The following is a 461,373-nucleotide window of genomic DNA, read 5'->3' on the forward strand; positions in this document are numbered from 1 at the left end:
AGCATATATAAATGCGGCATGATTAAATTGGTTTCTTTATTAATTAAAGACCAATAACCCGCTGCACCTAAATTATATTTTGACAGCCAAAGCCCATAGGGCGCCGAATAGTTGGCAGTGAGCGGATAGTCCACACCTTCAACCTTTACACGGCTTTGTCTGTATGGATCGAACATCGAGATTTCTAACTCTGCCCCAGCAATCACCTGATCGGCTGTGGCCTTTTGTTTAGGATAGGCAATGGCAGTGACCGGAAAGAACCGAGGCAAATGAATATTAGGATTAGTTTGATGAGCATAAAAAGCATCGGGGTCTAAAATGAAACCATGATTTACATCATTTTCTTTACGCCCGACAATAAACTCTGCCCCTAAGCCATCCTTACGGTTAACGGTATTAAAACCAGAAAAGTTCATGTTATAGCTGGAACGAAAAGTATCGACTTCAATCTTTTGTACATCTACCGCATGATCAAAATTGACATGATATTGATGCCCATCTGCTTTCAGTAGAGACGGAAAATAATGCGTATTTAAATGATCAAAATACGTGGTCATGAGCTTCGACAAAGCAACGTTATAAAAAATACGCACCTGATTTTGCCGATGGTCAAATACTCGATCGAACGGAGACTCTTCAGAGTCAAATAAATAGACATAACTATAGCGCAAGCTTTTATCGAACAAAGCTAGTTCATGCTCAACGCAATTTTTACTTTTATTAATGACATTACACTGACTGCTACGCCCAACATCTAAAGCTTTTGCTAAATAAATTTCGCTCAGTGCAGCATAACGTTCTTCTCGGCTCGTATTTTCGGAGAGACTCTGAATTTTATTTAAACAATCATCAAAATTTTGCAGGCAAGACTTTTCATCTTTTTTGACCAAATACAGTAAGTTTTGGGTTTGATGACTTAAAGTGTTGTCGGTCAGAATACTTTCATTCTTACTTTTTAAAGCATTGCTTAAATTACTTTCTTTTAAATGAATGACCTGACAACCGCTGAGCAGTCCCATTATTGTTATCATTAAATAATGGCAAGACTTTGTCATTATGCATTCCCTTAGCGAATGTATTTCCCCATCAGGTCATTATGCCTGCAAAGTCATAGCTGAACAATTTGAATACGCATTTTTAGTCGGCAAACTGAAGCCCATAAAAAAGCCCGAACTCAATTTAATTCGGGCCAATTCATCCACTACCTTAATTAAGCTTGGTTAAACTTTTGCTGCGAAGCTAAATAAGAAAAATATAAAATGGGTAAAATAAACGGCGCTACGCTCCAGAAATCAAAATAGACATACAAAATTGCTCCCAAGAAGGCGCCAATCACAAACCCGACAACAATACTGGCACTTTTAAGAAAACTTGCCCGATTGGCTGCATTATTGTTTTTCAGCAAGTTAGCAATATCAATACCGAGCTGCGTGGTATTGCCGGTCATCATGGTGCTTGGGCTAATATTTTTAATGAGTGTTTTGCTTGAAGTATTACGAATAGCTAAGGCAATTAAACCCAGCCCACCTGTTAGTGCAACCGTAATTGCATCGGCATTTTTAAACGGTTCGAAGTAAAGTCCTGCAACCATAAAAGCACACAGAAAGATGGCTTCAAATAAAAATAAATAAGACAGCGTTTTATGCTTCACCTGACTACGGTCAATTAGCAGCTTGGTAATCACAACTGTCAAAATAAATAGTGGAATAGCAGCAAGCTTAATCCATAAACCTGCACCGCCTTTAACCATCGCAGCCCCCGCCAACACCAAGTTTCCAGTCACATGTGCGGTAAAAAAGCCAAACAAAGCAATAAAACCAATGGTATCAATTGCCCCACCAACCATGGTCAATAAAACAGGGTCCCGACATATTGCCCATGTACTTTCTGTCTCTTTTTTAATTGGGATATCTGGCATATGACGTGTCCTATGAAAGTAAAATTTTAAAGTGATCGAATTGTTTAAAAATAATTTTAAAATTAAAAATGAATAAAATTAAAACGTTTATGAAAGCAAAAAATGATGTAAAAAAATAGGGTGTGTAATGTCGTAACACTGTCTCTAAAATAGCAACAATCAAAATTGTCTATTTTAAGGACAATAAAACAGTGATCATCTTCAAATCAATTTGACCTCTAAAACAGTTCTAACTATGATGAAGCCGCAAGTTGATATCAACTGATTTTGAACCTGAAAAAGTTATGCCAAAATATGGATAATGAAAAACAACAATCATGAGTAGATATATGTCACTTTATAATTATTCAGTTTTTCTAGGCGGATTATTATTTGTATCCGTTGCTTTCGCTTGTCAAAAAAATAATGCTCAACGTGATTTTTATTTAAAATGTATGGCAGCGGGCCATAGCCGTGCAAGTTGTACGTGCATTTATCATCGTTTAGAACGTCAATATTCACCTAAACTGATGCTTAAACTCGGAAGTTTAAGTTTACAAAGCCCTGAAGTACCACGTGATTTTATAAAAACCATGAAGCGTACTATGCAACAGTGCAAATCTTAAATCTTCAATTTTTTAACCACATCCAAATTAATACCCCAGCCATACATAAAATTGCCGGATAGACAAACCACGGATGTGGAATAGTCCAAATCATAAAAATAGCCGCCAAACTCATACTGAATGTCGAGATATATTTTGCCTTTTTAGGAATACGCCGATGTTCTTGCCACTCGCGAATGAGTGGACCAATATAACGATGATTTCGAAACCATTGATGAAGTTTTTCAGAGCCTCGAGCCGCAAAGAAAACAGCCAAAATTATAAAATCAACGGTAGGTAAACCCGGAATAAAAACACCCAATATGCCAAGTGCAATACACAACCAAGCCAAACCAATAAACACCCAACGCGCCCAAACAGAACGGGCAAGCTTACTGACTGGTTGAGCGGGTGCTAACGACTGCTCATGTTTTACGATCACATTTACTTGATTGAGTTTGTCCATACCGGGTAGCCTTCATCCACTTTTTATTATTTCAATTCATCAAGCTGATCAAGCGCCTGACCAAAATATCCAAAGGCATCTAAAGCACCTTGTACAACACGATCTTGCTGGGTCCGGTCGAAACCCGTTTCGTCGAGTGCTTGCACAAAACGTTTCCAGACTTTAGCGCGCCCTTCGGGATAGGCTGCTAAATTACGCGCAGCAAACGTTTCCGAAAACCCTAGATGTTTTTGGGCCTCTTTAAATAAAAATGCAGCCCCTAAGGTTGAACCTTCAGACACATAAATCCAGCCTAAAGCTTCGGGTAGCTGTACGTTTTCACTGTGTAATTGCTGTCCGTTAGGTTGAATACCTAAATCATTTAAATCGGCAAGTGCTTGTTTTGAGCGGCCGCGAATATCTAGGTCCGGAATCAGTCCTGCCACGCCCTCTTTTTCAAAAAGATGTTCAATTTCGCGCTGAAAGTAATATTGAGACAACGTAAATTGTGCGTATTTTTCTTTACTTGAAAACACCTTTGCTTGCGACATTAATTGATGCATACGTTCATGTTCAGCAGCGGTTTCTTGTTTCAAACGTAAAGACAAGCTGTTACTAATGATTTGTTCTGTAGATGAGTTCATCATCTTTCTCCTGCAAAATGGATATGGCTCATCGGTTAACGGCCCCGATTGAGTTTGAGTTGGACTGGAAAATCCACAACAATGGTCACGGCCCGACCATTAATTTTGTGGGGTTTAAATCTGGATTTACGTACAGCTTGCATGACCCGTTCATCAAGGCTTTGAATGCCTGAACTTTGACGTACCTGTATGTCAATCGGTTTACCTTTTTCATTAATACGAATACGCACCTCAACCAAACGATTTTGTTGTTTTAACTCGCGGTCATCATAGTCAAGCCCGCCAAAACTCAGCACATCCACACTACTCACCTGAACAACGTCATCGTGTTCAACTTGAGTACTAGGTGCTTTTGAATATTCTTGCTGCGTTGCTGGTGTTTTGACACCGCCACTTTTGGTTATGCTGCTGATGTTTTGTGGCAGGTGCTCACTTTTCGTTTGTGCAATGTCTGTCGAACTCAACTGTTTGTCTGTATGGGCCGCCAGCCTTTCTGTACGCTGCGCTGGTTGGAGTGAAGCTAAACTGTTTAAATTTGCTTTTGATTGTGCTTGCTGTTTGTCACTTAAATTATTTTGCACCACCTCTTTAGAAGCAGTTTTTGACACTAATGTCTGAACATTTTTAGGCGAGTTTTTTGATTCTTCAGGTATAGAAGATACCGAACTGTTTAACGTAGATTTAGGCGTTAAACTTTTTCCGATAGGCTTACTTTCCGTCTGGTCATTTGATGGCTTTTTAGCAGGTGCCAGCGACACAAAACTTACTTTTAAGGCATCTACTTTTGGTGATGTCGCAAAAGTGTAAGGTTCAATTAAATGGCTCAGCATCCAAACAGCAAACACATGCAGACCAATCACAACAGCTACGGTTAAGCACTTATAAAAATGCTTCGGCCATTGTGTTAAAGGCAGTTTGACCATTGGCTCATGTGTAGGGAATAAAGATTTTGATTTCATAGCTTATTCCCTAAAAACGATGCTCAAGCTTGAGGCTAATGTTGTGTTTATCGTAGGAATACAACCAATCGACATTGCTTTTATTATGGTTATAGCGGTAGGTTAAATTGGGTGTCATGCCATAAAACTCAAAGCGCGGCATTTGCACAACAAAGGTATAGTTCTGTTCAAAATCATGACGGCGTGCCAAGAAAGTTTCTGCATATTTATCAAACAGACGCCAACGGTAAGAGCTCAATAAAGTGGTGTTAAATCCTGTGCTCCAAGATTTGCTTAAGCCCAACCGCATACCTTGCTGCTGGTATGCAGCCATATATTTTTCTTGGGTCGAATGGTCGACTACATCTAAACCACCAAAAACAGTCCACTGATCTGGAAAAATCTTCCAGAAAGTGACGAAGGCCGAACTTTCTACGCCATCTAGAGTTTTATATTTCTGATAATTTAAATCTTTACTTTCAGCTTCAAGCTTAAAGGCTTTATCTGCCGAGATAAAATGCATCCATTCAGCACGTGCCCCCCACGTATTGTAAAGACCATCATTGCCATAACGTTTATGTTCAAAAAGCGGGCTCACCCCAATTTGATTTTTTAAGTCAAAGTAGCTATAGCCTGCATTAATGTTAATAGTAGATTCATTAAATGCCGCGTGGTCGTTATAAGACTGTCCAAAAGCCAACGCACGTAAAGCCACGCCATGATGCCCCTTAATCGCATAGCGTTTAATCAGACTAGCTTCATAATCTAAACCTGTTGCCGACTCAGCTTTAGGCGTCCCACGGGTAACTTGCTCAATTGGAATAATATTACCCTTACTATCTTTGCCATAAAGGGTCCATGTTTTGCTCTGTTCAGACGAACTATTTAAATTACTGACATAGGTGTAACCCGCTGAAACTGAGCCTTGCCAAGAGTCTCGTTTTTTTAGTGCCTGAACAAAAGTATTTACTGTTGTTAAAACTCCAGACGGGATTACAGCAGGGTCGCTTTGTTTAAGTTTGTCTTGAATGGAAATAAAAAGGCGTGCTGCTTCCTTATTCTTCTGTTGTTCAAACAGCACGCGCGCTAACTCAAGTTCACAAATTAAATTATGAGGTTGTTGTTTTAGGCTGCTTTGAAATTTTTGTTCAGCCAATTTCAGTTGACCCTGAGAACGTGCAACTGCCCCTTCGGCAAAGTCGGTTAAAGCCCGATCGTAGCCAACATATTTCTTATAATGTTCTAAATAAACCGTGGCTTTGAGCCACTGTTTTTGCATGACTGCCAAATATAACGCCTTGGCAAGATCATTCTGGTTTTGCTCAACACTATATTCTTGTCCATTAATTTGAAGTTTTGGTAATTGCTCGGTACTACGAATGGTTCCCTGCTCATGAAACTGTCGCTGTTCTTGCAAAATCGTTTGGTCCAAACTTTGATTGAGACGAAGCTGTGTGTCTTCGTCGGCATATAAAAATGGACAACTCAACAATGTCAGACAGCACAAAAGCGTTCGTTTCATAAAACAATAAACCTGAAGCAACCAAGCAAAAATCCAAAAACAAAAGGAATCTACGTGTGTAGATTCCTTTTGCATTCATTAATTTTTAGCACCGCCAAATGCAGTGTTGTAAGACACGTTATCAAACTGGGCAATACCCGCTAAAGCCGAAGCATTTGCACCAAAGAATTGACCTTGAACCACACCAGAGTTGTCTACCCCAGCCGTACCGTTAGCCGTTGCCAAACCTGCAAAGGCAGCAGTACCCGGGTTAAATGCCACACCATCTAGGCTTAATGATGAAACAGCCGTACCCGTTCCTGTAAGCGTCCCTTCAAGTGTGCCCGCGCCATAGTTTGCCGTGAACGTACCACTTAACAGATTGCTTGCAGAGCCATTAATACCTGCAACGGTATAGGTCGCAGTACCCGCGGTTGGAACCGTGGTATTGGTGTTATCACCCGCGTAGTAAACGGTATGGCTCGCGCTTGCCGGCGTGTCGCCCGCTTTCCACCATTCACCAAAATAGACTTCCTGTGTGCCCACCTGACCAAAGTTAAAATTACCTAATGCACTGTGTGAAGGCGGCATTGCCGACACTGGAATATGCGAAATATTAAAGGTTTTGCTACCAACTGTTACATTGGTGTTGCTCGTTCCCTGAGCAGCAAAAGCCTGAGCCAAACCTTTTAACGAATTAAAACCTGTAAAAGCGTTATAGGGCGCACCCGCAGCTTGAACCGATACTGCTGCTACACCACCCGGATGGCTCGCATTAGCAGCAGCACCGATTTTGATGTTACTTTCATTACTCGAAATACCATCAATACCTGCATAAGCAAATGCAGTTGAACAAGCAACAAGACCCAAGAACAATTGAGAGATTTTCATTTGTTGTTACTCCATTTTTTTAAAACTAAGTTATTGTTTAATTTAAAATAACGTTTTCGCTATTTTTAGTTTATTGAGTAGGCCCAGTTGCAAACCTACTCGGGCTTTTTTGTAAATAATAATCATTCAATTTTATTATTTACCGTTACCTGACTCCCCTTTTATGTATGTGTAGAGGGAATCAAATTCTGTTTAAAATTTTGTGGTCCAACTGATTTTCATTGTTCGGCCCGGTGCGGCCATGGCGCTTCGGGTTAAAGGATCGATATAAAACTGGTTAGAAAGATTACTGCCGACAAACTCAACGGTGTTGTAGTCATCGACCTGATAACGCGCATAGGCATCAAAAATCCACGTGTCATTCCATGCCAAAGGCACATTGAGGTAATAGCCTTTATTGACGCTAGCATCATTGTTTTTGCGTAGTGGGCTTTCATAAGCTTTATAAAATGTTGCACGCGCGCCGAGCTCTAACTTTTCATCTAAAAAGCGTGCGCCAAGCAAACCGTGAAAACTCAGTTCAGGTGTGGCCATTGTCACTAAGTAGCCATTTGGGAAACCGTCATCGACACAGCGCTGATAGGGTTCACGGAACGCAATACCCTGCTCGGTTTGAACTGTGCCGCCTAAAATCATTTTGTTAATGGCACTATTGGTGTCACACACTTCATTTTTTAAGTTATAAGCCACGCTCAAGTCTGTGAAGAAGCCTCCATTATCAAAACGGCTTTGTAGCTCTAAACCTGATAGTTTTTGTTCATCCATATTGGTAAAAATAAGGTTTTGATCACGCTCAATCACATTTTTGGTTTTGTTGTAGTAATAGGCGAGTTTAATATCGGCGTTGCGTGCTGTGCTGAACCAGTCACGCATGTCATAGGCATAGCCCACTTCGTAGTTAAAAGCGTGTTCAGGTTTGATTGCTTGATATGGCAACATGGCAGAAAAACCGACAGTGCTTTCAAACAAACTTGGTAAGCGATATTCCTCTGCATAGCGTGCATAGATTCTGCTGTTTGGCGTGAGGTGAATTGAGGCACCTAACTGCGGTGCCCAGCCACTATCTTTAACTTTGTCGGCAGACTCAACCGGAACTTGGTCTACCACTGACATAAAGTTCCCGCCAGTTACTACGTACTTTTGTCCAGAGGCATTGAGCTGGTTTAAAGGATTATCGGCAAGCGACAATTGCCCATTAGCATCTGCTTTCCAGCTCAGCGTATTTTTCTGTGCCCAGATCATGTTATACAAAGTGCTCTCTGATGCAGGCACAGTGTCGAGCTGCCCATCCCAATCAGGATTTTTTGTGGCATAGCGCTGTTTTAAAACATTGATTAAACGCTGCTGAGTCGAGGTATAACTCTCGGGCATGGTCTGATATTCAAAGGTATATTCTTTAAGCTTCGCTTTTTTGGTAAACAGCGGATTTAAATTCGGGTCAATCTCGCTCTGCAAAGACTTATTTAAAAAGTCATCAACAGCCCAATACGAGCGATAACGCATGCCCGCATCAAAACTTAACCAAGACAGTGGTCGATAATTAAAATTAAAGTCGAACGTTTTTTCCTCACGGCGCCCTGCTCGTGGCAGTGCCTGATAGAGCGAATAACTTGGGCCAAATTCGCCATACACATCATCGGACGTCAGTTTTTCATTTAAGAAACTTCCACCGAGCGTCAAATCAAGCTGGTCAAGCAAACGGGTTTTATTACTGACCGTAATGCCTTTACGCGTATTGTCAGAATGGCTTATCGCCGTGTTAATAATGGTGTTATCTCGAAAGTCGATTGTGGTTGGCCACCCACCACGTGTATAGGTCTGGCTTTCGGTGTCGGTTTGCCAAATGTTGGCATAGAAATCAATCCAGCGATTATTCTCAGGCTTAAATTTATATTCGAGGCTATAAGCTTTAGAGTGAATATTGCTTAAAGGCCACTGCGGAACACCCAAGTCAGGCGTAATACCCCACACAATTCGAGACGGCATAATTTCACCAAAAATATTTTTGGTATCTCGGTAAGTTAGTTTAAGGGTCTGATCATCTGTTGGACGATAGGTCCCTTTTAATAACCACGACTCCATGTGACTTGAAGTGTTGGGAACTTCATCGCCCGGTTGATAGGCATAGGCAAAGTAAGGAATAAAGTCGAGGCTACTGTCTGGTGTCGCTCGTTTATAGTAGCCCGCGCCATGTGTGCCCGAAAAATAATTGCCGCGCTCACGTACTGCATACACTGCCAGTAAATCGAATTTATCTTGCTTAGTTGCAATTGCCAGTCGGCCCGCCAAGTCGTCGCCCGAAAAATTAGAGTTATCACTTCTGGTCCGGTTCTTTTTATAAATATCAGGGTCGTATTTCGCCCCATTCATGTCGATCCAAGGCTTTGTATCATCGTAATTTTGGCCCACTTTACTCATGTCTGGCAAAGACGGATCGATTGAGTTGGTAGAGCCTTCTACTTTTAACTCAGCACCAAAAGACTTACCCGGACGAACAATGTCATCGGCCTCTAGCGTTTTAACCACCACACCACCACCAACAGAAGTTGTGGTATTGCGCTCTAAAGATGGGCCTTTAATGACTTCAATGCCCGCAATAAGATTGGGGTCGATATAGTTTCGGTTGTTTACCCCGTTATAGCCACGCCACACCGCAATCGACTGTTCAGTGCCATCAATGGTTAATGGCACACGGCCAACGCCCTGCACACCACGTACACTTGGGTCGAGTGCGCCACTGTTACGGGCATCGCCGCTATAGACTCCCACCATGCCTTGTAAAACATCGGCAGGATTGGTTCCTTTAAAGCGCTCGACATAGTCTTTGCCTGCATAGACCGAAGAACGGTTTGCGTCATAAACTTTGTTATAGCCTTCTGTGTCGCGGTCTTCTTTGCCATACACCACAATTGGCGTGAGTCGTACCGATGCATCTTCTTCAATTACGGCACTACTTGGTGGCAGGCTAACGCCCTGAACCTTAGATGAAGTGACCCTTGGCGTAGATTTTTTGGTGAGTGTGTAGCCCTGCCCAACTTTTACAGCATTAAATTCGGTTGCTTTTAAAAGCTGCTCAAAACCTTGCTCAACAGCAAAATTGCCTTTTAAGCCTAGGCTATGTAACCCTTGGAGTTGCTGAGCATCCATTGCAATTGAAGTACCCGATTGTTCGGCAAATTGATTGAGTACGTTAGCAAGGCGACCAGCAGGAATGTTATAGCTTTTAACTCCGGCTGTTTCTGCATAGGCCTGCTGCATAGGCAGCGTAACAAGTCCACCCATCGACACAGCATGTATCGCAAACGCCAGTGTTGAAAATCGAAAAATCGATCGATTCCGCTTTTGCCCCGTTCCCGCTTTTTTCATTTGCCACGCCCCAGTAAATCGTAATAAGAATCATTCAATACAACAAATTAAAATGATCCATATTTATTGCTTCTACTTACTATGACGAACGACTTTCAAAAAAGTGGAACCTAAAATTGAAAATAAATTTAATTTTTTATTATTTTAAAGAAACCATGACCACGAACGGCGTGATTTGCTTAATTTTCAGGTCTGGAAAAACCGTAGCCAAAAGTTTAAGCGATTCTGTGGTTTGATCTAAAGGCAACACCGCATTGACCCGCACATGTTGCAACGCTGCATCATTAAAAATAATTTTGCCTTTGTAGTTGCGGTCTAGCTCTTGTAGCACTTGATTCAATGGCAAGTTTTCTACCATAAGCTGATGCTTTTGCCATTTTTGTTGTTCGTTATAAACATTCAGTGCAGGCAGTTTTTGTACGCCATTTTCGTCCATTTTAATGGCTTGCCCTGCTTCAACAATCGCCTGACGAGTCGCATGCAATTGGATGGTTTTAACCTGTGTCGCTTCTACTTTTACCTTTGAGTGCAACATCTTAAGTTCGGTTGCCGAAGGGTCATAACTGACGCTAAAAGCTGTGCCGAGTGCCTGAATTTGCCCATGACTGGTTTTGACCAAAAACGGTCTGGTCTTATCTTTAGCCACATCGACATAAATTTGACCTTGTACCAACTCAACCACTCGCTGATTGGTTTTAAAATCAAGATTGACTGCGCTTTTACCGCGTAAAATTAAACGTGAACCATCTGGCAAGGTTTGCGTGGTCCACTGCCCCGATTGCCCTTGAATATCAGCCGTCACATAGGCCACTGTAGTATCGGTTAAATAAAATAATGCCCCACTAATAGCAACAAACACAACGGCAAAAGCTGTTCCTGCACGTAAATGTTTATAGGCTTTGCCTGAGCTTAGGCCAGCTTTAAGGGCAACTTTAGTGACTTTTTTATGTCCGCTGGTTTGGGAAAGTTTTTGAATTGAACCGATACACTGTTCTATGTCGGCAGCCACTTGGCGATGTTGCTCACTGTTTTTTTTCCACTCTTCAAATTTTTGTTTGGCGGTTTTTCGCAAGCTTTCATCATCCGAACTCAGTTGAACAATCCAATGCGCGGCTTCTTCAACCAGTTGGTGATGTTTGCTTTTATCCATGGCCATTTAAATGCAAGCGTCCATGTCTTGTCGATTTTGGTAGCATTGAATTAAACAGCTCGCCAAATATTTTTGAATCATTTTGGTCGATACATTTAATTGTGAGGCAATTTCTTTATGGGTATAGCCTTCGAGGTAATGCAAAATAAAAGCTTGCTGTGCTTTTTCGGAAACCCCTTCGAGTGCTTTGCAAAGCTGGTTAATCGCTTGAATAATTTGCATTTGGTCTTCGGGTGAAGCCACCGCTTCAAGCATATATTCCATTTGACTCAAGCCATCTAAATAGGCCTGTTCAATGCGTTTACGGCGCACTTGGTCAATCAGCAGGTTTTTAGCAATCGACGTTAAATAGGCGCGTGGTTCCTTAATGCCAAATAACTCGTCTCTGGTTTGTAGCAGTTTAATAAATGTGTCCTGAACCAGATCTGCGGCCTGATCAGTATTACCTAATTTTTGTCTCAACCATTGATGAAGCCAGTTTTGGTGACTTCTATATAACTGATCTACAAGCAAAGAAGTTTTGTTCACAGCAATTGGACTCAAAACAAGGAACTCACAAATGATAATAATTATCATTTAAACAAGTCAAGCAATAATTCAAGTAAAACTTAAATCACTGTTTAATAAATTGAATTAATTGCTCCCTTACTTTGCTGCACTTCTCTTAAAGCAAATGAGCCAGATTTTTAATTTCTTCCATCACTGCCTTACAAGCAGGCGTTAAATAGCCATGCTTAGAAATAGACAAAGAAATATAGCGCTTTAGCTCAGGACTCATAATTTTTGCCGCTTGAATTGAGGTGTATTGGCTGGCCTTTTTTAAAGCTTGCGGCCCCAGCATGGTGTAAATGCCAGATTCGGAAACCAAATGGGTTTGTAAACTAATCGAGTCAGCTTCAAACACAATATTCAGCTCTACCCCATTTTCATAAGCCATATGGTCTAAAAAGTTTCGCCAGTTACTTGGTCTGCAAAACGTGACCAGCGGTAACTGATTTATTGCTTTAAAGTCGACTTCATTTGCCTGAGTGAGCGTGTCTCCTTCACAGCCGACCAAATAGGTATCGGCTTCGGTAAGATAGACATCGCCGTGCTTAGGCGTCGGGTTAAACCGATAGAGTATGGCTAAATCGACGCTGCCATCTTCAAGCCATTTTTCTAAATGCACCCCTTGCCCTTCACGCACCGACAGTTTAATTAAGGGATATTTTTGTTGAAGCACTTTGTACAAAGTCGATAGCAACGGATGTGCAGTAGACGGCAAACTGGCAATGCGAACCGTACCAATCGGTGTATCGGTCGAGTGCAAAATTTCATTATTAAGTTGGTCGGTGACGTTCAGCCATGAACGAATTTTAGGAAGTAAATGCTGGCCTAAATCGGTCAGCTCGACGCCGCGTCCAGTTCGGTTAAACAAACGACCACCACATTGCGCCTCAAGCTCATTCATTTGCCGACTTATTTGCGGTTGATTGGTGTTATGCAGCATGGCGACTTTGCTTAAGCTACCGAGTTCCACCGCGTCTAAAAATATTTTCCATAAATCATAATTCATCGATTCTTCCTAAATCGTAAACTAGCACTTTTGAGCTATACATTTTCAGTATAACTGAAATTCAAGAATTGGTAATTCCTACATAGCTCGCCTATTTCTATACTCCAATCATGTTCTCTACAACACGATTTAAGTCAGATTAAGAGCCAGAGAATATTTAATTACACTGTATAGGAAGTACGATTATGAGTTTAGATTTACGTGGATTAACCCCAGCACCTGTGACTCCTTTTACCCGTGACGGACAAGTAGACCATGATGCAATTCAACGTTTAGGTTCATGGTTAGGCAGTATTGATGGTGTGAAAGGCTTGGTTGTTCTTGGGCATGCAGGTGAAGGAACATTCTTGTCTCAAAAAGAACAAATGCAGGTCATCGAAAGCTTTGTTAAATCTGTAGATGACAAAATTCCGGTAATTGCAGGGATTACACTCGAAGGTACTTCGGTTGCAGCAGAAGAAGCAAAACGTGCAGTGAGTGCGGGTGCTTCAGCAGGCTTAATTTACCCTTCACATGGCTGGCTGCGTTTTGGCTATCAAAAAGGTGCACCGCAAGACCGCTATAAAGCGATTTATGAAGAAAGTGGTTTGCCATCTATTTTATTCCAATATCCAGATGCCACTAAGGCCACTTACGACCTAGACACTCTACTCGATATTTCTGCACAGCCGGGTGTGTTTGCCATGAAAAATGGCGTGCGTAACATGCGCCGTTGGGATGTCGAAATTCCAATTATTCGCCGTGAACGTCCAGACTTACAGATTTTGACTTGTCACGATGAATATTTGCTTCACACCATGTTTGATGTAGACGGCGCTTTGGTTGGCTATGGCAACATTGCCCCTGAGCTTTTAATTGAAATGATTAAAGCAGGTAAAGCCAAAGATTACGCCAAAGCACGTGCACTTCACGACCAACTTTTACCAGTGACTCGTAATGTCTATCACCGTGGTTCACACATGGAAGGCACGGTCGCGCTTAAACATGCATTGGTTGCTCGCGGAATTTTGGACCATGCCACTGTGCGTTCGCCTCTGCTTCCACTGGCAGATGGGGCTGAACAAGAAATTCATGATGCGATGCGTCAAGCCGGAATTGGCAAGGTCGATTTAACCCAAGCCGTTGCTTAAATTCTATTCGGGCTAGCATGTACGCTAGCCCTTTTTTCCTGTACGCTGCCTGAGGCCAAACATCGGGCATGTCACTTAAAAACAATAATAAAAAGCATGCAAACTGTGGTGAACAGGTAGTGCGAAATAGAACAAAAAAACTACGAGGAATGTAGTCATAAGGAGATAGAAGATGACAAATCTAGCGGATGTAGAACCAATTAGTCATCATCAAAAAAATGCGGAAATTATTGCAAGACTCGAACGGCTTCCAGTAACCGGACGATTGCAATTTATGCGAATTACCATTGGTATAGCGACTTTTTTTGACGCCTATACTGTTCTTGCGATTGCCTTTGCTTTACCCCAACTCATTACCGAATGGCACCTCACCCCTGCCTATGTCGGTGCGATCATTGCTGCGGGCTATGTCGGGCAACTGGTCGGTGCTATATTTTTTGGTTCACTTGCCGAAAAAGTCGGTCGCTTAAAAGTACTGTCTTTTACCATTTTACTGTTTGTGGCAATGGACATTTCTTGTCTGTTTGCTTGGAGCGGAATGTCTCTGTTAATTTTCCGTTTCTTACAAGGCATAGGAACAGGTGGCGAAGTACCTGTTGCGAGTGCCTATATTAATGAGTTTATTGGTGCAGAAAAGCGCGGTAAGTTTTTCTTGCTCTATGAAGTTTTATTCCCGATGGGCCTTATGTTTGCAGGCATGGCAGCATTTTTCCTGATGCCAATTTATGGCTGGAAAGTCATGTTTATTGTGGGCCTCATTCCATCTTTACTGGTCATTCCTTTACGGTTTTTCTTGCCTGAGTCACCACGTTGGCTTGCCTCAAAAGGCCGTTTTAAAGAAGCTGATAAAGTTGTCAAAAGTTTTGAAGACGGTGCCATTAAAAGTGGTAAAACTTTGCCTGAACCTGTGGTTAAAGACATTAACCCGCAAGGCATGGCAAAAACCGACTGGCGTGAGCTGTTCCAAGGCATTTACCGCAAACGGACCTTTACCCTGTGGGGCATGTGGTTCTGCGTCTATATGATTAACAATGCCATGGTGACTTGGCTGCCAACGCTCTACAAACAACACTTTGGACTGTCGCTTCAAACCAGTTTGGGTTATGGCTGGATTACGTCGGGCGTGGGTGTGATTGCCTCTATTATCTGTGCGTTAATGATTGATAAAGTCGGCCGCCGTCCTTGGTACAGTGCAGCGTTTTTCTTGGCAATCATTCCACTCATGAGCCTATCGATTTTAGGTGCAAAATCGGCGATGGAAGTTGTGATTTTGGCAACGCTGAGCTATGCCATTTTGCAGACCATTTCATTCTCTTTATACCTTTACGCTGCCGAACTTTACCCTACTCGCCTACGTGCCATGGGCATTGGTTTTAGTACCGCTTGGTTACGTGCCGGTTCTGCAATTGGACCTGTTATGGTCGGTCTGGTGGTCGGTGGCTATGGCATTCAATATGTGTTTAGTGTGCTTGCCGTCGTGGCGCTCATTGGTGGCCTTGTGACCTTCTTGTTTGCCATTGAAACCAAAGGCCAAGTGCTCGAAAAACTCTCTCCTTAATTCATCCATTTCATAAAAAGCTTGCCTAACCTCAGCGTTAGGCAAAGGGCTTATTCATGCTTAAAAAAGGAATTTAAAATGAATAAATATTTGCTATGGGGCTGTATTGGTTTAGGCAGTGTGAGCAATGCTTATGCAGAACTTCCTCAAGAATTTGGCAATTTAGAATTAAAACTTAACACCCGTTACTGGAACGATGAAGGCACTGCCCACCCCACGCTTGCCAACCCTTCACCTTCATCAAGTGAATATGAACAAAGCGCTTTAGGGCTTGAGTTAAATTACCAGTCACCGTACATGTGGGACTGGCTTGGGGTAGATGGCTCACTCTATGCAGTCACCAAGTTATTTGACTCTGGCAAGCCGAGTGCTCAGCTTTTAGAGGTTGAAAATAACGGCAAGCTCGATCAAAACTTTGCAACTTTAGGGCAGCTCTACATAAAGGCAAAACTGGGCGATAAAGGTGAAATTAAATTAGGCCGCCAGTTGCACGATTCGGTTTTACTCAAAAGTACCAATAACCGTGCAGTGCCCGATACCTTTTCGGGTGCGAGTGGTCAGTTTCAACTGAATGACCAACTACAGACTTACATGGCTTACTATGACCGCTGGAAACCGCGCAGCATGGATAGTTTTGAAAAACTCGTGACTGAAAATGACGAGCACATTGATTATGTTGGTTTGCTTGGAGCCAAATATCAGTATAAAAACTGGAGCTTGAATGCCGAATATTTAAATAGCAAAGATTATTTAAAAAAGTACGGGGCGATTGCTCAATATAAGTTGCCTTTGCATGGCTTGGTGTGGACATTCAACACAGGTGCTTTTTTCTCGCGTGATGATGGCAAGCTGTTTAAGTGTGGTGCCGAAACCGAGCTGGACTGTATCAAAGGCCAAGACATTAACAACCGTGGCAATGGTTATTTTGTTGATGTAAATGTAGCCAAGAATAATCTCGAAGGCGGCATTGCCGTTTCAAAGTTTGATGGGTTTTGGATTGAAGATAACTTTGCCGTGCACTCGGCCCGCAACTCTGTTTTAACCCAAGACCACGGTACTAACCCGTTTCCGACCTCTGCGACCATTGGCCCTGACTTTACCCATAACGATGAAACCGCCGTTGCCCTCCGGCTGAAATATAACTGGAAAGACTATGTGAAAGGTTTAAAAACCGAGGCGAAGTATATTTATGGCTTTGGCGCTCACCAAAGTAACATCAGCAGTGATATTGAGGGTAAAGAGCGTTACTTTGACTTTACAGTGAGTTATGCCTTGCCGTGGGTAAAAAACTTAGATGTGCGTTATTCATTTTTGCATTATGAGTCAAAGTTTAAAAATGCAGACCTAGGTGAGAAAATAAATGGTATGACCCGTAAAGATTGGGACCAGCACCGTGTATTTATTAATTACCGTTATACATTTTAAGAACAAGTTAAACGTTTAGTTTAGCTTTATTATCCTTATTAATTTACTGCTTTAAATATATTAACTTTTGAGTTTAATTAAAATATAAATTTATATTTAAAATTTTTATAATATTTTATTTAAATTGACCTGTTAAAAACTTATGATTATTATGGTCTCGCTGGCACACATTGCCAGTCGGTTTTGACAGACCGAGTATACAGCGTATCAGGTTTATACTTCCTGAGTATCAGACTTGTGCGCAACCTGCACCTCCCCCTTACCGTTGCGGTAGGATGATCTGACCCCATAAAGTTGGACAGTTAATTAAGCAGTTTTTAAAAACTGATTTCTATATTGTACAGGGGATAAACCTTGTAGCTTCACCTTGATTCTCTCATGATTATAATAATGAATGTACTCTTTTACAGTTTTCTCTAATTCATCAATTGATTGAAATTTTTCACCATGAAAGCATTCCGATTTTAATATTCCAAAGAAGCTTTCTATTACAGCATTATCCAAACAATTTCCCTTACGAGACATACTCTGAATTAAACCATGTTGCTTTAATTGCTGCTGGTAATGGGCCATTTGATATTGCCATCCTTGATCGGAATGGAGAATTGGTTTTTCATGTCGCTTAAGTTTAGCCAAAGCATGAATGAGCATCTCTTTTACTAACTCATAATTGAGTTTGCGTTGGATTCGGAACGTAATAATTTCCCCATTAAATAAATCTATAATTGGGGATAGGTAAAGTTTTTCACCATTCACATTAAATTCCGTTACATCAGTTGCCCATTTCTGATTTGGCCGATTTGCTTTAAATTGCCGTTGTAAAATGTTATCAGCCACCATCCCGACACAACCACTTTTATATGAGCGATATTTTAGTGCTCTGATCCTTGATTTGAGTCCCATAGTTTTCATGAGGCGATATACGCATTTATGGTTAATCATTATTCCTGCACTTTTCAAAGCAAGAGTAATTCTACGATAGCCGTAACATCCTTTGTGCTTGTGATATATCGACTTAATATTTTGTTTTAGCTCAGTATATTTATCATTGGAGCGTAGAGCTTTCATGTGGTAGAAATAAGTACTACGGGCTATCTTCGCGATACCGAGTAATAGTTTCAATGGATAGATATGCCTTAATTCTGAAACAACCTGAACACTGTCTGCGGTAGAAATTGAACTTAAGTACGCTGCTTCAGTTTTAAGGCTTTTAGCTTTTTTAAGAAAGCGACCTCTGCGCGCAAAGCTGTAACCTCATCAATGAGTTCTTGTTGAGACTTGTCTTTATCATCTCTGATTGGCTTAACTACTTTGATTTTATCTTGCCTAGTCATATTGGTATAAGTCCGTTTAGTATTAAAACCAGCAATCCCTTCTTTATGATACTGAGCTAACCATCTTCTTAAAATTGACGTCCCGCTCAGATTTAATCGTCTTCTTACTTCTCTTACGGGTATCTTATCAAGAAGCATTTGTATCGCATTGATTTTAAATTCTGGAGAATAATAAGTCTTTTTAATTTTAACATTAAGCCCATCAGTACCATGTGCTTTATAGTTTTCAATCCATAACCAGATGGTTTGGAGATCTACATTAAACTCTTTGGAAAGAATTTTATAGCCTTTACTCCCATCTAAATAAGCCTGAATTACTTTTAGTTTTAACTCTTTTGAATGCTTTGGAACTGGCATAGGACACACCTTATAAGTTTAAAGAGTCTAACTTATGGGGTGCAGTTCAGGACGGGAGGGGGACGCGCTTGCGCGTGCTGGTGTATACCCAGTCTGTCAACCCCTTCTCGTTCTACCACCCAAATCAATTGACGGTGATTTTCGGTGGTAGAGCTCCATAAATTTTAAGGAGTTGACCATGCCAATATATAAACTTATTCCCTTTCCCCTATAAAATTTTATTTATTTAAAATTTAGGCCTTCTCTCACCTAAAATATTTTAAATTTATAAATAATTTTATTTTAAACTTTTAATCATTTTATTTTCCTGTATCACAGGTGGGTTAACTATTGCCTTTAAAAAATGATTTTAATACTTTAAATATAAGCGGCTTATTTTTTATTAATAACCTAGTAAAAATTATCACGAGAATAATATAAAACTTTATAAACCTATTTTGGCTTTAAGCCTTTTAATAGGCGATTACGGTGTTTCTGGTTGTGACATTCACACTCAGCAGGATTTTGAAGAAATATGCCTGTCTGGTGGGCACACCCAAGCCAGTTGTGACTGTATTTACCAACGGCTTGAACAAATGTATTCGCATAAGCTCATGCAACGTCTAGAACATGTCAGTTTGCAAAGTCCTGCTCTCCCACAGGACTTTGCCCCTACTTTTTTTAGTGTGATGCGGCGGTGCGATAAAGAAGACATGGGCTAAGCGTTTGGCTTAGCTCCCTTATCTCTGTGTCGCAATGGTGGATGACTTTAAATCAGCGCAAAAAATTAAAGTTCTGTTGTGGCACGGGGGCCAGCTTATAAGAGAGTTTGATGCAATTGTATCTGCCTCCCATTTCGACTACTCAAAATGAAATAGATTCGATCAATTGGGTGTCAGGTATATAGAATAAAAAAACTCTTCACTTGGGGAAATGAAGAGCTATAAACTGAATACATGTATAGTATCCAAAGTCATCTATGATCTCTTTTAAAAGCGTTTTAATTTAAAAAATTAATTAACCAATAATAGAGATTTTTTAATTTAGTCCAAAGGCCATTACTAGAGTAATCATATTGGTTAGTACCACAATATATACCTTTTTCAAGGTCTGCTTTAGCTTCTAATAATGTTATGTGACCTTCTGAAGTCTTATGTACACAAATTCTTTGCGTATATGATTGGTCTGTTTCAAGAATAACATCATATGGTAGAGACTCTTTAAATTCGGATGGTTTAATTTTAATACAGTTTTCTTCAATAACAGGCATTTTAAGATTCAAATAAGTTTTTGAATATGAAGAGTGAAAAGTATTAATTCCATCTACTTTACCCATATAAATTAAGGTCTGATTTTCATATGCTTTGTCATAGCCTCCTTTTGTAAATACACAAAAATTATTGTCTTTAATTTTTACATATAATGTTGAACCAGGAGAAGCACTAACAGAATTACTCATAAAAAGTAGTAAATAAAATAATTTAATGGAAATTATTTTTAAGATAATCTCCAAAATATTAGGGCTGCGGTTAAGCATCTGCGTAATTTTATTTACAACATCATAAATCATGGCATTTTTGAATAAATGCGGAAGTGTTTTCATTTTGTTGCTTAGTAAGAATTTTATCTTTATGCAAACAAAAACCTACTGTAGTGAATCCAACACCAGTTTTATTTAATCCTTGTTCACCTAGCAACATATAATAAGCATGATTTTCTACAATTTTTTTTGATTTATAGTTCTCAAAAATAATCTCTTTCACTTCCTTATTAATCTCTTTAGAAACAAATAATCGTTTATAAGTTATGCCATCTGATTCAAAATTTTCATAGTCATTAATTTCATAATGATAAACCAAAACTTTTTTATCTTTCGGAAATGAGAAATAGAGATTTCCTTGATTACTAGAAACAACAATATCAGTTTTTATACTATTGTGACTTGTACATCCAATAACTAGAAAGGTGATAAATAAAATAAGAAGCGCGTTAAGTGATTTCATATAAAATACTTTGGAATTTAAAGCTCTAAAACAAGCTAACTAACCAATAATAGGAATTTTTTAATTTAGTCCAAAGGCTATTGCTAGAGTAATCATATTGATTAGTACCACAATATGTACCTTTTTCTAGGTCTGCTTTAGCTTCTAATAATACAGTTTTTCCTTCAGAATTTTTATTTACGCATACCCGTTGATTATATTCTCCATCAGTTCCAAGCCAAATGGAATAGGGCAAATTCTCTTTAAACTCTGATTTATTAATTTTAATACAGTTCTCTTCAACAATAGGCATTTTAAGATTCAAATAAGTTTTCGAATATGAAGAATGAAAGGCATTAATTCCATCTACTTTCCCCATGTAAATTACGGTCAGATTCTCATATGCTTTGTCATAGCCTCCTTTTGTAAATACACACACATCATTATCTTTAATTTTCACATATAGAGTTGGATATGGGGAAGCACTAACTGTACTACTAATAAAAATCAGTAAATATAATAATTTCATAGAATATTAACTCTTCGGCAATAATGATTTATCATTAGGATTTTCTAAAAATTCTTTTAAAGTATATAAAACATAAGGTTCTAATTTAAGGCTAAGTCGATGATGGGGTCTGTGGGGATCTGCATATTTTAAAAATTTAGCATCAAAATAAAGTTCTATTATACGTCCTTGTTGTTCATAATTGAATTCATTAAATTTTTTATACAAATCTCTACCTCTTAAATCTGTTGCATATGGTGATATATCTTCACCTCTACTTGCATCAGGAGAGCCAACTGTTTTGAAATATTCACCACGGCAGACACGTTTTACTTTATTCATACCTTGAAAGCCTAATGCATTCTGCCAGACATGTGTTACCTCATGCATAAACCAATGTCTCAATGGTGGATCTGCTGTAGTAAAATCCTCATTATCGTTATAATCTTTTCGTGGAAGAGTAATAATATGACCAAAAGGAGTGATAGCATTACCAGATAAACTCTGTACAAAACCTCCCATAACGATCCAAATTTTTTTATAATCAATCGAATCTTTAAAGACTGATTTACACATTATAATTTCTCTATCAGTTAGCCTTCTTCGTGTTACAATATTTATTGTTTTTGTTGGCGCTGGTCCTTTCTTCCTCATTTCTTCTAGTGTTTCACTCATTGAAAATATTTTTTCACGAGTATCAATTTCATTCTTATTTGTAAAAATATCAGCCATGGTCATGTTCCTCATATATGATATGAATTTGGATTTCTTCTTTATTTTCGCTAGTAATTAAATCTGTAAAGCCATTTGCATCCGTTTTCCCATGAATAATATTTCCACTTTTCTCTATTTCATAACATACATTGCTTAAAGGTTCTCCTGTAAGCTCATCTTGTAATAAGAATCTCTGACCATATTGAAGGGTAGGAACAAAACTAGAAGTATTTGTATTATCAGATGATCGGCTATAAGGACTACCACTCTCTCCTACAACATAAGACTGTTGTGGTTGAATAGTTGCGCCACATGATAATTTATCACCCACATATGCTACTGGTTTACCATCAAAAATCACATGGTCATGACTTTTAATAACTACAGACCAACACCTGCATTTAGGGCACATATGACCATCACCAGCTCTAACAAACAAGTTTCCCATTTGAGAACTTCTCGATTGCGTAGATGGAATAATTCCACCATGATCAGTAATAGCATTGTGAATCGCAAAACCTTTAGCCATAGCCTACACCTTAAAAATTAGTCATGACTCAAAAAGTTTTGAGGTAAGGGCTGATCTTTGTAAATTCTGATCGCAATAGTAGTATTCGGACTCTCAATAATTTCATCCCCATTTTCTAAGCGACTGCCCACTAGAGCCACTGGTGCCCCATCAGCAATAGATGCTGTACCTGCACCAGAGATGATTTTGGAGGTTGTGCCATCTGCATAAATAACCTCATCTCCAACACGGGCAATAGATAATCCTTTAATTTTCGTATTAGTAGAAGATGCATTAACTAAACCATCGTTCTGAGTTTTAGCACCATGTACAGCCACGTAGTAAATAATATGAGGTTTATTATTCCAATAGAGTTTTTCAGCATTAGAAATCTTTTGAATATCATTTTTTGAAAGCTTTTCTAATTGTTCAATAGGAAGGTCTTGTAAAAAAATAGGACTTGTCATTATGATTCCAGCTATCATTTCTAATACAATAATATCAAAACTTACTTAAACTAAAAAATAACTTATATGTAATCATATAAAATTAGTATGTTAGAAAATTATTTAAAATTTCAAAGCAAGTCACCTTTATGTCAATAAAAGATTTCTTTATGAAAGACTATCCCTCTAAGAGATATTTTTTAATTAGCTTAGCCCTATTCATGTTAATAATGGCTTTAATTGCTTACTTTGAGGGAAAGTTGGGATTTGAATATGTATTTTCACTTATTGCAGGGTACGCCTTAATATTTTTTATTTTAAAAAATACAGCATTACCACTTTTTCCCCCACTTACGGAAAAAAGTAGTGATGCAAACGCTATGGCTAGAACAACAATAGCAATTGTTTACATCCTTGCTTTCATAACTCTAACTATTTCTTATTTTTTATAATTTAATTACTCTTCAATTTTCTTGCTTCGCTCTACAGTAATATAGTCATTAGGAATCACTAACTGCTTTTCAATATTCTTTACCTTATAAGAAACTAAAGTGCTTTTACCAATGCCTTGAAATAACACTTTAACATCTTTAAAAATAAAGGTTTTATACTGACTCAACTCTTTAGTAGTTGATTTTGGTAATTCAATTAAATTTGCATAAGGCTCTTTAATATACAAGGTAGCTTTTTCTATTCTTACCCCAGTATTTTGCATTGTATAATTTAAGAAGACTTTACCGACATCGCCAATGAGGATCAGGGGTACAAGCGGAGTCAAGCTAATAAAAAAAGCTATTTCTAAGCTATCTTTAACATGCGTTTCTAATCTCTTTAATTTTTTTCTTGCGAATGCTTTTAGATTTTCACTAGCATTAGGATCATCAACAATATCTGCTAGATTTTCAAATTTTATATTAAATTCTTTAATCTTCTGCCGATTCATGTAAAAGGGATAATACGCAAAGGCGATAAAAAATACGGTAATGCCTATGTACAGATTGACTTTCCAATGTAATAAAAATATACCGTGAATAGCATATAGAAGATAAAGAGAGCCAATTAACGTAATAATATTAATTTTTGGTAAAGGAAGTTTTTTCCCAATTCTAATATGGGGTGGCAAATACTTATCAACCCAGCTTAAGACAAGATATGTCACTGGAGCTAAGGATGTGCCAAAGAAAAATAGCATAAGCCCTAATACAGCGTAAGCAATAGAGAACGCGGCAAAAATCAGTAAAAAAATAAGTGTATCGCCAAAGCTAATTTCCGACGGGATATAGCCAATTGTTAAAAGATACACAACTAAGCACAACACCCCTATTGCAACTATCGCTTTAGTCATTGTCAGCGCAACTTCATGCCACTGCCCCAGATTATGTAAATATCTCGTTATTAAGTTGTTCATTTGATCTAACCAAATTTTATAAGTTATTTAAAAATAGATGATTACCCTTTTCTTAAACCGCTCCCCAGCGGAGTAATCATCTTTTGAAATTTCCCCAAATTTCAGAGTATGTTTTCACATGCTGTTCAATAATGTTCTCTCTTTAGTACACTTATCCCTGCTATATAATGCTTTGGGTAAAGAAAAATAAATAAAAAGAAAGTGGTTACTTTGATGCACCACTTTTATTGAATAATACTATGAAAAACTTATTCCATTACTAACTCATTTTCCTGAGTATCAATCATAGTGGTACATTCTAATTCTGAATCTAGCCAAACTTTATACTCAACATCCTGAATCAAACTACTCATTCCATGTGTAGGTTTTATACCCATTGAATCGAGCTTTTCCTTTAATGAAATAACCATGTCCTCACGCTCAATTGACCAACTCGATGCAAAACATCTCCAGAACGTCCAACCTGCTCGTTCTAATGCCCGTTGACGAGTCATATCATCATGCCATTGTTCTGGTCCATGATAGCTATCTCCATCACATTCAACAGCTAAACGCTGATCACCATCAGATTCAACGACCAAATCGATTCGATAGCTACCAACTTTAACTTGAGGAGTAACGGTGTATCCCATTTCATGCAATACGTTAAATACAGATTTTTCAAACTCCGATTCACATAACTCTAATTTTTCTTCAAATGATACTTTTTGATCTTCTTGCACATCATAAAAGTGGTTAAGTAAATTCAATCTTAAATCTTTTGGAGATATATGATCACGACTTATAGAGTGTACAAGATACATACGTTCACGTGCACGGCTCGCAGCAACATTAAATCTTTGTTCATGATCAGATCGACTTAAAGCATGACAATTCTCAGGATCGGCTACCATAGATAAGAAAATAATATCTCTTTCTGCACCTTGAAATGCTGATGCATCTCCACATGCAAACTGTACTTGCGTAAGAACACCTGCACCAAACTCATTCAAGGCTTCTAATTGAATAAATTCAGCTTGTGCTGGTCCTAATAAAGAAATGACACCAATTGATCGGTTAACATATCTTTCATCTTTCAGAATCAGCTTCATCTCTTCAATAATTGCTTTCGCTTCTATCCGATTAATATGTTTACTATTCTTGGTCTCCCTGCATCCTTGTGGCGTATAAACTGCAACAAGAGCTGGGCTCAATTGCTCAGACTTCTTTGATAATCGCATTGGCTTAATACGGTTATCATAAAAGTTCTTATTACTATAGCTAATGATTGCAGGGTGACAACGAAAATGCTCAAGTAGCATTACACTTGACTCATAAATTGAAGAAGCCATATCGTACAATGACATATCTGGTGTTAAATATGCAGCATGTGGCTGGCCATGTAGATAACGATTACGTAGTACATCAATTTGAGCACTTGCAAGACCTACATTGCTTGGAGAAACTTGCTTATTATCTCCTACGACTAATAACTTTTTAGCGCGCATTAAAACAGGTAATACATCAATTGATGACTGTGATGCCTCATCTACAATAACTAAATCGAAAAGTCCCAATTCAGCGGGCATAGACTCTGATACTTGAAGATGTGACATAACCCAACAAGGTATAGCTGCTGTTGCCTCTTTCAAAGCCACTTGTGCATCTTTTCTATATCGTGGGGCATTCTTACCAGTTCCTTTACCATAGTGCTGAACAGCAATTTTATAGCGCTGTAATGCAACTAATATCTTATCTGAAGCATTTTCCTTTAGCGCTAACCATGTTCTATTTGCTGACAATTGCGCATAATTTTGAGATAGATTCTTCTCGTAAATACGACGGCGCGTGTAAAAATTTTCAATTCGACTTGTATTGCTAATTGCAATTACATAAGTCTCAAGACGCTTCCACTCCCAAGCCTCAATCAATGTATTACGTAATACAGGGTCCTCTATTTCTTCAACATAAAGAACTCCTAGAATATCTTTACTAAGGGTCACAGCATTTGTTTGACTAAGTTTAATACTCGCAGATTTAAGTCGATCAAAATCTTCACCTAGATCTTTTAAATGCGCCAATTGCTTTAATAAATCTGCATAATTTTTCAGTTCATTTTCACTTAATGAACCTGTATCAATCTGTGATATGAGACTTTTTAAATGAATCGATATTTCATTATCGAACTCTGTTAGATAGAGAATTTGATCAGACAACTGTATTTGGTAAATTTCTAAGTCAAATATTTTGAGTTTCTGATCCAACAACTGTATCAAGTTATCAATATTTTTAGATAGTCCATAAAAATCAAAAGTTTTAGTCCTATTAAAAACTTTTAGATAATTAGAATTAAATATATCTAAATACTTGTGTTTTAGGTCTAAGCATTTTTGAGTTCTATTAATAAGATGCATAAATTCTTTTAATATTTCATCTATACCATGATTATTTAATTCAATTAAAGGAATGTCTAATTGAGCTGCAATACTATTCCATTTGCTCATAAAAATATTAAGGGTCTGCTTTCTATCAACATAATCCTTAACTTTTTTCCATTCCTCTGATGTATCAGGATATTTTCCAGAAACTTTAACTGACTTAAATAAGTTTTGTAATTCAGAAGTTCCAAAATGATACCAACTAAATGGCTTTCCTGTCTCAACAGCGCGTTGAACAGCTTCATATTCTTTAGAGTTTGGCTGTATTTCGAAATTTACCTCTATAGGGTCTATTAATAGATTTTTTCGGTATTCCAATAAAGGTTGAACTTCTTTGATAAGGTTTGTATAGATATCTAACTCCATACCCTTATCTTCTAAATTTATTTTCTTAAAATAACTCAATAGCCATGCTTCTGCATGATCAAGAATGAGGTTGAGATCTTCCAAATAAATTCTTAACCAATCTTTCAGAGCATTAATTTCTGTTTCAGAAATATTATCCTTAAAACGATGTTGGTCGTTTTGTTTTAAAAACTCTTCAATCGCATCTTTCTCTTTTAAAAACTCATTTAGTTTTTTTAGACTGGTCGAATCTAACAACTTTTCAGAAGCAGGTAGAGGACCATAATTTATATATATTAAGTCTTTACCTATTTTCTTTCTTGAATCTCTCAATTGAATCAGTTCAACTTGAGAAAAAGGAAATCTATCTTTTTCCTCCAGAGTTAATTGATCTGTAAACCATGAGTAAGATGTTCTACTATCTAATACCTTCTGTACGATATCCATAGGTAATTTTTTATTACCATCTACTTCAATATTCTGATAATGCTTCTCAGCAAAGTTATATATTTCTCTATCAATCAGAGCCATTTCATGATGATTTTGATCTATTTGTTGTTTTAAAGCGTCAATTGTTTTCCGTACTTCTGAAACATTCATTTGGGTAATTTTTTGCACAATTAAATCGATAGAAGATTCAAGCTGATTTTTACTTTCTTTACTTGAACCTATTCGACTAACTACCAAAGGTTTTAACTCATCAGGAATTTTGTCATGTACTGTTTTAAGAACATGAGATTGTTGTGCCGTTACTAGTACCTTTTTACCATTGGCTAAATAGTGACAGATAATATTAGCAATGCTATGTGTTTTACCTGTGCCTGGAGGACCTTGTACTACAACACCACTACTAGTTAGCAAATTTTGAACAATAGTGATTTGCTCTTTATTGTAAGGAAGAGGGAAATAAAGTTCTTCAACTTTTGATCCAAATCCTTCTACGCCAGAACGTCCCCTAAAACTGTAAATCTCTTTTTCAGTCGTATCATTATTTAACTCGGTTACTAATGATAAAGGTTGTTCAGGAATTGCTACTGAAGGATCACTGAGTTTAGTTTTTAATAATTCAATATCATCACTTAAAATAGAATTCCTTTTAGGACGACTAAACAATACGGATGTTAAATTAACTGCTAAATTCTTAGAAGGTATAGCTCTATTTTCTGGCTCAACAACTATTCCTTTTGAGTATATATTTGTAGTAAAAGCTTCAACTAGATCAGAGTAAGTCTCACTTGCAAATAGTTGCAATGAGCGCCCATTATTTAAATTTTCTTTTAAAGCTAATTTCACCTTTCCTGAGATAGGCAAATCATCTTCTAACAAGATGGCATCCATTTCTATATTAGCTTGTGTATCTTTAGCGCCTACACGTATCAATCCATTTTTTTCTATTTCCATTTCTAATGGAATAGTAATTAATGGATATGAGTAAGATTTATGAGTAGTTGGAAGCACCCAATCAACTAAACCAAAGCCTGCAACAATTTCTTCACTATCGGCTGTACCACCTAAGTTAATCGCGGTATTCCATGAGAATAATTTGTCATAAACAAGAATAGATTTTTTAATTTCATCATTGTCTTGTTTCCATTGTTCCCAAGTATTCTTATAGTCTTCGAATTCCTTGAATAGCTCATAAATTATTTCAATTTTACTAACTAAATCATGTGCCACAAGGTGATATGGCAATGGGAATTGATGAACTTTTTTAAGTAATAGTATTTTGTTGATGTTATAAAAATTAAGAGTGGGCTCAGCTTCAATATCAACTAAAATGTGAGAAGTTAGCAATTCAGAGGGAATAGGCATAGCCGAAAGCTGCAATCGTTCAATTTGGAACCACCAATCGCCGTCATTTAGTACTTTTAAACCACGTAACTGTTTCAATTCATGAGAATAAAATCTATTGCCATTAATTTCATACTGGATCTTTTGTGTATCTTTAGCTTGATGAGATACATAATCTAACAACTGAACCAGTTTGTTTTTAGCAATATTGTTCAATTCACTTTCACAGTTCATCATTGGTCTTTCTGAATTTTGATTTGAAGATATTATAGCCAAAGAATAAAAATGTTTTTAATATTTTAGAAATTAAATTTATATTGATTAAATAATAAGAGCTTTTTTGAGAATAAATTATTACTTAAAAGAGTATAACGTTAACATAGCCCATGCCAACGTTATTTTTAACTTCAAATTAATTTGTATACTGCCATCTAACAACTTGATCAAATTCATCTTTATCTTGATAGTCTTCACGATCGGTAAGCGTTTTAGTAGTGTTAAATAGAACCTTTCCAGATAAATAAATTGAAATTATTTCGAATCCATCAGCATCAACGCCTTGTATTTCAACAGTGACATCTTCATCGGAATATTCACTATCTTTAAAATTAGTAATATCAGCTTTGATCGCAAATGAAACTTCATTATCCTCAAGATTAACTTTTAAAACCTTAGTAGCAATGTTATCAACCTTTACAGACATACTCCCTCCAATTTAGATAGTATTGATTAAAATTAATATCTTACCATCCATTTATCATTTTAATATAACAATAAGTTTTTTACTTCTTTTTATAGATGGATGTTTTTTTTCATATTTAAGACTCATAGCATTTATAAAATATATTTCACAAAGTTGAAACCACAGCATAAAGTAAGTCAATTATTAAGAAATACTAAACATTAATAAAATCTTAAACTTCCCCTCCTATTTGATAAATTAAACTTAGTTTAAAATAGAAAGTAATTTATTCCATTGATAGCCCTTATCCAAATCAAAAGGGATAACTCTCAATGATGCTGGTGTATCTTTTAGATTAAAACTGAAGGATAGTTCCTCTGAGAATTTCCTCTCTTGCCTTGGGTAAACTAAAATCACTTCACTTGCATGATCTAAATAATAATAGCTATAGGCAAACATCTGTTGTACATCCCTATCTTTCAATCCAAAACGGCGAGTTTGATCATTTTGATTTAATAATTTCCATTTAGTATCTAAAATAATTTTTTTTCTAGTTTTCTTATGTTGAATTTGGATATCAGGTCTTAATCTAAAAATTGGCCTATTCTCATAAAGACAAATATGCTGACTTGATACCTGTGTTCTTACTTCCCAATCGTTTAATTCTCGACATAAATGATAAGCAATATAATGCTCAAAAAGTTTTTCCATAGGAAATAGTAAGCTCATCCCACGCCAACCACCATGAGTAGATACAGGCATATATTCACTTAAAATCAACTCAGTCCATGGTTTTATCTCTGCATATAGTGCGAGTAAACGCCCTGACTGCCATTGCTTGAAATCTTGAACTATATTTTGACTCTTTGGAATTTCCCCCGTCATTAAGCGAAGCTCTTGAGCAAGTTTCCAGTTTTTAGCACTTCGTGTTTTTTTACAAACGACTTCTAATGCTGTTTTAATTAATCTATTTTCAGGGCGATTAACTTCATAGATGTCGTGTTCAATAGGAAAAATATGCTTTCTTGCTGGAGATTGTCGCATATGTTTCACATGCCGTAATTGTCCTCTCAAGTGCTTTTGTTCTTCTTGAACACGTTGATAATCAAAGCGCAAACCACATTGAATAAGTTTTTCAAAATTATAAAGAAACTGTTCTATGATCCACTCATGTATAGGTTGTTTAAAGCAACTTAGGCTAGCTTCCCCAGCATCACGATATGGTAAATGTAAAGATACTTTGAGCATCTTTTTTAAGAGCTCACGTTCTTTTTCAATCGCAGTTTCATTGGATTCATTAAAAGTTATATCAACATGCTTGGGCAATATTTCAATACGCGTACCACACTTGGTTTCAATAACTCCAACATATTGATCTAGTCTGAGCTTCCTACGCCCAGCCAATTCAAATACTTTTGCACCATGTTTAGAAAATGAAGCCGAAAGTTCACATAAATGATCAAAAGCGGATTCAGAAATATAAGCATGGTCTATTGTTGATTCAGGACATCCAATATGTGCAACGCTAATGTACGCATATTCTCTGACAGTTATCAGATCAGACATTTTCGCCCCTATCCATGCTGAATAATCTTTTTGAAACTTTCAATAGAGTTAAATGAAGTCGGCACCAATTCCCAAATTTTTTTATCTTCAAAGTACCCTAAGTCCTCAGAATCCACATTTGGGAATATCGCTGATGTTTCTACAGGCTTCGGCTTAAGCATTCCATTACCATTTAAAACTAAATTAATCTTTGCCCAATCGTCAAAGAAATATTCTTGAAGCTGTGGAATAACTTTCTGCTTAAAAATGTTTGAGAGATTGTCTAAAGTTGGCTGTTGCTCTAGGCTCATAAAATTAGCGTGACCTAGGCAATGATCACGATCAAGCAATATTTCAATACGTTGATTGATAACCGTTAATAATTTTTGGATATTAACCTCATCAACCGTTATTTTTGCCAACAACTCTGGTTTCGGCGGCATTTCAATGAAGGTAAAACGACGACGTAATGCGATATCTAAACCTGTTAATGAGCGGTCAGAAGAATTCATCGTACCGATAATGTAGAGGTTATTTGGTACTGTAAATTCTCTCTTCGAGTATGGCAAAACAACTGATAACTCTTCACTAGCTCCAGCACGTTTTGAATCCTCAATCAAAGTAATAAGTTCACCAAAAATTCGAGAAATATTACCACGGTTAATTTCATCAATAATCAAAACGTGATTCTGATCATTTTTATTGATTTGGACTGGTTTTACTTTAGGTTTTAAAAACTCAGCGACTGCTTTTATATAGCTTCGATTATAAGCATTCTCAATTTGCTCACCTGAAAGCAAGCTTTTAATTTTACCTATATTTGCATAATAAGTAGCTTTCGCTTCTGAAGCTAATGGCTGACATTGTAGGGTTACACCACTACCAACATAACTTACTTTGAACTTTTTATTTTGTTGAGTATAGAGTTCTAATGGAGTTTCGGTAATTTCATCAAGAAATTTTTCTACTATTTCATCTATAGATTCTGCTTGTTGAGAAACGCCTGTAGCATTTTTACATATATCTTTAAAAACTCCAGATTTTACGTTGTATGTTAAGTTCCCTTGATCATCAGTTTCAGCTTGAATTCCTTCCACAAAATCTTCATAACTAAAGCTTTGATGAAACGTTACAAACTTAATTCGGCCCTGATTTTTATATTCATCAAATCTTTCTTTTAATTTTTCACGCTTTTCATCTTTTAATTCTTCAAGTGACTTATCTTCAATAATTGAAAGTGCATGATTGATTGTATTGAAGGTTTTACCAGTGCCCGCAGCACCAAATAAAATACGGTTTAAAGTTTGCGCTATTAGCTTATTTGGCATTTCTTTACCTAATCCCATTTTATTCGATTTACTACGGATATGATCTACATGAGAAAACTCATCAAACCAATCACAAATTTTCTGTAATTGATGTAATGAACTAGGACTAATTTGGAAAAAGCTATCATTTACTCTTAATGATTTGGTATTAGCATTTAAATTATGATTAGGACTATCGCCAATACCTCTAAATTTACATTGTTCCAATGCAATAACTTGTTCAGGAGGTTTATCTTTCAAAAACAAGCGGATGGTATTTGTAGACAGATTCCCTGTTTCTAAAGCTAACTCTTTGTCTAATTCATTTATACATAAAAAAATCTTTTGGGTTTTCTGTTCATTATTTGGATATCTAGATTTCAAATAATCAAGCACTTTTTGTGCTGTAAAATCATTACTTTTTAAATCATCTTTTAAAGCAATCTCAGTACACAGATCATCATAAGTTAGTCCAAATTTTTGAATTTCTTCCACACTCCATGCTACCAAATCATCTAAAGATTTTCCAAGCCCTTCTTCTACTGATAACATTGAAACTATTGGTGAATTATTAAACTCACCTCTTATTTCTTCATATCTGTTACGTAACTTATTATTAGCATTAACAGTATCTATTTTCAGAATAAACCCTAAATTACCATCTATACCAACGGTAAAAGCTAATTCTTTTGGAGAATCTTTTTCAGGATAAATTTTCGCCCATGTATAAGGTTTAAATTTTCTACTTTGATCAAGTGGACTATTTCGAAAATCTAGTTTCCCAGAAGGAAATTGTTTTTTAAGAACCTCCTCTCCCCAAGTTTTAGTCAAACTATTTGCTTCTTTTAATTTTTCATATTCCAAATTTTGGGTTTGGTCATCTTTATTTCTTATTTTATTTTGCAACTTTTCCAACAAATCAAAGTGCTCTTCTTGGAAATACACACTCATGCTTATTTATTCCCCTTTACTAGAACTGCCTAAATTAAAAAATTAACTTCTAAAGTTCAGATTTACTCGCTAATACATCATAAATAATATTCGCAAACTGGCGCATTTTAGATGGATCGCTCATCAACTGCATAGTTTGTTCATTATGTGCAGTATTACTATCTAAAACAGCATCATCTAAAGCACTATCAAACTCACCCAACATTGCTTGTTCACGAGTATTATTTTGAATTTGTTTCATCATTTTAGTGTTTTCAGACATCTTGTCTGCTACCGTATATACATAATTAATCATGTCCTGATCTGTCAGCTTATCGGTAATAAATACTTCATTTACACACTGCAAGATGACTGATAAAAATTCTTCATTTTTATTTTTTGGCTTTGCCGTACCCAAATCATTAGCTGGTTCTAATTTATGTTCAGTACTATTGGCTTTAAGTTGGATATCCTGCTGCCGAATCTTAGAGAGTCGATAATGGCTCATAGCAACATTACTTAAGTCAATCACATCTTCATCAGCCGCTTGCTCACGCAATAAAGGACGTAAGTTACGAGCGAATAAACTGATTTTTTCGAGTTCTTTATCGTTATATTCTACAATCTGCGACATAAAGTCATAAAAGCGCGTAAAACTACCTAAATCCTTTTTAAAGATTTCGAGTGCATCACGTGCTTTTATCGCTTCGGCAAATTCATTTTCAGCATTAGCAATTAAAACGGGTTCGCCTGTTCGCTTAGTAATTTCCAAACGATTTTTTGTCACATCATAATCATTGATTGCTTTCGTATAGCTTTGCTGCCAACGTTGCATCGCGGGTTTACAAATATTGGCGAGTGCAGCATTCGATTTATTTTTGCTATAGAAAGCATCAACAAATTGCTCAACTTCAGTCATGAGGAAAATACGTGCTGCTTTAAGTTTTTCAGCTAAGTCATAGACAATATCAGGATTAGAAACGTCTGCTAGTTCTGCTGTTTGGTAATAAGGTTGGAACGCACCCAAAATATCTTGCGGATCGTTAAAGAAATCCAGTACAAATGTGCCGGACTCTGCCTTACCAGAATAGATACGATTTAAGCGTGATAAGGTTTGTACGCATTCCACACCACCTAATTTTTTATCGACGTACATGGCGCAAAGTTTTGGTTGATCAAAACCTGTTTGGAACTTATTTGCCACAATCATTACTTGAAAGTCATCACTGTCAAATGCCTTACGCATTTCACGGCCTTTCAAGTTCAAATTCATATTGCTTTCAGTAAATTTTTTCCCAAGCAAATGACTACTATCTGCATCATTTTCTGAAAACTCAACCTCACCTGAAAATGCCACCATCGCTTGAATATTGGCATAATTTTGTTCAGCCACATATTTATCAAAGGCTTGCTTATAGCGTACAGCTTCTTTACGTGAACTCGTTACCACCATCGCTTTTGCTTGGCCACCCAATAGGCCCATTATATTCTTTTTAAAATGCTCAATGATCACACGTACTTTTTGAGAAATATTATGGTCATGTAAACGTACCCATTGATTCAGTTTAATCTTGGCTTTTTTTGCATCGACCTGATCGTCTTTTTCTTCAATTTTCTGCTTTAACTTATATATGACTTTATAGTTTGTATAGTTTTTTAAGACATCCAAAATAAAGCCTTCTTCAATTGCTTGGCGCATTGAATAGACATGGTAGGCTTCGGGTTTATTGGTTTTGGATGGCGGTAGTTCAGGATTTGGCAAACGTCCAAATAGCTGGAGCGTTTTATCTTTTGGTGTTGCAGTAAAGGCATAGAAACTTAAATTCTGGCTACCTTTACGTGATGCCATGACCGCATCGAGCACATCTTCTGAAGAGAGTTGATCATCCTCATCACGCTCCTCAAGCATCAAAGTTTCTTTTAGCTGGCGTGCAGTTGAACCACTTTGCGAAGAATGTGCTTCATCGGCAATTACGGCATATTTACGTTCTTTTAAGCTGGTACTATTTTCAATAGCACGCAGTACAAATGGGAAAGTTTGAATGGTCACAATAATAATTGGCTGCGCCATCTCTAAAGCTTTTGCCAATTTTTCAGATTTGGAACCATCACCTTCTTTATTATTAATTCGTCCGACCACACCGTCAGCATGTTCAAACTGATAAATCGTATCTTGTAGCTGTGCATCGAGAATCGTTCGGTCAGTCACTACAATCACTGAATCGAACATTTTTTTATTGTTAGCATCATATAGGCTAGACAGTTGATGTGCGGTCCATGCAATTGAATTAGATTTACCTGAACCTGCACTGTGCTGGATCAGATATTTTTGTCCTGTACCTTCTGCCAAGGAGTCTTCGACTAATTTGGTCACGACTTTCCACTGGTGATAACGTGGAAAAATCAGGCTTTCTTTTTTATATTTTCGCCCTTCCCAATCTTCTTTTTCTTCAATCTGTAAATGTATAAAGTTACCAATAATATTAAGCAAGCTATCTGGGGTTAGAACCTCATTCCATAGATAACCTGTTGCATATTTATTTTTATCGTCAGGGACATCATTACCTGCACCTTGTTCTTTGGTGCCTTTGTTAAATGGCAAGAAATAGGTACTGTCGCCATTGAGATGAGTTGCCATATAGACTTCATACTGACTCACCGCAAAATGCACCAATGCACCGCGTTTAAAGGTCAATAACGGTTCTGGCTTATTGGTTTCAGGGTCTTTTGGCAGGCGTGTTTTTTTATACTGTGCCATGGCATTTTGTACGGCTTGTTTAAATTCTGACTTTAGTTCTAGCGTTGCGACTGGAAAACCATTAATAAACAGGACTAAATCGATGCGCCATTTTTTTGCTTGTTTACCTGTCGCTTCGAGTTCGGCTTTGTTGGCATATGGGCTATATACTAATTCAGGTACAACACGACAAATATTCTGTTTATAAATTTCATTGAGTTCAGGGTTTAAACCATGCTCAGGTTTAAACTGGCAAAATGAAAAACGTGTACCACGAGTTTTCAGTCCATGACGCAATACGCCCAAAGTCCCGTAACTGCGGGATTCAATATCGGTGGCGTTAATGTCCGCTTTTTTAAGCTGTGCCACTACGGTGTCTAAGAAATGACGTTCCGTATCATTGGGAAAAATGCTTTTAAATTTCTGCCATTCTTTAGCTTGAGTAGTTTGGACAAAAGTTAAAATGTCTTGTTCGTATAAAGCTTTTTCGCGGTTATAGCTCTGCGGTGAACCCACCTGCCACCCATGGCTCTGCATTTGTGCAATGATGTCTTGTTGAAAAATCGTTTCTAAAGTTGCATCCGATCTCATGCACTTAACTCCATGTTATCTTGATTATTATTCTTATTTGGGATTTGCCAATGACGAACGTCAATTTTACCTGTCACAGCTGCTGAAATAAGTGCTGTACGGCGTTCTGTAAGAAGATTTTTTTGATTCTCAGCAGAAAGCATAAGCTTTTCAAATTTACTAGACTCATTCTCTACGTAGTTGGCTATATCAATTTGTTCTTTAATCGGAGGTATAACTACGCTTAACTCTTTTACAGTTTCTATTGATACTTCACTAAAAGTACTACCTTGTTTACTTAATCCCCAATATTGATCAACTGCATTAGATTTAAAAAACCAAACTAGAAAATCAGACCGTAGCAAATGATTTGGAATAATACGTGCTATACCTCTTGATAAATTGACGCCTTTAAAACTCATAGGTACAACAAATGCAGCACCTATTGATGCTCTAATTCCCAAAATAACTTCACCACCTTCTAATCTTGATCTTGGGTAATTACTCTCAATAGATAATGAGGTCTTTTGGAAATCCTCAAGTTCAAAACTGCCTTTAGATATATTCGTTGTTTGAATGAAAGGAATACCTTCATCAAGTGCCTCTCCCGGTTGAACAATCCCATAAGAAATAGAAGAACCATATCTAATAAGTTGTTTCAGTCTAGGTATTTTCCAATGCTCAGGCACTTCACCTAACCATTCCACACCTGAATTTTTCATCGGTACATTCGGATTTAAGCCTTTGGTCACCGCATGACTAATTACCGCTTGGCGTTTTTCTTTTAGCAGTTCAATCAGTTTTTCTTGTTTGGCAATGAGGGTGTCAATTTGTGCGGTTTCATGGTCGAGAAAATCAACAATATGATTCTGCTCTTTGACTGTCGGAAGCGAAAATTCAAAATTTAGAAATTGTGGCAATCTTAAAGAATCAACCGTTGATTTTGCATTACCCCCTAAAGCCACCTTATAAAAATTTGAAGATAGATAGTAGTAAACAAATCTACCTGTCACAGCCCCAAAGTCATAAAGCATGTACACACGCTGATGGAAATCAAATTTACCTTTATAGTAATGATAAACCTTGCCTACACCTACACCATCACCCGCAGTCAAAACAGCTTCACAATCAGCCCCAATACTATTAATTCTTTCAACTGTCTGAGATCTCACAAAGAAAGGATATTTCCCATCTTCAACCGCATTCACTGTATCTTTACTACCAGTTGTAACCTTACATAAATATTTAAGTTTCTTTACTTGCCAACTTTTGGGAATCGCCCCCAACCACTCCACACCCGAATCTTTATATTCAGCGTACTTTTGATACTTCACCATTAAGAATGCACCTCTTGTAGAAGTTGCATAATTTCACGGCTCACAGCATCCAAATCGGCATCAATCTCTGCTAAATCGCGTGGCGGTTCATACACATAAAAATGACGGTTAAATGGAATCTCATAACCGACTATGCCAATTTCTCCATCCTGTGCATCTCGCTTATCGGCATTGATCCACGCATCTGGCACATGCGGTTGTACTTCACGTTTAAAATAAGACTCTATTAAATCGGTGGTGCTTTGGCTTGGATCAAGCGAAATGTTTTCCGCATCACGTAAGTCACCATCCTGTACAAACTCAACCACTTTGCCCTTATAACTAAACTGACCATATAGCGAATTTTCTTGCGCTTTAATGACTTTACTAGTCACAGGTTCAGCTTCAGGATTTTTCCAAGTGACGGCATCCAAGAACTGCTTTTTCTCTTTGGCTTCGAGTTTAATATTGATGTCTTTTAAAGCATGTTTGAGTAGCTCATCAAAGACGTTAAAATCGTCATACGGCGCCGTACCAATTTTGGTTTGTAAGCTTTTCGCTTTACGCATAAGCGCACGTTGCTCTAACCAGAGTTTTGGCTCAAGTACGGTTTTAATATCTTTTTCTTTTAGTTCGCTAAATTCAGCTTTGATTAATGCACGAATTTCAACGTGTTGATCATCACTCAATTGCCCATAACTCGTTTCAGTCCATTCTTTGCCATAGCTTTCATAGACTTTTTGCATCACCATATTAAACGGCTTTGGCGCAAAACGTAAACTTGCAATTCGTTCATCAGACAATTGCGCTGATAAACGTAATGGGCGTTCAATGGTGACGCGACGATAGCCAAATTCATAACTGTTAAAAATTTTGCTTGAGAATGGTTTTTGCTGTTCACTTTCACCATCTAAAGTCAGTGTATCTACCGTTTCAAACGCGCCATAGTTTTGGGTAATAGTCTTGATTTCTGCATCTGTCAGATAGTTACGCTTCGAGCCAAGTGACTTACGCATTTTCGAACTGAGGTTCGACGCATTAATTAAATGCACTTTGCCTTTACGTTCAATATCTTTCTTATTGCTAAGTACCCAAACATAAGTCGCAATACCTGTGTTATAGAACATGTCTGTAGGTAAGGCGATAATCGCTTCAAGCAAATCCGCTTCTAAAATATAACGACGGATTTCACTTTCACCACTGCCTGCACTACCTGTAAACAAAGGTGAACCATTTAAGATGATACCAATTCGACTACCTTGATCATTACCCTGATCTGGCTGACGCATTTTACTGATTAAATGCATCAGGAATAATAGTGAACCATCAGACACACGGGGTAAACCAGCTCCGAAACGGCCATTAAAGCCCTTTTGTTGATGCTCATCTTTAATTTCATCTTCGATCTTTTTCCAGTCCACCCCAAATGGCGGATTTGACAACATATAGTCAAACTTTTCATAAGTGAGCTGATCGTTAGATAAGGTATTTCCTAGCTTAATATTACGGACATCTTGTCCTTTAATTAGCATATCTGCTTTACAAATAGCATAGGACTCTGGATTAAGTTCCTGACCAAAAACACGCATCACCGCTTCAGGATTATGCTCATAAACATATTCTGTACCCGAAGATAAGAAACCACCTGTCCCAGCAGTTGGGTCATAAATGGTTCGAATCACACCCTCTTTATTTAAGGCATCATCATCTTGGCTAAAAATCAAACCTGTGGTAAGTCGTACAATATCTCGTGGAGTAAAATGCTCGCCTGCTGTTTCATTTGAACTTTCAGCAAAACGTCGAATAAGCTCTTCAAATACTAAGCCCATATCATGATTAGAAATATTTTCTGGACTTAAATCGGTTGAAGCAAATTTCTGAACGACTTTATAAAGTAAGTTTGCATCATCCAGTAAACCCGTAAATTCATCAAACTTAAAATGTTCAAAGATTTCACGCGCATCTTTTGAAAAGTGCTGGATGTAATTACCAAGATTTGCTCGAATATTCTTTTGCCCTAGGCTACTCAAGTCAAGCTCTGAAGTATTAAAAAAAGATAGGCCCTGTGTTGCCTTTAGTAACATTTTTTCTTTTGCTTCTTCTGGTAAAGGCATCGCCTTCACTTTCTCATTTGCCTCTAAGACACTGGCTTTACTAGACTCAAACACACATTCTAAACGACGTAGTAATGTAAAAGGTAAAATTACTCTCCCATATTGTGACTGCTTAAAATCCCCTCGTAATAGGTCAGCAACAGACCAAATAAAAGCAGCAACCTGAGAAAAGTTTGTATTTGTCATTTTTACTAAAACCTTGTGTACAACCGTTAATTTTAATTGGTCAATAAAAAGGCCCCAAATAATTAAATTTGGGGCCTTTTCGAATTTTGGTGGAGATGGCGGGAGTTGAACCCGCGTCCGCCAGCATTACGCTCGAGAATACTACATGCTTAGATATCGTCTATTGTTTTAACACCTTGTGACCCGACGAACAGGGTACAAGTTGCGATCCTCTAAGTTTGGTATAAAGCCCCGAGGCTTGACTCTATACGGACTTGTGTGCGTGCGCTACGGTCGGGTTCCTAAACCACAAGTATTCTAGGAAGCGGACAAACTGCCCTTAGGCAGCTAGAGCGTAAGTTTCGTCGTTTGCGACTAAAATATGCAAATTTGATTTACGAGAGAAAATGCGCTCTCGGCATGCATCTATGAGTTTCATCACCAGCGTCGAAGCCAATAACATCCCCATGAATGTATGAGCATCATAGCATAACTAAAATAAAATACTGTGCATTTTATCAACAGTCCGCTACTGATGAACATATTTACATAATGGAGAGCCTTTTATTTTTTTCAAGGGCCTCATAAAAAAGCTGCCAAAAAAGACAGCTTTTTTTAAAGTGTGGTCTATAAAGCACCATTGCCTAACACAATACCTTCACGGCGTGGGTCTACCCCACCTGCGTATTTACTTTGATTATTAATATTTACTTTCATAATCGTTGAAATACCGCTGGTTTGCGCAGTGTTGGCAACGCCATGCCCTTTTGCTTTTAAGCCTTCGATCAAATCAAGCAAAGAAAGCTGCACATTCGAGCTATCTACATTGGTGTTTTTGCTATTGGTCGCGCCAAAGTTTACAAGCGAGGTGGCTTGCTGTGCGTTTAAGTTCCAGTCCAGCGCACCCACCAACGTTTTAACCACATATTGAATGATTGTGCCGCCACCTGGTGAACCTGTTGCCATATAAAACTCATCTGGCGTAGTGCCTTTAAACACTAAAGTTGGCGCCATGGTACTCCGTGGGCGTTTGCCCCCTTCTACACGGTTGGCAACCAGTGCTCCAGTACTATCAAGCGGGTTAGCGCTAAAGTCAGTTAACTGGTTCGACAGCAAGAAACCATCCACCATGTGGAATGAACCCATGCTCGATTCAACAGTCGATGTCATTGAAACCACATTGCCATAGGCATCTACAATTGTGAACTGAGTTGTTCCGTGTTCAACAGTGGTGTCGACACCCGAAGCTGGATTAAAATTACCCGCTGGTGCAACGCCCATACTTTGGTTCGGGTTAATCAATGCTGCACGTTGTTTTAAATAATTTTTATCAATAAAGCTTGCAATACCCTGTGCTGGTAAAGCGACAAAGTCAGTATCTGCCACATATTTATCGCGGTCGGCGTAGGCCAAACGCTCTGCCTCAGACACTAAATGCACACCCATCACATCCGGCACACCACCTTCATTTTCAGGGTTTTTAGGTGGATAGAGCGACATATCAAAGTTTTCTAAAATACCTAACGTTTGCGCAACTGCAATCCCTCCCGAAGATGGAGGTGGCATGGTACACACATAGTAACGGTCACGGTACGTCGTACAAATCGGGTCGCGTTTTTTAACCTGATAGTTCGATAAATCCTGCAAAGTCATTAAGCTTGGGGTAATTGGAGTTCGTGCTGGGTCATCCCCCATCGTCTGGCCTGCTTTTGCCACAATGGCTTGTGCAATCGGCCCCGTGTGCAGTGCATTTGCGCCTTGCGTGGCAAGTGCTTCTAGGGTTTTTGCGTAGGCTTTATTGGTCATGGTTTCACCAACTTTGCGTGGTGAACCATCTGTGTAGAAATAAGTTGCCATTGCATTTGCATCAAGCGCCAAGCTGTTTGCATTACTTGCAATCGCATCTGCTAAACGGCCCGGAATGCGGAAACCGTTGTCAGCCAAACCAATCGCTTCACCAAAGAGTTGGTTCCACTTAAGCTTGCCATGTTCTTTTTGTGCTTGTTCTAGCAAACGCATCACACCCGGCACACCAATCGAGCGACCACTACGGCGCGCGCTTGGCACTGGTGCAGGTGAATTTGGGTCATATATATCTTGGCGAATTAAATAATATTCATTGGCTGCGGCTGGTGCGGTTTCACGGCCATCGTAAGCCGTGACTTTTTTGGTTTTGGCATCGTAATACATCATAAAACCACTACCCGCAATCGTGCTCGACTGTGGCTCGACCAAACCGAGCACCGCTTGTACCGCAACGGCGGCATCGACTGCGCTACCGCCTGCTCTTAAAACATCACAGCCTGCTTTTACCGCAAGTGGTGTGTTTGCCACCACCATATATTTATCTGCGTATTTAACCGTGTTACCGAGTCTATAACCCGATGCACCCTCAGGCGCGGCTGGGTCACCATTTTGGTTGGAACCGACCACCACGCTTGAACCGTCTTGTGCCAGTTTGCTACAACTGGTGGGGTCATTATCTACAATTAAATTGGGCGGGGTTGTATTTGAATCATCCTTGGGCTGATCTGACGAGGAGTCATCTCCACATCCTTGTAATAAACCGACTGCTAATAAACTACTGAACAAAAATGAATATCTTTTATTCACGTGATAACTCCAATATATACGCCTGCCTATCCATGCAATTGCCATGCAAGCTTCTTTGTTTTCAGGTATTAAGTTTTTTTAATCTTTGATAAAAATAAGGTTTTATAATATTGAATGTTTAAGGGCGTTTTATCCTGTGCCCTGTATTAAGCCTCCTTGCTTGATATCACACTCTTTTATAACTGATTTACCCGATTCTGGCATGCTTTATTTCGCTAAATACAGGCAAAATCTGCCATTTATAGACTCGCTCTATTTTTTAGTGGACCTAAAAAAAGCACCTCCGAAGAGATGCTTTTGATGTTTAGTGAGAAGGCATTCCGCCAACGTCCCCTTTGGGTTTTGGACACAGCCAAATGACCAGCCCCGCAAAAACAAATACCATCGCAAACAGCAAAAATACATGGTTTGCTGACATGGTAATGGCTTCTTTATCGACGAGGTTTGAAATGATTCCTAAGGTCGAGTCAGCCGTAAACCCATTTTGCGCAAGGTTATTTTGAACTTCGGCAGTATTTAGGTTTGACACCATTTCACTACGCGCAACTTTGGCGTGGTCATCCCACACCGTGACTGCAATTGAAGCACCAATCGCCCCTGCCATGGTTCTTAAAAAGTTCATTAAGCCCGCGGCAGATGCAATTTCTTGCTGCAACACCGAACCCAGTGCAATGTTCGACAGTGGAATAAAGAAGAACGGTACAGCAAAACCTTGTAGGATTTGTGGCCAAGCCAGTGCCATAAAGTCAGCATCTGTGGTCCAGAACGCCCGCATTAAGGTCACAGCACCCAGCAAAATCAGGCCAAAACTCGCAAGTGCTCGTGGGTCATGTTTGGTCGAAAGCTTTGCCACAATCGGTGACATGGTCAAACTACCAAAACCCATGGTTGCAGTTAAATAGCCGGCCCATGTCGCGGTGTAGGAAAGGTTCATTTGCAGCCACTGCGGAATCAGTACAATACTGCCAAAAAAAGCCCCAAAGCCCAGCGACAGTGCCAGTACCGAAATCGCAAAGCCCCTATGCCTAAAGACTTTCACATCCACGACGGGGTGCTTGTCGGTCAGCTCCCATATGAGGAACACCACAAAGCCAATGGCGGCAGTTAAAGCGAGTAGCACAATGCTGGTGCTGTTAAACCAGTCTCGTTCGTGCCCTAAGTCGAGCATAAGCTGTAGCGCACCAATCCAGAGTATTAACAGACCTAAACCAACAGTATCGATTCTTAAAGAAATCGTTTCTGTTTCGGCTGGTTTGAGCAAACGGATTGCCGCCAAAACACAAATAATGCCGACCGGTATGTTAATAAAGAAAATCCAGTGCCAAGACAGGTTGTCACTAATCAGACCACCCAAAATTGGTCCTAAAATTGGTCCAACCACTGTGGTCATTGCCCATAGGCCCATCGCCTGCGCATGCTTTTCTTTAGGGAAAATACGCATGAGCAAAGTTTGGCTGAGTGGCATAAGTGGGCCACCGCATAGACCTTGTCCAATACGGAAAAACACCAGCATGCCTAACGAGTTTGCTAAGCCGCACAAAAAAGAAAAAATGGTAAAACCAATCAGGCCAAAAATAAAAACCCGAACAGTTCCAAAGCGGCCCGCAAGCCAACCTGTTAAGGGTACACAAATCGCTTCTGCAACTGCATACGAGGTAACGACCCATGTCCCTTGTGTACTTGAAACAGCAAGGTTACCGGTAATGTGTGGTACAGATACGTTGGCAATGGTCGTATCCAGCACGACCATAAAGTTCGACAAGGCAATAACAAACGCTGCCAGTAATAAACGGCCACCGCTTAGTTCGGCAAAAGGTGTTTGCGTTTTCATAAGCGTTTACTTCGCAGATAAGTCGACTTTTGCTTCCATCGACAAGCCAACACGCAGTGGGTGTTCAGCAAGTTCTTTCGGGTCAAGTGCAATACGAACTGGTAAGCGTTGAACCACTTTAATCCAGTTGCCTGTTGCATTTTGAGCCGGAATTAAGGCAAAGGCAGAGCCTGTACCACCAGAGAAGCCCATCACTTTGCCGTGATATTCAACGTCATCGCCATATAAATCTGAAGTAAGGGTGACGATTTGACCCGGACGGACTTTTTTCAACTGACTTTCTTTAAAGTTCGCATCTACATATAAATCATTCAGCGGCACAATCATCATCATGCTGGTGCCGGGTGCAACACGTTGCCCGACTTGAATATTACGACGAGCCACTACGCCATCGACTGGTGCACGGATTACGGTACGTTCCAAATCAAGCTGAGCTTGTTCAACATGGGCTTGTGCAACTTGTACATCGGGGGTAGAAACTTCATTTACACCTTGAATTAAAGCTTCATTTGCAGCTAAGGTGCTTTCGGCAGCTTTACGGCTTGAAGACGCTTGTGCCAAACCTGCTTTGGCAAGCTCTAGCCCAGCTTTAGCTGTTTCAACTGCACTTTGTGCTTTAGTGAGTTCTTCTTTAGACACTGCACCAGACGCGGCAAGTTGCGCACGGCGGTTCAGCTCTAAAGCAGCTCTGTCGTAGTCAGCCTGTGCTTGAGCAACTTGCGCTTTAGCACTGTTAATTTCATCGGCACGCACCACAACTTGAGAGTTTAAAGAACTACTGTTTGCCGCAGTTTGTTTGTATTGGCGTTTTGCTTTGGCGAGCTCTGCCTCAGCTTGCGCCAGTGCAATTTTGGCATCACGATCATCAATACGAACCAGCACGTCACCACGATGTACTGTTTGGGTATCTTTTACCACAACCTGAGCGACCTGCCCGCTTACCATTGAAGTGATTTGAGCCGTTTCTGCACCGACATAGGCATTATCCGTACTCACGGAATGATTTAAAAATAATGCCCAGATTGCATATAAAATAGCGGCGATCAATAAAATCAGCGCAAAAAAACCAAGAAATTTTTTGCGCTTGTTTTGATTGTTGTCATCCGAGGCAGATGTGGTTGGCAGTGTTTCTTCTACATTGCTTTGTGCATCAGTCATGGTATGTTCCTAAAGATGGGTTGGCTTTGCCATCAATCTCGCACTACATCCTGTTATAGATTTTTATTTTTCTATAAACAAGACATACCGCATTGTCAAAAGGAGCTAATTTTAACGCTAAAACCTCACCATATGAGAATAAAAAAATACAACTAATGCGTTCGTTTTAATTAAATTGATGTTTATCTCAAAGTTTTTATCAAATATTCTTTTTTTTAATTAATAAAAAAAGCGCACATGGCGCTTATAAAAGTAAAAAATAATGAATTAATAGGCGTATGAAGCAATACCCGCAGCAATTGCTTTGCCTTCATCATTAACCATCGTCATACGCATGGTGCAGCCCTTGCGACCTAAACGCAGAACTTCGGCACGTGCAATAAAATATTTACCACGCCCTGGCGCCAAATAATCTACACGCATGTCGACTGTTGCCAAGCGAGTTACCTGTTTAATGGTTTCAGTCAAAGTTTCCGGCGTTGAACGGCGATATAGGTGTTCCATTGCCACAATACCGCCAATACTGTCGAGCAAAGTTGCCGCGACCCCACCATGCAAAACCTGAAAAGCCAAATTGCCAATCAGGTCGGGTTGCATTTCAACATAACCTTCAATGTGTCCATCGACCACACGCATAATCATTCCACTATGCTTAAAAAATGGACAGCTATTAAATGCCTTACATAATTGGTTGAGAACCACATTTAGGTCGGTTTTTGCGCCTAATTGTATGTTGCCAGTCCAATTCTTCTTCTCTTCACTCATACGTTGCCTAAATTCAAAAGCATGATAAACACCCATAATTTTGTACAAAACCAGCATTATGGGGCTACAATACAGCAGTCGGTTGACAGTAATGGAATATCCGCCAACCTAATCCTAGTGTAATACCGAACATCGAGATTGTTATGACTTATACGTTCAATCGTCCTGCATTTCCAGCCACTCGCATGCGTCGTATCCGTAAAAATGATCAGTTGCGTGCGATGGTTAGCGAAACACAGCTCACCACAAATCATTTGATTTATCCAGTATTTGTATTACCGGGACAAAATCAGACCCAAGATATTCCAAGTATGCCAAACATTCAGCGTTTGTCGGCAGATTTATTACTGAAAAAAGCTGAAAGACTTCTGGAATTGGGTGTATCAAAACTGGCTCTATTTCCAGTCACACCTCAAGAAGATAAAAGCCTAACCGCAGAAGCTGCATGGCATGAAGATGGTTTAGTCCAAACCACGTGCCGTTTACTAAAAAAAGAATTACCAGAAATGGTGTTAATTACTGATGGTGCGCTCGACCCGTACACCACGCATGGTCAAGATGGCATTATTGATGACACTGGCTATGTGCTCAATGACGAGACTGTAGAATGCTTGATTAAACAAGCATTAAGTCATGCCGAAGCGGGTGCTGAAGTGATTGCACCAAGTGACATGATGGATGGTCGTATTGGCGCTATTCGTCAGGCTTTAGAAGCCAATGGTCACATCTACACCAACATCATGGCCTACTCTGCGAAATATGCGTCTAGCTTCTATGGTCCGTTCCGTGATGCTGTTGGCTCTGCATCCAACCTAAAAGGTGGTAATAAATATAACTACCAGATGGACTTTGCCAACCGTGCCGAAGCATTACATGAAATCGCGCTTGATATTCAAGAAGGCGCCGACATGGTGATTGTAAAACCGGGCATGCCATATCTGGATGTGGTACGTGAAGTGAAAGATACTTTTGGTGTTCCGACATTCATTTATCAAGTGAGTGGCGAATACGCGATGTTAGCGGGTGCAATTCAAAATGGCTGGTTATCAGAATCAGTGATTTTAGAATCACTCATGTGCTGCCGCCGTGCAGGTGCAGATGGGATCTGGACCTACTTTGCAGAAACTGCTGCTCAAAAACTCAAGGAAATGAACTAAGTTCGCAGAGAAAGGATAACACTGCATGCATATTGCAATCATTGGCGCGGGCATAAGTGGATTGATGTCTGCGCTAGAGTTGGTTGAACAAGGCTGTACCGTCAGCATTTTTGATCAACAACAAGCGGGACAAGCAGCCTCTTGGGCTGGTGGAGGTATTCTCTCTCCGATGTACCCTTGGCGCTATGTGCATGCAGTGAATCAAATTGCTCAATTTGGTAAAGCATCTTATCAAGCATGGAACCAAAGACTCTCCCCTGTCACAGGTATTGATTTTGAAATTCATGACACAGGCATGTTGATTTTTGATGAGGAAGATTTTGACATCGGACTTTCCTACGCAAATCAACATCAAGAACCCATGCAACGCTGCGAATATTTACAGCGAGATGCCTTAGAGCAAGTCAATCCACATATTTCCGCTCAGTTTCAACAAGCCATTTATTTTCCTGAACTTTCTAATATTCGTAACCCGCGTGTATTACAATCACTCATTGTCTATTTAAAAAAACATCCAAATGTTGAGTTTTTTGAACACTCTGCTGTCAAAAAACTAATTCAATATGGCGATGTTATACAAGCCTTACAAACCGAAGATGGTCGCAAACATACAGCAGATCATTTTGTAATAACTTCGGGTGCTTGGAGCCATTACTGGAACTCACAATTACAACTCGAAATTCCAGTCGAACCTGTTCAAGGACAAATGTTATTATTTAAAACCCCAGCGAACTGGTTACCCACCATGTGTATGAATCGGGTGATGTATTTGATTCCCCGTATGGACGGTCATATCGTGTGTGGTTCTAGCATGGCACATCGTGGTTTTGACACCGCTACCGATGAAACCACCCAGCACAATATTTTAGAAGCGTGTCTGGACATGGTTCCTGAACTGGCAGATTTCCCGATCGTACAGCGCTGGGCAGGTCTCAGACCAAGTTCACCAAATGGTGTTCCATACATTGGCAAAATGCCTGAAATGGACAACCTATGGGCAAACTTTGGTCACTTTAGAAATGGGTTATGCATGGGCGCAGGCTCTGCACAATTGCTTCGTCAGCTTATGCTGGATCAACCAACTTTAGTTGATGCTAAAGCATATTCCCCAGAGCGTTTGAAAATCACTTCAACAGCATAACTTGAATAAAGTATGTACCCTAAAAACATCATATAAAATCAATTATCTAAGGTACGTGTGCTAAAAGTCACTCACAGCCTGTCCACACTTCAAATAGATATGGTTTGCAATTAATTCACTATCTTCTCTGCCATACGCTGTGCCTGCTTTCCATAAAACCAATAGGTAATTAAATAAAGCGGGATCGCTAACATTAAAAGCATAATGAGCATAATGCTTAAAAACTGAGGCTGTTTCAGGTAAAGCATAAAGTTTTGCAAAATCTCTGGGTCTTTTCTTGCAAACAAAAACAAGCCAAATAAAACACCACACAAGTTATAGCCCCAAAAAATCAGGGTAAAACCTAAAGTAAATTTCTTTTTTTCTTGTACAGTCGGTGCACGGCGTTCTTTCTTTAAAAATTTAAACAGGACAAAAATCATTGCGCCTAAATATGGAACGGCTGTTAAAATACCACCTACACTCGCTGGTAATAGTGCTGCAACTACACCTACAAGTAAGGTGAGTCCTATACATAAAGCAAAAAACCAGAGAAAGTAAGAGCGTAATTTGGTCATCTTTTTGCCTAATTTATGGGTTCAAAAATTAATTATAAATTTTTTTCGATTTTTTTTCATTTTTCTGTCAACCAATTCTAATCTCTTGACGTTATATAGGGTAATAAGGTCGCAGCAACCGAATACTTCCTTTGCACGGCATCCGCAAAATTGTTTCGGTGACCTTTCATTACGACTCTTTCTTACCTTCGGATTTGGTTTTGTTAGCAGCCTAAACCCTTGATGAAGTTTTTGACCGACGATTCTCTCATCACTCGAATCGTCGGTTTTTATTTTCTGGTACTTTCATTTATTTTACGCTCTGCATACACAATAAGTCTTTCTTGGTGATAAGCGCTATGCGTATACTTTTTACACCATAAAAATATGATTTAAATAATATGAACAGCATTGCCTATTTTGAAATTCAGTCTTCAAACCCAGCCCGAGATGCAGAGTTTTATCATATTGTATTTGGGTGGCAATTTAAATTAGATGAAAATTTACCCATTGAATATTACCGTATAGAAACACCCTCAATTATGGGTGGTCTCTTAAAACGTCCAGCACAAACTCCTCCAATGGAATATGGCACCAATGCATTTACCTGCTCCATTCAGGTCGAAAATTTTGATGAAGTTGCTGCAAAAATTTTAGCGCAAGGTGGTATTGTGGCAATGGATAAATTCGCCATTCCCGGTCGTGCTTGGCATGGTTACTTTGTCGATTTAGACCACAACGTTTTTGGTATTTTCCAAGTCGATGAAAATGCTGCTTAAAAATCTTATTTAACAAATTTATTTATTTTCTAATTTATAGCCACCGCCTTTTTATCGGTGGCTATTTACTATTTATTCTTCGGCAAAGCTAAAACTGGCTTCACAAGTAATTGGAAAATTAACCGAGTTGGCAATCATACATTCGTGATGCGCTTCTTCATGCAATTTTGCAGCAAGTGCTTGGTCAGCACCTTTTTCTAAAACAACCGCAGGCTTTAAAATAATGTGAGTAAAGTGACCACGTTTGACTGGATCAGCATCCTCCATAAATCCAAGTGCATGGTCGACATAACTCAGCACATGAATATGATTGACTGCGCATAGGTGTAAATACCAAAGCTTATGACAAGCTGATGCTGATGCAACTAATAAATCTTCTGGGTTCCATCTGGTCACATCGCCTAAATAGGCAGGGTCTGATGAGCCTTGAATGGTGATCTTTTGCGGATGTTGAATACTAAAGTCCCGTTTATATGAGCGATAAGATGAAGTCCCTGTTCCTGTGTTACCTTCCCATTGTATTTTTACTTCGTACTCATGAATGGTCATTTTTGTCTCAAAGTTATTTATTTGAGTTGATATTAACAAAACAAAAATTGGAATAAAAAATTAATTTAGATTGAATTTGAGGCTTAAATATCGAACGCTTTAACAGGTCTTGATAAAATCTCTCGCCAATTTATGCTAACGTATCTGTGTTTATCTTGGCTTGATGTCTGTTTCTATGTCCGTACATTTTCTACATACTTCTGACTGGCATTTGGGGCAGTTTTTTTATAATCATTCACGACACTACGAACACCAACAATTTTTAAGTTGGTTGCTCACTCAAATACAAGAAAAACAACCGCATGCCCTGCTCATTGCGGGAGATATTTTTGATGTGATTAATCCAGGTTCGCAAGCCCAAAAACAACTTTATCAATTTTTAGCAGATGCACATCGCCTTGCACCACACATGCAAACCCTCATGATTGCGGGTAATCATGACTCAGGCTACCGTATTGAACAAGTCGAGCCGCTATTAGAAAAATACAATGCAAAAACCGTGGGCGTTGTTCGCTGGAATGAAGATAAAACTCTAGATCTCGATCGTCTGCTTTTACCTATTTATAATCAAAATCAAGAAATTGTGGCATGGTGCCTTGCCCTGCCTTTTTTACGCTCGGCTGAAATTACGGGCTTTAATGAACATACCACTAACAGCAAAAATGCAATTGCCTATTTGCATGAGCAACTGATTGCCGAAGCAAAACGTCGTAAAACACCAGAGCAAGCGCTTATTTTGATGTCGCATGCGCATATGCAAGGTGGCGAAACTTCTGACTCTGAACGTCCAATTATTATTGGTAATGAAGAGGCACTTTCAACGACTTTGTTTGAAGATGCAATTGATTATGTGGCTTTAGGGCATTTGCATAAACCACAAAAAGTAGGTCAACCGCACATTCGTTATAGCGGCTCACCTATTCCACTTTCTTTTAGTGAAATTAACTATAAACACCAAGTGGTTGAGGTCAAAATTGACCCTACTCAAGACACAGATAACCGTCTGCAATTTGAAGCTGTAGAAATTCCACGTTGTATTCAGTTACACCGTATTCGTGGTGAATTAAACGATGTGCTGCAACAACTCAAAGCTTTGCCAAACGGTGTTATTGAAAATATTGACCACCGTGAATATGTCGATATTGAATATTATAGTTTAACGCCACCACAACCTAATTTACGCCAGCAGTTTGAAGCTGCCCTACCACCTGATCGCTATCGTTTAGTGCGTATTTCACGTCAATATGTGATCCAAGATGCTTCGGACACCGATACCTCTCAGCACATTGCACTTGAACCACCAACACCAGAAAAGCTGTTTCAAAATATATGGGAAAAACAAGGCTACAACGCAGATGATGCAGTATTGAAAGATTTTCTGAGCCTAGTACAAGAAGCACAAAAACATCTTGAAAATGATTCAAGCCATTAAGGACATGTCATGAAAATTTTATCTATTCGTATAAAAAATCTGGCATCTCTTTCTGATGAACACTTTATTGATTTTGAAAGCGCGCCTCTAGCTCACGCAGGCTTAATTGCCATTGTGGGTAAAACTGGTGCTGGTAAATCGACCATTTTAGATGCCATGTGCCTGGCCCTGTTTAATCGCGTTCCTCGCCTTAAAGACAGCGATGGCAAATTAAAAGATGTTGATGGTTCAGAGTTACTCACTAACTCGCCTTTGACTGTTTTACGCCGTGGTACGGGGCATGGTTTTGCTGAACTTTGTTTTATTGCTCAAGATCAAAAACGCTATTTGGCACGCTGGGAAATTAAACGTGCGCGTGAAAACCCAAGTGGTAAATTACAAAGCGTGCAACGCCACTTAAAATGTCTGACCGACGGTGTCGTGCTTGCCGACAAAGCCAAAGCGGTTGATGAAAAAGTTAAACAAATTACCCAGCTTTCATTTGAACAATTTACTCGTGCTGTGTTACTCGCCCAGTCAGAAGTCACGGCGTTTTTAAAAGCACGAGACAGCGAACGTGGTGAATTACTTGAGTACCTGACAAACTCCAGCATTTTTGCCAAAATTGGTGAACTGGCTTTTCGTAAAACAGCAGATATTGCTAAACAGCGTAAACAGCTTGAAGAATTTTTAGGCCACATTGAAATTTTGTCTGATGAAGAGATTGCTTCCTTAACCGAGCAATATCAGCAAGCTGAACAAAATCATCAACAGTTAGAACAACAAAAAAATGTTTTAGGCAAACAACAACAATGGTTTGAGCGTAAAGCAAAACTTGAAGTTGAAGTTCAAACCAAACAACAGCAATTTCAAAATCAGCAAAACCATCATCAACAACTTGCTGGTGAACGTGAGCAATTAAAACGGCTGGAAGTTTTCTCTGAAATACGATCACAGGTCTTTCAGCAGACTCAAAATTTACAAACCCTACAACACCTTGAACCGCAAATTCAGCAAGCTCAAATTAAGTTTAATGATTTGGCTCAAATTTTTGAAAATGGACAAAAACAATATCAATCAGCAGAACAAGAACTTAAACAAACACTAGACTTTGAACAACAGCATCAACAGGCATTAAATCAAGTTCGGCAGTCTATTCAAGAACGTTCATTTATTGCAGATGAATATAAAAAGTGCAAAGAAAAAAGAAATACGCTAGAACAAAAACTGAATCCATTGCAACAACAGCAAAACACAGTTCAACAACACATTGCACAGCTTCAACAAAGCCAAACTCATCTCCAACAGCAGCTAACCCAGACTCAGCAATACACCGTATTAGACAAAGGCCTTTCCGCACATTTGCATCAACTTGGGCAATTTATTCAAAACTACGAAGCGATTGAACATCAGCTTGGAAACCCTACTCTAGCTCGTCAAAAGCTATTAGAAACTAAAAATGAACTTGAACAACTGACGGTTTCTGTGGGGACAGTTGAACAAATTGAGTCAAAACTTGAACAACAGCATAAAGATAAAGAACAAAAACTTGCTCAAATTACTCAGCTAGATCTTATTCAACAGAAAATTAAAATTTATCATGAGCTGTATGCTGAGCTTCAGCAATTTTCTGAAAAACATATACAAGCCTCAAATCAAGAACAGCAGCTTAAAACCGTTTGCCAGTTAGCTGAGCAAGACTATCAAACAGCAAAAACTGAACGAGAAAAATTACAGCACATCTTGCAACAGCAGCGTTTATTACATACAGAAAATATTGAACAGTTACGGGCCAATCTTAAAGAAGATGAAGCTTGTTTAGTCTGTGGAAGTACACATCATCCCTATCGTAGTGATGACAGCGCAGTTTCCAAGGCTTTGTTCGATCTGCAACAGCAGCAAGAACAGCAGGCTGTGGCGCTAGAGCAAACTCAATTTAATGCATGGCAAAGCCAACAACAAACACTCACTCAATGTCGTGCCGAGCTTGAACAAGTTCAGAAATATCTAGCTCAACTTCAAGCAAAACAGACGAGCTTACAGCAAGATCTTGTCCAACAAGTAAGCCTCAACCAATTGCACATTGATCTTGCACAACCTCCAGAACAAATCTTACAAACACTTAGCGAGCTTAGACAAGCCGCACAAACTGCGATAAGTTCATTCGACTCAGAAAATGTGCGTTTAACCCAAGCGATTAAACAACAGAACCAGTTGGTTCAACATGTTCAGCATAGTGAAAGCTTGCTCAATACTGCACAGCAATGGCAACAGCAAGTTCAACATATTGTGCAGTGCTTGTCTGAAACCGAACAGCACGCATGGCAGCAATCGAGTAGCCAAACTGCTAAGCAGACTTGGTCTATTCTTGATGCACGTGCTAAGCAACTTGAACAACAAGAACAGCTTTCACAGCGTTTTGAACAGCAGCAACAAGAACTAAAAATGCTAGCTGCCAACCTTGAGCAAATGACCAAGCAAATTAATGAGATCGATCAAAATCTCAAAGATATTACACTCAAGGGCCAACAAAATAATGAAAAAGCGGTGTCACTCATTCAACAAATGACAGGCCTTTCAGACATTAAACCTCATGAATGGTTAATTGAGCACGATGCCAAACGCCAGCAGCAACAAACTGCTTATCACGAAGCTAAACAACGTTTCGAACAAACCAGACAGCACTTTGAGCAGCAAAAACAAGCGATAGATCAACTTAAACATCAACATCAACACACCGAGCAACATCAACAGCAGATTAATACGCAAATTGAAGACTGGTTAAAAGCCCATGCTGATTTTCAAGCATCTGATCTTACGGCGCTCATACAGATTAATTCAGCCCAAGAGCAAGACATTCGTAACCGTCTTAATCAAGCAGAACGCCTATTAAGTGAAACCTCTTCTGCACTCAAAACCATGCAAGAGCAGCTCACCGAACATTTGCAAACGCAACCGGATATTGAACATGAAAAACTTTTGGATCTTATTCAGGAAAATATTGCAAAGCTCAAAACCCAACTCGAAATGCGTGACCAGCTTAAGCTTAAGCTCGAAGTACATCAGCAGAACTTAGCCAAACAACAGAAATACGCTCAGCAAATTCAAAATATTCAACAGGAAGAACATCGCTGGAGTAAAATTTCAGGTCTGATTGGCGATGCCAAAGGCAAAGAATTCCGTGACTATGCCCAGCAATATCATTTAGATATTTTAGTGGAACATGCTAACCAGCAACTGGCGATGCTCTCTCAACGCTATACATTAAAACGACTTGACCAATCTTTAAGTCTCGCCATTATCGACCACGATATGGACGGAGAAATGCGTTCTGTTTCATCTTTATCAGGCGGTGAATCCTTCTTAACTGCCCTCGCCTTATCTTTAGCCATTGCGAATATGGCCTCAGGTTCAATGAAAATTGAATCTCTGTTTATTGATGAAGGTTTTGGAACTTTAGATGCATCTTCTTTGCACATGGTGATGAATGCTTTAGATCAATTACAAAATCAGGGCCGCCAAGTCATTCTCATTTCACACATTCAAGAAATGCATGAGCGTATTCCTGTACAAATTCAGGTGAAACCACTTGGCGCTGGCGCAAGTACGATTGAAGTCGTGGGTTAAACTCTAACTCATCAATTTTTCAGGATCTAGATCTTGTCATACGCCACTTGCATCTGATCACAAAATGACTTCATTTCAATCACCGACTTTTGAAAGCCATCTAGTGTTGCATCAAAACTTGGATATTCCTTTGCAAATTCCTGATCAAACTGTTTCTTATATTTTTTATTATTATTAAACATCTTCACAATTTCCTGCTGATTCACACATGTCCAATGTGCATCCGATACACTTTCCTCATCAGATTCAGCTTTACTTTCTTCTGTCAATTTTGCAATCAAAAACATAAAAGTTTCTTTAAAATCTTGATATGTTTTATGCTCAGAAATAACTGCTTTTTCAATCTCAGGTGTGGGTGTTGCATTGCTAGATATACATGTAACAACAATTAAAACAGTCAATAAAAATTTTGCGATATTCATTTATATTCCTAAATTTTAAATAATAGAGGCTAGATTATCTTCTGCTCAATGATCATTAATAGATCAAAATATATATAATTTTAAAAGTATTATCAAAACTCTTAATCTTTCATGAGAAAACCCCTTCAAAATAATGAATCTTACAGGAGTTTTCTCATCTATTGTTAACTCTTATCAGCAGGGAAAGCCTTAGGTGGCGGTGCATATTTAGAAGATTTATCTTCCTCATCTGCATTATTTGAATCAGGTGATTGGACTTGATAAATCGCTGTTCCAATAATGCCTGTATTCTGAACTGAACCATTATCTGAATTCGCTGCATAAGCATCTTCAGGCTTACTAAATGTAAAGGAAGCAACAGCAGAGTCACTCTTACGAAAACCCTCTATTTTAATCTCACTATGTGGATGTAATACATAACCTGCATTATTTCGGGAAGCCGCACTGCCATTTAAGACATCAATACCGTCAACACTTGCCACCACTTCATAGATATTATCAGTATGATTTTCATATTTTAATTGATAGCTTTGACCATCATTACCCGAAAGAAAATAATTTTGACCATCACGAAACAAAGCAAATGTTTGATCTGCATCATCGACAATAGAGAAACTAATTTTCCCCGCAAGCAATGCAATACTATTTACTGTTTTACCTTCATATTGTTTATTGGCATAACGAACTTGTGATTCAGCAATTGGCTGGTCTGATAACCGAGCTAAATTTACTTCAGAGACATGTGATGTAATCTCATCTCCCCATTTTGTTCCTAGTTTTTCATCTACACTCACTTGAGTATTCTGATCAGTTGATTCCGAAGTAATATCGCTTTGTTTCTTACTACACGCTGCTAAAAATAAGCATAATATAAAAGATATTAAAAAATAGAGTTTTTTCATTCTAAACCTGGTCCTAAATTCGGTTTTTTATCGTTGTAAAAAAATTTATTCATTTATACCAACAAGTATAAATGAATAAAAAACAATTTCAAATTTATACGCTTTGTTTCTACAGCAGAGTTATTTTATATAATTTTAATTTCTACTGTATATAGAAAATAAATTCAGATTATTTTGAATAGTCTCTAGCACCGAACAAAGCAGTTCCCACACGCACCATGGTTGAACCTGCGGCAATTGCAGCATCTAAATCACTCGACATTCCCATACTTAAAGTATCCCAATGTTCCGGGTAAGTATGTTTTTCTTTCACCGCATCAAACAAGTTCTTAGCATCTGCAAAAGCGGGAGTATTGTTAGGTGCAGGAATTACCATCAAACCACGTAATTTGATTTTTGGTAATTGGCTAATTTGAGCAACTAACTCGGCAACCTCATCTGGTACACAACCATCTTTACTATCTTGCCCATCAATATTCACTTGCAAACAAATATTAAGTGCCGTTTGATCGTCACCACGTTGATTAGACAGTCTCTCTGCAATAATCAAACGGTCTACACCATGTACCCAATCAAACTTTTCAGCTAAATGTTTAGTCTTGTTTCGCTGAACATGACCAATAAAGTGCCATTCAATTTCTAAATCTTGTAAAGCTTCAATTTTTTCTAAAGCTTCTTGCAGATAGTTTTCGCCAAATGCTCTTTGCCCTGCTGCATACATTTCACGCAAACTTTCACTTGGATGTGTTTTCGATACGGCTAAAAGTTGCACAGTTTCAGGCGCACGTTGAGCATGTTCACAAGCACGTCGGATTTGCTGTAATACGTGCTGTCGCGCATCTTGCAGGTAATTCATTGACAAGGTTCTCATTTTCAAAAAACTTTTTTGCTTTTCACCTAAAGCGAAGTGTTGGTAAGCCTCGGTGAAAGCCGTATATTATTCTACAAAATAATGACATATTTTGATTTAATTGGGGAAATTATGGATATTACAGAGCTACTCGCTTTCTCTGTGAAAAATGGCGCGTCCGATTTACATTTGTCTGCTGGCATGCCACCAATGATTCGCGTGGATGGCGAAGTCCGCCGCATTAACCTTCCAGCTCTAGACCATAAAGATGTTCACCGTCTGGTCTATGACATCATGAATGATAAACAGCGCCGTGACTATGAAGAAAAGCTCGAAACAGACTTTTCTTTTGAAGTGCCAAATGTTGCGCGTTTTCGTGTCAATGCATTTAACCAAAACCGTGGTGCCGGAGCCGTTTTTCGTACCATTCCATCAAAAGTACTCACAATGGAAGATTTAGGCTTAGGGCAAATCTTTAAAGATATTTGTGATTACCCACGTGGCATTGTGTTAGTTACAGGACCAACAGGTTCAGGTAAATCAACCACGCTTGCAGCGATGATGGACTATATTAACGAAAACCGTTATGACCATATTTTAACGGTTGAAGACCCAATCGAATTTGTCCATCAGTCTAAAAAATGTCTGATTAACCAACGTGAAGTACACCGCGACACGCATGGCTTTAACGAAGCACTACGCTCAGCACTGCGTGAAGACCCAGATATTATTCTGGTCGGTGAGATGCGTGACCTTGAAACCATTCGTTTAGCACTTACCGCTGCTGAAACTGGTCACTTGGTGTTTGGTACGCTCCATACGACTTCTGCTGCAAAAACCATTGACCGTGTGATTGATGTATTCCCTGCCGAAGAAAAAGACATGGTGCGTGCCATGTTGTCAGAATCTTTACAGGCTGTTATTTCTCAAACTCTACTTAAAAAGAATGGCGGTGGGCGTGTCGCAGCACATGAAATCATGATTGGTATTCCTGCCATTCGTAACTTAATTCGTGAAAACAAAGTTGCCCAAATGTATTCATCAATTCAGACGGGCGCTAATCATGGCATGACCACGCTCGACCAAAGCTTAAAAGGTCTAGTTGCTCGTGGGGTGATTAGCCCACAAACGGCACGTACTGCCGCAAAACAACCTGAATCATTCCTATAAAAATAATTAGAGAATAAATATGGATTTTAACGACCTACTCAACCTCATGGTTGAAAAAAAATCATCCGATCTTTTTATTACAGATGGTGTTGCGCCATCTATGAAAATTAACGGGCAAATTGTTCCAATTTCAAAAAATAGTCTTTCTGGGGACGTTATTGGTCAACTTTTACATTCCATCATGAGCGAAAAACAACGCAAAGAATTTGCAGACACTCGTGAATGTAACTTTGCCATTATGAACCGTGATAAAACCGCCCGCTTTCGTGTGAGCGCTTTTCAGCAGCGTGACATGCCAGGCATGGTGCTACGCCGAATTGAAACTAAAATTCCTTCAATTGATGACTTGCAGTTACCGCCTGTTCTTAAAGATTTATCAATGACCAAACGTGGCATCATTATTTTTGTTGGTGCAACAGGTACGGGTAAATCGACGTCTTTGGCTTCAATGATCAGTTATCGTAATCACAATACTAAAGGTCATATCATTACCATTGAAGACCCAATCGAGTTTATTCACGAACATGCAGGCTGCATCATTACTCAACGTGAAGTCGGTATTGATACAGACTCATTTGAAATTGCCTTAAAGAATACTTTGCGACAAGCACCAGATGTCATCTTGATTGGTGAGATTCGCTCTCGTGAAGTGATGGACTACGCGATTGGCTTTGCTGAAACAGGCCATCTTGTGTTAGCCACCATGCACGCCAACAACGCCAACCAAGCGCTCGACCGTATTATTCACTTCTTTGAAAGTGACCGCCACAGTCAGCTTTACATGGACTTATCGCTTAACTTAAAAGCCATGATTGCGCAGCAACTTGTTCCAACACCAGATGGTAATTCTCGCCGCGCCGCAATTGAAATTTTAATTAACTCGCCATTAATTTCAGACTATATTCGTAAAGGCGAAATTCATGAAATTAAAGATTTAATGAAGCGTTCGCGTGAACTCGGTATGCAAACCTTTGACCAAGCCCTATTTGACCTCTATAAAGCAGGCCAAATTACCTACAAAGATGCGTTAAAACATGCCGACTCACCTAACGATTTACGTTTGACGATTAAGCTTGCCGAAGAAGGACCTGATCAAATTGCGGGCACAAATCAGCATTTAACCTTCGACCAACAGTAATTTCCTCATAAAAAAAGGAAGGTTAAACGTAACCTTCCTTTTTTATTTGTTTTCTTTGTGTGAAAACGATTATTTCTTGCGCAACACTTCCTGACACTCAGGTTCGTTACAGTAACCGTAGAGGTTTAATGAGTGACCCGTTAAGGTAAACCCATGTTGGTCTGCTACAGCATGCTGTTCCTTCTCGATAACATCATTAGTAAATTCAATAACTTTGTTGCAATTATAGCAAACTAAATGATCATGGTGATCTTCTTGCATGATTTCGAAAACAGAATGATTATTTTCGAAATGATGGCGCTGAATGATACCCGCAGCTTCAAATTGTGTTAACACACGGTAAACTGTCGCAAGTCCGACATCTTCCCCTTGTTCTAACAAAGTCTTGTAAATATCTTCAGCACTAAGATGATGTTGCTTTGAATTTTCTAATAATTCCAAAATCTTAATTCGTGGAAGGGTAACTTTAAGTCCAGCTTTGCGCAAATCTTGATTGGAAATAGGCATGAAAAAAGGTCTCTCAACAAATCTCAAGTTGGAATAGGCAATAGAATTTAGATGAAGTATGATCTATCCTTTGATCAAATGCATCATAATTTATTGGGATAGTGTAGCAAAATGCAAAAACTCGTGCTGACGTTATTAGTCACTTCACTCCTTGCTGGTTGTTCAATCTTTGGTGTATATAAGGTTGATATTCCTCAAGGGACTCCTTTGACCAAAGCTCAGGCCTCTCAAGTACAAGTCGGCATGAATTTCCAGCAAGTGCGTTTTTTGCTTGGTAGTCCAACTGTGACTGATCCCCTCAATCCTCAACGTTGGGACTACATTTACAACTATATCCCGGGAACTTACGCTAAAAAGGCAAAAATCCCCGCAGCACATGGTCAGCATTTAAAAATTTACTTTGATGGCACTGGCACAGTAACTAAAATTGAAGGTTTAGAAACTATTCCAGAATCGCAACCAGGTTTACCTGCTTCTAAAGAAGCGATTTTAACTGCCCCACCACTATAATCGTTTTTTCTAATAAAAATAAACCCCTCAAGTGAAATACTTCGAGGGGTTTTATTTATGGGACTTATTACTTTAAGCGATTACTTTTAATATATCGTCCCACAGGATTTTTCTCGGCGCGGTTACGGCGTATATCTTTAGGGTTAATAGTTAAAGGTCGATAAACCTCTACCCGATCACCTGCTTGCAAAATCGCATGTGCCTCAACTTTTGCACCAAAGATGCCAAGTTGTAATGGCTCAGGCAAACTTACCAGTGTCTGCAACCCACTTGCCTCAACCGCTTGTAATGCGGTCATACCAGCTTCAAATGGAATAGCAACTAAGAACTGTTGCTCTGGGGCTGCAAAAGCAACCCACACTTGCTGAGCTTTTTCCATCAGATCATTTGTCCAATGACCGAAATCATGGCAATGACAATTGAAAGCGGTAAAACAATACGCACTGCAATACGCCACAAGTTATAGAACAGCTCATTGCTAAAATTCATTGATTTACGCAAATGGCTAATTTTCATAATCCAACCAGCAAAAATTGCATAGATGAGACAAATGAGTAATCCCCAAAGCATCAAAATCAGCGTAAAGATGCCATGAAGTTCAGGTACAGCCCAAACCGCAATTGCCAAAATAATGACAACCCATTGTAAAATGTACATCAATTGACGTTGAGCAAGCTGTTCTTTAGCAAGTTGAATAAACAAAGCTGTTGTCATTACTGCAGTAAAAATCCAGGTAAAAACAGGAAGCTGTGCTTGAAGAGAAAAGAAACCAAATGCAACGACGGCAATTAACTGAGCCAACCAGATTGGAAGTGCAGTTCTTGTGGCGCCTTCTTGAGAGTGAATTACAGACAAGCTATTTTGCCAGTAAAGTCCCAAGCCTAAACCACTCGCAACAAGTGCAAGTACAGTCGCATTACCCCATTCTTTAAATTCAACATTCGTCCAATGCCAAGGCTGTAAAGTCGTTCCCATTGTATTAGCTAAAACAAGAGAAGTGATTACACCGACTGTCATTAGCACAATTAAAATCTGACGCGGAATAAAAGATAAAATTAAAGCCACAACCGCAAGGCTAGCAAAAACAATTTGCCCAGAAACGCTATTATTGAGCTGAGCTGTCAGTAAATTGCCCGCAGTACTCAGTACACTTCCTGCTAAAAATGGAATAAAAATAACTGCAAGCCAGCCAGCCAAACGCCATTTTGGTGAACTATCTGCTTCACGAGTTAAACTTGATAAAGCATTTAAGGCAGTAGTCTTCGACCGTTTTGCTAAGGCAATTTCTAAATAACAAACTGGCAAAGCCAATAACAGCATTGTGCCTAACCACAATAACCAGAAATCGATTTGACGATCAATCTGAATTCCCATAGCGGGTGCCAATGTCGCCATAATGATGAAAGATAAGCAAAACGCCATCAGGGGCGATAACCATCGTGACATAGGTATGTCCTGCATTATGCATTCCTTGAAAAAGACTATAGATATTTTGCCCGTCTCATGCGTGAAAATCAAAGTTTGCTCAATAAAAAAAAGCAAACCACCGAAACGATAGTTTGCTGCGCTAACTGAAATTACGAGTTGTTTTTATTAGAAGTTATGAGAAAAACCGGGCAAACCAGTTTTTCCCTTTCTTCTTTTCTTTTTCTCTAATAATTCCCATCATATTTTCTTTTACCGCCCCCACATAATCAGCATCATCATGTTGAATATGATTAATTAACCACTTTGCTAAAATTTCTTGTAGCTCTTTTTCAACCGTATGTCCCATTTCAAAACGCTCACGATATAACTCTATTTTTTTAATAAATAAGTCATGGACACGTTTATGTGGTACACGATATTTATAATCCGCTTCCTCTTGTAAACTTTCTTCGAAAGTAAAATGTGATTGCGTGTAATCAATAATGTTGTCTAAAACGTCTTTAATACGACGTCTATGGTCATCATCTTTTACATCATCGATTTCATTAATATAATCAAGTATTCGTTTATGTTGTTCATCAATAACCTCGATACCCGTATTATATTCTGAAGCCCATTTCATTTTCATACATCTCCCCAATGATGCTCAATGACTATTGCATAAACCTCATGATATATTTAAAGAATATAAATAAAAACAAAGCTATTTTGTCGGCTTTATCATATAAAAATTACATTTAAATCAAGTTATTGTTTTTATTTGTTTTTAAAAAAATTAACCAACCAAAATAATAAAGTATTTTTTAAACAAAATACCTTATTATTAAATGATTAATATATATAAATACTCCTATTCATATATTTTAAATATACTTTATATTAATACTGATCAGCACGAGTAATACGTTTAAGCTCTGGATTTTCCTGCTCACTTTTTAATCTTTCTACATGAGTAATTGCTTTTTTAATTGGTTTTCCATGTTGAAATAAAATCATTTCACCAGGTTGATAAGCTGTCCATTTTTCATTATGGGTTAAAGGTTCTGTTGTTATAACTGCCACACGATCTTCAGGTGTAGTGACCTGACTAAAATCAACCTCAACATCCAGATCAATTAAATGAGCCTGATTAAATGGATATTCTCGAACCAACCAATGTAATTTAGTAATCGCATAACTAAATAATGCCTGACCATTCGATAAGCAATAATTAAATGTGCCGTATTCAGCAATTTGTGGAGAAATTTTTTCTAATACTTCAAATATTTGTTCAAGACTTGGTTCTTCATAGCCAAAAGCTTCAACCAGTTGATCAAGCAAATAACAAAATGCACGTTCACTGTCCGTATTACCCACAGGCGTAAAACGTCCACTTAGGGATGGGTTAAAATCATGTAAATCACCATTATGGGCAAAAATCCACTGACGACCCCACAACTCTCTAATAAAGGGATGAGAGTTTTCTAAAGTGATTTTACCTTGAGTTGCTTTGCGGATATGCGCGATCACGTTACGCGATTTAATAGGATAATTACGGATAAGATCGGCAATTGGAGATTCAACTGCCGACTGATTATCGACAAATAGTCGGCAAGCTTTGTCTTCGAAAAATGCAATACCAAATCCATCACTATGATCTGAGGTAATTCCTGCACGCTGTGAAAAACCACGGAAAGAAAAAGTGATATCCGTTGGTGTTGCACAATTCATTCCTAATAGCTGGCACATATCGCTTTTTAAACTACTTTTAATTACCCCATATGCTCTATTGTGCATGAGAGTAAAATTGCTTGCAAATCTCAATATGTGCTGGCTATTAGAAAATAGGACATATTATTAACGCTGTCCCATTTTATTCATGACAAATGAAGTCGCCACTTTATTCACTTCCAAAAATACAAAATAATCTAGACAGTTAAACTCTTCATCAAAAAATGCCTGTTTCGATAATTTTGACTGCATGCTCAAATACATTTGGAACAATTTTGGCATACGCTCATCTTGTGGAAAACTGAACTCAGGATATTCAGGTTCATAGATTTTTTTCGAGCGAATATCAATGGTTTTGCTTTCAGATAATTGCTGAATTTGGCGGTGCGTGTAGTAAGCTCTAGCCAAATTATCTTGCAGATGAATACTGACACAGCCCATCAAATATTTAGCGCGCATTGACCATAATACTTTCGGTGCAAGGTTCAGCCACAGCATCGACAATGCTTTACCATTACGAAAGCGAGGATGGACACAGGTACGCCCTATTTCTAATATATTAGGAAGGTGCGATAACTGAGGAACAATATCAAACTCATGGGCGCTGTAGCTTTGTGCTATTTCATGGCCTTGAAATAATTTAAGGCGAGTATACGCTACAATTTCTCCAGTCCACTTTTCACGTAAGACTGCATGCTCACAACCAAAATCATAAATATCTTGGTCTAAGTTATCTTCAAAATGAATTCCAAATTGTTGGCTAAATTGTTGTGCACGAAATCGTTGTACATCTTGTAATTCTTTTAAATTATCAACCCATTCAAAACGAAATTGTGTCTGATTTATAGCTTTTTGACGATTTAAAGGTAAAGTCCAGGTTTGGCGATATTGATTAAATTTTTCCAGCATAATGAACGCTCCTAGTGACACCCCTTACACTAGTCAAAGCTCATGACAAAAAAATGACCAAATTAAAATAGTATAAAAAAAGACCACCTAGGGTGATCTTTTTATTGAGAATAACGGTTTTATTAAGCGGTTTTTGCGCGATTAGAAATAAGCGTTCCAACCCCATGATCAGTAAAAATTTCAAGCAGTGTTGCATGTGGTACGCGACCATCTACAATGTGTGCACTGACGACGCCACCTTTAACAGCATCAAGTGCACAACCTACTTTAGGAATCATTCCACCATAGATCACGCCTGTTTCAATGAGACGATCAACTTCTTGCGTAGTTAGGCCAGTTAACAGATTTTTATTTTCATCCAGCACGCCACTAATGTTTGTGAGCAAGATTAATTTTTCAGCACCTAATGCTTCTGCCACCTTACCTGCCACTAAATCGGCATTAATATTATAAGTATTGCCTTCTTCATCTACGCCTAATGGCGCAATCACTGGAATAAAGTCACTTTGGGTAAACATTTCAAGCACATCAGTTTTAACGCCAGTTACTTCACCAACCATACCTAAATCAATATGTTTGATAGAACCGTCTTCTTCTTGCTTTTCCATAAGCAATTTACGAGCACGAAGTAAATTACCGTCTTTACCTGTTAAACCAATTGCACGACCACCATGTTTATTAATCAGGTTAACAATTGATTTATTTACGCTACCACCTAATACCATTTCAACCACTTCCATGGTTGCAGCATCAGTTACACGCATACCGTCAATACGATCAGATTCACGTCCTAACTGCTTTAAAAATGAGTCTACTTGTGGCCCACCACCGTGAACAACAATCGGATTTAACCCTACAGTTTTAAGTAAAACGATGTCTCGGGCAAATGAACTTTCTAACTCTGGATCAGTCATCGCGTTGCCACCGTATTTCACCACCAGCGTTTTACCAGTAAAACGTTGAATATACGGCAAAGCTTCAATCAAGATTTTTGCTTTGTCGACACCGATATGCTGATGTTGGGGCATTACGCCTCTCCTTACTTAAGCCTCTGAAAGTTCTTGTGCAATTTGCGGATAGTGCTCTTGCAACATATCTACAAATTTTTGCTGGATTTCCTTTAATCGTAAAGGATTATCTGCGTCAAATCTTACTGTAAAATATTCACCAGTATTTGATGCTCGAATAATGCCAAAACCATCATCAAAATCAAGACGTACGCCATCAATTTTACTGATTCGAGCACCTAAACGATGACTTAAAATTTCAATATCTTGTAATACATACTTTGGATCAGACTGATAAGTACCAATATAGGTATCTTCTGTACAACATCTTTCTGGATAAGGAGCAAACAATTCGGAAATTGTTGTAGCATCAGATTGGGTAAAATACTCCATTACACGTAATGCAGCATATAAACCATCGTCGTAGCCAAAACCACGCCCATCATTAAAAACGTAGTGACCTGCATATTCACCACCAAAAATGGCGCGTCCATTCGACTGAGATAAATAAGCCCGTAAGAAACTACTTCCCGTGCGGATCATTTTTGCTTTTCCGCCGAGTTGTTCGACCGTTTTTTGAACCATGCGTGAACATTTCACATCAAAAACAATTTCTTGCTCGGGATGTTGCTCTAAACACATTTGTGCAAAAAGTGACAGTAAACGATCCGCCGTAAGAATTTGGGCTTTTTCATCGATTAAAACGACACGATCACCATCGCCATCCAGAGCAATGCCTATATCTGCCTGCTGCTCAACGACTGCTTTTCGCAAATCACTTAAATGTGCTGCATGTGAAGGGTCTGGTGCATGGTCTGGAAACTCTCCATTTGGATTGGTTCGTAAGGCAATGACCTCACATCCCATCTTTTCCAATATTAATTTTGAGCAGTGTCCAGCAGAGCCATGTAAACCATCTAAAATGACTTTTAAAGGACGTTTTAACTGAATATCTTTAAAAATAGCTTGCTGGTATTTTTGGCAAAACTCAGCTTTAAATTGAGGTCGTGTTAACTCAAGCACAGAAATGGCATGGACTGGTACATAAGTTTGAGCTTCTTCACCAACCTGCTGAATCATTTCCGGAGACGGCGGTTCACCTTTTAAAATCCACTTAATACCATTATCCGATTTTGGGTTATGGCTTGCGGTCACCATAATGCCATTACCGCCAAAATCTCTTGCAATGTAATACATCATTGGCGATGAACAACAACCAATGTTGGTAACATTTAAACCTTGTTCTATTAAAATTTCTTCAATTAAGTGTGCATAGGCCGGACTTGTGAGACGGGCATCATAGCCAATCACTAATTGAGTTTGTTTTGCTTGTTTGTATTGTTGTGCCAATCCGTAGGCAATTGAACGGACAACGTCCGCAGTTAGGTAAGAAAGTTTGCCTCTAATATCGTAAGCACGAAAAATACTTTTTGGAAATGAGTGTCTTACATTCATAGCGTATCTTCTATTTAAAGATCAATTCGATCTATCGCAAAAACATAGATTATTCAAAATTTTTGAAAGGTTTGTTTGCTAAAAAAAGTTAAAAGAATATGAGTAAAGCGTGTTGTAATATAATCCATTGTAACATTCAAGATGTAAAAAGAAACGCCTGTTCAACAGGCGTTTGATTTTCGTTAATATTTTAAAAAACTTATTGTTTACCTGTGTGACCAAAGCCACCAGCGCCACGTAAAGTTTCTTCAAATTCTTCTACTTGCTCAAATTCAGCCTGCACTACTGGCACTAAAACATACTGTGCCAAGCGCTCACCTGGTTCTAAACGGAAAGTTGTTTGACCACGGTTCCAAACTGAAACCATCAATTCACCTTGATAATCCGAATCAATCAAACCAACTAAATTGCCAAGCACGATACCGTGTTTATGGCCTAAACCTGAACGCGGTAAAATTAAACCAGCAAAATTTACATCATGAATATAAATTGCCATACCTGTTTTCACTAAAACAGTTTGACCTGGTTCAATATCAATTGCTTCATCGACGCAGGCACGTAAATCTAAACCAGCTGAGCCTGCCGTTGCATATGAAGGTAAAGGCCATTCTTTACCTAAACGCGGATCGAGCAATTTCACTTGAACTTTCATGGGATTTCCTAAAAATTAAAAAAATTAACGCTTTAATAAAGCTTTCAAATTTGCCAGATATTGTTGAGCCTGCTCTTTAGGATCAACATTTGCTGCAATTTTCTTTTTGCGCCCTAACCATTCGAGCTCATCTTGTGGAAGTTCATCAAGAAAGCGGCTTGGGGTCATCTGTTTCATCTGTCCACCGTTTTTACGCTGCTCAGCTAAAGTCAACGTTAAACCTTGGCGGGCACGGGTAATTCCCACGTACATGAGACGGCGTTCTTCCTCAATGGTTTCTGCTGCAATTGAGTTTTTATGAGGCAATAGTTCTTCCTCTAATCCCATAATGTACACATATGGGAATTCCAAACCTTTTGCCGCATGCAGAGTAAGTAAGTTAACTTTGTCTGTATCTTCTTCTTCCTGCTGCTGTTCTAACAGATCTAGTAGCACCAGTTTTCGGATTACACTTTCAATGTTCTTTTCATCAACATCTTCTGCACGATTAATCAGGTTTTGAATACTGGTAAATAAGTTCTCGATATTGTCGAGTTTACTTTTCTCTTGTGCAGGTGTTGCAGACTGTTCACGAACGTAATCGATATAGCCCGCTTCGTTCATCATCTGACGAACTTTAGGAACAGGCTCATCATCTTCTATCAATTCACGAGTAAACGTCGCAATAAAGTCGGCAAACTCATGAAGTTGAGTTTCTGCTTTTTTAGGAAGCACCATGCTTAAACGCTGGTCAGCAGAAGCACCAAGTAAAGACAAATTATTTTCTTGTGAGAATAAACCTAACTTCTCAAGAGTAACCGGCCCGATTGCACGTTTAGGCGTATTAATAATACGCAAGAAAGCACTGTCATCTTCTGGGTTAATAATAAGACGCAAGTAACTCATCACGTCTTTAATTTCTGCACGCGCGAAGAACGAAGTACCACCAGACAATTTATATGGGATTTGCATTTGACGAAGCTGTGTTTCTAATACACGCGCCTGAAAATTACCGCGATACAAAACTGCATAATCTTTCCAGTTTTTTCCGTTCATAAGCTTGTGGGTCAATAAGTCTTTTACCACGCGCTCTGCTTCATCATCATCATTACGACAAGTAATAATTCTGATGACTTCACCATGCCCTTTATCACTCCACAATTTCTTATCAAAAATATGGGGGTTATTTTGAATGACACAGTTCGCTGCTTTTAAAATACGGCTGGTTGAACGATAGTTCTGTTCAAGTTTAATAATATGTAAATTTGGGAAGTCCTGTTTCAGCAAAGCCATATTTTCAGGCTTAGCCCCACGCCATGCGTAGATTGATTGGTCATCATCACCTACTGCGGTAAACTGCCCCATTACCCCAACTAAAAGTTTGACCAAAATATACTGCGCGGTATTGGTATCCTGATATTCATCGACCAACAAATAACGAACACGATTTTGCCATTTATCACGTACTTCAGCATTTTCTTGCAGTAAACGTGTTGGCATTACAATTAGATCATCAAAATCAACGGCATTGTAGGCACGTAAATTACGTTCATAAAGTTGGTAAAGATGTGCAAATTGTACATCTTCAGGCGTTTCACATGTTGAATGTGCTTGCTCTGGCACGATCAGATCATTTTTCCAATCTGAAATTTTCTTCATTGCCTTGGCAATTAATTCTTTGCTTTCTGCACCCGACAAATTGTCACGATGCATCAGATCCATCAAAATACGTTTACAGTCATCTGCATCTAAAATCGAAAAATTAGCTTTTAAAGGTAAATTTTTAAGTTCTAAACGTAAAAGGTTTAAACCAAAAGTATGGAAAGTAGAGACTGATAAACCTTTTGATTCTTCACGTGATAAAAGCTTGGACACACGCTCTTTCATTTCACGTGCAGCTTTGTTTGTAAATGTCATCGCTGTTATACGATGCGCCGGAATACGGCATTGCTGCACCAAATAAGCAATTTTACGGGTAATTACAGATGTTTTGCCTGAACCAGCGCCAGCAAGCACCAATAAAGGGCCCTGAGTATATTTCATGGCTTCTTCTTGCTTGTTGTTCAATTGACTGGCAGATGACATCGTGGTTTACCTCTTAATTTTTCGAGCATGATTATAGTCATCTCTGTTTTAGAATCCCAATAGTAAATCTACGGATATGTATAAATGATGTCTAATAATGCAATTTCTACGCCGCAGTTTGTCGTGGTTTTTTATTGTTCATAGTCATAAAAAAACCACCCGAAGGTGGTTTTTAATACAATAATTTAAATCTTATTGTTTTGCATAGATGCTGATTTCTACACGGCGGTTTTGTTCACGGCCAGACGCAGTTGAGTTATCTGCGATCGGGTTAGAAGAACCATAACCTTGTGCATCGATACGGCTAGATGAAAGGCCTTTACCAGCTAAATAGTTTTTAACTGATTGTGCACGTGATTGAGATAACGGAATGTTGATTGAGTCATTACCAGTGTTATCTGTATAACCAGTGACTAAAATAGCGCTCTTGTTATCTTCAGCCAATGTTTGAGCTACTTTGTCTAAAGTTGCATAGAAGTTTGGCTTGATATTTGATTTGTTTGTATCAAAAGTAATGCTGCCAGGCATGATCAATTGAACAGAACCATCTGGATTACGGCCAACGTCTACACCAGTACCCGCCATTTGTTGACGTAATTTTTTCTCTTTCTGGTCAAGGTATACACCACCAGCAGCACCAAGAACTGCACCAATTGCTGCAGCACGGTTGTTTTGACGGCTAGAGTTTGCACTTGATTTAGAAATACCATAACCAGCTGCTGCGCCAATTAAAGTACCTAATGCGGCTTTATCGTATTCAACGCCACCAAGATTATTACCAGTTGTTTGACAACCAGATAATACTACTGCTGCCCCTACCACTGTCGAAATAACTAATGCACGCATTGCATGCCTCCTCACTTTGTGTGTTTTGTTGTCTGAATGAATAATGAAACAAAAAGGAAGTATAAAACATTGATATTTTGTTAATAATAAACAGTTTAGTTACTTTTTTGTAATATTTTGATGCACTTTAAGATGCAACCTCATCACAATTTCTTCATTGTTGTCTAAGATATCGTTGTATTTCATATTATGACAGTTATAGTTGAACAACTTTTCTATGGATTTTAGACATTCGGGGCCCTTCATATGTCAACTGCATCCAATAAGCAATCTACGCTAAAAAAAATTACACGTGGACTCACTGTAGGTACAGTCATTACAGGAAGTACGTTTTTTCATGGTCCACCTGTTCTTGCACTAGGACTGACCAAGCTTTTAAAAAAATCATCAAAAATAGATGAAACCAATATTCAAATTACAAATAGCTGGTTAGGGGTAAATAATTGGTTAATTGACCATGTTTTACCAAATCTAAAATGGGATATTACGATTGATGAGGGGCTTGACCTAAATATGCAAGGTCGTTATCTCATGACGTGTAATCATCAAAGTTGGGTCGATACGACGGTGAATCAATATTTTGGTTTAACCCGTATGCCACTCACCCGCTTTTTTACCAAATGGGAACTCATCTTTATTCCTTTCGTTGGACAAGCATTTAAAATTCTAGGCTTCCCAATGATGAAGCGTCACAGCAAAGAACAGGTTGCAAAGAATCCTGAGCTCAAAGACCGTGACATGATGGAAGCACGTAAAGCCTGCGAGCAGCTTTTAAGCCAGCCTTTTACCTTATTAAATTATTTAGAAGGTACTCGTTTTACTCAAGAAAAACATGACCAGCAAAAATCACCCTATAAGCATTTGCTTAAACCCAAAGCAGGCGGTTTAGCGCTTGCCTTGAATATTTTGGGTGACAAAATTGATGCCTTAGTGGATATGACAATTGTCTACCCGAATGGCGTACCTGGGTATAGTGATTTCTGGCTAGGCGATGTTTCAAAAATTGCGGTAAATTTGCGTAAAATTGAAATTCCAGACTGGGTTCTGGGCGGAAATTATGAAGACGATGCGGTTTATCGTGAACGTTTCCAGCAATGGGTCCATGAAATCTGGACCAACAAAGATCAACTTATTGAGCAAATGAAATCTCAATATACCTCTATGAATATTTAAGAAAGCATCCGTTATTATGCAAAACAGCGCTGGGAAAAAAACGAAATATCATCATGTAGATCCAGATAGTCTTTCATTTAGACTGTTTTTAATCTACGACATCTTTATGGTGTTTATTATCATCTTCAACCTGTTCTGTCTTGCTACAAATTTCTTTTTAATGAGTAGTATTGGGGCATGGTTCTTTGAACATATTCATTTGCCCCAAGTGCTGAGCTTTTACCGTAGTACACTGCATCCATGGGTAATCACATCAGAAGCATGGTTTATTGGTTTCTTAATTATTGAGCTACTTGTCCGCTGGGGCATTGCCATTATTTATAATCATCATAAACGCTGGTTCTTTTTTCCTTTTATTCACTGGTATGAAATTTTAGCCATTATTCCTCAGCTCCGCTTTTTACGTCTATTCCGAGCTGGAATTATTGCTTATCGTTTACATGAGCTGGGTTATCCGGTTGTTCCAGAAAGCTGGCGAAAGACTGGCTTATTTTACTATCGCGTCGTGATGGAAGAATTATCTGATCGTGTCGTTATTACTGTGCTTGATGGTATTAGATATGAACTTGAAACCAGTTCCAGCCATAAACAAATTATTCACGATTTGGTTAATCATCATCGTGAGCAATTTACTGTCGCCCTAACAACATTATTACAAGAGTCTTTAGCCACTGCGTTAAAAGAACAAAAACCAGCAATTAGCAAAGGCGTTGGGAAAATTGTAGATCAGGCCATAGTAGACACACCTGAACTCACTCAATTATTACGTTTAATTCCTTTAGTCGGCGGTCGCATTGAACAACAAATTCAAAGTATTGGCCAAAGATTAGGTGAAAATATTAGTGCAGGTTTAATTGATCCTTTAATTGAAGGCTCGCCAAACCATCCTAATGCAACCTATCAATTGATTTCTAAAAAAGTGAGTGAAATAAATATTAATAATCGTCAGCTTGAGCAATTGGTTGAATCTGTCGTGTTCGAAACACTCGAGTCTGTACGAAAACAAGTCAAGGTCAAACAATGGCAACAAACGCTTGCGGAGTATGATCGAATCAAAGAATAAGCATTTACTTAATTTTTTATGAATCTCGCTAGAGAATTGGCACAAATTGTTCTAGCATTTGCCCTATTTACAATAAACTTAGCGCTATTACAGCTCGTTTAACGCCTTGAAGGAAGACTTATGGCTGATATACGGATTACCGGCAGAATGGTTAACTTTAGCAGGATAACCTTCGATACCAATGATCATGATGTGATCCGCCAGCAATTATCAAATATATTAAATGAAGGTTCCTATAATGGAACTTTAGTGATTATTGACAGTACAGTTGAGCAAGAATTAATTGCATTAATTCAACTTCTGGTGAGCTTAGGTTTGCAGCCTATGGCGGTAATTGACGGTATTTTAGGAGATGAAGCTCGCGCTATTCAATTCCCTGTTTTACCGGCAGATCAACCATTACAGCGTATTAAAGCCACAACCGAACAAGTGGCGATTGTAGAAAAACCTGCTACCGCTCCTGCCTCGTCTTCAGCAGAAACAAAAAAACCACTAAACAAGATAGCGGTTGCTCATATTACCTCTTATCATGATGAAATTTTGCGGACGGGCCAATCCCTCGTACAAGATAACGGCGATATTATTTTAAAAGCTGGGATGAATAGTGGTTCTGAAGTGATTGCATCAGGAAATATACATATTTATGGCACAGTTCGTGGTAGAGTCATTGCTGGTGCGGGCGGGCACGCAGCTGCACGCATTTTTTGCCAATCTTTAGAGGCTGAGCTCGTTTCCATTGCCGGAACGTATTGTGTCGCAGATGATATCCCTAAACATGTGGTAAAAAAGCCAGTACATATTTATTTAAATGAAAAGCAAGAGCTTGAATTTGAAGCGATTGAACTTTAGTTTATTAAGCAAATCACCAAAAAACAGCCCTTTTAAGGGTGTATGACCATAATAGGAGTGGATTCGGTGGCCAAAATTGTTGTCGTAACATCAGGCAAAGGTGGTGTAGGTAAAACTACAACGAGCGCATCTTTTGCAACAGGTTTAGCCCTTCGTGGTCATAAAACTGTTGTGATTGATTTTGATGTAGGCTTACGTAACCTTGATTTGATTATGGGTTGTGAGCGTCGTGTTGTTTATGATTTTGTCAATGTTATTAACAATGAAGCACGTCTGCAGCAAGCCCTTATTCGCGATAAAGATATCGAAAACCTTTATATTTTACCGGCTTCACAAACACGTGATAAAGATGCGTTGAGCGACGAGGGTGTTGCTCGTGTTATTGATGAGCTATCTCAAGAATTTGATTACGTTATTTGTGACTCACCTGCTGGTATTGAGCGTGGTGCGATTTTAGCCATGTATCATGCAGATGAAGCAATCATTGTAACAAACCCTGAAATCTCTTCAGTACGTGACTCTGACCGCATTATTGGTATGTTAGATAGCAAAACCAAAAAAGTTGAACAAAACGAAGGACGTATACGTAAACATTTATGTATTACTCGTTTTAACCCTGAACGTGCAGACCGTCAGGAAATGCTAACAATTGATGATATTTCTAAAGATATTTTACGCGTACCGACATTAGGTGTTATTCCAGAGTGTCCAAGTGTATTGCAAGCATCAAACGAGGGTAAGCCAGTAATTCTATATTCAGAAACTAAAGCTGGTCAGGGTTATGATGATTTGGTTGCACGCTTTCTTGGCGAAGACCGTCCTTATCGACACATCACAGCTCAACCTAAAGGCTGGTTAGCACGACTATTTGGAGCATAGTTATGGCAGGATTCTGGAGTAAATTATTTAGCAGTGACGAGAAGCCATCAAGTGCTCAAACTGCTAAAGATCGTTTAAAAGTTATTGTTGCTTCTGAACAAGGTTTAGGCCGTCGTTTAAGCCAAGACAAGATTGATCAGATGAAGAAAGAAATCATGCAAGTGGTCAGTCGTTATGTAAGTGGTGTAGGTGAACAGCATATCCAAATGCAGGTTCGCTCTGAAGCAAATATCGAAATGTTAGAAATGAATATCAATTTACCTGAAGAACGATAATTCTATTTCTGACTATTCAATAAAACAGAATCAAGGCAAAATAACGCAAGTTATTTTGCCTTTTTTAAAACTGAGGAGATTGTCATGGCATTATCACAGCCAGCAACTTTCAATGAAGAATGGTCCGATGAGCGTGTTTTTGCCTACCTCAACCAACTTCCGCCAACGGGTGTGAACGCAGATTTTCATGTGCTCTACCATGCATTCAAACATATGCGTCCAACAGACTATGAACGTCTTTTGACTCAATTTATTGCGGACGGACGCGATATTAATGCCAAAGACCCCGAAGGCCAACGCATCCATGATGTGATTGCCAAATTTCCGCGTCAATCGGCACCCTTTTTAGAAGTTCTAGCAAAGTTTGCTTAAAAATAAAAAGCCTCTTCAAGAGGCTTTTTTCTTAGCTAAATTTATCGATTGCCAATCAGGAAAATACCAAACACAGTGAAAATACCACCTGAAATACCATCAATCCATTTTGAAAAATTACGATAAGCTGATCTAAAACTCGGTAACGAAAAAATAAAAGTCACAAAGCAGAACCATAAAATCGTTTCAACGGTAACAATAATAAAGAGTAGCCAATGAACCTGATCAAGTTGTGGATTGGCTAAAAATAAAGAGAAAACACTACCAAAATAAATAACAGCTTTAGGATTTGATAGATTCGTTATAAGACCCTTCATAAAAAATAAGTAAGGTGCTTTGGGTAGCTCTACAGCAACAACATCTTCTTGCTGATTTTTTGAAAATGCTGAACGTAACATCTGATAGCCCAGCCAACATAGGTATAAGCCACCGGCAATCAGCAAACCTTGCTTTAGCCATGCCATTTTTTCAAAAATAAGATTTAATCCCATCAATGCTAAACAAGCCCAGAACATAACGCCTGCTGTTATACCAGCAACCACGAGCATGGCTTCTTTACGTGATCTGCTAATCGCTGTTTGAGATACTAGAAAAAAATCAGGGCCAGGAGTAATCAGCGCACAAAAATGAATAAAAGCTAGAGTAATAAGAGCCAAGAACATGTTTTCTCCTAATCTGTTTCATTGTTATTTATTTAGGAAAAATACATTAGCATTTTTTACTATACGATAAAATATCCAAGCTATTTAAAAGGAGTATTCATTTTATTTCACTCATAAAAAAAGCCTCCGAAGAGGCTTTTTAGCTATTTCATATTAAACCAATATATCTCGCTTACCATTAGGACCCATTGCGCTCACAATGCCGTTCTCTTCCATTTGGTCGATGATACGGGCAGCACGGTTATAGCCAAGGCTAAATTTACGCTGTAACGATGAGGTAGAAGCCTTACGGGTTTCTAAGACAAATGAAACACATTGATCATATAAAGCATCACGGTCAGAACCACCGTCACCCTCTTCGAAACCACGTGAAGTCGATTCTTCGTCAAATGGTGTCAAGATTTCATCAACATAATCTGGTTCGCCACGTTCACGCCATGCATCACAAATACGGTTTACTTCATCATCACTAATGAAGGCACCATGCACACGCTCAGGTTCGATTTTACCAGGTCCCAAGAACAACATATCACCATGGCCTAACAGATCTTCTGCACCACCTGCATCCAAAATAGTACGTGAGTCAATTTTACTGTTTACACGTAATGCTACACGCGTTGGAATATTGGCTTTAATCAAACCCGTGATTACATCAACTGACGGACGTTGAGTTGCAAGTAATAGATGAATTCCCGCAGCACGAGATTTTTGCGCTAAACGTGTAATCATTTCCTCTGCTTTTTTACCGACCTGCATAATCATGTCGGCAAACTCATCTGCCACAATCACAATAGATGGTAACGGTGTTAAACGAGGCGCGCGCTCTTGTGTCGCAGAGTCACTTGGTTTCCAAGTTGGATCAATGAGATCTTCCCCATTCGCAATTGCTTCTTCAACTTTACGGTTGTAGTCGCTTAATTTACGAATTTTCAAGAATGACATCAGTTTATAGCGACGTTCCATTTCATTCACACACCAGTTCAACGCGCTTACTGCATCTTTCATGTCAGTAACAACTGGAGTTAATAAATGCGGAATATCATTATAGTTTGCAAGTTCAAGCTGTTTTGGATCGATTAAAATCAAACGTAACTGATCAGGTGTGTATTTGAGCAACATCGATAAAATCATCGAGTTTACCGCAACCGATTTACCCGAACCTGTCGTACCAGCAACCAACATATGTGGCGCTTTTGCTAAATCAGTTAATACCGGATTACCTGAAATATCTTTACCCATTGCCATACTGATTAACGCGCTTGGGTCTCGATATGTTGGCGTTTCTAATAGTTCAATCAAACGCACCATTTCACGGGCACTGTTTGGAACCTCAATACCAATATATGGTTTACCCGGAATAACCTCTACCACACGTACAGAAGCCATCGACATTGAGCGCGCTAAGTCACGCGAGATATTCGTTACTTTAGATGCTTTAACACCTGGTGCCAAATCTAACTCAAAACGGGTTACTACTGGCCCCGGTTGAGCTTCAACCACTTGAGCTTTAACATTAAATTCTTGTAACTTAATTTCAAGCAATTCAGATAAGCGCGAAAGCTGCTCTTCAGTAAAGTTAACTTTCTTATTCGGATCAACCTTATCAAGCAGCTCAAGGCCAGGTAATGTTGGTAAATCTAAACGCTTCTTAGCAACTTGCATTGAACGAGACATTGGTCGGCCTGATGCATCTGTTAATGGCGCATCTAAATCGAAATCGTCTTCATCAATATCAGGATTGTCCTGTGGTTTCCCAGCAGTTTCTTGCCAAGCTTCAATAAACTCTTCTTTTGAAAGCTTATCAGCTTGAATTGTCGTTTGAATAGGCGCTTTTACAAAAGCTGAAGATTGAGCGTAACTACTTGCTCTTAAAGGTTGAGCTGGAGCAACATCCTCATCTATTAATAAATCATCAAAATCTTCAAAGACTTGTTCATTTGCTAAATTTTTAGGTGCTTGATTTACATTCGATAAAGGTGAAGAAGTTTCTTTCGCAATATTTACCGATTGTGAAATAGGTTCTGCAACTACATGCTGTTCTTGAACAAATGGCGTATGCACATCTGTTGCAGTTTTGCTGTTTGGAACCGCAGCAAGCAATTCATCAAAAATCTCATCATCATTCCAATCAAGGCTATGTAAGTCTTGTTTAGGTGTAGGTTGAGTTTGATGAGCTTGAGAAATAGTTTGCTGGAATTGCTCATGGGCAGGAACTTGTTCTGTTGAGTCATCAGCTGCTCTTAAAAGCGCATCAATTTCTTGCTTATGGCTCGCATCATCACGTTGTAAAGCACGCCATACCTCACCAGTAGCCACTAAACGTTGAGTATCTTTTTCAAGCTTATGAGCTTGCTCAAGCGTATGCTCAAAGTTTTGAGTATTTGTAACTGGTGTATCTGCTACAGGTTCAGGTCGGCTCTGCTCTTTCGCTAGCACATCTGCAAACAGACGCTCAGCAATGGCATCATGTCGTGTTGCTGCAGGTTGTGATTGAGTGCTTTCAGATTGGACTGAAGCTACTTTCTCACTTGAAGCATTTTTCTCTGCATTTTGTGCAACTTTAACTGCCGCTGCTTTGTTAGCAGGCTGAGTTGTTAAATCATAATCCGATTCGTTCGGTGATACATTTTTATAAAACAAATCTTGTAAATAACTTGGTGTCGCTTTGAGCGTAACCCATGTTTTGCTCCATTGCACCCCAAATGCAAGAGTAAACAAGACCACTCCGAAAACCAGTAAAAATAAAGTCGCGCCGTAAATTGTCAGCAATTGAGATAGGCTCTGACCTAACTCATAACCAATAATTCCCCCAGCCGCATTATCTAAAGTATCTGCCGGTAGATTCCAATGTAAATAAAGCAGACTAGACACAACCAGAATTAAAAAGAATTGTGCAGCATAACGAAATGGGCGGTTTAAAAAACTACGTGGCCACCACACCTGAATTGCTTCAATAAAAAGGAAAATTGGAATAAGCAAACTTGCCCATCCTAAAAAACCAAACAGCAAATCTGCAATCCATGCACCAGCAATACCACTTGCATTGGATACTTGCTGAGTATCACTGGAAATATGCATCCAGCCCGGGTCAAATGGTGTATATGTTACTGTGGCCAGAAACATATAAATGCCAAAAGAAACCAAGAATAATGTCATCAATAAGCGCTGTGCATAAACACTCGACACCGCAGTCATATACTGTCCTGTAACCCATTTAATTATTGGTTTAGAGATGTGAAGAACTACATTTAGATCTTCAACGAATGAACTTTATATTATGCACCTGTTCTTACAAAAAAGGTGCATGATTCTTTACAGTTGTTGTTAACATGAGGCACTTCTATATTGTTATATAACTTAATTCGATTGACCTGATCAATATTATCCACATTGATTTCACGCTATTGATCGTCAAATTCACGTATAATTTTCAAAATTCTCGAAATAAATAAGGATACCCTCAATGAGTGTTCGTCATTCTCGGTTAATTATTCTCGGTTCTGGTCCTGCGGGCTATAGTGCAGCTGTCTATGCAGCGCGTGCAAACCTTAAACCTACTTTAATTGCAGGTTTACAACTAGGTGGGCAGCTTACAACAACAACCGAAGTTGACAACTGGCCGGGCGATCCTGAAGGTTTAACAGGTCCTGCATTAATGGATCGTATGCAAGCACATGCTGAACGCTTTGGTACAGAACTCGTCTATGACCATATTAACGAAGTGGACTTAAATGTACGTCCTTTTGTTCTTAAAGGTGACATGGAAGAGTACACATGTGATGCTTTGATTATTGCAACTGGTGCTACAGCTCAGTACCTTGGCCTAGAGTCTGAACAGAAATTTATGGGCCAAGGCGTAAGTGCCTGTGCAACATGTGACGGTTTCTTCTACAAAAATCAAAAAGTAATGGTTGTAGGTGGTGGTAACACTGCTGTTGAAGAAGCGCTTTATTTATCAAATATTGCTGCACATGTAACGCTAGTACACCGCCGTGATAGCTTACGTTCTGAAAAGATTTTGCAAGATCATTTATTTGCCAAAGAAAAAGAAGGCAAAATCAGCATTATCTGGAATCATGAAGTTGAAGAAGTATTGGGTGACAATACTGGTGTAACAAGTGTTCGCCTAAAATCAACTCAAGATGAAACTAAGCAAGACGTAGAAGTTCATGGTCTATTCGTTGCGATTGGTCACAAACCCAATACTGCAATGTTTGATGGTCAATTAAACTTACGTGATGGCTATATTCAAGTACAAAGCGGCACTTCAGGTAATGCAACAGCAACTTCTGTAGCTGGTGTTTTTGCTGCTGGTGACGTAGCTGACAGTATTTATCGTCAAGCTATTACTTCTGCTGGGTCAGGTTGTATGGCTGCCCTTGATGCTGAAAAATATTTAGATAATCTCGGTTAATTCAATTAACACAAAAGACATTCAATGCACTATTGAATGTCTTTTTTAATAGTGTTTTATTTCATCAAATTTTCAAAATGATCCAAATGCGTAAAACGTCCTGACCTCGACTGATATTGGTCAATCTGAGGAACTAACCGTTGAAAGTGCTCAGACTGAACATGTCGATCTAATGCGGCTCGATCTACCCATTCTTCAATAAAAACAAAATGTCCTAAATTTTTTATATCATGATATAAATCGTACGCAATACATCCTTCTTCACATCTCGTTTTTTCAACGAGTTCTTGGTAAAGCGGTAAAACAAAATCAATTTTTTTAATATCAATAAAATCTTCTGCAATAAGTTTTAGCATTACGCAAACCTTTCCATTCGTTCATTCATGCTAAAGATGAACAATAAAAATTGTCAATGAAGCTCAGTTACGTTAATTTTGAATTATTCCATTTCATTTTATTTTCTATGCAAAAACTTCCACTCTCTCAATTCATTTTCCCTGACCCTATTGAAGCAGATCCGGATGGTCATGGTCTCATTTGTATTGGTGCTGATCTCTCCCCTTCTACTCTCTATGAAGCGTACACCCATGGACTATTTCCTTGGTTCAATGAAGATGAGCCCATTTGTTGGTGGAGCCCAGAACCGCGTTGTGTCATTTACCCTCAAAATTACAAGCCGAGCAAGTCACTACTTAGAAACATGAAAAAATATGACTATGCGATTACGGTTAATCACGCCTTTGAACAAGTTATTCGTTCATGTTCTCTACCAAGAACTTATGCAGATGAAACATGGATTAGCGAAGATATTATTCAGGGCTACTGCGAGATGTTTAATGCGGGCTATGGATATAGTGTGGAAGTTTGGGAACAAGACAAACTTGTGGGAGGTTTATACGGCATTACCATTGGCAAAGGTTGCTTTGGCGAATCAATGTTTAGTAATGAAACCGATGTTTCAAAAATGGCTTTTTACACATTAATGCTGATTGGTCAAGAAAATCAACTCCCTTGGGTAGACTGTCAACTCGTCAACAGTCACCTAATTAGTCTGGGAGCTTGTACACTTTCTCGTCAAGACTACTTAAAATCGTTACAAGATGTAATTATTCACCCTTCTATCAATTGGAAAAAGTATCAAGAAGGTGTATTTTCAAGTAAAACAATAGCATTAGATGCAAAATTAATGGAATGATAACAGGAGGGACCAATCATGAAATCATATCACCCGAAGTCCCTTTTAAATGATTTGCAGTATTATATTACTCCACCTCATGATTGCAGCTATTTAGAAAATAAATCGGCGCGCATGGTATTTTTAGACCCTATTCATCGAATTGATGTGGTCACTCTTTCAGAACTTTCTCGTTTAGGATTTCGTCGTAGTGGTGACTTCGTTTATCGCCCTGAATGCCATTTATGTAGACAATGTTTGTCTTGTCGTGTTCCAGTTGCCGATTTCCAAATGAATGGCATGCAAAAAAAAGCATGGAAACGAAATCAAGATCTGACCATGACTGTTTTGCCTACTCAGCAAGCAGCACAAATTCATTATGATTTATATGAACGCTATATTAATGAACGCCACGCCGATGGTGATATGTTTCCGCCTAGCTTAGATCAGTTTGAAAAGTTTTTAGTACATAGTTGTACAGATAGCTTTTTTCTTGAGCTTTGGAAAGATAACCGTTTAATCAGCGTATCTACCTGCGATCTAATGGATGATGGGCTATCTGCGGTCTATACTTTCTTTGATCCAGATGAGCATCGTAGATCACTTGGAGTGTACTCTATTCTTAACCAAATCGAATATGTTAAATCACTTGGTTTAGAATATCTTTATTTAGGCTACTGGGTGCCACACTCAGCCAAAATGAATTATAAATCACAATATACCCCTTTAGAACTTTTACTAGATGGACAATGGCGCCGTTTAAACAGATCTCTATCCTCAGAAGAAATTCAACAGTTAGGTACGTCGCTTATGACAACGTTACCTTCTGAATGGAATAATTTAATTATTAAATAATTTTGATCTTGCCTTCTTATGAAAAGCAATTAGATCAAAATTTAGAATAAAGATGCAAAATCATCGGTACAGGTTTTTACCATAATAACCGCATCTTCCCGCCCACCTTCTGGAGTAGGATAATAATTGCGACGAAGATCGATTTGGTGAAAACCTGCTTTTTCATATAAACCAATAGCGGCTTTATTACTTTCACGAACTTCTAAAAATATTTGTACTGGCTGATTTTTTAACTGATCTATTGATGTATTTAATAATTCATATCCTAAGCCCTGACCTTGCATCTTAGGATCAACTGCCATGAGCAATAAATTTGCTTCATCTAACACTGGCTGTAAAATACAGAATCCAACCACTCTATTTTGTGACTCAATGACTGTACATTGATAAGAATTCAAAGATTCTACAAATTGCTGTCTTGACCATGGATGTGTTTGCACTGATTTTTCGATTTGTACAACAATATCAACATCAGTGTTTTGCATAATACGAATCATGGGTTCCAGCACAATCAAAGTTCTAAAGTAATGCGTATTATAAAAACTTCACAAGAAAAAACGAGTAAAAAAAAGGACAATTAAATTGTCCTTTTTTACTATTCTTTTTAGAGGCCTAATTTTTCACGCCAAGTTGCCAGCAATGCTGTAGTGTCAGAATCATTTGGATGAAATTTTGGTCTTAAGAAATCAAGTAACTCTGGAATTTGACGTGTCATAAAACCTTTACGACCATACATAAACTTAAGCATGTACTTCGTATCTTTCCATGTTAATTTACCATCAGTTTTTAGTAACTTAGCAGTAAAATGTGTCTGAGTTGCAAAAATTAATGCCATTGCAATGATTAAAGCTGTTGAACGCATAAAATAAGCTTTCGGCCCTTTTCCATACATGCTTGTATATACATCGAATGCCACAGCTTTATGCTCATTTTCTTCTACAGCATGCCACATCCACAAATGATACATCGTGTCGTCTTGGAACATGGCCTGAATTTCAGGATTCTGTAAAAGTTCAGCTGCAATCGTAGAAGTGAAATGCTCTAAAGCACACGTTCCAGTTAAATCAATCATTTCTTTGGTATAACCAAAAGGTTTCATTAATTTAGTGACAACAGCAGTACCCATTTTAATCACTGTACCTGTCTGCTTTTCCATATGACGAACATCATATCCATAAGCCTGTGCTGAGGCATTAAAGGCAAGATGTTCTTTAGAATGCATCGCTTCCTGACCAATAAAAGCGCTAATCTCTTTTTGAAGATCAGAATCGGCAAGTTTCGGATCATTTCGAACAGCACGTGTACTATTCACAAAGAACTGCTCACCTTCTGGAAAAAGGGCCGATAATGCTGTCATGAAATGAGTTAATCCTGCATCATAATTCGCCCAATAGCGTGGGACCTGAGTAAATTCAAAGTCCATACGACGCACAGGAAAACTAGCACCAGCACGATTAGAAATATTTACCTTAGCATTCATCTCAGACTCCTTTTAAGTGAATAGCTAATTCACATATAACTTTATTTATTTTCTTAATATTTATAATCATACGTCTTTCAATGGGCCAAATAAGTGCAGATGAGGACAGAGAAATATCAGATGAGGTCATTAATACCCCTATAAAGGTGCATTTTTGTACTTAAAAAGAAAAAAGGGCTACTAATGAGCCCTTTTAAACCAACAGAGATTTAAATTACAAACCTAATTTTGCTTTCCATGTTTTCAACAGACCTACTGTATCCAAATGATTTGGATGGAAACCAGGCTTAAAGTAAGCCAGCATTTCTTTAGCCATGCCAGTAATGATACCTTTCGATGGGCTATATGCGTATTTATAAATCACAGATAGCTCATCCAGATTTAATTTTTTATCTTGTTTTAATAAACGAAGCACAAAAGAAGACTGAATCAAAAAAATCAAAGTCATCGCAAATACTAGAGAACTCGTACGTAATGCATAAGCTTTTACACCTTTACCAAATACACCTTCATAGACGTCAAAAGCTACGGCTTTATGCTCATTTTCTTCGATAGCATGCCAATACCACATGGTTGACATGGTTTCGTCTGTCATCAACTCTTGAATATGCGTATTGACTAATAACTGTGAAGCAATCGTAGCGGTAAAATGTTCGAGTGCTGTTGTAGCTGTTAGGTCAACCATGTCTTTGGTCATACCGAAAGGTTTGACAATTTTTACAAAAGTTTTAATTGCTGTTTGAATCGCTGTATCAGTAAACTTCTCTAACGCTTCCACATCATGACCAAACTTTTGAGCGGAGGCATTAAAATTTACATGCTCTTGAGTATGCATTGCTTCTTGCCCAATAAAAGCACTAATCTCTTTCTGAAGCGTTTCATCATCTTTAATAGAAGGGTGATAACGTACTGTACGTACACTATCTATAAAGAATTTCTCACCAGCCGGGAACAAAGCTGACAGTGCTGTCATAAAGTGTGTTAGTCCAGCAGAACCATTCATCCAATATTCTGGTACATCATTAAAGTCAAAGTTCATACGACGTACAGGAAAGCTCGCCCCTGCACGATTAGTAATATTCACTTTAGCATTCATACTCAAAGCTCCTTATAAGTAACCCAAGTTACTCAAACTTTATTGTTCGTTTTCTTGATTCTTATCATACAAATTTAATAAAAAGGATTAAGTGTAAATAAGGACATTGAAATATCAGTTAAGGCCAGCTTTTATAGTGATTGTTAGACAATTAAATATAAAAAAAGCGCTCTAAAAAGAGCGCTTTTTTTCACTAAAAGTGATTATGCAGTTACTTTCGCAACAACACCAGCACCTACAGTACGACCACCTTCACGGATCGCAAAACGTAGACCTGGGTCCATTGCGATCGGGTGGATTAATTCTACTGACATTTCAACGTTGTCACCTGGCATAACCATTTCAACGCCGTCTTGTAATTGGATTGCGCCAGTTACGTCAGTTGTACGGAAGTAGAACTGTGGACGGTAGCCGTTAAGGAATGGAGTATGACGACCACCTTCTTCTTTAGAAAGTACGTATACTTCTGCATCGAATTTAGTGTGTGGCTTGATTGTACCTGGTTTAGCAAGTACTTGACCACGTTGTACGTCTTCACGCTTAGTACCACGTAGAAGAACACCACAGTTCTCGCCTGCACGACCTTCGTCAAGCAATTTACGGAACATTTCTACGCCAGTTACAGTCGTTACTACTGTGTCACGAATACCAACGATTTCAACTGATTCGCCAACTTTAACGATACCAGATTCAACACGGCCTGTTACTACAGTACCACGACCAGAAATAGAGAATACGTCTTCGATTGGCATCAAGAATGCTTTGTCGATAGCACGTTCTGGTTCTGGAATGTAAGAGTCAAGCGCTTCAACAAGAGCAAGAACTGAAGGCTCGCCATATTGACCAGCATCGCCTTCCAACGCTTTAAGCGCAGAACCACGGATAACTGGAGTGTCATCACCTGGGAAGTCATAAGTAGAAAGAAGTTCACGAACTTCCATTTCTACTAATTCAAGTAATTCTTCATCATCAACAAGGTCACACTTGTTCAAGAATACGATGATGTAAGGTACACCAACCTGACGAGAAAGAAGGATGTGTTCACGAGTTTGTGGCATTGGGCCATCAGTCGCAGCACATACAAGGATCGCGCCGTCCATCTGAGCAGCACCAGTAATCATGTTTTTAACATAATCGGCGTGGCCCGGGCAGTCTACGTGAGCGTAGTGACGGATTGGAGAATCGTATTCTACGTGTGAAGTATTAATTGTAATACCACGTGCTTTTTCTTCAGGTGCTGAGTCGATTTGTGAGTAATCTTTCGCTTCACCGCCGTAAGTTTTTGCACAAATAGTTGCAATCGCAGCAGTTAAAGTTGTTTTACCATGGTCAACGTGACCGATTGTGCCCACGTTTACGTGCGGCTTATTACGTTCAAACTTGGCTTTAGCCATGATGATCTTCCTTTATAAACTGCTCATGCAGGGTCACTGCACGAGCGCTTGGTTTTTAACTAAGAATTAGTTTGGGCTTATAGTAATCGAAAGATTACTCGTCGTCACCTTTTTTACCGCCAGTCTGGAACTTAGCGATGATGCCTTCAGCCACGTTACGTGGAGTTTCAGCGTATTTAGCGAATTCCATAGAATAAGTCGCACGACCTTGAGACATAGAACGCATTTGAGTCGCGTAACCAAACATCTCAGCCAATGGAACTTCTGCTTTAATTGCTTTTGTTCCACCAGGAAGATCATCCATACCTTGAACCATACCACGACGACGGTTTAAGTCACCCATGATATCGCCCATGTAGTCTTCTGGAGTTTCTACTTCAACTTTCATGATTGGTTCAAGAAGGATAGGATCTGCTTTCATGAAACCGTCACGGAAAGCGTACGAACCAGCCATTTTGAATGACAATTCATCAGAATCGACATCATGGTAAGAACCATCGAATAATGTCGCTTTGATACCCACAACAGGGTAACCAGCTAATACACCATTCTTCATACGTTCTTGAATACCTTTGTCAACCGCACCAAAGAATTCTTTAGGTACAGTACCGCCGACAACTTCTTCAGCGAATTGGTATTCTTTACCAGCTTCTTCAACATCCATAGGCTCTAAACGAACATATACATGACCGAATTTACCTTTACCACCTGTTTGACGAACGAACTTACCTTCTTGCTCAACAGTCTTTTTGATTGTTTCGCGGTAAGCAACCATTGGTTTACCAATGTTCGCTTCAACACCGAATTCACGCTTCATACGGTCAACGATGATGTCAAGGTGAAGCTCACCCATACCAGCAATAATTGTTTGACCAGATTCTTCGTCTGTACGAACGCGGAACGATGGATCTTCTTTAGCCAAACGACCTAAAGCAATTGACATTTTTTCTTGGTCAGCTTTAGTTTTTGGTTCAACAGCCAATGAAATTACTGGCTCTGGGAATTCCATACGCTCAAGTGTAATGATGTTTTTCTCATCACATAATGTATCACCAGTAGTAACGTCTTTAAGACCTACACACGCTGCGATATCACCTGCACGGATTTCATCAAGATCTTGACGTTCGTTCGCATGCATTTGCACGATACGACCGATACGTTCACGCTTAGATTTAACTGGGTTATAAACCGGATCACCTTGTTTAAGAACACCAGAGTAAACACGTACGAATGTTAAGTTACCTACGAATTTGTCGTTCATGATTTTGAACGCTAACGCAGAGAACGGAGCTTCGTCAGATGCTTCACGAGACGCTTTAGTTTCGTCTTTGTCGTCAAGGATACCTTCGATCGCTTTAACTTCTGTAGGTGATGGTAAGAATTCAATTACAGCATCCAACATACGTTGAACACCTTTGTTTTTGAACGCAGAACCACAAAGCATTACTTGAATTTCAGAAGCTAATGTACGAGCACGTAAACCTGCAATGATCTCTTCTTTAGTAAGATCACCTTCTTCAAGGTACTTGTCCATTAATTCTTCAGAAGCTTCAGCCGCAGCTTCAACCATTTTGGTACGCCATTCATTAGACGTATCAACTAGGTCAGCTGGAATTTCAGCATATTCAAACTTCATACCTTGAGATGCTTCATCCCAGATAATTGCTTTCATTTCGATAAGGTCAACAACACCTGCAAACGTATCTTCTGCACCGATTGGCACAACGATAGGTACAGGATTACCACCTAAACGAGTTTTAACTTGCTCAACAGCACGGAAGAAGTTTGCACCAGTACGGTCCATCTTGTTCACGAATGCTAAACGAGGCACTTTATATTTGTTTGCTTGACGCCATACAGTTTCAGACTGAGGTTGTACGCCACCAACTGCACAGTAAACCATGCACGCACCGTCAAGAACACGCATAGAACGTTCAACTTCGATTGTGAAGTCTACGTGTCCCGGGGTGTCAATTACGTTGATACGGTGTTGTTCGAATTGGTTACCCATACCAGACCAGAAACAAGTCGTAGCAGCCGAGGTAATTGTAATACCGCGCTCTTGCTCTTGTTCCATCCAGTCCATTGTTGCTGCACCATCGTGTACTTCACCAATTTTGTGAGATACACCTGTGTAGAACAAAATACGTTCTGTTGTAGTTGTTTTACCTGCGTCGATGTGCGCAGAAATACCGATGTTGCGGTAATTACTAATTGGGGTTTGGCGAGCCATGAGGTCTACATTCCTAAATGTTATATTTAAAACAGGACGCATCAATTAGATTGATGCGTACAAATATCCAAGCAGGCAACTTAAATACCCGCAAAGCTCCCACTTTGATAAAGAGCAATGTTGAATCGAGCTGCTGTACGCATGAATATTCTCCTGATTAGGGACTGTTTTATCCGCTTAGAAACGGTAGTGAGAGAAGGCTTTGTTGGCTTCAGCCATACGATGCACGTCTTCACGTTTTTTGATTGCTGAACCTTTACCTTCAGCTGCATCAAGCAACTCACCAGCAAGACGTAAAGCCATCGTTTTTTCAGAACGCTTAGCAGCAGCATCTACTAACCAACGCATTGCTAAGGCAGTACGACGGGATGGGCGTACTTCCATAGGTACTTGATAAGTAGCACCACCAACACGGCGTGCTTTTACTTCGACCATAGGACGAACTTTTTCAAGAGTAGTCTCGAAAAATTCAACTGGGTCTACTTTGTTTTTTTCTTGAACACGTTCTAAAGCACCGTAAACGATACCTTCAGCAACAGATTTTTTACCATCTTGCATTACGTGGTTCATGAATTTAGCGATTGTTTGGCTGCTAAATTTTGGATCTGGAAGGATCTCACGAGCAGCGACTACGCGACGTCTTGGCATTTTAATACACCTAATAATATGACACTTCAGGATAATCCAGCAGTTTGTACAAGTGTCATGTACACGACGCTGGCCTTACTATACGTCGCTTGAATTACAAAACTATGAAGAATTCAAACAAGCGAAACGCTAAAGGGCTTATTGGACTAGTTTCCTAGAATTACTTCTTAGGACGCTTAGTACCGTATTTAGAACGTGATTGATTACGATCTTTAACACCAGCACAGTCTAATGAACCACGAACGGTATGGTAACGTACACCTGGTAAGTCTTTAACACGACCACCACGGATAAGAACAACACTGTGCTCTTGTAGGTTATGACCTTCACCACCGATGTAGCTAGATACTTCAAAACCTGAAGTTAAGCGAACACGGCAAACCTTACGCATAGCTGAGTTAGGTTTTTTTGGTGTAGTTGTATAAACACGTGTACAAACACCACGACGTTGTGGACAAGCCTTCAACGCAGGAACTTTGGATTTTTCAACCAAAGTCGTACGACCCTTACGGATCAACTGATTCGTTGTTGCCATATGGCAATTCTCCCGTTATTAATAAACCTTAAAAAGAAAATACCTCTTTTTAAGGGCACATAATTGTAAGCTAAGATGCAAAAATGGTCAACACGGCAATACTTACCAAATGTTGACCATATCAATCTTTGACAGGATAACTTACAAATTTAAATAGAGTTCAGATTTTATTTTTAAAGCTCTTATTTGTAAGCGTATTGTTAAGAGTATTTTTTATCCTCTAATCCCTCTTCATCTTCTTCAGGAGTTAAAGCTGGTTTTTGCTCCGTATGCTCGTGTTCCTCTACATGTTTATCGGCAAGTTGCTCGATACCTTGATGAACATTTTCCTGAATTTTCTCTTCACTCTTTTTACTTTCTGTAGGCTTTAAGACAATAGATACTTTTGAAATTACATCATGATTTTCTACTTTATGATGATGTGCAGTATGAACATTACCATCTTCACCAACATTTAAAAGACGTGGACTGGCTTTCTGGATGAGCGTAACTGCAGCATAATAAGCCTGTAACGGAGATAAATGCTCACTCGGATGTTCATTTAAATAATGTCGTGCAGCTCCAAAGATGGCCTGTGCTTTATGACCAACATCTTCTTGTAGTTTCCAACTATATACGGCGCTTAAAACAGCACCAGCAACTGGTGTAACTTTACCAAAGGCTGAGAGTTTAGGAATACGATTTAACCAACTCCATTTAAACTCCCCCTCTTCATCAACTAACCAATTCTTCAAAGTATCTAGATCAGTAGTTGAACCTAACACCTGCTGAAATTGACGAATATCTTGTGTTTCCAACATATTTCGTAACGTTTTTAAAGCTAACAATAGAGTTTGCTTTTCAGCAATCAGACTAATATCCACTTCTTTAAAGATAAACTCGACAACATCTTGGTCTGTAACTTCCAAAAGATCAAAGCCATGTGATCTTCCTGTCTGATAAATTGTTCTTAAAACCAAGACGAGTGAAACTGGAACATCTACAGCAGCACCAACCACACCTGACACGCCTGTAATTGCCCCTTGTATTGTCGCAATTAATTTATTTTGTTCAATGAGCGCCTGACTTAAACGTTGAGAGCGTCCTGTATCTTTAGTTAGTTCAAATAAATCTTTAGCGCCCGCTTCTTCAAGAATTTTTTCAGTTAAGGTGCTTTTTGAACTAAAATCATTCAACCAATTAAATAAATAGCCTGAGACTTTTTGATCCCAATCTGGGGAAAGAAATGTCGCCACACCATTTACTTTTGTAAAATGCCGTCCAAAGACCTGACGAGTTACTCTCGGTAATTGTTCTCGAAGCATTTGTTGAGGACTTTCATATTGCTCAACTTCAAATGGGCTTTTTGCTCTCGATTTACCTTCAACCGTTTTACCAGCTGGAATTGGTTCAATTACCTTACTTACATCACCTGATTGGTTCTGTTGCAAGATACTCAATCCTGTAGAACTGAGCTTTTTAGCCACTCCGAAGACCTGAGAAAACAAATTGTCAGATTGATTATTATTAAATTTTGTCATCAAGTACCTCGATTTTTTAATTTATCTAATTAGACATAAATACTAGGTGGAATGTGGATTTATCTCAACTTGAATGTGTGTATTTTAGTTAACCCTAAATGCAACATACCATGTATTTAGTTATTTTTTTTAAATGTAAAATTGTCATAAAGATTTGCCATAAGAAATAAAAATCCTTTCTGCTATCATGTTAACAACGAAAAAACATGAGTCTTGTTTTCTTACAGCTATATTCTCCTATTCATTTTAATAGCTGTTGATCACGTTAGACTCTTAATATCACCATAAAGGGACCTGTAGATGAAACGTGTTGTAATCACTGGTATGGGTATTAACTCATGTATCGGTAACTCTTTGGAAGCAGTTACTCATTCACTTCAAAATGGAATCTCCGGGACACGTTTTAACCCAACTTATGCTGAACTCAATTTTAAAAGTCATGTGAGCGCTGCTGCTGAACAAGATTTTGATCATATTGACCGTAAGTTAAAACGCTTTATGGGCGTATGTGCAATGTACGCTTACAATGCTGCTGTAGCTGCTGTTGAACATGCAGGCCTTACGGCTGAGCAAATCAGTGGTAATCCACGTTACGGTATTGCAGGCGGTTCAGGTGGTGGTTCAACTGCGTCTGTTGTTGAAATGACAGAGCTTTTAGAGACTAAAGGTGCTCGTAAAGTAGGACCTTTCTTCGTACCACGCAACATGTCAAACACCATTACTGCAAACGTAGGTGTTGCATTTAAATTGCAAGGTATTGCTCATACCATTACAAGTGCTTGTGCAACTTCTGCTGACGCAATTGGTTATGCCTACAATCTTATCCAACTCGGCAAACAAGACCTTATGCTTGCTGGTGGTGGTGAAGAAGATCATTGGTCTCAAAGTTTATTGTTTGATGCAATGGGTGCGCTTTGCTCAAAATATAATGAAACTCCAGAAACAGCATCTCGTCCATATTCAGCAGACCGCGACGGTTTCGTTATTGCTGGCGGTGGTGGTTTTGTCGTACTTGAATCACTTGAACATGCTCAAGCACGTGGTGCCAACATTTTAGCTGAAGTGGTTGGTTATGCTGCAAACAGCGATGGCGCAGATATGGTTGCTCCAAGTGGTGAAGGTGCTACACGTTGTGTATTAATGGCACTTGAAGAAGCTAAGCAACATGGCGTAGACAAAATTGACTATGTAAATACACATGGTACATCTACTCCAGCTGGTGACATTACAGAACTTAAGGCAATGGAACGTGCATTTGGCGAAGGCAATGTACCTCCTCTTAGCTCAACCAAATCTATGACAGGTCATAGCTTGGGTGCAGCTGGCGTACAAGAAGCTATCTACTCTGTTCTAATGATGCAAAATGACTTTATCGCACCAAACATCAATGTAACTGAACTTGATGAAGGCGCAAAACCTTTTGATATCGTACTTGAAAAACGTGATGCAAAATTGAATACTGTAATGAGTAACAGTTTTGGCTTTGGCGGTGTTAACGCTTGCCTTATTTTCAAGAAGTGGGATGCATAATCCCACGTAGGATTATCGATGGATGCACCTTCTGATGCTTTTTTGTGGGTAAAAGCATTACATATTATTGCTGTGGTTTGTTGGTTCGCTGCTTTGTTCTACTTACCACGTCTATATGTTTACCATGCCATGAGTGAAGATGCAGCTAGTCATCAACGCTTTGAAATAATGGAACGTAAGTTGTATCGCGGAATTATGTGGCCTTCTATGATCGCCACATTAATTACCGCCCATTTTCTTGTGGAGTGGGGCGATGCAACTCGACATTACCATCAGGCAACATGGTTTTACCTTAAAGTAGGATTAGTGGCTTTATTAGTCATCTACCATTTGGTATGTGGCTACTATCGTAAAAAACTTATCGGAAATGCTCACTACAAATCACATAGGTTCTGGCGCTTCTTTAATGAAATGCCAACCTTAATTTTATTTGCAGTTGTGATTTTAGTTGTCGTAAAGCCTCAGTTTTAACTGGGGTTTTTTCTTATCCAAGAAATTTCTCTAATTTAGACAATAAAAGCTCGCAGAGTTATTTATATTTAAACTTGTTCAATCAAAAGCATAAAATCAATGCGCTCTTAAAGTTATACCCAATGAGTAACTCTGACTCTTTATTTACTCATAAGTAATCTATACTATCCTAAAGAAATAGATGAACTCACTTTAATGGCAAAGCTATGCTAACCCTTACTGCCCTTAAACGCTCAACCCAACAACAATTTATAGTTCTTACGCTTTTTATTTTTCGTCACTTAAAAAAATATCCCATCAGACATCTAACAGCTCAAGAAAAAGTATTAGCACAACTCGTTTTCGGTGACATGCTCAATTGTGAACAACCTAAAATTATTGCTACTCGTTATCTACCTTGGCAATCTTGCGGTATTTTTATGGCGCCAAACGGAAATATTTACGTCAATCCTTCAGATTACAGCGAAAATTACGCTCTAGAATCTAAATTTATGCAGGGTATTTTTATTCACGAACTCACTCACGTCATGCAGTATCAAAAAGGCATTCATGTATTACTTAAAGGTGCATTGCTGCAATCGGCCTATTATCTTAGCTTTAAAACTTACAACCCCTATAAATACATCTACTCTCCCCACAAGGCGTTTAACTCTTATAATATTGAGCAGCAAGGCGAAATTGCTCGTGACATTTGCTCTGGAAAAATTCCAAATATTATCTGTTCACCTCAACTTCATTTGTAACTAAATAATCAGTCTTTCTTTGAACGTAACATTTTTGCTTAATGTAAATGAGAATTTTTATAAAGCAGAAATACTTACCTAAACTATAAAATCAATCTTATTTAATTCAAATTATTGAAAAAAATATAACGCGCTTATTCCAAATTGGCTTGTGATAAGGCAGTATACAAACAATAAAAATAATGAAGCCTGTTTCTATTCTATACAGAAAATCTCGTTATTTTTACGCAGAAAATATGTGATTGGTATATATTATTGATCTTGACATTTTTGTTTACTATTTTAATTGTTTACTATCGTATCATACACATCGTTGAAAAATTATATCTATAAAAATCAACACTGTGTGTATCTATATTCGTTATGATCTAGGATTAGGTTTGAATGAAAAGTTTTAAAGTTGCCCTTGCTCAGTTTTCTCCGCATATTGGCAATATTGACTCAAACACCAAAAAGATGATTGAGCAAGTGAATCAGGCGAAAAAACAAGATGCTGACCTGATTATTTTTCCCGAGCTTTCTGTTATTGGTTATCCAGCTGAAGACTTACTGCTACGTCCAAATTTAAATAAACGTATGCAAAAGGCTTTTGCTCAGCTTGCCGAAGTTAAAGATATTGTCATGGTTTTCGGATTTGTGAACCAGACAGAAGATGGTCAACGTTATAATTCTGCTGCTGTCATGAAAGACGGTCAAGTTTTGGGTGTCTTTAATAAGCATAACTTACCAAACTATGGCGTCTTTGATGAAAAACGTTACTTCCAAAAAGGCCATCAGCACTTGGTGTTTGAATATCTTGGACATAAGTTTGGCGTATTGATTTGTGAAGATATCTGGTCAATTAATACCGTAAAACAGTTAAGCCAATTAAATGTTGATACTGTTCTTGTATTGAATGCATCACCATATGAGGTCGGTAAACCACAACACCGCACACAAACACTGAGTGAACTTGCAAAACAACTTCATCTGAACATTGTGTACGTTAACCAAGTGGGCGGACAAGATGATCTAATTTTTGATGGCACAAGTTTTGTCAGTAATAAAAGTGGCGAAATTGCTTTACAAGCGCCAAGCTTTAAAGAAGACCTCTACATTGCTGAATTTGACCATGAAAACAAATCATTTAAAGTCACAGAATCTGCGCCTACTTTAGAGACCTTTGCAGAGATCTATCAAGGTTTAGTTCTGGCAACACGTGATTACGTAGAGCGTTCAGGCTTCCCAGGTGTAATTTTAGGTTTATCTGGCGGTATTGACTCTGCCCTTACATTAGCTATTGCTGTTGATGCAATCGGTGCAGAAAAAGTACAAGCCGTAATGATGCCTTATACTTACACTTCTCAAATTAGTGTTGAAGATGCGGCAGAACAAGCTCGACGTATGGGTGTAACTTTCGGTATCGCTGAAATACATTCAGTTGTAAATAGCTTTATACAAACCTTGTATCCTTTCTTTGGCAACTCACCAGCAGATGCAACTGAAGAGAACTTACAAGCGCGCGCGCGCGGCACCTTACTCATGGGTTTATCAAATAAATTTGGTAATTTAGTACTCGCTACTGGCAACAAGTCTGAGCTTTCAGTTGGTTACTGTACACTTTATGGTGATATGGTTGGTGGTTTTGCAGTTCTAAAAGATGTTTATAAAACTATCGTGTTTGAATTAGCGAAATATCGTAATAGCTTAAGTGAAACTCCAGTTATTCCTGAACGTGTAATTACTCGTCCACCTTCAGCAGAACTTCGCCCAGACCAAAAAGACCAAGACTCTTTACCAGCATATGATGTATTGGATGCCATCCTTTACGCATACATTGAAGAAGATTTAGGTCAGGCTGATATTATTGCCAAAGGTTTTGATAAAGAAGTAGTTGAAAAAGTCATCCGTTTAGTTGATCGTAATGAATACAAACGTCGTCAAGGTGCTATCGGTCCGAGAATTACCTCTCGTGCATTTAGCCGCGAACGACGTTATCCGATTGTCAACGGTTGGACAGCGAATGACTGAGCAAAAAAACTCATCAAAAACTACAACACTTGCTCAAGCACTTTTGCTTGAGCAGGTGGAATTTTTCAAAAAACAACTATCTATAGAAAACTCACCTATTTATTTCCGGCAGTTCATCCAACTGTTTATGCAGCATGCCGATGAAATCAAACTTCATGAAGTTGTTGATTTAGAACAATTACAAGCTGTTGTAAAACGCTATGCTTTTGAAATGCAACTTGGGGCAGGATTGCTTGAGTTTATTGGAGAAATCGCACAGCGTATTTACCTATCTGCGATGAAATCCCCCGTACAGCTACAAGATTTGGTGTCTGATCACCAATTTGAAATGTGGCTATCCAAATTTCTAGAAATGGAACACATCAGGCATTATCTTAATGAGTTTTTAAGCACTAGCCCATCTGTCCAACAACTCTGCCAATATATTGCAACTTCAACTCTAGAACAAAAATTACCAAAATTTCTAAACGCATCTAGAATAGATGACTATCATTTTGAATGGCAACATAAACTCAAAAAATTCTCTTTTTTACAACAACAGCGTCTTGAACATAAGCTCGAAACATGGGCCGCTAACTTTATTCATGAGCAATTAACAGAATTAAGTCTTTTATCAGCTGAAGACCTAGAAAGTCTGGTTCGTCATATTTGGGAAGATCTTCGTCACAAAAAAACTTATGAGTTTATGAAGCAGTTGACTCCTCTTGATGTTGAAGAGTTCTTCGTTTTAATTTACGAATATTGGAAAGAATTACGTCAGTCACAATTTATGCAAGATCTTATTTTGTATGGCGTAGAGGTTTTTTATGACTTTTACAAAGATGAAAGTTTATTTGAAGTATTAAGTGAGATTGGTTTAACTGAAACCGATTTACAAACTGAAGCTTTACGTTTTTACCCCAAGGTTATGAATGCCTTTAATGAACACGGTATTTTAGAACCGTTACTTCAAGCGATTTTAGCTCCTTTTTATCAAAGCTCAAAAACACTCGATATTATTGAAAAACATTTTAATGAGTAAAAAAAAGACAAAAAGAAACCATGCATGAGCATGGTTTTTAAAATGGTGGCTATGACGAGACTTGAACTTGTGACCCCCGCATTATGAGTGCGGTGCTCTAACCAACTGAGCTACATAGCCGTAAACTGTGTGCGCATTATCTATAGTTCTACAGAACAGGTCAAGAGTTCAAAACCATTAAATTCCACCAAATGAACAAATAAGATTCAGATCGCCTTTATTTGTTCATTTTTTAGCAAATTTATGTTTTAAACAATTGATCGACCAAAGAAATGTATTAAATATCTAATATTAGCTTTTTACTTTTTACCCGCGATACAAAAATCACCATATTTTTTATGAAGTCTTTTCTGCATTACTGAATTTTCGATCAAAATGTTCTGCTTCACCTTCCAAAATATCAGTTTCACATATACCGATGCATACCCCTTCACGACATAAACATTCAACATCAATATTAAATGCTTCGATGATTTGTAAAATGGTTTGGTTACTTTGTACTTCTACTTCCTGATTAGACTTAGTAAGTACAACAGCAAAAGCCACACCCTCTTCAGAAACTGTTGAAATAAATTATTTCTAGTGAATGTAGCCATCACGCTAACAGTGCTTGTTACCACATCAATCAGGGGTTAGGAGTACACACATAGATATGTGTGTTTGGGTTGAAATGTTATTAATTTGTCTAGATTAAGCACACAACCTTCCGACTCAGAATAGCTAAACACGCGATCTGCATGTTTCCGTTTTAACTCATTTAACAAAGCTGCATGTTCAGAAAAATGGTAAGCATAATGTAGCTCAAAATCAGCACCGCTTCAGCAAACTCATCCATTTGAGGTAGAAATGGCGTAATATACCAATGCCACCAGCAATTAGAATATGTTTATTGCCTATCCCCAGCTAAGGGAAATAATTTTTAAATATTAATAAGCTAATAAAAAATCAAAAAAACATATCATCATTATAAAATTGATCTTTAGAGGTATGTTTACTCAGGAAATGAGCATAAAAAAAGACCACGCAGGAGCGTGGTCTATAAAATGGTGGCTATGACGAGACTTGAACTTGTGACCCCCGCATTATGAGTGCGGTGCTCTAACCAACTGAGCTACATAGCCTAAAACTGTGCGCGCATTATCTTAGTTTCTTTAATGCACGTCAAGATAAATTTTAAATAAATTAGGTGAAGTGAGCCTATAAGCCGGGTTCTGTCGAGGATGGTCATTCCTCTAGGCGTACAATCACTCATACGCTCAAGCGACCTACCCGAATCCAGTACGGGCCGTACCTCAGGATTCCTATTTGGTCTTGCTTCTGGTGGGGTTTACCATGCCGTGAACTGTTACCAGACACGCGGTGCGCTCTTACCGCACCCTTTCACCCTTACCTCACGAATGAGGCGGTCTACTCTCTGCTGCACTTTCCGTCGGCTTTCACCGCCCAGGCGTTACCTGGCACCCTGCCCTATGAAGCCCGGACTTTCCTCCCCTGCTTCAGTCACGAAGACCTCCACAGCAGCGACCATCCAGCTCACTTCAGGGGCGCATATTAACAAATTTATTTACTAATTGCTCGTGCTTTTTTGAGCAATTAATTTTTTATATTTGTCGAATAGCTGTTCTTCCGTTTCCTCATGCTCTGGATCTTTAGGAATACAATCTACAGGACAAAACAATTGGCATTGCGGTTGATCATGATGACCAACGCATTCAGTGCACAAATCTGGATGAATCTCATAAATCACTTCACCCATAAAAATTGCTTCATTCGGGCAAACTGGTTCACAAACATCACAGTTTATGCATTCATCGGTGATATATAACGACACGTTACCAACCTTGTTGATGTTTACGTTCAAAGGCCTCAACCACAGCTTGCGGAACAAACTTGGTTACATCCCCTTTTAAACGAGCAATTTCCCGAATCAATGTCGAAGAAATAAAAGAATACTGCTCAGATGGTGTTAAAAACACCGCTTCAAAATGTGGGTCAAGTTGACGGTTCATATTGGCAAGTTGAAATTCATATTCAAAGTCAGAAACCGCTCTTAAACCACGAAGTACCGCTGTTGCCTTTTGTTCTTTGAAAAAATTAACAAGTAAACCATCAAAGCCTACAAATTCAACATTTGATAGATGGCTTAAAGATGATTGCGCCAGTTCAACTCTTTCTTCTAGACTGAACAAAGGGTTCTTATGATGTCCAATTGCAATTGCTACTACAACCTCATCAAACATTCTTGATGCTCTAGTAACTAAATCAACGTGTCCATTCGTGATGGGGTCAAATGTTCCAGGATAAATTACACGCGTTTTAGACATCCGCTAGTACTCTAATTGTATTGTGAACCTATTTTAGCAAAAGTTATACATGAGGCGAAATATTCATATGCAGGAAAAACTTCACCTTAGCATCAGTTTACGGCACAATAGGCATAATTGTGGAAGTTTGAATTATGGCGAAAGCAACAGTAGTAAAGAAACACAATGGCGGAACAATCGCACAAAATAAACGTGCCCGTCATGATTATTTTATCGAAGAAAAATTTGAAGCTGGCCTGTCACTTCAAGGTTGGGAAGTAAAATCCTTACGTGCTGGGCGCATGACTTTGACGGAAAGTTATGTCATTTTCAAGAATGGCGAAGCATTTTTACTTGGCTCACAAATTCAGCCTTTATTATCGGCTTCGACCCATGTGGTACCTGAAGCAACACGTACCCGTAAGTTATTGCTCTCCCGACGCCAGCTTGAACACCTAATGGGTGCAGTTAACCAAAAAGGTTACTCATGCGTTCCTTTAGCGTGTTACTGGAAAGGTCATTTAGTTAAACTAGAAATTGCGCTTGTGAAGGGTAAACAGCTTCATGACAAACGTGCAACTGAAAAAGACCGCGATTGGCAACGTGATAAAGCTCGTATATTTCATAAGTAATAAAAAAACCTTTAAAGTTAACTTTAAAGGTTTTTTTATGTCACTTTGAATTTAGCAAAATTTTAAATTGCCATAACAGTTTGGTGCAAAAGATTGATTTTTAAGTTGCAAATCTTTCAATGGGAAATTCACAATTGTATTGGGTAATTTAACCTCACCAACTGCTAAGTCTTCACCAAACAAACAATTTAAAAGATTACATCTCACTGGGTTTGCGGTTAAATAAGCGCTAATTGGATCTACCACCTGCTTTAAAACATCATTAGTTATCTCAATTTGTTTACTTGGCGTAACATTGCCAATATCAATTTCATCATCAAAAGCCATCCACCACCCCCGTTCTGCTGCTGCATCTGCACCTGGCCAAAATATTTGTTGGCCTTGCAAAGAAAGCGAGAAAGGATTGTTTAATTCAATTTTATGAATGAATCCTAAGTTTTGATCAACTGTGAGCGCCGCTCTTAATCCGGTAATGCTGCCCGTTACATTTTTTTGTAAATTTAATAGACCAAGTGCTGCATTAATAGAAGCTTTCAGATCTCCAGAGAAATTAAGCTGATCGATATTTGCTACCCCGTTCAGCATGACATTATTCATTCGTGAACCAGAAATCACTTGCCCGTTGATCACAATAGGTGCAGTGGTCTGTTGTAATTGCAAATTATAATCAGACGAGTTAAATCCTAAAGGAATACAAATCCCGATACATGCATTAACAGTCCCATCAATGGTCTTGCCTGTATCTTGATAAGACATATTACGGGCAGCGGTATAAGCTAAACCAGTGGTATCTTTAATTTTCATGTAACCACTTAAGCTATTAATTCCATTTGGTGTTTCTGAATTTTCAAGCCCCATAGTCAGCAGTCCCATAACCTTTTCAGCACTTAAACGAAAACCTTTAATTTCTCTTAAAGCTGCGCTGTCTGGATTTTTAATTGCAAATTCAATAAAGGGATTACTAAAAACAGCAGAAGAAGAAGCTCGACCATCACTTGTATCACTTAAGCCACTTAAACTTAAGTTATCAATATCAATATCACACCCACCTAAACCGTTTACTCCTCCACATCCTAATTGCAACTTATTAATATTGGCATTTAGCTCAAGATTTGCCTCTAAACCCAATTTATAAAAGCCAATATTTTGCTGGTTCATCGAAGCATCAGCTTGTTTTGGGTCGGTATAGGTAAATGAAAATAATGCTTGAGCTTCAACTTTAGAAAGTTCTGAATCACTTAGAGGAACAAGATTTGCAGATTCTAAATTGGCATAGCTTAAAGTAGCCCAACTTAGACAAAGAGCTGTTAAAAAAATTTTCATGATTATTCCATTTTTTTATTTATTAAGTTTTGGACATCATTGTCCAAATAAACCATTTGGTAAAAAATAATCAAAAAAGAACAAAAAAAATACAACGTTTTTGTAATTAGATTAAAAATTAAATATTTATTTATATAAAATCAAATGCTTATTTTAACTTATGCGATAAAGTAATCCAGCAATATATTCACCAAACCATTTAGCTGTATCCAAATCGCCTTGTGGGGGAGTAACTTCAACAGGGGCGTTATCGGACTGTGTCATTAAGCCTAAACAACTCGATAATCGGTTTAAATCTTTTTCACTATGCCCTGTAGTCATTAAAGGCAAACCTGACCAAAGCATGCCATGTTGCATTGCAAAAATATTTAATTGTTGTAATACCGCTAGTTTATCGCCGCTCAAACCACCCGAATTTGCAAAGCCAGCCGCAAGCTTGCCTTGCCACAAACGTTCTTTCCAACGTTTAGAAGTACTGTCCATAAACTTTTTAAAGTCGGCAGTCATACTTCCCATATAGGTAGGCGATCCAAAAATAATGCCTTGTGATGCATCAAGCGCATCCCAATCAATATGTTCAATATTCATGAGATGTACTTTCACCCCCATCACCTCTGCACCAGCAGCAATAGCAGAAGCCACCTTGGCGGTATGACCATATGGACTGTGGTAGACAATAGAGAGATGTTTTTCAGGCAAAGACATAAGATTAAAATTTTGAGCGATTTTTTCTATTTTATCATTTTATTAGCGCTTGCTAAACCTACATCTATAAATATGAAATACAAGCGTTTCAATACACTTCACAATCGTAATATCTTACAGCTCAATAAAAACTCTCTTACTTTGTTTAATTATTAACAAAGTAAGAGAGTGAATGTACTTACTGTTTATAGAGCTTATATAAAAACAAAGGTAGCCATACGTCCAGTCTTCGCATCACGGCGATAAGAAAAATATTCATCGCTCTGTTGATAAGAACATTGGTCTCCGCCTAAAACCTGTTGCACACCTAGACTCTGCAAAATAAAACGCGCAATTGCATATAAATCTGCATGAAATTTATTTGGAGCAGCTCCCTCAACAAAAGCTATTTCCAACTCAGGATACTTGTCGCAAAAAGCAGCCTTTACTTCAGCCCCAATTTCAAAACAAGGTTGGCTAATCGCAACTCCTAACCATGCCCAAGCTGGAGGGTTCTGCATAGCAGCAACCGTATTTTCAACAATCCCTCCTGCTAAACCACGCCAACCCGCATGCAAGTTTGCGACTTCCGTACCCTCTGCATTTCCTAACACGACAGGTAAACAATCAGCGGTCATCATCATTAAAGCATAACCTTTGGTTTGAGTGACTAAACCATCACCGATTAATGCCTTAAAAGGAATTTGTTCATTTACTGTATGGCAAATCGTACTATGTGTTTGAGTCATCCATGTCATTTTTTTAACACCGAACTGGGCAAACTCATCTAACAATATCATGCGATGTTGCTGAACACGTTGTGCCTCATCATTGACATGTAAAGCCAGATTAAAGCCAGACAACTCAAGTTGATCCGTTGGTAATGCCAAAGGATGATGAACACGCGTTTGCCCTACATATACGCCTTGAGGTAGTCCTTGAACAAATTCCATATACGCGTCCTTAATATGCAGCGTTTTCTGAACGTAACACATTCACTAAATGTGTAAAATCTTCAGGCCACGGCGCTTCAAATAGCATTTCTTCACCAGTACGAGGGTGTTTTAAACCCAATTTCGCTGCATGCAATGCTTGGCGTTTAAAACCACGCAAAGTATCAATGAGTAATTCAGATGCCCCTGCAGGTACACGTACACGGTTCATATAAATCTGATCACCGATCAGTCCATAACCGATATAACTAAAATGCACACGAATCTGATGAGTTCGACCTGTTTCAAGACGGGCTTGTATACGGGTAAAATCTTTAAAACGTTCTTTTACATTGTAATGGGTCACGGCGTCGCGCCCACCAGGTAAAATCGCCATTTTCACACGGTCAACCGGATGACGTTTGATAGGTTCATCAATAGTACCGCCAGCAATAACATTTCCATAAACAACTAAGTCGTATACGCGGTAAACCGATTTATTTGCCAACTGTTTACTTAAAGAAAATTGTGCTTCAAGACTTTTGGCAACGACTAACAAACCGCTGGTATCTTTATCAATACGATGTACTAAACCAGCGCGGGAAAGTTCCGACAATTTTGGGAAATGGTAAAGCAAGGCATTCACTAAAGTTCCAGAACTATTACCAGCCCCTGGATGTACCACCATGCCGACTGGTTTATTGATGACTAAAATGTCGTCATCTTCATAGACAATATTAAGTGGAATGTTTTCAGGTTGACTCGTAGTTTGAGCTTCGAGCTCAACTTCGAGTGTAAGCAGTTCTGTCCCTTCACAACGGTGCTTTGGTTTGACAATGTTACCATTCACCAACAGATGGCCATCCTTCAACCATTGTTTAAGCTTTTCACGTGAAAACTCATTCCATACCAAGGCTGCTACCTGATCGATGCGTTGTCCCAGATAGCTTTCATCTAGCTGAACTTGCAACGATAAACGTGTTGCAGTTGTATCAGAAGTATGGTTATCTGCATCCTCAGAATCTTCAAGTAAATTGAAGTCGGTTTCAGATAAGTTTGTGTTTGAAGATTGTGCTGAAGTCATTTGATCATTGAGATAAAAGTGGTTTAATAGCGCAATTGTAGCTCATTGCCCAACATAACAGAGGAGTTTTTATGTCGCTACCACGTTATAAAATTACGATGCTTGCCTTATCTTTAGGTTTAGCGTCTGCATTTGTGGGCTGTAGCAGCAATCCAAGTAAAAAAGAAGTGGTCGATAGTGGCCCACAATCTAGTGAACAAGCTTACTTCGAAAAGGCCCAAAAGTCGCTTGACCGTGGTCAATATCTTGATGCGACCAAGTCTTTAGAAGCAATCGATACTTATTATCCGACCGGACAATACGCACAACAAGCACAACTTGAACTTCTATATTCAAAATTTAAACAAAAAGATTATGAAGGCGCGATTGCCTTAGCGGAACGTTTTATTCGTTTAAATCCTCAGCATCCAAATGTGGATTATGCTTATTATGTTCGTGCTGTAGCGAATATGGAGCAAAACTACGACAGTTTGATGCGCTATACATCTTTGCAACAATCTCATCGTGATGTGAGCTATTTAAAAGTTGCTTATCAGAATTTTGTTGATTTAATTCGTCGTTTTCCAAGTAGCCAATATTCTGTTGATGCCGCTCAGCGCATGAAATTTATTGGACAAGAGCTTGCTGAAAATGAAATGACCGCTGCACGCTTTAACGTTAAGCGTAAAGCTTGGATCGCTGCTGCAGAGCGTTCTCAATGGGTAATTGAACATTATCCACAAACTCCTCAAGTTCCAGAAGCTTTAGCAACTTTGGCATATAGCTATGACAAATTAGGCGATAAAGCCACGTCACAACAATATATTGAAGTTTTAAAACTCAATTATCCTAACCTTGTGAAAAAAGACGGTACGGTTAACATGCGTGCTGCCCGTAAAGAAGGCAACTGGATTAACCGTGCAACTTTAGGTATTTTCGGTCGTGAATCTACTGCCGCAACACCAGAAAGCACAAGTGAATCAGAAGCTCCAAAACGTGGCTTCCTTAATCGTGTTAGCTTCGGTTTAATTGGTAATTCAGATAAAGAAGAAACTGCTGAGCCAGAGCAAACACAAGTTGAAGCACCAAAGTCAGAACGTAGCTGGACAAACCGTTTAAGCTTCGGTTTATTAGACAAATCTGAGCCACAAGCAGCAGAAAATACAACTGTTGTCCCTACTGTTAGTTCTACGGATGGATCAACTGACTCTCAATCAGATGATGCAACACAAGGTACAAACGACGCTGCTCAATAAGTTTCAAACTTTAAAAGCACCAACAAACAGGCAAGTGATACCACTTGCCTGTTTGTTTTTATAAAAAATTAAAATATTTATTGTGTAGATCTTGCCTCATCATGTCAGAATATTCTGAATTACTCTCTCATCAGTTTTAATACGGTTATCTGAATTATGGCAATTCCACAACATACGATTGATCAAATTTTAGATCGCACAGATATTGTCGATTTGATTGGTCAGCGTGTGAAACTGAAAAAGACGGGACGTACATATTCCGGCTGTTGCCCTTTTCATCAAGAAAAATCCCCATCGTTCCATGTCTATCGAGACAAGCAGTATTATCACTGCTTTGGCTGTCAGGCTAATGGTAACGCGATCCGTTTTCTGATGGATATTGATAACCGAAACTTCATAGATGTTATGAAGGAGTTATCGAGTAGCGCTGGAGTCGAATTACCCAAAGATAATACCGAAAATAAAAAACTGTCTTATACCCGTCAGGTGACGAAGCCACCAGTTGCTAAAGCAAGTACGGCGGAGCCCGCGGTTCCTCAGCAATCAATAGATGAAAGTTATAACACGCTTGAACCTGTATTTTTTGATGACCCTTTTGCCCAATTTGAACAGCCTTTTAACTTTGAGGAACCAGTTCAAGAAGGTAATTTATATGACTTACTGGAAAATATTGCTCAGTTCTATGAACATCAGTTACCTAATAGTCAAAAGGCAAAAAAATACTTTAAACAACGTGGTTTAAGCAATCAGACTATTCAATTTTGGCGCTTGGGCTATGCGCCAGAAGACTGGCAACACTTAGAAAAAGCTTTTCCTTATGACATTGATGGTTTAAAACAACTTGGACTTATCCGTTCAAGCGATAATGGTCGTGATTTTGACTTATTACGTGACCGTGTCATTTTCCCCATCCGAGACCCTAAAGGTCGCGTCGTTGGTTTTGGTGGTCGTGCTTTAAATGATGAGATCAAGCCCAAATACATTAACTCGCCAGACTCAGAAGTCTTTCATAAAAATCAGCTACTTTACGGGCTTTATGAAGGTAGAAAACTCAAATCTAGCGACTGGTTAATGGTTGAAGGCTATATGGATGTCATTGCGCTTCAGCAGTATGGCATTACAGGGGCTGTAGCGACTTTAGGAACTGCAAGTAATACAGAACACCTTAATATTTTATTTAAACAAAATAGCCGTATTACTATTGCTTTTGATGGTGATGCTGCGGGTCAAAAAGCAGCACGTAGAACTTTAGAAATTGCTTTACCACTTCTCAATGATGGTCGCGAACTCAAATTTTTCGTACTACCGAATGATCATGACCCCGACTCTCTGATCCGTCGTGAAGGGCTTGAAAATTTCCAAAAACTATTACAACAAGCCCCTCTTTTGTCTGATTTTGTCTTTGCTCATTTAACAGGTCAACACGACATTAGTACCCCTGAAGGCAAAAGCTTGGTCATGGGAGAACTCAGAGAACTGACTGAACTATTACCCAAACAGGGTTCGTTCCGTTATTTACTCAATCAATCTTTCCGTGAAAAACTCGGATTGGGTAAACGTTTTACACCACAAATCAGCCATGATGCCTCGCTCTCATTTAACATTCATACTAAAGATGAAGACTTTGCGATTGCAATTTTGATGCACCACCCTTTTCTTTATATTCATTTTGAAGGGTTACGTGCCTATATTCATCAATATGAGCTGTTGGCAAAAGTACTGGCTATTTTAAATCGTATTTTTGATGACTTACCTGATGATCAAGAGCTAGCAACTTATTATGTGCTCGGCGCTTGTAGTAGTTATTGTCATGAAATTGCCGATATTATGCAAAGAACCAATATTCAGGCATTAACACAAGCACCTGAAGTGGCAGATAAGTTAGCCCAAGAATATGCTTTAGGCCTAAAAGAAAGGTATTTACGTCAGAAGCTTAAGTCACCGATTTCTCTGATTGAATCAAGAAATTTAAGACAACAGCTTAATGAATTAACCAAACAAATTAGTTTAAGACTGTTATCTTAATGTTTTGGCTTACGCTCATGATCAAACACATCCTGTAAATGCTGTTGTAACCATTCAAAATAATCAGGATTTTCTGCCTTAGCAGCTTCGCGTAGCAAGATAGATGTTGGATGCATAAGCTTTTGCGTCAAACGATGCGCGAATTGCTGTAAGACCTGCTCAGCATTCTCACCGTGATGCAAAGCCTCTAATGCATGAGTAAGCTCTTGTTGACTAACTTCTTCACTATGTTGGCGGTAAGCATGAATTGTGCTGCCTGCCTCTTTAACTTTTTGATGAGTAATAAGCTGAGTAGCTAATTGATTCACCATTACTTCCGCTTCAACAGCCGCCTGACGTCTTTGAGCGAGGTTTTCTTCAATCACACTTTGTAAATCATCAACCCCATACAAATAGACACCATCAAGCGCTTCAATTTTAGGATCTATATCACGGGGCACAGCTAAATCAACCATTAACATTTGTTGATAGCGACGTTTCTTTAATGCGGCCTTAACATCCTGATAAGCAATCACTTGATATAAACTACCAGTACAGCTCGACACAACATCAGCACGATACAAGTTTTCAGCCAATGTTGAAAAATCAATAATTTCAACTTCAACCTGATGTGAAATCTCTTGAGCCAGTTGGTCAGCACGCTCACGGCTACGATTACAAATAATAATTTTGGCGACGCCCATTTCAGCCAAATGTTTAGCAACCAAGGTATTCATCTCACCCGCCGCGACGACCATCACAGTAATTTTTTCGGGTTTACTAAAAACCTGTAAAGCTAATTGTGCAACTGCATACCCCATCGAAACGGCATGGCTGCCCACCGCAGTTTCGGAACGTACACGTTTAGCAGCATAAAAAGCATATTCAAAAACACTGTTTAATTCAGGAGAGACCGCTTGGGCTTCTTTAGACAATGCTAAAGCACTTTTCACCTGCCCTAAAATTTGCGGCTCACCTAGCATGAGAGAGTCTAGACCACTCGCTACTCGCATTAAATGTGTAATTGCCTGCGTGTTCTCGTAACGATAAACATGATGAACTAAGTGCTTTACATCAATATTATTGGCATCGGCTAACCATTTCAGAAGGCTTTCGGCATTTTCCGCCATGGCATAAACTTCTGTGCGGTTACACGTCGAGACGACCACCAAATCCTTTAAGCTTTGGTTATGGTTTTGTTCGGCTAGCAAACGACTTAATCGCTCTGCATTGAAAGCAATTTTTTCGCGGAGTTCGACAGAAGCTGTTTGATGGTTGACACCCAATGCAAAGAAAGACATATCAGATCATCATTTCGCTAAATTTATGCTATTGTGCAACATCGGTGTCATAAAAAGCATTACTTTGGATCAATAAAAATTGCGTCAAATGAATAGCCGTATTAATTTTAACGGTGCTTCGATAAGACAGTATTCTACCACATTCTTATTGTTAGGTAGCATGTCCTCGCATGTCTATGCACGTCCTGTGCAAGAGACCTATACCGTGCATTCATTTGATCAGGCATTAGAGCAGACTATGGTCGCTGAATTTGCGCTGGCTTATGATGATATTCCTAACGCTTTGCACAATTACACAGTGCTCGCAATTAAAAGTAACTCTACTTCAATTAAACAGCGAGCTTTGGACGTTGCCCTTGAATATAATGATTTTCAAGCCGCTTTAAACATTGCTACACATTGGGTAGCCCAAGAACCCAAAGATGTGCCTGCTTTATTCTATTTGTCACATATTGCCTTAAAAACACATGAATACCAGCTTGCTGCTGAAACATTAGATAAAATTTTAAAAATAGATCCAACTGCCGATTTAGAACAAATTTTAGCGAGTATTGCCCCGGAAAACGCTCAAGATCGAGATGTATTATTAACAGCTTTACGTTCTAGTGCAGAAAAAGACAACCCTTCTATTTTAGCCCTCATCGCCAACTTAGAAGCCCAAAATGGCCAATTAGAATCTGCTTTAACCAACATTAACAAAGCATTACGCCGACGTCCTAAAGTGACGAGCTTTATTTTAATGAAAGCAAATCTACTCATTGCTCTTAGCGATCAAGAAGGTGCGCTTAAATGGTATGCAAAATCCAGCCGTAAATATAAGAAAAATTTAGACATTCGTTTAGCTGAAATCCGCTATCTCATACAACTTAATCAATCTCAACTGGCTTTAGAAAAGCTTGAAAATGTTATAGAAGCTAATCCTAAAGCTGAAGAAGCATTGTTTATTGCAGGCTTAACCAGTATCGATTTAAAGCAATATGACAAGGCAGAACAATATCTTGTAGACCTACGAAACTCTGCAAAATATCAAAATGAAGCCTATTACTACTTAGCAATTAATGCTGAACGTAAACAGCATTATGAAACCGCAAAAGCTTACTATCGTTTGGTTGATGGCAGTTTATACGTAGTTTCCAGACGCAATCTGATTGCAATATATGATAAACAAGAAAACTTAAATGATGCTTTACGGTTCCTCACTCAAGAACGCGTAAATTATCCCCAACACGCAAGTTTCTTATATCAAGCTCAAGCTGAAATCTTAAAGAAAATGGGCAATAAAAAAGCTGCTTTAAATTTATTAGATGAAGCGATAAAGAATTTACCGGATGATCCGGAACTCATTTACGCAGAAGTTTTATTACTTGATCCATATACTGACCGCGATAAACTCGACAAAACATTAAAGCAATTATTACAACTTGAGCCTAACAGTCCAACTTACCTAAATGCATATGCCTATACACTAGCCTTACAAAATCGTAGGTTAAAAGAAGCACGTCAATATGCAGAGCAAGCTTTAGAATATGCACCGGAACAAGCTTCTATTCTGGATACGCTTGGCTATATTGCATTTTTACAGAATGATTATGAAGCTGCGGCGGAGGCTTTAGGTAAAGCTTATGAACTTAGCCATAATATAAATATTGGCGTTCGTTATGCTAAAGCATTGTATATGCAAGGATCATTAACTCAATTTAGCGCTGTGTTACAACAACTGAAACAAAAACATGCCAATGATCCACAATTACAACAGCTTGATGCGTTAATTTTACCTACATCTGCAAAAAAGAGTTAAATATATGAGCAAATTTGCCCAACTGTGCACAGCGATCTGTGGGTCAAGTGTATTATTTCTAACCGGTTGTCAGCATTTTACTCAACCTAAATCCGCGGTTACCCAACAAGTTCAAGACGAAAAACACTTTAATTTACAAGGTAAGATTGGGGTTCGCACGCCCCAGCAAACTGGTAGTGCTTTTTTCACTTGGGTTCAACAACAAGATAATTTTGATATTGAATTAAGCGGCATTTTAGGGGTAGGAAAAACCCAAATTCAGGGCAAACCTGGCGAAGTGAAGTTAAATAGTGCAAAAACTGGATTAATTACTGCCGCCTCTCCAGAAGAACTTTTAGAGCGTGCAACGGGTTGGCAAGCACCCATTACTCATTTAACGAGCTGGATTTTGGCTAAACCTGCAACGTTAAGTGCTCAGATCACTAAAGATAATGAAAATCGTGTAAACCAACTCATTGAAGACGGCTGGACAGTTAATTTCAGTTATGATGGCGAACAAACTTTGCCAAACAAACTAGTTTTAAAGCAAGCTCTTGCTGAAGATAAAGAAAACCGTATTACAATGGTCATCCAAAACCGCTAAGTCTAATTATATAAATCTATGATTCGAGTTCCTTCTCCAGCTAAGCTCAACCTGTTTTTACATATTACAGGACGTCGTGAAAATGGTTATCATGAATTACAAACCATTTTCCAACTCATTGATTTATATGACTGGATGATATTTACCCCCACTCTGGATGAACAAATCGAAATTGATGGATTGAGTGAAGTTCAACCTGAAGAAAACCTGATTTATCGGGCTGCTCAAATACTAAGACCGCATGCAAAAAAAATCTGCGGTCTAAACATCAAAATTGAAAAAAATATTCCAATGGGTGCTGGTCTGGGCGGAGGTTCATCCAATGCTGCCACAACCCTGATTGTGTTAAATCAATTATGGGAATGTGGCCTCAATCAAGAACAACTTGCAGACTATGGTGTAAAGCTTGGTGCCGATGTTCCTATTTTTATTTATGGTAAAAATGCATGGGCTGAAGGTATTGGTGAACATTTATCATTCATAGACTTAGATCAAAAACAGTTCATTATTTTAAAACCTGATTGTTTTATCAGCACTCAATTGCTTTTTTCACAAAAAACATTGACAAGAGACTCTAAGACCACTAAATTTTGCGCCTATCAGTTAGAACCTTCTAATTTTGGAAATAACTTTGAGCCATTAGCTCGACAGTTTTACCCTGAAGTAGAAGAAGCAATGCGATATTTAGACCAGTTTGGTCAAGCAAAGCTTACAGGTACAGGTGCTTGTGTTTTTATTGAAGTAACGAATGAAATGAATATTGATGAAATTCTTAACCATTCGCCATGTAAATCTTACTTGGTAAATAGTTTAAAAGAATCTCCTCTTAATCATTTTAAGGTTACACGTTAGGGGCGTCGCCAAGTGGTAAGGCACCGGGTTTTGATCTCGGCATCCGTTGGTTCGAATCCAGCCGCCCCTGCCAACCTCACCTGTAATGATGATTATATTAGGGGCGTCGCCAAGTGGTAAGGCACCGGGTTTTGATCTCGGCATCCGTTGGTTCGAATCCAGCCGCCCCTGCCATCATATATATCATCGAATTTAGGGGCGTCGCCAAGTGGTAAGGCACCGGGTTTTGATCTCGGCATCCGTTGGTTCGAATCCAGCCGCCCCTGCCATTCTCTTATTTTAAAGACAGACTTAATTGCTATGCTTTTTGTTGATTAATCTTGACATTGCATTGCAAAAATATTAAAGTTCTGCCGCATTAGGGGCGTCGCCAAGTGGTAAGGCACCGGGTTTTGATCTCGGCATCCGTTGGTTCGAATCCAGCCGCCCCTGCCATCTATTTAATTACATACCAACCGCCAAGGGTGCTTCATGCCCAATCTTGTCGTTTTTAGTGGAAATGCTCATCCACAGTTCGCTCAAAAAGTCGTAAGTCACTTACATATCCCTCTAGGTGCTGCATCAGTCGGTCACTTTTCTGATGGAGAAATTTCAGTAGAAATTACTGAAAATGTTCGTGGTAAAGACGTATTTATCGTTCAGCCTACTTGTGCCCCTACCAATGATAACCTTATGGAAATCTTGGTTATGGCAGATGCTTTGCGTCGTGCAAGTGCTGGTCGTATTACAGCCGTTATCCCTTATTTTGGTTATGCTCGCCAAGACCGTCGCCCACGTTCTGCACGTGTGCCGATTACAGCTAAAGTTGTTGCAGACATGCTTACCACTGTTGGTATTGATCGTGTCGTAATGATTGACTTACATGCTGACCAAATTCAGGGTTTCTTCGATATTCCAGTCGACAACATCTATGGTACTCCTGCTTTGCTTGCTGACTTACGTCAACAATCGCATGATAACCTTATGGTGGTTTCTCCTGACGTTGGTGGCGTAGTACGTGCTCGTGCCGTTGCCAAACAGATGGGTGACATCGATTTAGCAATTATTGATAAACGTCGTCAAAAAGCCAATGAATCGCAAGTTATGCATTTAATTGGTGACGTAAAAGATCGTGATTGCGTTATCGTAGATGACATGGTTGATACTGCCGGTACATTGTGTAAAGCAGCTGATGCGCTTAAGCAATTTGGTGCACGCCGTGTAGTTGCATACGCAACTCACCCTGTACTTTCTGGCAAGGCTATTGAAAACTTACGTAATTCAGTTATTGATGAATTAGTTGTCACTGACACTATTCCTCTTTCTGAAGAAGCATTAACCTTGGGCAAAATCCGTCAGGTTTCTGTTGCTAGCATGGTTGCTGAAACGATTCGTCGTATTAATAACGAAGAATCTATCAGTGCGATGTTCGATAGTTTATAATACTGCAGCTTTTATGAACCCTGGCCTTGGCTGGGGTTTTCTATCACTAAACTGGTCGCAAGTTTAGTCTATTTAACTTTAATGAGGATTTACTCATGTCAAACTTCGTATTAAACGCTCAAGCGCGTGCTGAAGACAAACAAGGGAAAGGTGCGAGCCGCCGCCTTCGTCACGAAGCATTAATTCCAGCTATCATTTATGGTGGCGATGCTGAGCCTGTAGCTATTACTTTAGAACTTCGTCAGCTTGTAAAAGCTTTAGAAAACAATGCTTTCTTTGAAGAAGTTATAGAAATCCAAGTGGGCGACAAAGTTGAAAACGTTAAAATCCAAGCGTTACAACGTCACCCAGCTAAAAATACTCCTATGCACGCTGACTTCAAACGCGCATAAGTGTTGAAAGGCGTAGATTAGTGTCAAATATTTCGCTAATTGTTGGTTTGGGCAATCCTGGTTCAGAATATGCCCAGACCCGCCATAATGCAGGCTTTTGGTTCATTGAACAGCTTGCTAATAAATATGGCATTACATTAAAAAATGATCCGAAATTTCACGGAATCAGCGGACGTGGTAATATAGAAGGACACGATGTCCGTCTACTTCTACCCACTACATTTATGAACCGTTCTGGACAAAGTGTAGTTCCATTTGTAAAATTTTATCAAATTGCTCCCGAAGCAATTTTGATTGCTCATGATGAACTTGATATGAACCCTGGTGTAATTCGTCTTAAAACAGGCGGTGGACATGGTGGTCATAACGGTTTACGTGACATTGTTCCTCATATTGGTCCAAATTTTCATCGTTTACGTATTGGTATCGGACATCCTGGCTCGAAAGAGAGAGTTTCAGGTCACGTACTTGGCAAAGCACCAAGTAGTGAACAAAGTCTGATGGATGCAGCAATTGACCATGCCCTCTCTAAAGTGAAACTTCTTGTTCAAGGTCAAGTTCCACAGGCCATGAATCAAATTAATGCGTATAAACCCACTTAAATTGTTGAACAATCAAGCTTGCTATCTTGCTTTTTTAGGAGCAAAATGCGCATCAGTCACTTTGCCCACAGCAAAAGAGCTATAGATTTCACCATAAGATCTTAATCTTAGGTCTACTCAGGAGACGCTAGCCATGCTATCTCGTTTATTAAAATGCAAAATTCACCGTGCAGTTGTAACCCATGCTGAACTTCACTATGAAGGTTCTTGTGCAATTGATGGCGTATTGATGGACTTAGCTGGTATTCGTGAATATGAAGAAATTCATGTTTGGAATGTAACTAATGGCAAACGCTTCACGACCTACGCGATTCGTGGTGAAGATAACTCTGGAATTATTTCAGTAAATGGCGGCGCTGCACATCAAGCAGATGTCGGCGATTTAGTGATTATTGCTACGTTTGGCGATTTTACTGAAGCTGAAGCAAATATTCATAAACCACGTTTGGTATATGCAAATCCAAATAATACAGTTAACCACACAGCGAATTGTATTCCTGTTCAAGTTGCTTAACTTATTCTAAGAATAAAAAAAGCCCGCATTGACGGGCTTTTATAATTTTATAAATCCTAAATAGTTCCTTCCCACCAGTTCTTTTGCTGTTTGCAATTTAAAGGTTGAAGTTGTTCTCCTCGTAAATCAAATAGAATCGCCTCTCCTTTTGGGTTTACTTTAAATTCGGCATATTTGGCTTTTTCATAACATTGAGCTAGACCTTCTGCAAATAAGAAACTGCGAGATGCAGGATACAAAGCCTGAAAACGATTTTCAGGATTTTTTAAAATTAAACTTTGCCCAGCATATGAATTATTGATATCTAAAATTGTACGAACTACACGATTTTTTGAATCCAAAATAACTTTTGCTGGAATGGAAGAACGATTAAAAATCACTTGATCTAAAGCTTCGCTCTCACTCCCTGCAAGAGCTTTGAGAGATTGTAAATTTAATTCATAAGCCAGTGCCATATAGTCACCTTGTAAAATTGAACGAGGATCAACTGGTTTAAGCTCAATGAAAATACTTTTACTATGGCGCAGATGCCACTCATTTTTTGCTACCAATCCTGCAAAGAACAATATGGTAACTAGTGCAAGAATAAGAGAAAAATATTTCTTCATCCTTTCTCTCCTTCAATAAGATCATTTTTATTTTCATGTTGAAGTAGCCCATACAAAGCTAACAATACAAAACCAGAAATAAAAATTGATGCACTCTTGGCTAGAAAAGTTATTTGCAAGTTGTAATAGAGCTGCCAGAACACTAAAACAAATACAGCCAAGGTAACTCCATAAACAATATAATCTTTCTTTTTTAAAGCCCAAGTTAAAATAATAAATAGAATGAAAATTTCAAAATAGCCCATTGCAATAAGCAATATGCCAAAAATTAAAAAGGCAAAAAATGCTGTTCCTTTAAGCTGTTTATACAAATAAAAAGAACTAAAGCACAATAACCAAAGACTAGGTAATAGATAGAATATCCATAATTTCCGGTCTATCGAATCATCTAGAGCCAACCCCATAAAAGTATCAAAGAAAGAAGCTACCACAACTACCGCAAGCATACACAAATAGATACTACGCTCATATTGAACTATCGATAGACCCTTCGGCAAGAATACAAAACTAAAAACAAAATAGCTGAGCAGGGTTAAATTTAAATATGCCTGGACAGAATCTACTGACCACAATGAATGATCCATTTGTAGTAAGTAAATAAATGCTATGCCATAAGTAGCGAGCATTTGAATTAAAATAAAGAACCAATGGGGTTTGAGAAAATAGCTGATACAGAGAATAAAAATCTGTGCAATTAGCACCCATAACATCTGATCTGTTTCAGACCCTAGATGAAACAAAAAAGCGATTTGACCACTTATAAATAAACAATAGGCAAATTGCCGAATGAAGTAGTGTTGGGATTTTTTCAATAAAACAAAAGCTATAACAACAAAAATGACTCCTATAATTAATGAAATAGTTTCCCAAAATACTAATGTAAAAGCCCCGAGTGCTAGACCTGCAAGCCAAGCGCCAATTGCTAAAGGAATCACATAAAAGCGGCTTTGACGAAAGATTTTTATTAAAAAATAACTAATTAATGCAAACCAGATAAAAATAATGCCAGCAATGAATAAAAAAATGAATTCATTTGAATCTTTAAATAAGTCATTGATCCTATCTACAAGCCATATTGTTGCAGTCACACCAAGAACAGCGGCCATTAAGCTGGCACATAATTGATCATCTTTTTTGAAGAAATAATAAAAAACAATTATTCCTGAAAAGAAAGCCGAAATCAGGTAAGGAATATTTTCACTTGATAAATATTGGATCATTCCAATTATTGAAATGACGGCAAACCAAGCGATAAAGACGAAACGTAAAGCACGATACTTGTTTATACATAGCCCAAATTCTATAAGGCTTAATAAATTTAAAGCAAACAGATATAAATAAGGAAATTTTTCTAACCAAAAAGTCTGCTTAAAAAATAAAAAAAGTGTAAGTTGGCTAGTAATACAAATTAAAGCAAAAATACCAATATTTGGTCGATATAGCCACGGTAGTAAAAGTAATGTCCAAATTAAGAAAAGCAAATAACTGTCTGCCCCAGTCTGATAGACCTGCCCGATTACAGCCAAACTTAAGCCGACCATCAAGCCACAAACACCATGTAAAGTCTGCCTAACTCCTTCAATTAAAGTATCTTTTATGCTGAACCATGCTGTCACAAGTAAGATAACTGGCGGGATAACCAATTGAATACTGTCCGGAAGCATTAACCAGTTAGCAGCAATTAAATAAAGAATACTGACCGCCATAAATACATAACTGAAAAGATGGAGATGCTGAATAAATAAAGTATTCCTAAGGGGATAATCATCTCTTATCTGCATGAAACACCTATTTTATTTATAATTTTCTATAAAAAACATAACATTCCATTTTCATATCAACAAGTAAGCTCTTGTTAAAAAGCCTTTTTCTGTTTGTGAAAATACTTATTCATAAAGAAACTTAGCATTCTACAAATGCATCTAGCCAATTTTATCAAGCGCGCTATAATAAAACCCATCGCTTCAGGGCGGGGTGTAATTCCCCACCGGTGGTAAAGTTAATTTTTAGTGATAGATTAACAAGCCCACGAGCTTAAATTATGTAATTTGAGCAGATTTGGTGAAACTCCAAAGCCGACGGTATAGTCCGGATGAAAGAAGACGACGAGCTGGGATAAATCCGTTTTATTTCAGTAATAGCCTGTTTTTACATCAGTCCTGAAATGTTCAACCGTATTTTTACGAGAGCGTTTCATTATGTCTAGCTTAATTCAACCAGAAATTTTTTTCTCAGCCCTCTCTCCTGCTGAACAACGTATTCAACAAGCATTAGAAGATATTCGTCAAGGCAAACCTGTCTTGGTTATGGATGACTTCGACCGTGAAAATGAAGCAGATTTAATTGTTGCAGCCGAAACACTAACTGTTGAAACAATGGCACGTATGATTCGTGATGGCTCAGGTATTGTATGCTTATGCCTTACAGAAGAGTTAGCAGATCATTTAGAACTTCCACCAATGGTTTCTCAAAACTCAAGCCAGTTTCATACCGCTTTTACAGTGACCATTGAAGCAGCCCAAGGTGTTACGACAGGTGTTTCGGCTAAAGACCGAGTTACTACCATTCAAACTGCAATTAAAGATGGTGCTGTCGCAAGTGATCTTAACCGTCCGGGCCATGTTTTTCCTTTACGTGCACGTAGCGGTGGAGTGCTGACTCGCCGAGGTCATACTGAGGGAACAATTGATCTAGCAAGACTAGCAGGACTTAAACCTGCTGGCGTGTTATGTGAATTAACCAACCCAGACGGCACCATGGCATCAGGTATTCAAGTTTTGGCATATGCTCAAACTCATCATTTAACCGTGATTACCATTGAAGAACTTGTTCAATACCGCCAACAACACGGTATTTAAATAAAAAAAGGTTTGGCTTTAGATAAAAGCCAAACCTTCACATTAAAATTTACTAATGTTTAAGATACTTTCTTTTGTGTTGCCTGATCTTCGATATATTCCAAAAGTTCAGAGAATTGCATAATCATTGCTTTAGGCTGTGCTTGTTCAAGTTCCTCTGGTGTTCCATAACCATAAGTCACTGCTACTGCCTCAATACCATTGTGGCGAGCACCTAAAATGTCATATTGACGGTCACCGACCATTAAACATTCTTCTGAGTTTAGTTGCTCATGTTCAAGAATATAATGGATGAGTTCAGCTTTATTGGTCCGCTCACCTGTTAACTCACTACCATAAATATGTACAAAATATTGGCTTAAGTCAAAATGGTCTAAGATACGTTTTGCATAAATAGTCGGTTTAGCGGTTGCAACAAATAAACGATACCCTTCTTCTTTCAATGCATTAAGTGTTTGGGCAACCGATGGATATACTTCATTTTCAAATAAGCCCGTAACTGAAAAACGCTCACGATAAGCAAGTAAAGCTTGCTCAGCCAAAGCATCATCTTGAGTGGCTAACAGTTTTGCTAATGAAGCTTTTAAAGGGGGTCCAATTGTCCAGTCAATATTTAAATCGGCAGCCAACGGAAAGCCCAACTTATCCATTGCATAGCGAATTGAAGTATGGATACCAACTTTTGGGTCTGTTAGTGTTCCATCTAAATCAATCAAAATATGTTTTATAGCCATTCAATCACTAACCCAGTAAAGTATTTAATTCAATTGGTCGAGAGTTTAATCAAACTCTCTTATACTAACGTAAATTTAAATTGAAAAGGAAATAACCGTGCGTCCAACCGTACTTTGTTTCTCGGGTTTAGACCCTTCAGGTGGTGCAGGTTTACAAGCTGATATTGAAGCGATTGGACAAAGTGGTGCTCATGCAGCAATTGCATGTACAGCCCTCACCATTCAAAACTCACAACAAGTATTTGGCTTCGAAGCAACCTCAAAAGAACTATTATTAGCTCAAGCAAATGCCGTTGTAGATGATTTACCAATCAAATGTGTTAAGTCAGGCATGCTTGGCACTACAGATAACATTGCCGCTCTAGCTGAGTTTCTTCGTGCCCATCCAGATTATCAATATGTACTCGATCCTGTTTTGGTGGCAAACAGTGGGGGTTCTTTAGGTGATCAAGCAACTCTGGTTAAAGCTTTCGTTGAGCTTATTCCTCTAGCCACTATCATTACTCCAAATACAGTCGAATTACGTGCTCTAACGGGTGTTGAGGACTTAGAACAAGCCACCAAAAAACTTTTCGAAATGGGTGCTAAAGCTGTATTAGTCAAAGGTGGACATGAAGATACACTAGATCATATTAAAAATAGTTTATATATTAATGGTGAACTTGCGGCGAGTAGTAGCTGCCCCCGCTTAGAGGGTGAGTATCATGGATCAGGGTGTTCTTTGGCCAGTTTTATTGCAGGTCGCTTAGCATTAGGCGATTCTTTAAAAATCGCGGTACAGCATGCCGAAACGTGGTTATTTGGTGTTTTAAAGACTGCCGAGACTCCTGTAGCAAATGGGCAAAAAATACCAAAAAGATTTTAAAAATAAAAAAAGGCGCTACATGCGCCTTTTTTATTTCCCTCAATTATTGAGGAATACGTAAAACCTGTCCTGGGAAGATTTCATCTGGATCTTTAAGCATGGGTTTGTTTGCTTCAAAGATTTTTGGATACTGATTTGCATCACCGTAAAATTCTTTAGCAATTTTTGAAAGGTTATCACCAGATTTTATTGTGTAGAATTTACTTTCTGGTTCAGGAGTTGCAACGGTCATTTGATCATCTACTTGTGCTACATGATCAATATTCCCAACAATAAGAATAATTTTTTCTTTATCTGCTTGGCTTTTTACCTGTCCTTTAATGATTGCAGTATCAGTAGCACCGTTATAGGTTACAGATAAGCCTTCCACCCCTAAACCTAAGCTCTTAATTAAACCTAATAATTTATTTGCGATTTCTTGTGCAGATGGTTCTGCTGGTGTTGCTGGAGCTGGTTGTGGTTCTGCTGGCGCGGTATTTTTCTTACCAATACCTTTTACAAAATCAAAAAGACCCATCTTTTAGTCCTCATATTATTGTTTATAGTAAAGTCATTAAACTGACCCTTATTGTTATACGTGAAAAAAGATATACCTCTGCTATCAATTGAGGCTGATCTTGTAAAAATATGTATCTCTTCCTTTTATTTTACTCAAATAAAAAAAGCCACCTTCCGGTGGCCTTCTTTTTATTCAGCAATATGCGAATTAACCAAGTTTTTTAGTTACATAGTCAATTGCAGATTGAACTGTAGTGATTTCGTTTGAATCTTCATCAGGGATAGTGATGTCGAAGTCGTTTTCGAAAGACATTACAAGTTCAACTAAATCTAAAGAGTCAGCACCTAAGTCATCCATAAAAGATGCTTCGTTTTTAATCTCTTCAGCTTTAAGACCAAGTTGTTCTGCAACTGCTTGCTTAACGCGTAGTTCGATATCGCTCACAGGAATTCTCCTCATTGCTCGTGGCGTTTGATTTGCCACTAGTTTAATTGAATATAAAAATTTTTAAAAGTTATACATCAGCCCTAGGCCATGTATAAACCACCATTTACATGTAATACCGTACCGGTAATGTAACCTGCTTTATCACTTGCAAGGAAACTCACCGCATTTGCGATATCTTGTGGCGCACCTAAGCGATTTAAAGCCACTTGATCACTCATTTTTTTGCGAATTTCTTCACTAAGTGCATCTGTCATTTCTGTTGCAATGAAACCTGGTGCCACACTGTTCACAGTGATTTGGCGGCTACCCATCTCTTTTGCAAGACTGCGGCTAAACGCTTCAATACCTGCTTTAGCAGCAGAGTAGTTCGCTTGACCTGGGTTTGCAAAGTGCGCAACAACAGAACTAATATTAATAATGCGGCCAAAGCGCGCTTTTGTCATACCTTTAAGCACACGTTTAGATAAACGATATACAGCTTTTAGGTGAATGTTGAGAATGTCATCCCAATCATCTTCTGACATACGTAGTAATAAATTGTCTTTCGTGATACCCGCATTATTAACCAAAATAAGCACAGGGCCATAGTTCTGTTCAATATGAGAAACGACTGCTTCAATCTCATCGAGATTACGCACATCGAGAGCTAAACCTGCACCTTGCTCACCAAAGCTTTCACTTAACTTTTGTGCACCAGATTCAGATGTCGCAGTACCTACAACAAAATAACCGTCTTGAATAAGTTGCTGGGCAATTGCAGCGCCAATGCCCCGACTCGCGCCCGTTACTAATGCAACTTTGCGTTCTTGTGTCATGCAATTTTTCCTTCTGCCACTAAAACAGCATTTAGGGCATCTTCCATTTTACTCTTGCTATCGATAGCAAAAGCTTTTTCTATATTTGGTAAACGCTTCGCGAGATTACTCAATACTGTTCCAGGTCCACACTCAACAATGTAGTGAATACCTTGATCTTGTAAAAACTGCATCGTGTCTGTCCATTGTACAGATTGGTACAATTGAGCAGTTAACGCCTGACGCAATTGAGCAACATCGGTAGCTATTCCCGCGTTGACATTTTGTATTACAGGAATGGTAGGCAGCTCAATGGCAGTTTGTTCCAAAGCTTCTGCAAATTTTTCAGCAGCAGGTTTCATCAATGAACAATGCGAAGGAACTGACACAGGTAAAGCAATTGCCTTAGCAGACTGCTCTTTTGCCAAAGCCATCACCTGTTGTACAGATGCTGTACTTCCAGCAATCACGACTTGGCCTTGTGAATTATAGTTTGCAGCTTCTACTGAACCTTGACCTTCTGCATTCACGATTTGGCAAAGTTCAACCACTTTTTCATCAGCCAAACCAAGGATTGCAGCCATAGCCCCTTCCCCTTGAGGAACAGCACTTTGCATGAGTTTGCCACGCAAATTCACTAGTTTCACTGCATCTGCCAAGCTCATTGATCCTGCAGCAACCAAAGCACTGTATTCTCCTAGAGAATGCCCTGCAAGGTATTTAGGTGCCAGACCACCTAAATCAAGCCATACACGCCATAGAGCGATACTGGCAGTTAATAACACAGGTTGGGTATTTTCTGTTTGGTTGAGGCCTTCACCACTTTGCGCGATATGCCACAGATCGAATCCAAGCGCATCTGAAGCTTCAGCAAAGGTTTGCCCAACCCCACTAAACTGTTCTGCTAGTTCAGCAAGCATACCGACTTTTTGTGAACCTTGACCCGGAAACACAAACGCAGTTTTTGTGGCTAAAGCTACTTGTTCAAGACGTTTAGCAGACATAAGAAATCCTTTTTTGGGTTTTCACTCATTTCTGGAGCGGAAATTTAACATGTTATTTATATTTTTATAATTGCGAAAAACAACAAAAAAAGGGAGCTTTCGCTCCCATTTTTTCTATACTTAAGCATCACGCTTAATGCATATCATACAATTATTCAGCATCAGCTGCTTTAGCGAATAATTGACGACCACGGTAGAAACCGTCTTTAGTAACGTGGTGACGACGATGAGTCTCACCAGTTGCTTGGTCTACTGTTAATGCATTCTCGGTTAAAGCGTCATGTGAACGGCGCATGTCACGGCGAGAGCGACTTTTACGGTTTTGCTGAACGGCCATGATGGCTCCTTACAAAGATCGAAAAAATGGATCAGAACAAATTCAGTTGTCTTATCTCAAAATTATATCACAAATTATGAGTTAAGTTTACCCTTCAAACCTGCCAAAACATCAAACGGATTATCCCGTTTTTCTTCAACAACGTTTTGAATGGTAGGTTGATGTTTATTTTCACAAGCATCATGCTTGGGAGATAAAGGCACCAACAATAACAGTTCATCTTCTAGTAATGCGAGCAAGTTAATCGAGGCTGGCGTATCATAATCACCTTTCGTCGTAAACTCACTTTCACCTAAAACGATGAAATCAGCATCCTCATCCAAGCGCTCTATCAGTGACTCATCATCCATTAATGCAATATGAAAGTCTAAGACAAGAGGCATTTCAACGGGTTCCAAACAACGTTGGCACTCCATTGGAACTATCGTGTCCATATGACCATCCATCCACACAATGCGATGATATGCATCCATTGATAGCTTACAGTCTATGTTGATCAATTGATTATCAATTGATCCAACAGCTTCACGAGCGATACGAGCAAAGCGAGACAAGGGCAGTTGACCTGACCATGTAAAGCCTTGTTCAGCCCATTTAAACGGCTCAATCTGTGCCGGAAAGGTATTTGCTGACATAATTAAGGCGGCAATTCTACAAATTCATCGGTACTCTGTCAAAGATTAAGATACAATTTTGCACTTCTTTAGACAGAACTCGGGGTAAATTAAGCAATGCACCTGTTGCAGCCGCAACTTGAAGTTAACACTTCATCACTCGTTTGCACCCATTCAACTCATCAGAACACTCTTGTACATGACATAGTGCAACTCTCACCATGGTCAAGCTCAAAATTAGAGTCTGAGCAAGTCGATTGGCTTATTTTACACTTTAATCACTGGTTTTCCCACCATAATGTGACATTAGTTCGTGGAGATTTTGAACCAGAATATTTCCCGGCAACAAATCAGGGTCCGGCTAAAATCCAATTCGCCCATGGTTTTTTGAACAGCGCCTTGCATGAAATTAGTCACTGGTCGATTGCTGGTGAAAAACGCCGCCTCCTACCTGATCTAGGATATTGGTACGCCCCCGACGGTCGCACACAAGAACAGCAAAGTCTATTTGAACAAGTAGAAGTTAAGCCACAGGCAATTGAATGGTTATTTGCACAGTCTTTTGGTAGAAAGTTTAGAGTCTCGCTTGATAACCTGACAGGTGATAGCGGAGATGGCAAAATATTTAAAGATAATGTTTATGCTCAAGTACAACGTTACTTTTCAGGTGAAGCTAAGTTGCCACGTGATGCAGCAGCATTTATTGGTTTTATTTGCCAATGTACCCGTTCAGGTACACCGTTACAATTAAATGAATTTAAACGTGAACTCCTTGATTAATTGACAAAAAAACTACGCTAATGACTTGCCTAGATTATTTAAAAAGTCTAATACTATTTGTAACACTGGCGTGATGGAGTCTCTAAAATATGATGCATTTACATGTACATCCTGAAAATCCACAGCAACGCCTCATTAACCAAGCGGTTGAACGCATTCGTGCCGGAGATGTTGTGGTTTACCCTACCGATGCTGCCTACGCAATTGGCTGTCAAATCGGTAATAAAAATGCTATGGAACGTATTGCGCAGATTCGCGGTTTAGGGCCAAAGCATCAATATGCAATTATGTGCTGTGATTTATCTGACATTGCAACTTATGCAAAAGTTGATAATGCAACTTATCGTTTATTGAAAGCGAACACCCCAGCCATTACGACTTTTATTTTACCTGCAACCAGTGAAGTTCCACGTAGGTTAATGCATCCTAAAAAGAAAACTATCGGCTTACGTATCCCAAGTAACCCAATTTGTCAGGCTTTATTAAAAGAACTTGGTGAACCCTTACTCACTAGTACATTAATTTTACCAGGACAAGAAGATCCTTTAGACGATCCTTACGATATTGAAAATCAGTTAGATAAGCGAATTGATGTATTTATTGACGGTGGTTTCGGTACTTTAACAAGCACAAGTATTATCGACTTATCGGGTGAACATCCTGAAATTATCCGCCGTGGTATTGGCGATGTAAGTGCTTTTGAATAAGCACTTACAATTTTTACCAACAGTTTTAAAAAAAGTATTATCACTCCAAAAAATACTCTTTATTTATTTTGGATTTTTTTTACACTTTAGTCGTTAAGTAATTTATTAAAAGGCACAATTCATTTAGAATGATTTCCACTATCTGCTGTTCTTCTATTTACAGCTCTCTTTGACTTGAATAACAAGTCTCATGCTTTTGAAAATTCGCGTGGCTTATAATCGTAATGAATCAATCACTTCATCAATCCATGGAAGACGCTCCACACATCCGTGTTTTAGATGAGTGGCATGACAAGATTCCTGAAGATCTCTATATACCTCCTGCTGCATTTGAGATTTTGCTCGAACAGTTTGAAGGTCCACTAGATTTTTTAATTTACCTGATTCAAAAAAACGGTTTTGATTTAGTTCAAGTCGATATTGCGCCTATAGCAACTCAATATTTAACTTATATGGATAGTATGAAGTCTTTAAATATTGAGCTAACAGCCGATTATATGGTGATGGCAGCTTTATTAGCTGATTTAAAGTCTCGCCTACTTTTACCAAAGCCAACAATTATAAGTATTGAAAAAGATCCCAAACAGGAACTTATTGATCGACTTGAAACCTATCTACGCATTAAGCAAGCGGCTGAACGCTTAGGTCAAATGCCAATTCTTGAGCGAGATACATTCAGTGCAAATGTGAGCTTAGGTCATATCGCTCCTGTTTATGAAGGTTATGATATTTCAGCATTACATGATGCACTGTTCTGTGTATTTAACCGCCCAGAACCCGTTACTCATGTTGTGGCTCAAGAACCTGTATTACTCGAAGAACGCATTGCATATATTGAAGATAAATTAGAATCTGGTGACGTGTTAAGTTTTAAAGAATTACTTAATCCTCTGCAAGGTCGCATGGGAATGGTTGTTACATTTATGGCTGTTTTAGAGTTAACCCGACAACAGCGAGTTAAAATTATCACCTCTGGTATTGAAGCTCCTTTAGCAATTCAAGGATTTTCAATATGAGTTTCGAACAAAATAATACTGATTTGTCATTAGCTGACATTCACCACGAAGTTTTATTACAACTTGAAGCAATTATTTTTGCCAGTGAAGCACCCGTTTCAATTGCCCGTTTAAAAGAAGCATTTAATAATCAGTATAATAAACAACAGCTTCGTCAACTCTTACAACAGCTCGCGCTATTACAACACGGCCGATCTATTGAGTTGATTGAAACAGCGCAAGGGTTTCGCTTTCAGGTAAGATCTAAATATCGTAGTATTATTGCGCAAATTTGGCCAGAGCGACCAACTAAACTGTCGCCGTCATTACTAGAAACGCTAGCCGTCATTGCTTATCATCAACCGGTTACCCGTGCAGATATTGAACAAATTCGTGGTGTGTCTAATAATAGTCAGATTCTTAGAACACTATTTGACTGGAACTGGATTAAAGAAGCTGGTTTTAGAGATTTACCCGGAAGACCCGCGTTGTTAATTACAACGCCTCAGTTTCTGAATGCTTTTGGTCTAGCTTCGCTAGGCCAATTGCCTCCCCTACAGAACGCCAAGGAAGCCTTTATGGCTCTCGATGCAAATGCACCGAAATCATAAAGAGGTGGACTGTTGATCATTATGTCTAAGGTTGTGCTGTCATGAGTGAAAAATTGCAAAAAGTATTAGCGCGAATCGGATTAGGTTCCCGCCGATATATGGAAGAGGTTATTGCCGCAGGACGCGTGAGTGTAAACGGCCGTGTTGCCCAAGTGGGTGAGCGCATTGAACCAGGCGATGAATTACGCATTGATGGCCGTAAAGTTCAGTTTCAAATTGAAGACGAAATTCGTCGCCGTGTATTGATTTACTATAAACCAGAAGGTGAAATCTGTTCACGTAATGACCCTGAAAAACGCCCAACCGTATTTGATCATTTACCGCAAATTGCGAATGACCGCTGGGTAATGGTAGGTCGTCTAGATATTAACAGTACTGGTTTATTACTGTTTACAAATGATGGTGAGCTTGCTAACCGCTTAATGCACCCATCAAATGAAATTGAACGTGAATATGCTGTTCGAGTTATGGGTGAAGTAACACCTAAAATACGCCAAAAAATGGTAACTGGCGTAGAGCTTGAAGATGGTCCAGCTAAATTTGAGTCTTTCTCGGAAATTGGTGGTGAAGGTATTAACCGCTGGTACCAAGTAGTGGTGAAAGAAGGTCGTAACCGTGAGGTTCGTCGTATTTTTGAATCACAAGAACTTAAAGTAAGCCGCTTATTGCGTACTCGCTACGGTACAGTCATTTTGCCACGCGAACTACGTACTGGTCGCTGGATGGAACTTGATAAAACTGATATCGATAATCTAGCAAAATCTGTTGAGTTAAAACCACGTCAAGGCACAGGTTTATTTGGTATGGCAAAACGCCGTACTGATCGTATGACCGAGAAGCCAATGGCTGCTCGTCGTGGCGGTTTTTTACGTCAACAACGTCGTGATGATGAAAAAGAAGCACCTGTGAACACTGGCAGTCAACGTAAAACGACTGGTTTTAACCGTGGTTCGAAGAAATTCTAAAAGTATTTAATAATACGTAAAAAACCGCTCTTACGAAGAGCGGTTTTTTTATCGCTGTTTTTAGCTTTAATCCATCTTTGCCAACTCAATCCATTCAGCTTCCGGAAAGTGAGTTGCTAGATAATTTTTCAAATAATGTGAAGTATCTTGAGAAATTAATGAATCTTTTGATTCATCTTTTAAGTTATAAACCAAAGCTTTCAATTTCAGACCACGAGACTTGAGTGCTTCAAGACTCAGTAAAGTATGGTTAATACTTCCTAAACGACCAGATGTCACTAAAATAACGGAGAACTGATGCTGAGCAACATAGTCAATGGTGAGTAAACTGGTAGTTAATGGCACCATTAATCCACCTGCGCCTTCGAGTAAAACAATTTCAAAACGCTCAGCTAATGTTTGAGTTGCATTTTCAATTTTTTGAAAATTAATTTCTCGGTTATCTAGACGTGTTGCCAGATGAGGCGAAGCAGGATAACTAAAAATTTCGGGCATGGTGAGCTTGTCATGATCTTCCTGAAACCATCCCTGCCCCATAATTTCACGATGCTTTTCAATATCTTCAGAAATATCAACATTACCCGTCTGAATGAGTTTTTGGGTAATCACTTTTTTACCCTGCTCAGTCCATAATTTTGCTAAAAAACCTGTAGCGTAGGTTTTACCAATGTCGGTATCAATCCCACTCACAAAATAGATCTGACCACTCATTTACTTCATTCTCCGGGCAATACAATAGATCGGATGATATGTTAAGGAATATCCCTCGGCATGCTTAAACCGATCATAATCTTGATAAAACTGTTGTAAGGTCTGTTTGTTCCAACGATGCCGTGCAGTTGCAGTTACACCTGTTGCTTTTAAATGCTGCAAAACAGCTTTAGGTGAATCAAAATAAAGCTGGGCTTCTGACTCAGACAAATGCAGAACCTCAAAACCTGCCTGAGTTAAGGCATTGTTCCAATTTTCAATAGACCAATACCTTAAACCTTGACCTGTTAATTCTTTAATCTCGATTAAGTTTCTTGGCCCAAAAGTTGAAAAACATAACCAGCCTTTTCCATTTAAAGCAGCATGACAATGTTGAAGTACACGAGGTAAATCCTGCATCCATTGTAAAGCTGAACCTGAAACGATCATGTCGAGATGCTGTGGAAACGTTAAAGTTTCAATATCACCAATCAACCATTTTAAACTTTCTTGGGGGATAAAGTGCTGCTGCACATCTGCATACAAGTCATTTAAAATCAATTCTTCAATTTGAAAAGATGTATTAATAAGACGAGTTAAATTGCCCGAACCACAGCCAATTTCAAAAACACGAGACAAAATATTAGGGCAAAATTGCTCTAATAACTCTGTTAAATTTTGGCAAATTTGCTTTTGAACAATTGCATGTTCTGAATAGCTTTGCCCTGCTTTAGCAAAACGTTGGGCAACTAAGTCTTTGTTTAAACTCACAGGAAACTCACCAGTGCTTCAAGTTCATGCTGCTGTACCATTGATGTTAAAGAAATACGCAAACGAGAACTATTTTGAGGGACTGTTGGTGGGCGTACTGGCATGGCATAGAAACCATTTTCTTGGACCTGTTTCGCATTTTCAATTGCAGCCTGACTTTGTCCCACAATAATTGGAATAATATGGCTGGTTGATGGACTCACATAGCCTTTTTGTACAACAGCATGCTGAAGATATTGACTAATATTTTGTAGATGCTCACGTTGCGATTGAGCTTGTAAGACTTTTTGGAATGCAAAGTTTGCCCAAGCCATCACAATCGGCGGTTGAGCGGTACTGAAAATAAGTGGGCGCATTTTATTAATGAGATAATCTTTAATAATTGGGTGACAAATAATGTAACCACCGACTGCTGCTAATGCTTTACCTAATGTCCCCACTAAAAAATCAATATCTTGAATGACATTGTATTGTTCAGCACATCCCAACCCTTGCTGACCGCGCACACCAATTGAATGCGCTTCATCAACATACAGCATGGTTTTAGCAAAACGTTTTTTGAGCTGGACTAAAGCGGCTAGATCCGTTTCATCACCATCCATACTAAAAATACTTTCAGTCACCACAATAATGCGTTCAACCTTGTCATCGTCGTGATATTTTTGCAAAAGTTGCTCTAAATGCTGTAAATCATTATGGCGATAACGTACATACTGCGCCCCCGATAAACGTATACCATCGATCATGCTGGCATGAACCAGCTTATCAGCCAAAATTAATGTTTTACTGTCAGCAACAGCAGGCAAAATACCAATATTCATGTGATAGCCACTATTAAATAATAGTGCCGCCCGACCACCAAATGCTTTGCTTAGGCTATTTTCTAATTGTTCATATTCTTCAAAATTACCCGTTAATAGACGTGATGATGAAGAACTAAAATAGCTACGCTCGACTGGAAAACTGTCTAAAAACTCTTCACGAAGTTTTACATCCGCAGCTAGGCCAAGATAATCATTGGATGCCAAGTTCAGCATCGTTTTATTTTGAATTGTAATAAAACGGCCCTGCTGCACATTTTGGATAAATTGTCTGAAGTTACCTTGCTGTTTTAGTTCATCTAATTGAGTAGCAAAATGATCAAGCAATGACATTTTAATGCACTCCTTGCATCGTTTTAACAACTTCAACTAACTGTTCAAGCAAATTGCTTAGCTCTTGATCAGTGATTACATAAGGTGGCATGACATACACCAGCTTGCCAAAAGGACGAATCCAGATTCCACGGTCAACAAACTCTTTTTGCAATGTTTTCATATCAACATTAAAAGTGAGTTCAACTACACCTATTGCACCGAGTACTCTCACATCAGCAACATAATCAAGCTGATTAAGTGGTGTTAAATACTGAGTAAGTTGTTGTTCAATTCGCTCAATATTGGCTTGCCAATCTTGCTCAATTAATAATTGCGTACTTTTTAAGGCAACAGCACAAGCAAGCGGATTGGCCATAAAGGTTGGGCCGTGCATAAATACACCAGCCTCTCCCTGACTAATCATTTCCGCCACATGCTTTGTGGTTAAGGTAGCAGATAATGTCATATAACCGCCTGTTAGCCCTTTACCTATACACATAATGTCCGGTTCAACTTGCGCATGTTCCCACGCAAAAAGCTTACCAGTGCGGCCAAAGCCTGTCGCAATTTCGTCAAAAATTAATAACAAATTATATTGTTCACAAAGTGCTTTAGCCTGACGTAAATATTCAGGATGATAAAAACGCATGCCGCCTGCGCCCTGTACGATCGGCTCAATAATTAAGGCTGCAAGATGCTCATGATTTTGCTGAATGGCTTGTTCTAATTCTGCAATATCTTGTGGATTCCATTCTTCATGAAATTTGGTTTGTGGCGCTGCAACAAAAAGACGATTGGGTAAGCTTGTACCAAAAATCTGATGCATGCCTGTAACTGGATCACACACCGACATTGCATTCCATGTATCCCCATGGTAGCCGGAACGTGTGGTAATAAAATTTGTTTTTAGTGGCTGACCTTGTGCATTCCAAAATTGCACTGCCATTTTCAAGGCAACTTCAACGGCAACAGAACCGGAATCTGCATAGAAAATTTTATCGAGACTTGGCGGGGTAATTTTTAAAAGAATTTTTCCAAGTTCAATTGCAGGATCATGAGTTAGTCCACCAAACATGATGTGAGACATATTTTGTAATTGATCGGTTACTGCCTGATTGAGTTCAGGGTGGTTATAACCGTGAATCGCACACCACCAAGATGACATACCATCAATTAAAGTCCTTCCATCATCTAACTCAATAGTCGCACCATATGCACGTTTGACTTTAAATGTTGGTAAAGGTTGGGTCATTGAAGTATAAGGATGCCAAATATGTTCCAAATCAAAATTATCGGTCATCCTATTTACCCTTTTACAGCGTTCAAATCTTTCATTGAACACATGTTAAACCTGTTAAGAATGAAAGAAAATTGCGATATCAATCAAAGCTGATTAACTTTGCTGATGAATTGTTAAAAATTGGCAGATTTCTTCAATTGTTCGTTCTACTTGTAGATATGGAAAAGCATGAGTAGCTTCATTTAATACTTTGTATTTCATCTTTTCTGTCGCGATATGTGCAAAATTTTCCTCAATTTTGCAAGGAATGACACCATCTTGCTCTGCAAATAAATGAAGCTGCGGACCAGAGTAATTTTTTAAGTTATCTACCAAGTTTAAATGCTCTAACATTTCTAAGCCTTGTACCAGCAACTCATATGGGGGCGGGTTTGCTATATTTTGCATGCTCAGCCAATCTTTTTTAGCTTGTACTGACCCTTGAGTAATTAAATAATAAAAGCGTTTTAAAGTTGCTTCAGGATTTTGCAAAAAAGACTGTTTAAACAGATCAAATACATCTGCAGGCATTGCAGTTTGCCACGTGTTATTGGCAACAAAACATGGATTAGAAGCGAGTGTAATTAAAGTTTTAGTTAGACCAGTGCTCTTATAAAAAGAATCAACTAAGTGAGTTGCTAATTGCCCCCCTAAAGACCAGCCTATTACTACATCAACCTCAGCCACTAAATTAAGCTGTTTCTGGAAGCTACTACTTAAAACATCAAATATATTAATAAGTTGTACAGCACAACCCTTCTCTTGCAAATACAATTTTAGTAATTGCAGGGGTTCAATTCCTACACCCCAGCCTGTAATCAATAAAATTTTATTTTGTAACTTCATATGCTTGCCCAGAGCTAGTTTTATAAAGATTATATATTAATATCAATTTAAAATATCCTTTAAAATCAATATAAAAAACAAATTCTCAAGATTAAAATCAAGTATTTAGACCTATTTAATATTCTGAAATACATTGATAAATAAAAACTGCATTATTAATAGGAAACATACAAAAATTTAATTATCTAAACATTGAAGCTCATCAAAAAACAACATACTCCACACTTCACCTATAAATCCATTATGCAATGTAATTAATGTTAAGACTTATGTTTTTTTATTAAAAAAAATGACTCATCAATTCATTTTAATGATAGAACTTTAAATATTAATTAAAAGTTAATAGGTAGACTAAAATGAAAGGTCAAAATATATTATCTAAGGAGAAAGGAAAAGACACATATTTTGTTACACCAGATGATATTATTAAAACTATTCCTACAGAAAAAAAATTCTGCTTATTTTTAGATATTGATGGGACTCTAGCCTCTTTTCAAATTAATCCTGAGCAGAGTTTTATTCCTACCTCTACCTTAGAAATTATAAAAGAAATAACTCAATTAAATATACCTGTTATTGCTGTTACCGGTCGTGATATCGAAACAGCTCGTAAGCTACTACAGCCTGTTGAAATTCCGGTAGCCGGTTTACATGGGCTTGATATCTACTTCGGCTCAGATACCTATTTACGTCCAGATTTAAGTGATATTAATTTTAAAAAGTTAAAAGAAGATATTAAACAAGCTTGCCAAATATATCCAGATTTTCTCATTGAGGATAAAGGACATTCTATTGCTTTACATTATCGAAAAAAACCAGATTTAGAAGAGCAAGCTATTTATATTATGAAAAAAATTAAATATTTCTATCCTCAATTAAAAATAAATAAAGGAAAATGTGTAGTTGAATTAATACCTAAACAAGCTGACAAAGGTAAAGCAATTCAAACTATATTAAAACATCTTGATTTACCATTAGTATATCCAATTTTTATTGGTGATGATTTAACTGATGAATCTGGCTTTAATTTTATTAATCAACAGAATGGCCTTACCATTAAAGTAGGTTCAGGTAAAACAGAAGCTAAATATAGATTAGAAGATATTAATACCGTTGCTTTTTTTCTTTTTTTATTTCAAGACAGAATAAAAAAATTATATGTCAAAAATAGTCAAAATCAGTATGGAGAACAAATATGTCTAAATTAATTGTATTATCAAATAGAATAAGTATGCCTTCAGGTAAAGCATCAGCAGGTGGTCTTGCTGTAGCAGTGCAAGATGCTTTGAACGATAGTAATGGTATTTGGTTGGGCTGGAATGGGCAGCAAATTACCGATAGTGAAGCGCCAGAATTTGAACAGGCCTATTCTCAGGGAATTGATTATATTACCTGCCCTCTTACTCACCAGCAATACGCGCAATATTATTGTGGTTTTGCAAATAAGGTTTTGTGGCCAGCAATGCATGCCCGTGAAGACCTTATTGAGTATGATGCTCAAGAATATAATACCTATCAAAAGGTCAATCGATTATTCGCTGAAAAGTTAAAACAGCTTGCTCAGCCTGAAGATCTTATTTGGGTACACGATTATCACTTCTTTAGTGTAGCGCGTTACTGTCGTGAATTAGGCATGCAAAATAAGATCGGTTTCTTTCTCCATATTCCTTTTGCAAGCCTCAATATTTGGCGCAAAATTCCAGTAGCTTTGGAACTCATTCAAGACTTGAGCCAATATGATGTGATCGGTTTACAAACCCAGACTGATCAAAATGCATGTATGCAAACATGTGTTAATTTACTTGAAGCTCAGAAAATTCAACGTGACAGTATTAGCTATAAGAAACGTCGGATATTAATTAAATCTTATCCAATTGGTGTTCAACCGGAGCTTATTCAAAAGCAAGCTCAGCAAGATTTGTCTGCTCCTTCTGTGTTTAATTTCGAGGAAATACCTCGTCAAAAAACAATTATTGGAGTGGATCGAATTGATTATTCAAAAGGTCTACTTGAACGTTTCAATGCATTTGCAACTTTTCTAGAGACCAATCCTGAATATCATGGCCTTGTTCGACATATTCAAGTTGCAACACCATCTCGTACAGATATTCCCACTTATCAGCGCTTATACCAACGTTTTAAAGCGAAGTTGGAACTGATTAATGAAGAGTTTGCGCATGAGGACTGGAGACCAGTAGATTGCTGTTATGACACGGTTCAACACCATAGTCTCATGCATATTTATCGCCATTCTGATATTTGCTGGATTAGTTCACTACGCGATGGTATGAACTTGGTAGCAAAAGAATATATCGCAGCTCAAGATCCAGAGAACCCTGGAGTTCTGATTTTATCTAAATATGCGGGTGCTGCTGAGCAGATGACTCAGGCCCTGATTGTTGACCCGCAAGATAGAGTGGCAATGATCGATACTTTAAAAATAGCTTTAGAAATGCCGAAAGCTGAACGTATTAATCGTTACCAACAATTAATAGAAGGTTTGTCTATTTCTGATCTTACTCATTGGCGTAATAACTTCTTGAATGATCTAGAACATTCCTCGAGTTTAATCATGAAACCACAACGGTCATTACAAGACAAATATCAATCTATCTATCAGGTTTTATAAAATTGGATAAAGAACATCGAGAAACCAGATTTCTCGATGTTCACTTATAGGGATATGACAATTTATAAGTTAACTCGTTTTTATTATTGTAAAACGGTTAAGTAAGGCAATGATAGACAACAAAATTGCTACACCTGATAAAACAGCACCTAAACTGGTCCATTCACCTATTAAACCAATTAAAGCCGGACCAGTTAATGAACCTGTATAGGCAATGGTTGATACTAAGGAAAGTGCTGCTGCCTTAGGCATAACGTTTTGTCGACCTACTCGAGAAAACATGACTGGCACAATATTAGAACAGCCTAATCCTAAAAGCGCATAACCCAGTATTACTACCTGCCAAACAGGTGCAGTAACAATCACAGCCATACCTATTGCTGCAACAATCGCACTATAGGTCACGATGGATTTTTCGCCCAATTGTTTAAGCAAGATATGACCTGCAAAACGACCAGTCGTCATGCTAAGTGCAAAAAAGGTATATGCCAATCCAGCAAAAGCAGGGTTAAGCTGATATTTGCTAGTCAAATAAATACCGCCCCAATCCATTGCCGCACCTTCTGATAAAAAGGCTATAAAACACATCATGCCAATGAGAATAATAATCCCGTTAGGTCGGTAGTTTTTTTTCGGTGCAACCGTAGTGTCCTCGTGCGTTTTTTCATCTTGTTCAAAAGACGTTAAACAAGAAGGGATTGCAACTGCACCAATCACAAGCAAAATCATTACAACAGACAACGTACTCATTAAAGGAGAAAGACCTACTGCCAATAAAGCAGTTACGAGCATTGCTCCTGTTAAGCCACCTAGACTACACATTCCATGGAAACTAGACATCAATGCACGCAAGCTATGTTTTTCAACAACTACGGCTTGTAGATTTATAGCTACCCCAAGACATCCTGCTGCCGAACCAAAAATAAATAGCGCCACAGCCATCGTTACAATGCTGTTCCACATCGTCAGGCTAGGCAACAACATCATTAACAACATTAGTGCCACAGCAATTAATGGACGACATCCCCAACGTTTTACAAGAGCGCCTGTAGCAGGCATAGCAATCATTGACCCAATACCCATGCACAAGAGAAGTAAACCAAAATCTGCATGATTCAGGTTTAAACGCTGCTGTGCAAAAGGAATCAATGGCGCCCAAGCTGCCGTCGCAAAACCCAAGCTAAAAAAGCTGAGTCGTGTTGCTAGACGTTGTGTGCTTAAGAGAGTAGCTGTATCTAAAACAGCAGGTTTGGTAAATAACATATTTTGCGAGCTCACCATAAAATCATTGGCGATCCATACCAGCCGATTTTCCATAGAAAAACCCTTGCCTCATGAAGTTTCTAGGCAAGGGTTTTGTTGGCGAAATTATATCCAATTTCATAAAAAAAACAGGGGGTGTGATACAATTTTTCTGACTTTTTTGTAACTGCCAAAGCCTTATGTAGTAAGGCTTTGAATATGTTCATTTTGACAAAAATAGTTTTTATAAATTTAATTGAATATAAAAAATATCGCATAAAAAACCCAGCTAGTGCTGGGTTTTTTATAATTAAATTTGAGATTGAATATAGTTTTGTAAGCCAATGAGCTCAATTAAACGTAATTGCTTTTCTAGCCAGTACGTATGATCTTCTTCAGTATCAGATAATTGTTGACGTAACATATCACGGCTAATGTAATCACCCTTCTCTTCACAGAGTTTGATGCCTGTCGCTAATTTTTCACGAACGTGATATTCAAGTGCCAAGTCTGCTTTTAAACAAGAAACAACGTCTGTACCGACATTAATGTCTTCACGATGCATGTTTGGTTTGGCGCCTAAAAACAATACGCGGCGAATAATCGCATCAGCATGAGAAGCTTCTTCTTGCATCTCATGGTCGATACGCTCATAAATTTTGTTCAAACCCCAATCTTCATACATACGAGAATGGATTAAATATTGATCACGGGCAGCCAACTCTCCGCCAATGAGCATATTTAAATAGTCTATGACTTCTGGATTGCCACGCATAATAAATCTCCTATCGTATGAGGCTATTATGGGCAATCTTAAAAATGATTGCAAAGTGAAAAATAGTTAAGTTTATGATTTTTATCAAATTAAAATGAGAAACATACGCATTTGCAGTTTAAGTTATTTGAATTTCCCCTTCAAAAAGAAACGCTTGACTGATTTATAATTTCAGTCAAGCGTTTAAATACGTCTAAAACCATCAGTTTATTAATTTGTAACTAAAATCAATGGTTCTTATTTCGCTACTGTCATTCGCTTAAAGTCTGCCCATAGCTCGCCATAAGTGATAAGAAATCTGTTTCATTCATGACCGAAACACCAAGCTTTGCAGCTTTTTCTAATTTTGATCCCGCTTTCTCACCCGCGACAACACACTTGGTTTTACTCGACACACTGCCGCTCACGCGTGCACCTAACGCTTGTAGCATTTGGGTCGCCTGATCACGTGTCATTTGCTCTAGTGTGCCTGTTAAAACCCAACTTTCGCCATTTAATGGTTGACGCGTTGGCGCTATCGGTGCATCCCAATGGATTCCCGCTGCAATTAAGCGATCTAATACTTCAATGTTATGTGGCGCCAAAAAGAAATCAGCAATCCATTCTGCGGTAATATCGCCTACATCTGGAGTTTTCTTTAAAGCTTCAACATCGGCAGCTTTTAGGGCTTCTAAAGTTTGGAAAGTATTTGCCAACATTCTGGCAGTAGTTTCACCTACCCCACGAATTCCTAAAGCATAAATAAAACGAGCAAGAGTTGTCTTTTTACTGGCTTCGATGGCATCCATCAGATTTTGTACCGACTTCTCGCCCATCTTCTCGATCCCAAGCAAAGTTTCTCGGTGCTCATGTAAATGGTAGATGTCAGCAACATCTTTGAGTAAATCAAGGTGTAATAAAGACTCCACCCAACGATCGCCTAAACCTTCAATATCTAAAGCCTTACGTGATACAAAATGGCGAATTGCTTCAATTCGCTGAGCAGCACAATAAAGACCACCAGAACAACGTGCCAAAGCTTCCCCTTCAGGCATTACAACTGGCGATGCACAAACAGGACAGTTTTCAAGTAAATGCACAATTTCTGCTTCTGCCGGGCGGAATTCTGGCCAGACCTTTTCAACTTTAGGAATAACATCGCCGGTACGGTAAACACTCACCGTATCGCCAACACGTACATCAAGACGATGAATTTCACCAATATTGTGTAAAGTCACATTGGAAACCGTAACACCACCCACAAATACAGGGTTTAAGCGTGCTACAGGAGTCAAAGTACCTGTACGCCCTACTTGCCAGTCAATTTGCTCGACAGTAGTTAAGGCTGCTTGTGCAGGGAATTTATAGGCAGTTGCCCAACGTGGTTCACGACTTAAGAAACCAAGTTGCTGTTGTTGCTTTAAATCATCGACCTTTACAACCATCCCATCAATTTCAACTTGCAAATCGGGACGCTCTTGCTGAATTTGTTCATAACGCTGCTGTACTTCTTGAATTGAATTACACAGATATTGACGTTCAGCAATTTCAAATCCAAGTTGCGTTAGCCATTGCAAGCTATCATGCATGGTCGTTAAGCCATGATTCGGTTCACACTGTGCAATACCATACGCATAAAATGCCAAAGGTCTACCAGCTGCAATATTTGGATCAAGCTGTCTTAAACTACCAGCCGCGGCATTACGAGGGTTAGCAAAAGTCTTATCCCCTTTTGCTTCCTGATCGGCATTGAGTTTTTCAAAGCCAGACTTTGGCATGAGTACTTCACCGCGCACTTCAAGCAGGCGTGGAATTTTAAAATGATCTGAATGTAATACTTTAGGTAAATTACGAATGGTTTTGACATTTTGGGTAATGTCTTCTCCAGTTTCACCATCACCACGTGTAATCCCACGTGTTAGCACGCCATTTTCGTACCAAAGTGAAATCGCAAGGCCATCAAGTTTTAATTCTACTTCGTATTGTACTTTTTGATTAGGTAGGCGCTCTTCAACACGGCGTGCAAATGCAAATAAATCTTCCTGATTAAAAACATTTCCCAAAGAAAGCATAGGCACTACATGGGTCACACTTTGAAATTTAGAGAGTGCCTGACCACCTACTTTTGTTGTGGGTGAATCTGATTGAACAAGGTCAGGATATTGCTCTTCTAAAGCTTTTAGCTGGTGAAATAAATGATCATATTCACTGTCCGAGATTGTCGGCTGATCCATCACATAATAGGCATGGTTATGCTTTGCAATCAGTTGAATAAGCTGACGCATCTGTTCGATCACGGAAGTTGTTGCCATTATGTTATTCACCATAAAAAAGGGTGGAAATTTCTCCACCCTGAGCTGCGACTAGATTGGTTGCAATTATCGCAACGAACGTAAAAAATTAAAACTAGGCAGTCGCATGTGCCGGACGATAATCAATCACATGATGACGCCAGTGCTCTTTTAACTGTGGTGTAAATTCAAGATTATTTTCATCATAAACTTTGCCGTCAATTTCGCGAGCAATTAAACCGGCAATACTCGCCATCATGTCAAAACCAGTAACCGCTTTACTGTTTGGAAGCGCAAGGAAGAATGCCAACCCTTGAACTTGTTCACTAGATAAGGTTTCAAGATCAAACCCAGCTGGTCCATTGTCTGTCATGCGCAGTACTGAAAACATAAGTACGCTCGGCTCATCAGTATTTTCATAGCGATGGAAACATGACATTTCGCCATAACGTAAACCATATTTTAACAATACTTTAAGTGCTTTATCGCCAGACAATGCGCGACGAGGGTTCGGATAGACATTTAACGCAATAATCTGTTCCGCCACCGCTAATGCACTTTCATCATCATAACGTTGCTGTTCATGTAAATGAACATCCAGAATATTACTCTCGCCTTCAAATTCAGCAATTTCGGCAGTTTCAATATTTGGATTCAAACTCAACTCAGCCTTTTCACTCTCAGGCTCCAAGTTTTCTGCTGACAAAGTTTCAACTTCTGATTTAACCGAAACTGTATCAGCTAATTCAACTGAACTATCAGCGTTAATGGTAGAGCTTATTACAGCTTTTTCAGATTTGATTTCGTCTTCAGAAGCCTTTTCAACCAATGCTTGAGTTTGCTCTAATGGAGTTGTTGTAGCTGGTTCTACAGCTGATATTTCTGTTTGTTTTGTTTCACTGACTTGTGGTTGTACTGACTCATTTAAAGTCGGCTCTACCCGTTCTGCAACAGTAGTCGCAACTTCTGCTTCAGTTTGCTCAAGCTGATCTCGCACATGACGAGGTATAACCGGTTGATTACTATCAGGATTAATGTGCAAATCACTGTCTAATGAGGGTTCAGCGTGGTTTGGCTTTTTTAAAATCATTTTTAAGCCAATTAGCATAATAACAATGGCAACAACGATGCCAATAATCGTATTGATTTCCATTCTATGACTCCGAAACTAACCCGTATTCTTTTGCCTGTTCTAAATCGACAGTGACTAATTTTGATGTACCTGGTTCAGGCATGGTCACACCTAACAAATCAGTTGCCATGGTCATCGCCAGCTTATTATGTGTAATGTAAATGAATTGTACATGTTCAGAAAGCTCTTTTACCAAATTACAATATCTCTGAACATTCGCATCGTCGAGTGGAGCGTCCACTTCATCTAATACACAGAACGGGGCCGGATTTAATCTAAAAATAGCAAATACCAATGCTAATGCTGTTAAAGCCTTCTCTCCACCGGAAAGTAATGCTAGAGAACTGTTTTTCTTACCCGGTGGTCTTGCCATCAGCTTAACACCGGATTGCCAGTCATCTTCAAGGCTTAAACTTGCTTCACCACCATTAAAGACCTTTGGAAACAGATTTTGCAACTCTTCATTAATCTGATCAAAGGTTGTCATAAACAACTTACGCGTTTCCTGATCAATACTTTTCATCGCATCTTTTAATTGAGTCACCGTATTTTCCAGATCTTGAATCTGGTGGCTCAACTCATCAAAGCGTTGAGAAACTTCTTCAAACTCTTGAGATGCAGCAAGGTTAACTGCGCCTATTTTTTCAAATTGCTGCTGAGCTTTTTCTAACTTTTGTTGATGTTGAACTAAATCAATTTGTAGGCCGCTCTGAATCTCGGCATTTAATTCTTTAAGCTGTTCCTGATAATGTTCACGATCAGACTTAGCAGCTTGCCATGCCAAACGTTTTGCTTCAAGTTGTTCTCTGAGTTGTTCATCTTTTTGTTGGTATTGATGACGCTGATCAGTCAGTGTTTGTTGTTTTTCCTGCACACTATTTAATTCAAGCTGCCATTCATTCCAATTCTTTTGCAATTTTTCAGTTTGAGCAAATTGTTGCTGAAATTCTGACTCAAGATTTGGCAACTCTAATTGAATTGGATCAACAAATTTTTTCGCCTGTTCCATTTGTGCCGCAATTTGCTGGTATTGGCTGTGCAAAAATGAAATATCTTTTTCAAGCAACTCAATCTGTTGAGTCGTTTGCGTACTATTACGGCGTAAAATTTCGCGTTCTTGTTGCTGATGTTGCAGGGCTTGTTGTTGTTCTTCTAGCTGCTCTGTTAACTCTTCTACCCGAAATTGCAAAGTTTTATAGTCAGGTAAAATGGTTTCAAGTTTGATAGCTAGTGCATGTAAATCAATCTCGAGATCATCTTTTTGCATTGCATCTTCTTCAAGCTGCATGTCTAACTGAGCTAATTGATCTTTTAATTGCTGTTTTTGGAGTAAAAATGCTTGTGCCGCTGTTTGCTGTTTAGCAATTTGCACATCAAGCTGTTGTAAGTCTTTTTGTTTATGTTTAACAACTTGCTGCTTCTGTTGCACGTCAGTCTGCAACTGCCCTAAATCATCTTTTTGCTGAACTAAAATTTGATCTAATGCTTGTAATGCGGGTTGCTGTTTTTCAAGTGCTTGTTCAATTTCATTTAGACGAATGCGATGACTGAGCATGCCTTGGGCACTCTGACTCTCGTCATCATACATAAGAGCAATGACCCAATCCTGTCCGACATGATAACCATCTAAAGTCAGAATAGACTGTCCATATTTTAATTCTTTTTGAACATTCAATGCTTGAGTCAAATTTTCTGCAATAGCCACATTCGAAAAGATTGATAGCAGTGGAGATGCAATCCATTCATTTAAGCAAGGTAGACCGACCACAAATTCACTAGTTTGCTCTGATGGCTTTAATTGACGTGAAATGCCTTCTTGAAAAACTTGTTCGGTCTCAAGAATATGAGCTTGCAACCATTTTGCTAAAAATTTTTCAATAATCTGTGCGTGTGGTTTACCTTGTTCTGTTAACTGCAAAGCCTGCATTAAGCGTAGCGTATCTTGATGCTGTTTCGGACTTTGTTTTGCGACGAGCTGATTTAAATTTTTCTGTTCAGATAACAAAACCTGTATTTCTGTTTTCAGAGTTTGCTGCTGATTTTTACTTGCTTGATGTTGCTGTTGAGACTGCTCCGAATGCTGTGATAACTGCTCAATTTCAGCTTCAAGCGCCGCAATTTCACTGCAAAGCTGCTTTTGTAATTGTTCAAGTTCACCCTGCTCATCTTCATGAACATGCGATTGAATCTGACTTGCTTGATGTTGTAAGGTTTCTTTTTGCTGCTCAATTCTTAAAACATTTTTACCCAATTGCTCAATTTGAGCAGACATCTGCATTTTTTGCTGCTGTTGTTTTTCAACTTGAGATTTTAACTGCTCAAACTGTTGCTGTGCTTGTCGCTGTTGTGCTTGTAAATCAGCAAAATTTTGCTCAGCTTCCGTGGCAGTATGTTCAATTGCAGTTAAGGCTTCAGTTTGTTCATCTAGCTGATTATTCAACGTTTCAAGCTGTAGTTCGGAAAGCTGTAAACGTTCTTTAGTTTGGAATTTTTGCTGTTCTAATTGAACCAGAGTCGTACTGTTTTGCTGGTATAAACTCTGTTTTTGTTCCAGTGTCATTTTAAGTTCAGACAGTTTCTTTTCGGCTTGTTGCCATTCTTGTTGCAATGGTGAAGATTGCTGAATTAAACGCTGAAATAAAGCACTGGTCGCTTCTAAATCATGCTCAATGGTACTTAACTCTGAACGAACCAATTTAAAGGTCTCGCTCAACTCACTCATTTGAACTGTATATTCTTCTTGTAAGCGTACGCTTTTATCTGCCTGAAAAGACAAAATTTCAATTTTTAAGGTGCGGATCTGACTTTCTAAATTTTTATATTGAACAGCCGCTTCCGATTGGCGCTTAAGCGTCTTAAGCTGCGATTTTAACTCTAGGGCAATATCTTCTAAACGTGAAAGATTTTGCACTGTATGTTCAAGGTGTTGCAAAGTTTCACGGCGACGTGCCTGATAGCGAGAAACACCAGCAGCCTCTTCAATAAAGATGCGCATTTCTTCTGGTTTTGCCTCAACCAGACGGTTAATCATGCCTTGTTCAATCACCGCATAAGAACGTGGCCCCAATCCTGTTCCTAAGAAAATATCGGTAATATCACGACGGCGGCAACGTGTGCCATTTAAAAAATATTCTGACTTACCTTCACGGGTAACCTGACGACGAACAGCTAACTCATTATAAGCATTATAGGATCCACCTAACTTGCCATAAGTATTATCAAAACGAAGCTCTACACTGGCCACGCCAACAGGCTTACGCTTGGCTGTACCTGTGAAAATAACATCTTGCATGCTACCACCACGCAATTGACGAGCATTTGATTCACCCATCACCCAACGAATGGCGTCAATTACATTTGATTTGCCACAACCATTTGGACCAACCACTGCTGTGCGGTTAGCCTTAAAATTTAAAGTTGTACTATCTGCAAAAGATTTAAAGCCGGAAAGTTTTAAACTGCTTAAACGCATAATGCCCTAACTAGCGGCGTGAGCGTCTTGCCCAAGCCAATTCAATCTGTTTCATTCGTGTCAGCGATTCCAACACAAGGTTGCGTAAGTGTCGACAAAAATCTTCCATAAATAAAGCGGCTTGTTGTGATTTTCGGATCAAAATTGCATCAGTCACGAGTTTAAATAAAGCAAATGCTTCTTGCAGTTCCCGCTTAGAGGTATTTAAGGTCAAAAAATAGCTACGACGTAATGAAGGCAACAGCTCTTTATAGAACTTCATTAGATAAGGATTTCCGACCATATCTTGCTGTTCAGCTAGATATTGGAAAACACCGTCATAAAATTTTTCGATATCACCCGCTTTTACATGCTCAAGAAGTTGCTCTAATAACAACTGTAATTGGTCTGCTTCATGTGCGCGCCATGTTTCACTTATTCGTTGAACAATATGCCCCAATAACATCATATTTGTGTCAAACAGTGCTTTAACCTGCTGTGCAGACATTTCTGAAACAATTGCCCCACGGCGTGGAAAGATCTCAATTAAATGAGTACGCTCTAATAATAACAATGCTTCACGAACTGATCCTCGGCTCACGTCAAGCTCTTTAGCAATACGTAGCTCTTGAATACGCTCACCTTCAACCAGCTCGCCACTAATGATCTGTTCGCTAATATATTTGACAATTTGCTCAGAAAGACTTTCTGTCTCTTCGAGATTCATAAATCACCCGCTACTTTTTATATGCATTAATCCATGCTTTTCTTTCGCATCCTTGTTTTTAACTGATCCCATCGATTAAAAACTATGTCATTGTCTGACAATTTCATTGCATTTTAAGCCAACCCATTTAAAAACAACACCAAAATCGGATGAATAAAAACCTCGAATGTGCTTATATTATTTAATAAAAAAAACTCGAATTTCTAAAAATTCAAGCTCTTACATTGGAGTATTGGCCAGATTAATATTTTATTCTTTAGTGTGTAATCCCTTTATAAATAAAATAACTACCCACCACGACTAACAAACAGGCAAAGCATTTTTTTAACATTTGCGGTGACAATGCATGAGCGACTTTTGCTCCAAACTTGGCTGTAATAAAACTCATAACACTAATGCCGATAAAAGCATAGATATGTACATAACCAATCGTGTTAGGTACTGAAATTTGTTCTTTTGCACCAAACCACATGAAGCCAATTGCGCCAGCAATAGCAATGGGTAAACCACACGCAGCAGAAGTTGCGACTGCTTTTTGCATAACCACGCCATGACGGTTCAAATACGGTACGGTTAGGCTACCGCCCCCAATTCCAAAAATTGCTGAAGCAACTCCAATACCGCCACCAGCCATAAATTGCATTGATGTCGAAGGAAGCTTGCTGTTTGGATCAACCATAACATGAGCACCCTTAAACATACGATAAGCCATGAAAACGGCAAAAATACCAATCAGGAGTTGCAAATGTTGACCCGACATCAGGTCTGCAATACCAGCACCCAAAAATGAACCAATAATCAATCCGGGCGCTAAATTACGAAAAACAGGCCAGAGTACGGCTCCCTTTTTATGATGGGCGGAAACCGAGCTAAAAGACGTCACGATAATGGTTGCAAGTGAAGTTCCTACTGCAATGTGCATGATCACTGCAGGGTCATAGTGTAACTGGGTAAAAACGACATAGAGGATTGGTACAATAATTAAACCACCACCAACACCAAACAATCCGGCAGTAAAACCAGCAATTGCGCCAATGAGTAAATATATGATTAACTCCATAAATGTTTTACCACTCTGCTCATATTCGACATGGATTTAGAGACTCGCCAATTACAACAACTTTTAAACGCAAAAAACCAGCTTCCAGAAGTGGTTTTATTAAAAGCAACCACAACTTCGACCAATGATGATATTCGTGAAATTGCCCAAAAAGGCATTACAACAGGCTTGGTTTGCAGTACTCAACAAACTCAAGGGCGAGGTCAACATCAACGGCAATGGATTTCGCCTGAAGGGAACATTTATTTAAGCACATTGGTGCAAACTCGAACACCCTTAGATGGTCGTTTAGCACTTGAAGTTGCTCTAAATATTTTACAAATCCCGCAATTACAGACGCTAAGATTACAAGTGAAATGGCCAAATGATTTGTATAGTGCGCAGGGTAAATGGGGTGGAATTTTAGTTGAGCCACTTTCCCAACATCAGGCTATTGTAGGTGTGGGCATTAATTTAAAAATGCCACCAGTAACCGACAGTGACCAGCCAATTACCTCTTTAGAAGACTTAGGTTTAGAGCAAAACAACCGCCTTGAACTCATTTCAGAGCTATATGTCGCTATTCAAAATGCAGCTCGCTGGTTTGATCACGGTTGCTACAACTTGGCAGGTCGTTTTAATCATCATGCTGCATGGATTAATCAATTCGTGCAATTTGAACATAGCCAAGGATTAGTAGAAGGCCGTTTTGTTGGAATTTCTAATGATGGAGCCGTCATACTTGAAACGCCAGAGCCTCAACAGTTTTATCAAGGTCGTTTAAGACCACAAACTAATCAATAAACAGGTGTTTCTCCATGAAAAGTTTATGGCTCGATATCGGAAACACTCGTTTAAAATACTGGATTACTGAAAATCACCAAACTATTGAGCATGCTGCAGAACTGCATTTGCAATCGCCTGCCGATTTGTTACTTGGGTTAATTCAACATTTTAAGCATCAAGGACTGCATCGCATTGGGGTGTCATCAGTCTTAGATAGCGAAAATAATCAGCGTATTGAGCAAATTCTAAAATGGCTTGAAATTCCAGTTGTTTTTGCAAAGGTTCATGCTGAATATGCTGAGTTAAAGTGTGGCTATGAGGTACCGAGTCAGCTCGGGATTGACCGTTGGTTACAAGTACTCGCTGTGGCTCAGGCTAATGAAAACTATTGTATTATTGGATGTGGAACAGCGCTCACGATTGATTTAACGCAAGGCAAACAACATTTAGGCGGGTACATTTTACCCAATCTTTATTTGCAGCGCGATGCACTCATTCAAAATACAAAAGGCATTAAAATTCCAGACTCAGCTTTTGATAATCTAAACCCTGGTAATAACACCGTAGATGCAGTCCATCACGGTATTTTGTTAGGCCTTATTAGTACTATCGAAAATATTATGCAGCAATCTCCGAAAAAACTGCTTCTTACGGGTGGGGATGCATTTGTTTTTGCCAAGTTCTTGAAAAAATATGATCCTGTTGTAGAAACAGATCTTTTGCTCAAAGGCTTACAACAATATATTACTCATTATCCTAAAGACTAAAATATAGGACAAAATAAAAGGCGCTATATGCGCCTTTTATTTTATAAGTTTATTTCTTTTGGTCATTGTTGCCAAAGAGTGGACCCATTCCGCCACCGCCGCCGCCGCCAAATTGTTTTTGCATATTGCCTAATGAACGCATCATTTTGCTCATACCCGATGGATTCGCAAACTTCTTCATCATTTTAGCCATTTGTGCTTGTTGCTTAATGAGTTTATTCACTTCAGCAACATCCATACCACAACCCGCAGCAATACGTTTTTTACGGCTTGGGTTCATAAGGTCCGGATTACGGCGTTCTTTAACGGTCATAGACTGGATAATGGCTTCCATTTTCTTGACCTGTTTTTCAGGATTCGCTTGCTCAATCGCTTGCTGAATTCCTGCACCGCTCATGCCAGGCAACTTATCCAAGAAGCCCATCATGCCGCCCATTTTATTCATTTGCTCAAATTGCATCAGCATATCTTCAAAATTGAAGCTGCCGCCTTTTTGCAATTTTTTAGCCATTTTCTCGGCTTTTTCTTTGTCGATTTTACGTTCAACTTCTTCGACTAAAGAAAGTACATCACCCATACCTAAAATACGTTGGGCAACACGATCCGGATGGAATGGTTCTAAAGCATCGAGTTTTTCACCCATACCCAAGAACTTGATTGGCTTACCGGTAATTGCACGAACTGAAAGCGCCGCACCACCACGTGCATCACCATCAGTTTTAGTGAGGATGACACCTGTAAGAGCCAATGCATCATTAAAGGCTTTAGCTGTGTTTGCCGCATCCTGACCTGTCATGGCATCAACCACAAACAAAGTTTCAGTCGGCTTAACAGCTGCATGTAATGCTTTAATTTCGTCCATCATGTCTTCATCGACATGTAAACGACCTGCTGTATCGACAATCAAGACATCAGCAAATTGGATTTTTGCCTGTTCAATTGCACGATTAACGATATCAATTGGCTTTTCAGAAGCATCTGAAGGAATAAAGCCTGCACCAACTTCTGCTGACACAGTTTCTAACTGCTTGATCGCTGCTGGACGGTAAACGTCGGCAGAAACCGTCATTACTTTTTTCTTTTGACGTTCTTTTAAGAAACGTGCCAACTTAGCGGCAGTTGTCGTTTTACCCGCACCTTGTAAACCAGCAAGTAATACAACAACGGGAGGCTTAGCACTTAAATCAAGTGTTTCATTCGCCTCACCCATCATCTTGGTGAGTTCGTCATAGACAATTTTTACAAATGCCTGGCCTGGTGATAACTGAGTCATCACTTCTTGGCCCAATGCCTCTTCCTTAACTTTCGCGATAAATTCACGAGTTACAGGTAACGCGACATCGGCTTCAAGAAGTGCCATACGTACTTCACGTAAGGTATCTTTAATATTGTCTTCGGTCAGCTGCCCTGAGCCAGTAACATTTCTTAAACTCTGTGTGAGTCGTTCTGTTAAGGTATCAAACATTGCAAAATCCGCTTAAAATGGCTAGTTGCAAAAAAATCTTTCTCGAAATAGAAAATTTATGCATAGAATGCTATAGGATACTTTAGTTCGCAGCGAATTTATATCTTATATAGATGAATTAATCCTGAAAAAGGTTTGACATGATTAGCCTCCCCTTGGTTTACACAATTTTGGCACTCATCGCATATACCACTTCTTTCTGGTATCTGTTCATTCGTTTAATGTCAAAACGTGAACCAAACCCATGGTTATTTGCTCTTGTTGCAACTTTGGCACTCCTGTTGCACGGTACGGTTCTATGCCATGCCATGCTGACACCAGCCGGAATTAACTACGATGTTTTTAATTTAGTATCTTTTACATCGTGGCTTATGTTGTTGTTAAGTCTAATTTTTAGTATTTTTCGGCCTATTGTACCGTTAAACTTGTTAGGCATTCCTGTAGCGGCTATTGGCCTGATTTTAGGTTTTGGATTCAGCCGACCCGATCAATTTATTGAACAACATTCCCTAGGCCTTGATACCCATATCATTCTTTCTTTATCAGCCTATGCAGTTTTACTGATGGCAACCATTCACGCTATTTTGCTCTGGTTCCAAAATCGTGAACTCAAAAAGAAACAAAAAAAACGCTTTTGGGTCAATTTACTGCCATCAATTCAGGCGATGGAGTCTTTATTATTTGACCTCATCATTACTGGTTTTATTCTATTAACAATTGCACTCGCTTTTGGTTTCTTAACTGTCGATAGCTTCTTTGCACAGCACCTCGCTCATAAAACCGTATTTAGTATTATTTCCTGGTTTATCTACGGATCATTATTGATCGGCCATTACAAACTCGGATGGCGAGGTCAGAAAGCTATTCGTTTTACGTTAATCGGCTTTGTACTTTTAGCGATTGGTTTTATTGGTAGTAAATTTGTGCTTGAAATGATTTTGGGTCGTTAAATAAATTAAAATTTCATCGATACTAGACAGCGTTATACATATCCCGTATAACGCTGTTTTCTTTTTGCTCAGGTGGCACAGACTGTGAAACTCATACTCGCTCCAATGGAAGGTTTAACTGACCCGATCATGCGGGATACACTCACATCTGTTGGTCATTTCGACTGGTGTGTGACCGAGTTTATTCGAGTTACAGACAGTATTTTGCCAGATCATATTTACTATAGTTTTTGTCCAGAATTAAAAAATGACGGTAAAACAGCAGCTGGTACACCTGTCCATGTCCAGTTCTTAGGGAATAATCCAGATATGCTGGCAGCAAATGCAGCGAAAGTTGTTGAGCTTGGTGCGCCAGCAATTGATCTAAATTTCGGTTGTCCCGCAAAAACTGTAAACCGACACCGAGGCGGCTCTGTTCTTCTTGATGAACCTGATGTTGTACATATGCTAATTAAAGCAGTTAGGGATGCGGTACCTCCGCATATTCCTGTTTCAGCAAAAATGCGTTTAGGTTATCTAGATGAAAATCACACCATGGAAAATGCCCATGCTGTTGAAGATGCTGGTGCAAGTTGGTTGACAGTTCACGCCCGTACTAAAGCAGATGGTTACACTCCGCCTGCTTATTGGGAAAAAATTCTGCCCATTAAAGAAGCTTTAAAAATTAATGTAATTGCCAACGGTGAAATCTGGACCAATGCTGATGCTAAAGCCTGTCAGCAACAATCTGGCTGTGAAGATTTAATGATCGGGCGTGGTGCTGTGACGACCCCCGACTTAACACAATGCATTCGTGAAAATAGGAATGAGGCATTATTCAGTTGGGAACAACTGGTTGACTTACAAATTCGCTTTTTAAACGGTCAAGCAAAAACAGAAATTGGTATGGTTGGTCGTTATAAACAATGGTTAGGCATGATGACGAAAGCCTACCCCCAAGCTAAAAACTTATGGGACCAAGTGAAACGTATTAAAGCTTTAGATGAAATTGTTCAACAGCTAGAACACACCAGATCAGAAAACATTTAATGTAGTATAGTTATAAAAAGAGGGCGATTGTTTTCACGACCGCCCTCTTTCGTATTTCAGGTTAAGTTATTATTTTTTCTAAAAGCCACTGACTTTCATTTTTAAGTCAGTCACTGACGCCCCAGTAATACCAAAACTCCCCATAGAACCATTAGGCAAATTATTAAATGTCGTTGTACTTTGGGTTCCCATATTTCCTAAAGTGACATTGTTAAGTGAAGCATCGAACTTACTCGACACGCCGTTATTACCAAAAGTTAATCCTGTTGGATCAACGCCAGCATAAAAACCATCAAGCATAAAACCTGTTGAAGCATTCGTTCCTGCAAATTTAAAACCAAATGTTGCCCCAGTGTTATCGGACACCAAAGTAATTGGACAACCCGCAGCAGCAGAACAAATAGATTGAATTGCCCCACCAAATTTAACCATCACTGATTGAGCCGCATGACCAAGCTGGATATTTAAACGAGGTTTATTGGTTTGTACAAAGTTAATATCTAGATTTCCAGTAGAACGGATTAGTTCTTTTACACCCGTATTTACGGTTGTTCCCGAACTAAAAATTGATTTTGGTGCATAACTCGTTAATGCATAATTGGATAGACTAGATAAAGATGCACTTGGAGCCATATAGACTGAAAATGGTAAAAGTCGAATACCATTTACATCACTTCCCATAGATACAGCTAAATTTAAAAAAGGATTTCCACCGCCTGCATCAGTATCCATTACGATATTAAAAGAAGGATTACTAGATATCGCAGCTTTAATAAATTCAATGCCGGGAACTGGATTAGTAGAATTCCCTGCAATGACAAAACCAGCCTTACTATTATATGAAGTTGAAGCAATACCATTTGTATCAATGAGTGCAACTTGATTAAATTGGACTTTATCGGCTTGAATACCTAAAGTTAAACCATTTTGGCCTGTCGTTGCCGCAAGACTTTGATCATCCAAAGGCTGCATTGCAAAAACACTTGAACTACTGGCAAGTAACAACCAACACCCTATATTTTTATTCTTCATGTCGCTCTAATCCTTAAGAGACAAACGCTTATTATTTGTTCAGACTATCAGAATAATATTCAAGTACAAAGCAATTATCCCTATAACCCGACGAATGTAAATCCAATCACACTAAAATAAAATTTATATAAAAAAGTGACGATAATCGTCACTTTTTGGATTAGTTAAAAGCACCATTTCTTGGCACAATACTAAAGCTACTATTTAAACGTCCACCAGTAATGGCAAGCTCGCCTAAACGTGCACCTGCACCAGTTGATGGCGGATAGAAGTTAATATCTTTCACACGTAATGCGCCGTCAATACTCTTATCAGGGTTGAAATAAACTGCTGTATTTACGCCGACTTTACCTAAACCACTTGCGGTATCTTTGCCAACAACCAAAGCAGAATTAAACGCAAGCTTTCCTGTAATATTATCAAAGCCAATTGCAGAGCCATCGATCGGATCACTAATCTGGACTGTATTTCCAGTTGCTGTGGCAGGCATCGTGAAATCGCCGAGTACAGTTAAAGCACTACCATCTGCAATTGAACTGTTTGGTACAATTGATAAGTTAAGATCTCCGCCTAAACGCAGTTTTAGACCAAATAAGACATCATTATTTTTTGCGAAATTATCAACAGGTGAAGTACATGAACCTGTAGCTGGACAAGTTTTATATTTTGCCCCTGGTAGATACCCTGCTGCAATTTCAGTTGATAAAGCAAGTAGCATCTCTTTTAAACTAATATTAAGACTGCCATTTTCTAAGCCAATGCTTCCATTGCCTTTGAGGAACATATCAATATTACGTAACCCCATATAATAGTCAGTTGGATTACCCGCATTATTGGCATTTGAAGAACCATCAATTAATAAAATTGAGGTTGTTTTGGTTCCAGTCGCATCACGTCCCGTAGTTCCAGCAGCAATACCAAAACCTAAACGCGAAGTTGTTCCAGATGTAGCAACAACATTCTGAACAGGTTTACCATTGGCATCTTTTGTATAGTAATAAGCACTATTTGCCGGCGCATCTAAACCATATACAGCAGCATTCGCATTTAAGTTATAAAAAGGTAATGCTAAGCCCCACTGGTTGTTTGCACCATTGTTTGCAAACTGATTGGCAGGAGCGACATTCGCACTTGTTGTAAAACGACCACGTCTTGAAAATGCTTGAAACTCGGCACCACGCATCGCAAGAATCAAGCTAAATGGATTAGTAACCGTATCACGGTGAATATTATGCTGATAATCGGCAGCCGTTGTTAAAGTGCCCGCTCCTAAACGGATTCCGTTTAAGGTTGCGTTGTTTGGCATTAATAACGTTTTTGTATCCGCAAGATTTAGATATATATTTCCACTATCGAAATAACCGCGTGTAGCAGAGTTAAGCCCTGTTAAGTTGCCAAATTCGAAACCGTAAGCATTAAGACCCGCTCCACCAATTTCTAAAGTAGTGGCTTTGCCATCTGCGCCTAGCATTGAATCATTATCTTTGGTGAATTCACCTTTCATACGAAAGGCAATTCCAGAATTACCTAAAATACTATTACTTGAACCTGTACCCGAAGCGGTATTTGCCGTACCTAATATTGTTGTATCTGACGTACCATCTACACCACGGACTTGTAAATAACTATTTACCATACGTCCGCTAGCGCCTAAACGAATCAAACCTTTCGCATTTTGTGGACTATTGGTTGCATCTAAAGCATAAGGGTTAGATTTATCTACATTCGAACTGAGCATGACCTCAATATTCAGGCCTGAATTCGTTACTTTTCCGCTACTGTCTACATATGTACCGGCAGTTAAACCGGAAGCTGAATCTGCTACACGGTTAAAATCAACATAGCCATAGGTACTATTCGGAGTTTGCCCTACACCAGCAATATTTGTTCCCGTATTCGTCTGTAAAACGACACCACGAGTTGGGTCAATCAGCATGGCCCCTTTACCGACAAAGTTAAAGTTAAAATTTCTTAAAATTAACTGATTTAACTGGCTACGAACATCTAATTGCCCTAAATAAATATTGGCATTATTAATACCAAGCGTCATGCTTGACTGACTATTTGCATTAAATAGTCCATCTTGAGTAGTAATTGCCAAATTCAGAGGGGAAGTCGTTTGAATAGCCAACTGCCCCATTGTCGGCGAGCAAGTAGCAGAGGTATTACATACTTTAAAACTATTCACAGTAATGAGTGATGGACTGCTTTGCATAGAAAAGTCGAGTCCAGTTTTACCTGTGGTTGGATTACTCCCCACATCTAAACGGTAATTAGTACTTAAAGATTGACTAGATGCATTACTTTTTTGGACTTTTACACCACTTGCTTGAGCTCTTAAGACCTGATCGGCGCTACTAGGTGTACCTGCATGGTCATCCCAGTAAGCATTGTCAATATTGATTTCATTAAACGTCGTTTGTATTGAGATCCCATCTTGTCCATTGACGGCGCTCAAATCAGCATCTGTTAAAGCTTCTAAAGCATAAATTTGTCCACTCACTAACAACATGCTGGTTGTTAATGTATTTAAAATAAACTTTGAGCTGTGATTTTCTTTATTTTTTTTCATCACTTCAGTTCCTTTGAAATCTACATTAACCCTTAACAACGAGGATGGCTACCATCACAACTAAAGACCATAACTTTTCCTTGAATAGCCAAGTTTCCGTTCATCATCAAACCCATAAAACCAGTTTCACGTCCATGGTCATACGCCGATGGTGTTGAAGTAGCAACCTGCTGGTTCGCACTATTGGCAGTCGCTGCATAAGTTGGCTTTTTGAAATATGCATAATCATACATATTTGCGCTCGACCCTTGCACTGTTGTTGAGCTGGTAAAGTTATCTTGCTCAATTGATAAAGCATTAAAACCAAAGTTACGAATTAAAATTGGCTGTGCTGCGCTAAAACTAAGCTGAATAGCAGGCTTAATCATTTCGGTATTGTTTTTATCCAGATACTTTAAGTCAGCGCCATCCAACCCCATTTTTTGAATATTTAAAGTTCCTTGTACACCTTTAAATACCAACCAAAGTTTATTACCACTATTACTGTTTTCAGCCCAACCGCTTGGCTTACTCGCATCTGCTTGTACAAAACGTTTGTTAATCGCCAAACCAATATGACAAAACTCTACATTCTCACAGACACCACCACTACCATTATCAAAAATACCATTACTGGTCTGGTTTAAATTGAGCATCAAAGATAAATCAGCACCTGCCTGTCCATTAATCGCCTGCAATGCTTCATTATCTAAAGTTTGCAGCTCGGCATGAGTAACCGTTGCACAAAGAGCGAGGATTAAAGTACTTAATTTTTTCATATCATTATCCTCCTCTTATAAGCCTTTAGTTGTCAGTTTTAAATGCTGGATTAACACACCATCAATTACAGCTGAACCCATGTTATTAGTAATGGCTGAGCTAATTTGTGCTCCAGATAGCTTATAGGTGTTCAAATCTGCATTTGGCGTGGTGGTAGACCAACGTCCATTGTTATAAAGTGCATCTGGTAAAGGTGTGCCATTTGGTACAACAAATTGAGCCCCATTTCCAGCATCAGCTAAGGTATAACCTGTATTATTTACAGTCGGGTTGTAATAAGAGGTATTGTCGATACTAGCCCAGTTAGCACCTTGCGAGTCAAATTTTAAACCAGTACCTGCATTTCCAGTCCAGCCCGTTGCTGTACGGTACTGCCATGTATCATAACAAGTACTTAAGTTCAAAAATCCACAACTATAACTACCTGCACGACGCTCTTGATTTTGCAACTGGTAGAAGTTTTTAGTCTGCGTTATAGCTGCTACAGTGCCTGTAGGTAATTTACCAAATGAAATACCAACCGCATCTTGCGTACTGTTCCCTTTAAATGCTTCTAGAGTATTATTTGTAGCATTATAAACAGTTGAACCAATTGAAATACTACTATGCGTAGCACTAGAACCTTGGTAAGTTTTACCACCTAAGGTTACATTCGTACCACATTGATAAATATTACATGTAGAGCCCAAATAGCTAGTATCAGCACCACTATAGTCTGTATAAATTTTCTTATAAATTTCTGGTTTATTCGGAATACGAGCAAGTTCTAAACTAAAGTTTTTACCATCTGAGCTTAAAACAAGTGGTTGATATAAAGACCCTAACACAAGGTTAATATTTGGGTTATAGAGATATAAACCTTCATTCGCATCAAAGGTTGGTGCAATTCCACCATTAATTGCAGGTGTTACCAAATTACCTTGAGTAGTTCCAGACTCACGTGTACTCAAACGCAAAACATTATTCATAGCACTGTCAGTTGGAGCAGTCCATGAGCCCGTTGAAGTAACAGTCGTAGTTTGACTACGAATACGATATAACCAGTCCGAACTTGGAGAGTTATTACTTGGCGCACCCGTATATTGGGTGCTATAGCGATTTACCCATGGCCCTACTGTAGATGTTGGGGTATTTGAAGTAACGGTTGCTCTTAAATTAGATGCATCACCGCTGTTTAAACGAATAACTCCTGCCAAACCTAAAGTATCATTATAAAAAGGACTCATTCCACCAGCAGATGTTGCGCCTCCTAATGTTTGGAAAAGCTGTAAACGACTGCCATTTAAGCTAAAGTTATTCCAAACTCCTTGTAAACGAAGACGGTTTGCACGGCTTGCATCGGTACTGGTACCAATTAAACCATTTGAGTCGCCATAATTAAATTGGTCTGCTGCACCATTTATTTTATTTGGATTTCGGACAAAAATATCTGACCATAAACCTAATTTCAGCTTATAAGCATCTATACCGGCAGAGTCCTTCGTTCCAACCTCATATAAAGGGGCTTCCAAAGCTAAATAAGTGACTTGGCAAGTTGGATCGGACGCGCCAGTACAATTTGTCGCACTAAAGTTAGGTACTGAGTTTTCTGTCGCAACTTTAAAAATCCATGGGTTGACGGCAGTGCCCCAGCTTGAAATTGCAGCGGCCGCGTCAGTAGAAGCGATACGGCTATTCGTATCATTATCGGATTTAGAAAGTGCTAAACCATAAAGAAAAATATCTGCTTTACCAACCGCACGATCACCAGAATCAACCGAACCATTTTTATTAGTATCTGCTGCTGTCATACTTAAAGGGCCAACAGGTACATAATTGATATAACCCGTGTCTTTAGTACGATCCGTTAATATCTGACTAGAGGTTTCATTAGCCCCTGCGCCACGAAATACCATATAAGCATTCTGTGGCAAGATAGCAATACCTTCACCTGTAGTTTCACTTAAGCCCGCATCTGAAAGTTCTTCGAGTGCGAAGCTAGATTGGCTTATACAAAGCCCGATTAAACTTGCCAAAACGGTTTTTTGAAACCTTACCGTATAATTAAGTGTAGTCATCTTGACCTTCCTGTTTTATACGATGCCGCGCACCATATTTATTTTTCTTTAACAATCCTTGATGCCTGGTGAATCTATCCTTTTCACCTTAGACAATGAGGCAAATCTAAAAGATATTGCCAACCTTTCCACATTTCTATTATGCGGAATATTTGCACAAATGCAAAAAAAAGCATGTAAAAAATTACTTTTCCGATGAATGTAAAGTATCAGCTATAACATTCTTTTAAAATTAACAGAACTTTAAGTTTCCATAGCAGTTAGGAGCAAAACTCTGATTTTTTAAGACTAAATTCGTCAAATTCATAGGAACGTACTGACCTGTTAAATCAACTGATTGAACATTAATATCTCCCAATATACAATTTAGAGCCAAAGCTCCACACTCAATTGGGTTAGCAGTTAAATACTGGCTAACTTTACCTAAAGTGGCTTTTACCACGTCATCCGTAATTTTAACTTGTGATTGAGGGGTTACATCACCAATATCAATTGGATTTGATAATTCTAACCACCAGCCCGCTTGAGAAACAGACTTTGCTCCTGTCCACTGTAAATTTTGCCCTTGTAATGATAAAGAAGCCGCCGTACCATTCAAATTAACTTTATGGAAATATCCTAAATCCTCATTAACAGCTACATTTACACCTAAATTATTAATTGTACCAGACAGATTCCCACTAATAGTAAGCGGGATAGCTCCCCATGCTTGAGCATTTGCCTGGATAGGGCCTGATAAATTAATTCCACTAACTACAGCAGTACCTGTTAAATTAGCCGTCGTAATACGTTTTCCAGAAATAACTTGGGAAGGTAAAGATAAACTACCAGAAGCACTACTTAAGCCTAAATCATAACTTGTTGTCTGGAAGTCTGCTGTAATAAACCCTGTTGTACTTTTTACCTTACCGGTAATTGCTGTTCCTAAATTTGTTTGAGTTAATCCAGCTTGTCCTGACACTGCTTGTAAAGTACTAACCGTACCTCCAGTCGCTTGAGTCACCATATAACCACTAAAAGAGTTAATACCATTTTTTGTAGTTGTATTTTCTGAACCAAAAGTAAGTAGACCTTGAATGGATTCTGCACTTAATCTCACCCCAGCAACTTCACGAGTCGATGCACTGTTCGGGTTTTTAATCGCAAATTCAATAAATGGGTTGGTTAGTTTTGCTGAAGAGCTAGCACGACCATCGTTCGTATCGGAAAGACCGCTTAGACTTAAGTTATCGATATCAATATCACATGCACCCGCACCATTAGCTCCACCGCATCCAAGCTGCAATTTTTTAATATTCGCGTTCAGTTCCAAATCAGCATCTAAGCCCAATTTATAAAAACCTACGTTACTATTACTGTCACGTAGTTTTTCTAAATTTGCAGAGTCAGTAGGCGCAATATAAGACATACTCATTAAGGCTTGGCCACGAGTTGCGGATAGTTCCGAATCTGACATAGGGACTAATGTAGACGCAGCATACGCTGAAGAAAAGCATAAGCTTCCAAGCGCTATCGCTACATGAAGAGACGTAAACTGTCGCATGGCCGACCTCCGTATCCTTGGGGGCATAATCCTGTTTAATTTCTTTTTATTTGGCCTATCTGAATTTAGTAGATATCTAAGTAATTACTACTAAAAAGACAACCTATATCCGATACATTCGTTTTTCAATACTGTGATGCAGTACAAAAAACAAATCAATTATTGATCATATTATATTATTTTCTACAAAAGGAAACTGTCATTTATCACTATTCCGATAAACGCATCTTATGTAAATTTTACCCATAAAATTGGGCCACCTGAGCGACCCATTATTTTAAAACTCTTCTTTATCTAAGAAAAATTATGTTTTCGGAAGTGTAACGCCTGTTTGACCTTGGTATTTACCACCACGGTCTTTATAAGATGTTTCACATACTTCATCACTTTCAAAAAATAGCATCTGTGCTACGCCTTCCCCTGCATAAATGCGTGCAGGTAAATTAGTGGTGTTTGAGAATTCTAAAGTTACGTGACCTTCCCATTCAGGTTCTAATGGAGTCACATTTACAATAATACCGCAGCGAGCATAGGTCGACTTACCTAAACAGACGGTCAATACATTACGAGGAATACGGAAATATTCAATTGTACGCGCTAGAGCAAATGAGTTTGGCGGAATAATGCAAACATCAGACTCAATGTCGATAAAACTTTTGTCATCAAAATTCTTTGGATCGACAATTGCAGAATGTACGTTAGTAAAAACCTTGAATTCACGGGCACAGCGTACATCATAACCATAGCTAGAGACCCCGTAGGAAATCAACTTTTCACCATTTTTATCAAAACGGACTTGATTCTCTGCATAAGGTTCAATCATGCCGTGTTTTTCGCTCATCTCGCGAATCCAACGATCAGACTTAATAGCCATGTATTTTCTATCCAAAAGGTAATTTCATTGATTTCGACGTACTTTAACTTAAAAAAGCAATTATGAAAACAATGCAGAGCTACTCAACCTAAAAGAATAGCTCGACAGTACTTTTAAAGGCTCAGTAAAGCAGAGTAACTGATAGGAATTGAAAAACTGACTAAAACGAGTGAAGCTGTTTTTTGCAAATTCGTCTGATTTAACCACGCAACTTTCTTAGAAGCTAAAAGTGATCCCAAGAAAATCCAGAATAAGGCAATTGGCGTAATAAGCGCTAAGTAAGCCATCATATGAATCACATAAATGTGAAAATCACTCCATGCAGCCACAGGAAAAATTGCTGAAGCAAAGAGTAAGGCTTTAGGATTTAATAAGGTTGCACAAAATAACTCACGAGTACGGATCGTAGGCTGATTTAATTCAACTTCTTGATTTGCCGTATGCCATAACTTAATAGCTAAGAAAATAATATAACAAGCACTCAATAGCTTAAGAATAGGCGGTAGCAATGGCAATGTGGTGGACACTTTACCAATCAGCATTCCCCATGCAGAAATAGAGATCACGTAACCCAAAACTTCTGCTGGAATAAGTTTTACTGACTTCCGTAATCCTACTTGCACGCCTGAAGAAGCGAGTAAAGTGTTCGTTGGACCAGGTGTAAGTAAAATTGTGGCTACTAAGCCAATAAAAAGCCATGAAATCATTGAATGACCTCACAATATAGTCATCTCAGATTAATAGATATCCTGTCACATGGCAAAAGGTAATTGTAAGACAAAATTTTTAAAATCGTTTTTAAATTTAAAATAAAAACATTAAAAACAAAAACTTATATAATTACTGCAAAAAGCGATAAAGAAAACTTTACAGTCAGTTGTCATGCTTTTTAAATAGTTTCTTACTTAAGTAACATAAGTATTTTTATTTTAAGTCTATTTTTCCATCAAAAGTCTTTATAATAAAAAATATATAGTGATGGTAAGTTTAAATTTTAAGCTTTTAATAAGTTTCAATTCATATATTGTTTCTGATTTTTTTATATAGAGCAGCGCGCTCTACTACCTTAATGATTATGGCAAAGCACTTTTTTCAATCTTGGCTTCCCTCACCCGAGAAAGTTTCAAATATGAAATTTCTAAGGATTTTTGGTAAAAAGACCTTGAATCCTGTGCTTTGGTATGTCAATCGAAAATCAATTACCCGAGCTGTTTTTGTTGGAACTTTTTTTGGTTTACTGCCTATCCCTTTTCACAGTGTGTTTATTGTGATGGCGGTCTTACTATTCGAAGTAAATTTACCAATTAGCTTAATGCTGGCTTGGCTAAGTAACCCCCTTACTTTAGTTCCGATTCTATATATTGGTTTTTGGTTTGGTGCACATATTTTTCATGTGCATATGATCAACAAAGAAATGCTACTAGGTGTATTGCACCAGATTTCCCGCTGGATTACTCATTTCGGCCATGGGCACATTGATTTTAGTCTTGCGAAAATTTTGATGACAGGCCTGATTGTAGAAGCTTTCGCCTTTGCGGTCATTTTATATTTATGCACAGAAATTTTCTGGCGTTGGATGGTCATTAAAAACTGGAAAAGTAGACATCGCCAGAAAAAGCAAAAAGAAGAAGTTTTATAAAGACTTCGGTCTTCTTGCTTAGTTTTAAATTATTATTTTGGTAGTTTTGATTTCATATATTCTTCAGCCACATTGAGAACATACTCTTGGCATGCTTCTCCTGTGCCTGGGTCATAAGCTCCATTATTAGTAATGTTATTAGATAAAATTCGAATTCCTAGAAAAGGAACATTAAACTGGCTGGCAATTTGAGCAACTGACGCCGCTTCCATTTCCTCAACAGAAGTGCCATAACGTTGGTGGAAAAATTGAATACGATCAAGTTCATTATTCCAAACATCTGCTGAACCAATCGTTCCTTCAACCACCTCGCCTTTGTCATAACGGACTTTATGAGCCGCCATTAATAGCTCTTGGTTACCTTCAAACTTACGAATTGCAATAGGTTCTGGATCAGATTCATCAGTTGGCAAAACATCAAAAGCCTCAACCCATGTGAGTGAATTTGATCCACCACCTACTGGCTGCTTAGGCGTTCTAAATGCACCAATATTTGTCGCATATTTTCCTAAAACAATATCGTAAACGTGTAGGTCTGGGTCATGCCCGCCTGATGTTCCCTGATTAATAATCGCAATTGGTTTATAACGCTCGATAGCCAAAGCAGTTGCAGCAGCTGAGTTACTCATGCCCATGCGAGTTTTAGAGATAATCATGGGGTAACCATTGTAGGTTCCCTTCCAGAATATCCAACCACCTATAGTTTCAGCTTTCACATCTTGCAATTTAGAAGCCATCTGTTCCGACTCTACAGGTAAAGCACCTTGAATAATAATCGGTTGTAATTTCTGTTTTTGTTCCTGAACTGTTGGTGTTTCTGAGACGGTTGAGTTGTCATCATTACATCCAACTAAAAATAGGGCGCTACATAAACTGATTACGCCAAAAGCACATTTAAATTGCATTTTTTACCCTTTCTTTTTAAAAAGTGTAAAGTAGCAATCTACATGCCAATTTCAAGTTTAGCTTTGTTATTTAGATTCAGTACTTTAAATTTTACTTTTAACCAAATAATAAAAACCCGACTTAAAGTCGGGTTAGAGATGTTTTAGAAAATACGTTTGTCATCACGTGAACGCTGAGGAATTTTTTCAACCTGTTCCCACATCGCTTTGGCAATATCAATATAACTATCAGCAGCGTCATCCATTGCTACAACACTAGGTTTACCCTGATCAGCATGCTCACGGATCTGAGCATTTAGAGGCAAGCGACCTAATAATCGAATATGGTACTGTTCAGAGAGCTTGTCACCACCGCCAATACCAAAAATTTGCTCCTCATGACCACAGTTAGAGCAAATATGGGTCGACATGTTCTCAACGACACCTAACACGGGAATACCCACTTTATTAAACAGCTCAATTCCTTTGGTCGCATCAAGCAAGGCAACATTTTGTGGCGTAGTCACAATGATTGAACCAGTCACTGGAATACGCTGTGCAAGGGTAAGTTGAATATCACCAGTACCAGGCGGCATATCAATCATCAATACATCTAAATCAGGCCAAAGGGTTTGATTAAATAACTGCATTAAAGCACCCGTCGCCTTCGGTCCACGCCACGCGACAGGTGTGTTGTTATCACCAGTTAAATGTCCAATAGAAAGCACAGCCATACCGTAAGCATCTAAAGGTACAAAATTTTCACTTTCAATAAGAGGAGTTTTGCCAGCATTTCCCAGCATAGTCGGAATACTTGGACCATAGATATCGGCATCTAAAACCCCAACTTTCAGCCCCATCTTTTGCAAGGCAAGTGCCAAATTGACAGTGGTTGTTGATTTACCAACACCACCCTTGCCCGAAGAAACTAAAATAACATGCTTAATGCGAGGATGGAGTGGAACATCTCTCTGCTGTGGAGCAGCTTTTTGAATAGGAGGATTATTTGGATCTGGTTCTGATTTAGGTGAAGCATCTAACACAGGAGGTAGGTTCGAACTTTCTTGTGTAGTGCGCTTCTGTTGAACAACATGTAGGTTCAGTTCCTCAATACCACATTTTTCCAAAGCCCCAGCCAAATCATCATGAATTTGCTGCAAATGCTCTTTTTCATCAGGAAATGTATTAATAGTGAGTTGTAATACTCGACCTTGAACTTGAAGCTGACTAATGCGCTCTTTTAAAGCATCTTTTGAATGCGGTAGTAAATAATTTTGGAGTACGGTTTGGATTTCATCTTCTTTCACTTCTTGTGCAGGTGAAAAAACAGACTTTAATGAAGAAAGCCAAGACATATTGTTTACTCCAAAAACAGATCATTACAGCTTAATGGAGATAGTGTAACAGTATTGGTCCGCACTCGCTCGCCTTGGGATGAATAATTACTAACTTCCAATCTCATCTTTTAGGTAAGGAGTGCAGATTTTAGATTAAATAAACTTATTCATCAGAATCATGGTGCTTTAATTTATTTAACTTATCAGTTGCTGTTTTCTTCAACTCATCAAATTTCGCTGTTGCTTGCGTTTTTAACTCATCGAATTTTGTTGCAGCTTCATCTTTTAACTCGGCTGCTTTGGCTTTGGCATCATCAAGTTTATGGCCCGCTTCTGTACGTAAATGATCGAACTTATCTTGCAAGGTATGTTGAGCATCCTCAAGTTTACCTTTCAAATCACTTGCTTTCTCTTCAACCGCCTCTTTACCAGCAGCTTGTTTCTCTTTTACATTTTCTTTTAAATCATCCAAAGCTTTTTCACCTTGAACTTTTGCGTCTGCCGCTTTTGCTTTTAATTCATCTACTTTATCTTGAACCGCTTCTTTACCAGCAGCTTCTTTAGCTTTTACATTTTCCTTTAAATCATCCAAAGCTTTTTCACCTTGTACTTTTGCATCTGCCGCTTTTGCCTTTAAGTCATCTAATTTATTTTCAGTAGTCATCGTTGTTATCCTCGTAGTTAATTAAAAAATTACCTGAATAAGTTATTAGTTATACATCTTTATGGCTTATTTTCTGAACGTAACTGCAATTTGAAACAAAGACAATACAGGAAGATTCAAATATTTTTCGATTTGTTTATCTGTTCTAAAGAGAAGCAACTTCTCAATTAAAATCCGTTTTTTACAAATTGCTTGTTCTCCAGCAAAGATTATTAATCTTTGCTTATCTCCCTGCATCAGTTAAAATCTTCCACCTTATAAATACGAATGAGAGAATGAAATCCGTGCGTAAAATTTTAGTCACTAATGCCCTCCCTTATGCTAATGGTCCAATTCACATGGGTCATTTACTCGGTTACATCCAGGCAGATATCTGGGTTCGTGCCATGCGGGCAATGGGTCATGATGTGACTTATGTATGTGCGGATGATGCTCATGGTACTGCCATCATGCTACGTGCTGAGGCAAATGGTATTAGCCCAGAAGAACAAATTGCGAATGTTCAAAAAGAACATATCCGTGATTTTGATGGCTTCGGTGTACATTTTGATCACTATGATTCAACTCATAGCGATGCAAATAAAGCACGTTCAACAGATATCTATATTAAAAACCGTGAAGCTGGAAATATTGCAGTTCGCCCTGTAACTCAATTATTTGACCCAGAAAAAGGCATGTTCCTGTCTGACCGTTTCATTAAAGGTACATGCCCAAAATGTAAGGCAGAAGACCAATACGGCGACTCATGTGAAGTTTGTGGTACGACCTATAATGCAACTGAGTTACTCAACCCGCGCTCAACCTTAAGTGGTGCAACACCAGTTGAAAAATCTTCAGATCACTATTTCTTTAAACTACCGAATTTTGCTGAGTATTTACAGAAATGGACCCGTGATGAAGGTCGCTTACCTGTTTCGATTGCAAACAAACTCGATGAATGGTTTGAGTCGGGTTTAACCGATTGGGATATTTCCCGTGATGCACCTTATTTTGGTTTTGAGATTCCAGATGCGCCAAATAAATACTTTTATGTTTGGGTAGATGCGCCAATTGGTTATATGTCTAGTTTTGAAAATTACATCAAAGCGAAACGTCCAGATTTAAGTTTTGATGATTTCTGGAAAAAAGACAGCCAAAACGATGTGTACCATTTCATTGGTAAAGACATTGTTTATTTCCACGCATTGTTCTGGCCTGCAATGTTAGATGGGGCGAACTATCGCACTCCAACAGGCTTATTTGTGAACGGTTTCTTGACTGTGAACGGACAAAAAATGTCTAAGTCTCGTGGTACTTTCATTAAAGCAGAGACTTATTTACAGCATTTAAACCCAGAGTATTTACGTTACTACTTTGCATCTAAACTTTCAGATAAAGTTGAAGACTCTGACTTGAATCTTGATGATTTTATTCAAAAGGTAAACTCTGATTTAGTCGGTAAAGTCGTCAATATTGCGAGCCGTTGCGCTAAATTTATCAATAGTAGCTTTAACAATACCTTATCTGCTGAATGCGCAGAGCCTGAATTGGTACAAAGTTTTATTGATGCAGGTGACTCAATCGCTCAAGCTTTTGAGGCTCGTGAATTCTCGACCGCTATTCGTGAAATTATGGCACTTGCTGACCGTGCAAACCAATATATTGACGAGAAAAAGCCATGGGCTCTTGCTAAACAAGAAGGCCAAGAACAACAAGTTCTTGATGTGTGCTCGGTTGGTATCAACTTGTTCCGTCAATTAGCTGTGTATTTAGCTCCAGTTCTTCCAACTTTAGCTGAGCAAGTTCAAAGTTTCTTAAAACTTGAAAGCTTCAATTTTGAGTCACGTAAACAAATTCTTGTAAGCCATGAGATTGCACAGTTCCAACCACTCATGCAACGTGTTGATCCAAAAGCTGTTGCCGCAATGGTAGATGCATCTAAAGAATCTTTAGGTACTCCTGCTCCAGAAGCAACTAAAGCGACGGCGAAAAAGGACAAAGCTGGCGAGAAAAAAGCGGCTCGAGTTCCAGCTGTTGGTGAAGCAGAAATCATTGGTATTGAAGATTTCTTAAAAGTTGACTTGCGTGTTGCTCAGGTCGTTGAAGCAGGCACTGTTGAAGGTTCAGATAAATTACTTCAACTTACTTTAGATGTTGGTGAAGCTGAACCACGTAACGTATTCAGTGGTATTCGTAGCCAATACACACCAGAAGATTTAAAAGGCAAACTGGTAGTCATGGTTGCTAATCTTGCACCACGTAAAATGCGTTTTGGTATTTCAAACGGAATGGTACTTGCTGCTGGAAATGGTGAAGGGATTTTCATTATTTCTCCAGATAGCGGTGCAAAACCAGGCGATAAAGTTTCTTAATCTGCCTTAATAAAAAAGCTTCCTAAATTGGAAGCTTTTTTATTTTTTAAAATCTGATTTTTAAAGAAACATAAATAAGTAAATTTAAATTACGACCAAGGCCATCCTTCACAAGGGTTATTAAATAAAACATGTATGTTTCCTAACTCCTCATTTGTTAAATAACCATTTTTATTTTCATCTAAATAATGAAATAGCCCTGTTTGCTTGTTTTCACCTTGAAAACGTTTATCTGTAGGCCAATTATAAGGATAGAAATCCTCAACACGTTGAAATTCTTTTAGGCTATACATTCCATCATGATTTAAATCATATTTTTCCTGAAAAAGCTCCCAATCTAAAGACGAAGGTTCACAGGCATTTGCCACATTCAAAATACAGCAAGTTACGCATCCAGCAAGTAACTTAATAGTTAGATTGCTCATAATTATTCGCTTGGATATCGGAAATTTTATAATCCTTTTCATGAACCGGAGTACCAACAATACTCATGGTCCGCTCACTTGCCGGTGGTTGCTTGCTCATCGTTCTCATCTCACATCCTGTAGTTAAGATGAGAAAAACTACAGAAATGCTCACCATTAGTTTTTTCATAACGTGATCCTCATTTCTTTTTGTTTTATTTATTAAGTTACCACTTTTTAAATATTTAAGTGCTAAAAAAGATATTTCAAATTGTATATATTTTATGCAAAAATAAAGCCAAACGATGAATGCCTGACTTTCTATTCTTTAGATATTTTAATTAAAGACTTATCATTTGAAGAAAATTAACTTTAAACCCAATAGGCTAACAATGCTTCCAGCAACTCGGTCAACACCAGTTTTTGCCTTTAAATACATTGTTCTAGGCTTCTCTGAAGATAACAACATCGCAACACATGAATACCAACCAGCGTCGATCATAAAACAAATCACTGGTAATGCGACGTAGTAATAATTTGGGATTTCTTTCGGCAGTAAAGCAGTAAATACACTTGCTAACACGACTGCGATTTTTGGATTACTTAACTGAGTAATCAAACCATATCGATATGCCTGTTTATAAGTCATTTTCGATTTTGAATCGTTTTCAACTGCAATTGGTTCTTTGGCGTGTTTAATAATTTTAAAAGCAAGCCAAAGTAAATAAAGCCCACCGCCAATTTTTAAAATTAAATATGCAGAAGGCACAGCCAATAAAACTGCCTGTAATCCCATAACAGCTAATAGGCCAAACAGAGCCGCACCTGTACCCGTTCCTAATGCTGTAAATAAACCATGTTTACGTGATTTGGAAATTGAATTTTGCGCTACATAAATAAAACTTGGCCCTGGGCTTATTGCTCCAAGCATCAATGCCATTGCAATTGAAAAGAGAGGAATAAGAGAGTCAAACATTGGGCTAGCCTAGCATCATGTAATTGCGCGGTATTCTAGCAGCTTTTTATGACGCATTTAAAAGAGCACAAAATATAAATGATGAAAAATGAATTTTCATGTTTTTACAATTTTTATCTTCACAACGGACAAAAATGTCCGTTAAATATCTAACTTCAAAATTCTCTAAACGATGACATGAGTAAACGTCAAAAAATTGCTGCCCATAATCGGGATGAATTACTCAATGCAGCCGAAGAATGTTTTCGTATTCATGGCATTAATGTCCCTTTACAAGTCGTCATTGATTATGCAGGGGTAGGAAGAGCGACGTTCTATCGTAATTTTGGTGATCGCAAGGTGTTAATTAGCGCCCTTTTAGAGCGTGCGATTACACAGCTAGAGCAAAAAGCAGCTTATTTTCAACAATTCGAGGATGGTTTATTTCGTTTAATTGAAGGACATATTGGACAACTCCCCAAGCTCGCAATTTTGCAAGATTTTTGGAGAGTAATTGATCGACAAGACCCAATTATGTTAAAAATTTATGAACGGCGAAATAATGCACTTAACCCACTGATTGAAAATGCGATAAAACAACAACTGTGCAGAGCTGATCTTACTGCCGATGACTATGCAATGGTCACAGCAATGTTAGGTTCTTCATTTCAAGGACATGAGCCAGAAGAACAGACTCGCTTAGCAAAACGAGCAATTGAATTACTATTTCATGGTATTCAAATACAAAAAATTCGAGGGATAGAATGAGTAAAACGCCTCGTTACTTAGAAACACCTCCAGATTGGACTCCAGAAGAACAACCAACTCTGCCTGGTTCACCAGCCGCCATTGTACATTCTGTACCTAAGCGATTTATTTACTTTTTTATCGGTTTATTTGTCGCCCTTTCGGCAAGTTTAAGTAATGGCTTTATTACGGCAAATTTACCTTTAATTCAAGGCGAGTATGGGCTCACTCCTTCTGAAGCGGCTTGGCTCCCTGCTGCCTATGTCATGGCAAATGTCAGCTCAAATCTAATTTTATTTAAAGCCAGACAACAATATGGTTTACGCCTATTTTCAGAAATAGGCTTAGCAATTTTTATTGTTGTGCTTATTTTACATATTTTTGTGCATACCTATGAAATGGCGTTATTTGCTCGGGTCGTTGCTGGTTTAGCTGGTGCACCATTGAGCTCATTAGGTATGTATTACACCATGCAGGCTTTCAAAAAAGCCGACATGGCAAAAGGAATATATATTGCCTTCGGTTTTCAGCAACTTGGCGTACCATTGGCTTGGATTATTTCTCCTTTCCTTGTGAGTACAGACAGTTGGTCTGTTCTTTATACGTTTGAGCTTGGTTTAGCGCTTTGTTGTTTAGCCATGGTCGTTTCATTGAAATTACCACGTAGCTTAAGAATCTATGTATTTGAGAAACAGGATTTCTTCACCTTTGCTTTGCTAGCCCCAGGTTTTGCATGCTTATGTATTGTGCTAACGCAAGGTCCAATTTTATGGTGGTTTAATAGTGAATGGCTTGCTTACGTATTAATTGCAGGTTTTAGCTTAGTTGTACTCGGTTTACTCTACGAACACTATCGTGCTAACCCACTCATTATGACCCGTTGGCTAGGCGCCTCTTCAACTCTACGCTTTATTTTTGGTGCATTTGCAATCCGACTATTAATGTCAGAACAAAGCTATGCTGCCGTTAATTTTTTAAAAACGATGGGAATGGGTCCTGATCAGTTCGTTCCACTCTATGTCGTCATATTGGTCGGAATTTTAAGTGGAACACTTTTTAGTGCGCTTACTTTTTCACGCGAACGAATTATCTTCCACTTACTTTTCGCAGAGTTTCTGATTTTGGTTGCATGTGGACTAGATTATCACTTAACCAGTGATGTTCGGCCGGTAAACTTCTTTGCGAGTCAGTTCTTGGTGGGCTTTGCAGGTGGCTTATTTATTGGGCCATTACTTTTAATTGGCTTTGCGCAAACACTGGCTAAAGGTCCATCTTATGTAGTGACCTTCATCGTATTATTTTCTGCTACGCAAACTTTCGGTGGCTTAGTCGGCTCCTCCTTCTTCTCGACCTATCAACAGCATCGTACGCAAAACTATCAAGCAGAGATGATTAAAGATTTAGAACAAGCAGACCCTTTAGTCGCTCAAAGACTTTCAACCTATCAACGTAGCGCGGCCATCACAACGAATGATCCAGTGTTACAAACTGCTCAATCCATGCGATCACTCAATCAAGTTGTGACTCGTGAGGCTCAGGTACGCGCCTACAATGATGTTATTGCATTAAATGGTATTTTTGCTGTCGCTCTGCTCTTATGGGGTGGATTTAATATTGCACGAAGCAAATATCTACAGCGCAGAGGAATTAGCCGTCCTTAATGGCTTTCATTTTTGATGAAATAGAAATTGAGATTTATATATGTCAGATGATCAAAACAAACCAGAACAAACTCCACCTCAAGCAGCCCCTGCTCCGTCTAACGAACCAGCACCTGCAAGTAAACTCATTCCGACCAAGCGCTCTACTTTATTGTGGATGCTGGTAGTTCTAATAGTCGGTATTTTAGTAATTTTATGGGCTTGGAGAATTGGACCTTTTGCAACCAGTGTCCAACAAACTGACAATAGTTATGTCAAAGGTAAAACTACCATTTTATCTTCTCAGATTAATGGCTATGTTAAAGACGTATTAGTAAAAGATTTTGACCATGTCAAAAAGGGTCAAGTGTTAATGCATATTGATGCAACCACTTACGATCAAAAAGTCACACAAGCTGCTTCAGGCGTTGAACAGGCTAAAAATACCTTAGCCAATCAAACCCAATCCATTGCTCAGAAACAAGCTGATATTGTGGCAGCACAAGCCAAAGTTGATCAAGTTAAAGCTCAATACCAACTCTCTTTAGCGCAGCTCAGACGTTATCAACAGTTGGGTAATAGTGGAGCTGCATCTAAATCTGAACAAGATAAAGCAGCAGCAGATGCAGAAAATAACCTTGCGGCACTCAAACAGGCAGAAGCAAATGTTTTAGTAGCCGAAGAAGCTTTAAAAACAGCACAAGTGGCTAAAGCGGGGTTAGAGGCACAGGTCTCTAGTGCTAAAGCTCAATTAGACCAAGCACAAACCACCAAAGATTATAGTGTCATTATTGCCCCAATGAATGGACAGCTTGGTGAAGTAAACCCTCGTGTTGGTCAATACGTAGCTGCTGGTTCACAATTACTCTATTTGATTCCCCAACAAACGTGGGTAATTGCCAATTTCAAAGAAACTCAAATTGCCAATATGCGAGTTGGGCAAAAAGCATGGTTTACAGTCGATGCTATGAAACACAAAAAATTTACAGGCCATGTTGAACAAATATCACCAGCTGCGGGTTCAGAATTTAGTGTCTTAAAACCAGATAATGCGACTGGTAACTTTACCAAAGTGGTTCAGCGTATTGCGGTACGTATTACGATAGATCCAAATCAGGAAGGATTTGAATACTTACGTCCAGGTATGTCAGTGATTACCTCTGTCGACACAAGCTCTTAATTAGTTTTTTAAAATTCTGTTTAAAAAGCTACAATGTGATCAATCATTATTTTCTCAATTTCTAATGTTTGATCACATTGTTCCATCTGTTCCCTATCAGTCTATTAACCTACCTTATTCCGTACATCTCGATATTAAACGATTAGATTTAATTCACCCTCAAATTTCGGGTAATAAATTTTTTAAATTAAAATACAATATATTAGAAGCCCAAAAACAAGGGTTAACCCGTATTTTGACATTTGGCGGAGCTTATTCAAATCATATTGCTGCGACCGCCTATGCTGCTCATCTTTATGGCTTAAAAAGTGTAGGCATTATTCGTGGAGAAGAACTCGCCACACAACCACTTAACCCAACATTAGCAAATGCTCAAAAGTTAGGAATGCAGTTGCATTTCGTCTCACGCAATGAATATCGTTTGAGAAATGATGGGAATTATCTTCAACAATTACACAATCATTTTCCAAAAACCTATCTCATACCTGAAGGCGGTACTAATGATTTAGCAGTACGAGGCTGTCAAGAAATTCTCAGTCAAAGTGATTTGCAAAACTATGATGTCATTTGCTGTGCAGTCGGAACTGGAGGGACTATTTCTGGGCTGATTGAACGAAGTGCCCCACATCAAAAGATTTTAGGGTTTTCTGCATTAAAAGGTAATTTTCTAAAACGAGATATTATGCAGTGGACTAAAAAACAGAATTGGTCACTGACAGATGCCTACTGCTGTGGTGGTTACGCTAAAACTTCACCTGAGCTACTCGCATTTATCCAAAAATTTGAAGAGCAACATGCGGTACCACTTGAACCGATCTATACGGGAAAAATGATGTTCGGTCTGTTTGACCTTATCAAAAATAATTACTTTCCTGAAGGAACTCGTATTCTGGCAATTCATTCTGGTGGTTTACAAGGGAAAATCACATCAATAACTTACTAGTTTTTAGGTCACATTGTTCACTACCGTGATAAATGTCTTTAGCATGAGTAAGTGTCGGCATGATAGTATATGCCCCTTTTAAATTTTCACGATTAATCGAGAATCTCTTATGTCTAACAGTCATGTCGATGTCATTGTCTTAGGTGCAGGTGCTTCTGGACTCATGTTGGCTGCACATGCTGCTAAACGCGGGCGCTCGGTTTTAATTTTAGAAAAAGCCAATAAAATTGGTAAAAAGATTTTAATGTCAGGTGGTGGTAAGTGTAACTTTACTAACCTATATGTAGAACCTGATAACTATATTTCTCATAATCCGCACTTCGTTATTTCTGCCCTGTCACGTTATAGCAACTGGGACTTTATCGGTTTGGTATGTGATTATAAAATTGCCTATGAAGAACGTAAACACGGGCAATTATTTACACTAAACGGCGCTAAAGAAATTTTAGAAATGCTGGTGAGTGAGTGTAATAAAACTAAAAATGTGGATATCCAAACCCATTGCGAAGTTGGACAAATTACACCCTTGGAAAAAGGTGGATTTTCACTAAACACCAATCAAGGACATTACACTTGTGATTCTTTAGTGATTGCGACTGGGGGCTTATCGATTCCCACATTAGGTGGTTCCGGTTTTGGCTATGAACTGGCACAAAAATTTGGACATCAGGTTTTTCCAACTCGTGCAGGTTTAGTTCCATTTACTTTTTCAGATCATATTAAAGAAGTCACTACACGCTTAAGTGGCAATGCTTTGGATGTAACGTTAAGCAACTCAAAAAATAGCTTTACTGAAGCATTATTATTTACCCACCGTGGTTTGAGTGGACCAAGTTCTTTACAGCTTTCGAACTATTGGAATTCAGGAGAAAGTTTTAAAATTGACTTTTTCCCAAGCCAAGATTTAGCGACTTATTTAAAAGATAAAAAGAAAACACAGCCTAAAGTTTTATTACGTACTCTTCTTAATGAGTTTACTGCCAAAAGTATTATCCAAGAGTTACAACAACTCATATGGTCAGAGCAGAGCGAAACAGCGATTGGTAATATCAGTGATGCACAGCTAGATCATATTGCCGAGCAGTTACATGGCTTCGCAGTTAAACCGTCTGGAACAGAAGGATATCGTACCGCTGAAGTTACTTTAGGCGGAATAGATACAACAGAAGTATCTTCCAAGACTATGGAAAGTAAAAAGCAGAAAGGACTGTTTTTTGTTGGCGAAGTACTTGATGTGACCGGACATTTAGGTGGCTACAACTTCCAGTGGGCGTGGTCTTCTGCCTATGCTGCTGCCCAATACGTATAAACTAATTTGAGTTTTTCGAACTATTTGATGCGGTCTGTGAATCTTGTGGCTGAGAAGTAGTCTGTTTCAAGTTTTCTGACTTACTAAATACAAATTTATAAGCACTTGCTAAAAAACCTACCGTAATTCCGGCAATGACAATTGGTGCTAAAAAACGACCTGGTTTCTTCATCGTATTTTCCTCACTTATTTGTTTTTATAACGGCCAAAAAAGAACGACCACTCAATATAGAGTGGTCGAACTTATCACAAAAATCAAAGATTTTTTGTACTGTTTATCTGAAATTCAGTTTAATTCCCTTAAATTTCATCATTTTCACCTGTAGAACCAAACGGTTTATTCACTGGGGGTTGTGTTGGGTTCACCTGTACAGAATCTGCTGGTTTTGCATCAGATGAAACTGTAGATGGTGGAGTCGTTGGCGCAGATGTAGTTGTGGCTGGAGCTGCACTACTCGTGCTAGAAGGTGGCTGATAAAGAGGATTTGGTTGATTCGCTTCTTTTTTAGCTTTATCTAACAAATCAGTTAAAAGTCGTTCTGCTGGTTGGCGACCACCTAAGCCAAATGCAAGAGCGAAAGCAACTGCAACTGCGCCTAGAGTCAAACCGAATGCAAGATTAACAATTGAATCTGCAATACCCATGGCTCTTAAACCAAGCGCAAGTACTAGACCAATAATTAAGACACGAACTAAGTTAGCTAACCAACGCGAGCTATTATATTCACCACGTTGCACCACATTCGCCACAACATTTGCGAGCCAGAAGCCAATAACCAAAATAACAGCACCTAACAGAATGTTTGCACCGAAATGGATAAACATTGCGATTAGACCACTGATTTGATCGAAACCAAGACGATCTGCCGCTTCAGATACTGCAAAAAGCATGGTGAAGAATACGATTAGGCAACCGACAGCGCTAGAAACTTTAGTTTGACCTAAAAAGCGTTGTATATCTAATTTGGCAGGAATTTCATCAACACCAGTTCCAGCAATTAACTCTGCAACCAAACGCCCAACAAAACGAGAAACGATATAAGCGACAAGTAAAATCAGACCCGCAGCAATAATATTTGGAATTGCGCGTAAGATTTCATTCAGCATTGCTGTTGCAGGTTGAGAAATTGTTTCAATTCCTAAAGCTTCAAATGCAACGATTAATGTCGTAATAATAATGATGGCAAAAACAAATGAACCTAAGAATTTGCCTACATTAGAGCTTTTGAAAAGACCAATTTTTTCCGCTTGAGCCTGAACACCTAAGCTATTTATTAAACCTTCAACAATACCGCGTACAATTTTTGCCAAGATATACCCAACAAAAACGATAACGCCCGCAATAAAGATATTTGGTAAGAACGCTACGGCTTCATTTACCATATTTTGAACTGGAATCAGTAAGCCTGTTAGTCCTAATATTGAAAGAACAATCGGAAGGAAAAGTAACAATACAAGCCAGTAAAGAATTTCACCGATATTTTGGCTAATTCCACCTACACCCACTTCAGTACTTAATTTATCGTCAAGTTGGGTTCTGGATAAAACATTGGTAACCCCTGCTCGCACCAGTCGAGCAACGATCCAACCAATAAAACCCACCACCACAGCAGCAATGATATTTGGAATATAGACAAGTACCTGATTAATCATATTGCTGAACGGGCCGCTTACTCCACTAATGTTTAGTACATTTAGAGCTGCGACAACAGCTAAAATTAGAATAAACCAAAATACGACCTTGGAAATCAGGCCTTCGATATTTGGGGCTCGGCCAGTTGCTGATGATAATTTTGCATTTGTATTTACTTTTTGCAGTAGCTTTTTCACACCTGCTGCTACTAATAAAGCAATTATCCAACCCACTAATAAGATCACTATTGCAGCCAGAATTGGATGAAACTGATCCCAGTAATACATTGCATCAAATTGAGCGCCGCGAGGCCCATCAAAAAATTCATTCATATTGTTATGTCCTCAATTGTTCTGTTCTTTTCAGTGTTATCTCTAGGAAACACCATTCGTTGTAAAAAAATGACGATGAATGCGGTCTATCTCACCTTATGTTTTGAATATTTTGTAATCAACACACTTCTGCATAAATACAACAAATTGATGCAAAAGGTTGCAAAAAAGCCTTCAGGTCTTCACCTAAAGGCTTGATATCAAGATATACTGGTTAAATTATTACCTCGTTTTAACCTATATAGGTCTTTAAATTAGAGGCATTTGAAATGACATGTGGCACGGGCTCATGTTGCATAGCTCCTTCTTCTTTAGGCACGTTGCTATGATCAGCTATCATATAAACTACAAGGGCAAGAAGAAAAAGCCCAACAATAATTAAAATATAAACTGGTAATCTTCTTTTTTTCGCAGTTTCTTCAGGACTCGTCACATGAGGTGGTTTTGAAAAATCATGCATCTTCTTTCCCCTCTTCTATTATCATTAACTTTATATTCATCTTAGCAATTTGCTTTGTTGCATTGTGTGAAAAAGCATTATGCGAAGGTGTCTGTGATTGCAAAACTCTACTTTTAAAATAATAAAAATAGTATAAAATTTACACACATTAATTTAAGCAATTAAAAATAATTTCCAACTATTCACGAACTTCGTCTATGCCCCATTTGTAATACAATATGTTTTAGCGCTTACTTTTTAGAAAATAGGCTATAATAAGCCCCCATGTTTTAAAGCTACTCTATTTTATGATGTATCGTCAGCAAAACGTAACTCTTGATCTCGACACTGACGTCACACATCAATGTTATATCCACCAGACAAGAGACGAACATCTCATTGGTATTATTGAATTTAATAAACCAAGTTATGAACTCAAATGGGGTGATCTGGAATATTTTCGTCGTCGTACTGAAGAATTTTCAGTTATGCCATTTCCTGACTGCATTAACGCCATGATTGTTGATATTCGTAATATCAATATTTTTCTGGACAATGAAGTTCCGATTTTACCTTGGCGTTTACTTGAAGAAGACTGTCCTGTTCGCTTAGTTGTTCCCCAAGATCGTTTAGAACATTATGCAGGCCTTTTTGAACCTACTTGGCTTTCAAGTGATGTAGACAGTGCAATTTCCGAAATTCGTGAATTTATGGATATGTTTGTCCATTAATAAACATATCCATAAAATAATTTTAAAGTTCTTTTAATTGTCGTTTGTTACCAGTAATTTTCTACTGCAATATTTCCCTCACCTCGACGATTCATCGTCAAACCACGGCGCTTTAAAGCTTCTTTCGTGTCATCCACCATTTGTGGGTTGCCACAAAGCATGACATGGCTTGTTGCGTGGCTCAATTCTATACCAGCAACTTTTTCTAATTCACCGTTTTCAATCAAAACCGGCAAACGGTCATGTAACTGTGCCAATGGATCACGAGTGATAATTGAAATAAATTTAAAACCGACGTGCCCTTCCCCAAAAGTTTCAGCAATCTCTTGAATACGATCGACATAAGCTAATTCAGCAGCTGTACGCACACTGTAAACCAAATTAATCTTTTGATATTTCGACCATGTATCGAAGTCTTGTAGCATCGATAAAAATGGAGCTAAGCCAGTACCTGTTGCTAATAACCATAAATCATGCGGTAAAGGCTGTTGATAACGAGCTAAAGTAAGATAACCATAAGGTATTTTTTCTAAATAAAGCTCATCTCCTACCTTCAAATGTTGAAGATTTGAAGTAAATGCGCCATCAGGTACCACAATCGAGAAAAATTCTAGCGTTTCATCAAATGGAGAAGACACTACCGAATAGGCACGAACAACAAGTTCTTCTCCAACTTTCAGTCCAATACGTGCAAATTGCCCAGCAGTAAATTTAAAATGTGCAGGGCGAGTCATGGTGAAACTAAAAAGAGTTGGAGTCCAGCGGTGTACAGATAAAACTTTTTCTACGCTAAATTTTTCAATTGACATGATTTCAACGTGGCATGAAATAGTGCGCTCATGTTAGCATGACAGTCGAAATAATGAATACTTTTAAACGTTAAGGCTTTTTAAACATGCGCATGACATTACGCCAGTTGGCTGTTTTTGTAGCAGTCGCTCAAGAAGGAACTGTCACCAAAGCCAGTGATGCGGTCAGACTGACGCAAAGTGCAGCAAGTATGGCTTTAGCCGATTTAGAGGATGGTCTTGGTGCCCCTCTATTTGATCGTTTAGGTAAACGACTACAACTCAATGATCTTGGTCGCTTTTTATTACCACAAGCGCTAGAAATATTAGGTCGCTGTGAAGCTTTTGAGCAAGCTGCAAAAGGTGAGTTACAAAGTATTGACTTACGTATTGGGGCAACTCTAACGATCAGTGATTACCTCATGCCAGATTTAATGGCGAACTTTTTACAGTATCACCCCAAAGCACACTTGCAATTACAGGTGGGCAATACACGCCAAATGATTGAAGCTGTCAATCAGTTTCAGCTTGATTTAGCATTAATTGAAGGCTCGTGTCACCTGCCTCAACTTCAATGTATTCACTGGCGAGATGATGAGCTAGCAGTATGCTGCTCCCCTGATCACCCTCTAGCACGTTTAAATCGACCTTTAACAGCACATGATTTTTATCAGGTTGAATGGATTTTACGTGAAGAAGGTTCGGGAACTCGTGAAGTATTTGATAATGCTATTTTGCAAGACCTGCCAGACGCTAATATTCGCCTAACCCTAGGTCACAATGAAGCAATCTTGAAAATCGTTGCTGGTGGTTTAGGAATGTCTTGTATCTCTAAACTCGCTATTGAACCTTTAATTGAAAAAGAACAATTAGTTATTTTAGAAACGCCATTCTGGCAACTTACTCGCCCACTTTACATGTTGGTACACCGTCAAAAATACCAAGGTCCTGGCCTCAAAGCATTTTTACAATTCTGTGAAGAGCAGGTTTAAGACCTTATCTTCTAGTGCCATCTTGAGTCATTTTCACATGGCTCACCACTTTATTATTTAAGAAAATTAAGGGAAGCTTACACCTCCCTTAATTTATATTACTTACTCATTCCACACACCATCAAAAATCTTCTTTGCTGGTCTTAGCTAAACTCTGCCCTAAGATAGCCTTGAAGATTAAGAACACTGTTAGCGTCGAAAATGTGATAACAACTCTGTTGTAATCGCTTTATTATGATCAGTGATTTGAGTTTTTTTGGTTTTAGATGGATTAGGATCGATACGCTCAATCTTTATAGCCTTAAATTTCCCTTGATTATCTACAGCGAGAAATTTCACTTTTTCATTTCTTTTCGGCTCCCCTTCTGATGCAGGAAAATCCGAAATATGGAAGAAAATATCTCCTTCAGCCGTTCCAATAAAACCAAATCCTTTTTCAGGATCATATTGTTTAACTTTTCCGGTATAAAACTCTTGCTTCATGATCTTTACCCTACTTTTTCAATACTGTTATTACAGCAGAAAATTAAAAAGAGACTTTCAATCCGCCCTCAAAACTTTACGGTTTGATTAAGTCTCTTTTTATCGTTATTTCAAAAATTAGTCTTTTTGGACACTACCAAAAATTTTATCGCCCGCATCACCTAAACCAGGAACAATATAGCCCTGTTCATTTAAGCCATTATCAATAGATGCTGTATAAATCTGTACATCTGGATGAGCTGCTTCAACTTTAGCAACACCTTCTGGGGCAGCAACTAATACCATAACACGTATATCTTTACAGCCACTCGCCTTTAACACATCAATGGCAGCAACTAATGAGTTACCTGTTGCCAACATTGGATCGATAATCATTGCAAGACGATTAGCAACATCTGGAACTAGTTTTTTATAATAAGTACGAACTTCTAATGTTTCTTCATTACGTTCAAGACCTAAAACACTAACTTTTGCACTTGGAATCAGATTAAGTACGCCATCCAGCATACCAATTCCTGCACGTAAAATCGGTACAATCGTTATTTTTTTACCAGCAATACGCTGAGTAGTAACAGTTCCGGCCCATCCATTAATTTCACAATCCACAACTGGTAAATCTTTTGTTGCTTCATACGTCAATAACATAGTCACTTCCTGAGCAAGCTCACGGAAATTCTTAGTACTGATGTCAGAACGACGTAACAAACCTAATTTATGACGAATAAGTGGGTGACGAATTTCTTGAATGGCCACAGATGTTACCTAAAAATATAAAAACGTATTTATTATAATCTTTTTTTAATGCCCAATAAAAAAAAGCCTCCAGATTTGGAGGCTTTTTTGTACACTAAGATTATTGTTGTTGTGAAAGCATGAAATGTAATGGAGATAAAATTTCTGCTTTTAATGCCAAATTAATCATTGGATCTGGGTAAACACCCAAAATAATAACTAATGCAGCAGCAGCCAATACCATTAAACCACCTACTTTTTGACCCCAATGAGCATCTGCATCAATACGAGGGGTTTCTGGTGGTGTCATATACATTACAACCATCACACGTAAGTAATAGTACAAACCAATACCACTACCCACAATAATCATTGCAGCCAAGAACCAGTGTTGAGTTGTTACAGCAGCCATTACCACTAAGAACTTACCAATGAAGCCCGCTGTTAATGGAATACCAGCCAAAGATAACATCATGACTGTTAACGTTGCTGTAAGTACTGGACGACGCCAGAACAAACCACGGTAGTCTGCAAGGCTTTGTGCTTCATCTACGTTGTTATATGGGCTAGACATTAACGCTACCGCACCAAAAGCACCGATAGTTGTTAATACATAAGACACCACATATACAGTTACGCTACCCAAGCTCGCATAAGTCATGCTAATTAAAGCAATTAACAAATAACCAAAATGAGCAATAGATGAATAACCAAGAATACGTTTTAAGTTAACTTGACGAACAGCGAGTAAGTTACCCACTAAAATCGACAATACTGCAATGATTGTCAAAATAGTAACTAACGAGTCCACCATAATTGCGCCTGAAGCAAGCATATAGCGCACGAACAAACCAATGGTTGCAACTTTAGCAGCGGTCGCCAAGAAAGTTGCCATTGGCGCTGGTGCACCTGCATATACATCTGGTGTCCATTTATGGAACGGCGCAAGCGATAATTTAAATGCAACAGCAAAGATAATAAGTGCTAAACCTAATAACACCATTGGCTGTTTGATTGCACCAAATAACGCCTGTACAGAATCATAGAATGAAAGCGAACCAGTATATGCATAGATATATGCCATACCCATCAACAACATTGCAGAAGCTGTCGCTGAAAGTACAAGATATTTAATACCAGCTTCAAGTGAACTACTACGTTGATAGGTATAAGCAAGTAAGCCATATACAGGAATCGACATTAACTCAAGGCTAATGAAGAACGATGCATAGTGAGAACTTGCAACCATCAACATTGCACCTGCTACTGAAGCAAGTAACAAAAGATATAGTTCTTCACGGTTATCTTTATAAGTTTCGATGTAAGCATGAGACAAAGTACAACAAGCCAATGCCGCAATCAAAATCATAAATTGATAGAACATGGTAAATGGATCAACCATAAACATGCCCATCACATTTGCCGGTACAAACTTACCGCCAAATACTGCAAATAAAATATAAAGTGCAGCGAGGTTTAAACCAACTACAGAGGTTGTTGCGATCAAATTATGATTACGCTTAATAGAAATTAACAGCATGACGACGATTGTTGTCAAAGCAACAATCATCACCGGAGCTAAAGGCATAAGCGTAGAGAGTGATACTGTGAAGTTCATGATTATTGGATCTCCACATGGTCAAGTTGAGTAGCTGTTTGCTGAACAGTTTCAACGACTTCTTGAACTGGCATATAACTATTGACCAACCACTGCATGCTTGAATGAGACATATCCAAGAATGTTTGTGGGTAGATACCAAGCCAAACGAGACCAATCGCACAAATCATCAAAATACCAACTTCACGAGCAGATAAGTCTTTTAGTGGACTAGTGTAGTGTTGCTTTTGTTCAGGGTTTGGTTCACCAAATAAAGCACGGTGAATCAAGATCAAGCCATATAAGCCTGCAAATACAAGGCTGATAGAAGCAAGAATCGTGAATACAGGATATTTATTAAATGAGCCCATCAAGATCAGGAATTCACCAATAAAGTTACCCAAACCTGGCACGCCTACAAGAGCAGCCACGAAGAACATCAAGAAGAATGGCAAGTACTGAAGTTGGCCACGAAGACCACCCATTAAACGCAAGTCACGTGTATGTAAACGTTCGTAGATCTGACCAGACATAATGAACAATGCAGCTGATGACAAACCATGTGCCAACATCATGATCATTAGACCTTGGAAGGTCAAAATATTACCTGCATAGATTGCAAGTAAAATAAAGCCCATGTGTGAAATCGACGTATACGCAAGTAAACGTTTCATATCAGTTTGCTGGTAAGCACACCATGCGCCGTAAAAAATACCAATCAAACCGAAAATAATCGCAATATCTGCAAACTGTGCAGAAGCTGTAGGGAAGAATGGAATAACAAAACGAAGCAAGCCATACGCAGCTGTCTTAATCAAGATACCTGCCAAGTCTACAGAACCTGCTGTAGGAGCTTGAGCATGCGCATCTGGCAACCAACCATGTAATGGAAATACTGGTAACTTCACTGCAAAACCAATGAAGAAACAGATCATGAAACCATACGCTAAGCTCGGAGGTAAGTGGTTTGCTACAGCTAATAAATAGTTGTAATCGAAACCGATCATTCCGGTCATCATGTAGCCATAGACTACAAGACCAAGAATACCGATTAACATCACTAAACCAGCGATTTGCGTGTAAAGGAAGAACTTGGTAGCTGCGTAAACACGTGAACGACCGTTTGAACCTTTATGACCCCATAACGCAATCAGGAAGTAGATTGGTACAAGCATCATCTCCCAGAAGAAGAAGAACAAGAACAGGTCAATCGCTAAGAATACACCGATAACACCACCTAAACTCCATAAGAGGTTTAAGTGGAAGAAACCAACATTCTTTTGAATTTCGCCCCATGAACAACCAACAGCAAGTACACCAAGTAACGCTGTTAATAATACCATGAGTAAAGATAAGCCATCCACTGCAAGGTGAATGCCGATACCGAGTGATTGAATCCACGGTAAATAGAACTCAGCAGACCAAGTTGGGATTTTTGAACCCAACTCATAGCTATAAGTTCCACTTTGCCAAAGTGCAAGACCTAAGCCCAAAGTAATGAGCATACCAATTAAGGCAATCCAGCGTGGCAAGGTTTTGTCGAGCTTATCGACTAACCAACAAATAAAACCAGCAATGAACGGAACAAGAATCAGCGCGGGTAAAATTAAATTGTTTTCCATTTTATTTCCCCACTACCTGAATAACGATCAAGATCATCAATAACACCACTACACCGAGTGACATGCTTGATGCGTATTCACGCAATGATCCGGTTTGACGTGAGCTTGTAAAACTATTTCCGCCTTTCACAAGTGCAGGAAGAACTAACCACAAACTGTCAATCGGATCACGGCCAAAGATTTTGGCGAAGAATAAATAAGGTTTAACAAAAACGATGTCATACAATGCATCAAAACCAAAAGCGGTACGGCAAATATGTGCCAGACCTGCACCCAAACTTGTTTGAGCAAATGATTTCACTGCACCATAAGCAAATGTAAATAATGCTATACCAACAACTAGACCAACTAGCGCAATTCCTACTGCTAAATGCTCTGCCCCATGCATGCCTTCTACAAATTGTTCAGCCACATGGAATTCAGGAATTTTTGCAGTATTAAGAATACCAGCTACAGGTGCTTTTAATACGGCACCAACAAAAGTAGACAGTACAGCTAAAATGCCCAATGGAGCCCAGTACGTTGCACCTTTAATTTCATGGTAAGGCGTGTTTTCTTGACCAAAGAATACAACCCAGATTAAACGGAATGTATAAATTGAAGTCAGGAATGCACCTGCTACACCCACCCAATATAAGGTGTGATATAAAGCAACTGATTGACCTTGTACCCATACTTCACCAAGAATCGCATCTTTAGAGAAGAAGCCAATTGTCAAGAATGGAATAGCTGCTAATGCACCGCCACCAATCGCGAAACAAGCAAATAGGAATTTGTTACGTTTGAACAAGCCACCCATTTTGAAGATGTTTTGCTCGTGGTGGTAAGCCAGAATCACCGCACCAGACGACAAGAATAATAATGCCTTAAAGAATGCGTGGGCCAACATGTGGAACAAACCAGCTTGATAAGCTTCCGCACCTACAGCCATAAACATATAGCCAAGCTGACTCATTGTTGAGTAAGCCAAGATACGTTTGATGTCTGTTTGAACGAGTGCAGCAAAACCTGCAACTAACAAAGTCACAGCACCTGTTACCGAAATGAATTGCATCACTTCAGGCGCAAGTTCAAATACGCTAAATAGACGGCAGCATAAATATACACCAGCCGTTACCATTGTTGCTGCATGGATTAATGCAGAAACAGGTGTTGGACCTGCCATTGCATCTGCCAACCATGTTTGCAATGGAATTTGAGCAGATTTACCAGCCGCACCCAAGAACAACATTAATGCAGTCCAGATCGTAAGAGACGAACTCTTCGTCATTACTTCTGCTGCATGTTCAACGATGTACTGAGTATTCAACGTACCAAATTGTTGGTAAAGCAAGAATAAAGCGATAAGTAAGAATACGTCACCTACACGGGTAACTGTAAATGCTTTGATCGCAGCCCAACCATTTGCAGGGTTTGCATAATAGAAACCGATCAGCAAATAAGAACAAAGACCTACGCCTTCCCAACCTAAGAATAACAACGCTAAGTTGTCGCCCAATACAAGCACAAGCATGCTGGCAACAAACAGGTTGAAATAAGAGAAGAAGCGCGCATAGCCCTCTTCACCACGCATGTACCATGATGCAAAGATGTGGATTAAGAAACCAACACCTGTAACCATGCCCATCATGAGTAAAGATAAGCCATCTAAATGTAAGCTAATGCCCGGTGCAAAACCGCCAACATTGAACCATGTCCACAGGTTTTGAACAAAAACTTGCTGACCACTGGTGGTAAATGCCATTCCAGCAATCAATGCAAATAATGCAGAGAAACCTACAGAACCCACACCAATAATTGCTGCAACATTTTCAGAGAGTTTGTCTCGTCCTGCCGCCAATAAAATAAAACCGATTAGCGGAAATAATACTGTTAGATATAAATAACTCATCCGCGCATCTCACTAGCAGCATCCACATCCAAATGATGGAAGCGATGATAGAACTGAAGAACAATCGCAAGACCGATACATGCCTCTGCTGCTGCAAGGGTCAAAATCAGAATGAACATGACTTGTCCATCTGGTTGTGCCCATACGCTACCCGCAAGAACAAATGCCAATGCAGCAGCATTCATCATGACCTCAAGGCTCATTAACATAAATAATAGGTTGCGTCGCACCATTACACCGTAAAAACCGAGTGCAAAAAGGATGGTTGCAACAATCAAACCATGTTCTAAAGGAATCTGGCCCATTATTCTTTTTCCTCTTCTGCACCTGGTTCACGTTTACCTAAGTGGTATGCTGCAACAAGGGCTGCTAGCAATAACATCGCGGCAACTTCAACCAATAGTAAATAGTGAGTAAAGAGTGCTTGACCAACTACTTTTGGTCCAATCACTTGTGCCCCAAGTGGTGCTGAAATTGTGGTGTATTCACCACCAAGCATCCAAACCAAAAGCAAGCCGAGTAAGAAACTCATGAGTGCTGGATATGCCCAAGCATCTGAAGAAAGCCATTTACGTTCTTGTTCTACAGTGTGTTGACCTAAATTCAACATCATCACCACGAAGACAAACAGAACCATAATTGCTCCGGCATAAACAATGATTTCAAGAGCACCTGCAAAAGGCGCCCCCACGATCATGAAAATACCAGCAACAGCAAGCAATGAAACAATTAGACTAAGTAAAGCGTGTACAGGGTTCGTGTTAGTCACTACACGAACCGTAGAAACGATGGCCACGAGTGCCATCAAATAAAACGGCCACATCATGGTAATAGACTCCGTACATCAATTGGTGCACTTTCTTTCTGCGCCTGACCTTTCTCTTTACCGTTAATTGCCATACCCGCTACACGGTAGAAGTTGTAGTCTGGGTATTTACCCGGACCTGAAATGAGTAAGTTTTCTTTCTCATAAACCAAGTCTTGACGTACATATTCACCAAGTTCGAAATCTGGTGTCATCTGAATCGCAGTTGTTGGACACGCTTCTTCACACATACCGCAGAAAATACAGCGTGAAAAGTTGATGCGGAAAAATTCCGGGTACCAACGTCCATCTTCTTTTTCTGCTTTTTGCAATGAGATACAGCCAACCGGACACGCAACCGCACATAGGTTACATGCCACACAACGCTCTTCCCCATCTGGGTCACGCGTCAACACAATACGACCACGAAAGCGTGGCGGCACAATCTGTTCAGCTGGTACTTCTGGATATAAAATCGTGTCACGTTTACGCGTTACATGGCTAAATACCATAAACAACGAACGTACAATCGATCCGAATCCAGCTAGAAATTTATACATTTTGTACTCCCTGCTGTCCTAGGCCTGATTCATCAGAATCACAGCACCAGTCACTAACAAGTTGACCAACGCCAATGGCAAACAAATTTTCCAACCAAAGTTCATGACTTGGTCATAACGTGGACGCATTAAAGAACCACGAGCCAAAACAAACATCATTACAAAGAATGCTGTTTTAATCACAAACCAGAATACTGGCGGAACAAATGGAATTTCTAAATTGAATGGTGCTAACCAGCCACCGAAGAATAAAGTTACGATCAATGCAGAAATAAGTACCACGTTGACATATTCAGCAACGAAGAACATCCCCCATTTCATACCACCATATTCAACATGGTAACCTTCAGCCAATTCTTGTTCTGCTTCGGGTTGGTCAAATGGATGACGGTGAGTTACCGCAACACCAGCAACCACAAAAATCAAGAAACCTAAGAATTGTGGAATGACGAACCAAACATCTCGTTGTGCTTCAACAATTTCACGAAGGTTAAATGAGCCTGCAATTGCAACCACACCCATCAATGAAATACCCAAAAACACTTCATAAGAAATGGTTTGAGCAGCTGAACGTAAGCCACCAAGCAATGAGTATTTGTTATTTGAAGCCCAGCCACCAAACAATACTGCATAGACTGCAATACCAGCCATTGCCATGAAGAACAACAAACCGATGCTCATGTCGGCAACACCCAGTGAAGGACTCACCGGGATAACCATGAATGAAAGAACCGCTGTTGCCATTGCAACAGCTGGTGCTAAACGGAATGTAAGCTTGTCAGCAAATTTTGGTGTCCAGTCTTCTTTGAACATGATCTTGAGCATGTCGGCAACGATCTGGAACATACCACCAGGACCAACACGGTTTGGACCATAACGGTCTTGCCACAAAGCAAGCAAACGACGTTCAATAAAAGACATCAACGCTGCAACTAAAACAACCACAAGCAAAATCACAACTGCTTGAACTACAGCATAGGCAATTGGCCAGTTCTCAGCCCAAAGTGGCGTTTGACGTATAATTTCTTGATTCATGAATTACACTCCTAAAGCCACTGAAACAGGCTCAGCTAGTGACACCATTGGTGCTAAACCAACTGGGTAACCAATATAACCTGTAGGTAAATATTCAATTACTTGTACAGGCAAGCTCACACTGGTTTCGCCTGCTTTTACTGTAATGCGTTGACCTTCTTGAAGGTTCAAACGAGTTGCATCTTGTTCGCCCACTGCAAACATCGCTTCTGGAATACGAGTTTCCATTGCAGGTGTTTTAATTGTGAATTCACCAGAACCAAAAATATGATGCATTGGTACTAAGCGGAAACTTTCAGGGTTTGCAACTACCGCTACTGGAGCTACATAGCTACGTGCAGGACGTTTTGCTAGGTGATCAAATAAACGAACACCTGAATCACCACCTTTTAAGTGACCACCCACTTCATCTTGGTATTTGTTCCAAGATTGTGGAGAGTTCCAGCCCGGAGCCCATGCAAATGGTACTAATGATGATGCTTTTTGCGGACCAACATAACCTTCCATCGAGAATGTTAATGCTGAATCTAAATCTGTAGGCTGTTTAGGTTCATGAACCGATAACGGCGCACGCATTGCTGTACGACCTGAATAACGACGTGGTTCACGTGCAATTTTCAAACCATGTACACGGTAACCTGCATCAGGTGCCACATCTTGAATAGCTTCAAGTACTGGTACATTTTTTACGATGCTTTCAATCACATCATCAAGCAATGTCCAGTCTACAGCTTTACCTTTAATGCCAGTTTCAATGGCATGTAACCAACGCCATGATTCTTTAATTGCATATTCAGGTTTGTAGTAACTTGGATCGTAAACTTGATAGAAACGCTGTGCACGACCTTCTTGGCTTACAACAGTACCGTCACCTTCAGCAAAACTTGCTGCTGAAAGTACAATATCAGCCTGTTTCACAGTTTCAGTTTCACTGTGATCAAGCACAATGACTGTTTCAGCTTTATCAAGTGCAGCCTGCACTTGTACAGCAGGTAAGCGACGGAACAAGTCATTTTCAACAATAACAAGTGTGTCGTAGTCTTGAGCAAATGCTTGTTCAAGGCTTAAGCCACCAAACAATGCCAAGCCCATCGAGTTCACTTCAGGAACCACAAGACTTAAACCAGCTTTAGAACCCAAGTTCTGAGTCAACTCAGCCGCAGCTTCCATAATAGAAGCATCTTGCAAGCTAGTACCCGCAATGATTAATGGCTTGTTTGCCGCTTTTAACGTATCAGCAATGGTTTGAGCAAATGCTTTTGCATCGTCATCTAAACCATTCACTGTTTCGCCTTTCACTGCCGCAGCGACTGCAAAACCTAAACGAGCAATATCATTTGGAGAAGCAACAACTTCACCAGTTGCAACGTCGGCAAGACGAGTTTGAGTTGCAGCCAAGATATAGATCGGAGATTTTGCATCTTGACCAATACGTTGTACAGGCTCAGCCAACCATTCTGGCGTACGTGTTTTTGCAGCCATTTCGCGAGCTTTATTTTTCGCAGCTTGACGAACTGACAAAGCCATACGCGGTGCAGTTTGAGTCAGGTCTTCACCTAAAATCAGAACAGCATCATAACTTTCAATTTCACGCATGTTCGGGTTGTAAATACCCTCGGTTTGCATGATAGATGCAGCAAGTTCAACAAGGCTTTGCTCTTTTTGCGCAATACCAGTTGAGTAATTTGCCTGACCTACAAGCTCACGTAATGCATAGTTCGATTCCAAGCTTGCGCGCGGAGAACCGATACCCAAAACTTTTTTGCCTTGAAGCTTAGCAATCGTTTGATCTAAAGCTTGGTCGACAGAAACAGTTGCAACAGTTTCACTGTTACGGAACTGAGGCTGACGTGGACGGTCTGCACGGTTTACATAACCTGTGCCAAAACGACCTTTGTCACAAAGGAAGTACTGATTAACCGAACCATTGAAACGGTTTTCTACACGACGGATTTCACCATAGCGTTCACCCGGAGAAATGTTACAACCAGAAGAACAGCCTTGGCACACGCTTGGTGCATACTGCATGTCCCATTTACGGTTATAACGCTCTGAATGTGTCTTATCAGTGAATACACCTGTTGGACATACTTCAGTCAAGTTACCCGAGAATTCAGACTCTAAAGTACCTGATTCAGGACGACCGAAATACACACGAGATGCATTGGCATACACACCAAAGTCCGTACCGCCCGCATAGTCGTTGTAGTAACGAACACAACGGTAACAAGCAATACAGCGGTTCATTTCATGTGCAATGAATGAGCCGAGTTCTTGGTTGTAATGCGTACGTTTTGTAAAACGGTAGCGACGACGGTCATGACCAGTCATCACAGTCATATCTTGTAAATGACAGTGACCACCCTCTTCACAGACTGGACAGTCGTGCGGGTGATTCGTCATCAAAAATTCAACAATAGATGCACGGAAATCTGTTGCTTCTTTGTCTTCAATCGAGATATAGGTGTTGTCAGATGCTGGTGTCATGCATGACATGACTAAACGCCCACGCGTATCTTCTGGATTCGCATATTGCGTAACAGCACATTGACGGCAAGAACCAACCGAACCTAAGGATGGATGCCAACAAAAATATGGGATGTCGATGCCCAGACTCAAACATGCTTGTAGCAAGTTTTCCGAGCCGTTGACTTCATACGATTTTCCATCGACATGAATTGTAGCCATAAGTCGAATTCCTTAAGCTTGTTCTACGTTGCTGGTTTGCACGACAGGACGAGTCGTCACTTTCGCTTCAAACTCACCACGGAAATGTTTGAGTGCGCCCATAAGCGGCTCCATCGCACCTGGTGCGTGGGCACAGAAAGTTTTACCGATCCATAATTTACGAGTCAATTCTTGTAAATGATCGATATCTTCTTTCTTACCTTCGCCTGCTTCAAGTGATTTAAGCGCTTTAACAGCCCATGGCAAACCATCACGACATGGTGTACAGAAACCACATGATTCGCGCGCAAAGAACTCTTCTAAGTTACGAGTGAGCGATACCATACATTGAGTTTCATCTACCACCATCAATAAACATGTTCCCAAACGAGAACCTGCTTTCATAATCGTGTCTGCATCCATTGGTAAATCAATGGTATCTGCCGGCAAAAAGTCAGTTGAAGCACCACCCGGTAACCATGCTTTAAGCTTTAAGCCTTCTCGCATACCACCAGCATGATCTTCAATCACTTCACGTGCAGTTGTACCAAATGGCAATTCCCAAAGACCCGGGAATTTCACTTTACCTGACGCACCATAAATTTTAGTGCCTGGGTCTTTTGATTTACCAGCAGATAGGCCGATATACCACTCTGGACCACGAAGCATAATTGCTGGCAAGTTGTTATAAGTTTCAACGTTGTTCACAATTGTTGGACGGCCCCATGCTCCTGCAACTTGCGGGAACGGTGGCTTGGTACGTGGGTTAGCACGACGGCCTTCAAGCGAGTTAATCAATGCAGTTTCTTCACCACAGATATAACGCCCTGCACCCGTATGTACATGCAGATCAAAATTCCAGCCAGAATCCAAGATATTTTCGCCTAAATAACCTTTAGCACGAATCTGTTCTAATGCTTCATTTAGATATTGAGCTGCCTCAATATATTCACCACGGATAAAGATATAACCTTGAGTTGCCTCTAAGGTATAACCCGCAATTAACATACCTTCGATCAATTGATGCGGAAGTTTTTCCATCAACAAACGATCTTTAAAAGTACCCGGCTCCATTTCGTCGGCATTACAGATCAAATAACGTGGACCACCATCATTTGGTGCCATTAATGACCATTTAATACCCGCTGGGAAACCCGCACCACCACGACCTTTTACGGTTGCAGCTTTAATGACATCTAACACTTCAGCAGGTTTCATGCTTAATGCTTTTTTAAAGCCTGCATAACCTTCAAGTGCTTCGTAATCATCAGCACCACGAACTTCTTCACGTTTACTTAAACGCCAAGTTAGTGGGTGAGTTTCTGGATTACCGTCGCCATAAATTGGTTTTGGTTCAGTATTCATACATACTTCTCCAATAACTGTTTGACTGATGACACCTCAACTAAACCGTGAGTATCTTCATCAATCATTAAAGTTGGGCCTTTGTCGCAGTTGCCTAGGCAGCAAATTGGAAGTAGCGTAAAACGACCATCTGCTGTCGTCTGACCATACTGAATACCTAATTCGCGCTGGAATGCTTCAGCAAGTGTTTCTGCACCCATTAAGAAGCAAGCAATTGAGTCACAAAGCAAAATCACGTGACGACCTACCGGGTGGCGATAGATACGGTTGTAAAATGTTGCAACACCTTCCAAATCAGCAACACTCATCGACAATAACTGTGCGATGGCATTCATTTGAGCGTCATCTACCCAACCATTACGGCGTTGTACACACTTCAATGCATCCAAAGAGGCTGCACGAGGGTATGGATAGTGACCAATGTGATGTTCGATGTCGTGAATTTCTTCCGCAGTCAAAATCCCTTCAACATTCACACGTGGCTTTTTATCAGTCAAAATCATCATTATGTGTTACCTCTTAGCGATCCACGTCAGCCATAACCACGTCAATGGTCGCCAGATAAATGATTAAGTCAGATACCAAACTGCCGTTAATCACTGCAGGCATTTGCTGTAAGTGAGTAAACGTCGGTGTACGAATACGAGTACGATAACTCATCGTCGATTTATCTGAAGTCAAGTAATACGTACTTGCACCTTTAACCACTTCAGTCATAAATGATGACTCGCCCGCTGGCATGACAGGACCCCATGAAACGCTCAAGAAGTGCGTAATCAAGGTTTCAATATCTTGTAATGTCTTATCTTTCGGTGGTGGAACAGCCAATGGATGATCCGCTTTATATGGACCAGAAGGCATGTTATCCAAACACTGTTGAATAATTTTTAACGACTCAGTAATTTCACGGAAGTGAACGAGTACACGTGCATAAGCATCGCCTTCATACTCAACTGGCACATCAAAATCGAAGTTTTCATAGCCACTGTATGGACGATATTTACGAACATCAAAATCAATACCTGTCGCACGTAAACCAGTACCTGTCACACCCCATGCGAGTGCAGACTTAGCATCGTATTGCGCAACGTTACGCGTACGACCAATAAACACAGAGTTTTTCAATGCTGCTGTGTAGTATTCGTTTAAGCGCTTAGGCATCCACTCTAGCAAGTCTTTAACAAGTTTTTGCCAGTTATTTGGAAGATCGTGTGCTGTACCACCAATACGGAACCATGCTGGATGCATACGGTAACCCGTGATTGCTTCAACAATGTCGTAAACTTTTTGACGGTCTGCGAACATATAGAATACTGGTGTCATACCACCGGCATCCTGAATTGCCGTACCACAGAACAACAAGTGGTTATTAATACGGAATAATTCGTTCAACATGACACGAATGACTTGAGCACGTTCAGGAACTTTGATTCCTGCCATTTGCTCTACAGCCATCACATACGGCATGTTCTGAGCGCAACCACCCAAGTAGTCCACACGGTCTGTATAAGGAATGAAAGAATGCCATGTTTGACGTTCAGCCATCTTTTCCACACCACGGTGGTGATAACCGATATCAGGAACACAGTCCTTCACTTCTTCGCCATCTAACTGCAATACAACACGGAACGCACCATGTGCAGATGGATGGTTAGGACCCAAGTTCAGGAACATGAAATCTTCGTCAGCGTTACCGCGCTTAAGACCCCAGTCTTCTGGAACAAAACGTAAGTGCTCTTGTTCAAAGTCTTGTTTCGCTTTGTCTTGCATGTACGGCGTATATTCTGTCGCACGTGCTGAATATTCTTTACGTAACGGATGACCTTCCCAGTACGTTGGCAACAAGATACGACGGAGCATTGGATGCCCTTCGAAATTGATACCGAACATATCGTAAGCTTCACGTTCATACCAGTTGGCATTTGGCCAGATATTGGTCGCTGTCGGAAGGTTAAGATCATTTTCGTTCAAGGCAACCTTGATACGAATGTCACTATTACGCTCAAGCGATAATAAATGATAGAACACAGTGAAGTCAGATGCTGGTAAACCATCACGATGAACACGTAAACGCTCATCCATCGCAGATAAGTCAAACAGCATTACATATGGACGTTCCACTTTACGTAGGAACATAAGGACTTCTTGCACGCGTGCGCGCTCAACCCAGACTGTTGGAAACTCTTCAAAAGTCGCCTGCACGTAAAAGTTCTCACCAAATTTGGTTTTGAGTTCTTCTACGATTGCAAATGCTGGGCGTGAATCAACTGGTGTTGACTCTGGCATAGCAATGTCAGTTTCAGCCATTGGCTTGGCTTCCTATTTAATACAAATTCTGTCAATTTTCTCGATGAACATATCGCTAGATATGTCAACGCACCGTCAAAAAATTATTTAATCTCATCCATAGAGCGTAAGTTTTTAACGGCAATACGCTGCGCATTCTTACGGTCACGTTCTGGCATCATCTTTGGCTTATACACTGGCTGAAGATCATCACCGATCACGGCAGAAAGCGGGCGTCGCTCTAATTGAATCTGGTCTTGCAAAAGCATTAAAGCTTGAATTAATGCTTCAGGACGAGGCGGACAACCTGGGACGTACACGTCAACAGGAATAATTTTGTCTACACCTTGTACTACTGAATAGATGTCGTACATACCTCCAGAGTTTGCACAAGCACCCATCGAGATGACCCATTTAGGCTCTAACATCTGTTCATATAGACGCTGAATAACTGGTGCCATTTTTACGAAACAGGTCCCTGCAACAATCATCAAGTCAGCTTGACGAGGTGAAGCACGGATAACCTCTGCGCCGAAACGTGACAAGTCATGCACGCCTGTTAAGGTCGTTGCATACTCAACGTAACAACATGAGGTACCGAAGTTAAATGGCCACAAGGAGTTTTTACGCCCCCAGTTTACTGCTGTATGCAAGACATCCTCTAAACGAGTCATGAATACGTTTTTATTCACTTCCTCTTCGAGTGGATCTGTCACGATTTGACGTTCTTGCAATGGGTATTGATCAGCATCCGGATTCGCGCGGGTCAGAGTATATTTCATCCCGACTTACTCCTTTTCAGATGACAATGCAGGTGTATTTTTTGACTTAACACGACCTGATGATTGAGCTGGAATCTGGCCTGTAGGGTCAGTTACGAGCTCTTCAATAGAGTTAAAGCGTGTAATTTCAGCAATGTTCATTGTTGGTGAACCAATTTTAATCGCCTCACCTGCTGATTTACGGCGATCTGCTGGTGACCAACTTAAAGCACCTACAGAGAAGGCATAAACAAGCGCAATCAATAAATCAACGACAAAGATCACGACAGTGGTATATCCCAACCACCCTACTTCACGCACAGAAGTAGACCATGCATAGAGGTAAAGTGCCTCTAAGTCGAAGACAACAAAGAAAATTGCAACTAAATAGAACTTTGCAGACAGGCGAATGCGAGCGCCACCAGCACTCACGACACCCGATTCAAACTGCTCTTGCTTAGCACGCCCCCACGATTTCCCCCCGAGGAGTAAGGGAACTGTGAGCATAAAGACGCAAAGAAATGTAACGCCGATCACGAAGGCGATAATCGCCCAGTCGTATGGAGTAATGGCACTCATGCGGGGATAACTCCTGGCAGGCCTATTATTTAACAAAGAATGTATGTATTGGCCTTCAAATACACCAAACACAAAATTAATCCCGCCAATTGTACCTGATTTCTAATTTCGCATGCTAGTTGAAGCGTCTTAGTCTTTCGGATGATTTTCTAAACAAAACTATTCTTCTATGGGTTGTAAGGGGGGTTTCACCGCACATAATCGGTTTATTTAATAGTTTTTTTGTTTATGATGATTTTTTTCATTTTTTAATTTTAGAATAATTACACAGTTCATCAACCATTAAGTTTTTATAACTTACTTTTTTATAATATTAGTTTGTTTTTTATTGTATTCAACTTCCCCTCTGAATTATGATGAATGTTTAGTCATGCATAATATTTTATTACTCTTGGATAAGAGTGTTTATCATTAAGGGCAGCTGATGCCATACTCACTTCGTGAATTTTCATTTTCCTCTTCTTTAAAATTTTTTCTCCTGTTTGGTTTTATTATTACGGTATGTTGTTTTATTGGCATCGCATCTCGTCCTTTAAGTTTTCTGGCGTTCTTTTGGCCTGCCAATTCTGTTTTGCTCGGGTTACTGATTCGCTTTCCAAGTACGCGTCGACCAAGCACATTATTAGGGGCCTATATAGGGTATTTGATTAGCGATCTATTTCAAGGTACTCCATTTACCCTCACACTTGTTTTAACAACGTCAAATTTTATTTATGTTGTCACTACCCTGGCCCTCTATATGTTTTTTAATCAGCATATTAAAGCGGCCTATCGAGGCTATTCCTACCTCTTTTTATTTGGTCTATGTGGTATAGGCAGCGTAGCAGGTGCATTGTTTGCAGCAACTTTCGTTCCTATGTTTAATACCAAATTTATGCTTGGGAGTTTGTGGGATGAATTCGGTTATTGGTTTACTTCAGAATTACAAAACGCTTTACTTCTTTTGCCAATCATATTGAACCTACCTCAATATAGTCAGGTAAAACATTACTTTTCGAGAAATCATGGCTTACAAGCAATTGACCTTTTACCTTTTTTAGCTGTCATTATTTCTATTGCCGCAAGCTATTATGACTCTGGCCCTGGTTCATTACTTTACCCAATTGCCGCACTCATCTGGTGTGCTATACGCTACAAACCGATCATTGTTGCACTCATTACGACCTTTACCAGCGCCTATATTATCTATCATGTCTCTGGACACTACCTTTTGCTTTATCCAAACGAATATTTAAGCAATACCATTTCAATTCGTATTGGACTAATTATGATGACGATTGCACCTCTTACCGTCTCTAGCATTAGTGTTTTACATTCAGAATTAATCCAAAAGCTTCAACACGCCATTGCACATGACGAACTAACTTCTAGCCTCACTCGACGCCAGTTTTTGCAATCGGTCAGACTACTTCAAGAAAAGGTACACAAGGAAAATAAAACCTCAGCCTTTTTCATGCTTGATGTAGACCATTTCAAACAAGTTAATGACAACTATGGCCACCAAATAGGTGACCGCGCTCTACAAACTTGTGTCACCACCATTCAAAATATTTTGCATCCTCATGATTTGTTGGGCCGTTTTGGCGGTGAAGAATTTGCGATTTTTATTGCAGATACTACAAAAGAAAGTGCCTTTGACCTTGCAGAGCAAATACGAATTAAAATTAGTCAGCAACCGATTTATATCTATGGAAAATTACCAATTTTCATACAAGTCAGTATTGGCATAAGTTTATATTCCCCCTCTTCTCATAGAGTAATTGAAAATTTATTTAAAGAAGCAGATGACGCTTTATATCAAGCAAAACGCCAAGGGCGTAATCGGGTCTTTATATCTTTATAGGTTTTCATTTAATCATCTAGTGTAATGAATTTTATACAATATCCCATATTTTGCCATGTATGCTAATAACAGATAATAAGGAGAAAAATGCATGACTCTAGAATATACGCATAAACCAAACTACTACCTGTTTGCACAGTTACTTGTACGACATATAGAAAGCTATATTCACAAACATCCAGATGCTAACAATGCAATTTTTGACTTACGAGATGTCTATGAAATATTTAGGCAGGATTTTGCATCAACGACAACAAACCTAGAAAGTATTTTGCATATTGCAGATGAATATAAAATAGAAACGATTAATGGAGATCAACCTCTTATTCAAAAATACCAGATTGATGCAAAAAATAATTCATTACTGATCGACTTTAATTCCGATGCGTTGACCAGCTTAAGAAGCGGAAAACCTATTTTGGAACCAGATGCGACTCGATTATAAATGATGCAATAAAAAAGCACCTTTATGAAGGTGCTTTTTTATTAGCTTTTAAAGGAGGTTGTTTAAAGCGTTTTGCAGGCCATGTCATGATAAAGCGAGCTCCACCTAAAGTAGGACTTTCATCTACTTTAATTTCACCACCGAACCAATAAGCAATACGACTCACAATTGACAACCCTAAACCATAGCCACCCGACGCACGAGTACGGCTATCATCTAAACGGGCAAAGGCTTCAAATACTCTTTGACGATCTTGCTCAGGAATTCCAGCACCATCATCTTCAACACAAACAAAAGCCATGCCATCGCTGTGAATACCACCTGTAATTCGAACTTTGTTATCACAATAACGAACAGCGTTACCTACCAAGTTTTGAACAACCCGATGTAAATAACGACGTTCTGCATCTACTTTCACATAAAGAGGAGGAGCAACAAGTTCAATTTCTTTTTGCGTTTTTAAGGCTTCGGTTTCTACCGCAACCTGATCTAATACATCAAATAAAGTAATTTCAGCAAAATCTAATGAAGGCGTACCCTGCTCTAGTTTTGCATAAGTCATGATTTCATCGATTAAGGTATTGAGCGCCTCAATGTCTTTATCAATCATGTCGACCTGATGCATACGATGATTGTAATCATCTTCTTCTGCCAACATCTCTGTACCAAAGCGTATACGGGCAACTGGCGTTCTCAGTTCATGAGATACGGCTCTCATCAACTCGCGCTGTGCCTCAATTAAACGCTGAATATGATCAGACATATTGTTATAACTTGATGCCAAGTTTGCCATCTCGTCACTTCCTTCAATAGGAACACGCAATGACAAGTCACCTGACTTCATACGGTTTAAGGCATAACGCACTTGGCGAATTTTACGCTCTAACGGCAAGATAAGACCATAAACCCCTAAACTCAATAAAAAGAGGCTAAATAAGGTAATCCCGGCAGAAAGCTGTAGCGGCATCCAGTTAAACATTGGAACCGGTCCAAGAACCAGAACTTGTGTCGGATGATTTGGGATTGGAGATACGATTGAAATGGTTGTGCCACGCATTGTTGCGCTATCTTTGTACAACATGACACTTTGGTCTTGGCGTAAACGACCAATTTGTTCAGAGTCTAAATTAATATCTTGAATGTTATAAATATTAATTGGATATGAAAAATGTTTTTGAATCTTAGCAAGATATTCTTGTTCCTGCCCCGGATAAAACATTAAATAATCAAGTACAAAAATAGGGAGGGCCTTCATTTGGCGCTCACTAATTTTGTCCACTTTTATGGATAAAAAGTGTTGAGGATCATCACGTAAACCAATAATAATATACGCAATACTATTACTGGCATCGTAACGGACAACAGACTTTTGGGCTTCGATTCGTTTTTTCTCGGTACGAGATAACTCAACCTTGCTCGCATCAGTGTAATAAATTGGAAGCTCCAATAAATCTGATGCATCTGAAACCCAGTCTATTTTCTGTTGCTTCCCCGGTTGTCGAGCGACTCCTTCACTAATGACATAAGAAATACCATCAGTTAAAGACTCTCTGTATTCTTGTGCTCGTTGATAATTGATGATTTGTACAAGCAAATAGCCAAAAACGGCAACCAAAACAACAAGAATTACCAGTCCCGCATATATTCGCAGGAATATGCTGTGTTTAAACACTCGACCAACCTTATAGGAAGTTTATACAGACCTTATAACCCGTTGGTTTCTTTAACGAACAAGTAACCTTTACTACGTACTGTTTTAATACGCTTTGGATTTTCAGGATCATCGCCAATTTTTGGACGAATACGTGAGATACGAACATCGATTGAACGGTCCTGACCATCGTATTCGATACCGCGCAAACGTTCGAAGATATCTTCGCGCGATAAGATACGGCCAGCATTTGATGCAAGCAACCATAATAGGTCATATTCTGCGCTAGTGAAATCAACAAGCTCACCATGCAACGTTACTGAACGACCGCCATTATCAATCACAAGGTCATCAAACTCGATACGTTGTGCAACTTCGTCCTCTACAGTTTTATCTGTACGGCGTAATAACGCACGGATACGGGCTAAAAGTACACGTGGCTGAACTGGTTTAGCGACATAGTCGTCTGCTCCCATTTCTAGGCCAAGTACCTGATCCATATCTTCTGTACGTGCAGTCAACATAAGAATCGGTTGATGATAATGTGGGCGAACTTCACGACAAACGGTTAAACCATCGGCACCCGGCAACATGACATCCAAGACCACTAGATCTGGTTGTTCACTAATAATACGACGAATTGCACGGTTACCATCAGTTTCTACACCAACTTCCAAGCCGTTGCGGATTAAATATTCTTGAGTTAATCGTGCTAAACGCTCGTCGTCTTCAACGATCAGAATCTTTGGTAACTTTTCTTCTTGGCTCATATCATTGCCCCTATAAATCTCATTACATGCATCTTAAAAATCTTGCAGATACATTCGTTTATCATTTGCAATATACACACGTTTACATTGTAAACAAGTAGGCGTTCACCAAACTGATACATGACAACCATGTTTTGTTGCATTTTATTAACCTTTGAATTTTCTCGTGTTTTTAACATTTAGTTATTGTTATTAAATTTCATATTCTATTCATAATTCCAATGTATGAATATTAAACAAATTATTTCTTTAATTACTTTAATTGTATTTAAGTGCTTGTTTTTTGAGTTATCCACAAAGTTATCTATAAGTGTTTTTTGATAGCTTTGCTATGCTATCTCCCATCAAATCATACAGATAAAAAATTACTAAAAAGTCAAGATTGATCTGCTATGAAAAATCCCGTATCTTGTGTTCAAAATAAACTTTAACTACTAAGTCTTGTGTTTATCCCTCAAACATCGTGGCATACTTTTTGCTCGGTTCAAACGGTCTATAAACATAACAAAAGTGACAATGGAGCTATGCTGGCATGAGCGTAATTACTTCGACTCCCGGTCAAATTCAGGTGATCAAACGCACTGGAGATGTTGCTGCATTTGATGCAGAGAAAATTTCTGTTGCGATTGGTAAAGCTTTTCTTGCTGTGGAAGGTCAACAGAGTTCGGATTCAAGCCGTATTCACGACCGTATTACCCAACTGACGGAAATGGTATTAAATACTTTCACTCGCCGTTTACCATCGGGCGGGACGATCCATATTGAAGAAATTCAAGATCAGGTTGAACTTGCTTTAATGCGTACCGGAGAACAGAAAGTTGCCCGCGCTTACGTGATTTACCGCGAACAACGTACTACTGCTCGTCAGCAAACGAACTCAAACCACCATCCTACTTTACAAGTTACCGATGCAAACGGTCAGCTTCAGCCACTTGATTTAAGTGCATTGCAAGCGACTGTAGCTAAAGCTGCTGAAGGTTTGGAAGGTATTGACGTTCAAGCCATTGTGGATGAAACCGTTAAGAACTTATATAACGGCGTAAAAGAGACTGATATTGCCACCACCATGATGATGGCAACACGTACGCGTATTGAACAAGAACCAAACTATACTTACGTGACTGCTCGTTTGCTTTGTCATGAGTTAGTGGGTACAGGTTTAGCATTCCTAGGCTTATCAACAGACACGCCTGAAAATGAAGCGCTTGAAGCCTTCTTGAAAAAAGGTGTTGAGCTTGATTTGATCTCACCAGATTTACTCAATTTCGACTTAGAAAAACTGGCAGCCGCTATTCAGCCAGAACGCTCTAACCAGTTTACCTATTTAGGTTTACAGACTCTATTTGACCGTTACTTCATTCACTCAAACGGCGTGCGTTTTGAATTACCGCAATTATTCTTTATGCGTGTGTCAATGGGTCTTGCATTAAATGAGCAAGATAAAGAAGAACGTGCAATCGAGTTCTATAACTTATTGTCTAGCTTCGACTACATGGCGTCTACGCCTACCCTGTTTAACGCAGGTACGTTACGTCCACAGCTTTCAAGTTGTTACTTAACCACGATTGGCGATGACCTCTATGACATTTATGGTGCAATGCGTGACAACGCAATGCTTTCTAAATGGGCTGGTGGTTTAGGTAATGACTGGACACCTGTGCGTGCCTTGAACTCTTACATTAAAGGTACAAACGGTAAGTCTCAGGGTGTTGTTCCATTCTTAAAGGTTGCGAACGATACAGCTGTTGCAGTAAACCAAGGTGGTAAGCGTAAAGGTGCTGTTTGTGCGTACCTCGAAACTTGGCACTTAGACATCGAAGAGTTTTTAGAACTTCGTAAAAACACAGGTGATGACCGTCGTCGTACACACGACATGAACACTGCGAACTGGGTTCCAGACTTGTTTATGCAACGTGTATTTGAAGATGGTGACTGGACATTATTCACCCCTTCTGAAACACCAGACCTACATGACCTAACAGGTGCTGAGTTTGCTGAGCGTTATGCTTACTACGAATCTGTAGCTAAAGAAACAAACATGCTCCATAAGAAAGTACGTGCTAAAGACTTATGGCGCAAAATGCTTTCTATGTTGTTTGAAACTGGTCACCCTTGGATTACGTTCAAAGATGTGTGTAACTTACGTTCACCACAACAACATGTGGGTGTAGTTCACTCATCTAACTTATGTACTGAAATTACGCTTAATACAAATCAAGATGAAATTGCAGTATGTAACTTGGGCTCGATTAACCTTGTACAACACGTTCAAGGCGGTGTATTAGACCGTGAGAAGTTAGCTCGCACGGTTAAAACAGCAGTTCGTATGCTCGATAACGTTATCGACATTAACTATTACGCTGTTCCACAAGCGAAAAACTCTAACTTGAAGCACCGCCCTGTTGGTATGGGTATTATGGGCTTCCAAGATGCACTTTATGAAATGGGCATGGCTTACGGTTCTGACGACGCAGTTAACTTTGCTGACGAGTCAATGGAAGTGATTAGCTACTACGCTATTGAAACTTCGAGCAACTTGGCTGTTGAACGTGGTGCTTACTCAACATTCAAAGGTTCATTGTGGGATCAAGGTATCCTTCCAATCGACTCTTTGGAAATTGTTGCGAAATCTCGTCCAGAACGCATGTTCGAAGTTGACCGTACTCAACGTTTAGACTGGGACACTTTACGTGCCAAAGTTCAAAAAGATGGTATGCGTAACTCAAACGTGATGGCAATTGCTCCTACTGCAACCATTTCAAACATTTGTGGTGTTTCTCAATCTATTGAGCCAACTTTCCAGAACTTATATGTGAAATCTAACTTGTCTGGTGAGTTCACTGTTATTAACCCATACCTCGTTCGTGCATTAAAAGAACGTGGTCTTTGGGACACAGTGATGGTAAATGATCTTAAACACTTCGAAGGTTCAGTACAAAAAATTGCTCGTATTCCTGAAGAATTAAAAGCAATCTTTGCAACTGCGTTTGAAGTAGATACACGCTGGATCGTGGATGCTGCATCACGCCGTCAGAAATGGATCGATCAAGCTCAATCGCTTAACCTTTACATTGCTGGTGCAAATGGTAAGAAACTTGACATCACTTACAAGATGGCATGGTTACGTGGTCTTAAAACGACTTATTACCTCCGAGCTTTAGGCGCAACTTCTGCTGAAAAATCTACAATCAACACAGGTGCTTTAAATGCTGTTAAGCCTGCATCTGTTGAAGTTGCTCCTGTAACTACGCCTGTTGTAGAAGCAAAAAAACCTGAAGCAGTTGAAGAAGACGGTTTTACCCAAGCAGCTCCAGTTCCAATGGCTTGCTCAATCGACAATCCTGATTGTGAAGCTTGCCAATAACATTCAATAAAGTTGCTCTTTTTCACTAAAGAGCAATTTTAAAAGAGGTAAAGATTATGCTTTTTCATCTTAGTCATAACTATATGCTTGGTGTAGGAGTTTTAATCTTTGCCTTTGTTTTCTTTTATATGCCACTGGTTTACGCATTTTTCACAATACGTAAGCAACAGCGTAAGCAAAATAAGTTGTAGGGAGTAGAGACCAAAGGCCCAAAATTTGGTCGTGCATTAATAAAACTTAATTTTGTTTACACATTAAAAGCGTATAGTAGGGACATCTTCGTTTTAGAGATGTCAAATACAGATATATACAACGAAGAGAGAAGAAAAATGTCTATCCTTAGTTGGGACGATTTTGAAGATGATTCGCAAAAACCGGCTGCTCCTGAACTCAAGTCTGCGCCCGTCAATACGGAAAAAACGACTCATTCGCAGAATGTATCTTCTGCGGAGTCATCATCGCAGAGCTTGGCAACTTCACAACCCGCTGGAACCCATTCCGTGCGACCAACAGTTGCCTCCGATACGGTGGCTAGAGCCGCTGCAGCCCTAGAACATTTAGATGCTGCCCCTGGCCTAGAAGAGTTAGAAATGGGTGCACAACGCGTTCAGGTTGACGACAAGGCCATGATTAACTGTCGTGCGGACTTGAACCAGCTTGTTCCATTTAAATATGAGTGGGCTTGGCAGAAATATCTTGACGGGTGTGCAAACCACTGGATGCCTCAAGAAGTTAACATGAACCATGACATCGCGCTTTGGAAGTCTGAAAATGGCTTGACCGAAGACGAACGTACCATTGTTATGCGTTCTTTAGGTTTCTTCTCGACTGCTGACTCTTTGGTTGCAAACAACTTGGTATTGGCAATTTACCGCCACATTACTAACCCTGAATGCCGTCAGTACATTTTACGTCAAGCATTTGAGGAAGCGATTCACACTCACGCTTACCAATACTGTATCGAATCTTTAGGTATGGATGAAGGCGAAGTCTTCAACATGTACCGTGAAGTTCCATCTGTTGCGCGTAAAGCAGCTTGGGGCTTGAAATATACTCACTCTTTAACCGACCCTAATTTCCACACGGGCACACCTGAAAATGATCAGCTTTTACTTCGTAACCTGATTGCATTCTACTGTGTTCTTGAAGGGATCTTCTTCTACTGCGGCTTTACTCAAATTTTGAGTATGGGTCGTCGTAACAAGATGAATGGTGTTGCCGAGCAGTTCCAATACATCTTGCGTGATGAGTCTATGCACTTGAACTTTGGTATCGATATGATTAACCAAATCAAGATTGAGAACCCTCACCTTTGGAGTGGCGAGTTCCAACAAGAAGTGATTCAAATGATTGTTGAAGGCACAATGCTTGAAATTGAATATGCTCGTGACACTATGCCACGTGGTGTATTGGGCATGAACGCAAGCATGATGGAAGAATATTTAAAATTTATCTGTAACCGTCGTTTAGCACAACTTGGTTTACAAGAGCAATTTGCTGGTGTAACGAACCCGTTTGCTTGGATGTCTGAGATGATGGACTTGCGTAAAGAGAAGAATTTCTTTGAAACGCGTGTAACTGACTACCAAACTGGTGGTGCGTTAAGCTGGTAAGTTTAAGTTTCTCTAAATAAAAAAACCGCTATTAATGGCGGTTTTTTATTCAAGATATAATTCATTAATTTAGATAGAATCAGTAGTTAAAAAAGATTCAAATAAATAATAAAAATCAAAAACATAGAAATTAAAATTCTACGCTAATCAATCAGGCAAATATAAAAATATTTTTAACATTCAGAAACTAACAACCGCAAATCCAAAACATATTATAGATAATAAGAGCTGGAGCACTTATAGGATAAGTATCACTATCGAGAACTTTATATCGCCTACTTTTATATTTAATAGTTAATAATTTTTCTTTTCGGCTAACTACCAAACCAACTCTATAAATAAAATAAAAAGAATTATTATTAGTTATTCGCCTGTATATAAATTGTACTGAATCTTCTTTTTGAATTTTTGAATGATCAACCTTAATAAAACCATTACATATAGAGCACCTCCATTTATTTAAATCAATATTCGTATCCATATTTTAATTTATTACATCCTATGATTAATCGTATAGTTAGGCAACACAACTTTCAATCAATTAAAATTACACTATAAAAATTATATAACAATATCAATAGAAAAATAAAAACATCAATATGAATTTAATTTAAAAATTAAGATTTAAATTAATAAGTATTAAATTAAAGATTAAAACACAATTTAATACACAACAAGCAACCAAAAAATAAAAAAAATTTTAATCTAATATTAATATTTATAATTACTCACTAGATTTTTCAATTATTCTTTGTATTACAGTCCTCGACACAGCAAGATCCTTAGCTAAAGAATATACACTAAATCCTTCTTTAAACTTATTAATGACTTCCTGTTTTTGATCATTTGTTAATTTTTCCGGTCTACCAACTTTTTTAGATAAGCTATGTTTTTTTTGTACAGTTTGATCAGACAAGAAAAGTTTTTCAAAATCAATGCAAATTTCTAAAAAATGGATAAGGTTATTTTTAATATCACCTTCCAACTCACTATTTATATAATCCAATATAAGCAATTTAATTTTTTTTCTTTCAATTAAAATAATTGTAGATAATATTTCTTTAAAACAATTTCCTAAACAGTCAATACTTTTAACAATTAAAAAGTCACCCTCTTCCAAAGAATAATTAATTAAATTAAAAAATATAGTTCTAAAAGTAATGGACTTATCAACTGAGACTAACTCTAACACTACTCTACTATATTGAACTATATGGTTAAAATCATTTAACAATGAAATAAAAAAATCTTTTTCTTTATCAAATTCATAAATATTAGAATTAAACCGCATATAAGCATAAGTACGCATACTTCCCCATTCCTTAGAGTTATGTGAAGTACATTTCCAAAGTATGTTCAAATCAAAGAATTGGTTCTTAATACTTTTAGAGCTTCACTTATTGTTTGTTTTATAATTAATATCTTAAATTTATACTTATTTATATTAATATAAATTTTTTTATAGTTCCACTCATTAAAACAACAAAAAAATATATAATATCAAAAAACATTATATAAATGAAAAAATAAAAGTATAGTAAATTAATTATTATTTTTAACGTTAGATACCATTAATCAAAATTAGAAAATATTAACAATAAATTTTAAATAATATTAGAATAAAATATTAAAATTTTAAAATTCTATGGATAAATATATTTATAGCTACAAAATAAGTAATTCTTATAATTAATTATTTGAATCTGTTTTAAACCTATGTATTTAATTTTTAATAAATTTATACACCCAATCAAAAATAAAATAAAAACAAAAAATAAGTTATTAAAAATCAAATACATAAGTTAATTATCAACAAGCAAAAAACTAATAACATTTTATTTTATTTGCTTAAATTAATTTAAATAACAAATAAAACTAGATTTTAATATCAGATTTATATTAAATTCATAAACATTTAAAGTAAATGGTTAATTCAAAATGCAACATACTATATCCAAAAAATTATTAATTAATATACTTATGGATATTAATAAAAGTTAGGAGAAAATAATTATTAGTTATGTACTTAATTTATATGTTTTAAACACTGTATAGTACACTTTTGTGATTTAGTTCATGTTTTTTTTAAAAAAATAAGATGCTAAGATTTGTTTTGTTTTTGTTTAATTTTGGTTTTTTAATATGCGTACATATGCCTATGTTAGAATAGAGCCTAATTTGCAATTTGAATTTTCTAGATATATCTCTTTTTTTAGTGAGTATGGCTATAAAATCCAAAAGAATAGATTAGTAGTAGAAGAAGTATCTGTTGATAAATCTATTGCTTATAGAGATAAATTTCTTAATTTAATAAGCTATTCTTTAGAAGAAGGAGATGCTTTAGTGATAAAAAGCATGGATTGCTTAGGTAACAGCTTTGAGGAAATTTTAGGAATAGTTGACAAAATTGATCAAAAAAAGATTCGATTAATATGCTTAGATTATTCTAAAAATGAAATTAATGGTGACTTGAAAATTTTCTTCCTCCATTTTTTAAAGTTATCAGCCGAATTTGAGAAGTTGTTCAAGTCTGACAATAAGATATTTAAGGATCACAAACCAACAAGAAAAGTTGGTCGGCCAGAAATTTTAAATAATGAACAAAAAAATAGAGTGATTGAATTATTTAAGAAAGGCTATAGCGTATATTCACTCGCTAAAGAATTTTCAGTTACAAGAACAGTAATCCAAAGAATTTTAAATAATGCAACAAAAAGTAATATATTGTAATTATTAGGCGGTTAAGTAAACTCAACTTCAGATAACGCTAAATTTTAGGAACTAAACAAAATAAACCATTGAAATTTATAAATTCAAAATTTATTTCCTTTTTAAATTTAGATATAAACTATTATATATTAAATTACTTTTTTCCTTATAATTCGTTAAAAGTAATTTTTATAGTTTTTATTATAATTGTTTTTTCTTTAAATCTATTATTATTTAACTCTAAATATATAAAAAAATATTTTAATTTTCAACAATTTAGCATAACTACTTTAAATAAAATATAATTTATATAAATTTTCTATTGATTATATTATATTTACATCGTAGAGTTGCTTCCTATGAATTAAAATGATTCAACTCTCAAGAAAATCTTTATAGTATAAATCTATTTAGAAATATGGCTTAACAATTTAACCATTTGAAATTTATAAATTTTGGCTTTTAACGAAAGCAATTTTATGCTTTTAAAGCATATATTATGAAAATTTATTTATTTTAAAATATGATAAATATTTAATATGAATGATATTTTTTGGAATTCTTCAATAGGCCCAACCACAGGTAAGATTTATATTCCTACAGGAATTGGACCTTTTCCTACAATTATTATTTTTGATACAGGTTTAATAAAAAGTACAAAAACTTATGCTAGCTTCTATGCAAAAAAAATGAAAGAAATAGGTTTTTCAGTTTTTATAATAAAAATAAATATAAGTAAAAAAAATGAAATAGGTTCAATAATAGATTATATTTTAAAAAGAAATGAAGTAAACAATAATAAGATATACTTAATAGAAATTGAAAAAAATAATTTGATAGATTTAAATATAGAATTATATAAAAATTATTTTCAGGCTATTGCTTCAATTAATTACTTTAGTTTAAATAGCTAACATTTAAAAAACTTTCTTAAAATTATTTGAATGTCTTATAGGCAGACTAAGCACCTAAAGCTTAGTCTACTTTTATGTACTTAATTATTAAAAACCATGACTAACAGATGATTTAGAGACATAAATTGAATTTTGTGGCTTTGCATCTTCTACCCAGCATGATTTAGAGACATCAATCTCCTCACCACTTACTAAAATAATTTTTGTCTGTTTCAAATCACTACTAACATTACTCGCAGCATAGTAATGATGCTTATCACAAATCACTGTTTTCTTATGATTACTTGCATATTGAGCAGCTTTATCTTCGGTAACCTCACCCGTACCTACGCTAGGATAGCCTGATTTTTCTGCTATCAAGTACAACTTATGATTAGCAATGGTATTAATAGAAGCTGGTGAATAAACCGATTGATGCCCATACGGTTGATTCACGCATCCAGCTAAGATTAGTGTTAATGAAAATACGATTTGAGTTAGAATTAAATTCTTCATTAATTTTAATCCTCATGTTAAATATATAAACATCCATTTTTATAAAACCCATCTTAAATTAAATTTTATAGAAGTAGGATTATTAATAATAGATATGTCACTAAAATAAGTTTAAGTGAAGTTTAACTTTACACTCTTAAATAAAAATAAAAGAAATCAATATAGTTTTAAATTCTTTATCAATTAAGAAGAGTCCACACCCTAAAAGACTGTGGACTTAGTGAATATCACTCAAACCTGAAATACGAGGATAATTATATAATAAGCATCCTCAAGATTATATTCACATGAGAGCTAAACCTTATCAATTACAAATTAATTAAGTGCAAAATAAATTTTTATAAGAAAAAAATTATCCTTAATTTACATGCAATAAGCTCACTCACAACTTAAAAAAAGTTTTAAAATTATGTTTTAAATCTAATTTTTAAGTCACCCTTCAATTAAAAAAGTACTTTTTTAATAATTTAAAAAACTACACTTTTAGAAAAATATTAAAAATATAATAAAACTATTTTATAATTTTTTATATTTAAAATTAATTAAATATAAAAAATTTCTTATTTTCAAATTTAATAAAATAAATTATAGACATCAAGAATTACAAAGATAAAAAATCTTTCTCATCAGAATTTAGTTTTATTCCAGATTCTAGGATTGTTTTTTTAAGGCATTTAATAACTATTGCTGAGTTATAAAAATTATTATATCTATTTAATGGGAGTAAGACACTTCGATCACTTGCTACTAGTGATAAATTTGATAAAAAATTCCTCATAAATATATAACCAGAGAAAGACTTATCTTTAAAAACTAAACTATCATCAACATACGTACGCTTTATTATGCTATCTGGTAAATTCAATTGACTGTCATTCATCTTAGACAAAAAAGCTAATCTATACCACAACTTATTGTAAGGTACTTGGTAAATATTATTTTGTAAACTGCTACTACTTGTTGGTAAAATAACTCTCCCCTTTATATCAATGTCATCTTTTCTTAATAATCTTTCTGACCAGTTTGCCATACCTTCAAGATACCAACTTGGTTTTAATGGACTATACCCATATTGATAAAGATGAAATATCTCATGAGCAACAACTGTCCAGTAATTACCCGGAAAATTTTTTAATCTACTATTTAATTTGATTAATAATGCTTTTTCGTTTTTTGCCCCATCAAAACTGGATAAATAGGGTTTATCGTAGGCAATACCATTATAACTTAGACTAACTACATGAATATCAATATATCTTACCTCAGATTTATATCTTGGGCTATTGAGAGGATTAATAAAACCTAGATAGTCAAGTGCATCTATAGTTGCATTAGCTTGAATTGCAATGTTTTCTATATAATCTGGAATATTATTTTTATTGATATCTGTCTGTTCTATCTCATTCAGACTATAGACCACCCTAATTTTTCCAGATTTATAATATTTTTTTTCTTCTTTGATAGCCATATTTTCTTTATCCGCCGCTAAACAAGCCAAGCTCAATGATGAGATTAAAAATAAGAAAATAATCTTCAATATATTATTTAAATATAATATTTTTCCATAACTTAAAATTATTTTCATCATTGAATCTCCATACAGATTTAGCGCAGTTTTTATGGAATAAACTTATTTTCTCTCTATTGTTTAATAATTCTACAGTAGTATTAATAAATTTTTCCGTGTTATTATCCTCAATCAAATACCCATTATAGTCATTAATAATCATTTCATTGGGTCCATAATCAATATCAAAAGAAATTACTGGACAATTATTCTTTAGAGAATCTAATATAGCCATACAAAACCCTTCAGATCCGCTAGTAAATAACATTAGATCTGCATTTTTGAGTACGGAATTTACATCGGAAACGAAATCTCGCAGTCGGACTATTCCTTCCAAATCATTATTTTTTATAATTTTTATTAAGTTTTCTTTTTCAGGTCCAAAACCGTAAATATCTAAATTTGCTTGAGGAATTTTTTTGTGAATTTCACCAAATATTTCGATAAGTAAATCTAGCCTTTTTACTTTATCAAATCTTGCTAAGCATACACATTGATATTTCTGTCGTGAAGTTGAACTATCACCAAAGCTTGTACTTTTGTAGAAATGTGGGATAACGGTATAGTTAGAATAAAAACCAAATCTTTCACTAAAATCTATTTTTTGTTTCTCTGTTAGAAAAATAAGATGATCTATTTTATTTAAGTTCTCAATATAGCTATTGTAGTGAGCATTAGCTTTTGAGTCTTTTTCTCTAGCTTTTGAATAATGTGCAGCATGAATAACCCCAATCACAGTAGAATTTTCTTTTTTATTCAATAGAATGTTTTTTGCAAAAACTATAGCTCTGTCAATAATATAAACCTTGTGTTCATTCATATTAATTTTGGATAAAGTATATTCAAACAATTCAATTTCTGAACTAAACTTTCGTGAAATTACACCCTCCGCTTCATATAGATATAGACTAACTATCTTTCCTTCCTTATTATAATTTCTAGATAGAACAAGATGATTATTAATATCATAGAAGTCTTCTGTGATAACTAATCTATTACTATCTAAGACTTGTGATGAGCTCAAAACTCCCTTTTCATTAAATTTCAATCTTTTAACTATTTGTCCGGATTCAAAAATATTTATATGACTTAAAAGTCCTTGCTTATTTTTAACATAATATTTACAGAGTTTATTTTTATCATCAAAGACTTTAAAATTTCCTAAACTATCACTTTCAATATTTTTTTCTTCTATAGTAAATTTATAATTTTCTTCAGCTTCAAAATTAATTGAAAATTCATTTTTTTGATAAAAAGAATATAAATTTAAAAAATTAATATTTTCATTTACTTCAAAATCCAACAATTTACTTATATACAGATCCTTATAAAGTAAATTAATCATAGGGTTATACGAAAGAGTACATATATTTACTTTAATTCTATTTCTACTAAATAAATCTGCTCTCTTGATCAACGCAATTAATAGACCATTTTTTTCCTGCTTAATTGCAGGATAAAGCATATATATACTCTTTTCCTTTAACATTATGATTCCCTTATCTTAAATTGATAGGTAAAAAATTATTTTTGAAAGGGGGTTTTGCATTTTCTTGTAACCACTCATAGTAATCAACCTGAGCTTTAGCTACAGGATAGGCCATAAATCCAATTCCGGGGCCTGCATTGACTTCAAATATAGCAATATTCCCTTCCTGATCAATGCCTAAGTCTAATCCTAATGAGTCTAAACGCCATGCATATTGCTTTTGAAAAGCGAGTGGAAATTTTTCGAAGATCTTCTTTATACTTTTATTAATTTTTTCAAATGAGTCTGGATAAAATTGTTCTAAAAACATTTTTTCACGCGTGGTAATTAAGGCTCCTTGCATACCATTTGTAATATCAATATTTTTATTAATATTTACGTAGGGAAAGAATTTTATTAATTTCCACTTTCCACCTGCGCCTCTACTAATTTGCATCCGAAAGACTGTATTAAGTGAATTATTTGTAGAACTATTAAAATATTTACTTAAGGAGTAACCTTTATTTTTGATATCTTTATCAAAAAAATTTCTAAGTTCATTTTTATTAAACTCATATCTTTTATCCAATTGTTTTACTATATATTTTTTACCTAAAAATTCTACAGAAAAAATTCCTTTTCCTTGATTACTTGATAATGGTTTTAATATCACTTTTTTATATTTTTGAATTGCATTCGAAAGATCATCAAATTCTTTACAGTCATCAACACTTATCAAGAATTCATTGATATCTTCGATTTTTTTAAGTTTTAGATCAACATTTTTTTTTGTTCCAATTCTATTTGAAGTAAAAGGAATTATTTCTGCTAATTTTAAATATATTTCTTTATCCTCAGCCTTAACAGCTAGCCTATTTTGAATTACATCAGGAAAGTTAAATTCTTTTTCTAAAACTTTTCCATTTAATATAGTCTTACCTACTATCTTTTCAGTTTCAAAACATACATCTTTTGCTGTAAAAACATAAGCTTCGTGCCCTCGACTTTGGGCAACAATAATGAAAATTTCCTCTACATCTGTTAGATTCTTTGCTGGTTTTAAAATTCCAAATATAGACATTATATTACTCCCATTAAATCATTAATTATTTCTTGATCAATCAATCTACTATGATCACTTTTTGAATATCCTAGACAAGCAACAAGGTAATTATTGCGTATTTTTACTATCTGTATACTATTAAATACATTGGGAAAAAGTGTTCCTGTTTTAATAAATATTTTTTCATTTGTTTCAAAATCAATATTGATATAATTTTTATTTCTCTGAACAACGATACTCTGATGAGCATAAAATAAGAAAGATTCTATTTTTTTGTTCTTCAATATATTAACAACTAGTTTCAATAAATCATCAACAGTTGTATATTGTTTGTTTTTATATAAGCCATGGGAATTTAAAATATTTGTAAGTTTCATCCCGAGTTTATTTATTAATTTTATTGCATGCTCTTCATAAGAAATTTTCGTTTTTTCTTCAATTACTTCTTTTAAAACCTCAGCACTTGTATTACTTGATTTAAATAACATATTTTTAAGTAAGTCATTAATTGTTATAAGATCATTTTCAAATAAGTTATAACCACTTCCAACAATTAGATTATTTTTTTTAATTTTCACAATCTCTCTTAAAGAAATATTTAAATCGAATACCAAAAAGAGTGTTAATAATTTTATAACTGACCCAGGTACAATTTTTATATTTTCATTCCTAGAATAAACCTCAATACTATGCTCTTCATTAACAATATAGATTGATAATGATTTAGCAGAGATTCTCTCAATTTTTTTCATAATTGAGTTAAATTCGGCTAATCCTATTAATCTAGTATCAATACTTGTAATAGTGCTCATCCTTCACTCCACTATTAATTTTTCTAAGTTCATTTTTACTAAATTGTTTTTTTGTAAATTAAATTCAATTAAAAATTTTTGAATATTATCTATTTCCAGTTTTTGAATATCTGAAAATCCATATTCCCACCATTTTGATTTTAATAAATGATTAATAATATCATCATCAAATCTGTATTTTATAATTTTGGCTGGATTACCACCGACAATTGCATAAGGGGGAACATCCTTTGTAACGACTGAATTTGCAGCAATTACAGCTCCATTTCCGATAGTTATTGTTGGTTTTAGCAACACCCTTGCCCCTATCCAAACATCATGACCAATATCAAGTATTTTGAACTCAGGGTTATTTGGTAACCTTCGGGCATTTTGATCCATCTTATTAACTTCCAAATATTTTTGATAAATTATAAAATTTCGATCATATGTTGTTGCTGAGGTTGTGAGCCATTCATGAGGATGCCTTAAACCAAGCACTCTTACTCCCTCTGCTATTGAGCAATACCGACCTACTTTAGTCGTAATTGGTAATACAGACCAGCTATAAGAAAATGCCCCCATACTCCAAACATTATTACCGACTAAAAATGCACAAAATGGTTCAATTTCTACTTTTTCGAGAAAATTAATGTAATCTTCATCAAGAAACCTTGAGTTACCATTACGAGTAAAATATATATTATGTTTACTCATATTTTTTTTTAGCTCTATATATTGTCTTTTCATATGTCACTCAAAATATTTATAAAAAGCTACTAAACCAGATAAATTATGCTCTTGATCATCTATTCTTGCTCTAAAACGATCATGCCTAACAAAGAATGCATTCTTAATTTTGTCTGGCCTAGCCATATACATCGCTAATTCTGGATAAAAGAAACCTGTAGAAAGTTGAAATTCAACTCTATATTTAATTAATTCTTTTAATTCATTAAACTTAGCTTCATTAAATAAATCTAGATAACCATTATCTCGCATATATAAAACCATTTTATATGCTGACATCATCATTTCTAAAAATGTTGCATAAGCAGTTTTTCTATTTTTAATAAAATCCATGTGATTCAGATAATTATTCATTCCGAATTTAAAATATTTTTCTTCAGGACATATTTTTGTTAATTCATTTGTACAATAACTTAACCAATGATCATGATATTTATCATATTTTTTAACAATAAAATTATCAAATATTAGTTTAACTGTATTTAGTAAATCTTCATCTTTGTTAATCTGATATAAACGTAAGAGCCCTAAAGCAGCTTCACCATCATAATATACAATTCTAAATTTTTCTTTTACACTTAATGAAGGATAATTTAAAATATGACTAGTCTGTCCATGTTCATCAATCATATATTGTATCCCTTTTGCTAACATTTCAGCATTTTTAAGATACTTATCATTACCCGTTATTTCCTGATATTTAGCAAGCATAAAAATTGTAGTTGCATTTGATCCTAATTTTATTTCTAAATCTTGTTCCCCATCAATCATAAATCCTTTTTCTTCTATAATTTTATAAAATTTTTCGAATGCATACTCCATAGATTTTTCAATTTTATCTAAATATTTTTTATTAAAATCCACTTCCAATGTTTCTAACAATGCATATAAAGATGTACAATGTCTGACAGTATTATAGCTTTTAATCTCCCTATCATACGCGGGAAAATATCCATAAACAAAGCGACCATCATCCATAATTTGATTATACAAAAACTCAGCATTATTAATAATAATTTCTTTAATATCAGCATTATTAATTTTAGAATTAAATCTTATTCCATTTGCTACACCTCTAGTCTGCAAATCAATAAACACCCCATTTTCATAAAAAGCAGCTATAGTATCAAAAACCCACACTTTTTTTATATCATCTAATTTAAAATACTTAGTAATATTTTTATATTTTGCTTTTATCGCATCATTAAGGTTCTTTTCATCAAAAAAATTAGGTTTATCAAATGAAATACCTTTTATAATAGCTTTACTATATATTTCTTGTTCTAAAAAACATATATTAAATTTTTCATCAAAGCTAACACCTTTTCTATAATGATTATTATGCTCCTGATTTAAAACAGAAAAATCAACATCTCCCCAGTTCTCCTCACTAATATTATATGCAATATCTATTTTAAAAAACTCAGGTAATCCTCTATTTTTAGAATATAATTTATCTAAAAAAGAATATATTCTTTTTAATACAGTATTAATATTTTCATCAAAAGTATTCCATACTTCACAGCGTTTTTTTTCATTTCCAACAGATAAGAAAATACATATATCTTTCTCAATTTCAGAGTGGCTTTTTAATTGAATTATCAACCAATCTTTTAATTTTCTTTTGAATTCCTCAAATTTACTATATGTATTAATTTCCATATTATCTCTTCAAAAAATCTTTTAACTTATTATAACATATCACATTTAATTTAAAAATTATTTAGACAAAATAAAAAGAGGATCCGTAGATCCTCTTTTATTAAGTAATCAAATTAAAATAATATTTGACTATTTTGTAGTAGTTCATCAATCGTAGTATTAGTATTTTTAATAGTTAAGATTTCTGTAGAATTATAAGATCCTCCACTTCCATCTCTATCTATATTAATTACTGTATCACTACCTACTTGAGTAGCAGTTACATATTGACCAATATTTGTATTATTAACAGACTGACCTGATAATAAATTACTTATATCGATTTTATCTCCTTCTGCTTTATTAAAATCACTCCAAGTATCTGAACCATTTCCACCTGTAGGATCCGTAGCATTTAGAAGTTTAAATATAACTGTATCTGCACCAGTACCAGTTGTATAAACATCATTTCCTGATGTACCAGAAATTAAATCATTTCCAGTGCCCGTTTCATAATGTCTACCCAAATTAATTGCTAATGTAGCTACATTACTTTCATCACCATTCGCAGCTATAAGTTTATAATTGAAACTTGTAGTTTGACTTCCGTCTGCTGTGGCATTTGGAGTAAATGTATATGTACCGTTTGCAGTAATATTTAATGTTCCATTACTGTAAACTAAAGTTTGACCAGTAGCTTCAACAAATACACCAGCTGCATTTTCCACAAACAATTTAGTACCCACACCTCCTGTTACGTCAGTACCATTACCACTATCATCAGTAATTATGTTACCTGTCGCTGGAGTAAACTCTCCAGAAGCAGTAAATGCATCATAATGTGTCACTGTTGGTTGAACTGAAGTTTGTACTGAAGTTGTATTAGTGCCATTAATAAGGAATGACTCATTACTTTCGGTACTTGTATAAACTACACGCCATTGTGTCGCTACACTATCCGCTGGTATTGAATAACTATTATCAATGATCGTAGCATTCGACCCACCTAGGAATGGATGACTATAAGTTGTAGTTGGTGAAACATATACAGTTTGCCAGCTACCCCCTACCAATTTTTGTACGCTATAACCGAAGGTATCATTATTAGCGCCAGATGAATCAGTTGTAGTAACTTTGATAGATAAAACAGCTGAGGCATTTTTATCTACAGTAATAGCATCTGAAGTATCTGTTCCAGGATTACGCGTATAAGTATAACCACCAAATAAGCTACCAGTACGAGTAACCGAAGCCGTCATTGAACCAAGATCTGCTGATTTTGTTTCAACAAAGTTTGTGTAATCTACTTGAGCGCCATTGATATCATTAGTAGCAACTAAATCAACTGTACCATCCAAAGTAGGGTCAGTTGGCCAGTTAATGTCTACTTGAGAACTATCAATTCGGATATTGAGATTAGCTGTCGCTGTATTTCCATCAACATCTTGAATTGTATAAGTAAACGTATCAACTTTACCTACTGAGTTAGGAATTTCCGGATTTCGGATGTATTCATAATTCCCATCCTTATCAATATAGAGGTCACCATAAGCACCTTCTATTTTTTGGAAACCATTATCAGATTGATTCACTGTTAATGTATTACCAGTCTCAGAAACTACTTGCGTAACGACTAATGGCTGACCTTCAGGATCAACATCCGCTACATCTCCTAGTCCTTCAGGAACAATGACATTGCCACTTACAACAACCTCACCATAATCAGTTGCTACGCCACCTGATGGAATAGTTAAAGTTGGGAAGCCTAAACCTGTAAAGTTAAGCCCTTGGTCATTTGTCATGACAATGGCATATTGACCTTCAGGTAAATCATTAATTGTCGTTCCGCCTGTATAGAATCCTACAAGTGCTGCAAAAGCAGTTCCGGCGTTTGGAATATGCTCATAAAGTTCATACTCTCCTGTATTTTCATTTAGGCGAAGAACATCGAGGCCTAAACTCACAATACCCACACCTGCATATAAGCCACTGATATTTACATTAAAGTCCTGCAATGTTCCTTGAGGAACTTCTACTTGCAAGGCATTGTTCGCAGCCCAAGTCCAATCCAAAATCAAACCATCATAAGAAGGTAAAACTACAGACGTCTTAGATTGTGTAGGTACAGAGCTTGTCGTCGGATCAATATTGGCATCGAGCGTTGCCAAATCATCATTCGCAACCAAGTCCGAATCCGAGTCAGAATCGCTGTCAGAGTCCGAGTCAGAATCGCTGTCAGAGTCCGAGTCACTATCAGAATCCGAGTCGCTGTCAGAGTCAGAATCGCTGTCAGAGTCCGAGTCGCTGTCAGAGTCCGAATCGCTGTCAGAATCAGAGTCGCTGTCAGAATCAGAGTCGCTATCCGAGTCAGAATCGCTGTCAGAGTCCGAGTCACTGTCAGAGTCAGAGTCGCTGTCAGAGTCCGAATCGCTGTCAGAATCAGAGTCGCTGTCAGAATCCGAGTCAGAATCGCTGTCAGAGTCCGAGTCACTGTCAGAGTCAGAGTCGCTGTCCGAGTCAGAATCGCTGTCAGAGTCAGAATCGCTGTCAGAGTCCGAGTCACTGTCAGAGTCCGAATCGCTGTCAGAATCAGAGTCACTGTCGCTATCAGAGTCGCTGTCAGAGTCAGAATCGCTGTCGCTATCCGAGTCGCTATCCGAGTCAGAATCGCTGTCAGAGTCCGAGTCACTATCAGAATCAGAGTCGCTGTCAGAATCCGAGTCAGAATCGCTGTCAGAGTCCGAGTCACTATCAGAATCCGAGTCGCTGTCAGAGTCCGAGTCACTATCAGAATCCGAGTCGCTGTCAGAGTCAGAGTCGCTGTCAGAGTCCGAATCGCTGTCAGAATCAGAGTCGCTGTCAGAATCAGAGTCGCTGTCAGAATCAGAGTCGCTGTCCGAGTCAGAATCGCTGTCAGAGTCCGAGTCACTGTCAGAGTCAGAGTCGCTGTCCGAGTCAGAATCGCTGTCAGAGTCAGAATCGCTGTCAGAGTCCGAGTCACTGTCAGAGTCCGAATCGCTGTCAGAGTCCGAGTCACTATCAGAATCCGAGTCGCTGTCAGAGTCCGAGTCACTGTCAGAGTCAGAATCGCTGTCAGAGTCCGAATCGCTGTCGCTGTCAGAGTCCGAATCGCTGTCGCTATCCGAATCGCTGTCAGAGTCCGAGTCACTATCAGAATCAGAGTCGCTGTCCGAGTCCGAATCGCTGTCAGAGTCAGAATCGCTGTCCGAATCCGAATCGCTGTCGCTATCCGAGTCACTGTCCGAATCCGAATCGCTATCAGAATCCGAGTCGCTGTCCGAGTCCGAATCGCTATCAGAGTCCGAGTCGCTGTCAGAGTCAGAATCGCTGTCAGAGTCAGAATCGCTGTCGCTGTCAGAGTCACTGTCAGAATCAGAGTCGCTGTCAGAGTCCGAATCGCTGTCGCTATCCGAGTCGCTGTCAGAGTCCGAATCGCTGTCAGAATCAGAGTCGCTGTCAGAATCAGAGTCGCTATCCGAGTCAGAATCGCTGTCAGAGTCAGAATCGCTGTCAGAGTCCGAGTCACTGTCAGAGTCCGAATCGCTGTCAGAATCAGAGTCACTGTCGCTATCAGAGTCGGAATCGCTGTCAGAATCAGAGTCGCTGTCAGAATCAGAGTCGCTGTCAGAGTCAGAATCGCTGTCAGAGTCCGAGTCACTGTCAGAGTCAGAATCGCTGTCAGAATCAGAGTCACTGTCGCTATCAGAGTCGGAATCGCTGTCAGAATCAGAGTCGCTGTCAGAATCAGAGTCGCTGTCCGAGTCAGAATCGCTGTCAGAGTCAGAATCGCTGTCAGAATCAGAGTCACTGTCGCTATCAGAGTCGGAATCGCTGTCAGAATCAGAGTCGCTGTCAGAATCAGAGTCGCTGTCCGAGTCAGAATCGCTGTCAGAGTCAGAATCGCTGTCAGAGTCAGAATCGCTGTCAGAGTCAGAATCACTGTCGCTATCCGAGTCGCTGTCAGAGTCAGAATCGCTGTCAGAGTCCGAGTCACTATCAGAATCAGAGTCGCTGTCAGAGTCAGAATCGCTGTCCGAATCCGAATCGCTGTCGCTATCCGAGTCACTGTCCGAATCCGAATCGCTATCAGAATCAGAGTCGCTGTCAGAGTCAGAATCGCTGTCCGAATCCGAATCGCTGTCGCTATCCGAGTCACTGTCCGAATCCGAATCGCTATCAGAATCAGAGTCGCTGTCAGAGTCAGAATCGCTGTCCGAGTCCGAGTCACTATCAGAATCCGAGTCGCTGTCAGAGTCCGAATCGCTATCAGAGTCCGAGTCACTATCAGAATCAGAGTCGCTGTCAGAGTCAGAATCGCTGTCAGAGTCAGAATCACTGTCAGAATCAGAGTCACTATCAGAATCAGAGTCGCTGTCAGAATCCGAGTCGCTATCCGAGTCAGAATCGCTGTCAGAATCCGAGTCACTGTCCGAATCAGAGTCACTGTCTGAATCCGAGTCGCTGTCAGAATCCGAGTCAGAATCGCTGTCCGAATCCGAATCGCTGTCAGAGTCACTGTCCGAGTCAGAATCGCTGTCGCTATCCGAGTCAGAGTCACTGTCAGAGTCCGAATCGCTGTCAGAGTCCGAGTCACTATCAGAATCAGAGTCGCTGTCAGAGTCCGAGTCACTATCAGAATCAGAGTCGCTGTCCGAGTCCGAATCGCTGTCCGAGTCCGAGTCACTATCAGAATCAGAGTCGCTGTCAGAGTCCGAGTCGCTGTCCGAGTCCGAATCGCTGTCAGAGTCCGAGTCACTATCAGAATCAGAGTCGCTGTCAGAGTCAGAATCGCTGTCCGAATCCGAATCGCTGTCGCTATCCGAGTCACTGTCCGAATCCGAGTCACTGTCAGAGTCCGAATCGCTGTCGCTGTCAGAGTCACTGTCAGAATCAGAGTCGCTGTCAGAGTCCGAATCGCTGTCGCTATCCGAGTCGCTGTCAGAGTCCGAATCGCTGTCAGAATCAGAGTCGCTGTCAGAATCCGAGTCGCTATCCGAGTCAGAATCGCTGTCAGAGTCCGAGTCACTGTCAGAGTCAGAGTCGCTGTCCGAGTCCGAATCGCTGTCAGAGTCAGAATCACTGTCCGAATCAGAGTCGCTGTCCGAATCAGAGTCACTGTCGCTATCAGAGTCGCTGTCAGAGTCAGAATCGCTGTCAGAGTCCGAGTCACTGTCAGAGTCAGAATCGCTGTCAGAGTCCGAATCGCTGTCAGAGTCCGAATCGCTGTCGCTGTCAGAGTCACTGTCAGAATCAGAGTCGCTGTCAGAATCAGAGTCACTGTCGCTATCAGAGTCGGAATCGCTGTCAGAATCAGAGTCGCTGTCAGAGTCAGAATCGCTGTCAGAGTCCGAGTCGCTGTCAGAGTCAGAATCGCTGTCAGAGTCCGAGTCACTGTCAGAGTCCGAATCGCTGTCAGAATCAGAGTCACTGTCGCTATCAGAGTCGCTGTCAGAATCAGAGTCGCTGTCAGAGTCAGAATCGCTGTCAGAGTCCGAGTCACTGTCAGAGTCCGAATCGCTGTCAGAATCAGAGTCACTGTCGCTATCAGAGTCGGAATCGCTGTCAGAATCAGAGTCACTGTCAGAATCAGAGTCGCTGTCCGAGTCAGAATCGCTGTCAGAGTCAGAATCGCTGTCAGAATCAGAGTCACTGTCGCTATCCGAGTCGCTGTCAGAGTCAGAATCGCTGTCGCTATCCGAGTCAGAATCGCTGTCAGAGTCAGAATCACTGTCCGAATCAGAATCGCTGTCAGAGTCCGAGTCACTGTCAGAGTCAGAATCGCTGTCAGAGTCCGAGTCACTGTCAGAGTCAGAATCGCTGTCGCTGTCAGAGTCACTGTCAGAATCAGAGTCGCTGTCAGAGTCAGAATCGCTGTCGCTATCCGAGTCGCTGTCAGAGTCAGAATCCGAGTCGCTATCAGAGTCAGAGTCGCTGTCCGAGTCCGAATCGCTGTCCGAATCAGAATCGCTGTCCGAGTCAGAATCGCTGTCCGAATCAGAATCGCTGTCCGAATCAGAATCGCTGTCAGAGTCAGAATCACTGTCAGAATCCGAATCGCTGTCGCTATCCGAGTCAGAATCGCTGTCCGAGTCAGAATCACTGTCAGAGTCAGAATCGCTGTCGCTATCCGAGTCAGAGTCACTGTCAGAGTCAGAATCGCTGTCAGAGTCCGAGTCACTATCAGAATCAGAGTCGCTGTCCGAGTCCGAATCGCTATCAGAGTCCGAATCGCTATCAGAGTCCGAGTCACTATCAGAATCAGAGTCGCTGTCCGAGTCCGAATCGCTGTCCGAATCAGAGTCGCTATCCGAGTCAGAGTCACTGTCAGAGTCCGAGTCGCTGTCCGAATCAGAATCACTGTCAGAATCCGAATCGCTGTCGCTATCCGAGTCACTGTCAGAATCCGAATCGCTGTCGCTATCCGAGTCAGAATCGCTGTCAGAGTCAGAATCACTGTCAGAATCAGAGTCGCTGTCAGAATCCGAATCGCTGTCGCTATCCGAGTCAGAATCGCTGTCAGAGTCAGAATCGCTGTCAGAGTCAGAATCACTGTCAGAATCAGAGTCACTGTCAGAATCCGAATCGCTGTCGCTATCCGAGTCACTGTCAGAATCCGAGTCGCTGTCCGAATCAGAGTCACTGTCCGAGTCCGAATCAGAGTCGCTGTCCGAATCAGAATCACTGTCCGAATCCGAATCGCTGTCCGAATCCGAGTCACTGTCAGAATCCGAATCGCTGTCGCTATCCGAGTCACTGTCAGAATCCGAGTCGCTGTCAGAGTCAGAATCGCTGTCGCTATCCGAGTCGCTGTCAGAGTCCGAATCGCTGTCCGAATCAGAATCGCTGTCAGAGTCCGAATCAGAGTCGCTGTCGGAGTCAGAATCGCTGTCGCTATCCGAGTCGCTGTCAGAATCAGAGTCGCTGTCAGAATCAGAGTCACTGTCAGAGTCAGAATCGCTGTCAGAGTCCGAGTCACTGTCAGAGTCCGAATCGCTGTCGCTATCCGAGTCGCTGTCAGAGTCAGAATCCGAGTCGCTGTCAGAGTCAGAATCGCTATCCGAGTCAGAATCGCTGTCCGAATCAGAATCGCTGTCAGAGTCAGAATCGCTGTCAGAGTCCGAATCGCTGTCGCTGTCAGAATCGCTGTCAGAGTCCGAGTCGCTGTCAGAGTCAGAATCGCTGTCAGAGTCCGAGTCACTGTCAGAGTCCGAATCGCTGTCGCTGTCAGAGTCGCTGTCCGAATCAGAATCGCTGTCCGAATCAGAATCGCTGTCAGAGTCAGAATCGCTGTCAGAGTCCGAGTCACTGTCGCTATCAGAGTCCGAATCGCTGTCAGAGTCAGAATCACTGTCAGAATCAGAGTCGCTGTCCGAATCCGAGTCACTGTCCGAATCCGAGTCACTGTCAGAATCAGAATCACTGTCAGAGTCCGAGTCGCTGTCCGAATCAGAATCGCTGTCCGAGTCGCTGTCCGAATCAGAATCACTGTCCGAATCCGAATCGCTATCAGAGTCCGAATCGCTGTCAGAGTCAGAATCGCTGTCGCTATCAGAGTCCGAGTCGCTGTCCGAATCAGAATCACTGTCCGAATCAGAATCACTGTCCGAATCAGAATCACTGTCAGAATCAGAGTCACTGTCAGAATCCGAGTCGCTGTCCGAATCCGAGTCGCTGTCAGAGTCAGAATCACTGTCAGAGTCCGAGTCGCTGTCCGAATCAGAATCGCTGTCCGAATCAGAATCGCTGTCCGAATCAGAATCGCTGTCCGAGTCGCTGTCAGAGTCAGAATCACTGTCAGAGTCCGAGTCGCTGTCCGAATCCGAATCGCTGTCAGAGTCGCTGTCCGAGTCAGAATCGCTGTCAGAGTCCGAGTCACTGTCAGAGTCAGAATCGCTGTCGCTGTCAGAGTCGCTGTCCGAATCCGAATCGCTATCAGAGTCCGAGTCACTATCAGAATCAGAGTCGCTGTCCGAGTCAGAATCGCTGTCCGAATCCGAGTCACTGTCAGAGTCCGAATCGCTGTCGCTGTCAGAGTCAGAATCGCTGTCAGAGTCCGAGTCACTATCAGAATCAGAGTCACTGTCAGAGTCAGAATCGCTGTCCGAATCAGAGTCGCTTTCTAAACTATTATTTTTATCGCTGTCATGAGCCCACCACAAAATTCCTGCTGCGGTTAGTGGTACAGATAACCATGCCCATGGAGATGCAGCACCATCATGATAAAGCAATGGTTCAATACTATCGATATAACTATAAGTGATATGGTCTAATAAGACCCCATTACTGTCAGTAAACTGTACCCACAGTAATTTATGATTATTATCTTCAAAAACTAAACTATTATCGGTTGAATAATTACCACCATTAAAGAAATCAATTATTACTATTTGCTCACCGTTTTTTAAAGTAATAATTGCATTTCTACCGTCTTGTCTAATTTCAAAAACATCATCTTTATTTACTTTTATTAAAATAACTGATGCTTCGGAAAGAGTGACTGTATCCTTTGTCGTAGTTTCTAAGGTTTCATGACTATCCTTAGAAACTACCCTTATTTCAGACATATTTATTCCCCTTCTCAGGATTATTTAATTAAACCAATCCAATTTAGAGCTCTTAAATTTTATTAAATAAGAAGAGCCCAAATTAAGGGATAAATTAGATAAAACAAGGGCCAACCTCAACGCATAATTTAATTATAAACATGAATTACGTCACAAAAAAATAGCAAAAAGAAGTTTATTTATTAACCAAAATAAAACCAAAATTATTAATTATTATTTTTCAAAGAATTAGAATCAAATTAAAATAAAAATATGCTTTTAATATTTTTATGTTTTAAAACACAAACAATAAAAACCACACATTTAAAACAAGATATTATCTCGATTAATATCTATATGGTTTTTAAATATTTAAAAGCCATATAGATATATATTTGTTTACCTTTCTCTTAAAGCTTCTTTGGCTTTATTAAATGGTTTAAGCAAGTAATCCAGTACCGTTTTTTGACCAGTACGAATATCTACCGTTGCTACCATACCCGGTGTAATACCGTATGCCTTACCTTGTTTATTATAAAGCTTGTCAGAATCTGTCCGGATATAAACACGATAATAGAATTGGTCTTGTTTAACCTCATCACGAATCGTGTCTGGTGAAATAACCGTTACCTTACCTTTTAAACCACCATAAATTGAGTAGTCATAAGCAGTAATCTTAACCAGCGCTTCTTGTCCCGGACGAATAAATGCAATGTCACGCGGTAAAATACGCGCTTCAATCAGCAGCTGCTCATCAATTGGAACAATGGTCATCAACTTACCGTTTTGGGGAATAACACCACCATGGGTAGTGACCGCAATTTCTTTTACAACACCACGTACCGGCGCTTTAAAAATGGCACGATCTAAGCTGTCAGTACGCCCCAGCACAACTTGTTGCTGCGTTTCAATATCGGTATTGGCTTTTGATAACTCTTCACGAGCCTCCACGAAATACTGGTTCTGCACATCATTCATTTTATTTCTAAGGTCGTTTGCTTCACGACGTAAACGTAAAACTTCAACCTCACTGGCTGCACCTTTAGCAACCAACGGTTCGGTCATTGCCAGTTCTTGTTGTACCAGTTGCAATGCCTGCCTAAAACCTGCAAGTGTTTGTTCGAGATTAGCTCTGCGGGATGCATATAATGCCGTTTCTTCATATACAAGTTTTGGTTCTTTCAGCACAATTTCAGGAAAAGCCAATGGTGTTCCATTTACTTCCGCCCGCAAACGTGAAGCTGTTGCCTGAGCAGAAATAAGCAAAGATCTTGATTCACCGACATTCGATGCAAAACGGGTTGGATCTAATTGCGCAAGAATTTCACCTTTTTGAACAATATCGCCTTCTTGTACATTCAGTTTGGTTAAAATACCACCTTCTAAAGACTGGATGACCTGCTCTTTAGACGATGGAACTACTTTACCGGTGCCGGTAGACACTTCTTCAAGTTTAAATACCCATGCCCAGATAAAGAAAATAACTAAACCAATCCCCACAATCCAGATCACTAAACTGGCACGGGGTAACGGTGGTTCACTATAAGAGACATTCATTGAACGGGTGAGTTCTTGTTCTTTTTGTGGTTCGCTCATGAATTACCCCCTTGGTTTACTTGTTTTTGCTGGGCTGTTGATTGGTTAAGGACCTGATCTCTTGGACCATCCATCACGATTTTGCCTTCGTTAACGACAATAATACGGTCCACCAGTTCTAAAACAGCTCGGCGGTGTGTCGCAACGACCAAGGTCCGATGTGCCAGCCATCCTTTTAAATGATCAATCAGTTGCTTCTCTGCCACATCATCAATGGATGCTGTCGGTTCATCGAGTAATAAAATATTAGGTTGACGAATCAATAAGCGAGCCAATAACAATGCTTGTTTCTGGCCACCTGAGAAACCAACCCCACCTTCTAAAATCAGGTGATCTAGTCCTTCTTTTTTCTCTTGCACAAAAGGTAATGCACCTGTCACTACTAAAGCCCGAAGAATATCTTCATCCGTTGCAAGTGGTGCACCTAAAGTCAGGTTCTCACGAATCGTACCGTAGAAAAGTTGTGCATTCTGGTTGAGTAAACCCATATCACGACGTACATCAGATGGGTCAATTAAAGAAAGATCCAGACCATCTAAATGTATGGCACCTTGAGTTGGGACTTGCATGCCAGATAGAAGCTGAAGCAGGGTCGATTTACCAGCCCCATTGCGTCCCAGAATTGCAATTTTTTCACCAGCACGAATTTTTAAATGACGAATTGCCAAACTTGGTTTCGGGTCTTCTTCTCCATATTGGAACAAGACATTTTTTAATTCATAGTCACCATTTAAAGCAGCTTTATGTACCAGATGTGAATGGTCAGCCTGATCGATCGGACGTTGCATGAGTTCATCCAGACTTTGTTTAGCAACTTTCGCCTGCTGTAAACGTCCTAAAACACCCGTAATTTGTGCAATCGGCCCTAACATTCGTGAAGATAAAATTGAACAGGCCACTAAAGCACCCGTAGTCATTTCACCCTCCATTACCGCAAAACATCCAACCAGAACCACAATCGCATAGGTCAGACCCTGAAGCATTTGAGTCCATGACATTAAGGTACCGACAATTTTACGCTGTCTCATCCCAATATCGGCTGAAACTTCGTTCATGTGGTTCCACTGGTTCTGGAAACGCGATTCGGCACGCAATAGCTTGATATCTTCAATACCCTGTACCGCTTCAACCAGAATTGCGTTACGGATTGAAGATTCTCTCATACCTTCCTGTGCAAGTTGCGCTAGCTTTTTCTGCACCAGAATACCCGGCAAAATCATAAGCGGAACAACCAGCAACATCACCCAGAACAGCTTGCCGCCAATGATGGCAAAGATGATCAGGAACAGGAAAAAGAATGGGAAATCTGCAATTGCACTAATGGTGGTTGAAGTCACCAGTTCACGAACACCTTCGAGTTCACGAATCTGGGAAATAAAACTACCGGTAGACTTTGAACGGTCTTTATTCTTGATTCTTAAGGCATGACCAAATACACGGTCAGAAACCCGTAAGTCAGCACGTTTACCAATAATGTCGGATAAATACACCCTTGATATACGTAAGGTAAACTCAAAAATAGCAGCAATGAGTACACCACCTGCCAGAACCCATAAAGTCGGGATGGACTGCGATGGAACAACGCGGTCATAGACTTGCATTGAGAAAATAATGGTTGCCAGTGCCAATACATTGGCAATGAGTGAGGCAAACATAATATCAACGTAACGCTTCCAGTCTCTTAGAACAATTGACCAGAACCAGCTTGCTTCATACGGTTTGATATATTCATCAATACGTGCATCGGGAATAGAGGTTTCAGGACGCAGAATATAGACATTCTTAACCTTATCTTTTAAAGCACCTAAAGAGACATTCTGCGAAAGCCCTTGATCTCCACTAAACTGGATACTGACATTTCCTTGGGTATCTGCTTTATCAATAACACCGACTTGCCCGTCATTAAACTCGACCAGAACAGGTAGCCGCCACGGATTAAGTAAATCTAATGAAAAAGGCACTTTACGTAAATTTAGTCCAACTTGACGTGTCATTAACTGTAAAACATCATCAAGGTTTTGATTCTGGTTCCAGTCAAGTTGTAAACGGATTCTTTCTTCTGAAGGCTCAATTCGATAATGTTTAGCAATCGTTAAGACCGACTGTAACCAGGGCTGGTAGTTTATTTTTGTCATCATGGTTGTACTTCGAACCCCTGAATTGAAATATTATTTAAGCCATAGGCTTGGCGGGAACGTCCTGTTGCCGAAATGTACTGAATAATACTGTTATAGATGTCATAACGTGCTGATTCGAGTTCTGAATTGGCACTATGAATGGCCTGTTCTGCATTCAACAAATCGACCAATGAACGTGTCCCGAGCTTGTACTGCTCTTGATAAAGTTCACGTGTACGAACGGTTGTTGCCTGACGATTAGTCAGCACCTGCATTTGACGTTGTTTATTTTCAATTTGCTCACGGCTGGTTCTGATCTGGTCAAGAACATCCAGATAAACTGAATTGACCTGAGATTTAGCTGCTTCTTCGGCATAGCTTGCCATTTTGACCTGAGAAGAAACTGCGCCACCTTGATAAAACTGACTGCTTGCTTCAAGCATGACGGAACTATATAGACCGTCATCCTTATCATTGTTTGGATTTCTGCCGTTAATGGCCTGACTTAAGGACCCTTTTACCGCCAAAGTCGGATACCGACTCAGTCGAGTCTGTTCCTTTTGTGCCTTGGCAACTTCCACACCCGCTTGAGCAGCAATCATTTTTGGGATGGTATTGAATTCAGGCTCACTATAGAGACCAGATTGCTTCACCAAATCATCAGGAATGACCCATACTTTATTAAAAACATCGACTCCTACCAGAGTTCTTAGATGTTGTTGGTACTGACGTAATAAGGATTGCTGAGCAATTAGTGTTGATTGTGCAGATTCTAAATATGTTTGTGCCTGAACTGGATCAGCTTGGCTACTAATGCCTGCATTTGCACGTAAATTAGCAATGTCCTGAATTTGTTGAATACCTGCAATTTGCTGCTCGGCAATTTTATTTAATTGAAGATAGCGCTGAATATTGACAATCGATTGCGCAACATCAAGTGCAATATCATCAATACTGACCAGCACATTGGCCTGCTCAACCTGAACCTTAGCCTGCTGAACCGATACACCTGATTTTACTTTGCCAAAATCAAAAAGCATTTGAGTTGCAGATAACGTGAGTAACTGTCTCCCCCGCTCACCACTACTCAAGTCACCTGTACTGATACCACCTGAAAGCTGGGGATAATAACCTGCCTTGGCAAAATCAATACCCGCGTTTTGGCCAGCTAAAGTTGAAATGGCTTGAGAAATATTAGGGTTTCGTTGAACTGCATATTGAATCGCATCAATTAAACTGACTTGATTGTTCCACATCGCAGTAGATGTTGGTAAATAGTTCCCATCATTTTCTAGCCGTTGAAATTGGCTCTGATCAAACCCTAAATTGCTTAATTTTTGAAAATCGACAGATCGGTAGCTTTCATCTGGCGTGGGTTTAAAGAGTTGAGAAACTTTTTTTGTTAAGCTTTTTCCTGAGTTAACAGACGCGGTATCTGCCTTTGTAATTGATATTGATACACTAGAAGCAATAAAAAAAAATATAAAAAACTTCGTACCTGATCTGATTATAAGTTGGAAATCATTGTGGAAAAAAGGCAATTTACTCATTAGAAGATCTAATCTCTTGAAATATTGTAAAACAATCCAAAACTCAGTTAAAAATTATCAAAAATATTAAATTCCATACTTTAAATAAATAATTTTCAGAATAATTTTCTTAGCAAAAAAATAAAGCAAAAAATGATTAATTTTTAACAATAGAAACTAAACATTTAATTTACTTATAATTTAAATTATAAAAGTGAGTTTTAAACACATATATTTAAAACTAATTAAACACCTATAAAAACTATAAAATTCAATTATTAGAATAAATAATTTCCATAAAAAAAACCTACCTCTTGGGGAAGTGGTAGGCTATAAACTCTAATATATATACTTCTTCAAAAATATATTATTTATTTAAATTCATCAATAAGGATTAATTTAAAATAAAATTAAAACATATAATTAAAACACATCAAAAAAATAAAATATTTTCTATTTATTTTAGAGCACATGTGTTGTGCTTAAAAAAGGTTGCCAATAGTAACCCTTTTACATTGGCATCTTTATACAAAATATATGATCTTTATGTGAGATCTAAATAGCCAAATACAGCCTTTTCAACTCGCTGCTGTAAATGTTTTAAATCACGTTCCCCTGCTATGCCTGCCGCGTTAATCGTTCCTTTGCTTAAAGCAATTACATCTTGTGCGGCTGTCTGAGCGTGTGGCATACCAGAACGAATAAACAGATCAGAAATGATGGTCTCAAGCTCATGTTGAAGCTCGCTTTCCTCAAAGTCTTTTCCAATCAGTTCAGAAGCAAATTCTAGTGTTCGTGCCAACTGTGGACGACTCAATTGATGTTGCACAGCAGCCTGTATGATGAGCTTTAGTTTTTCCTTTAAATCTGCGGCGTCGTGTAGAGTACGAAAGTTGTTTATAAAAGAAGCACGATAAACCTTCTAAATGTCATAATTTTTAAGTGAAGTACCTATATCGTTACCATAAGTATGTAAGTTTACAATGCTTATGAATTTAGCTTACGTTAATAAATGAAGAGCCATTATTATTGAAAAAGGAAATTTATTGGCATCCTTCATTTCTATATTCAGCATGATGTATTTGAAGAATATTAAAAGCAAAACACAATTGAAATAGTATAAAGCTTAACTAGTTTCTACACTGAAAAAATCATCTATCTGTGTCGTCCAACGTATGCTTTATTTAGGAATGACTCAATGAAAAAGAAATTATTTTTCAGCACTATTGGCCTCACAATCTTGATTGGTGCGGGTCTATTTATCGATCGAGATACTAATCCATTGAGTCATTATACATCTGATACAGGCAAGCTAAAATTTAAAAGAGCTTACGATCGAGCAATGGCGAACTTGCCCACGCCCAAAAAAACACTTGACCTAAAGACATCATATGGCACGGTTCGAGTTTATTATTTTGATAGTGGCAAGAATACAAAAGAACCCTTTGTACTACTACCGGGCCGATCAGCATCTACACCCATGTGGAGCCCAAACCTTGCGGGTTTATTAAAGAGTCGTTCAGTCTATACCGTCGACTTAATCAATGAAGCCGGAATGAGTAAGCAAACTAAAGCGATTACCAACGCTGAAGATCAAGCAAAATGGCTAGATGAAGCACTGACTCAATTGCCTGAGAGTAAGCTTCATCTTATAGGTGTATCTATTGGCGGTTGGACAGCAACTAACTATGTCGTGCACTTTCCCAATAAGGTAGCAAGTCTTAGTCTTATCGATCCTGTATTTGTATTTGATAATATTCCGCTGACCACAATCCTCATCTCAATTCCAGCATCAATTACTGTGATTCCAACACCTATACGCAATTATATGCTGAGCTATATTTCAGGAGGAGCCACGGTCAAAGCAGATGACCCCGTCGCGCAGCTCATTGAAACAGGGATGCATACGTTCTCAGTCAAGACACCAACACCAACACGGATTAGTAAAGAACAATTAAAACGTATCGATATCCCCGTCTTTGCTTTGATGGCAGGTCGCAGTGTTATGAATGACTCTGAAACTGCCGTTTCCAATGCGCAAGAGAGCCTAAAGAAAGGTACTGTAGATATGATTAAAGATGCTTCACATGCAATCAACGGAGAGTATGCTGATGAAGTAAATACCAAGATCATTCACTTTGTAGATACCGTAGCACCTATGTAATATCTTGCCTCTCATAAACAAAGATTACTCAATTGAGGAAGTACCCAACTGTAAAAATTCGCTGGTATGACGTTGAGACGTTTAGTACTAAAGCGAGTGATATTGCTGTGTTTGAGACGACATCTCTGCAAGATTATTATTTTGTGATTGATGCGATTCGAGACTCTGAGTTTTGCACAGTGCCCTACTTTGAGTTTGTAGAGATTATTCCAGCCATTGAGGATGGGTATGTGGAGTATGAAAGTTCTTTATAGAAGTTCCAGACGACCTAATTTTTTCGCACGACCAGTAGATAATCTAGTCATAAGCATAATAGAGAGGGATATAACATTAACTTTTACTCAAAATCAGGATATACAAAATCGTATTTCCCTGTTTTTATACGTTTTACAATATCATAAGGATTAATAACTACTCCAATTTCTGCTTTACGATTTTCTCCCTCTAATCTCCCTACACGAGTAAAGTCATTATCATTTATATGCCATACATACCAATTTTCAGATACTTTAATCTTCTCTGCACCAACTTGTGCTCCATAGTCATTCGTATCCCGAAAAAGAATATTAAAAAGATCACCAATTTCACTGGTATTTCCAACTTTTTCCCATAAGTTCATTTTTAGTCCAAGCTTAGTCACGCAATGAGCATAAAACTCTACTTCACCATTTACGATTTCCAATAAATCAATATCAGTTTCCAATGGGTATATTTTTTTAAAGACCCTAATCACATCACTATTTAGTTGAGTTAAATCAAAAGCAATCAATTGAAAATATTTTTTCTTATCATTGTCTACTTTAACAACAAAAATATCACCGATCTTGGTGTTTTTTCTTATCATTTTCGATTCCAAACTTTTCCCAATATTTCGGGCTAATTGATTTTCTACTTCAGTAGTATACTGCCACTTTGTCCAAGACTAAACTGATTAATTAAGCTCCTCCCCACTTGAGCTAATCAGGCAACTCCTCATAAAAAATTCAATTTCAATCTTTTAGCCTCCGCTTCATCCCCATACCACCACACAGGTATATCCTTGATCTTGGCTGACATTTCCTCATTTACTCCCTGATCTTTATCTAATAAAGGATCGTCTCCATTTTGGTACCTTGGCGTAACTATATTATTTATAAATAAATCATAAGTTTGTTGATGGCAGTTCGGACAACAGGGTAAAGATTGTAAAAAGCGTTTTAGGTTATTTTGATAATACTCTCTATAAAGTGGACCGCTATCTGGGATATCTGTAGCATCCTCATTTAAAATAGGATCATTACGTCCAGTGATCCATACAATCGTATGGCAATTTGCGCATTGTCCACCCATCGCTTCTGAAGAATGGTAATGAGCAGGTGGAATAAATAATATTCCTTTGTGCTCGAATCCCTTTTGATACCATGCCCCTATATTTAACTGACTTGCTGCGACTTGGCATAAAGTTCTCATTATTTTCTCCTTTTTAGAATGGATTTATTTAGTAACTATTTAATCTTAACAGTATTACCCCTCCCCCAAAACCTTTCCAATACCATATCCCTTTCTTCCACACTATATGAACTCAACACTTTTAGCATCAAGCCATCAATTAGGTTTAAAACCATGTTTGCATCGGGTTTGAGTGTGTTGTTTTCCAGACTAAAGACCAGATCAAAAAGCTCTCGTAGTAGCCATTTTCGATATTCAACGGCCATGCGGTAAGCCGTTGGATAAAGCAGTTTTATTTCAAAAATAGCCTTAAACAAAAGGTGGTAAAGGCTATTTACATCGACATGTAAACGGACAATTTCTTTGAGTTTATCGGTTTGGCTTGCGTAACGGTGTGAATAGACAATTGCCAGTACTTCTTCTTTCAGTCGGCTTTTTTGAAAACTTATACACGTTTCTATGAGCTTCTCTTTGGAGTGAAAGTAGTTATAAAGCGTAGCTTTCGGAATTTTAGTTTCTTTGGCAATTAGGTCTACTCCTGCATTATGGAATCCATGCGTCGTAAAAAGTTGGATGGCGGTTTGAACAACCTGTAATTTTTTGGAAGATATTTCTAAAGTTGGCATAGTTTTACCGTTTTAAATTCTTGTTGTTTCTAAATGAGATAAAAAGCCTGTGCCCTTTCTGGGAGAAAAAAAGGCACAGCAAAGCAGCAAGATGGTGCTTAGCGCATCTCAAGTTCTATTGTTGATATAAGTTTTTAGTCGTGACGAGCTAAAGCTTTAAAACGTATTTTCAATTAAACAGTTTTAAAGATGAGCTAAACGATATTGGAATAAAAGGCTTGGCAATGGCTGCCAATAAAATAGAAATGTTGCGCATGAGCGACTCCTTAGGTAAAAGAAGTCCTACCGCATTACTGTCAAATAATGGTGGTAGAACGAAAGAGGGTTGACAGACTGAACCTAAGAATCAGCACACCCGAGGGTGTCCCCCTTCCGTCCTACCGCAACAAAAAGGGGGACGAACGAGTCTACATTAAAAAAACAAATTTTTTCAATGTCTTAGGTTCTGGCCTGTCAAAGCCAACTGGCAATGTAGGCCAGCAGGCAAAGGATAATCCGAGAGTTGGTAGGTGTCAATGTAGCTTTTATGACAAGTATTTAAATTTATTATTATTTTTCATTAGATTAACTTAATTATTATTTTAGATATTATATTTAATTGTATTTTTAAAGTTAGAGAGAAGCGATCCGTGCTTCTTGATTTCTTATTTAAGCTTTTAATATGAGAGTACAAAGCGGAAAGTTAGTTTAGACAATCTCAGTCTGCCCCACTTGGTGATAAGCACGATTAAAATAAACCAAACTTTGGTCATGCTGGCTTTGTTTAATCGCAACAATCGGACAAATAAGAATAGTATGCGTGCCGACTTGTTGAATTTGATCAATCTCGCAATCGAAACTGACCAAAGCATCATCTAACACAGGTGAACCTGTTTCTAACTCAATCCATTCGCCATGTTTAAAGCGTTCTTCTGGTGTGAGCTTAGATGAAAATGCTTTTGAAATATGTTCGTGGTGTGCGCCTAAAACATTCACAGTTAAGATTTTGTTATCTAGGAAATGTGCATGTGAACTCGCAGATTGGTTCATACACACCAATAATGTCGGTGGTGTGTCAGTCACACTACAAACAGCAGAGGCAGTAAATCCAAAACGACCAGACATGCCTGCCGTAGTCACAACACTAACCGCACTTGTGAGTAAAGACATTGCATTTCTAAAGTCTGTTGCTTGAACCATGACATTATTCCTAAATTGAATCGTACCTTGTCCTGAGTGTTTGCTATACCGCCCAACTCCATCAGGAAGGTACTTAATCAACATACGTCCTGAGTAGAACGACATGTAGTAAGTAAAATGAGGGTTACTTGTTTGATTATCAACTGCCATCAAAAAAGTAACCCTTTATACCACTTATTGGTAAATATTAAGCAGTAAGATCAAAACCAGTAAGTTCTCTGCGAACAATTTCTGCACCAGCACTTAAAGCATTTAACTTGCCACGTGCAACTTCACGAGAAAGAGGTGCCATACCGCAGTTTGTGCAAGGGTAAAGCTTATCTGCATCTACAAACTGAAGTGCTTTACGTAGTGTGTTAGCCACTTCTTCTGGTGTTTCAATCTGGTTAGATGCAACATCAATCGCGCCGACCATGACTTTTTTACCGCGAATGAGTTCAAGTAAATCGATAGGCACATGTGAGTTGTGACATTCTAACGAGATGATATCGATGTTAGATTTTTGCAGTTTCGGGAAAGCTTCTTCGTATTGGCGCCATTCCGAACCTAGAGTCTTTTTCCAGTCGGTGTTGGCTTTAATGCCGTAACCGTAGCAAATGTGGACCGCAGTTTCACATTTTAGACCTTCAATTGCACGCTCTAAAGTCGCAACGCCCCAGTCATTTACTTCGTCAAAGAATACGTTAAATGCAGGTTCGTCAAACTGAATGATGTCTACACCAGCAGCTTCTAACTCACGCGCTTCTTGGTTCAAAATTTTAGCAAATTCCCAAGCAAGTTTTTCACGGCTCTTGTAGTGACCATCGTAAAGCGTATCAATCATGGTCATTGGGCCAGGTAACGCCCACTTAATGGGTTGATCAGTTTGTTGACGTAAGAACTTAGCATCTTCAACAAACACAGGTTTTTGACGAGAAACAGCACCCACAACAGACGGCACGCTTGCATCGTAACGGTCACGAATTCGAACTGTTTCGCGTTTCTCAAAATCTACGCCATTTAAGTGTTCAATAAACGTGGTCACAAAGTGTTGGCGGGTTTGTTCTCCATCGCTGACAATATCAATGCCAGCAAGTTGTTGTTCGTGCAACGCCAAACGTAACGCGTCTTTTTTACCTTCAATCAGGCCTTCGTTTTCGAGTTTCCAAGGCGACCAAAGCTTTTCAGGTTCTGCAAGCCAAGATGGTTTTGGTAAGCTGCCAGCAGTTGAAGTCGGTAATAATTTCATGATAAATGACCTATATGTTGATTAATTAGGAGCGTATTTAGCAGACCACTGCTCAAGAATCGCTTGGTATGGTTTGATAAATTGCTCTTCAACAAACTTCCCCTGCTCAATAGCCAGACGGCTACGTTCTTCTCGGTCATACACAATTCGAGTAAGTGAGTAATCTTCATTCTTCAAACTTGGCTGATAAGATTTCCCAGCAACTGAATTTGCATTGTAAATTTCAGGGCGGTAAATCTTTTGGAACGTTTCCATCGTGCTGATGGTGCTGATCAACTCAAGGTTGGTGTAATCACTTAACAAATCACCTGTAAAATAGAACGCTAAAGGCGCAACGCTATTTTTCGGCATGAAATAGCGAACTTTTAAGCCCATTTTTTGGAAATATTCATCAGTTAATGAATAGTCTTCTTGCTTATATTCAACACCCAAAACAGGGTGTTCATTTTCAGTACGGTGATATTCTTTAGTTGTTGAAACACTGAGGCAAATCACTGGCGCTTTTTTAAAGTTGGCTCTGTAAGTCTCAGAGTTAATAAAGCTCTTAAACAAGTTACCGTGCAATTCGCCAAATTTCTCTGGTGTACTAAAAGTAGACTGATTTTTATTGTGGTCTAACAAGAGCACACTAAAGTCATAGTCACGTACATAAGATGAGAAGTTGTTGCCTACAATGCCTTCAATGCGTTCATTGGTCTTTTTATCAACAATATTGGTTTTCAATATTTCGATTAAAGGAAGCCCGCTTGTACGATTTTCAGCTTCAATATTCATTTCAACTGAAATGATTTCAAGTTCAACGCCATAGCGGTCGCCTTTCGGGTTGTCCCAATGAGCTAAGGCATTGAAACGATTGTCGATCATCCGTAATGTGTTACGCAAATTCTCTTCGCGGCTCATCCCTCTCGCCAAGTTAGCAAAATTGGTTGTAATACGCGTATTGTCTGCTGGACGATAGTTCTCATCGAAACAAATACTCTTAATCGTAAATGTAAATTCTTTACTCATTGTGATCAGTACCCTAATTTCTGAGATAAACCTAAAAAAATTTCGAGCTCCTTTTAAACTTTCCAGCCTTGTCAGATTTGTGCCTTATGGTCTTATCAAAACTGAATTACTGGAGCGCTTCAGAGCATGAATAGATTTATACCGCAATCACAACATGAATAAAAATGATTTAGTCTCACTCAAAACTGAGTAAAATTCATGTTTAGGGTTTAATAAATAAGTATGAAGTTAAATATTTTTCATCTTAGGAAATTTTAGACAGCAAAAATTCAATATACGGCGCTCGCAAATCACCTTTATAAATTCAAATATTTATTATTATTTTCAATATTTTAATCAATAAAACCTTAGAGAGAATGGCTAGACCTAAAGTAATTTGTGCTGACTCTCGCTCATCTCTGCTTTTAGCCATTCTAAAAATATAATCTTCCGTGGGTCTTCTTCAAAAGCGCTATGAGAAAGTAAAAAATAGGCTGAACCGTCTTGTACAACAGGTGAATTTTTTTGCAGTAAATTCCACTCAAGCTCTTTTTCAATCATATAAATTGAGATGACCGTTACACCAAGTCCCGCCAAACAACCTTCTAAACATAGATAAAAATGTTCAAGCTCAACTTTGGTGTACCCTTTTAAACTTTGCTTTAACTCAGCAATGCGGCTAACGCTTTTGAAAAAATTTGGCCTAGAGGTCGAGATAAGTATGTCGTTAGTTTCTGATGACTTTGTTGCTTGAATCATTGCGATGTATTCATCGGCAATTTTTTCGCTATAGATATGCTCTCCCCAATCAAAATCATTTCTGCGAATCGCAATATCAATATTATCTTTTTCAAAGTCGACTACTCCGCCTGCTGTGAGTAACACAACCTCAAAATTATGACCAAGCTTTTTAAATTTTGATAACCGCGGTATAAGCCATTTCATGGAAAGAGTCGGCTCACACGACAAGACCAGTTGTTTGTTTTCGGTTTTGGGTTGGCTTAGTTGTATTAAACATTCATCGAGTTGACCAAAAACCTGATGGCAACAACTCAATAAAATTTCACCCTGCTCAGTCATCACAAGTGTTTTATTTTTTCGATCGAACAAAGTCGTATTTAAAGCTTCTTCTAAATTATAAATCTGTTTACTGACTGCACTTTGCGTCACAAATAATTTCTTTGCAGCTAAAGTGACACTGCCATACTTCGCCACAAAATAGAAAAATTTTAATGAATTCAGCGATACTCTTTCTATCATTCCAAAAACTCATATGTGTGTAGTCGTTTTTATCGATTTTTATTTCTAGGTTTCTGTTCAAAATAAAAATCATCTTTATTAAAACCTATTTTAGACGATGAAAAACATATTGAATATCGATATCTATCTGCACAGCCATATCGATGCGACTTCTTATTCTGAAAAAATAGCTGCTTTGGGTAATGCTGTCATCTTTTTAAATAAATTCCAAAAAGTACATATTAAGCCCCTCGTTTTCAGTGAGGGTACAAGATAATGGCAGAGTTTATTGCGGTTATTTTAATTACGATTTTGGCAGTGGTAAGCCCCGGAGCTGACTTCGCGATTGTCACGAAAAATAGTTACCTGTACGGTAGGAAAATAGGAGTTTTGACTTCACTGGGAATATCGCTTGGCGTGTTGGTGCATGTGACCTATACACTTGTGGCTGTTGCCTTTGTGATGACCTATACACCGCAAATTTTGAATATTGTTAAATATATTGGTGCGATTTACCTGATCTATATTGGCTATAAAACTTTTACTCAAAAACCTGTTTTAGACACCGCTGCATTAAGTTCTATAGGTACTTTTCAAGCCATAAAATATGGTTTCTTTACTAATGCTTTAAACCCGAAAACCACGCTATTTGTGATTAGTACCTATACTCAAATTGTGAGTTTAACCACACCTAAAACCGTTCTTTTGGCTTATGGCTTTTTTATGTCATTTGCCCATTTTGTATGGTTTTCACTTGTCGCAGTGCTGTTTTCATCCATGCTGTTAAGGCAAAAAATATTAGCCAAGCAAGTACTGATTAATAAAGTGATTGGTTCAATTTTATGTGCTTTAGGTATGATTCTGGTTTTTACTCAGTTTCAATAGAGCCACTTCATTTTTAAGAAACTGTACAGTGAATTTAGAGCTGCTGGACTGAATCCTAAATACAGAACTCAGTCCATTCAAGCGAGCTAAGAATCAATTTGTTAAGTATTCGATTCAGATAAATCATTTACATTCCAACGATTTGCTCTTTTAAAGGTTCCGACATCGTTAAATCGAACACCCATATCACGCATGACTTTATGGGCAACAGGCGCAGTCATTTGTCGAATGTAGAAAGGCTCTTTCACTACAAAATGATGAATGGCATGCGTCGAACCAAAGTTAAAACAGAACAATTGGAACGGTATCATCCACCACGGTGTTAATACTTGCGTTTGTTGAATCACATTGCCCAATTCAACATCACCGTAGTAATGCATATTGCTTGTCACAAAGTGCAGACAGAAAGTACGCAGCACATTTGGCGCAATCCACACCACAGTCAGAATATTAATCACATGCATAACATTTAGGGTTGTAGCTGACCATGCGATCGGTGCATTTGCCAAGCTTGAGATCATATCAACTGCATGGAAGCCTAAAAAGATATACCAAAGAGACCAATGAATAATTCCAAGTGGAAAATAAGCTAAGAACGCACGTTTAAAAATAACTTTTCTAACAGTCCAATTGCTTGCAGCAATAATGCGTAGCAAAACTGCAAAGCCATTATCACCAATCGCGACGAGTCGGCGAATGCTCCACTGCTCTCCATTGGTGAGCGCTCTTTCTTCTAAATCGACCTCAGTGCCTGAATTTTTATGATGATTAAAATGAAGCTCACGGCGTTTCCACGGGTTAATGGTACTTGGGCGAGCTAACCACACTAGACCCATCATAAGGTGATGTGCCCATGGTTTTTTTCTAAAATACATCCAGTGAATCAGGTCGTGTTCTAACTCATGGGTAAGAGATGCAAAAAATGCAATCATTGGAATTGCGAACCAAGCTGAAAGCTGATTATTTATATAGAGCACGGCCGTAGCAATCATTCCAACGAGGGAAATAAATAGAATCATCGCTCCTATCGCGTTTTGATGGTTCAAAATGGGATGGCGTTTGCGTAAAGCCACACCTTCTGCCGTGACCACTTTTTTAATGTGTTCCGTTTTTTCGCTATCAGTCATTCCAGCAGGATTTTTATATATGTAGGTCATCCGTTATTCCTCAGTTTTCTCATGTTCCTACTTTATTTATATCTACCTTTGTATGCTTAACTCGAAACGCCAATCTATTAGCCATAGATGCCAAAATGTAAAAAGCAGAGATAAACAAAAGATCTTTTATTTTTGAAATCTTTTATAATGAGGTGAGGAATATGAGTCACAAGTTATAGGATATAACATGCCACAGACAGCAACGGCACTGGCTAGCTGGGTTAAAGCGATTCAAAAAGCGCTTGAGAAAGCAGGTGTAGATAGCCAACCTTTATTAAAACAAGCTGGTTTAGATGTTCAGGCCCTAAACGATCCAGATGCGCGCTATTCATTAAAAAACACAGCAAATTTATGGAAATTAGCCGTTCAAGCGACTCAGGACTCATGCTTTGGCCTTAAAGTTGCCAGCCAAGTCAATCAAAATACATTTCATGTGTTGGGCCATTCACTCATTACCAGCACAACACTAAAAGAAATGTTTTTAAGAATTATTCGTTACTTCCGCATAGTGACCGACATTCCTGAACTTGAGTTTTATGGCGAGGGAAAAAATCATTATTTCGTTATTCATGTTCCCGACGAAGTTCAACCCGAATCTATTGATGCTTTTATCTCTGTTTTTATTCGTTCAAGTCGCGCGTTACAAGGTTCTGTTTTTTCGCCATTACGTATTGAACTGAGACGCTCGGAACCCGAAGATCTAGAAACTTTTCAAAGTATTTTAAAAGCCCCGACTGTGTTTAATGCCCTCAAAGACATGATTGTATTTGACACAGCAACCATAGAGCAGCCTTTAGACGGTGGGAACCCTAGCCTCACCCAAGAATATGATGAGATTATTAATCGTTATCTCGCACGCTTTGATAAAGAAAATATATTGGCTCGTGTGAAAGTAAAACTCATTGAAAAATTATCTACAGGCGACTTTCAACAGCAAGACGTTGCGAAAAGTTTAGGCTTAAGTATACGAAGTCTGCAACGCAAGCTTTCGGCAGAAAATACCTCTTATAGCGAGCTACTCGACAATACCCGGCACGAACTCGCTTTGTCGTATATTAAAAACTCAAGCCACAATATTACCGAAATTGCCTATATTCTTGGCTTTACCGATGTGAGTAGTTTTACACGTGCTTTTCGACGCTGGACAGATTTATCACCGCTACACTATCGGGAAAAGCATCTGTCTTGTTCTTAAATTTTTAAAAATTTTAGATAAAAAAAGATGCATTCATATGCATCTTTTTTATGAATATTTTATTTTTTATTTAAAAGTTCAAGCATGGACACTGTGGTGACTTTAGCCCCGACTGGCAAGGCTTTTAAATCTACAACATAGTTCGGACTGTGCGGAATGTAAGGTGCGGGTTTGCCTTGCTTTACTGCATTTGCAAACACAACTGGATCTGCCACACCAATAAACATAAAGTTAAATGGAATGTCTTTTTGTTCACCTAACAAATGGTGCACATCTTCTGAACCCATAACTGGAGGAAAATTGGTTAAAACCTGTTTGTCGCCTAATAACGCTTTTAGTGGCCCATTTAAACGGGCAGAAAATTCTTTATTGTTGACTACAGGCGTGCTTGAACCTTTGAATGTAAAAGTTGGCAATTGATCTTTACCCATACCTTGCATTTGGGCTGTGCCTTCACTCATAAGCTTAATATTATTTAACATGGTTTCACGCACTTTTGGATCAAACCAGCGTAAGTTCATCTTGACCAATGCAGTCGAAGGAATCACGTTATTCGAATTTCCAGCTTGGATCGAGCCAATTGATAAAACTGCTGCTTGTTGTGGATCAACTGTATTTCCCATAATAGTCTGATATTGGGTAATCGCATTTGCAGCCATGCTAATTGGGTTTTTGGTTAACATGGGTAATGAGCCATGCCCACCTACACCTTTAAATAGAACATCAAGCTGATCGGTTCCCGCCATGCGTGGTCCTGGTGCATTAATGACCACTCCAACAGGCGCTGGTGTGGTATGAACTGCAAAGAAATAATCGGGTTTAGGTAAATTGTATTTCGTCCACAAACCATCAGTCACCATTGCTTTAGCACCCGTTATAGGCTCTTCAGCAGGTTGTGCCACTAAAATAATGGTTCCGCTCCATTCCTTTTTCAAAGCCACCATGGTTTTTGCCATACTGAGCATCCATGTCACATGTGCATCGTGACCACACATATGAGCAACAGGTGTTTCGGTTCCATCATCGAGTTTTACCCGCACTTTACTTGCGTATGGTAGACCAGTTGCTTCTTGAACAGTATTGGCATCCATGTCGGCACGGTACATGACCGTTGGCCCTGCACCATTTTTCAAAATGCCGACCACGCCTGTTTTTGCTATTCCGGTTTTAACATCAAACCCTAATGACTTAAGCTCTTTGGCAACAATGGCAGAAGTGCGGGTTTCCATAAACCCCAATTCTGGGTGCTCATGAATGTCTTTATAGACCTTACTTAACCATTCTGTTTGGCCATCAATAATGTTTAACGCTTTTTGCGAAACCGCTGGCAAAGTTGTTGGACTTGCTTCTGCATGAAGGACAGTTCCATAGCCTGAAATCAAAGTTGATAACCCTAAAAATAAGGTATTTTTAAAAAATTTGATCATTATGAATAAAGCTCCGTTTTAATAATCTTTGCAGTTAGTTAATAATTATTTTGTTTTTAGCTAAATCTTTCTTTTCTAATCGATTCAATAATGTACCAAACAGCGTTGCCATTACATACATTAAGATTGAATACACGGCTGCTGGCATAGCTGCGTCTGAGCTCGCCATAACAGTTAAAGCAATTGTTAACGCTAAGGTACTGTTATGAATTCCTATTTCAAAAGCACAGGCTTTGGCTTGAAAGCTATTAATACCAAATAAACGAGGCACCAAATAACCAATCAAAAGACTACAAATACAGAAAAGTAAAGTTGCTCCACCCACTAGCCCAATGTAGTTGAGAAGTTTTTGATAGTCTTTGGCAATCGCGAGCGCAATAACAAAAAGTAAAAATACAATTGCGAAAACACGAACGGGGTTATTTAACCTTTCTGCAAATTTTGGTGAGAAATGTCTGATCAACATCCCAATAATGACGGGAACTAAAATAATAACAAACACCTGAATTATTTTAGAAAATTGCAATCCAACGTGTTGTTCACTTGCAACGAAATGTAGTAATGCAAAGTTCACAATCAATGGCAATGTAAAAGCAGCAAGCACTGAATTTATCGCAGTTAAAGTAATATTAAGTGCAATATCACCCTTATATAAATAGCTAAATAAATTTGCAGTGGCACCCCCTGGTGAAGCCGCAAGTAACATCAGCCCGACAGCAATCATTGGTGGTAAAGCAAAAACCTTACAAATAACAAATGCAATACTTACTAAAATAACGAGCTGGCAAAACAATGCAACAAACACCGCTTTGGGGTGCTGGCGAACACGTTTAAAATCTTTGAGGGTTAATTCTAGCCCCATACCAGCCATAATAATGGCCAAAGCTATGGGTAAGAATATGGTAATTATCAATGAATCCATTCTCTATTTCCTCTTTTAATTTTTTGTATTATTTAGAATTTATAACCAATCTTGAGTCCATACCCAATCGAGTGATTATCCTTAAACTCCCCTACATAATAATCACTACCGGCCTGCGCGCCAAGCTGAGCTTTTGCATCACCTAGCCAGTAATATTTCACACCACCAGAAATAAAGTATTGTGGTGTTGGGCTAAATTGAGCACCAAATCCTAAATTATAATATCCATCGGTTGGGCCACCCGTTGAAACTTTATCGCCTACACCTGAGTCCCAACCGACCGAAACAGAACCTAACCATTTAGGTGAAAAACGTTGCCCTAACCCTAAATTTAAAGACCATTGGTCTTCATCATAACGAACTAAATTCAGCCCTTCAGGACGGCTTGGTGTTGCTAACACTCCAATAGCTTTTGAAATTTCACCAAAACGATAAGGTTGTAGCGCCAATTCACTCCAATTTACCCAACGTAAACTTCCGAACAATAAAGTTCCCTGACGTAAACCGGTTTGAAACTCTAAATTCACTGAGTCTGGAGATTTAAATTTGGTTGTGCCAGAACCTTCGTCATGAGGTAATTCTAAAATAATTTGATTTAAATAGTTTTTCTTTTGCTCGGTCATCTGCCCGATAGAAATCATATAGTCGAGATGTTGGCTAACTAAATCGCGTCCTTGCTGAGTCGTTAACATATCAATTAACGGTGCATTTTCAGTCGCGTTTACTTTGTGGGTAATGGCAGAGCGATAGGTAAGTGAAACTTTAACGGCCTTTTCAGGAATTTGATAAGCCAGTCCAGCTAACCAACCCCAATCGCCCACAGTTTTAGTTTGAAAGTCATAGCCATTATAAAGACTAAATATATTTCCTCTTAAACTGACCTGACTTTTGAAGGTTTGATAAACTGGCCCTGCAAAAATATTCCAGTTTTTATTAGGCTGATATCCGGCAATGAAGCTGAAACTTTGCATATCAAATTCTGATTTAGCATTTCCTATAGGAACTTGACCAGAAGTCGCATTTGCAAGGCTTGTAGCCGTTATACCGGGAAGCATGACCGTATCTTTTGGCGTTGCTACAAAGCCATTTACGCCAGAATATTCGGTGTCAGCACCAAAAGGCTGATCGTAAAGCAACCCAAATGAATAATGCGGTGCAATCTGAAACTTTAAAGCCGCAGTCGGCCGATAATCTGTATTGGCAATATCAGAAATTGGTTGATGTGAAGGGTTCGTACCAGATTCCACTCCTTTTAAATCCGTATCTGTCACGCCTAAACTGGCTTCAAAGTAATTTCCCGGTTGTAAAAATGCTGAGATGGATTGGCCTGTTTTATCAAATGCAGCAGCATGTAATACACTTGTACAAATTGAAGCGATTCCCAATACTAATGTTCTATTTCTTACTACAAAAATCATGGATCCATCCTGGATTTTTTTATTTTGATTGTTCACTTTATTTAGATTTTGAGTGGTGCGCTTAGCCCCAAACGCCAATTCGTTGACTGTGGATGCCATATTTAAAAATTATAAGATTGCCTCTCTGAAATGAGATAAGCCCTTTTGAACTCAAGATTAAAGACGACGATGATTTAAAACTTTCAGATAATTTTTTAAGAAACTTTTGTATTTATTGCTGTTGATATTAAAGCGCATGATAGATTTCCCAATCCTTCATATCTCTATAAATCACGGCACACCAAACGAGAAATGCTAAAGCGATGATATTTATATACCTTTGCTTTAGCTTATAAATTTATCGGATATACAGTCAGTAGATTAAGATAGTACATACATCAGCAAGTAAATCTTCCGCTAAAATTCATATTTCGCCATCATTTCTATACGCTTATCTTTCCCTACTTGTTGACTTACGGTGTTGCGCTCGCCATAGACATATTCAACCCCAAAAGTTAGGGGTTTATTGGGTTTAAACATCAGATTAGCCCAGCTCTGTTGTAACTTCTTATTTGCATCTTTTGTTATTACGTCTTTATCTTCATAGATCAGTGCACCATGACCTATTGTGCCCCTTAGTTTTTCATTAAATTGATAAGTAAGGCCCAGTTGAAATGCATCAAAATCAATTAATTCGACATCATCTCCGTTTTGAATATGACGGACATTATCAGAGGTAGCCAGTAATAATTTATTGTCTCCAGAAACATGCGAATAGTTGCTATTAAATAATAAAGATGGTGTGATTTTATAGCGAAGACCTAATGCTGCACCCCATCCCATTTTAGTTTCATCATTTTCATTACGTAGACGGATTTCCTGAACTAAACCACGTGCAGTCATTACGCCTTTATCAGTGGCAAATTCATATTTCAATTTACTTGCCAGTAAAGGCAGACGGTTCTCATCATTGCCTTTTTCTAAACTTAAGAAATAAGAGGTGGATGTATTGATTGGCCCTGAATAACGCACCATTGGATTACGATTGGTACCCCCACCTAAAGCGGTATTTGAATCTAGCATTTCTGGCGCGGTTTCAGTGGAAAGAAAAGTAGACGTCGTTTGACCGATCAACCAACGATCATAATTTAAATAGACATGTCGCAGACGGGCATTATCTTTATTCGGTCCACCACGGAAATCTATTTCAAGTTTTCCTTTTAACGTTTGTTCTCCTACAGGAGTACTAAAATCTAAACCAATACGAGAGGCATTTACGGTCGAATCCAAGCGATCTTCAGTAGATTGCTTATCAGGATCCCCTTCTAGTAACACACTATTAATGCGGTTAAACATACCTTTCGCACCTTCAAACTGATAGGCAGTATCAGCACGAACAAATCCGTACAAATTCACATCAGCACCGGATTTTGTTTGCCATTTGAATATAGCTTGATTATTTTTTTCTGCCGGCGCGCCAATACTTGCTGTAGATACGTATGGAACCTGTACGCTAGTCACAGGTCTTGCTTGTTGAGCCTGAAGCATTTGTCGAAGTTCACTCACTTCAGTACGCAATTGTTCAATTTCACTGTTCTGGTTGGCATGAGTAAATGTAGTAATAGTCGTCAAGCTAGCTATAAATACCGTTAGTCGAGTCTTAGGTGACTTCAATTTCATTTTAAATTCCATTTGTTTTATTTCAATAAAGCGTGGTGTTCATCCATTTACAAAAATTGTAGATATACTCTCCCCTTAAATAGCCTTTTCAGCTGTTTGAAATGTCTTACTTACTTTTTAGATTTAAAAAACAGTTGAAGACTGCGTTGATAAAAGAAATGTGTAGTGAGAATTACAAAAATTAATCTTGAGAGCTGAAAGGCAACTACAATAGGTACTGCGAGACCGAGAGCTTTAGCCATGAGGGACATTTCTGCGATGCCTCCGGGAGAGAGACCTAAAATCAAGATTTGTTTTTCTGTATGGCTTAAGTTGACCAGTAATAACGCAAAGCTGATCGATAACACCAAAGCCAGCAGATTGAATATCAATGTTATCCCAATGAATTTTTTATTTTTTCTTAAAAAGCTAAATGGAAATTTGCTGCCTAATGACCAACCAATACAGACTTGACCAAAGGCAGTAAACCATTCAGGCAATCTCATCTGAAGTATTCCGCAAAATGATAACAACCCGATAATGGCGAGTGGCCCCAAAATCCAAGCATTCAAAAGATTAAAAAATTGAAAAGCCTTACCCACAAACAGGGCCAGACAAAACAGCAATACGACCTGAAAAAAGCTAAACTGGTCCGACACTGGTATCTTTAAACCAGTCCATTCGACTTGAAAATAAAGTTCCATAAAAATTGGAACCAGCACAACCAAAATCACAATTCTCAAACTATGGGCAGCAACGACTTTCTCAACTTGAGCTTGATGCCGTTCTGCAATATTCACCATTTCACTGGCGCTACCAATGGCAGAAGAAAACCATGCAGTTGCCCAATCCAAGGCATTCACTCGATATTGCAAACCAGCCAGTAACGTACCCAACGCAAGTGACCATGCCAACCCAATTAGAATAAAACCCCAATATGCTGCCACTGCTTGTACTAAGGCTGGTGTAAAGTATAAGCCTAAGGCCATACCAATAATGACCTGCCCTATGCGTCGCCAATGGGGATCACAGGCAAGTGGATGGCCAACGCTACCGAACAATAAGGCTGTCAATAAAGGCCCAAGCAACCAAGGCAGGGGAATATGTAAATATTTGGCAATTAAAGCTCCGACCAGAGCAATTGCTAATCCTTTGAGATTTGAGCTTATTTTTTCCATAATTCTGAGCAATAATAGTCAACGAATGCTGACTATTATTGCTGTCCTATTAAGCTTGTTGTTTTTTGATAAACAAGTACTTACGAACGATTGGCAAGATTACTAACAATCCTGACATGATCCAAAGCCCCATACTGATGTTACTGCTCCACAAGATGCCAAGTTCCCCTTGAGAAATCGACAAGGCACGGCGTAAATTTGATTCCATCAACTCTCCAAGTACGAAACCGAGAATCAGCGGTGCTAATGGGAAATCAAATTTTCGTAAAATATATCCAAATACACCCAAGCCCATACATAACAACAAGTCAAAGATATTGCTATGAATAGCATACACCCCAACAAAGCTGACACTTGCAATGATCGGGATCAGAATATAATTAGGAATACTTAACATGCGGGCAAAGAAACCCACCAGTGGCAAGTTCAATACCAACAGAATGATATTACCCACCATTAAAGATGCAATCAGTGACCACACCAGTACAGGTTGCTGAACAAATAACTGTGGACCTGGTGTTATGTTGTACATAAGCAACGCGCCCATCATCACCGCAGTCGTCCCCGAGCCTGGCACACCTAGTGTCAACATTGGTACAAATGAACCACAAGCTGCTGCGTTATTAGCACTTTCGGGTGCAGCAAGCCCACGTAAGTCACCTTTACCAAATTTGCTACTATCCTTTGCCATTTTTCGTTCAGTGGTATAAGCCATTGCACTTGCAACTGTTGCACCTGCTCCAGGAAGAATGCCCAAGAAGAAGCCAATCACTGAACTGCGAATAATAGTAAATAAAGAGAAAAAGAACTCTTTGAGATTAAAAAGTGAACGTTTCCCTTGCTTTAATGCAACGTTACCAATCGTGGTACGTTCAAGCAATAATAAAATTTCACTTACACTAAATAAGCCAATAACCAAAGTAGTAAAAGCAATTCCGTCACTTAAACCCACGCTATTAAAAGTAAAGCGATACACACCTGTAATTGCATCCATTCCCACAGTTGAAAGCGCTAAGCCCATGAGTGCCATAATTAAGGTTTTAAATGGTTGTGTACTGACTAAACCTGTTAAACAGACAATTGCAAAGACCATCAGGGCAAAATATTCAGCTGGACCAAAGGCAATTGCCCATTTCGCCAATATAGGAGCGAACAATACAATCCCGATAAAGGCAACAGTACTCCCAACAAAGGAACTGACCGATGACAAAGACAGTGCGATTCCGGCTTTTCCTTGCTGTGCCAATGGATAACCATCTAGCGTGGTCATAATTGCCCCAGCATCTCCGGGTACATTTAATAAAATTGCTGAAATACGTCCGCCATATTCACAGCCCAAATAAACTGCTGCCAATAAAATCAAGGCACTATCTACGGGTAAACCTAAGGCGTAAGCAAACGGCAATAAAATTGCCACACCATTAATTGGACCTAAACCTGGCAATAACCCTACAATTGTTCCAATAAATGCGCCAATAAAGGCAATTAGAAGATTCTGCGGTTGCAAGGCAACCTCAAACCCCATCATTAAAAAATTTAATACATCCATATCGGGTCATCCTTAACCAAAAAATCCAAGTGGTAATGGCACATCCAAGAAACGGTCAAACATATAGTAGGTACTCATGCTAAGTACCAAACCTGTCACCAAAACCGGTATGGTTTTGCCATGGAAAAGTTTGCCCAGTGCAATGGTCATTAATAGAGTTGCAACAATAAAGCCTAGCCATTCAAAAACTAATGCATATAACGTTAAAGCCACCGCACACAACGCTAACTTAACGACTAAGTGTTTTGTCCACCCCAACTCAACGGGTTCAAACATAATGGCCGGTCGAATAGTTAGATACGCTGCACTCGCTGTAATTAACCCCATTAATAAAATAGGAAAAGCTTTAGGGCCTACTGGATCGTAGGAGATTGGGGCTTCAAAATTGCTTGCATGAATCAACAAAAATAATCCGCAAACCGTAATAATGGCCGTAAGAATCCGTTCAGATTTCATCCTCTATCCTCAAAAAAAAGCTGAGCTGAAAAATAGCTTCCCTGCTCAGCCTGTTTGCTATTTTGATAATTTATATTCTTGCGACAACTGACGCATTTCTTCAGTCTGCTTATATACATAGGCAGTGAGTTCTTCACCCGTCAGCTGAAATGGGAGTAAATCTTGATTGTTACGTACTGCCTCAAATTTCTGGTTTGCCATCATTTTATCAAAGGCATTTTTCCACCAGCCATAGGCTTCATCACTGACCTGTGGTCCCATATAGAAACCACGAATTACCGGCCACTCTATGTCATAGCCTTGCTCTTTTGCGGTAGGTAATTTTGAGAACTTCCCGTCTAAACGCTTGTTTGCAAAAACTGCCAAAACCCGAATATCGCCAGACTCTAGGTATGAACTTACTTCACTGATATTCCCTACCCCAACTTGAATATGCTGTCCCAGTAATGAAGTCAGTACTTCCCCACCACCTTCAAGTGCAACAAATCTTAAATTGGCCGGACTAATACCTGCTTTTTTTGCCAACATGGCTGTTTGCATCCAGTCTTGACCACCCACACTTCCAGCACCACCAAAGCTAAGTGCTTTTGGGTTTTCTCGTAGTACTTTCATCAAGTCATCAAGGTTTTTCAGCGGTGAGTCTTTATGTACCGAAACCAAACCATAATCGACGGCGACCCCAGACAACCATTTCACATCTTTTTCAGTGAAGTTTCCGAATTTTCCTTGTGCCAAGTTCAAGAGTGAACCAGTCGAAAATGCAACCACGGCATCATTGTTAGCAGGATCACTGTTTACGATCTTATTATAGGCTACGGCACCTACCCCGCCTGGCATATAGGTTACGCGTATTGGGTCTTTGAGCTGGTCTGTTTGTTTAAAGCCAGATTGGATTAATTTACAAGTCATATCAAACCCACCACCCGGCTTTGCTGGGGCTATACATTCCGGACGTTTTGGCTGACCAGCCTCTTTAGAAGCATTTCCTGAACCACACCCAGCCATTGTCACACTGACGCATGTTAATGCGAGTAAAGTTAAATTTTTCATGTTACATACATCCTTATAACGTTTTGCTCTATTCATATTTTGATTTTTACCAATCGCCATAATCGACCTCCTTGGCACGATCATGTTTACCGGTTTTTAGTTTTAATCTTGTGTTTTGAAATGCGCTCTTTCACAGCGAACTTCAGCAATGCTGCGTTACTATAAAAATTACGAATCAACCGACTAAAAGAAATAGCTAAGTGGAGGGAAAGTTATGACAATCACCAGATCTATAATGAGTAATTAAAACCTTTGCAAAAATATCCAAAAATACTGGTTTTAATTAATACTGATGAATAACAATAAGATAATAAAAAAGTAATCTATTGAGTTGTCTTTTACATATCCATGCTATGGGTAACGTTTAATATTCAAATAAATAAACCTATTTACCCAATCTTTCCTTCTGACCAAGTGAGCAAAATACTCATACGTTTTTCCAATAGTTATTTAATCAGGTACGCTTCTTCATAATTTGCAAACCCATCATATTTTTTAATGCATCATGCATTTAATGCTCTCCCTTTCTAATTTGAGGAGATTAAAGCACAGAATAAGAAATCATCGTGATACCAACAATTTAAAGGGGGCATTAGTAAAATTAAATAGGCTTAAAAATCCAAGCAAAGGGAGTGAGAGAAACTGAAAAGGATCGTTTTATTATTCTTAGAATATAAAGTTAAAGATCACTTTTATGAGAATGGATAATTATTTATAAGAGAATATACAGCTGTTAATATACAAAAAATCTATGAAAATTTGGCGCTTACTAAAATTAATACGGACATTTATATATGGAAATCAAGCAAATAAAGTATTTTTTGACGGTCGTTGAAGCAGGCAGTATTGGTAAAGCAGCCCAAAAACTTGATGTTGGTGCTTCAGCAATTAGTCAACAAATTAGTAAACTAGAACAAGAGTTAAGCATTCGCTTGCTGCAGCGTAATGCCTTTGGCGTCACACCTACTCCTGCTGGTCTCGCCTTTTTAAAACATTCTCAACTCATTTTACGACAGATTAACTTTGCTGTTGATGCTGCTCACTCTGCAAGGCTTTCAGGCCATGTCAGCTTAGGTTTTCCACCCACCATTACCGCCTTAATTGGCATCCCTTTAATGAAATTAATGTCTGAACGTTATCCAGATATTCGTCTAGAGATTGTCGAAACACTGTCGGGTAACCTGATTCAATCCATTAATTCGCGTCAGCTTGATATTGCCATTATTTTTACCAATGAAATTGATAAGCAATGGTCAATACAACCATTGGTACGCGAGCAAATGTATTTAATGGCACGAAAAGAAGTACTAGAAAAATACGGTCTTGCCGAATGCATCAAAAGTGGAATTATTCAGTCTCAACAAATTGGTGACATTCCTTTAGTGCTGCCACGCCAGCGTCACAGTTTAAGAAAATTACTTGAACACAAGATTGGACAGCTTAATGTCGTCTATGAAATTGATGGTCTACACTTACTCATGGATAGCCTGATTCATCTTGAACTTGCCAGCGTCCGCCCCGGAAGTGCTTGTCTGCAAGAATACAAACATAAGCTTCAATTGCTCAAATTGGTTGATCCAGAAGTTGAACGAATCAATTACTTGGTTAGCCTTGCCGAAGAAGAATTATCCCCTGCGGCACTCGCTGCTAAGTCAGCAATTAAAGCGTGTGTGAAAGAGCTTATTCAAAATCAAATCTGGCCTTGTTCTGAAATTATTTTATAAAAGGTCATTAATTATATTAAACACCCAATTAATTTTGCCCTCTCACTCCCTCCTGCTTTTTGAGATTACATTTTCGTCCGAATGATAAGTGGTTTTCTGTTTATCGAAATATAGATGTGTAGTTTGAACTGGAAACAAGACATCACATTTTCTACGAAGGGTCTCTCTAAATCTCATCTCAAACCCATTTTTATTTAGGTTTATTGATTGAACCGATTTAGGTCCGACCTCGAAAATCGTGAATGTTTCCATTCTGTCAGGCCAAGGAGGTCTTCAATGGATGTCGTGAATAACCCTAGGGCTACTTTAAAAAAAATATTAAATGTAACGAGTGGCAACTTTTTAGAACAGTACGATTTTTTTCTTTTTGGTTTCTATGCCACTTATATCGCAGCAAAATTTTTCCACTCTGAAAATGAATATGTCTCTTTAATGATGACATTTACCGTATTTGCTGCGGGCTTTCTTATGCGCCCTCTTGGCGCTATTTTCTTGGGTGCTTATGTCGACAGAGTTGGACGACGTAAAGGTCTTATTGTGACCTTAAGCCTTATGGCAATCGGAACCATCTTAATTACCTTTGTGCCAGGTTATGAAACCATTGGTATTATTGCGCCAATTTTGGTGGTGATTGGACGCCTATTGCAAGGCTTCTCGGCAGGCGTTGAATCTGGCGGTGTTTCTATTTATTTAGCTGAAATTGCAACAGATAAAAACCGTGGATTTATCACAAGCTGGCAGTCTGGCAGCCAACAAATTGCGGTTGTGTTTGCTGCATTACTTGGCTATTGGCTTAACACCATTTTAACTACTGCTCAAGTGGGCGAATGGGGCTGGCGTATTCCGTTCTTAATTGGCTGTTTGATTATTCCTTTAATCTTTTTATTCCGCCGTACTTTAGAAGAAACCGAAGACTTTAAAGCTCAAAAAACTCATCCAACTTCTAAAGAGATTTTCAGCACACTGGTGAGCAACTGGCGTATTGTGCTTGCCGGTATGATGATGAGTGCCATGACCACAACAACGTTCTACTTTATTACGGTTTACACAACAGTATATGCAAAACGTACTTTAGAAATGTCGGTAACCGATAGCCTTTTAGCGACTGTATTTGTTGGTTTGTCGAATTTCTTCTGGTTGCCAATTGGTGGTTTACTTTCAGACAAAATTGGCCGTCGTCCTATTTTAGTCGGTATTACTACCCTTGCCATATTTACAACTTATCCAGTTTTAAGCTGGTTAGTAAGTGATATTAGTTTTTCTAACCTCCTCATTACGCTTGCGTACTTCTCATTTTTCTTTGGTATGTACAACGGAACTATGGTGGCAACACTAGCCGAAGTGATGCCAAAACGTGTACGTACAGTCGGCTTCTCTTTAGCGTTTAGTCTTGCAGCCGCTATTTTTGGTGGCATGACCCCCATTGCCTGTACATATCTTGTTGAAAACACGGGTAATGCAAGTGCACCAGCATTCTGGCTGATGTTAGCTGCGGTATGTAGCCTCATCTCAAGCTTATATCTATGCCGCGGTTCTCAACAGAAAAATTCTGAAGCAATTGCTGAACCTGTGAAGGTTAGCGCTTAAAACAACTACTTAACCTGAAATTTTACTGAACAGTACGGCAGACCCTAAGTCACCGTACTGTGCTCTTTTACAATTAAAGTGAGGCACTATGAAAAAGTCCCCTATCTTCAAAACTATTTGCTTAGCTGGTGCGGGCTTAGTATCTACTTTTGTTAATGCAGATACACTCGAAGTGATTAGCTCAGGTGGTTTTTACTCATCTATGGAAAAACTCATTCCAATATTTGAAAAGCAAACTGGCCATACCGTACACCTCTCGTCTGGTTCATCCATGGGTGCATCACCAACGGCAATCCCAAATCGACTCGATCGTGGTGAACATTTTGATGTGGTGGTGTTAGCTGCTCCTGAACTAAACAAGCTTGCAGAAAAGGGTTATGTAGACCCAAATTCACAAAGTGCTTTAGTTAATTCAAGCATTGGCATGGCTATTCCTAAAGGTGCCCCAAAACCAGACATTAGTTCTGCTGCAAAATTCGAAAAGGTTTTATTAAATGCAAAGCACATAGGCTATTCAGCAAGTGCAAGCGGCACGCATCTTGAAAAGAATGTTTTCCCAAGCTTCCCGTCTGTGGAATACAAAGTAATTTCTGGTAAAGCGGAAAAAGTGGTAGGTGACCGCGTTGCAAAGCGTATCGCCGAAGGCCAGTTTGATATTGGTTTCCAACAAATTAGTGAAATCAAACCTTTTACTGGCAAATATGGACAAGTTGAGTTAGTGGGGCCAATTCCTGCACCTTATCAAAAAGTCACCATTTTTGCGGCTGGTATTGGTAAAAATTCTGAACATAAAAAAGTGGCAAAAGAATTAATCCAGTTTGTGAAATCACCACAAGCAACACAAATTATTGAAGAACAAGGTCTTGAGCAGGTCAAACAATAAAAGCTATAAAAGGCAACGTCTTGAGGTGATGTTGCCTCTACTCTATTGCCGGTTTACTCAAAGCAATAGAACAAAATATATAGTAATAAACCAGTGTAGAATCATCAATAAAGGTTAATGTAGTATTTACCGTGGAACTCAAACAGTTAAAGTATTTTATTGCAGTGATCGAGTCAGGAAGCTTGGGTAAAGCTGCAAAAAATCTCGATATTGGAACTTCTGCATTAAGTCAGCAAATCTCAAAATTAGAAAGCGAGCTTTCCATTCGCCTTTTACAACGTACCGCTCTGGGTACAGTTCCCACCCCTGCGGGTTTGGCTTTTTTTCAACAGGTTCAACTTGCGCTTAGACACCTAGACCATGCCGTAGATTCTGCACATTCTTCACGCTTAAGTGGCCACGTCACCGTGGGGTTTTCGCCGAGTGTCGCGACTGTTATAGGCACACATTTTTTAAAGCTCATGAGGAATCGTTACCCCGACATTAAAGTCCGTTTAATTGAAGGCTTATCGGGCGATCTCAAAACATTGGTCAATGCAAGACAACTCGATGTTGCAATTATCTTTAGCGACGATGTCGACCCGCAGTGGGCCATACAGCCTCTAGTCAAAGAGCAAATGTTTTTAATCTCGCCTAAAGAAGTGCTGAGCCAGTACCATCTTGACAGCTGTATCGACACTCAAACCATTACCCATCCACAACTGAAAGAACTTCCGCTTATTTTACCAAGCCAACGACATGGACTGCGCTTGTTGCTCGAACAGAAAATTCATCAACTTAAAGTCGCCTATGAAATTGATGGGCTACATTTGCTAATGGAAAGTATTAGCCATCTAGAAATGGCAACCATCCAACCTGCGGGTGCAGCATTAAACTCTCGGCAAGACTTATGTTTGCTACGCATTGTAGAACCTGCCATTGAACGTATTAACTATTTAATTAGTCTCTCTGAAGAAGAAATTTCGCCTGCCACTTTAGCCACTAAAGTGGTGATTCGAGCCTGTGTCACCAACTTAGTTAATGAAAAATGCTGGCCCGGTGCGGAACTCATAAACACTTAAGCCATTAGTGTTTATTTTTAATAAACACCCATTCAAGCTTAGCCTCTCACTTCACCCTCCCTTTTAAAGCTACATTAGCCCTAGCTGAGAAAGGGAGAAATCTATGCATGATGTGATTGTAATTGGTGGTGGGAATGCCGCACTGTGTGCCGCGCTCACTGCAAAGGAAAATGGCGCTTCTGTGCTGGTGCTAGAAGCAGCGCCTAAAGAATGGCGTGGTGGTAATTCACAACACACCCGTAACCTTCGCTGCATGCATGACGCTCCCCAGGATGTATTGGTTGATGTCTACTCAGAAGAAGAATATTGGCAAGATCTGCTTAAAGTAACTGCTGGAAAAACCAATGAACACTTAGCACGACTTGTAATTCGTAGCACAGCAACCTGCCGCGACTGGATGCGTAAACATGGCGTGAATTTTCAGCCGCCGCTATCGGGTGCTTTACATGTTGCACGTACCAATGCATTTTTTATGGGTGGCGGTAAAGCCCTCATTAATGCGTATTACCGTAGTGCCCAAGCGCTTGGCATCGAAATTTTATACAACACAAAAATTAAAGATCTAAAGTTAAACCAAGGACAGTTTGAAGCAGCGATTGCTGAAGATGGTCGTGTGTTTAAAGCAAAAAGCTGTGTATTGACCGCAGGTGGTTTTGAGTCAAATCTAGAATGGTTAAGAGAAGCATGGGGACAAAATGAAAATGGCGAATGGCCTGCCGATAATTTCATTATTCGTGGTACTCGCTTTAATCAAGGCAACTTACTTAAATTTATGATGGATCAAGGCGCCGATATTATTGGTGATCCATCGCAATCACACTGCGTAGCCGTAGATGCACGAGCACCCTTATATGACGGCGGCATTTGTACCCGAATTGACTGCGTTTCATTGGGTATTGTGGTCAATAACAAAGCCGAACGTTTTTACGATGAAGGCGAAGACTTCTGGCCAAAACGTTATGCGATTTGGGGCCGCCTTGTTGCCAAACAGCCTCAGCAAATTGCCTATTCAATTATTGACTCAAAAGCGATTGGTCGTTTTATGCCACCTGTGTTTGCGGGTGTAAAAGCTCACAGCATTCAAGAGTTAGCCGAAAAAATCGGGCTAGATGCAAAAACCTTATGCCACACCGTAGAAGAGTTTAACCAATCTTGCGTGCAAGGCACCTTTAACCATACCGTTTTAGATGACTGCACTACCGAAAATATTGTGCCCAACAAAACCCACTGGGCCGTTCCACTTGATCGCCCACCTTTCTATGCCTATGCCCTCAAACCCGGCATTACCTTTACCTATTTAGGTTTAAAAGTCGAAGACGATGCTGCTGTGCGTTTTAACAATAAAGCTAGCCGCAACCTGTTTGTCGCAGGTGAAATGATGGCAGGTAACGTACTCGGTCAGGGTTATACCGCAGGCGTTGGCATGTCGATCGGGACGACGTTTGGGCGAATTGCCGGAAAAAATGCAGCCCACTATGCACTTTCACAAGGAGTTGAACATGAATGCTAATAGCAAAGCCCTAATTCCAGTTGTTCAGCTCTCTGACCATGAGCAAGAAGTTCAAAGAGCCCTACAGATTTGTAATGCTTGTCGTTACTGTGAGTCATTTTGTGCTGTATTTGCGGCCATGACCAAACGCCTTGAGTTTAATCAAGCCGATATTCATTACCTCGCAAACCTGTGCCATAACTGTGGTGCTTGCCTACACGCTTGCCAATATGCTCCACCACATGAGTTTGGTGTAAACATTCCAAAAGCAATGGCGCAAGTACGTTTGGAAACTTACCAAGAGTTTGCTACGCCTCAACCGCTAGGTAGACTTTATAAGTCTGTGGGTATTCCGTTTGTCTCGGCGTTAACACTTATTTTCTTTTTTTGCATGTTAGGTGTGGTGTGGTACAAAGGCACCGACCTATTTGCAGGCTACCAAGGTAATTTCTATGCGATTTTCCCGCATAACTTTTTAGCTCTATTGTTTGGAGCAACCTTTACCATTGCGATTGTTCTGCTCGGCATTGGAATTAGTAAATTTTGGCGACAAACCTCTAAAGTCATCCATGGCAAAGTTGAGAAACCCGACCTGCTCCAAGCCACCCAAAATGTATTAACGCTTAAATATTTAGATGGTGGACATGGCAAAGGCTGTAATGAGCAAGATGACCGCTACACACAAATCCGCCGTGTGTTCCATCACCTGACGTTTTATGGCTTTATGCTCTGCTTTGCAGCTACAGGTGTAGCGACTTTATATCACTATTTTCTTGACCTACATGCACCTTATCCTTACCTAAGCTTGCCTGTGATTTTAGGAACTTTGGGTGGAATTGGCTTAGTTGTCGGGCCATCTGGCTTACTCTATTTAAATCTTAAACGCCATCCGTTACATGGTGACCGCGAGCAAAAACCTATAGATCGAGGCTTTATCTTCCTTCTACTTATCGTTAGCGCTTCAGGGCTAGCACTCATGGCATTTCGCAATACCCCTTACATGGCACTTTTACTGATTTTCCATTTAGCCACGGTCATGACATTCTTTATTACCATGCCATTTGGAAAGTTCGCACATGGTTTTTACCGCAGTGCTTCTTTACTCAAATTTGCCATCGAAGAACGTATTTCCAAGAAATCATAATTTCACAAAAGCATTCACTATCTTGGCGTAGTGAATGCTTTTATTGTTTTTCGGCTTAGAACACTTCATGCCTTCCCTACTTTTTACTATTGAAAATTCCTAAGCCATACATCGGCCACTTCGTGCTCGCTTTAATATTATTAATCAGCATCGCCACCAAGACTAAAGACACTGCACCGACCAAAACAGGGAAAATCAAAAAACTCCACTCGTAATGTATGCTGCTCGCGGTAAGCAAAATAACCAAAGGATTGGCACCCGCAGGTGGATGAACACATTTAAAAACTTGCATGAGTGCAATGGCACAACCCACTGAAAAAGCAATTGTAAAAATAGAAACACCCGCAAATTTTAGAAAAAACAATCCCACAAAAGCCGAAATAAGATGCCCAAATATAATATTTCTCGGCTGTGCCAAAGGAGACTGTGACACCGTATAGAGCAATACACAGGTCGCACCAAACGGCGCCATAATAAAGATATTATGTGTAAGTTTACTCAACCACAGAAGTATAAAAATACTGACTGTACCCCCAATAAGACTTCTTAAAATATCAACTTTAGTGGGCGATGGAGCCAGTTTTTCTTTGCCATGAAAGATCGAGAACATTGTTTTATTCCTCTAACAAAAAGTTGCTTTTTAAAAAGCATATAGATAAAATTCCAAATAGTACAGATCTGTACTATTTTATTTTTTGGAAAAGTTTTATGTCAAAATCTGCCTTAAAAATATTAGATACAGCCGAGAAGTTATTTAATGAAAATAGTTTTGTTGGCGTTGGCGTTGACCTGATTCGCGATGAGTCTGGCTGTTCCAAAACCACCATGTACACTTACTATAAAAATAAAAATCAATTGGTTCAGTCTGTACTGATTGCTCGTGATGAACGCTTTAAGCAAAGCCTTTTAGGTTATGTGGGAGATGCAACGGGGTTAGAGGCTATTAATAAAATTCTTGATTGGCACACCAATTGGTTTAGACAAGATTTTTTTAAGGGCTGTTTATTTGTAAGAGCGGTCGCTGAATCTAACCAAGATGATCAAGACATTATTTCTATTTCTAAAGCCCATAAGCAATGGATTAAAGAACTCATCGCGTCAAACTGCAATATGCAAAATGGTGAAACTTTATCTGAACTAATCTATACGGTGATTGAAGGGCTAATTAGTCGTTTTTTAGTCGATGGCTTCGATGAGGCACTTGCGATAAATATGAAAAATTCTATTAATCAATTATTTAATATCAATCAAAATTAATAATTGCAGCCCGATAGCTGCAATTGAATAAATGGAATTTTAGCTACGAAACTTCCCCATCAATAATGCCTTTCTCTTTTAACGCTGCTAATTCATCAGTTGTTTTAAATCTCGATAAAATTTGAGCGGTATGTTCACCGAGCTCTGGCGGTGCGTGATGATATTCAACTGGAGTATCAGACAACTTGATCGGTGAGCCAATCGTTTGAAAGTTTTCATTTAAACGATGAGGAATATTCACCACCAAATTGCGATGTACAATTTGTGGTTCAGCCAAGGCATCTTCAATAGAGTTGATAACACCTACAGGTACTTTAAGCGCATGAATCATCTCGACCCATTCTTTAGCGGTTTTCTGCAAAAAGTGCTCCGACAATAAAGGAATTAGTTCATCTCGATACTTTACTCGGTCTTGATTACGCACAAATTTTTCATTTTCGAGCAGCTCTGGATAACCAATCGCAATGCACAAATCTTTAAACTGTTTGTCGTTACCACACGCAATAATAAATTCTTTATCTTTAGCCTTAAAGGTTTGATACGGCACAATACTTGGGTGCTGATTACCCATGCGCTGTGGTGCTTTACCCGAAGCTAAATAGTTCATTCCCTGATTTGCCAGTGCCGCAACCTGCACATCAAGGAGTGACATATCAATATATTGACCACGCCCTGTGTGCGAACGTGCAATCAAGGCCGCTTGAATGGCAATGGTTGAATACAATCCAGTTTGAATGTCTACCACAGCCACACCAACCTTTTGCGCACCACCGCCTGTGACATCATAAGGTTCACCAGTAATGCTCATTAAGCCAGACATGCCTTGAATAATAAAATCATAACCGGGTTCTTCTGCACGTGGACCATCTTGCCCAAAACCAGTAATCGAGCAATAAACAATATTGGGGTTCAGTTCACTTAATGATGCGTAATCCAAACCATATTTAGTCAAAGATCCTGTCTTATAATTTTCAATTACAACATCGGCAGTCTTGGCAATTTCATAAATTAAGGCCTGACCTTCTGGAGTTGTAATATCCACAGCAACAGAATATTTATTACGGTTGGTACACTGAAAATAGCCAGATTCACGGGTCATGTTTCCGTCTTGATTGGACATCCATGGTGGTCCCCACATACGGGTGTCATCACCAACTCGAGGACGTTCAATTTTAATGACTTCTGCGCCAAGGTCTGCCAAGATTTGTCCACACCACGGTCCCGCAAGCACACGACTTAAATCTAAAACCCGAATTCCTTGTAATGCACCCATAACGATACCCTTCCTTATCTTTTTAGAAGGTACTCAACGCACCTTCTTCATTGTTTATGATTGTTTTTGCGGATCGTACTGACGATCTTTAATAAATAAGCCTGGCAATACACCCGCAACAAAATACGCAGCGCCCATTACAATAAAGGCCATGGCAAACGTACCGCCCGATGCCAAGAAACCAATGGTAGCTGGTGCAATAGCTGCCCCAACACGACCAATGTTATAGGCACCGCCAATGGCTGTTCCGCGTACATCAGTTGAAAAACTTTCAGCCATATACGTCGCGTTTACACCGTATGGAATGCCATATAAGAAGCCAAAAGTGATCAATAAATACAAAATATTGTCAGGCGTATTAAAGAAAATAATGATGGGCAAAAACACGGCGCTGGCAATTGTTCCAAACACGAAAACAGCACGGCGGTTAAATTTGTCAGCAAGATAACCTGCTAAAATTTTGCCTAAAATCATTGCTGTATATGAACCCACCATATAACTGGTTAAGTTTTTAAAGTTCATATGCACTTCTGTTTCTAAATAACTTGGCATCCAGTTGTTAATGCCGTAATAACCAAATTGTAAGAAGAATGCTGTAGTCATCCACAACAAAAACATTTTACGGTGCTTAAAGTTATTAAAAATTTGCTTATAGATACTGCTACTTTTTGGTTTCTCAGTCGCTACAATTTCTTTAGGCTGTCTGTTGTCTTGTAAACTTTCAATTTTGGTTAACTGCCAAGATTTTGGCTCTGGCACAAATCGTTGTAGAAAAATATTAACGAAAGCAGGAACTACGGTCAGGAAGAATAAAACACGCCAGCCATGATCTGGAATAATCGCACCAGCTAATAGCGTCGCAGCAATATAACCCACTGTTTGACCAGTCTGTAACGTGCCCAGTACGGTTGTACGGTAAGTGGTTGGCACATATTCAGCCATTAATGTATTACAGGCCATATAGAGTGCTCCGATTCCTAAAGCACCAATAAAGCGTAAAGCCATAAATTGCTCGAAGCTTTGCGTAAAACCTAATAAACAAGTCGCTACCGAAAAGAAGGTTACCGAGTTGGCAATCGTTCGCACGCGACCAAACTTATCACATGCCCAACCACCCAAAATACCGCCAACGCCCATTCCTGCCAAAGAAGCACTCCCCAATGCACCCGCTTGAAAGGTACTTAAACCAAACTCTGCCTTTAAACTGGTCAAACTATAAGACAGCAGCATAATATCAACGCCATCGACCACCATCGCAAAATAGGCAAATAGCAACGCCCATTTCCATGTATGAGGTCCGATCTTTTCATATGTTCCAAGATTGCTTGGAAATGTAGTTCTTAACTCTTTCGATATTGCCTGAACGTCATTGTTCATCTTTAGTTCCTCATTTTCCCAAATGAGTCATCGATAGCTTACTTATGTTTTCTGTATGACTTAATCTTCTATACTTTTCATTATCTTACATTCAAATTTAAGTACACAGAGGCGCATCTTCACATGAGTATCCTTACGATGAATCTTGTCATTATCTATAAATTTTTGCGTAAAAATCCCTAAAGGTGCTCTTGAAAGAACACCTCCATCTTTTAAAAATGAATGAGTTAGTTACTAAATGCCGCGATGCCTGTTTGTGCACGACCTAAAATCAAGGCATGAACGTCATGTGTACCTTCATAGGTATTTACGACTTCAAGATTAACTAAATGACGTGCCACACCAAATTCATCACTAATACCGTTTCCACCCATCATGTCGCGTGCCATGCGGGCAATATCAAGCGCCTTTCCACAGTTGTTACGCTTAATTAAAGATGTGCCTTCAACTGACGCAATGCCTTCATCTTTCATACGACCAAAACGTAAAGCTACTTGCAAGCCTAATGCAATTTCAGTTTGCATATCTGCAAGTTTCTTTTGAATCAATTGATTTGCAGCCAACGGACGACCAAATTGTTTACGGTCCATGGTGTATTGATGTGCGGTATGCCAACAGAACTCGGCAGCACCCATAGCACCCCATGCAATGCCATAGCGGGCACTATTTAGGCAAGTGAACGGACCACGTAATCCTCGAACTTCAGGGAATGCGTTTTCTTCGGGTACAAAAACGTTATCCATCACAATTTCACCCGTAATCGATGCACGTAAACCGACCTTGCCATGAATGGCAGGCGCAGATAGCCCTTCCCAACCCTTTTCTAAAATGAAGCCTCGAATATCACCCACATTACCTTCAGCAGAAACTTCTTTTGCCCACACTACAAACACATCAGCAATTGGGCTATTGGTAATCCACATTTTTGCGCCAGTTAAACGGTAACCGCCGTCAACTTTTTTAGCACGGGTAATCATACTGCCTGGGTCTGAGCCATGGTCAGGTTCTGTTAAACCAAAACAGCCAATGAATTCACCAGTTGCCAATTTAGGTAAGTACTTCTGTTTTTGCTCTTCGGTACCAAATTCATGAATTGGAACCATCACCAATGAGCTTTGCACACTCGCCATAGAGCGGTAGCCCGAATCGACATATTCAATTTCACGCGCAACCAAACCATAACTCACATAGTTCAAACCCGCGCCGCCATATTGCTCAGGAATAGTTGGCCCCAATAAGCCAAGCTCTCCCATTTCACGAAAAATAGACGGATCTGTTTTTTCATGACGGAACTGTTCAAGTACACGTGGTTGCAAGCGTTCTTGGCAATAGGCATGAGCCGCATCACGAATCATGCGTTCATCTTCGGTAAGCTGTTGCTCAATTAAAAATGGGTCTTGCCAGTTAAATTGAACTTTTGCTTTTTTTGTTGTCACCATGTGATTCATCGCATCCTCTGCTTGATTTGATCTTCTTTATTTAACTCGATGTTATGCGTGAAAAATGCAGTAATCAAACGATAAATCTTCATGCAGATATGCGACTTACGCATATTTAAAATAAGTCGCATTAAATTTAGATAATTAATTGGTTGTATTTCATTAAAAATGGCTTATTTTTAGACTAAACTCTGCTATCTGCATTTAGGTCATATGCTTTTTTGAAATATGACGACAAATAAAAGGATTTTATTTATGCGAAGAAGTATCCCGTCAATTCAGGGCCTGATTTGCTTTGAAAGTGCAGCAAAACATCTCAGTTATACCTATGCTGCCCAAGAGTTATGTATTACCCAAAGTGCGGTCTCTCGCCAAATTCAGCAGCTAGAAGATTTCTTGGGTGTTGAATTATTCATACGCACTCGGCACGGAGTCGAGCTAACTATTGCGGGCCAACAATATTTTAAAAGCATTAAACCCTACTTATTAGGGCTAGAAAAATGTACGGCAGATGTGATTTCTCATAAGGGTTTAGGCGGAACATTAAAGCTAGGCGTGGTGCCTACCTTTGCAACGCGCTGGCTGTTACCCAAGCTTCATCTTTTAAATCAAAGATACCCTGAAATTACGGTTCATTTAGAAACCAGTACCAAACCTTTTTTATTTAACGACAATATTTTTGACGCCGCTATTTTTGCAGGTACACAGCAGCAGATTGATCACTGGCCCGGCATACAAGCCCATTATTTAATGGATGAAGAAATTGTGCCTGTTTGCTCCCCAAGGCTGATCGAAAAGTATTTTCCAGATGCCATCATGATCAATGAAAATACCTATGACTTAAGCTGCGAGGATTTACTAAAAATTCCCCTGCTGCAACAAACCACTCGACCTAGCATTTGGCAAGAATGGTTTCTGACTCATCACATGCAACATCCAAAACCCTTTGATGGACAACGCCATGAGTTATTTTCAATGCTTGCGGTTGCTGCAAGCCATGACATGGGAATGACTCTAATTCCGCAAATGTTGATTGAATCTGAACTACAAAAAAAAGAACTTGTGATTGTTTCCAATAAAAAACTAAAAGGCAGCCGAAAGTACTATCTCATTCACTCAAGCCAAGACATCACCCCAACCATTCAAAAATTTGTTGACTGGATTCACCACGAATTAGAGCAGCTAAAAAGTAGTATAAATTAGCTCAGCAGCTTTTATTGAATACCCAATATTGCGACTTATACTCATAAAAAAAGATTGTGATTGATGAAATCACAACCTTTTTAGTTAAGCATCAATTACTTTGAATTAATGACTCATCAATTGAATGCCTGAACCACTACGTTTTGGGTCAATCAAAATTTTGGCATGTTGTTCAGGGTCGCGTAACGCTTCAAATGCACTCATAACACCCTCTAAGCCGACAACACCGGTAATAAGTGGCGAGCAGTTCACTTTACCTTCTGCAATCATGTGTAGCGCATCTCGGAACTCAAGTGGTGTATACCCCAACACAAACTGAATTTCTAACTCTTTATTAATCGCAAGTGCTGGTTCTATTTTGTCACTTTGCATGCACACCCCAACTCCGACAATTCGGGAAAACAAAGGTGCACCTTCAATAATTTGCTGTAAAACACCCGGTACGCCAACACATTCAAAAATAACAGGACGTTTTGGCAAAGCACCCAACTTATCAATCATGCGCCATCCATGCCACCATGGTAAACGTGTCGCTTGTAACTTATCAAAAAGCCCCATGCCCATATTGATCGCATCAGAAACATTGCCCAGCAAACCAAACTCTTTCCAGTTGGCAAATGGCGATGTCTGTTTAGGATCTACCACAATATCGGCACCACATTGCTCGGCAAGCTTACGGCGGTTTGGTGAAAAATCACTAGCAACCACGGTTTTAACCCCAGCCGCTTTAAGCATTAAAATAACACCTAGCCCAACAGGGCCACAGCCAATCACAATAGCAGGTTCACTGGTTTTCACACGGCTACGGCGAACGGCATGCAATGCAACTGCCATAGGTTCAGTCATGGCAGCACTATCTGCATCTAGACCATTGGGCACTTCAAACATTAAACTCGATTGAGCTAGTACTTGCTCGGCATAGCCACCCGAAGCATTTGGTGAAAGCCCTGTAGATAAATAACCATGCTGATCTACATTTAAAAGAGGCATTGCACAAACGAGTGTATCGGCTTTAAATTTATGACGAGTTTTTGGGCCATAATCTAAAATTTTGCCACAAAACTCATGACCAAGTACGAATGGATCAGTAGATTTAGCTAAACCATTAAACCCGACACGTGCGGCTAAATCATGCATGTGGTCACAGTGATGTTGCATATGTAAATCAGAGCCACAAATCCCGCATCGAACCACTTCTAATAACACCTGTCCTTTTGCAGGAGTTAATTTCGGTTGGTCTACTACTTCTAATTTTGCTTGATGACAAAGTACCGACTTCATTTGAACACTTCCTATTTCTTCTTTTTCATTTACTTGCCAGAAATAGATTTCTACAGATAAATTAATCGCCTTATCAGTTTGGTCTTTAGCAAGCCTTTGCTCATCTTTACAACTAAAAGGCAAAATACCAATGACCATTCTTTAGCCAATCTATTCTTAAATAGTCAACAAGAGGCAGGCTCAGCGAGATTAAAAACAATAAAAATCTTGGTACTTGTATCTTACACAGACTGCGTTATCTTCTTAGGCCAGAACAATGTCATCAAAATTAAAACTTAAACGAATATCTTAAGTTCAAAAAACTCAACCAAACCCTTTTCACAAAAACATAGCAAATCCAAACTTTTATCAATTGCCCCAAACAGGCATGATGAATTGATACGAACAGATAAGAAGAAATTTATGATTACTAAAACGCTTCCACTTACAGATATACACCGCCACCTCGATGGCAATATCCGTATTCAAACTATTTTAGAATTAGGGCAACAATACCATTTAGATTTGCCTGCCTACGACATTGAATCTTTACGCCCACACGTACAAGTGATTGACAACCAACCGGATTTATTAAGTTTTTTATCGAAGTTGGATTGGGGGGTAAAAGTATTAGCGAGTTTAGATGCCTGTAAACGAATTGCATTTGAAAACATGCAAGATGCTGCACAACAAGGCCTAGACTATGTAGAACTTCGTTTTTCGCCGGGTTACATGGGCATGACGCATCAACTACCACTTGAAGGCGTTGTTGAAGCGGTTATTGCTGGTGTAAAAGAAGGCAGTCAGACTTACGGGGTAAAAGCGAATTTAATTGGGATTATGAGCCGTACTTTTGGCCAAGAAGCCTGCGAAATAGAATTAAATGCTCTACTTGCTCATAAAAATAATATTAAAGCTTTAGATCTAGCAGGTGATGAACTTGGTTTTCCGGGCAATTTATTTATTGATCACTTTAAAAAAGCGCGTGATGCAGGTTGGCACATTACGGTACATGCAGGAGAGGCAGCTGGCCCAGAAAGTATTTGGCAAGCTATTGAAGAATTAGGTGCTGAACGGATTGGACATGGTGTTAAAGCGGTTCAAGATTTGAAGCTGTTAGATTATTTAGCTAAACATGAAATTGGTATTGAATCTTGCCTAACTTCGAACATTCAAACCAACACAGTACCCTCACTAGCACAGCATCCATTAAAGACTTTTTTAGAGCATGGCGTTCTTGCAACGATTAATACGGATGACCCAGCTGTAGAAGGTATTGAAATACAACATGAATATTTAAGTGCTGCCCCATTGGCAGGATTAACCCCTGAGCAAATTTATACAGCTCAAGAAAACGGTCTTAAAATCGCATTTTTATCAGAACAAGAAAAAGATGAGTTAAGACAGAAATATCAATAACAGAGAACAGAGAACAGAGAACAGAGAACAGAGAACAGAGAACAGAGAACAGAGAACAGAGAACAGAGAACAGAGAACAGAGAACAGAGAACAGAGAACAGAGAACAGAGAACAGAGAACAGAGAACAGAGAACAGAGAACAGAGAACAGAGAACAGAGAACAGAGAACAGAGAACAGAGAACAGAGCTTATATGTGTATAAGGAAACGAGTTCAAGCATTGAAATGCGTTTGAATTAGATTTTTTAAATAGAAAACAAAAAAATTTCTTCTATCTATAAGATAAGAAGAAATTCTTTTTAATATTTGGGATATTTTATAAAGCTTGAACGCTTCTAAATATGGTCGGAGCAGTAGGATTCGAACCTACGACCCCCTGGTCCCAAACCAGGTGCACTACCAGGCTGTGCTATGCTCCGAAATTGGGGTGAATGACGGGATTCGAACCCGCGACAACTGGAATCACAATCCAGGGCTCTACCAACTGAGCTACATCCACCATCAAATAGTTCTATGTACCAAGCTACCGAGTGGCGCGCCTGACAGGATTCGAACCTGTGACCATCCGCTTAGAAGGCGGATGCTCTATCCAACTGAGCTACAGGCGCTTAACCGATGATGCTTATCATGCGATACTTCGCCGATCTTAAAATATTATTTTAAGTGGTCGGAGCAGTAGGATTCGAACCTACGACCCCCTGGTCCCAAACCAGGTGCACTACCAGGCTGTGCTATGCTCCGATCTATCTCAGCTTTTGCTGTATCGCACATCGTGCGGTACGGTGTGCATTCTAGGCGCGACGCCCTCAGACGTCAACACCTATTGTCAAAAAAGTTTAAAAATCCTTATCAAATGTATATTTAACAAGCATTTTGAGGTTTTTTAACGCTTTAACGATGCACTAAAGGCTAACATTCGATCTAAAGGCATTTTGGCACGTTCAGCAAGCGCTGGTTCAACGTGTATTTCCTGATCGCCTTTCTGTAAAACTTCTAAAATTCCGTCGAGTTCGTTCATTGCCATCCACGGACAGTGAGCACATGAACGGCAAGTTGCACCCTCACCTGCTGTTGGAGCCTCAACTAAAATTTTATTTGGTACAGCTTGCTGCATTTTGTAGAAAATACCACGGTCAGTTGCCACAATGAGTCTTTCATTTGGCAAAGTCTGCGCAGCTTTAATCAATTGAGAAGTACTACCTACCGCATCAGCAATGTCTACAACCGACTCTGGCGACTCTGGATGTACCAATACAGCTGCATCTGGATACAGTGCTTTCATGTTGGCAATACCACGTGCACGGAACTCTTCATGCACAATACATGCGCCATCCCAAAGCAACATATCTGCACCGGTTTTCTTTTGAATATAACGGCCTAAGTGCTGATCTGGTGCCCAGATAATTTTCTCACCCAAGCTATCAAGATGTTCAACAATTTCGACTGCACAGCTTGATGTCACCACCCAGTCTGCTCGTGCTTTAACAGCAGCCGAGGTATTTGCATAGACTACTACGGTGTAGTCAGGATGCTGATCACAAAATGCTGTGAACTCATCAACTGGACAACCTAAATCGAGTGAACACGTCGCTTCGAGTGTCGGCATGAGAATTGTTTTTTCAGGAGACAGAATTTTAGCTGTTTCTCCCATAAATTTTACACCTGCCACAACCAGTGTAGAGGCAGGATGATCTCGTCCGAAACGGGCCATTTCTAAAGAATCAGAAACACAACCACCTGTTTTTTCAGCAAGCTCCTGCACTTCAGGGTCGCAATAGTAGTGTGCAACAAGGACAGCATCACGTTTTTTGAGCTCTGCTTCGATCTGAGCAAACTTTTGTTGTTTTGCTTCTTCACTTAAGCGGTTGTCTTTTGGCTCACCTAAACGGTCTAAATGCGCTTGTACAATGTTTTTTGCATCGTTGGCAATTAAAGTCGCATCACTCATAAAACGTCTTCTCTATCCTTCATGCTGGCATACCTGCTCGCATATAACGTTACTGCTTAAATGATTTAATAGTTCAATCATTTAATATCAAAAGGTGGGGCTAATAAAAAAGCCTCTTTGTCGAGGCTTGATTATAACTGAATATTTACGAACGGTAATCAGCATTAATCTTGACATAGTCATAAGATAAGTCACAGGTATATACCGTGTCTTTGGCTTGACCGCGTCCTAAATCAACTCGAATGGTAATTTCTGTTTGTGCCATAACACTTGCACCCGCCTCTTCGGTATAATCCTCGGCAGCTCCGCCATCTTTACAGATTTGTACTTCATCTAGCCACACTTGAATTTTAGACACGTCTAAGTCTTTCACCCCAGCATAGCCAATTGCCGCCAAAATACGTCCCCAGTTCGGGTCAGATGCAAAAAGTGCGGTTTTTACTAACGGCGAATGAGCAATGCTATAAGCAATATCGCAACATTCTTGAGTATTGCCACCGCCTTCTACAGCAACAGTAATAAACTTCGTTGCACCTTCGCCATCACGTACAATTAACTGAGCTAAACGATTCATAACACGCGCAAGTACTTCTAACACTTGAGCGTAGCGTGCATCGTTAATTGAAGTAATTTCAGCTCCACCTGCCTGACCTGTTGCCACAAAAATACAAGAGTCATTGGTTGAGGTATCGCCATCAATCGTAATACGGTTAAATGAATGCTCAACCGTTGTCTTTAATAAGCTTTGTACTAAATCACGGCTAATAGGTGCGTCTGTAGCTACAAAGCTCAACATGGTTGCCATGTTTGGACGAATCATGCCAGCGCCTTTACTAATACCTGTCATGGTATAAGTAATACCATCTAGCTCAAATTGTTCAGATGCGCCTTTAGGCACTGTATCTGTGGTCATAATGCCAGATGCCGCGTCATACCAAGCAGCCTCTTGCAAAGTGTTTAATGCAGGTCGAAGTCCAGCCAGTAAACGCTCCATTGGAAGCTGCTCACCAATCACACCTGTAGAAAATGGTAAAATTTCTGAGCTATTTACCCCAGCAATCTCAGCTAATTTTGCGCAAGTATCTTGAGCATTTTTCAAGCCCGTCGGTCCAGTTCCCGCATTGGCATTACCCGTATTAATCACTAAATAGCGAGGGTTTCCTTGTGCAAGATGAGCCTTAGAGACATGAACAGGTGCGGCACAAAATGCATTTTGGGTAAAAACACCTGCAACATTTGAACCTTTTGCAAACTCAAAAATGACTAGATCTCGTCGGTTCGGGTAACGTACATATGCTTCTGTTGAGCCAATTTTTACACCTTTTACCACATGCATTTGTGGCATTGTTACGTCACCGACAGCCATTTTTAGAACATCCAGAGTTTGTTATGAATAAGATCAATATTTCAAAAAAGCGATGCAATGAAGCACTGTCTTCATGAAATATCATTGTTAACAGCTTAGTAGAAAAGACTAAAAAAATCGAGCGCAAAACGGCTCATTGTTGCTCTAGCTTTAATAAAATATCTTTCTTATCAAGACCACCGGCAAAACCAACTAATGCCCCACCCGCACCGATAACCCGATGACACGGCGCAATAATCGAAATCGGGTTTTTCCCATTTGCAGCGCCCACTGCTCGCACCGCTTTTTCATTGCCAATTTGAATTGCGATTTCTTTATAACTTCTTGTTTCCCCATAAGGGATGGTCAGTAATGCAGCCCACACCTGTTTTTGAAATGCGGTCCCTTCAAAATCTAACGGCAAATTAAACTCACAGCGCTTACCTTCAAAATATTCTTCTAATTGCTGCTGAGTTTTTAATAAAACTGGATGTTCAAGTTGTTCGACCAGCTCAGCCAGCCGAACACGTTTCGGATTTTCATTGTCCCAGAGTACTGCCACCAAAGCATTTTCATTCGCAACTAGCTTTAATTGCCCAACAGGCGAATCAATATACTTATAAGACAGCAACATAGTTCATTCTCTTAGGACGGTGACGAAATTTTCATTAGGATCAAACCTGACACAATCAGTACAGCGGCAATCATTCGCATAGCTCCAATGGGTTCATTGAGAAAGAATATACCAACTAAAAATGATCCAATTGCGCCAATTCCTGTCCAAACCGTATAGGCAGTGCCAAGGGGTAAAGTTTTCATTGAAATTGAAAGTAGAACTACACTCAAAATCATAAAAACCACGGTAATAATACTAGGAGTTAAGCGGGTAAAACCTTCGGACATTTTCATAGAATATGCCCAAATAATTTCAAATACACCTGCTAAAATTAAAATTGCCCAAGCCATAACGTTCACTTGTTCTTATTGTCAGGTCGTCCTGACATGATTACCCAGTTTGGGGGAGGCCGTTCCTCCTTTATGTGAGGGCTCAGTTTACTTTAAAATAAAAAATGAAGGCAAGGACTGTCTATAACCCATCTTCAATCAAAAAATTTAAAGATAAATTTCCACTATATTTAAATAATTTAAGTTGAAAAATTTATTCGTTTTTTAACTGTAAAATTTTTCGGGCACTATTTAAAACGAATAATACAACAATCAATCCAATAATTAAGTCAGGATAATTCGAACCTGTAAAAGCAACTAGAATGCCTGCAACAATAATCCCTAAATTTACAATCACATCATTGGCAGAGAAGATATAACTTGCCTTCATGTGTGCTCCACTATTTTTATGATCGCTCATTAAATAAAGACAACTAATATTTGCCGCAAGTGCTAACCCACCAATTAAAATCATAAGAATTGAAACAGGTTCACTGCCATATACAAAACGGCGTAGCACATCAATTAAAACAATCATGGCTAAACCAAACTGAAACCAACCAGAAAGATGTGCAGCCTTTAATTGAGCATTAAGATTTTTACCTACCACAAATAAGGCAATACCATAGATTGCAGCGTCTGCGAACATATCGAGTGAATCGGCGATTAACCCTGTCGATGAAGCAATAATGCCTGCCATAAACTCAATGACGAACATGACAGCATTAATCAGTAATAACCACTGCAAAACCTGTTTTTGCGATGCACTTGTAGAAGTGTTACTTCGTACTTTTTTAGGTTTTTCGACGTAATCATAATGAGGTTGTGTCTGCTGCAATTCTGCGCCCAAGCCTAGGCGCTGTAAGCTTTGGGTTAACATTTCAGCCTGAGCACTGTGATAAACCGCTAAATGACGGGCAGGCAAATCAAAATAGAGTTCTTGAATATCATCAGCGTAAGAGGCTAATGCCATCCGTACCATCTGCTCTTCTGCGGCACAGTCCATTTTGGGAATATGATAATAGCTTACCCATTGACTCTTTTTAGAGACGAGCTGACTTGCACCCATATCTTTTTGAGGTGCGACTTCACTTGTACACCCACAATTTGAGCAATTTTTATTTGCATTTATTTGATTCTCTTGTTTTTCTAAAGCCATCTGTGCACCATAACTGACACAAAAAACAATGCCATTAGTATAAACCAATGGCATGTCGTTAAGCTTACTTTTTGTTCTGCAATTAGAATTTAAGTGTTAACCCTGCTCCATAATACCAACCATGTTCAGAGTCGGTTCCAGTTTGCCAAGCCGTCTGTTTTAAACCTTTTTCATAGCCATAACCAACATCAACAAATGGCATTACCTTTTTGTTGATTTCATAACGGGTTTGAAAACCAGCTTGTAAACTCGAGATACCTGTTTTACTGGCATAGCGAGATTCATCTTGCAAAACAACATCTGCTTTTAAATAAGGTTTACCAATTAACTTTTGGGTAAAGAGTAAGTCTCTTTCAGTCTCTAAACTTAACTTCCATAGCTGGTCTTCACCTGCATACAGATATGCATCGGTTTCAAAAAAGTAAGGTGCCATGCCATGTAAACCCACTACACCTGCCCAGCGATCTTGCTTTTTGTCGTCCCGCTTTAAACGCTCATAGTTCACCCCAGCCTGTACATCCCAATAGTCAGCTACATTGCGGCTGTAAAGTACTGAACTGCCGTAATTAGCATCTTCGGACTCGGCCTTTTCAACATGAGCTTTAATGAACAATTTGTTTTCATCAGTTCCCACCCAACTTTCTAATTCAGAAGAAAAACTACCTTCCCCTTCTTCATTTTGAGTCCAGCCAGTATCAATGGTAGTCGCCTGATAAACCTGACCGCCATGTTCGCGTAAATGATCATGTGTTAAAGGTTCTTGAGCGAAACTAAATACAGATATGCTAGAGAAAACACCGCAACATATCATTTGAGAAAATAACTTAGTGATGTGCATGACTAGCTCCTTTCTCATTTTCAGATTGAACAGGTGCTTGAGATGCATCTACTGCTCCATCATTCACTTGAGCCACAATCAACTTATTCATCATCCCTGCACTCATGTGATAGAGCAAATGACAATGAATCGCCCACTCTCCTAAGGCATCGGCTGTCAATAACGCAGTAACTGTCTTTCCGGGTGGAACAATAACAGTATGTTTATTGGGTAAGTTCTCAGCTTGCTGACCATTTTCCAATTGCATAAACATGCCATGTAAATGCATTGGATGTGCCATCATGCTGTCATTCACAAACTTCAAGCGTATGCGTTCACCATACTTAACTTGCAATGGCTCAGCTTCGCTAAATTTCTTGCCATTAATGGTCCAGATATAACGCTCCATGTTGCCACCTAAACGAATAACAAGCTCTCGTTCTGGGGCACGCGTGTCTGGCTGAGGTGTTAAAGACTGCAAATCACTATATTGAAGAGCTTTCATACCAGCTGGTGTTGAAGCATTTGCCCAGCCATACACCGGCTCATCTTTTTTATTCGTATTCTCAGATTGAGCTTGTATCTCATGATTCATATTCATCATCGAATGGTCATGCTCGCTAGATGGCTTTGCCTGCACATCGTGTTTCATTTCAGGCATAGCTGACATGTCGTGCTTCATTTGCATCATGGAATGATCATTTTTGTCAGATGACATGTCTTTCATGCCATGGTCCATGTTCATCATTGCATGATCATGATTGGCATGGCTTGCCTCTTTTTTCACTTCCGGCATCGCCGACATGTCATGTTGCATGTTCATTTGATGGCTAGCATGTTCATCACTCGATCCATCACCATGACTCATACCCATATCTTCCATGGTCAATAAAGATCGCGGGCGTGACTGCGGCATTTTAATTGGCCCCGCCGACTGAGTATTTTCATCATGCAAAGTACCAATGGCAAAACCGCTACGGTCAATTGACTCTGCTTCAATCTGATAATTTGCCTGTTTAGGTTCAACAATCACATCGTAGGTTTCGGCTGTGCCAATACGAAACTCATCAATTGCAACAGGCTTGACTGGCTGCCCATCTGCACTCACGACTGTCATTTTCAAGTTTGGAATTCTGACATCAAAAAATGACATTGCAGAGGCATTAATGAAACGTAGTCGGACTTTATCTCCCGCCTTAAAATCACCTGTCCAGTTTTGCTGCGGTGTTTTTCCGTTGACTAAGAAGGTATAACCCGTCACATCAGACATATCTGTTTTTAACATCCGCATCTGATTCCACATCGAACGATCTTGCCAAGTTGCTTTTAAACCTTGAGCTTTAACCTGCTTCCATACATCAGATACGGTTTCACGGCGATTTTGATAATACTCAGCAGATTTTTTCAAATTCTTCATAATGCTATCACTAGAAGAATTATGAAAATCTGAGAGCATCACAACATAATCACGGTCAGTTTTTTCATGCGCTGCAACTGGTGTTCTCCCTTTCGGGTAAATCACGAGTGGGCCATATAAACCGTCTTGCTCTTGGCCTTTACTGTGGGCGTGGTACCAGTAAGTGCCGTTTTGTTTCACCTTAAAACGGTAAACAAAATCTCCGTTTGGAGCAATTCCTTTAAAATTATTAAAACCCGGTACACCATCCATTAATCCCGGCAATAACAAACCATGCCAGTGCAAAGACGTATCCTGATTCTTTAATTGGTTATGCACATGAATAACAGCGTCATCCCCTTCCTCAAACTCAAGGAGTGGTGCTGTAAATTTTCCATTTACTGTAATTCGCTTTAACGGTTGACCAGTAACATTTACCTGTTGTTCATTAATATTAAGGTGATATTCCTTAATTGCCGCGAGGGACCATGGTGAAACCAATAGCCCAAATACAGCGACTAAGCTGCTAATTGTTTTATGAGACATTGCTGTAATCCTTTTTAATTAAAAAAATAAGTAAGTAAGGATTAAGCTTTAGGAGGACGTAAAATTTCTTGCCAGTAGCCGGCTAAATGCTGAGCCTGATAAATACTGCTAAATTGAGATGATATGGGAATAAATTGTGATTCAACATCTGGGACTGCTTGTTGCAATGCCAGATTCACGATTTGACAATGTACGGGGTTACAGTCCTTACAATGCTCACCGTGCGAATGATCAGACTGAAGCATGGTTTGGTGACATACAGTCTGATCATCTGCTTGAACATGCATATTCTTATGCGAAGTTTTTTCACTATGACACGGCATAGTGTGAAGATCATGCTGCATAGACGTCTGAGCAATAGACACACCACTCCACCCAATGACCAAAGTCATTAGGAACACAAACCAAGCATACTTGCGTAAGTGTTGTAGGGCCATTGTCGTTTATTGCCTTATGCAATTTATAAATCTTAGGGTACTAGCATAACCAAGTTTTAAAACAGATACAATTTCCCATCTTAACTGTTTGTTTTAAATTAATTAAACAAATGGTGGTTGGTGCTGAAGTACTAAATCGATCACTTCCAATGCACCCTCATGCTCATTACTCACAGTCGTATACGGTGCTACTGCTTTTAAAGCTTCTACTGCATTTTCAACCGCAAATCCATAACCCACTGCTTTAATCATCTGGATATCATTATTATTATCGCCAATCGCAACGACTTGATCAGGTTCAACTTGCCATTTTTGTAATAGAAGCTTCAAACCATGTGCTTTATGCTGGTCAGGAAGAATAAGATCGATAAAGTCAAAACCACTTGAAACGGGAACTAATAATTGATCTGCAACAAAACTTTGCTGCTGAAGATCTTGAAAAATAGTAAAACTTTCGTTTTTCTGAGCAATAAAAGTAATTTTGCACACTAAGTCATCTAGTGCATAAAAGTCATCTATAACTGTTAGTTTTTCAAAATATCGAGCGACTTTGGCATAGTCCTCGGCTTGCATACTCGTATGTACATAAGCACTCTGTTTTCCACAGATCACCATTTTAGATGTATAAGTTGAATCAATCGCCTTTAAAGTCTCAATAAATTGTTGCTGACTTAAATGAGCAAAAGCTATTTCTTGTCCTGCATCTACAACATGTGCGCCATTTTCTGCAATAAAAGCGATTTCATGACTAATTTCTGGAAAGTAGGTAACAAGCTTTGCGAGTTGGTTACCACTGGCAACCACAAAATGAATATTATTTTGTTTGAGTTGTTCGTACTGTTTTAAAAAACGTGCTTTGTTGTACTGCTTCTTAGAATTGAGAAAAGTCCCATCCATATCTACCGCTAAAATTTTTACCGTCATTAATTGTTTAAATCTCTTACTAAAATCTTATTAAACCAAATTTAGCTTTATTTTTCATGACACTTTTACAGTTTTACATCTATATATCTATTAAAAAGTGTCCACACAGTATTATCATTTTTTGCACAGGTTATTTTTTAGTAGAGCTTAATAAAAAATCAGGTAATAAAATATCCAACTCGCATAAAAAAAGAACGCCAAAACGTTCTTTTTTCATACATTCTGCCTAGAGAATAAACGATTGATCTAATTTTGTTTATTTTACCAACATCTTATCCATATGGTTATCAACACAGTTATCCATACAGTTATAAACAAAGTTATCCACAAGCTTATTCTCGGTTTAACATATTTTTTAAGCGTCTACACTACCTACTTTTGCAAGCTCTGCACGCATTTGATCAATTACAACTTTATAATCTGGTTGACCAAAAATTGCTGAACCTGCAACAAACATATCTGCGCCCGCTTCTGCAATTTCACGAATATTTGCAGGGCCAACACCACCGTCGACTTCTAAACGAATATCACGGCCACTTGCATCAATAATTTTACGAGCTTCACGTAATTTTTCTAATGTCATTGGAATGAACTTTTGCCCACCAAAGCCAGGGTTCACACTCATTATTAAAATTTGGTCAACTTTATCAAGTACATAATCTAGATAATGCAATGGCGTTGCAGGGTTAAATACGAGACCAGCTTTAGCACCACCTGATTTAATCAGTTGTAGTGAACGGTCAATGTGATGAGAGGCTTCTGGGTGAAACGTAATAATATCGGCACCAGCTTCCAAAAAATCTCCAATAATACGGTCAACCGGAGACACCATTAAATGCACATCAACAGGCGCTTTAATTCCATAATTTTTTAAAGCCTTACAAATGCCAGCACCAAAAGTTAAATTTGGAACATAGTGGTTATCCATTACATCAAAATGCACTACATCTGCACCTGCGGCTAACACTTTGTCTACATCTTCACCTAAACGTGCAAAGTCAGCAGATAAAATAGAAGGAGCAATCAAATAAGGCTTGGACATAGGTGGATGACCTGGCTAAGAATTTAAGGAGAGGCTTAAATTATAACAAAAAACCGCCTACTTGGCCTGCTCTTCCTTGTTCAAATGACAACATTTCAAACTTGCAACGTAATGTTGCAACATTAGAATGCTAAGGACTAAACGAATTTGTTAAGGTACATTTAACCAATGTGAGGATTTATAATGAAAAGCACAACTCATCTATTAACAAACGATGGTAAACGTATTGCAAAACGTCTAGTTAATCATTGGAAACACAAATTTGAAGTACAAGAAACAGAACAAGATTTCAAAATCTTAATGCCTACAGCAACCATTACTCTTACACCAGAAATAGAGCAGTTAAACGTTGCTATTGATAGCCAATTAGATGACCACGACCACTTAGAAAAAGTCGTGCTTGATCATCTAAATCGTATGGCTCAACAAGAATTTCAGGTGGAATGGCAGCACTAATAGCCATTTACCTTTTCTAACTGGATTGCATGAAACTGCAAATGCTCATCCATAAAGGTTTGAATAAAGTAATAGCCATGATCATAGCCAGCATGTTGTCTTAAAGTTAAGGGCTGTCCCGCTTTTAAACATGCTTGCTTAAATTTTTCAGGGTGAAGCTGTTCATAAAATTGATCATCCAATCCCTGATCAACCAGAATTTCATCAAATACTGCACCATTTTTTGAAACTAAGGCTGTGGCATCATGAGCCAGCCAGCTGTCGCGGTCATCCCCTAAATAATGACTAAAGGCTTTGTCTCCCCACGCACATTCAGTTGGCGCGCAAATCGGGGCAAAAGCAGATACCGACTTAAACTTTTCAGGATATTTAAACGCTAAAGTTAATGCGCCGTGGCCACCCATTGAGTGCCCAAAGATACCGACTTGTTGAGCATTTACAGGAAAGTTTTTCAAAATAAGTGGATATAACTCATCAATCAAATAGCTTTCCATTTGATAATGTTCAGACCAAGGTGCTTGCGTTGCATTAATATAGAAACCTGCACCTTGACCTAAATCCCAATTATCCCCTGCAGCGACTTGTTCTCCACGAGGAGAAGTGTCTGGCGTAATCAATATTAAACTTAACTGTGCTGCCATATGCTGTGCATGTGCTTTTATGGCAAAGGTTTCTTCAGTACAAGTTAAACCTGCTAAATAAAACAAGGTTGAACAAGGTTTACCTTCTAAAGCGGCTGGTGGCAAATACACACCAAACTTAGCAGGTCCTTTTAAATAAGAAGATTCAAATTGGTATATACGCTGCTCACCCTCAAAGCAGCGGTTTTTTTGCAGGAGTTGCATCGTTTTTGGCCTCTGTTTTTGTTTGAGCAATATCTACACTACCAGTATTTTGCTGAGGAAATAGATACTTTTCCAATTGAGGTAGCATGAGTTCCATATTTTTACCAATCATCCACTGAGGCTCTGAAGGTTCTACACCTTGAGCCACTTCCCATTTGGTTACTGTTTGCTTAGCTGTACTAAATGAATCTTTCATCGAAGATTGCTCTCGCATAGCCAAATCAAAGAAAGCCCGACCAAAATAGGTATAGTCGGCTTCGTTATTACATCCAAAAGAAGTTTTATCAGCAGCAGACGCAGTAATAATTAAAGTATCAGGAGACTGTAAAGCAGGAATAAAGCTTCCTGAATAACAGGCTGAGATGACAATCACACGCCAGCGAATACCGGATTTATCAAGTGTTTCACGCAACCATTTAGGGTCTACTTGCCCTAGATCTAATGGTGCATTTTCAATTTCGAAGTGATTTTGTTCACCGTGTGAAGTCATATATAGAAATAGCACATCACTATCACGGTTCATTTGCTGACCCATACGGCGTAGGGCTAACTCTATACTGGTTTTAGAGGCAATCGGAATTTCAGTACGCGTATCTGGATTATTGACCAGCATCATTGACCGACCAATCGTTCCAAAACGTGTATCAAACTGTTCTTTAATACGGACTACTTCCGATTTAAAAACATCTTGGTAGCTGTCACCTGCCACGCCTAAAAAATACCAATGACTTTTTGCCTGCTCACCATATTCGACTTGCTCTAAAGAATCATTCAGCAGCTTACTTTGTGCATAAAAAGCATCTTCAGCAAATGTTGGAGCTGAGTCTTCAACCTTCCAAATAGGTTGATCTTTTACAGAAAGTTGCCAGACCACCATCGTCGCAATAGTCGCAACCATGACGAGTGCACGTTCCCACCAAGGCCACTTGAGCTCGCGTGAGAAAACCCAAATCACCGCTAAACTTTGCCATACGAACAAAGCCACAAATAGACTAGGTAAAATTCCGTTATAAATGGCATCTGGAATAAAGTTGAGATAACCGTTAGAACCCAAATACTGAATTAAACATTGAATTAATAAGATATTTGTATCTAGAACCAACCAAAGTAAAGCAGGCACTAGCATTAAACGAGGTTGATTGGTGCGCTGTGATAAGAAAATACCAACAATTAAAGCAATAAATGGCCAAAGTGCGTAACCAATTAACCCTTGTGAATTGAAATCACCAATTTGACCAGCCACAAGCCAGCTATAAAGAGAGTTAGTACAGCCCCCTAAAATTCCCCAGACAATGAGCTGAAGAATAGATGGATGTACAATTTGTAAAGAACGTCTTGATCCCAAAAACAGCCACATTCCGGCAATTTGGTTGCTTTTAAAATCATGCCAAAAGTTAATGGAGGGTTTAAGATCAATCATAAAAGGTTTTCAAAAATTTCGTTTTTGTCAGGCATCTTAAGTGTATGCCTGCTAAGAATTTTAGCAATCATGCTTTTGAACTATATCACATATATTTGTGCATTATTCAAGCAATAAAACCTAACCTTACATAAGCCTACTGAAAATACGCATCAAAACGACAAGCATCCCCTTGCCATTGATGAGCTGGCTCTTGATTTGCCAGAAAAACAGCATGGCGTGGTCGTTTAACCACCACACGTTTAGCAACTTTCTGCGCCAGAAACAGTAAATTATCACCTAAATCCATTTCGCCATCTTCGGGTAAAAGGAGATGTAAAAGCTGCATCTGTTTTTTAACTTGAGCTTGCTTTTTGACTGCTTGATGATTCTGATCACGCTGCGGAAACATCGGGTCTAGATAAACCACATCAACCATTTGAGCTGTTTGCTGTAGTTGTTGTAGATAACTTGCAGAGTCAGCAAAGATCAGTTGAATCCGTTCCATAAACTGGCTTAAAAAGCTATCTTGCTCAGCTTGGGCTTTTGCATCTTCAAGTAAAGTAAATAAAATCGGATGGCGCTCAACCAATTGTATTTGTGCGCCAAGATAAGCCATGAGTAAACTATCATGACCTAAGCCAGCTGTAGCATCAATTAAGGTAGGTTTTTCACCTAACTGACAAGCCCGAGCAATCATTTCTGATTTAAGACTTGCACGTTTTAAACGGGAAATTTCGGCTTTCCAGTCGGGCTGCATTTTCATGCCATTTGCAGATAACCATAGCCCGTTTTCATCTACACAAAGTGCCAATTCAGGATTTAAACGCAAAAAACGTGCATTCAGCTTTTCAACTGGCTGCAATTCAACAGTCACACCTCTAGAACAAAGCACAGCTTGGTAGTTCTGAGCTTGTTCTTGAAAATCTACTTCAAAATATATGTGCATGAGTAGTGCCTTTATTTTGCTTTACCCTGATCTGCTATTTTTTTCCATGCATCATCACGTAAATAAACTGGCAAAGCATGTTCAGCATCAACCCACTGCTTTTGCGCTGCATAAACACGTGCAATAGAAGCAATGTCTTGTGCAGTTGCAGTGATTGTTTGATGCTCTGCATCAGCTTGAAGGAGCTTTGCACCCGAACCAATTAAGCAATGCTTTGCATAAGCAGTCGCTGGCTCGTAGCCCATTAATTTTTCTTCATCAATACATTGCATAATTCCATGCTCATCTAGAACAAAACTTGCAATATAAACTTCATTCATACGAGCATCGAGAACCGCAGTCACCTGTTCCAAACCTTCAAGTCGGTATGCTGCTTGTGCTAAAGCTTGTAAACTCGAAACGGGAATAACAGGTAAATCTTGTGACCATGCCAAAGCCTGAGTCACAGCTGCATTAATTCGGACACCACTAAAAGAACCCGGGCCACGACTAAAGGCAATCGCATCCAGACCAGCAATCTCAAGACCTGTTTGTTGTAGCCCCTGCTCAATCATGGGCAAAATAGTCTGGGTTTGTGCTTTCGCCCGCGTATCGAGTTGAAAAAACAGTTCTTGGGTTTCATCGACTAATGAGATAGAACACTGCTCATTTGCAGTTTCCAACGCCAGCAATTTCATGCACAACCTTAGTATTAAATCAGATTAAAAACGGGAGTTATGATACCCCACTCGGCTCTGATAGGCGAGTCGTTCTCTGTCTAAATAAAAATGCCAAGATTTAACTTGGCATAATTTTTTTTGCTAAAAAAGAGTTAAAAGTGAAATTCTTTTAAATCACTATAACTTTTAAAATGTTCAGCATAATGCAATGCACTCAACCGTATTTTAGCCGCACCATCTTCATCTAAAGTTTTAACAATTTTGCCGGGTGATCCCATAACGACTGAATTATCTGGAATGACTTTCCCTTCTGGAATTAAAGCATTAGCGCCAATAATACAATTTTTACCAATCACTGCCCGATTTAAAATCACGGCGTTCATGCCAATTAAACTGTTATCACCAATCGTGCAGCCATGTAGCATGACTTTATGTCCAATCGTGACATATTCGCCAATATTCAGCTCAAGCCCAGCATCCGTATGCAAAACAGAATTTTCTTGTACATTTGAATAGTTACCAATACGAATTACACAGTTATCGGCACGTACTACAGCTCCAAACCAAATGCTGACTTGGCGCCCTAACTCTACTTGTCCAATTAGCGTTGCTGTTGGAGCAACCCAACCATCCCATGGTTCATATAATGCTTTTGGGTGCTGTCCTTGATAGCTATACATCATAATTTATCAGTCCTGATCATTTATTCTTATGAGAAAATTTTGGCATGCCAAAGGTTGGTGAGTTGAGTAAAAATGGCCAATCTTTTTGATAACCTAACCCATATTTAAACAGAGCAACTAGCATACGAGCAGTTAAACCCCAAATAATTTCATTATCAATCTGTAAACTCGGAAAATATAAAGATTGATGGGCATAACGTACTTCGTGAGGCGTTGGTCTTGTCTCGATGAGTTGCTGCAACGGCACGAAAAAGATTCGATCAATTTCCGTGGGTTGAGGTATTAACGTAATCTCTGGAGGAATAAGCCCAACAATGGGTTTTACAGATAACCCGCTTCTTGCACGTTGCATTGGCAAATCACCTAACAACTGCACATCAAAAGGATTTAAGGCTGTCTCTTCCTGAGCCTCTCTTAATGCCACCACAATATTACTCGTGTCACTTGGATCACGCTTTCCACCCGGAAAAGAAACTTCACCAGCATGATTGTTCATGTGTATTGAACGGCGAGTGAGTAATACCTTAGGATTATTTTCATTTGTAATAGCAATGAGTACTGCAGCTTGTGCTTCTTGTATGCGGGTGGAAAAGCGCAATCTTTGCTGTAACTTTTGTGTTAGCAAGTGCTCTTCCATACCATTCACCTATTATTCTGTCTCTCTTTGCATCATATCTGAAAAATAAACTTAAGACATAGAGTTGATGCGTAAGTCTAAAAATTCAGTTATGCTGAGGCATCTCTATACTCGATGATAATTATGAGTTTCTGTGTAGCGTGTGGGCATAAAACCGAACAAAAAATTCCTTTAGGTGATCATAAAGTACGCCGTGTTTGTACTCATTGTGGCAATATCCATTATGAAAACCCCAAAGTAATCTGCGGTGCCTTAGCGTTATGGGAAGACAAAGTATTACTCTGTCGTCGTGCTATTGAACCTCGTTATGGTTTATGGACCCTACCTGCTGGTTATATGGAATTGTTCGAGACCATGGAGCAAGGGGCAGCACGTGAAACTCGTGAAGAAGCAGAAGCCGAGATAGAAATAGAACAACTGTATTGTATGTACAATATTCCTCGTATTGGTCAAATTTATGTGTTGTTTAAAGCGCAGCTGAAAAATGGAATTTTTGGTGCAGGCGAAGAAAGTATCGAGAGTCGTCTGTTTGAAGAACATGAAATTCCATGGGGTGAGCTTGCCTTCCCTAGCGTTGAACACACACTAAGACATTATTTTGAAGACCGTAAACAACAAGTTTTCCCAACACATCTTGAAACTTTGGGTACTCGTTTAGACCATACTGGTTAATCAATTAGATAATAAAAAAGACCGCTAGGCGGTCTTTTTTATTTGTTTAATATGTTAAGACTTAGTTTTAATTGCTTTACATGTTGGAATAGACTGATCGGCTAGTTTGATTGCTACTGTACCAACAATACGTTGTGCTAATGCTTTCTCTTCATCAGTTGGTGCTGGACTAATATCCTTAATACTATTATAAACAGCCTGATAATAAGCGTGTAAGTTAATCCAATTCACTGTCGTATTTTCAAAGGTGCTCAAATTAATACTATTACCTGTATTTTGACCAGCTAATAGATTGTAAATATTAATCTTAGCGCCACTCACTGAAATCGAATCATCTATATTATCTTTTATATCAGAATCCTGTTTCACTATAGAATTAAGTCCCATCATAATCCCATTAAGGTTACCTAACTGAGGATTTGATAAAATCATACGAACTGTAATCGAACTATCATTATCTGAAGATTGTGTACCACCTGTAGTCCCGATCCGATATTGTTGGATACCATTACTATCAATCAGACTAGTATCTGCGACTGTCGCACACTGACCTGATTTGTCAGTGTCAGTTGCATTTGGCTTAATATCTGTACGAATATCACCATACTCATCAACCACAATACCCAAATCAATTGGAGCAAGTCCTGCTGTATTAAATTTAAAAGTTAAAGTTGCATATAACGGAAATACATAACGCTGGCCAGAGCTCACATTTTTCGATGTTTTAAAAATAGATTTTCCTAAATAGCTTACTGGATTTGCTTTTAAAATATCTAAAGAACCATTATAACTTTCCGTACCTACAGCTTGACGCCACAAACCATAATGTTGTGCATTTCCAGCAGTAGTTGTGCGTGTTAACTGTTTATAAAAACCTTCGTTCCCCGCTACAGCATATTCATTAACGAGTTTACCTTGATAAATCTGTAAATCATTATTCGCATTACTGTCCACGCTTAAACGTAATGGCTGAGTAGACTGAATTTCTTTTGTAATTGGACTCAACCATCCTTTTTGTCCTGAAGCAACCATCTGTACAGGTTTTGCTTTGGTCAATAAAATAATGGCCGGCAATACACCTAAAATATTACCTTTATCATCTTTGGAAAGAGTTGCATCCCCCCGCCATTGTAAACCGTAACCAAAACCATAGCCTTGACGGTCTGTAAGCAAGAACATATTGCCCATCATATGACGTAAATTACTTGAAGAGGTACTGAAGCACTTAGTTAAAGATGTTTGATTACAACCATAGAAACCCAGTGGAAGAGGTTCTGGTAGATTATTAAATCCAGCATATATTGCTTCATTGGCTTGATATAATCCAGCATTAGCGATATTTGTTGATTGAACAAGCAACTCGTAAGCTTGGTCATCAGAAACTTTGCTTACATCTAACCAAGGTTTTAAGATGTTTGCATATTGACCACTTTTCCATTCAGCTACAGTCACATCTTGTGTCAAACTGCTCAGTAAGTCTTTCTTATCTTGAGTAAATTGAGTTGGCTGTAAATCACCAATCACGTTATCGCCACGTTCAATACCAATACTTTGAAATAGCTTAATTAAAGCCATCGCAACTCTAATAGTTGGATCAGTATTGCTCATGGAAGTTGGAGTCTGACCAGTTAATGCTGTAGCCATATCTAACACAGTTAAATGTACAGTCCCATACTTACCAAGTGAATCAAGCTTTATTGTTCCTAAAGAGATCTTACGTGCATTATTTCCTTGCAAATAAAGCGATATCGTTTCATCTGACCTACCACTACTAATACTACAAGCGCCTCCAACCGAGTTACGGTCTAGTTTTGTAATGTAATGCTGATTAGGAGATAAACTACAATCAAAATTTAGGCCAGCAATTGGATAATCCAGTTCAAAGTTTAAACAAGATTCATCTGAAATATTAGCTGCTTTACAAGCTAAATTGGTGGTTGGAATACCACCCCCTCCTTGTGTAGGATCTTCGTTAATTGTTGAACCGCCACCACCACAACCATTTAATAAGATTGCCAGTGTGGATAATGCAAAAGGTAATAAAATTTTGTTACTCATCATAATTCCTAATTTATTTTTAACGTAATACTGAAATTTTAATTTGTCCCTGATTCGATAGTTCTTGATCCGGCATGTCCACAGCAGAAGATAAAGGCGTCAACATAATATAATAAGAGCGATCAGGCACTTGTAAGACACCTGAAATCGATGCATGTTGCAAAATCGTCGCAGGATATGCTTTACTCTTAAAACCACTAGCACCTTCTAAAACACAACCCTTTTCATCTAAAAAAACTGCGAGTGGCCAATAATATACTGGCTTCTCATTGGACATAGCATAGGATGCCACTTGTACATTCTTAATAGATGAATCTATTTTTATAACTTCGTATTCAAATTTCTCTTTGAGCGGTTTTCTTGGCCATAAACCAACTTCTTTATTCTGGCTTAATTTTTTAATTGACTTATTATCATCTTTAATAAAGCACATATCATTCTCAAAAGTATTCGCTAACTCCTGATGTGACAATCTTACATAAGTAGGAGCTAGCACAACAGAAGAGACTTGATCTTCTCGTGATCGATTTAATACATTATCAAGAATAGACTGACTGACACCTTTTTTACGTTCAATAGACTCCGTACGGCCTAAGCCATCCGGCATAATATAAAAACGTTTTTTACCTTCAAGATTAAACTCTTGTTTCTCTAAGTATTCATTATTAACGTATTCAACACCATCAATTGTAATATAATTCTTCTCATTCTTTTTTTGTGTTAGCACTGGGGGAGTAACCATATCCTTAGTCGAGGATGGAACTGGATTTGACTTTAATTTTTCTTTACTACTACTCAAATCAGACTTTTTCTCAATAGCTTCTGCTTTTTCTATACCTTTTTTTGTCTGTATTGAGACTGCAGTTGATGCAGTTGATGCAGTTGATGCAGTTGATGCAGTTGATGCAGTTGATGCAGTTGATGCAGTTGATGCAGTTGATGCAGTTGATGCAGTTGATGCAGTTGATGCAGTTGATGCAGTATTAGACAATTTTGATACTGTTTTAGGCAATGGTGTTAATTTTTGAGTTGTTTCAGGTAAAACTCTTTCTTCTGAATGATTTACCTTTACATCTGGACGAGCTAATACTTTAGACGGTGAGACCACCGTCTGTTCTACCCTTTTGCTCGGCACAATCATAGGACGGCCATCGGGACCTATAATCGTATAAAAACCGTCTGCATAAACAGCAGAGTTAACTACTATTGCAACAAAAAAAGTCGCAATAGCAAGTCTAGACCGAGACATCCGTTCGCAATGTAATTTTACCATTTTGTTCTATAATTTAAACCGAGCACTGTAACTTTGGTATTGGTTTTAACATCTAAGCCTGCATAAGGATTTAACAGGATATTATCAACACCACACTTGTTCGATAGGCTACTCGTACAGGCGGGAATATTATCGCGACTCCGTAAAAAACCTATCGAAAGATCCAGATCTGTATCTGCATCAAATCGGTATCCAACACCTAAGCCAAATAATTGCGCATTATTAATTGGAATCATTGTATTACGTTTATCATTGGGAATAGCGCTAGCACGAGGCTCATAACCAGCGCGCAATTTTAAACGATCCGTTGCTGAATATTCTAAACCAATGCCCCAACTCCAAGGGGAAGTAAACTTCAAAGGTAAAGCCAAAGAAGCATCCGATACATCATTCGATAAAAGTTTGGCAACTTTTAATAAAGTAATCTGTCTATCAAATTCAAATTTAAACTTATCCCATGCTGCATAGTCAGTCCAACCTACATCAAAGTTAACTTGTAAATCGGGTAATATTTTATATTTAATACCTGCCTGAAAATGCGCTGGATATTCAAGATCCATTGCGACCAACCCAGATTCAGTATTTGGTACATTCCCTGGTAACCCAAGAATAGCTGCTAAAACCTGACCTGTAGCTGATGAGTTTAACCCCTTAATCAACTCTTGAGGAGCTCTGGCATTATTAATCAGATATTTCCCTTTCATACGCATTTTGGCAGAACTTTGATAGACCATTCCAAAGCCAAAATCATCCGTCGGCTCCCAAAGCAATCCTAAGTTATAACTAGGACTTAAAGATTGCTCCATTGAAACTTGAAGTGATCCCATTTTATTAAAGGGATTCATACCTTCTTGAGTATTACATAGACCAAATAACAATAGATTGGTAATCATATCATTATTGTCTTTAAACGGCCCACAAACTACATCATCGACCATACGCAATACCCCAATCATCTCGTTGGGAAATCGCAAATCTGTTTTCATAGCAAGAGCGTTATATGACATGCCAATAGATGCACCTACAGATAAATGGTCATTTACCTGATAGCCAAAGGATGGAGATAAATAAGTAATACGTTCTACAGCTACCTGCTGTCCCATATAGTTGCCAGCATTACCATTTTCAGCACCAAAACCAGCAATTAAAGGTGCATACATTGCAGTAGCATAGGTCAACTTTGAACCTGGAGGTTTGTAGGCAATCCCTGCGGTAGGTGCAACGAGTGGATAACCAGCCCCCAGATCAACCATTTTTTTAAGAATCGGTATATATAAGCTGGCATATTCAACATCCCCTCGTACAGGACCCTTAAAATCGGTACAAATATTGGCAGTAACTTCAGGGCCATCATTACAAACAAGAGGGTCATCTGAATAACCAAACACGTTATAGCCAGGAGGTGCTGAATACTCACGCTGAATATCGAAATTAGCTAAAATTCCTTGCACATCAGTTTGCAACCCATCAATCTTAGCTAAAGCTGCGGGGTTAAAATGAACTGCACTAATACCAGGCGGATCTGCAGTTACAGCATTCCCCATCGATAGTGAACGAATATCAACAGCTAAGTTTTGTCCTAATTGAGCATTGGCAAAGCTAGAAAAACCGGAGATAACAATTGCCGCCGTTAAAGGACATAATTTAGGATATTTCACCTGCATATCTCCTTATTTGGTTTTTTTGCCAAAACCTATAAAATCTAACGGGAAAGACAGACCAAGTGAAACATCTGGTGCATCTTCGGTTAAACCTATACCAACCGTACCATTGACAATTGTTTCAGGTGAAACACGTACCCCTAAAGCAAAAGACAACATTGCACTACTTTGATCTGGCGACTTATATGATTCGTCTCCATTATTAAATTCAAACTCAGCATCCATGTTAAAGCTTTGTTGATACGACATGGTTAATGACACATCATAGTTAAATGAGTAAGCAAAACCGAATGAGAAGCCACCACTAATGCCCGGATCAAAAGAAGTTAAAATCCTTGGCCCCTTAGCCCCGCTACCACGCGCTTGATCTAAACCCGTTTCTTTAAATCCATAATTCGCAGATGCAGAAGCAAATAGAACCACTGGATCGATATATTTACGGGTACTTGCCCCGATCCCCGCAGAGTAATAACCCTTACCAGTTGAAAGTTCATCTAAACCGATTTCATAAGGACTATCACCAGTTTTTGTTGATAAACTACCAAAAAGAACCAATGGTAAACGGCCTTGCTTTAAAGGGAATGGTTCCCAACGTGCACCTAAAGAAATATCACCCAAACCGGCCGCTGTCGTGTCTCGAACAATTTCAGACTTTGCAACAAAAGGAACAGTTGCTGACAAAGTTAAGTTATCTAATAGACCGTATTGAACAGTAAAGCTGTTAGTTAAAGTATGATTCGCATCTTCTTCAATACGTAAACGATTTAATTGAGATGAGTTATCTGCTAAAGCCAAATCAATTCGAGTATCACGATAATAGGTATAATCGAGATCGTAATATCCCGAAATCCCGCCCTTTTTAATCAATGAATATTGGCGCTCACTCGATGTAAATACTTCTTGTAAGTTCGTTTCTTGTGTCGCATCGCCTTCTTTTTTCTGTAAGGCAGTAGCGGCTTGATCAACTCCAGTATTTGCAGGGGCAGTAGCAGATTCAGGAGTTGCCACTTCGGTAGTCGGAGCCAGACTCACTTCTTGAGCTGAACCTGTCGCTGGTGTTACTTCTGCTGCTGTAATTGCTTCAGAAACAACTGCAGTATTTTGTGCTTCTGTTTGTGTAACTTGATCATTTGCATAGAGTGTGCTTGTAATGGCGCTCATACTTAATGCCAACACACTCATATTCATCCATCGATTATTCATATTTCTTCCCACCCAATGTATTTATTTTACTTAGTTCATATTGATTATTTACGCTTGTAGTAAAGACGCATATAGGTTTCTATCGGCTGATTATAAGTTGCAGAATTTGGGTCTTTATCTAGCACCCGTCGCATGGTTGAAGCTTTATTTGCTAAACGGTCATAATTAAATGTTGGATATTGCACATCCACAAAGGCATAACGGTTAACAGTTGCATCTTCCACATGGCGCATATCTGAATCTTTTAGGGCCAATAAGTCTTTACGTTGAGATTCAGGGACAGAAACAACAAATAATGTATTATTATCCCAAACCTCTTTAAAGCGATTTTCATCAAAACTGATATTCCCTAATGCAGGGTCAGCAACATAGACTCGTCCATCTTTATAAGCTTTATATACGACAAAATGCTTAAAACCAGCATAAGAAATTGGAACAATCGCGGGCTGTCCAAGATTGACCAAATCTGAAAACTCGCCACGATATCCCCCACTATCCAAACCAATAGCAGTTACAAAGCGCTTCATATCAAGTAGTGAGAAGCTTCGGCGTTCAATAATCCGCTGATATTCACCATACTGTAGCAAGCCACTCATGGTCTGCTGCTCAGTCAAGCTGGTACCCACATAACCATTTAGAAGTGTAGTAAGCGCTGCTGAACCACAGCTATAGTCATATGCCTGTCGAACGATACCGCGAAACTGGTCTTCTACAGCAGGTTTAATCCTAACTGGTTCAATATGATTACGGCGAAAAGATAAATTACGTGAATCGGCAGTCTCTGTGTAATAAACAGTTCCTGGTGGCTTTTTTTCTATTTCGAAGGCTTCTGTCGCAAAGTAATATATCAATGCTGAGCCCAAAGCAATCTCTAACATAAGCACTTGTTCTAAATGGTGGCCTAACCGGCCTTATTCATTTTATTCTTAGAGCAATAGCTCTACATCCCTGTGTGTTGAAGATACCTTTTTTTTTTGTAAAAAACAGCTTTTTTTTAATCTTTTTGATGAATGTATAGTTCTACTTTAATTAAAGTGTTAATTAACTCTCATTTTTAAATATCAGTAGTTTTAATACATCTATTATTTATATAATAATTTTATATTAAACAAATATATAAAATAATTTTCATTAAATAAAAAAAAGCGCGTATTAAACGCGCTTTTTTATTTTAAACTTTTAAATTAGTGACCTGAGATTGTAATTGTAGAAGTACCTACATTCAAACCTTGAATTTCAACATCACCAATTGAAGCATTAGCAGCAGCACCTAAATGTACACCTTGTACATAAACATTCATGCCTTGTGCACTATTATTTTGGATTTTCAAGCCAGTTGGTACAACTGAAATATTAGCATCAACATCTAAGTTACCAGTTGTGTTACCTGCACCACGAACCATAACTTTATCTAAGAAGATCTCACCACCACCTGCAGCATCTTTAATACCGAAGTTAGATAATGTTAAACCACCTTGTAAGCTTGAATTTACTTTGATCATTGCGCCTTGTGGAGTCGAACCTAACTGAACATTTGCCGAAATCGCGCCTAAAGACAGGTCTAAACCAGAGATGATTTCAGTTGGAGTAGTTTCAGTAATACCACGTACCGCAGTAGTTGTATTTAAAGTACCAGAAGTACCCACACCAATAGAACCAACACTTACATCAACTGCACCAACATTTGCAGCAACATTTAAAAATGCGCCATTTGTACCTGAAGCACCAACGCTATCAATTTTAAGATCTAACAAATTAGCAGTTTGATCAACCTGTGTAACAGATACACCGCTTACTACAATCGCACCAGCTGTTGCTGCAGCCCCTGTAATACCGGTAGCAGGATCTAAACCATCGTTGTCATGAATAAATACTTTATCGATAGTAATACCACCAGCGCCTAAAGCGATACCGATGTTAATACCATCTTGACCTGTAGCAGCGCTTAGTGCAGCATCGTCCATGGACTGCATTGCCATTGCATTTGCACTGATAGCTAAAGAAGAAACTAAAGCAAGTTTAGTGAATATTTTCATTGAGCACTCTCCCAAGAGCATTTATTTTTTGACTTTAACCACTCTATTGTCTCAAGTTGCATTTTTCTTTATATGGCAACCGAAACTTCCAATCCTTGAGTAGTTTTGCTTAGCAATTACTAAATTACATCTACGTTACTTTTTGTTCAACTAGTGTTGTGCATTTTTTGCCAACTACCCGACAAACGGTACACTCAATTTATTTCACTTTTAGCCTCCAAATACAACCCAATTCCACACTAAAATTCGACTATTTTTTCAGCGAAAAGTACCTCACTTATAAGTCTCCTCCCTGATGATCCATAAGTTGTAGTAAACTAATATTTCCCTCATTAACTATTTTCTTATTTAAAAATGTCTCAGTTAAAGAAAAAAATCTCATTACATAGTAAAAATGCTGCCGAGATTTTAAAAAATTTACAAGGATTAACTGGGCTCATTTATTTAAATGACAATAACAATCCTATTATTGGCTTTCTTCCTCAACAATACATTCTTATTCAAAATAAAAATGATTTATTTTTTCAGCGTCAAAACTTTAATGAATATAAAAATATATCAAAATCGAATCAGTTATTAGATTTTATTCAACTTAAAGAAAATAATTTTAAAGAAAATAAAGATAGCGACTCGATAACAATTTTTAACGGTGGCTATATCGGTTTTATTAGTTACGATTTTGCTGCACATCAATTTATTAATACTCAAACTCATATACAGCCATCTTTATTCTTAGGCCAATATCGTTCTTTTTTAAAATATATAGATAATGATTGGTATTTTTTTAGTGATGAAGTAGATGCACTAGATCTATTCAAATACATTGAAATGAAATTAGAGAATTTTAATTCTAATAAATCTAGAAATATATTTGAATTAAAAACTTCTATTCAGCCAAGATGGTCCAAAGAAAAATATTTTGAAGCTTTTAATAAAATACAAGAATACATTAAAGCTGGAGATTGTTATCAAATTAATTTAACCCAAGAATTTAAAGCCGATTTTAAAGGATCCTTATTAAATAAAGCAGAAGATTTATGGAATCTTACTAATGCACCATATGCAGGTTATTTAAAATTAGATCAATTTGAATTATTAAGTTGTTCTCCTGAGCTTTTCATTGAATTCAATCAAAATAAACAAATTAAGACCAGACCTATTAAGGGAACCATGCCTCGATATGAGGATAGTGAAAAAGATTTTATTTCTAAACAAACTTTAAAAAACTCGAAAAAAGATCAGGCAGAGAATGTCATGATTGTTGATTTATTACGTAATGATTTGAGCATTTATGCCAATACCGGGTCGGTAAAAACAACGCAATTATTCGAGATTGAAAGTTTTAATCAAGTACATCACATGGTAAGTGAGATCGTTGCGACTCTTAAAGATGATATTAACCCTATGCAAATGTTGCTCTCTGCTTTACCAGGGGGATCAATTACAGGAGCCCCAAAAATTCGGGCAATGCAAATTATTGAAGAATTAGAAGAAGAAGCAAGAGGTGCATATTGCGGGACATTAGGTTACTTCAATTTTGATGGAACGGGTCGCTGGAATATTCTTATCCGTAGCTTTCAACAATATCAGAATCAGCTTTCTTTGTGGGCCGGCGGTGGTATTACGATTGCCTCAAATGCAGAAGCAGAATATCAAGAAAGCCTTGATAAAATCTCTGCCATGCTGAACTTAATGAACAGCACAGCAGAATAAAACTTAAAGAATATCTTGTTTTAACGTTTGCACTAAACGCATATTCTGCTCATCAGTACCCACTGTAATACGCAAAAACTGATTAATACGAGACTTATTGAAATAACGCACAATAATACCTTGTTCACGTAATTTCTGGGCGAGTTTGCCTGCATCATGGACTGAGTGTGAAGCAAAAATAAAGTTCGCTTTAGATGGCAAAACTTTAAAACCCAAGGCAGTTAATTCATCTACTAACTTTTCACGACTAGAAATAACTTTCTGTAGTTGTTCTTCAAAATAAGTCTGATCTTCAAAAGAAGCTACCGCAGCCGCAATTGCAAAACGGTCAATAGGATATGAATTAAAACTATTTTTTACAGCTTCAAGCGCCGCAATTAAATGTGGCTGAGCGATTGCAAAACCAACGCGCAAACCAGCTAATGAACGAGATTTTGAGGTTGTTTGACACACAACCAGATTCTCATAACGATTTACTAAACTCACCGCAGACTCGGCACCAAAATCAACATAAGCCTCATCTATTACCACCACCCGATCTGGATTTGCTTTTAAAATTTGCTCTATATCTGGCAAATTCATTGCAATACTGGTTGGTGCATTAGGGTTTGTAATAACAATCCCACCATTTGGTTGTATATAGTCCTTAGCTTCTATCTCGAAATTCTCATTAAGTGGAATTTCTTTAGTTTTTGTTCCAAAGAACTGACTATAAACTGGATAAAAACTATAAGTAATGTCTGGATAAAGAATCGGTTCGTCTTGAAGAAAAAAAGCTTTAAAAATATGAGCAAGTACTTCGTCTGAGCCGTTACCAACAAAAACCTGAGAAATCTCAATATTCTGTTGCTTAGCAATCGCTTGTTTTAAAGCTGTTGCATCTGGGTCTGGATATAAACGCAATGCATCAGCTTGATGGGTTAAAACAGCTTGAACTGCTTCAACTACTTTTGGTGATGGCGGATATGGGTTTTCATTCGTATTAAGTTTCAATAAATTCTGAATTTTAGGCTGTTCACCAGGAACATAAGGCTCTAATTCACGAACTTCTGGACTCCAAAAGCGCATTTGTGCTGTAGATAAAGTCATGGTCTTATCTCAAAAAAGGGCTGAAAATCAGCCCTGAGTAATAATTAAAACACTACAAGGTTTATAAGCTTATTGATAACGATAGCGTGCTGAGCGTGCGTGGGCATCTAAGTTCTCTTGAACAGCTAATATGTCGGCTGTTTTAGCTAAGGTTTTAACCCCATCTTTCGAACACATAATTAGGCTTGAGCGTTTTTGAAAGTCATAAACGCCTAATGGAGAAGAAAAACGAGCAGTTCCAGATGTCGGCAATACATGATTTGGGCCCGCACAATAGTCACCGATTGCTTCAGGTGTATAACGCCCCATGAAAATTGCTCCAGCATGACGAATATCTTCGCTCATCGCTTCGGCATCATCTAGGCATAGTTCCAAATGCTCTGGTGCAACCTGATTAATCAACTCAATTGCTTCTGCACGGTCTTTGACTAATACCAAAGCACCACGGTTTTCAATTGAAGTTCGCGCAATATCTGCCTTTGGCAGTTCATTTAAATGCTTTTCAATTGCCAACTCTACTTCATTGAACAAAGCTTCATCTGGAGTTATGAAAATAGCTTGAGCAACTGTGTCATGTTCAGCTTGGGATAAAACGTCCATTGCTAACCAATCTGCATTATTCTCACCTTCTGCATATACTAAAATTTCAGAAGGTCCAGCAATCATATCGATGCCGACTTGACCAAATACAGCACGTTTAGCAGCTGCTACAAAACGATTCCCTGGCCCAGTAATTTTATCTACAGCCGGAATTGTCTGTGTACCATAAGCTAAAGCTGCTACGGCCTGCGCGCCACCAATGGTAAAAACTCGGCTAACTCCCGCAAGGTAAGCTGCCGCAAGAACCAATGGGTTTAATTCACCATTTGGTGCTGGCACAACCATAATAATTTCAGGCACACCCGCTACATGAGCAGGTACAGCATTCATTAGAACTGAAGATGGATAAGAGGCCAAACCACCAGGCACATAAATACCGACACGGTCTAGGGGCGTAACTTTTTGCCCTAATGTATTGCCCAACTCATCTATATAAGTCCAGCTATCTTGTTTCTGAGCTTCGTGAAATGTACGAATACGCTTTGCTGCTAACTCTAGAGCATCACGAATTTCTGGGCTTAAACTGTCAAAAGCAGTTTTAAGTTGTTCTTGAGATAATTCTAAATCTGAAAATTGATGCGCAGGATGTCGATCGAACTGTTGAGTAAGCTTTAAAACATGATCATCTCCATGCTGACGAACATCAGCAATAATTTGATCTACTGTTTGCACTAAATTAAGATCATTCACAGTTTCGAATGCTAAAAGCTCAGCAAAAACCTGTTTGAAGTTCTGATCTTGAGTCGATAAACGTCGCATCAATTTACCCACAAGGCGAAAAAGAAAAAGTAAGTTTACTCTTTTTCTAAGCGCTTGTGGGCATCATCTAGCTTAACTATTGCAAAAGCATGATGGGAAATTGCTTTTAACGCGATTGAACAGCTTGCTCAAGCTGCGAAATGATTGGATTTAACAAAGTTTGTTTACGTTTAAAACTGGCTTTATTTACAATTAATCGAGAAGATACTTTGCAAATCTCTTCTAATGGCTCAAGACCATTCGCTCTTAAAGTATTACCAGTATCAACCACATCTACAATGTAATCACCCAAACCGACCAAAGGTGCTAGCTCCATAGAACCATAGAGCTTAATAACATCGACTTGTTCACCTAAGCTTGCATAATACTGACGTGTAAGATTGACATATTTCGTGGCAATTTTTAAACGACCCTTTGGATGCTCCATGCCTACTTTACCAGCTGTCATTAACTTACATTTAGCAATTTGCAAGTCAAGCAACTCATATACATGCTGAGCTCCATGCTCCATCAATACATCTTTACCTGCTACACCTATATCTGCCGCACCATTTTCTACATAGGTTGGTACATCAGATGCACGTAAAATCAAAATACGTACTTGCTTATGCGTAGTAGGGAAAATAAGTTTACGAGACTTTTCTGGATCTTCGAGCAAATTAATACCCGCTGTAGCCAATAAAGGTAACGTCTCTTTTAAAATACGCCCTTTACTTAATGCCAAGGTCAAACCATGATCAAAATTACCCATCACATCAAAATTAGGATCATCGTTTCTTACATCATTCATTAACTTACTCGCTTAATTTTGGCACCTAAACCTTGAAGTTTCTCTTCGACATGTTCATAACCACGGTCAATATGGTAGATACGATCAATTAAGGTATCACCCTCTGCAACTAAAGCAGCCAGAACTAAAGAGAATGAAGCACGTAAATCTGTTGCCATAACAGGCGCCGCCTGTAAGGTTTCAACTCCGGTTACGACAGCATCGTGACCTTCTACCTGAATATTAGCGCCCATACGTGACAATTCAGGAACATGCATAAAACGATTTTCAAAGATCGTTTCAGAGATTGTCGCGAATCCACGGCCAATAACATTTACTGCCATTAATTGTGCTTGCATATCAGTTGGAAATTCTGGATGTGGCAAAGTTCTAAAACTTACAGCTTTAGGGCGTTTGCCCAACATATCAAGTTCAATCCAGTCATCACCACGAGTGACTTCAGCACCCATTTCTTCAAACTTATCCAGAACAGACTCAAGTAATGCTGGATCAGTATGAGTTGTTTTTATACGGCCACCCGTAATTGCAGCAGCAGCTAAATAAGAACCTGTTTCAATCCGATCAGCAACAACAGCATATTCACAACCATGTAAACTTTCTACGCCAGTTACAATAAGAGTATCTGTATCAAGGCCTTCAATCTTAGCACCCATTTTAATTAACATTTGAGCAAGGTCAGTGATTTCAGGTTCACGAGCTGCGTTACGAATAGTCGTAACACCGTCTGCCAATGCTGCTGCCATTAAGATATTTTCAGTACCGCCAACAGTAACCATATCAAAAACAACTTCACCACCTTTTAAGCGACCATCAACTGAAGCATGGACATAACCATTTTCAACTTCAATATGTGCACCTAAAGCTTCTAAAGCTTTTAAATGCTGGTCCACAGGTCTTGAACCAATCGCACAACCACCTGGTAAAGAAACTTTAGCATTACCATAACGTGCTAATAATGGTCCTAAGACCAAAATTGAGGCGCGCATCGTTTTTACCAATTCATAAGGTGCAAACTGATTATCTAAAGTAGAGGTATCTGCTTTTACTGTGTCATTTTCATAGCCAATCGTTACCCCTAATCCACCAATTAGCTTTACCAACGTATTAACATCTTTAAGATTTGGGACATTGGTTATTGTAATTGGAGAGTCTGCAAGAATAGTTGCAGCAAGTAAGGGTAAAGCCGCATTTTTAGCACCAGAAATGCGCACTTCACCTTCGAGCTTAACACCACCCGTAATTAAAAATTTATCCATTAAAATTTAAGCTCCGAAAAGGCTTGCTTTACGCCATTCATCTTTGGTCATTGCACGAATTGTTACTGCGTGAACTTCCCCACTTGCAATATAAGTATTTAATGGTGCATAAACTAATTGTTGACGAGCCACTGTACGCTTACCTTCAAATTGATCATCCACAATACGGAGGTCAAATTTTCCAGCCTGTCCGCTCACCGCTACTTCCGCTACTGGGAAAGCTTCTTTTAAAATTTGAGTGAGCTGTTCACTATTCATTGCAAAGACCTCTGACACACCTAAGGGGTAAAACGGAGTATTTTACTATAACTTTTTCCAAGAATTCAGTACGTGTTTCTATTTTATCAATAAAAAAGAGGCTATCTTTCAAGCCTCTCTTAGTTTCACAAAACTTATTAAACAGAAACAGTAACTTGCGAATAAGTACATTGCATTTTACGATATCTTAATAATTGTTTTTTTAATTTTTCAGTCAATTTTTTAATTGAAGTATACATATCATCAGCGGTTGCCTGAGCAAACAACTCAACCCCAGGCAATCTTACGATAGCCTCTGCAACATGATTTGAACTGCCCTTATGAGAGCGCTTATCAATTTGATGATCTTTCGTTAATTTAATCTGCATACTGTTCACCTGATCTAGGTGTTTCGTTAATTGATTAAATTTTGATTTAATATTTTCTTCTATAGCTGGTGTAATTGCTAAATGATGTCCACGAATCGTTATTTGCATAATTCTATCCCTCACCTTTTTTAGGTTATTTAAAGAAGAACCAAAACGATTTAATGCTATCAAAAAGAAACTTAGAACAATTAAACCATTTTAGCGACTCCTCTTGGTGAAATTAAAATTTCATTATTTCGTAATAATGAATCTTTAGAATAGCCATACTTCAAAATTCAGATCAAGACTTTTCTTTCAGACGATGAAGGAATATGTAACGATTCTCGATATTTTGCGACTGTTCTTCTTGCTACTTCAATTCCCTCATCTTTTAATAATGTAGCAATTACATTATCTGACAAAGGTTTACGCGGATTTTCACTTGCTACCAGCTTTTTAATCATTGCACGAATAGCAGTGGAAGAAGCCTCTCCTCCAGAGGTAGTACCTACATGACTAGAGAAAAAATATTTCAACTCAAAAAGGCCACGTGGGGTAAGCATATACTTATTTGTGGTTACGCGAGAAACTGTAGACTCATGCAATTCCACTTCTTCAGCAACATCTCGAAGAACCAGCGGTTTCATTGCTTCAGCACCTATTTCCAAAAAAGATTTTTGATGCTCAACAATACAGGACGCCACTTTTAATAGCGTTTTATGTCTTTCATCAATACTTTTAATAAAGTTTTTTGCTTCAAGCATCTGATTACGTAAATATAAATTGTCTTCACTTTGATCTGCTCTACGAATCATACTAGAGTAAAAAGTATTAATTCTTAGTTTAGGTAATATATCTGGGTTTAGTTGAACCTGCCAATGCAAATCTTTTTTAGAAACCACTACATCGGGAATTTGATAATCTGATTCTTGTTTATCAAAGTCCATCCCTGGATACGGTTTCAATGTTTTTAAAAGATTGATTGCAAACTTCAATTGATCTTTCGTTAGACCTGTCTGCTTGAGTAATTTATTTAGATCATTTGCTATTAAAAGTTCATAATGTTGCAATAGGCTTTTTGCCTCGTTGAGATATTCAACGTCTTTCGATAAAAATTCGAGCTGTATTTTTAAACATTCTGCTAAATTACGTGAACCGATTCCTAATGGATCAAGTCTTTGAATATGCTTTAAAACAACCAAAACTTCATCTTCTTCTATCTCTTCTTCAATATCCATTTCATCCAATAATTGCTGTGATGCTAAAATGATTTCCTCTAATTCAGCATCCAAGAATCCTTTATCATCTAATGCATCAACAATACAGTAAGCAATTAATTGATCTATTTTAGAAAAGTGTAGAAGATTAACCTGTTCTAAAATATGTTCTTTTAAAGATAATTGAACTTGGCGATTATCCTCTCGCTCTTCAAACTCTGGAGTTGCCAAAGCGGTTGATTGATGAGTATAAATATCATCCCAGTCAGTATCGACTGGTAAATCATCAGGCAAATGATTTGCATTTAATTCAGTTGTTAAGTCATCTGACTCTTTACTTTCTAATGTAGACAGACTTTCTATTAATGTTTCTTCTTCTATTTTTTCAAGTAAGGGATTACTATCTAGTTGGATCTGAATTTCCTGTTCAAGCTCTAAACTAGAGAGTTGTAACAAACGAATCGCCTGCTGCAATTGAGGTGTTAACGATAGAGAATTCGCAACTTTCAACCCAACAGATAATTTCATATATTTCAGATTCCATTAAACAAGCAAAAATCATGCCTATTCAATATTTATAACATATAGTTTCTATTTATCATATATATCAGTTTAAAATTTTCAGAAGAAAAAATAGTATTTTTAAATTAAAAAGCCTTACAACAGAATAATGTTATTGAATTAATTTTTAAAAATATGTCCTCAAACAATTATAAATTTCTTTTTATTGTTGGGTATTTAAATCTTGCACCGCGATAATTTTGAACTGCATAGGTAGAAGCTCAATTTTAATTGCTCATATCATAAGCAAAGATCGAAATAATATGCAGTATTTTTAATGAAAACCACTCTAATGGTTATTTCCAAGCATAAAAAAACACCCCCAACATCAGTTGAGGGTGTTTAGAATAATGAGCTGGCGATGACTTACTCTCACATGGGAAACCCCACACTACCATCAGCGCTAAGAGGTTTCACTTCTGAGTTCGGGAAGGGATCAGGTGGTTCACTCTTGCTATGGTCGCCAGCACAACTGGTATGGATACTTGCATTGGTCTTATTGGTTGCCGATGCGTTTTCCAAATCTTTACAGATGGGCTGATTGAGTCTTACTTTAATTTTGTTCATTTTAGCTAAACATATAACTAAATCAAGTTGCTTTGCATATTAATGAATCGATTGATGCCATATATACAACTGCTTGGGTGTTGTATAGTCAAGCCTCACGAGCAATTAGTATTGGTCAGCTTCACATATCACTATGCTTCCACATCCAACCTATCAACGTCCTAGTCTCGAACGGCTCTTTAGAGGACATAAAGTCCTAGGGAAATCTTATCTTGAGGTAGGCTTCCCGCTTAGATGCTTTCAGCGGTTATCCCTTCCGAACATAGCTACCCGGCGATGCGACTGGCGTCACAACCGGTACACCAGAGGTTCGTCCACTCTGGTCCTCTCGTACTAGGAGCAGATCCTCTCAAATTTCCAGCGCCCACGGTAGATAGGGACCGAACTGTCTCACGACGTTCTAAACCCAGCTCGCGTACCTCTTTAAATGGCGAACAGCCATACCCTTGGGACCTGCTTCAGCCCCAGGATGAGATGAGCCGACATCGAGGTGCCAAACACCGCCGTCGATATGAACTCTTGGGCGGTATCAGCCTGTTATCCCCAGAGTACCTTTTATCCGTTGAGCGATGGCCCTTCCATACAGAACCACCGGATCACTAAGACCTACTTTCGTACCTGCTCGACTTGTGGGTCTCGCAGTTAAGCGCGCTTTTGCCTTTATACTCTACGCGTGATTTCCGACCACGCTGAGCGCACCTTCGTACTCCTCCGTTACTCTTTAGGAGGAGACCGCCCCAGTCAAACTACCCACCAGACATGGTCCTCGCCCCGGATTACGGGGCAGAGTTAGAACCTCAACATTACCAGGGTGGTATTTCAAGGACGGCTCCATTGGAACTAGCGTTCCAACTTCAAAGCCTCCCACCTATCCTACACAAGTAAGGTCAAAGTTCAATGTCAAGCTGCAGTAAAGGTTCACGGGGTCTTTCCGTCTAGCCGCGGGTACACTGCATCTTCACAGCGATTTCGATTTCACTGAGCCTCTGCTGGAGACAGCGCCGCCATCATTATGCCATTCGTGCAGGTCGGAACTTACCCGACAAGGAATTTCGCTACCTTAGGACCGTTATAGTTACGGCCGCCGTTTACTGGGGCTTCGATCAAGAGCTTCGCTTACGCTAACCCCATCAATTAACCTTCCAGCACCGGGCAGGCATCACACCCTATACGTCCACTTTCGTGTTTGCAGAGTGCTATGTTTTTAATAAACAGTTGCAGCGGCCTGGTTTCTGTGGCTGTCATCAGCTCAGGAAGCAAGTTCCATCACCAACAACAGCGTACCTTCTCCCGAAGTTACGGTACCATTTTGCCTAGTTCCTTCAGCAGAGTTCTCTCAAGCGCCTTGGTCTACTCGACCTGACCACCTGTGTCGGTTTAGGGTACGATTCCTGTGTAACTGAAGCTTAGAGACTTTTCCTGGAAGCATGGTATCAGCCACTTCGCTGTACAAGTACAGCTTGCTATCAGATCTCAGCATAGAGCACCCCGGATTTGCCTAAGATGCATGCCTACTTCCTTTCACCTGGACAACCAACGCCAGGCTGACTTAACCTTCTCCGTCCTCTCATCGCATTACACAGAAGTATTGGAATATTAACCAATTTCCCATCGACTACGCCTTTCGGCCTCGCCTTAGGGGTCGACTCACCCAGCCCCGATTAACGTTGGACTGGAACCCTTGGTCTTTCGGCGAACGGGTTTTTCACCCGTTTTGTCGTTACTCACGTCAGCATTCGCACTTCTGATACCTCCAGCATACTTCTCAATACACCTTCATCGGCTTACAGAACGCTCCCCTACCACTTGACTTAAAAGTCAAATCCGCAGCTTCGGCACATAGTTTTAGCCCCGTTACATCTTCCGCGCAGGCCGACTCGACTAGTGAGCTATTACGCTTTCTTTAAAGGGTGGCTGCTTCTAAGCCAACCTCCTAGCTGTCTATGCCTTCCCACATCGTTTCCCACTTAACTATGATTTTGGGGCCTTAGCTGGCGGTCTGGATTGTTTTCCTCTTGACTACGGACGTTAGCACCCGCAGTCTGTCTCCCGGATAGTACTCATAGGTATTCGGAGTTTGCATCGGTTTGGTAAGTCGGGATGACCCCCTAGCCGAAACAGTGCTCTACCCCCTATGGTATTCGTCCGAGGCGCTACCTAAATAGCTTTCGGGGAGAACCAGCTATCACCAGGCTTGATTAGCCTTTCACCCCTATCCACAAGTCATCCCCTGGCTTTTCAACGACAGTGGGTTCGGTCCTCCAGTTAGTGTTACCCAACCTTCAACCTGCTCATGGATAGATCGCCTGGTTTCGGGTCTATACCCAGCAACTAAACGCCCTATTAAGACTCGATTTCTCTACGGCTCCCCTATACGGTTAACCTCGCTACTGAATATAAGTCGCTGACCCATTATACAAAAGGTACGCAGTCACCGAACAAGTCGGCTCCCACTGCTTGTATGCATGCGGTTTCAGGATCTATTTCACTCCCCTCACAGGGGTTCTTTTCGCCTTTCCCTCACGGTACTGGTTCACTATCGGTCAGTCAGGAGTATTTAGCCTTGGAGGATGGTCCCCCCATATTCAGACAAGGTTTCACGTGCCTCGCCCTACTCGTCATCATTATGTGTGCCCTTTCGTGTACGGGAATATCACCCTCTACGTTCGCACTTCCCAGAGCGTTCCACTAAAACACACATAACTTAATGGGCTGATCCCCGTTCGCTCGCCGCTACTAAGGGAATCTCAATTGATTTCTTTTCCTAAGGGTACTGAGATGTTTCACTTCCCCTCGTTCGCCTTGCAACACTATGTATTCATGTTGCAATACCTACCTTAAAGTAGGTGGGTTCCCCCATTCAGAAATCTCCGGATCAAAGGATATTTGCCGCCTCCCCGGAGCTTATCGCAGGCTATTACGTCTTTCATCGCCTCTGACTGCCAAGGCATCCACCACATGCACTTAATTACTTGACTATACAACCCCAAACAGTCGTTATTACCTACAAGGAGTAATAAGACATGATCAATGATTCCTCATCAATCTCTTACAGTTTGAAGTACTGTGTATTTAAACACTGTACAGCTTCAATCTAATTCATATACCAAAACGCTTGATTCAGTTAATTTGCTAGTTCTCAATGAATTCCAAGATTAGAATTACTTCTTCTCTTTTCATTATTGAGTGAACAATTTATTTCAGACTCAATTTTGCCAATCTGTTAATGAATAAACATGCCTTCGTCAGGTCATGCTTAATACCGTGATACTTAAATCACAGAAGTTAATAAACCAAGATCTAAATCTTTATTTACTAATTTCTGTAATCCGAACTTCTCTTAAGTTCTGGTGGAGACTAGGAGAGTCGAACTCCTGACCTCCTGCGTGCAAAGCAGGCGCTCTACCAACTAAGCTAAGTCCCCAGCTTACATCATCAGTTATGTATCTTTCTGTCTATAACCTTAATCAGTCAAAGTCATGGTGGGTCTGACAAGACTTGAACTTGTGACCCCACGCTTATCAAGCGTGTGCTCTAACCAACTGAGCTACAGACCCTCAGATACATCTATGAAGAACAACTTGTTGTGGATTCTTACCAATCGTCAATCTTTCGTTAAGGAGGTGATCCAGCCGCAGGTTCCCCTACGGCTACCTTGTTACGACTTCACCCCAGTCATCGGCCACACCGTGGTAAGCGTCCTCCTTGCGGTTAGACTACCTACTTCTGGTGCAACAAACTCCCATGGTGTGACGGGCGGTGTGTACAAGGCCCGGGAACGTATTCACCGCGGCATTCTGATCCGCGATTACTAGCGATTCCGACTTCATGGAGTCGAGTTGCAGACTCCAATCCGGACTACGATCGGCTTTTTGAGATTAGCATCCTATCGCTAGGTAGCAACCCTTTGTACCGACCATTGTAGCACGTGTGTAGCCCTGGCCGTAAGGGCCATGATGACTTGACGTCGTCCCCGCCTTCCTCCAGTTTGTCACTGGCAGTATCCTTAAAGTTCCCGACATTACTCGCTGGCAAATAAGGAAAAGGGTTGCGCTCGTTGCGGGACTTAACCCAACATCTCACGACACGAGCTGACGACAGCCATGCAGCACCTGTATGTAAGTTCCCGAAGGCACCAATCCATCTCTGGAAAGTTCTTACTATGTCAAGGCCAGGTAAGGTTCTTCGCGTTGCATCGAATTAAACCACATGCTCCACCGCTTGTGCGGGCCCCCGTCAATTCATTTGAGTTTTAGTCTTGCGACCGTACTCCCCAGGCGGTCTACTTATCGCGTTAGCTGCGCCACTAAAGCCTCAAAGGCCCCAACGGCTAGTAGACATCGTTTACGGCATGGACTACCAGGGTATCTAATCCTGTTTGCTCCCCATGCTTTCGCACCTCAGCGTCAGTGTTAGGCCAGATGGCTGCCTTCGCCATCGGTATTCCTCCAGATCTCTACGCATTTCACCGCTACACCTGGAATTCTACCATCCTCTCCCACACTCTAGCTAACCAGTATCGAATGCAATTCCCAAGTTAAGCTCGGGGATTTCACATTTGACTTAATTAGCCGCCTACGCGCGCTTTACGCCCAGTAAATCCGATTAACGCTTGCACCCTCTGTATTACCGCGGCTGCTGGCACAGAGTTAGCCGGTGCTTATTCTGCGAGTAACGTCCACTATCTGAAGGTATTAACTTCAGTAGCCTCCTCCTCGCTTAAAGTGCTTTACAACCATAAGGCCTTCTTCACACACGCGGCATGGCTGGATCAGGCTTGCGCCCATTGTCCAATATTCCCCACTGCTGCCTCCCGTAGGAGTCTGGGCCGTGTCTCAGTCCCAGTGTGGCGGATCATCCTCTCAGACCCGCTACAGATCGTCGCCTTGGTAGGCCTTTACCCCACCAACTAGCTAATCCGACTTAGGCTCATCTATTAGCGCAAGGTCCGAAGATCCCCTGCTTTCTCCCGTAGGACGTATGCGGTATTAGCATTCCTTTCGAAATGTTGTCCCCCACTAATAGGCAGATTCCTAAGCATTACTCACCCGTCCGCCGCTAAGTGATAGTGCAAGCACCATCACTCCGCTCGACTTGCATGTGTTAAGCCTGCCGCCAGCGTTCAATCTGAGCCATGATCAAACTCTTCAGTTAAAAATCATTTTGCACCTTATTAAAGACAAGGTGCCAATTCTGGCTCATCAATTTTCTGACTTAAATTTCGCTCAAATAAACTTCGAGTAATTTAAACCAATCAATCAATGATAATATTTCGATCAATCAATCAGTAAAAATCCACACAAGTTGTTCTTCATAATCTCTTAATGATCTTCTTACTGGTTCGTCACCAGCAAGCTAGGTCGGCTATATTACTCTTAATCTCTTAAAAGTCAACAGGTAATTTCGATATTTTTAAAACTTATTTCCAAAACCAACTTCTCATCAAATCTATCACTTAAAGCAATCTACTCAATTCCAAGTAACTGTTTTTCAACAAGTTTCTATCTGCATCACCGCCGATGGATGTGCATTATAGACCATTAAATCTCATTGGCAACCCCTTTTTTAAATTAATCATATCGCATGGCTGTTTTTTAACCTTTTTAGCATATTATCTATATTATTTGATCAATTTTACATTGATAATAGGTTATCAATTTTGTATTAAAACATATCTCCACCCAACTGCACATTAAGTATTAGCCTAGCTGGTGGTTAAGGAATTATATGAATTATTCTAATTTAATTTTATTAAGCGTGTTATCTGTAGGTGTTTGCACCTCTATATATGCTCAAGAAAGCACTATAAGTGAATCTCCTACTGCTAACTCATCAGCAGAAGTTGGATCTCATCATCTTCGATCACAAATTATTAATGATTTAAAAAACATTAAGGTTAAAGATTTAAGAATAAATGCAAATGCAGCACAACCAGATCCTGTAAAAGATCCTTTGCAGTCATTGAACCGTCCAATTTATTCTTTTAATGACATGTTGGACCGAAACTTTTTGCGTCCTGTTGCAGTTCAATATAAAGAAAAAACACCAGAAGACGTACGCGGTTCTTATCGCCAGTTCCGTAAAAACCTAGGAGAACCATGGAATGCTGTTAACCAGCTTATTCAAGGCCGTCCAGCTCGTGCAGCAAAAACTTTAGGTCGATTTACAATTAATACCTTAACTACTCTTGGTTTGGCAGACCCAGCCAGCCGCTTAGGTTTACCAACTGAGGAAGAGAATTTTGGTGTAACTCTTGGTTACTATGGTGTGCCTTCTGGTCCATTCCTTATGCTGCCATTTTTTGGGCCAAGTACTTTACGTGATGGTTTTGGTTTGGCAGTAGATGCTCAAGCTCGTCCACAAAAATATGTTATGGATGATCAGGAGGGTATTTATTGGTCAAGCAATCTGTTACAAGCTGTTGATACCCGTGCTCAATATCTGGACTTGGATCAGACTTTACAGGGTGATCAATACGCTATGATTCGAGATTTATACCTCCAGCGTAAAGCATTCCAGATTGCAGAAAAAAAGGGCGACTCAGCTGATGTGTCTTTCATTGATGATGATTCACAAGATGCACCAGATGAGAATCAAAACCCTTAAGATGAAATAAAGGTATTGCTTGGATTGAGAGTTCGGCAATACCTTGATTTTGGTCATACATACTCTATGATGAATAAAGTGATCATATAAAAGGACTACCATATCTTCTATGTATTTTATTAAACCGACACGCTCTATCCCTTATTTAGAGCAAGCTTTGGATAAACTGCCGGGCTTACAAGTCATTAACATAGATGATTTAGATTTATATGATCCAACCATCATTGCAATTGCAGATGTACAGGATTTCCTGACTTATAAGTGGAATTTACCCACAGTGGTCATTGCTTTTGAGCACGAAGGTACCGCTTTAGCTCATGCATGGGAAGCAGGAGCTCTTGCAGGTTGGGTATGGAATCAGCTACCTAGCGATTTAAATAAAGCACTCTCAAGAATTGATGCTCAATATAAGCGCAATCAAGATAGTCGTGATTTACCTTCAGCTGCTGAACTACAAAAACGATTATTACCCAATCCAATTGATTTATTAAATTATGAAGTCGAAACTTTCTTTCAGCCTTCGGCATATCTTTCTGGAGATTGGTACGACTATTGGAAATTAAATGATAAAGAGGTTTTATTTTATCTTGCCGATGTTTCAGGCCATGGCGTAACCAGTAGTTTGTTAACATCATGGATGGCAGCTTTCCATGGTCGGTCAAAAACACCAAGACAATTAATTAAAAAATTAAACGGAATGTTGGTTCAAGAAAATATTGAAAAGCATATTACGATTGTGGTGGGTATTTTAAACCTTGAAACGCATACTCTTCGCTGGTCAAGTGCTGGGCACTATCCCCCTCCTATCATTTTTGAGCCTAATCAAGCGCCTAAAATTCTAACAACGAGCAGTTTCCCATTAGGTTTAACTGACGAACTCGAAGTTGAAGAGCACATTTGTACATTAAATCGCCATGCGCGCTTCATTGTTTGCTCAGATGGAGCCCTTGAACCCTTTGATGGTGGTTTGAATGATCAGTTCCAACAATTGGTCCATCATTTGCAAAATCAATCATTTCAAGCACCCGATCATGTGGCCGATGATATTGCCATCTTTAGTCTTTGTCGAATGAATTAATTTACGAATCAATTATTTACATAATATACGACCTAAGGACTCTTGAGTCTGAGATAGCACTATGTGATAATTTTTCTATCCTTCTCTGAAAATGGCATTTATATGTCAACAGGTCATGTTGAATATGCAAGTTTAAATGGAACGCATATTTTCAAACTTATTGGTGAAGTGCGAGCCCATTCTTGTATAAGTCTAGACAAACTTTTAAACAGAATTGAACAGCAAGAGAATGTTGTTGGTGCAATCGTTGATTTAACCCAAACAACATTTATTGATAGTACTGTATTAGGCATCCTAGCCAAACTAGGTTTAAAGCTGAAACAGGCTCATCATATTCAAGCTGTGATGCTATCTACCAATCCAGATATCACAACCTTAGCCAACAGTATGGGGCTAGGGCAGGTTTTTGTCATTTTGAATTATTGTGGTGATCCTAATGTTTGCACGTTAACGTTAACAGATGAACAAATCACTCATAATGCAATGCTAAAAACTGTTCTCGATGCACATAAGACATTGATGAAACTCAATGCAAACAATCAGAATATGTTTGAACCACTTGTGAAGCAGTTACAGAAAGAACAAGATACGCTTGAACAGGTATCGGACAAGCAAAATGCCTGACTTCCACCATTAAGCCGGATTAGAATATGACCCTCGTTTCTGTTGCTCAAATGAACTCCCAAGATGATATTGAGAATAACTTTCAAATCATTGAGTCTTTGATTCAACAGAGCAAGGCGCAAAATGCCAGTTTGATTGTTTTCCCCGAAAACTTTGTATGTTTTGCTGCTGGAAAACAACGTGAAACTGCTGAGCAATTCGAATCTATTCAACAAAGGCTTGAGAAACTAGCACATCAATATCAAATCTGGATTGTGGCCGGTACCTTACCTTGTCCATTCCGTCCAGATGGATCTACGATTCAAGATGGTCGCGTCAGAACCGTTAGCCTCTGTATTAGCCCTGAGCGTACAGAAGCACGTTATGACAAGATTCATTTATTTGATGTACAAGTTGGTGATGCGGTCGGTGGTTATCAAGAGTCTCGTTTCTTTGAACCAGGAACAGACGTCGTAGTCACATCTACTCCTTTTGGCAATATTGGCTTAATGGTATGTTATGACTTACGTTTTCCAGAGCTTGCTCTAACGCTAAGACAACAAGGCGCTCATATTCTTACTGCTCCTGCTGCATTTACCTACACAACAGGACAAATGCACTGGCAACTTTTGCTACAGGCTCGAGCGATGGATAGCCAATGTTATGTTTTAGGTGCAGCACAACAGGGCTGGCATGGTGAAAAACGACAAACCTGGGGACACTCTGGGGCAACAGATAATCGTGGTCAAATTTTAAGTATGATTGAAAATGAAGGGAATGGTTTAATCACTGTGCCCTTTGATTTAACAGCACAAGATCTCGTCCGCTCTTCAATGCCTCTAATGACACACCGTAAATTAATTCACTATTAAAAGTTTAATTATTCATGTGGAAATACTTATTTAGCTTTTTTTGCTTGGGGGCAAATATTCATTGTTATGCAGAGTTTGGTACAACGAATCATTTCGTTTCACCACCCGCACAGCTCAAATCAGATATTCTTCCCTCTACTCCTAAAGATATTCCTTTGCCTGCATTTGGCCAAAGAATAATTGGATGGGGAACGGGCGCAGAAGGTGCAAGACAACGTTTAGAAAACATTCAGCCAGCAGATGTTTCTATGATTAAAAAACAAGGAACAACGCTTGAGATGATCACTGCTTGGCAAGATTTTTATGAACAAGAGCAACAACGTAGTGTAAATAATCCTACTGCTAAATATCGTGCACGTTTGATGAAAAAAATTGCAGACCTATGGTAGGCACTTTTATCTAAAATATTTTTATCTTATGGAATAATTGATTCAATTATTCCATTTTTTATGCTCCTTAATTTATTTTATTCATAACCTATTCTTATGAACATTTAAGAAACTGAATAGAACACGATATACTACAAAAGCAATATTAGTTTCTTTGAGGAAGATATGGACCAAGACTGTCAAAACTTAAAGCTTGAGAATCAACTATGTTTCCTCGTCTATTCAACAAATTTAGCCCTTAATCAGCTCTACCGAAAACTTCTAACGCCTCTGGGTATTACTTATCCTCAATATTTGGTGATGTTAGTTTTATGGGAGCAGGATGAAGTGACTGTTTCAGAAATTGGTGCCAAGCTTTTTTTAGAATCATCAACTCTCACCCCTATTCTGAAAAAATTAGAAGCCCTACATTTTCTTCACCGCACTCGCTCAATGAAAGATGAACGCCAAGTTATTATTACGCTAAGCGATGAAGGAAAAAAATTAAAAGATCGAGCAATGAATATTCCAGCCGAAGTATTAGACGCAAGTTCATGTGATATGACAACACTACTGGGCCTAAAAGATCAACTTACTAAACTCCGTACAAACCTAGTCAAATAAACAGCAATTTTTTCAAAAAATATACTTGTCAAAATAATTAAGTCGTGTACGATATATTTGTATTCAATTTATTTTAGGAATAAAAACGATGTCATTAGAAAAAGTTGTTTATCGTGCAAAAGCTAAAGCAACCGGTGGTCGTGATGGCCGTGCAACCTCATCAGACGGTGTTTTAGATGTACAACTTGGTGTCCCTAAAGAAATGGGTGGCGCTGGCGGAGCTGTAACAAATCCTGAGCAATTATTTGCAGCGGGTTATTCAGCATGCTTTTTAGGAGCTTTAAAATTTGTTGCAAACCGCGATAAATTTAATATTAGCAAAGATGCTTATGTAGAAGGCGAAGTAGGTATTGGTCCAATTCCTACAGGTTTCAGTATTGAAGTGACTTTAAATGTGTACTTGGTTGGCATGGATCGTGAAGAAGCTGAAAAATTAGTTGCAGCAGCTCATATTGTTTGCCCGTATTCAAATGCAACTCGCGATAATATTGATGTGAACTTTAATATTGTGACCGAGTAATTTTTTAAGTTTTAAAAAATGCCCGAATCTTATCGGGCATTTTTATTGCTCATTACAAATTAGACTTCACTTGCTTCATTGGTTACTCGAAGCACTTCTTCGAGTGTAGTTTTACCTGTAAGTACTTTGCGTAAACCATCATCACGGATAGAACCAGAGTACTGACGAGCATGATTTTCTAATTCATATTCAGCCGCATTTCCATGAATCAGACGGCGCATAGGCTCATCAACAGGCACGATTTCATAAATAGCCGTACGCCCATTGAAACCTAAGTGAGAACAGTGATCACACCCTTGAGCCTGTGGTAACTTCAACAAAGATTCACTATGAATATGCTGGAATACCTGTCTTTCGAAAGTATCCGCTTCACGCCATGTCATACAATGTTGACATAAAGTTCGAACCAAACGTTGAGCAACAACCCCAATTAAGGAGCTCGATAGTAAAAATGGTTCAATCCCCATATCTTTAAGTCGGGTGACCGCGCCAATAGCTGTATTGGTGTGCAGTGTAGATAAAACCAAATGACCCGTTAACGATGCTTGTACTGCAATTTCAGCAGTTTCCAGATCACGAATTTCACCCACCATGACTACATCCGGATCTTGACGCAACATTGCCTTTAAAGCACGAGCAAAAGTCATATCCACTTTAGTATTGACTTGTGTCTGCCCAATACCTTCAAGTTGATATTCAATCGGGTCTTCGGCTGTCAAAATGTTACGCGTATTGTCATTTAGATCAGATAAGGCTGCATACAAAGTGGTCGTTTTCCCCGAGCCTGTAGGACCTGTTACTAAAATAATGCCATGGGGACGATGCACGAGTTGGGTTAAACGCTCATAATCATTTGCCATCAGACCCAAATGGATCATATTAAGACGACCAGCTTGTTTATCAAGCAAACGCATTACAACCCTTTCACCATGTGACGATGGTAAAGTCGAAACACGGACATCCACTTCACGTCCAGCAAGACGTAAAGAAATACGACCATCTTGCGGTACACGCTTTTCTGCAATATCGAGTTTTGCCATGACTTTAATACGTGAAACCAGTAAAGGCGCCAACTCACGGCGTGGCTGTACAATTTCACGTAATTGACCATCTACACGTAATCGTACAGATAATTTCTTTTCAAAAGCCTCGATATGAATATCTGACGCGCCAACTCGAATTGCTTCAGAAAGAAGTGCATTAATAAGACGGACAATAGGCGCATCATCTTCTTGGTCCATCAAATCTTCTGTTTCTGGCACCTGATCGGCCAAGCTTAATAAATCAGGATGATCTTCTAAACCTGCTGCAACTTCTTGCGATTCCCCTGTATCTCGCGCATAACTTGTACTAAGCAGTGCATTAAATTCTTGTTCAGTGCATAACTGATAGTGGGCTGGTTTTCCTAAAATTCGTCTTGCTTCCTGCAATGCAATTTTTTCAGTATTTTGACGTCTAATAATAAATACTTGATCACCGTCATAACGAAATAAAACACCATGACGCTTGGCAAAACTATATGGAACTTGTATTTGTTTCAATATTTGCATCACAATTTATAATGATGAGTAAGATGATTTTGAGTGTACTCTAAGCAGATTACAGCGTGAAGTCTGTTTAACAACTCGGTAGAGGAATTTTACGTCTTGTTTGAAAATAATGAATATCAGCCTCGCCCCCAGAATTCCTTAAAATGGTGGGGAGAACAGCGCTTTGAAATTAATCAGTCTAAAGCATGGCAATTCGGTTCAATGCTTTTTCGTCTAACGCGCGGTATAAAAGAATGGCGTATCGAATATTATCGCCCATCTCTTCAAGACGATAATGAGCAAGATTGGCACCCAATCGCAGATCCGAATTTTGCCTTTCCGCATACTGTTCAAGTAGAACGCTACATGTTTCGGAAAACTAATCCGGAATTTTTACTTATGCCACGACTGGCAGACCGTTCAGTAGTAATTAAACCCGTTGATCCTATCTACATTCCAGCGGGACAACGTGGAACTCTCTATATTAGTACACCACTATGGATTGCTGGTTTGGTTGAAAGTCAGCATGAGCCTCTGTTTGAGATTCCCCTAATTCAGCCCAAAGATACATGGTTTGGTCCAAATGCCCAGCAAGGTGAAATTTGCTATGCCACTTCAGTAGATGGACGTACCGATTTGAACCTGTTAACACCGCGTGCTTTTCGTGCTGTAACCCCAATTGATTTTCACAATACCAGTAATCATCAATTGCGTTTTGACCGCATGAATGTACCAGTTACCGCCCTGCCTCTTTTCTATAGTGAAAGTACGGGGCGTTTATGGACTTCTCAAATTAAAGTTTATTATGAAGGCTCTGATCGCCCCGCACGCATTCGTATTGAAAACCGCACTCCACCACTTGCAGGTGAAGTGACCTATGTTCATCCGCCACGTTCACCTGGTGGTGCATTATTCAATATGTTTGATTCATTCTTTTAAGAGGTTTATATGGCTGATACAAGTATTCCTAAGGATATCGCTGATAGCCTCACAAGCATATTTACCAATATTAATACCGAACGTATTAGTGAAATTTTAGTCGCTGTTGTGCTCTGTTTTATTGGTTTTGTTCTTGCTCGTATTATTTCAAATACATTCATTAGAACCATTGGCTCACGTTTTAATGCTCATCAACGTTTGGTGTGGCGCCGCGGTATTTTTTATTTTATTTTCTTACTCTTCATTATGACGAGTTTAAAAGAAGCTGGTTTTAAACTCAGTGTATTTCTTGGTGCGGCAGGGATTTTAACCGTAGCACTTGGTTTCGCATCGCAAACGTCTGCCAGTAACTTAATCAGTGGTTTATTTTTGATTGGCGAAGGTTCGTTTGAAGTCGGGGATACGATCCAGATTACCCTGATTCGTGGAAATACGATTGAAGGTGAAGTGATCTCAATTGATTTGCTTTCTGTAAAACTACTTACATTAGACAATGTCTATATTCGTCTGCCAAATGAACAGCTTATTCGTGCTCCCGTACACAACTTATCTAAATACCCAATTCGGCGAATTCCAATTACACTCGCAATTAACTTTCACGAAGACATCATTAAAGTTCGTGAAGTTCTACTTAACGTAGCAGCTCATTATCCGCTTGTATTAGATGACCCAAAGCCTGCTGTTACAGTTACTGCATTCAGAGAATCATCGATTGAACTTTTATTTGCAATGTGGTGTAGACAAGAAAATTCTTTAAAAGTCCGAGATGAGATGCAAGAAAGAATTCGAAATGGATTTTTAGATAATCAGATTGAAATTCCTGTTCCTAAAATGGGTTTGATTGATCGACCACCTACTGTTTTTGCTGAAGATGATATCGATCAATACACTAATCAAAATGAGTTAAAACGAGAGCCTAAAGCTTAGGCTCTTCATTTTTTTGTACAGAGGATGACGGTGGTAATGGTGCAAGATAAGCAATAATTAACATTACCCCACCCGCCCCAATAAATGAAATGACTCGAGTTAATGTCGCACTTTGCGATAGATCAAGCAAAATTAGTTTTAATACGACAATTCCTAAAAGCGCAGCACCCACAAACCACAATTGACGAATCATTCTTCGACTAGAGAATGTGGTTAAAACGAATGCCAAGATGACCCAAAGCAATGTCAAACTTAACTGTACTAGACCATTTGTCCAAATTGCAGCACTCCAGAGTGGCGTCGCCCAATAATGGTGCAAACTTCTAACCACCACATTACTGAATACTAATAATCCCACTAGAATTGTTGTAATTTTAAAAGTCCACTCCAGTGATTTATCTTGATCAAAAGCATGTTGATAGATAATAAAGAGAAGACCTGCAAATACTACAATTGAAAGAAAATCAGTTAAGTTCAACAATGGAACAAAATAAAGGTACTCGGCAGAATGGATATCGACACTCACCACAAGCAACCATAGTAAACTTAGGCACCACACCGGAATTTGATGTAACAAAGCAGTTTTATGGGACTGGTAAGCCCAAATCGAATAAACCACTGGAACGAAAGCCAAAGCAACAATTGGCATTTGTGGAAAAATCGCCAAACCAACCGTGGCTAATGCCATCCAACTTAAACCAGCCCATGCCTTTAAAGACCCAAACTGACCTGACTGCGGTTGAGCCATAATGAATAAAGCACTGAGGAATGTTGCTGCAATGAGGAAAGTACCCTGTTGCAATATGCTCGGCCATTTAAATACGCTGAATATTTGACTGGTAAAGGCCTCACCCAAAATTAACAACAATAAAAGGCTAATTAGACTTAACTGTAAACTCTGCCATTGGACTCTTAGTTTGTAGTGAACGACTACACTAAATATTGATAATAATAATATCGCAACCATCAAATATGGGCTTAAGCCGTGATTTTGCCATGTCAATATTTCTATACCAGCGACAGCACCTGCATACATCCCTAAGCACAAGAAAATACCGCTAAACATGCTGGCACTAAAATAGTGTTGCTCTTTACTGTTGTATTGCAACAAATAGAAGGCTGAAATAAATTGGGCGATTGCATAAATACTTGTACTCAATGTTGGGAATTGTTCATTTGCCCAAAATTGATAAAACAATGCAATTGAACTTAGTAAAACTAAAATTACACCAATATATCGGCTTAAACGGTAGCGCTCAGTTACACCCCATACAATTAAGGCCGTACCTTGAGCGACCCAACCAATTGCAGTCCAGTGTGCTCCTTTCGCGAGTGGAAAGATTAGAGCAAAAAATGCAACGGCGAGAATGAAAAAGCTTTTTGCCAACACCGAAAGTTGAGGATGGGTCTTTTTGATCCAGAAAGTTAATACGGCATAAGTACCAGCCAAAACAGCAGCACCAATCGTCAACGCTTGGGTAGACTCATGAACTAAATAGGCATGTAGCGTAAAGCCAAGTACAGGCACACTAAAAATAAGACCAACATCTAACAGTGGAGGTAAACGAATCCCTTCTCGTTTTTCAGGTGTTGAAACTCGAGATATATTTTGGCTATAACGCACACTGAGCCAAATAAATAATCCTATATGCAGCCATAAAATCCAGTCTAATGTGTCAAATTTTGCAGGTTCTGCATAAAAACCTATCGCGCTACCACCAATAAACATCGTGGCAAAGAAAGTGATTTGATTCAAAACTTTCCAAGGCTGAATAAAGTTAACGGCAGCAACAGCAAGATTAATGACCAAATAGTAGCTAAATAAGAAAACCACATCGGGACGATATTGCGGAATGACCAGTGGCGCTGCGTAAGCCATGCCGAGTGCTAAAATCGCTAAATAAATCGCCTGTTGCTTTAAACTTAAAAATACAGTGATTGCTAATAAAATAGTAAATAAGATGCTAGCTGTAGTTAGGCTGGCAATCACACCAAAATGATGCGAGAACACAAGTGTTAGGAATACAACTGCCAGTCCGACACCTTGCAATGCCACAGCAAAAAGTTGATTTTTCTTTTGTAAGATATATCCAAATGCCGTTAATACACCTCCAGCAACAGCGATAAACCCAAGTTTCAAACCCAAACTTAGCTGCCAGTGCTCGCTTGCGAAACGCAGTAACAACACTACCCCAACCATGAGCACAGCAACAGCAACTCTTAAAATCGGATTGCCATGTACCATCCAATCTATTGCTGGTTGCCACCATGCAGTTTGTACAGGAGCTAAATTTTCTTTTTGGTCTAAAGAGTTCATTTCAGGTAGAGCAGGCTTGATCATATTGTTTGGATCAATTTGCCCCGATACAGGCGTTACAACATCTGTATTTATTGCTTCATTTACATGAACATTTTGTTTTGCTGTCTCGAGGTACAATAGTCTTGTATGGAATGCACTAATCGTTTGGACCAAACATAACAATAAAACCAGTAATGCACCGCCAGCAATCCACATCCAGTGATTCATATAAGCAACTAACGCAACCAAGGCAGCCGTATAAATCACTGTTGTTTGCATACGAATAGAATAAAGAGGATTTGCCTGATGTGAAAACTGTTGTTCTAAATGAGTCAGACGCTGATGCAAATTTGATAATAACTGAACCAGTACTACCACGAGTGCAATCGATAAAGCAGCAACAGCACTCTGGAATTTAAAACCAATCGAAATGGCTAAAAACAAAGTCAAAGCGATCAAAACAATGATCATTCCCTGTTTGTCTTTTTTATACATGGGCTTAGCAATATGACACCTTCATTACATGTCATCTTACTTCAAGGCAATACAAGCGTATATTTATACATACAAAATACTGCAAAAATCATAAACCTGCATTCATATCCGTTTTCACGTAAAATACCCGTAATTCAGATTAAGGAATTGTTCAATGCCACCATTTGTCTTGGTTGATGGGTCCTATTTTTTATTTCGTGCATATCATGCATTACCACCATTGACGACCTCTACAGGGTTACATACCAATGCAATACGTGGAGCAATTTCTGCGATTCAAAAACTTATGCGTCGTATGCAACCGACGCATATGGCCGTAATTTTTGACACTCCCGAACCAACCTTCCGTCATAAGCTTTCACCCATTTATAAAGGTGATCGCCCAACAATGCCCGAAGAGTTATCTCAACAAATTCCATATTTACATGCATTGATTAAAGCTCAAGGTATTCCTTTATATAGTCTCCCTGGCGCAGAAGCGGATGACATTATTGGTACACTTGCTAAACGTGCCGTACTCGAAGGCCACCATGTTCTCATCTCGACTGGAGATAAAGACATGGCTCAATTAGTTAATGATCATGTAAAGTTAGAAGATAGTTTTAAAGATCGCGTAATGGACACTGACGGTGTATTTGAGAAGTTTGGAGTTTGGCCAAATCAGATTATCGACTACTTGACTCTGATGGGCGATGCATCCGACGGTATTATGGGTGTTCCAGGCATTGGTGCAAAAACAGCAGCAAAATTACTGACTGAATATGGCACCCTAGAGAATATTATTGCCAATGCAGACCAACTTAAAGGCAAGATTAGTCAGAATATTAAAGATAATTTAGACAATATTAAGCTTGATCATCAGCTAGCAAGTATTGTGTGTGATCTTCCTTTAGAACTCGACTGGCATGAATTAAAGCTTATCGACCCAAATGTTGATGCTTTGCGTAACTTATATACTGAACTTGAGTTTAGAAATCAGTTACAGTCACTTGACCATCCAAATAATCCGAACAGCTCTGCTTATAAACAACAAGTTTCACAAGTCGTAGTACAAGATGAGGTTAAACCAGCTGATTCGATAGAAACCGAAGATCAGGCCAGTTTAACGAGTCAAGATGACCAGCTTGGGACTGCCAATTACCACACTGTTTTAACTCAAGAAGCATGGGATCAACTCTGGCAACGCATGCAAAATGCCGATCATTTTGCGATTGATACAGAAACCACGAGTCTTGATTATCGTATTGCCGAAATGGTTGGTTTTTCAATCGCATTTGATGCACAAGATGCTTACTATGTTCCTTTGGCGCATAACTATGAAAATGCGCCACAGCAACTGAACCGTGAGCAAATTCTGGCTCAAATTAAGCCTGTACTAGAAAATGAAGCGGTTAAAAAAATCGGTCATCATCTTAAATACGATGCACATATTTTCGCTAACCATGGAATTGAGTTAAAAGGCTGGTATTTCGACAGCATGTTGGCGTCTTATGTACTGAATGCAGCAGCAACTCGTCATGGAATGGATGATGTTGCCCGTGTCTACCTAAGTCACTTAACAACGACTTTTGAGCAAATTGCTGGCAAAGGTGCAAAGCAGAAAACATTTAATCAAATTGAGATTGAAGTCGCTGCTCACTATGCAGCAGAAGATGCACATGTGACCTATCGTTTGTATGAAGTCCTTTCAAACAAACTTAAACCATTTCCTGAACTAGAAAATATTTTATATAACATCGAAATGCCAGTTGCCCGAATTTTATCGAGTATGGAAGAGAATGGCATTCGTTTAGATCATGCATTCCTCGATAACTTAAGTGTTGAATTTGCAAAAACTATGGAAGGTCTTGAAAATCAAGCCATGGAAATTGCAGATGAAACTTTTAATATTGCTTCACCTAAACAAGTAGGGGAAATTCTATTTGATAAATTAGGAATCAAAGGCGGGAAAAAAACTGCAACTGGGCAATACAGTACAAGCGAAAGTGTTTTAGAAAAAATTGAACATCCTTTAGCGGAAATTATTTTAGAACATCGCGGTTTAGCAAAGTTAAAGAGTACCTATACGGACCGTCTGGTTGAACAATCTCATAATGATACGCATCGTGTACATACGAGCTATCATCAAGCGCTAACAGCGACAGGTCGCCTATCCTCTTCCGATCCTAACTTACAAAATATTCCAATTCGTAGACAAATTGGCCGTCAGATTCGTAAAGCTTTCATTGCACCGGAAGGCCGAGTTCTATTGGCTGCCGATTACTCGCAAATTGAACTACGTTTAATGGCACATTTTTCTCAAGATGATGCTTTAGTACATGCGTTCCAACATGGACAAGATGTTCACCGTCGTACTGCCGCCGAAGTATTAGGTATTGCAATTGAAGATGTGACTAATGACCAGCGTCGTCAAGCCAAAGCAGTAAACTTTGGTCTACTTTATGGTATGTCTGAGTTTGGCTTAATTCGTCAATTAGGCTTCACACGTCAAGAATCGCAAAACTATATCAAGCAATATTTCCAACGTTATCCTGGCATTTATGAATATATGCAACGCACGCGTCAAGTTGCCTCAGAACAAGGGTTTGTTGAAACCATTTTAGGTCGTCGTCTTTATACACCAGATATTGATGCACGAAATGTGATGGTGCGTAAGGCTGCCGAACGTGCAGCTATCAATGCACCTTTACAAGGTAGTGCAGCTGATATTATTAAACTTGCGATGATTGAAGTAGATAAAATTCTGCCAAAAGATCAGGCAAAGTTACTTCTTCAAGTACACGATGAATTAGTTTTTGAAGTAGATCAAAACATTGCCGATGAGCTTTCTAAGCAAATTGCAAATGTTATGGAATCGGTTCTAGAAATTTCAGTGCCTTTACTTGTTGAAGTAGGACAAGGTCTAAACTGGGATGATGCTCATTAATTAACAGAAATAAAAAAAGGGCTGTTAAATACAGCCCTTTTTTATTGAATCAGCTTAAAGTCCGGTTAAGAGAACTTTCGCTACTTCATTCATTAATATCTCGGCAATATAGAGTGCCAAAAATGCCAAAATTGGAGATAAATCAATCATTCCCATATTAGGCAATAAACGACGGAATGGCGCGAGTAATGGTTCAGCTAAATCTTGAATCACCTCAATATAAGGTGAACGCGATTGCGTAAACATGACCACCCAACTCAAAATGATTGTTGCGAAAATTAAATAACGGCAGAAACGAATCAAATCCTGAATCATGGTTACAAATGTCAGAATCAGTAAATGAATCGGACTATTTGGCATAGAGCCAGAAAGATACATCACACCGAAAATTTTCAGTAAATACAACGTAATTAAAAGAACCAACGCAGCCAAATTAAATCGGCCTTTTGCGACCGTCGGAAAAATTCGGCCAAAAATATCAACAATCTTAGTCGCTTTTACGGTCGATAAAACCACAGGATTATAAGGACTTACTGCCGCTAATTGTATTAAAAAACGGAAAAAGACCAATAAAATCGCGACATTAATTAAAATTCCAAAAATTAGCGCAGAATTTGCACCCATAGTTGTCTTATCCTATTTAAGCTATTTCGCACTGTCACTCAATTCTTGAGCCAATTCTTGACTACGCTTCTGAGCAGCAGCCAATGCAGATTGAATATTTTGGGAGATTTGTGCACGGTCAAAAACTTCAAGTGCAGCTTGTGTTGTACCATTTGGCGATGTCACATTCTTACGAAGTTCAGATGGAGTATTTGAACTGGTAATTGCCATTTGAGCTGCACCTAACGCCGTTTGAAGAGTCAAAGCGGTTGCAACTTTTTCATCCAGTCCTAAATTCTTACCCGCACGGATCATACTTTCCATCAAATAGAAAAAATATGCAGGACCTGAACCAGAAACTGCTGTTACCGCATCAATTTGAGCTTCGGAGTTTACCCAAATTGTTAAACCTGTGGCTGCTAAAATCTGACTTGTTAATTCACGATCCGAAGTACCTACTACATCATTTGCATAGATACCATGCGCGCCTGTTTGAACCAGAGCTGGTGTATTTGGCATAACTCGTACAATTCGATCGCTATCAATTAAATTTGATATTGTTTGAATTTCAGCACCAGCAATAATTGAAATGACCAATTTATCTGATAACAGACCTTTCAAGGGACGTAAAACAGTCGCCAAAACTTGGGGTTTTACCGCCAGTACGACAACATCAGCATTTTGAATTGCAGCCACGTTATCTTGTGTGACGTGGACTTCTTTCTCTTGTAATAATTGACGGATCTGTTCAACAGGATCTGAAACAGTAATACGTGTCGGTGGTAAACCTCTTGAAATGAGCCCACCAATTAACGCTTGGGCCATATTACCGCCACCAATAAAACAGATATTACAATTTACTGCACTTGCCATAACCATATTCGCCATTTACCAGATTACAAGAATGAGAAATTAAATCTGGTTGCCATCCTCCTTGCTCACAATACGGAGACTGAGCCAACCAAAATCCTTTCGGTGTAAAAACCCCAAGCATAACATTATCTATGACTAATATTTGAATTGTATGACGAAGCCAAGGCAAAATATGTGCTTCTTGAATTGCTTTTTTTAACGGCCATTGGCCAACACGACCATATAAATGGACTTTTTCTCCACCCTGACGTCGAATTATTCTCAATTTTTTATTTAATAAAGATGAAGCTAAACCGATATTTTTTTGTGTAATCTGAAAATTTCCTGAAGCGAAATGCACTATTTCTCCCATTTGGAAATGATGCTCCGATTCAGCCTCAACAGGACTTAAGGTTTCAGCAAGAAAAACCTGCTTACTCAATCTATAAAGATTCTGTTGATAACGGACATAGTAAAACTGATTCCAGTGTAATGCTGCTTGTGCATCAGACTTTGAATCAATCACTTCATTTTTTAAGCGCTCGACCATTTCAAATGCAGGTCGATATTGCCCATCACCTTTCATCCAAACTGAAAGTAACTGACGCTGACGGGCAGCCGATAAATCTAACAGTTTAGTTAAGTCTAAACACTCAGCGGTACCACAATACTTTAAATCGACTATCAAAACTTCTTCTAAAATTTCAGAAGCATCTTGCATCAAATAGCTGGTTCGACTAAGTGCTTGCTGCATTTTAGGAAATCGATTTTGTAAAAATGGCCAAAGTTCCTCACGTGACCATGCTCGATCATAGTGAATATCGTAATTTGTAGGGTCATTTACATATTCAACTTCAAGTTGGGTAGTCCAATCGACAATTTGCTCACGAGTTAAATCTAAAAAAGGACGCCAAATTGTCATATCTACGCGGTAATCAATAGACTGCATAGCAGCAAGGCCATCAACACCTGCACCCGACATCAACCTCAACATTACTGTTTCAGCCTGATCTTGTTGATGATGAGCAAGTACTAAAATTTCGTTAGCTTGTAAATGCTGTCGATAAGCTTGATAACGTGCCTGACGTGCTTGAGCTTCCAAATTACCGTCGGTAACTTGAACCTTTTGAATAATATAAGGGATATCTAAGCAAGTAGCTTGTTTAGCAACGAGTTTACCCCATTCTGCACTTTGTGATTGCAGTTGATGATCGATATAAATCGCTCGAATCTTTTGAGGGAAAATTTGAGACATCAAATGTAGTAGCAGCATTGAATCCATGCCGCCACTACATCCAATAAGAAAAGAACTATTTTCTGAAAACAGTTGAGCCTGCGTTAAGACATTATGCCTAAATTTGCGCTGCCAAACTTCATTAAACGTTGATAACGTGCTTCGCATCGTTCATTTGCATCCATTGGTAGCAATTCATCCAAAGCCTGCTTCAAAACTACTTTTAGATTTTGCATTACATGCTCAGGATCTAAATGTGCCCCTTCACCTTCATCTACTACATATTCAACAATACCTAGAGATTGTAATTTATCTGCTGTCAAACCTAGAGCTTCGCTCGCTTGAGCCGCTTTTTCAGCAGTTTTCCATAAAATAGATGCGCAGCCTTCTGGTGAAATCACAGAATAAATACTATGCGATAACATAATTACTCTGTCAGCAACGCCAATACCTAAAGCACCACCAGAACCACCTTCACCAAGTACTGTTGCAACAACAGGAACCTTCAAACTTGAAAGTTGAGCAAGGCTAGTTGCAATTGCTTCGGCTTGTCCACGTTCTTCAGCACCAACACCAGGGTAAGCACCCATAGTATCAATAAACGTAAAGACCGGAAGATTAAAACGCTCAGCCATATCTAATAGGCGTTGAGATTTACGGTAACCTTCAGGGTTAGCCATACCGAAGTTATGCTTTAATTTTTCACGGGTACTACGACCACGGTGTTGTCCAATGACCATCACAGGTTGACCGTCAAAACGAGCAAGACCACCTACCATCGCACCATCGTCACCAAACAAACGATCACCATGCAAGGCGTCAAATTCTGTAAAGATTTCACCGACATAATCTAGAAATTGCGGACGTTCAGGATGACGTGCAATTTGAACCGTTGTCCACGCTTTGGACTGAGTAGCTTTTTTCATAGGTCGAATATTATCCCTTTAATCGATAAATTTTTCCGACTGAATATTCAATTCAATGTCCCAATGCTTAAACTGATCTTGCTCATCATGCAAGTCCGCAACTAACAATGGCCATTGTTTGGCATCACCAGAAACACTAAGCTGCCATTGTTGATCATTTATGATGGTCAGTTCAATGGCAGGAAGCATCTGATCACTTCGACTATGGTTGAGTAAAACTGCTAGGCGAAGCAATAAACATAAGTAAAGTAATTTATGACCACCAGCCTTCAAAATTTCGTTTTTTACATCATTTCGCAATTTACGACGATGGTGAGCAACTAAATGTGAAAGATGATTTTGATCAATTTGCGAGAAACCTGGAATATCAGAATGCTGTAACAAATAAGCACCATGGCGATGATAACCACCATGACTAATTGCTAAACCAATCTCATGCAAATAAGCTGATCGACGCAGTAAGTCACTGTCTTCACTCGTTAAATTAAGAGATTTCGCCACACCATCAAATAATTGCTGTGCTGTATTGACAACACGTTCTGCTTGTTTAGGGTCAGCATTATAACGACCCATTAGAGCCTGTACACTGCGGTCGCGTATATCCTCATGTTTAAATCGACCTAATAGGTCATACATAACACCTTCGCGTAATGCACCATCAGAATATGCCAAACGATCAATTTCTAGAACTTCAAAAACTGCGTACAAAATTGCCAATCCGGCTGGCAAAACTGCTCGTCGATCTTCTCTTAAACCTTCAAAATCAATTTCAGAAACGTTTTTAAACTTAAGTAATTTATCTTTAAGTTTGTATAAACCTTCTCGAGTGACATTTTCTTGTTCATCACTTAAGCCCATATTAACCATAATTTGGCGACAGGCTTTAATCGTTCCACTCGAACCAACGACAGTATCCCACCCTTCCATTTTATAAGTCGTTGCAATAGCAGAAAGTTCTTTACGAGCAGCAACTACGGCCTTATCAAATGATTTCTGGGTAATTTCCCCATCAGAAAAGTAAGCTGTTGTATAGGCCACACAACCCATTTGTAATGATTCGGTGTAAATAGGTTCAAACTCTTCACCGATAATAAATTCGGTAGAACCACCACCAATATCGACGACCAAGCGACGTCCACCATTGGCCATGGTATGCGATACACCCAAATAGATCAGACGGGCTTCTTCTCGTCCTGCAATAATTTCAATAGGTTTAGGTAAAATTTCTGCAGCTTTTTGAATAAATTCATGACCATTTTTTGCCTGACGCAAGGCATTAGTAGCCACAATTCGTAAACGATTAGGTTGAACAGAACTCAATCTACCAACAAAACGGGCTAGACATGCCAAACCACGTTGCTGAGCTGCTTCTGTTAAATTTTTATTTTCATCTAAACCAGCTGCAAGCTGTACTTTTTCTGACATCGAAGCAACTTTTTTAACTTCACCGTGATCTACCCGTGCAATTGCAAGGTGAAAGCTGTTCGACCCCATATCTATGGCGGCAAGTAATTCTTCATCAATCAGAAAGTCAGACATTATTGAACTAAACCCATAACAATTCACGCCTAGAGTAATTCACACGAATGCAATTGAAAAGCCATTTTCATCAACAATTAACTGTCATTTATATTTTTCTATTTATGAGTTGATTGTACAAGTCGATGGTGAATATCGTGAGCATCCATTAGACAAATTTAGTTAAGCCTTGAATAATGGCATCAAACCCTTACATTGAACTAAGTAGCTATGTAATACTGATAGAGATAATTTTCTCCTGTAGTAATAGCACTTTTTTCTAAAAATTGGAGCCGTACCATGTCTGCGACTATTGTAAATACAACTGATGATAACTTCCAAGCAGATGTTCTAGACGCTGAAACACCTGTACTTGTTGACTTCTGGGCAGGTTGGTGTGCACCTTGTAAAGCAATTGCACCTGTTCTTGAAGACTTATCAAGTGAATATGCTGGTAAAGTAAAAATTGTTAAAGTTGATGTGACTTCTTGCGAAGATATTGCGGTGAAATACAATATCCGCAATATTCCTGCTTTATTACTTTTCAAAAATGGTGAAGTCGTAGCTCAACAAATTGGCGCTGTACCTCGCTCTAAACTTGTAAGCTTTATTGATGAAAATGTTTAAGTCAAAATGCTAAGAATGAAAATACGCTATACTTTTATAGCGTATTTTTTTCGGCTATAAATTGACAAATTAACTAAGCTGGCTTATATTGCATGCTCAAGAGGCACTGAAGGGAATCATCTTCGTCCGGCTTCTTACAAGACACAAACATAAAGATCGCCACTCGGCAACAGAAATTGTTTTTTCACATTTTTCTTCGAAACAATCAATCAGACTTCTGAATTGTTATTGTGTAAATACAATTGCGATAATCTTTTTTGTATGCGAGCGATTTTTCTTCTTTTTAAACCACACTCTACTCTTTCCTAATTCTGACCCTTATGAATTTAACTGAACTCAAGAAAAAACCAATTGGTGAATTAATTAAAATTGCTGAATTTATGGGCCTGGAAGGTATGGCTCGTAACCGAAAGCAAGATATTATCTTTGCCATTTTGAAACGCCATGCGATGAATGGCGAAGAAATTTTTGGTGACGGCGTTCTTGAAATTCTCTCTGATGGTTTTGGTTTTTTGCGCTCTGCCGCAGGTTCGTATTTAGCAGGTCCGGATGATATTTATGTGAGTCCCTCACAAATCCGACGCTTTAACTTGCGTACAGGCGATACCATCACAGGTACTATTCGCCCTCCAAAAGAAGGTGAGCGTTATTTTGCGTTGCTCAAAGTTAACCAGATTAACTATGACACGCCAGAAAATTCTCGAAATAAAATTCTATTTGAAAACTTAACACCCCTTTTCCCAACCGAACAATTGGTTATGGAACTAGGTAATGGTACGACAGAAGACTTAACTTCTCGTGTTGTTGACTTAGTTGCGCCAATCGGTAAAGGTCAACGTTCTATTATTGTTGCACCGCCAAAAGCGGGTAAGACAATGCTACTTCAAAATATTGCTCAATCTATTGTTAGAAACAATCCTGAAGTATTCCTGATTGTTCTATTAATTGACGAGCGTCCAGAAGAAGTAACTGAAATGGAACGTACTGTTCGCGGTGAAGTCATTGCTTCAACATTCGATGAAGCTCCTGCTCGCCACGTACAAGTTGCAGAAATGGTGATTGAAAAAGCAAAACGTCTTGTTGAACATAAAAAAGACGTTGTGATTCTGCTTGACTCTATTACCCGTTTAGCGCGTGCATATAACACTGTCATTCCTTCATCAGGTAAAGTATTAACTGGTGGTGTAGATGCTCACGCATTAGAGCGCCCTAAACGCTTCTTCGGTGCTGCACGTAATATTGAAGAAGGTGGATCTCTTACGATCATCTCAACTGCTTTGATTGAAACAGGCAGTAAAATGGATGACGTAATTTATGAAGAATTTAAAGGTACAGGTAACCAAGAGATCACTCTTGATCGCCGTATTGCTGAAAAACGCGTCTTCCCTGCCATGAATATTAAGAAATCTGGTACCCGTCGTGAAGAGCGTTTAATGGATGATGATAACTTACGTAAAGTATGGATCCTCCGTAAGCTCCTTCATCCTATGGATGAGTTGGCGGCAATGGAATTCTTACTTGATCGTATGAAAGAAACTAAAACAAATGATGATTTCTTCGATCAAATGAAGCGTAAAGCTTCAACTTAATCGATTAATCTTCAATAAAAAGCCACTCTTTTGAGTGGCTTTTTATTTGGTTGACAAGCTTTACACAAAAATACATTTTGCAGTTTTTTATGTAAAATTATTTATAAGCTTTTGATAATAATTATTTTTGAATTAAAAAAAACAAGTTTTTTAATAGCTTACCTCCACCTTTTCCAATACACTCGGGCTAATTGATTGTTTTTTTCTGTTAAAAAACAGACTGTTTTTCTCTTTTTCATACGTTTTTTCGACAGACGACAGTAGTATTTCAGCATTTGCAGTGATAGCATAGCGGCAGACCAGTTAGACTGCTCCATGCGTTGTTACCTAGCTACGTTTTAGGAATAATAAAAGCAAAACAGTCCAACTTAGGTTTTTTTAATCTCAAATCTTTTTTGTGAGAGTGATGCCATGTTATTCAAAAAATTTGCTGCTGTTGCTGCTGTAGCTGCTACTTTAGCTTTCGTTGGTTGTTCTAAGAAAGAAGAAGCTCCTGCTGCTGCTGCTTCTGAAGCTGTAGCTGCTGCTTCTGAAGCTTCTACTGCTGCTTCTGAAGCTGCTACTGCTGCTTCTACTGCTGTTGATGCTGCTGCTTCTGAAGCTTCTGCTGCTGCTGCTTCTGCACCTGCTGCTTCTGAAGCTTCTGCTGCACACTAATCTATAATTTAGATTAGAAAAAAAGAGGACATTTGTCCTCTTTTTTTACGCCTAAATTTTATATTCCTAAGCCCACTTCACTTAATATATCTAGATACATTGACATAACATCGTAGTGGAATAAACCTGTCTAAATATAAGTAAAAAAAAGCAGATCAATCGATCTGCTCATTTCCAACGCGTTGTCTAAACTTTTGACCTGCTCTAAAGGTCACTACACGGCGAGCAGAAATTGGAATTTCTTCGCCTGTTTTAGGATTACGTCCTGGACGTTCGCGTTTATCTCTTAATTCAAAATTACCGAAACCAGAGAGCTTAACCTGCTCTCCCGCAATAAGTGCTTGGCTAATTTCGTCGAAGAACAACTCGACCATTTGTTTTGCTTCACGGCGATTTAAGCTGGTTAACTCACTTAAATGATCAGCCATGTCTGCTTTAGTTAATGCTGTCATGAGGCCCTCAATGTCGCTTGATAAGTGTTTTCTAACACTTGGATAATATTGTCCATACCAGATTTAATTTCAGCATCTTCAAGCGTACGTGAAGGATGTTGCCACAAAAGTGCAAACGCTAATGAGCGCTTACCATCTTCGACACCCTGCCCCGTATACACATCGAATAACCATGTAGAGTCTAAAAGCTCTCCACCAGTTTGTTCGATTAACTGCTGAATATCTCTAACATTTATATTATCAGAGATTAAAAGCGCAATATCACGTCTAACCGAAGGAAAACGTGATAATTCTGTAAAATTAGATACATAAGATTGCAAAACAGCTGTTTGATCGAGTTCAGCAACCCAAGTCGTGCTTAAATCAAGGTCATTTTCTAGAGATGGATGCAAACGACCTAAGTAACCAATTGATTTACCATCAACCAAAATCTCAGCTGATTGCCCTGGGTGCAACCACGCGCGTTCTGAACGAACATATTCAACATTTACACGTCCAGCAGCTAATATCTCTTCAATCTCACCTTTGAAATCAAAGAAATCCATTGGTTGAGGCTTAGCATGCCATGATTCTGGTTCTTGCGAGCCGACTGCCACCAAAGCCAAGGTAGGGGTCTGCTGTAAGTCTTCAATGCTCTTAGCATTTTGATAATCAAAACGCAGCCCGAATTCGAAGAAACGAACACGACTTTGCTGACGGTTGAGATTATATTGTACGCAAGGAATTAAACTAGAAAGCAACGTACTACGCATTGCAGCCAAATCGCTTGAAATTGGATTTGCTAACATCAATGGCTTAACTTCGGGATTTAATTGCTTTTCAAGTTTCGCATCCGCAAAACTAAAACTAATTGCTTCTTGATAACCTAAAGTCACGATCGTTTGACGCAACTCAGTGAGCTCAAAACGATCTTGGTATTTAGCAAATTTAACATCCATGCTTGGTAAGCTAATCTGGATATTGTCATAGCCATCAATACGCGCAACTTCTTCAATTAAATCTTGATAAATAGCCATATCATAACGATGCGATGGCGGCACTACGCTCCACTCACCTTCAGCTTTAACTGTTACCTTACACCCTAGTCGGGTTAAAGCATCTGCAATGAACTCACCTGCGACTTGATATCCCAATAATTGGTCTACCTGAGCTTGTTTCAGTTCAATGGCTTCACGTTTTGGAAGTAAGTCAGTTTTTTCAGCTACAGTAATTGGGCCAAATTCACCACCCGCTAACTCTTGAATAAGCTGAGAAGCACGATTCATCGCAATTAAAGGTAATTCAAAATCTACACCACGTTCATAGCGCTGCGAAGAATCTGTATGTAAACCAAAACGACGAGCACGTCCAGCAATAGCAAGTGGAGCGAAGAAAGCACTTTCTAAGAAGATATCAGTCGTATCATCGGTTACACTTGACGCTAAACCACCCATAATTCCAGCAATTGCCAAAGCTTTTTGGTCGTCAGCAATCACCATAATATCTTCTGGCAACTCAACTTCTTGATCATTCAGAAGTTGTAACTTTTCTTGTTGTGTTGCTTGACGAACATGTACCGTCCCTTCGATTTTAGACAAATCGAATGCATGCATTGGTTGACCCAATTCCATTAGGACATAGTTGGTCACATCAACCAAAATACTATGAGTACGGATTCCTGAACGTGATAAAGCCTGTGCCATCCACTCAGGAGTAGCAGCTTTTATATTAACATTTTTAACTACACGCCCTAAATAACGCGGAGCGCCTTCAGTACTGATAACTACTTTTTTCTCATCAGCAATGGTGGCATCAACCGCGTTAATTACGGGTTCATTCATTTGCAATTGATTAATAACTGCAATTTCACGGGCAATACCACGAATACTAAAACAGTCACCACGGTTTGGCGTAATACTGATATCAATAATATTGTCGTCAAGTTTGAGGTATTCACGGATATTTACTCCGACTGGAGCATCGGCTGGTAATTCAAGTAAACCATCGATTTTATCTTCAAGATCAATCTCAGAAGCACCACAAAGCATTCCTTGTGATTCAATTCCACGAAGTTTACCTTTTTTGATTTTAAAATCGCCAGGTAATACTGCCCCAATGGTTGCAACTGGAGCTTTCATTCCAGCGCGAACGTTCGGTGCGCCACACACAATTTGTAAAGGCTCACCCGAACCAATATTCACTGTTGTAACACGTAAACGGTCTGCATCAGGGTGCTGCTCAACAGTTAACACTTCACCAATTACAACGCCTGTAAATGGTTTAGCCACTGGTGCCAATTCATCAACTTCAAGACCAAGCATCGTCAACTGATCAGATAATGTATCACTATCAATTGCCGGGTTAACCCATGTGCGTAGCCAATTTTCGCTAATCTTCATCTTTATAAACCTTTTTTAATCCTGAAAAACTGTTAGGCAAATTGGCGTAAGAAACGCACATCATTTTGATAGAACATACGCAAGTCATTAATGCCATAACGCAACATCGCAAAGCGCTCTACCCCTAAACCAAAAGCAAAGCCTTTGTATTTATCAGGATCAATACCCGCGGCACTTAATACATTTGGATGTACCATGCCACAGCCTAAAACTTCTAACCAACGGCCACGTTCATCCATAATATCTACTTCTGCGCTTGGCTCAGTAAACGGGAAATATGATGGACGGAAACGTACCTTTAAATCTTTTTCAAAAAACTCATTAAGCAGATTAATCAATAAACCTTTTAACTCAGCAAAGCTGGTGTTCTCGGCAACGTATAGACCTTCGATCTGATGGAACATTGGTGAATGCGTTTGATCTGAGTCACAACGATAAACACGCCCAGGACATACAATACGAATTGGTGGCTCACTTGTTTCCATTGTACGGATCTGTACACCAGAGGTATGCGTACGCAGTAAATGAGTGGCATCAAAATAGAAAGTATCGTGCATAGCACGCGCTGGATGGTGACCAGGAATATTTAATGCTTCAAAATTGTGATAGTCATCTTCAACTTCTGGGCCAGTCGCGACTGTAAAACCAGCTTTAGTGAAGAACTGACAAATTCTTTCTTGTACTTGAGTAACAGGATGAACTGTACCAACACGTTGACCGCGGCCCGGCAAAGTAATATCAATCGTTTCACTTGCTAGCTTTTGCTCAAGTGCTGCCTGTTGTAATGCCGCTTGACGTTCTGTTAAAGCAGTATTAATTGTTTCTCGAACAGCATGAATCGCAGCACCTTGTACTTTGCGTTCTTCAGGGTCCATTTTCCCTAATGCTTTCGATTGTTCTGCAAGCTGGCTTTTTTTCCCTGTAAATTGCACACGTACCTGATCAAGTGCAACAAGGTCTTGAGCTGCTGCAATGGCAGCAAGCGCTTCTGTGGTCAGGGCTTCCAGTGACATATTAACTCTCAAAGCAACAAATTAAAAAAATATAATAAAACACTGCATTCTAACAGTTTTTCATCGAATTGATGAAGTTTATCCATCATGAAAAATGTATTAGGCAACAAAAAGATAAAACGTATAAGATAATAGCATCGTCAATGAGATCAACTATTATGGCGCTCAATCAAATTTGGAAACAACAACTTACGCTTGTGACGTATGGCAATGAATACCTCCGCCAAAACTTAAGCTTTACCCAATGGCGACAACATCATATTTTTGACCACCATAGTTTTCAATTTCGTGACTTAGCTTCTCAGCATTTACTCGCCCAACACTTTCAAGTTTGGCTAGAAGCGCTAAAAAAACAAGGTACCACTCAGCTTAGTTTACATTTATCAAGCCTTCTAAATGAAGAGCAAAATCCAAACAGTAACGTTGAGCTTTTACCTTACACTCATTTTATCGTTAGCCATCAAAATGATAAGAAATTTGCATGGATTTTCGGCCATGAACTTGCTGAATGGTATAACAATGATAATGAGTTTGAAGCCCCTCCTTCACAAACCTGTGAGCTTCATTTAGAAACTTTCTGGCGTTTTGAACTAAATGAAAAGTTATCAAAAAAAATTGAAGCTGATTTAAAAAATCCGCCATGGCAAGAAATTGCTGACTTTATGGATAGTGAATTATTTCGTAGTAAATACGCAGCAGGTTTTGAGGAACCAGAATTTCAAAAAGCTCATTTGGATGGTACAAATATTACGAACCAAGAACCAAGACTTGCTTTAATTCCAGAGAGCTATCCAGCAGATTATGCTCACCAGCTTCTAAATCGTACTCAAGCATTAAGCAATTATTTAGAACAAAAGAAACGACTTGCAAATGATCCGTTAGGAGAAGAGCTAGACCAAGAACAACTCATTAATTTAAGAAATTTTACGCAAAAAACTGATGATCTGTTTGCCAAACTTATTGTTAAGGCTGCTAATCACTATCAAACAGCTCAAATAATTCCAGTCGCTAAAGCCTCTCCATTCGAGCAATCAAGTGAAAGTCCTCAACACTTGAAATCTCACCACCATAAAGGCACTGGTTCAGGCGTTATTAAGCTGATTATTCTAACGATTATTATTTGTGCATTGGCTTATTATTTTGGGCTATAACTTAGATTAGAGTTCCCATTGATAAAGTAACTCTGTTATTTCGAAACCGAACTCAGGTAGTTCGGTTTCACCAATTATTTTGGCTCCCATTTTTTCATAGAAGAAACGGCTTGGATTTTTATTAAAAACGTCTAAACGAATAGAAGCGTAATCTTGATTTAATGCACAGTGATAGAACTTTTGAAATAACTCACGACCTATACCTTGCCTTTGAATTTCTTCCAAAAGATAAAAGGCAAGAATTTCAGCAATATTATTCTTTGGGTTCAGATAACCATCGAGAAAGCCTTTTACCATTCCATTTTCAGTATAGATAAATAACTTATGATCAGGGCTTTTGGTTATTTCTTTCCATAGTAGCTCCTTATCTCGTACTTTAAGCTCATCCAATATTTCTTGCTTAAGCATACCTGTATAAGTTTCTTTCCAACACTGTACATGCACTTCTGCAATAGATAATGCATCCTTAAAGGTGGCTATACGAATTTCTCTTTCATTTAATGATTTCAATTCGTTCCCCTCATGTCACAACTTTAAAGTGAAGCACCAATTTTTTTCATACAAACTTATTGAGCTAAAAGCTGATCTCGAACATGCATTAAAGCAAAGCCCAACAAATTTAAACCTTGCCATTGAGATGGATCTTGAATATGTAAATGATCTTGCGCCATACCAATCCCCCAAATTTTATCTACCGGAGATGCTTCAACTAAAATATGGTCTTTCGTTGCTAATAAGAAATTTTTCAATTCAGGATGCTGAGAGAATTTAGCAAAGTTCGCCTGCACCACGATATCAAAACGTTTTTCTTGCCATATCTTTTCATCATAATTACGCACTTTACGACCGAGCTGTTTTGCTTCATTTGGATGTTTAACTTGCAAGATCTGTGCAAAGATTTCTTCATCATTAAATAATTTTGCTTTTTGCGCCATCATATAGTGCTTAGCAGTAAAGTATTCAATACCCTCATCTGTAAATTGCACTGGATACCACTGACTAAAACAACTCTTATCAACAAGATCAGCCTGCTTAGGAGTATGTCCCCAAAAATATAAATATTTAAACTGAACACCTTTTTGCACTTTTTTAATTAAGTCATTTAGAAATTTTTCATCTTTCATCATTTATCTCTGGTTATTATCTTTTTTAAAACAGAACTACTAAAAATAAAAAAGACCGCTAAAAAGCGGCCTTTTTTGAATCTCTAAGCTTATGCAGCTAATGCGCCTTTAGCTTTTTCAGCTAAAGCAGCAAATGCTACTGCATCATGCATAGCGATGTCAGCTAATACGCGACGGTCGATGATCACTTGAGCTTTTTTCAAGCCATCGATCATACGGCTGTAAGACAAACCGTTTTGACGAGCACCAGCATTGATACGCGCAATCCATAAAGCACGGAATTGACGTTTCTTTTGACGGCGGTCACGATAAGCGTATTGACCAGCTTTGATTACCGCTTGGAACGCTACGCGGTAAACGCGTGAACGAGCACCATAGTAACCTTTAGCGCGAGCAAGAATTTTTTTGTGACGACGATGAGCCACTACACCACGTTTTACACGAGCCATTTATAATCTCCTTAGATGTATGGGCACATACGACGAACTGAGTTCACGTCAGAAACATGAACCATTACACAGCCGCGTAATTGACGGATACGTTTAGCAGATTTTTTGGTCAAAATGTGGCGCTTGAATGCTTGTTTGCGCTTAAAACCGTGTGCAGTCGCTTTGAAGCGTTTAGCAGCACCACGGCGAGTTTTCATCTTAGGCATAACAACCTCTTTTGAACACCTGTTCGGAACGTTTGCACCATTGCAAAAACGACCTGCAGGTAAGGGAGCCGACATTCTAAAGCATCCCAACTTAAAACAAAAGTAAAATGCTCATTTTTTGATAGGAAATTGTCTATTTTATATAAATGTTATTTTCCATAATCAATTATCAAATTACGAGAAAATCCATAAAATCATCCCATATAATAAGTGCAATCTCTTAAATTCAAAAGAATATGAATATACAAAATGATGCTTTCGCTGCATTGCGGTATCGAGATTTCTCTATCGTTACGATCAATCAATTTTGTTTAACACTTGCAATTTTGATTCAAGAAATTATTGTTGCTTACTCATTATATAAAATCACCAAAGATCCACTGACTTTAGGTTTGATTGGACTCGCAGAAGCAATTCCTTTTATTGCTCTTTCTCTTTGGGGAGGTTATTTCGCAGATAGATTTAATAAACAGATTATTATGAAAATATGTTTATTTTTCTCAGTCCCCCTTCCCTTGGTTTTATGGTTACTTTTCCACTTACATGGTTTAGGGCATATCAGTGTTAACTTCCTTTCTTGGGGCATTTATACAGTTATTTTTGGTTTAGGAACAATCCGTGGTTTCTATAATCCCTCTGCAACATCATTAAAACCATTTTTAATTCCACGCAAACTCTATGCCAATGGTGCGACATGGACAACCATCGGCTGGCAAAGTGGCGTCATTATTGGCCCAATGCTAGGTGGTTTTATGCTTGCTTATTTAGGCCGAGAAACTAGTCTATTTAGTGTTGCTGCGTTACTCGCTATTTGCTTTATTTTAATTAACTTATTACATAAACGTAATTTCCCTAAAATTGAGACTGACAATATTTTAGAAAGTTTAGGAGAGGGTTTCCGTTTTATCTGGAAAACCAAAATTGTTCTTTGGGCGATTTCTCTTGATTTAGCTTCAGTTTTATTTGGCGGTATCATCGCGTTATTGCCAATTTTCGCAGAAGATATATTAAAAGTCGGTCCGGAAGGGCTTGGCTATTTACGGGCGGCTCCATCTATTGGCGCACTTGTCACTATGATTGCTTTGACTCGCTTTCCGCTAACTCAGCATGCATGGCGTAACATGTTACTTGCCGTAGCAGGTTTTGGAATATTCACCATTTTATTCGCCTTCTCGAACAATATGTGGTTATCTCTCTTTGCTCTGGCTATGACAGGCGCATGTGACAGTATTTCTGTTGTTGTAAGACAAACCATTTTGCAAATTTTTCCACCAGAAAATATGCGGGGCCGCGTCGCTGCCGTAAATGGCATGTTTGTGTCTTCGAGTAATGAATTAGGAGCCTTTGAATCTGGTTTAGCAGCTAAATATTTAGGCACCATTACCGCTACAATTTTTGGAGGATGTATGACTCTGGTTGTTGTGACTTTCTGTTGGTTCAAAACTAATGATCTATTTAAAGTGGACATTACCAAAAGCTCAGAAGATTAATTTAAACATTTATAAATTAAAGCATCTTCGGATGCTTTTTTATTTTAAATAAAACCCATAACCACCCAGTAAATAAACAAATAACGCCCTGCTTTAGCAATGATGACTATACCAAGGAAGCGCCAAAAATTTTCTTTGAATAGCCCAGCAACTAAAGTAATGGGATCACCAATGATAGGCATCCAACTCAAAAGTAAGGAGTAAAATCCATATTTATGGTAAAAGCTCTGCGCTTGTTGTAATCGCTTTTCAGAAACTGGAAACCACTTACGATGTTTAAATTGTTCTATCTTTAGGCCTAACCACCAATTGACACAAGAACCCAATACATTACCCAAAGTAGCTATACCAATTAAAAGCAAAGCTGAATATTGCCCCTTTAATAATAAGGTTACCAATACCGCTTCAGACTGTAGAGGTAATAATGTCGCAGCGCCAAAAGCACTCATAAAAAGCAAAAAGTAACTCAGCATACTCAATCACACCAAACGACTTTTTGCTTTAAGCATTTACTAAATTTAGGCAAGAAATTAAGCCACTTTAATTGATAGTGCTTTCTGAACTGCTGGGCGTGCTGTTAAGCGAACAATATATTCTTGTACGTATGGATAGTCTTCAATCTGAATACCTTGCCATTCATAACGCAAAATCCAAGGTAAAATTGCCATGTCAGCAATTGAGTATTCACCAGCGACAAACTTCTGACCAATGAGTTGTTTGTTAAGCACGCTATATAAACGTTTAGTCTCATTTACATAGCGCTCTATAGCATAGGGAACTTTTTCAGGGGCAAATTTATTAAAATGATGATTTTGCCCAAGCATAGGACCTAAACCGCCCATTTGCCACATGAGCCATTGTTCAACCTCAACTCGCTCTTGCTCATCAGCTGGGTAAAATAATCCAGTTTTTCTACCTAAATATTGCAAGATAGCACCCGATTCAAATATAGAAATCGGCTCACCACGAGGTCCATCTTGATCAACAATCGCAGGAATTTTATTATTTGGAGAAATTCTCAGGAAGTCTGGCTGGAATTGATCATTTTCTAAAATATTAATTGGATAAAGGGTGTAATCCAGTCCCATTTCTTCTAAGGCAATTGTGATTTTATGTCCATTGGGAGTTCCCCAATAATATAGATCAATCATTCTATTTTCCTACTCATCGTTATCATGACTGCGTCTTGGTTTATATCATGTTTTAAGAGATCTAATGAGATTTACAATACTAAAAATACATAAAACTCAAGAATTGAATTTCTTAAAAAATATACCAATTACCTTAAATAAAACTGAATAGAGAAAAGTGAAGTGATGTTTTTTTATTGATATGTGGGTAAAAAAAAGCACTGCTTTTGCAGTGCTTTTTTTGAGTATTACTTTTTCTTTTTCGGTCCAAGTAACATACCCATTTGACGGCCTTCCATTTTTGGTGCTTGTTCCACAACCCCAAACTCAGCCACATCTACTTCAATTTTTTGCAATTGAGCTAAGCCAAGTTGTTGATGAGCCATTTCACGACCACGGAAACGTAAAGTGATTTTCACTTTGTTTCCTTCTTCAAGGAATTTCAAAATAGCACGAAGCTTAACTTGATAATCACCAACATCAGTTGCAGGGCGCAGTTTGATTTCCTTCACTTGCACTTGATGCTGTTTTTTCTTCGCATCTTTTTGCTTCTGCTTCAGGTCAAACAAGTGCTTGTTGTAATCCATAATTTTACAAACAGGCGGCTCGGCGTTTGCAACGATCTCAACAAGATCAAGTTCAACCTCTTCAGCAGCACGCAGTGCTTCACTTAATGAAACAATTCCTTTTTGCTCACCTTCAGCACCGACGAGGCGTACTTCTTTTGCACGGATCTCATCATTAATTGCTGGACGGTTGCTTTTTGCACCTTGTTGTTGGTTACGGTCAGGCTGTTTAATCTTTCTTACTCCACAATATACCGGCCACGTTCGGCGACGGCAGACTTCACTAAGTCAATGAATGCATCTACTGACATAGTACCTAAATTTTTTCCTGAGCGGGTACGTACATTTACTGTACCTTCTTCAACTTCTCGATCACCAAGAACTAACAAGTAAGGAATACGCTCTATAGTACGCTCACGAATCTTAAATCCGATCTTTTCATTTCTCAAGTCAGAAATAGCACGAAGACCATTTTCTTTGAGTTTTGCTACGACTTTCTCACAAGCTTCAGCTTGAGAGTCTGTAATATTCATGACACATGCTTGTAACGGTGACAACCAAGGTGGCATGAAACCAGCGTAGTGTTCAATTAGTATACCAATAAAACGCTCAAAACTGCCAAGAATTGCACGATGCAACATAACAGGTTGATCACGATCATTGTCTTCAGTCACGTAAGACGCATCTAAACGTTCTGGTAAATTGAAGTCACACTGAATAGTACCACATTGCCATACACGTCCGAGACAGTCTTTCAATGAGAATTCAATTTTCGGACCGTAGAACGCACCTTCACCTGGCTGTAATTCCCATTCCAGACCTGCTGCATCTAAAGCGTCTGCTAAAGATTTCTCAGCCATATCCCAAAGTGCATCATCTCCTACACGCTTTTCTGGACGTGTAGAAAGTTTCATTTGCACTTCTTCAAAGCCGAAATCTTTATAAACATCTAAAGTGAGCTTAATAAAGTCTGCAACTTCTTGTCCGATCTGTTCTTTAGTACAGAAGATATGAGCATCATCTTGTGTAAAGCCACGTACACGCATAATACCGTGTAAAGAACCAGATGGTTCGTTACGATGGCAAGAACCGAACTCTGCTAAACGAATTGGCAAATCACGGTAAGACTTCAAACCTTGGTTAAAAACTTGCACGTGACATGGGCAGTTCATTGGTTTAACCGCATAATTACGACTTTCTGAATGAGTCGTAAACATGTTGTCTGCATAGTTCGCTGCATGACCTGATTTTTCCCAAAGCGTAAAGTCTACGATTTGTGGTGTTTTAATCTCGAGGTAACCATTGTCTTGCTGAACTTTACGCATGTATTGTTCAAGAACTTGGTAAATCGTCCAGCCATTTGGATGCCAGAACACCATACCTGGTGCTTCTTCTTGCATATGGAACAAGTCTAAGGCTTTACCAATTTTACGGTGATCGCGCTTTTCAGCTTCTTCAATACGCTTGATATATGCAGCAAGCTGTTTCTTATCAGCCCATGCTGTACCATAAATACGTTGAAGCTGTTCATTCTTCGCATCGCCACGCCAGTAAGCGCCAGAGATTTTTGTCAGTTTAAACGATTTTAAGAATTTGGTGTTTGGTACGTGTGGACCACGACACATATCCAAATAATCTTGATGGTAGTACAAGCCCATTTGTGTTTCTTCAGGCATGTCTGCAATCAAGCGTAATTTGTATTCTTCGCCACGTGCAGTAAATTCAGCAATTACTTCATCACGCGGTGTCATTTTTTTAACGACATCATAATCTTGGTCGATGAGCTTTTTCATGCGCTCTTCAACAGCTGCCATATCGTCTAAAGTAAAAGGACGAGGCATCCAGATGTCGTAGTAAAAACCTTCTTCAATGACTGGACCAATCACCATCTTGGCTTCAGGGAATAGCTGTTTAACAGCGTGCCCTACAAGGTGCGCACAAGAATGGCGAATGATTTCAAGACCTTCCTCATCTTTTGGAGTGATAATTTGTAAGGTCGAATCTTCGGTAATTAAGTCACATGCATCAACTAAGCGATCATTCACACGTCCAGCAACAGTATTTTTTGCTAGACCAGGCCCGATACTTTGGGCAACTTCCATAACAGAAACAGGGTGATCAAAATTCTTTTGATCGCCATTTGGCAATGTGATAATTGGCATAAAAAAATCCTTAAGGAGTGATGCCCTATACGAAGGAGCATTTCACCGCGAGATTATGATCGAGGCGAACCTCAAAATATAAAAACGGTGTAAATCAAAATTAAAAATCCTGAAAGATTTTACACTTGTTCAAGCAAAGTGAAAACCTTTAAGCCCATAAAATCATAAATACATTTTGCTTATCAGGTAAACAGCAATAAATGACTTAAAGAATATATTGGGAAGATTTTTTAAACACGCTCAGCACAAGTGGTTTAAGATGAAGAAAATAGCATTTTTGCTCATTTTCTGACTGAAGGGTATTTCTCTTTAAGACTAAAGCATAGATGCTTTGATGAGTATTAAGTCATATTTTCAAAGAATGAATTAAAAATAGAACACGGAGTTGTTTCCCATGGTTAGTGCTTATGATGAATTACCACGTACACCCGCAAATTTTGTTGCGCTATCCCCTTTACGATATTTAGAACGTGCGGCGTATATTTATCCAAATCAAGCTTCAATTATTCATGGTAAGCGCCAAATTTCATGGAAAGAAACTTACCAACGTTGTTGCCAGTTTGCTTCTCAGCTCAAACAACTGGGAATTGAAAAAAATGATACGGTATCAGTCTTGTTGCCCAATATTCCAGCCATGATTGAAGCACATTTCGCAGTTCCAATGACTGGCGCTGTACTCAACACACTCAATACACGCTTAGATGCAAAAACAATAGCTTTCATGTTGGAACATGCTGAAAGCAAAGTGCTTTTGGTGGACCCGGAATTTGTTAATTTAGCAAGAGAAGCCCTCTCTCTTATTCCTGACCAACATATTATTGTGATTGATGTGGCTGATGAGGAATATGAAGGTGAAAATCAGTTTATCGGCTCTTTTGAATACGAAGAATGGATAGCCCAAGGCGATGCTAATTTTGAATGGCATTTACCAGAAGATGAATGGAATGCGATTAGCTTAAATTACACATCGGGCACAACGGGTAACCCTAAAGGTGTGGTCTACCATCATCGCGGTGCTTATTTAAATGCTGCAAGTAATATATTGGCCTGCGGGATGAAACCTCGTGCAGTGTATTTATGGACATTACCGCTTTTCCATTGTAATGGCTGGTGTTTTGCGTGGAGTATTGCAGCAAGCGGTGGAACCAATATTTGTTTGCGTAAGGTCGACCCAGAATTAGTGATGCAACTCATTGCAAAACATAAAGTCGATTATTTCTGCGGCGCGCCTATTGTTCTTTCAATGATTATTAATTTACCTAAAGAAAAGCAAACGGACTTTGACCATCATGTAGAAGTGATGGTTGCCGGAGCAGCTCCTCCCGTTGCCATTATTGAAGGCATGCGGAATATGGGGATTAACGTAAATCATGTATATGGTTTAACAGAAACATATGGTCCTTCTGCCTTATGTGCTTCGCAATCTGGATGGAATGAACTTTCAATTGCTGAACAAGCTCAGCTTCATTCCCGTCAAGGCGTGCCCTATCCATTACAAGACAGTATGCGGGTATTGGACCCAGAAACAATGCAGCCTGTACCGAATGATGGACAAACTATGGGAGAAATCATGTTCCGTGGCAATATTGTCATGAAAGGATATTTAAAGAATCCCAAAGCAACTCAAGAAGCTTTTGCTGGTGGATGGTTTCATACAGGCGACTTAGCCGTTTGCCACCCTGATGGTTATGCAAAAATTACTGATCGCTCGAAAGATATTATTATTTCAGGTGGAGAAAATATTTCATCTCTAGAAGTAGAGGATGTGTTGTATAGGCACCCAGCTGTTTTAACTGCTGCGGTAGTCGCCAAACCTGATGCTCGCTGGCAAGAAGTACCTTGTGCCTTTATTGAATTAAAGGTAGGCGCAGCAGTAACACCTGAAGAGATTATTGAGCATTGTCAAAAAGAGTTAGCACGTTTTAAAGTGCCAAAAGATGTCATAATTACAGAAATTCCAAAAACATCGACCGGCAAATTACAGAAGTTTATTTTGCGTGAATGGGCAAAGGAACGTGCTGAGAATATATAAATAAAAAAGCGACGCCTTGAGCGTCGCTTTTTTATTTAAGCGCATTTAGCCTTGATCGGACAATAATGCAATTTGCTGCACATAGTTAACAAATTTAACTTTTGATGCCTCGATATCTGCTTCACTCGCCTGTTGAGTTTTATCTCGATTGATTCTCAACACATGCTGACGCAAAGTGTGACGTTCCGATGCATTATAAATTTTACTAAATTCAGTAATTGCAGGATCACCCTGTTCAATCATGCGGTCAACCCAACGCATTAATTGAGCCTGTCTTTTTGCGCCTTGCTGCGGGGTTAAATAAGACAAAATAATAGTCTCATCTTCGTTGCGCAATAACTTACCAATACGTTGAAATTGGCGACGACGTGCTTCATAAGAACTAATGTTCTGCACTTCCATTAAAGCATCAATTAAACGCTCATCAACTGGAAGTTTCTGAATTTGTTTAATAGAAAGTTGTGCTAATTGCTCACCTAAAGCAGCCATGCGTTGCACTGCTTTTTTCTGTTCGGTTTTGCTTGCACGTCCTTCTAAAGAACCGAAATCTTCTTCAGTATAACGTTGGGAACCACGTGCCACGATTAATCTGCCTCATAAAATTTTGCTGCGAATAACGCCAGTACTTCACTTAATGCCTGTTCTTCGTCGGTACCATCAATGACCAATCTTAAAGTGGTCCCTTTACCTGCACCTAACATCAGCAAAGACATAATATTTTTTGCATCTACCAAATGATCGCCTTTTCCAATCTGGATCGACGAACGAAACTTTGTAGTGACCTCTATCAGTTTCCCTGATGCACGAGCATGTAAACCGAGTTTATTAATTACATCAACAGTTGTGTCTATCATGACCAGTGCTTCATTTCTCTGTGTAAGACCTGAACAGACCATTCTGCCTCAAGTGCTTGTTTTAGTCTATCTACGATATAAACCGAACGATGTTGCCCCCCAGTGCAACCAATAGAAATCGTCATATAGTGACGATGTCCTTCAGCAAATGCGGGAAGCCATTTTTTTAAGAAGTGAAGAATATCATCAAACATTTCGTTTGCTTGTGGACTTGCTTCTAAAAATTGTCTTACTGGCTCATCCAAACCAGAAAAACGTCTTAATTCTAAATCCCAATGCGGATTTGGTAAATGCCGTACATCAAAAACATAATCGGCATCTAACGGAATGCCATGTTTATATCCAAAGGACTGCAATATGACAATAAGCTTATCTGACTGTCCCAATTTAGACAGTAAAATATGCTTTAAATCATGAACGCTTTTATCCGTTGTATCAATATGAACTGTAGCGCGGAACTGAATTGGAAGCAGTAACTGCTTTTCTTCTTGAATACATTGCAACAGGCTTTTAAAACGGTTGGCTAATGGATGCGGACGACGGGATGCACTAAAACGCGCAATCAAATCCTGATCTTGCGTAGTAAGGTAAATAACGTCAACTGTCCCATGTCTTTGTAATTGCTCAAAAACATGATCGAACTCTTGCATATCTGCCCGAGTACTTCTTACATCCACACCTAAAGCCAATTGCTCTAAGTTATTTTCATGATCTAGCTTTGCCACAATTTCAGGCAGCAATGCCAAAGGCAAATTATCAATACAGTAATAGCCCAAATCTTCTAATACTTGAAGGGCTGAAGATTTTCCTGAACCAGACTGTCCTGTCACGATAAGTATACGCTTCATGGCATGGCTGTCCTTTGATCTCTTTTATTGGGGTGTAAAGGCAACTTCTAAATTATCAATCAAACGGGTTGCACCCAGTTTTGCCGCGATAAATAACACAATATCACGATCAAATTGAGTAGCAGGTAACAGATTTGTCTGACGAGCTTCGACATAATCAACAACAAGACCATTGTCTGTCAACCGAGTTTTGATATCTTCTACAACTTGTTGCAAATCTTTGCCTTGATGTAACTGTTGCTCGGCCTGCTTCAAGCTTTGATAAATAACCGGAGCGACCTGACGGTGTTCAGCGCTTAAATAACCATTTCTCGAGCTAAGCGCCAAACCATCCGCTGCACGAACAATTGGCACACCAATTACTTCTAAAGGAATATTTAAATCTTGCACAAATTGGCGAATAACGGCTAACTGCTGGTAATCTTTTTGGCCAAAAAAAGCATAATTGGGTTGCACAATATTAAAGAGCTTAGTTACAACCAAAGCTACACCATCAAAGTGTCCCGGGCGTGAACTACCGCATAAAGCATCTGTAATCTGGCTTACACTGATGTTAGTTAAACGCGGTTGTGTACCGTACATTTGCTCAACTGATGGAGCAAAAATAATGTCACAGCCTACATCTGCAAGCAAACGACTATCTTGCTCTAAAGTACGAGGATAGTTATCAAAATCTTCGCCCGGCCCAAATTGAGTCGGATTTACGAAGATGCTTACAACTACAACATCACATAGCTTTTTCGCTTCACGAACAAGTGTGAGATGTCCTTCATGTAGATTTCCCATTGTTGGGACAAAACCAATAATTTTACGTGCAGCTCTAGCAGGATTTAGAGAGGCTGCAAGACCTTGTATGGTGGTTTCTGTTTTCATGAATTACAGCTCAACGTGAAAAGTATGTTCTTTAGCAGGGAATGACTGATCAAGCACCGCAGCATGATAAGCTTTAAATGCATCTAAAATGGCAGTTTCACCTGATTGCTCTTTCATAAAATTGCGAACAAAGCGCGCAACTCGACCAAAAGTTAAACCCAGCATATCTTGTACAACCAATACTTGACCATCGGTTGCATTACCTGCACCAATACCAATTACAGGTGTATTTGGGAATAATTCAGCAATTTCTTGTCCTAACTGAGCAGGAACACATTCAAGTAATAACACCGATGCGCCCGCCTCAACTACAGCGGTACAGTCAGCAATGAGCTGATCTGCTGCTTCACGTGTTCTAGCTTGTAATTTATAGCCACCAAATACATGTACAGATTGAGGTGTTAAACCTAAATGTACACAAACAGGCACCCCATTACGGGTTAAAACTTGCACGATTTCACTTAACCATGCGCCACCTTCGATTTTCACCATTTGAGCGCCAGCCTGCATGACTGTTCTTGAGTTCTGCAAAGCATCATTTAAGGTTGCATAACTCATAAATGGCAAGTCTGTCATGATCAAGGCATGCTGGTTACCACGACGAACCGCTGCCGTATGATAAGCCATATCTTCAACGGTGACTGGCAAAGTTGAATCTCGCCCTTGAATTGCCATTCCAAGAGAATCACCAATTAAGATTGTATCAACTTCAGCAAGTTCCATTGCTTTTGCCATGCTTGCATCGTAACAAGTCAGGCAAGAGAACTTGCGTCCTTCGGTTTTAAATTTTCTTAAGTCACTTAGACTAATCATGATGATATCCTCTACAGGAGTTCGCAGAACATAATGAATCGAAAGTTTAAGCCCAAGACTCATCAGCAAGTACAGTCAGCGTCGGCTGCTGTATCAGCTCTAAATCTTTTAGTGGCTGACCATTCAATTGTAAATCTGCATCTAAATCTAATAAGGGAATTACAACAAAATCTCGTTGTAAAATTCCTATGTGCGGCACAGTTAAGCGCTCATTGTGAATTTTTTCATTGCCATATATAAGCAAATCCAGATCTAAGGTTCGCTCACCCCAACGACGAAGTCGTACACGACCAGCTTCTTGCTCAAAACGTTGTAAATGATCTAGCAAATCTAAAGGCGCAAGATCCGTATTTAATTCTGCAACTGCATTTAAATAATTTGGCTGGTCTTGAGGCCCCATAGGTGGACTTTCATAAAGTCTAGAAACTTTAACCATTCCTAACGTCTTAAGCTTAGCAATGGCTTCAGATAAAATTTGACGTGAATCGCCTAAATTACTTCCCAAACCAATATAAGTGGTTATTGTCATTGCGTCGGCCCAAAAACAACTTGGCTTAAATCGCGCTGTACCCGCTTACGTTTTAAAATTGGATGATCACCCGTCACGCCTGCGTCTGAAGAAGACGCTTTTTCAACAAATCGGCTTACGGCCTGATCTTGTCTAGTACGTTCTTTTTTCCCACGGCGAGTGCGTGGTTCCGGAATATCAACTAAAGGTTCAATTTCCGTCTCAACTTTATTATTTTCGATAGGCTCAGCAGCAGCTTTACGGCGGTTTCTAGCTTTCTGACGATTATATTGGCTAATAGTAGCTTCTTTTTCGTCATTCGACATTTCTTGGTAAGCTTCCCACCAGCTTCCCATTCCTTGTGTTGTGTCATCACCTGACTTTTCACGAAGTAATAAGAAGTCAAAACCAGCACGGAAGCGAGCATGCCCTGCCAATGCTTCTATTTGCTGTGGTTTTGGATTGAGCAAACGAGTCTGCATTTCCCAAACTTCACGAATAAACGTTTCTGCAAAGCGAGGAATAACTGTGCGTGTTGCTTGACGTTTTAAAATATCTAAGCCAGCCTGCGCACGGGCTTCAGCCGGCACAATGCCTTTAGATAAGTAAAACTCACAACGTTCTAAAAACGGCTGCCACAATAACACTGCATAGAAAAATGCAGGATTAATGGTTTTACCCACTTGTATACGTTGATCTGTATTCTTTGCTGCTCTTAAAATAAATGGGGTGAGATTAGGTTGAACATCGGCAAAAAGTTGCTTCCAGACACCAAACTCAATCAACATTGGCAAAACACGCGCCAAATGTCCCATTGTGAACAACTTCTGAGATTCATCATATAAACGATGCGGAGAGACATCACGCAATAATTGCGTCATTTCAGCATTAAATATATCGAGAATATTTGAATCAATTTTGAAATTTAACTTGGCCGCAAAGCGTAGAGTTCGCAGCATACGCACAGGGTCTTCTTCAAAACGCTGTGCTGGATCGCCCAATAAACGCAAAGTTTTGTTTTTAACATCGTCAATCGCTTTGCAGAAGTCGAGCACAATACTCTTACGTGGTTGGTAATATAGAGTATTGATAGAAAAATCACGTCGAGCAAAGTCTTGTTCGATGGTACCCCAGTTATTGTCACGTAAAATCATGCCTGAGGCACTCGTAACTGCTTTTTTAGGAGGGGCACGGAATGTTGCAACTTCAATAAGCTCACGCCCAGAATAGACGTGTGCCAATTCAAATCGACGGCCAATGATTCGGCAACGTCGGCCAAAAACTTCTTTAATTTGAGCAGGTGTCGCATTGGTGACTGCATCGAAATCTTTAGGATTAAACCCTAGCATTAAATCACGGACACCACCCCCAACAATATAAGCTTCATAGCCAGCTTTAGTCAGGCTATCGATCACATCTAAAATCGAAGAAGGAAGTTGGGCTGTGGACAAACCACATTTTGACGCTCGCAAGGTTTGCAAAAGACGCTGTCTCCTACGTCAGGACGTAAATAACAAGTTGTCGCTAATCATAGCTCTAACGCACACAAAGGGCAATTTGATTCTCTGTAGTTTGCGCATGAAATGACAATTGACAAACAGATGATTTATAAACTCAACCGTGGTTTATTCTTTTCAAAAATGGCTGGACCAATACCTTTTACATTTTTAAATTCATCAATATTTTTAAAGCCACCATTCTTTTGACGGTATTCCACAATCGCTTGAGCCTTTTTCTCACCGATACCTTTTAGCTTTTGAAGCTCATCAATATTAGCTTGATTCAAGTGAACTTGCCCTGAAGAATCAGTCATTATAGTACTTTTTGAGACATTAGAATGAGATGATTGCTGCATGCTCAACTTCTGATCATACATCTGCTGTTTAGCTTTCCACTCCTTAAAATTTTGATCGAAAGATTGAGCCTGAATAAAGGTTGATGAAATCAGGCTCCAAAATAAAATAATAAAATACTTACTCTTCGAAAGATTCATGCTGAGTTGCATGTGTTTTTTCCCCTAACTTTAAGTGCCGCTTTGCCTGATTCCACAATTCATCCATTTCAGACAAGCTCATGTCCTCTAATGTTCTTTGCTGTTTTTTCGCTTGATCTTCAATAAAAGCAAAACGGCTTCTAAATTTATGTATTGTTGATAAAAGTGATGTTTCACTTGAAATCGCAAGTTTACGTCCTACATTCACCAATGAAAACAGGCAATCTCCAAATTCATCTTGAATTTCATCTATATTTTGATTTTTTAGCGCCTGCTTGAACTCATCCAGCTCTTCTTCTAGTTTTGTATAAGCATCTTCTACGGTTTCGAAGTCGAACCCAACTTTTGCTACATTTTCTTGAATTTCTTGTGCCTGTAACAGGGCTGGGCCATGCTTTATTTCATCTAATCTTGATTGTGGCTTCCCTTGCTTTTCTTGCTGTTTAATTTGTTTCCACAGTTCACTTACTTGTTCTGGCGTTAAGTTATTAAATTGATCTGCCTGAAAAACATGGGGATGACGGCGAATTAACTTCTCGCTTATTGCTTCAATCACATCTTGAAAATTAAAAACGCCTTGCTCACTAAACATTTGTGATTGAAACACAACTTGTAATAGCAAATCGCCCAGCTCATTTCGAATTTCCTCAATGTCACCCTGACGAATAGCGGCCTCGACTTCATAGGCCTCTTCAATGGCATATTTGGTAAGACTCATGGGGGTTTGAGCTTGATCCCACGGACATTTTTCTCGTAACTCTTGCATAATTTTAAGCAATTTATCCATGGTAGCCCTCAAGTTTAAAAAGTCGGTCAGTAAAACTAAGATTTTAATTTGTTATGATCAAAATCAAAGCGATTAAATCAGTCGCACTATTGTACTGACAAAGAGAAAAAAGATGAGACACAGTATTCTGATTAGTGGCGCCGCTCAAGGTATTGGGGCAGAAATTGCACGTGTATTTTACCAACAAGAATATAAAGTAGGCATTTATGATATTAATGAGTCGCTTGCTCAAAAACTAGCAAGTGACTTGGGACCCAATGCCTGTGCTGGCTATCTAGATGTAAGTGATTACGATCAATGGCAACACATATTAAAAGAATTTACTGACTGGGCTGGCGAACTCAACATCTTGGTAAATAATGCCGGCATTCTATATTCTGGTGCATTTGAAGCGATTGATATTAAAGCTCATCAAAGAACAATAAATATTAATGTAAACGGTGTCATTAATGGCTGTCACGCTGCCCTACCGTATTTAAAGCAAGCTGCTTTTGCACGAGTCATCAATCTCTCTTCAGCCTCTGCAATTTATGGGCAGGCCGATTTAATTTCTTATTCGGCTAGTAAATTTGCTGTTCGGGGGATTACTGAAGGCTTAGATGTGGAATGGAAGAAATACGGTATTCGTGTTTTAGATGTGATGCCGCTATTCGTACAAACTGCAATGGTTAACAACATGAATGCAGGTACTATTCAAAATATGGGGATAGATTTAACACCAAATGATATTGCTCAACAGGTGCTTACCCTTGTAGAGAAAAAGGCTCATTTCTGGACTCCTACTCACACTCCTGTTGGCATAAAAACCAAGCTACTTTATCAACTCTCGACTTTAAGCCCTCAGTTTTTAAATCGACTCACTAATATTTATTTATCAAGAAAGTAATTTTTAATAAAAAGGCTGTCATTTGACAGCCTTTTTACTCAATTTAGTTAAACACCTTGGATCATACGTCGCGCACTAATGATTCCAGGTTGCTGCTCTAGACGTGCCAATAAACGAGACAGCTGCGCTAAACCCTTAACCTCAATTAACAACTTCATATTCGCAATACCATCTGCTTCAGAAATTGTATTAACCTGACGAATATTGATTTGGTCAGAGAAAATCACTTGAGTTAAGTCTTTAAGCAGACCACGACGATCATATGCTTCCACTACAATCTGAACGCTTTGACCACGTGTTGGCTGCATTTCCCAATCAGCTTCAACAGCACGCTCTGGTTCTTGCTTAATCATACGCTGATAATCTGAACAAATGACTTTGTGGATACTCACACCACGGTTCAAAGTAATATATCCAGCGATTGATTCGCCATGCACGGGCTGGCAGCACTGAGCGATGTGCAACTCTACGTTGTCTAAACCATCAATTAAAATTCCGTGGGCCGATAACGTATGGCTTGCACGCGGATTTAATGCTGGTTTAAGCACTAGTTCAGGTTCATCCTGATCTAGATGCATTTGGCGGTTCACCTGATTAATCAAGGCATGTAAGCTAATATCACCGCTTACTAGACTCACCAAAATGTCATCACCCGTTTTCACGTTAAAGTGTGATGAATAATCATTTAGGTCGATACTTTTTGGGTGAATCGCTAGGCGAGCTAACTCTTTATTGAGAAGTTCACGGCCGACTTCAAGATTTTTACTACGATCTTGTTGTCTAAACCAATGACGCAACTTGTCACGGGCACGAGAGGTTTTAATATAACCTAAAGAATTCACCAACCAATCTCGGTTTGGATCACGATCTTTTTTAGTTAAAATCTCAACCTGCTCGCCAGTTTTTAAAGTATAGGTTAATGGCACATAGCGCTGGTTAACTCGCGCTGCGTAACACTTATTCCCTACTTCCGTATGCACATGATAAGCAAAATCTAAAACTGTTGAGCCACGTGGCAATTCCTTAATATCACCATCACGACTGAAAACATAAATCTTCTCAAAACCTTCAAAATCTTGTAGTTGATCAAAGCCTTCTGTTTCATCTTCGTTTTGATGTACCGTCGTGTCATTGCGCTCTTGGTAGTGTTCAAGAACGGCCCGCAATGAATGTAAACGATGGTTAAAGGAGTGGTCTGTATTCTTTGAACCTTCTTTATAGTTAAAGTGCGAACATACGCCTAATTCTGCTTCGTCGTGCATCTCATGAGTACGAATTTGTACTTCAAGCGACTTATTTTCAGCAATTACAGCGGTATGCAAAGAGCGATAGCCATTTGCTTTCGGGTTGGTAATATAGTCATCAAACTGGTGAGGAATATGACGCCAGATTTGATGAACAATACCCAAAGAGTGATAACACTCTGGGACACTCTTAACCAACACACGTAAGGCACGAATATCATAGAGCTGATCAAAACTCAGGTTTTTGCTTTTCATTTTTCGATAAATCGAATAAATGTGCTTTGCTCGACCTGTGATTTCTGACTCGATTCCGTAAGACGCTAACTCATTTTTCAAACGATCAATGACGAACTGAATATAATGTTCACGCTCTAAACGTTTTTCATTCAGTAATGACGCAATTTCTTTATAACGGTCTGGAGCTAAATAGCGAAAAGCGAGATCTTCAAGTTCCCATTTAAGCTGGGCAATACCAAGTCGATGTGCCAATGGCGAATAAATAGTAAGAATTTCACGTGCTACGCGTTCCTGACGTTCACGAGAGGAGTTTGCTAGCTCTCGTAAAGAATAGGTACGTTCAGCAAGTTTAATTAAAACAACACGAACATCTTCGGTGACCGAAATCAGCATTTTATAAATGCCGCTTAAATGTTCTCGTTGATTGTTATTAAAATGGTCTTCTAACCGCTTATTTTTTTCAATGAGTTCCGATAGTTTACCCATTGCCAAAGCGCCTTTGACAAGGTTATAGACCTGATCTCCAAATTTCTTTTTTACTTCTTCTATATCAGTAATTTCTTCACGCACACTACGATAGAGCATGGCTGCCGATAGAGTATCTTCGTCTACATGGAGATGTGCCAAAATATCGGCCATTCCAACGCCAGTAGCGAAAGTATTGGAACGATGATTAACCGTTGAGTCTAACTCTTTTTGCAGGGTTTCATTCGCAACCTTTTCAAGCTGTTCAAGCTTCGCCCCATCTAATATTTCACGCACTCGATCCAACCATGAGGCTAAACCGATTTGCGTTTCGGCGGCATGCTCTACAGTCGTTTCCTCGGACAACTCAGTTAGTTGTTCAGGTAACTGTTCACGTACTGTGACCATACCATTCTCCTCAATATGTAACTCATGTTTTTAATCGTTTATCTCTTAAATTTTTTCAAATAGTGCAATGGATTCAACATGTTCTGTATGCGTAAACATGTCCATCACAGCTGCTTTTTTTAACTGGTAACCATGCTGTACCAAAACACCCGCATCCCTTGCCAGTGTAGCTGGGCTACATGATATATAAACGATTCTTTTTGCTCCAAAATTTGATACATACTGCATAATTTCAAATGCACCAGCACGAGGAGGATCAATCAATAATGCATCAAATCCTTGATTTGCCCAAGAATGATGCGAAAAATCTTTTGTTAAATCTTGTGAAAAGAAGGTTGCCTGCACCAAACTATTGCATTTTGCATTAGCTGTTGCGCGCCTCACCATTTCTTCACTCCCTTCCACACCAACAACCTGACCACTCTCACCAACACATCGTGCTAACGGAAGCGAGAAATTGCCTAAACCACAAAATAGATCAAGTACTTTTTCACCTGATTGCAATTGAAGCAATTCACATGCCAATTGAACCATTTGTTCATTTACTGTGGCATTGACCTGAGTAAAATCCAATGGCGAAAAAGCAAAATTTACATTAAACCTCTCTAAGGCATAATGTAAACGTGAAGCGCCTTTTTCATCATCAATACGATGAATACTTTCAGGGCCCTTAGGCTGCAAATACAACTGCCACCCCTTGTCTAACGCAAATTGCTTTAATTGGTTGACATCAGAATTGTTTAATTTTTCTATATGACGAACCAATAAAGAAATTTCATGATCACCTTTTGCTAATTCTACATGACCAATGTGTGCTTTGCCTTTTAGACTTTGGAGTAAAATACGCAACTCAGGCAAGCTATTTGATAGTTTTTCATCCAAAACACTACAACTATGGATATATGTTAATCGATTACTATGATGTTCACGAAACCCCATAATTAAGCGATCTGGCTTTGGCAAATAGCGCACGCCAATTCGTGCTCGACGACGATAATCACTTTGTAAAGATCGAATCGGCTCTAGCCACTGTTCAGGTTGAATACCTGCAAAGTGCTGTAAATGTGATTGGAGCACACTTTGCTTTAAACGGATTTGTTCATCAGGATGGATATGCTGCATGCTACAGCCACCGCAAATACCATAATGAGGACAAATTGCTTCTATACGATGAGTTGAAGGCTCTCCTAACAACTGCACCATCTCAGCCTCTTCAAGACGCTTCGCTTGATGGGTAATTTGAGCCTTTACAGTTTCTCCAGGCAAGGCATAGCGAATAAAAACTTTTTTGCCATGCTTATCTGCGGGGTGGTCAGGATGAGAACCATAATGCGCAATTCCCCGCCCCTCATGAGAAAGTGTTTCAACTTGAAAAATATATTCAGGTTGTTGGGGCTTGCGAGATTTGGCTTGTTGTTTCAAAGGATGAACCTAAAAATCTAAAGGATTAAAATAATGTGAAGTAAATTCAGTATGTTTCGAGGTACGTTCCCATACTTCAAGAAAATCTGCTTGCTGAGGAATATTTTTCAAATAATCAATACTAGAGTTTACCCAATCATTATGCTCATCGACAGTTAATTGTCCTTTTAATAACAACCAACGTACATAGACGAACCACGTATTAAGTACATCTCCTTCACAATAGCTGGTCAGTTTTAACCACTGCTGCGTACGGACATATTCTGGTACATGATAACCCGACTCACCGCGCTTACCCGGCAAACCTAAAATACAGGCAATATCATCAAGCTTTTGAAAATTACGCCCGTTAAACATTGCCATCACATCCATTAAATCGATGTGGCGATGGTGATAACGGTTTTGGTAATTATTAAAACGCTTCTGGCTATCAATCTCGCCTTGATCAAAGAGGCCCGGTGCAGAAAGCCCATGATACATCGCACGGAATAGAATGACAGGTAAATCAAATTGCGAACCATTCCAACTCACTAAAGTCGGATGACGCTTATCAAAAATTGACAAGAACTTCTGCAAAATCTCAGCTTCAGAATATTGTTCTCGACTAAAAGAAAACAATCTAAAACCTGACTCATCAATCCATAGGCCAGAAATACAAACAATTTCATGCAAAGGTAACCGTTGAAAATCCACACCTGATTCTTGACGGCGCAGTTTAGTCAATGCTTGCTCTACATCAGCCTCTGGTAAATCAAGATGATATAAATGCGCTCCCGCTTTTAAATCAGTTAAAGTTTCAATATCAAAAACTAAGGTAGGGAAACGCATTATTTCTCTCAATTATGAGTTGTCATCCTGTACTGAAAACAATCCTGTAGACAAGTAGCGGTCGCCACGGTCACAGATAATGCAAACAATAACAGCATCTGAATTTTCTTCTGCAATCTTGACGGATGCCCATACTGCACCACCTGAAGATGTACCCGCACTGATACCTTCCATACGTGCTAATTTACGCATGGTTTTTTCAGCATCAATTTGTGGAATATCAATAGTACGATCCACACGGCTACTATCAAAAATAGTAGGTAAATATTCTTTTGGCCAACGGCGAATACCAGCAATACTTGATCCATCTGCTGGTTGTAAACCAACAATCTGAATATCTGGATTTTGTTCTTTTAAATATTTAGAAACGCCCATAATAGTACCTGTTGTACCCATTGAGCTTACAAAATGGGTGATTTTCCCACCTGTTTGTTTCCAGATTTCAGGACCAGTCGTTAAGTAATGAGCTTCAACATTGTCGGGATTACCAAACTGGTTTAAAACGTGACCTTTACCTTCTTTTTCCATTTGCAAGGCTAAATCACGTGCACCTTCCATGCCTTGCTGGGGCGTTACTTCAATCAGCTCTGCACCATAAGCCAGCATCGCATCTTTACGCTCCTGACTCATGTTGTTCGGCATAATAAGTTTCATTTTATAGCCACGCATTGCAGCAACCATTGCCAAAGCAATACCCGTGTTTCCACTGGTTGCCTCAATCAAGGTGTCGCCAGGCTTAATTTGACCACGTTTCTCTGCCTGCATAATCATGTTATATGCAGGACGGTCTTTTACAGAACCTGCCGGATTATTACCTTCTAATTTTGCTAAGACTGTCGCTTGCGTATGAGAAGCTAATCGCTGCAAACGAACTAGAGGTGTCTTACCTACATAGTAATCTAACAAAAATTCGTCGGCTAAAAAGTCAGGTTGCGTATTACTCATGATCAACACCTATATCGAGGTGGGCCTATTGTATGAAAAAATGCTCGTTACTGCACCCATTTCAATATGCTTTTTCATAAAAGCGATTAAAGCTCGGTCATTTATAAAATGCCGTCTGTTTTAAAATAAAGCGTGATAAGATGCCGTACAGAGAGATAAATCTGATGTAGCCATGTCTAATTTCAATAAAACCTTATCGAAACGCTTACGTCTGAATCATGCATATGGGCAATTGATTGCTCTAATTTTTGTGCCGATTATGATTTTAACAGGGGTCGGTGCTTTTCTGGTTTTAACTGAAACGACACATTCGGTAAAACAGCAACAGCTACATCACGCCTCAGCAATTTTAGCTCGCTACAACCAAATTGCGAAAGACTTGTATACGCTGGTTGAACTACAGCCCGATGAATACGATCATGCCCAGCACATCATGCAAAGCATGTTTAGCGAAAAAAATGTAAAACGCGCAGTACTCATCGATAACAATGGGCAGACTTATTTAAGTATTGGTTATCGTGATAATCGTTATTGGCCTAGTTTCCCCAATAGTAATAGTTTTTTTGGTCCTATTTCCCATAATAAAAATAACATTTATGGGCTTCGTATCATTAACAGTCCAGGAAAAGCGCAGGTCTGGTTAGTGATTGAAATGGATAACCAACCTCTAGAGCTGGCACGTTATCGCATTCTGATTGCCCTCGTCATTACTGGATTAATGACCCTACTATTACTTTTACTTTGCTTGAATTTTTATTCTCGTCGCTGGATTGCGCCGATGTATGAAATTCGCATGCAGTTACAACGTCTAAATGCAGATACTCTAGACCAACACCTAGTCATTAATAGTACTGGGGAGCTACGCTTACTACAGCGTGATATTGCAAATGTTGTTAAGCGATTACACTTTAGCTTTTTAGAGTTAAAAGAACACACTGAACAAACTGAAGAAGACTTACGCAGAACATTAGATACCTTAGAAGTTCAAAACATTACCTATCGTCAAGCACGTGACCAAGCGATTTCATCAAACCAAGCAAAGTCAGTTTTCCTTGCCAATATTAGTCACGAGCTTCGAACACCTCTCAACAGTATTGATGGCTTTATTCATTTATTGCTTCGTCAACAAAATTTAAATAACGAACAAAACCTTTATCTACAAACCATTCGCAAGTCATCTGCCCATTTATTGGCATTAATTAACGATGTATTAGATTTCTCAAAAATTGATGCGGGTAAGTTAGAGCTTGAAACAGCGCCATTCGACTTAGAAGAAGCCATTTTTGATGTTATGGATATGCTGTCGCCTTTGGCTGCTCAAAAACATATCGCCATGGCTTTTTACTATGCGGACAATATTCCACAGCAAGTGATTGGTGATGCTTTACGCTTCAAGCAAATTCTGACCAACTTGATTTCTAATGCCATTAAGTTCACTCCAGATGGTGAAATTATTGTTCGTGTTCGTATGGAACATGATGATATTGGGCAATGCCTACTTCATTTTAGCGTTCAAGATAGTGGTATTGGCTTAAGTGGCACCGACCGTAAAAAATTATTTGAATCATTCTCTCAAGGCGATGCATCAGTTACACGTCAATTTGGCGGTACAGGTTTAGGTCTTGCGATCTCTAAACAGCTTGTTCATCTCATGCATGGTCAAATTGGCTTTGAGGATAATCAGGAACGTGCACCAACAGAAAAAGGCTCAACCTTCTGGTTTACAGCACAATTTGTAGTAGATGAAGATTACGAGATCGAACACCCACACTTTGAGCATTTACAAGTGGTGTCTTATCTTGCTCATCCTGCTACAGCAAGTGTTTTACGTTATTATCTTGAAAACTACCATGTTCCTCACATCGAAACTCAATCGATTCTGGACTTATTTAGTCGCTTAAAACATCTTGATCAGAAAGATAATACATGGCTTATCGTTGATCATAGCGGTGATACGGAAGCATTATTAAAAGAAATCCGTAGCCGTTATCAAGGTAATTTAGCAGTCTATGGTTATCAAATGACGCTTGAGCCGAACATGCTCAATGAATACCGCGCTCGTCCGCTATATCAACCATTAAGTCGAAGTGGACTCATTCAATTATTAAGTAACCAACCTATTTTTGAAGAGGAACAACAAGACTTCAATGGTCAGGGTTTACACATTCTGGCAGTAGATGACCATTTACCAAACTTAATTGTTTTAGAAGCTTTGTTGGGTGAATTAAACGTTAAAACAACCAAAGCGTTAAGTGGTCAAGAAGCACTTAACCTTATTCAAGAACGAATTGACCAGAAACTTAAACCATTTGATTTAGTGTTTATGGATATTCAAATGCCGGTTATGTCGGGCATTGATACCACACGTGCTATTCGTTCTTTAGAGTCGACACTCGACGGGGAAATGCAGCTTCCAATTATTGCGTTAACGGCCCATGCCCTTGCCGATGAAAAACAAAAACTCCTTAAAGTAGGCATGAATGACTATGTCACCAAGCCAATTCAAATGGATCAAATCATCCAGATCTTAACGCAATGGACTAAAAACAACTTTACAGCAAAAGCCATAGATAAAGACCACCTTGTAGTTGCAGAAGCTTTAGACCCACAAATTTTAAACTGGCAACAAAGTTTGCAACTCGCAGCAAATAAAGAAGACTTAGCACAAGATCTCCTCAAAATGTTAGTTGATAGTTTTCCAACTGAGCTAGACGAAATGCAGCAGCTCATTGAGCTTGAAGACTTCCCTCAACTTGAGCATGTTTTACATCGCCTGTATGGTGCCACTCGCTATGTAGGTGCCCCGAAACTCCAACAAGTTACTGGTGACTTTGAGCAATTCATTTCAACGCTACGTAAAGAACGCCGTATAGCAGATGAAGGCTTCATTGAAGAGGTCATGCAACGCTTTAATGAATTAGGTCTTGTTGTTAAAGAGGTAGAAAGTGCTGCTCTTCAGATCTTGGTAACACCTGACTAACATATCGACCAAATAGGCATGACTGAGCTGTCATGTTTCCAGATTACAGCCATGTTATGCTCCGTTCATCTATAAAAAAAGAAGCGGGAATCTCATGGCACTCTTACGTATTGAAAAAAATAATGGCATTGCAACGGTATATTTAAACCGTCCTGACAAACGCAATGCGATGAGTTTTGCTCTATTAAAAGAGTTAGTTTCAACTGCAAAAGCAATTAAAAAGGATCGAGATATCCGCTGTGTTATTTTGACAGGCGAAGGAAATGTGTTTAGTGCTGGCATTGATTTATCTGACCTTAACAATCCCAAAAACTCTGCTTTTGCCATTTGGGAACTTATAAAACCCGGACAAAGCCTTTTTCAAAAAGCATTTCTGACTTGGCAGAATTTACCTGTCCCTGTTATTGCGGCACTAGAAGGATATTGTTTCGGTGCGGGCATGCAACTTGCCTTGGCTGCCGACATCCGAATTTCTCATCCAGAAACAAAAATGTCGATTATGGAAAGCCGCTGGGGTTTAGTTCCTGATATGGGACTTACTCGTTCATTAAAAGGTTTAATTAGCGTTGACCTTGCAAAAGAACTCACCTTAACTGCCCGTGTTTTTGATGGGAATTATGCAAAAGAAATTGGTCTTATAACTCATTTAAGTGACACTCCTTTAGAGAGAGCAAATGAGATTGCCTCTGAAATGTTGCAGCGCTCCCCCGATGCCCTCACTGCGGCAAAACGTGTACTTGATGCAATGGAACATCAACCAGAAAAATCATTACGTCTAGAAAAAATCTGGCAACTCAAATTATTACTTGGTAAAAATAGCAAACTTGCTCGTAAAAAAGACAAACATCCTGAAGTTGAATTTTTACCACGCCAATATAAATAAGAGCTCAGACTATGAATTTTGATCGCAATACTCCTATTGCTTTTTTAGGCATAGGACTAATGGGAAGCCGGATGGCTACCCGTTTGATTCAGGCAGGTTTTCAAGTTGCTGTATGGAATAGAACATCCTCCGCCTGTGAAGAACTTATTGATATCGGTGCACAACCTTTAGAACTTTCAAATATTGGTGAGTATCCAGTTGTTTTAATCTGCCTAGCAGATGACACAGCAGTAGAAGCAGTATTTGAACAAATTCAGCCGAACTTAAAAGCTGAGCAGGTTATTGTTGATTTCTCAAGCTTATCCGTTGCTGTAACAAAAACGCTTGCTCAAGCAACGAGTTCACAAAATGTAAAATGGATTGACTCCCCTGTATCAGGCGGAACAGTGGGTGCCGAACAAGGCACACTTGTCATCTTTGCAGGGGGTGATGCCCAAACTATTACAGATCTGACTCCTATTTATAATGTTCTATCCCAACGCGTGACCCGAATGGGAAATACAGGAACCGGCCAAGCCACCAAAATTTGTAATCAACTCATTGTTGCAGCTAACAGCGCTCTTATTGCAGAGGCGGTCGCACTTGCAGATCGAGCTGGTGTAGACACAAAGCTACTCGCTCCTGCCTTAGCGGGTGGTTTTGCGGACTCTAAACCCTTTCAAATTCTCACTCCTCGCATGGCAACTCATACATTTGAACCAATTCAGTGGAAAGTTCAAACATTATCTAAAGATCTTAACAACGCAGTAACATTGGCTAACAATGTTAATTTAGACCTCCCAGTTGCACAAAAAGCTCTATTACAGCTACAAACTCACCAAAAAAATGGCTTTGCTGAGAAAGATTTAGCTACTATGATTCAATTAGTAGAGCAAAAATAAACGGAGTTTGAGTATGGGTCGTCTTGCAGTCAATTTATCCATGATTTTTACCGAAGTTCCTTTAATTGAACGCTTTGCTCTGGCCCATGCACAGGGCTTTGAAAATGTAGAAATTCAATTCCCTTACGAATTGGAAATTTCTGAAATTCAAACCCAACTTGAACGCTACAATCTTAACTTGTGTCTGATTAATGTCCCAGCAGGCGATCTGATGCAAGGCGGAAATGGGTTGGCAGGTGTACCCGGTCAAGAAATAGCTTTTCATGAAGCCTTAGAATTAGCAATTAGCTATGCCACTACTTTAAAAGTTCCTCGTATCAATATTTTGGCAGGCAAACAACCATTAGATACCGACCTACTTCCTTGCTTAAAAACATTAGCAAGTAATTTAAAGCTTGCATGCAATTTACTCAGTGAACACGACATAGAACCTGTTATTGAAATGATTAACGGGACAGATATGCCACGCTTTTTAGTACAGAATATTGCTCAGGCACAAGAAATGTTAGAAGCAGTAAATCATCCTTCTCTAAAAATGCAATATGACTGCTATCACATGGCAATGATGGGCGAAGATATACTTGAAGGATTACAAGAAAATATTAATTTAATTGGACATATTCAATTTGCAGACTGTCCGGGCCGTCATGAGCCAGATACTGCTCAAATTCCTTATGAACAAATTTTTTCTTGGTTAAAGCAAAGCTCTTATCAAAACTATATTGCAGCAGAATATAAACCTGAAAATACTTCAAATCAGTCATTTACTTGGAAGAAAAAGTATTTTTCGGATGATGTAAATATATAAACTGTTACGAGTTCTGTTTGAAATTCGGATCAAAAACCACTATATTAGATAGTGAGTAATTGTCAGGAAAATATACCCTATATGAATTTAGAACCATCGCCCAGCGTGTCTAATTCTCACGATTTCGCAATGAATGCTTCAAGTAAAGACGTACAAGCTTGTCTCCAAGCAGTTCATGACGCTTTAATTGATGTAAAAGCAAAAGATATTCTCCAGTTAGATGTTAGCTCAATTAGCAATGTCTCTGATGCTATTGTAATTGCGAGCGGCACTTCTACTCGCCATGTCAAAGCACTCGCTGACAATGTTGCAGAAGAAGCTCGAAAAGCCGGTTTCCGCCCGATTGGTGTTGAAGGCGAACGAGATGCAGAATGGATCTTAATTGATCTCGGCTTTGTTGTAGTACATGTGATGCTACCAACAGCTCGTAAATTTTATGATTTAGAAAGCTTATGGCGTACCACTCCAGAGTCGGTTGCTTAAAATTTTGCTTTTAAAAAAAGCGGCTCTTTTGAGCCGCTTTTTTGTTTATCTGACAGTCGTCAGCCACCTTTAAATTTGACATGACAAATTGTCAGATTTGCAGCAATATACACTTTCTTGAAGTCCCTACCAATAAATAGCATAACCGGAGTACAGAAAGTGAAGATATTAATTACGGGCGCCAACACTGGTATTGGTTTCGCCACAGCAGAACAACTGGTTAAACAAGGGCAACATGTTATTTTAGCTTGCCGAAATCCAGAAAAAGCACAAGCTGCACAAAACAAATTACGTGCTCTTAACCAAGGACAAGTCGATTTAATTTCTCTCGATTTAAACAGTCTTGAATTAACTCAAAAAGCTGCTAATGAGATTGCCGACCGCTATGGTAGCCTTGATGTACTCATTAACAATGCAGGGTTATTTGCCAAAACCAAACAGTTAACTGCCGATGGTTTCGAGCAGCAATTTGGTGTGAATTATTTAGGCCATTTTTTACTAACTCAAAAACTACTTCCAGTTTTACAACAATCCCCTAAAGCACGGATTATTCATCTCGCTTCTATTGCACATTGGGTTGGCTCAATTAAACCAAACAAATTTCGTGCAGAAGGTTTTTACAATCCCCTGTTCTATTATGGGCAATCGAAACTTGCAAATTTATTATTCAGCAATGCTTTAGCAGAACAACTAGCAGGTAGTTCAATCACCAATAATGCGTTGCATCCTGGCGGTGTCGCTTCTGATATTTATCGTGACTTACCAAAACCTGTTTACGCTGCCATGAAATTAGGTTTAGTTCCCACTTCAGTTCCAGCAAATCTTATTACAGAAATGGCAACCGGAGATGCATGGCAGAACCGTAACGGCGAATATGTCAGTGCGCATATGCCAGACTGGAGATCTTCACATGCTAAAAACCAGCAACTGGCACGTGATCTCTATCAAAAATCTATGGATCTTGTAGAAAAATTTCTTTAAAAAAAAATAAACCTAAATAAAAAGCCACCCGAGGGTGGCTTTTACAATCCTGTTTGAGATCAGATTAGTGACCGCCACCATTGATTGCTTTAGTCATATCTTCCACAACTTTCTTCGCATCACCAAAGATCATCATGGTTTTTTCATTGTAGAACAAATCGTTGTCTAGACCCGCGTAACCTGTTGCCATAGAACGCTTAATCACCATGATCGTACGTGCTTTATGTGCTTCAAGAATCGGCATACCATAAATCGGTGAAGTTGGATCATCTTTCGCAGCAGGGTTTACTACGTCGTTTGCACCAATGACAAGCACAACATCTGTTGCTGGGAAATCCGAGTTAATCTCATCCATTTCCAAAATATCTTCATATGCTACGTCTGCTTCAGCAAGCAATACGTTCATATGACCAGGCATACGGCCAGCAACTGGATGGATCGCAAAACGAACGCGAACACCTTGCTCTTTTAGAATTTCACACAATTCTTTTACAGCATTTTGTGCACGACCTTGCGCCATACCATAACCCGGTACAATCACAACGCTATCTGCATTTGACATCAAGAAACCGGCATCATCAGCAGAACCTGAACGATGGTTACGTTGAACTTGTTCACCTTTAGCAGCTGTAGCAACCGCTGCACCACCCATTGCACCACCAAACAATACATTGATGATTGAGCGGTTCATTGCTTTACACATAATGTACGACAGAATCGCACCAGATGAACCTACGAGAGAACCCGCAACGATCAACATATTATTTTCAAGGGTAAAACCAATACCTGCTGCCGCCCAACCCGAGAATGAGTTAAGAAGCGATACCACTACAGGCATATCACCACCACCAACTGGTGCAATCCATACCCAGCCAAATGCAAGTGCAAGTGCTGTCATTGCCCAGAATGCGGTCATGTTACCAGTGGTAAAGAAGTAGAAACCACAAGCCAACATCGCAATAAAGATAAGCGCTTGAACCGGTTTAACCCATGCACCAGAAATCGTTTTTGCCCATTTTTTTGCAGCCAATTTACCGTATGCAAACACAGATGCAGTAAAGGTAATCGCACCAACAAAACAACCAACGAACAATTCAAATAAATGAACACTGCTCATGTGTACATGTTGCACACCAGCCGCAGTTAAAGCTGCCTCATTTTGAGCAAACAATTCAGTGAGTTGGTTGTTATGCAAAATTGCAGCGATTGCAATGAGAACAGCAGCCAAACCAACTAAAGAGTGCATCAACGCCACAGTTTCAGGCATTTGAGTCATTGGTACAGTACGAGCACGTGCAATACCTACGATTGCACCCAACACCATTGCGCCAACAATCATCCAAATGACTGGATTATTGGCAACAAAGAAGGTCGTAACTACAGCAATCGCCATCGCGATCATACCGTAACGGTTACCTTGAATTGCTGTTTTAGGGCCAGACAAGCCACGAAGCGTCAAGATAAAGAGGATTGCGCCAACAAGGTACAACCAGTTTGCGTTTGCTTGAATAAATTCCATGTCAAAGCCCTCTTATTTCTTTTGCTTAGGCTTGAACATTTCCAGCATGCGTGCAGTTACTGCAAAGCCACCGAAAATATTAATGCTTGCCAAAAATACTGCAATCGCACCCAGTACGCTCACCACATTCACACTTTGAAATGCAACGTTAGCATCTACACCCAAAATAGGCAGACCCACAGTTTGCAACATCGCACCTACCACAATAATAGATGACAACGCATTGGTTACAGCCATAAGTGGCGTATGTAAAGCTGGTGTAACACCCCAAACTACGTAATAACCTACGAAGATGGCAAGGACGAAAATTGTAATAGTTTCAACCATGAGAAATCTCCTTAACCACGCTTAAGCAGTACTTGACCGCCATGAGTGACCAATAGGGCTTTTTGGATTTCGTCTTCCAGATTAATCGCAAAGTTTTTCTCTTTGTCGAATAAAGTTTCTACGAAATTGAATACGTTACGCGCATATAGTGCGGAAGCTTCTGTCGCTACAGTTGCCGGAATATTTGGAACACCCAAAATTTTCACGCCATTTTCTGTAAACACAGTCTCGCCCACTTTAGAGCCTTCAACGTTACCACCAGTTTCAACAGCCATATCAAGAATGACAGAACCCGGTTTCATCTTGGCAACAGTTTCAGCCTTAATCAGACGTGGTGCATCACGACCCGGCAACAATGCAGTAGTAATCACGATGTCCGCGTTAGAAACAGCCTTATCAACAATCGCGGCTTGGTCTTTGATGTATTGCTCACCTGGCATCCATCCATAACCATTTTTAGCGGCATCTGCTGCGCGTTGTTTTTCTTCTTCAGACATTGGTACGTCTAACCACTTACCGCCTAAAGACTCAACCTGATCTTTTGCTGTAGGACGCAAATCAGTCGCTTCAACAATTGCACCTAAACGTTTTGCTGTTGCAATTGCCTGAAGGCCCGCAACACCCACCCCCATAATCACAACACGAGCAGGTTTTACAGTACCGGCAGCAGTCATAAGCATTGGGAACATACGTTGATATTCAGCAGCAGCAAGCAAAACTGATTTATAACCAGAAAGGTTTGCCTGAGAAGACAATACATCCATGTTTTGTGCACGAGAAAGCGTACGAGGAAGCAATTCCAATGCAAAAGCAGAAACTTGCTGATTCGCAAACTGATCTAGTTCGGTATTACGATAAGGATCAAACATTGCCACAACAGCAGTATTTGCTGGAAGTTTTTGAATTTCTTCGCCTTGTGGCGCACGAACTTTCAAAATAATTTGACTACCCGTATAGGCATCATCCGTAATGGTTGCACCGACCTGTTCATAAGCACTGTCAATGTACGCAGCCTTTACACCAGCACCACGTTCAATCACAACGCTATGACCAGCGCTAATCAACTTCTTTACTGTCTCTGGCGTAGCAGCTACACGATTTTCACCGACGACAGTTTCGGTTGGGATTCCGATTTGCATGAGCATTCCTCAAGCTAATTTCTCATTGTCAAAAACATTGCAACCTGCAATGTTTCCCCCATGTGTATTCTTTGTACAGAATTTGGATTCTAATTGAACTTTTTTAAAATACCACCCAATATTTATTTAATAAATACCCATATTTTGAACTGATGATTCACGATATTTGATTTAAGGTGTAATATAGGAAGCTTTTTCTTTTTTTGCAGACAATAGTCTCTCTTATACAGTCTTGTATATGAAAATTTCTTTATCTTCGTTTCAAATCGGGTCTTTTTTTGCTCTTTGCTCTGCTTTTCTATTCAGTACAAAAGCAATCTTTATTAAACAGACTTATGCCCTTTCTCCACTAGTAGATGCTACAGTCCTGATGGCTTTACGCATGTTAAGCGCTTTACCGTTCTTTCTACTAATCTGTTGGTTTAACAGGCATCATAATCAGGGCATAAAAAAGAAGGATTGGCTAATTTTAATTTTTGCCGGTCTATTAGGCTACTATTTTGCCAGCTGGCTCGATTTTATGGGTCTGATGTTTATTAGTGCTTCTCTAGAACGAATTATTCTATTTTTATATCCCACTCTTACTGTCATAGTCTCAAGTCTGCTCTACAAACAAAAATTAGATGCAAAAAGTTTATTTGCCATTTTCCTTAGTTATGGTGGAACTGTGTTGGTCATGCTTCAAGAGCACAACAACGCACCAATTCAGGGCAACTTCTGGCTAGGTACAAGTTTAGTATTTGCAGGTGCGGTCGCTTTTGCGGGCTACTTATTACTAACCCCACCATTAATTAAGAAATTTGGTTCTTGGAATTTCACGGGTTTAGCATTAACTGTGGCTTGTATTGGTACATTAACGCACTATGTATTAAGCACACCTCACCCAATTCAACTTCTATTACAACTGCCCTCTAGTGTGATTTGGTACGGCATCGGACTCGGTTTTTTGGTAACAGTTTTACCTACCGTTATGCTTATGCAAAGTATTGAGCGACTTGGCGCCTCTCAATCTGCCATGATTGCTTCAATCGGGCCGGTTTTAACTATTTTGCTCGCGGTTACTTTTTTAAATGAAAATTTAAATATGTGGCAATGGGTAGGCTGTATTTTAAATATTGCAGGTGTGATGATAATTACACTCAGAAAGAAAAGATTAAAATACTAATTTCCCTTGACCTCAACTTAAGTTGAGGTTGGATACTCATCTAAATTTTACTGAACGGTTGAGTTCCATGAATCAAGAAACTTTTAAAATAATAAATCCATCAACTTTATACGACCCTACTCCCAATGCTTATAGTCATGTTGCTGTGGTAGAAAATTTTAAAAAGATTATTCATATTGCTGGTCAAGGAGGGGAAAATCCAAAAGGCGAATTAAGCCCAAACTTTGAAGAACAAGTTTCTCAAGCTATTGATAATATTAAATATGCTTTAATTGCTGCCAATGCAGAGCTTAGCAACATTGCCGTCTTAAGAGTTTTAGTTGTTGACCATTCGGTCGAAAAACATCAAATTTTGATTAAAATTATGCAAAATTTATGGAAAAATCATCTTTTTCCAGCCTGTACACTCATTCCTGTACCACGCCTTGCATTAGAGCATATGCTCATTGAAGTCGAAGCAACCGCATACACCTAATAAAATCGAGAGAACATCATGTCTACCCCTGAAGATATCAGTCAAAATAAACCTTTGCTTTGGTTGATGGCAGCAGCATGTGGTTTATGTGCAGGTGTGAATTATTATTGCCAGCCCCTTATTCACTCGATTCAACAAGACTTTGCCGTGACTCAAGCACAAGCAGCCTTAACAGTGACATTTGCTCAGGTATCTTACGCCCTCGGTTTACTTTTTATTGTTCCGATGGGTGATATCGTCAATAAAGCCAAGGCTATTCCTTTTTTAATGGTGCTTTGTGCAGTTGGCCTATTTACTTCTGCTTTTGCTGTTAACTTACCCATGCTATGGATCGGTACAATTTTAGCGGGTTTGTTTTCGGTTGCAGCTCAAGTGCTTATTCCACTTGCCACAATGACAGTAAAACCTGAAAAAACTGGCGAAATCATAGGTTTTTTAATGAGCGGCTTATTGGTCGGGATTTTACTCTCTACCAGCCTTGCAGGTTTATTTTCTAATTTCTTTCATTGGAAAGTCGTTTATGTAGTAAGCGGCATATTAATGTTGCTGTTGGCCTACACACTCAAAAGCCGTCTCCCTTATGTTTTGCGCATGAAAATGAATTATGGGCAAATCTTTCTCTCAATGGGTCAGCTTTTAAAACAGGAAAAACGACTATTACTAAGAGCACTTACAGGAGCTTTCGCCTTCGCATCTGTGAGTATTTTATATTCCACCATCGCATTACTCCTCACCTCAGCACATCATTTACCTGATCTGTTTATTGGACTAGTACCTTTAGTCGGTATCTTTGGTGCCTTATCAACCCGTTATATTGGTAAATATGCTGATCAGGGACGTACCACGCTACTCACATGGATGGGCTGTGGTTTATTCCTGTTAAGTTGGCTCTGTTTTTATTATGGACAAAGTTTGCTTGCAAGTTATGTTGCTGGTTTTGCCATAATTCAGTTGGCATTAGCTTTGGTACACACTAGCAATCAGAGCATTATTTTCCGTTTACGACCAGATGCTAAATCTCGTATTAATGCCATCTATATGACCACATATTTTATTGGTGGTGCTGGCGGTTCCGCTTTAGGAATTTTTGCATGGAACCGTGGTGGATGGACCATGACTTGCCTTGCTGGTATTGGGTTGGTTGTGCTTTGTATTTTGTTTAGCTTGTTTGATGCGTTCTTACAAAAAAGTAAATTGCCCCTTAAGTAAGTAACTCGTTATAAATCATCTCTCTATATTTAACATAAGGGCGGTTATAAATTACTCGGTTAAATGCCTCTGTCGATTCAAGCGTAAACCCCGTATAATGCTGCCCTTTCATTAATTTAGCGACTTTTGGGTCTCTTGGTTATGCAATCACTTCAATCGTTACAACCTCGTATTTCTGTCGCTCCAATCATGGATTGGATCGCATAAAAAATTTTATTTAAATATCATTCCTTTACTTAAATTAAAAGTGTGAAATTGGCGTAATACTTTTAAACTAGAATATTTTAAAAGTTTTATAAAAAATTGAAAAATTCTCATATTCCAAAAGAATGAGGCTTAATATTTTCAAGTAATACATATTTATTAACGTTTGCTACCTCATTTAATTCTTCATTAAAATCAATAAACTTTTTAAGAATTTTATAATGGTGGTGCTGTAACTCTAGATAGACCTAAGTTTTGTAATCCAATTTTAATATAGTTTTTTGTACTATATCCAAGATAAATTGACCAATTATATTTAGCATTATCTTCTTCTAAGATATAAGTTAAATATTTATAATTTAAATAATTTTCATAAATGAAAGTTAATATATTTTTTATATTACAAAGAAGATTATCAATAACAAAATTAACATGAGCTAAATCAGTACAATCAAACCTAACAGATAGCACTTTTTAAGTTTTTTATAGCCTCGCGTTGGTTATCAAAGTTTTGCATTACATCAGATTCAGATCTATCTTCAAATAATTCCTCATCTTCTAAATCCATTTCAAAAATAGCATTAGCAAAACCCTGATTTGACATACGATCCAAAACTTCCTGATAAAATCCTACGACTTTATTTTTTTCATCAATTTGCTTGGTTTGAACTAAGTATCCGGAAGCTTCTTTGAATCGGGTATTTAATATACAGGTTATGTACAAAGGCTAAAAAGTACATGGTAAAAATATCCAGCAAAAAGATAATCACTTTTTAACTTATAAAAGATATCTATTATGTACGTTTAGCAAAAGCTAGATAAACCTTTTTATCGCATTCATCTAGCAACTGTAAAAAAATTAAACTACTTTATAAAATAGGTAAAATGGATGGGACCATATCCTGAATTGTTTTGCCATTACATGTTTCGCCTAATGCAGACATTTTCCATGCACCATTGTGACGATAAACTTTAGCAATAATTAATGCTGTATAATTACCTTTTGCTGAAAGATTATATTTTGCAATTTCAACATTGGTTGTAGCGTCAACTACACGGCAAAAAGCATTTTCAACTTTTTCGAAAGTTTGTCCACGGAAACTACTGATTGTAAATACAATTGATTTCACTTGGCTAGGAACTTGAGTCAGATCCACATGGATTGCCTCATCATCACCCGCGCCATCACCAGTACGATTGTCACCAGAATGTTTAATACTGCCATCACGACTCTGTAATTGACCGAACCAAATGCTATCTAACGCTTTGTTATTTTCATCAAAAACAATTGCAGAGGCATCGAGATCAATCGAATCACCACCACCACCAAACATGCCAAGTAAACCGCCTTTTTTTGCGACATCCCAACCTGCACCAAGAAATATTTTAGTTAAAGATGAACCATCACCCTTTTCTAAAGAAATTTTTTGACCTTTTACTAAGCTAATGCCCATTTATAATTTCCTTCAGTTTGAATTTGAATGACCACGACCTAAAGCCGTAGCTAACCACTGTAAATAACTCGCACGATTACGTGAGCACACAATCACTTTGCCATGTCCACGGAACTTAATCACTAAACCTTCACCACTCGTAAAGCTATTGACGATATTGCCAACAAAACCACCGCCACCAGAACTCGGAATGCCAATATTATAATTTAATGATGCATCCCAAGCCGCAACATGACCATTATCGATGGTGACTTCACCTTGCTCTGGTGTAATATCCAGTTCGAGTAAAGTTCCACTGCCAGAAATACACACTTTACCCTGCCCACTGGTTTCCATAACCACAAAACCGCCTGTGCCCCCAAACAATGCACCGCCTATATTACTTTGCACTTTTGCTTTGATCATGGTGTGTTCGGTTGCTGCAACAAAAGAACCATCAGATAAAATATACTGTCGTTGACCCACATCAAGGATCTGCATATCACCATCTAAATTCGGTGATAATAGACACTCTCCTGCACCTCTCACGGCTTTAATTTGCTGTTGAAATAAAGACTCTCCAGAGGTAAATTTACGCATAAAAGCTTGAAAAATTCCGCCACGTAATTTACCGCCAACCTCAAGATTTTGTTCAACCATGACCATCGCATCAGATTCACAATAGATTGCTTCACCTTGCTGCATACTGACATGTAAAAAAGGTTCTGGGCTACCAACAAGACTAAATTCTGCCATTATATTTACCTATGCTCTCACGATATTTTTATTTTTTGCTTCTGCTAACCATATCGGAAATTCTTGAAGTAAAAAGTCATACAACATTGATTCAGAAATACTTTCAATATTATCTATTTTAAAGAAATTACAATTGTCTACCACGCTCCCCTCCATGGTATCTAATTTTTCTAACACACCGTAATTTTTGCCACCAATACCTACAAATTGCCAAAATATGGGTTGCAATGATGCCTCTTGTAAAATCTTTTTAATTTTTCTAGCTTCAGAAACACCACCATCAGAAATAAAAACAATATAGACCGGTAAATTGGATGGGCTTTCTTTGGTAAAATAATGTAAAACCTCTTCAAGAACGGCAGGCTCATTATTATAGCCAGCTCCTGCATTCCATTTTTTATAACCTCCTTGTTCTGAAGCTATATAGTTATTCAAATTATTCAGGCTTACATCATTTAAACGGAGTGCTTTTTCTGCAAATGCCCAGCACTCAAAGCTGCCATCGTCATCAAAATTGATTGCCAAAGGTATAATGCGATCCATAACTTTCTGCACATCACCACATTTATATTGTTGGCTCATTGAACCTGAATAATCCAATATCAACGCCACTCTTGCTTTTACCTCAAGTAATTTATTTTTTTCTAAACTAATCAGTGATTTTTTAGTGAGATCGAGCAAATGGGGTGCAAATTTTTCCACCTTATCTAAAATAACTTTTTTCTTTAAATCAATTTTAGACGCTGTAGGGGCAGGAGAAGAATTTTCAGCAACCTCCCCGCCAAAATGTTTCACTAATGCGGTTAATCCACCATTAAAACCTTGTCCGATAGCAGCCATGCGCCACAGATCATTTTTAAAGTAAATTTCAGTCAACATGACTGCTTTTTCTTGGCTAAAATTTGATGGATTTAATTGATAATTTGCCAATACTTCGCCTTGCTGATTTACAAGAGAAATTTGACCACTTTGAATATTTTGCATCGTTGCTTGATCATTTGCCACAGTTGCACAAATGACAAATCGGGGCGTTTGTGTCGCATTTATTTTACTTAAATCAAAAGTAAATAAATTCAAATTTTCTTGCTGAAGATATTGCACTTCACAGTGAGGCGTCTGCGGTTGATTATAAAAAGTCATATAATCATCATGGAAAAGCTGATCATTTTGTCCTACACCAAAACTGGATATATCGATATCAAATGCTGCTTTAAATTGCACACGTAAAGTAAATTTTTGATCATTTTGAATAACTTGATTAAGTGCTATTTTTTGTCCAGAAACTAACTGCATTTTTATTCTCTAATTTAGTACTTGAAAATAATTCAATATAAAATAGATTTATACCAATTACTTTCAAGTACTAAAAGATGACTCTTTTAGTACTTTAATTGATTCGCTTAAACTGCAACACCATAACTAGCAGCTAACGCACCCAGACCACCATTAAAGCCTTGACCAACGGCTTTGAATTTCCATTCGCCATTGTGGCGATATAACTCACCAAAAATCATCGCAACTTCAGTGCTACCGTCTTCAGACAAGTCGAAACGTGCCAACTCTTCTGCATTTGCATCTTGGTTAATCACACGGATATAGGCTTTATCGACCATACCGAAGTTTTGACCATTTTGCTGTCCTTCGTGGATCGTCACAGCAAATACAATTTTTGCAACTTCTTGAGGAACTTTAGATAGGTCTACAGAAATTGTTTCGTCATCACCCTCGCCATCGCCAGTACGGTTATCGCCTTTATGGTTAACCGATCCACATGGTGAAGTTTTTTGATTGAAGAAAATAAATTCACCATCTAAACGAACTTTACCATCCTCACCTGTTAAGAATGCGACAGCATCTAGATCGAATGCCTTACCATCAGTTGCACGTGGATTCCAACCTAAACCCAAGTCGACTTTATTCATCGTCGGAGCAGTTTTGGAAAGATTGATATTTCCGCCTTTTGATAAATTAATAGCCATTTTTGTTTCCTTAACTTTCGTTTATGAAGATTGTTGCTTTTTACTATATGAAATTGAAGAGATGACAGCCCAAACAATGAAGGCAACACCCACTAATCCGGTAATAACCTCTGGAATATGTAATCCTGTGCCGCTCGCCAACATAATCAACGCAAGTGCACCAATTGCATAATGCGCGCCATGTTCTAAATATACATAAGCATCAAGCGTACCTTTTTCAACCAGGTAAATGGTCATTGAACGGACAAACATCGCACCGATGGCAAGACCCAGCATTATAATTACCACATCACTGGTAATTGCAAAAGCACCGATTACACCATCGAAACTAAAAGAGGCATCTAATACTTCTAAATATAAGAAACCACCAATACCGCCTTTGACAATCGTACCTGTTGCAGTGGCACTATTTGATTTTTCAGATTCATCATCATTGCTACTGCCTTCTAATAGATGGCCAATGACTTTCACTCCCACATAGACGACAATACCCCAAACACCAGCCATCATCACAACTAAACGTGATGCATCAGGGATGTAGCTTGCTAAAATAAGTAGCACAACCAATGAAATGAAAACTGAAATCGCTTGAATATTACCTAAATCTGCTAATCTTGATTCAAGCCAATGAAACCAATGTTCATCTTTTTCATCATCAAACAAGAAATTCAGAAATACCAATAATAAGAACATGCCACCAAATGCTGCGATTTCAGCATGATGGGTCATCAGTTTTTCTGAATAAGTTGTGGGGTCATTTAATGCTAATTTAGCGACTTCAATCATGCTCATATCGGCGGTGACACCGACAATAAGCAACGGGAAAATGAGTCGCATACCAAAAACAGCAACGATAATACCCACGGTTAAAAACAGGGTTCGCCAAAATTGGTTCCAATGTTTCAGTACAGAGGCATTGACGACTGCATTATCAAAGGAGAGTGATACCTCCATAACCGCTAAAATTGCAGTAATAGCCAATACTTTAAACATTGCCATTAAACCGGCTTGGGGGCCATGGGTTAACCCCCAATATGCCGAAATGGCCAAGCAGATAATGCTAAAGATGATCGAAAAACGGAAGTGTTTCATTTTTCACCTAAGAATAGAGTTTAAATACTAATGCCATATTGACGGCACATAGCACTTAAACCACCGTTATAACCTTGACCTACAGCTCTGAACTTCCATTCACCGTTATGACGATATAACTCGCCAAAAATCATCGCTGTTTCTGTTGAATAATCTTCATTTAAGTCAAAACGTACAATTTCAACATTCGTTTGATCATTAACGACGCGAATAAATGCATTTTGCACTTGTCCAAAATTTTGACCACGGCTTTCTGCATCATGAATGGTAACGGTAATGGCAATTTTTTGCACTTCAGCAGGCACTTTCGCTAAATCAATCTTAACTGCCTCATCATCACCATCACCCGCGCCCGTACGGTTATCACCGGTATGTTCTACAGAACCTTCTGGAGAGCGCGTTTGGTTATAAAAAATAAAATCTGTTTCACCACGAACTTTGTCATTTGCAGCCAATAAAAATGCCGAGGCATCCAAGTCAAAATCTACGCCATCAGTGGCCCGAGCATCCCAACCTAAGCCAATCAAAACTTGGTTAAGTGATGGATCTGTTTTGCTTAAAGATAGATTTCCACCTTTATTTAATGAAATCGCCATAATTTTCCCTCTTCTTTATTACATGTAAATTAAATGGATAGTGTTAATCTTTTGAGCCTTTGGTCCAACGAAAACCAAAACCATAAAACTGATCTAAGGTTTTTTGACCTTCAAAATAACGTACTTCTCGATTGGCTTGAATTTCGCCATTTATATTTTTTAATTCTACAATTGCACAGGTATTTAATTGATTACCTTCAGTTAAACGTACCTCAATTTCAGGTTGATCTGGAAGACGAATGGTCACTATCCCATCTGTTGCTGCCCACTGTGCTGCACCTTCATAAATATAGGTATAGATGACAATGCGCTCAATACGATCCCATTGATTACCATTAATATGTAAATTTTCACCATTTAGAGATGCACCTGTACGATCATCTGCATCTAATTTGATATAAGGCAGTTGGTCAAAATGACCGAATCGGTTTCCAAGGGGTTGGACTAAATCAATACTGCCATCTTTAAACTGTACCATCGCCCCTAAATCTAGGTCGATTGAATTAGAGCGAGTTAATTTTTGGAAAAAGGATTCTGATTTAGCTGTGGATTTATTCCAGTTTAAATTCACCGAAATTTTGCCAAAGCCTGCGCCTTTTTTAGTTAAATTAATTCTAGAATTATTTTTATCTAACTTAATTTTTGACAAATTAAGATTCGACTTTGTCGGTGTCGGTGTCGGTGTCGGTGTCGGTGTCGGTGTCGGTGTCGGTGTCGGTGGAATGTTACTTTGAGTTTCTTCAATCACGACACCAAAATTTTCAGCCAAAGGTTTCAAGCCCCCATTAAAGCCTTGATCAATAAATCTAAATTTCCATTTATCATTATGTTTATACACTTCTGCCAAAATTAATGCTTTTTCTGTTTTAGACTGGGTCTGAATCAATGCATTAGCGATGGTTTGAGTACCGGATAAAAGTTCAATATGGATGGGAGATATCCGACTAAAATTATTTGGTTCATTAATTGTTGCACATAAAGTAACTTTTTGAATTTGTGGATCAAGTAATGCGGTATTAATCTTAAATTTAGTTAAATATGGATTATTAGAATTAGATTGAGTCAGCACCACACTTTGATTGCGTGTTTGAGTTTGCCCATAGAAAATCATATCCTGATCACCTCGCACTTTTTGCGTACTTTGTGCTAAAAGATATGCAGTACAATCAACCTCTACTTGATTAAGAATACTAGTTTTTATTAATATCTCGACCACTTCAGATGCTAAAGCAATGTTTCCACCCGCAATAAGTTGCATACGACCCTCTTACAATATTGTAATATTTCATTTAATAAATTAAGTATATGAATATAAAAAAATATCTTAAAAATTATTTTATTTGCCCTATATTGTTTTAACATAGGCAGATTCAAGCGGCAAGTGCAACAATATAAAAACCCGTTCCACATCACTGAGCGTATACCAACCCAATGACTTTCTAGGATAATTATTCATTTATTACATGAAAAATTTTATATATTTCATGTAGAATGGAAGCATAAATTTATAATTGTTATTAAAGAAAATTGAGAACAACTCTACTGTGAAATCGCACTACAATATATGGATTGCTGAAAGCTACTCCTGTCAAAACGACATTATTCAATTATTAAAACGCTCAAATTTATCTGCCCATCTGACGATTTTTTGTTCTCATAGTAAACAACGTCCAGAATTAAAGCTCTGCGCAGATTATTTTTTTCAACAACCCCCCGTTGAATACAGTGCAAATTGGCTTTTAGAACAATGTAAAGTGCATTCCATTCAACTACTGTTTTGTGGAAAACATAGTCAATTTATTGAAAAATTTCGTGAAGAATTTGCTCGGCATGATATTCAACTAGTGACAGGTGCCACTGGTGTAGCGCAGCATGAAAACATGAACAATAAATTCCTATTTGGAGAAATTTGTGAAGCTTTAAACTTACCGAATATTCCTGCTGCGAAAGTGGATCATGTTGTTGGATTAAAGCAAGCAATTGCTGATTATCAAAAAAAATATTCACATATTTGTGCAAAACCCGTGTACGGCGTATATGGTTCTGGTTTTGTTCAACTGCGAGATGAAGTTACATATTTTAAGCAATTTCAACTCAATACGCAGTGTAATACGCAACAATTTATAGAAGCCTATGCTCAATTAGATCAACCTATTGAGTATTTGATTATGCCGTTTTTAACGGGGCAAGAATGTTCCGTCGATATTGCCTGTAGCCATGGGCGAATTTTAGCCTTAGTGACCCGAGTCAAATTTAAATTTTATCAGCAATGCTATATCGAGCATCCTTGTCATGAAATCTGCAAAATTCTGGTGCCACATTTCCAATGTGATGGATTGATCAATATTCAATTTAAACAAGACGATCTGGGGGTATGGCATATTTTAGAAATTAACCCGCGTCCCGCAGGTGGTTTTGCCTATACACAACATACTGGAATTAATTTAATTGCAGAACTGATGGCTGAAAAATTGCAATTGACACTGCAACATACTGACTTCGTTCCCGTCGTTCAAGTTTTACCCATTACACAAAGTTTCAAAATGGATTATACACATTGATAAAACATATTGATTTAAGTCGTGGTCGTATTAGTGTGACTGTGAATCAGCATCATCCACAATGGAAATTGGATGATCTGCTCAGTTTTGCAGAAAGAATTAACCCTAAACGTGCATTCTTATTTGTTTCCAAAATTCTTGGAAAACATATCCCCGTTGCACCATCCGCGATGCAAAGAAGTTATCAAGATCTTGCTGCGATCATTCCCAAAGATCTGCCCTATCCCATTAGTGTGATTGGTATGGCAGAGACCGCCGTAGGTTTAGGGGCAGGTGTTTATCGTGAACTGAAACAAGATTTTGGACAAAATGCCATCTTTTTAACCACCACGCGACATCCTGTTGAAACCTTACCGACCTTAGGCTTGTTTTTAGAAGAACATAGTCATGCACAAGATCAGTTTATTTTATCCAGTCATGATCCACTTAAGCATCAGCATGTGATTGCATCGAAAACGCTTATTTTAATTGATGATGAAATTTCAACAGGAAAGACCTTTAGAAATTTAATCTTGAGCCTGAAAAAATCGGGTTTACAACAGGTTGAGCGGATTATTTTGGTGACCTTGGTCAATTGGGCGGAACAACATTTAGTCACTGATGACTTAGGGATTCCAGTTGAAGTGGTGTCATTATTACATGGCCATTGGCAATGGCAGCAGAACCAGCAACCTATAGACATTGACATGCCCGATGTCAGCTCAACCCAGCAGCAAGCTCAAAAAATTATTGCCCCTCATGATTGGGGACGCGAACCGACCTTTCTAAATTGTAGCGCTTGGAAAAATATTCAACCACCTTTGCCCCATGAAAAAATCTTGGTCTTAGGTTCGGGTGAATTTAGTTGGATTCCATTTCTAATTGCCGAGCAATTAGAGCAGCAAGGGGCTGAAGTTTATTACAGCTCAACCACACGCTCTCCCATCAAGCAAGGTCATGCCGTTGAAAGTATTTGTGCATTTAAAGATAATTATGGACTAAATATTAATAACTATGCCTATAACGTTAAACATCAACAGTTTGATCGAGTTTTATTGGTCATTGAAACAGCTCAAGATAGCGTCGATCCTGTCCTGTTTGAACAAATAAAAAATCTGGAAATTATTAGTTATGAATCCTAAGCCGTTAATTTTTGTTGACTTAGATGACACGCTGTTTCAAACAAATCGTAAAAGTCCTCCGACACCATTACATAAAATTGCAACGCTAGATCAATTTGGTGAGCCTCTGTCTTATATGCTTCCCAAACAGCAAATTTTTGTGAATTGGTTGTTGGCATCTGCTGATGTTATTCCTGTGACTGCACGCTCAGTTGCAGGCTTGCAGCGGGTACATCTTCCTTTTCTGCATGGTGCGGTATGTTCACATGGTGGAACTATTTTAGCGGCAGATCAACAGGTTGATCAGGAATGGCTTGAAATCCAGCATAAGGCGGCAGCTGAACTGGATGAGTTACTGACTAAGTTACCAGCGCTATTGCTCGATTATGCCAAACCATTTGGTTCAATCCGCACTTGGACGATGCAAGAAAATGGTGGGAAAATTTATACTGTTGCCAAGCAAAATGATCCTGTGCCTTTATTTCTGCACCAAATGATTGAACACTTACCTGCTGAAGTACTTGAACACTGCTATGTCCATATCAATGGCAATAATTTAGCCATTCTTCCCAAATTTGTGTCTAAACAAAAAGCAGTTGAGTTTTTTATCAATAAATATGACCCAAATCGTGAACGTGCCATTTTAGGTTGGGGCGACAGTTTGTCTGATGCAGGCTTTTTAGGCTGCTGTGATTGGTTTGGTATGCCTAAAAATAGTCAGTTAGATAAATTTTTAGTACAAAATCTAGCACAAGATCATCAGGCAAAAGGATATTTAGGACATGTATAAAAACCATGCGTTAGCATCTAGTCTTCAAACACTGGGGTTCCATGGCTCTTATCGACCTGAAGATGTGACCTTCTTGCTCAATATTGATGAAATAGACCCCACACCCGTAGCTGAAAAAGAGTATCTGATTCAATCTGGGAAAAAACACTATTCACAAATGATTAGTGTTGAACATCCACCTTCAGATGAACAAATGCGACATTTTGAATACGCTTTTGAGCAAGGTGCTGAACGTCTGGCAAGTGATGTGCAGAAGATTGGTAACTCACTGATGGTTCGATTTCCCAAGCAACCGATTATTTTAGTTAGCTTGGTTCGCGCTGGCATCCCTTTAGGTGTACTCCTTAAACACTATATTCACAAGCATCAGGATTGTGAGCATTACGGGATTAGTATTATCCGTGATCGCGGTATTGATTTTGCAGCATTGCAGGCGATTATCGAACAACACGGCGCGGAAAATATTGTTTTTGTCGATGGCTGGACGGGTAAGGGTGCAATTTGTCGAGAATTGACCCAAAATTTGGCAGATTATCCCGCATTATTTGATGCAGGGTGGGAGGTTCCTCGCCTTGTGACCTTAGCCGATTTAGGTGGTTATTCGTGGTTAAGTGCCAGTTGTGAAGATTGGCTGATTCCGTTTGGTATGCTAGGTTCCGTGATCTCAGGCTTAACCTCACGGACTATTTTAAAAGATACGATTGATTTCGATCTGGCAAAGAAAAATTGCTACGATCCGAAGAATTGGCATAGCTGTTTAATCTATCAACATCTGGCTCAGTATGATATTTCAGTCGAGTTTATCGACAAAATATTAAATCTTATTCAACAGCATCCGCATAGCGATTTGGCAAATTGGAATAATCACATTCGACTCAAACAACAAAAAATTTGTTTAAATACCATTGACTGGATCTTTGAGACCTATACAGTTAAAAATATTAATCATATTAAGCCTAGTATTGCAGAAGCCACGCGTGCCGTATTAAGACGCGTTCCTGAAAAAATATTAATCCGTGATCCATCCAATCCACATGTACAATTACTGCTGCATTTTGCCAAAGAACGGAATATTGCCGTAGATATTTTAGGTGCCAAGTTAGGCCCATATCATGCAGTGACTCTGATAAAAAAAGTCGAGAAAAATAAATGAAACAACTGCAACATGCGATTGAGCTGGGTGCAACTATGTACATTCCTGCAACCCATGAGCAATTATGGGAAGTGACTGAAGGCATTAAATTTCCAATACTAAAATCGATTGCGGTCTGTTTAGAAGATGCCGTGTTGGAAAAAGACGTGCAAACAGCCATGGTCAATTTAAAGCATTTATTACAAAAACGTTTAGAGCAGCCAAACTTAAAGGCGCCTGCGATATTTATTCGCCCTAGAAATATTGAAATGGCGAAACATATTGTCGATTGGGACTTAAATCACACCTATAGTGGCATGATTTTACCCAAGTTTACGCTGCACGATTTAAAGCAGTGGATGGACATTTTGCCACCCAATATCAACCTGATGCCGACGCTTGAAACCAAAGAAATTTTTGATATGGGCCATAATATGGAGCTTAATCAAGCACTCAAATATGACTTTCATAAAACCCTATGTCTAAGAATTGGCGGTAATGACCTGTTGTCCTGTTTACATTTACGTCGCCCTAAAAACAGTACGATTTACCAAACTCCAGTGGGCATGTTAATTGCACAATTGGCAGGCTTATTTATTCCAGCGGGCTTTCAACTCAGTTCACCTGTATGTGAACATATTGACCGCACGCAATTGCTGATGGATGAATTATGCCAAGATATGAATAACGGCATTTATACCAAAACGGCCATTCATCCCTCACAAATTGAATATATTCATCGCGCCTTGCAAATCAATAGCGAAGAATTTCATGAAGCACAGCAAATTTTATCGCAAGATGCGAAAAGTGTATTTAAAAGCCACGGTTCCATGTTAGAACCAGCGACACATCGCAATTGGGCAGAGATGATTTTATTACGCTATAAAACTTTTGGTTTATCTAAACCTCAGGCCTCAAGCCAAGAAAAATTCATGCTCAATACATTCTCACTTTAACTATTTTAATACCAAATTTTATTGCACAAACATGAAGAAATTGAATTTCTCCTATACTAGCCAAATTTAAGATATAACTCGGGTATAGGGTCAGTCTAATTTAGTAAACTTACTGAATATAGCAATTCGAGCGTGTACATTACCTGACTTAATTCTAAAAAATTTTTGCTATTAACTTGCCTACTGAAATTGGGTAAAAACTATTTTTCGATTTTCTCAAGGAGAGGACTCAAAAATCCAAATACTTGAAACTCTAAGAAATAGAGCTATTATTCTCCCAGCTAATTTACTATTAAAAATTAAATCAGTAATAAAGGGCATCAATCGACGCCCTTTATTCAATTCAAAGCCCTAACACTCTCCTGCAACCCTTGCTGAATTTGATTCAATCTAGGCATGTCTATTTAAAAATCGCTCTTTTTACCACATTGCTTATGTTGAGCTAGAATTTAATATTGCCACATGTCTTATAGTCATTTTCAGGACCACGAATTTAATTTAAGACTTTAAAATAAAAGGAAAAAACATGAATCCAGTTCTTAAGATATCAGACTATGTTTTCATGCAGTTTAGAACATCAATACCAACATTAAAGAAAGTGGGTGAAATTTACTATCCTCACCTAAGTAAAGCTAAATTGCTTGAAAAGGCTAGAAAAATGGAGTTCCCCTTTGTATGTTATAAACTTGATGAAAGCCAAAAATTACCATATTTAGTTGATATTATTGACTTAGCATTTATCCTTAAACAACGTTATCAAGCGATAAGAGTTGAAGCCTTTATGAAAGGAACTCTAGCAAATTATCAAGGCTAAGCGTCTCCTTTCTTCGCTTAACAGATACATATCGCTCCAAACTCCCCCATGAATCATGCAAACTTACTTTCTGAATTTCAGGTATCGTAAAACTTTGTTCTACAAGTCTCCTACAGCCTTCATGTCTTAAATCATGAAAATGTAAATCTTCAATTCCCAGTATTTTACATGCTTCACGAAACTCTTTTCCTATGCTTTTTAGGTTCAAAGGCAATAAGAGCTATTTATCATACCCTAATCGCAGCATACAACTTCGCACTTCATTATCTAATAAATATGCTCAATTATTGTTTTTACGTGGCTCCAAAACATAAAAAGACTTGTGATTACCTTTAGAACTACTCAGATTTTTCAAATCATAGACTTTCCATGAAGAGTTGTAAGAATCATAATCTTGCCGCCATAAACGTGTTAACTCTGCTTCTTCCATGCCCCACATAACAGATGCATGAGATAGAACACCTCTAATATGTAAAAGCTCATACTGCTGTGTACTTGCAATTGGTTCTAAGCCAAGATTCGGCACACCTCTCCGTCTTAGAGCAACATGCTCAGTCAAATGTATTGAATGTATTTTTGTGATAATATTGCGCGCGATTGGCAACTTCTTAATTAAGAGTAGAGCACATAGCGTTTCGTTGTTCCGTATTCGCTCCCAACTTCATCCAAGTATTTATCTATGGCATCTGACAAAGCTAGATCAATCAGTTGTTCTTTGCCAAGTAAAATTTCTGGATTTTCTTGGATCTCAACTTCTCTTTTTTAAGACAGTTTTCTGCCACTTTTTTGAATGAAATGTTTTGCTTTCAGAGTAAGCTGGATAACCTTTTTTGTTGATCCGGATAGTAGCTCGGTAACTAACACTTCCATCTGCACTTTTTCTGGCAGTAATTGACCCATAAACTATTTTTTCCATTATGGTGTAAACGCAAACAGATTAACGCAGCTAAACATGAGTTCCCTCAGATTCAAACAAGTTACAAAACACTGATTAAAGGTATGATTTTTAATGACTCTTAACAAAACCATTGAAACTATTAAATCTCCAAGAATCAGTGTCGCCCCAATGATGGATTGGACAACGAAGGATTATCGATTCTTTGCGCGCTTGTTTAACCCAAACGTTGTGCTATATACAGAAATGGTCACTACAGGCGCCATTCTTTTTGGTGATGCAAAACGTCATCTAGACTATAGCGCTCAAGAACACCCTATCGTATTACAGTTGGGCGGTTCAAACCCGCAAGAGCTTGCGACCTGCACAAAAATGGCCGAAGACTGGGGTTACGATGAAGTCAACCTCAATGTAGGCTGCCCTAGCGACCGTGTACAGAACAATAAAATCGGTGCTTGCCTAATGGCAGAACCAGATTTGGTTGCTGAATGCATTCATACCATGCAAAAAGCAGTAAACATTCCGGTAACAGTAAAACACCGTATCGGGATTGATGACATGCACTCTTATGAAGAGATGCTTCATTTTGTAGATACAGTTGCTGCAACAGGTTGCACTCATTTTGTAGTGCATGCTCGCATTGCTATTTTGAAAGGCCTGTCACCAAAAGAAAACCGTGAAGTTCCACCTTTACGCTACGAAGATGTTTACCGTTTAAAACAAGAGCGCCCACACCTCACCATTGAAATTAACGGCGGGATTAAAACGTTTGCTGAAACTCAAACACATTTACAGCACGTGGATGGTGTCATGATTGGCCGTGAAGCCTATCACAACCCATACTTACTCGCGGAAATGGGTCAGCTTTGGAATTTAGATGCTCCAGATCGATTCGAGATTATGGAACAAATGCTACCTTATATTGAACAGCGTATGGCTGAAGGTGCTCCACTCTCCATCATTACACGCCATATTTTAGGATTATTCCAAAATTTACCGGGTGCTCGTAAATGGCGTCAGGCGCTAAGTGGCGGAAATGCAAAAACTTTAGCTGATGTAGAACAGGCTATTTGCAACATGCAATCAGCTTTAATTCGTACTGAGGAATATTTAAAAGAACATCAGGCTTAAGCATGTGATGGCTTCTTAAATTGTAAGAAAATGTGGCATTTTAAATCAGGGACTTAGATTTTGAGTATATTCGCAATGACTGAATTAAATTATTCAAATTTAAGCTCTGATTAATTATTTTTAAATAATAATATCAACAACTTAAGTTGAGTTGTTTTTATGTTTCATTTTAACGAATATCTTCTTACCTCTAAGCAATAATATTTGGGAAAAAGATACGTTATTACATAACACAAACAAAACTTTTAAGGTACGCCTATTAGTATCTCTGAACGCCACAGGTAGGTGGTGATTTTTTAAATATGGATATAGATAGTACGGTAGAGATTTCACGATGATTATTTATGACGGACAAGTAGCTGATAATTATATGTATCAGGACTCAAATCAGGCAGCCATTGTTGTATCCCACAGCACCCCAAGCCTCCCTTATCCTTTCACCATGAAGCCCAATAATCATCAAACTGAAACTTCAGATACTCCAGCAATAGATGTTGATAAATTTGTAGCTAAATTAGAAAGTATTACTTCAAGACGTAGCAAAGCCCGTTGTGCACGTAGTATTCGCCTTGCTCTCGAATCTGCTGGTGCAGATATTAGGAATCACCCCATTGCAGCTTCGGACTGGGGAGATACTCTCAAAAAGATTGGCTACAAACAGATAAATCCATCATTTGATGAACCACAAGAAGGCGACATCTATATCATCCACAGAACTCGTAACCACGTATATGGACATATTGCTGGATATACAGGAAGTGAATGGGTCTCTGACTTCAAACAAAATAGCTATGATGTTTATAAAGACGATAGCGTTACTTATACTTATTATAGATTAGCTGCCTAATCAATTTTCTAAGATTGAAACGTTTGATGAATGAGTTCGGCACAATGCTGAATAATTTCATCGTTCTCTTTTCTATAGACTAAAACCACCTCTGAAAATAATAGATGATCTGCCAACGATAACAATTTTACATTGGCAGGTAAAATCTGCTCAAACTCTTCAGGAACAATACTTACCCCTAAATTTGCAGCCACAAGCTGTAATTGTGAAATTTTGCGTGACTGAATCGCAGCCTTCTGAGGTGTAAACCCAGCAGCTAAACATAGATTTGAAACAAAATAGCTTAAACCACCTCTTTTAGAATGTGGTGTAGAAACGAAATATTCATCTTTTAAGTCTTTAACTTGAATCTCTTGTTTATTTGCAAACTTAGCATGATCAATATGCACAGCCACCATTAAGGGTTCTTCATATAACTTAAGAACATTAATCTCATCTAATGTGTGCCGAACCGGAGGCCTGATCAAACCAATATCAATTTCACCATTCATTAAAGCTAAAATTTGATGCTCTGATGACAAGGTGTTTATCTCAAAATTGATCTCTTGGGTTAAGCTCACTTCTTTTAATATCTGAACCTTTTTATCATCCATAACAATACTGCTCGAGTGAGCAATCTTAATCTGGCGGTTTCTCCCTTCCGAAACACCTTTAGAAAGATCAATAATTTCATTTAAGTAGTGTAGGTTATCTTTTATTTTCTTATAAAAGACTTCACCAGCTGCTGTAAGTTTTACTTTTTTGTCAGTACGATTAAACAACTGAAACTCAATCTCTTCTTCTAATAGCTTAATTTGTCGACTTAAAGCTGACTGAGCAATAAAGAGTTTTTCTGAAGCAGCCGTAAAACTGCCTTCTTCAACAATTTTTATGAAATATTGAAATTGTTTTAAAGTGAGCATTTCCATCTCAAAATTAGATCATTAAGTCTATTTTCTATATTAGATTAGATACTTTTGCTTCGCTAGACTTTTATCAAAGCCCTTCACTTGTTGAATTATTCATGAAGTATTTAAAAAGTTTCGCCATATTCACTGTCATTATTTTAATTTTATGGTGCTTTAAATTTTATGATCAGCAGCTTCCAACACAGCCTAAACACGACACAATAGAGTTATATGATTAAAAAAGAAAAAGACATGCCCAAACATAAAAGCATGCCTTTTTATATTTAAATTAAGCTTTCTTTAAATCGAGTTTCTTTAAAACTTCAGCTACAGCAATCATGGCAAAACTTGAAGTCACCACTACTGCGGAACCATAACCACCACAGCGCAACCCAGCCGATGGGCAAACATCTGCATTAGAAAATGGATTGTCGATTGAGTAAACACAAGTAATTCCAAATTTCTCTTTTGGCTTTTTACAGATGCCTCGAGCGCGAAGCTGACTACGTAGCTTTGCCAACATTGGGTCTTGTTCTGTTTTTGATAAATCAGCCACGCGAATTTTAAGAGGATCAAGCTTGCCACCCGCCCCACCAGACACAATCAAAGGAATTTTGTTAAAACGGCAATGCAGCATTAAAGCCAACTTCGCTTTAACGTCATCAATACAGTCTAGAACAATGTCCGGTACGGGATTTAAAAGCTCTACAACATTCTCAGGTGTTAAGAAGTCATCAATAATATTTACTCTAATGCGCGGGTTAATCTGGCGACAACGCTCCGCCATAATCTCAACTTTTTCACAGCCCAGCGTTGATGTCATTGCAGGTAACTGACGATTTACATTTGATGCTGCTACCACGTCCATATCTACCAACGTGATCTCGCCAATACCTGTACGTGCTAAAGCTTCAACCGCCCAACTGCCGACGCCACCAATACCAATCACCATCACATGACTTTTTTCATAGTGCTGGAACGATGAATCACCATAAACTTTGGCTACACCTGCAAAACGACGTTCATATTCATCTTGTTGGAGATCGGTCATTGCTACTCTTTGGGGGGATATAAAAACACGGTGTGTATTTTACTGCTTTTCAGAAGAAAGTGTATTTCATATCAAAGAAAACTTGAGATTGGGATATTTGAATTCACGGTAAGTCTTGTCATTATAAGTCAAATTATATTATTTAAGATTTAAGTCATCATTTACTAACGTGAGGCGGCATGGATGCCGCCCAGTTGGGCTGTGGTATAAGGACATACCATCAGCCCGACAAAGGATTTTTGTTACTTTTTATCCTCTTAAAAAGTAAAGATACGCCTATAAATCTAACATTAGCTCATACACATTCATTATAAGGCTCTGCTAAGTTTATTGATTTATGAAGCAATCAAATTCCGAAGTACATAATGCAAAATACCACCAGCCTTAAAGTACTCAACCTCATTTAATGTATCAATTCGACATAACACATTAAAATGGCTAGCGACTCCATCCGGCCCTTTTACATCAACTTCAAGAATTTGATGAGGTTCAATTCCATCCGATAAACCACGGATTGATATCACCTCATGACCAGTCAAGTTCAGAGATTGTCTAGTTTGACCATCGACGAACTGTAAGGGCAACACTCCCATACCCACCAAGTTTGAACGGTGAATACGTTCAAAGCTCTCCGCAATCACTGCTTTCACGCCTAATAAATTTGTTCCCTTAGCAGCCCAGTCTCGTGAAGATCCTGTTCCATATTCTTTACCGGCAATAATCACAAGTGGTGTATGTTCTTGTTGGTAAAGCATCGCTGCATCATAAATGGCAAGCTTTTCACCACTTGGAATATAGATAGTATTACCACCCTCTTCACCGCCCAGCATTTCGTTTTTAATACGAATATTGGCAAAAGTCCCGCGCATCATGACTTCATGATTACCACGTCGAGAACCATAAGAGTTAAAGTCTTTTGGTTCAACGCCCTGCTCTTGTAAATATCGACCTGCTGGGCTGTCTTTTTTGATATTACCGGCTGGGGAAATATGGTCTGTCGTTACTGAATCTCCCAACACTGCCAAAATATTTGCCTGTTCAATATTTTTAATTGGTTTTGGGGGTTCACCAATACCTTCAAAGAAGGGAGGATGACGAATATAAGTTGAGTCATCAGCCCACTCATAAGTTTTGCTTTGTGGAATTTGAATCGCTTGCCATGTTGCATCACCATCAAACACAGCAGCATATTCTTTGTGGAACATCTCTGTATTTACTTTCTGCAAAGCTTCATCAATTTCTGCCTGACTTGGCCAGATATCTTTTAAATAGACAGGTTGTCCATCTTTGCCTAACCCAAGAGGCTGTGTGGTCAAATCAGTACGAATATTACCAACCAAACCATAAGCCACTACAAGAGGTGGTGAAGCAAGCCAGTTTGTTTTAACTAACGGATGTACGCGTCCTTCAAAGTTACGGTTACCAGAGAGTACAGATGCAACATTCAAATCATGGCATTGAATTGCTTCTTCCACTGGTTCCGGTAGTGGACCTGAGTTACCAATACAAGTGGTACAACCATATCCCACCAAGTTATAACCCAACTCATCTAAATAAGGCGTAAGCCCAGCAGCCAGTAAATAATCGGTAACGACCTTAGAACCGGGTGCGAGAGAGCTTTTCACCCATGGTTTTCGTTGTAAGCCTTTTTCAATAGCTTTTTTAGCAAGCAAGCCTGCCGCTAACATCACGCTTGGGTTAGAGGTATTAGTACAAGAGGTAATTGCTGAAATAACAACATCCCCATGATTGAGTGGATAGGTTTCCCCTTCAATCACGCAAGATGGACTTTCATGTTGAATATTTGCTTTTTTCGCTTCTACCGCGGTACCGCCACCGCCTTCATTTTCTAAACGCTCTTTAGCTTCTTTTGCTGGTTTTAAAGTTAGCTCCATGAGTGCATTAAAGGTTTTAGGCACTTCTGATAAAAGCACACGATCTTGCGGGCGTTTCGGGCCTGCCAAACTTGCTTGCACCGTGGTCATGTCTAAACTTAGAGTATCTGTAAACACAGGTTCATCACCCGCGTTTCGCCATAAACCTTGTGCTTTGCTATAAGCCTCAACCAATTCAATACGGTCACTTTGACGGCCAGTTAGTCTTAGATAACCCAATGTCACTTCATCAATCGGGAAGAAACCACAAGTCGCACCATATTCCGGTGCCATATTGGCAATAGTTGCGCGATCAGCCAGTGGCAAATCTGCCAGACCATCCCCGTAAAACTCTACAAATTTACCCACCACACCTTTTTGGCGAAGCATTTGAGTAATGGTAAGCACCAAGTCAGTTGCCGTAATACCTTCTGGTAATTTTCCTGTGAGTTTAAAACCGATGACTTCAGGAATAAGCATCGAGATAGGTTGGCCCAACATAGCTGCCTCAGCCTCAATACCCCCTACACCCCAACCTAAAACCCCAAGACCATTAATCATGGTGGTATGCGAATCTGTCCCTACCAAAGTGTCAGGAAATGCAAAAGTTTTGTCTTCATCTTCTCCCAACCATACTGCTTGGGCCAAATATTCTAAATTGACCTGATGGCAAATCCCCGTACCTGGCGGCACTACACTAAAATTATTAAATGCAGACTGTCCCCAACGTAGAAATTGATATCGTTCGCCATTACGCTGCATTTCAATCTGTACGTTATCAGCAAAAGCATGGTCATCGGCAAAATGGTCAACCATCACCGAATGGTCAATGACTAAATCAACAGGAGATAACGGATTAATTTTTTCAGGGTCGCCCCCCGCTTGAGCCATAGCCGCACGCATAGCCGCTAAATCAACAACCGCAGGAACACCCGTAAAATCTTGCATTAAAACTCGCGCGGGCCGATATTGAATTTCCTGATCTGAGCTTCGATTTTTTAACCATTCTGCTAAAGCATGGATGTGTTCTGTTTTAACACTATGTTGATCTTCAAACCGTAATAAGTTTTCCAATAATACTTTTAAAGATTTCGGTAGTTTGGCAATGTCCCCTAGCGTTTTCTCTGCTTGGGCTAAGCTAAAAATCTGATAATTGCTGGAACCTACTGTTAGCGTCTGTAAAGCATTAAAACTATTTATATTGCTATACTTAGCCATCGGGTTATCCTCCCATATCTGGCAATGTTATTTTTCACGTTTTTACATGTTGTTTTCTTACTTTAAGCTTCTTTTTTAATCGCTGTGTTTTGTTTTAGTTAATATTTCTAATCTTTGATTTTTATTACGATAATTTCAGCGCCAAGAGCGAGTTTTCCCAAAGCTGTACGGCCAAATCTGGCTCTGATATGTTTAAGTTTTCTGCCAAACTTTGCAAAACATAAGGCAAATTAACTGGAGTATTACGGGTACGTTGTTCTGTTGATGTTTGACAACAAAGTGGGGTCATATCGGGACAATCCGTTTCAATCACCAAGTGCTCTACACCTATAGCCTGCACAACCGTATGAAGCTTTTTCGCATTCGGGTTGGTAATTTGCCCTGTCACACCAATTTTAAATCCGAGCTTAATGAGCCCCTTTGCTTCTTCTATTCCACCACTAAAAGCATGCGCAATTCCACCCAGTTTAAATTTTTGAGCTTTTAATATTGCGAGTACATCGCCATGTGCTTTTCGAATATGAAGTAATACTGGCTTCCGATATTGAGTTGCCAGTTCAAGCTGCTGGGCGAAATATTCTTTTTGCTTCGCATAGATATCTGGATGCTTATGCTCTTTTAAAAAAGTATCTAAACCGATTTCACCCACAGCTACACAGTCTTGTTGCTGCAAAATTTGTTCAAGGTGAGAAAGATGGTCTGGCTGATGTTGCTCAATATAAAATGGGTGTAAACCTGGAGCTAAATATGAAGTCGGTACATTTTCCCAGCTCTTTAACTGATAATGCGTTTTTAGCAATTCATCAAAACGTGACTGCACAAAACCAATTAAAACCAGTGCATCCACTCCAAATTTTTTGGCGTTAAGCGCTAACTGTTGCCGATCTTCATCAAAATCGGCAACATCAAAATGCGTATGCGTATCAAACAGACGCATTAGCTTCCACTTTTTGCAACAGGTGCTGAAGCTGGTTGCACTTTAGACTGCGGTAAATATTCTTTTTTCAAAACTTCCTGTAATTGATCATACGGAATGACTAATCGAGGTAATCCCACTACATATGGTCCAATTTCATATTCACCATATTGAAGGATTAAACCTTGCTCACCCAGTAAGAAATTATCAGATAATTTAAATGGCCAAGCTTGTTCATAATCCCCGACATTATCAGCCAGTTTAGAGTCTGTTACCCAAGTCTTAAAGGCTTCATGCGCCAACTTCTCTAACGCTGCCTTTTGCTGTGGACGTAACAAGTCTTCAAGCTTGATCTGCTTTTGTTCTTTTAAATCAAAATTATAATAATGCTGTGCAGCAGAACCATGAGCACCACCTAAATAGCTACTGCTATTAAGTACAACAGTGACAACTTTACCTTGAGCCTGCAAAATCTTAGGTTTAACTAAAAGATTAATTTGATGACTACTACTTAAAGCTTTTAATTCATTGTCCAGACCAATAAATGAGTTTGCATAACGTTGAACTTGGGCATCAAAGCTATTTTTTTGCTCTGCACCTGCGGCCGCCGAAGCTTCTATTTTTTGATCAGCTTGCTTCTCTTTAGCATCAGGTTCAGCAATCTCTAAAATTTGATCTAGAGTCTTTAAGATTTGCTGATCTACAATTTTATCAATAAATGGGAAATTACTCTGTAAACGCTCAACTGTAAATTCAGGACAAGTCTTACCATCACAATCAGGTAAAGCAACCTTACTCGGAATTGTTTCACCCTTCAAAGTCAGCTCTACTGGCTTTTGTTCTTCGACTGCTGGTTTCTGCTGTTCTTGAGAATCCTTAGGATCGGCTTTAGGTTGGCATGCCACCAAAAATATAGCCGAAGCAAGCAAAGTTAATCGCAGTGAAGCTTTAGAAGATAACATCATATTTTGCCTTTTATTTTAAGGAGATTACGCAGTGCCTTTTCTAAGAAATTAGCGCATATAAATAGAGGTTGCAAATTCTGCTACCATCTTAAAACATTTGTTCATAAACCTTGGGTTGTAATATTTTTTTTGTTTGTTCTGTAGATAAATAAATATCGAGCTGTGGTGCCTCTTTAGTAATTTGGTTGGCCTGATAATGGAGTCCAATGCCCTCACCGTCAAAGAACCAATCCGCTTGCCCCCAATATAAAGTTTTTGGTGCTTCTTTTTTTATCTCAACAGTCTGCTTTTTTAACCAGTCTTGATAGGCTACCTGCACCATTTGATGCATAGCTGTTTGCTGATCTTTTTTTAAAACATCTAACAAACTTAAACTTTTATGCAATTTTCGGTCAGCAACAAAAAAGTAATAACGATCTTTAATCGTGAGCTCTTCTTGCTTGGTATCCAGCCCCAATTGCAATAAAACATATTGATTACGCTGTGAAGCAATACGTGTATGAAGATGCAATTCATAAGCCCGATTCTTTGAATATTTATCTTGCCATTCATCAGACTTTTTTACATAAGCATTAATGGCTTGCTGCAAACTTAAGTCTTTTTTCAAATCAATTTGATCTTGAATCACTTTAGCCTGACTTTTGGAGATCCATTCATTTAACCATGCGTCTTGAGTCTTTATCGTTTGAATATCAACATCAATACAATTTTTCCTCTCACAAAATGGCACAGCGTAATCGGCTTTTACTTGTTGCAAGTTGAGAAATGGCAGTACTTCAGCTTTTTCAATATTTTGAGTTTGGGCGCCCGCTAGTTTCGTTTGAGAAGATGATGATGACTGAGAGCTTTTCCAGACAAAAATAGAAATAGCAGAAATTAATATTATGACTGCAACCACAAGCGCAATAATTGCCTTTTTACTCAAATTCATTTCATCATCCTTTTTTATTTTTCAAAACAAAACAGCTTCTATTCGAAGCTGTTTGTCACATTAAAATGATCAGTGTTCACGTGTGTTACGGAACTGAATATCAGGCCAACGCTCTTGCATAATCTGCAAGTTCACTCGGCTTGGAGCAAGATACGTTAAATGTCCACCACCATCGATAGAAAGTTGGTCATGTGCTTTCTTCTTAAATTCATTCAGAATTTTTTCGTCATCACAGTGAATCCAGCGAACGGTGTTAACGCTTACAGGCTCATAAACACAGTCAACCTTATATTCTTCTTTCAAACGATAAGCAACCACGTCAAACTGGAGCACACCTACCGCCCCAACAATCAAGTCATTGCTAATTTGTGGCATAAATACCTGAGTCGCCCCTTCTTCAGACAACTCTTTCAAACCTTTTTGCAACTGTTTTGATTTTAATGGATCTCTTAAACGTACACGACGGAACATCTCTGGCGCAAAGTGAGGAATGCCCGTGAAGTGCAAATTTTCACCACTTGTGAAAGTATCACCAATTTGAATCGTACCATGGTTATGTAAACCAATAATATCGCCTGGCCACGCTTCTTCTAAATGTTCACGCTCACCAGCAAGGAATGTCAAAGCATCACTAATGCGGACATCTTTACCAAGACGCACATGGTTCATCTTTAAACCTTTTTCATATTTACCAGAGCAAATACGCATGAAGGCAATACGGTCACGGTGTTTCGGGTCCATGTTGGCTTGAATTTTAAATACAAAACCAGAAAAACCTTCTTCTTTCGCGTCAACCACACGCTCTTGTGTAGGGTGCGCTTTAGGTTCAGGTGCCCAGCCCATGAAAGCATCTAGTACATGGTCAACACCAAAGTTGCCTAATGCCGTACCAAATAGAACTGGAGTTTGTTTACCTTGTAAAAATAAGTCGCGGTCTAATGGCTCATTCGCCATTTGTACGAGCTCAAGCGACTCTTCAAAAGATGCCCAAGCCAAATCGCCTACTTTTTCACGAATATCAGCATAATCATACCCATCACGTACTTCAATATCTGTAATGGTTGAGCCAAAGCCTGCTTTGTAGATATACAATTTATTTTCAATAATGTTGTATACACCAGCAAAATCACGCCCCATTCCTAATGGCCATGTAATCGGTACACAGCGAATATTGAGGACATTTTCAATTTCATCAAGTAACTCAAGTGGCTCACGAATTTCACGGTCCATCTTGTTTACAAATGAAATGATAGGCGTGTCACGCATACGACACACTTCCATCAATTTGATGGTACGTTCTTCGACACCTTTTGCACCATCAATCACCATTAACGCAGAGTCAACTGCGGTGAGGGTACGATAAGTATCTTCCGAGAAATCTTCATGCCCCGGTGTATCGAGTAAGTTAATGGTATGACCTTTATAAGGAAACTGCATCACAGACGTGGTAATGGAAATTCCACGCTCTTTTTCCATTTCCATCCAGTCAGATGTAGCTGCGCGATCAGATTTACGGCTTTTTACCATCCCTGCAACCTGAATTGCTTTACCCCACAACAGTAATTTTTCTGTCATGGTGGTTTTACCGGCATCGGGGTGGGAAATGATGGCAAATGTGCGGCGTTGAGCAACCTGTGCCGCTAACTCATCTTTAAAACTCATGAAATACACCTACTGCGGAGATTGCAGTGCCAAAGATCTAAAGTCGATCAAAATAAAAATTGGCGTAATTGTAGCAGATTTATAGAACTGTTTAATGATTGTTGATATGCCATCAGTCACTCATAAGATTTTTGAACATTTTTTGAGAATACAACTTTGTTCATTAGAGATTTTATAATCAAAAAAGCCCATTCGATTGTGAATGGGCTTACTTAGGACTTAGCAGAATATCTTAAGCTAGTTTCTTTTCTTCAATAAAGTGGACATCGGCAATTTGTACATCCCAGAACTCCTTCCATAAAGCACAATAATCAATACATAGCTTAGTTAAGCCTTCATAATCATCTTTTGTAATTGCTTGCGCTAACGTAAACCAAAGATCATCCTGATGGTCATCATCAGCGGCTTCAGACGTTTCATCAGTAGATACACCATGCACATGGTAATATCCACCACCTTCAACATCGATATTTACAAATTTAGTCGCTTCACGTAATGGCGGACTAAAAAGAATAACTTCCTCTTCGGCAACTGCTAACAATGCAACTACATTGATATAACTATCATAAGAAGATTCTAAAAATGAACGAACCTGATCTGCGGCTTTTGATGGTTTATAGTTACGGCGATCAGCCTCTGTCAAACCATAATCATTAAGTAAATCTTCATACAATGGATAATGAGCATATTCAGGATTCCCCAAATAGTAATCATCTTTACCCAATCCCGGTCTAAAACCGAATTCATCAAGTACATTTAAACTTAATAATACCCGTGGAAACATTTTAGCTCCAGAATGGAGTTTTGGTTCCAGTTGTTTTGTTTGGAACTGCGCTTGTAATAAAGCATCAGTAAAAATCTGTACAATTGCATGACGATATTCTAAATGAATATGAGTTAAAGTACTCTTATCTAGATATCCATGATTTAATATTTCAATTGCAGGATGTTTACAAACTGGTAATTCTGCAATTTGATTTCTTAACTGCTTGAGAAACTTTAAATTTTCATCCCATTGTTTTGCAGGAATACTATTTCTCATCCCCTGCAATGCTTTTTCTCGTGGATTATTAAAATCTTCAAATTTTTTTGACATAATCATTCTCATTAACAAGTTTTTTCTTATAGTTAAGTTAGGGATTCCCTTTATTTCAATTTGCATTCAGTTGCTAAAATAAAATCCATATACCCATCCTTAACAACCTGATATTATGTCTATTAACTCAACAAATCAATGGATTAATTAATAATATTTAAAAAAGTAAATTATTGCCAACCAAATATATAAATTATTATTTTTAAGACTAACCAAACTATTGAATAAATATAGTTTTTTAAATATTATAAAATAAGTTTTATTTAAGCTTTAACACTTACAATAGCAAAGTTAATCAAAAATATTCGCGACGGTGAACCCGATGACAAAAAGAGAAAATATTATAACAACAGCAACATCCCTTTTTAACCAGAAAAGCTATACGTCTGTTGGTGTTGATAAGATTATTGCTGAGTCCAATGTTGCAAAAATGACTTTTTATAAGTACTTTTCTTCTAAAGAAAACTTAATTGAAGAGTGTCTTCATGAAAGAAATTTAGAAATCCAATCTTCAATATTAGAAAAAATTAATAATATTAACAATCCGTTAATTAGAATTAAAAGTATTTTCACTTGGTATATCGACTGGATTAATACAGATGATTTCAATGGTTGTTTATTTAAAAAAGCCACCATTGAAGTTCTACAATTGTACCCATCTATTAAAGATCAGGTTAATGAATATCGAGAATGGATTTATCAATTGGTTTTCTCAACATTTCTAGAATTAGAAATTAAAGATGCCCATACACTTACCAGTCTTTTTCTTAATATTGTTGATGGCATCATTATTGATGGCACAATAAATAAATCAAAAATTAATTCCGAACAAACATGGTCTTATATAGAAAAGCTTATTAACTTTGAGGAAACTCAAGCGTGTTCCGCCGCTTAATATATCAATTTAATACTTTTAGATCTTTTGTAGAAGAATTAAAATATCATAAAAAAACGAGTAGAGCATGAATTACAGCTCTACTGATTAAATATGTCTAACTTATTGTTACAACCCTACAAAAGCAAGGACCTTGCTATTTTAAACACAGGAGCTACTCTCATTCCTTATATTTTAATATTATAATTTATATAAATTTAAACAGTTTAAATAAGAAATTTATTAAGAATAACTACACATTTACTGCGTATAACCATGCACGTTAATATATTATTAATCTACCGCGATATTCTTTAAGAAATACTCCAATAACACATCTCTATCATCCACACTGTTTTCACCTAAAAGCTGAACCATAGCCCCATCTATCACAAATAAAAACATGTACGCATCTTCTTTTGGGGCCTCTGAGTTCTTTGTTAAAAGTAGCCTATAAATTTCGCTAATGAGCCAGTTTCTGTACTCAACCACAACTTGATAAGCCTTGGGGTAAAGCTTTTCAATTTCAAAAATGGCTTTAAATGGCAAATGGTAAAGGCCTTCTAAATCTGCATGTAAGAAGTAAATTTTGCGGAGTTTTTCAATTACGGTTAAGTCTTTCTGGATATAAATGATTGAAAGCACCTCTTGTTTTAAGCCATCTTTTTGAAAGGTTAGGCTCATTTCAATGAGTCTTTCTTTTGAGTGAAAGTAATTATAAAAGGTAGCTTTGGGGAGTTTTGCTGCTTCAATAATTCGGTCTACCCCAACTTTGTGAAAACCATAATTATTAAAGAGATATCTTGCAGAATGAAGCACGCTTAAAGCACGAAATGAGAGATCTAAATGTTGCATAGTTTTACCGTTATAAAAATAAGTTCTTGTTGTGTCTCAATGAGATAAAACTGCCTAGGCTCTTGTTTTAAGCAAAAAAAGGCATGCAAAGGCCCTCGAAAGACTGCCTCAGCGCATCTCAAGTTTTATTGTTGATATGATTTTTTCGTCGTGACGAGCTAATATCTGAAAACCCAAAGGTTATCAAACCGCGCTAAAGACTAGTCTGGAGGGGTAAAAATAGAATGCATAGCCAACTCCTTTATATTGGGAGTTCTGCCAAAGCATTAATCAAGAATTATGGTGGCAGAACGAAAGAGGGTTAGCAGACTGGTGAAAGATTTAACCAGCACACCCGAGGGTGTCCCTCTCCCGTCCTGAACTGCACCCCATAAGTTAGACTCTTTAAACTTATAAGGTGTGTCCTATGCCAGTTCCAAAGCATTCAAAAGAGTTAAAACTAAAAGTAATTCAGGCTTATTTAGATGGGAGTAAAGGCTATAAAATTCTTTCCAAAGAGTTTAATGTAGATCTCCAAACCATCCGGTTATGGATTGAAAACTATAAAGCACATGGTACTGATGGGCTTAATGTTAAAATTAAAAAGACTTATTATTCTCCAGAATTTAAAATCAATGCGATACAAATGCTTCTTGATAAGATACCCGTAAGAGAAGTAAGAAGACGATTAAATCTGAGCGGGACGTCAATTTTAAGAAGATGGTTAGCTCAGTATCATAAAGAAGGGATTGCTGGTTTTAATACTAAACGGACTTATACCAATATGACTAGGCAAGATAAAATCAAAGTAGTTAAGCCAATCAGAGATGATAAAGACAAGTCTCAACAAGAACTCATTGATGAGGTTACAGCTTTGCGCGCAGAGGTCGCTTTCTTAAAAAAGCTAAAAGCCTTAAAACTGAAGCAGCGTACTTAAGTTCAATTTCTACCGCAGACAGTGTTCAGGTTGTTTCAGAATTAAGGCATATCTATCCATTGAAACTATTACTCGGTATCGCGAAGATAGCCCGTAGTACTTATTTCTACCACATGAAAGCTCTACGCTCCAATGATAAATATACTGAGCTAAAACAAAATATTAAGTCGATATATCACAAGCACAAAGGATGTTACGGCTATCGTAGAATTACTCTTGCTTTGAAAAGTGCAGGAATAATGATTAACCATAAATGCGTATATCGCCTCATGAAAACTATGGGACTCAAATCAAGGATCAGAGCACTAAAATATCGCTCATATAAAAGTGGTTGTGTCGGGATGGTGGCTGATAACATTTTACAACGGCAATTTAAAGCAAATCGGCCAAATCAGAAATGGGCAACTGATGTAACGGAATTTAATGTGAATGGTGAAAAACTTTACCTATCCCCAATTATAGATTTATTTAATGGGGAAATTATTACGTTCCGAATCCAACGCAAACTCAATTATGAGTTAGTAAAAGAGATGCTCATTCATGCTTTGGCTAAACTTAAGCGACATGAAAAACCAATTCTCCATTCCGATCAAGGATGGCAATATCAAATGGCCCATTACCAGCAGCAATTAAAGCAACATGGTTTAATTCAGAGTATGTCTCGTAAGGGAAATTGTTTGGATAATGCTGTAATAGAAAGCTTCTTTGGAATATTAAAATCGGAATGCTTTCATGGTGAAAAATTTCAATCAATTGATGAATTAGAGAAAACTGTAAAAGAGTACATTCATTATTATAATCATGAGAGAATCAAGGTGAAGCTACAAGGTTTATCCCCTGTACAATATAGAAATCAGTTTTTAAAAACTGCTTAATTAACTGTCCAACTTTATGGGGTCAGATCATCCTACCGCTACGGGAGGAGACGAGGAGTTTACGCATAAGACTATCCCTCAGACGGAATAACTCTGATGCGATCTTTCATCACGGTCTGCTAAAACCGACTGGCAATGTAGGCCAGCTTGCAAAGGATAATCTGAGAGTTTACAGGTGTCAATGTCGAATTTATGACAAGATCTTAAATTTCTTATTATTTTTCATTAGATTAAATAAATTATTATTTTAAATATTATATACAATCAAATAGTTTTAATTGAAAATTTATTAAGAAATCGGTCATCAGTCGTTTAAAAATTGGAGTAACTTAATCTATCCATTAAGACTAAGCAAAATGAGCGCCTTGGGACTCAATGAGTTGATCAACTTGAACAGGCATTCCCAATAAATAACCTTGGAATTGCTGACAGCCTAAACGGGTTAAAATCTCAACCTGCTGCTGAGTTTCGACCCCTTCTGCCGTTACGGTTAAACCTAACTTTTTAGCTAGATGAATAATACTTTCGAGAATAACTTCTTCTTTCGAACCCGGTTTTAAATCAACAATAAAACCACGGTCAATTTTCAATTCATCTACGGGCAAATCTTTTAAATATAAGAAGCTCGAATGCCCTGTTCCAAAATCATCAATCGCAACACGAATTCCCATGTCCCGCAGCCGTTCACACGCTCGAATACTCAAGTCAATATGTCGCATTGCAGTTGATTCAGTAATTTCAACAATTAAATGATAAGGTTGAATTTGATATTTTTTTAATAGTGCTTCGAGCGTACTGAATAGCTTTTTATTTTCAAACTGTAGTGCCGACAAGTTCACAGCGACTGGATAAAATGGCGTGTTACTGCGCTCCCACTCCTGAATTTGCAGGCAAGCTTGCTCAAGCGCCCAATATCCCATTGGAATGATCAAACCCGTTTTTTCCGCACCTTCAATGAACATATGCGGTGTAAGTATGCCTAAGGCTGGGTGATTCCAACGGATTAATGCTTCAACTCCACAAACTTCAAGATTGGTATTAAATTTTGGTTGGTAATATAAGATGAACTGTTTTTCTTCGACGGCTTTATAAAGATCATTGATCAGTTTTGACTGACTTCTCGTTTCTTGTTGATGGGTTGAATAACTAAAGATGGTATATGTATTACGACCTTGTTCTTTAGACATCAACATGGCCGCATCAGCATTCATAAGTAAGTCCTGAACATTCTGTCCATGCTCAGGAAAAAGTGCGACGCCCAAACTTGCAGAAATATTAATTTCCTTACCAGAAATTTGATAACTTTCCTGAATCAATTGTAAAATTTTCTCGGCCAAAACAACTGCTTCTTCTGCATTGGTATTTTCTGCAATAAGCAAAAACTCATCGCCACCAATTCTAAGCAGTTTACATTTTTCATTGAGTTGCCAATGTAAACGGTTCGCCATTTGAATGAGTAGTTGGTCACCCACGTGGTGCCCAAACGCATCGTTGACCGATTTAAATCGGTCTAAATCAATATATAAAAAAGCAATTTTTTGGTCTTTATATCGATGATCTGAGAGCAGTACTTCAGCATAATCAACTAAGTAAAGACGGTTTGGCAGTTTAGTTAAGTTATCTTGTATAGAAAGATTAGCTAATTCTTTATTTGCCTTACGTAACTCTAAGTTTTGTTGAGTAAGCCGCTGCTCCAACATCGCCACAATAAAACTTGCGACCAGTACCAGACACGTGACTAAAATAATTGTAAATAATAATAAGTCATGCTCAGCCTGATATTGGCTAATAAATTTATCAGTAATGTTGGTCGCAATCAGAGCAGTATAGTGCATTCCCATAATGCTTAAGGTCATCATGATCGCGAATGCTATTTTTAGATTTAATCGATGATGCTCTGTATCTTTTAATTTATAGGACAATAAAAAAGCCAATCCTGCCCCACTCATAGCAATGAGTACAGAAAATAATAGCAAGAAAGCGGTATAGTCTTTTTTATAGATATCAATATTCCAGCCCAACATACTAATGTAATATGAAGCTGAAATTCCGATTCCCATTACAACCGAACTTAAAATAAGTCGGAATAAAGGTAGAGTAAAACGAGAAGTTAACCACATTGCAATGTAAGATAACAAAGCACTTACGGCAAAAGAAACGGCAATTAAAGGGATATTAGAATTGATTGTTCCAAGCAAATGGTAGGCTTGTATTCCAACAATATGAACGATACTAATTGCTGATGCGAGCAATAAGCTATTGATAAGTAAAATTAGAGATTCAAATTTTTTAAGGGCTTTATTGAATAATAATTGCTCCATGGAAATCACAATATAGCAAATAATGCCGGCTGCAATAAAAGAGCCGACGATCAATGTGCTATCGTAATCAACATGACCCATATTGGACTTCCATGATTATTCAATACTTTTTTTTATTTTGTTCAACTCATTGCCCAAAATACAACTAAACATGTTCAATACATTCTATTAAATTTGACTTTTTAAGTCAGTTATAAACAATAACATTATCTATCTTTTGGTCAAGTATTTTTTACTTTATAAATCAATAGAGTAACCAAAAATTAAGCAGCCAATTATATGAAAAATATAGAATTTCTTTAATCCAATTGAGTTATTTACATGGCTCTTTTCATATTCAAACAAAACAGTATAAAAAAGAACCCTGCTTAGCGCAGGGTTCTTTTAAAGCTTTAGAAAAAGAGAATTAGTTCTTTTCTTTGTCTACGATTTTGTTCGCTTGAATCCATGGCATCATTGAACGTAATTTATTACCAGTTACTTCAATACCATGTGCAGCATTTTGACGACGACGAGCAGTCATAGATGGGTAGTTTAATGCACCCTCTTGAATGAACATCTTCGCATATTCGCCAGATTGAATACGTTTCAATGCATTACGCATTGCTTCACGAGACTGTTCGTTAATTACTTCAGTACCAGTTACATATTCGCCATATTCAGCATTGTTAGATACTGAGTAGTTCATGTCAGCGATACCGCCTTCGAACATTAAGTCAACGATCAATTTAAGTTCGTGTAAACATTCGAAGTAAGCCATTTCTGGTGCATAACCAGCTTCAACTAAAGTTTCGAAGCCCATTTTCACGAGTTCAACCGCACCACCACAAAGAACTGCTTGCTCACCGAATAAGTCAGTTTCAGTTTCTTCACGGAATGAAGTTTCGATAATACCAGTACGGCCGCCACCTACGCCAGAAGCATAAGAAAGAGCAACGTTACGTGCATTACCAGAAGCATCTTGGTGAATTGCAATTAGGTCAGGAACACCTGAACCACGTTGGTATTCTGAACGAACTGTGTGACCAGGTGCTTTCGGAGCAACCATGATTACGTCTAAGTCTTTACGTGGAACAACTTGGTTATAAAGAATTGAGAAACCATGAGCAAATGCTAAAGTTGCGCCTTCTTTGATGTTTGGCTCAATCACGTCACGGTAAAGTTGTGATTGGAATTCATCTGGAGTCAAAATCATTACGAGGTCAGCTTGCTTAACAGCAGCAGGAACTTCTGCAACTTTAAGACCAGCATTTTCAGCTTTCTTCCAAGAAGCTGAATCTGCGCGTAAACCTACAGTTACGTCTACGCCTGAGTCTTTAAGGTTAAGTGCGTGAGCATGACCTTGAGAGCCGTAACCAACAATCGCTACTTTCTTGCCTTGGATGATTGATAAGTCACAGTCTTTATCGTAAAAAATTTGCATTTGTGTTCTCCGCTAAAATACTTTTAAAAAATTAAATGGCTAATACTTTTTCGCCACGGGCGATACCAGATACACCTGAACGAACGACTTCTAGAATAGTGTTTTCTGCAAGTGCATCGATAAAACCATCTAATTTTTCAGTTGTCCCTGCTATTTGAATGGTATAGGTAGTTGGTGTCACGTCTACAATTTGCGCACGGAAAATATCCGCTGTTCGCTTAATTTCAGCACGTGAAGCACCTAACGCTTTTACTTTAATCAACATCAGTTCACGCTCAATGTGTGAACCTTCTGATAAATCTACTACTTTTACAACTTCAACAAGCTTGTTGAGCTGCTTTGTAATTTGTTCAATCTTATGGTCATCGCCATAAGTAGTTAATGTCAGACGTGATAACGTCGGGTCTTCGGTTGGAGCTACATTCAACGTTTCAATGTTGTAGTTACGTTGACTGAATAAACCCACCAAACGAGAAAGCGCACCAGCTTCGTTTTCAACGAGTACAGAAATAATATGTCTCATTATGTACGCTCCCCTTTACCTAACCACATATCCTTCATGGACTGACCTGCGATCAGCATTGGATAAACATGTTCTGTACGATCAACCATGACATTAATGAATACACATTTATCATTAATTGCCATTGCTTCAGCAAGCTTCGACTCTAGTTCATCAGCATGATCAATTTGGATACCAACATGACCATAAGCTTCCATTAACTTGCCAAAATCAGGTAATGATTCAACATATGAGCTTGAGTGACGGCCTTCATAGTTCATATCTTGCCACTGTTTAACCATACCTAAAGCACGGTTATTCAAGCACAAGATCTTCACATTCATACCGTATTGCTTACAAGTTGAAAGCTCTTGAATACACATCTGAATTGAAGCTTCACCAGTAATACAAACGACCTGTTGATCAGGGAAAGCTAACTTAGCTGCCATTGCATAAGGTAAACCTACGCCCATGGTGCCTAATCCGCCTGAGTTAATCCATTGACGTGGACGTTTGTACTTGTAATACAACGCGCCAAACATTTGGTGTTGACCCACATCCGAAGTAATAATGGCATCACCATTGGTCGCTTTATATAAAGCTTCAACAACTTGCTGTGGCTTCATCGTGCCGTCAGTGAGTGTTTCATACTTCAAACCATGAACTTTACGCCATTCATTAATTTGATCCCACCATGCAGAAATTGCTTCAGGGTTGGGCTTAGACACATTCAATTGTTTCAATTGCGTCAACATTTCCTGAAGTACAGGCTCAACCGCTCCTACAATCGGGATGTGCGCCATGATCGTTTTTGAAATGCTCGCCGGATCAATATCAATATGAATAACTTTAGCATTCACACAGAATTTTGCAGGGTTATTGGTTACTCGGTCATCAAAACGTGCACCAATCGCAAGAATGACGTCAGCATTGTGCATCGCCATGTTTGCTTCATAGGTACCGTGCATCCCAAGCATGCCCATGAACTGTGGATCATTGCCAGGGAAGCCACCAAGACCCATAAGTGTATTTGTCACTGGGTAACCCAACAAATGAGCTAGCTCAGTCAATAATACTGATGCATTACCTTGAACAACACCGCCACCAGTATAAATTACAGGGCGTTTTGCACTTAAAAGTTCATCAATCGCTTTACGAATTTGACCAGAATGACCACGTGAAGGAGGCTGATAAGAACGCATCTTCACTTTTTCAGGATATTCGTACGCAAATTTTTCTGCAGGATTTGTCGCATCTTTTGGAATATCGACTACAACTGGGCCAGGGCGGCCACTTGATGCAATATAAAATGCTTTTTTGATAATTGCAGGAATTTCACTTGCGTGACGAACTTGGAAGCTGTGTTTCACGATAGGACGTGAAATACCCACCATATCAGTTTCCTGGAAAGCGTCTTCACCAATAAGATGTGATGCAACCTGGCCAGACAAAATCACCATTGGGATTGAGTCCATATAAGCTGTTGCAATTGGAGTCACAGTATTAGTTGCGCCAGGTCCAGAAGTGACCAGTACTACGCCAGTCTTACCTGTCGCACGCGAGTAAGCATCTGCCATATGACCAGCAGCTTGTTCATGACGTACGAGGTAATGATTAATTTTGTCTTGTTGAAATAGCGCATCATAAATATGTAATACAGCGCCGCCTGGATAACCAAAAACATGTTCAACGCCTTCGTCCGCAAGAGCACGAACGAGCATTTCACCACCAGATAAAAGTTCCAACGTGATTCACCCTAAAATCTTTATCACTATTTATGGAAGGCACAAATAGTGTTTCATTCATTGAATTGTCTGCACTGTTATAGCACACATATTGTCTAGTTTTCGTTGCAATAGAAAAATTTCTGTTTTTCAGCCGTATAAGCTTTTTTAACATTAATAAAGCATGTCTGGATATACATACTTTAAGTAAAATCAATCTCTCGGCTAGAGAGAATGTCTATTACAAAACATGACGGTTATTCGAAGGGTGATCAAATAATCGCATATAAAACTAAAGGAAGCATTTTTGTTGTTTAATTCACTAAAGTCAAGATTAAAGAAAAAGTTTTTCCATAAAAATTTTTAGCTGTTGCTTTTTTAATCTAAAATCAAATCGTAAATTTGGTAGTTCAACCTCTATTTATTAAAAATAATTATTCTTTTTTATATAAAACCATACATTATAAATTGCTTATTTATGAACTTTATTTAAATATAGCCAGTATTCTTTGGGGAAGATCTGATATGAATTTATCTTATTTAAAAACAAGCTTATATATAGCAGTAACAACAGCGATTTTAGTTTGCTCAAGCCAAATTCAGGCACAGCAATATTATAAATGGATGGATAAAAATGGCTCCACTCATTACACCACAACGCCACCACCGAAGAGTGCAAAACATTTGAATAAAGTTTCAACTTACGGCAGCCAACCATCCCTAAAAAAATCGGCCCCCACCTCAGAACAACAACCTCAAGTTAAAACCGATAAACTAGTGCAAGAGGCAGCTAACGTAGAACAGGAAAAAAGTGTACCCGCTGTACCAGTTCCGCCAGCCCCACCCGCAGCAGCACGATAACCAAAATGAGAGTGGTGAATATTTTCACTACTCTTCTATTATTTAAAATAAAGAAGAATAGATTGAGAAATGTTTATTGCTCATATTAAAAGATAAAATCCTGATCTAAAAACTGACATTTCCCTTTATTTTGCGCTATGCTGTGCAGCAATCTTTCATTTCAATTTTCGTTGTATAGCTTACGTCTATGACTATTTCTCACATTGACCCCGAATATCAAGCAAACACGATTGAACCATCAGTTCAACAAGATTGGGAAAATCGTAAAGTCTTTAAAGTTGCCGACACTGTCGAAGGTAAACATCGCTACATCCTGTCAATGTTTCCCTACCCAAGCGGCAAGCTGCATATGGGGCATGTGCGTAACTATACAATCGGCGATGTGATTAGCCGTTTTTACCGTTTAAAAGGTGAAACTGTGCTACAACCGATGGGTTGGGATGCATTCGGTTTACCTGCTGAAAATGCAGCAATTGCCCATAAAGTTGCTCCGGCAAAATGGACATTTGAAAACATTGCCTACATGCGTGACCAATTAAAAAAATTGGGTCTATCTGTAGACTGGGACCGTGAGTTCGCAACTTGTACACCAGAGTACTATCACTGGGAACAATGGTTATTTGTTCAGCTTTATAAAAAAGGCCTGATCTACCGTAAACTTTCAACAGTAAACTGGGATCCGGTTGACCAAACAGTTTTGGCAAACGAACAAGTTGAAAATGGTCGTGGCTGGCGCTCAGGTGCATTGGTTGAAAAACGCGATATTCCAATGTACTACTTCCGTATTACGGATTATGCACAAGAATTATTAGACGATCTTGACACTTTACAAGACGGCTGGCCTCAACAAGTGTTGACCATGCAACGTAACTGGATTGGTCGCTCTACTGGCATGGAAATTACTTTCCCATCTGCCAATACTGAAATCTATGCTGACGGTTTAACTGTTTATACAACTCGTGCTGACACTTTAATGGGTGTGACATATGTTGCCGTTGCAGCAGAACACCCTCTTGCGCTTAAAGCTGCTGAAAATAATCCTGAATTGGCTGCATTCATTGAAGAATGCCGCATGGGTTCAGTTGCAGAAGCGGACTTGGCAACAGCCGAGAAAAAAGGCATGGCAACAGGCTTGTTTGTAAAACATCCTGTAACTGGTCAAGAGCTTCCTGTCTGGATCGCAAACTACGTATTAATGTCTTATGGCTCTGGCGCAGTAATGGCTGTGCCTGCACATGACGAACGTGACTTTGAATTTGCAAACAAATTCAATTTGCCAATCAAACAAGTGATTGATGCTAAAGGCGCTGACGATGCAGACTACTCTGCAACCCAATGGCAAGAATGGTACGGTTCTAAAGAAGGTAAACTTGTTAACTCTGGCGAGTTTGACGGCTTAGAGTTCCAAGCTGCTTTCGATGCATTCCTTGCGAAATTAGAACCACAAGATTTAGCAAACTCTAAAGTTCAATTCCGTTTACGTGACTGGGGTGTTTCTCGCCAACGTTACTGGGGTTGTCCAATTCCAATGATTAACTGTAATACTTGTGGTCAAGTTACAGTTCCTGAAGATCAACTGCCTGTTGTATTACCAACAGACGTTGTTCCAGATGGCTCAGGCAATCCGCTTAATAAAATGCCTGAATTCTATGAAACTAAATGTCCTTGTTGTGGCGGCGATGCACGTCGTGAAACAGATACTTTAGATACTTTCGTAGAGTCATCTTGGTACTATGCACGTTATGCTTCTCCAGACTTTACTGGTGGTATGGTTAAACCTGAAGCTGCTCAAAACTGGCTTCCTGTGAACCAATACATTGGTGGTGTTGAGCACGCAATTCTTCACTTACTTTATGCACGGTTCTTCCACAAATTAATGCGTGATGAAGGCGTTGTACAAGGTAATGAACCATTTACCAACTTGTTAACTCAAGGCATGGTGCTTGCAGATACGTTCTATCGTGAAGCAGAAAATGGTAAGAAAACTTGGTTTAACCCAGCTGATATTGAGCTAGAACGCGATGAAAAAGGTCGTATTCTTTCTGCAAAATATTCAGGTGATGGTCAAGAAGTTATCATCGGCGGACAAGAAAAAATGTCTAAGTCGAAAAACAATGGTATTGACCCACAAGCGATTATTGACCAATACGGTGCAGATACTGCTCGTGTATTCATGATGTTCGCTGCTCCACCAGATCAATCTTTAGAGTGGTCTGATGCTGGTGTTGAAGGTGCAAACCGTTTCTTGAAACGTGTATGGCGCCTTGTAGCAGGCTTCCTTGAAAAAGGCAACTCAGTTTCTACGATCGATGCAGCTAATTTGTCTAAAGACGCTCAAGATTTACGTCGTAAAACACACGAAACCATTCAAAAGGTAAGTGATGATATTGAACGTCGTCATGCATTCAATACTGCCATTGCCGCATTGATGGAATTGTTAAATGCGAGCAACAAGTTTGAAGCAAAAGATGACAATGACATTGCTGTAGAACGAGAAGCGATCACTACACTTTTAACTTTGCTCGAACCGTTTGCACCACATTTAAGCCAAACTTTATTAGCTCAATTTGGTACAGATGTTACGGCAGCAACGTTCCCTGAAGTCGATGCTTCTGCGTTGACACGAAATACACAAACGATTGTTGTACAGGTTAACGGTAAACTTCGCGGTAAACTTGAAGTTTCTGTTGATATTTCTAAGGAAGATCTATTAGCTCAAGCTAAAGCTCTACCAGAAGTTCAACAATTCTTAACCGGACCAACAAAAAAAGAAATTGTGGTTCCAAATAAATTAGTTAACCTCGTGGTTTAATTAAAGTTATTAATGAGAGGATCAAGCATGCACTTAGCCAAACGTTTAGCCGCTGTTGTTTTAACCTTAGGCCTTAGTGCAGGCTTAGTCGGGTGTGGATTTCATTTAAAAGGAACCAACCCGACTGCGACTCCGCTTGTATATAAAAAATTAAGCCTTGAGTTACCAGCTAAAACTGATGATTTGGAAACGCAGTTAAAAGTATATTTGGCTGCCAATGGTGTTCAATTCAGCAATGATAATGATGCCTATGTACTTCGTGTTTTAGAGTACACGCCACGTCGTCAGCTTTTAAATGGGAAACTGACAGAAGTGTTATTACGCTTAACGGTAACCTTCCAGATTGAAGATCGTCAGGGTAATAAAATTACTGAACCACGCTCATTAACTGCATCTCGTAGTTACCAATATGATTTGGCAACAGTTAACACTGAAAATCAGCAAGAAACTTACTTACAACGTATTGTGATTGATGATATTGCACAACAAATTACTCGTCAGATTTCAGCAAATCGTTTACCAAAAGCTCAGCCTTAATCTGTATTTCTGCTACTAATGAAAATTGACTATTTACAAGCTTTAAAACGCACTTCGGAAGCTCGGGGTGCGTGGATTTTGCATGGGCAAGAGCCCTTATTAGAACAAAATTTACTAGATACTTTTCGAAAAAGCTGGCAGCAACAAGAGGTTGAAAGACAGCGCTATGATATTAGTAGCGTGAGTGACTGGAAGAATGTCTTTAATGCACTTAATAGTTTATCTTTATTTTCTCAGCAGCTTGCCATTGAAGTACATGGCAACATCAAACCTGATGCAAATGGTTTAAAACAACTCAAAAGTTATATCCAAAATAACGAACATAACCTGCTGTTAATTGTTTTACCCAAACAAGATAGTAGCAGCTTAAAATCTGCTTTTTTTCAAGTTGTGGAAGCAAACGGCGTTGTTGTTGCCCTAACAGCAAATTATCCGCAAGACCGTCAACGTATTTTAAACGTAGAAGCCGAAAAGCTTGAGATCCAGCTCGACAATGATGCTTGGCAATGGTTAATGCAACATCATGAGCACAACTTATTAGCTGCTAAAAATAGCTTAATGCGTGTAAGAGATACTTTCCCAGACCAGAAACTTATTCAAATTGAGCAATTGTATGCTTGCCTGCAAGATCAATCTCGTTATACCACTTATGATTTAAGTGATGCGTTATTAGAAGGCAACCTCGGCCAATCTATTAAGATTTTTCAATATTTAATTGCGGCGGGCGAACCAGACAGTCTGATTTTATGGACTTTAAGTAAAGAAATGCGCTTATTGATGCAATTGTTTGAACAGCCTCATAATGCCTTACAGCTCGGTATATGGAAAACAAAAGTTGGTTTATATCAACAAGCCTTACGAAGATTAAATCCCCAACAGTTTCTAGGTTGGTCTACCCTTCTATTGCAAATTGATGCAGCAATTAAAGGAATGTCGAATGAAAATGCAGAACATTTAATGCAGCAAGCGATTGCTGAGTTATGTGGAAAAACACTCTTTATACAATAATTCGGCTGAATCATTTTCCTTCATTCCTGAAATATTATAAAAATTCACGTTTTATCCTCATTTCGCTTTTATACTAAATTAAATTTTAAACTTTTCGACCTCTCACCATGCCAAAAATAAAGCCAATTAAACTTGTTATTATCATCGTCTGTATAGTCATTATTGCTATATTAGCTTGGAAGTTTTTCAAACCAAAACAGCAGCAACCACAATATATTACTGCTGAGGTAACGCGCGGGGATATTGAAAATAATGTACTTGCAACGGGTACACTTGATGCAACCAAACTGATTAGTGTCGGTGCACAGGTATCTGGTCAGGTCAAAAAAATGTATGTGCAACTAGGTGATCAGGTTAAACAAGGTCAACTTATTGCGCAAATTGATTCAACTACCCAAGAAAATAGTTTAAAAACTTCTGATGCAAATATTAAAAATTTAGAAGCACAACGCCTTCAACAGGTTGCATCTTTGAATGAAAAACAACTTGAATTTCGTCGTCAGCAACAAATGTATGCGCAAGATGCAACACCGCGTGCAGATTTAGAATCGGCTGAAGCAAGCTATAAAACAGCTCAAGCACAAATCAAAGCACTAGATGCACAAATCGAGTCTGCAAAAGTAACTAGATCTACGGCACAAACCAATATTGGTTATACGCGTATTCTTGCTCCAACTGATGGTACAGTTGTTGCGATTGTGACGGAAGAAGGCCAAACCGTAAACGCCAACCAAAGTGCACCAACAATTGTCAAAATTGCAAAACTACAAAATATGACGATTAAGGCGCAGGTCAGTGAAGCTGACATTATGAAAGTTGAGAAAGGCCAACAGGTTTATTTCACGACCTTAGGTGAAGACACTAAGCGTTACGCAACCTTACGTCAAATTGAACCTGCTCCTGATTCAATTTCTAGTGAATCAAACAGTACTACAAGTTCAACGACCAGTTCAGCCGTTTACTATAATGCCCTATTCGATGTGCCAAACACGGATGGTAAATTGCGTATTGATATGACTGCACAAGTTTATATCGTATTAAATTCAGCTAAAAATGCCCTGCTCGTTCCTTCATCAGCACTTAGCTCTAAACAATTTTCAGGTCAAAGAAAATCAGGTCAATCATCTGATAAATCTAGTTCTTCACCAGAAGCAGCCAAGAAATCTCAAGGAAATGGAGCTCGTCTAGAGCGCCTTAATTTGACTGCTGAGCAAAAACAGTTAATTGAACAAGGTAAATTAACATTAAGTGTTGTACGCATATTACAAGCCGATGGCACAACTAAACCAACTCAGATTTTGGTTGGTATTAACAACCGTGTAAATGCACAAGTTCTTGCGGGCTTAGAACAAGGTGATCAAGTTGTGATTGCTGATAGTGCAGACACTTCTGCGGCATCAGCAAATAGTAGTAATAACCGTCGCCGTAGTGGCCCAATGGGAATGTAAGCATGACAAAACAAGCTCTGCTTGAAGTCAGCAATCTGGTCCGGGAATTCCCTGCTGGCGAAAGCACAATACAAATTTTAAAAGGGATTGACCTTACCATTTATGAAGGAGAACTGGTTGCCATTGTCGGCCAGTCCGGTTCAGGTAAGTCAACGCTCATGAACATTTTGGGCTGCTTAGACCGCCCTACCAGTGGTAGTTACAAGGTTAGTGGACAAGAGACTGGTAAGTTAGAGCCAGATCAGCTCGCTCGATTACGCCGTGAATATTTTGGTTTTATTTTCCAGCGCTACCATTTACTGGGTGACTTATCTGCTGAAGGTAACGTTGAGGTTCCAGCAGTTTATGCAGGCGTTACTCCTTCAGAGCGTAAACAACGTGCAACGGCACTACTCACCGAGCTAGGTTTGGGAACTAAAACACTCAATAGACCAAGCCAACTCTCTGGGGGGCAGCAGCAACGTGTTTCTATTGCCCGTGCCCTCATGAATGGTGGTGACGTTATCCTTGCGGATGAACCGACAGGAGCGCTCGACTCTCATAGTGGTGTTGAAGTTATGCGTATTTTGCGTGAACTCAATGCTGCTGGTCACACCATCATTTTGGTAACACACGATATGCAAGTTGCAAAAAATGCGACTCGTATTATCGAAATTAGTGACGGAGAAATTATTAGTGACCGTCCTAATGTTCCAGATCAAGCAGCTGAACCGATCAAGTCTGATCCTGATGCTGCTCCTGCATTGCAAGGTAAGCAGAAGAAAGGCAAAAGTATTTCTGCATGGCGTTCAACTTTAGATCGGTTATCCGAAGCCTTCCAAATGGCTTTACTGTCTATGAATGCCCATCGCATGCGTACATTCCTGACCATGCTTGGGATCATTATTGGTATTGCCTCTGTGGTTACAGTGGTCGCTCTAGGTAAAGGTTCTCAGCAGCAAATTTTAAGCAACATTAGTAGTCTGGGAACAAATACGATTACCGTATTTCAGGGCCGAGGGTTTGGTGATAATTCTAAAACCGCGAGCTTTAAAACCTTGGTTCCTGCCGATGCTGATGCGTTAATGACTCAACCTTATGTTAGTGCAGTCAGTCCGATGGTCAGTACATCCAAGACTATGCGCTATCAACAGAATGAAGCAAACGCCACCATTAATGGCGTGAGTAACGACTATTTCGATGTAAAAGGTTTAGTCTTTAAAGATGGACAAACTTTTGACCAACGTAGTGTACGTGATCGTTCACAAGATGTTGTAATTGATACCAACACTCAAAAACAATTCTTTGGTGATGGTAGCAATCCAATTGGCCAAGTCGTACTACTTGGTAGTGTACCAGCACGTATTATTGGGGTTGTAGAACCACAAACTAGCGGCATGGGTGCAGATGACACCTTAAATGTCTATATGCCTTATACAACCGTAATGAGCCGTATGCTAGGCCAGTCTAATGTCCGCAATATCGTGGTTCGTATTAATGACAAATATTCAACTACTGCCGCAGAAAATGCGATTGTAAACTTATTAACCCAGCGCCACGGTGCACAAGATATTTTCACTATGAACAGTGACAGTATCCGTCAAACCATTGAGAAAACAACCAGCACCATGACACTTCTGGTTTCAGCGATTGCTGTAATTTCACTGGTCGTTGGTGGTATTGGGGTAATGAATATTATGCTGGTTTCTGTGACTGAACGTACTCAGGAAATTGGTGTACGTATGGCTGTAGGCGCACGTCAAAGTGATATTTTGCAGCAATTTCTTATTGAAGCAATTTTAGTCTGTTTAATTGGTGGTGTGCTTGGTGTCTTACTGTCACTTGGTCTTGGACAACTCATTAATAAATTTGCTGGCGGTAACTTTAGCGTAGCTTACTCAAGCACTTCTATTATTGCAGCATTTGTGTGTTCAACACTGATTGGTGTCGTTTTTGGTTTCTTACCAGCCAAGAATGCCGCGAAGCTTGACCCTGTTGCCGCACTATCTCGAGAATAAGGAAAATTGCATGTCTTTCTCTATGACTAAACTTAGCACAGCACTTCTCCTCACAAGCTCTCTTGTTGGATGTGCCGCTGTAGTAAAAACCCCTTATGAAACACCTGCGGTACAAGTTCCGGGTAGTTTCCAATACGACACCACAAAAGCAAAAACCATGTCTGCCGATCAATATTCTGACCGTTGGTGGACACTTTTTGGTGATGCACAGCTTAATCAGCTCGTAAGCAATGTATTAGAACGTAATAGCGATTTGGCTGTTGCCGGAATTACCTTAAGGCAAGCACGCTTACAAGCTGATCTAACCGCAAATAAACAAGGTTTACGTACCAGTTCTAGTGTTTCTACAGGACATTCTTTTGATTTGAACTCAGGAGATGACAGCGCTAAAGGTTTATCAATGAGTGCAGGCGTAAGCTATGAGGTTGACTTGTTTGGTAAGCTTGCACGCCAAACTGAAGCAAGTAAGTGGGAGGCTTTAGCGACTGAACAAGACCTACAAGCCACTGGACAAAGTTTAATTGCAACCACGGCTAAATTGTATTGGCAACTTGGTTATTTAAATGAACGTTATGCGACTGCTCAGCAGAGTCTGGCGACCTCACAAAAGCTATATCAACTCGTACAGATTCAGTATAAAGCTGGTGCGGTTTCAGGTGTAGATCTTACTCAAGCAGAACAATCGGTACAAAGCCAAAAAGCGAGCTTAAGTCAAATTGAGCAACAACTGGTTGAAACACGTACTGCCATTGCCGTGCTCTTACATGAACCATTGCAACAGTTAAACATTCAAGAGCCCAAACGTTTACCGCGCAATGCACTACCCGCAATTGGTGCAGGTTTACCTGCTGATATTTTATCGCGCCGTCCCGATTTGCAAGCCTCTGAGCTTCGTTTGAAAAAGGCGCTCGCGACTAAAGATGCAACTAAGGCGAGCTACTATCCATCGATTAGTTTAACCAGTAGTTTGGGATCAAGCAGTACATCGTTGACGGAACTGTTACGTAATCCTGCTCTAACTTTAGGTGCAAGTTTAAGCTTACCGTTTTTGCAATATAACGATATGAAGAAAGACATCGCGATTAGCAATCTGGATTATGAAAAAGCGATTATTCAATATCGCCAAACGCTTTATCAGGCTTTTGCTGATGTCGAAAATGCTTTATCAAGTCGTACAGAACTCGACAAACAAGTAGCGTTACAAGAGCGTAATGTTGAACTTGCAGAAAAAACTGAACGCCTAACAGAAGTCCGTTACCGTTATGGTGCTGTCGCATTAAAAACACTTCTCGATGCTCAGCAAACCACACGTACTGCTCGCTTAAGTCTAGTTGAAACCAAGCAAAGCCAATACAATGCTTATGTCACTCTCATGCAAGCGTTAGGTGGTTCACCTGTAAAAGAACTTCCTCAATAACTTGCGCCCATAAAAAAAGCCGTAGTCCTTCAACTACGGCTTTTTTTTAAATAAATAAACTAAAAAGCTTATTCATCATCCATCATAGATTGGCTCATACCAACAGTATTGAAGCCAGCATCTACATATAGAATTTCACCAGTGATACCTGAAGCCCAAGGTGAGCAAAGGAATAATGCTGCATTACCCACTTCGTCAATAGTTACATTGCGTTTTAATGGCGCAACTTTTTCATTAGCATCTAACATTTTACGGAAAGATTTAATACCAGAAGCAGCCAAAGTACGGATTGGACCCGCAGAAATCGCGTTTACACGAATACCATCAACACCTAAGCTTGATGCCAAGTAGCGAACACCAGCCTCTAAAGAAGCTTTTGCCATGCCCATAACGTTATAGTTAGGCATAACGCGCTCAGAACCTTGGTAAGTCAAAGTCAATAAACAACCTTGGCGAGCTTGTAATAATGGTTTTGCAGCACGTGCCATCGCAATAAAGCTGTATGCACTGATGTCATGAGCAACTTTAAAACCGTCACGGTCAGTCACGTCAGTAAAATCACCATCAAGTGTATGTGCAGGAGCAAAGCCGATAGAGTGAACTACACCATCTAGACCGTCCCAATGTTTTGCAAGTTCTGCAAATGCATTGTCAATTTCGCTATCAACTGCAACATCACATGGGAACACAAGCTTAGAACCGAATTGCTCAGCAAATTCATCCACACGTTTTTTTAATTTTTCGTTCGGATAAGTAAACGCAAGCTCTGCACCTTCACGGTGTAATGCTTGGGCAATACCAAAAGCAATTGATAATTTACTAGCAACGCCTGCAATCAAAAAGCGTTTACCTGCTAAAAGTCCTTGTGTCATGCCGATCTCACTCAAAACAATTTAAAGCATAATGCCAATATTCAACGGTTTTCGAAATTGCATAATGCATCTTTTTTCAAAAATCGCACGAAAAAAAATCGCCCCTCATGAGGAGCGACTTCTCGATGAATATAATCTTAGTCGTCAGATAACAAGCCAATCAAACGTAAAAAAGAGATATACATCCAAACTAAAGTTGAGAGTAACGCAATTCCACACAACCACTCCATAAACTTTGGAGCACGGTAAGCTGCGTTGGTTTCAATTAAATCGAAATCTAAAATCAGGTTAAGTGACGCAATCACAGCAATAAATGCAGCAAAGCCAATGCCTAACCAGTTGCTCTCAAAAATATAAGGAATGCTTGAACCAAATGCTAAACGCATGATCATCTGCACAATAAATACAAGAAAAATAGCCAAAGATGCAGAAATCACGACTGACTTGAATTTTTCAGTTGCACGTACAATCTTGAATTTATATAAGCCAAACATGACTAATGTGGTCACAAAAGTGGCAAGTAATGCTTGTAAAGGTACACCTGGATACTTCATTTGAAAAGCAAATGAAATACCACCTAAAAATGCACCTTCAAAAAGTGCATAAGGAATTGCCAAGGTCGGTGCAGTCGTCGGTTTAAATGTGGCAATCAAAGCTAAAACCAGACCACCAATTGCGCCAACAATAGCACCCGCATAGGCAATACCAACATTTGCAGTAAAAGCTGCGTATAAAAATAAAGCAATGCCCACAGCCGCTGCAATGACTGTCAGCATAATAGATTTTTGAATCGCACCTTGCACAGTCATTGGTTGACTATAGTCACTGACCGTTTCAACACGCGTCAGTATCGGGTTATTACTTTGCATAAATGCTCTCTTTTTATAATAAAAACTTAAAATATCATTTTAAGCAAAATGAATATGAAAGCCAAATCAGACGATCGGCATTATTGTAACAATGTCCTTTAAACAATAAAAAAGGAGGCAGTAGCCCCCTCTTTATCACTTCAGCAAAGAATTAATCTTTACCATCAGTGTTCATAATAAAAAAGTATTCACGGTAATATTTCAACTCGGAAATCGAGTCACGAATATCATCCATTGCTAAATGTGATGCATTCTTTTTCAGACCGCTCATAATTTCAGGGCGCCAGCGTTTTGAGAGCTCTTTTACGGTAGATACATCAAGATTACGATAATGAAAATACTGTTCAAGTTCAGGCATAAGACGATGTAAGAAACGGCGATCCTGACAAATCGAGTTACCGCACATCGGTGAAACTTTTGGATTGACCCATTTTTTTAGGAATTCTAAAGTCTGTAACTCAGCATCACGAGCTGTCAATTTGCTACGACGAACTCGCTCAACTAACCCAGATTGCCCATGTTGGCGAGTATTCCACTCATCCATTGCATTTAAAATACGATCAGGTTGATGGATAGCCAAGACCGGACCTTCGGCAAGTACATTTAAATTATCATCTGTAATAATTGTTGCGATTTCAATAATTTGGTCATTATCGGTATCTAAACCGGTCATTTCCAGATCAATCCAAATTAATCGTGTATTTAAAGTACTGCTCATGTATGTACGTTCTAAAATGCCGTAAAAACATCAATAGTAGCAAATTTCTTGCATCTGCGCTGTAATTCTATAGCCGCTTCATGCTATTTTTGCCATCTTCAAACAGTGGTTTTTTGGGATATGAATGGCTTTAATTCGTAAGCGTCGTTTAACTGAACAGCAGCAACGTCGTATTGAAAAACAGCACAAAACTCGCCAAGAAGAGGCCGATACTTCACAAGATCTGGACGGACTGGTTGTACAACACTATGGCCGCCAACTCGAAGTACAGGCACTCTCTGTACCTGAGCATCACCCAGAAAAACCTCAAGTTGCCGAAGGAGAGCCAGAACCCTTCTGGAAACCTATCGAACTCAAAAGCGTATGGCGCTGTCATACTCGAACAAACCTTGAGTTACTTGTGACTGGTGACCGAGTTAAATGGCAGGCTGACCCAAACACGGGTTTAGGCATTATTACTGCCATTCATCCACGCAACTCGTTACTTACCCGTCCAGACCGTTATCACAAAGTTAAACCAGTTGCAGCCAACATCAGTTTGATTGTGATTGTATTCTCCCCCCTTCCTGAACCAGCTCCGACATTAATCGACCGTTATTTAGTAGCTTGCGCAGACGCTAACATTCCTGCACTTTTAGTCTTAAATAAATCAGATTTACTCACTGAAAACGACCCAATTCTTACGCTATTAGAAGAATATAAAACTTTGGGTTATGAGGTGATGATTTGTCAGTCTAAAAAGGGAGATATTTCTGTTTTATCTGAACGTTTAGATGGCGAAACAGTAGCTTTCGTTGGCCAATCGGGTGTAGGAAAAAGTTCTCTAATTAACGTGCTCATTCCAGATGCAGAGCAAAAAACAAATATTATTTCTGAAAACTCTGCACTCGGTCAGCACACAACAACCTCTACACGTTTAATGAATTTCGGTAAAAATGGTGCGTTAATCGACTCACCAGGAATTCGTGAATTTGGGCTTTGGCATCTTGATTTAGAAAAAATTCGTATGGGCTTTCCAGAAATTGAAGCACATTTGGGTTCTTGCCAATTCCGTAATTGTACCCATACTCATGAAAAGAACTGTGGATTAAAACACGCTGTAGAATCTGGTGAAATTTTACCACGGCGCCTAGATAGCTTTTTGCGTTTAAATGATGAGATTCAAGAAGCACAGCAAAAAAACTAATTTTCTGTCCGCTTTACCCTTGAAGTGGTGATTTTGATCACCATCTATATACGCTATACTCTAGGTCAATTTTGTTTTTAATTTTTTTTAGGTGACTTGTGGAACGCTGGTTAGAGTTTATGGGGAATCACCCCATTTTGTTTGGTACGCTCGGAGTCTTGGTCGTGTTGTTCTTCATTTTTGAAGGTCAACGTAACGGTCGTAAAATTTCACCACAGTCGCTTGGTATTTTAGTGAAAGCGAAAAATGCCATACTAATCGATTTGCGCGATAGTAAAGACTTCCGTGAAGGTCATATTAGTGGCAGCCGCAATATTCCTTTCAGCCAAATTGCAAGTCATGCTGAAGAATTAAAAGCAAGTGAGCGTCCATTGGTATTTATTTGCAACCTCGGACAAGTTGCTGGTAGTGCTTTGCAAAAAGTTGCTCACCATGACAGCTATCGTCTTGATGGTGGTATTAGTAACTGGAAAGCACAAGGCTTACCTCTTGTAAAAAGCAAACCAAAAGCTTAAGGAGAATTATTATGGCTGCAAATGTCATTGTTTACTCAACTTCTGTATGCCCGTATTGCGTTCGTGCTAAACAGTTACTTGAGCGTAAAGGTATTGCTTACAAAGAAGTAAATCTTTCTGTTGAAGCACCGGAAGTACGTGTTGAATTAATGCAACGCACCAATCATCGTACTGTCCCACAAATTTTTATTAACGATCAGTTTATTGGCGGTTTTGACCAACTTTATGCTTTAGAGCGTGAAGGTAAACTTGACGAATTATTGGCTTAACATCGCATCCATATTAAGGAAAAAACAATGAGCGAAGAACAACAAGTTCAACCACAATTAGCTTTAGAGCGTATTTATACAAAAGATATTTCTTTTGAGGTTCCAGGGGCGCAGGTTTTTACTAAACAATGGCAACCTGAACTCAATATCAATCTTTCTTCTGCTGCAGAAAAAATTGATCCAACTCATTTTGAAGTTTCTTTAAAAGTTGTGGTACAAGCCGATAACGACAACGAAACAGCGTTCATTGTAGATATCACTCAATCAGGTATTTTCTTGATTGATAACATTGAAGAAGATCGTTTACCTTATATTTTAGGCGCTTATTGCCCAAATATTTTGTTCCCGTTCTTACGTGAAGCGGTAAATGATTTAGTAACTAAAGGTAGCTTCCCACAGTTACTTCTTACTCCAATCAACTTTGATGCAGAGTTCGAAGCAAATATGCAACGTGCTCAAGCTGTTGAAGGTCAAGCTTAATTTTCTAGCTTCTCCTTGAATAAAAAAACCGCGTCTATCGCGGTTTTTTTATGTTTTGAATAATTAAAAAATTAATGATCAAGAGAAATAAGCTGAATAGTAGGAAACTGAAATCCGCGGCAAGATAATTCCGAACGCCATGCCACTGTTAGCATCATATTGCCCAGAACAAAGTTTTGATAAGCAAATGTCCCAATAAGTGGATGAGAACATATTCCACCATTGTCTGTAGAATGTGCATAGGTATTTAAAGTGTTTAAGTCTAGCCGTATGCCAAGACCTGAAGCTTTTAAAACAGCTTCTTTAATCGTCCAGACTTTAAACCAGTATTCTCTATCTTGTTCTAAGCTTAGCCACGTTTCATATTCATCAGGATGAAATGCATGCTGGGCTAAAGCTTCTAAACGAACTTTACGGTCTAACTCTTCAATGTCTACGCCTATATCTTTAACATTCGCGCTCATTGCTAAAGCATAATATTGTTGGCTATGAGAGTGATTGAAATCTAAATTATGATTCAATAAATATGGCTTGCCATGCTCATACTTTGCAAACGCTAAATCCGTTATTGTAATTTGTAATTTCTGCGCTATCAGCTCGTTTCTAATGTTATGTATTTGCTGTTTTTTATAATGATTAAATGTACGAAAGTCAGGAAAATCTTGTTCAGATTTTAAAAGAAGCTGGGACAATGTCTGTGTGTAGACTTCAATATTACGCTTAGACATTATCCCGCCCTTATTTACAATTAATTAGAATTTAACCACGTCGCCTTTTAAGGTAACCCCCGCCATCATGGCACCTTTATAGCAATCGTAAGTTGTCGTACTTGTGGTTTCATTGGCTTTAAAATAGCTCACAATATTGGTAACCGCGTTTGCACCTTGTGCTTTAGCATTGTTTTGCATTTGGATGAGTGCTGAACGTAAAACCCAGTCACAAGACGTTGCAGCTGACTTACCAAAACCATTGGTTTTTTTATTGGTCACCGCATCTTTTTGAATCACTTTACCGCCAGATTTTGTACCATTTAAATAAAACTTTACTGAACCATCTAAAGTGCCATCTGCAACTGCACGGTCTACAGCTTCTTTAAAATTGAACTGATGTACTTCATCTCCAGCCTGAACAGTGGCAGTAAAACCCGCACTTAGCATTGCTACAAATAAAAGTTTTTTATTTAACATTGTTGTGTTCCTTATTGTTTAACACGTTTAAAAATAAGCGAAGTATTAATTCCGCCAAAAGCAAAGTTATTGCTCATAATAATGTCAGCATCCAGAGTTCTTGGCTGCTGAACGATATAATCTAGATCGCCACACTGGGGATCGATTTCATCTAGATTTAAAGTTGGAATAAAACAGCCACGATTCATCATTTCAATGCTCAGCCAAGCTTCAATGGCCCCACACGCTCCCAGCGTATGTCCAAAGTAGCTTTTTAAAGAGCTGATCGGCTTACGTCCCAAAACTGCTGCTGTCGCCTGACTTTCAGCCACATCACCCTGATCAGTTGAGGTGCCGTGCGCATTTACATAAGCAATATCTTTAGCCTCTACAGATGCATCTTTAAGTGCCAATTGCATACAGCGCCCCATCATTTCTGACTCGGGGCGAGTTACATGCTGACCATCAGTATTGCTACCGTAGCCAATCACTTCTGCATAGATATGGGCACCTCGAGCTTTGGCATGTTCGTATTCTTCCAAAATTAAACAGCCAGCCCCTTCACCAATCACTAAACCATCTCTTTTTGCATCAAATGGGCGTGGTGTTTTTTCTGGTTGGTCATTCATACCACTGGTCGCGAACAATACATCAAAAACCGCAGCACCTGCTGCACTGAGTTCTTCTGCACCACCAGCAATCATGACCTGTTGTTTGCCATATTTAATGGCTTCATAGGCCTGCCCAATAGCCATAGAACCAGAGGTACAGGCACTTGACGTCGGTAAAGTTAAGCCTTTTAGGCCAAAATATACGGTCATGTTCACCGCACTTGTGTGGGCCATCATGCGGATATAGGTTGTTGCATTGATCTTACTCATGCTCTGATGAAGCAACATGCTAGCAAACTCACCCACAGCCTCTACACTACCCGCAGAAGAACCAAATGCAACGCCAGTTTCTCCACTGTTCAAGATTTCGTGCCCAAGCAAACCTGCATTTTGCAAAGCAGTCTCGGCACAAACCACAGACATGAGCGCTACACGACCCATTCCCCGTGTAACTTTACGATTAAAATGCTTTGGCACATGAAAAGTTTCAACAGGTCCAGCAAGCTTGGTCCGAAGGTCAACATATTGCTCCCATTCCGGCATGTAGCGAATTCCGCTTTTGGCGGCTTCAAAATGAGCAAAAATCTCATCTGAGGTTTCCCCTAAAGAGGTAATCCCTGCCATTCCTGTCACGACAACGCGTTTCATCAGATAAGTCCCCCATTCACCGAGATAACTTGTCGGGTAATGTAGGATGCTTCATCTGAACACAAGAATTTCACCACGCTAGCCACTTCATCAACTTGTCCCATGCGTTGCAACGGAATCATCTTAAGCGCATGCTCTTTGACTTCATCTGTCACCATTTCCGTCTCAATCAGACCAGGCGCTACACAGTTGACGGTAATTTTTCGCTTGGCCAATTCCAAAGCTAAGGCCTTGGTCGCACCAATCAGACCTGCTTTTGCAGCACTATAGTTAACCTGTCCACGGTTACCCATGATCCCAGAAACCGAAGATAGAGTGACGATACGGCCACCTTTACGCAAATGAATCATTGGCATAACTAATGGTTTTAATACGTTATAAAAACCATCTAAGGAAGTCGAAATAACTTCATCCCAGTCTTGATCTGTTAAAGCTGGGAAAGCACCATCATGGGTAAGACCAGCATTCAATACAACACCATAGAATGCGCCATGCTGCTCTACATCTTGTTCTAAAATTTGTTGAACGGTTTGGCGTTCAGTTACATCAAACATTAAATAATGGCTATTTTGCCCTAAAGCTTGAATCTCTTGTACGACTTGTTCTACATCTGCCTGACGCGAGCGTGCATGCACAGTTACATCAAAACCCGCCTTTGCCAGTTGTAATGCAATCGCTTTCCCAATTCCTCGACTTGAACCCGTTACTAAAATTCGTCTTGTCACAATGTATTCCTAATTTTTGTGGTTATTCAAATGGTGTTTCTGTTGGTTCAAATACACTTAGCGTTGCCTGAATGCAGTGTTCAGCATATTGAATTTCACAGGAAAATTGCCCAAGTCCTTCATGAAAATATTGTTGTTCTATTTGAATGATCAATCGTGAACCTAAAGCAAAATAAGGGATCGGTAAATTTAACTTACGTGTTCCCAATAAAAAACCGACTTTTGGCGCTTGTTTTGACTGTTGACCTTGCCAGCCTGAATAAGCGCTGATGGTTTGTGCCATAATTTCAATGCTTGCCCATGTCGGCAAACCTTCTGCTTCACAAAACATCAGCTCTGGCGTAATCGTGAGTTCTGCTTGCGCTCGCCCTTCTGTAACCTCGGTTAAATGGTCAATAAAGACCATCGGTTGCTCATGAGGAATATATTGAATTGCATCTAGTTTCATCAGGGCTTCACTCCAAAAACAAGACTAATATTACTTCCCCCAAAAGCGAAAGAATTACTCATCACATAGCGAATGGGTTGTTTTAACTCAGCTTCTTGCACATAGTTTTGATCAGCCAAATCCGGATCAACCTCAACATTTTGATGCAACGGCAACCAACTTTGATCTTTTAGAACTTGTTCACAAATAAAAGCTTCTATAGCGCCAGCTGCACCGAGGCAATGTCCAGTTTTGTGTTTGGTGCTACTTAATGCAACCAGATAATCACCAAAAACTTGTCGTACAGCCTTAATTTCCATTGCGTCATTTTGTGGAGTTGCTGTGCCATGTAAGTTGATATAACCAATTTCTTGAGGGGAAATATGGGCCATATCTAGTGCACGCTGCATAGCTAGAACTGCACCTTTGCCTTCAGGATGTGGAGCCGAAATATGCCATGCATCCATCGATTCACCAGCACCCATTAACATGACAGGCGCTTGCTCTTTACTCAGTACAAAAAATGCAGCAGCTTCACCAATATTAATACCATCACGTTTCACGCCGCAGGGTTGGCAAATATAGTCAGATAAACTCTCGAGGCTATTAAATCCATTTAGTGTTAACTGGCATAAGGTATCGACGCCACCCACCAGTACAACATCGGCTAAATCTGCATGAAGTAAACGCTGCCCCGCGGCTAATGCTTTCGCGCTTGAAGAGCAAGCGGTTGAAATAGTATATGCAGGCCCTTCCCATCCTAGATACTGCTGCAATGCTTTTGCTAAACAGCTCATTTCTTGTGGATAGTGAGATATTGATAGATCTGTTTGCCCTTGAAAATATTGCTTAAGTAACAATTCATTATCTGCAATACCAGAGGTAGATGTACCCACCACAATCGCCAAACGTTTATTTTCAAAGGATGCCGTATAGGCTTTTAACTCTGTTTCAATTTCAGATAATGCGGTCAATGCAAAACGTAGATTACGTGAATCTACAGATTGTAAAGCATCAGGTACATGCAAACATAATGGATGCGTATATTGTCCCACCCAAACATTACGATCAGCAATTAAATCATCTCGCAAACTTAAGGTTTGCTGTGGCTGTTGTAATGCCTGTTTGATTTGATTAAGTTCGCAACCTAATGCAGATAAACCGACACTTAATTGTATGCCTACTGCCATTGTGGCTGCATTTTCTGAAGGTAAATGTTTCATGGTGTAGGACTTTCTTCTGTCTGCAACGTATTTTCAATCGAACTCAGCGTCATGGTATAAGGGACTTGTTGATTAATCAATTCAATGCTTCCTTGCCCTTGTTTAAGCTGCAACACAGGCTGCTTTTCAATATAAACAACCTGCATTCCTGCTTGTTGTTTCATCTCTACAGCTTGCTGTCCTAAATGTGAAAATTGAGGATACGTTGCAAATAAAAGATCGCGCACCACAAACTCAAAAGGCAATAAACGCATTTGATCAATACGTTGTTCAACATGAACCCGATGCCCATCGAACTGTAACTTAAATAATTGTTGACCTGTCAGGCTCAAAGCCACCATATCCAGTACAGCACCCTTTTGCTGTTGGTATAACAAGAAGCTAAAACTTTGCTGCTTCCACTGAACTTCAACCTGATCTTGTCGTTGATAAGCTTGTGCCTGCCATAGTGGGCTTTGCAGCCCTTTGGCGTGTGGCATGACCTGACAACCATTTAAAAATAAAAAGCTACTGAGTAATATCGTTGCCCATTTGCGTTGCATGATTACCCCTCAAGTGCCTGTTCTTGTGCCAAGCCCTCACGACAATATTCTGCCAAAGTAGTCAGTCTACGTTTGGCATTTTTATGGATTGGATTTTTTTCATCCCACGCATAACCAGCCAGTAATGAAGAAATCATACGGCGAATGCCTTCATTCTGATTTTGCGAGAACACTACATCTTGAAATTCGCCTTCATACCATGACTCAACATAGGCACGAAACACCTGAATACCACGGCGTAATGGTTTTTCATATTCTTGCAACCAGTCTACCTGCTTACCTTGCAAGACACGCTCAACCAAAGGTATAGCCAAGCTAGAAGATTTTAAAGCGATCGTCACACCCGATGAAAAGACGGGATCGAGAAACTCACCGGCATTACCTAATAGCGCATAGTTGCGATCTGCCAAATGTTTTACATTTGCTGAATAGCCCACCAACGTTCGCACTGGTGTATCAAATCTTGCACGGCGCAAGACATGTGACAAGCTTGGTTCATCGGCCAAAATACGCTTAAACATTACCTCAGGTTCATTATCTTCAGCATTTTCGACTGTGTATTTGTCAAAAAAATCTTGTTCTGCAACGATGCCAAAAGAAGCACGCCCATCTGCAAATGGAATGAGCCAATACCATGCGCGATGATCTTTTTCATGTACGGTAATTAAAATTTTATTGCGATCAAACTCTGGGTCATCTGTAATTCCATCTTCAATATGGGTAAACAGTGCACGTCGTACCGGAAAGTTTGATGGACTCTCCAAATCTAAGAGCTTTGGCAAAATTCGTCCAAAACCACTCGCATCTAGCAAGAACTTGGTTTGAATCTGATAACTTTGTTGTTCTTCATTTAACACAGTAAGTACGGGCTGTTCAGATGCAACATCAACATCTAAGACTTCATGCCCGAAGCGTATGTCGGCACCATAAACTTGAGCCTGCTTTGCTAGCAAATTATCAAAATCGGCACGGCGAACCTGCCAAGTAGTCCCCGGTCCATCCGTAAATTTTTCTGTAAAGTTATAAAAACTGCGTTGTTTACCGCGTAAAAAAGCCGCGCCATTTTTAAATTGAAAAGCGTATTGATCAACATGTTCACGGACCGTTTCGAGTAAACCCGCCTCTTCTAAGAACGCCATAGATTGCGGTAACAATGATTCGCCAATCGAAAAACGAGGAAAATGCTGTTTTTCAATAACCGTAACGGTATAACCCTTTTTTCGAAGAAGTGCCGCAGCAGAACTACCTGATGGTCCAGCCCCAATAATAACGACGTCAATTTTTTCTATAGTGCTCATAGCACAACTTCCTTTTTAATTTATTCAAATTATGAATGGTCTTGTAAGTTCACAATGTGTTTTTTATCTGCTGGGGTTAACAAAGTCGCATAGATAAACGAGAAAATAACCCCGAATAAAACCGTTAAGCCAAAACAATGAATTGCATAAGTATGGCTAAACGAAAGTAACCCAAAGCCGAGTAAGGTCGACATCATACATAAAAACAACGCCATTCCAACCACTTGCGGGTGATCATGTCCATGTCGGTAGAAAATTGCATAGTCGACTCCAATTCCGATAATCAGGAAAGTCGCCATAATACTAAACAGGTTAATCTCGACACCTAACCATGCCTGAACAGCAAAAGTGCTCAGTAATGCCAAGCTTACGGGCAGAACCAAAGGCACAATCGAACTTAGACCATAAATAAGCGCTAAACCAACCGCCAGACCAATTAAGGCATAAATCAGAAGATGCTGAGCCTGAACCCTATGTTCGGCAAACATTTCCGACATTGCAGTAATCGGTTGCTGGAAATGTATATGATCATTCTGAAGCTGCTTTAATGCTTCAGGTTGTTTCACCCCTGTTACCATCACTAATCGTTCATTAGCTTGAGGCTGTAAAAAAGCTAAAGGGTGATCTTTAAATACAGAAAAATCTAATAGCGGTTGTGTAGCCAGTTGCTGTTGCCACTGTAAAACATCAGTGACATTTAGCCCCATGCTTTGGGCATATTGCTGCAATGTCACTTTTGGAATATTTTTTAAAAGTTGTACATTGTTTTGCTGCTCTGCCAATGGTGGAATCCATTGTCCCAAAGCTTGAAATGCACTGATTTTTCCTTGAGCTTGTAACTGTTGTAATTGTCCAATCAGTTGCTGCTCTTGTTGTTGCATCTGATTTGCAGAGACTGCTCGTACTACAAAATAATCACTACTTTGTTGCTGACCAAATTGCTCACGAACAGCCTGATCTTGCTGCTTTAAGCTGGCGTCCATACCTTGTAAGTTACGAATATCATCGTTACTTTTAAGATAGAAAAGACTCGCTGTACCTACTGCTAAAATGACTGCAATCAAGCCATAACGTATCTTGGCTCGCTGTTGAAACCATAACCGTGCTTGCCCAATCCACGATAATGCTCGTATGGCTGGCTGAGCATTGAGTGCAGGTAATCGTGGTAATAACAACACACTACTGATCCACGCCGCGGTTAATCCTACAATTGAAAAGACTGCAATCTGCTTGAACCCAGGAAATGGGGTAAAGCTCAAAAAGATGTAAGCAACCAATGTAGTCATTAAGCCCATAAACAAGCTTGGCAATAGTGGTTTTAAAATTTGAAAACCGCCAAGCTGTCTGTGCTGTGATTGCATCGCCATGAAATAAAATGAAAAATCGACACAAACACCAATAAGACTCGCACCGAATACTAATGTCATGAGGTGAATTTCACCAAACATCCAATGTGTGACCGCAAATGCCACAAAGCTTCCGGTTGAAACGGCAACAAACTCAGTAAATAACGGACGCGGTGAACGAAAGCCAAACCAAACCAGAAAAATTAAGCCCAATGTAGAGCCAACACCAATGGTTGAGATTTCCTGTTTAGCCGACTGTGTTCCAAAATTTGAAAATAAAATAGTTCCAGTCCAATGAGAATTTAATCCCCTTACAGCTAGCTTTTGCTTAGTTTGCTCAATCCAGTTCGATACCTGTTCTTGATAATCAATATTGTATGGGCTTTGCGTCAACTGTAATACGAAAAGCCGAGAGATACCTTGCTCATGATGGATGGTCGCAAAGCCCTGCTCCATTTCTATGTTTTGTTGTGAAGGATTCGCCAACTGCATGGCATAACGAGGGAACAATAATAGCGGGTCTTGCTTAAGTGACTCAGCAGTGACAGGCATGCCTGGACTCATCATCTGCATCAGGCTTTGTTCAGTCAGTGCCTCGTAATCCAACTTTTGTAATAAGGCTTGATCTTGCGCACTCAACAAACCTGCTCGATGTTGATACAACTGTTTTGCAAATTGATCAAAATCAAGCTGTGGTTTGAGTGGCTGCCATAGCGCACTTTGCTTCGCTTGCGCTGTTAAAAAACTGGTAGCCTGTTGTATCGTAGCTTCATCCTTAGCATCTATAACAACAAATACTTTATTGTTAAGTTGCTCATTCATGTACTGCTGAGTACGTGCAAGTTCTGGGTCTTGCTGAACTTTAGGCAATAACGCAAAAATATTGGTTTGAATATGAATGTCTTTTTTCAGCCACGTCACGCCAAGCCCCACTGCAATGAGCAGCAGAGCAATTAACCAAATTGCAGTGAACTTATTTTGCCAGTTGGAAAATCGCATGCTCGGCAGCCGTTAGAGTCGTCGGTTGAGAAGTCTGGTGACTAAAGCGAATGGTCGTTAAGTTATTCGCTTTCTCGGTAATCACAATTTGGTTGACATACTGTTGACCTTGCGCATCAACACGCACAAACAGCTTTTTAAACAGGCTACTTTTTGGAGTTAAGCTCATACTCCAACCCGCTGGACTATAGTTCGCACTCACTACATTAAAGTTCTTCGCCAAGGCTTGTTCATTACCTGACATCAGCTGCAAAAATAAAGTCGCTACAGAGCTATAAGGTGATTGATCAACTTGTATTTGGCTAAATGTACGCTGAGTTTTCTGTACTAGTTTGGTTGGGGTGACGATCAAATCTGCTTGCACTGGGCGTTTGATTTGCCATGCCACGCCATAAGATTTTGCAAATAATAAAGACCCGTTCGACACAAATGTTTTATTGAGTGACGGTAATTTTTTTTGCTGTTCAAAGTCCGCACGAACTGTAGGAGACTGCGACAATTGCTGAAAAATTTGCGTAATCTGTGTTGGTGCTGCATAGACCGCACTTAAACAGCTTATCCAAACAGCAGTACCCAAACCTAAAGTTTTGATAAATTTAGACATCATACGCCCCCTTCGGTTGAAACTCAGACCATGCATTTAAACGATCAAACAAAACCTGCGGCGATTGAAAGCACATTTCACGCGCTTCAATATTCACAGCTACTTGGGTGGTATAACCTTTGGTTAAGCGCTTCCCAGACTCAGCATCAAAAATCAGATAATCAATTTTCAAGCGGTTTTCCCATTCTTTTAAAAGGGCTCGAACCCGAATCTTTTGTTCAAACTCAATACCGTATGCATAGCGAACATGGCTTTCAATCACAGGCCATGCATAGCCTGATTCTTTCATCTGCATATAGTTGTAATGAAATTGATCGAGCAATTTACAGCGCGCAATCTCAAAATACTTTAAATAATGACCATGCCAAACCACATTCATGGTATCGACATCATGAAATGGAATTTCAATGATTACATCTGCATGCATTGGCTCACCTTATCCCATAAATTCTGGTTGATTAAACAATTCAAGTTGGTCTAAACGATCAACAATCTGTTGTAATTCGGTTTGTAATGGTCGGTCTTCTTCAACAAATGCAAAACTTTGTAAGGTCCATTGCATAAATGCCTGCAATGTCGGACTGAGCTGTGCTGTTAAACCTTTTAAATGAATCGCCTGCACACTAGCGCAGCAAAGGGCTGCAATCACTTGATGTGTTAAGGTAATTACACGGCTCGCATCACGTGCAGCAATGGTTCCCATGCTGACTTTGTCTTGGTTATGGCACTCGGTTGAACGTGAAAAAATCGACGCTGCCAACGTATTTTTTAAGGCTTCAGCAGTCCATGCCGACACCCCGATTTGCACAGCTTTAAAACCGTGATTGAGCGGTAAGCGTTCGGTCATTGCGCCCGTTAAATTACGTGGTAGACCATGATTCATTTTATGATCGACTAGCTGTGCAATCTGTCTATCCATCAAGTCAGCAATATTGGCAATCATAATTTTTAAGCTATCCATCCCCTGCGCAATGTGTCCACCGTAAAAATGACCGCCATGCAATACACGCATCCCCACTGGATCAATCAAGGGGTTGTCATTACTTGAGTTCAATTCATTTTCAATAAACTGACGCAACCATACTTTTGAATCTTCAAATACACCAATAATATGAGGCGCACAACGCAATGAATAACGATCTTGCAAACGTGGGCTTTGATGTTCTGTTTGTACTTCACTATTGAGCCAATCACGTAATTGCTTTGCAATTTGCTGCTGCCCCGGATGAGGTTTTTGTGCAAACAGTACTTCATCGAAATGGCTTGGATTACCTTCCAAGGCCAATACATTCATAGCCGTAATCAAAGTACTTGCGAGTGAAATCTGCTCTGCTTTTTTATAGTTTAAACACGCAATTGCCGTCATTACCGCTGTGCCGTTCATGAGCGCTAAACCTTCTTTCGGTCTGAGCGTTAATGGTTGCAAACCTTTTTCGGCATACACTTTAGCAACAGGAACAATTTGTCCATCGACGTAGACATCACGCTCACCGACTAAAGTTCCCGCAATGTAAGACAACGGCGTTAAGTCACCACTTGCTCCCACCGAACCTTCAGATGGAATGACTGGAATTACATTTTCGTTGAGTAGCCAAACCAAGCGTTCAAGGAGTGCTATCGATACGCCCGAATAACCGCGAGCCAACGAGCATAGGCGCGTCACGACTACTGCACGTGCGGTAATCACATCCAGATTTTCACCTAAACCACAGCCATGAAAGCGTGAAAGATGCAGAGGTAATTCATTAACCTGATGTAATGGTACTTCAACCAAACACGAGTCACCATAACCCGTGGTCACACCATAGATAACGCCTTCTTCTTCAAGTAACTGATCGAGAAAATCAGCACCTTTTTGAATTAGGTCACGCCATGAAGATGACTCAGGTAAAGCGACCTGACATTCGCCTCTTGCTACAGAAACAACATCTTCAATACTCAGTGGCTGTTCACCTACGGTTAACACACGCATGTTATTTCGTCCAAAAATTATAAAAATTAAACCATTGATAAGGAGCACGCAGACAATGCTGTTCTAGTACAGCAACATACGTTTTAGTTATGGTTTGCATACTTTCAATACGGTTAGCACGAGGTAAACTCACCTGCTCGGCAATTGAATGAATATGAACTTGAAACTGCTGTTGCACACGGTAGCAAAACACTGCAATAACAGGTACTTTCAGTAAATTTGCCAAGATCCATGCACCTTGAGGGAAGGATGCTGGCTCTCCTAAAAACTCAATCTGCTGTACACGGTCTGACTGCACAGGTACTCGATCTGCCGCTACAATGACCCACTCACCCTGTTGCATTTTGTCTTGTAAAATCATAGCAGTTTCAATACCCAACTCATCGACGGGCAATAAGCAAACATCAGCCTTATCATTTAGTTTTTTCAAAAACTCATTAAATTTTGTCGCGTGCTTTTGGTAAACCAGCACATTAATTTTCTGCGGATGCTCTGACTTAATTGCTCGAAGCAACTCAATATTGCCAAAGTGAGAGACAATAATAAGAGCACCTTTTTGATAATACTGCGAGAAATTTTCATGTCCAAAAACTTCCAGATTTTGCTCGGAGATATGACCTAGCCAACCTTCAATCTTATCTAAAATACATTCGCCAAATTGCATAAAATGCGCGTAGCTGTTTGTCCAATTGGGCTGGTGACTAAACGGAGATTGTGTTCCGGCAAAATGATGCAGTTTTTGTAAATAAAGTAAGGAAGCTTGGCGTGCTGTGTTGGCAAATAGCCAATACCACATAATGACAAAGTACATCACCAACTTGCATAACCAACGCCCACAAAAACGATAAAACCACAACACGAGCATGAGGGGCAACATGCCTCCTCGCTCTTTAATATCGTTCCATTTTGGAGAAGCTGAATGTGTCATGATTAACCTTGCAGCTTTTGTTTTAGCAGCTTCGGCAAGCGAATCAGCATACCCATAAACAAGCTTGCGTGTGCTTTACTCAGGCCTAAGTTATCTCGCCAGACATGAAAATGAGAGATGCCCTGCTCTGGATAAACCACAGGTGTCGGTACATTAATAAATGAGGTATTTTCCCATTTTAAACGTACCAAAATTTCGCTATCAAAGCCCATACGTGGCTGAAACTTAGCGCTATTCAAAACTTTAATAGTGCTCTCGAGTGGATATACTCTAAACCCACACATACTGTCTTTAATTTCAAAAGACAAACTATTAAGCCACACCCAAAAATGGGTAATGTAACGACCATACAACCGTTTTTTAGGAATAGATTCATCAAAGTACGGCTGACCAATCACCATAGCTTTGGGATGTTGCTGGGACTGCTCAATAAATTTAGGAATATCATCCCAGTGGTGTTGCCCATCTGAATCAAGTTGTAAGGCATGGCTTAAACCCAACTCATGTGCAGCACGTAATCCTGTAATCACAGCTTGCCCTTTGCCCTTATTCACTTCATGTTCAATTAAATGAATTTGGGAATATTGATCGGCCAATGCCCGTAAAATCTGGCTACAAGCATCATCACTTCCATCATTCACCAATACAATCGGCAAATGAAAGCGATCTAGATAGGCAATCAAGTCAGCTAAATAATGAGGATGATTATAAACTGGGATAACAAAGCCATAGTTGGTCTTCATTTTTAACCCTCTACTTCCGTTTGCAAAGCGAATAATAAACGCCCAGAAGCCAAAATCTGTTCTGAATCGCGTAACTCAAAACTCACTTTATGCTCTTTTCGAGAAAGCTTAAGTTGCACAATTGCATAAGGACGGATCAGATTTTGAAATTTTAGCTGTTCATACCCCTGACACCAATTTAAGTCCGACCAAATTGACTTAGCAAAATATTGTAAAAAACCTATTTGCCCAACCCCAGGATAAATCGGTTGTGTTGGGAAATGCCCTTTAAAACAAGCTAACTCTGGTGGAAACTCAAGGCTCAAAATATGGTCATCTGAACTTTGAGACTGCGACAGTACGACTGGTTGTAACATAGGTTTAAATAGAGTTTTCAAATAGTTTTTGTTAAGTTTAGACTGCGAGTTTTGCGGCAACTGACTGAGGAAACGCCATTGACGAGGAATCGCTAAAGTTTCTAAGTGATCTTTTAATTGCTGTTTTAAATGACCAACAAAAGCTGATTTACCTAGTTGCTGTAATTGTTCCCGAGCTTGTTCTTTTAAAACAACAATACATCCCAATATTTGACGATGCTCATGTTCAAGTACCAGTACATGACATTGTTGCACTGCATCTAAAGCTTGAATGCTTTGCTCGATCGCATCTAGGCTCAGACGCTTTTCTTCAAGTTTAATAATTCGATCTGTACGCCCCATCAGCTTAAAAGTCTGACACGTTGCATCTGACCATGCTGCACCATCACCTGTCGTAATCCAGTCATCCTCATAGGCATGATTACTCTTCACCATAAGCTGTTGCTCTTCAATACGAATAGCCACATTGATAAAAGCAGTCCAAGCATCCTCATCTTGAGCACGATGGGCAATACCACCGGTTTCAGAACTTCCCAAAACTTCAATAATCGGACGATTTAATAAAGGACGAACACCACTTTCCAGTTTGCCACCCGAACTAAAGACCATCTGACAGTGTTGTAAAACCACATCGGTTGTCCAGCGTTTTAATAATGCAGGACTTGAGATCAAATAATTGCTTAAACCCAACGTTTCTAATTGTTTTTGAGCTTGTACCGCATCTTCAGGAAATGCCATTTGAGATGTATAAAAACTTCGACCCGTAGCAAGGGGTAGCAATAATTTAAACAGTAATCCATAAATATGCTGATGACTGACCGTTGCGATCGCAATTGCATTTTCATCGAAAGTAAAACTCTGACTTAATCCTTGAACTTCGTTGAGTAGTTGTCTGAGTGTTCTTGGGATTTTTTTAGGTTCGCCAGTTGAACCTGATGTATAAAAATAGAGTTGTGCCTGCTCTAGAAAAGCATTATCCAAAATTAAAGATAAAGGAACAACTTTTTCAACATCTTGACGCTTTAAAAAATAAATCTGCTGTGCTGCGAAATCTTGTTCTAATTCGCGTACTCGATTTGGTGGTAAAAGTACCTGTTTTTTCGCTAACAAAGCGGCAAAGAATAAAACCAGAAATTCATAGCTGTCTGCTTCCCATAATGCCCAAGTTAAATTTTCTATTTGAGCAATTGCTGCAGCTTGTAAAGCAACGTCCTGCCAAAATTGAGTAAAACTGGTCGGATGCAAAGCACTGTCTATACAAAGTGGCTGAACTGAATCGATGAATTTCTGAAAATGACAATGCATAATTTTTAATTAATGATTTGAAGAATGTAAACGCTGATGTCGCTTACGCAAAATAAATTCACCAACGAACAAAATACCCATCAGCACATAAGAAATAAAGCCATTATAAATGACCCAAACCTGCATTGAAGTAAAAAGCACAGTAGTCAAAGCAATCAATGCATTACAGAAAAAGAAAGCACACCAGACTTTAGTCACCTGTCTGGTCCACTGCACACCAGAAGGAGGTAAATCAGGTTCAACGAGTCGGGCAAAGCGCTCAATCATAGACGGCGGTTTGATGAGTGTCAGTGCAAAAATAACCAATGCACCCAAACTCATACCGACTGGATATAACTTTAACCAAGCGTGATTATGTGACAGTAAGCTAAGACTGCCACAAACAATGGCAAAACCAGTTAAAGGCCATAATAATGAGTTGCCTTTACTAAAAAGTCTGACCACACCTAATCCGATGAGTAACACACTCACCCAAACAAATTGACCGTGCGTCAAACTCCAACCCACAATAAAGGGATACAACACAAAAAGTGCTGTAATCATCCCTTTAATCACGAGCTTCATTCAGCAGTCATATTCCGAATAACCGTCACAACATCCAGTACGGTTCGCACATTTTTAAAATCTTCAGGTTTTACTTGCTTACCAGTTAATTCTTTAATTTTTACAACTAAATCAACTGCATCAATACTGTCTACATCAAGATCTGAATATAAGTTTGAATCGAGTTGAACAGACTCCGGTTCAATTTCAAACAAATCTTCCATCCATTCGCGGAGTTTAGTTAATACTTGCTCTTGAGATAACATCATCACACTCCTTATGACTTCTGCTGTGCTTCAACTAAAGCAACTAAACTCTGGATTGATTTAAAATGCTGTTTGGTTTCATCCGACTCCGCATTTAAATGAATGTTGTAACGCTTTTTCAAAGCCAGTCCCAACTCCAGTGCATCAATCGAGTCTAATCCTAAACCTTCTCCAAATAATGGAGCTTCTGTATCAATATCTGCAATAGTAATATCTTCTAGTGCCAAAACATCAATAATCATTTGCTTTAGTTCATCAGCAAGATTGCTCATTTCACGATAACTCTTCATCAAAAATTTTATAAAAACTACGACTTAACTGACGAACTTGTTTAGGTCCTACTGTTAAATCATCTAACAAATCTGAAACTTGTACAGCATCGAGTACTTTCACTTCGATATGAAATGGTCGAGATGGTACGTGGTACCATTTTTCATTCTTGGTTAATGTCGATGGTGTACAGGTAATAACTACTGGGCGAATTGGTACATTTGCACGAATGGCAATGTTGGCTGCACCGCGCTGAAATTCGTTTAGGGTCATCCCTTTTTCAGTACGCGTTCCTTCCGGAAAAATTAAAAGAGAAGCCGCATTATTTTCTTTCAGACGCATCACACAGTCTTCAACAAATTGCTGAGAACCCGCGTTTAAAATATAACCCGCACTTTGTACAGGTCCTTTGGTAAATGGGTTCGACCAAAGAGACTGCTTCACCACACAATTAGCCTGCTGCATCATACCAATTAGTACTACAACATCAATCAAACTCGGATGATTGGCGATTACAAGCTCTTGGCGACTATTCTGTAGCTTTTCCAGACCTTCGACCGAGTAAGTCATGATGCCCAGTTTGACCATCATTTCGGTAAAGCCTTTAAAGCTATACTTAATCACATTCTGCGCACGCTGCTGACGCTTTTCAGAATCAGAGGTTGTGGCATTCAGCACAGGTGCAATGACTGTGGCAATTACCATACCGCCCAGACCGAAACTGGCAAAGCTAAAACCAGTTGCAGCTACACGCCAGCAATAATTACTTTTTTGCTTCAGATTTTTAAGATTTAGCATTTGTTCCACCCAAATGCAGATATTAACTGGTCAGTATCCTGCCAAAAATGAGCAAAACTAGGACCATCTGCTTCATCTGTATGCGTCCACGCAGTAATTTGTAAATTAGGTTGCTCTAGGGTAACGACCGCAGCCATCCCATAAGCAGGGAAATCGACTGCCTCAGCATAAATTTGGGGTAAAGGCTCATCATAGGCAACGACTAATACCCGCTCGATATCTTTCATTGACTTTAAAAGAGCATAGGCCTCAATCAAACTTTCAGTCCATGAGCAGCTTAAGCTGGTAGATGGCGTGTCATCTTGACATAAAATAGAATAAAGCCCAGAAATTGCATTATGAACAGAGGTTGAAAATTGTGTGGGTGACGGGGTTTGCTCACTTAAAACGTCTTGCAAGATATTCAACGTTTTAGTCTCGTCACCATATCGTGATACCCAAACTATATAATCGACTTTACTACCATTTAATGCACCAAGCGCGCTATTCAAAGCAAGTTTAGCTAATGGCGATAACCGTCTACGTTGCATAGCTGGAATACAGTCAAGGGCTGTATATGAGGGCTGAGCATGTGTAAATGTAAGCTGAGCAAGATGTAATGTTACCATGCTAAAAGTGAACCCTAAGCAGCGTTATTCTGTCGAAATATAAATTATTTTATAAAGATGCTGATTATAGCATTCGTTATGAAATTTACAAAAAATTACGTTTATCATTCACACTTTTTCATAAATCTTGGCTCATGCTCATTTATTTGCAATAAAAAACCCAAAGAAAACTTTGGGTTTTTGAACTTTAAAAAGCTTAACGTTTAAACTTTTTCTCAGCTTTTTTGAATTTCTGTACATAACGACGTTTACGTGCCGCAACGCGCTCATCCACTTGTGACTTACGTCCTTCAAATGGGTTTTCCGACGTTTTAAAATCAACACGTACTGGCGTTCCTTCCAGTTTGTAAACTTTGCGGAACACATTCTCAAGGTAACGACGATAATCTGCTGGGGTTTTGTCTACTTTATTACCGTGAATTACGATCGTTGGTGGATTTTGTCCACCCATATGCGCATAACGCATTTTAATACGTTTACCACCTACCATTGGCGGTTGATGTGCATCTGTAGCATCATTCAAAATTTGGGTTAATTTCGCAGGTGAAACTTTTAAATGTGATGAGTCATAAGCACGATGGATGGATGGGTACATTTCCCCTACACCCGTGCCATGCAATGCCGAGATTAAATGCACTTTCGCCCAAGGAATAAAGTCAAAACGGCGATCAACATCCAACTTACACTGTTTACGATCGTATTCAGTCATGTTGTCCCATTTGTTAATGGCGATCACCATGGCACGACCAGCTTCAAGTGCGTAACCAATCAAATGCAAATCTTGTTCGACCACGCCTTCACGAGCGTCCAACACCACCACAATGACATGTGCATCTTTAATGGCTTGTAGTGTTTTTACGATTGAGAATTTCTCAATCATTTCATCAACTTTACCTTTACGACGCACACCCGCTGTATCAATTAAAGTGTACTGACGACCATCACGTTCAAATGGGATATAAATCGAATCACGCGTTGTGCCCGGTTGGTCAAATGCAACCACACGGTCTTCGCCTAGCAAACGATTGACCAAAGTCGATTTACCCACGTTCGGACGACCAATAATCGCTAAACGTAAGCCTGTTGCTTTGTCATGCTCTTCTGGATTTTCATCTTCAGGTACGTCTACCAAGACATCCTCAAGCATTTGCTGTACACCACGTCCATGGCTGGCAGCAACTTGTAAAGGTTCACCCATACCAAGTTTGTAGAACTCAACCAACGCAGCTTCTGCATGGACACCATCAACTTTATTGGCAACCAAGTAAACTTTTTTACCCAAAGTACGCAGTTCACGGGCAATTTGTTCGTCCGAAGCCAATAAGCCAGCACGCGCATCAACCACAAAAATAATGATATCTGCTTCATTGATCGCTGTTTTTGACTGCTCGGCCATGTAGTTATCAATACCGCCTTCATTTTCACCAATACCGCCAGTATCAACAACAATGAAAGACTTATTCTGATAAGTCGCATCACCATATTTACGGTCACGAGTCAGGCCCGCGAAGTCGGCTACAAGTGCATCACGACTCTTGGTAATCTGGTTAAATAACGTTGATTTTCCGACATTCGGACGACCAATGAGCGCAATAACGGGTTTCATACAATAACCTTAATTCAAGACCAGCCATATCTCATGGCATGAGCATTAAAAACAGTACAGGAGATATATTTTAAGGTCAGAGATGACCATAATAAAAGACGGGGCTTTGAACTGATTTAATTCAAACACCCCGATATTTTTAACAGCGTAATTTGTTAAGCGCTTATTTTAGCACAAGCGAACGAAATTAACGATTCTGCCAAATACTTAAATCGCCTTTTCTGGTCGAAACATAGAGTTGGTTCTCGATAACACGTAATGTATTAACTTCACCACTTGTTTTTGAACGACCAATTAATTTACCTGTTGCTGGTTCAACAAGATGCAATACGCCATCTAAATCACCTACAACAAGATCTTGTCCTAGCACAACTGGATTACTTAAATGACGGTTTAACAAACTATCATTTTCCCAGATTTTTTCACCAGACGCTAAATCGTAAGCTGTTAACTTACCATCTGTTGAAGAAACAAATACTTTATTGTCATAAACTTCAGGACGTTTAGTACTGCTCGAATCTTCACTCCAAACTACACGTTGAGAAGCAAGATCGGTTACAGTCACTTGACCTTGGAAACTAGTCGTTACCATAAATTGTCCAGCTACAGTAGGATCACCTTCGATATCAACCAAACGCTGAATATCAGAACGACCTTCGCTTACTGCAACACGACGTTGGAAACGTGGAATACCACTAATGGTATCAATTGCATAAACATATGCATTTGCAGATGCAATTAATACAGTACGAGGATCAAGGCTCACCGGTGATGCCTGACCACGTAAACTAAATTGTACATTTGGTAATTTATAAGCCCAAACTTGTTGGCCTGAAGCAGCATCATGTGCAAATACAGTACCGTCATTCGCAACAGTGATAACGCGTCCAGATTGAACCAAAGACGGGCTTAACAATGCGCCCGATAACTGTGCAGTCCACTTCTGTTCGCCTGTTGCCTGATCTAGTGCAAAGAGTTGCCCTTTACTATTACCAACAACAACAATTCCTTCAGCAGCTTCAACACCAGAGCTCAAGCCTAATTTGCTGACTTTTTTCTCCCAAATGCGTTGTTTACCACGATATGCAGCTACTTCGCCTTTTGGATCAAGCGTGAAAACCACACCGTCACTTGCATCAAGTTGTAAGCGTAATGGATCAGCCTTATCAGTAGAAGAAACATTACGCGAAAACACTGGCGTTAAGGTCTTTTTCGACTCGGTCAATTTCGGTAGCGGATTAGGTTTAACTTCTTTTACTTTATTACTCGAACATCCCACTAGTACAGCCGATGCGATTGCAATTGCCAAAGGCAGTTTGAATTTATGATTCATTAAGACTCTTCCACCTGTGTTTCCAAAATTGGGCGCTCAATCTGTGGATCTTCAACTAAAACGCCAACACTTTCGAGTTTAATTTGTAAAATTTGTCGCTCTTGTTTACGTTCTAGTAACGAATTCCAAGCTGCCTGATACGCTTTTTTAGCAGAATCAACATCTTTCTTAGCAACAAAGATATCACCACGTAACTCTTCTACCGTTGCTTTAAATGCAGGATCGACGTTACCAGACAGGGTTTTTAGTGCTTCATCATATTTGTTTTGTGCCAATTGTGCATCTGCTAAACGCAATTTTACAACCTGAATCAAACCTTCATCTTTTACTTTTGAATTTTCAACTTTCTTTAATGCTTTTTCGGCAGCAGCATAGTCCTGTTTTTCATAGGCTAATTTTGCTAATACAAACTGAGTCTGTATTGCCTGAACAGAGTCGATATCATCTTTTACAATTTTATCTGCCGATGCAGTTACCGAAGTTAAGGCATTAGGATTATCGGCACTTGCATTTGCTTCATCCATTAACTGCTGTACTTTTGCAGTTTCTACCTGACTAGTTGCCAGATTCTTTTTCTGCCAATATGTCCACCCGAAAAAGGCAATCAACGCAATGAGAATTCCGCTAATCATGGCAGAACCATATTTTTTGGCGAACGACTTTAAGCTGTCGAATTGTTCTTCATCACTTACGCTCATGTGATTGTCCTTTTCCAGATGTTTCAGTTTATTTTGTAAATTTTTGGATTAAAAATGGTACGAGATCAGCAATTGCGACTTGTGACTGTTCAGCTGTTGCGAGTTCTTTTACTGCAAGCTGCTGTGCATCCCACTCTCGTTCCCCTAAAATCAAAGCAAAGATTGCTCCAGCCTGATCAGCTTTTTTCATCTGGCTTTTCATGCTGCCTTGCGAACCTGTTTTGATTCGAATACCGCTATTAGCAGCTTCTAACTGGTCACGTAATTGTTCCGCTAAAATCAAAGCGTTCGTTTGATAAGCAGGTTCTGCAACCAAAAAGACTTCACAATCACGAATAACTTCGGCCTGTTCAACTTGCTCAAGCAGAAGTAATAAACGCTCCATACCCATCGCAAAACCAACAGCTGGTACAGATTGATCCGGCTTACCTTTTAACTGGCCAACTAAACCGTCGTAGCGTCCACCAGCACATACTGTACCTTGCGAACCAAGTGCCGTAGTCGTCCATTCAAAAACAGTCTTGTTGTAATAATCCAGACCGCGTACCAACTTCTGGTTAATTACAAACTGGATACCAGCAGCAGTTAAATAGTCTTGTAACTGCTTAAAATGATCCAAACTATCTTCTTTTAAGAAATCATGCAATTTCGGTGCATTTTCCAGAATTTTCTGGGTAGATTCAATTTTAGAATCTAAAATGCGTAATGGATTTGTTGTTAAGCGACGCTGAGAATCTTCATCTAACGCATCTTTATGCTCGTTTAAAAAAGCAACCAATGCATTGCGGTATTCTGTACGCTCATCAGCCTCACCTAAAGTATTCAACTCAAGTTGAACCTTATCAGCAACACCCATACGTTTCCATAAGCGTGCAGTCAACAAAATTAATTCGGCATCAATATCAGGTGTTGCTACGCCAAAAGTTTCCACGCCAAACTGGTGAAACTGACGGTAACGGCCTTTTTGTGGCTTTTCATAACGGAACATAGGTCCCATATACCACACACGCGGTGTAGCACCACGCAACAAATTATGTTCAAGCATCGCGCGAACACAACCAGCCGTACCTTCTGGACGTAAGGTTAACGACTCAGGTGGATTACCTTTGTCAAAAAAGGTATACATTTCTTTTTCAACAATATCGGTTGCATCACCAATGGTACGTTTAAACAAGCCCGTTTGTTCAATAATCGGCAAACGAATTTGTTGATAACCATAAGCATCCATTAAAGATGCTAAATATTGCTCGAGACGTCTCCACGCTACTGTTTGCGTTGGTAAGACGTCATTAAAACCTTTGATTGCGACAATTGAACTCATGATGAACTACGAATAATTTCTTTAGATTTAGCTTCTTCAAGCTCTTGGACACGTTGACGAACCATTGTTTCGATTTCATCAACCAATTGATCGGTATCGATTAAATGGCTTTTCTCACCATTACGATAAACCAATGAACGAGGCGCTGCCCCGACCACTCCGATATCTGCTTCTTTCGCTTCGCCCGGGCCATTTACTTTACAGCCAATCACGGACACGTCCATTGGAGTACGAATATCTTCTAAACGTTTTTCCAAAGATTGCATCACCTGAATAACATTAAACTCTTGGCGTGAACAGCTTGGGCATGCAATGAAGTTAATGCCATTAGAACGCAAACCAAGTGATTTCAAAATATCAAAACCAATCTTGATTTCATCCTCTGGTTCGGCAGCAAGCGAAATACGCATCGTATCGCCAATGCCTTCCATCAACAAACCGCCCAATGCGATCGCCGATTTAACCGTACCCGTACGATAAATACCAGCTTCGGTTACGCCAAGGTGTAATGGATTGTCAATTTGTTGAGAGAGTAAACGATAAGCATCCATTGTTAAAAACACATTAGATGCTTTTACGCTTACTTTAAATTCATGAAAATCAAGACGGTCTAAAATATCGATATGGCGTAGTGCTGATTCAAGCAATGCCTGACCTGTAGGCTCACCATATTTTTTTTGTAAATCTTTTTCTAAAGAACCCGCATTAACACCAATACGTATAGAAATGCCATGATGACGCGCCGCAGCAACGACTTCACGAACTTTCTGGTCGGATCCAATATTACCTGGGTTAATGCGTAAACAGTCTGCACCATAATCTGCAACTGCCAAAGCAATTCTATGGTCAAAATGAATATCGGCAACCAATGGTACTGAAACGCGCTTACGAATTGCGCCAAATGCCTCAGCAGCCTCCATAGACGGGACCGAAACACGCATAATATCAGCACCTGCTTCGACGCAACGCTCAATTTGAGCCACTGTTGCATCAACATCGCAAGTTTCAGTGTTTGTCATACTTTGCACACTAATAGGTGCATCGCCACCGACATACACCGACCCAACACGGATTTTGCGTGTTGGTCGACGTTTAATTGGGTTCTCTATCATTGTATCGCTCAACTCATGGTATTAGCGGGATAAACGGAATTCAGCTTTACCGTTTACCGTATATGGAGACAATGAAATCTGTTCTTGGTTTAAGCTTAATGACACAGCAGTTGCATCATCAAGACGGATCTGGAATGGTGACTCACCATTTAAATTTAAAGTTGATGACTGACGACCAGTCGCCAAAACTTTACCTGTTGCATCCACAATATGAACAGAAGTTGGTCGGTTAAAGTTTAGCACCAATTGATCACCCACTGTTGAGGTGGTATCTCCTTTCATAGGTAAAACTTCAACATTAGATTGATTTACTTTAGGTAAATCAGCATCTTCTTTCTTTGAAGTCCATTTTTGAATACCCATAACAATCAATGACACAACAGCAATAACCAAAATTGCAAGCAGTGCGCGCTTTAACCATTTTTTGTTACGATCACTATTAGAACCAGGGAGTTTACCCATGATTTTAATCGGTGAATTATTTAAGGCATGGTTCGGTAAAAGTCCGGTATCATTTGCATAAATCTCATCGAAGCGCTGAATAATTGCCGTCGCATCTGTATTTAGATATTTCGCATATGAACGGTAATAACCCTTGATAAAAGTCGCTTCTGGTAATGACTTATAATCATCTTGCTCTAAAGCAGTTAGAGTTTTAACTGGCATGTTTAAATCTGAGGAAACTTGCACTAACTCTTTATTTTGAGCAACCCGAATTTGACGTAAATACTCACCAGGACGTTGAATATTTCCTAAAGCAGAAGTCGGTAAGCTTGAGCCAGTTGGCTGCTGTGAATTAGGATTTATTTCCATACGGCCTCAGTACTATACTGTAATTGCAAATAACGTTGATATTCTGGACTTTCCGGGAACAAGGCACGTAATTGGTTTACTAACACTTGCATTCCCATTTTATCCGCATTGGCTCGAGCCACTCTTACACCAATCCAAAGTGCTCTTGCACCCTGATTTTTCTGCCCCACTGTACGAACATATTGCTCATACATTTGTGTAGCAGCCGGAATCTGCTGCTGCAAATAAAAAATTTCCGCTAACTCTAACATTGAAATATAAGAGTCGCGGTTAGCAAGGAGTGATTGTTTGAATGTTTTTTCAGCATTCGCAACATCACCCAATTTTAAATAAATACGCCCCAGATTTTCTAACGCCTGATAGCGTTGGTCATACCCTAATGTTGTGCCAGCAATACGAAATTGCTCGATCGCATCATTATAGCGTTCCATTTGGTATAAATAAGTACCATAATTATTATGTGCTTGAGCATTATCTGGTTCAGATGAAATTGCTCGTTTAAAATAATGTTCTGCTTTTTCTAAGTTCGGCTTACTACCTTCTTGCTGTAGTAAAATACCCATCATCATATTTGCCGTTGCATCACGGCTATCTACACTTAGAGCTTGATCAAGCGCTCGCTTTGCTGAATCCAAGTCACCCGAACGGATATGTTCAGCAGCAAGTTGTGTACGCACCTTTACCGCTTTTTCTGGGTCTTTTTTTTGCACATGCGTTGTTTGGCAACCACTTGCCAAAAGCGCAACTGCAACCCCCATACAAAATACCGTTTTTAACTTTGGATTACTCAAAGCCTGCCCTCAATTTTACCCTTGTGTACGCAAAATCTCTTGACGCTGTGTGACTTTTTTCTGCCACTGTTCAGCACGACGCGTTCTATCAGCCACTTGACCGACTAACTGTCCACATGCAGCATCAATATCATCACCACGTGTTTGACGAATCGTACACACAAATCCAGCATCAGACAAAGTTTTTTGGAACGAGATAATTCGATTTCGGCTTGAGCGACCATATGGTGCATGCGGGAACGGATTAAATGGAATTAAATTAATTTTACTTGGTAAGTTTTTTAATAATTTAATCATTTGCTGTGCATGTTCAGGATAATCATTTACACCCTCTAACATCACATATTCAATGGTCACATGTTTACGTGAACTTTCATTACCATCTTTGGCAATATAACGCTGACATGCAGCAATTAACTGAGCCAATGGATATTTTTTATTAATTGGTACTAATTCGTTACGTAATTCATCGTTTGGTGCATGTAAAGAAATTGCTAAAGCAACATCAATGTCTTTTGCAAGTTGATCAATTTTCGGTACAACACCCGACGTTGATAAAGTCACACGGCGCTTAGACATGCCATAGGCAAAGTCATCAAGCATAATCCGCATTGAGCTTAATACGGCATCATAATTGAGTAATGGCTCACCCATACCCATCATCACGACATTGGTCACTGAACGTTCACGCTCAGCAACAGGCACTTCTTCCATATAAGAATAGTTTGCCATCCAGAGTTGTCCAATGATTTCATCTGGCGTTAAATCGCGTTGGAAACCTTGTTTACCTGTTGAACAAAATGAACAGTCCAATGCACAACCCACTTGTGATGAAATACACAAAGTTTTGCGTAACCCTGTTTTATCTTCTGCAGGAATTAATACGGTTTCAACCAAAGAACCCGCACCATCGCCCACACGAAAAACCCACTTACGTGTACCATCTTTTGAATAGTGACGGTGAACAACTTCAGGAGCCTTGACTTCACAAATCTGTTCAAGCTTCTCACGTAATTTTCCTGAAATATTGGTCATTTCAGCAAAATCAGTAATGAAGTATTGATGTATCCATTTCATGACCTGACCGGCACGAAACTTTTTTTCGCCAATATCTTCAAAGAATTTTTCTAATTCCGGACGAGACATGCCGAGTAAATTCACTTTATTTTCGGCAGCAGGCATGACCAGCGTGGACGAAGATTGCTGCTGTCCATCAAGATTTTCAGATGAAACGACCTCTGCAGAACTCATGTGTATTTACCTAAACCATGTCAAAAAACTGAAGATATTGTTCAAGAATCAAACAATATTCTCTTGAGAGAATAAAAAAACCAGATAAGTAGTATACCACTTATCTGGTTTGAATGCTTTCGATTAACGAGTGCGTGGGCAGATCTCGTTGTCAGCAAAGAAGTAAGCAATTTCACGCTCTGCAGAAGCAACTGAGTCAGAACCGTGAGCAGCGTTTTCATCGATGCTTACAGCAAAGTCAGCACGGATCGTGCCAGGAGCTGCTTCTTTAGGGTTTGTAGCGCCTAAAATTTCACGGTGTGCAAGAACTGCATTTTCGCCTTCAAGAACAGATACTACAACTGGACCAGAAGTCATGAATGCAACTAAGTCACCAAAGAAACCACGTTCTTTATGCTCAGCATAGAAACCTTCAGCATCAGCTTGAGAAAGGTGTTTCATTTTAGTCGCAACAATTTTTAAACCCGCTTTTTCAAAACGAGCAAAAATATCACCGATGTGGTTTTTAGACACTGCATCAGGTTTTACGATAGACAAAGTACGTTCAATAGCCATGAGTGGCTCCTTTATTTTAAGATTTAAACTTTAAAAAATTTGCCGCATTATACCGATGTCATAGGCAATAATCAGCTTTGAATGTGTAAAAGTTGCGATTTTTTCTACTGTTTTTAGCGAACTTCGTCTATCCAGGCCATTTGGATCCCTTCTAGCAATCCTTCTGTCGATTTATTTGGGTCATCACTGAAATCTGGTAATGCACATACCCATGCATGTAAATCGGTAAAACGGATCCATTGCGGATCAACTTCTGGATGTGCTTCCGACAATTCAATCGCAATTTCAATCGTATCTGTCCAACGTAAGCCCATAGCGGCTCCTATCTGTTTAATCTGCTAAATCACGAACTGTGTACTTTAGCAAATCCACAAACCTAATCGATAGCTTAAGCTGATAAAAATTACCGATGTTTATAAAGCGATGTTCAATAGCGGAGCCATAAAAATAATCATACTTGCGACTGCCGCACCAATGAGCGCACCGACAATCACATCACTTGGGTAGTGAAGACCAAGCACCATACGAGACAATGCGACAAGCACCATGAAGGGAAACATCGCCGCAAGCAGCGCGGGCTGGATATAACCTAAAACAATTGTGACCATCACGGCATGAAGTGTATGGCCAGATGGAAAGCTAAAATGATCAAGTGGTCTTTCACCGAGCACAATTACCTGATGCACCTGATAAGGACGCGGTCGCGTTGTTTTATGTTTTAAGAATTTATAGATCGCTGTCCCAACAGAACCACCTAATAACAAGTAGATGATTTGCAGGCCATAGGTAATGCCTTGCATCCCCCACACGATTGCCAGCATGAGATACCAAAATGGACCATCACCCACACGACTGATGATTTTAAAAAAAAGAGCAACACGTTGTGAGTGAGAGAAATTATTAAGATATAAACAGCCTCTCAAATCTAAATCGAGTATTTTTATTTTTGCATTCTTAAGTTTCATGGTCATTCTCCTATTTTAGGATACTTAGGTGAAGTCCTCCAAGGGCTCCTTCACTACCTGATAAAATGCCTGCTCCAATTGCTGAACCGGAAGTTGCCAACCGCTTTGCTGTACTTTATGACAGGCTTGTACGCCCATTTCTCTAAGTTGTTGTACTGAAGGAAGCTGATAAATTTGTTGTATAAAGTGGTTTTTTTGTCCAAGTGGGCTTAACCAGCCATTCACACCATGGGTTAAATATTGATGTGCACATGCATAATCATACGCGATAACGGGCAAACCGCTTGCCATCGCCTCTAAAACTACGTTACCAAACGTTTCAACTTGACTCGCAAATACGAATACATCTGCACTCGCATAGGCAGCTGCCAAATCTTGACCTCTCAGACTTCCAGTAAAGATAACACCCTTCGCTTCAGGCAATGACTTTAAACGAGCAAAATCTGGGCCATCTCCCACAATCACTAATTTAGTTTTATGTGGAGGAACAGTTTGTAAGTTGGCATAACTTTCAATGAGCACTTGCACTTCTTTTTCTGGTGACAAACGCCCCACATAGAGCATAACGCGCGTATTCTCATCGGCGTCCCATTGTTTTCGCAAATTTTCAGAGCGATGCTTTGGTGAAAATCTTGTTGTATCTACGCCGCGCCCAACAACAACCAACGGGCAAGTAATACCAAAACCACGTAACGCTTCTTGTGTATCTTTACTCGGCACACAGGTCACTTGAGTATTGTTGTGAAACCAGCACAGGTATTTTTGAATCGGTTTTACTAAAAAAGCCAAATCGAAGAATCGACTAAAATCTTGAAAGGGTGAATGAAAGCCGCTAGAAACCGGAATAGCTTTTGCTTTTGCGGCCTGCATGGCAGTTAAACCTAAAGGCCCTTCTGTCACAATGTGGACTACATCCGGCACAAACTTTTCAAAAGCTTTCGATACTTTTAAATATTGTGGCCAACCAAACTGCAAAGTTGGATATTTCGGAATAGCCTGCGACATCACCAAACATTCTTGCTCTGGCGTAAAGTCATGACATTTTGCTTTTTGTTCTGGGCGAATCAATAAAATCTTATGCCCCTGTTTTTGTAAACCTTGACATAATTGTAATAATGAAAGTGCCACGCCATTAATTTCAGGTGGCCATGTTTCGGTAACAATCGCAATTTTTAAACGTGGGCGAACCAAATCGTGCAATGAATGCGTATTGGATATCTGCTTTTGTTTAAAAAAGAATTGGAAGCTTTCAGGAAGTTGCTGTTGTTTTAATAGTGCTGTCGCGTATGAGCTTTGCATAGCGCCATCCATCAATGTATTTATTTTCATGCTTAAAGATTAAGCAGTTTTTTTGACACTTTGATGATAAATGCATGACAGTTTACTGACATGAAAAATAAAAAAGCACACTGATGACAGTATGCTTTTCTCTTAAAACTTAATAACGCTTAGCGATTTTGCAATTTTGCATAGTCCATGAGTACATTTGCAGCTTCAGTCACAAAAGTTTCCTCTTCTGGCAATGCAGGACGTTGTGAAGCTTTCATTTTAGCGCGAGATTCAGCTAGAGCATCTAATGAAGCTTGATAGCTTTCCCAGTTTGCAAAAGGCTTTTGACCACTTGCTGCACGGCGTTCATTTTCTGCGTCTAGAGTCTGTTTCTCTAAAGCAAGTAATTCCGCACGGCGCTTATCAATATCAAGTACAACTTGCTTTTGCTCACTTGTAGCCTTAGCAATTGCAGTACGTTTATTCAAATATTTAAACTGCGGATCAGCACTTACACGTTGTTCAGAAAATTGAGATAACTTTGTGACATAAGGTTGAACAGAACCTTCACGTTTAAATGGCGCTGTAGGAATAGTGTCCCACTTCAACGCATTCTTCGATTTACGCTCACCAAACTCTTCGTTGTAGATATCGACGAGTTTAATGTCAGGCACTACACCTTTATTTTGTGTACTACCACCGGTAATACGGTAGAACTTACGCTGAGTTAAAGTCGCTTGACCGTATGCCAGAGTATCAAGTTGTACCTGAGCTGTACCCTTACCAGTTGTTGTACTACCAATAATAATACCGCGCTCATAGTCTTGGATTGCAGCAGAGTAAATTTCACTTGCAGATGCAGATGCCAAGTTCACCATGACAGCAAGGGGGCCAGTGTAAATTTGTTGACCACCATCGTTATCTTCAAAAACGCTTACGTTGCCATTACCATCACGAATTTGGACTACTGGACCAGACTTGATTACCTGACCAAGCATACGTGCAACTTCTTCTAATGAACCACCTGGGTCATTACGCAAATCAATGATAATACCTTCTACTTTCTTCGCTTTTAACGCTTCAAAAGCATTTGCAGTATCTTCAGAAACTGAACGGTATTGTTGGCCCGCGCGACGTGAACGATAGTCAAAATAGAAAGATGGAATTTCAATCACACCCAACAGATGCTTTTTACCATCGCGGTTAACTTCAACTGTACGTGAACGGACACCTGCATCTTCTTCTTGAATCACATCACGCACTAACGTCACATTACGCGCTTGACTCATTGATGCTCCAGCACCAAGAAGTTTTAAAGTTACTTTCGTTCCGCGTTTACCACGAATGAGTCCCACAATTTCAGAACTTGTCCAACCAACCACATCAATCATTTTCTCGCCCCCTTGAGCGACACCAATGATTCGATCTCCTGACTTCACTTGACCAGACTTACTTGCAGGACCGCCTTCTACAATAGTTTCAATCTTGGTGTAATCTTCGTTGCCACGCTCTGGACGAATCGATACCCCAATACCTTCTAATTGCAAAGTCGTTTGGCGATTAAGTTCTATCGCATCAATTGGCGGGTAATAATTACTATGTGGATCATAGGTCGCCAACATTGCATTTAATGTTTTGTCCAAAACATCATCGCTTTTCACACGACTAATTCTTTCAAGCTGACGTGTATAACGTTTAGTTAACGTCTGAGCTGGTGTTAAATCTTCTGGGCCAGTTAAGTCTTGACCATCAGCAAGTGAAGGATTCTCTTTAAGCGCTTTTTGTTTAGCCTGCTCTTCTTCACGGCTAATGGTTAAGTTGATTAACTGTGAAGCCAACATTTTGCGCCAATGATTTTGTTGCTCAGCCGTAGTTTTGAAATACGGTGCTTTTTCACGATCAATTTCAATATAGCTATTTGGCTGTTTTAGATTTTGCTGCTGTTTCAACTCAGTCAACATGAACTCATAAAATTGTTTTAAGCGTTCACGATATTGCTGATGAATTGCAAATGGCCCCGTTAAATTCCCCGATTTTAATGAAGCACCGAAATTTGAACCGTATAGTTTTTTATAGTTTTGAACTTCAGTGTCTAAAAATAATGAGTGATCTGGATCAAGGCTGTCTAAATACATATCTAAAATACGATTTGATGTTGTCGCATCCAGACGCATATTTAAATAATGCTGCCGATCAACTAAAGTTGCCAGTTGGCGGGCTACCAAAGCCTGTTCTTGCGTTGGCTGAATCGATTGAGAAACCACAGCAGTATTCGTTGCTGCTCTCGCTTCGTTCATCGTATGAGAGAAGAATAAACCGCCAGTCGCGATCGCTACTGCACAAGCTATAGTTTGAAGTTTCATAAATTCTTAATACTTCCTTGGGTGTTCCTATCTTACATGCTCTGTTTTCGATATGAACTAAGCAGATTCAAAATCTTAACCAACTAAATTGTTTATACCGTGTAGTTTTATCATATTCTGTACTGACAAAATGTAGCAAAACATTGCAAAATTCGCTTATTGTTTTTTATCAAAATTCAAATGGAACCAATATGATTGGCGCATTGATGCTGGATATCGCCGGCACAGAACTTACTCAAGAAGATATTGAACTATTACGCGCTCCGCAAGTCGGTGGCATGATTTTATTTGCACGAAATATTGAATCTCCACAACAAGTCCGTGCTTTAACAGACCACATGCGTCAAATTCGTCCAGATATTTTAATTGCTGTCGACCAAGAAGGTGGTCGAGTTCAGCGCCTAAGATCTGGTTTCACCTTATTACCAGCCATGGGCCGTTTTGGTGAACTCTATATTACCCAACCTCAAAAAGCACTTGAGCTAGCTGAACAGTGTGGTTGGCTCATGGCAACCGAAGTCCTTGCTGTCGGTATCGATTTTAGTTTTGCACCAGTTTTAGACCTCAATGCCATTAGTGACGTGATTGGTGACCGAGGTTTCTCTAAAAACATTGAGGATATCGCACCACTTGCTGGCGCATTGATGCAAGGCATGAAAAAAGCCGGAATGGCAAATACAGGCAAGCACTTCCCAGGTCATGGTTCAGTGAAAGCAGATTCTCATGTCTCAGCTGCAATTGACAGCCGTAGCTATGACGAAATCTATAATCATGACATGCAAAGCTTTATCAAGCTCATGCCTCAGCTTGATGCACTTATGCCTGCACATGTCATTTATGATCAGATTGACCCAAATCCAGCTGGTTTTTCTCCTTTCTGGATTCAAGAAGTTCTACGCAACCGTTTGAAGTTTGATGGTGTACTTTTCTCTGATGACTTAAGTATGCAGGCCGCGTGTGTAGCAGGTGGTGCAGATGCACGTATTCAAGCCGCGCTTTCTGCGGGTTGTGATATGGGGCTTGTGTGTAATGACCGTAATGCGGCATGCACAGCACTAGAAGGTATCGAAAAACTTGCGCTACCAAACCAAGAACGTTTAGAACGTATGCGTGGTCAAATTCCACAAATTCAGATTGGTGAAACCTTATCGCTTGGAAATGAGTGGCAAGCTGTCAGAACAGCCATTGAAGAGTTTAAAAATTCATTCTAAATTATGGATACGTGCAAGCGTCATCTGCAACCTGCGTACTTCTTAAATAAGTATTGTATTTGCAATATATAAGACAGATGGATGCATCTAACAGGTTTTGCAGATGACAATGGTTTTGCCTACTTTTGCCAAAACAAAAGTAGGTCGAACCGAAGGTTACTCCCGAAATGAAACATTTACACAGTAAAACTCCGCCGTGATGTACTAGTCAGCTTAAATGACATAATTTCAATACAAGATCTTATAGTCAGGCAATTAAGATCACAGAAAAACAATAAACCGAGTTCAGGACGAATGACACAACAACTTTCAAAACACCGCCACATCTCTTTTACAGCCCACTATACGGGTTATATCTGGTACCAAATGGGGATCTCTCACGAAGCACTTGCCACAACCAAAGGAAAATCACTGGCATATTTGGTTCACCCGATAGAATCTTGGGCGGAGAAATATGTGGGTGGCAGCATGCGCACGACCCTTAAACAACGCCACACGATGCTTGATCATCATTTAGAGAAGTTAATTCAAGAGAATCCTGATCTACAAGTCCTTGAAATAGCATGTGGCCTGTCCCCTCGCGGATGGTGGTTTAGACAGCATTACCCTTCAATTACCTATCGGGAGCTTGATTTACCCGATATGGCACAAACCAAACAAAATGCACTTCAGCAAATTGAACAAAATGCGCCCGAAATTTTATCAGTTGATTTATTTACAGAAGCTTTTGCACAAGCATTTGAGGTATTTGATCCGAACCGCCCATTAGTTGTAATTAGTGAAGGTTTAATTAACTATTTTGATAAAGATTTATTAAAACAACTCATTCAATCGATCGCTCACTATGGCGCTTCTTTTAAAAAGCTTCACTATTTAACTGACCTTTACCCTGAACCTGTTAAAAATAAACTTGCCAGCATTATCTGGAACAGTAGTAAATTACTTAAATTAATGTCGCGCAGTTCTTTTAGTTTTCACTTTAAAAGCCCTCAGGAAGTTCAAGACTTTTTTGAAGATGCAGGGTTTGGTCAAGTTAGTGTTGAACAGCCGCAAATATTCTTTGGGCAAATTTCATCTGAGGCTCATGAACAGCATTTAGGTGATCTAGTCTGGACCATTCATGCTCAAACAAAATAATAAAGATAAAAAATGGAAGCTCGTATTAAACGGGCTTCCAATTATAAGGATTAAATTAAACGGTTTGTTTTTGACGAGTAATATAACGGCTTAAACGATCAGCTAGCTCAAAACTACCATGTTTGAACAAAGCTCGAATACCTTGATCTGTACTTTCAAAAATTAAGCACTCAATTGCAAAAGTACCCTCTTCATCTTCTAAATGCAGTGCCAAGTCACGTGGATAATCGTTCACAAAATCAAGCTGCGAAACCTCATCCATTTTTAAATACATACCAAAGAATGTGATATCCACAATCGTTACAGGCACCTGTACATCAAACTCTCGGTGAGTAAGTTGAGTTTTTGGCTGCAAAACTCGAACTCGTTCTTCACCACGGCGTTCCATATTTTGCATTTGTTCACGTGTCATGGGAATAATACCATCCAGATTTTGGATAGACTCCCCTTTCAAAAATGTGGTGAACAAACTCATGGTTTCTTTACGGCGCTGCAACTGAGGTACATGGTCAGCATTTGCAATAAGTGCAAATTCCATATCTGGACATTGCAAAGCAAAATTTGCATTTTCATGTGGCAAAGTAAAGCTATCGTATTGCCCTGCAGCAACCAGCGTTTTACAATCTGGAATGGGTACATCCGTTAAACGCAAAAGACGATTACAGTTAATTTCATAACGTTCTCGCTCGGTGCCCGTAAACTCAGCCATTTGCCTAAAAAATAATTTTTTAGCTGTAGGTGACATGCGAGTTTTATCTAATTTGGCATGATTAACCAAATACAAAATCACGGCTTGCCCAAACTCTTCCATACGGTTTTCTTGCATGAGCTTAAGCGACTCTTCCAAAATCATTCGCCAACTTTTTCGGGTCTTTTGCATAACGCCCATTAAAATCATGCGGTCCATTAATTCTGGACGATGATAAGCGAAGCAAGATGCGATTACCGACCCCAAAGACATTCCCATAACAGAAACTTTTTGTAGTCCGACAATATCTAGCCAGCGCCCCAACATTTTAGACAAATCAGGTAGCTCTAAAGTACCCGCAGATACTCCTGTGTCCCGATTGGTAATTTGCTGATTTGCGCCCATCGAAGGTAAATCGATTAAAATGACCGGACCGCTTTCAAATAATTGTTCAACACAATATTTATAAGAATTAAAATTCTGGAAAGCACCGCCCACAATCACAATTGGCGTATTGTGAATCGTTTTTGGATCGGCAATCGCCATATATTCAATTTTCCAGCCGTCAATCCATGTTGTCCGAGCAGGTTGTTTAAAACTATCTCTATGGTAGATATCGAAAAAGCCAAAACCGGCATAAGCTTGGTTGATCTCCGAATCCATTTGAATAATGGAATTCATATCCTTGCTTCCTCCTTGCTGTAATTTTTTTATGCTGCAAGAGTTCCTTCTTGAACACGTAATCTTTTATGCACAAAACTTTAAAATTTGTATTAGTTTGTATTGCACAATAACATTCTAAACAATTGTGTGAAATATACGCAATCGCTCAAATGACCGCTCATCTTGTTTAAGTCGCTAATAGTTTGCAAAATATTTAAATGTTTTTTTATGGCGGTCACATTTTTCAAAAAAAGCCATTCATTGTTCCGCATTTGACTGCTACTATCTTAGTCATTGGTAAATGATTAAAAAATGCTATGCAAGACTCAATTGAACAATATATGCAACAGGTGGGACAACAAGCACGTCAAGCTTCTCGTGTCTTAACAAGTGCTTCTACCTCACTAAAAAATCATGCTCTCTCTGCTATTTATACTGCTTTAGAAAATAATCAGGCAGAAATTTTGGCAGCGAATCAAATCGACATGGATAAAGGTCGTAGCAATCAGCTCGACAGCGCATTGCTTGATCGTCTTGAACTTACACCCGCACGTTTTAAAGGAATGTTGCAAGGTTTAAAAGATGTGATCGCACTTGTCGATCCTATTGGGGAAATTACTGATCTTGCATATCGCCCCACAGGCATTCAAATTGGTAAAATGCGAGTGCCTTTAGGTGTGGTTGGAATGATTTACGAATCACGTCCAAACGTAACCCTTGAAGCTGCATCTTTAGCGATTAAATCTGGTAATGCTATTATTTTGCGTGGTGGTTCAGAAGCACTAGAGTCAAATAAAGCAATTGCTGAAGCAATTAAGCATGGCTTAACAGTTGCTGGCTTACCTGAACATTCAGTGCAAGTTATTAGCACTTCTGACCGTGCGGCTGTTGGTCACCTCATTACCATGACTGAATATGTGGATGTGATTGTTCCACGCGGCGGCAAAAGTTTAATTGAGCGTGTAACCAATGAAGCGCGCATTCCAGTCATTAAGCATCTTGATGGCAACTGCCATGTATTTGTTGAGGCACAAGCAGACTTGCAAAAAGCTTTACCAATTACCTTAAATGCCAAAACTCACCGTTATGGCGTTTGTAATGCGATGGAAACGCTGCTCGTTGATGAAAGAATTGCAGACGTTTTCTTACCACGCATTGCTGAACTTTATGCAGAAAAACAAGTTGAGCTCCGTGGCTGTCCAGAAACACGCCGTATTTTAGGTGCATCTGTAAAACCTGCGACAGAAGAAGATTGGTATACCGAATATTTAGGGCCAATTCTTGCAGTTAAAGTTGTTAGCGGTATTGATGAAGCAATTGACCATATCAACAAATATGGTTCACATCACACTGATGCAATTGTGACTGAAAACTATACTTTGGCCCGTCAGTTCTTAGCTCGTGTAGATTCGAGTTCAGTGGTTGTCAATGCATCAACTCGTTTTGCTGATGGTTTTGAATATGGCTTAGGTGCAGAAATTGGTATCTCTACCGATAAAATCCATGCGCGTGGCCCAGTAGGTTTAGAAGGCCTAACTTCTCAGAAATGGATTGTGTTAGGTGACGGCCAGATTCGCCAATAATTGAGCTAAACCAAAAAAAAACGCCTGATATTGATCAGGCGTTTTTGTTTCCATCATTCAGTATTTTTAGGATTATTATTCCTGACACACATCACTAATCACACCAAGTTTCTGCATTACCTGCGTAACAATTTGCTCAGGGGTCAATATGATATCAATCGTAATCGCTTCATTTACATCTGGCTCTTCTAATGTATCAAGCTGAGTCTGCAATAACGATGGATCAAAGAAATGACCTGCCCGCTCAGCAAGACGTTGCTGTAGCAATTCATATGACCCTTTTAAATATACAAACTGCACATTCTGGTCATATCCACGTAAAATATCTCGGTAAGCGCGCTTCAGTGAAGAGCAGGTAAACACTGCCGTCTCACCTGCCTGCTGTTTCTCTTCGATAGCCTTACGAATCGCGTGTAACCAAGGTAAACGGTCTTCATCAGTCAAAGGAATACCTTGACTCATCTTACTTTTATTTGCAGCTGAATGCAGTGTATCTCCATCGAGAAACTCGCAAGCCAGATGCTCCGATAGCAACTCACCAATCAGCGTTTTGCCTGTTCCACAGACACCCATTGCAATCACAATCATGGATCACTTACCTCTAATTATAAAATAGTGCTAAGCAGTAGCGTGAAAGATAATCCCAACACCGAAATGATCGTTTCCAATACCGACCAAGTTTTGAGTGTCTGCCCCACTGTCATACCGAAATATTCTTTGATTAACCAGAAACCCGCATCATTTACATGTGAGAAAACTAATGAACCTGAGCCTGTGGCAAGTACCAAAAGTTCAGGTCTAACTGCGACGCCTGCCGTGGCTGCAATTGGAGCAACAATACTACAAGCAGTAGCCATAGCAACCGTTGCCGAACCTGTTGCCAAACGAATCAATGCTGCAACTAACCAGCCCAACAATAACGGTGATAAATTTGCCTTCAAGGCTGTAGAAACGATCTCATTAGAAATACCACTGTCACGTAAAATACCGCCAAAACCACCACCAGCACCGACAATCAACATTATTCCGGCAATAGAAGCCAAACATCCGCCACAGAACTTTTCAATCTGTTCACGGTTAAAGCCCTGCATGGTACCAAAGGTAATAAAGCTGACCAGTACGGCAATAAGCAATGCGATATCAGAAGTGCCAATGAAACGTAGTAAATCGTTTGCGAAAGTTTGTGGTGCAAAGAAAAGATCAGCCCAGCTTCCGATTAACATTAATACGACAGGCAACATAATCGTAAATAAGGTAATTCCAAAGCTTGGTAGCTCACGAGTTTCTTTCTTATCTACCTCAACAAATTGCTTAAACAAGGGATTGTTCTCAGGCAATTTGACATATTTATTGATCCATAGCGCATACAACGGCCCTGCCACAATGGCAGTTGGGACGCCCACCAACAAACTGTAGGCAATCGTTTTACCAATATCAGCGTGATATGCCTGTACTGCCAACAATGCTGCCGGATGTGGTGGAATTAAGCCATGCACAACGGACAAACCTGCGACCATCGGCAAACCAACAATCAGTAATGATTTACCTGTTCTTTTTGCAATATTGAATGCAATTGGAATGAGTAGAACGAAACCTACTTCGAAAAATACGGGAAGACCAACAATAAGGGCAATAAACATCATGGCCCAGTGAATATTTTTCTCACCAAACCATTTAATCAAAGTAATTGCTATTCGCTCGGCACCACCTGACTCGGCCATCATTTTACCGAGCATGGTTCCCAGTGCAATCACAATCGCAAGGTGACCCAAGGTTTTGCCAGTACCAGCTTCATATGACTTAACAATGTCGCCCATTGGCATGCCAACGGCTAAAGCTAAACCGAGTGAAACAATAATAAGAACCAGAAATGGATAAATTCTGAACTTCGCGATCATGACAACCAATGCAATAATCGCGATTACAGTGTAGATAAGCAACA

414 protein-coding genes, 12 tRNA genes, 3 rRNA genes, 2 other RNA genes, 4 pseudogenes and 1 riboswitch (2 of these 436 running past the window's edge) are annotated in these 461,373 nt (G+C 39.1%); of the genes and pseudogenes, 139 read left to right on the forward strand and 296 right to left on the reverse strand.

Annotated elements, in window-relative coordinates:
* Nucleotides 1–1,055 carry the 5' portion of an esterase/lipase family protein gene (locus AC2117_RS14105; RefSeq protein WP_197730926.1) on the reverse strand. It extends 859 nt beyond the left edge of the window, so 1,055 of the gene's 1,914 nt are visible here — the first part of the coding sequence; it begins with the start codon at nucleotides 1,053–1,055; the stop codon falls past the left edge of the window.
* A gap of 155 nt (nucleotides 1,056–1,210) precedes the next feature.
* The gene (locus tag AC2117_RS14110) at nucleotides 1,211–1,918 is read right to left on the reverse strand and encodes a YoaK family protein (protein ID WP_133974950.1); all 708 of its coding nucleotides are present in this window, start codon (nucleotides 1,916–1,918) and stop codon (nucleotides 1,211–1,213) included.
* Nucleotides 1,919–2,247: 329 nt separating this feature from the next.
* Between AC2117_RS14110 and AC2117_RS14115 the strand changes: the two genes are divergently transcribed.
* Nucleotides 2,248–2,523 carry a hypothetical protein gene (locus AC2117_RS14115; protein WP_133974952.1) on the forward strand — a complete coding sequence of 92 codons (276 nt, stop codon included), beginning with the start codon at nucleotides 2,248–2,250 and terminating at the stop codon, nucleotides 2,521–2,523.
* A gap of 4 nt (nucleotides 2,524–2,527) precedes the next feature.
* Here the strand turns inward: AC2117_RS14115 and AC2117_RS14120 are convergent, their stop codons facing one another.
* From AC2117_RS14120 to AC2117_RS14160, 9 genes are all read right to left on the reverse strand, one after another.
* Nucleotides 2,528–2,968 (reverse strand): YbaN family protein, encoded by a 441-nt coding sequence (locus tag AC2117_RS14120; RefSeq protein ID WP_133974954.1) that lies wholly within the window; start codon nucleotides 2,966–2,968, stop codon nucleotides 2,528–2,530.
* 26 nt (nucleotides 2,969–2,994) lie between these two features.
* Nucleotides 2,995–3,594, reverse strand: a complete 600-nt coding sequence (locus tag AC2117_RS14125; protein WP_133974956.1) for a biliverdin-producing heme oxygenase — start codon at nucleotides 3,592–3,594, stop codon at nucleotides 2,995–2,997.
* A gap of 32 nt (nucleotides 3,595–3,626) precedes the next feature.
* Entirely contained in the window at nucleotides 3,627–4,550 is a 924-nt protein-coding gene (locus AC2117_RS14130; RefSeq protein ID WP_133974958.1) for an energy transducer TonB, read from the reverse strand.
* A 10-nt stretch (nucleotides 4,551–4,560) separates the two neighbouring features.
* Nucleotides 4,561–6,027, reverse strand: a complete 1,467-nt coding sequence (locus tag AC2117_RS14135) for a porin family protein (protein WP_133976379.1) — start codon at nucleotides 6,025–6,027, stop codon at nucleotides 4,561–4,563.
* Nucleotides 6,028–6,129: 102 nt separating this feature from the next.
* Complete coding sequence (locus AC2117_RS14140; protein ID WP_004641693.1) at nucleotides 6,130–6,921, reverse strand: Slam-dependent surface lipoprotein; 792 nt, start codon at nucleotides 6,919–6,921, stop codon at nucleotides 6,130–6,132.
* Nucleotides 6,922–7,113: 192 nt separating this feature from the next.
* On the reverse strand, nucleotides 7,114–10,287 hold the full coding sequence (locus tag AC2117_RS14145) for a TonB-dependent receptor domain-containing protein (protein ID WP_319923168.1): 3,174 nt from the start codon (nucleotides 10,285–10,287) through the stop codon (nucleotides 7,114–7,116).
* 139 nt (nucleotides 10,288–10,426) lie between these two features.
* Nucleotides 10,427–11,443 carry a FecR family protein gene (locus AC2117_RS14150; protein WP_133974960.1) on the reverse strand — a complete coding sequence of 339 codons (1,017 nt, stop codon included), beginning with the start codon at nucleotides 11,441–11,443 and terminating at the stop codon, nucleotides 10,427–10,429.
* Nucleotides 11,444–11,965 carry a sigma-70 family RNA polymerase sigma factor gene (locus tag AC2117_RS14155; protein ID WP_133976381.1) on the reverse strand — a complete coding sequence of 174 codons (522 nt, stop codon included), beginning with the start codon at nucleotides 11,963–11,965 and terminating at the stop codon, nucleotides 11,444–11,446.
* Between the two features lie 136 nt (nucleotides 11,966–12,101).
* Nucleotides 12,102–12,992 (reverse strand): LysR family transcriptional regulator, encoded by an 891-nt coding sequence (locus AC2117_RS14160; protein WP_133974962.1) that lies wholly within the window; start codon nucleotides 12,990–12,992, stop codon nucleotides 12,102–12,104.
* A 185-nt stretch (nucleotides 12,993–13,177) separates the two neighbouring features.
* Here AC2117_RS14160 and AC2117_RS14165 point away from each other — a divergent pair, with 185 nt between their 5' ends.
* The 3 genes from AC2117_RS14165 to AC2117_RS14175 all read left to right on the forward strand — a co-directional run bounded on the left by AC2117_RS14165 (nucleotide 13,178) and on the right by AC2117_RS14175 (nucleotide 17,105).
* Nucleotides 13,178–14,122 (forward strand): dihydrodipicolinate synthase family protein, encoded by a 945-nt coding sequence (locus AC2117_RS14165; protein ID WP_005042407.1) that lies wholly within the window; start codon nucleotides 13,178–13,180, stop codon nucleotides 14,120–14,122.
* 172 nt (nucleotides 14,123–14,294) lie between these two features.
* A complete protein-coding gene (locus AC2117_RS14170) occupies nucleotides 14,295–15,680 on the forward strand; it encodes an MFS transporter (protein WP_133974963.1) in 1,386 nt (461 codons plus the stop codon).
* Between the two features lie 78 nt (nucleotides 15,681–15,758).
* Entirely contained in the window at nucleotides 15,759–17,105 is a 1,347-nt protein-coding gene (locus AC2117_RS14175; RefSeq protein ID WP_133974965.1) for an OprD family outer membrane porin, read from the forward strand.
* 306 nt (nucleotides 17,106–17,411) lie between these two features.
* Here the strand turns inward: AC2117_RS14175 and AC2117_RS14180 are convergent, their stop codons facing one another.
* Both AC2117_RS14180 and AC2117_RS14185 read right to left on the reverse strand, forming a co-directional pair.
* Nucleotides 17,412–18,281, reverse strand: coding sequence for an IS3 family transposase (locus tag AC2117_RS14180; RefSeq protein ID WP_227549250.1), 870 nt, complete (start codon nucleotides 18,279–18,281; stop codon nucleotides 17,412–17,414).
* A 5-nt stretch (nucleotides 18,282–18,286) separates the two neighbouring features.
* The gene (locus tag AC2117_RS14185; protein ID WP_133974967.1) at nucleotides 18,287–18,796 is read right to left on the reverse strand and encodes a helix-turn-helix domain-containing protein; all 510 of its coding nucleotides are present in this window, start codon (nucleotides 18,794–18,796) and stop codon (nucleotides 18,287–18,289) included.
* Between the two features lie 416 nt (nucleotides 18,797–19,212).
* Between AC2117_RS14185 and AC2117_RS14190 the strand changes: the two genes are divergently transcribed.
* Nucleotides 19,213–19,497, forward strand: coding sequence for a hypothetical protein (locus AC2117_RS14190; RefSeq protein ID WP_133974969.1), 285 nt, complete (start codon nucleotides 19,213–19,215; stop codon nucleotides 19,495–19,497).
* A 278-nt stretch (nucleotides 19,498–19,775) separates the two neighbouring features.
* On the opposite strand, the gene AC2117_RS14195 is transcribed toward AC2117_RS14190, so the two are convergent.
* From AC2117_RS14195 to AC2117_RS14220, 6 genes are all read right to left on the reverse strand, one after another.
* A complete protein-coding gene (locus tag AC2117_RS14195; protein WP_133976382.1) occupies nucleotides 19,776–20,261 on the reverse strand; it encodes an NF045616 family extracytoplasmic (lipo)protein in 486 nt (161 codons plus the stop codon).
* A gap of 73 nt (nucleotides 20,262–20,334) precedes the next feature.
* Nucleotides 20,335–20,778: a hypothetical protein gene (locus AC2117_RS14200; protein WP_133974971.1), complete on the reverse strand. Its 444-nt coding sequence runs from the start codon at nucleotides 20,776–20,778 to the stop codon at nucleotides 20,335–20,337.
* Between the two features lie 25 nt (nucleotides 20,779–20,803).
* Nucleotides 20,804–21,286 carry an NF045616 family extracytoplasmic (lipo)protein gene (locus AC2117_RS14205; protein WP_133974973.1) on the reverse strand — a complete coding sequence of 161 codons (483 nt, stop codon included), beginning with the start codon at nucleotides 21,284–21,286 and terminating at the stop codon, nucleotides 20,804–20,806.
* 6 nt (nucleotides 21,287–21,292) lie between these two features.
* Nucleotides 21,293–21,997 (reverse strand): hypothetical protein, encoded by a 705-nt coding sequence (locus tag AC2117_RS14210; RefSeq protein ID WP_133974975.1) that lies wholly within the window; start codon nucleotides 21,995–21,997, stop codon nucleotides 21,293–21,295.
* On the reverse strand, nucleotides 21,990–22,508 hold the full coding sequence (locus AC2117_RS14215; RefSeq protein ID WP_133974977.1) for a PAAR domain-containing protein: 519 nt from the start codon (nucleotides 22,506–22,508) through the stop codon (nucleotides 21,990–21,992). The genes AC2117_RS14210 and AC2117_RS14215 overlap by 8 nt, the downstream gene beginning before the upstream one ends.
* Before the next feature lie 17 nt (nucleotides 22,509–22,525).
* The gene (locus AC2117_RS14220; protein WP_133974979.1) at nucleotides 22,526–22,954 is read right to left on the reverse strand and encodes a PAAR domain-containing protein; all 429 of its coding nucleotides are present in this window, start codon (nucleotides 22,952–22,954) and stop codon (nucleotides 22,526–22,528) included.
* 128 nt (nucleotides 22,955–23,082) lie between these two features.
* On the opposite strand from AC2117_RS14220, the gene AC2117_RS14225 reads away from it, so the two are divergent.
* Nucleotides 23,083–23,385 (forward strand): hypothetical protein, encoded by a 303-nt coding sequence (locus AC2117_RS14225; protein ID WP_133974981.1) that lies wholly within the window; start codon nucleotides 23,083–23,085, stop codon nucleotides 23,383–23,385.
* Between the two features lie 5 nt (nucleotides 23,386–23,390).
* Here AC2117_RS14225 and AC2117_RS14230 read toward each other — a convergent pair whose 3' ends face one another.
* The 13 genes from AC2117_RS14230 to AC2117_RS14290 all read right to left on the reverse strand — a co-directional run bounded on the left by AC2117_RS14230 (nucleotide 23,391) and on the right by AC2117_RS14290 (nucleotide 46,627).
* Nucleotides 23,391–24,341, reverse strand: a complete 951-nt coding sequence (locus AC2117_RS14230) for a hypothetical protein (protein WP_133974983.1) — start codon at nucleotides 24,339–24,341, stop codon at nucleotides 23,391–23,393.
* Nucleotides 24,342–24,589: 248 nt separating this feature from the next.
* Nucleotides 24,590–29,131 (reverse strand): AAA domain-containing protein, encoded by a 4,542-nt coding sequence (locus tag AC2117_RS14235; RefSeq protein WP_133974985.1) that lies wholly within the window; start codon nucleotides 29,129–29,131, stop codon nucleotides 24,590–24,592.
* Between the two features lie 175 nt (nucleotides 29,132–29,306).
* Nucleotides 29,307–29,597, reverse strand: coding sequence for a hypothetical protein (locus AC2117_RS14240; RefSeq protein WP_133974987.1), 291 nt, complete (start codon nucleotides 29,595–29,597; stop codon nucleotides 29,307–29,309).
* A gap of 243 nt (nucleotides 29,598–29,840) precedes the next feature.
* Complete coding sequence (locus AC2117_RS14245) at nucleotides 29,841–31,142, reverse strand: McrC family protein (RefSeq protein WP_133974989.1); 1,302 nt, start codon at nucleotides 31,140–31,142, stop codon at nucleotides 29,841–29,843.
* A gap of 8 nt (nucleotides 31,143–31,150) precedes the next feature.
* Nucleotides 31,151–33,379: an McrB family protein gene (locus tag AC2117_RS19110; protein WP_227549205.1), complete on the reverse strand. Its 2,229-nt coding sequence runs from the start codon at nucleotides 33,377–33,379 to the stop codon at nucleotides 31,151–31,153.
* A gap of 49 nt (nucleotides 33,380–33,428) precedes the next feature.
* Nucleotides 33,429–36,686, reverse strand: a complete 3,258-nt coding sequence (locus tag AC2117_RS14255; protein ID WP_133974991.1) for a type I restriction endonuclease subunit R — start codon at nucleotides 36,684–36,686, stop codon at nucleotides 33,429–33,431.
* The gene (locus tag AC2117_RS14260) at nucleotides 36,683–38,002 is read right to left on the reverse strand and encodes a restriction endonuclease subunit S (RefSeq protein ID WP_133974993.1); all 1,320 of its coding nucleotides are present in this window, start codon (nucleotides 38,000–38,002) and stop codon (nucleotides 36,683–36,685) included. Before AC2117_RS14260 ends, AC2117_RS14255 begins: the two co-directional genes overlap by 4 nt.
* Complete coding sequence (locus AC2117_RS14265; RefSeq protein WP_133974995.1) at nucleotides 38,002–40,281, reverse strand: type I restriction-modification system subunit M; 2,280 nt, start codon at nucleotides 40,279–40,281, stop codon at nucleotides 38,002–38,004. The genes AC2117_RS14260 and AC2117_RS14265 overlap by 1 nt, the downstream gene beginning before the upstream one ends.
* Before the next feature lie 87 nt (nucleotides 40,282–40,368).
* Nucleotides 40,369–40,727: a transfer-messenger RNA gene (gene ssrA / locus AC2117_RS14270) on the reverse strand.
* 160 nt (nucleotides 40,728–40,887) lie between these two features.
* A complete protein-coding gene (ggt, locus tag AC2117_RS14275) occupies nucleotides 40,888–42,873 on the reverse strand; it encodes a gamma-glutamyltransferase (RefSeq protein WP_133974997.1) in 1,986 nt (661 codons plus the stop codon).
* A gap of 304 nt (nucleotides 42,874–43,177) precedes the next feature.
* Entirely contained in the window at nucleotides 43,178–44,704 is a 1,527-nt protein-coding gene (locus AC2117_RS14280; protein WP_133974999.1) for a DHA2 family efflux MFS transporter permease subunit, read from the reverse strand.
* Nucleotides 44,705–44,710: 6 nt separating this feature from the next.
* Nucleotides 44,711–45,862: an EmrA/EmrK family multidrug efflux transporter periplasmic adaptor subunit gene (locus AC2117_RS14285; RefSeq protein ID WP_133975001.1), complete on the reverse strand. Its 1,152-nt coding sequence runs from the start codon at nucleotides 45,860–45,862 to the stop codon at nucleotides 44,711–44,713.
* Between the two features lie 267 nt (nucleotides 45,863–46,129).
* Nucleotides 46,130–46,627 carry a thioesterase family protein gene (locus AC2117_RS14290; protein WP_042897773.1) on the reverse strand — a complete coding sequence of 166 codons (498 nt, stop codon included), beginning with the start codon at nucleotides 46,625–46,627 and terminating at the stop codon, nucleotides 46,130–46,132.
* Nucleotides 46,628–46,770: 143 nt separating this feature from the next.
* On the opposite strand from AC2117_RS14290, the gene hemB reads away from it, so the two are divergent.
* Both hemB and AC2117_RS14300 read left to right on the forward strand, forming a co-directional pair.
* Complete coding sequence (gene hemB, locus AC2117_RS14295) at nucleotides 46,771–47,784, forward strand: porphobilinogen synthase (protein WP_133975003.1); 1,014 nt, start codon at nucleotides 46,771–46,773, stop codon at nucleotides 47,782–47,784.
* Between the two features lie 25 nt (nucleotides 47,785–47,809).
* Nucleotides 47,810–48,925: an NAD(P)/FAD-dependent oxidoreductase gene (locus tag AC2117_RS14300; protein WP_133975005.1), complete on the forward strand. Its 1,116-nt coding sequence runs from the start codon at nucleotides 47,810–47,812 to the stop codon at nucleotides 48,923–48,925.
* Nucleotides 48,926–49,035: 110 nt separating this feature from the next.
* Here AC2117_RS14300 and AC2117_RS14305 read toward each other — a convergent pair whose 3' ends face one another.
* A complete protein-coding gene (locus AC2117_RS14305) occupies nucleotides 49,036–49,482 on the reverse strand; it encodes an ABZJ_00895 family protein (protein ID WP_133975007.1) in 447 nt (148 codons plus the stop codon).
* A gap of 380 nt (nucleotides 49,483–49,862) precedes the next feature.
* On the opposite strand from AC2117_RS14305, the gene AC2117_RS14310 reads away from it, so the two are divergent.
* Nucleotides 49,863–50,240 (forward strand): VOC family protein, encoded by a 378-nt coding sequence (locus AC2117_RS14310; protein WP_133975009.1) that lies wholly within the window; start codon nucleotides 49,863–49,865, stop codon nucleotides 50,238–50,240.
* Between the two features lie 72 nt (nucleotides 50,241–50,312).
* Here AC2117_RS14310 and AC2117_RS14315 read toward each other — a convergent pair whose 3' ends face one another.
* Nucleotides 50,313–50,789 (reverse strand): OsmC family protein, encoded by a 477-nt coding sequence (locus AC2117_RS14315; protein ID WP_197730927.1) that lies wholly within the window; start codon nucleotides 50,787–50,789, stop codon nucleotides 50,313–50,315.
* A gap of 163 nt (nucleotides 50,790–50,952) precedes the next feature.
* Between AC2117_RS14315 and AC2117_RS14320 the strand changes: the two genes are divergently transcribed.
* A complete protein-coding gene (locus tag AC2117_RS14320; protein ID WP_133975013.1) occupies nucleotides 50,953–52,221 on the forward strand; it encodes an exonuclease SbcCD subunit D in 1,269 nt (422 codons plus the stop codon).
* Between the two features lie 9 nt (nucleotides 52,222–52,230).
* Nucleotides 52,231–55,827 carry an AAA family ATPase gene (locus tag AC2117_RS14325; protein WP_133975015.1) on the forward strand — a complete coding sequence of 1,199 codons (3,597 nt, stop codon included), beginning with the start codon at nucleotides 52,231–52,233 and terminating at the stop codon, nucleotides 55,825–55,827.
* Between the two features lie 26 nt (nucleotides 55,828–55,853).
* Here the strand turns inward: AC2117_RS14325 and AC2117_RS14330 are convergent, their stop codons facing one another.
* From AC2117_RS14330 to AC2117_RS14340, 3 genes are all read right to left on the reverse strand, one after another.
* Nucleotides 55,854–56,249 carry a hypothetical protein gene (locus tag AC2117_RS14330; protein WP_133975017.1) on the reverse strand — a complete coding sequence of 132 codons (396 nt, stop codon included), beginning with the start codon at nucleotides 56,247–56,249 and terminating at the stop codon, nucleotides 55,854–55,856.
* A 164-nt stretch (nucleotides 56,250–56,413) separates the two neighbouring features.
* On the reverse strand, nucleotides 56,414–57,151 hold the full coding sequence (locus AC2117_RS14335; protein WP_133975019.1) for a hypothetical protein: 738 nt from the start codon (nucleotides 57,149–57,151) through the stop codon (nucleotides 56,414–56,416).
* Nucleotides 57,152–57,320: 169 nt separating this feature from the next.
* Entirely contained in the window at nucleotides 57,321–58,007 is a 687-nt protein-coding gene (locus AC2117_RS14340) for a YggS family pyridoxal phosphate-dependent enzyme (RefSeq protein ID WP_133975021.1), read from the reverse strand.
* 126 nt (nucleotides 58,008–58,133) lie between these two features.
* On the opposite strand from AC2117_RS14340, the gene AC2117_RS14345 reads away from it, so the two are divergent.
* Both AC2117_RS14345 and AC2117_RS14350 read left to right on the forward strand, forming a co-directional pair.
* Nucleotides 58,134–59,171, forward strand: coding sequence for a type IV pilus twitching motility protein PilT (locus AC2117_RS14345; protein ID WP_009390483.1), 1,038 nt, complete (start codon nucleotides 58,134–58,136; stop codon nucleotides 59,169–59,171).
* A 19-nt stretch (nucleotides 59,172–59,190) separates the two neighbouring features.
* Nucleotides 59,191–60,309 (forward strand): PilT/PilU family type 4a pilus ATPase, encoded by a 1,119-nt coding sequence (locus AC2117_RS14350; protein WP_133975023.1) that lies wholly within the window; start codon nucleotides 59,191–59,193, stop codon nucleotides 60,307–60,309.
* A gap of 69 nt (nucleotides 60,310–60,378) precedes the next feature.
* Here AC2117_RS14350 and fur read toward each other — a convergent pair whose 3' ends face one another.
* Nucleotides 60,379–60,816 carry a ferric iron uptake transcriptional regulator gene (fur, locus tag AC2117_RS14355; RefSeq protein ID WP_133975025.1) on the reverse strand — a complete coding sequence of 146 codons (438 nt, stop codon included), beginning with the start codon at nucleotides 60,814–60,816 and terminating at the stop codon, nucleotides 60,379–60,381.
* A gap of 111 nt (nucleotides 60,817–60,927) precedes the next feature.
* Here fur and AC2117_RS14360 point away from each other — a divergent pair, with 111 nt between their 5' ends.
* The gene (locus tag AC2117_RS14360) at nucleotides 60,928–61,326 is read left to right on the forward strand and encodes an outer membrane protein assembly factor BamE (RefSeq protein ID WP_003653245.1); all 399 of its coding nucleotides are present in this window, start codon (nucleotides 60,928–60,930) and stop codon (nucleotides 61,324–61,326) included.
* A 67-nt stretch (nucleotides 61,327–61,393) separates the two neighbouring features.
* Here AC2117_RS14360 and AC2117_RS14365 read toward each other — a convergent pair whose 3' ends face one another.
* The 10 genes from AC2117_RS14365 to AC2117_RS14415 form a co-directional block, all read right to left on the reverse strand.
* Nucleotides 61,394–61,705, reverse strand: coding sequence for an RnfH family protein (locus AC2117_RS14365; protein WP_132072003.1), 312 nt, complete (start codon nucleotides 61,703–61,705; stop codon nucleotides 61,394–61,396).
* A complete protein-coding gene (locus AC2117_RS14370; RefSeq protein WP_133975027.1) occupies nucleotides 61,705–62,772 on the reverse strand; it encodes a hypothetical protein in 1,068 nt (355 codons plus the stop codon). The genes AC2117_RS14365 and AC2117_RS14370 overlap by 1 nt, the downstream gene beginning before the upstream one ends.
* 154 nt (nucleotides 62,773–62,926) lie before the next feature.
* Entirely contained in the window at nucleotides 62,927–63,382 is a 456-nt protein-coding gene (locus AC2117_RS14380) for a bacteriohemerythrin (protein WP_133975029.1), read from the reverse strand.
* A 251-nt stretch (nucleotides 63,383–63,633) separates the two neighbouring features.
* Complete coding sequence (locus AC2117_RS14385; protein ID WP_133976384.1) at nucleotides 63,634–64,482, reverse strand: class II glutamine amidotransferase; 849 nt, start codon at nucleotides 64,480–64,482, stop codon at nucleotides 63,634–63,636.
* Between the two features lie 108 nt (nucleotides 64,483–64,590).
* Complete coding sequence (locus tag AC2117_RS14390; protein ID WP_133975031.1) at nucleotides 64,591–65,373, reverse strand: GNAT family N-acetyltransferase; 783 nt, start codon at nucleotides 65,371–65,373, stop codon at nucleotides 64,591–64,593.
* 122 nt (nucleotides 65,374–65,495) lie between these two features.
* A complete protein-coding gene (gene argB, locus AC2117_RS14395; protein ID WP_003653251.1) occupies nucleotides 65,496–66,401 on the reverse strand; it encodes an acetylglutamate kinase in 906 nt (301 codons plus the stop codon).
* A gap of 15 nt (nucleotides 66,402–66,416) precedes the next feature.
* The gene (locus AC2117_RS14400; RefSeq protein WP_133975033.1) at nucleotides 66,417–67,835 is read right to left on the reverse strand and encodes a phosphomannomutase/phosphoglucomutase; all 1,419 of its coding nucleotides are present in this window, start codon (nucleotides 67,833–67,835) and stop codon (nucleotides 66,417–66,419) included.
* Nucleotides 67,836–68,034: 199 nt separating this feature from the next.
* Nucleotides 68,035–68,487 (reverse strand): dUTP diphosphatase, encoded by a 453-nt coding sequence (gene dut / locus AC2117_RS14405; RefSeq protein WP_003653255.1) that lies wholly within the window; start codon nucleotides 68,485–68,487, stop codon nucleotides 68,035–68,037.
* A gap of 24 nt (nucleotides 68,488–68,511) precedes the next feature.
* Nucleotides 68,512–70,551, reverse strand: a complete 2,040-nt coding sequence (locus tag AC2117_RS14410) for a UvrD-helicase domain-containing protein (protein WP_042897750.1) — start codon at nucleotides 70,549–70,551, stop codon at nucleotides 68,512–68,514.
* Between the two features lie 192 nt (nucleotides 70,552–70,743).
* Nucleotides 70,744–71,397, reverse strand: coding sequence for an OmpA family protein (locus tag AC2117_RS14415; protein WP_045434762.1), 654 nt, complete (start codon nucleotides 71,395–71,397; stop codon nucleotides 70,744–70,746).
* Nucleotides 71,398–71,643: 246 nt separating this feature from the next.
* Here AC2117_RS14415 and AC2117_RS14420 point away from each other — a divergent pair, with 246 nt between their 5' ends.
* The 6 genes from AC2117_RS14420 to AC2117_RS14445 all read left to right on the forward strand — a co-directional run bounded on the left by AC2117_RS14420 (nucleotide 71,644) and on the right by AC2117_RS14445 (nucleotide 76,008).
* The gene (locus tag AC2117_RS14420) at nucleotides 71,644–72,570 is read left to right on the forward strand and encodes an acyltransferase (RefSeq protein ID WP_133975035.1); all 927 of its coding nucleotides are present in this window, start codon (nucleotides 71,644–71,646) and stop codon (nucleotides 72,568–72,570) included.
* A 16-nt stretch (nucleotides 72,571–72,586) separates the two neighbouring features.
* Nucleotides 72,587–73,633, forward strand: a complete 1,047-nt coding sequence (locus AC2117_RS14425) for a preprotein translocase subunit SecA (protein ID WP_133975037.1) — start codon at nucleotides 72,587–72,589, stop codon at nucleotides 73,631–73,633.
* 120 nt (nucleotides 73,634–73,753) lie between these two features.
* Nucleotides 73,754–74,482, forward strand: a complete 729-nt coding sequence (gene minC, locus AC2117_RS14430) for a septum site-determining protein MinC (protein ID WP_042897747.1) — start codon at nucleotides 73,754–73,756, stop codon at nucleotides 74,480–74,482.
* A 66-nt stretch (nucleotides 74,483–74,548) separates the two neighbouring features.
* On the forward strand, nucleotides 74,549–75,361 hold the full coding sequence (gene minD / locus AC2117_RS14435) for a septum site-determining protein MinD (RefSeq protein WP_004641647.1): 813 nt from the start codon (nucleotides 74,549–74,551) through the stop codon (nucleotides 75,359–75,361).
* Nucleotides 75,362–75,363: 2 nt separating this feature from the next.
* Nucleotides 75,364–75,636, forward strand: a complete 273-nt coding sequence (minE, locus tag AC2117_RS14440) for a cell division topological specificity factor MinE (RefSeq protein ID WP_003653273.1) — start codon at nucleotides 75,364–75,366, stop codon at nucleotides 75,634–75,636.
* An 84-nt stretch (nucleotides 75,637–75,720) separates the two neighbouring features.
* Nucleotides 75,721–76,008: a PA4642 family protein gene (locus AC2117_RS14445; RefSeq protein WP_005048600.1), complete on the forward strand. Its 288-nt coding sequence runs from the start codon at nucleotides 75,721–75,723 to the stop codon at nucleotides 76,006–76,008.
* Between the two features lie 41 nt (nucleotides 76,009–76,049).
* On the opposite strand, the gene rhtC is transcribed toward AC2117_RS14445, so the two are convergent.
* Both rhtC and AC2117_RS14455 read right to left on the reverse strand, forming a co-directional pair.
* A complete protein-coding gene (gene rhtC, locus AC2117_RS14450; protein ID WP_133975039.1) occupies nucleotides 76,050–76,670 on the reverse strand; it encodes a threonine export protein RhtC in 621 nt (206 codons plus the stop codon).
* 153 nt (nucleotides 76,671–76,823) lie between these two features.
* Entirely contained in the window at nucleotides 76,824–79,865 is a 3,042-nt protein-coding gene (locus tag AC2117_RS14455) for a DNA translocase FtsK (RefSeq protein WP_133975041.1), read from the reverse strand.
* Between the two features lie 268 nt (nucleotides 79,866–80,133).
* On the opposite strand from AC2117_RS14455, the gene trxB reads away from it, so the two are divergent.
* Complete coding sequence (trxB, locus tag AC2117_RS14460; RefSeq protein WP_042897741.1) at nucleotides 80,134–81,084, forward strand: thioredoxin-disulfide reductase; 951 nt, start codon at nucleotides 80,134–80,136, stop codon at nucleotides 81,082–81,084.
* Nucleotides 81,085–81,140: 56 nt separating this feature from the next.
* Here trxB and AC2117_RS14465 read toward each other — a convergent pair whose 3' ends face one another.
* Nucleotides 81,141–81,440, reverse strand: coding sequence for a putative quinol monooxygenase (locus AC2117_RS14465; protein WP_133975043.1), 300 nt, complete (start codon nucleotides 81,438–81,440; stop codon nucleotides 81,141–81,143).
* A gap of 107 nt (nucleotides 81,441–81,547) precedes the next feature.
* Here AC2117_RS14465 and aat point away from each other — a divergent pair, with 107 nt between their 5' ends.
* Together aat and AC2117_RS14475 are read left to right on the forward strand one after the other, a co-directional pair.
* On the forward strand, nucleotides 81,548–82,279 hold the full coding sequence (aat, locus tag AC2117_RS14470) for a leucyl/phenylalanyl-tRNA--protein transferase (protein ID WP_042897771.1): 732 nt from the start codon (nucleotides 81,548–81,550) through the stop codon (nucleotides 82,277–82,279).
* Nucleotides 82,280–82,297: 18 nt separating this feature from the next.
* Nucleotides 82,298–83,113, forward strand: a complete 816-nt coding sequence (locus tag AC2117_RS14475) for an arginyltransferase (protein WP_133975045.1) — start codon at nucleotides 82,298–82,300, stop codon at nucleotides 83,111–83,113.
* A gap of 41 nt (nucleotides 83,114–83,154) precedes the next feature.
* On the opposite strand, the gene rimI is transcribed toward AC2117_RS14475, so the two are convergent.
* The 8 genes from rimI to AC2117_RS14515 all read right to left on the reverse strand — a co-directional run bounded on the left by rimI (nucleotide 83,155) and on the right by AC2117_RS14515 (nucleotide 92,019).
* The gene (gene rimI, locus AC2117_RS14480; protein ID WP_133975047.1) at nucleotides 83,155–83,610 is read right to left on the reverse strand and encodes a ribosomal protein S18-alanine N-acetyltransferase; all 456 of its coding nucleotides are present in this window, start codon (nucleotides 83,608–83,610) and stop codon (nucleotides 83,155–83,157) included.
* Nucleotides 83,611–83,717: 107 nt separating this feature from the next.
* On the reverse strand, nucleotides 83,718–84,593 hold the full coding sequence (locus AC2117_RS14485) for a metal-dependent hydrolase (RefSeq protein WP_042897737.1): 876 nt from the start codon (nucleotides 84,591–84,593) through the stop codon (nucleotides 83,718–83,720).
* A 214-nt stretch (nucleotides 84,594–84,807) separates the two neighbouring features.
* A complete protein-coding gene (locus AC2117_RS14490) occupies nucleotides 84,808–85,689 on the reverse strand; it encodes a metal-dependent hydrolase (protein ID WP_133975050.1) in 882 nt (293 codons plus the stop codon).
* A 203-nt stretch (nucleotides 85,690–85,892) separates the two neighbouring features.
* Nucleotides 85,893–87,083 (reverse strand): elongation factor Tu, encoded by a 1,191-nt coding sequence (gene tuf, locus AC2117_RS14495; protein ID WP_042894405.1) that lies wholly within the window; start codon nucleotides 87,081–87,083, stop codon nucleotides 85,893–85,895.
* 94 nt (nucleotides 87,084–87,177) lie between these two features.
* Entirely contained in the window at nucleotides 87,178–89,316 is a 2,139-nt protein-coding gene (gene fusA, locus AC2117_RS14500; RefSeq protein ID WP_003653284.1) for an elongation factor G, read from the reverse strand.
* 177 nt (nucleotides 89,317–89,493) lie between these two features.
* Nucleotides 89,494–89,964, reverse strand: a complete 471-nt coding sequence (rpsG, locus tag AC2117_RS14505; RefSeq protein WP_003653285.1) for a 30S ribosomal protein S7 — start codon at nucleotides 89,962–89,964, stop codon at nucleotides 89,494–89,496.
* Between the two features lie 160 nt (nucleotides 89,965–90,124).
* Entirely contained in the window at nucleotides 90,125–90,499 is a 375-nt protein-coding gene (gene rpsL / locus AC2117_RS14510) for a 30S ribosomal protein S12 (RefSeq protein ID WP_002050319.1), read from the reverse strand.
* Between the two features lie 200 nt (nucleotides 90,500–90,699).
* Nucleotides 90,700–92,019 (reverse strand): EcsC family protein, encoded by a 1,320-nt coding sequence (locus AC2117_RS14515; RefSeq protein WP_227549206.1) that lies wholly within the window; start codon nucleotides 92,017–92,019, stop codon nucleotides 90,700–90,702.
* A gap of 300 nt (nucleotides 92,020–92,319) precedes the next feature.
* On the opposite strand from AC2117_RS14515, the gene AC2117_RS14520 reads away from it, so the two are divergent.
* The 5 genes from AC2117_RS14520 to AC2117_RS14540 all read left to right on the forward strand — a co-directional run bounded on the left by AC2117_RS14520 (nucleotide 92,320) and on the right by AC2117_RS14540 (nucleotide 97,794).
* Complete coding sequence (locus AC2117_RS14520; protein ID WP_133975052.1) at nucleotides 92,320–93,549, forward strand: beta-ketoacyl synthase N-terminal-like domain-containing protein; 1,230 nt, start codon at nucleotides 92,320–92,322, stop codon at nucleotides 93,547–93,549.
* 18 nt (nucleotides 93,550–93,567) lie between these two features.
* Nucleotides 93,568–94,020 (forward strand): protoporphyrinogen oxidase HemJ, encoded by a 453-nt coding sequence (hemJ, locus tag AC2117_RS14525; protein ID WP_042898554.1) that lies wholly within the window; start codon nucleotides 93,568–93,570, stop codon nucleotides 94,018–94,020.
* Nucleotides 94,021–94,226: 206 nt separating this feature from the next.
* On the forward strand, nucleotides 94,227–94,763 hold the full coding sequence (locus tag AC2117_RS14530) for a hypothetical protein (protein WP_133975053.1): 537 nt from the start codon (nucleotides 94,227–94,229) through the stop codon (nucleotides 94,761–94,763).
* A 384-nt stretch (nucleotides 94,764–95,147) separates the two neighbouring features.
* The gene (locus AC2117_RS14535) at nucleotides 95,148–96,773 is read left to right on the forward strand and encodes an NAD+ synthase (protein ID WP_133975055.1); all 1,626 of its coding nucleotides are present in this window, start codon (nucleotides 95,148–95,150) and stop codon (nucleotides 96,771–96,773) included.
* Entirely contained in the window at nucleotides 96,766–97,794 is a 1,029-nt protein-coding gene (locus tag AC2117_RS14540) for a hypothetical protein (RefSeq protein WP_133975057.1), read from the forward strand. Before AC2117_RS14535 ends, AC2117_RS14540 begins: the two co-directional genes overlap by 8 nt.
* A 43-nt stretch (nucleotides 97,795–97,837) precedes the next feature.
* On the opposite strand, the gene AC2117_RS14545 is transcribed toward AC2117_RS14540, so the two are convergent.
* The 6 genes and pseudogenes from AC2117_RS14545 to coaD all read right to left on the reverse strand — a co-directional run bounded on the left by AC2117_RS14545 (nucleotide 97,838) and on the right by coaD (nucleotide 100,118).
* Nucleotides 97,838–97,914 (reverse strand) — tRNA-Met (locus AC2117_RS14545).
* Nucleotides 97,915–98,071: 157 nt separating this feature from the next.
* Nucleotides 98,072–98,710 (reverse strand): annotated as a pseudogene (locus AC2117_RS14550) (flavin reductase family protein); the annotation flags it as partial.
* Nucleotides 98,711–98,838: 128 nt separating this feature from the next.
* Nucleotides 98,839–98,915: transfer RNA gene (locus tag AC2117_RS14555), tRNA-Met, on the reverse strand.
* Nucleotides 98,916–98,978: 63 nt separating this feature from the next.
* Nucleotides 98,979–99,334: RNase P RNA component class A (gene rnpB, locus AC2117_RS14560), an RNA gene on the reverse strand.
* Between the two features lie 27 nt (nucleotides 99,335–99,361).
* Nucleotides 99,362–99,625 (reverse strand): YfhL family 4Fe-4S dicluster ferredoxin, encoded by a 264-nt coding sequence (locus AC2117_RS14565; protein WP_003653306.1) that lies wholly within the window; start codon nucleotides 99,623–99,625, stop codon nucleotides 99,362–99,364.
* A gap of 1 nt (nucleotide 99,626) precedes the next feature.
* Complete coding sequence (coaD, locus tag AC2117_RS14570; RefSeq protein ID WP_004641605.1) at nucleotides 99,627–100,118, reverse strand: pantetheine-phosphate adenylyltransferase; 492 nt, start codon at nucleotides 100,116–100,118, stop codon at nucleotides 99,627–99,629.
* Between the two features lie 134 nt (nucleotides 100,119–100,252).
* On the opposite strand from coaD, the gene smpB reads away from it, so the two are divergent.
* Nucleotides 100,253–100,729, forward strand: a complete 477-nt coding sequence (gene smpB, locus AC2117_RS14575; protein WP_042898558.1) for an SsrA-binding protein SmpB — start codon at nucleotides 100,253–100,255, stop codon at nucleotides 100,727–100,729.
* 51 nt (nucleotides 100,730–100,780) lie between these two features.
* On the opposite strand, the gene AC2117_RS14580 is transcribed toward smpB, so the two are convergent.
* The 4 genes from AC2117_RS14580 to rluD form a co-directional block, all read right to left on the reverse strand.
* The gene (locus tag AC2117_RS14580; RefSeq protein WP_133975059.1) at nucleotides 100,781–102,052 is read right to left on the reverse strand and encodes a hypothetical protein; all 1,272 of its coding nucleotides are present in this window, start codon (nucleotides 102,050–102,052) and stop codon (nucleotides 100,781–100,783) included.
* Nucleotides 102,053–102,205: 153 nt separating this feature from the next.
* Nucleotides 102,206–102,757, reverse strand: coding sequence for a flavodoxin family protein (locus AC2117_RS14585; RefSeq protein ID WP_133975061.1), 552 nt, complete (start codon nucleotides 102,755–102,757; stop codon nucleotides 102,206–102,208).
* Nucleotides 102,758–102,951: 194 nt separating this feature from the next.
* Nucleotides 102,952–103,689: a peptidoglycan editing factor PgeF gene (gene pgeF, locus AC2117_RS14590; RefSeq protein ID WP_133975063.1), complete on the reverse strand. Its 738-nt coding sequence runs from the start codon at nucleotides 103,687–103,689 to the stop codon at nucleotides 102,952–102,954.
* Between the two features lie 10 nt (nucleotides 103,690–103,699).
* The gene (gene rluD, locus AC2117_RS14595; protein ID WP_004641596.1) at nucleotides 103,700–104,752 is read right to left on the reverse strand and encodes a 23S rRNA pseudouridine(1911/1915/1917) synthase RluD; all 1,053 of its coding nucleotides are present in this window, start codon (nucleotides 104,750–104,752) and stop codon (nucleotides 103,700–103,702) included.
* 71 nt (nucleotides 104,753–104,823) lie between these two features.
* Here rluD and AC2117_RS14600 point away from each other — a divergent pair, with 71 nt between their 5' ends.
* Both AC2117_RS14600 and AC2117_RS14605 read left to right on the forward strand, forming a co-directional pair.
* On the forward strand, nucleotides 104,824–105,987 hold the full coding sequence (locus AC2117_RS14600; RefSeq protein WP_133975065.1) for an outer membrane protein assembly factor BamD: 1,164 nt from the start codon (nucleotides 104,824–104,826) through the stop codon (nucleotides 105,985–105,987).
* Nucleotides 105,988–106,143: 156 nt separating this feature from the next.
* Complete coding sequence (locus tag AC2117_RS14605; RefSeq protein ID WP_133975067.1) at nucleotides 106,144–108,012, forward strand: DNA primase; 1,869 nt, start codon at nucleotides 106,144–106,146, stop codon at nucleotides 108,010–108,012.
* Here the strand turns inward: AC2117_RS14605 and hemA are convergent.
* Complete coding sequence (gene hemA, locus AC2117_RS14610) at nucleotides 108,009–109,292, reverse strand: glutamyl-tRNA reductase (RefSeq protein ID WP_133975069.1); 1,284 nt, start codon at nucleotides 109,290–109,292, stop codon at nucleotides 108,009–108,011. The genes AC2117_RS14605 and hemA overlap by 4 nt on opposite strands.
* 88 nt (nucleotides 109,293–109,380) lie before the next feature.
* Here hemA and AC2117_RS14615 point away from each other — a divergent pair, with 88 nt between their 5' ends.
* The 11 genes from AC2117_RS14615 to panD all read left to right on the forward strand — a co-directional run bounded on the left by AC2117_RS14615 (nucleotide 109,381) and on the right by panD (nucleotide 115,455).
* A complete protein-coding gene (locus AC2117_RS14615; RefSeq protein ID WP_082250188.1) occupies nucleotides 109,381–111,090 on the forward strand; it encodes a tetratricopeptide repeat protein in 1,710 nt (569 codons plus the stop codon).
* A 4-nt stretch (nucleotides 111,091–111,094) separates the two neighbouring features.
* Nucleotides 111,095–111,673: a lipoprotein insertase outer membrane protein LolB gene (gene lolB / locus AC2117_RS14620; RefSeq protein WP_133975071.1), complete on the forward strand. Its 579-nt coding sequence runs from the start codon at nucleotides 111,095–111,097 to the stop codon at nucleotides 111,671–111,673.
* 18 nt (nucleotides 111,674–111,691) lie between these two features.
* Nucleotides 111,692–112,525 (forward strand): 4-(cytidine 5'-diphospho)-2-C-methyl-D-erythritol kinase, encoded by an 834-nt coding sequence (ispE, locus tag AC2117_RS14625; RefSeq protein WP_133975073.1) that lies wholly within the window; start codon nucleotides 111,692–111,694, stop codon nucleotides 112,523–112,525.
* A tRNA-Gln gene (locus AC2117_RS14630) sits at nucleotides 112,524–112,598 on the forward strand. Before ispE ends, AC2117_RS14630 begins: the two co-directional genes overlap by 2 nt.
* Before the next feature lie 26 nt (nucleotides 112,599–112,624).
* Nucleotides 112,625–112,699: transfer RNA gene (locus tag AC2117_RS14635), tRNA-Gln, on the forward strand.
* A 20-nt stretch (nucleotides 112,700–112,719) separates the two neighbouring features.
* A tRNA-Gln gene (locus AC2117_RS14640) sits at nucleotides 112,720–112,794 on the forward strand.
* A gap of 91 nt (nucleotides 112,795–112,885) precedes the next feature.
* Nucleotides 112,886–112,960: transfer RNA gene (locus AC2117_RS14645), tRNA-Gln, on the forward strand.
* Nucleotides 112,961–112,996: 36 nt separating this feature from the next.
* On the forward strand, nucleotides 112,997–113,947 hold the full coding sequence (locus tag AC2117_RS14650) for a ribose-phosphate pyrophosphokinase (protein WP_003653329.1): 951 nt from the start codon (nucleotides 112,997–112,999) through the stop codon (nucleotides 113,945–113,947).
* Nucleotides 113,948–114,042: 95 nt separating this feature from the next.
* Nucleotides 114,043–114,339 (forward strand): 50S ribosomal protein L25, encoded by a 297-nt coding sequence (rplY, locus tag AC2117_RS14655; protein ID WP_133975075.1) that lies wholly within the window; start codon nucleotides 114,043–114,045, stop codon nucleotides 114,337–114,339.
* 20 nt (nucleotides 114,340–114,359) lie between these two features.
* A complete protein-coding gene (gene pth, locus AC2117_RS14660) occupies nucleotides 114,360–114,941 on the forward strand; it encodes an aminoacyl-tRNA hydrolase (RefSeq protein WP_042896912.1) in 582 nt (193 codons plus the stop codon).
* A gap of 133 nt (nucleotides 114,942–115,074) precedes the next feature.
* Nucleotides 115,075–115,455 (forward strand): aspartate 1-decarboxylase, encoded by a 381-nt coding sequence (panD, locus tag AC2117_RS14665; protein ID WP_002120296.1) that lies wholly within the window; start codon nucleotides 115,075–115,077, stop codon nucleotides 115,453–115,455.
* A gap of 56 nt (nucleotides 115,456–115,511) precedes the next feature.
* Here the strand turns inward: panD and AC2117_RS14670 are convergent, their stop codons facing one another.
* A complete protein-coding gene (locus AC2117_RS14670) occupies nucleotides 115,512–116,063 on the reverse strand; it encodes a GDYXXLXY domain-containing protein (protein ID WP_133975077.1) in 552 nt (183 codons plus the stop codon).
* Nucleotides 116,060–117,844, reverse strand: coding sequence for a DUF2157 domain-containing protein (locus tag AC2117_RS14675; protein WP_133975079.1), 1,785 nt, complete (start codon nucleotides 117,842–117,844; stop codon nucleotides 116,060–116,062). The genes AC2117_RS14670 and AC2117_RS14675 overlap by 4 nt, the downstream gene beginning before the upstream one ends.
* A 176-nt stretch (nucleotides 117,845–118,020) precedes the next feature.
* A riboswitch (FMN riboswitch) is annotated at nucleotides 118,021–118,171 on the forward strand.
* A 90-nt stretch (nucleotides 118,172–118,261) separates the two neighbouring features.
* Between AC2117_RS14675 and ribB the strand changes: the two genes are divergently transcribed.
* Nucleotides 118,262–118,921 (forward strand): 3,4-dihydroxy-2-butanone-4-phosphate synthase, encoded by a 660-nt coding sequence (gene ribB / locus AC2117_RS14680; protein ID WP_133975081.1) that lies wholly within the window; start codon nucleotides 118,262–118,264, stop codon nucleotides 118,919–118,921.
* A gap of 59 nt (nucleotides 118,922–118,980) precedes the next feature.
* Here the strand turns inward: ribB and AC2117_RS14685 are convergent, their stop codons facing one another.
* On the reverse strand, nucleotides 118,981–119,655 hold the full coding sequence (locus AC2117_RS14685) for an HAD-IA family hydrolase (protein WP_133975084.1): 675 nt from the start codon (nucleotides 119,653–119,655) through the stop codon (nucleotides 118,981–118,983).
* A gap of 97 nt (nucleotides 119,656–119,752) precedes the next feature.
* On the opposite strand from AC2117_RS14685, the gene AC2117_RS14690 reads away from it, so the two are divergent.
* Nucleotides 119,753–120,520 carry a hydroxymethylpyrimidine/phosphomethylpyrimidine kinase gene (locus tag AC2117_RS14690; protein WP_133975086.1) on the forward strand — a complete coding sequence of 256 codons (768 nt, stop codon included), beginning with the start codon at nucleotides 119,753–119,755 and terminating at the stop codon, nucleotides 120,518–120,520.
* A 43-nt stretch (nucleotides 120,521–120,563) separates the two neighbouring features.
* Here the strand turns inward: AC2117_RS14690 and lysM are convergent, their stop codons facing one another.
* The 6 genes from lysM to AC2117_RS14720 all read right to left on the reverse strand — a co-directional run bounded on the left by lysM (nucleotide 120,564) and on the right by AC2117_RS14720 (nucleotide 124,236).
* Complete coding sequence (gene lysM, locus AC2117_RS14695) at nucleotides 120,564–121,037, reverse strand: peptidoglycan-binding protein LysM (RefSeq protein ID WP_042896905.1); 474 nt, start codon at nucleotides 121,035–121,037, stop codon at nucleotides 120,564–120,566.
* Nucleotides 121,038–121,226: 189 nt separating this feature from the next.
* Nucleotides 121,227–121,463, reverse strand: coding sequence for an acyl carrier protein (acpP, locus tag AC2117_RS14700; protein ID WP_004641570.1), 237 nt, complete (start codon nucleotides 121,461–121,463; stop codon nucleotides 121,227–121,229).
* A gap of 83 nt (nucleotides 121,464–121,546) precedes the next feature.
* Entirely contained in the window at nucleotides 121,547–122,281 is a 735-nt protein-coding gene (gene fabG, locus AC2117_RS14705) for a 3-oxoacyl-ACP reductase FabG (protein WP_042896904.1), read from the reverse strand.
* Nucleotides 122,278–123,264 carry an ACP S-malonyltransferase gene (gene fabD, locus AC2117_RS14710; protein ID WP_042896903.1) on the reverse strand — a complete coding sequence of 329 codons (987 nt, stop codon included), beginning with the start codon at nucleotides 123,262–123,264 and terminating at the stop codon, nucleotides 122,278–122,280. Before fabD ends, fabG begins: the two co-directional genes overlap by 4 nt.
* A gap of 151 nt (nucleotides 123,265–123,415) precedes the next feature.
* The gene (gene rpmF, locus AC2117_RS14715; RefSeq protein WP_000290730.1) at nucleotides 123,416–123,601 is read right to left on the reverse strand and encodes a 50S ribosomal protein L32; all 186 of its coding nucleotides are present in this window, start codon (nucleotides 123,599–123,601) and stop codon (nucleotides 123,416–123,418) included.
* Nucleotides 123,602–123,675: 74 nt separating this feature from the next.
* Nucleotides 123,676–124,236, reverse strand: a complete 561-nt coding sequence (locus tag AC2117_RS14720; RefSeq protein ID WP_042896901.1) for a YceD family protein — start codon at nucleotides 124,234–124,236, stop codon at nucleotides 123,676–123,678.
* Nucleotides 124,237–124,332: 96 nt separating this feature from the next.
* Between AC2117_RS14720 and AC2117_RS14725 the strand changes: the two genes are divergently transcribed.
* The 5 genes from AC2117_RS14725 to rluB all read left to right on the forward strand — a co-directional run bounded on the left by AC2117_RS14725 (nucleotide 124,333) and on the right by rluB (nucleotide 128,273).
* On the forward strand, nucleotides 124,333–124,995 hold the full coding sequence (locus AC2117_RS14725) for an elongation factor P hydroxylase (RefSeq protein WP_197730928.1): 663 nt from the start codon (nucleotides 124,333–124,335) through the stop codon (nucleotides 124,993–124,995).
* An 89-nt stretch (nucleotides 124,996–125,084) separates the two neighbouring features.
* Nucleotides 125,085–125,702 carry an L-threonylcarbamoyladenylate synthase gene (locus AC2117_RS14730; protein ID WP_133975089.1) on the forward strand — a complete coding sequence of 206 codons (618 nt, stop codon included), beginning with the start codon at nucleotides 125,085–125,087 and terminating at the stop codon, nucleotides 125,700–125,702.
* A gap of 224 nt (nucleotides 125,703–125,926) precedes the next feature.
* Nucleotides 125,927–126,718, forward strand: coding sequence for a segregation and condensation protein A (locus AC2117_RS14735; protein ID WP_197730929.1), 792 nt, complete (start codon nucleotides 125,927–125,929; stop codon nucleotides 126,716–126,718).
* Nucleotides 126,715–127,308 (forward strand): SMC-Scp complex subunit ScpB, encoded by a 594-nt coding sequence (gene scpB, locus AC2117_RS14740; RefSeq protein ID WP_004794223.1) that lies wholly within the window; start codon nucleotides 126,715–126,717, stop codon nucleotides 127,306–127,308. Before AC2117_RS14735 ends, scpB begins: the two co-directional genes overlap by 4 nt.
* Nucleotides 127,309–127,349: 41 nt before the next feature.
* Entirely contained in the window at nucleotides 127,350–128,273 is a 924-nt protein-coding gene (gene rluB, locus AC2117_RS14745) for a 23S rRNA pseudouridine(2605) synthase RluB (RefSeq protein ID WP_042896896.1), read from the forward strand.
* Nucleotides 128,274–128,339: 66 nt separating this feature from the next.
* Here rluB and bioD read toward each other — a convergent pair whose 3' ends face one another.
* The 5 genes from bioD to AC2117_RS14770 all read right to left on the reverse strand — a co-directional run bounded on the left by bioD (nucleotide 128,340) and on the right by AC2117_RS14770 (nucleotide 132,995).
* Entirely contained in the window at nucleotides 128,340–128,984 is a 645-nt protein-coding gene (gene bioD, locus AC2117_RS14750) for a dethiobiotin synthase (protein WP_133975090.1), read from the reverse strand.
* Nucleotides 128,985–129,734 carry a malonyl-ACP O-methyltransferase BioC gene (bioC, locus tag AC2117_RS14755; RefSeq protein WP_133975092.1) on the reverse strand — a complete coding sequence of 250 codons (750 nt, stop codon included), beginning with the start codon at nucleotides 129,732–129,734 and terminating at the stop codon, nucleotides 128,985–128,987.
* Nucleotides 129,731–130,888 (reverse strand): 8-amino-7-oxononanoate synthase, encoded by a 1,158-nt coding sequence (locus tag AC2117_RS14760; protein ID WP_133975094.1) that lies wholly within the window; start codon nucleotides 130,886–130,888, stop codon nucleotides 129,731–129,733. The genes bioC and AC2117_RS14760 overlap by 4 nt, the downstream gene beginning before the upstream one ends.
* 1 nt (nucleotide 130,889) lies before the next feature.
* Nucleotides 130,890–132,170 carry an adenosylmethionine--8-amino-7-oxononanoate transaminase gene (gene bioA / locus AC2117_RS14765; protein ID WP_133975096.1) on the reverse strand — a complete coding sequence of 427 codons (1,281 nt, stop codon included), beginning with the start codon at nucleotides 132,168–132,170 and terminating at the stop codon, nucleotides 130,890–130,892.
* A 93-nt stretch (nucleotides 132,171–132,263) separates the two neighbouring features.
* A complete protein-coding gene (locus AC2117_RS14770) occupies nucleotides 132,264–132,995 on the reverse strand; it encodes a hydrolase (RefSeq protein ID WP_133975098.1) in 732 nt (243 codons plus the stop codon).
* A 356-nt stretch (nucleotides 132,996–133,351) separates the two neighbouring features.
* Between AC2117_RS14770 and otsB the strand changes: the two genes are divergently transcribed.
* On the forward strand, nucleotides 133,352–134,203 hold the full coding sequence (otsB, locus tag AC2117_RS14775; RefSeq protein ID WP_133975100.1) for a trehalose-phosphatase: 852 nt from the start codon (nucleotides 133,352–133,354) through the stop codon (nucleotides 134,201–134,203).
* Nucleotides 134,191–135,624 (forward strand): alpha,alpha-trehalose-phosphate synthase (UDP-forming), encoded by a 1,434-nt coding sequence (locus AC2117_RS14780; protein WP_197730930.1) that lies wholly within the window; start codon nucleotides 134,191–134,193, stop codon nucleotides 135,622–135,624. The genes otsB and AC2117_RS14780 overlap by 13 nt, the downstream gene beginning before the upstream one ends.
* Nucleotides 135,625–135,693: 69 nt before the next feature.
* Here the strand turns inward: AC2117_RS14780 and AC2117_RS14785 are convergent, their stop codons facing one another.
* The 7 genes from AC2117_RS14785 to AC2117_RS14815 all read right to left on the reverse strand — a co-directional run bounded on the left by AC2117_RS14785 (nucleotide 135,694) and on the right by AC2117_RS14815 (nucleotide 146,281).
* On the reverse strand, nucleotides 135,694–136,887 hold the full coding sequence (locus AC2117_RS14785; protein ID WP_133976389.1) for an MFS transporter: 1,194 nt from the start codon (nucleotides 136,885–136,887) through the stop codon (nucleotides 135,694–135,696).
* A gap of 289 nt (nucleotides 136,888–137,176) precedes the next feature.
* Nucleotides 137,177–137,641 (reverse strand): heteropolymeric bacterioferritin subunit Ftn, encoded by a 465-nt coding sequence (gene ftn / locus AC2117_RS14790; RefSeq protein ID WP_001214863.1) that lies wholly within the window; start codon nucleotides 137,639–137,641, stop codon nucleotides 137,177–137,179.
* 251 nt (nucleotides 137,642–137,892) lie between these two features.
* On the reverse strand, nucleotides 137,893–139,932 hold the full coding sequence (gene ligA, locus AC2117_RS14795) for an NAD-dependent DNA ligase LigA (protein WP_133975102.1): 2,040 nt from the start codon (nucleotides 139,930–139,932) through the stop codon (nucleotides 137,893–137,895).
* 94 nt (nucleotides 139,933–140,026) lie between these two features.
* Nucleotides 140,027–141,064 carry a cell division protein ZipA C-terminal FtsZ-binding domain-containing protein gene (locus AC2117_RS14800; protein ID WP_133975104.1) on the reverse strand — a complete coding sequence of 346 codons (1,038 nt, stop codon included), beginning with the start codon at nucleotides 141,062–141,064 and terminating at the stop codon, nucleotides 140,027–140,029.
* A gap of 1 nt (nucleotide 141,065) precedes the next feature.
* On the reverse strand, nucleotides 141,066–144,515 hold the full coding sequence (gene smc / locus AC2117_RS14805) for a chromosome segregation protein SMC (RefSeq protein ID WP_133975106.1): 3,450 nt from the start codon (nucleotides 144,513–144,515) through the stop codon (nucleotides 141,066–141,068).
* Nucleotides 144,516–144,525: 10 nt separating this feature from the next.
* Complete coding sequence (locus AC2117_RS14810) at nucleotides 144,526–145,221, reverse strand: GntR family transcriptional regulator (RefSeq protein ID WP_042896883.1); 696 nt, start codon at nucleotides 145,219–145,221, stop codon at nucleotides 144,526–144,528.
* Nucleotides 145,222–145,477: 256 nt separating this feature from the next.
* A complete protein-coding gene (locus AC2117_RS14815; RefSeq protein ID WP_133975108.1) occupies nucleotides 145,478–146,281 on the reverse strand; it encodes a sulfite exporter TauE/SafE family protein in 804 nt (267 codons plus the stop codon).
* A gap of 30 nt (nucleotides 146,282–146,311) precedes the next feature.
* Between AC2117_RS14815 and AC2117_RS14820 the strand changes: the two genes are divergently transcribed.
* Both AC2117_RS14820 and AC2117_RS14825 read left to right on the forward strand, forming a co-directional pair.
* A complete protein-coding gene (locus AC2117_RS14820) occupies nucleotides 146,312–147,064 on the forward strand; it encodes a biotin--[acetyl-CoA-carboxylase] ligase (protein WP_133975110.1) in 753 nt (250 codons plus the stop codon).
* 14 nt (nucleotides 147,065–147,078) lie between these two features.
* On the forward strand, nucleotides 147,079–147,813 hold the full coding sequence (locus AC2117_RS14825; protein ID WP_133975112.1) for a pantothenate kinase: 735 nt from the start codon (nucleotides 147,079–147,081) through the stop codon (nucleotides 147,811–147,813).
* Between the two features lie 49 nt (nucleotides 147,814–147,862).
* Here AC2117_RS14825 and ffh read toward each other — a convergent pair whose 3' ends face one another.
* Nucleotides 147,863–149,278: a signal recognition particle protein gene (gene ffh, locus AC2117_RS14830; RefSeq protein WP_075431239.1), complete on the reverse strand. Its 1,416-nt coding sequence runs from the start codon at nucleotides 149,276–149,278 to the stop codon at nucleotides 147,863–147,865.
* A 140-nt stretch (nucleotides 149,279–149,418) separates the two neighbouring features.
* Between ffh and AC2117_RS14835 the strand changes: the two genes are divergently transcribed.
* Both AC2117_RS14835 and AC2117_RS14840 read left to right on the forward strand, forming a co-directional pair.
* The gene (locus AC2117_RS14835; RefSeq protein ID WP_133975114.1) at nucleotides 149,419–150,228 is read left to right on the forward strand and encodes an inner membrane protein YpjD; all 810 of its coding nucleotides are present in this window, start codon (nucleotides 149,419–149,421) and stop codon (nucleotides 150,226–150,228) included.
* A gap of 84 nt (nucleotides 150,229–150,312) precedes the next feature.
* Nucleotides 150,313–151,257, forward strand: a complete 945-nt coding sequence (locus tag AC2117_RS14840) for a tRNA dihydrouridine synthase (RefSeq protein WP_197730931.1) — start codon at nucleotides 150,313–150,315, stop codon at nucleotides 151,255–151,257.
* 78 nt (nucleotides 151,258–151,335) lie between these two features.
* Here the strand turns inward: AC2117_RS14840 and AC2117_RS14845 are convergent, their stop codons facing one another.
* The 7 genes from AC2117_RS14845 to AC2117_RS14880 form a co-directional block, all read right to left on the reverse strand.
* Nucleotides 151,336–152,289, reverse strand: coding sequence for a DUF6160 family protein (locus AC2117_RS14845; RefSeq protein WP_133975116.1), 954 nt, complete (start codon nucleotides 152,287–152,289; stop codon nucleotides 151,336–151,338).
* A 160-nt stretch (nucleotides 152,290–152,449) separates the two neighbouring features.
* Complete coding sequence (locus AC2117_RS14850; RefSeq protein WP_197730932.1) at nucleotides 152,450–154,861, reverse strand: DUF6160 family protein; 2,412 nt, start codon at nucleotides 154,859–154,861, stop codon at nucleotides 152,450–152,452.
* Nucleotides 154,862–154,893: 32 nt separating this feature from the next.
* Complete coding sequence (locus AC2117_RS14855) at nucleotides 154,894–155,619, reverse strand: DUF6160 family protein (RefSeq protein ID WP_133975120.1); 726 nt, start codon at nucleotides 155,617–155,619, stop codon at nucleotides 154,894–154,896.
* Between the two features lie 15 nt (nucleotides 155,620–155,634).
* Nucleotides 155,635–157,677, reverse strand: a complete 2,043-nt coding sequence (locus tag AC2117_RS14860; protein ID WP_133975121.1) for a hypothetical protein — start codon at nucleotides 157,675–157,677, stop codon at nucleotides 155,635–155,637.
* 232 nt (nucleotides 157,678–157,909) lie between these two features.
* Nucleotides 157,910–159,220 carry a hypothetical protein gene (locus tag AC2117_RS14865; RefSeq protein WP_133975123.1) on the reverse strand — a complete coding sequence of 437 codons (1,311 nt, stop codon included), beginning with the start codon at nucleotides 159,218–159,220 and terminating at the stop codon, nucleotides 157,910–157,912.
* Nucleotides 159,221–159,524: 304 nt separating this feature from the next.
* Entirely contained in the window at nucleotides 159,525–160,094 is a 570-nt protein-coding gene (dcd, locus tag AC2117_RS14875) for a dCTP deaminase (protein WP_002120290.1), read from the reverse strand.
* Nucleotides 160,095–160,207: 113 nt separating this feature from the next.
* The gene (locus AC2117_RS14880) at nucleotides 160,208–160,801 is read right to left on the reverse strand and encodes a LysE family translocator (RefSeq protein ID WP_133975125.1); all 594 of its coding nucleotides are present in this window, start codon (nucleotides 160,799–160,801) and stop codon (nucleotides 160,208–160,210) included.
* Between the two features lie 362 nt (nucleotides 160,802–161,163).
* Here AC2117_RS14880 and AC2117_RS14885 point away from each other — a divergent pair, with 362 nt between their 5' ends.
* Nucleotides 161,164–161,733 carry a DUF2062 domain-containing protein gene (locus AC2117_RS14885; protein WP_133975127.1) on the forward strand — a complete coding sequence of 190 codons (570 nt, stop codon included), beginning with the start codon at nucleotides 161,164–161,166 and terminating at the stop codon, nucleotides 161,731–161,733.
* A 32-nt stretch (nucleotides 161,734–161,765) separates the two neighbouring features.
* On the opposite strand, the gene AC2117_RS14890 is transcribed toward AC2117_RS14885, so the two are convergent.
* The 3 genes from AC2117_RS14890 to AC2117_RS14900 all read right to left on the reverse strand — a co-directional run bounded on the left by AC2117_RS14890 (nucleotide 161,766) and on the right by AC2117_RS14900 (nucleotide 164,618).
* A complete protein-coding gene (locus AC2117_RS14890; protein ID WP_133975129.1) occupies nucleotides 161,766–162,638 on the reverse strand; it encodes a 5'-methylthioadenosine/S-adenosylhomocysteine nucleosidase in 873 nt (290 codons plus the stop codon).
* 143 nt (nucleotides 162,639–162,781) lie between these two features.
* Nucleotides 162,782–163,972 carry an iron-sulfur cluster carrier protein ApbC gene (apbC, locus tag AC2117_RS14895; RefSeq protein WP_133975131.1) on the reverse strand — a complete coding sequence of 397 codons (1,191 nt, stop codon included), beginning with the start codon at nucleotides 163,970–163,972 and terminating at the stop codon, nucleotides 162,782–162,784.
* A 145-nt stretch (nucleotides 163,973–164,117) separates the two neighbouring features.
* Nucleotides 164,118–164,618 carry a hypothetical protein gene (locus AC2117_RS14900; protein ID WP_133975133.1) on the reverse strand — a complete coding sequence of 167 codons (501 nt, stop codon included), beginning with the start codon at nucleotides 164,616–164,618 and terminating at the stop codon, nucleotides 164,118–164,120.
* 284 nt (nucleotides 164,619–164,902) lie between these two features.
* Here AC2117_RS14900 and metG point away from each other — a divergent pair, with 284 nt between their 5' ends.
* Nucleotides 164,903–166,969 (forward strand): methionine--tRNA ligase, encoded by a 2,067-nt coding sequence (gene metG, locus AC2117_RS14905; protein WP_133975135.1) that lies wholly within the window; start codon nucleotides 164,903–164,905, stop codon nucleotides 166,967–166,969.
* Between the two features lie 89 nt (nucleotides 166,970–167,058).
* Here the strand turns inward: metG and AC2117_RS14910 are convergent, their stop codons facing one another.
* The 3 genes from AC2117_RS14910 to AC2117_RS14920 form a co-directional block, all read right to left on the reverse strand.
* Nucleotides 167,059–167,394, reverse strand: coding sequence for a calcium-binding protein (locus AC2117_RS14910; RefSeq protein ID WP_133975137.1), 336 nt, complete (start codon nucleotides 167,392–167,394; stop codon nucleotides 167,059–167,061).
* Nucleotides 167,375–167,563, reverse strand: coding sequence for an NF038215 family lipoprotein (locus tag AC2117_RS18945; RefSeq protein ID WP_197730933.1), 189 nt, complete (start codon nucleotides 167,561–167,563; stop codon nucleotides 167,375–167,377). Before AC2117_RS18945 ends, AC2117_RS14910 begins: the two co-directional genes overlap by 20 nt.
* Before the next feature lie 162 nt (nucleotides 167,564–167,725).
* Nucleotides 167,726–168,349: a LysE family translocator gene (locus AC2117_RS14920; protein ID WP_042896864.1), complete on the reverse strand. Its 624-nt coding sequence runs from the start codon at nucleotides 168,347–168,349 to the stop codon at nucleotides 167,726–167,728.
* Nucleotides 168,350–168,526: 177 nt separating this feature from the next.
* Here AC2117_RS14920 and AC2117_RS14925 point away from each other — a divergent pair, with 177 nt between their 5' ends.
* From AC2117_RS14925 to AC2117_RS14945, 5 genes are all read left to right on the forward strand, one after another.
* A complete protein-coding gene (locus tag AC2117_RS14925) occupies nucleotides 168,527–169,096 on the forward strand; it encodes a TetR/AcrR family transcriptional regulator (RefSeq protein ID WP_042896863.1) in 570 nt (189 codons plus the stop codon).
* Nucleotides 169,093–170,736 (forward strand): MFS transporter, encoded by a 1,644-nt coding sequence (locus AC2117_RS14930; protein ID WP_133975139.1) that lies wholly within the window; start codon nucleotides 169,093–169,095, stop codon nucleotides 170,734–170,736. Before AC2117_RS14925 ends, AC2117_RS14930 begins: the two co-directional genes overlap by 4 nt.
* 40 nt (nucleotides 170,737–170,776) lie before the next feature.
* Nucleotides 170,777–171,895 carry an HlyD family secretion protein gene (locus AC2117_RS14935; RefSeq protein ID WP_133975141.1) on the forward strand — a complete coding sequence of 373 codons (1,119 nt, stop codon included), beginning with the start codon at nucleotides 170,777–170,779 and terminating at the stop codon, nucleotides 171,893–171,895.
* Nucleotides 171,896–171,959: 64 nt separating this feature from the next.
* Nucleotides 171,960–172,838, forward strand: coding sequence for a 1-aminocyclopropane-1-carboxylate deaminase/D-cysteine desulfhydrase (locus AC2117_RS14940; protein WP_133975143.1), 879 nt, complete (start codon nucleotides 171,960–171,962; stop codon nucleotides 172,836–172,838).
* A 109-nt stretch (nucleotides 172,839–172,947) separates the two neighbouring features.
* Complete coding sequence (locus AC2117_RS14945; RefSeq protein WP_017392315.1) at nucleotides 172,948–174,147, forward strand: NAD(P)/FAD-dependent oxidoreductase; 1,200 nt, start codon at nucleotides 172,948–172,950, stop codon at nucleotides 174,145–174,147.
* Between the two features lies 1 nt (nucleotide 174,148).
* Here the strand turns inward: AC2117_RS14945 and AC2117_RS18895 are convergent, their stop codons facing one another.
* The 3 genes from AC2117_RS18895 to AC2117_RS14955 form a co-directional block, all read right to left on the reverse strand.
* Entirely contained in the window at nucleotides 174,149–174,319 is a 171-nt protein-coding gene (locus AC2117_RS18895) for a hypothetical protein (RefSeq protein WP_004641485.1), read from the reverse strand.
* A gap of 128 nt (nucleotides 174,320–174,447) precedes the next feature.
* Nucleotides 174,448–176,112, reverse strand: coding sequence for a mechanosensitive ion channel (locus tag AC2117_RS14950; RefSeq protein ID WP_133975145.1), 1,665 nt, complete (start codon nucleotides 176,110–176,112; stop codon nucleotides 174,448–174,450).
* A gap of 232 nt (nucleotides 176,113–176,344) precedes the next feature.
* Nucleotides 176,345–176,572, reverse strand: a complete 228-nt coding sequence (locus AC2117_RS14955; protein ID WP_003653450.1) for a hypothetical protein — start codon at nucleotides 176,570–176,572, stop codon at nucleotides 176,345–176,347.
* Between the two features lie 290 nt (nucleotides 176,573–176,862).
* On the opposite strand from AC2117_RS14955, the gene AC2117_RS14960 reads away from it, so the two are divergent.
* Nucleotides 176,863–177,282, forward strand: a complete 420-nt coding sequence (locus AC2117_RS14960) for a hypothetical protein (protein ID WP_171056780.1) — start codon at nucleotides 176,863–176,865, stop codon at nucleotides 177,280–177,282.
* 47 nt (nucleotides 177,283–177,329) lie between these two features.
* Here the strand turns inward: AC2117_RS14960 and AC2117_RS14965 are convergent, their stop codons facing one another.
* A complete protein-coding gene (locus AC2117_RS14965; RefSeq protein ID WP_133975147.1) occupies nucleotides 177,330–178,091 on the reverse strand; it encodes a ferredoxin--NADP reductase in 762 nt (253 codons plus the stop codon).
* A gap of 86 nt (nucleotides 178,092–178,177) precedes the next feature.
* On the opposite strand from AC2117_RS14965, the gene gigC reads away from it, so the two are divergent.
* Nucleotides 178,178–179,062 carry a LysR family transcriptional regulator GigC gene (gene gigC / locus AC2117_RS14970; protein WP_004641477.1) on the forward strand — a complete coding sequence of 295 codons (885 nt, stop codon included), beginning with the start codon at nucleotides 178,178–178,180 and terminating at the stop codon, nucleotides 179,060–179,062.
* Nucleotides 179,063–179,251: 189 nt separating this feature from the next.
* Here the strand turns inward: gigC and AC2117_RS14975 are convergent, their stop codons facing one another.
* The 15 genes from AC2117_RS14975 to ndhC all read right to left on the reverse strand — a co-directional run bounded on the left by AC2117_RS14975 (nucleotide 179,252) and on the right by ndhC (nucleotide 195,445).
* Complete coding sequence (locus tag AC2117_RS14975; RefSeq protein WP_003653457.1) at nucleotides 179,252–179,545, reverse strand: cold shock domain-containing protein; 294 nt, start codon at nucleotides 179,543–179,545, stop codon at nucleotides 179,252–179,254.
* 117 nt (nucleotides 179,546–179,662) lie between these two features.
* Nucleotides 179,663–180,298, reverse strand: coding sequence for a uracil phosphoribosyltransferase (upp, locus tag AC2117_RS14980; protein WP_003653460.1), 636 nt, complete (start codon nucleotides 180,296–180,298; stop codon nucleotides 179,663–179,665).
* 100 nt (nucleotides 180,299–180,398) lie between these two features.
* The gene (gene nuoN, locus AC2117_RS14985; protein ID WP_003653461.1) at nucleotides 180,399–181,895 is read right to left on the reverse strand and encodes an NADH-quinone oxidoreductase subunit NuoN; all 1,497 of its coding nucleotides are present in this window, start codon (nucleotides 181,893–181,895) and stop codon (nucleotides 180,399–180,401) included.
* Between the two features lie 2 nt (nucleotides 181,896–181,897).
* On the reverse strand, nucleotides 181,898–183,496 hold the full coding sequence (nuoM, locus tag AC2117_RS14990; RefSeq protein ID WP_133975149.1) for an NADH-quinone oxidoreductase subunit M: 1,599 nt from the start codon (nucleotides 183,494–183,496) through the stop codon (nucleotides 181,898–181,900).
* Between the two features lies 1 nt (nucleotide 183,497).
* The gene (gene nuoL / locus AC2117_RS14995; RefSeq protein WP_133975151.1) at nucleotides 183,498–185,387 is read right to left on the reverse strand and encodes an NADH-quinone oxidoreductase subunit L; all 1,890 of its coding nucleotides are present in this window, start codon (nucleotides 185,385–185,387) and stop codon (nucleotides 183,498–183,500) included.
* Nucleotides 185,384–185,692: an NADH-quinone oxidoreductase subunit NuoK gene (nuoK, locus tag AC2117_RS15000; RefSeq protein ID WP_003653467.1), complete on the reverse strand. Its 309-nt coding sequence runs from the start codon at nucleotides 185,690–185,692 to the stop codon at nucleotides 185,384–185,386. Before nuoK ends, nuoL begins: the two co-directional genes overlap by 4 nt.
* Nucleotides 185,692–186,210: an NADH-quinone oxidoreductase subunit J gene (nuoJ, locus tag AC2117_RS15005; protein ID WP_014205902.1), complete on the reverse strand. Its 519-nt coding sequence runs from the start codon at nucleotides 186,208–186,210 to the stop codon at nucleotides 185,692–185,694. Before nuoJ ends, nuoK begins: the two co-directional genes overlap by 1 nt.
* Nucleotides 186,210–186,752, reverse strand: coding sequence for an NADH-quinone oxidoreductase subunit NuoI (nuoI, locus tag AC2117_RS15010; protein ID WP_042896848.1), 543 nt, complete (start codon nucleotides 186,750–186,752; stop codon nucleotides 186,210–186,212). Before nuoI ends, nuoJ begins: the two co-directional genes overlap by 1 nt.
* A gap of 18 nt (nucleotides 186,753–186,770) precedes the next feature.
* On the reverse strand, nucleotides 186,771–187,787 hold the full coding sequence (gene nuoH, locus AC2117_RS15015; RefSeq protein WP_003653472.1) for an NADH-quinone oxidoreductase subunit NuoH: 1,017 nt from the start codon (nucleotides 187,785–187,787) through the stop codon (nucleotides 186,771–186,773).
* Between the two features lie 3 nt (nucleotides 187,788–187,790).
* Nucleotides 187,791–190,475 (reverse strand): NADH-quinone oxidoreductase subunit NuoG, encoded by a 2,685-nt coding sequence (gene nuoG, locus AC2117_RS15020; RefSeq protein WP_133975153.1) that lies wholly within the window; start codon nucleotides 190,473–190,475, stop codon nucleotides 187,791–187,793.
* Nucleotides 190,476–190,487: 12 nt separating this feature from the next.
* The gene (nuoF, locus tag AC2117_RS15025) at nucleotides 190,488–191,819 is read right to left on the reverse strand and encodes an NADH-quinone oxidoreductase subunit NuoF (RefSeq protein ID WP_133975155.1); all 1,332 of its coding nucleotides are present in this window, start codon (nucleotides 191,817–191,819) and stop codon (nucleotides 190,488–190,490) included.
* Complete coding sequence (nuoE, locus tag AC2117_RS15030) at nucleotides 191,816–192,325, reverse strand: NADH-quinone oxidoreductase subunit NuoE (RefSeq protein ID WP_133975157.1); 510 nt, start codon at nucleotides 192,323–192,325, stop codon at nucleotides 191,816–191,818. The genes nuoF and nuoE overlap by 4 nt, the downstream gene beginning before the upstream one ends.
* A gap of 13 nt (nucleotides 192,326–192,338) precedes the next feature.
* Nucleotides 192,339–194,126, reverse strand: coding sequence for an NADH-quinone oxidoreductase subunit C/D (gene nuoC / locus AC2117_RS15035; protein WP_003653478.1), 1,788 nt, complete (start codon nucleotides 194,124–194,126; stop codon nucleotides 192,339–192,341).
* 83 nt (nucleotides 194,127–194,209) lie between these two features.
* Complete coding sequence (locus AC2117_RS15040; protein WP_002050353.1) at nucleotides 194,210–194,887, reverse strand: NuoB/complex I 20 kDa subunit family protein; 678 nt, start codon at nucleotides 194,885–194,887, stop codon at nucleotides 194,210–194,212.
* 6 nt (nucleotides 194,888–194,893) lie between these two features.
* Nucleotides 194,894–195,445 carry an NADH-quinone oxidoreductase subunit A gene (ndhC, locus tag AC2117_RS15045; RefSeq protein ID WP_009393853.1) on the reverse strand — a complete coding sequence of 184 codons (552 nt, stop codon included), beginning with the start codon at nucleotides 195,443–195,445 and terminating at the stop codon, nucleotides 194,894–194,896.
* A 424-nt stretch (nucleotides 195,446–195,869) separates the two neighbouring features.
* Between ndhC and AC2117_RS15050 the strand changes: the two genes are divergently transcribed.
* Together AC2117_RS15050 and AC2117_RS15055 are read left to right on the forward strand one after the other, a co-directional pair.
* Complete coding sequence (locus AC2117_RS15050; RefSeq protein WP_133975159.1) at nucleotides 195,870–197,288, forward strand: diguanylate cyclase; 1,419 nt, start codon at nucleotides 195,870–195,872, stop codon at nucleotides 197,286–197,288.
* 91 nt (nucleotides 197,289–197,379) lie between these two features.
* Nucleotides 197,380–197,733: a hypothetical protein gene (locus tag AC2117_RS15055; RefSeq protein WP_133975161.1), complete on the forward strand. Its 354-nt coding sequence runs from the start codon at nucleotides 197,380–197,382 to the stop codon at nucleotides 197,731–197,733.
* 22 nt (nucleotides 197,734–197,755) lie between these two features.
* Here the strand turns inward: AC2117_RS15055 and bfmS are convergent, their stop codons facing one another.
* From bfmS to AC2117_RS15070, 3 genes are read right to left on the reverse strand one after another with little or no spacing between them, the layout of a single operon-like run.
* Nucleotides 197,756–199,405: a sensor histidine kinase BfmS gene (gene bfmS, locus AC2117_RS15060; protein WP_042896838.1), complete on the reverse strand. Its 1,650-nt coding sequence runs from the start codon at nucleotides 199,403–199,405 to the stop codon at nucleotides 197,756–197,758.
* A 32-nt stretch (nucleotides 199,406–199,437) separates the two neighbouring features.
* Nucleotides 199,438–200,154, reverse strand: coding sequence for a response regulator transcription factor BfmR (gene bfmR / locus AC2117_RS15065; RefSeq protein WP_003653488.1), 717 nt, complete (start codon nucleotides 200,152–200,154; stop codon nucleotides 199,438–199,440).
* Nucleotides 200,151–200,333, reverse strand: a complete 183-nt coding sequence (locus tag AC2117_RS15070) for a hypothetical protein (RefSeq protein WP_016801725.1) — start codon at nucleotides 200,331–200,333, stop codon at nucleotides 200,151–200,153. Before AC2117_RS15070 ends, bfmR begins: the two co-directional genes overlap by 4 nt.
* A 353-nt stretch (nucleotides 200,334–200,686) precedes the next feature.
* Here AC2117_RS15070 and AC2117_RS15075 point away from each other — a divergent pair, with 353 nt between their 5' ends.
* From AC2117_RS15075 to AC2117_RS15085, 3 genes are all read left to right on the forward strand, one after another.
* Nucleotides 200,687–203,518, forward strand: a complete 2,832-nt coding sequence (locus tag AC2117_RS15075; protein WP_133975163.1) for a ribonucleoside-diphosphate reductase subunit alpha — start codon at nucleotides 200,687–200,689, stop codon at nucleotides 203,516–203,518.
* A 56-nt stretch (nucleotides 203,519–203,574) separates the two neighbouring features.
* A complete protein-coding gene (locus tag AC2117_RS15080; RefSeq protein WP_133975165.1) occupies nucleotides 203,575–203,709 on the forward strand; it encodes a preprotein translocase subunit YajC in 135 nt (44 codons plus the stop codon).
* A 138-nt stretch (nucleotides 203,710–203,847) separates the two neighbouring features.
* A complete protein-coding gene (locus tag AC2117_RS15085; RefSeq protein WP_133975167.1) occupies nucleotides 203,848–205,131 on the forward strand; it encodes a ribonucleotide-diphosphate reductase subunit beta in 1,284 nt (427 codons plus the stop codon).
* A gap of 724 nt (nucleotides 205,132–205,855) precedes the next feature.
* Here the strand turns inward: AC2117_RS15085 and AC2117_RS15095 are convergent.
* A complete protein-coding gene (locus AC2117_RS15095) occupies nucleotides 205,856–206,440 on the reverse strand; it encodes a resolvase (RefSeq protein ID WP_133975171.1) in 585 nt (194 codons plus the stop codon).
* An 833-nt stretch (nucleotides 206,441–207,273) separates the two neighbouring features.
* On the opposite strand from AC2117_RS15095, the gene AC2117_RS15100 reads away from it, so the two are divergent.
* Complete coding sequence (locus AC2117_RS15100; protein ID WP_133975173.1) at nucleotides 207,274–207,861, forward strand: recombinase family protein; 588 nt, start codon at nucleotides 207,274–207,276, stop codon at nucleotides 207,859–207,861.
* A 518-nt stretch (nucleotides 207,862–208,379) separates the two neighbouring features.
* A complete protein-coding gene (locus AC2117_RS15105; RefSeq protein ID WP_133975175.1) occupies nucleotides 208,380–208,754 on the forward strand; it encodes a hypothetical protein in 375 nt (124 codons plus the stop codon).
* A gap of 87 nt (nucleotides 208,755–208,841) precedes the next feature.
* Here the strand turns inward: AC2117_RS15105 and AC2117_RS15110 are convergent, their stop codons facing one another.
* From AC2117_RS15110 to AC2117_RS15165, 13 genes and pseudogenes are all read right to left on the reverse strand, one after another.
* On the reverse strand, nucleotides 208,842–209,249 hold the full coding sequence (locus AC2117_RS15110) for a hypothetical protein (RefSeq protein WP_133975177.1): 408 nt from the start codon (nucleotides 209,247–209,249) through the stop codon (nucleotides 208,842–208,844).
* Nucleotides 209,250–209,850: 601 nt separating this feature from the next.
* Nucleotides 209,851–210,837 carry a hypothetical protein gene (locus AC2117_RS15115; protein ID WP_133975179.1) on the reverse strand — a complete coding sequence of 329 codons (987 nt, stop codon included), beginning with the start codon at nucleotides 210,835–210,837 and terminating at the stop codon, nucleotides 209,851–209,853.
* The gene (locus tag AC2117_RS15120) at nucleotides 210,791–212,305 is read right to left on the reverse strand and encodes a glycosyltransferase (RefSeq protein ID WP_133975181.1); all 1,515 of its coding nucleotides are present in this window, start codon (nucleotides 212,303–212,305) and stop codon (nucleotides 210,791–210,793) included. Before AC2117_RS15120 ends, AC2117_RS15115 begins: the two co-directional genes overlap by 47 nt.
* A 10-nt stretch (nucleotides 212,306–212,315) precedes the next feature.
* A complete protein-coding gene (locus tag AC2117_RS15125; RefSeq protein ID WP_133975183.1) occupies nucleotides 212,316–213,365 on the reverse strand; it encodes a YheC/YheD family protein in 1,050 nt (349 codons plus the stop codon).
* Nucleotides 213,365–214,159, reverse strand: coding sequence for a serine hydrolase (locus tag AC2117_RS15130; protein ID WP_133975185.1), 795 nt, complete (start codon nucleotides 214,157–214,159; stop codon nucleotides 213,365–213,367). The genes AC2117_RS15125 and AC2117_RS15130 overlap by 1 nt, the downstream gene beginning before the upstream one ends.
* 3 nt (nucleotides 214,160–214,162) lie before the next feature.
* On the reverse strand, nucleotides 214,163–214,888 hold the full coding sequence (locus AC2117_RS19200; RefSeq protein ID WP_133975187.1) for a CatB-related O-acetyltransferase: 726 nt from the start codon (nucleotides 214,886–214,888) through the stop codon (nucleotides 214,163–214,165).
* 3 nt (nucleotides 214,889–214,891) lie between these two features.
* Nucleotides 214,892–216,550, reverse strand: a complete 1,659-nt coding sequence (locus tag AC2117_RS15140) for a poly alpha-glucosyltransferase (protein WP_133975189.1) — start codon at nucleotides 216,548–216,550, stop codon at nucleotides 214,892–214,894.
* A 113-nt stretch (nucleotides 216,551–216,663) separates the two neighbouring features.
* Nucleotides 216,664–218,715 (reverse strand): type I secretion C-terminal target domain-containing protein, encoded by a 2,052-nt coding sequence (locus tag AC2117_RS19155; protein WP_197731021.1) that lies wholly within the window; start codon nucleotides 218,713–218,715, stop codon nucleotides 216,664–216,666.
* Nucleotides 218,628–224,630, reverse strand: a complete 6,003-nt coding sequence (locus AC2117_RS15145; protein ID WP_197730934.1) for a beta strand repeat-containing protein — start codon at nucleotides 224,628–224,630, stop codon at nucleotides 218,628–218,630. The genes AC2117_RS19155 and AC2117_RS15145 overlap by 88 nt, the downstream gene beginning before the upstream one ends.
* Before the next feature lie 862 nt (nucleotides 224,631–225,492).
* The gene (locus AC2117_RS15150) at nucleotides 225,493–226,689 is read right to left on the reverse strand and encodes an HlyD family type I secretion periplasmic adaptor subunit (protein WP_133975191.1); all 1,197 of its coding nucleotides are present in this window, start codon (nucleotides 226,687–226,689) and stop codon (nucleotides 225,493–225,495) included.
* Entirely contained in the window at nucleotides 226,686–228,827 is a 2,142-nt protein-coding gene (locus AC2117_RS15155) for a type I secretion system permease/ATPase (RefSeq protein WP_133975193.1), read from the reverse strand. The genes AC2117_RS15150 and AC2117_RS15155 overlap by 4 nt, the downstream gene beginning before the upstream one ends.
* A complete protein-coding gene (locus tag AC2117_RS15160) occupies nucleotides 228,824–230,356 on the reverse strand; it encodes a TolC family outer membrane protein (RefSeq protein WP_197730935.1) in 1,533 nt (510 codons plus the stop codon). Before AC2117_RS15160 ends, AC2117_RS15155 begins: the two co-directional genes overlap by 4 nt.
* A 523-nt stretch (nucleotides 230,357–230,879) precedes the next feature.
* A pseudogene (locus AC2117_RS15165) lies at nucleotides 230,880–231,215 on the reverse strand (TetR/AcrR family transcriptional regulator); the annotation flags it as partial.
* Nucleotides 231,216–231,677: 462 nt separating this feature from the next.
* Between AC2117_RS15165 and AC2117_RS15170 the strand changes: the two are divergent.
* A complete protein-coding gene (locus AC2117_RS15170; protein WP_197730936.1) occupies nucleotides 231,678–232,499 on the forward strand; it encodes an alpha/beta fold hydrolase in 822 nt (273 codons plus the stop codon).
* Between the two features lie 38 nt (nucleotides 232,500–232,537).
* A pseudogene (locus tag AC2117_RS15175) lies at nucleotides 232,538–232,753 on the forward strand (darcynin family protein); the annotation flags it as partial.
* 83 nt (nucleotides 232,754–232,836) lie between these two features.
* On the opposite strand, the gene AC2117_RS15180 reads toward AC2117_RS15175, so the two are convergent.
* The 7 genes from AC2117_RS15180 to AC2117_RS15210 form a co-directional block, all read right to left on the reverse strand.
* Nucleotides 232,837–233,343, reverse strand: coding sequence for a hypothetical protein (locus tag AC2117_RS15180; protein WP_133975195.1), 507 nt, complete (start codon nucleotides 233,341–233,343; stop codon nucleotides 232,837–232,839).
* Between the two features lie 128 nt (nucleotides 233,344–233,471).
* A complete protein-coding gene (locus tag AC2117_RS15185; protein WP_133975197.1) occupies nucleotides 233,472–233,948 on the reverse strand; it encodes a hypothetical protein in 477 nt (158 codons plus the stop codon).
* Nucleotides 233,949–233,983: 35 nt separating this feature from the next.
* Nucleotides 233,984–234,553, reverse strand: coding sequence for a TetR/AcrR family transcriptional regulator (locus AC2117_RS15190; RefSeq protein WP_133975199.1), 570 nt, complete (start codon nucleotides 234,551–234,553; stop codon nucleotides 233,984–233,986).
* Between the two features lie 687 nt (nucleotides 234,554–235,240).
* On the reverse strand, nucleotides 235,241–235,732 hold the full coding sequence (locus AC2117_RS15195) for a flavin reductase (protein ID WP_133976395.1): 492 nt from the start codon (nucleotides 235,730–235,732) through the stop codon (nucleotides 235,241–235,243).
* 187 nt (nucleotides 235,733–235,919) lie between these two features.
* Nucleotides 235,920–236,963, reverse strand: coding sequence for a methionine synthase (locus AC2117_RS15200; protein WP_133975201.1), 1,044 nt, complete (start codon nucleotides 236,961–236,963; stop codon nucleotides 235,920–235,922).
* A gap of 18 nt (nucleotides 236,964–236,981) precedes the next feature.
* Nucleotides 236,982–237,968 (reverse strand): DUF1852 domain-containing protein, encoded by a 987-nt coding sequence (locus AC2117_RS15205; protein ID WP_133975203.1) that lies wholly within the window; start codon nucleotides 237,966–237,968, stop codon nucleotides 236,982–236,984.
* Nucleotides 237,969–238,334: 366 nt separating this feature from the next.
* The gene (locus AC2117_RS15210; RefSeq protein WP_133975205.1) at nucleotides 238,335–239,207 is read right to left on the reverse strand and encodes a LysR family transcriptional regulator; all 873 of its coding nucleotides are present in this window, start codon (nucleotides 239,205–239,207) and stop codon (nucleotides 238,335–238,337) included.
* A gap of 255 nt (nucleotides 239,208–239,462) precedes the next feature.
* Here AC2117_RS15210 and AC2117_RS15215 point away from each other — a divergent pair, with 255 nt between their 5' ends.
* On the forward strand, nucleotides 239,463–240,071 hold the full coding sequence (locus AC2117_RS15215) for a LysE family translocator (protein WP_133975207.1): 609 nt from the start codon (nucleotides 239,463–239,465) through the stop codon (nucleotides 240,069–240,071).
* A gap of 101 nt (nucleotides 240,072–240,172) precedes the next feature.
* Here AC2117_RS15215 and AC2117_RS15220 read toward each other — a convergent pair whose 3' ends face one another.
* A complete protein-coding gene (locus tag AC2117_RS15220) occupies nucleotides 240,173–241,198 on the reverse strand; it encodes a fatty acid desaturase (protein WP_133976396.1) in 1,026 nt (341 codons plus the stop codon).
* Between the two features lie 217 nt (nucleotides 241,199–241,415).
* Here AC2117_RS15220 and AC2117_RS15225 point away from each other — a divergent pair, with 217 nt between their 5' ends.
* On the forward strand, nucleotides 241,416–242,423 hold the full coding sequence (locus AC2117_RS15225) for an AraC family transcriptional regulator (protein ID WP_133975209.1): 1,008 nt from the start codon (nucleotides 241,416–241,418) through the stop codon (nucleotides 242,421–242,423).
* Nucleotides 242,424–242,482: 59 nt separating this feature from the next.
* Here the strand turns inward: AC2117_RS15225 and AC2117_RS15230 are convergent, their stop codons facing one another.
* The 8 genes from AC2117_RS15230 to AC2117_RS15265 all read right to left on the reverse strand — a co-directional run bounded on the left by AC2117_RS15230 (nucleotide 242,483) and on the right by AC2117_RS15265 (nucleotide 252,121).
* Nucleotides 242,483–243,850, reverse strand: a complete 1,368-nt coding sequence (locus AC2117_RS15230; protein WP_133975211.1) for an amidohydrolase — start codon at nucleotides 243,848–243,850, stop codon at nucleotides 242,483–242,485.
* Nucleotides 243,851–243,884: 34 nt separating this feature from the next.
* Entirely contained in the window at nucleotides 243,885–244,772 is an 888-nt protein-coding gene (locus AC2117_RS15235; protein ID WP_133975213.1) for a bile acid:sodium symporter family protein, read from the reverse strand.
* A 32-nt stretch (nucleotides 244,773–244,804) separates the two neighbouring features.
* Nucleotides 244,805–246,190 (reverse strand): long-chain fatty acid transporter, encoded by a 1,386-nt coding sequence (locus AC2117_RS15240; protein WP_133975215.1) that lies wholly within the window; start codon nucleotides 246,188–246,190, stop codon nucleotides 244,805–244,807.
* A 396-nt stretch (nucleotides 246,191–246,586) separates the two neighbouring features.
* Entirely contained in the window at nucleotides 246,587–247,849 is a 1,263-nt protein-coding gene (locus tag AC2117_RS15245) for a DcaP family trimeric outer membrane transporter (RefSeq protein ID WP_133975217.1), read from the reverse strand.
* 110 nt (nucleotides 247,850–247,959) lie between these two features.
* Nucleotides 247,960–249,006, reverse strand: coding sequence for an AbrB family transcriptional regulator (locus AC2117_RS15250; protein WP_133975219.1), 1,047 nt, complete (start codon nucleotides 249,004–249,006; stop codon nucleotides 247,960–247,962).
* Nucleotides 249,007–249,055: 49 nt separating this feature from the next.
* A complete protein-coding gene (locus AC2117_RS15255) occupies nucleotides 249,056–250,555 on the reverse strand; it encodes a tripartite tricarboxylate transporter permease (protein ID WP_133975221.1) in 1,500 nt (499 codons plus the stop codon).
* A gap of 12 nt (nucleotides 250,556–250,567) precedes the next feature.
* Nucleotides 250,568–251,011 carry a tripartite tricarboxylate transporter TctB family protein gene (locus tag AC2117_RS15260; RefSeq protein ID WP_133975222.1) on the reverse strand — a complete coding sequence of 148 codons (444 nt, stop codon included), beginning with the start codon at nucleotides 251,009–251,011 and terminating at the stop codon, nucleotides 250,568–250,570.
* A 57-nt stretch (nucleotides 251,012–251,068) separates the two neighbouring features.
* The gene (locus tag AC2117_RS15265) at nucleotides 251,069–252,121 is read right to left on the reverse strand and encodes a Bug family tripartite tricarboxylate transporter substrate binding protein (RefSeq protein ID WP_133975224.1); all 1,053 of its coding nucleotides are present in this window, start codon (nucleotides 252,119–252,121) and stop codon (nucleotides 251,069–251,071) included.
* A 734-nt stretch (nucleotides 252,122–252,855) separates the two neighbouring features.
* On the opposite strand from AC2117_RS15265, the gene AC2117_RS15270 reads away from it, so the two are divergent.
* From AC2117_RS15270 to tcuB, 6 genes are all read left to right on the forward strand, one after another.
* The gene (locus AC2117_RS15270; RefSeq protein ID WP_133975226.1) at nucleotides 252,856–253,785 is read left to right on the forward strand and encodes a LysR family transcriptional regulator; all 930 of its coding nucleotides are present in this window, start codon (nucleotides 252,856–252,858) and stop codon (nucleotides 253,783–253,785) included.
* 276 nt (nucleotides 253,786–254,061) lie between these two features.
* Nucleotides 254,062–255,372 (forward strand): MFS transporter, encoded by a 1,311-nt coding sequence (locus tag AC2117_RS15280; protein WP_133975230.1) that lies wholly within the window; start codon nucleotides 254,062–254,064, stop codon nucleotides 255,370–255,372.
* A gap of 88 nt (nucleotides 255,373–255,460) precedes the next feature.
* Nucleotides 255,461–256,255, forward strand: a complete 795-nt coding sequence (locus AC2117_RS15285; protein WP_133975232.1) for a substrate-binding domain-containing protein — start codon at nucleotides 255,461–255,463, stop codon at nucleotides 256,253–256,255.
* A 131-nt stretch (nucleotides 256,256–256,386) separates the two neighbouring features.
* The gene (locus AC2117_RS15290; protein ID WP_133975234.1) at nucleotides 256,387–257,316 is read left to right on the forward strand and encodes a LysR family transcriptional regulator; all 930 of its coding nucleotides are present in this window, start codon (nucleotides 256,387–256,389) and stop codon (nucleotides 257,314–257,316) included.
* A 103-nt stretch (nucleotides 257,317–257,419) separates the two neighbouring features.
* Nucleotides 257,420–258,826, forward strand: coding sequence for an FAD-dependent tricarballylate dehydrogenase TcuA (gene tcuA, locus AC2117_RS15295; protein WP_133975236.1), 1,407 nt, complete (start codon nucleotides 257,420–257,422; stop codon nucleotides 258,824–258,826).
* A complete protein-coding gene (gene tcuB, locus AC2117_RS15300; protein WP_133975238.1) occupies nucleotides 258,816–259,949 on the forward strand; it encodes a tricarballylate utilization 4Fe-4S protein TcuB in 1,134 nt (377 codons plus the stop codon). Before tcuA ends, tcuB begins: the two co-directional genes overlap by 11 nt.
* A 76-nt stretch (nucleotides 259,950–260,025) precedes the next feature.
* Here the strand turns inward: tcuB and AC2117_RS15305 are convergent, their stop codons facing one another.
* On the reverse strand, nucleotides 260,026–260,559 hold the full coding sequence (locus tag AC2117_RS15305; RefSeq protein WP_133975240.1) for an HPP family protein: 534 nt from the start codon (nucleotides 260,557–260,559) through the stop codon (nucleotides 260,026–260,028).
* A 98-nt stretch (nucleotides 260,560–260,657) separates the two neighbouring features.
* Between AC2117_RS15305 and AC2117_RS15310 the strand changes: the two genes are divergently transcribed.
* Nucleotides 260,658–261,206: a TetR/AcrR family transcriptional regulator gene (locus AC2117_RS15310; protein ID WP_133975241.1), complete on the forward strand. Its 549-nt coding sequence runs from the start codon at nucleotides 260,658–260,660 to the stop codon at nucleotides 261,204–261,206.
* Between the two features lie 43 nt (nucleotides 261,207–261,249).
* Here AC2117_RS15310 and AC2117_RS15315 read toward each other — a convergent pair whose 3' ends face one another.
* The 3 genes from AC2117_RS15315 to AC2117_RS15325 all read right to left on the reverse strand — a co-directional run bounded on the left by AC2117_RS15315 (nucleotide 261,250) and on the right by AC2117_RS15325 (nucleotide 265,304).
* Nucleotides 261,250–262,479: a CaiB/BaiF CoA transferase family protein gene (locus AC2117_RS15315; RefSeq protein WP_133975243.1), complete on the reverse strand. Its 1,230-nt coding sequence runs from the start codon at nucleotides 262,477–262,479 to the stop codon at nucleotides 261,250–261,252.
* Between the two features lie 54 nt (nucleotides 262,480–262,533).
* Nucleotides 262,534–263,856: an MFS transporter gene (locus AC2117_RS15320; RefSeq protein ID WP_133975245.1), complete on the reverse strand. Its 1,323-nt coding sequence runs from the start codon at nucleotides 263,854–263,856 to the stop codon at nucleotides 262,534–262,536.
* Between the two features lie 227 nt (nucleotides 263,857–264,083).
* Nucleotides 264,084–265,304, reverse strand: a complete 1,221-nt coding sequence (locus AC2117_RS15325; protein WP_133975247.1) for an acyl-CoA dehydrogenase — start codon at nucleotides 265,302–265,304, stop codon at nucleotides 264,084–264,086.
* Between the two features lie 246 nt (nucleotides 265,305–265,550).
* Between AC2117_RS15325 and AC2117_RS15330 the strand changes: the two genes are divergently transcribed.
* Entirely contained in the window at nucleotides 265,551–266,498 is a 948-nt protein-coding gene (locus tag AC2117_RS15330) for a LysR substrate-binding domain-containing protein (RefSeq protein WP_133975249.1), read from the forward strand.
* A 105-nt stretch (nucleotides 266,499–266,603) separates the two neighbouring features.
* Here the strand turns inward: AC2117_RS15330 and AC2117_RS15335 are convergent, their stop codons facing one another.
* Nucleotides 266,604–267,779 (reverse strand): zinc-binding dehydrogenase, encoded by a 1,176-nt coding sequence (locus AC2117_RS15335; protein ID WP_133976397.1) that lies wholly within the window; start codon nucleotides 267,777–267,779, stop codon nucleotides 266,604–266,606.
* A 402-nt stretch (nucleotides 267,780–268,181) separates the two neighbouring features.
* On the opposite strand from AC2117_RS15335, the gene add reads away from it, so the two are divergent.
* Complete coding sequence (gene add, locus AC2117_RS15340; protein WP_133975252.1) at nucleotides 268,182–269,177, forward strand: adenosine deaminase; 996 nt, start codon at nucleotides 268,182–268,184, stop codon at nucleotides 269,175–269,177.
* 341 nt (nucleotides 269,178–269,518) lie between these two features.
* On the opposite strand, the gene AC2117_RS15345 is transcribed toward add, so the two are convergent.
* The 14 genes from AC2117_RS15345 to rpe form a co-directional block, all read right to left on the reverse strand.
* Nucleotides 269,519–269,595 (reverse strand) — tRNA-Pro (locus AC2117_RS15345).
* Nucleotides 269,596–269,599: 4 nt separating this feature from the next.
* Nucleotides 269,600–269,675: transfer RNA gene (locus tag AC2117_RS15350), tRNA-His, on the reverse strand.
* Between the two features lie 32 nt (nucleotides 269,676–269,707).
* Nucleotides 269,708–269,784: transfer RNA gene (locus tag AC2117_RS15355), tRNA-Arg, on the reverse strand.
* 56 nt (nucleotides 269,785–269,840) lie between these two features.
* Nucleotides 269,841–269,917: transfer RNA gene (locus AC2117_RS15360), tRNA-Pro, on the reverse strand.
* A gap of 142 nt (nucleotides 269,918–270,059) precedes the next feature.
* Entirely contained in the window at nucleotides 270,060–271,124 is a 1,065-nt protein-coding gene (gene nadA, locus AC2117_RS15365) for a quinolinate synthase NadA (RefSeq protein WP_133975254.1), read from the reverse strand.
* Between the two features lie 145 nt (nucleotides 271,125–271,269).
* Entirely contained in the window at nucleotides 271,270–272,490 is a 1,221-nt protein-coding gene (gene argJ, locus AC2117_RS15370; RefSeq protein WP_133975256.1) for a bifunctional glutamate N-acetyltransferase/amino-acid acetyltransferase ArgJ, read from the reverse strand.
* Between the two features lie 133 nt (nucleotides 272,491–272,623).
* On the reverse strand, nucleotides 272,624–273,103 hold the full coding sequence (locus AC2117_RS15375; RefSeq protein WP_133975258.1) for a methylated-DNA--[protein]-cysteine S-methyltransferase: 480 nt from the start codon (nucleotides 273,101–273,103) through the stop codon (nucleotides 272,624–272,626).
* A gap of 11 nt (nucleotides 273,104–273,114) precedes the next feature.
* Complete coding sequence (locus AC2117_RS15380) at nucleotides 273,115–273,435, reverse strand: DMT family transporter (protein ID WP_127494401.1); 321 nt, start codon at nucleotides 273,433–273,435, stop codon at nucleotides 273,115–273,117.
* A gap of 193 nt (nucleotides 273,436–273,628) precedes the next feature.
* The gene (locus AC2117_RS15385; protein ID WP_197730937.1) at nucleotides 273,629–274,627 is read right to left on the reverse strand and encodes a cation transporter; all 999 of its coding nucleotides are present in this window, start codon (nucleotides 274,625–274,627) and stop codon (nucleotides 273,629–273,631) included.
* 28 nt (nucleotides 274,628–274,655) lie between these two features.
* Nucleotides 274,656–275,411, reverse strand: a complete 756-nt coding sequence (locus AC2117_RS15390) for a copper resistance protein B (RefSeq protein WP_227549208.1) — start codon at nucleotides 275,409–275,411, stop codon at nucleotides 274,656–274,658.
* Nucleotides 275,398–277,332: a copper resistance system multicopper oxidase gene (locus AC2117_RS15395; protein ID WP_133975259.1), complete on the reverse strand. Its 1,935-nt coding sequence runs from the start codon at nucleotides 277,330–277,332 to the stop codon at nucleotides 275,398–275,400. Before AC2117_RS15395 ends, AC2117_RS15390 begins: the two co-directional genes overlap by 14 nt.
* A 41-nt stretch (nucleotides 277,333–277,373) precedes the next feature.
* Nucleotides 277,374–277,769 carry a hypothetical protein gene (locus AC2117_RS15400; RefSeq protein ID WP_133975261.1) on the reverse strand — a complete coding sequence of 132 codons (396 nt, stop codon included), beginning with the start codon at nucleotides 277,767–277,769 and terminating at the stop codon, nucleotides 277,374–277,376.
* Between the two features lie 102 nt (nucleotides 277,770–277,871).
* Nucleotides 277,872–278,693: a Cof-type HAD-IIB family hydrolase gene (locus AC2117_RS15405; RefSeq protein WP_133975263.1), complete on the reverse strand. Its 822-nt coding sequence runs from the start codon at nucleotides 278,691–278,693 to the stop codon at nucleotides 277,872–277,874.
* A gap of 355 nt (nucleotides 278,694–279,048) precedes the next feature.
* Nucleotides 279,049–279,735 carry a ribulose-phosphate 3-epimerase gene (gene rpe, locus AC2117_RS15410; protein WP_003655878.1) on the reverse strand — a complete coding sequence of 229 codons (687 nt, stop codon included), beginning with the start codon at nucleotides 279,733–279,735 and terminating at the stop codon, nucleotides 279,049–279,051.
* Between the two features lie 183 nt (nucleotides 279,736–279,918).
* Between rpe and AC2117_RS15415 the strand changes: the two genes are divergently transcribed.
* Nucleotides 279,919–280,191 (forward strand): DUF2218 domain-containing protein, encoded by a 273-nt coding sequence (locus tag AC2117_RS15415; RefSeq protein WP_133975265.1) that lies wholly within the window; start codon nucleotides 279,919–279,921, stop codon nucleotides 280,189–280,191.
* On the opposite strand, the gene fghA is transcribed toward AC2117_RS15415, so the two are convergent.
* The 6 genes from fghA to AC2117_RS15445 all read right to left on the reverse strand — a co-directional run bounded on the left by fghA (nucleotide 280,188) and on the right by AC2117_RS15445 (nucleotide 285,372).
* A complete protein-coding gene (fghA, locus tag AC2117_RS15420) occupies nucleotides 280,188–281,036 on the reverse strand; it encodes an S-formylglutathione hydrolase (protein WP_133975267.1) in 849 nt (282 codons plus the stop codon). The two genes, AC2117_RS15415 and fghA, sit on opposite strands and share 4 nt — an antisense overlap.
* Nucleotides 281,005–282,456 carry a C13 family peptidase gene (locus AC2117_RS15425; RefSeq protein ID WP_042898581.1) on the reverse strand — a complete coding sequence of 484 codons (1,452 nt, stop codon included), beginning with the start codon at nucleotides 282,454–282,456 and terminating at the stop codon, nucleotides 281,005–281,007. Before AC2117_RS15425 ends, fghA begins: the two co-directional genes overlap by 32 nt.
* A gap of 136 nt (nucleotides 282,457–282,592) precedes the next feature.
* Nucleotides 282,593–283,384 (reverse strand): class I SAM-dependent methyltransferase, encoded by a 792-nt coding sequence (locus tag AC2117_RS15430; protein ID WP_133975269.1) that lies wholly within the window; start codon nucleotides 283,382–283,384, stop codon nucleotides 282,593–282,595.
* 11 nt (nucleotides 283,385–283,395) lie between these two features.
* Complete coding sequence (gene tsaB / locus AC2117_RS15435; protein ID WP_133975271.1) at nucleotides 283,396–284,061, reverse strand: tRNA (adenosine(37)-N6)-threonylcarbamoyltransferase complex dimerization subunit type 1 TsaB; 666 nt, start codon at nucleotides 284,059–284,061, stop codon at nucleotides 283,396–283,398.
* 134 nt (nucleotides 284,062–284,195) lie between these two features.
* Nucleotides 284,196–284,723: a gamma carbonic anhydrase family protein gene (locus AC2117_RS15440; RefSeq protein WP_133976400.1), complete on the reverse strand. Its 528-nt coding sequence runs from the start codon at nucleotides 284,721–284,723 to the stop codon at nucleotides 284,196–284,198.
* A gap of 19 nt (nucleotides 284,724–284,742) precedes the next feature.
* Nucleotides 284,743–285,372, reverse strand: coding sequence for a CoA pyrophosphatase (locus AC2117_RS15445; protein WP_133975273.1), 630 nt, complete (start codon nucleotides 285,370–285,372; stop codon nucleotides 284,743–284,745).
* Nucleotides 285,373–285,486: 114 nt separating this feature from the next.
* Here AC2117_RS15445 and AC2117_RS15450 point away from each other — a divergent pair, with 114 nt between their 5' ends.
* Nucleotides 285,487–286,035 (forward strand): NUDIX hydrolase, encoded by a 549-nt coding sequence (locus AC2117_RS15450; protein ID WP_133975275.1) that lies wholly within the window; start codon nucleotides 285,487–285,489, stop codon nucleotides 286,033–286,035.
* A 54-nt stretch (nucleotides 286,036–286,089) separates the two neighbouring features.
* Here the strand turns inward: AC2117_RS15450 and AC2117_RS15455 are convergent, their stop codons facing one another.
* The 6 genes from AC2117_RS15455 to AC2117_RS15480 all read right to left on the reverse strand — a co-directional run bounded on the left by AC2117_RS15455 (nucleotide 286,090) and on the right by AC2117_RS15480 (nucleotide 294,266).
* A complete protein-coding gene (locus AC2117_RS15455; protein ID WP_133975277.1) occupies nucleotides 286,090–288,099 on the reverse strand; it encodes a protein FilF in 2,010 nt (669 codons plus the stop codon).
* A 13-nt stretch (nucleotides 288,100–288,112) separates the two neighbouring features.
* Nucleotides 288,113–289,366, reverse strand: coding sequence for a putative pilus assembly protein FilE (gene filE, locus AC2117_RS15460; RefSeq protein ID WP_133975279.1), 1,254 nt, complete (start codon nucleotides 289,364–289,366; stop codon nucleotides 288,113–288,115).
* A complete protein-coding gene (locus AC2117_RS15465) occupies nucleotides 289,360–291,024 on the reverse strand; it encodes an OmpP1/FadL family transporter (protein ID WP_133975281.1) in 1,665 nt (554 codons plus the stop codon). Before AC2117_RS15465 ends, filE begins: the two co-directional genes overlap by 7 nt.
* A gap of 12 nt (nucleotides 291,025–291,036) precedes the next feature.
* Nucleotides 291,037–292,230 (reverse strand): transporter, encoded by a 1,194-nt coding sequence (locus tag AC2117_RS15470; RefSeq protein WP_197730938.1) that lies wholly within the window; start codon nucleotides 292,228–292,230, stop codon nucleotides 291,037–291,039.
* A gap of 44 nt (nucleotides 292,231–292,274) precedes the next feature.
* Nucleotides 292,275–293,108, reverse strand: a complete 834-nt coding sequence (locus tag AC2117_RS15475) for a C39 family peptidase (RefSeq protein ID WP_004641305.1) — start codon at nucleotides 293,106–293,108, stop codon at nucleotides 292,275–292,277.
* 306 nt (nucleotides 293,109–293,414) lie between these two features.
* On the reverse strand, nucleotides 293,415–294,266 hold the full coding sequence (locus tag AC2117_RS15480; RefSeq protein ID WP_197730939.1) for a DUF6160 family protein: 852 nt from the start codon (nucleotides 294,264–294,266) through the stop codon (nucleotides 293,415–293,417).
* Between the two features lie 354 nt (nucleotides 294,267–294,620).
* On the opposite strand from AC2117_RS15480, the gene AC2117_RS15485 reads away from it, so the two are divergent.
* On the forward strand, nucleotides 294,621–295,979 hold the full coding sequence (locus AC2117_RS15485; protein WP_133975283.1) for an anthranilate synthase component I family protein: 1,359 nt from the start codon (nucleotides 294,621–294,623) through the stop codon (nucleotides 295,977–295,979).
* 3 nt (nucleotides 295,980–295,982) lie between these two features.
* Here AC2117_RS15485 and hisC read toward each other — a convergent pair whose 3' ends face one another.
* The 12 genes from hisC to AC2117_RS15545 form a co-directional block, all read right to left on the reverse strand.
* Nucleotides 295,983–297,068: a histidinol-phosphate transaminase gene (gene hisC, locus AC2117_RS15490; protein WP_133975285.1), complete on the reverse strand. Its 1,086-nt coding sequence runs from the start codon at nucleotides 297,066–297,068 to the stop codon at nucleotides 295,983–295,985.
* A 69-nt stretch (nucleotides 297,069–297,137) separates the two neighbouring features.
* On the reverse strand, nucleotides 297,138–298,427 hold the full coding sequence (hisD, locus tag AC2117_RS15495; protein ID WP_133975287.1) for a histidinol dehydrogenase: 1,290 nt from the start codon (nucleotides 298,425–298,427) through the stop codon (nucleotides 297,138–297,140).
* A 106-nt stretch (nucleotides 298,428–298,533) separates the two neighbouring features.
* Nucleotides 298,534–299,217 (reverse strand): ATP phosphoribosyltransferase, encoded by a 684-nt coding sequence (hisG, locus tag AC2117_RS15500; protein ID WP_003655841.1) that lies wholly within the window; start codon nucleotides 299,215–299,217, stop codon nucleotides 298,534–298,536.
* Nucleotides 299,217–300,473: a UDP-N-acetylglucosamine 1-carboxyvinyltransferase gene (murA, locus tag AC2117_RS15505; protein WP_005043032.1), complete on the reverse strand. Its 1,257-nt coding sequence runs from the start codon at nucleotides 300,471–300,473 to the stop codon at nucleotides 299,217–299,219. The genes hisG and murA overlap by 1 nt, the downstream gene beginning before the upstream one ends.
* A gap of 6 nt (nucleotides 300,474–300,479) precedes the next feature.
* The gene (gene ibaG, locus AC2117_RS15510) at nucleotides 300,480–300,731 is read right to left on the reverse strand and encodes a BolA family iron metabolism protein IbaG (RefSeq protein ID WP_004794487.1); all 252 of its coding nucleotides are present in this window, start codon (nucleotides 300,729–300,731) and stop codon (nucleotides 300,480–300,482) included.
* 137 nt (nucleotides 300,732–300,868) lie between these two features.
* Complete coding sequence (gene hpf, locus AC2117_RS15515; RefSeq protein ID WP_133975289.1) at nucleotides 300,869–301,207, reverse strand: ribosome hibernation-promoting factor, HPF/YfiA family; 339 nt, start codon at nucleotides 301,205–301,207, stop codon at nucleotides 300,869–300,871.
* A gap of 167 nt (nucleotides 301,208–301,374) precedes the next feature.
* Nucleotides 301,375–302,823, reverse strand: coding sequence for an RNA polymerase factor sigma-54 (locus tag AC2117_RS15520; RefSeq protein ID WP_133975291.1), 1,449 nt, complete (start codon nucleotides 302,821–302,823; stop codon nucleotides 301,375–301,377).
* A 386-nt stretch (nucleotides 302,824–303,209) separates the two neighbouring features.
* A 5S ribosomal RNA gene (gene rrf / locus AC2117_RS15525) occupies nucleotides 303,210–303,324 on the reverse strand.
* A gap of 183 nt (nucleotides 303,325–303,507) precedes the next feature.
* Nucleotides 303,508–306,401, reverse strand: a 23S ribosomal RNA gene (locus AC2117_RS15530).
* A 370-nt stretch (nucleotides 306,402–306,771) separates the two neighbouring features.
* Nucleotides 306,772–306,847: transfer RNA gene (locus AC2117_RS15535), tRNA-Ala, on the reverse strand.
* A gap of 56 nt (nucleotides 306,848–306,903) precedes the next feature.
* Nucleotides 306,904–306,980, reverse strand: a tRNA-Ile gene (locus tag AC2117_RS15540).
* A gap of 59 nt (nucleotides 306,981–307,039) precedes the next feature.
* Nucleotides 307,040–308,577 (reverse strand): 16S ribosomal RNA (locus AC2117_RS15545).
* The 16S, 23S and 5S rRNA genes sit together here with 2 tRNA genes alongside, the layout of an rRNA operon.
* A gap of 573 nt (nucleotides 308,578–309,150) precedes the next feature.
* Here AC2117_RS15545 and AC2117_RS15550 point away from each other — a divergent pair.
* The 7 genes from AC2117_RS15550 (at nucleotide 309,151) to AC2117_RS15580 (ending at nucleotide 314,094) form a co-directional block, all read left to right on the forward strand.
* Nucleotides 309,151–310,029 (forward strand): VacJ family lipoprotein, encoded by an 879-nt coding sequence (locus tag AC2117_RS15550; RefSeq protein WP_227549209.1) that lies wholly within the window; start codon nucleotides 309,151–309,153, stop codon nucleotides 310,027–310,029.
* A 109-nt stretch (nucleotides 310,030–310,138) separates the two neighbouring features.
* Entirely contained in the window at nucleotides 310,139–311,107 is a 969-nt protein-coding gene (gene gigA, locus AC2117_RS15555) for an RsbU family protein phosphatase GigA (RefSeq protein ID WP_005302479.1), read from the forward strand.
* A gap of 102 nt (nucleotides 311,108–311,209) precedes the next feature.
* Nucleotides 311,210–311,731, forward strand: a complete 522-nt coding sequence (gene gigB / locus AC2117_RS15560) for an anti-anti-sigma factor GigB (RefSeq protein WP_042895044.1) — start codon at nucleotides 311,210–311,212, stop codon at nucleotides 311,729–311,731.
* 26 nt (nucleotides 311,732–311,757) lie between these two features.
* Nucleotides 311,758–312,582, forward strand: coding sequence for a carbon-nitrogen hydrolase family protein (locus AC2117_RS15565; RefSeq protein WP_133975293.1), 825 nt, complete (start codon nucleotides 311,758–311,760; stop codon nucleotides 312,580–312,582).
* Between the two features lie 14 nt (nucleotides 312,583–312,596).
* Nucleotides 312,597–312,971, forward strand: coding sequence for a DUF4951 domain-containing protein (locus AC2117_RS15570; protein WP_133975295.1), 375 nt, complete (start codon nucleotides 312,597–312,599; stop codon nucleotides 312,969–312,971).
* A 165-nt stretch (nucleotides 312,972–313,136) separates the two neighbouring features.
* Entirely contained in the window at nucleotides 313,137–313,574 is a 438-nt protein-coding gene (locus AC2117_RS15575; RefSeq protein WP_133975297.1) for a MarR family winged helix-turn-helix transcriptional regulator, read from the forward strand.
* A gap of 88 nt (nucleotides 313,575–313,662) precedes the next feature.
* Nucleotides 313,663–314,094, forward strand: coding sequence for an organic hydroperoxide resistance protein (locus AC2117_RS15580; RefSeq protein WP_042895035.1), 432 nt, complete (start codon nucleotides 313,663–313,665; stop codon nucleotides 314,092–314,094).
* A 59-nt stretch (nucleotides 314,095–314,153) separates the two neighbouring features.
* Here the strand turns inward: AC2117_RS15580 and gspE are convergent, their stop codons facing one another.
* On the reverse strand, nucleotides 314,154–315,644 hold the full coding sequence (gene gspE / locus AC2117_RS15585; RefSeq protein ID WP_133975299.1) for a type II secretion system ATPase GspE: 1,491 nt from the start codon (nucleotides 315,642–315,644) through the stop codon (nucleotides 314,154–314,156).
* A gap of 96 nt (nucleotides 315,645–315,740) precedes the next feature.
* Here gspE and AC2117_RS15590 point away from each other — a divergent pair, with 96 nt between their 5' ends.
* Nucleotides 315,741–316,562, forward strand: a complete 822-nt coding sequence (locus AC2117_RS15590; protein ID WP_016139202.1) for a hypothetical protein — start codon at nucleotides 315,741–315,743, stop codon at nucleotides 316,560–316,562.
* Between the two features lie 9 nt (nucleotides 316,563–316,571).
* Nucleotides 316,572–317,489 carry a mechanosensitive ion channel family protein gene (locus AC2117_RS15595; protein WP_133975301.1) on the forward strand — a complete coding sequence of 306 codons (918 nt, stop codon included), beginning with the start codon at nucleotides 316,572–316,574 and terminating at the stop codon, nucleotides 317,487–317,489.
* Here AC2117_RS15595 and AC2117_RS15600 read toward each other — a convergent pair.
* Nucleotides 317,479–320,283 carry a DUF2339 domain-containing protein gene (locus AC2117_RS15600; protein WP_133975303.1) on the reverse strand — a complete coding sequence of 935 codons (2,805 nt, stop codon included), beginning with the start codon at nucleotides 320,281–320,283 and terminating at the stop codon, nucleotides 317,479–317,481. The two genes, AC2117_RS15595 and AC2117_RS15600, sit on opposite strands and share 11 nt — an antisense overlap.
* A 154-nt stretch (nucleotides 320,284–320,437) precedes the next feature.
* Between AC2117_RS15600 and polA the strand changes: the two genes are divergently transcribed.
* Nucleotides 320,438–323,209 (forward strand): DNA polymerase I, encoded by a 2,772-nt coding sequence (gene polA / locus AC2117_RS15605; protein WP_133975305.1) that lies wholly within the window; start codon nucleotides 320,438–320,440, stop codon nucleotides 323,207–323,209.
* 54 nt (nucleotides 323,210–323,263) lie between these two features.
* Here the strand turns inward: polA and AC2117_RS15610 are convergent, their stop codons facing one another.
* From AC2117_RS15610 to ppx, 5 genes are read right to left on the reverse strand one after another with little or no spacing between them, the layout of a single operon-like run.
* Entirely contained in the window at nucleotides 323,264–323,833 is a 570-nt protein-coding gene (locus AC2117_RS15610) for a YggT family protein (RefSeq protein ID WP_133975307.1), read from the reverse strand.
* A gap of 21 nt (nucleotides 323,834–323,854) precedes the next feature.
* A complete protein-coding gene (gene proC, locus AC2117_RS15615) occupies nucleotides 323,855–324,691 on the reverse strand; it encodes a pyrroline-5-carboxylate reductase (protein WP_128814329.1) in 837 nt (278 codons plus the stop codon).
* The gene (gene tilS, locus AC2117_RS15620; protein ID WP_264757596.1) at nucleotides 324,663–325,946 is read right to left on the reverse strand and encodes a tRNA lysidine(34) synthetase TilS; all 1,284 of its coding nucleotides are present in this window, start codon (nucleotides 325,944–325,946) and stop codon (nucleotides 324,663–324,665) included. The genes proC and tilS overlap by 29 nt, the downstream gene beginning before the upstream one ends.
* 56 nt (nucleotides 325,947–326,002) lie before the next feature.
* Nucleotides 326,003–326,824: an acetyl-CoA carboxylase carboxyltransferase subunit alpha gene (locus tag AC2117_RS15625; protein ID WP_042895016.1), complete on the reverse strand. Its 822-nt coding sequence runs from the start codon at nucleotides 326,822–326,824 to the stop codon at nucleotides 326,003–326,005.
* 18 nt (nucleotides 326,825–326,842) lie between these two features.
* Nucleotides 326,843–328,363, reverse strand: coding sequence for an exopolyphosphatase (ppx, locus tag AC2117_RS15630; protein WP_133975311.1), 1,521 nt, complete (start codon nucleotides 328,361–328,363; stop codon nucleotides 326,843–326,845).
* Between the two features lie 279 nt (nucleotides 328,364–328,642).
* On the opposite strand from ppx, the gene trxA reads away from it, so the two are divergent.
* The gene (gene trxA / locus AC2117_RS15635) at nucleotides 328,643–328,969 is read left to right on the forward strand and encodes a thioredoxin (protein WP_003655060.1); all 327 of its coding nucleotides are present in this window, start codon (nucleotides 328,643–328,645) and stop codon (nucleotides 328,967–328,969) included.
* 320 nt (nucleotides 328,970–329,289) lie between these two features.
* Nucleotides 329,290–330,558 (forward strand): transcription termination factor Rho, encoded by a 1,269-nt coding sequence (gene rho / locus AC2117_RS15640; RefSeq protein ID WP_003655059.1) that lies wholly within the window; start codon nucleotides 329,290–329,292, stop codon nucleotides 330,556–330,558.
* A 158-nt stretch (nucleotides 330,559–330,716) separates the two neighbouring features.
* Here the strand turns inward: rho and AC2117_RS15645 are convergent, their stop codons facing one another.
* Nucleotides 330,717–330,875 (reverse strand): hypothetical protein, encoded by a 159-nt coding sequence (locus tag AC2117_RS15645; protein WP_133975313.1) that lies wholly within the window; start codon nucleotides 330,873–330,875, stop codon nucleotides 330,717–330,719.
* Nucleotides 330,876–330,969: 94 nt separating this feature from the next.
* On the opposite strand from AC2117_RS15645, the gene AC2117_RS15650 reads away from it, so the two are divergent.
* Entirely contained in the window at nucleotides 330,970–331,215 is a 246-nt protein-coding gene (locus tag AC2117_RS15650) for a hypothetical protein (RefSeq protein ID WP_133975315.1), read from the forward strand.
* Between the two features lie 155 nt (nucleotides 331,216–331,370).
* Here AC2117_RS15650 and AC2117_RS15655 read toward each other — a convergent pair whose 3' ends face one another.
* From AC2117_RS15655 to pheS, 3 genes are read right to left on the reverse strand one after another with little or no spacing between them, the layout of a single operon-like run.
* A complete protein-coding gene (locus AC2117_RS15655; protein WP_000126166.1) occupies nucleotides 331,371–331,667 on the reverse strand; it encodes an integration host factor subunit alpha in 297 nt (98 codons plus the stop codon).
* Nucleotides 331,664–334,045: a phenylalanine--tRNA ligase subunit beta gene (pheT, locus tag AC2117_RS15660; RefSeq protein WP_133975317.1), complete on the reverse strand. Its 2,382-nt coding sequence runs from the start codon at nucleotides 334,043–334,045 to the stop codon at nucleotides 331,664–331,666. The genes AC2117_RS15655 and pheT overlap by 4 nt, the downstream gene beginning before the upstream one ends.
* Before the next feature lie 32 nt (nucleotides 334,046–334,077).
* Complete coding sequence (gene pheS / locus AC2117_RS15665) at nucleotides 334,078–335,058, reverse strand: phenylalanine--tRNA ligase subunit alpha (RefSeq protein ID WP_004794529.1); 981 nt, start codon at nucleotides 335,056–335,058, stop codon at nucleotides 334,078–334,080.
* A 158-nt stretch (nucleotides 335,059–335,216) separates the two neighbouring features.
* Between pheS and AC2117_RS15670 the strand changes: the two genes are divergently transcribed.
* Nucleotides 335,217–336,209 carry a hypothetical protein gene (locus AC2117_RS15670; protein WP_133976404.1) on the forward strand — a complete coding sequence of 331 codons (993 nt, stop codon included), beginning with the start codon at nucleotides 335,217–335,219 and terminating at the stop codon, nucleotides 336,207–336,209.
* A gap of 6 nt (nucleotides 336,210–336,215) precedes the next feature.
* On the opposite strand, the gene AC2117_RS15675 is transcribed toward AC2117_RS15670, so the two are convergent.
* From AC2117_RS15675 to rpmI, 4 genes are all read right to left on the reverse strand, one after another.
* A complete protein-coding gene (locus tag AC2117_RS15675; RefSeq protein WP_133975319.1) occupies nucleotides 336,216–336,719 on the reverse strand; it encodes a GNAT family N-acetyltransferase in 504 nt (167 codons plus the stop codon).
* A gap of 56 nt (nucleotides 336,720–336,775) precedes the next feature.
* On the reverse strand, nucleotides 336,776–337,333 hold the full coding sequence (locus tag AC2117_RS15680; RefSeq protein WP_133976405.1) for an NADAR family protein: 558 nt from the start codon (nucleotides 337,331–337,333) through the stop codon (nucleotides 336,776–336,778).
* 89 nt (nucleotides 337,334–337,422) lie between these two features.
* The gene (gene rplT / locus AC2117_RS15685; RefSeq protein ID WP_000124858.1) at nucleotides 337,423–337,782 is read right to left on the reverse strand and encodes a 50S ribosomal protein L20; all 360 of its coding nucleotides are present in this window, start codon (nucleotides 337,780–337,782) and stop codon (nucleotides 337,423–337,425) included.
* An 11-nt stretch (nucleotides 337,783–337,793) separates the two neighbouring features.
* Nucleotides 337,794–337,988, reverse strand: coding sequence for a 50S ribosomal protein L35 (gene rpmI, locus AC2117_RS15690; RefSeq protein WP_003655048.1), 195 nt, complete (start codon nucleotides 337,986–337,988; stop codon nucleotides 337,794–337,796).
* A 236-nt stretch (nucleotides 337,989–338,224) separates the two neighbouring features.
* On the opposite strand from rpmI, the gene nreB reads away from it, so the two are divergent.
* Nucleotides 338,225–339,478 carry a nickel resistance MFS transporter NreB gene (gene nreB, locus AC2117_RS15695; RefSeq protein WP_133975321.1) on the forward strand — a complete coding sequence of 418 codons (1,254 nt, stop codon included), beginning with the start codon at nucleotides 338,225–338,227 and terminating at the stop codon, nucleotides 339,476–339,478.
* Between the two features lie 44 nt (nucleotides 339,479–339,522).
* Here nreB and AC2117_RS15700 read toward each other — a convergent pair whose 3' ends face one another.
* The 4 genes from AC2117_RS15700 to thrS all read right to left on the reverse strand — a co-directional run bounded on the left by AC2117_RS15700 (nucleotide 339,523) and on the right by thrS (nucleotide 343,336).
* Nucleotides 339,523–339,951 (reverse strand): YqaA family protein, encoded by a 429-nt coding sequence (locus AC2117_RS15700; RefSeq protein WP_133975322.1) that lies wholly within the window; start codon nucleotides 339,949–339,951, stop codon nucleotides 339,523–339,525.
* Nucleotides 339,952–340,008: 57 nt separating this feature from the next.
* Nucleotides 340,009–340,629, reverse strand: a complete 621-nt coding sequence (locus tag AC2117_RS15705) for a glutathione S-transferase N-terminal domain-containing protein (RefSeq protein ID WP_133975324.1) — start codon at nucleotides 340,627–340,629, stop codon at nucleotides 340,009–340,011.
* Nucleotides 340,630–340,856: 227 nt separating this feature from the next.
* Nucleotides 340,857–341,408, reverse strand: a complete 552-nt coding sequence (infC, locus tag AC2117_RS15715) for a translation initiation factor IF-3 (RefSeq protein WP_080026316.1) — start codon at nucleotides 341,406–341,408, stop codon at nucleotides 340,857–340,859.
* A gap of 5 nt (nucleotides 341,409–341,413) precedes the next feature.
* Nucleotides 341,414–343,336 (reverse strand): threonine--tRNA ligase, encoded by a 1,923-nt coding sequence (thrS, locus tag AC2117_RS15720; RefSeq protein WP_133975326.1) that lies wholly within the window; start codon nucleotides 343,334–343,336, stop codon nucleotides 341,414–341,416.
* Between the two features lie 394 nt (nucleotides 343,337–343,730).
* On the opposite strand from thrS, the gene AC2117_RS15725 reads away from it, so the two are divergent.
* Nucleotides 343,731–345,368 (forward strand): acyl-CoA synthetase, encoded by a 1,638-nt coding sequence (locus AC2117_RS15725; protein WP_133975328.1) that lies wholly within the window; start codon nucleotides 343,731–343,733, stop codon nucleotides 345,366–345,368.
* Nucleotides 345,369–345,413: 45 nt separating this feature from the next.
* On the opposite strand, the gene yjgA is transcribed toward AC2117_RS15725, so the two are convergent.
* The 9 genes from yjgA to mazG all read right to left on the reverse strand — a co-directional run bounded on the left by yjgA (nucleotide 345,414) and on the right by mazG (nucleotide 352,044).
* Nucleotides 345,414–345,950, reverse strand: a complete 537-nt coding sequence (gene yjgA, locus AC2117_RS15730; RefSeq protein ID WP_042894990.1) for a ribosome biogenesis factor YjgA — start codon at nucleotides 345,948–345,950, stop codon at nucleotides 345,414–345,416.
* A gap of 2 nt (nucleotides 345,951–345,952) precedes the next feature.
* Complete coding sequence (locus AC2117_RS15735; protein WP_042894989.1) at nucleotides 345,953–346,222, reverse strand: HPr family phosphocarrier protein; 270 nt, start codon at nucleotides 346,220–346,222, stop codon at nucleotides 345,953–345,955.
* A complete protein-coding gene (gene rapZ / locus AC2117_RS15740; RefSeq protein ID WP_042894987.1) occupies nucleotides 346,219–347,070 on the reverse strand; it encodes an RNase adapter RapZ in 852 nt (283 codons plus the stop codon). Before rapZ ends, AC2117_RS15735 begins: the two co-directional genes overlap by 4 nt.
* A gap of 24 nt (nucleotides 347,071–347,094) precedes the next feature.
* On the reverse strand, nucleotides 347,095–347,943 hold the full coding sequence (panC, locus tag AC2117_RS15745) for a pantoate--beta-alanine ligase (protein ID WP_133975330.1): 849 nt from the start codon (nucleotides 347,941–347,943) through the stop codon (nucleotides 347,095–347,097).
* Between the two features lie 3 nt (nucleotides 347,944–347,946).
* Nucleotides 347,947–348,756, reverse strand: coding sequence for a 3-methyl-2-oxobutanoate hydroxymethyltransferase (gene panB / locus AC2117_RS15750; protein ID WP_003655024.1), 810 nt, complete (start codon nucleotides 348,754–348,756; stop codon nucleotides 347,947–347,949).
* Nucleotides 348,757–348,802: 46 nt separating this feature from the next.
* Entirely contained in the window at nucleotides 348,803–349,285 is a 483-nt protein-coding gene (gene folK, locus AC2117_RS15755) for a 2-amino-4-hydroxy-6-hydroxymethyldihydropteridine diphosphokinase (protein ID WP_133975332.1), read from the reverse strand.
* Complete coding sequence (pcnB, locus tag AC2117_RS15760) at nucleotides 349,282–350,745, reverse strand: polynucleotide adenylyltransferase PcnB (RefSeq protein WP_133975334.1); 1,464 nt, start codon at nucleotides 350,743–350,745, stop codon at nucleotides 349,282–349,284. The genes folK and pcnB overlap by 4 nt, the downstream gene beginning before the upstream one ends.
* 125 nt (nucleotides 350,746–350,870) lie before the next feature.
* Nucleotides 350,871–351,269, reverse strand: coding sequence for a ComEA family DNA-binding protein (locus AC2117_RS15765; RefSeq protein ID WP_133975336.1), 399 nt, complete (start codon nucleotides 351,267–351,269; stop codon nucleotides 350,871–350,873).
* On the reverse strand, nucleotides 351,238–352,044 hold the full coding sequence (gene mazG / locus AC2117_RS15770) for a nucleoside triphosphate pyrophosphohydrolase (RefSeq protein WP_133975338.1): 807 nt from the start codon (nucleotides 352,042–352,044) through the stop codon (nucleotides 351,238–351,240). The genes AC2117_RS15765 and mazG overlap by 32 nt, the downstream gene beginning before the upstream one ends.
* A 112-nt stretch (nucleotides 352,045–352,156) precedes the next feature.
* Here mazG and AC2117_RS15775 point away from each other — a divergent pair, with 112 nt between their 5' ends.
* A complete protein-coding gene (locus AC2117_RS15775) occupies nucleotides 352,157–352,930 on the forward strand; it encodes an SDR family oxidoreductase (RefSeq protein WP_133975340.1) in 774 nt (257 codons plus the stop codon).
* A 47-nt stretch (nucleotides 352,931–352,977) separates the two neighbouring features.
* Here the strand turns inward: AC2117_RS15775 and AC2117_RS15780 are convergent, their stop codons facing one another.
* From AC2117_RS15780 to cysM, 4 genes are read right to left on the reverse strand one after another with little or no spacing between them, the layout of a single operon-like run.
* Nucleotides 352,978–355,284: a RelA/SpoT family protein gene (locus tag AC2117_RS15780; protein ID WP_133975342.1), complete on the reverse strand. Its 2,307-nt coding sequence runs from the start codon at nucleotides 355,282–355,284 to the stop codon at nucleotides 352,978–352,980.
* Between the two features lie 45 nt (nucleotides 355,285–355,329).
* Entirely contained in the window at nucleotides 355,330–356,706 is a 1,377-nt protein-coding gene (rlmD, locus tag AC2117_RS15785; protein WP_133975344.1) for a 23S rRNA (uracil(1939)-C(5))-methyltransferase RlmD, read from the reverse strand.
* A gap of 9 nt (nucleotides 356,707–356,715) precedes the next feature.
* Nucleotides 356,716–357,534, reverse strand: a complete 819-nt coding sequence (locus AC2117_RS15790) for a 3'-5' exonuclease (RefSeq protein WP_042894953.1) — start codon at nucleotides 357,532–357,534, stop codon at nucleotides 356,716–356,718.
* A gap of 12 nt (nucleotides 357,535–357,546) precedes the next feature.
* The gene (cysM, locus tag AC2117_RS15795; RefSeq protein WP_197730940.1) at nucleotides 357,547–358,479 is read right to left on the reverse strand and encodes a cysteine synthase CysM; all 933 of its coding nucleotides are present in this window, start codon (nucleotides 358,477–358,479) and stop codon (nucleotides 357,547–357,549) included.
* 172 nt (nucleotides 358,480–358,651) lie between these two features.
* On the opposite strand from cysM, the gene AC2117_RS15800 reads away from it, so the two are divergent.
* The 6 genes from AC2117_RS15800 (at nucleotide 358,652) to AC2117_RS15825 (ending at nucleotide 365,495) form a co-directional block, all read left to right on the forward strand.
* Nucleotides 358,652–361,459: an ATP-binding protein gene (locus AC2117_RS15800; protein WP_133975348.1), complete on the forward strand. Its 2,808-nt coding sequence runs from the start codon at nucleotides 358,652–358,654 to the stop codon at nucleotides 361,457–361,459.
* A 94-nt stretch (nucleotides 361,460–361,553) separates the two neighbouring features.
* Nucleotides 361,554–362,342, forward strand: coding sequence for a crotonase/enoyl-CoA hydratase family protein (locus AC2117_RS15805; protein WP_042894948.1), 789 nt, complete (start codon nucleotides 361,554–361,556; stop codon nucleotides 362,340–362,342).
* Nucleotides 362,343–362,353: 11 nt separating this feature from the next.
* Nucleotides 362,354–363,223 (forward strand): NAD(P)-dependent oxidoreductase, encoded by an 870-nt coding sequence (locus tag AC2117_RS15810; protein ID WP_133975350.1) that lies wholly within the window; start codon nucleotides 362,354–362,356, stop codon nucleotides 363,221–363,223.
* A 13-nt stretch (nucleotides 363,224–363,236) separates the two neighbouring features.
* A complete protein-coding gene (locus AC2117_RS15815) occupies nucleotides 363,237–364,031 on the forward strand; it encodes a hydroxypyruvate isomerase family protein (RefSeq protein ID WP_133975352.1) in 795 nt (264 codons plus the stop codon).
* 81 nt (nucleotides 364,032–364,112) lie between these two features.
* The gene (gene rsfS, locus AC2117_RS15820) at nucleotides 364,113–364,514 is read left to right on the forward strand and encodes a ribosome silencing factor (RefSeq protein ID WP_042894943.1); all 402 of its coding nucleotides are present in this window, start codon (nucleotides 364,113–364,115) and stop codon (nucleotides 364,512–364,514) included.
* Between the two features lie 159 nt (nucleotides 364,515–364,673).
* Nucleotides 364,674–365,495 carry an SDR family NAD(P)-dependent oxidoreductase gene (locus AC2117_RS15825; protein ID WP_133975354.1) on the forward strand — a complete coding sequence of 274 codons (822 nt, stop codon included), beginning with the start codon at nucleotides 364,674–364,676 and terminating at the stop codon, nucleotides 365,493–365,495.
* 64 nt (nucleotides 365,496–365,559) lie between these two features.
* Here AC2117_RS15825 and AC2117_RS15830 read toward each other — a convergent pair whose 3' ends face one another.
* The 3 genes from AC2117_RS15830 to AC2117_RS15840 are packed head-to-tail and all read right to left on the reverse strand — an operon-like array spanning nucleotide 365,560 to nucleotide 368,480.
* A complete protein-coding gene (locus AC2117_RS15830; protein WP_017391250.1) occupies nucleotides 365,560–367,014 on the reverse strand; it encodes an NAD(P)(+) transhydrogenase (Re/Si-specific) subunit beta in 1,455 nt (484 codons plus the stop codon).
* A gap of 12 nt (nucleotides 367,015–367,026) precedes the next feature.
* Entirely contained in the window at nucleotides 367,027–367,341 is a 315-nt protein-coding gene (locus AC2117_RS15835) for a proton-translocating transhydrogenase family protein (RefSeq protein WP_003654992.1), read from the reverse strand.
* Nucleotides 367,342–367,352: 11 nt separating this feature from the next.
* Nucleotides 367,353–368,480, reverse strand: a complete 1,128-nt coding sequence (locus tag AC2117_RS15840) for a Re/Si-specific NAD(P)(+) transhydrogenase subunit alpha (RefSeq protein ID WP_133975356.1) — start codon at nucleotides 368,478–368,480, stop codon at nucleotides 367,353–367,355.
* Between the two features lie 238 nt (nucleotides 368,481–368,718).
* Between AC2117_RS15840 and AC2117_RS15845 the strand changes: the two genes are divergently transcribed.
* The 3 genes from AC2117_RS15845 (at nucleotide 368,719) to AC2117_RS15855 (ending at nucleotide 371,329) form a co-directional block, all read left to right on the forward strand.
* Nucleotides 368,719–369,645, forward strand: coding sequence for a DMT family transporter (locus AC2117_RS15845; RefSeq protein ID WP_133975357.1), 927 nt, complete (start codon nucleotides 368,719–368,721; stop codon nucleotides 369,643–369,645).
* 67 nt (nucleotides 369,646–369,712) lie between these two features.
* Entirely contained in the window at nucleotides 369,713–370,120 is a 408-nt protein-coding gene (locus tag AC2117_RS15850; protein ID WP_133975359.1) for a RidA family protein, read from the forward strand.
* Nucleotides 370,121–370,138: 18 nt separating this feature from the next.
* Nucleotides 370,139–371,329 carry an MFS transporter gene (locus AC2117_RS15855; RefSeq protein ID WP_133975361.1) on the forward strand — a complete coding sequence of 397 codons (1,191 nt, stop codon included), beginning with the start codon at nucleotides 370,139–370,141 and terminating at the stop codon, nucleotides 371,327–371,329.
* Nucleotides 371,330–371,990: 661 nt separating this feature from the next.
* Here AC2117_RS15855 and AC2117_RS18900 read toward each other — a convergent pair.
* The 8 genes from AC2117_RS18900 to AC2117_RS15890 all read right to left on the reverse strand — a co-directional run bounded on the left by AC2117_RS18900 (nucleotide 371,991) and on the right by AC2117_RS15890 (nucleotide 378,647).
* Nucleotides 371,991–372,137, reverse strand: a complete 147-nt coding sequence (locus AC2117_RS18900; protein WP_171459073.1) for a hypothetical protein — start codon at nucleotides 372,135–372,137, stop codon at nucleotides 371,991–371,993.
* Nucleotides 372,138–372,402: 265 nt separating this feature from the next.
* Nucleotides 372,403–372,987, reverse strand: coding sequence for a TerD family protein (locus AC2117_RS15860; RefSeq protein WP_004649611.1), 585 nt, complete (start codon nucleotides 372,985–372,987; stop codon nucleotides 372,403–372,405).
* A 12-nt stretch (nucleotides 372,988–372,999) separates the two neighbouring features.
* Complete coding sequence (locus AC2117_RS15865; protein ID WP_133975363.1) at nucleotides 373,000–373,722, reverse strand: TIGR00266 family protein; 723 nt, start codon at nucleotides 373,720–373,722, stop codon at nucleotides 373,000–373,002.
* 9 nt (nucleotides 373,723–373,731) lie between these two features.
* Nucleotides 373,732–375,015 (reverse strand): vWA domain-containing protein, encoded by a 1,284-nt coding sequence (locus AC2117_RS15870; protein WP_133975365.1) that lies wholly within the window; start codon nucleotides 375,013–375,015, stop codon nucleotides 373,732–373,734.
* Nucleotides 375,016–375,122: 107 nt separating this feature from the next.
* On the reverse strand, nucleotides 375,123–375,701 hold the full coding sequence (locus AC2117_RS15875; protein WP_133975367.1) for a TerD family protein: 579 nt from the start codon (nucleotides 375,699–375,701) through the stop codon (nucleotides 375,123–375,125).
* A gap of 21 nt (nucleotides 375,702–375,722) precedes the next feature.
* Nucleotides 375,723–376,793, reverse strand: a complete 1,071-nt coding sequence (locus AC2117_RS15880) for a DUF475 domain-containing protein (protein ID WP_133975369.1) — start codon at nucleotides 376,791–376,793, stop codon at nucleotides 375,723–375,725.
* 20 nt (nucleotides 376,794–376,813) lie between these two features.
* Nucleotides 376,814–377,389: a TerD family protein gene (locus tag AC2117_RS15885; RefSeq protein WP_133975371.1), complete on the reverse strand. Its 576-nt coding sequence runs from the start codon at nucleotides 377,387–377,389 to the stop codon at nucleotides 376,814–376,816.
* 43 nt (nucleotides 377,390–377,432) lie between these two features.
* Nucleotides 377,433–378,647: a TerD family protein gene (locus tag AC2117_RS15890; protein ID WP_133975373.1), complete on the reverse strand. Its 1,215-nt coding sequence runs from the start codon at nucleotides 378,645–378,647 to the stop codon at nucleotides 377,433–377,435.
* Nucleotides 378,648–378,933: 286 nt separating this feature from the next.
* Here AC2117_RS15890 and AC2117_RS15895 point away from each other — a divergent pair, with 286 nt between their 5' ends.
* From AC2117_RS15895 to AC2117_RS15920, 6 genes are all read left to right on the forward strand, one after another.
* On the forward strand, nucleotides 378,934–379,950 hold the full coding sequence (locus AC2117_RS15895; RefSeq protein WP_133975375.1) for an ATP-grasp domain-containing protein: 1,017 nt from the start codon (nucleotides 378,934–378,936) through the stop codon (nucleotides 379,948–379,950).
* Nucleotides 379,947–381,071 carry a phosphoribosyltransferase domain-containing protein gene (locus AC2117_RS15900; protein WP_227549210.1) on the forward strand — a complete coding sequence of 375 codons (1,125 nt, stop codon included), beginning with the start codon at nucleotides 379,947–379,949 and terminating at the stop codon, nucleotides 381,069–381,071. The genes AC2117_RS15895 and AC2117_RS15900 overlap by 4 nt, the downstream gene beginning before the upstream one ends.
* Nucleotides 381,061–381,840, forward strand: a complete 780-nt coding sequence (locus tag AC2117_RS15905; RefSeq protein WP_133975377.1) for an HAD family hydrolase — start codon at nucleotides 381,061–381,063, stop codon at nucleotides 381,838–381,840. The genes AC2117_RS15900 and AC2117_RS15905 overlap by 11 nt, the downstream gene beginning before the upstream one ends.
* The gene (locus tag AC2117_RS15910) at nucleotides 381,833–382,993 is read left to right on the forward strand and encodes a cysteine protease StiP domain-containing protein (RefSeq protein WP_133975379.1); all 1,161 of its coding nucleotides are present in this window, start codon (nucleotides 381,833–381,835) and stop codon (nucleotides 382,991–382,993) included. The genes AC2117_RS15905 and AC2117_RS15910 overlap by 8 nt, the downstream gene beginning before the upstream one ends.
* Nucleotides 382,990–383,928 carry an HpcH/HpaI aldolase/citrate lyase family protein gene (locus AC2117_RS15915; RefSeq protein WP_133975381.1) on the forward strand — a complete coding sequence of 313 codons (939 nt, stop codon included), beginning with the start codon at nucleotides 382,990–382,992 and terminating at the stop codon, nucleotides 383,926–383,928. The genes AC2117_RS15910 and AC2117_RS15915 overlap by 4 nt, the downstream gene beginning before the upstream one ends.
* Nucleotides 383,929–384,454: 526 nt before the next feature.
* Complete coding sequence (locus tag AC2117_RS15920) at nucleotides 384,455–384,742, forward strand: pyocin activator PrtN family protein (protein WP_133975383.1); 288 nt, start codon at nucleotides 384,455–384,457, stop codon at nucleotides 384,740–384,742.
* On the opposite strand, the pseudogene AC2117_RS15925 reads toward AC2117_RS15920, so the two are convergent.
* A pseudogene (locus tag AC2117_RS15925) lies at nucleotides 384,708–385,658 on the reverse strand (tyrosine-type recombinase/integrase). The gene AC2117_RS15920 and the pseudogene AC2117_RS15925 sit on opposite strands and share 35 nt — an antisense overlap.
* A 93-nt stretch (nucleotides 385,659–385,751) precedes the next feature.
* Between AC2117_RS15925 and dusA the strand changes: the two are divergent.
* Together dusA and AC2117_RS15935 are read left to right on the forward strand one after the other, a co-directional pair.
* Nucleotides 385,752–386,768, forward strand: a complete 1,017-nt coding sequence (dusA, locus tag AC2117_RS15930) for a tRNA dihydrouridine(20/20a) synthase DusA (protein WP_413773094.1) — start codon at nucleotides 385,752–385,754, stop codon at nucleotides 386,766–386,768.
* Nucleotides 386,769–387,102: 334 nt separating this feature from the next.
* Entirely contained in the window at nucleotides 387,103–387,615 is a 513-nt protein-coding gene (locus AC2117_RS15935) for a hypothetical protein (protein WP_133975385.1), read from the forward strand.
* Between the two features lie 8 nt (nucleotides 387,616–387,623).
* Here AC2117_RS15935 and AC2117_RS15940 read toward each other — a convergent pair whose 3' ends face one another.
* Nucleotides 387,624–388,523, reverse strand: a complete 900-nt coding sequence (locus tag AC2117_RS15940) for a LysR family transcriptional regulator (protein WP_133975386.1) — start codon at nucleotides 388,521–388,523, stop codon at nucleotides 387,624–387,626.
* Between the two features lie 95 nt (nucleotides 388,524–388,618).
* Here AC2117_RS15940 and AC2117_RS15945 point away from each other — a divergent pair, with 95 nt between their 5' ends.
* A complete protein-coding gene (locus AC2117_RS15945; RefSeq protein ID WP_133975388.1) occupies nucleotides 388,619–388,741 on the forward strand; it encodes a hypothetical protein in 123 nt (40 codons plus the stop codon).
* Between the two features lie 50 nt (nucleotides 388,742–388,791).
* Here AC2117_RS15945 and AC2117_RS15950 read toward each other — a convergent pair whose 3' ends face one another.
* The 7 genes from AC2117_RS15950 to AC2117_RS15980 form a co-directional block, all read right to left on the reverse strand.
* Complete coding sequence (locus AC2117_RS15950) at nucleotides 388,792–389,553, reverse strand: ThiF family adenylyltransferase (RefSeq protein WP_133975390.1); 762 nt, start codon at nucleotides 389,551–389,553, stop codon at nucleotides 388,792–388,794.
* A 335-nt stretch (nucleotides 389,554–389,888) separates the two neighbouring features.
* The gene (gene acnA / locus AC2117_RS15955; protein ID WP_133975392.1) at nucleotides 389,889–392,645 is read right to left on the reverse strand and encodes an aconitate hydratase AcnA; all 2,757 of its coding nucleotides are present in this window, start codon (nucleotides 392,643–392,645) and stop codon (nucleotides 389,889–389,891) included.
* Between the two features lie 124 nt (nucleotides 392,646–392,769).
* Entirely contained in the window at nucleotides 392,770–393,582 is an 813-nt protein-coding gene (locus AC2117_RS15960) for a TatD family hydrolase (protein WP_133975394.1), read from the reverse strand.
* A complete protein-coding gene (locus tag AC2117_RS15965) occupies nucleotides 393,582–394,523 on the reverse strand; it encodes an RsiV family protein (protein WP_133976408.1) in 942 nt (313 codons plus the stop codon). The genes AC2117_RS15960 and AC2117_RS15965 overlap by 1 nt, the downstream gene beginning before the upstream one ends.
* A gap of 91 nt (nucleotides 394,524–394,614) precedes the next feature.
* Complete coding sequence (locus AC2117_RS15970) at nucleotides 394,615–395,457, reverse strand: hypothetical protein (protein WP_133975396.1); 843 nt, start codon at nucleotides 395,455–395,457, stop codon at nucleotides 394,615–394,617.
* 69 nt (nucleotides 395,458–395,526) lie between these two features.
* Nucleotides 395,527–397,119, reverse strand: a complete 1,593-nt coding sequence (locus AC2117_RS15975; protein ID WP_042894913.1) for a peptide chain release factor 3 — start codon at nucleotides 397,117–397,119, stop codon at nucleotides 395,527–395,529.
* 232 nt (nucleotides 397,120–397,351) lie between these two features.
* The gene (locus AC2117_RS15980; RefSeq protein WP_133975398.1) at nucleotides 397,352–398,215 is read right to left on the reverse strand and encodes a hypothetical protein; all 864 of its coding nucleotides are present in this window, start codon (nucleotides 398,213–398,215) and stop codon (nucleotides 397,352–397,354) included.
* 322 nt (nucleotides 398,216–398,537) lie between these two features.
* Between AC2117_RS15980 and AC2117_RS15985 the strand changes: the two genes are divergently transcribed.
* The gene (locus tag AC2117_RS15985) at nucleotides 398,538–399,110 is read left to right on the forward strand and encodes a TetR/AcrR family transcriptional regulator (RefSeq protein WP_133975400.1); all 573 of its coding nucleotides are present in this window, start codon (nucleotides 398,538–398,540) and stop codon (nucleotides 399,108–399,110) included.
* 273 nt (nucleotides 399,111–399,383) lie between these two features.
* Here AC2117_RS15985 and AC2117_RS15990 read toward each other — a convergent pair whose 3' ends face one another.
* A complete protein-coding gene (locus tag AC2117_RS15990) occupies nucleotides 399,384–399,944 on the reverse strand; it encodes a TetR/AcrR family transcriptional regulator (protein WP_133975402.1) in 561 nt (186 codons plus the stop codon).
* Between the two features lie 406 nt (nucleotides 399,945–400,350).
* Here AC2117_RS15990 and AC2117_RS15995 point away from each other — a divergent pair, with 406 nt between their 5' ends.
* Together AC2117_RS15995 and AC2117_RS16000 are read left to right on the forward strand one after the other, a co-directional pair.
* Nucleotides 400,351–400,860: a helix-turn-helix domain-containing protein gene (locus AC2117_RS15995; RefSeq protein WP_133972402.1), complete on the forward strand. Its 510-nt coding sequence runs from the start codon at nucleotides 400,351–400,353 to the stop codon at nucleotides 400,858–400,860.
* Nucleotides 400,861–400,865: 5 nt separating this feature from the next.
* Nucleotides 400,866–401,735: an IS3 family transposase gene (locus AC2117_RS16000; protein WP_227549250.1), complete on the forward strand. Its 870-nt coding sequence runs from the start codon at nucleotides 400,866–400,868 to the stop codon at nucleotides 401,733–401,735.
* A gap of 347 nt (nucleotides 401,736–402,082) precedes the next feature.
* Here the strand turns inward: AC2117_RS16000 and AC2117_RS16005 are convergent, their stop codons facing one another.
* From AC2117_RS16005 to AC2117_RS16020, 4 genes are all read right to left on the reverse strand, one after another.
* Nucleotides 402,083–404,137 (reverse strand): EAL domain-containing protein, encoded by a 2,055-nt coding sequence (locus AC2117_RS16005; protein ID WP_133975404.1) that lies wholly within the window; start codon nucleotides 404,135–404,137, stop codon nucleotides 402,083–402,085.
* A 325-nt stretch (nucleotides 404,138–404,462) separates the two neighbouring features.
* A complete protein-coding gene (gene ilvC / locus AC2117_RS16010; protein ID WP_004641176.1) occupies nucleotides 404,463–405,479 on the reverse strand; it encodes a ketol-acid reductoisomerase in 1,017 nt (338 codons plus the stop codon).
* 31 nt (nucleotides 405,480–405,510) lie between these two features.
* Nucleotides 405,511–406,002: an acetolactate synthase small subunit gene (gene ilvN, locus AC2117_RS16015; protein WP_001215920.1), complete on the reverse strand. Its 492-nt coding sequence runs from the start codon at nucleotides 406,000–406,002 to the stop codon at nucleotides 405,511–405,513.
* Nucleotides 406,002–407,726 carry an acetolactate synthase 3 large subunit gene (locus tag AC2117_RS16020; protein ID WP_133975406.1) on the reverse strand — a complete coding sequence of 575 codons (1,725 nt, stop codon included), beginning with the start codon at nucleotides 407,724–407,726 and terminating at the stop codon, nucleotides 406,002–406,004. Before AC2117_RS16020 ends, ilvN begins: the two co-directional genes overlap by 1 nt.
* Nucleotides 407,727–408,230: 504 nt before the next feature.
* Here AC2117_RS16020 and AC2117_RS16025 point away from each other — a divergent pair.
* The 7 genes from AC2117_RS16025 to AC2117_RS16060 all read left to right on the forward strand — a co-directional run bounded on the left by AC2117_RS16025 (nucleotide 408,231) and on the right by AC2117_RS16060 (nucleotide 417,785).
* Complete coding sequence (locus AC2117_RS16025) at nucleotides 408,231–408,566, forward strand: DUF4124 domain-containing protein (RefSeq protein ID WP_133975408.1); 336 nt, start codon at nucleotides 408,231–408,233, stop codon at nucleotides 408,564–408,566.
* A 187-nt stretch (nucleotides 408,567–408,753) separates the two neighbouring features.
* Entirely contained in the window at nucleotides 408,754–411,378 is a 2,625-nt protein-coding gene (gene leuS, locus AC2117_RS16035) for a leucine--tRNA ligase (protein ID WP_133975410.1), read from the forward strand.
* A 27-nt stretch (nucleotides 411,379–411,405) separates the two neighbouring features.
* Nucleotides 411,406–411,915 (forward strand): LPS assembly lipoprotein LptE, encoded by a 510-nt coding sequence (gene lptE, locus AC2117_RS16040; protein ID WP_133975412.1) that lies wholly within the window; start codon nucleotides 411,406–411,408, stop codon nucleotides 411,913–411,915.
* Between the two features lie 18 nt (nucleotides 411,916–411,933).
* Nucleotides 411,934–412,923, forward strand: a complete 990-nt coding sequence (holA, locus tag AC2117_RS16045; RefSeq protein WP_133975414.1) for a DNA polymerase III subunit delta — start codon at nucleotides 411,934–411,936, stop codon at nucleotides 412,921–412,923.
* A 107-nt stretch (nucleotides 412,924–413,030) separates the two neighbouring features.
* Entirely contained in the window at nucleotides 413,031–414,371 is a 1,341-nt protein-coding gene (locus AC2117_RS16050; protein WP_133975416.1) for a MacA family efflux pump subunit, read from the forward strand.
* Between the two features lie 2 nt (nucleotides 414,372–414,373).
* Entirely contained in the window at nucleotides 414,374–416,368 is a 1,995-nt protein-coding gene (locus tag AC2117_RS16055) for a MacB family efflux pump subunit (protein WP_133975418.1), read from the forward strand.
* 22 nt (nucleotides 416,369–416,390) lie between these two features.
* Nucleotides 416,391–417,785, forward strand: a complete 1,395-nt coding sequence (locus tag AC2117_RS16060; protein WP_133976409.1) for an efflux transporter outer membrane subunit — start codon at nucleotides 416,391–416,393, stop codon at nucleotides 417,783–417,785.
* A 68-nt stretch (nucleotides 417,786–417,853) separates the two neighbouring features.
* On the opposite strand, the gene AC2117_RS16065 is transcribed toward AC2117_RS16060, so the two are convergent.
* From AC2117_RS16065 to orn, 3 genes are all read right to left on the reverse strand, one after another.
* A complete protein-coding gene (locus tag AC2117_RS16065) occupies nucleotides 417,854–418,657 on the reverse strand; it encodes an enoyl-ACP reductase (RefSeq protein WP_003654938.1) in 804 nt (267 codons plus the stop codon).
* Between the two features lie 137 nt (nucleotides 418,658–418,794).
* Nucleotides 418,795–419,526 (reverse strand): Bax inhibitor-1/YccA family membrane protein, encoded by a 732-nt coding sequence (locus AC2117_RS16070; protein WP_133975420.1) that lies wholly within the window; start codon nucleotides 419,524–419,526, stop codon nucleotides 418,795–418,797.
* 151 nt (nucleotides 419,527–419,677) lie between these two features.
* Nucleotides 419,678–420,244, reverse strand: a complete 567-nt coding sequence (gene orn / locus AC2117_RS16075; RefSeq protein WP_005036888.1) for an oligoribonuclease — start codon at nucleotides 420,242–420,244, stop codon at nucleotides 419,678–419,680.
* Nucleotides 420,245–420,368: 124 nt separating this feature from the next.
* Between orn and rsgA the strand changes: the two genes are divergently transcribed.
* From rsgA to secB, 4 genes are all read left to right on the forward strand, one after another.
* Nucleotides 420,369–421,430 (forward strand): ribosome small subunit-dependent GTPase A, encoded by a 1,062-nt coding sequence (gene rsgA / locus AC2117_RS16080; protein WP_042894878.1) that lies wholly within the window; start codon nucleotides 420,369–420,371, stop codon nucleotides 421,428–421,430.
* A 98-nt stretch (nucleotides 421,431–421,528) separates the two neighbouring features.
* Entirely contained in the window at nucleotides 421,529–421,945 is a 417-nt protein-coding gene (locus AC2117_RS16085) for a rhodanese-like domain-containing protein (RefSeq protein ID WP_133975422.1), read from the forward strand.
* 11 nt (nucleotides 421,946–421,956) lie between these two features.
* Nucleotides 421,957–422,214, forward strand: coding sequence for a glutaredoxin 3 (gene grxC / locus AC2117_RS16090; protein ID WP_009390671.1), 258 nt, complete (start codon nucleotides 421,957–421,959; stop codon nucleotides 422,212–422,214).
* Nucleotides 422,215–422,241: 27 nt separating this feature from the next.
* On the forward strand, nucleotides 422,242–422,694 hold the full coding sequence (secB, locus tag AC2117_RS16095) for a protein-export chaperone SecB (RefSeq protein ID WP_003654925.1): 453 nt from the start codon (nucleotides 422,242–422,244) through the stop codon (nucleotides 422,692–422,694).
* 71 nt (nucleotides 422,695–422,765) lie between these two features.
* On the opposite strand, the gene AC2117_RS16100 is transcribed toward secB, so the two are convergent.
* From AC2117_RS16100 to AC2117_RS16260, 33 genes are all read right to left on the reverse strand, one after another.
* On the reverse strand, nucleotides 422,766–423,422 hold the full coding sequence (locus tag AC2117_RS16100) for a 4'-phosphopantetheinyl transferase family protein (RefSeq protein ID WP_133975424.1): 657 nt from the start codon (nucleotides 423,420–423,422) through the stop codon (nucleotides 422,766–422,768).
* A gap of 24 nt (nucleotides 423,423–423,446) precedes the next feature.
* Complete coding sequence (locus AC2117_RS16105) at nucleotides 423,447–423,881, reverse strand: hypothetical protein (RefSeq protein WP_042894871.1); 435 nt, start codon at nucleotides 423,879–423,881, stop codon at nucleotides 423,447–423,449.
* Nucleotides 423,882–423,892: 11 nt separating this feature from the next.
* A complete protein-coding gene (locus tag AC2117_RS16110) occupies nucleotides 423,893–425,119 on the reverse strand; it encodes a beta-ketoacyl-ACP synthase (protein WP_133975426.1) in 1,227 nt (408 codons plus the stop codon).
* Nucleotides 425,119–425,844, reverse strand: a complete 726-nt coding sequence (locus tag AC2117_RS16115) for a 3-ketoacyl-ACP reductase FabG2 (protein ID WP_133975428.1) — start codon at nucleotides 425,842–425,844, stop codon at nucleotides 425,119–425,121. Before AC2117_RS16115 ends, AC2117_RS16110 begins: the two co-directional genes overlap by 1 nt.
* Before the next feature lie 22 nt (nucleotides 425,845–425,866).
* Nucleotides 425,867–426,292, reverse strand: a complete 426-nt coding sequence (locus AC2117_RS16120; protein ID WP_133975430.1) for a 3-hydroxylacyl-ACP dehydratase — start codon at nucleotides 426,290–426,292, stop codon at nucleotides 425,867–425,869.
* Nucleotides 426,292–427,494 carry a beta-ketoacyl-[acyl-carrier-protein] synthase family protein gene (locus AC2117_RS16125; protein ID WP_133975432.1) on the reverse strand — a complete coding sequence of 401 codons (1,203 nt, stop codon included), beginning with the start codon at nucleotides 427,492–427,494 and terminating at the stop codon, nucleotides 426,292–426,294. Before AC2117_RS16125 ends, AC2117_RS16120 begins: the two co-directional genes overlap by 1 nt.
* On the reverse strand, nucleotides 427,491–428,036 hold the full coding sequence (locus tag AC2117_RS16130) for a DUF3261 domain-containing protein (protein WP_092707340.1): 546 nt from the start codon (nucleotides 428,034–428,036) through the stop codon (nucleotides 427,491–427,493). Before AC2117_RS16130 ends, AC2117_RS16125 begins: the two co-directional genes overlap by 4 nt.
* Nucleotides 428,037–428,038: 2 nt before the next feature.
* Nucleotides 428,039–429,334, reverse strand: coding sequence for an NAD(P)/FAD-dependent oxidoreductase (locus AC2117_RS16135; protein ID WP_133975434.1), 1,296 nt, complete (start codon nucleotides 429,332–429,334; stop codon nucleotides 428,039–428,041).
* 29 nt (nucleotides 429,335–429,363) lie between these two features.
* The gene (locus tag AC2117_RS16140) at nucleotides 429,364–431,679 is read right to left on the reverse strand and encodes an MMPL family transporter (protein ID WP_264757591.1); all 2,316 of its coding nucleotides are present in this window, start codon (nucleotides 431,677–431,679) and stop codon (nucleotides 429,364–429,366) included.
* On the reverse strand, nucleotides 431,654–432,283 hold the full coding sequence (locus AC2117_RS16145; RefSeq protein WP_133976410.1) for a LolA family protein: 630 nt from the start codon (nucleotides 432,281–432,283) through the stop codon (nucleotides 431,654–431,656). The genes AC2117_RS16140 and AC2117_RS16145 overlap by 26 nt, the downstream gene beginning before the upstream one ends.
* Nucleotides 432,276–432,710 carry an acyl-CoA thioesterase gene (locus AC2117_RS16150; RefSeq protein WP_133975436.1) on the reverse strand — a complete coding sequence of 145 codons (435 nt, stop codon included), beginning with the start codon at nucleotides 432,708–432,710 and terminating at the stop codon, nucleotides 432,276–432,278. The genes AC2117_RS16145 and AC2117_RS16150 overlap by 8 nt, the downstream gene beginning before the upstream one ends.
* A 9-nt stretch (nucleotides 432,711–432,719) precedes the next feature.
* Nucleotides 432,720–434,255, reverse strand: a complete 1,536-nt coding sequence (locus AC2117_RS16155) for an HAL/PAL/TAL family ammonia-lyase (RefSeq protein ID WP_133975438.1) — start codon at nucleotides 434,253–434,255, stop codon at nucleotides 432,720–432,722.
* 1 nt (nucleotide 434,256) lies between these two features.
* Entirely contained in the window at nucleotides 434,257–435,183 is a 927-nt protein-coding gene (locus AC2117_RS16160) for an acyltransferase (protein WP_133975440.1), read from the reverse strand.
* A 2-nt stretch (nucleotides 435,184–435,185) separates the two neighbouring features.
* Nucleotides 435,186–435,926: a glycosyltransferase family 2 protein gene (locus AC2117_RS16165; RefSeq protein ID WP_133975442.1), complete on the reverse strand. Its 741-nt coding sequence runs from the start codon at nucleotides 435,924–435,926 to the stop codon at nucleotides 435,186–435,188.
* A 2-nt stretch (nucleotides 435,927–435,928) separates the two neighbouring features.
* On the reverse strand, nucleotides 435,929–437,587 hold the full coding sequence (locus tag AC2117_RS16170) for an AMP-binding protein (RefSeq protein ID WP_133975444.1): 1,659 nt from the start codon (nucleotides 437,585–437,587) through the stop codon (nucleotides 435,929–435,931).
* Nucleotides 437,588–437,596: 9 nt separating this feature from the next.
* Nucleotides 437,597–438,151 (reverse strand): Clp protease, encoded by a 555-nt coding sequence (locus tag AC2117_RS16175; RefSeq protein WP_171459074.1) that lies wholly within the window; start codon nucleotides 438,149–438,151, stop codon nucleotides 437,597–437,599.
* Nucleotides 438,148–438,402 carry an acyl carrier protein gene (locus AC2117_RS16180; protein WP_080592314.1) on the reverse strand — a complete coding sequence of 85 codons (255 nt, stop codon included), beginning with the start codon at nucleotides 438,400–438,402 and terminating at the stop codon, nucleotides 438,148–438,150. Before AC2117_RS16180 ends, AC2117_RS16175 begins: the two co-directional genes overlap by 4 nt.
* A gap of 5 nt (nucleotides 438,403–438,407) precedes the next feature.
* Entirely contained in the window at nucleotides 438,408–438,668 is a 261-nt protein-coding gene (locus AC2117_RS16185) for a phosphopantetheine-binding protein (RefSeq protein ID WP_000067033.1), read from the reverse strand.
* A 1-nt stretch (nucleotide 438,669) separates the two neighbouring features.
* Nucleotides 438,670–439,473, reverse strand: coding sequence for a lysophospholipid acyltransferase family protein (locus tag AC2117_RS16190; RefSeq protein WP_133975446.1), 804 nt, complete (start codon nucleotides 439,471–439,473; stop codon nucleotides 438,670–438,672).
* On the reverse strand, nucleotides 439,458–440,072 hold the full coding sequence (locus tag AC2117_RS16195) for a beta-ketoacyl synthase chain length factor (protein WP_133975448.1): 615 nt from the start codon (nucleotides 440,070–440,072) through the stop codon (nucleotides 439,458–439,460). Before AC2117_RS16195 ends, AC2117_RS16190 begins: the two co-directional genes overlap by 16 nt.
* Nucleotides 440,073–440,268: 196 nt before the next feature.
* Entirely contained in the window at nucleotides 440,269–441,678 is a 1,410-nt protein-coding gene (gene der, locus AC2117_RS16200; RefSeq protein ID WP_042894826.1) for a ribosome biogenesis GTPase Der, read from the reverse strand.
* 187 nt (nucleotides 441,679–441,865) lie between these two features.
* Nucleotides 441,866–443,011: an outer membrane protein assembly factor BamB gene (gene bamB / locus AC2117_RS16205; protein ID WP_133975450.1), complete on the reverse strand. Its 1,146-nt coding sequence runs from the start codon at nucleotides 443,009–443,011 to the stop codon at nucleotides 441,866–441,868.
* Nucleotides 443,011–443,709: a YfgM family protein gene (locus tag AC2117_RS16210; protein WP_042894820.1), complete on the reverse strand. Its 699-nt coding sequence runs from the start codon at nucleotides 443,707–443,709 to the stop codon at nucleotides 443,011–443,013. Before AC2117_RS16210 ends, bamB begins: the two co-directional genes overlap by 1 nt.
* A 28-nt stretch (nucleotides 443,710–443,737) precedes the next feature.
* Nucleotides 443,738–445,030 carry a histidine--tRNA ligase gene (hisS, locus tag AC2117_RS16215; protein ID WP_133975452.1) on the reverse strand — a complete coding sequence of 431 codons (1,293 nt, stop codon included), beginning with the start codon at nucleotides 445,028–445,030 and terminating at the stop codon, nucleotides 443,738–443,740.
* Nucleotides 445,027–446,142: a flavodoxin-dependent (E)-4-hydroxy-3-methylbut-2-enyl-diphosphate synthase gene (gene ispG, locus AC2117_RS16220; protein WP_133975454.1), complete on the reverse strand. Its 1,116-nt coding sequence runs from the start codon at nucleotides 446,140–446,142 to the stop codon at nucleotides 445,027–445,029. The genes hisS and ispG overlap by 4 nt, the downstream gene beginning before the upstream one ends.
* Before the next feature lie 21 nt (nucleotides 446,143–446,163).
* Entirely contained in the window at nucleotides 446,164–446,955 is a 792-nt protein-coding gene (locus tag AC2117_RS16225; protein WP_133975456.1) for a helix-turn-helix domain-containing protein, read from the reverse strand.
* Complete coding sequence (gene pilW, locus AC2117_RS16230; protein ID WP_197730941.1) at nucleotides 446,946–447,746, reverse strand: type IV pilus biogenesis/stability protein PilW; 801 nt, start codon at nucleotides 447,744–447,746, stop codon at nucleotides 446,946–446,948. Before pilW ends, AC2117_RS16225 begins: the two co-directional genes overlap by 10 nt.
* A 15-nt stretch (nucleotides 447,747–447,761) precedes the next feature.
* On the reverse strand, nucleotides 447,762–448,997 hold the full coding sequence (rlmN, locus tag AC2117_RS16235; protein WP_133975458.1) for a 23S rRNA (adenine(2503)-C(2))-methyltransferase RlmN: 1,236 nt from the start codon (nucleotides 448,995–448,997) through the stop codon (nucleotides 447,762–447,764).
* Nucleotides 448,998–449,120: 123 nt separating this feature from the next.
* Nucleotides 449,121–449,552 (reverse strand): nucleoside-diphosphate kinase, encoded by a 432-nt coding sequence (gene ndk / locus AC2117_RS16240; RefSeq protein ID WP_003654870.1) that lies wholly within the window; start codon nucleotides 449,550–449,552, stop codon nucleotides 449,121–449,123.
* Nucleotides 449,553–449,665: 113 nt separating this feature from the next.
* Complete coding sequence (gene iscX / locus AC2117_RS16245; protein ID WP_069036256.1) at nucleotides 449,666–449,866, reverse strand: Fe-S cluster assembly protein IscX; 201 nt, start codon at nucleotides 449,864–449,866, stop codon at nucleotides 449,666–449,668.
* Nucleotides 449,867–449,965: 99 nt separating this feature from the next.
* Complete coding sequence (locus AC2117_RS16250) at nucleotides 449,966–450,517, reverse strand: phosphatase PAP2 family protein (RefSeq protein WP_319923170.1); 552 nt, start codon at nucleotides 450,515–450,517, stop codon at nucleotides 449,966–449,968.
* Nucleotides 450,518–450,541: 24 nt separating this feature from the next.
* Nucleotides 450,542–451,828: a glycosyltransferase family 4 protein gene (locus AC2117_RS16255; RefSeq protein ID WP_133976413.1), complete on the reverse strand. Its 1,287-nt coding sequence runs from the start codon at nucleotides 451,826–451,828 to the stop codon at nucleotides 450,542–450,544.
* A 137-nt stretch (nucleotides 451,829–451,965) separates the two neighbouring features.
* Entirely contained in the window at nucleotides 451,966–454,149 is a 2,184-nt protein-coding gene (locus AC2117_RS16260; protein ID WP_133975462.1) for a carboxy terminal-processing peptidase, read from the reverse strand.
* 191 nt (nucleotides 454,150–454,340) lie between these two features.
* Here AC2117_RS16260 and nagZ point away from each other — a divergent pair, with 191 nt between their 5' ends.
* Both nagZ and AC2117_RS16275 read left to right on the forward strand, forming a co-directional pair.
* A complete protein-coding gene (gene nagZ, locus AC2117_RS16265) occupies nucleotides 454,341–455,360 on the forward strand; it encodes a beta-N-acetylhexosaminidase (protein ID WP_133975464.1) in 1,020 nt (339 codons plus the stop codon).
* Nucleotides 455,361–455,654: 294 nt separating this feature from the next.
* Nucleotides 455,655–456,497: a class I SAM-dependent methyltransferase gene (locus AC2117_RS16275; RefSeq protein ID WP_133975466.1), complete on the forward strand. Its 843-nt coding sequence runs from the start codon at nucleotides 455,655–455,657 to the stop codon at nucleotides 456,495–456,497.
* Nucleotides 456,498–456,552: 55 nt separating this feature from the next.
* Here AC2117_RS16275 and AC2117_RS16280 read toward each other — a convergent pair whose 3' ends face one another.
* Complete coding sequence (locus AC2117_RS16280; RefSeq protein WP_197730942.1) at nucleotides 456,553–457,866, reverse strand: alpha/beta fold hydrolase; 1,314 nt, start codon at nucleotides 457,864–457,866, stop codon at nucleotides 456,553–456,555.
* Nucleotides 457,867–458,165: 299 nt separating this feature from the next.
* On the opposite strand from AC2117_RS16280, the gene AC2117_RS16285 reads away from it, so the two are divergent.
* Nucleotides 458,166–459,431 (forward strand): glutamate-5-semialdehyde dehydrogenase, encoded by a 1,266-nt coding sequence (locus AC2117_RS16285; protein ID WP_133975468.1) that lies wholly within the window; start codon nucleotides 458,166–458,168, stop codon nucleotides 459,429–459,431.
* Between the two features lie 75 nt (nucleotides 459,432–459,506).
* Here AC2117_RS16285 and AC2117_RS16290 read toward each other — a convergent pair whose 3' ends face one another.
* Nucleotides 459,507–460,019, reverse strand: coding sequence for a gluconokinase (locus tag AC2117_RS16290; RefSeq protein WP_042894800.1), 513 nt, complete (start codon nucleotides 460,017–460,019; stop codon nucleotides 459,507–459,509).
* 17 nt (nucleotides 460,020–460,036) lie between these two features.
* A protein-coding gene (locus AC2117_RS16295; protein ID WP_042894797.1) for a gluconate:H+ symporter crosses the window boundary here: on the reverse strand, nucleotides 460,037–461,373 show its 3' portion. 22 nt of this gene lie beyond the right edge of the window; the window shows 1,337 of its 1,359 coding nt (coding positions 23–1,359); the start codon falls outside the window, past its right edge; the stop codon is at nucleotides 460,037–460,039.

Origin of the sequence: Acinetobacter calcoaceticus (assembly GCF_900520355.1) — a bacterium.
GTDB lineage: Bacteria > Pseudomonadota > Gammaproteobacteria > Pseudomonadales > Moraxellaceae > Acinetobacter > Acinetobacter calcoaceticus_C.

Coding starts and splice junctions, on each gene's coding strand:
- tsaB (WP_133975271.1), bottom strand. CDS start 284,061: ATGAAATTGCTGGCGTTGGAAACTGCAAATGAGCAGTGTTCTATCTCA.
- AC2117_RS14380 (WP_133975029.1), bottom strand. CDS start 63,382: ATGAAAATGAAATGGGCTTCAGAATATAATACGGGTATCGAGGTTATT.
- nagZ (WP_133975464.1), top strand. CDS start 454,341: ATGATTGGCGCATTGATGCTGGATATCGCCGGCACAGAACTTACTCAA.
- AC2117_RS14925 (WP_042896863.1), top strand. CDS start 168,527: ATGAGTAAACGTCAAAAAATTGCTGCCCATAATCGGGATGAATTACTC.
- AC2117_RS14145 (WP_319923168.1), bottom strand. CDS start 10,287: ATGAAAAAAGCGGGAACGGGGCAAAAGCGGAATCGATCGATTTTTCGA.
- AC2117_RS16070 (WP_133975420.1), bottom strand. CDS start 419,526: ATGCAAAGTAATAACCCGATACTGACGCGTGTTGAAACGGTCAGTGAC.
- AC2117_RS15705 (WP_133975324.1), bottom strand. CDS start 340,629: ATGATTGATCTATATTATTGGGGAACTCCCAATGGACATAAAATCACA.
- nadA (WP_133975254.1), bottom strand. CDS start 271,124: ATGAGTGATGCGACTTTAATTGCCAACGATGCAAAAAACATTGTACAA.
- AC2117_RS14150 (WP_133974960.1), bottom strand. CDS start 11,443: ATGGCCATGGATAAAAGCAAACATCACCAACTGGTTGAAGAAGCCGCG.
- ibaG (WP_004794487.1), bottom strand. CDS start 300,731: ATGAATAGTGAACAGCTCACTCAAATTTTAAAAGAAGCTTTCCCAGTA.
- AC2117_RS14350 (WP_133975023.1), top strand. CDS start 59,191: ATGGATTTTAACGACCTACTCAACCTCATGGTTGAAAAAAAATCATCC.
- AC2117_RS15270 (WP_133975226.1), top strand. CDS start 252,856: ATGGAAATCAAGCAAATAAAGTATTTTTTGACGGTCGTTGAAGCAGGC.
- AC2117_RS14315 (WP_197730927.1), bottom strand. CDS start 50,789: ATGACCATTCATGAGTACGAAGTAAAAATACAATGGGAAGGTAACACA.
- AC2117_RS16135 (WP_133975434.1), bottom strand. CDS start 429,334: ATGAGCACTATAGAAAAAATTGACGTCGTTATTATTGGGGCTGGACCA.
- AC2117_RS14880 (WP_133975125.1), bottom strand. CDS start 160,801: ATGATTTCATGGCTTTTTATTGGCTTAGTAGCCACAATTTTACTTACA.
- murA (WP_005043032.1), bottom strand. CDS start 300,473: ATGGATAAATTTTTAATTACGGGTGGTGTTAAGCTCGAAGGTGAAGTG.
- AC2117_RS15075 (WP_133975163.1), top strand. CDS start 200,687: ATGAGCGTAATTACTTCGACTCCCGGTCAAATTCAGGTGATCAAACGC.
- AC2117_RS15725 (WP_133975328.1), top strand. CDS start 343,731: ATGGTTAGTGCTTATGATGAATTACCACGTACACCCGCAAATTTTGTT.
- AC2117_RS14330 (WP_133975017.1), bottom strand. CDS start 56,249: ATGAATATCGCAAAATTTTTATTGACTGTTTTAATTGTTGTTACATGT.
- rsgA (WP_042894878.1), top strand. CDS start 420,369: ATGGCTTTAATTCGTAAGCGTCGTTTAACTGAACAGCAGCAACGTCGT.
- AC2117_RS16025 (WP_133975408.1), top strand. CDS start 408,231: ATGAATTTATCTTATTTAAAAACAAGCTTATATATAGCAGTAACAACA.
- AC2117_RS16140 (WP_264757591.1), bottom strand. CDS start 431,679: ATGCGATTTTCCAACTGGCAAAATAAGTTCACTGCAATTTGGTTAATT.
- proC (WP_128814329.1), bottom strand. CDS start 324,691: ATGGTTATGGCAAGTGCAGTAAATTGTAATATCTGTTTTATTGGTGGC.
- ispE (WP_133975073.1), top strand. CDS start 111,692: ATGATTCGAGTTCCTTCTCCAGCTAAGCTCAACCTGTTTTTACATATT.
- AC2117_RS15780 (WP_133975342.1), bottom strand. CDS start 355,284: ATGGTCACAGTACGTGAACAGTTACCTGAACAACTAACTGAGTTGTCC.
- AC2117_RS15140 (WP_133975189.1), bottom strand. CDS start 216,550: ATGGAAATTAATACATATAGTAAATTTGAGGAATTCAAAAGAAAATTA.
- AC2117_RS15250 (WP_133975219.1), bottom strand. CDS start 249,006: ATGGAAAAAATAAGCTCAAATCTCAAAGGATTAGCAATTGCTCTGGTC.
- AC2117_RS15645 (WP_133975313.1), bottom strand. CDS start 330,875: ATGGAGCAGTCTAACTGGTCTGCCGCTATGCTATCACTGCAAATGCTG.
- nuoJ (WP_014205902.1), bottom strand. CDS start 186,210: ATGTGGCCGTTTTATTTGATGGCACTCGTGGCCATCGTTTCTACGGTT.
- AC2117_RS14385 (WP_133976384.1), bottom strand. CDS start 64,482: ATGTGCCAGCTATTAGGAATGAATTGTGCAACACCAACGGATATCACT.
- AC2117_RS14845 (WP_133975116.1), bottom strand. CDS start 152,289: ATGAAGAATAAAAATATAGGGTGTTGGTTGTTACTTGCCAGTAGTTCA.
- AC2117_RS15880 (WP_133975369.1), bottom strand. CDS start 376,793: ATGAAACACTTCCGTTTTTCGATCATCTTTAGCATTATCTGCTTGGCC.
- AC2117_RS16060 (WP_133976409.1), top strand. CDS start 416,391: ATGACTAAACTTAGCACAGCACTTCTCCTCACAAGCTCTCTTGTTGGA.
- AC2117_RS15215 (WP_133975207.1), top strand. CDS start 239,463: ATGGCAGAGTTTATTGCGGTTATTTTAATTACGATTTTGGCAGTGGTA.
- rluB (WP_042896896.1), top strand. CDS start 127,350: ATGAGTGAAAAATTGCAAAAAGTATTAGCGCGAATCGGATTAGGTTCC.
- trxA (WP_003655060.1), top strand. CDS start 328,643: ATGTCTGCGACTATTGTAAATACAACTGATGATAACTTCCAAGCAGAT.
- cysM (WP_197730940.1), bottom strand. CDS start 358,479: ATGAGTAATACGCAACCTGACTTTTTAGCCGACGAATTTTTGTTAGAT.
- AC2117_RS14520 (WP_133975052.1), top strand. CDS start 92,320: ATGAAACGTGTTGTAATCACTGGTATGGGTATTAACTCATGTATCGGT.
- AC2117_RS15735 (WP_042894989.1), bottom strand. CDS start 346,222: ATGATAGACACAACTGTTGATGTAATTAATAAACTCGGTTTACATGCT.
- AC2117_RS15190 (WP_133975199.1), bottom strand. CDS start 234,553: ATGCCAACTTTAGAAATATCTTCCAAAAAATTACAGGTTGTTCAAACC.
- AC2117_RS15810 (WP_133975350.1), top strand. CDS start 362,354: ATGAATTTTGATCGCAATACTCCTATTGCTTTTTTAGGCATAGGACTA.
- AC2117_RS15085 (WP_133975167.1), top strand. CDS start 203,848: ATGTCTATCCTTAGTTGGGACGATTTTGAAGATGATTCGCAAAAACCG.
- AC2117_RS14725 (WP_197730928.1), top strand. CDS start 124,333: ATGCACCTGTTGCAGCCGCAACTTGAAGTTAACACTTCATCACTCGTT.
- AC2117_RS14780 (WP_197730930.1), top strand. CDS start 134,191: ATGTCTAAATTAATTGTATTATCAAATAGAATAAGTATGCCTTCAGGT.
- AC2117_RS15580 (WP_042895035.1), top strand. CDS start 313,663: ATGTCATTAGAAAAAGTTGTTTATCGTGCAAAAGCTAAAGCAACCGGT.
- AC2117_RS14255 (WP_133974991.1), bottom strand. CDS start 36,686: ATGAGATCGGATGCAACTTTAGAAACGATTTTTCAACAAGACATCATT.
- nuoF (WP_133975155.1), bottom strand. CDS start 191,819: ATGAATACTGAACCAAAACCAATTTATGGCGACGGTAATCCAGAAACT.
- AC2117_RS15565 (WP_133975293.1), top strand. CDS start 311,758: ATGACCCTCGTTTCTGTTGCTCAAATGAACTCCCAAGATGATATTGAG.
- secB (WP_003654925.1), top strand. CDS start 422,242: ATGAGCGAAGAACAACAAGTTCAACCACAATTAGCTTTAGAGCGTATT.
- AC2117_RS15610 (WP_133975307.1), bottom strand. CDS start 323,833: ATGGGTGCAAATTCTGCGCTAATTTTTGGAATTTTAATTAATGTCGCG.
- ligA (WP_133975102.1), bottom strand. CDS start 139,932: ATGGCAACAACTTCCGTGATCGAACAGATGCGTCAGCTTATTCAACTG.
- AC2117_RS14305 (WP_133975007.1), bottom strand. CDS start 49,482: ATGACCAAATTACGCTCTTACTTTCTCTGGTTTTTTGCTTTATGTATA.
- AC2117_RS14865 (WP_133975123.1), bottom strand. CDS start 159,220: ATGCGACAGTTTACGTCTCTTCATGTAGCGATAGCGCTTGGAAGCTTA.
- AC2117_RS14615 (WP_082250188.1), top strand. CDS start 109,381: ATGAATAGCCGTATTAATTTTAACGGTGCTTCGATAAGACAGTATTCT.
- AC2117_RS15885 (WP_133975371.1), bottom strand. CDS start 377,389: ATGGCGATTTCATTAAATAAAGGTGGAAATCTATCTTTAAGCAAAACA.
- AC2117_RS14345 (WP_009390483.1), top strand. CDS start 58,134: ATGGATATTACAGAGCTACTCGCTTTCTCTGTGAAAAATGGCGCGTCC.
- bioD (WP_133975090.1), bottom strand. CDS start 128,984: ATGAGTGGTCAGATCTATTTTGTGAGTGGGATTGATACCGACATTGGT.
- AC2117_RS16050 (WP_133975416.1), top strand. CDS start 413,031: ATGCCAAAAATAAAGCCAATTAAACTTGTTATTATCATCGTCTGTATA.
- AC2117_RS15170 (WP_197730936.1), top strand. CDS start 231,678: ATGGCGAACTTGCCCACGCCCAAAAAAACACTTGACCTAAAGACATCA.
- AC2117_RS14445 (WP_005048600.1), top strand. CDS start 75,721: ATGGCATTATCACAGCCAGCAACTTTCAATGAAGAATGGTCCGATGAG.
- AC2117_RS15050 (WP_133975159.1), top strand. CDS start 195,870: ATGCCATACTCACTTCGTGAATTTTCATTTTCCTCTTCTTTAAAATTT.
- AC2117_RS14825 (WP_133975112.1), top strand. CDS start 147,079: ATGAAAAGTTTATGGCTCGATATCGGAAACACTCGTTTAAAATACTGG.
- AC2117_RS15945 (WP_133975388.1), top strand. CDS start 388,619: ATGAAGTATTTAAAAAGTTTCGCCATATTCACTGTCATTATTTTAATT.
- AC2117_RS15935 (WP_133975385.1), top strand. CDS start 387,103: ATGATTATTTATGACGGACAAGTAGCTGATAATTATATGTATCAGGAC.
- ribB (WP_133975081.1), top strand. CDS start 118,262: ATGTCTAGCTTAATTCAACCAGAAATTTTTTTCTCAGCCCTCTCTCCT.
- AC2117_RS16100 (WP_133975424.1), bottom strand. CDS start 423,422: ATGTCTAAGCGTAATATTGAAGTCTACACACAGACATTGTCCCAGCTT.
- AC2117_RS15800 (WP_133975348.1), top strand. CDS start 358,652: ATGTCTAATTTCAATAAAACCTTATCGAAACGCTTACGTCTGAATCAT.
- ffh (WP_075431239.1), bottom strand. CDS start 149,278: ATGTTTGATACCTTAACAGAACGACTCACACAGAGTTTAAGAAATGTT.
- ilvC (WP_004641176.1), bottom strand. CDS start 405,479: ATGCAAATTTTTTACGATAAAGACTGTGACTTATCAATCATCCAAGGC.
- AC2117_RS14800 (WP_133975104.1), bottom strand. CDS start 141,064: ATGGAAATCAATACGATTATTGGCATCGTTGTTGCCATTGTTATTATG.
- AC2117_RS15670 (WP_133976404.1), top strand. CDS start 335,217: ATGGCGCTCAATCAAATTTGGAAACAACAACTTACGCTTGTGACGTAT.
- AC2117_RS15940 (WP_133975386.1), bottom strand. CDS start 388,523: ATGGAAATGCTCACTTTAAAACAATTTCAATATTTCATAAAAATTGTT.
- AC2117_RS14785 (WP_133976389.1), bottom strand. CDS start 136,887: ATGTTATTTACCAAACCTGCTGTTTTAGATACAGCTACTCTCTTAAGC.
- AC2117_RS16055 (WP_133975418.1), top strand. CDS start 414,374: ATGACAAAACAAGCTCTGCTTGAAGTCAGCAATCTGGTCCGGGAATTC.
- AC2117_RS14685 (WP_133975084.1), bottom strand. CDS start 119,655: ATGGCTATAAAACATATTTTGATTGATTTAGATGGAACACTAACAGAC.
- AC2117_RS15830 (WP_017391250.1), bottom strand. CDS start 367,014: ATGGAATTTATTCAAGCAAACGCAAACTGGTTGTACCTTGTTGGCGCA.
- AC2117_RS15990 (WP_133975402.1), bottom strand. CDS start 399,944: ATGCAACATTTAGATCTCTCATTTCGTGCTTTAAGCGTGCTTCATTCT.
- AC2117_RS14220 (WP_133974979.1), bottom strand. CDS start 22,954: ATGACAAGTCCTATTTTTTTACAAGACCTTCCTATTGAACAATTAGAA.
- otsB (WP_133975100.1), top strand. CDS start 133,352: ATGAAAGGTCAAAATATATTATCTAAGGAGAAAGGAAAAGACACATAT.
- bfmR (WP_003653488.1), bottom strand. CDS start 200,154: ATGAGCCAAGAAGAAAAGTTACCAAAGATTCTGATCGTTGAAGACGAC.
- polA (WP_133975305.1), top strand. CDS start 320,438: ATGCCACCATTTGTCTTGGTTGATGGGTCCTATTTTTTATTTCGTGCA.
- AC2117_RS15055 (WP_133975161.1), top strand. CDS start 197,380: ATGACTCTAGAATATACGCATAAACCAAACTACTACCTGTTTGCACAG.
- AC2117_RS16150 (WP_133975436.1), bottom strand. CDS start 432,710: ATGCATGCAGATGTAATCATTGAAATTCCATTTCATGATGTCGATACC.
- AC2117_RS16260 (WP_133975462.1), bottom strand. CDS start 454,149: ATGAAACTTCAAACTATAGCTTGTGCAGTAGCGATCGCGACTGGCGGT.
- fghA (WP_133975267.1), bottom strand. CDS start 281,036: ATGCAACTCCTGCAAAAAAACCGCTGCTTTGAGGGTGAGCAGCGTATA.
- trxB (WP_042897741.1), top strand. CDS start 80,134: ATGAGTGTTCGTCATTCTCGGTTAATTATTCTCGGTTCTGGTCCTGCG.
- AC2117_RS15305 (WP_133975240.1), bottom strand. CDS start 260,559: ATGTTCTCGATCTTTCATGGCAAAGAAAAACTGGCTCCATCGCCCACT.
- AC2117_RS14820 (WP_133975110.1), top strand. CDS start 146,312: ATGGATTTAGAGACTCGCCAATTACAACAACTTTTAAACGCAAAAAAC.
- rluD (WP_004641596.1), bottom strand. CDS start 104,752: ATGACTTCAGCACAATCTTCAAACACAAACTTATCTGAAACCGACTTC.
- AC2117_RS15130 (WP_133975185.1), bottom strand. CDS start 214,159: ATGAGCACTATTACAAGTATTGATACTAGATTAATAGGATTAGCCGAA.
- nreB (WP_133975321.1), top strand. CDS start 338,225: ATGAATATACAAAATGATGCTTTCGCTGCATTGCGGTATCGAGATTTC.
- AC2117_RS15040 (WP_002050353.1), bottom strand. CDS start 194,887: ATGAAATATACTCTGACCCGCGCGAATCCGGATGCTGATCAATACCCA.
- AC2117_RS15310 (WP_133975241.1), top strand. CDS start 260,658: ATGTCAAAATCTGCCTTAAAAATATTAGATACAGCCGAGAAGTTATTT.
- AC2117_RS14360 (WP_003653245.1), top strand. CDS start 60,928: ATGCAAAAACTCGTGCTGACGTTATTAGTCACTTCACTCCTTGCTGGT.
- pheT (WP_133975317.1), bottom strand. CDS start 334,045: ATGAAGATTAGCGAAAATTGGCTACGCACATGGGTTAACCCGGCAATT.
- AC2117_RS15125 (WP_133975183.1), bottom strand. CDS start 213,365: ATGTCTATATTTGGAATTTTAAAACCAGCAAAGAATCTAACAGATGTA.
- fur (WP_133975025.1), bottom strand. CDS start 60,816: ATGCCTATTTCCAATCAAGATTTGCGCAAAGCTGGACTTAAAGTTACC.
- AC2117_RS18900 (WP_171459073.1), bottom strand. CDS start 372,137: ATGTCAAATCAGGGTTTTGCTAATGCTATTTTTGAAATGGATTTAGAA.
- AC2117_RS15840 (WP_133975356.1), bottom strand. CDS start 368,480: ATGCAAATCGGAATCCCAACCGAAACTGTCGTCGGTGAAAATCGTGTA.
- AC2117_RS14580 (WP_133975059.1), bottom strand. CDS start 102,052: ATGAAAATTTTTTTAACAGCTCTTTGTCTAAGTTGGGCTACTTTAAGC.
- AC2117_RS14245 (WP_133974989.1), bottom strand. CDS start 31,142: ATGTCTGATCTGATAACTGTCAGAGAATATGCGTACATTAGCGTTGCA.
- AC2117_RS15995 (WP_133972402.1), top strand. CDS start 400,351: ATGCCAGTTCCAAAGCATTCAAAAGAGTTAAAACTAAAAGTAATTCAG.
- AC2117_RS15450 (WP_133975275.1), top strand. CDS start 285,487: ATGAGTTTCTGTGTAGCGTGTGGGCATAAAACCGAACAAAAAATTCCT.
- AC2117_RS14485 (WP_042897737.1), bottom strand. CDS start 84,593: ATGAATGCTAAGGTAAATATTTCTAATCGTGCTGGTGCTAGTTTTCCT.
- AC2117_RS14175 (WP_133974965.1), top strand. CDS start 15,759: ATGAATAAATATTTGCTATGGGGCTGTATTGGTTTAGGCAGTGTGAGC.
- AC2117_RS16170 (WP_133975444.1), bottom strand. CDS start 437,587: ATGCATTGTCATTTTCAGAAATTCATCGATTCAGTTCAGCCACTTTGT.
- AC2117_RS16110 (WP_133975426.1), bottom strand. CDS start 425,119: ATGAAACGCGTTGTCGTGACAGGAATGGCAGGGATTACCTCTTTAGGG.
- AC2117_RS14910 (WP_133975137.1), bottom strand. CDS start 167,394: ATGAGCAATCTAACTATTAAGTTACTTGCTGGATGCGTAACTTGCTGT.
- AC2117_RS16165 (WP_133975442.1), bottom strand. CDS start 435,926: ATGAAGACCAACTATGGCTTTGTTATCCCAGTTTATAATCATCCTCAT.
- rho (WP_003655059.1), top strand. CDS start 329,290: ATGAATTTAACTGAACTCAAGAAAAAACCAATTGGTGAATTAATTAAA.
- AC2117_RS15700 (WP_133975322.1), bottom strand. CDS start 339,951: ATGCTGAGTTACTTTTTGCTTTTTATGAGTGCTTTTGGCGCTGCGACA.
- dcd (WP_002120290.1), bottom strand. CDS start 160,094: ATGGCTATTAAGTCTGATCGTTGGATTCGCGAGATGAGCGAAAAACAC.
- smpB (WP_042898558.1), top strand. CDS start 100,253: ATGGCGAAAGCAACAGTAGTAAAGAAACACAATGGCGGAACAATCGCA.
- AC2117_RS14860 (WP_133975121.1), bottom strand. CDS start 157,677: ATGACTACACTTAATTATACGGTAAGGTTTCAAAAAACCGTTTTGGCA.
- AC2117_RS15285 (WP_133975232.1), top strand. CDS start 255,461: ATGAAAAAGTCCCCTATCTTCAAAACTATTTGCTTAGCTGGTGCGGGC.
- AC2117_RS14215 (WP_133974977.1), bottom strand. CDS start 22,508: ATGGCTAAAGGTTTTGCGATTCACAATGCTATTACTGATCATGGTGGA.
- leuS (WP_133975410.1), top strand. CDS start 408,754: ATGACTATTTCTCACATTGACCCCGAATATCAAGCAAACACGATTGAA.
- AC2117_RS18895 (WP_004641485.1), bottom strand. CDS start 174,319: ATGAAGAAACCAGGTCGTTTTTTAGCACCAATTGTCATTGCCGGAATT.
- AC2117_RS14730 (WP_133975089.1), top strand. CDS start 125,085: ATGATGCATTTACATGTACATCCTGAAAATCCACAGCAACGCCTCATT.
- AC2117_RS15655 (WP_000126166.1), bottom strand. CDS start 331,667: ATGACAGCATTAACTAAAGCAGACATGGCTGATCATTTAAGTGAGTTA.
- AC2117_RS14130 (WP_133974958.1), bottom strand. CDS start 4,550: ATGAAATCAAAATCTTTATTCCCTACACATGAGCCAATGGTCAAACTG.
- AC2117_RS15980 (WP_133975398.1), bottom strand. CDS start 398,215: ATGTCAAAAAAATTTGAAGATTTTAATAATCCACGAGAAAAAGCATTG.
- AC2117_RS14475 (WP_133975045.1), top strand. CDS start 82,298: ATGAAATCATATCACCCGAAGTCCCTTTTAAATGATTTGCAGTATTAT.
- ftn (WP_001214863.1), bottom strand. CDS start 137,641: ATGCGTGGCAATCCAGAAGTCATAGACTATTTAAATATGCTCATTGGC.
- tuf (WP_042894405.1), bottom strand. CDS start 87,083: ATGGCTAAAGCCAAGTTTGAACGTAATAAGCCGCACGTAAACGTGGGC.
- grxC (WP_009390671.1), top strand. CDS start 421,957: ATGGCTGCAAATGTCATTGTTTACTCAACTTCTGTATGCCCGTATTGC.
- nuoE (WP_133975157.1), bottom strand. CDS start 192,325: ATGATGATTTTGACTGATAAAAAGCCACGTGTGAATGTTGAAGGGATT.
- AC2117_RS16280 (WP_197730942.1), bottom strand. CDS start 457,866: ATGAATTCCATTATTCAAATGGATTCGGAGATCAACCAAGCTTATGCC.
- AC2117_RS15115 (WP_133975179.1), bottom strand. CDS start 210,837: ATGATGAAAATAATTTTAAGTTATGGAAAAATATTATATTTAAATAAT.
- AC2117_RS14310 (WP_133975009.1), top strand. CDS start 49,863: ATGAACAGCATTGCCTATTTTGAAATTCAGTCTTCAAACCCAGCCCGA.
- AC2117_RS15395 (WP_133975259.1), bottom strand. CDS start 277,332: ATGTCTCATAAAACAATTAGCAGCTTAGTCGCTGTATTTGGGCTATTG.
- AC2117_RS14235 (WP_133974985.1), bottom strand. CDS start 29,131: ATGATGAACTGTGAAAGTGAATTGAACAATATTGCTAAAAACAAACTG.
- hpf (WP_133975289.1), bottom strand. CDS start 301,207: ATGCAAATAACGATTCGTGGACATCATTTAGCAATTACACCAGCTATA.
- AC2117_RS14850 (WP_197730932.1), bottom strand. CDS start 154,861: ATGAAAAAAAATAAAGAAAATCACAGCTCAAAGTTTATTTTAAATACA.
- rpsL (WP_002050319.1), bottom strand. CDS start 90,499: ATGGCAACAACGAATCAGTTGATCCGTAAGGGTCGTACGACTTTGGTT.
- rpe (WP_003655878.1), bottom strand. CDS start 279,735: ATGTCCAAGCCTTATTTGATTGCTCCTTCTATTTTATCTGCTGACTTT.
- AC2117_RS14920 (WP_042896864.1), bottom strand. CDS start 168,349: ATGTTTGACTCTCTTATTCCTCTCTTTTCAATTGCAATGGCATTGATG.
- AC2117_RS15985 (WP_133975400.1), top strand. CDS start 398,538: ATGACAAAAAGAGAAAATATTATAACAACAGCAACATCCCTTTTTAAC.
- AC2117_RS15475 (WP_004641305.1), bottom strand. CDS start 293,108: ATGTTAGAGATTGCTTTGGGCTCAGCATTGATATATTACTTTGCGACA.
- rplY (WP_133975075.1), top strand. CDS start 114,043: ATGTCAAACTTCGTATTAAACGCTCAAGCGCGTGCTGAAGACAAACAA.
- lysM (WP_042896905.1), bottom strand. CDS start 121,037: ATGGGTCTTTTTGATTTTGTAAAAGGTATTGGTAAGAAAAATACCGCG.
- AC2117_RS14490 (WP_133975050.1), bottom strand. CDS start 85,689: ATGAATGCTAAAGTGAATATTACTAATCGTGCAGGGGCGAGCTTTCCT.
- AC2117_RS15625 (WP_042895016.1), bottom strand. CDS start 326,824: ATGAAAAAAGCTACTCAGTCCAAAGCGTGGACAACGGTTCAAATTGCA.
- ispG (WP_133975454.1), bottom strand. CDS start 446,142: ATGATAGAGAACCCAATTAAACGTCGACCAACACGCAAAATCCGTGTT.
- filE (WP_133975279.1), bottom strand. CDS start 289,366: ATGGTAAAATTACATTGCGAACGGATGTCTCGGTCTAGACTTGCTATT.
- argB (WP_003653251.1), bottom strand. CDS start 66,401: ATGCCCCAACATCAGCATATCGGTGTCGACAAAGCAAAAATCTTGATT.
- AC2117_RS14185 (WP_133974967.1), bottom strand. CDS start 18,796: ATGCCAGTTCCAAAGCATTCAAAAGAGTTAAAACTAAAAGTAATTCAG.
- pheS (WP_004794529.1), bottom strand. CDS start 335,058: ATGTCACTGGAAGCCCTGACCACAGAAGCGCTTGCTGCCATTGCAGCA.
- apbC (WP_133975131.1), bottom strand. CDS start 163,972: ATGTCTTGGCTTTCTTCATTAAAGTCTGTTTTTTCACCTGCACAAGAA.
- gigB (WP_042895044.1), top strand. CDS start 311,210: ATGTCAACAGGTCATGTTGAATATGCAAGTTTAAATGGAACGCATATT.
- acnA (WP_133975392.1), bottom strand. CDS start 392,645: ATGGCTAAGTATAGCAATATAAATAGTTTTAATGCTTTACAGACGCTA.
- AC2117_RS16195 (WP_133975448.1), bottom strand. CDS start 440,072: ATGGTAACATTACATCTTGCTCAGCTTACATTTACACATGCTCAGCCC.
- AC2117_RS15430 (WP_133975269.1), bottom strand. CDS start 283,384: ATGCACATATATTTTGAAGTAGATTTTCAAGAACAAGCTCAGAACTAC.
- AC2117_RS14650 (WP_003653329.1), top strand. CDS start 112,997: ATGCCCAATCTTGTCGTTTTTAGTGGAAATGCTCATCCACAGTTCGCT.
- AC2117_RS14285 (WP_133975001.1), bottom strand. CDS start 45,862: ATGACTGATGCACAAAGCAATGTAGAAGAAACACTGCCAACCACATCT.
- AC2117_RS15845 (WP_133975357.1), top strand. CDS start 368,719: ATGAAAATTTCTTTATCTTCGTTTCAAATCGGGTCTTTTTTTGCTCTT.
- tcuB (WP_133975238.1), top strand. CDS start 258,816: ATGAATGCTAATAGCAAAGCCCTAATTCCAGTTGTTCAGCTCTCTGAC.
- hemA (WP_133975069.1), bottom strand. CDS start 109,292: ATGTCTTTCTTTGCATTGGGTGTCAACCATCAAACAGCTTCTGTCGAA.
- rlmN (WP_133975458.1), bottom strand. CDS start 448,997: ATGAGTTCTGCAGAGGTCGTTTCATCTGAAAATCTTGATGGACAGCAG.
- AC2117_RS14165 (WP_005042407.1), top strand. CDS start 13,178: ATGAGTTTAGATTTACGTGGATTAACCCCAGCACCTGTGACTCCTTTT.
- rsfS (WP_042894943.1), top strand. CDS start 364,113: ATGAATTTAGAACCATCGCCCAGCGTGTCTAATTCTCACGATTTCGCA.
- AC2117_RS14115 (WP_133974952.1), top strand. CDS start 2,248: ATGTCACTTTATAATTATTCAGTTTTTCTAGGCGGATTATTATTTGTA.
- AC2117_RS14975 (WP_003653457.1), bottom strand. CDS start 179,545: ATGAAGCAAGAGTTTTATACCGGAAAAGTTAAACAATATGATCCTGAA.
- iscX (WP_069036256.1), bottom strand. CDS start 449,866: ATGGGCTTACGTTGGACAGATACGATTGAAATTGCGATTGAATTGTCG.
- AC2117_RS16185 (WP_000067033.1), bottom strand. CDS start 438,668: ATGAGCAATCTTGCTGATGAACTAAAGCAAATGATTATTGATGTTTTG.
- AC2117_RS15960 (WP_133975394.1), bottom strand. CDS start 393,582: ATGCGTCTGTTTGATACGCATACGCATTTTGATGTTGCCGATTTTGAT.
- AC2117_RS15400 (WP_133975261.1), bottom strand. CDS start 277,769: ATGGCCCTACAACACTTACGCAAGTATGCTTGGTTTGTGTTCCTAATG.
- AC2117_RS14585 (WP_133975061.1), bottom strand. CDS start 102,757: ATGTCTTTGCCTGAAAAACATCTCTCTATTGTCTACCACAGTCCATAT.
- AC2117_RS16250 (WP_319923170.1), bottom strand. CDS start 450,517: ATGAAACTTAAGAATGCAAAAATAAAAATACTCGATTTAGATTTGAGA.
- minC (WP_042897747.1), top strand. CDS start 73,754: ATGGCTGATATACGGATTACCGGCAGAATGGTTAACTTTAGCAGGATA.
- AC2117_RS14420 (WP_133975035.1), top strand. CDS start 71,644: ATGTCAACTGCATCCAATAAGCAATCTACGCTAAAAAAAATTACACGT.
- rpsG (WP_003653285.1), bottom strand. CDS start 89,964: ATGCCAAGACGTCGCGTAGTCGCTGCTCGTGAGATCCTTCCAGATCCA.
- fusA (WP_003653284.1), bottom strand. CDS start 89,316: ATGGCTCGCCAAACCCCAATTAGTAATTACCGCAACATCGGTATTTCT.
- AC2117_RS16105 (WP_042894871.1), bottom strand. CDS start 423,881: ATGTTAAATAAAAAACTTTTATTTGTAGCAATGCTAAGTGCGGGTTTT.
- rhtC (WP_133975039.1), bottom strand. CDS start 76,670: ATGTTCTTGGCTCTTATTACTCTAGCTTTTATTCATTTTTGTGCGCTG.
- AC2117_RS15330 (WP_133975249.1), top strand. CDS start 265,551: ATGCGAAGAAGTATCCCGTCAATTCAGGGCCTGATTTGCTTTGAAAGT.
- AC2117_RS15905 (WP_133975377.1), top strand. CDS start 381,061: ATGAATCCTAAGCCGTTAATTTTTGTTGACTTAGATGACACGCTGTTT.
- AC2117_RS16065 (WP_003654938.1), bottom strand. CDS start 418,657: ATGACACAAGGACTTTTAGCAGGTAAACGCTTTTTGATTGCAGGCGTT.
- nuoK (WP_003653467.1), bottom strand. CDS start 185,692: ATGGGCCAGATTCCTTTAGAACATGGTTTGATTGTTGCAACCATCCTT.
- AC2117_RS15205 (WP_133975203.1), bottom strand. CDS start 237,968: ATGAGTAAAGAATTTACATTTACGATTAAGAGTATTTGTTTCGATGAG.
- AC2117_RS14900 (WP_133975133.1), bottom strand. CDS start 164,618: ATGACTACTGAAAATAAATTAGATGACTTAAAGGCAAAAGCGGCAGAT.
- AC2117_RS15920 (WP_133975383.1), top strand. CDS start 384,455: ATGAATCCAGTTCTTAAGATATCAGACTATGTTTTCATGCAGTTTAGA.
- AC2117_RS14340 (WP_133975021.1), bottom strand. CDS start 58,007: ATGAATTACCTGCAAGATGCGCGACAGCACGTATTACAGCAAATCCGA.
- AC2117_RS15915 (WP_133975381.1), top strand. CDS start 382,990: ATGAAACAACTGCAACATGCGATTGAGCTGGGTGCAACTATGTACATT.
- orn (WP_005036888.1), bottom strand. CDS start 420,244: ATGAGCAGTACTTTAAATACACGATTAATTTGGATTGATCTGGAAATG.
- AC2117_RS16285 (WP_133975468.1), top strand. CDS start 458,166: ATGCAAGACTCAATTGAACAATATATGCAACAGGTGGGACAACAAGCA.
- AC2117_RS15765 (WP_133975336.1), bottom strand. CDS start 351,269: ATGCAACTCAGCATGAATCTTTCGAAGAGTAAGTATTTTATTATTTTA.
- panD (WP_002120296.1), top strand. CDS start 115,075: ATGCTATCTCGTTTATTAAAATGCAAAATTCACCGTGCAGTTGTAACC.
- AC2117_RS16125 (WP_133975432.1), bottom strand. CDS start 427,494: ATGAAACATTTACCTTCAGAAAATGCAGCCACAATGGCAGTAGGCATA.
- ppx (WP_133975311.1), bottom strand. CDS start 328,363: ATGTCTGACTTTCTGATTGATGAAGAATTACTTGCCGCCATAGATATG.
- AC2117_RS16175 (WP_171459074.1), bottom strand. CDS start 438,151: ATGAAGCTCGTGATTAAAGGGATGATTACAGCACTTTTTGTGTTGTAT.
- rpmI (WP_003655048.1), bottom strand. CDS start 337,988: ATGCCTAAGATGAAAACTCGCCGTGGTGCTGCTAAACGCTTCAAAGCG.
- AC2117_RS14885 (WP_133975127.1), top strand. CDS start 161,164: ATGATTATGGCAAAGCACTTTTTTCAATCTTGGCTTCCCTCACCCGAG.
- hisS (WP_133975452.1), bottom strand. CDS start 445,030: ATGAGTTCAATTGTCGCAATCAAAGGTTTTAATGACGTCTTACCAACG.
- AC2117_RS14415 (WP_045434762.1), bottom strand. CDS start 71,397: ATGCGTGCATTAGTTATTTCGACAGTGGTAGGGGCAGCAGTAGTATTA.
- AC2117_RS14760 (WP_133975094.1), bottom strand. CDS start 130,888: ATGTCATTGCTTGATCATTTTGCTACTCAATTAGATGAACTAAAACAG.
- AC2117_RS15265 (WP_133975224.1), bottom strand. CDS start 252,121: ATGGCGATTGGTAAAAATCAAAATATGAATAGAGCAAAACGTTATAAG.
- AC2117_RS15120 (WP_133975181.1), bottom strand. CDS start 212,305: ATGTTAAAGGAAAAGAGTATATATATGCTTTATCCTGCAATTAAGCAG.
- AC2117_RS15150 (WP_133975191.1), bottom strand. CDS start 226,689: ATGAGCGAACCACAAAAAGAACAAGAACTCACCCGTTCAATGAATGTC.
- AC2117_RS15110 (WP_133975177.1), bottom strand. CDS start 209,249: ATGAAGAATTTAATTCTAACTCAAATCGTATTTTCATTAACACTAATC.
- AC2117_RS16155 (WP_133975438.1), bottom strand. CDS start 434,255: ATGCGTGTGTTAACCGTAGGTGAACAGCCACTGAGTATTGAAGATGTT.
- AC2117_RS15950 (WP_133975390.1), bottom strand. CDS start 389,553: ATGACCGATCTCCAACAAGATGAATATGAACGTCGTTTTGCAGGTGTA.
- AC2117_RS15890 (WP_133975373.1), bottom strand. CDS start 378,647: ATGCAACTTATTGCGGGTGGAAACATTGCTTTAGCATCTGAAGTGGTC.
- AC2117_RS14170 (WP_133974963.1), top strand. CDS start 14,295: ATGACAAATCTAGCGGATGTAGAACCAATTAGTCATCATCAAAAAAAT.
- coaD (WP_004641605.1), bottom strand. CDS start 100,118: ATGTCTAAAACGCGTGTAATTTATCCTGGAACATTTGACCCCATCACG.
- AC2117_RS16130 (WP_092707340.1), bottom strand. CDS start 428,036: ATGCAACGCAAATGGGCAACGATATTACTCAGTAGCTTTTTATTTTTA.
- AC2117_RS14945 (WP_017392315.1), top strand. CDS start 172,948: ATGTCTAACAGTCATGTCGATGTCATTGTCTTAGGTGCAGGTGCTTCT.
- AC2117_RS14290 (WP_042897773.1), bottom strand. CDS start 46,627: ATGAGTGAAGAGAAGAAGAATTGGACTGGCAACATACAATTAGGCGCA.
- AC2117_RS15550 (WP_227549209.1), top strand. CDS start 309,151: ATGAATTATTCTAATTTAATTTTATTAAGCGTGTTATCTGTAGGTGTT.
- AC2117_RS14400 (WP_133975033.1), bottom strand. CDS start 67,835: ATGAATGTAAGACACTCATTTCCAAAAAGTATTTTTCGTGCTTACGAT.
- AC2117_RS15385 (WP_197730937.1), bottom strand. CDS start 274,627: ATGCCATTGGTTTATACTAATGGCATTGTTTTTTGTGTCAGTTATGGT.
- AC2117_RS14940 (WP_133975143.1), top strand. CDS start 171,960: ATGTTTGATCACATTGTTCCATCTGTTCCCTATCAGTCTATTAACCTA.
- smc (WP_133975106.1), bottom strand. CDS start 144,515: ATGCGTTTAAGCAGTTTAAAACTTTCCGGCTTTAAATCTTTTGCAGAT.
- panB (WP_003655024.1), bottom strand. CDS start 348,756: ATGATTAGTCTAAGTGACTTAAGAAAATTTAAAACCGAAGGACGCAAG.
- AC2117_RS15815 (WP_133975352.1), top strand. CDS start 363,237: ATGGGTCGTCTTGCAGTCAATTTATCCATGATTTTTACCGAAGTTCCT.
- AC2117_RS15225 (WP_133975209.1), top strand. CDS start 241,416: ATGCCACAGACAGCAACGGCACTGGCTAGCTGGGTTAAAGCGATTCAA.
- der (WP_042894826.1), bottom strand. CDS start 441,678: ATGAAACCCGTTATTGCGCTCATTGGTCGTCCGAATGTCGGAAAATCA.
- AC2117_RS15875 (WP_133975367.1), bottom strand. CDS start 375,701: ATGGCTATTAATTTATCAAAAGGCGGAAATATCAATCTTTCCAAAACT.
- minE (WP_003653273.1), top strand. CDS start 75,364: ATGGCAGGATTCTGGAGTAAATTATTTAGCAGTGACGAGAAGCCATCA.
- AC2117_RS15870 (WP_133975365.1), bottom strand. CDS start 375,015: ATGCAGTTAGTTTCTGGACAAAAAATAGCACTTAATCAAGTTATTCAA.
- AC2117_RS15405 (WP_133975263.1), bottom strand. CDS start 278,693: ATGACGGTAAAAATTTTAGCGGTAGATATGGATGGGACTTTTCTCAAT.
- AC2117_RS14230 (WP_133974983.1), bottom strand. CDS start 24,341: ATGAACAACTTAATAACGAGATATTTACATAATCTGGGGCAGTGGCAT.
- AC2117_RS14110 (WP_133974950.1), bottom strand. CDS start 1,918: ATGCCAGATATCCCAATTAAAAAAGAGACAGAAAGTACATGGGCAATA.
- AC2117_RS15860 (WP_004649611.1), bottom strand. CDS start 372,987: ATGGGCATTAGCTTAGTAAAAGGTCAAAAAATTTCTTTAGAAAAGGGT.
- AC2117_RS16225 (WP_133975456.1), bottom strand. CDS start 446,955: ATGGAAATAAATCCTAATTCACAGCAGCCAACTGGCTCAAGCTTACCG.
- AC2117_RS16275 (WP_133975466.1), top strand. CDS start 455,655: ATGACACAACAACTTTCAAAACACCGCCACATCTCTTTTACAGCCCAC.
- AC2117_RS14530 (WP_133975053.1), top strand. CDS start 94,227: ATGCTAACCCTTACTGCCCTTAAACGCTCAACCCAACAACAATTTATA.
- AC2117_RS15520 (WP_133975291.1), bottom strand. CDS start 302,823: ATGAAATTATCTGTTGGGTTGAAAGTTGCGAATTCTCTATCGTTAACA.
- fabG (WP_042896904.1), bottom strand. CDS start 122,281: ATGACACAAGAACGCAAAGTTGCATTAGTAACGGGCGCGAGTCGGGGC.
- AC2117_RS14935 (WP_133975141.1), top strand. CDS start 170,777: ATGTCAGATGATCAAAACAAACCAGAACAAACTCCACCTCAAGCAGCC.
- AC2117_RS15835 (WP_003654992.1), bottom strand. CDS start 367,341: ATGGTTGAAACTATTACAATTTTCGTCCTTGCCATCTTCGTAGGTTAT.
- AC2117_RS15255 (WP_133975221.1), bottom strand. CDS start 250,555: ATGGATGTATTAAATTTTTTAATGATGGGGTTTGAGGTTGCCTTGCAA.
- AC2117_RS15105 (WP_133975175.1), top strand. CDS start 208,380: ATGAATGATATTTTTTGGAATTCTTCAATAGGCCCAACCACAGGTAAG.
- AC2117_RS14855 (WP_133975120.1), bottom strand. CDS start 155,619: ATGAAAAAATTAAGTACTTTAATCCTCGCTCTTTGTGCAACGGTTACT.
- AC2117_RS14140 (WP_004641693.1), bottom strand. CDS start 6,921: ATGAAAATCTCTCAATTGTTCTTGGGTCTTGTTGCTTGTTCAACTGCA.
- AC2117_RS14535 (WP_133975055.1), top strand. CDS start 95,148: ATGAAAAGTTTTAAAGTTGCCCTTGCTCAGTTTTCTCCGCATATTGGC.
- AC2117_RS14120 (WP_133974954.1), bottom strand. CDS start 2,968: ATGGACAAACTCAATCAAGTAAATGTGATCGTAAAACATGAGCAGTCG.
- lptE (WP_133975412.1), top strand. CDS start 411,406: ATGCACTTAGCCAAACGTTTAGCCGCTGTTGTTTTAACCTTAGGCCTT.
- AC2117_RS14325 (WP_133975015.1), top strand. CDS start 52,231: ATGAAAATTTTATCTATTCGTATAAAAAATCTGGCATCTCTTTCTGAT.
- AC2117_RS14960 (WP_171056780.1), top strand. CDS start 176,863: ATGTATCGTCAGCAAAACGTAACTCTTGATCTCGACACTGACGTCACA.
- AC2117_RS15160 (WP_197730935.1), bottom strand. CDS start 230,356: ATGAGTAAATTGCCTTTTTTCCACAATGATTTCCAACTTATAATCAGA.
- scpB (WP_004794223.1), top strand. CDS start 126,715: ATGAGTTTCGAACAAAATAATACTGATTTGTCATTAGCTGACATTCAC.
- AC2117_RS14930 (WP_133975139.1), top strand. CDS start 169,093: ATGAGTAAAACGCCTCGTTACTTAGAAACACCTCCAGATTGGACTCCA.
- AC2117_RS14125 (WP_133974956.1), bottom strand. CDS start 3,594: ATGATGAACTCATCTACAGAACAAATCATTAGTAACAGCTTGTCTTTA.
- hisG (WP_003655841.1), bottom strand. CDS start 299,217: ATGAATGATGTAAGAAACGATGATCCTAATTTTGATGTGATGGGTAAT.
- AC2117_RS15375 (WP_133975258.1), bottom strand. CDS start 273,103: ATGTTGCTGTCTTATAAGTATATTGATTCGCCTGTTGGGCAATTAAAG.
- hisC (WP_133975285.1), bottom strand. CDS start 297,068: ATGACTTTATCTACAGCACAAATGCGCTTTTGGAGTCCAGAAGTTCGT.
- AC2117_RS15210 (WP_133975205.1), bottom strand. CDS start 239,207: ATGATAGAAAGAGTATCGCTGAATTCATTAAAATTTTTCTATTTTGTG.
- AC2117_RS15650 (WP_133975315.1), top strand. CDS start 330,970: ATGTTATTCAAAAAATTTGCTGCTGTTGCTGCTGTAGCTGCTACTTTA.
- AC2117_RS14810 (WP_042896883.1), bottom strand. CDS start 145,221: ATGAATCTCGAAGAGACAGAAAGTCTTTCTGAGCAAATTGTCAAATAT.
- AC2117_RS14160 (WP_133974962.1), bottom strand. CDS start 12,992: ATGAATTATGATTTATGGAAAATATTTTTAGACGCGGTGGAACTCGGT.
- AC2117_RS15480 (WP_197730939.1), bottom strand. CDS start 294,266: ATGAAAATATTCACTAAACTTGCTTTAGTTTCTTCTTTAGCTATCAGT.
- pgeF (WP_133975063.1), bottom strand. CDS start 103,689: ATGGAATTTGTTCAAGGACTACCTCAAGGCGTATATGTAGGGCAAACG.
- AC2117_RS16145 (WP_133976410.1), bottom strand. CDS start 432,283: ATGTCTAAATTTATCAAAACTTTAGGTTTGGGTACTGCTGTTTGGATA.
- AC2117_RS15775 (WP_133975340.1), top strand. CDS start 352,157: ATGAGACACAGTATTCTGATTAGTGGCGCCGCTCAAGGTATTGGGGCA.
- AC2117_RS14320 (WP_133975013.1), top strand. CDS start 50,953: ATGTCTGTTTCTATGTCCGTACATTTTCTACATACTTCTGACTGGCAT.
- AC2117_RS15095 (WP_133975171.1), bottom strand. CDS start 206,440: ATGCGTACTTATGCTTATATGCGGTTTAATTCTAATATTTATGAATTT.
- AC2117_RS14735 (WP_197730929.1), top strand. CDS start 125,927: ATGAATCAATCACTTCATCAATCCATGGAAGACGCTCCACACATCCGT.
- AC2117_RS15390 (WP_227549208.1), bottom strand. CDS start 275,411: ATGCACATCACTAAGTTATTTTCTCAAATGATATGTTGCGGTGTTTTC.
- AC2117_RS15220 (WP_133976396.1), bottom strand. CDS start 241,198: ATGACTGATAGCGAAAAAACGGAACACATTAAAAAAGTGGTCACGGCA.
- add (WP_133975252.1), top strand. CDS start 268,182: ATGATTACTAAAACGCTTCCACTTACAGATATACACCGCCACCTCGAT.
- AC2117_RS14465 (WP_133975043.1), bottom strand. CDS start 81,440: ATGCTAAAACTTATTGCAGAAGATTTTATTGATATTAAAAAAATTGAT.
- rapZ (WP_042894987.1), bottom strand. CDS start 347,070: ATGAAGCGTATACTTATCGTGACAGGACAGTCTGGTTCAGGAAAATCT.
- AC2117_RS14455 (WP_133975041.1), bottom strand. CDS start 79,865: ATGACTGCGGTGTCGAGTGTTTATGCACAGCGCTTATTGATGACATTA.
- AC2117_RS19110 (WP_227549205.1), bottom strand. CDS start 33,379: ATGAGTGTGTATTTCCAAGAAGAGCACTTTGATTTGTTGGAAAAGTTG.
- AC2117_RS14225 (WP_133974981.1), top strand. CDS start 23,083: ATGTCAATAAAAGATTTCTTTATGAAAGACTATCCCTCTAAGAGATAT.
- bioA (WP_133975096.1), bottom strand. CDS start 132,170: ATGACCGATAATTTTGATTTGGAACATATTTGGCATCCTTATACTTCA.
- AC2117_RS16160 (WP_133975440.1), bottom strand. CDS start 435,183: ATGACACATTCAGCTTCTCCAAAATGGAACGATATTAAAGAGCGAGGA.
- ndhC (WP_009393853.1), bottom strand. CDS start 195,445: ATGAGTGCCATTACTCCATACGACTGGGCGATTATCGCCTTCGTGATC.
- AC2117_RS15260 (WP_133975222.1), bottom strand. CDS start 251,011: ATGAAATCTGAACGGATTCTTACGGCCATTATTACGGTTTGCGGATTA.
- AC2117_RS14335 (WP_133975019.1), bottom strand. CDS start 57,151: ATGAAAAAACTCTATTTTTTAATATCTTTTATATTATGCTTATTTTTA.
- aat (WP_042897771.1), top strand. CDS start 81,548: ATGCAAAAACTTCCACTCTCTCAATTCATTTTCCCTGACCCTATTGAA.
- AC2117_RS15415 (WP_133975265.1), top strand. CDS start 279,919: ATGAAAAGCACAACTCATCTATTAACAAACGATGGTAAACGTATTGCA.
- AC2117_RS14390 (WP_133975031.1), bottom strand. CDS start 65,373: ATGCTGGAAAAATTTAATCAATATCGCCAAACCTGGACTTTACCTTTA.
- nuoH (WP_003653472.1), bottom strand. CDS start 187,787: ATGAATCAAGAAATTATACGTCAAACGCCACTTTGGGCTGAGAACTGG.
- AC2117_RS15850 (WP_133975359.1), top strand. CDS start 369,713: ATGAATCAAGAAACTTTTAAAATAATAAATCCATCAACTTTATACGAC.
- AC2117_RS15855 (WP_133975361.1), top strand. CDS start 370,139: ATGTCTACCCCTGAAGATATCAGTCAAAATAAACCTTTGCTTTGGTTG.
- AC2117_RS14425 (WP_133975037.1), top strand. CDS start 72,587: ATGCAAAACAGCGCTGGGAAAAAAACGAAATATCATCATGTAGATCCA.
- AC2117_RS14720 (WP_042896901.1), bottom strand. CDS start 124,236: ATGTCAGCAAATACCTTTCCGGCACAGATTGAGCCGTTTAAATGGGCT.
- ndk (WP_003654870.1), bottom strand. CDS start 449,552: ATGGCTATTGAACGTACTTTGTCTATCGTAAAACCTGATGCAGTGTCT.
- AC2117_RS15575 (WP_133975297.1), top strand. CDS start 313,137: ATGGACCAAGACTGTCAAAACTTAAAGCTTGAGAATCAACTATGTTTC.
- AC2117_RS15965 (WP_133976408.1), bottom strand. CDS start 394,523: ATGTTATCTTCTAAAGCTTCACTGCGATTAACTTTGCTTGCTTCGGCT.
- fabD (WP_042896903.1), bottom strand. CDS start 123,264: ATGTCTGCTAAACGTCTTGAACAAGTAGCTTTAGCCACAAAAACTGCG.
- nuoG (WP_133975153.1), bottom strand. CDS start 190,475: ATGGCTACAATTCATGTCGATGGAAAATCGTATGAAGTCAACGGCTCG.
- AC2117_RS15975 (WP_042894913.1), bottom strand. CDS start 397,119: ATGAGTTTTAAAGATGAGTTAGCGGCACAGGTTGCTCAACGCCGCACA.
- AC2117_RS15425 (WP_042898581.1), bottom strand. CDS start 282,456: ATGATTGATCTTAAACCCTCCATTAACTTTTGGCATGATTTTAAAAGC.
- holA (WP_133975414.1), top strand. CDS start 411,934: ATGAAAATTGACTATTTACAAGCTTTAAAACGCACTTCGGAAGCTCGG.
- AC2117_RS15230 (WP_133975211.1), bottom strand. CDS start 243,850: ATGATCAAATTTTTTAAAAATACCTTATTTTTAGGGTTATCAACTTTG.
- nuoC (WP_003653478.1), bottom strand. CDS start 194,126: ATGGCTGAAACTGACATTGCTATGCCAGAGTCAACACCAGTTGATTCA.
- AC2117_RS14370 (WP_133975027.1), bottom strand. CDS start 62,772: ATGTCACGATGGTTATCGCCCCTGATGGCGTTTTGCTTATCTTTCATC.
- AC2117_RS15440 (WP_133976400.1), bottom strand. CDS start 284,723: ATGTATAGCTATCAAGGACAGCACCCAAAAGCATTATATGAACCATGG.
- argJ (WP_133975256.1), bottom strand. CDS start 272,490: ATGGCTGTCGGTGACGTAACAATGCCACAAATGCATGTGGTAAAAGGT.
- AC2117_RS14300 (WP_133975005.1), top strand. CDS start 47,810: ATGCATATTGCAATCATTGGCGCGGGCATAAGTGGATTGATGTCTGCG.
- AC2117_RS15335 (WP_133976397.1), bottom strand. CDS start 267,779: ATGAAGTCGGTACTTTGTCATCAAGCAAAATTAGAAGTAGTAGACCAA.
- AC2117_RS16005 (WP_133975404.1), bottom strand. CDS start 404,137: ATGGGTCATGTTGATTACGATAGCACATTGATCGTCGGCTCTTTTATT.
- bamB (WP_133975450.1), bottom strand. CDS start 443,011: ATGAATCATAAATTCAAACTGCCTTTGGCAATTGCAATCGCATCGGCT.
- nuoI (WP_042896848.1), bottom strand. CDS start 186,752: ATGTATAAATTTCTAGCTGGATTCGGATCGATTGTACGTTCGTTGTTT.
- AC2117_RS15280 (WP_133975230.1), top strand. CDS start 254,062: ATGGATGTCGTGAATAACCCTAGGGCTACTTTAAAAAAAATATTAAAT.
- AC2117_RS14200 (WP_133974971.1), bottom strand. CDS start 20,778: ATGAAATCACTTAACGCGCTTCTTATTTTATTTATCACCTTTCTAGTT.
- AC2117_RS14265 (WP_133974995.1), bottom strand. CDS start 40,281: ATGACAAATACAAACTTTTCTCAGGTTGCTGCTTTTATTTGGTCTGTT.
- gspE (WP_133975299.1), bottom strand. CDS start 315,644: ATGCAAATATTGAAACAAATACAAGTTCCATATAGTTTTGCCAAGCGT.
- AC2117_RS15235 (WP_133975213.1), bottom strand. CDS start 244,772: ATGGATTCATTGATAATTACCATATTCTTACCCATAGCTTTGGCCATT.
- tcuA (WP_133975236.1), top strand. CDS start 257,420: ATGCATGATGTGATTGTAATTGGTGGTGGGAATGCCGCACTGTGTGCC.
- AC2117_RS15970 (WP_133975396.1), bottom strand. CDS start 395,457: ATGAATTTGAGTAAAAAGGCAATTATTGCGCTTGTGGTTGCAGTCATA.
- hisD (WP_133975287.1), bottom strand. CDS start 298,427: ATGCGACGTTTATCGACTCAAGATCAGAACTTCAAACAGGTTTTTGCT.
- AC2117_RS14955 (WP_003653450.1), bottom strand. CDS start 176,572: ATGCATGATTTTTCAAAACCACCTCATGTGACGAGTCCTGAAGAAACT.
- AC2117_RS15805 (WP_042894948.1), top strand. CDS start 361,554: ATGGCACTCTTACGTATTGAAAAAAATAATGGCATTGCAACGGTATAT.
- AC2117_RS14280 (WP_133974999.1), bottom strand. CDS start 44,704: ATGAAAACGCAAACACCTTTTGCCGAACTAAGCGGTGGCCGTTTATTA.
- AC2117_RS15155 (WP_133975193.1), bottom strand. CDS start 228,827: ATGATGACAAAAATAAACTACCAGCCCTGGTTACAGTCGGTCTTAACG.
- AC2117_RS14515 (WP_227549206.1), bottom strand. CDS start 92,019: ATGACAAAATTTAATAATAATCAATCTGACAATTTGTTTTCTCAGGTC.
- AC2117_RS18945 (WP_197730933.1), bottom strand. CDS start 167,563: ATGAAAAAACTAATGGTGAGCATTTCTGTAGTTTTTCTCATCTTAACT.
- nuoN (WP_003653461.1), bottom strand. CDS start 181,895: ATGAACTTCACAGTATCACTCTCTACGCTTATGCCTTTAGCTCCGGTG.
- AC2117_RS16290 (WP_042894800.1), bottom strand. CDS start 460,019: ATGATTGTGATTGCAATGGGTGTCTGTGGAACAGGCAAAACGCTGATT.
- gigC (WP_004641477.1), top strand. CDS start 178,178: ATGCGCATGACATTACGCCAGTTGGCTGTTTTTGTAGCAGTCGCTCAA.
- gigA (WP_005302479.1), top strand. CDS start 310,139: ATGTATTTTATTAAACCGACACGCTCTATCCCTTATTTAGAGCAAGCT.
- AC2117_RS14770 (WP_133975098.1), bottom strand. CDS start 132,995: ATGAAGTTACAAAATAAAATTTTATTGATTACAGGCTGGGGTGTAGGA.
- folK (WP_133975332.1), bottom strand. CDS start 349,285: ATGACAATAACCACTTATATTGGTTTGGGAAGTAATTTAGGCGATTCA.
- hemB (WP_133975003.1), top strand. CDS start 46,771: ATGACTTATACGTTCAATCGTCCTGCATTTCCAGCCACTCGCATGCGT.
- AC2117_RS19200 (WP_133975187.1), bottom strand. CDS start 214,888: ATGAAAAGACAATATATAGAGCTAAAAAAAAATATGAGTAAACATAAT.
- AC2117_RS15245 (WP_133975217.1), bottom strand. CDS start 247,849: ATGAAATTGAAGTCACCTAAGACTCGACTAACGGTATTTATAGCTAGC.
- AC2117_RS15600 (WP_133975303.1), bottom strand. CDS start 320,283: ATGTATAAAAAAGACAAACAGGGAATGATCATTGTTTTGATCGCTTTG.
- rimI (WP_133975047.1), bottom strand. CDS start 83,610: ATGATTCGTATTATGCAAAACACTGATGTTGATATTGTTGTACAAATC.
- AC2117_RS15080 (WP_133975165.1), top strand. CDS start 203,575: ATGCTTTTTCATCTTAGTCATAACTATATGCTTGGTGTAGGAGTTTTA.
- AC2117_RS14950 (WP_133975145.1), bottom strand. CDS start 176,112: ATGAATGAATTTTTTGATGGGCCTCGCGGCGCTCAATTTGATGCAATG.
- AC2117_RS15315 (WP_133975243.1), bottom strand. CDS start 262,479: ATGGGTGCATTACAAGGAATTCGGGTTTTAGATTTAAGTCGTGTGCTT.
- AC2117_RS15485 (WP_133975283.1), top strand. CDS start 294,621: ATGTCTCAGTTAAAGAAAAAAATCTCATTACATAGTAAAAATGCTGCC.
- AC2117_RS15100 (WP_133975173.1), top strand. CDS start 207,274: ATGCGTACATATGCCTATGTTAGAATAGAGCCTAATTTGCAATTTGAA.
- AC2117_RS14890 (WP_133975129.1), bottom strand. CDS start 162,638: ATGCAATTTAAATGTGCTTTTGGCGTAATCAGTTTATGTAGCGCCCTA.
- AC2117_RS14260 (WP_133974993.1), bottom strand. CDS start 38,002: ATGGTGAAGTATCAAAAGTACGCTGAATATAAAGATTCGGGTGTGGAG.
- lolB (WP_133975071.1), top strand. CDS start 111,095: ATGAGCAAATTTGCCCAACTGTGCACAGCGATCTGTGGGTCAAGTGTA.
- AC2117_RS15680 (WP_133976405.1), bottom strand. CDS start 337,333: ATGAAAGATGAAAAATTTCTAAATGACTTAATTAAAAAAGTGCAAAAA.
- AC2117_RS14675 (WP_133975079.1), bottom strand. CDS start 117,844: ATGCAGATAAGAGATGATTATCCCCTTAGGAATACTTTATTTATTCAG.
- AC2117_RS14410 (WP_042897750.1), bottom strand. CDS start 70,551: ATGTCATCTGCCAGTCAATTGAACAACAAGCAAGAAGAAGCCATGAAA.
- ilvN (WP_001215920.1), bottom strand. CDS start 406,002: ATGAGACATATTATTTCTGTACTCGTTGAAAACGAAGCTGGTGCGCTT.
- dut (WP_003653255.1), bottom strand. CDS start 68,487: ATGAAAGTTCAAGTGAAATTGCTCGATCCGCGTTTAGGTAAAGAATGG.
- AC2117_RS15320 (WP_133975245.1), bottom strand. CDS start 263,856: ATGAACAATGACGTTCAGGCAATATCGAAAGAGTTAAGAACTACATTT.
- AC2117_RS14365 (WP_132072003.1), bottom strand. CDS start 61,705: ATGGAAAAAGCTCAGCAAGTGTGGGTTGCTTTTGCAGCCCCAGAGCAA.
- AC2117_RS16120 (WP_133975430.1), bottom strand. CDS start 426,292: ATGAAACTAGATGCAATTCAATATATTCCTCATGAGCAACCGATGGTC.
- AC2117_RS15595 (WP_133975301.1), top strand. CDS start 316,572: ATGGCTGATACAAGTATTCCTAAGGATATCGCTGATAGCCTCACAAGC.
- AC2117_RS15470 (WP_197730938.1), bottom strand. CDS start 292,230: ATGAATAATCGATGGATGAATATGAGTGTGTTGGCATTAAGTATGAGC.
- AC2117_RS16255 (WP_133976413.1), bottom strand. CDS start 451,828: ATGGATGGCGCTATGCAAAGCTCATACGCGACAGCACTATTAAAACAA.
- AC2117_RS15185 (WP_133975197.1), bottom strand. CDS start 233,948: ATGAGAACTTTATGCCAAGTCGCAGCAAGTCAGTTAAATATAGGGGCA.
- tilS (WP_264757596.1), bottom strand. CDS start 325,946: ATGGATTCAATGCTGCTACTACATTTGATGTCTCAAATTTTCCCTCAA.
- AC2117_RS14815 (WP_133975108.1), bottom strand. CDS start 146,281: ATGGAGTTAATCATATATTTACTCATTGGCGCAATTGCTGGTTTTACT.
- nuoM (WP_133975149.1), bottom strand. CDS start 183,496: ATGGAAAACAATTTAATTTTACCCGCGCTGATTCTTGTTCCGTTCATT.
- AC2117_RS14835 (WP_133975114.1), top strand. CDS start 149,419: ATGATTAGCCTCCCCTTGGTTTACACAATTTTGGCACTCATCGCATAT.
- AC2117_RS14210 (WP_133974975.1), bottom strand. CDS start 21,997: ATGGCTGATATTTTTACAAATAAGAATGAAATTGATACTCGTGAAAAA.
- AC2117_RS14240 (WP_133974987.1), bottom strand. CDS start 29,597: ATGTCTGTAAAGGTTGATAACATTGCTACTAAGGTTTTAAAAGTTAAT.
- AC2117_RS15195 (WP_133976395.1), bottom strand. CDS start 235,732: ATGGTTCAAGCAACAGACTTTAGAAATGCAATGTCTTTACTCACAAGT.
- AC2117_RS16210 (WP_042894820.1), bottom strand. CDS start 443,709: ATGAGCGTAAGTGATGAAGAACAATTCGACAGCTTAAAGTCGTTCGCC.
- AC2117_RS15070 (WP_016801725.1), bottom strand. CDS start 200,333: ATGTTAAAAACACGAGAAAATTCAAAGGTTAATAAAATGCAACAAAAC.
- AC2117_RS15180 (WP_133975195.1), bottom strand. CDS start 233,343: ATGATAAGAAAAAACACCAAGATCGGTGATATTTTTGTTGTTAAAGTA.
- AC2117_RS14540 (WP_133975057.1), top strand. CDS start 96,766: ATGACTGAGCAAAAAAACTCATCAAAAACTACAACACTTGCTCAAGCA.
- AC2117_RS14600 (WP_133975065.1), top strand. CDS start 104,824: ATGTCGCTACCACGTTATAAAATTACGATGCTTGCCTTATCTTTAGGT.
- AC2117_RS14670 (WP_133975077.1), bottom strand. CDS start 116,063: ATGAAGAAATATTTTTCTCTTATTCTTGCACTAGTTACCATATTGTTC.
- AC2117_RS15240 (WP_133975215.1), bottom strand. CDS start 246,190: ATGATTTTTGTAGTAAGAAATAGAACATTAGTATTGGGAATCGCTTCA.
- dusA (WP_413773094.1), top strand. CDS start 385,752: ATGACTCTTAACAAAACCATTGAAACTATTAAATCTCCAAGAATCAGT.
- AC2117_RS15790 (WP_042894953.1), bottom strand. CDS start 357,534: ATGCGTTTCCCTACCTTAGTTTTTGATATTGAAACTTTAACTGATTTA.
- hemJ (WP_042898554.1), top strand. CDS start 93,568: ATGGATGCACCTTCTGATGCTTTTTTGTGGGTAAAAGCATTACATATT.
- rpmF (WP_000290730.1), bottom strand. CDS start 123,601: ATGGCCGTTCAGCAAAACCGTAAAAGTCGCTCTCGCCGTGACATGCGC.
- rplT (WP_000124858.1), bottom strand. CDS start 337,782: ATGGCTCGTGTAAAACGTGGTGTAGTGGCTCATCGTCGTCACAAAAAA.
- nuoL (WP_133975151.1), bottom strand. CDS start 185,387: ATGAGTTATTTATATCTAACAGTATTATTTCCGCTAATCGGTTTTATT.
- AC2117_RS15570 (WP_133975295.1), top strand. CDS start 312,597: ATGTGGAAATACTTATTTAGCTTTTTTTGCTTGGGGGCAAATATTCAT.
- AC2117_RS14605 (WP_133975067.1), top strand. CDS start 106,144: ATGGCAATTCCACAACATACGATTGATCAAATTTTAGATCGCACAGAT.
- AC2117_RS15325 (WP_133975247.1), bottom strand. CDS start 265,304: ATGAATCACATGGTGACAACAAAAAAAGCAAAAGTTCAATTTAACTGG.
- AC2117_RS14965 (WP_133975147.1), bottom strand. CDS start 178,091: ATGTCAATTGAAAAATTTAGCGTAGAAAAAGTTTTATCTGTACACCGC.
- AC2117_RS15865 (WP_133975363.1), bottom strand. CDS start 373,722: ATGGCAGAATTTAGTCTTGTTGGTAGCCCAGAACCTTTTTTACATGTC.
- thrS (WP_133975326.1), bottom strand. CDS start 343,336: ATGCCAATTATCACATTGCCAAATGGCGATCAAAAGAATTTTGATCAC.
- panC (WP_133975330.1), bottom strand. CDS start 347,943: ATGAAAACAGAAACCACCATACAAGGTCTTGCAGCCTCTCTAAATCCT.
- mazG (WP_133975338.1), bottom strand. CDS start 352,044: ATGGATAAATTGCTTAAAATTATGCAAGAGTTACGAGAAAAATGTCCG.
- AC2117_RS15380 (WP_127494401.1), bottom strand. CDS start 273,435: ATGGCTTGGGCAATTTTAATTTTAGCAGGTGTATTTGAAATTATTTGG.
- AC2117_RS15910 (WP_133975379.1), top strand. CDS start 381,833: ATGTATAAAAACCATGCGTTAGCATCTAGTCTTCAAACACTGGGGTTC.
- AC2117_RS14205 (WP_133974973.1), bottom strand. CDS start 21,286: ATGAAATTATTATATTTACTGATTTTTATTAGTAGTACAGTTAGTGCT.